At 58.2% G+C, this 461373-nt stretch carries 451 protein-coding genes, 12 tRNA genes, 3 rRNA genes, 1 other RNA gene, 6 pseudogenes and 1 riboswitch (2 of these 474 only partly in view); of the genes and pseudogenes, 210 read left to right on the forward strand and 263 right to left on the reverse strand.

Annotated elements, in window-relative coordinates; genetic code table 11:
• Window positions 1–483: the 3' portion of a glycoside hydrolase family 13 protein gene (locus tag HW450_RS05270; RefSeq protein ID WP_182386940.1), read on the forward strand. 1206 nt of this gene lie to the left of the window's left edge; only the last 483 of its 1689 coding nucleotides appear in the window; the start codon falls outside the window, past its left edge; it ends in the stop codon at window positions 481–483.
• Between the two features lie 111 nt (window positions 484–594).
• Here HW450_RS05270 and HW450_RS05275 read toward each other — a convergent pair whose 3' ends face one another.
• Window positions 595–2100, reverse strand: coding sequence for a GntP family permease (locus HW450_RS05275; RefSeq protein WP_331251792.1), 1506 nt, complete (start codon window positions 2098–2100; stop codon window positions 595–597).
• Between HW450_RS05275 and HW450_RS05280 the strand changes: the two genes are divergently transcribed.
• A complete protein-coding gene (locus HW450_RS05280) occupies window positions 2099–2698 on the forward strand; it encodes a TetR/AcrR family transcriptional regulator (RefSeq protein ID WP_182386941.1) in 600 nt (199 codons plus the stop codon). The genes HW450_RS05275 and HW450_RS05280 overlap by 2 nt on opposite strands.
• Here HW450_RS05280 and mmsB read toward each other — a convergent pair.
• Both mmsB and HW450_RS05290 read right to left on the reverse strand, forming a co-directional pair.
• Entirely contained in the window at window positions 2673–3551 is an 879-nt protein-coding gene (gene mmsB, locus HW450_RS05285; protein ID WP_182386942.1) for a 3-hydroxyisobutyrate dehydrogenase, read from the reverse strand. The two genes, HW450_RS05280 and mmsB, sit on opposite strands and share 26 nt — an antisense overlap.
• Before the next feature lie 12 nt (window positions 3552–3563).
• Window positions 3564–5084 carry a CoA-acylating methylmalonate-semialdehyde dehydrogenase gene (locus HW450_RS05290; protein ID WP_182386943.1) on the reverse strand — a complete coding sequence of 507 codons (1521 nt, stop codon included), beginning with the start codon at window positions 5082–5084 and terminating at the stop codon, window positions 3564–3566.
• Between the two features lie 589 nt (window positions 5085–5673).
• Between HW450_RS05290 and HW450_RS05295 the strand changes: the two genes are divergently transcribed.
• Window positions 5674–6390: a sugar transferase gene (locus tag HW450_RS05295; RefSeq protein ID WP_182386944.1), complete on the forward strand. Its 717-nt coding sequence runs from the start codon at window positions 5674–5676 to the stop codon at window positions 6388–6390.
• 184 nt (window positions 6391–6574) lie between these two features.
• On the opposite strand, the gene HW450_RS05300 is transcribed toward HW450_RS05295, so the two are convergent.
• The 3 genes from HW450_RS05300 to HW450_RS05310 all read right to left on the reverse strand — a co-directional run bounded on the left by HW450_RS05300 (window position 6575) and on the right by HW450_RS05310 (window position 12431).
• Complete coding sequence (locus tag HW450_RS05300) at window positions 6575–7288, reverse strand: WecB/TagA/CpsF family glycosyltransferase (RefSeq protein WP_182386945.1); 714 nt, start codon at window positions 7286–7288, stop codon at window positions 6575–6577.
• Window positions 7285–10695 (reverse strand): fibrinogen-like YCDxxxxGGGW domain-containing protein, encoded by a 3411-nt coding sequence (locus HW450_RS05305; protein ID WP_182386946.1) that lies wholly within the window; start codon window positions 10693–10695, stop codon window positions 7285–7287. The genes HW450_RS05300 and HW450_RS05305 overlap by 4 nt, the downstream gene beginning before the upstream one ends.
• Before the next feature lie 230 nt (window positions 10696–10925).
• Complete coding sequence (locus HW450_RS05310; protein ID WP_182386947.1) at window positions 10926–12431, reverse strand: flippase; 1506 nt, start codon at window positions 12429–12431, stop codon at window positions 10926–10928.
• A 158-nt stretch (window positions 12432–12589) separates the two neighbouring features.
• Between HW450_RS05310 and HW450_RS05315 the strand changes: the two genes are divergently transcribed.
• The gene (locus tag HW450_RS05315; RefSeq protein WP_182386948.1) at window positions 12590–13198 is read left to right on the forward strand and encodes a hypothetical protein; all 609 of its coding nucleotides are present in this window, start codon (window positions 12590–12592) and stop codon (window positions 13196–13198) included.
• Here HW450_RS05315 and HW450_RS05320 read toward each other — a convergent pair.
• The 6 genes from HW450_RS05320 to HW450_RS05345 form a co-directional block, all read right to left on the reverse strand.
• A complete protein-coding gene (locus HW450_RS05320) occupies window positions 13083–14432 on the reverse strand; it encodes an O-antigen ligase family protein (protein ID WP_182386949.1) in 1350 nt (449 codons plus the stop codon). The two genes, HW450_RS05315 and HW450_RS05320, sit on opposite strands and share 116 nt — an antisense overlap.
• The gene (locus HW450_RS05325; RefSeq protein ID WP_232843340.1) at window positions 14423–15640 is read right to left on the reverse strand and encodes a glycosyltransferase family 2 protein; all 1218 of its coding nucleotides are present in this window, start codon (window positions 15638–15640) and stop codon (window positions 14423–14425) included. The genes HW450_RS05320 and HW450_RS05325 overlap by 10 nt, the downstream gene beginning before the upstream one ends.
• Before the next feature lie 63 nt (window positions 15641–15703).
• Complete coding sequence (locus HW450_RS05330; RefSeq protein WP_182386950.1) at window positions 15704–16975, reverse strand: Wzz/FepE/Etk N-terminal domain-containing protein; 1272 nt, start codon at window positions 16973–16975, stop codon at window positions 15704–15706.
• Entirely contained in the window at window positions 16972–17910 is a 939-nt protein-coding gene (locus HW450_RS05335; protein ID WP_182386951.1) for a glycosyltransferase family 2 protein, read from the reverse strand. Before HW450_RS05335 ends, HW450_RS05330 begins: the two co-directional genes overlap by 4 nt.
• Before the next feature lie 3 nt (window positions 17911–17913).
• The gene (locus HW450_RS05340) at window positions 17914–18681 is read right to left on the reverse strand and encodes a CDP-alcohol phosphatidyltransferase family protein (protein ID WP_182386952.1); all 768 of its coding nucleotides are present in this window, start codon (window positions 18679–18681) and stop codon (window positions 17914–17916) included.
• 49 nt (window positions 18682–18730) lie between these two features.
• Window positions 18731–19198, reverse strand: coding sequence for an adenylyltransferase/cytidyltransferase family protein (locus tag HW450_RS05345; protein WP_232843341.1), 468 nt, complete (start codon window positions 19196–19198; stop codon window positions 18731–18733).
• Window positions 19199–19617: 419 nt separating this feature from the next.
• Here HW450_RS05345 and HW450_RS05350 point away from each other — a divergent pair, with 419 nt between their 5' ends.
• Window positions 19618–20754 (forward strand): ABC transporter ATP-binding protein, encoded by a 1137-nt coding sequence (locus tag HW450_RS05350; protein WP_182386953.1) that lies wholly within the window; start codon window positions 19618–19620, stop codon window positions 20752–20754.
• Window positions 20755–20838: 84 nt separating this feature from the next.
• Window positions 20839–22077, forward strand: a complete 1239-nt coding sequence (locus tag HW450_RS05355; RefSeq protein ID WP_407926277.1) for a DUF4032 domain-containing protein — start codon at window positions 20839–20841, stop codon at window positions 22075–22077.
• Window positions 22078–22207: 130 nt separating this feature from the next.
• Here HW450_RS05355 and rplE read toward each other — a convergent pair whose 3' ends face one another.
• The 21 genes from rplE to rpsJ form a co-directional block, all read right to left on the reverse strand.
• Window positions 22208–22780: a 50S ribosomal protein L5 gene (gene rplE / locus HW450_RS05360; protein WP_182386955.1), complete on the reverse strand. Its 573-nt coding sequence runs from the start codon at window positions 22778–22780 to the stop codon at window positions 22208–22210.
• A gap of 1 nt (window position 22781) precedes the next feature.
• A complete protein-coding gene (rplX, locus tag HW450_RS05365; RefSeq protein ID WP_182386956.1) occupies window positions 22782–23096 on the reverse strand; it encodes a 50S ribosomal protein L24 in 315 nt (104 codons plus the stop codon).
• 3 nt (window positions 23097–23099) lie between these two features.
• Window positions 23100–23468: a 50S ribosomal protein L14 gene (gene rplN / locus HW450_RS05370; protein WP_182386957.1), complete on the reverse strand. Its 369-nt coding sequence runs from the start codon at window positions 23466–23468 to the stop codon at window positions 23100–23102.
• Window positions 23469–23629: 161 nt separating this feature from the next.
• The gene (locus HW450_RS05375; protein ID WP_182386958.1) at window positions 23630–24295 is read right to left on the reverse strand and encodes a hypothetical protein; all 666 of its coding nucleotides are present in this window, start codon (window positions 24293–24295) and stop codon (window positions 23630–23632) included.
• A gap of 31 nt (window positions 24296–24326) precedes the next feature.
• On the reverse strand, window positions 24327–25955 hold the full coding sequence (locus HW450_RS05380) for a phospho-sugar mutase (protein WP_182386959.1): 1629 nt from the start codon (window positions 25953–25955) through the stop codon (window positions 24327–24329).
• Window positions 25952–26605, reverse strand: a complete 654-nt coding sequence (deoC, locus tag HW450_RS05385; RefSeq protein ID WP_182386960.1) for a deoxyribose-phosphate aldolase — start codon at window positions 26603–26605, stop codon at window positions 25952–25954. Before deoC (HW450_RS05385) ends, HW450_RS05380 begins: the two co-directional genes overlap by 4 nt.
• A 54-nt stretch (window positions 26606–26659) precedes the next feature.
• Window positions 26660–28060, reverse strand: a complete 1401-nt coding sequence (locus tag HW450_RS05390; protein ID WP_182386961.1) for an MFS transporter — start codon at window positions 28058–28060, stop codon at window positions 26660–26662.
• A gap of 12 nt (window positions 28061–28072) precedes the next feature.
• The gene (deoD, locus tag HW450_RS05395) at window positions 28073–28789 is read right to left on the reverse strand and encodes a purine-nucleoside phosphorylase (RefSeq protein WP_182386962.1); all 717 of its coding nucleotides are present in this window, start codon (window positions 28787–28789) and stop codon (window positions 28073–28075) included.
• Between the two features lie 107 nt (window positions 28790–28896).
• The gene (locus HW450_RS05400; protein ID WP_182386963.1) at window positions 28897–29844 is read right to left on the reverse strand and encodes a sugar-binding transcriptional regulator; all 948 of its coding nucleotides are present in this window, start codon (window positions 29842–29844) and stop codon (window positions 28897–28899) included.
• 163 nt (window positions 29845–30007) lie between these two features.
• On the reverse strand, window positions 30008–30520 hold the full coding sequence (locus HW450_RS05405; RefSeq protein ID WP_182386964.1) for a hypothetical protein: 513 nt from the start codon (window positions 30518–30520) through the stop codon (window positions 30008–30010).
• A 184-nt stretch (window positions 30521–30704) separates the two neighbouring features.
• A complete protein-coding gene (rpsQ, locus tag HW450_RS05410; protein ID WP_182386965.1) occupies window positions 30705–30992 on the reverse strand; it encodes a 30S ribosomal protein S17 in 288 nt (95 codons plus the stop codon).
• Between the two features lie 2 nt (window positions 30993–30994).
• Window positions 30995–31225, reverse strand: coding sequence for a 50S ribosomal protein L29 (gene rpmC / locus HW450_RS05415; RefSeq protein ID WP_182386966.1), 231 nt, complete (start codon window positions 31223–31225; stop codon window positions 30995–30997).
• Window positions 31225–31641: a 50S ribosomal protein L16 gene (gene rplP / locus HW450_RS05420; protein WP_182386967.1), complete on the reverse strand. Its 417-nt coding sequence runs from the start codon at window positions 31639–31641 to the stop codon at window positions 31225–31227. Before rplP ends, rpmC begins: the two co-directional genes overlap by 1 nt.
• Window positions 31642–31643: 2 nt before the next feature.
• Window positions 31644–32390 (reverse strand): 30S ribosomal protein S3, encoded by a 747-nt coding sequence (rpsC, locus tag HW450_RS05425; protein WP_182386968.1) that lies wholly within the window; start codon window positions 32388–32390, stop codon window positions 31644–31646.
• The gene (rplV, locus tag HW450_RS05430; protein WP_182386969.1) at window positions 32390–32752 is read right to left on the reverse strand and encodes a 50S ribosomal protein L22; all 363 of its coding nucleotides are present in this window, start codon (window positions 32750–32752) and stop codon (window positions 32390–32392) included. The genes rpsC and rplV overlap by 1 nt, the downstream gene beginning before the upstream one ends.
• 3 nt (window positions 32753–32755) lie before the next feature.
• Window positions 32756–33034 (reverse strand): 30S ribosomal protein S19, encoded by a 279-nt coding sequence (gene rpsS, locus HW450_RS05435; RefSeq protein WP_018023292.1) that lies wholly within the window; start codon window positions 33032–33034, stop codon window positions 32756–32758.
• A gap of 13 nt (window positions 33035–33047) precedes the next feature.
• The gene (rplB, locus tag HW450_RS05440) at window positions 33048–33890 is read right to left on the reverse strand and encodes a 50S ribosomal protein L2 (protein ID WP_182386970.1); all 843 of its coding nucleotides are present in this window, start codon (window positions 33888–33890) and stop codon (window positions 33048–33050) included.
• Window positions 33891–33921: 31 nt separating this feature from the next.
• On the reverse strand, window positions 33922–34227 hold the full coding sequence (rplW, locus tag HW450_RS05445) for a 50S ribosomal protein L23 (protein ID WP_182386971.1): 306 nt from the start codon (window positions 34225–34227) through the stop codon (window positions 33922–33924).
• The gene (gene rplD, locus HW450_RS05450) at window positions 34227–34883 is read right to left on the reverse strand and encodes a 50S ribosomal protein L4 (protein WP_182386972.1); all 657 of its coding nucleotides are present in this window, start codon (window positions 34881–34883) and stop codon (window positions 34227–34229) included. Before rplD ends, rplW begins: the two co-directional genes overlap by 1 nt.
• Window positions 34880–35536: a 50S ribosomal protein L3 gene (rplC, locus tag HW450_RS05455; RefSeq protein WP_182386973.1), complete on the reverse strand. Its 657-nt coding sequence runs from the start codon at window positions 35534–35536 to the stop codon at window positions 34880–34882. Before rplC ends, rplD begins: the two co-directional genes overlap by 4 nt.
• Window positions 35537–35568: 32 nt before the next feature.
• A complete protein-coding gene (rpsJ, locus tag HW450_RS05460) occupies window positions 35569–35874 on the reverse strand; it encodes a 30S ribosomal protein S10 (RefSeq protein ID WP_003848085.1) in 306 nt (101 codons plus the stop codon).
• 578 nt (window positions 35875–36452) lie between these two features.
• Between rpsJ and HW450_RS05465 the strand changes: the two genes are divergently transcribed.
• From HW450_RS05465 to HW450_RS05490, 6 genes are read left to right on the forward strand one after another with little or no spacing between them, the layout of a single operon-like run.
• The gene (locus HW450_RS05465; RefSeq protein WP_331251793.1) at window positions 36453–36878 is read left to right on the forward strand and encodes an Asp23/Gls24 family envelope stress response protein; all 426 of its coding nucleotides are present in this window, start codon (window positions 36453–36455) and stop codon (window positions 36876–36878) included.
• On the forward strand, window positions 36879–37163 hold the full coding sequence (locus HW450_RS05470; protein ID WP_182386975.1) for a hypothetical protein: 285 nt from the start codon (window positions 36879–36881) through the stop codon (window positions 37161–37163).
• Window positions 37160–37351 carry a hypothetical protein gene (locus HW450_RS05475; protein ID WP_182386976.1) on the forward strand — a complete coding sequence of 64 codons (192 nt, stop codon included), beginning with the start codon at window positions 37160–37162 and terminating at the stop codon, window positions 37349–37351. Before HW450_RS05470 ends, HW450_RS05475 begins: the two co-directional genes overlap by 4 nt.
• A complete protein-coding gene (locus tag HW450_RS05480) occupies window positions 37344–37727 on the forward strand; it encodes an Asp23/Gls24 family envelope stress response protein (protein ID WP_182386977.1) in 384 nt (127 codons plus the stop codon). Before HW450_RS05475 ends, HW450_RS05480 begins: the two co-directional genes overlap by 8 nt.
• The gene (locus HW450_RS05485) at window positions 37724–38257 is read left to right on the forward strand and encodes a DUF6286 domain-containing protein (protein ID WP_182386978.1); all 534 of its coding nucleotides are present in this window, start codon (window positions 37724–37726) and stop codon (window positions 38255–38257) included. Before HW450_RS05480 ends, HW450_RS05485 begins: the two co-directional genes overlap by 4 nt.
• Window positions 38254–38814 carry an Asp23/Gls24 family envelope stress response protein gene (locus HW450_RS05490; RefSeq protein WP_182386979.1) on the forward strand — a complete coding sequence of 187 codons (561 nt, stop codon included), beginning with the start codon at window positions 38254–38256 and terminating at the stop codon, window positions 38812–38814. Before HW450_RS05485 ends, HW450_RS05490 begins: the two co-directional genes overlap by 4 nt.
• Here HW450_RS05490 and HW450_RS05495 read toward each other — a convergent pair.
• The 5 genes from HW450_RS05495 to rpsL form a co-directional block, all read right to left on the reverse strand.
• Window positions 38764–39396, reverse strand: coding sequence for a TetR/AcrR family transcriptional regulator (locus HW450_RS05495; RefSeq protein WP_182386980.1), 633 nt, complete (start codon window positions 39394–39396; stop codon window positions 38764–38766). The two genes, HW450_RS05490 and HW450_RS05495, sit on opposite strands and share 51 nt — an antisense overlap.
• Window positions 39397–39507: 111 nt before the next feature.
• Window positions 39508–40698: an elongation factor Tu gene (gene tuf, locus HW450_RS05500; RefSeq protein ID WP_182386981.1), complete on the reverse strand. Its 1191-nt coding sequence runs from the start codon at window positions 40696–40698 to the stop codon at window positions 39508–39510.
• 311 nt (window positions 40699–41009) lie between these two features.
• Window positions 41010–43136, reverse strand: coding sequence for an elongation factor G (gene fusA, locus HW450_RS05505; RefSeq protein ID WP_182386982.1), 2127 nt, complete (start codon window positions 43134–43136; stop codon window positions 41010–41012).
• A 260-nt stretch (window positions 43137–43396) separates the two neighbouring features.
• The gene (rpsG, locus tag HW450_RS05510; RefSeq protein ID WP_182386983.1) at window positions 43397–43864 is read right to left on the reverse strand and encodes a 30S ribosomal protein S7; all 468 of its coding nucleotides are present in this window, start codon (window positions 43862–43864) and stop codon (window positions 43397–43399) included.
• A gap of 5 nt (window positions 43865–43869) precedes the next feature.
• Window positions 43870–44238: a 30S ribosomal protein S12 gene (gene rpsL, locus HW450_RS05515; RefSeq protein WP_047239507.1), complete on the reverse strand. Its 369-nt coding sequence runs from the start codon at window positions 44236–44238 to the stop codon at window positions 43870–43872.
• A gap of 225 nt (window positions 44239–44463) precedes the next feature.
• Between rpsL and HW450_RS05520 the strand changes: the two genes are divergently transcribed.
• The 4 genes from HW450_RS05520 (at window position 44464) to HW450_RS05535 (ending at window position 47801) form a co-directional block, all read left to right on the forward strand.
• Window positions 44464–45090, forward strand: a complete 627-nt coding sequence (locus tag HW450_RS05520) for a DUF1707 SHOCT-like domain-containing protein (protein ID WP_182386984.1) — start codon at window positions 44464–44466, stop codon at window positions 45088–45090.
• Between the two features lie 119 nt (window positions 45091–45209).
• Window positions 45210–46280 carry a sensor histidine kinase gene (locus HW450_RS05525; protein ID WP_182386985.1) on the forward strand — a complete coding sequence of 357 codons (1071 nt, stop codon included), beginning with the start codon at window positions 45210–45212 and terminating at the stop codon, window positions 46278–46280.
• Window positions 46277–46948, forward strand: a complete 672-nt coding sequence (locus tag HW450_RS05530; protein WP_182386986.1) for a response regulator — start codon at window positions 46277–46279, stop codon at window positions 46946–46948. Before HW450_RS05525 ends, HW450_RS05530 begins: the two co-directional genes overlap by 4 nt.
• 403 nt (window positions 46949–47351) lie before the next feature.
• Window positions 47352–47801: a response regulator transcription factor gene (locus HW450_RS05535; RefSeq protein ID WP_232843342.1), complete on the forward strand. Its 450-nt coding sequence runs from the start codon at window positions 47352–47354 to the stop codon at window positions 47799–47801.
• An 85-nt stretch (window positions 47802–47886) separates the two neighbouring features.
• Here the strand turns inward: HW450_RS05535 and HW450_RS05540 are convergent, their stop codons facing one another.
• Window positions 47887–48585 (reverse strand): GAP family protein, encoded by a 699-nt coding sequence (locus tag HW450_RS05540; protein ID WP_182386987.1) that lies wholly within the window; start codon window positions 48583–48585, stop codon window positions 47887–47889.
• Between the two features lie 109 nt (window positions 48586–48694).
• Here HW450_RS05540 and HW450_RS05545 point away from each other — a divergent pair, with 109 nt between their 5' ends.
• The gene (locus tag HW450_RS05545) at window positions 48695–49312 is read left to right on the forward strand and encodes a TetR/AcrR family transcriptional regulator (RefSeq protein ID WP_182386988.1); all 618 of its coding nucleotides are present in this window, start codon (window positions 48695–48697) and stop codon (window positions 49310–49312) included.
• A 15-nt stretch (window positions 49313–49327) separates the two neighbouring features.
• On the opposite strand, the gene HW450_RS05550 is transcribed toward HW450_RS05545, so the two are convergent.
• The 3 genes from HW450_RS05550 to HW450_RS05560 form a co-directional block, all read right to left on the reverse strand.
• Window positions 49328–49903 carry an LURP-one-related/scramblase family protein gene (locus HW450_RS05550; protein WP_182386989.1) on the reverse strand — a complete coding sequence of 192 codons (576 nt, stop codon included), beginning with the start codon at window positions 49901–49903 and terminating at the stop codon, window positions 49328–49330.
• Window positions 49904–49976: 73 nt separating this feature from the next.
• Window positions 49977–50348, reverse strand: a complete 372-nt coding sequence (locus tag HW450_RS05555; protein ID WP_182386990.1) for a helix-turn-helix domain-containing protein — start codon at window positions 50346–50348, stop codon at window positions 49977–49979.
• Window positions 50336–50749 carry a hypothetical protein gene (locus HW450_RS05560; protein WP_182386991.1) on the reverse strand — a complete coding sequence of 138 codons (414 nt, stop codon included), beginning with the start codon at window positions 50747–50749 and terminating at the stop codon, window positions 50336–50338. Before HW450_RS05560 ends, HW450_RS05555 begins: the two co-directional genes overlap by 13 nt.
• A gap of 515 nt (window positions 50750–51264) precedes the next feature.
• Between HW450_RS05560 and HW450_RS05565 the strand changes: the two genes are divergently transcribed.
• The 6 genes from HW450_RS05565 (at window position 51265) to HW450_RS05585 (ending at window position 55740) form a co-directional block, all read left to right on the forward strand.
• A complete protein-coding gene (locus HW450_RS05565; protein WP_182387369.1) occupies window positions 51265–52305 on the forward strand; it encodes a glycosyltransferase 87 family protein in 1041 nt (346 codons plus the stop codon).
• A gap of 47 nt (window positions 52306–52352) precedes the next feature.
• On the forward strand, window positions 52353–52748 hold the full coding sequence (locus tag HW450_RS13150; RefSeq protein WP_220463909.1) for an IS5 family transposase: 396 nt from the start codon (window positions 52353–52355) through the stop codon (window positions 52746–52748).
• On the forward strand, window positions 52711–53247 hold the full coding sequence (locus HW450_RS13155; RefSeq protein ID WP_220463910.1) for an IS5 family transposase: 537 nt from the start codon (window positions 52711–52713) through the stop codon (window positions 53245–53247). Before HW450_RS13150 ends, HW450_RS13155 begins: the two co-directional genes overlap by 38 nt.
• An 80-nt stretch (window positions 53248–53327) precedes the next feature.
• Window positions 53328–54236: an ABC transporter ATP-binding protein gene (locus HW450_RS05575; RefSeq protein WP_182386992.1), complete on the forward strand. Its 909-nt coding sequence runs from the start codon at window positions 53328–53330 to the stop codon at window positions 54234–54236.
• Between the two features lie 44 nt (window positions 54237–54280).
• Window positions 54281–54991 (forward strand): ABC-2 family transporter permease, encoded by a 711-nt coding sequence (locus tag HW450_RS05580; RefSeq protein ID WP_182386993.1) that lies wholly within the window; start codon window positions 54281–54283, stop codon window positions 54989–54991.
• Between the two features lie 2 nt (window positions 54992–54993).
• Entirely contained in the window at window positions 54994–55740 is a 747-nt protein-coding gene (locus tag HW450_RS05585; protein ID WP_182386994.1) for an ABC transporter permease, read from the forward strand.
• A 169-nt stretch (window positions 55741–55909) separates the two neighbouring features.
• On the opposite strand, the gene HW450_RS05590 is transcribed toward HW450_RS05585, so the two are convergent.
• The 7 genes from HW450_RS05590 to HW450_RS05620 all read right to left on the reverse strand — a co-directional run bounded on the left by HW450_RS05590 (window position 55910) and on the right by HW450_RS05620 (window position 68175).
• Window positions 55910–59893: a DNA-directed RNA polymerase subunit beta' gene (locus tag HW450_RS05590; protein ID WP_182386995.1), complete on the reverse strand. Its 3984-nt coding sequence runs from the start codon at window positions 59891–59893 to the stop codon at window positions 55910–55912.
• 124 nt (window positions 59894–60017) lie between these two features.
• Window positions 60018–63515, reverse strand: a complete 3498-nt coding sequence (rpoB, locus tag HW450_RS05595; protein ID WP_182386996.1) for a DNA-directed RNA polymerase subunit beta — start codon at window positions 63513–63515, stop codon at window positions 60018–60020.
• Window positions 63516–63812: 297 nt separating this feature from the next.
• Window positions 63813–64751, reverse strand: a complete 939-nt coding sequence (locus tag HW450_RS05600; RefSeq protein ID WP_182386997.1) for a DUF3068 domain-containing protein — start codon at window positions 64749–64751, stop codon at window positions 63813–63815.
• A 3-nt stretch (window positions 64752–64754) separates the two neighbouring features.
• Window positions 64755–66236 carry a phytoene desaturase family protein gene (locus HW450_RS05605; protein WP_182386998.1) on the reverse strand — a complete coding sequence of 494 codons (1482 nt, stop codon included), beginning with the start codon at window positions 66234–66236 and terminating at the stop codon, window positions 64755–64757.
• Entirely contained in the window at window positions 66229–66651 is a 423-nt protein-coding gene (locus HW450_RS05610) for an RDD family protein (RefSeq protein ID WP_407926280.1), read from the reverse strand. Before HW450_RS05610 ends, HW450_RS05605 begins: the two co-directional genes overlap by 8 nt.
• A complete protein-coding gene (locus tag HW450_RS05615; RefSeq protein WP_182387000.1) occupies window positions 66648–67667 on the reverse strand; it encodes a serine hydrolase domain-containing protein in 1020 nt (339 codons plus the stop codon). Before HW450_RS05615 ends, HW450_RS05610 begins: the two co-directional genes overlap by 4 nt.
• Window position 67668: 1 nt before the next feature.
• Window positions 67669–68175 (reverse strand): ArsR/SmtB family transcription factor, encoded by a 507-nt coding sequence (locus tag HW450_RS05620; RefSeq protein ID WP_182387001.1) that lies wholly within the window; start codon window positions 68173–68175, stop codon window positions 67669–67671.
• Between the two features lie 332 nt (window positions 68176–68507).
• Here HW450_RS05620 and HW450_RS05625 point away from each other — a divergent pair, with 332 nt between their 5' ends.
• From HW450_RS05625 to HW450_RS05640, 4 genes are all read left to right on the forward strand, one after another.
• Window positions 68508–68816 (forward strand): hypothetical protein, encoded by a 309-nt coding sequence (locus tag HW450_RS05625; protein WP_182387002.1) that lies wholly within the window; start codon window positions 68508–68510, stop codon window positions 68814–68816.
• A gap of 189 nt (window positions 68817–69005) precedes the next feature.
• On the forward strand, window positions 69006–69611 hold the full coding sequence (locus HW450_RS05630) for a DUF5819 family protein (protein WP_182387003.1): 606 nt from the start codon (window positions 69006–69008) through the stop codon (window positions 69609–69611).
• Window positions 69598–70569, forward strand: a complete 972-nt coding sequence (locus HW450_RS05635; RefSeq protein ID WP_232843373.1) for an HTTM domain-containing protein — start codon at window positions 69598–69600, stop codon at window positions 70567–70569. The genes HW450_RS05630 and HW450_RS05635 overlap by 14 nt, the downstream gene beginning before the upstream one ends.
• A complete protein-coding gene (locus HW450_RS05640) occupies window positions 70566–71900 on the forward strand; it encodes a S8 family serine peptidase (RefSeq protein ID WP_182387005.1) in 1335 nt (444 codons plus the stop codon). The genes HW450_RS05635 and HW450_RS05640 overlap by 4 nt, the downstream gene beginning before the upstream one ends.
• A 95-nt stretch (window positions 71901–71995) precedes the next feature.
• Here HW450_RS05640 and rplL read toward each other — a convergent pair whose 3' ends face one another.
• The 13 genes from rplL to HW450_RS05705 all read right to left on the reverse strand — a co-directional run bounded on the left by rplL (window position 71996) and on the right by HW450_RS05705 (window position 79151).
• A complete protein-coding gene (gene rplL / locus HW450_RS05645; protein WP_182387006.1) occupies window positions 71996–72385 on the reverse strand; it encodes a 50S ribosomal protein L7/L12 in 390 nt (129 codons plus the stop codon).
• Window positions 72386–72461: 76 nt separating this feature from the next.
• Window positions 72462–72980, reverse strand: coding sequence for a 50S ribosomal protein L10 (gene rplJ, locus HW450_RS05650; protein WP_182387007.1), 519 nt, complete (start codon window positions 72978–72980; stop codon window positions 72462–72464).
• A gap of 288 nt (window positions 72981–73268) precedes the next feature.
• Entirely contained in the window at window positions 73269–73679 is a 411-nt protein-coding gene (locus HW450_RS13235) for a DUF2752 domain-containing protein (RefSeq protein ID WP_182387008.1), read from the reverse strand.
• A gap of 6 nt (window positions 73680–73685) precedes the next feature.
• On the reverse strand, window positions 73686–74093 hold the full coding sequence (locus tag HW450_RS13090) for a CD225/dispanin family protein (protein ID WP_232843344.1): 408 nt from the start codon (window positions 74091–74093) through the stop codon (window positions 73686–73688).
• Window positions 74094–74337: 244 nt separating this feature from the next.
• Window positions 74338–75042 carry a 50S ribosomal protein L1 gene (gene rplA, locus HW450_RS05665; RefSeq protein WP_182387009.1) on the reverse strand — a complete coding sequence of 235 codons (705 nt, stop codon included), beginning with the start codon at window positions 75040–75042 and terminating at the stop codon, window positions 74338–74340.
• Window positions 75043–75136: 94 nt separating this feature from the next.
• Entirely contained in the window at window positions 75137–75571 is a 435-nt protein-coding gene (rplK, locus tag HW450_RS05670) for a 50S ribosomal protein L11 (RefSeq protein WP_182387010.1), read from the reverse strand.
• Between the two features lie 190 nt (window positions 75572–75761).
• Complete coding sequence (nusG, locus tag HW450_RS05675) at window positions 75762–76562, reverse strand: transcription termination/antitermination protein NusG (RefSeq protein WP_182387011.1); 801 nt, start codon at window positions 76560–76562, stop codon at window positions 75762–75764.
• A gap of 123 nt (window positions 76563–76685) precedes the next feature.
• Complete coding sequence (secE, locus tag HW450_RS05680) at window positions 76686–77015, reverse strand: preprotein translocase subunit SecE (protein ID WP_182387012.1); 330 nt, start codon at window positions 77013–77015, stop codon at window positions 76686–76688.
• 37 nt (window positions 77016–77052) lie between these two features.
• Window positions 77053–77125 (reverse strand) — tRNA-Trp (locus tag HW450_RS05685).
• A gap of 156 nt (window positions 77126–77281) precedes the next feature.
• Window positions 77282–77353, reverse strand: a tRNA-Met gene (locus HW450_RS05690).
• Between the two features lie 37 nt (window positions 77354–77390).
• A tRNA-Thr gene (locus tag HW450_RS05695) sits at window positions 77391–77463 on the reverse strand.
• Between the two features lie 523 nt (window positions 77464–77986).
• Window positions 77987–78068 (reverse strand) — tRNA-Tyr (locus HW450_RS05700).
• Window positions 78069–78143: 75 nt separating this feature from the next.
• A complete protein-coding gene (locus HW450_RS05705) occupies window positions 78144–79151 on the reverse strand; it encodes a polyprenyl synthetase family protein (protein WP_407926299.1) in 1008 nt (335 codons plus the stop codon).
• Between the two features lie 199 nt (window positions 79152–79350).
• Between HW450_RS05705 and HW450_RS05710 the strand changes: the two genes are divergently transcribed.
• Window positions 79351–80598, forward strand: a complete 1248-nt coding sequence (locus HW450_RS05710) for a geranylgeranyl reductase family protein (protein ID WP_182387014.1) — start codon at window positions 79351–79353, stop codon at window positions 80596–80598.
• Here the strand turns inward: HW450_RS05710 and HW450_RS05715 are convergent.
• The 5 genes from HW450_RS05715 to HW450_RS05735 form a co-directional block, all read right to left on the reverse strand.
• On the reverse strand, window positions 80595–81275 hold the full coding sequence (locus HW450_RS05715; RefSeq protein ID WP_407926300.1) for a demethylmenaquinone methyltransferase: 681 nt from the start codon (window positions 81273–81275) through the stop codon (window positions 80595–80597). The genes HW450_RS05710 and HW450_RS05715 overlap by 4 nt on opposite strands.
• Window positions 81276–81316: 41 nt before the next feature.
• Window positions 81317–82516: a glycosyltransferase family 4 protein gene (locus HW450_RS05720; protein WP_220463911.1), complete on the reverse strand. Its 1200-nt coding sequence runs from the start codon at window positions 82514–82516 to the stop codon at window positions 81317–81319.
• A 96-nt stretch (window positions 82517–82612) separates the two neighbouring features.
• Entirely contained in the window at window positions 82613–83056 is a 444-nt protein-coding gene (locus HW450_RS05725) for a DUF3592 domain-containing protein (RefSeq protein ID WP_182387016.1), read from the reverse strand.
• Between the two features lie 2 nt (window positions 83057–83058).
• The gene (gene menD / locus HW450_RS05730; protein ID WP_182387017.1) at window positions 83059–84675 is read right to left on the reverse strand and encodes a 2-succinyl-5-enolpyruvyl-6-hydroxy-3-cyclohexene-1-carboxylic-acid synthase; all 1617 of its coding nucleotides are present in this window, start codon (window positions 84673–84675) and stop codon (window positions 83059–83061) included.
• Window positions 84676–84686: 11 nt separating this feature from the next.
• Entirely contained in the window at window positions 84687–85706 is a 1020-nt protein-coding gene (locus tag HW450_RS05735) for an o-succinylbenzoate synthase (RefSeq protein WP_182387018.1), read from the reverse strand.
• A gap of 440 nt (window positions 85707–86146) precedes the next feature.
• Here HW450_RS05735 and HW450_RS05740 point away from each other — a divergent pair, with 440 nt between their 5' ends.
• A complete protein-coding gene (locus HW450_RS05740) occupies window positions 86147–87070 on the forward strand; it encodes a 1,4-dihydroxy-2-naphthoyl-CoA synthase (protein WP_182387019.1) in 924 nt (307 codons plus the stop codon).
• Here HW450_RS05740 and HW450_RS05745 read toward each other — a convergent pair.
• A complete protein-coding gene (locus HW450_RS05745; protein ID WP_182387020.1) occupies window positions 87067–88470 on the reverse strand; it encodes a YkvI family membrane protein in 1404 nt (467 codons plus the stop codon). The two genes, HW450_RS05740 and HW450_RS05745, sit on opposite strands and share 4 nt — an antisense overlap.
• Before the next feature lie 216 nt (window positions 88471–88686).
• On the opposite strand from HW450_RS05745, the gene menE reads away from it, so the two are divergent.
• Complete coding sequence (gene menE, locus HW450_RS05750) at window positions 88687–89826, forward strand: o-succinylbenzoate--CoA ligase (protein WP_232843345.1); 1140 nt, start codon at window positions 88687–88689, stop codon at window positions 89824–89826.
• Window positions 89827–89890: 64 nt separating this feature from the next.
• Here the strand turns inward: menE and HW450_RS05755 are convergent, their stop codons facing one another.
• Entirely contained in the window at window positions 89891–90757 is an 867-nt protein-coding gene (locus HW450_RS05755) for a glycosyltransferase (protein ID WP_182387389.1), read from the reverse strand.
• 81 nt (window positions 90758–90838) lie between these two features.
• On the opposite strand from HW450_RS05755, the gene HW450_RS05760 reads away from it, so the two are divergent.
• Window positions 90839–91714, forward strand: a complete 876-nt coding sequence (locus tag HW450_RS05760; RefSeq protein WP_182387022.1) for a 1,4-dihydroxy-2-naphthoate polyprenyltransferase — start codon at window positions 90839–90841, stop codon at window positions 91712–91714.
• Window positions 91715–91962: 248 nt separating this feature from the next.
• Here the strand turns inward: HW450_RS05760 and HW450_RS05765 are convergent, their stop codons facing one another.
• Window positions 91963–92280, reverse strand: coding sequence for a DUF4229 domain-containing protein (locus HW450_RS05765; RefSeq protein ID WP_182387023.1), 318 nt, complete (start codon window positions 92278–92280; stop codon window positions 91963–91965).
• A gap of 27 nt (window positions 92281–92307) precedes the next feature.
• Between HW450_RS05765 and HW450_RS05770 the strand changes: the two genes are divergently transcribed.
• A complete protein-coding gene (locus HW450_RS05770) occupies window positions 92308–92538 on the forward strand; it encodes a hypothetical protein (protein ID WP_182387024.1) in 231 nt (76 codons plus the stop codon).
• 33 nt (window positions 92539–92571) lie between these two features.
• Window positions 92572–92928 carry an ArsR/SmtB family transcription factor gene (locus tag HW450_RS05775; protein ID WP_182387025.1) on the forward strand — a complete coding sequence of 119 codons (357 nt, stop codon included), beginning with the start codon at window positions 92572–92574 and terminating at the stop codon, window positions 92926–92928.
• Window positions 92929–93002: 74 nt separating this feature from the next.
• Here the strand turns inward: HW450_RS05775 and rfbA are convergent, their stop codons facing one another.
• From rfbA to ccsB, 4 genes are all read right to left on the reverse strand, one after another.
• A complete protein-coding gene (rfbA, locus tag HW450_RS05780; protein ID WP_182387026.1) occupies window positions 93003–93869 on the reverse strand; it encodes a glucose-1-phosphate thymidylyltransferase RfbA in 867 nt (288 codons plus the stop codon).
• Window positions 93866–94453, reverse strand: coding sequence for a dTDP-4-dehydrorhamnose 3,5-epimerase family protein (locus HW450_RS05785; RefSeq protein WP_182387027.1), 588 nt, complete (start codon window positions 94451–94453; stop codon window positions 93866–93868). The genes rfbA and HW450_RS05785 overlap by 4 nt, the downstream gene beginning before the upstream one ends.
• 149 nt (window positions 94454–94602) lie before the next feature.
• On the reverse strand, window positions 94603–95577 hold the full coding sequence (gene rfbB, locus HW450_RS05790; protein ID WP_182387028.1) for a dTDP-glucose 4,6-dehydratase: 975 nt from the start codon (window positions 95575–95577) through the stop codon (window positions 94603–94605).
• A gap of 91 nt (window positions 95578–95668) precedes the next feature.
• Window positions 95669–96619, reverse strand: a complete 951-nt coding sequence (gene ccsB / locus HW450_RS05795; protein WP_182387029.1) for a c-type cytochrome biogenesis protein CcsB — start codon at window positions 96617–96619, stop codon at window positions 95669–95671.
• A 311-nt stretch (window positions 96620–96930) separates the two neighbouring features.
• Here ccsB and HW450_RS05800 point away from each other — a divergent pair, with 311 nt between their 5' ends.
• A complete protein-coding gene (locus HW450_RS05800; RefSeq protein ID WP_182387030.1) occupies window positions 96931–98625 on the forward strand; it encodes an LGFP repeat-containing protein in 1695 nt (564 codons plus the stop codon).
• Window positions 98626–98699: 74 nt separating this feature from the next.
• Complete coding sequence (locus HW450_RS12990; RefSeq protein WP_220463912.1) at window positions 98700–99047, forward strand: hypothetical protein; 348 nt, start codon at window positions 98700–98702, stop codon at window positions 99045–99047.
• A 339-nt stretch (window positions 99048–99386) separates the two neighbouring features.
• On the opposite strand, the gene HW450_RS05805 is transcribed toward HW450_RS12990, so the two are convergent.
• Genes HW450_RS05805 through HW450_RS05830 form a run of 6 tightly spaced genes read right to left on the reverse strand, consistent with a single transcriptional unit; the run spans window position 99387 to window position 104591 of the window.
• On the reverse strand, window positions 99387–100919 hold the full coding sequence (locus HW450_RS05805; RefSeq protein WP_182387391.1) for a cytochrome c biogenesis protein ResB: 1533 nt from the start codon (window positions 100917–100919) through the stop codon (window positions 99387–99389).
• 54 nt (window positions 100920–100973) lie between these two features.
• On the reverse strand, window positions 100974–101756 hold the full coding sequence (locus HW450_RS05810) for a cytochrome c biogenesis CcdA family protein (protein ID WP_182387031.1): 783 nt from the start codon (window positions 101754–101756) through the stop codon (window positions 100974–100976).
• On the reverse strand, window positions 101757–102341 hold the full coding sequence (locus tag HW450_RS05815; RefSeq protein WP_182387032.1) for a TlpA disulfide reductase family protein: 585 nt from the start codon (window positions 102339–102341) through the stop codon (window positions 101757–101759).
• Window positions 102342–102950: a histidine phosphatase family protein gene (locus HW450_RS05820; protein WP_182387033.1), complete on the reverse strand. Its 609-nt coding sequence runs from the start codon at window positions 102948–102950 to the stop codon at window positions 102342–102344.
• Entirely contained in the window at window positions 102951–104267 is a 1317-nt protein-coding gene (hemL, locus tag HW450_RS05825; protein WP_182387034.1) for a glutamate-1-semialdehyde 2,1-aminomutase, read from the reverse strand.
• 9 nt (window positions 104268–104276) lie between these two features.
• Entirely contained in the window at window positions 104277–104591 is a 315-nt protein-coding gene (locus tag HW450_RS05830) for a DMT family transporter (protein WP_182387035.1), read from the reverse strand.
• A gap of 613 nt (window positions 104592–105204) precedes the next feature.
• Between HW450_RS05830 and HW450_RS05835 the strand changes: the two genes are divergently transcribed.
• Window positions 105205–105621, forward strand: coding sequence for a hypothetical protein (locus HW450_RS05835; RefSeq protein ID WP_182387036.1), 417 nt, complete (start codon window positions 105205–105207; stop codon window positions 105619–105621).
• Here the strand turns inward: HW450_RS05835 and HW450_RS05840 are convergent, their stop codons facing one another.
• The 10 genes from HW450_RS05840 to HW450_RS05885 form a co-directional block, all read right to left on the reverse strand.
• Window positions 105622–107007 (reverse strand): protoporphyrinogen oxidase, encoded by a 1386-nt coding sequence (locus tag HW450_RS05840; protein WP_182387037.1) that lies wholly within the window; start codon window positions 107005–107007, stop codon window positions 105622–105624.
• Between the two features lie 8 nt (window positions 107008–107015).
• A complete protein-coding gene (hemE, locus tag HW450_RS05845) occupies window positions 107016–108044 on the reverse strand; it encodes a uroporphyrinogen decarboxylase (RefSeq protein ID WP_182387038.1) in 1029 nt (342 codons plus the stop codon).
• A 548-nt stretch (window positions 108045–108592) separates the two neighbouring features.
• Window positions 108593–111217: a heavy metal translocating P-type ATPase gene (locus tag HW450_RS05850; protein WP_331251795.1), complete on the reverse strand. Its 2625-nt coding sequence runs from the start codon at window positions 111215–111217 to the stop codon at window positions 108593–108595.
• A gap of 2 nt (window positions 111218–111219) precedes the next feature.
• Window positions 111220–111708 (reverse strand): hypothetical protein, encoded by a 489-nt coding sequence (locus HW450_RS05855; RefSeq protein WP_182387039.1) that lies wholly within the window; start codon window positions 111706–111708, stop codon window positions 111220–111222.
• A gap of 13 nt (window positions 111709–111721) precedes the next feature.
• Window positions 111722–112243 (reverse strand): hypothetical protein, encoded by a 522-nt coding sequence (locus HW450_RS05860; protein WP_182387040.1) that lies wholly within the window; start codon window positions 112241–112243, stop codon window positions 111722–111724.
• Window positions 112244–112268: 25 nt separating this feature from the next.
• On the reverse strand, window positions 112269–113270 hold the full coding sequence (hemB, locus tag HW450_RS05865; RefSeq protein WP_182387041.1) for a porphobilinogen synthase: 1002 nt from the start codon (window positions 113268–113270) through the stop codon (window positions 112269–112271).
• 24 nt (window positions 113271–113294) lie between these two features.
• Window positions 113295–114977 carry a bifunctional uroporphyrinogen-III C-methyltransferase/uroporphyrinogen-III synthase gene (locus HW450_RS05870; protein ID WP_182387042.1) on the reverse strand — a complete coding sequence of 561 codons (1683 nt, stop codon included), beginning with the start codon at window positions 114975–114977 and terminating at the stop codon, window positions 113295–113297.
• A gap of 139 nt (window positions 114978–115116) precedes the next feature.
• Window positions 115117–116022, reverse strand: a complete 906-nt coding sequence (gene hemC / locus HW450_RS05875; protein WP_182387043.1) for a hydroxymethylbilane synthase — start codon at window positions 116020–116022, stop codon at window positions 115117–115119.
• A complete protein-coding gene (locus tag HW450_RS05880) occupies window positions 116019–117383 on the reverse strand; it encodes a glutamyl-tRNA reductase (RefSeq protein ID WP_182387044.1) in 1365 nt (454 codons plus the stop codon). The genes hemC and HW450_RS05880 overlap by 4 nt, the downstream gene beginning before the upstream one ends.
• Before the next feature lie 112 nt (window positions 117384–117495).
• Window positions 117496–117741 carry a glutaredoxin family protein gene (locus HW450_RS05885; protein WP_182387395.1) on the reverse strand — a complete coding sequence of 82 codons (246 nt, stop codon included), beginning with the start codon at window positions 117739–117741 and terminating at the stop codon, window positions 117496–117498.
• A gap of 87 nt (window positions 117742–117828) precedes the next feature.
• Here HW450_RS05885 and HW450_RS05890 point away from each other — a divergent pair, with 87 nt between their 5' ends.
• Entirely contained in the window at window positions 117829–118860 is a 1032-nt protein-coding gene (locus tag HW450_RS05890) for an HAD family hydrolase (protein WP_182387396.1), read from the forward strand.
• Between the two features lie 591 nt (window positions 118861–119451).
• Here HW450_RS05890 and HW450_RS05895 read toward each other — a convergent pair.
• The 5 genes from HW450_RS05895 to HW450_RS05915 form a co-directional block, all read right to left on the reverse strand.
• Window positions 119452–119553, reverse strand: a complete 102-nt coding sequence (locus HW450_RS05895) for a 30S ribosomal protein bS22 (RefSeq protein WP_003855542.1) — start codon at window positions 119551–119553, stop codon at window positions 119452–119454.
• A 286-nt stretch (window positions 119554–119839) separates the two neighbouring features.
• The gene (locus tag HW450_RS05900; protein WP_182387045.1) at window positions 119840–120031 is read right to left on the reverse strand and encodes a helix-turn-helix domain-containing protein; all 192 of its coding nucleotides are present in this window, start codon (window positions 120029–120031) and stop codon (window positions 119840–119842) included.
• Window positions 120032–120245: 214 nt separating this feature from the next.
• The gene (gene proC, locus HW450_RS05905; RefSeq protein WP_182387046.1) at window positions 120246–121100 is read right to left on the reverse strand and encodes a pyrroline-5-carboxylate reductase; all 855 of its coding nucleotides are present in this window, start codon (window positions 121098–121100) and stop codon (window positions 120246–120248) included.
• A gap of 35 nt (window positions 121101–121135) precedes the next feature.
• A complete protein-coding gene (locus HW450_RS05910) occupies window positions 121136–121939 on the reverse strand; it encodes a hypothetical protein (RefSeq protein WP_182387047.1) in 804 nt (267 codons plus the stop codon).
• Window positions 121940–121943: 4 nt separating this feature from the next.
• A complete protein-coding gene (locus tag HW450_RS05915; protein WP_182387048.1) occupies window positions 121944–122873 on the reverse strand; it encodes a Ppx/GppA phosphatase family protein in 930 nt (309 codons plus the stop codon).
• 33 nt (window positions 122874–122906) lie between these two features.
• Between HW450_RS05915 and HW450_RS05920 the strand changes: the two genes are divergently transcribed.
• The gene (locus HW450_RS05920) at window positions 122907–123764 is read left to right on the forward strand and encodes a hypothetical protein (RefSeq protein WP_182387049.1); all 858 of its coding nucleotides are present in this window, start codon (window positions 122907–122909) and stop codon (window positions 123762–123764) included.
• Here the strand turns inward: HW450_RS05920 and HW450_RS05925 are convergent.
• From HW450_RS05925 to HW450_RS05935, 3 genes are read right to left on the reverse strand one after another with little or no spacing between them, the layout of a single operon-like run.
• Window positions 123746–124435, reverse strand: coding sequence for a response regulator transcription factor (locus HW450_RS05925; RefSeq protein ID WP_182387050.1), 690 nt, complete (start codon window positions 124433–124435; stop codon window positions 123746–123748). The two genes, HW450_RS05920 and HW450_RS05925, sit on opposite strands and share 19 nt — an antisense overlap.
• Window position 124436: 1 nt before the next feature.
• Window positions 124437–125669, reverse strand: a complete 1233-nt coding sequence (locus HW450_RS05930) for a sensor histidine kinase (RefSeq protein WP_182387051.1) — start codon at window positions 125667–125669, stop codon at window positions 124437–124439.
• Window positions 125670–125676: 7 nt separating this feature from the next.
• Window positions 125677–126423, reverse strand: a complete 747-nt coding sequence (locus tag HW450_RS05935; protein ID WP_182387052.1) for a phosphoglyceromutase — start codon at window positions 126421–126423, stop codon at window positions 125677–125679.
• A 162-nt stretch (window positions 126424–126585) separates the two neighbouring features.
• Between HW450_RS05935 and HW450_RS05940 the strand changes: the two genes are divergently transcribed.
• Window positions 126586–128109, forward strand: a complete 1524-nt coding sequence (locus tag HW450_RS05940) for a catalase (RefSeq protein ID WP_182387053.1) — start codon at window positions 126586–126588, stop codon at window positions 128107–128109.
• Here the strand turns inward: HW450_RS05940 and mshA are convergent.
• Window positions 128106–129371, reverse strand: a complete 1266-nt coding sequence (mshA, locus tag HW450_RS05945; protein WP_182387054.1) for a D-inositol-3-phosphate glycosyltransferase — start codon at window positions 129369–129371, stop codon at window positions 128106–128108. The genes HW450_RS05940 and mshA overlap by 4 nt on opposite strands.
• Window positions 129372–129505: 134 nt before the next feature.
• Here mshA and HW450_RS05950 point away from each other — a divergent pair, with 134 nt between their 5' ends.
• Window positions 129506–131215, forward strand: a complete 1710-nt coding sequence (locus HW450_RS05950) for a long-chain-fatty-acid--CoA ligase (RefSeq protein ID WP_182387055.1) — start codon at window positions 129506–129508, stop codon at window positions 131213–131215.
• A gap of 64 nt (window positions 131216–131279) precedes the next feature.
• Complete coding sequence (locus HW450_RS05955) at window positions 131280–132989, forward strand: long-chain-fatty-acid--CoA ligase (RefSeq protein ID WP_182387056.1); 1710 nt, start codon at window positions 131280–131282, stop codon at window positions 132987–132989.
• Here the strand turns inward: HW450_RS05955 and HW450_RS05960 are convergent.
• The 3 genes from HW450_RS05960 to nrdI are packed head-to-tail and all read right to left on the reverse strand — an operon-like array spanning window position 132964 to window position 135016.
• On the reverse strand, window positions 132964–133539 hold the full coding sequence (locus tag HW450_RS05960) for an NADPH-dependent FMN reductase (RefSeq protein ID WP_182387057.1): 576 nt from the start codon (window positions 133537–133539) through the stop codon (window positions 132964–132966). The genes HW450_RS05955 and HW450_RS05960 overlap by 26 nt on opposite strands.
• Window positions 133540–133568: 29 nt before the next feature.
• Entirely contained in the window at window positions 133569–134567 is a 999-nt protein-coding gene (gene nrdF / locus HW450_RS05965) for a class 1b ribonucleoside-diphosphate reductase subunit beta (protein WP_407926281.1), read from the reverse strand.
• Between the two features lie 14 nt (window positions 134568–134581).
• On the reverse strand, window positions 134582–135016 hold the full coding sequence (gene nrdI, locus HW450_RS05970) for a class Ib ribonucleoside-diphosphate reductase assembly flavoprotein NrdI (protein ID WP_182387058.1): 435 nt from the start codon (window positions 135014–135016) through the stop codon (window positions 134582–134584).
• 112 nt (window positions 135017–135128) lie between these two features.
• On the opposite strand from nrdI, the gene HW450_RS05975 reads away from it, so the two are divergent.
• The gene (locus tag HW450_RS05975; RefSeq protein WP_182387059.1) at window positions 135129–135695 is read left to right on the forward strand and encodes a hypothetical protein; all 567 of its coding nucleotides are present in this window, start codon (window positions 135129–135131) and stop codon (window positions 135693–135695) included.
• Here HW450_RS05975 and HW450_RS05980 read toward each other — a convergent pair.
• Window positions 135651–136346, reverse strand: a complete 696-nt coding sequence (locus HW450_RS05980) for a metal-dependent transcriptional regulator (protein ID WP_182387060.1) — start codon at window positions 136344–136346, stop codon at window positions 135651–135653. The genes HW450_RS05975 and HW450_RS05980 overlap by 45 nt on opposite strands.
• Window positions 136336–137445 carry a UDP-N-acetylmuramate dehydrogenase gene (locus tag HW450_RS05985; RefSeq protein WP_407926303.1) on the reverse strand — a complete coding sequence of 370 codons (1110 nt, stop codon included), beginning with the start codon at window positions 137443–137445 and terminating at the stop codon, window positions 136336–136338. The genes HW450_RS05980 and HW450_RS05985 overlap by 11 nt, the downstream gene beginning before the upstream one ends.
• 35 nt (window positions 137446–137480) lie before the next feature.
• On the opposite strand from HW450_RS05985, the gene HW450_RS05990 reads away from it, so the two are divergent.
• Genes HW450_RS05990 through HW450_RS06000 form a run of 3 tightly spaced genes read left to right on the forward strand, consistent with a single transcriptional unit; the run spans window position 137481 to window position 139602 of the window.
• On the forward strand, window positions 137481–137966 hold the full coding sequence (locus HW450_RS05990) for a DUF2505 domain-containing protein (protein WP_182387062.1): 486 nt from the start codon (window positions 137481–137483) through the stop codon (window positions 137964–137966).
• Between the two features lie 14 nt (window positions 137967–137980).
• Window positions 137981–138781 (forward strand): methyltransferase domain-containing protein, encoded by an 801-nt coding sequence (locus tag HW450_RS05995; RefSeq protein ID WP_182387063.1) that lies wholly within the window; start codon window positions 137981–137983, stop codon window positions 138779–138781.
• Between the two features lie 26 nt (window positions 138782–138807).
• Window positions 138808–139602, forward strand: coding sequence for an LmeA family phospholipid-binding protein (locus HW450_RS06000; protein ID WP_182387064.1), 795 nt, complete (start codon window positions 138808–138810; stop codon window positions 139600–139602).
• Here the strand turns inward: HW450_RS06000 and deoC (HW450_RS06005) are convergent.
• Window positions 139599–140231: a deoxyribose-phosphate aldolase gene (gene deoC, locus HW450_RS06005; protein WP_182387065.1), complete on the reverse strand. Its 633-nt coding sequence runs from the start codon at window positions 140229–140231 to the stop codon at window positions 139599–139601. The two genes, HW450_RS06000 and deoC (HW450_RS06005), sit on opposite strands and share 4 nt — an antisense overlap.
• A 38-nt stretch (window positions 140232–140269) precedes the next feature.
• Between deoC (HW450_RS06005) and purU the strand changes: the two genes are divergently transcribed.
• Window positions 140270–141163: a formyltetrahydrofolate deformylase gene (gene purU, locus HW450_RS06010; protein ID WP_182387066.1), complete on the forward strand. Its 894-nt coding sequence runs from the start codon at window positions 140270–140272 to the stop codon at window positions 141161–141163.
• Between the two features lie 4 nt (window positions 141164–141167).
• Here the strand turns inward: purU and HW450_RS06015 are convergent, their stop codons facing one another.
• The 6 genes from HW450_RS06015 to HW450_RS06040 form a co-directional block, all read right to left on the reverse strand.
• Window positions 141168–141455: a DUF2516 family protein gene (locus HW450_RS06015; RefSeq protein WP_182387067.1), complete on the reverse strand. Its 288-nt coding sequence runs from the start codon at window positions 141453–141455 to the stop codon at window positions 141168–141170.
• A gap of 40 nt (window positions 141456–141495) precedes the next feature.
• On the reverse strand, window positions 141496–142776 hold the full coding sequence (locus HW450_RS06020; protein WP_182387400.1) for a DUF445 domain-containing protein: 1281 nt from the start codon (window positions 142774–142776) through the stop codon (window positions 141496–141498).
• A gap of 200 nt (window positions 142777–142976) precedes the next feature.
• Complete coding sequence (locus HW450_RS06025; protein WP_182387068.1) at window positions 142977–143321, reverse strand: hypothetical protein; 345 nt, start codon at window positions 143319–143321, stop codon at window positions 142977–142979.
• Between the two features lie 42 nt (window positions 143322–143363).
• Window positions 143364–144113, reverse strand: a complete 750-nt coding sequence (locus tag HW450_RS06030) for a succinate dehydrogenase/fumarate reductase iron-sulfur subunit (protein WP_182387069.1) — start codon at window positions 144111–144113, stop codon at window positions 143364–143366.
• On the reverse strand, window positions 144113–146119 hold the full coding sequence (locus HW450_RS06035; protein ID WP_182387070.1) for a fumarate reductase/succinate dehydrogenase flavoprotein subunit: 2007 nt from the start codon (window positions 146117–146119) through the stop codon (window positions 144113–144115). The genes HW450_RS06030 and HW450_RS06035 overlap by 1 nt, the downstream gene beginning before the upstream one ends.
• A gap of 18 nt (window positions 146120–146137) precedes the next feature.
• On the reverse strand, window positions 146138–146893 hold the full coding sequence (locus HW450_RS06040) for a succinate dehydrogenase cytochrome b subunit (RefSeq protein ID WP_182387071.1): 756 nt from the start codon (window positions 146891–146893) through the stop codon (window positions 146138–146140).
• Window positions 146894–147297: 404 nt separating this feature from the next.
• On the opposite strand from HW450_RS06040, the gene ramB reads away from it, so the two are divergent.
• On the forward strand, window positions 147298–148725 hold the full coding sequence (ramB, locus tag HW450_RS06045) for an acetate metabolism transcriptional regulator RamB (RefSeq protein WP_182387072.1): 1428 nt from the start codon (window positions 147298–147300) through the stop codon (window positions 148723–148725).
• A 133-nt stretch (window positions 148726–148858) separates the two neighbouring features.
• Here ramB and lpdA read toward each other — a convergent pair whose 3' ends face one another.
• Window positions 148859–150259, reverse strand: coding sequence for a dihydrolipoyl dehydrogenase (lpdA, locus tag HW450_RS06050; RefSeq protein ID WP_182387073.1), 1401 nt, complete (start codon window positions 150257–150259; stop codon window positions 148859–148861).
• Between the two features lie 554 nt (window positions 150260–150813).
• On the opposite strand from lpdA, the gene HW450_RS06055 reads away from it, so the two are divergent.
• The 9 genes from HW450_RS06055 (at window position 150814) to HW450_RS06095 (ending at window position 160570) form a co-directional block, all read left to right on the forward strand.
• A complete protein-coding gene (locus HW450_RS06055) occupies window positions 150814–151860 on the forward strand; it encodes an alpha/beta hydrolase (protein WP_182387074.1) in 1047 nt (348 codons plus the stop codon).
• A 177-nt stretch (window positions 151861–152037) separates the two neighbouring features.
• Entirely contained in the window at window positions 152038–154008 is a 1971-nt protein-coding gene (locus HW450_RS06060; RefSeq protein WP_182387075.1) for a prolyl oligopeptidase family serine peptidase, read from the forward strand.
• Window positions 154005–155354 (forward strand): M1 family metallopeptidase, encoded by a 1350-nt coding sequence (locus HW450_RS06065; protein WP_182387076.1) that lies wholly within the window; start codon window positions 154005–154007, stop codon window positions 155352–155354. The genes HW450_RS06060 and HW450_RS06065 overlap by 4 nt, the downstream gene beginning before the upstream one ends.
• Window positions 155351–156538 carry a polysaccharide biosynthesis protein gene (locus HW450_RS06070; RefSeq protein WP_182387077.1) on the forward strand — a complete coding sequence of 396 codons (1188 nt, stop codon included), beginning with the start codon at window positions 155351–155353 and terminating at the stop codon, window positions 156536–156538. Before HW450_RS06065 ends, HW450_RS06070 begins: the two co-directional genes overlap by 4 nt.
• A 10-nt stretch (window positions 156539–156548) precedes the next feature.
• On the forward strand, window positions 156549–157367 hold the full coding sequence (locus HW450_RS06075) for a glycosyltransferase (RefSeq protein WP_182387078.1): 819 nt from the start codon (window positions 156549–156551) through the stop codon (window positions 157365–157367).
• Between the two features lie 26 nt (window positions 157368–157393).
• Window positions 157394–158086, forward strand: coding sequence for a glycosyltransferase family 2 protein (locus HW450_RS06080; RefSeq protein ID WP_182387079.1), 693 nt, complete (start codon window positions 157394–157396; stop codon window positions 158084–158086).
• Window positions 158083–158433, forward strand: coding sequence for a DUF2304 domain-containing protein (locus HW450_RS06085; protein WP_182387080.1), 351 nt, complete (start codon window positions 158083–158085; stop codon window positions 158431–158433). The genes HW450_RS06080 and HW450_RS06085 overlap by 4 nt, the downstream gene beginning before the upstream one ends.
• Window positions 158433–159254 (forward strand): DsbA family protein, encoded by an 822-nt coding sequence (locus tag HW450_RS06090; protein WP_182387081.1) that lies wholly within the window; start codon window positions 158433–158435, stop codon window positions 159252–159254. The genes HW450_RS06085 and HW450_RS06090 overlap by 1 nt, the downstream gene beginning before the upstream one ends.
• Window positions 159255–159391: 137 nt before the next feature.
• Window positions 159392–160570: an HNH endonuclease signature motif containing protein gene (locus tag HW450_RS06095; RefSeq protein ID WP_182387082.1), complete on the forward strand. Its 1179-nt coding sequence runs from the start codon at window positions 159392–159394 to the stop codon at window positions 160568–160570.
• Here HW450_RS06095 and HW450_RS06100 read toward each other — a convergent pair.
• From HW450_RS06100 to HW450_RS06110, 3 genes are all read right to left on the reverse strand, one after another.
• Entirely contained in the window at window positions 160555–161487 is a 933-nt protein-coding gene (locus tag HW450_RS06100; protein WP_182387083.1) for a GDP-mannose 4,6-dehydratase, read from the reverse strand. The two genes, HW450_RS06095 and HW450_RS06100, sit on opposite strands and share 16 nt — an antisense overlap.
• Before the next feature lie 72 nt (window positions 161488–161559).
• Window positions 161560–161635, reverse strand: a tRNA-Thr gene (locus HW450_RS06105).
• Between the two features lie 66 nt (window positions 161636–161701).
• Window positions 161702–162925 (reverse strand): DNA polymerase III subunit delta', encoded by a 1224-nt coding sequence (locus tag HW450_RS06110; protein ID WP_182387084.1) that lies wholly within the window; start codon window positions 162923–162925, stop codon window positions 161702–161704.
• Between the two features lie 40 nt (window positions 162926–162965).
• Between HW450_RS06110 and HW450_RS06115 the strand changes: the two genes are divergently transcribed.
• Window positions 162966–164492, forward strand: a complete 1527-nt coding sequence (locus HW450_RS06115) for an adenylate/guanylate cyclase domain-containing protein (protein ID WP_182387085.1) — start codon at window positions 162966–162968, stop codon at window positions 164490–164492.
• A 274-nt stretch (window positions 164493–164766) separates the two neighbouring features.
• On the forward strand, window positions 164767–164922 hold the full coding sequence (locus tag HW450_RS06120) for a hypothetical protein (protein WP_182387086.1): 156 nt from the start codon (window positions 164767–164769) through the stop codon (window positions 164920–164922).
• A gap of 27 nt (window positions 164923–164949) precedes the next feature.
• On the opposite strand, the gene HW450_RS06125 is transcribed toward HW450_RS06120, so the two are convergent.
• Complete coding sequence (locus tag HW450_RS06125) at window positions 164950–165504, reverse strand: TetR-like C-terminal domain-containing protein (protein ID WP_182387087.1); 555 nt, start codon at window positions 165502–165504, stop codon at window positions 164950–164952.
• Between the two features lie 133 nt (window positions 165505–165637).
• On the opposite strand from HW450_RS06125, the gene HW450_RS06130 reads away from it, so the two are divergent.
• Window positions 165638–166609, forward strand: coding sequence for a DUF5692 family protein (locus HW450_RS06130; protein WP_182387088.1), 972 nt, complete (start codon window positions 165638–165640; stop codon window positions 166607–166609).
• Window positions 166610–166795: 186 nt separating this feature from the next.
• On the opposite strand, the gene topA is transcribed toward HW450_RS06130, so the two are convergent.
• Window positions 166796–169738, reverse strand: coding sequence for a type I DNA topoisomerase (gene topA / locus HW450_RS06135; protein ID WP_182387089.1), 2943 nt, complete (start codon window positions 169736–169738; stop codon window positions 166796–166798).
• 179 nt (window positions 169739–169917) lie between these two features.
• Window positions 169918–170121, reverse strand: a complete 204-nt coding sequence (gene cspE / locus HW450_RS06140) for a transcription antiterminator/RNA stability regulator CspE (protein ID WP_182387090.1) — start codon at window positions 170119–170121, stop codon at window positions 169918–169920.
• Between the two features lie 274 nt (window positions 170122–170395).
• On the opposite strand from cspE, the gene HW450_RS06145 reads away from it, so the two are divergent.
• Entirely contained in the window at window positions 170396–172744 is a 2349-nt protein-coding gene (locus HW450_RS06145) for a DEAD/DEAH box helicase (RefSeq protein ID WP_182387091.1), read from the forward strand.
• Here the strand turns inward: HW450_RS06145 and HW450_RS06150 are convergent.
• The 7 genes from HW450_RS06150 to ssd all read right to left on the reverse strand — a co-directional run bounded on the left by HW450_RS06150 (window position 172741) and on the right by ssd (window position 177003).
• On the reverse strand, window positions 172741–173061 hold the full coding sequence (locus tag HW450_RS06150; RefSeq protein ID WP_182387092.1) for an Rv3654c family TadE-like protein: 321 nt from the start codon (window positions 173059–173061) through the stop codon (window positions 172741–172743). The two genes, HW450_RS06145 and HW450_RS06150, sit on opposite strands and share 4 nt — an antisense overlap.
• Complete coding sequence (locus HW450_RS06155) at window positions 173048–173329, reverse strand: hypothetical protein (RefSeq protein WP_232843346.1); 282 nt, start codon at window positions 173327–173329, stop codon at window positions 173048–173050. Before HW450_RS06155 ends, HW450_RS06150 begins: the two co-directional genes overlap by 14 nt.
• A 22-nt stretch (window positions 173330–173351) precedes the next feature.
• Window positions 173352–173534 carry a DUF4244 domain-containing protein gene (locus tag HW450_RS06160; protein ID WP_182387094.1) on the reverse strand — a complete coding sequence of 61 codons (183 nt, stop codon included), beginning with the start codon at window positions 173532–173534 and terminating at the stop codon, window positions 173352–173354.
• A 9-nt stretch (window positions 173535–173543) separates the two neighbouring features.
• Complete coding sequence (locus tag HW450_RS06165; RefSeq protein WP_182387095.1) at window positions 173544–174092, reverse strand: type II secretion system F family protein; 549 nt, start codon at window positions 174090–174092, stop codon at window positions 173544–173546.
• Window positions 174089–174727 carry a type II secretion system F family protein gene (locus HW450_RS06170; RefSeq protein WP_182387096.1) on the reverse strand — a complete coding sequence of 213 codons (639 nt, stop codon included), beginning with the start codon at window positions 174725–174727 and terminating at the stop codon, window positions 174089–174091. Before HW450_RS06170 ends, HW450_RS06165 begins: the two co-directional genes overlap by 4 nt.
• A gap of 134 nt (window positions 174728–174861) precedes the next feature.
• Window positions 174862–175983 (reverse strand): TadA family conjugal transfer-associated ATPase, encoded by a 1122-nt coding sequence (locus tag HW450_RS06175; protein ID WP_182387097.1) that lies wholly within the window; start codon window positions 175981–175983, stop codon window positions 174862–174864.
• 9 nt (window positions 175984–175992) lie between these two features.
• Window positions 175993–177003 (reverse strand): septum site-determining protein Ssd, encoded by a 1011-nt coding sequence (gene ssd, locus HW450_RS06180; protein WP_182387098.1) that lies wholly within the window; start codon window positions 177001–177003, stop codon window positions 175993–175995.
• 477 nt (window positions 177004–177480) lie between these two features.
• Here ssd and HW450_RS06185 point away from each other — a divergent pair, with 477 nt between their 5' ends.
• On the forward strand, window positions 177481–178317 hold the full coding sequence (locus HW450_RS06185; protein ID WP_182387099.1) for an HAD family hydrolase: 837 nt from the start codon (window positions 177481–177483) through the stop codon (window positions 178315–178317).
• Here HW450_RS06185 and HW450_RS06190 read toward each other — a convergent pair.
• Complete coding sequence (locus HW450_RS06190; RefSeq protein WP_182387100.1) at window positions 178314–178928, reverse strand: hypothetical protein; 615 nt, start codon at window positions 178926–178928, stop codon at window positions 178314–178316. The genes HW450_RS06185 and HW450_RS06190 overlap by 4 nt on opposite strands.
• A gap of 104 nt (window positions 178929–179032) precedes the next feature.
• Here HW450_RS06190 and HW450_RS06195 point away from each other — a divergent pair, with 104 nt between their 5' ends.
• Window positions 179033–179539 (forward strand): phage holin family protein, encoded by a 507-nt coding sequence (locus tag HW450_RS06195; RefSeq protein ID WP_182387101.1) that lies wholly within the window; start codon window positions 179033–179035, stop codon window positions 179537–179539.
• A gap of 5 nt (window positions 179540–179544) precedes the next feature.
• Window positions 179545–180261, forward strand: coding sequence for an alpha/beta fold hydrolase (locus HW450_RS06200; RefSeq protein ID WP_182387102.1), 717 nt, complete (start codon window positions 179545–179547; stop codon window positions 180259–180261).
• On the opposite strand, the gene HW450_RS06205 is transcribed toward HW450_RS06200, so the two are convergent.
• The 4 genes from HW450_RS06205 to nth form a co-directional block, all read right to left on the reverse strand.
• Complete coding sequence (locus HW450_RS06205; protein ID WP_182387408.1) at window positions 180254–181435, reverse strand: MarP family serine protease; 1182 nt, start codon at window positions 181433–181435, stop codon at window positions 180254–180256. The genes HW450_RS06200 and HW450_RS06205 overlap by 8 nt on opposite strands.
• A gap of 79 nt (window positions 181436–181514) precedes the next feature.
• On the reverse strand, window positions 181515–182210 hold the full coding sequence (locus HW450_RS06210) for an NUDIX hydrolase (RefSeq protein WP_182387103.1): 696 nt from the start codon (window positions 182208–182210) through the stop codon (window positions 181515–181517).
• Complete coding sequence (locus HW450_RS06215) at window positions 182207–182752, reverse strand: TlpA family protein disulfide reductase (protein ID WP_407926286.1); 546 nt, start codon at window positions 182750–182752, stop codon at window positions 182207–182209. Before HW450_RS06215 ends, HW450_RS06210 begins: the two co-directional genes overlap by 4 nt.
• Complete coding sequence (gene nth, locus HW450_RS06220) at window positions 182745–183479, reverse strand: endonuclease III (protein ID WP_232843347.1); 735 nt, start codon at window positions 183477–183479, stop codon at window positions 182745–182747. Before nth ends, HW450_RS06215 begins: the two co-directional genes overlap by 8 nt.
• 291 nt (window positions 183480–183770) lie before the next feature.
• Between nth and glxR the strand changes: the two genes are divergently transcribed.
• Window positions 183771–184454, forward strand: coding sequence for a CRP-like cAMP-activated global transcriptional regulator GlxR (gene glxR, locus HW450_RS06225; protein WP_182387105.1), 684 nt, complete (start codon window positions 183771–183773; stop codon window positions 184452–184454).
• 53 nt (window positions 184455–184507) lie between these two features.
• Here glxR and HW450_RS06230 read toward each other — a convergent pair whose 3' ends face one another.
• From HW450_RS06230 to HW450_RS06245, 4 genes are read right to left on the reverse strand one after another with little or no spacing between them, the layout of a single operon-like run.
• A complete protein-coding gene (locus HW450_RS06230; RefSeq protein WP_182387106.1) occupies window positions 184508–185317 on the reverse strand; it encodes an MBL fold metallo-hydrolase in 810 nt (269 codons plus the stop codon).
• A gap of 41 nt (window positions 185318–185358) precedes the next feature.
• Window positions 185359–185814, reverse strand: coding sequence for a RidA family protein (locus HW450_RS06235; protein ID WP_182387107.1), 456 nt, complete (start codon window positions 185812–185814; stop codon window positions 185359–185361).
• A complete protein-coding gene (locus HW450_RS06240) occupies window positions 185811–185966 on the reverse strand; it encodes a DUF4177 domain-containing protein (RefSeq protein ID WP_182387108.1) in 156 nt (51 codons plus the stop codon). The genes HW450_RS06235 and HW450_RS06240 overlap by 4 nt, the downstream gene beginning before the upstream one ends.
• Before the next feature lie 2 nt (window positions 185967–185968).
• Entirely contained in the window at window positions 185969–186277 is a 309-nt protein-coding gene (locus tag HW450_RS06245) for a WhiB family transcriptional regulator (RefSeq protein WP_182387109.1), read from the reverse strand.
• Window positions 186278–186403: 126 nt separating this feature from the next.
• Between HW450_RS06245 and HW450_RS06250 the strand changes: the two genes are divergently transcribed.
• Window positions 186404–188788 (forward strand): transglycosylase domain-containing protein, encoded by a 2385-nt coding sequence (locus HW450_RS06250; protein WP_182387110.1) that lies wholly within the window; start codon window positions 186404–186406, stop codon window positions 188786–188788.
• Here HW450_RS06250 and HW450_RS06255 read toward each other — a convergent pair.
• Window positions 188783–189220 carry a GatB/YqeY domain-containing protein gene (locus HW450_RS06255; protein WP_182387411.1) on the reverse strand — a complete coding sequence of 146 codons (438 nt, stop codon included), beginning with the start codon at window positions 189218–189220 and terminating at the stop codon, window positions 188783–188785. The two genes, HW450_RS06250 and HW450_RS06255, sit on opposite strands and share 6 nt — an antisense overlap.
• A 16-nt stretch (window positions 189221–189236) precedes the next feature.
• Between HW450_RS06255 and HW450_RS06260 the strand changes: the two genes are divergently transcribed.
• On the forward strand, window positions 189237–190130 hold the full coding sequence (locus tag HW450_RS06260; RefSeq protein ID WP_232843376.1) for a metallophosphoesterase: 894 nt from the start codon (window positions 189237–189239) through the stop codon (window positions 190128–190130).
• A gap of 47 nt (window positions 190131–190177) precedes the next feature.
• Window positions 190178–190251: transfer RNA gene (locus HW450_RS06265), tRNA-Pro, on the forward strand.
• Window positions 190252–190649: 398 nt separating this feature from the next.
• Here the strand turns inward: HW450_RS06265 and HW450_RS06270 are convergent.
• Both HW450_RS06270 and HW450_RS06275 read right to left on the reverse strand, forming a co-directional pair.
• On the reverse strand, window positions 190650–190931 hold the full coding sequence (locus HW450_RS06270) for a metal-sensitive transcriptional regulator (protein WP_182387112.1): 282 nt from the start codon (window positions 190929–190931) through the stop codon (window positions 190650–190652).
• Complete coding sequence (locus HW450_RS06275; protein WP_182387113.1) at window positions 190921–192255, reverse strand: hypothetical protein; 1335 nt, start codon at window positions 192253–192255, stop codon at window positions 190921–190923. Before HW450_RS06275 ends, HW450_RS06270 begins: the two co-directional genes overlap by 11 nt.
• A 179-nt stretch (window positions 192256–192434) precedes the next feature.
• Between HW450_RS06275 and HW450_RS06280 the strand changes: the two genes are divergently transcribed.
• Genes HW450_RS06280 through HW450_RS06305 form a run of 6 tightly spaced genes read left to right on the forward strand, consistent with a single transcriptional unit; the run spans window position 192435 to window position 198008 of the window.
• Window positions 192435–195197: a DUF4040 family protein gene (locus tag HW450_RS06280; protein WP_182387114.1), complete on the forward strand. Its 2763-nt coding sequence runs from the start codon at window positions 192435–192437 to the stop codon at window positions 195195–195197.
• The gene (locus HW450_RS06285) at window positions 195194–195604 is read left to right on the forward strand and encodes a cation:proton antiporter subunit C (RefSeq protein WP_182387115.1); all 411 of its coding nucleotides are present in this window, start codon (window positions 195194–195196) and stop codon (window positions 195602–195604) included. Before HW450_RS06280 ends, HW450_RS06285 begins: the two co-directional genes overlap by 4 nt.
• The gene (locus HW450_RS06290; RefSeq protein ID WP_182387116.1) at window positions 195601–197082 is read left to right on the forward strand and encodes a monovalent cation/H+ antiporter subunit D family protein; all 1482 of its coding nucleotides are present in this window, start codon (window positions 195601–195603) and stop codon (window positions 197080–197082) included. The genes HW450_RS06285 and HW450_RS06290 overlap by 4 nt, the downstream gene beginning before the upstream one ends.
• Window positions 197069–197488 (forward strand): monovalent cation/H+ antiporter subunit E, encoded by a 420-nt coding sequence (locus tag HW450_RS06295; protein ID WP_182387117.1) that lies wholly within the window; start codon window positions 197069–197071, stop codon window positions 197486–197488. The genes HW450_RS06290 and HW450_RS06295 overlap by 14 nt, the downstream gene beginning before the upstream one ends.
• On the forward strand, window positions 197488–197736 hold the full coding sequence (locus tag HW450_RS06300; RefSeq protein WP_182387118.1) for a monovalent cation/H+ antiporter complex subunit F: 249 nt from the start codon (window positions 197488–197490) through the stop codon (window positions 197734–197736). The genes HW450_RS06295 and HW450_RS06300 overlap by 1 nt, the downstream gene beginning before the upstream one ends.
• Entirely contained in the window at window positions 197733–198008 is a 276-nt protein-coding gene (locus tag HW450_RS06305) for a Na+/H+ antiporter subunit G (RefSeq protein ID WP_182387119.1), read from the forward strand. Before HW450_RS06300 ends, HW450_RS06305 begins: the two co-directional genes overlap by 4 nt.
• A gap of 393 nt (window positions 198009–198401) precedes the next feature.
• Here HW450_RS06305 and HW450_RS06310 read toward each other — a convergent pair whose 3' ends face one another.
• Window positions 198402–198815 carry an Ohr family peroxiredoxin gene (locus tag HW450_RS06310; RefSeq protein ID WP_182387120.1) on the reverse strand — a complete coding sequence of 138 codons (414 nt, stop codon included), beginning with the start codon at window positions 198813–198815 and terminating at the stop codon, window positions 198402–198404.
• Between the two features lie 55 nt (window positions 198816–198870).
• Here HW450_RS06310 and HW450_RS06315 point away from each other — a divergent pair, with 55 nt between their 5' ends.
• A complete protein-coding gene (locus HW450_RS06315; protein WP_182387121.1) occupies window positions 198871–199422 on the forward strand; it encodes an RNA polymerase sigma factor in 552 nt (183 codons plus the stop codon).
• A 30-nt stretch (window positions 199423–199452) separates the two neighbouring features.
• Here the strand turns inward: HW450_RS06315 and HW450_RS06320 are convergent, their stop codons facing one another.
• Together HW450_RS06320 and HW450_RS06325 are read right to left on the reverse strand one after the other, a co-directional pair.
• Window positions 199453–200481, reverse strand: a complete 1029-nt coding sequence (locus HW450_RS06320) for an aspartate-semialdehyde dehydrogenase (RefSeq protein ID WP_182387122.1) — start codon at window positions 200479–200481, stop codon at window positions 199453–199455.
• 93 nt (window positions 200482–200574) lie between these two features.
• Window positions 200575–201840, reverse strand: a complete 1266-nt coding sequence (locus HW450_RS06325; RefSeq protein WP_182387123.1) for an aspartate kinase — start codon at window positions 201838–201840, stop codon at window positions 200575–200577.
• A gap of 121 nt (window positions 201841–201961) precedes the next feature.
• On the opposite strand from HW450_RS06325, the gene HW450_RS06330 reads away from it, so the two are divergent.
• On the forward strand, window positions 201962–202804 hold the full coding sequence (locus tag HW450_RS06330) for a DMT family transporter (RefSeq protein WP_182387124.1): 843 nt from the start codon (window positions 201962–201964) through the stop codon (window positions 202802–202804).
• Between the two features lie 48 nt (window positions 202805–202852).
• Here HW450_RS06330 and HW450_RS06335 read toward each other — a convergent pair whose 3' ends face one another.
• The 5 genes from HW450_RS06335 to HW450_RS06355 all read right to left on the reverse strand — a co-directional run bounded on the left by HW450_RS06335 (window position 202853) and on the right by HW450_RS06355 (window position 210656).
• The gene (locus HW450_RS06335) at window positions 202853–203953 is read right to left on the reverse strand and encodes a hypothetical protein (protein ID WP_182387125.1); all 1101 of its coding nucleotides are present in this window, start codon (window positions 203951–203953) and stop codon (window positions 202853–202855) included.
• Window positions 203954–203959: 6 nt separating this feature from the next.
• Entirely contained in the window at window positions 203960–207202 is a 3243-nt protein-coding gene (locus tag HW450_RS06340; protein ID WP_182387126.1) for a VWA domain-containing protein, read from the reverse strand.
• A gap of 80 nt (window positions 207203–207282) precedes the next feature.
• Window positions 207283–208071, reverse strand: coding sequence for a prealbumin-like fold domain-containing protein (locus HW450_RS06345; protein WP_182387127.1), 789 nt, complete (start codon window positions 208069–208071; stop codon window positions 207283–207285).
• Window positions 208064–209011, reverse strand: a complete 948-nt coding sequence (locus HW450_RS06350; protein ID WP_407926287.1) for a class C sortase — start codon at window positions 209009–209011, stop codon at window positions 208064–208066. Before HW450_RS06350 ends, HW450_RS06345 begins: the two co-directional genes overlap by 8 nt.
• Before the next feature lie 124 nt (window positions 209012–209135).
• Window positions 209136–210656, reverse strand: a complete 1521-nt coding sequence (locus HW450_RS06355) for a SpaH/EbpB family LPXTG-anchored major pilin (RefSeq protein ID WP_182387128.1) — start codon at window positions 210654–210656, stop codon at window positions 209136–209138.
• Window positions 210657–211255: 599 nt separating this feature from the next.
• Here HW450_RS06355 and HW450_RS06360 point away from each other — a divergent pair.
• The gene (locus tag HW450_RS06360; RefSeq protein WP_182387129.1) at window positions 211256–212176 is read left to right on the forward strand and encodes a class C sortase; all 921 of its coding nucleotides are present in this window, start codon (window positions 211256–211258) and stop codon (window positions 212174–212176) included.
• On the opposite strand, the gene HW450_RS06365 is transcribed toward HW450_RS06360, so the two are convergent.
• The gene (locus tag HW450_RS06365) at window positions 212177–212413 is read right to left on the reverse strand and encodes a PLD nuclease N-terminal domain-containing protein (protein ID WP_182387130.1); all 237 of its coding nucleotides are present in this window, start codon (window positions 212411–212413) and stop codon (window positions 212177–212179) included.
• Window positions 212414–212667: 254 nt separating this feature from the next.
• Between HW450_RS06365 and leuA the strand changes: the two genes are divergently transcribed.
• On the forward strand, window positions 212668–214401 hold the full coding sequence (leuA, locus tag HW450_RS06370) for a 2-isopropylmalate synthase (RefSeq protein ID WP_182387131.1): 1734 nt from the start codon (window positions 212668–212670) through the stop codon (window positions 214399–214401).
• 89 nt (window positions 214402–214490) lie between these two features.
• On the opposite strand, the gene HW450_RS06375 is transcribed toward leuA, so the two are convergent.
• Window positions 214491–214883, reverse strand: a complete 393-nt coding sequence (locus HW450_RS06375) for a hypothetical protein (protein WP_182387132.1) — start codon at window positions 214881–214883, stop codon at window positions 214491–214493.
• A 198-nt stretch (window positions 214884–215081) separates the two neighbouring features.
• On the opposite strand from HW450_RS06375, the gene HW450_RS06380 reads away from it, so the two are divergent.
• The 3 genes from HW450_RS06380 to HW450_RS06390 are packed head-to-tail and all read left to right on the forward strand — an operon-like array spanning window position 215082 to window position 218058.
• On the forward strand, window positions 215082–216125 hold the full coding sequence (locus HW450_RS06380) for a DNA polymerase III subunit epsilon (RefSeq protein ID WP_182387133.1): 1044 nt from the start codon (window positions 215082–215084) through the stop codon (window positions 216123–216125).
• 11 nt (window positions 216126–216136) lie between these two features.
• Window positions 216137–217366: a Mur ligase family protein gene (locus tag HW450_RS06385; protein WP_182387134.1), complete on the forward strand. Its 1230-nt coding sequence runs from the start codon at window positions 216137–216139 to the stop codon at window positions 217364–217366.
• Window positions 217363–218058, forward strand: coding sequence for a type 1 glutamine amidotransferase (locus HW450_RS06390; protein WP_182387135.1), 696 nt, complete (start codon window positions 217363–217365; stop codon window positions 218056–218058). The genes HW450_RS06385 and HW450_RS06390 overlap by 4 nt, the downstream gene beginning before the upstream one ends.
• Before the next feature lie 59 nt (window positions 218059–218117).
• Here HW450_RS06390 and recR read toward each other — a convergent pair whose 3' ends face one another.
• The 6 genes from recR to ffs form a co-directional block, all read right to left on the reverse strand.
• Entirely contained in the window at window positions 218118–218741 is a 624-nt protein-coding gene (recR, locus tag HW450_RS06395; protein WP_182387136.1) for a recombination mediator RecR, read from the reverse strand.
• A 49-nt stretch (window positions 218742–218790) separates the two neighbouring features.
• The gene (locus HW450_RS06400) at window positions 218791–219114 is read right to left on the reverse strand and encodes a YbaB/EbfC family nucleoid-associated protein (RefSeq protein WP_182387137.1); all 324 of its coding nucleotides are present in this window, start codon (window positions 219112–219114) and stop codon (window positions 218791–218793) included.
• Window positions 219115–219315: 201 nt separating this feature from the next.
• Complete coding sequence (locus tag HW450_RS06405; RefSeq protein ID WP_182387138.1) at window positions 219316–221391, reverse strand: DNA polymerase III subunit gamma and tau; 2076 nt, start codon at window positions 221389–221391, stop codon at window positions 219316–219318.
• Between the two features lie 17 nt (window positions 221392–221408).
• The gene (locus HW450_RS06410; RefSeq protein ID WP_182387139.1) at window positions 221409–221966 is read right to left on the reverse strand and encodes a suppressor of fused domain protein; all 558 of its coding nucleotides are present in this window, start codon (window positions 221964–221966) and stop codon (window positions 221409–221411) included.
• Window positions 221936–223180 carry an aminotransferase class I/II-fold pyridoxal phosphate-dependent enzyme gene (locus HW450_RS06415; RefSeq protein ID WP_182387415.1) on the reverse strand — a complete coding sequence of 415 codons (1245 nt, stop codon included), beginning with the start codon at window positions 223178–223180 and terminating at the stop codon, window positions 221936–221938. Before HW450_RS06415 ends, HW450_RS06410 begins: the two co-directional genes overlap by 31 nt.
• Before the next feature lie 103 nt (window positions 223181–223283).
• An RNA gene (ffs, locus tag HW450_RS06420) (signal recognition particle sRNA small type) lies at window positions 223284–223382 on the reverse strand.
• A 122-nt stretch (window positions 223383–223504) separates the two neighbouring features.
• On the opposite strand from ffs, the gene HW450_RS06425 reads away from it, so the two are divergent.
• Both HW450_RS06425 and HW450_RS06430 read left to right on the forward strand, forming a co-directional pair.
• Window positions 223505–223590, forward strand: a tRNA-Ser gene (locus HW450_RS06425).
• A 362-nt stretch (window positions 223591–223952) separates the two neighbouring features.
• A pseudogene (locus HW450_RS06430) lies at window positions 223953–224478 on the forward strand (GNAT family N-acetyltransferase).
• Here the strand turns inward: HW450_RS06430 and HW450_RS06435 are convergent.
• The 9 genes from HW450_RS06435 to HW450_RS06475 all read right to left on the reverse strand — a co-directional run bounded on the left by HW450_RS06435 (window position 224406) and on the right by HW450_RS06475 (window position 231938).
• Complete coding sequence (locus tag HW450_RS06435) at window positions 224406–224897, reverse strand: hypothetical protein (RefSeq protein ID WP_182387575.1); 492 nt, start codon at window positions 224895–224897, stop codon at window positions 224406–224408. The pseudogene HW450_RS06430 and the gene HW450_RS06435 overlap by 73 nt on opposite strands.
• Before the next feature lie 20 nt (window positions 224898–224917).
• Window positions 224918–225535 (reverse strand): hypothetical protein, encoded by a 618-nt coding sequence (locus tag HW450_RS06440; protein WP_182387140.1) that lies wholly within the window; start codon window positions 225533–225535, stop codon window positions 224918–224920.
• A 50-nt stretch (window positions 225536–225585) separates the two neighbouring features.
• The gene (gene tgt / locus HW450_RS06445; RefSeq protein ID WP_182387141.1) at window positions 225586–226818 is read right to left on the reverse strand and encodes a tRNA guanosine(34) transglycosylase Tgt; all 1233 of its coding nucleotides are present in this window, start codon (window positions 226816–226818) and stop codon (window positions 225586–225588) included.
• Between the two features lie 69 nt (window positions 226819–226887).
• Window positions 226888–228117, reverse strand: coding sequence for a hypothetical protein (locus HW450_RS06450; protein ID WP_182387142.1), 1230 nt, complete (start codon window positions 228115–228117; stop codon window positions 226888–226890).
• Between the two features lie 44 nt (window positions 228118–228161).
• Window positions 228162–230618, reverse strand: coding sequence for an MMPL family transporter (locus HW450_RS06455; RefSeq protein WP_182387143.1), 2457 nt, complete (start codon window positions 230616–230618; stop codon window positions 228162–228164).
• A 57-nt stretch (window positions 230619–230675) separates the two neighbouring features.
• Window positions 230676–230766: transfer RNA gene (locus HW450_RS06460), tRNA-Ser, on the reverse strand.
• 42 nt (window positions 230767–230808) lie between these two features.
• Window positions 230809–230985 carry a CsbD family protein gene (locus HW450_RS06465; protein ID WP_182387144.1) on the reverse strand — a complete coding sequence of 59 codons (177 nt, stop codon included), beginning with the start codon at window positions 230983–230985 and terminating at the stop codon, window positions 230809–230811.
• A 12-nt stretch (window positions 230986–230997) separates the two neighbouring features.
• A complete protein-coding gene (gene tadA / locus HW450_RS06470) occupies window positions 230998–231480 on the reverse strand; it encodes a tRNA adenosine(34) deaminase TadA (RefSeq protein ID WP_232843348.1) in 483 nt (160 codons plus the stop codon).
• A complete protein-coding gene (locus tag HW450_RS06475) occupies window positions 231480–231938 on the reverse strand; it encodes a tRNA adenosine deaminase-associated protein (RefSeq protein WP_182387145.1) in 459 nt (152 codons plus the stop codon). Before HW450_RS06475 ends, tadA begins: the two co-directional genes overlap by 1 nt.
• A gap of 48 nt (window positions 231939–231986) precedes the next feature.
• On the opposite strand from HW450_RS06475, the gene HW450_RS06480 reads away from it, so the two are divergent.
• Complete coding sequence (locus HW450_RS06480; protein WP_182387146.1) at window positions 231987–232979, forward strand: prephenate dehydrogenase; 993 nt, start codon at window positions 231987–231989, stop codon at window positions 232977–232979.
• Between the two features lie 93 nt (window positions 232980–233072).
• On the opposite strand, the gene HW450_RS06485 is transcribed toward HW450_RS06480, so the two are convergent.
• Window positions 233073–233570: a ferritin gene (locus HW450_RS06485; RefSeq protein WP_182387147.1), complete on the reverse strand. Its 498-nt coding sequence runs from the start codon at window positions 233568–233570 to the stop codon at window positions 233073–233075.
• A 295-nt stretch (window positions 233571–233865) separates the two neighbouring features.
• Between HW450_RS06485 and HW450_RS06490 the strand changes: the two genes are divergently transcribed.
• A complete protein-coding gene (locus tag HW450_RS06490; protein WP_182387148.1) occupies window positions 233866–235098 on the forward strand; it encodes a tyrosine-type recombinase/integrase in 1233 nt (410 codons plus the stop codon).
• A gap of 166 nt (window positions 235099–235264) precedes the next feature.
• Here HW450_RS06490 and HW450_RS06495 read toward each other — a convergent pair whose 3' ends face one another.
• Complete coding sequence (locus HW450_RS06495; protein WP_182387149.1) at window positions 235265–235696, reverse strand: helix-turn-helix domain-containing protein; 432 nt, start codon at window positions 235694–235696, stop codon at window positions 235265–235267.
• Window positions 235697–235926: 230 nt separating this feature from the next.
• Between HW450_RS06495 and HW450_RS06500 the strand changes: the two genes are divergently transcribed.
• The 35 genes from HW450_RS06500 (at window position 235927) to HW450_RS06670 (ending at window position 252601) form a co-directional block, all read left to right on the forward strand.
• On the forward strand, window positions 235927–236121 hold the full coding sequence (locus tag HW450_RS06500) for a helix-turn-helix domain-containing protein (RefSeq protein WP_182387150.1): 195 nt from the start codon (window positions 235927–235929) through the stop codon (window positions 236119–236121).
• Window positions 236122–236202: 81 nt separating this feature from the next.
• Complete coding sequence (locus tag HW450_RS06505; protein ID WP_182387151.1) at window positions 236203–237228, forward strand: YqaJ viral recombinase family nuclease; 1026 nt, start codon at window positions 236203–236205, stop codon at window positions 237226–237228.
• The gene (gene recT, locus HW450_RS06510) at window positions 237228–238052 is read left to right on the forward strand and encodes a recombination protein RecT (protein WP_182387152.1); all 825 of its coding nucleotides are present in this window, start codon (window positions 237228–237230) and stop codon (window positions 238050–238052) included. Before HW450_RS06505 ends, recT begins: the two co-directional genes overlap by 1 nt.
• Window positions 238053–238127: 75 nt before the next feature.
• Window positions 238128–238334, forward strand: a complete 207-nt coding sequence (locus HW450_RS06515) for a hypothetical protein (protein ID WP_182387153.1) — start codon at window positions 238128–238130, stop codon at window positions 238332–238334.
• Window positions 238327–239397, forward strand: a complete 1071-nt coding sequence (locus tag HW450_RS06520) for a hypothetical protein (RefSeq protein ID WP_182387154.1) — start codon at window positions 238327–238329, stop codon at window positions 239395–239397. The genes HW450_RS06515 and HW450_RS06520 overlap by 8 nt, the downstream gene beginning before the upstream one ends.
• The gene (locus HW450_RS06525; RefSeq protein WP_182387155.1) at window positions 239390–239833 is read left to right on the forward strand and encodes a hypothetical protein; all 444 of its coding nucleotides are present in this window, start codon (window positions 239390–239392) and stop codon (window positions 239831–239833) included. The genes HW450_RS06520 and HW450_RS06525 overlap by 8 nt, the downstream gene beginning before the upstream one ends.
• 181 nt (window positions 239834–240014) lie before the next feature.
• Window positions 240015–240392 (forward strand): hypothetical protein, encoded by a 378-nt coding sequence (locus HW450_RS06530; protein WP_182387156.1) that lies wholly within the window; start codon window positions 240015–240017, stop codon window positions 240390–240392.
• A gap of 79 nt (window positions 240393–240471) precedes the next feature.
• Complete coding sequence (locus tag HW450_RS06535; protein WP_182387157.1) at window positions 240472–240831, forward strand: hypothetical protein; 360 nt, start codon at window positions 240472–240474, stop codon at window positions 240829–240831.
• A gap of 2 nt (window positions 240832–240833) precedes the next feature.
• The gene (locus HW450_RS06540) at window positions 240834–241265 is read left to right on the forward strand and encodes a single-stranded DNA-binding protein (protein ID WP_182387158.1); all 432 of its coding nucleotides are present in this window, start codon (window positions 240834–240836) and stop codon (window positions 241263–241265) included.
• A complete protein-coding gene (locus HW450_RS06545; RefSeq protein ID WP_220463913.1) occupies window positions 241246–241452 on the forward strand; it encodes a helix-turn-helix transcriptional regulator in 207 nt (68 codons plus the stop codon). Before HW450_RS06540 ends, HW450_RS06545 begins: the two co-directional genes overlap by 20 nt.
• Window positions 241453–241524: 72 nt before the next feature.
• On the forward strand, window positions 241525–242259 hold the full coding sequence (locus HW450_RS06550) for a methyltransferase (protein WP_182387159.1): 735 nt from the start codon (window positions 241525–241527) through the stop codon (window positions 242257–242259).
• A gap of 341 nt (window positions 242260–242600) precedes the next feature.
• Window positions 242601–242768, forward strand: coding sequence for a hypothetical protein (locus HW450_RS06555; RefSeq protein WP_182387160.1), 168 nt, complete (start codon window positions 242601–242603; stop codon window positions 242766–242768).
• A gap of 98 nt (window positions 242769–242866) precedes the next feature.
• On the forward strand, window positions 242867–243007 hold the full coding sequence (locus HW450_RS06560) for a hypothetical protein (protein ID WP_220463914.1): 141 nt from the start codon (window positions 242867–242869) through the stop codon (window positions 243005–243007).
• A 111-nt stretch (window positions 243008–243118) separates the two neighbouring features.
• On the forward strand, window positions 243119–243778 hold the full coding sequence (locus HW450_RS06565) for a polymer-forming cytoskeletal protein (protein ID WP_182387164.1): 660 nt from the start codon (window positions 243119–243121) through the stop codon (window positions 243776–243778).
• Window positions 243771–244226, forward strand: coding sequence for a hypothetical protein (locus HW450_RS06570; protein WP_182387165.1), 456 nt, complete (start codon window positions 243771–243773; stop codon window positions 244224–244226). The genes HW450_RS06565 and HW450_RS06570 overlap by 8 nt, the downstream gene beginning before the upstream one ends.
• Complete coding sequence (locus HW450_RS06575) at window positions 244213–244740, forward strand: hypothetical protein (protein WP_182387167.1); 528 nt, start codon at window positions 244213–244215, stop codon at window positions 244738–244740. The genes HW450_RS06570 and HW450_RS06575 overlap by 14 nt, the downstream gene beginning before the upstream one ends.
• Window positions 244737–245321 carry a hypothetical protein gene (locus tag HW450_RS06580; RefSeq protein WP_182387168.1) on the forward strand — a complete coding sequence of 195 codons (585 nt, stop codon included), beginning with the start codon at window positions 244737–244739 and terminating at the stop codon, window positions 245319–245321. The genes HW450_RS06575 and HW450_RS06580 overlap by 4 nt, the downstream gene beginning before the upstream one ends.
• Entirely contained in the window at window positions 245318–245626 is a 309-nt protein-coding gene (locus tag HW450_RS06585) for a hypothetical protein (protein WP_182387169.1), read from the forward strand. Before HW450_RS06580 ends, HW450_RS06585 begins: the two co-directional genes overlap by 4 nt.
• Window positions 245623–245994, forward strand: a complete 372-nt coding sequence (locus tag HW450_RS06590) for a hypothetical protein (RefSeq protein ID WP_182387170.1) — start codon at window positions 245623–245625, stop codon at window positions 245992–245994. The genes HW450_RS06585 and HW450_RS06590 overlap by 4 nt, the downstream gene beginning before the upstream one ends.
• Window positions 245991–246362 (forward strand): hypothetical protein, encoded by a 372-nt coding sequence (locus HW450_RS06595; RefSeq protein WP_182387171.1) that lies wholly within the window; start codon window positions 245991–245993, stop codon window positions 246360–246362. Before HW450_RS06590 ends, HW450_RS06595 begins: the two co-directional genes overlap by 4 nt.
• The gene (locus HW450_RS06600; RefSeq protein ID WP_182387172.1) at window positions 246359–246544 is read left to right on the forward strand and encodes a hypothetical protein; all 186 of its coding nucleotides are present in this window, start codon (window positions 246359–246361) and stop codon (window positions 246542–246544) included. Before HW450_RS06595 ends, HW450_RS06600 begins: the two co-directional genes overlap by 4 nt.
• On the forward strand, window positions 246544–246762 hold the full coding sequence (locus tag HW450_RS06605) for a hypothetical protein (protein WP_182387173.1): 219 nt from the start codon (window positions 246544–246546) through the stop codon (window positions 246760–246762). Before HW450_RS06600 ends, HW450_RS06605 begins: the two co-directional genes overlap by 1 nt.
• A 234-nt stretch (window positions 246763–246996) precedes the next feature.
• A complete protein-coding gene (locus HW450_RS06610) occupies window positions 246997–247497 on the forward strand; it encodes a hypothetical protein (protein ID WP_182387174.1) in 501 nt (166 codons plus the stop codon).
• Complete coding sequence (locus HW450_RS06615; RefSeq protein WP_232843349.1) at window positions 247494–247904, forward strand: RusA family crossover junction endodeoxyribonuclease; 411 nt, start codon at window positions 247494–247496, stop codon at window positions 247902–247904. Before HW450_RS06610 ends, HW450_RS06615 begins: the two co-directional genes overlap by 4 nt.
• Window positions 247901–248215 (forward strand): hypothetical protein, encoded by a 315-nt coding sequence (locus HW450_RS06620; RefSeq protein ID WP_182387176.1) that lies wholly within the window; start codon window positions 247901–247903, stop codon window positions 248213–248215. The genes HW450_RS06615 and HW450_RS06620 overlap by 4 nt, the downstream gene beginning before the upstream one ends.
• The gene (locus tag HW450_RS06625) at window positions 248206–248430 is read left to right on the forward strand and encodes a hypothetical protein (protein ID WP_182387178.1); all 225 of its coding nucleotides are present in this window, start codon (window positions 248206–248208) and stop codon (window positions 248428–248430) included. The genes HW450_RS06620 and HW450_RS06625 overlap by 10 nt, the downstream gene beginning before the upstream one ends.
• A complete protein-coding gene (locus HW450_RS06630) occupies window positions 248427–248612 on the forward strand; it encodes a hypothetical protein (RefSeq protein WP_182387180.1) in 186 nt (61 codons plus the stop codon). Before HW450_RS06625 ends, HW450_RS06630 begins: the two co-directional genes overlap by 4 nt.
• Before the next feature lie 49 nt (window positions 248613–248661).
• The gene (locus HW450_RS06635; RefSeq protein ID WP_182387182.1) at window positions 248662–248853 is read left to right on the forward strand and encodes a hypothetical protein; all 192 of its coding nucleotides are present in this window, start codon (window positions 248662–248664) and stop codon (window positions 248851–248853) included.
• Complete coding sequence (locus HW450_RS06640) at window positions 248846–249070, forward strand: hypothetical protein (protein ID WP_182387184.1); 225 nt, start codon at window positions 248846–248848, stop codon at window positions 249068–249070. The genes HW450_RS06635 and HW450_RS06640 overlap by 8 nt, the downstream gene beginning before the upstream one ends.
• A complete protein-coding gene (locus HW450_RS06645) occupies window positions 249064–249273 on the forward strand; it encodes a hypothetical protein (RefSeq protein ID WP_182387186.1) in 210 nt (69 codons plus the stop codon). The genes HW450_RS06640 and HW450_RS06645 overlap by 7 nt, the downstream gene beginning before the upstream one ends.
• Complete coding sequence (locus HW450_RS06650) at window positions 249270–249539, forward strand: thioredoxin domain-containing protein (protein ID WP_182387188.1); 270 nt, start codon at window positions 249270–249272, stop codon at window positions 249537–249539. Before HW450_RS06645 ends, HW450_RS06650 begins: the two co-directional genes overlap by 4 nt.
• Window positions 249540–249893: 354 nt before the next feature.
• Window positions 249894–250994, forward strand: a complete 1101-nt coding sequence (locus HW450_RS06655) for a metallophosphoesterase (protein WP_182387190.1) — start codon at window positions 249894–249896, stop codon at window positions 250992–250994.
• A gap of 281 nt (window positions 250995–251275) precedes the next feature.
• Window positions 251276–251779: a hypothetical protein gene (locus HW450_RS13095; protein ID WP_232843201.1), complete on the forward strand. Its 504-nt coding sequence runs from the start codon at window positions 251276–251278 to the stop codon at window positions 251777–251779.
• Complete coding sequence (locus tag HW450_RS06665) at window positions 251776–252000, forward strand: hypothetical protein (protein WP_182384884.1); 225 nt, start codon at window positions 251776–251778, stop codon at window positions 251998–252000. The genes HW450_RS13095 and HW450_RS06665 overlap by 4 nt, the downstream gene beginning before the upstream one ends.
• 352 nt (window positions 252001–252352) lie before the next feature.
• A complete protein-coding gene (locus HW450_RS06670) occupies window positions 252353–252601 on the forward strand; it encodes a hypothetical protein (RefSeq protein WP_182384885.1) in 249 nt (82 codons plus the stop codon).
• Window positions 252602–252609: 8 nt separating this feature from the next.
• Here the strand turns inward: HW450_RS06670 and HW450_RS06675 are convergent, their stop codons facing one another.
• Window positions 252610–252966: a lipoprotein gene (locus HW450_RS06675; RefSeq protein ID WP_182384886.1), complete on the reverse strand. Its 357-nt coding sequence runs from the start codon at window positions 252964–252966 to the stop codon at window positions 252610–252612.
• Window positions 252967–253016: 50 nt separating this feature from the next.
• Between HW450_RS06675 and HW450_RS06680 the strand changes: the two genes are divergently transcribed.
• Entirely contained in the window at window positions 253017–253556 is a 540-nt protein-coding gene (locus HW450_RS06680; protein ID WP_182384887.1) for a ParB N-terminal domain-containing protein, read from the forward strand.
• A 117-nt stretch (window positions 253557–253673) separates the two neighbouring features.
• Here HW450_RS06680 and mtnN (HW450_RS06685) read toward each other — a convergent pair whose 3' ends face one another.
• From mtnN (HW450_RS06685) to HW450_RS06710, 6 genes are all read right to left on the reverse strand, one after another.
• The gene (gene mtnN, locus HW450_RS06685) at window positions 253674–254324 is read right to left on the reverse strand and encodes a 5'-methylthioadenosine/S-adenosylhomocysteine nucleosidase (RefSeq protein WP_182384888.1); all 651 of its coding nucleotides are present in this window, start codon (window positions 254322–254324) and stop codon (window positions 253674–253676) included.
• Window positions 254321–255070, reverse strand: a complete 750-nt coding sequence (locus HW450_RS06690) for a tyrosine-type recombinase/integrase (RefSeq protein WP_182384889.1) — start codon at window positions 255068–255070, stop codon at window positions 254321–254323. Before HW450_RS06690 ends, mtnN (HW450_RS06685) begins: the two co-directional genes overlap by 4 nt.
• A 125-nt stretch (window positions 255071–255195) precedes the next feature.
• Window positions 255196–256011 (reverse strand): hypothetical protein, encoded by an 816-nt coding sequence (locus HW450_RS06695; RefSeq protein WP_182384890.1) that lies wholly within the window; start codon window positions 256009–256011, stop codon window positions 255196–255198.
• Window positions 255996–256409 carry a helix-turn-helix domain-containing protein gene (locus HW450_RS06700; protein WP_182384891.1) on the reverse strand — a complete coding sequence of 138 codons (414 nt, stop codon included), beginning with the start codon at window positions 256407–256409 and terminating at the stop codon, window positions 255996–255998. Before HW450_RS06700 ends, HW450_RS06695 begins: the two co-directional genes overlap by 16 nt.
• Before the next feature lie 59 nt (window positions 256410–256468).
• Entirely contained in the window at window positions 256469–256780 is a 312-nt protein-coding gene (locus tag HW450_RS06705) for a hypothetical protein (protein ID WP_182384892.1), read from the reverse strand.
• Window positions 256781–256807: 27 nt separating this feature from the next.
• Entirely contained in the window at window positions 256808–257029 is a 222-nt protein-coding gene (locus tag HW450_RS06710; RefSeq protein ID WP_182384893.1) for a hypothetical protein, read from the reverse strand.
• A gap of 283 nt (window positions 257030–257312) precedes the next feature.
• Between HW450_RS06710 and HW450_RS06715 the strand changes: the two genes are divergently transcribed.
• From HW450_RS06715 to HW450_RS06830, 25 genes and pseudogenes are all read left to right on the forward strand, one after another.
• Window positions 257313–257753 (forward strand): hypothetical protein, encoded by a 441-nt coding sequence (locus HW450_RS06715; protein WP_182384894.1) that lies wholly within the window; start codon window positions 257313–257315, stop codon window positions 257751–257753.
• Window positions 257731–259005, forward strand: coding sequence for a PBSX family phage terminase large subunit (locus HW450_RS06720; RefSeq protein WP_182384895.1), 1275 nt, complete (start codon window positions 257731–257733; stop codon window positions 259003–259005). Before HW450_RS06715 ends, HW450_RS06720 begins: the two co-directional genes overlap by 23 nt.
• An 8-nt stretch (window positions 259006–259013) precedes the next feature.
• The gene (locus HW450_RS06725; RefSeq protein WP_232843378.1) at window positions 259014–260573 is read left to right on the forward strand and encodes a phage portal protein; all 1560 of its coding nucleotides are present in this window, start codon (window positions 259014–259016) and stop codon (window positions 260571–260573) included.
• Between the two features lie 14 nt (window positions 260574–260587).
• Window positions 260588–261697: a phage minor capsid protein gene (locus HW450_RS06730; RefSeq protein ID WP_182384897.1), complete on the forward strand. Its 1110-nt coding sequence runs from the start codon at window positions 260588–260590 to the stop codon at window positions 261695–261697.
• Between the two features lie 86 nt (window positions 261698–261783).
• Window positions 261784–261873: pseudogene (locus HW450_RS06735) on the forward strand.
• Between the two features lie 190 nt (window positions 261874–262063).
• Window positions 262064–262137 (forward strand) — tRNA-Trp (locus HW450_RS06740).
• Between the two features lie 886 nt (window positions 262138–263023).
• Complete coding sequence (locus tag HW450_RS06745; protein ID WP_182384898.1) at window positions 263024–263203, forward strand: hypothetical protein; 180 nt, start codon at window positions 263024–263026, stop codon at window positions 263201–263203.
• 967 nt (window positions 263204–264170) lie between these two features.
• Window positions 264171–264881, forward strand: coding sequence for a hypothetical protein (locus HW450_RS06750; protein WP_182384899.1), 711 nt, complete (start codon window positions 264171–264173; stop codon window positions 264879–264881).
• 12 nt (window positions 264882–264893) lie between these two features.
• Window positions 264894–265781, forward strand: a complete 888-nt coding sequence (locus HW450_RS06755) for a phage capsid protein (protein ID WP_182384900.1) — start codon at window positions 264894–264896, stop codon at window positions 265779–265781.
• A gap of 72 nt (window positions 265782–265853) precedes the next feature.
• Entirely contained in the window at window positions 265854–266261 is a 408-nt protein-coding gene (locus HW450_RS06760) for a hypothetical protein (RefSeq protein ID WP_182384901.1), read from the forward strand.
• Complete coding sequence (locus tag HW450_RS06765; protein WP_220463885.1) at window positions 266249–266650, forward strand: hypothetical protein; 402 nt, start codon at window positions 266249–266251, stop codon at window positions 266648–266650. Before HW450_RS06760 ends, HW450_RS06765 begins: the two co-directional genes overlap by 13 nt.
• Window positions 266651–266656: 6 nt before the next feature.
• Window positions 266657–266995 (forward strand): minor capsid protein, encoded by a 339-nt coding sequence (locus HW450_RS06770; RefSeq protein ID WP_182384903.1) that lies wholly within the window; start codon window positions 266657–266659, stop codon window positions 266993–266995.
• The gene (locus tag HW450_RS06775; RefSeq protein WP_182384904.1) at window positions 266992–267432 is read left to right on the forward strand and encodes a minor capsid protein; all 441 of its coding nucleotides are present in this window, start codon (window positions 266992–266994) and stop codon (window positions 267430–267432) included. The genes HW450_RS06770 and HW450_RS06775 overlap by 4 nt, the downstream gene beginning before the upstream one ends.
• A gap of 8 nt (window positions 267433–267440) precedes the next feature.
• Window positions 267441–268016 (forward strand): phage tail tube protein, encoded by a 576-nt coding sequence (locus tag HW450_RS06780; protein ID WP_182384905.1) that lies wholly within the window; start codon window positions 267441–267443, stop codon window positions 268014–268016.
• A gap of 86 nt (window positions 268017–268102) precedes the next feature.
• The gene (locus HW450_RS06785) at window positions 268103–268450 is read left to right on the forward strand and encodes a DUF7426 family protein (protein ID WP_182384906.1); all 348 of its coding nucleotides are present in this window, start codon (window positions 268103–268105) and stop codon (window positions 268448–268450) included.
• A 371-nt stretch (window positions 268451–268821) separates the two neighbouring features.
• The gene (locus tag HW450_RS06790) at window positions 268822–274689 is read left to right on the forward strand and encodes a phage tail tape measure protein (RefSeq protein ID WP_182384907.1); all 5868 of its coding nucleotides are present in this window, start codon (window positions 268822–268824) and stop codon (window positions 274687–274689) included.
• A 3-nt stretch (window positions 274690–274692) separates the two neighbouring features.
• On the forward strand, window positions 274693–275547 hold the full coding sequence (locus HW450_RS06795; RefSeq protein WP_232843202.1) for a hypothetical protein: 855 nt from the start codon (window positions 274693–274695) through the stop codon (window positions 275545–275547).
• Window positions 275541–278315, forward strand: coding sequence for a Gp37-like protein (locus HW450_RS06800; protein ID WP_182384908.1), 2775 nt, complete (start codon window positions 275541–275543; stop codon window positions 278313–278315). The genes HW450_RS06795 and HW450_RS06800 overlap by 7 nt, the downstream gene beginning before the upstream one ends.
• 75 nt (window positions 278316–278390) lie before the next feature.
• Window positions 278391–279722, forward strand: coding sequence for a collagen-like domain-containing protein (locus HW450_RS06805; protein WP_182384909.1), 1332 nt, complete (start codon window positions 278391–278393; stop codon window positions 279720–279722).
• Complete coding sequence (locus HW450_RS13240) at window positions 279722–280021, forward strand: carbohydrate-binding protein (protein ID WP_407926213.1); 300 nt, start codon at window positions 279722–279724, stop codon at window positions 280019–280021. The genes HW450_RS06805 and HW450_RS13240 overlap by 1 nt, the downstream gene beginning before the upstream one ends.
• Before the next feature lie 45 nt (window positions 280022–280066).
• Entirely contained in the window at window positions 280067–280654 is a 588-nt protein-coding gene (locus HW450_RS06810) for a carbohydrate-binding protein (RefSeq protein ID WP_182384910.1), read from the forward strand.
• A gap of 69 nt (window positions 280655–280723) precedes the next feature.
• Window positions 280724–282190, forward strand: coding sequence for a GH25 family lysozyme (locus tag HW450_RS06815; RefSeq protein ID WP_182384911.1), 1467 nt, complete (start codon window positions 280724–280726; stop codon window positions 282188–282190).
• A 1-nt stretch (window position 282191) separates the two neighbouring features.
• Window positions 282192–282449, forward strand: a complete 258-nt coding sequence (locus HW450_RS06820; protein ID WP_182384912.1) for a hypothetical protein — start codon at window positions 282192–282194, stop codon at window positions 282447–282449.
• Window positions 282446–282856 (forward strand): hypothetical protein, encoded by a 411-nt coding sequence (locus HW450_RS06825; protein WP_220463886.1) that lies wholly within the window; start codon window positions 282446–282448, stop codon window positions 282854–282856. Before HW450_RS06820 ends, HW450_RS06825 begins: the two co-directional genes overlap by 4 nt.
• A 1-nt stretch (window position 282857) precedes the next feature.
• A complete protein-coding gene (locus tag HW450_RS06830) occupies window positions 282858–283235 on the forward strand; it encodes a hypothetical protein (RefSeq protein WP_182384914.1) in 378 nt (125 codons plus the stop codon).
• 176 nt (window positions 283236–283411) lie between these two features.
• On the opposite strand, the gene HW450_RS06835 is transcribed toward HW450_RS06830, so the two are convergent.
• The 7 genes from HW450_RS06835 to HW450_RS06865 all read right to left on the reverse strand — a co-directional run bounded on the left by HW450_RS06835 (window position 283412) and on the right by HW450_RS06865 (window position 290254).
• Window positions 283412–283487 (reverse strand) — tRNA-Arg (locus HW450_RS06835).
• Window positions 283488–284669: 1182 nt separating this feature from the next.
• A tRNA-Arg gene (locus HW450_RS06840) sits at window positions 284670–284745 on the reverse strand.
• A 45-nt stretch (window positions 284746–284790) separates the two neighbouring features.
• Window positions 284791–284876: transfer RNA gene (locus HW450_RS06845), tRNA-Ser, on the reverse strand.
• A gap of 91 nt (window positions 284877–284967) precedes the next feature.
• Window positions 284968–285873: a DUF5926 family protein gene (locus HW450_RS06850; protein WP_182384915.1), complete on the reverse strand. Its 906-nt coding sequence runs from the start codon at window positions 285871–285873 to the stop codon at window positions 284968–284970.
• Between the two features lie 5 nt (window positions 285874–285878).
• Window positions 285879–286589, reverse strand: coding sequence for a glycerophosphodiester phosphodiesterase family protein (locus HW450_RS06855; protein WP_182384916.1), 711 nt, complete (start codon window positions 286587–286589; stop codon window positions 285879–285881).
• A complete protein-coding gene (locus HW450_RS06860; protein ID WP_182384917.1) occupies window positions 286589–288451 on the reverse strand; it encodes a pyruvate kinase in 1863 nt (620 codons plus the stop codon). The genes HW450_RS06855 and HW450_RS06860 overlap by 1 nt, the downstream gene beginning before the upstream one ends.
• Before the next feature lie 93 nt (window positions 288452–288544).
• Window positions 288545–290254 carry an alkaline phosphatase D family protein gene (locus HW450_RS06865; RefSeq protein WP_182384918.1) on the reverse strand — a complete coding sequence of 570 codons (1710 nt, stop codon included), beginning with the start codon at window positions 290252–290254 and terminating at the stop codon, window positions 288545–288547.
• A 174-nt stretch (window positions 290255–290428) separates the two neighbouring features.
• Here HW450_RS06865 and HW450_RS06870 point away from each other — a divergent pair, with 174 nt between their 5' ends.
• Entirely contained in the window at window positions 290429–290749 is a 321-nt protein-coding gene (locus HW450_RS06870; protein ID WP_182384919.1) for a histone-like nucleoid-structuring protein Lsr2, read from the forward strand.
• Here HW450_RS06870 and HW450_RS06875 read toward each other — a convergent pair.
• Window positions 290746–291384 (reverse strand): response regulator, encoded by a 639-nt coding sequence (locus HW450_RS06875; protein WP_182384920.1) that lies wholly within the window; start codon window positions 291382–291384, stop codon window positions 290746–290748. The two genes, HW450_RS06870 and HW450_RS06875, sit on opposite strands and share 4 nt — an antisense overlap.
• 29 nt (window positions 291385–291413) lie before the next feature.
• On the reverse strand, window positions 291414–292598 hold the full coding sequence (locus HW450_RS06880; RefSeq protein WP_182384921.1) for a sensor histidine kinase: 1185 nt from the start codon (window positions 292596–292598) through the stop codon (window positions 291414–291416).
• Window positions 292599–292625: 27 nt separating this feature from the next.
• Here HW450_RS06880 and HW450_RS06885 point away from each other — a divergent pair, with 27 nt between their 5' ends.
• A complete protein-coding gene (locus HW450_RS06885; RefSeq protein WP_182384922.1) occupies window positions 292626–293183 on the forward strand; it encodes a DUF2020 domain-containing protein in 558 nt (185 codons plus the stop codon).
• Here HW450_RS06885 and HW450_RS06890 read toward each other — a convergent pair.
• Together HW450_RS06890 and HW450_RS06895 are read right to left on the reverse strand one after the other, a co-directional pair.
• The gene (locus HW450_RS06890) at window positions 293180–293332 is read right to left on the reverse strand and encodes a hypothetical protein (protein ID WP_182384923.1); all 153 of its coding nucleotides are present in this window, start codon (window positions 293330–293332) and stop codon (window positions 293180–293182) included. The genes HW450_RS06885 and HW450_RS06890 overlap by 4 nt on opposite strands.
• 3 nt (window positions 293333–293335) lie before the next feature.
• A complete protein-coding gene (locus HW450_RS06895; RefSeq protein WP_182384924.1) occupies window positions 293336–294157 on the reverse strand; it encodes a class E sortase in 822 nt (273 codons plus the stop codon).
• Window positions 294158–294245: 88 nt separating this feature from the next.
• Between HW450_RS06895 and yidC the strand changes: the two genes are divergently transcribed.
• Entirely contained in the window at window positions 294246–295415 is a 1170-nt protein-coding gene (yidC, locus tag HW450_RS06900) for a membrane protein insertase YidC (RefSeq protein ID WP_182384925.1), read from the forward strand.
• Here yidC and HW450_RS06905 read toward each other — a convergent pair.
• The 4 genes from HW450_RS06905 to HW450_RS06920 form a co-directional block, all read right to left on the reverse strand.
• Entirely contained in the window at window positions 295403–296026 is a 624-nt protein-coding gene (locus HW450_RS06905) for a TetR/AcrR family transcriptional regulator (RefSeq protein ID WP_182384926.1), read from the reverse strand. The genes yidC and HW450_RS06905 overlap by 13 nt on opposite strands.
• Before the next feature lie 102 nt (window positions 296027–296128).
• Window positions 296129–296386: a GlsB/YeaQ/YmgE family stress response membrane protein gene (locus HW450_RS06910; RefSeq protein ID WP_182384927.1), complete on the reverse strand. Its 258-nt coding sequence runs from the start codon at window positions 296384–296386 to the stop codon at window positions 296129–296131.
• A 280-nt stretch (window positions 296387–296666) separates the two neighbouring features.
• Entirely contained in the window at window positions 296667–297572 is a 906-nt protein-coding gene (locus HW450_RS06915) for a universal stress protein (protein ID WP_182384928.1), read from the reverse strand.
• A gap of 114 nt (window positions 297573–297686) precedes the next feature.
• Window positions 297687–297833: a hypothetical protein gene (locus HW450_RS06920; RefSeq protein WP_182384929.1), complete on the reverse strand. Its 147-nt coding sequence runs from the start codon at window positions 297831–297833 to the stop codon at window positions 297687–297689.
• Here HW450_RS06920 and HW450_RS06925 point away from each other — a divergent pair.
• From HW450_RS06925 to HW450_RS06945, 5 genes are all read left to right on the forward strand, one after another.
• Window positions 297769–298824 (forward strand): pseudouridine synthase, encoded by a 1056-nt coding sequence (locus HW450_RS06925; protein WP_182384930.1) that lies wholly within the window; start codon window positions 297769–297771, stop codon window positions 298822–298824. The two genes, HW450_RS06920 and HW450_RS06925, sit on opposite strands and share 65 nt — an antisense overlap.
• Before the next feature lie 50 nt (window positions 298825–298874).
• A complete protein-coding gene (locus HW450_RS06930; RefSeq protein ID WP_182384931.1) occupies window positions 298875–299606 on the forward strand; it encodes an ABC transporter ATP-binding protein in 732 nt (243 codons plus the stop codon).
• A 4-nt stretch (window positions 299607–299610) separates the two neighbouring features.
• Complete coding sequence (locus HW450_RS06935) at window positions 299611–302172, forward strand: ABC transporter permease (protein WP_182384932.1); 2562 nt, start codon at window positions 299611–299613, stop codon at window positions 302170–302172.
• 237 nt (window positions 302173–302409) lie between these two features.
• The gene (locus tag HW450_RS06940) at window positions 302410–303135 is read left to right on the forward strand and encodes an ABC transporter ATP-binding protein (protein ID WP_182384933.1); all 726 of its coding nucleotides are present in this window, start codon (window positions 302410–302412) and stop codon (window positions 303133–303135) included.
• A 3-nt stretch (window positions 303136–303138) separates the two neighbouring features.
• Entirely contained in the window at window positions 303139–305691 is a 2553-nt protein-coding gene (locus HW450_RS06945; protein ID WP_182384934.1) for an ABC transporter permease, read from the forward strand.
• Window positions 305692–305715: 24 nt separating this feature from the next.
• Here HW450_RS06945 and HW450_RS06950 read toward each other — a convergent pair whose 3' ends face one another.
• From HW450_RS06950 to HW450_RS06985, 8 genes are read right to left on the reverse strand one after another with little or no spacing between them, the layout of a single operon-like run.
• A complete protein-coding gene (locus HW450_RS06950) occupies window positions 305716–306402 on the reverse strand; it encodes a CPBP family intramembrane glutamic endopeptidase (protein ID WP_182384935.1) in 687 nt (228 codons plus the stop codon).
• A gap of 3 nt (window positions 306403–306405) precedes the next feature.
• Window positions 306406–307863 (reverse strand): NAD-dependent succinate-semialdehyde dehydrogenase, encoded by a 1458-nt coding sequence (locus tag HW450_RS06955; RefSeq protein ID WP_182384936.1) that lies wholly within the window; start codon window positions 307861–307863, stop codon window positions 306406–306408.
• The gene (locus HW450_RS06960; protein WP_182384937.1) at window positions 307863–308627 is read right to left on the reverse strand and encodes an HpcH/HpaI aldolase family protein; all 765 of its coding nucleotides are present in this window, start codon (window positions 308625–308627) and stop codon (window positions 307863–307865) included. Before HW450_RS06960 ends, HW450_RS06955 begins: the two co-directional genes overlap by 1 nt.
• Window positions 308612–309397 (reverse strand): 2-oxo-hept-4-ene-1,7-dioate hydratase, encoded by a 786-nt coding sequence (gene hpaH, locus HW450_RS06965; protein WP_182384938.1) that lies wholly within the window; start codon window positions 309395–309397, stop codon window positions 308612–308614. Before hpaH ends, HW450_RS06960 begins: the two co-directional genes overlap by 16 nt.
• Before the next feature lie 28 nt (window positions 309398–309425).
• A complete protein-coding gene (gene hpaD / locus HW450_RS06970; RefSeq protein ID WP_182384939.1) occupies window positions 309426–310520 on the reverse strand; it encodes a 3,4-dihydroxyphenylacetate 2,3-dioxygenase in 1095 nt (364 codons plus the stop codon).
• 39 nt (window positions 310521–310559) lie between these two features.
• Entirely contained in the window at window positions 310560–312053 is a 1494-nt protein-coding gene (gene hpaE, locus HW450_RS06975) for a 5-carboxymethyl-2-hydroxymuconate semialdehyde dehydrogenase (protein ID WP_182384940.1), read from the reverse strand.
• Window positions 312054–312065: 12 nt separating this feature from the next.
• Entirely contained in the window at window positions 312066–312734 is a 669-nt protein-coding gene (locus HW450_RS06980; RefSeq protein ID WP_182384941.1) for a GntR family transcriptional regulator, read from the reverse strand.
• Entirely contained in the window at window positions 312727–314238 is a 1512-nt protein-coding gene (locus HW450_RS06985) for a fumarylacetoacetate hydrolase family protein (protein WP_182384942.1), read from the reverse strand. The genes HW450_RS06980 and HW450_RS06985 overlap by 8 nt, the downstream gene beginning before the upstream one ends.
• Window positions 314239–314386: 148 nt before the next feature.
• On the opposite strand from HW450_RS06985, the gene HW450_RS06990 reads away from it, so the two are divergent.
• Window positions 314387–315778 (forward strand): MFS transporter, encoded by a 1392-nt coding sequence (locus HW450_RS06990; protein ID WP_182384943.1) that lies wholly within the window; start codon window positions 314387–314389, stop codon window positions 315776–315778.
• A gap of 136 nt (window positions 315779–315914) precedes the next feature.
• The gene (locus HW450_RS06995) at window positions 315915–317771 is read left to right on the forward strand and encodes an FAD-binding monooxygenase (protein WP_182384944.1); all 1857 of its coding nucleotides are present in this window, start codon (window positions 315915–315917) and stop codon (window positions 317769–317771) included.
• 960 nt (window positions 317772–318731) lie between these two features.
• Here HW450_RS06995 and HW450_RS07000 read toward each other — a convergent pair.
• The 5 genes and pseudogenes from HW450_RS07000 to HW450_RS07020 form a co-directional block, all read right to left on the reverse strand.
• Window positions 318732–319655, reverse strand: a pseudogene (locus tag HW450_RS07000) (IS3 family transposase); the annotation flags it as partial.
• Between the two features lie 14 nt (window positions 319656–319669).
• Window positions 319670–319957 carry a transposase gene (locus HW450_RS07005; RefSeq protein ID WP_182384945.1) on the reverse strand — a complete coding sequence of 96 codons (288 nt, stop codon included), beginning with the start codon at window positions 319955–319957 and terminating at the stop codon, window positions 319670–319672.
• 195 nt (window positions 319958–320152) lie between these two features.
• A 5S ribosomal RNA gene (gene rrf / locus HW450_RS07010) occupies window positions 320153–320270 on the reverse strand.
• 114 nt (window positions 320271–320384) lie between these two features.
• Window positions 320385–323459 (reverse strand): 23S ribosomal RNA (locus HW450_RS07015).
• A gap of 342 nt (window positions 323460–323801) precedes the next feature.
• Window positions 323802–325319 (reverse strand): 16S ribosomal RNA (locus HW450_RS07020).
• The 16S, 23S and 5S rRNA genes sit together here, the layout of an rRNA operon.
• A 67-nt stretch (window positions 325320–325386) precedes the next feature.
• On the opposite strand from HW450_RS07020, the gene HW450_RS07025 reads away from it, so the two are divergent.
• Window positions 325387–325776 carry a hypothetical protein gene (locus HW450_RS07025; RefSeq protein WP_182384946.1) on the forward strand — a complete coding sequence of 130 codons (390 nt, stop codon included), beginning with the start codon at window positions 325387–325389 and terminating at the stop codon, window positions 325774–325776.
• On the opposite strand, the gene HW450_RS07030 is transcribed toward HW450_RS07025, so the two are convergent.
• Genes HW450_RS07030 through HW450_RS07040 form a run of 3 tightly spaced genes read right to left on the reverse strand, consistent with a single transcriptional unit; the run spans window position 325735 to window position 327985 of the window.
• Window positions 325735–326748, reverse strand: a complete 1014-nt coding sequence (locus tag HW450_RS07030; protein WP_220463887.1) for a hypothetical protein — start codon at window positions 326746–326748, stop codon at window positions 325735–325737. The genes HW450_RS07025 and HW450_RS07030 overlap by 42 nt on opposite strands.
• Window positions 326749–326762: 14 nt before the next feature.
• Window positions 326763–327605, reverse strand: a complete 843-nt coding sequence (locus HW450_RS07035) for an ATP-binding cassette domain-containing protein (protein ID WP_182384948.1) — start codon at window positions 327603–327605, stop codon at window positions 326763–326765.
• A 2-nt stretch (window positions 327606–327607) separates the two neighbouring features.
• Window positions 327608–327985, reverse strand: coding sequence for a GntR family transcriptional regulator (locus HW450_RS07040; RefSeq protein WP_182384949.1), 378 nt, complete (start codon window positions 327983–327985; stop codon window positions 327608–327610).
• A 203-nt stretch (window positions 327986–328188) separates the two neighbouring features.
• Here HW450_RS07040 and HW450_RS07045 point away from each other — a divergent pair.
• A pseudogene (locus tag HW450_RS07045) lies at window positions 328189–329370 on the forward strand (NYN domain-containing protein).
• Window positions 329371–329403: 33 nt separating this feature from the next.
• On the opposite strand, the gene HW450_RS07050 reads toward HW450_RS07045, so the two are convergent.
• Together HW450_RS07050 and trxA are read right to left on the reverse strand one after the other, a co-directional pair.
• Window positions 329404–330204 carry a PspA/IM30 family protein gene (locus HW450_RS07050; RefSeq protein ID WP_182384951.1) on the reverse strand — a complete coding sequence of 267 codons (801 nt, stop codon included), beginning with the start codon at window positions 330202–330204 and terminating at the stop codon, window positions 329404–329406.
• 222 nt (window positions 330205–330426) lie between these two features.
• Complete coding sequence (trxA, locus tag HW450_RS07055) at window positions 330427–330837, reverse strand: thioredoxin (RefSeq protein WP_407926304.1); 411 nt, start codon at window positions 330835–330837, stop codon at window positions 330427–330429.
• Between the two features lie 129 nt (window positions 330838–330966).
• On the opposite strand from trxA, the gene HW450_RS07060 reads away from it, so the two are divergent.
• The 3 genes from HW450_RS07060 to HW450_RS07070 all read left to right on the forward strand — a co-directional run bounded on the left by HW450_RS07060 (window position 330967) and on the right by HW450_RS07070 (window position 334609).
• Entirely contained in the window at window positions 330967–331170 is a 204-nt protein-coding gene (locus HW450_RS07060; RefSeq protein ID WP_232843204.1) for a heavy-metal-associated domain-containing protein, read from the forward strand.
• Window positions 331171–331259: 89 nt separating this feature from the next.
• On the forward strand, window positions 331260–333398 hold the full coding sequence (locus HW450_RS07065; protein WP_182384953.1) for a heavy metal translocating P-type ATPase: 2139 nt from the start codon (window positions 331260–331262) through the stop codon (window positions 333396–333398).
• A gap of 62 nt (window positions 333399–333460) precedes the next feature.
• Window positions 333461–334609: an MFS transporter gene (locus tag HW450_RS07070; protein WP_182384954.1), complete on the forward strand. Its 1149-nt coding sequence runs from the start codon at window positions 333461–333463 to the stop codon at window positions 334607–334609.
• Window positions 334610–334622: 13 nt separating this feature from the next.
• Here the strand turns inward: HW450_RS07070 and HW450_RS07075 are convergent, their stop codons facing one another.
• Genes HW450_RS07075 through HW450_RS07085 form a run of 3 tightly spaced genes read right to left on the reverse strand, consistent with a single transcriptional unit; the run spans window position 334623 to window position 337489 of the window.
• Complete coding sequence (locus HW450_RS07075; protein ID WP_182384955.1) at window positions 334623–335438, reverse strand: fumarylacetoacetate hydrolase family protein; 816 nt, start codon at window positions 335436–335438, stop codon at window positions 334623–334625.
• Between the two features lies 1 nt (window position 335439).
• On the reverse strand, window positions 335440–336876 hold the full coding sequence (gene dnaB, locus HW450_RS07080; protein ID WP_232843205.1) for a replicative DNA helicase: 1437 nt from the start codon (window positions 336874–336876) through the stop codon (window positions 335440–335442).
• Window positions 336877–336901: 25 nt separating this feature from the next.
• Window positions 336902–337489: a TetR/AcrR family transcriptional regulator gene (locus tag HW450_RS07085; RefSeq protein WP_182384956.1), complete on the reverse strand. Its 588-nt coding sequence runs from the start codon at window positions 337487–337489 to the stop codon at window positions 336902–336904.
• A gap of 75 nt (window positions 337490–337564) precedes the next feature.
• Between HW450_RS07085 and HW450_RS07090 the strand changes: the two genes are divergently transcribed.
• Window positions 337565–338722, forward strand: coding sequence for an alpha-amylase family glycosyl hydrolase (locus HW450_RS07090; protein ID WP_182384957.1), 1158 nt, complete (start codon window positions 337565–337567; stop codon window positions 338720–338722).
• Between the two features lie 667 nt (window positions 338723–339389).
• Here the strand turns inward: HW450_RS07090 and rplI are convergent.
• From rplI to HW450_RS07125, 7 genes are all read right to left on the reverse strand, one after another.
• A complete protein-coding gene (gene rplI, locus HW450_RS07095) occupies window positions 339390–339842 on the reverse strand; it encodes a 50S ribosomal protein L9 (RefSeq protein ID WP_182384958.1) in 453 nt (150 codons plus the stop codon).
• A gap of 62 nt (window positions 339843–339904) precedes the next feature.
• Window positions 339905–340498: a single-stranded DNA-binding protein gene (locus tag HW450_RS07100; RefSeq protein ID WP_182384959.1), complete on the reverse strand. Its 594-nt coding sequence runs from the start codon at window positions 340496–340498 to the stop codon at window positions 339905–339907.
• 56 nt (window positions 340499–340554) lie between these two features.
• Window positions 340555–340842 carry a 30S ribosomal protein S6 gene (rpsF, locus tag HW450_RS07105; RefSeq protein WP_182384960.1) on the reverse strand — a complete coding sequence of 96 codons (288 nt, stop codon included), beginning with the start codon at window positions 340840–340842 and terminating at the stop codon, window positions 340555–340557.
• A 108-nt stretch (window positions 340843–340950) separates the two neighbouring features.
• Window positions 340951–341145 carry a hypothetical protein gene (locus HW450_RS07110; protein ID WP_182384961.1) on the reverse strand — a complete coding sequence of 65 codons (195 nt, stop codon included), beginning with the start codon at window positions 341143–341145 and terminating at the stop codon, window positions 340951–340953.
• A complete protein-coding gene (locus tag HW450_RS07115; RefSeq protein WP_232843206.1) occupies window positions 341138–342613 on the reverse strand; it encodes a glycosyltransferase family 87 protein in 1476 nt (491 codons plus the stop codon). Before HW450_RS07115 ends, HW450_RS07110 begins: the two co-directional genes overlap by 8 nt.
• Window positions 342614–342730: 117 nt before the next feature.
• Window positions 342731–344869 (reverse strand): transglycosylase domain-containing protein, encoded by a 2139-nt coding sequence (locus HW450_RS07120; RefSeq protein ID WP_182384962.1) that lies wholly within the window; start codon window positions 344867–344869, stop codon window positions 342731–342733.
• Window positions 344870–344893: 24 nt separating this feature from the next.
• Window positions 344894–345253, reverse strand: a complete 360-nt coding sequence (locus HW450_RS07125; RefSeq protein WP_182384963.1) for a DUF5318 family protein — start codon at window positions 345251–345253, stop codon at window positions 344894–344896.
• Between the two features lie 151 nt (window positions 345254–345404).
• Here HW450_RS07125 and HW450_RS07130 point away from each other — a divergent pair, with 151 nt between their 5' ends.
• The 5 genes from HW450_RS07130 to HW450_RS07150 all read left to right on the forward strand — a co-directional run bounded on the left by HW450_RS07130 (window position 345405) and on the right by HW450_RS07150 (window position 349383).
• Complete coding sequence (locus tag HW450_RS07130; RefSeq protein ID WP_182384964.1) at window positions 345405–346493, forward strand: inositol-3-phosphate synthase; 1089 nt, start codon at window positions 345405–345407, stop codon at window positions 346491–346493.
• A gap of 245 nt (window positions 346494–346738) precedes the next feature.
• Window positions 346739–347194 (forward strand): MarR family winged helix-turn-helix transcriptional regulator, encoded by a 456-nt coding sequence (locus tag HW450_RS07135; protein WP_182384965.1) that lies wholly within the window; start codon window positions 346739–346741, stop codon window positions 347192–347194.
• Window positions 347195–347301: 107 nt separating this feature from the next.
• Window positions 347302–348252, forward strand: coding sequence for a universal stress protein (locus HW450_RS07140; RefSeq protein ID WP_182384966.1), 951 nt, complete (start codon window positions 347302–347304; stop codon window positions 348250–348252).
• Complete coding sequence (locus tag HW450_RS07145) at window positions 348249–348890, forward strand: SDR family oxidoreductase (RefSeq protein ID WP_182384967.1); 642 nt, start codon at window positions 348249–348251, stop codon at window positions 348888–348890. The genes HW450_RS07140 and HW450_RS07145 overlap by 4 nt, the downstream gene beginning before the upstream one ends.
• Before the next feature lie 34 nt (window positions 348891–348924).
• Complete coding sequence (locus tag HW450_RS07150) at window positions 348925–349383, forward strand: hypothetical protein (RefSeq protein WP_182384968.1); 459 nt, start codon at window positions 348925–348927, stop codon at window positions 349381–349383.
• Between the two features lie 4 nt (window positions 349384–349387).
• Here HW450_RS07150 and HW450_RS07155 read toward each other — a convergent pair whose 3' ends face one another.
• Window positions 349388–350035 carry a lipocalin family protein gene (locus HW450_RS07155; RefSeq protein ID WP_182384969.1) on the reverse strand — a complete coding sequence of 216 codons (648 nt, stop codon included), beginning with the start codon at window positions 350033–350035 and terminating at the stop codon, window positions 349388–349390.
• 135 nt (window positions 350036–350170) lie between these two features.
• On the opposite strand from HW450_RS07155, the gene HW450_RS07160 reads away from it, so the two are divergent.
• On the forward strand, window positions 350171–351595 hold the full coding sequence (locus HW450_RS07160; RefSeq protein WP_182384970.1) for a DUF222 domain-containing protein: 1425 nt from the start codon (window positions 350171–350173) through the stop codon (window positions 351593–351595).
• Here HW450_RS07160 and trhO read toward each other — a convergent pair.
• The 3 genes from trhO to HW450_RS07175 form a co-directional block, all read right to left on the reverse strand.
• The gene (trhO, locus tag HW450_RS07165) at window positions 351580–352509 is read right to left on the reverse strand and encodes an oxygen-dependent tRNA uridine(34) hydroxylase TrhO (protein ID WP_182384971.1); all 930 of its coding nucleotides are present in this window, start codon (window positions 352507–352509) and stop codon (window positions 351580–351582) included. The genes HW450_RS07160 and trhO overlap by 16 nt on opposite strands.
• A gap of 10 nt (window positions 352510–352519) precedes the next feature.
• Window positions 352520–353035 (reverse strand): VanZ family protein, encoded by a 516-nt coding sequence (locus tag HW450_RS07170; protein WP_182384972.1) that lies wholly within the window; start codon window positions 353033–353035, stop codon window positions 352520–352522.
• 66 nt (window positions 353036–353101) lie between these two features.
• Entirely contained in the window at window positions 353102–354163 is a 1062-nt protein-coding gene (locus tag HW450_RS07175; RefSeq protein ID WP_182384973.1) for a DUF4272 domain-containing protein, read from the reverse strand.
• A gap of 112 nt (window positions 354164–354275) precedes the next feature.
• Between HW450_RS07175 and HW450_RS07180 the strand changes: the two genes are divergently transcribed.
• Window positions 354276–354785 (forward strand): 2'-5' RNA ligase family protein, encoded by a 510-nt coding sequence (locus HW450_RS07180; protein ID WP_182384974.1) that lies wholly within the window; start codon window positions 354276–354278, stop codon window positions 354783–354785.
• Window positions 354767–355567 (forward strand): Fpg/Nei family DNA glycosylase, encoded by an 801-nt coding sequence (locus HW450_RS07185; protein ID WP_182384975.1) that lies wholly within the window; start codon window positions 354767–354769, stop codon window positions 355565–355567. The genes HW450_RS07180 and HW450_RS07185 overlap by 19 nt, the downstream gene beginning before the upstream one ends.
• 70 nt (window positions 355568–355637) lie before the next feature.
• On the opposite strand, the gene HW450_RS07190 is transcribed toward HW450_RS07185, so the two are convergent.
• Both HW450_RS07190 and HW450_RS07195 read right to left on the reverse strand, forming a co-directional pair.
• Entirely contained in the window at window positions 355638–356717 is a 1080-nt protein-coding gene (locus HW450_RS07190) for a Fic family protein (RefSeq protein WP_182384976.1), read from the reverse strand.
• Window positions 356718–356781: 64 nt separating this feature from the next.
• Window positions 356782–358209 (reverse strand): mechanosensitive ion channel family protein, encoded by a 1428-nt coding sequence (locus HW450_RS07195; protein WP_182384977.1) that lies wholly within the window; start codon window positions 358207–358209, stop codon window positions 356782–356784.
• Between the two features lie 267 nt (window positions 358210–358476).
• On the opposite strand from HW450_RS07195, the gene HW450_RS07200 reads away from it, so the two are divergent.
• The 3 genes from HW450_RS07200 to HW450_RS07210 are packed head-to-tail and all read left to right on the forward strand — an operon-like array spanning window position 358477 to window position 362280.
• Window positions 358477–359301 (forward strand): PRD domain-containing protein, encoded by an 825-nt coding sequence (locus tag HW450_RS07200; RefSeq protein ID WP_182384978.1) that lies wholly within the window; start codon window positions 358477–358479, stop codon window positions 359299–359301.
• Window positions 359302–359313: 12 nt separating this feature from the next.
• Entirely contained in the window at window positions 359314–360885 is a 1572-nt protein-coding gene (nagE, locus tag HW450_RS07205) for an N-acetylglucosamine-specific PTS transporter subunit IIBC (RefSeq protein WP_182384979.1), read from the forward strand.
• A gap of 24 nt (window positions 360886–360909) precedes the next feature.
• Window positions 360910–362280, forward strand: a complete 1371-nt coding sequence (locus HW450_RS07210; protein WP_182384980.1) for a cryptochrome/photolyase family protein — start codon at window positions 360910–360912, stop codon at window positions 362278–362280.
• Window positions 362281–362424: 144 nt separating this feature from the next.
• On the opposite strand, the gene HW450_RS07215 is transcribed toward HW450_RS07210, so the two are convergent.
• From HW450_RS07215 to HW450_RS07255, 9 genes and pseudogenes are all read right to left on the reverse strand, one after another.
• The gene (locus tag HW450_RS07215) at window positions 362425–363348 is read right to left on the reverse strand and encodes a YbjN domain-containing protein (protein WP_182384981.1); all 924 of its coding nucleotides are present in this window, start codon (window positions 363346–363348) and stop codon (window positions 362425–362427) included.
• Window positions 363349–363548: 200 nt separating this feature from the next.
• A complete protein-coding gene (locus HW450_RS07220) occupies window positions 363549–364244 on the reverse strand; it encodes an NYN domain-containing protein (protein WP_182384982.1) in 696 nt (231 codons plus the stop codon).
• Between the two features lie 415 nt (window positions 364245–364659).
• Window positions 364660–367830, reverse strand: a complete 3171-nt coding sequence (locus tag HW450_RS07225; protein ID WP_182384983.1) for a Z1 domain-containing protein — start codon at window positions 367828–367830, stop codon at window positions 364660–364662.
• A gap of 3 nt (window positions 367831–367833) precedes the next feature.
• Window positions 367834–368856 (reverse strand): PD-(D/E)XK motif protein, encoded by a 1023-nt coding sequence (locus HW450_RS07230; RefSeq protein ID WP_182384984.1) that lies wholly within the window; start codon window positions 368854–368856, stop codon window positions 367834–367836.
• Window positions 368771–370486 (reverse strand): ATP-binding protein, encoded by a 1716-nt coding sequence (locus HW450_RS07235; RefSeq protein WP_182384985.1) that lies wholly within the window; start codon window positions 370484–370486, stop codon window positions 368771–368773. The genes HW450_RS07230 and HW450_RS07235 overlap by 86 nt, the downstream gene beginning before the upstream one ends.
• 398 nt (window positions 370487–370884) lie before the next feature.
• On the reverse strand, window positions 370885–371598 hold the full coding sequence (locus HW450_RS07240) for a DUF3800 domain-containing protein (RefSeq protein ID WP_220463888.1): 714 nt from the start codon (window positions 371596–371598) through the stop codon (window positions 370885–370887).
• A 308-nt stretch (window positions 371599–371906) separates the two neighbouring features.
• Window positions 371907–376824: pseudogene (locus HW450_RS07245) on the reverse strand (DEAD/DEAH box helicase).
• A 24-nt stretch (window positions 376825–376848) separates the two neighbouring features.
• Window positions 376849–377988 carry a type II toxin-antitoxin system HipA family toxin gene (locus HW450_RS07250; protein WP_182384987.1) on the reverse strand — a complete coding sequence of 380 codons (1140 nt, stop codon included), beginning with the start codon at window positions 377986–377988 and terminating at the stop codon, window positions 376849–376851.
• The gene (locus HW450_RS07255) at window positions 377985–378197 is read right to left on the reverse strand and encodes a type II toxin-antitoxin system Y4mF family antitoxin (RefSeq protein WP_182384988.1); all 213 of its coding nucleotides are present in this window, start codon (window positions 378195–378197) and stop codon (window positions 377985–377987) included. The genes HW450_RS07250 and HW450_RS07255 overlap by 4 nt, the downstream gene beginning before the upstream one ends.
• Window positions 378198–378402: 205 nt before the next feature.
• Here HW450_RS07255 and HW450_RS07260 point away from each other — a divergent pair, with 205 nt between their 5' ends.
• Window positions 378403–379776 carry an exonuclease domain-containing protein gene (locus HW450_RS07260; RefSeq protein ID WP_182384989.1) on the forward strand — a complete coding sequence of 458 codons (1374 nt, stop codon included), beginning with the start codon at window positions 378403–378405 and terminating at the stop codon, window positions 379774–379776.
• A gap of 32 nt (window positions 379777–379808) precedes the next feature.
• Here the strand turns inward: HW450_RS07260 and HW450_RS07265 are convergent, their stop codons facing one another.
• Window positions 379809–380699: a DNA glycosylase AlkZ-like family protein gene (locus HW450_RS07265; protein ID WP_182384990.1), complete on the reverse strand. Its 891-nt coding sequence runs from the start codon at window positions 380697–380699 to the stop codon at window positions 379809–379811.
• A gap of 24 nt (window positions 380700–380723) precedes the next feature.
• Between HW450_RS07265 and HW450_RS07270 the strand changes: the two genes are divergently transcribed.
• Together HW450_RS07270 and HW450_RS07275 are read left to right on the forward strand one after the other, a co-directional pair.
• Complete coding sequence (locus HW450_RS07270) at window positions 380724–381209, forward strand: hypothetical protein (RefSeq protein ID WP_182384991.1); 486 nt, start codon at window positions 380724–380726, stop codon at window positions 381207–381209.
• A gap of 183 nt (window positions 381210–381392) precedes the next feature.
• The gene (locus HW450_RS07275; RefSeq protein ID WP_182384992.1) at window positions 381393–382676 is read left to right on the forward strand and encodes a Fic family protein; all 1284 of its coding nucleotides are present in this window, start codon (window positions 381393–381395) and stop codon (window positions 382674–382676) included.
• A gap of 37 nt (window positions 382677–382713) precedes the next feature.
• On the opposite strand, the gene HW450_RS07280 is transcribed toward HW450_RS07275, so the two are convergent.
• The 4 genes from HW450_RS07280 to HW450_RS07295 all read right to left on the reverse strand — a co-directional run bounded on the left by HW450_RS07280 (window position 382714) and on the right by HW450_RS07295 (window position 387257).
• Entirely contained in the window at window positions 382714–384207 is a 1494-nt protein-coding gene (locus HW450_RS07280; protein ID WP_182384993.1) for a DUF1846 domain-containing protein, read from the reverse strand.
• A 101-nt stretch (window positions 384208–384308) separates the two neighbouring features.
• Window positions 384309–384935, reverse strand: coding sequence for a LutC/YkgG family protein (locus HW450_RS07285; protein WP_182384994.1), 627 nt, complete (start codon window positions 384933–384935; stop codon window positions 384309–384311).
• Window positions 384925–386454, reverse strand: coding sequence for a LutB/LldF family L-lactate oxidation iron-sulfur protein (locus HW450_RS07290; RefSeq protein WP_182384995.1), 1530 nt, complete (start codon window positions 386452–386454; stop codon window positions 384925–384927). Before HW450_RS07290 ends, HW450_RS07285 begins: the two co-directional genes overlap by 11 nt.
• On the reverse strand, window positions 386454–387257 hold the full coding sequence (locus HW450_RS07295) for a (Fe-S)-binding protein (protein ID WP_182384996.1): 804 nt from the start codon (window positions 387255–387257) through the stop codon (window positions 386454–386456). The genes HW450_RS07290 and HW450_RS07295 overlap by 1 nt, the downstream gene beginning before the upstream one ends.
• Window positions 387258–387538: 281 nt before the next feature.
• On the opposite strand from HW450_RS07295, the gene HW450_RS07300 reads away from it, so the two are divergent.
• Both HW450_RS07300 and HW450_RS07305 read left to right on the forward strand, forming a co-directional pair.
• A complete protein-coding gene (locus HW450_RS07300; RefSeq protein ID WP_182384997.1) occupies window positions 387539–389344 on the forward strand; it encodes an L-lactate permease in 1806 nt (601 codons plus the stop codon).
• Window positions 389345–389404: 60 nt separating this feature from the next.
• The gene (locus HW450_RS07305; RefSeq protein ID WP_182384998.1) at window positions 389405–390121 is read left to right on the forward strand and encodes a FadR/GntR family transcriptional regulator; all 717 of its coding nucleotides are present in this window, start codon (window positions 389405–389407) and stop codon (window positions 390119–390121) included.
• 383 nt (window positions 390122–390504) lie between these two features.
• Here HW450_RS07305 and HW450_RS07310 read toward each other — a convergent pair whose 3' ends face one another.
• From HW450_RS07310 to HW450_RS07320, 3 genes are all read right to left on the reverse strand, one after another.
• Window positions 390505–391821 (reverse strand): MFS transporter, encoded by a 1317-nt coding sequence (locus HW450_RS07310; RefSeq protein WP_182384999.1) that lies wholly within the window; start codon window positions 391819–391821, stop codon window positions 390505–390507.
• A gap of 11 nt (window positions 391822–391832) precedes the next feature.
• Window positions 391833–393146, reverse strand: a complete 1314-nt coding sequence (locus HW450_RS07315; protein ID WP_182385000.1) for an AMP-binding protein — start codon at window positions 393144–393146, stop codon at window positions 391833–391835.
• Between the two features lie 143 nt (window positions 393147–393289).
• Complete coding sequence (locus tag HW450_RS07320; protein WP_182385001.1) at window positions 393290–393829, reverse strand: TetR/AcrR family transcriptional regulator; 540 nt, start codon at window positions 393827–393829, stop codon at window positions 393290–393292.
• Between the two features lie 142 nt (window positions 393830–393971).
• On the opposite strand from HW450_RS07320, the gene HW450_RS07325 reads away from it, so the two are divergent.
• From HW450_RS07325 to HW450_RS07375, 11 genes are all read left to right on the forward strand, one after another.
• The gene (locus HW450_RS07325; RefSeq protein ID WP_182385002.1) at window positions 393972–394418 is read left to right on the forward strand and encodes a hotdog fold thioesterase; all 447 of its coding nucleotides are present in this window, start codon (window positions 393972–393974) and stop codon (window positions 394416–394418) included.
• A 97-nt stretch (window positions 394419–394515) separates the two neighbouring features.
• Window positions 394516–395454 (forward strand): 1,2-phenylacetyl-CoA epoxidase subunit PaaA, encoded by a 939-nt coding sequence (paaA, locus tag HW450_RS07330; RefSeq protein ID WP_182385003.1) that lies wholly within the window; start codon window positions 394516–394518, stop codon window positions 395452–395454.
• Between the two features lie 11 nt (window positions 395455–395465).
• A complete protein-coding gene (gene paaB, locus HW450_RS07335; protein ID WP_047241130.1) occupies window positions 395466–395750 on the forward strand; it encodes a 1,2-phenylacetyl-CoA epoxidase subunit PaaB in 285 nt (94 codons plus the stop codon).
• A complete protein-coding gene (paaC, locus tag HW450_RS07340) occupies window positions 395747–396574 on the forward strand; it encodes a 1,2-phenylacetyl-CoA epoxidase subunit PaaC (RefSeq protein WP_182385004.1) in 828 nt (275 codons plus the stop codon). The genes paaB and paaC overlap by 4 nt, the downstream gene beginning before the upstream one ends.
• A gap of 10 nt (window positions 396575–396584) precedes the next feature.
• Window positions 396585–397094: a 1,2-phenylacetyl-CoA epoxidase subunit PaaD gene (paaD, locus tag HW450_RS07345; RefSeq protein ID WP_182385005.1), complete on the forward strand. Its 510-nt coding sequence runs from the start codon at window positions 396585–396587 to the stop codon at window positions 397092–397094.
• The gene (paaE, locus tag HW450_RS07350) at window positions 397094–398230 is read left to right on the forward strand and encodes a 1,2-phenylacetyl-CoA epoxidase subunit PaaE (protein WP_182385006.1); all 1137 of its coding nucleotides are present in this window, start codon (window positions 397094–397096) and stop codon (window positions 398228–398230) included. Before paaD ends, paaE begins: the two co-directional genes overlap by 1 nt.
• An 11-nt stretch (window positions 398231–398241) precedes the next feature.
• Complete coding sequence (locus HW450_RS07355) at window positions 398242–399012, forward strand: enoyl-CoA hydratase/isomerase family protein (RefSeq protein WP_182385007.1); 771 nt, start codon at window positions 398242–398244, stop codon at window positions 399010–399012.
• A 1-nt stretch (window position 399013) separates the two neighbouring features.
• Complete coding sequence (locus tag HW450_RS07360) at window positions 399014–400204, forward strand: thiolase family protein (RefSeq protein WP_182385008.1); 1191 nt, start codon at window positions 399014–399016, stop codon at window positions 400202–400204.
• The gene (locus tag HW450_RS07365; RefSeq protein ID WP_182385009.1) at window positions 400205–400933 is read left to right on the forward strand and encodes an enoyl-CoA hydratase/isomerase family protein; all 729 of its coding nucleotides are present in this window, start codon (window positions 400205–400207) and stop codon (window positions 400931–400933) included.
• A complete protein-coding gene (locus tag HW450_RS07370) occupies window positions 400930–401754 on the forward strand; it encodes a 3-hydroxyacyl-CoA dehydrogenase family protein (protein ID WP_182385010.1) in 825 nt (274 codons plus the stop codon). Before HW450_RS07365 ends, HW450_RS07370 begins: the two co-directional genes overlap by 4 nt.
• Window positions 401755–401806: 52 nt before the next feature.
• Complete coding sequence (locus HW450_RS07375; RefSeq protein WP_182385011.1) at window positions 401807–402817, forward strand: NADP-dependent oxidoreductase; 1011 nt, start codon at window positions 401807–401809, stop codon at window positions 402815–402817.
• Here the strand turns inward: HW450_RS07375 and HW450_RS07380 are convergent.
• Window positions 402814–403101 (reverse strand): HigA family addiction module antitoxin, encoded by a 288-nt coding sequence (locus HW450_RS07380; RefSeq protein WP_182385012.1) that lies wholly within the window; start codon window positions 403099–403101, stop codon window positions 402814–402816. The genes HW450_RS07375 and HW450_RS07380 overlap by 4 nt on opposite strands.
• Before the next feature lie 362 nt (window positions 403102–403463).
• Between HW450_RS07380 and HW450_RS07385 the strand changes: the two genes are divergently transcribed.
• The 8 genes from HW450_RS07385 (at window position 403464) to HW450_RS07420 (ending at window position 416707) form a co-directional block, all read left to right on the forward strand.
• A complete protein-coding gene (locus HW450_RS07385) occupies window positions 403464–403970 on the forward strand; it encodes an NYN domain-containing protein (RefSeq protein WP_182385013.1) in 507 nt (168 codons plus the stop codon).
• Window positions 403957–405837 (forward strand): HsdM family class I SAM-dependent methyltransferase, encoded by a 1881-nt coding sequence (locus HW450_RS07390; protein WP_182385014.1) that lies wholly within the window; start codon window positions 403957–403959, stop codon window positions 405835–405837. Before HW450_RS07385 ends, HW450_RS07390 begins: the two co-directional genes overlap by 14 nt.
• A 59-nt stretch (window positions 405838–405896) precedes the next feature.
• Entirely contained in the window at window positions 405897–407471 is a 1575-nt protein-coding gene (locus HW450_RS07395; protein ID WP_182385015.1) for a type I restriction-modification system subunit M, read from the forward strand.
• Window positions 407468–408637, forward strand: coding sequence for a restriction endonuclease subunit S (locus HW450_RS07400; RefSeq protein ID WP_182385016.1), 1170 nt, complete (start codon window positions 407468–407470; stop codon window positions 408635–408637). Before HW450_RS07395 ends, HW450_RS07400 begins: the two co-directional genes overlap by 4 nt.
• A gap of 22 nt (window positions 408638–408659) precedes the next feature.
• Window positions 408660–409736 (forward strand): RhuM family protein, encoded by a 1077-nt coding sequence (gene rhuM, locus HW450_RS07405; protein ID WP_182385017.1) that lies wholly within the window; start codon window positions 408660–408662, stop codon window positions 409734–409736.
• Between the two features lie 76 nt (window positions 409737–409812).
• The gene (locus HW450_RS07410) at window positions 409813–413259 is read left to right on the forward strand and encodes a DEAD/DEAH box helicase family protein (protein WP_182385018.1); all 3447 of its coding nucleotides are present in this window, start codon (window positions 409813–409815) and stop codon (window positions 413257–413259) included.
• The gene (locus HW450_RS07415; RefSeq protein ID WP_182385019.1) at window positions 413259–415292 is read left to right on the forward strand and encodes a KAP family P-loop NTPase fold protein; all 2034 of its coding nucleotides are present in this window, start codon (window positions 413259–413261) and stop codon (window positions 415290–415292) included. Before HW450_RS07410 ends, HW450_RS07415 begins: the two co-directional genes overlap by 1 nt.
• Before the next feature lie 98 nt (window positions 415293–415390).
• Window positions 415391–416707, forward strand: coding sequence for an ISL3 family transposase (locus HW450_RS07420; protein WP_182385020.1), 1317 nt, complete (start codon window positions 415391–415393; stop codon window positions 416705–416707).
• Window positions 416708–416965: 258 nt separating this feature from the next.
• Here the strand turns inward: HW450_RS07420 and HW450_RS07425 are convergent, their stop codons facing one another.
• Complete coding sequence (locus HW450_RS07425) at window positions 416966–417418, reverse strand: PaaI family thioesterase (RefSeq protein ID WP_182385021.1); 453 nt, start codon at window positions 417416–417418, stop codon at window positions 416966–416968.
• A gap of 77 nt (window positions 417419–417495) precedes the next feature.
• Between HW450_RS07425 and paaZ the strand changes: the two genes are divergently transcribed.
• Window positions 417496–419478: a phenylacetic acid degradation bifunctional protein PaaZ gene (gene paaZ / locus HW450_RS07430; protein WP_182385022.1), complete on the forward strand. Its 1983-nt coding sequence runs from the start codon at window positions 417496–417498 to the stop codon at window positions 419476–419478.
• A gap of 60 nt (window positions 419479–419538) precedes the next feature.
• On the opposite strand, the gene HW450_RS07435 is transcribed toward paaZ, so the two are convergent.
• The 13 genes from HW450_RS07435 to HW450_RS07495 all read right to left on the reverse strand — a co-directional run bounded on the left by HW450_RS07435 (window position 419539) and on the right by HW450_RS07495 (window position 435317).
• Complete coding sequence (locus HW450_RS07435) at window positions 419539–420696, reverse strand: AAA family ATPase (protein WP_182385023.1); 1158 nt, start codon at window positions 420694–420696, stop codon at window positions 419539–419541.
• Between the two features lie 93 nt (window positions 420697–420789).
• On the reverse strand, window positions 420790–421257 hold the full coding sequence (locus tag HW450_RS07440; protein ID WP_220463889.1) for a hypothetical protein: 468 nt from the start codon (window positions 421255–421257) through the stop codon (window positions 420790–420792).
• A gap of 99 nt (window positions 421258–421356) precedes the next feature.
• The gene (locus HW450_RS07445) at window positions 421357–423681 is read right to left on the reverse strand and encodes a bifunctional lysylphosphatidylglycerol flippase/synthetase MprF (RefSeq protein WP_182385025.1); all 2325 of its coding nucleotides are present in this window, start codon (window positions 423679–423681) and stop codon (window positions 421357–421359) included.
• On the reverse strand, window positions 423681–424913 hold the full coding sequence (locus HW450_RS07450; protein ID WP_182385026.1) for an alpha/beta hydrolase: 1233 nt from the start codon (window positions 424911–424913) through the stop codon (window positions 423681–423683). Before HW450_RS07450 ends, HW450_RS07445 begins: the two co-directional genes overlap by 1 nt.
• Window positions 424914–425531 carry a DedA family protein gene (locus tag HW450_RS07455; protein ID WP_182385027.1) on the reverse strand — a complete coding sequence of 206 codons (618 nt, stop codon included), beginning with the start codon at window positions 425529–425531 and terminating at the stop codon, window positions 424914–424916.
• 119 nt (window positions 425532–425650) lie between these two features.
• Window positions 425651–426364 carry a nitroreductase family protein gene (locus HW450_RS07460; protein WP_182385028.1) on the reverse strand — a complete coding sequence of 238 codons (714 nt, stop codon included), beginning with the start codon at window positions 426362–426364 and terminating at the stop codon, window positions 425651–425653.
• Between the two features lie 22 nt (window positions 426365–426386).
• A complete protein-coding gene (locus tag HW450_RS07465) occupies window positions 426387–427346 on the reverse strand; it encodes an ABC transporter substrate-binding protein (protein ID WP_182385029.1) in 960 nt (319 codons plus the stop codon).
• Between the two features lie 28 nt (window positions 427347–427374).
• Window positions 427375–428745: a VWA domain-containing protein gene (locus tag HW450_RS07470; RefSeq protein ID WP_182385030.1), complete on the reverse strand. Its 1371-nt coding sequence runs from the start codon at window positions 428743–428745 to the stop codon at window positions 427375–427377.
• A 43-nt stretch (window positions 428746–428788) separates the two neighbouring features.
• Window positions 428789–429676 (reverse strand): ATP-binding protein, encoded by an 888-nt coding sequence (locus tag HW450_RS07475; RefSeq protein WP_182385031.1) that lies wholly within the window; start codon window positions 429674–429676, stop codon window positions 428789–428791.
• Window positions 429677–432820, reverse strand: coding sequence for a cobaltochelatase subunit CobN (locus tag HW450_RS07480; protein ID WP_182385032.1), 3144 nt, complete (start codon window positions 432818–432820; stop codon window positions 429677–429679). It abuts the gene before it with no gap.
• A complete protein-coding gene (locus HW450_RS07485; RefSeq protein ID WP_182385033.1) occupies window positions 432817–433590 on the reverse strand; it encodes an ABC transporter ATP-binding protein in 774 nt (257 codons plus the stop codon). Before HW450_RS07485 ends, HW450_RS07480 begins: the two co-directional genes overlap by 4 nt.
• The gene (locus HW450_RS07490) at window positions 433587–434567 is read right to left on the reverse strand and encodes a FecCD family ABC transporter permease (RefSeq protein ID WP_182385034.1); all 981 of its coding nucleotides are present in this window, start codon (window positions 434565–434567) and stop codon (window positions 433587–433589) included. Before HW450_RS07490 ends, HW450_RS07485 begins: the two co-directional genes overlap by 4 nt.
• 192 nt (window positions 434568–434759) lie before the next feature.
• On the reverse strand, window positions 434760–435317 hold the full coding sequence (locus HW450_RS07495) for a TetR/AcrR family transcriptional regulator (protein ID WP_182385035.1): 558 nt from the start codon (window positions 435315–435317) through the stop codon (window positions 434760–434762).
• Window positions 435318–435420: 103 nt separating this feature from the next.
• On the opposite strand from HW450_RS07495, the gene HW450_RS07500 reads away from it, so the two are divergent.
• Window positions 435421–436992, forward strand: a complete 1572-nt coding sequence (locus HW450_RS07500) for an MFS transporter (protein ID WP_182385036.1) — start codon at window positions 435421–435423, stop codon at window positions 436990–436992.
• On the opposite strand, the gene HW450_RS07505 is transcribed toward HW450_RS07500, so the two are convergent.
• The gene (locus tag HW450_RS07505; protein ID WP_182385037.1) at window positions 436928–437278 is read right to left on the reverse strand and encodes an MmcQ/YjbR family DNA-binding protein; all 351 of its coding nucleotides are present in this window, start codon (window positions 437276–437278) and stop codon (window positions 436928–436930) included. The two genes, HW450_RS07500 and HW450_RS07505, sit on opposite strands and share 65 nt — an antisense overlap.
• 54 nt (window positions 437279–437332) lie before the next feature.
• A complete protein-coding gene (locus HW450_RS07510) occupies window positions 437333–438547 on the reverse strand; it encodes a Fic family protein (protein ID WP_182385038.1) in 1215 nt (404 codons plus the stop codon).
• 190 nt (window positions 438548–438737) lie between these two features.
• On the opposite strand from HW450_RS07510, the gene HW450_RS07515 reads away from it, so the two are divergent.
• The 3 genes from HW450_RS07515 (at window position 438738) to HW450_RS07525 (ending at window position 440242) form a co-directional block, all read left to right on the forward strand.
• The gene (locus HW450_RS07515) at window positions 438738–439190 is read left to right on the forward strand and encodes an S-ribosylhomocysteine lyase (protein WP_220463890.1); all 453 of its coding nucleotides are present in this window, start codon (window positions 438738–438740) and stop codon (window positions 439188–439190) included.
• On the forward strand, window positions 439190–439846 hold the full coding sequence (gene mtnN / locus HW450_RS07520; protein ID WP_232843209.1) for a 5'-methylthioadenosine/S-adenosylhomocysteine nucleosidase: 657 nt from the start codon (window positions 439190–439192) through the stop codon (window positions 439844–439846). The genes HW450_RS07515 and mtnN (HW450_RS07520) overlap by 1 nt, the downstream gene beginning before the upstream one ends.
• 75 nt (window positions 439847–439921) lie before the next feature.
• Window positions 439922–440242: a DUF2853 family protein gene (locus HW450_RS07525; RefSeq protein ID WP_182385040.1), complete on the forward strand. Its 321-nt coding sequence runs from the start codon at window positions 439922–439924 to the stop codon at window positions 440240–440242.
• A gap of 39 nt (window positions 440243–440281) precedes the next feature.
• On the opposite strand, the gene HW450_RS07530 is transcribed toward HW450_RS07525, so the two are convergent.
• Together HW450_RS07530 and thiE are read right to left on the reverse strand one after the other, a co-directional pair.
• Entirely contained in the window at window positions 440282–441529 is a 1248-nt protein-coding gene (locus tag HW450_RS07530) for a PepSY-associated TM helix domain-containing protein (protein WP_182385041.1), read from the reverse strand.
• A 37-nt stretch (window positions 441530–441566) separates the two neighbouring features.
• The gene (gene thiE / locus HW450_RS07535) at window positions 441567–442214 is read right to left on the reverse strand and encodes a thiamine phosphate synthase (protein ID WP_182385042.1); all 648 of its coding nucleotides are present in this window, start codon (window positions 442212–442214) and stop codon (window positions 441567–441569) included.
• Between the two features lie 15 nt (window positions 442215–442229).
• A riboswitch (TPP riboswitch) is annotated at window positions 442230–442339 on the forward strand.
• Between thiE and thiO the strand changes: the two genes are divergently transcribed.
• From thiO to HW450_RS07560, 5 genes are all read left to right on the forward strand, one after another.
• Complete coding sequence (thiO, locus tag HW450_RS07540; RefSeq protein WP_182385043.1) at window positions 442330–443385, forward strand: glycine oxidase ThiO; 1056 nt, start codon at window positions 442330–442332, stop codon at window positions 443383–443385. Its footprint overlaps the riboswitch before it by 10 nt.
• Window positions 443386–443390: 5 nt before the next feature.
• A complete protein-coding gene (gene thiS / locus HW450_RS07545; protein ID WP_343158884.1) occupies window positions 443391–443582 on the forward strand; it encodes a sulfur carrier protein ThiS in 192 nt (63 codons plus the stop codon).
• 3 nt (window positions 443583–443585) lie between these two features.
• Window positions 443586–444353 (forward strand): thiazole synthase, encoded by a 768-nt coding sequence (locus tag HW450_RS07550; protein ID WP_182385044.1) that lies wholly within the window; start codon window positions 443586–443588, stop codon window positions 444351–444353.
• Window positions 444354–444357: 4 nt separating this feature from the next.
• Window positions 444358–445461, forward strand: a complete 1104-nt coding sequence (gene moeB, locus HW450_RS07555) for a molybdopterin-synthase adenylyltransferase MoeB (RefSeq protein WP_182385045.1) — start codon at window positions 444358–444360, stop codon at window positions 445459–445461.
• 17 nt (window positions 445462–445478) lie between these two features.
• Window positions 445479–446195, forward strand: coding sequence for a hypothetical protein (locus HW450_RS07560; protein ID WP_182385046.1), 717 nt, complete (start codon window positions 445479–445481; stop codon window positions 446193–446195).
• A gap of 17 nt (window positions 446196–446212) precedes the next feature.
• Here the strand turns inward: HW450_RS07560 and HW450_RS07565 are convergent, their stop codons facing one another.
• Together HW450_RS07565 and HW450_RS07570 are read right to left on the reverse strand one after the other, a co-directional pair.
• Window positions 446213–447622 (reverse strand): succinic semialdehyde dehydrogenase, encoded by a 1410-nt coding sequence (locus HW450_RS07565; protein ID WP_232843210.1) that lies wholly within the window; start codon window positions 447620–447622, stop codon window positions 446213–446215.
• A 37-nt stretch (window positions 447623–447659) separates the two neighbouring features.
• On the reverse strand, window positions 447660–448604 hold the full coding sequence (locus HW450_RS07570) for a helix-turn-helix transcriptional regulator (RefSeq protein WP_182385048.1): 945 nt from the start codon (window positions 448602–448604) through the stop codon (window positions 447660–447662).
• 96 nt (window positions 448605–448700) lie between these two features.
• Here HW450_RS07570 and HW450_RS07575 point away from each other — a divergent pair, with 96 nt between their 5' ends.
• Complete coding sequence (locus HW450_RS07575) at window positions 448701–449249, forward strand: mycothiol transferase (protein WP_182385049.1); 549 nt, start codon at window positions 448701–448703, stop codon at window positions 449247–449249.
• A gap of 58 nt (window positions 449250–449307) precedes the next feature.
• Here the strand turns inward: HW450_RS07575 and leuS are convergent, their stop codons facing one another.
• Window positions 449308–452130, reverse strand: coding sequence for a leucine--tRNA ligase (gene leuS, locus HW450_RS07580; RefSeq protein ID WP_182385050.1), 2823 nt, complete (start codon window positions 452128–452130; stop codon window positions 449308–449310).
• A 412-nt stretch (window positions 452131–452542) separates the two neighbouring features.
• Here leuS and HW450_RS07585 point away from each other — a divergent pair, with 412 nt between their 5' ends.
• Entirely contained in the window at window positions 452543–456001 is a 3459-nt protein-coding gene (locus HW450_RS07585) for an indolepyruvate ferredoxin oxidoreductase family protein (protein WP_182385051.1), read from the forward strand.
• A gap of 516 nt (window positions 456002–456517) precedes the next feature.
• On the opposite strand, the gene HW450_RS07590 is transcribed toward HW450_RS07585, so the two are convergent.
• From HW450_RS07590 to HW450_RS07605, 4 genes are all read right to left on the reverse strand, one after another.
• Window positions 456518–456982 carry a hypothetical protein gene (locus HW450_RS07590; RefSeq protein ID WP_220463891.1) on the reverse strand — a complete coding sequence of 155 codons (465 nt, stop codon included), beginning with the start codon at window positions 456980–456982 and terminating at the stop codon, window positions 456518–456520.
• A 164-nt stretch (window positions 456983–457146) separates the two neighbouring features.
• Entirely contained in the window at window positions 457147–458187 is a 1041-nt protein-coding gene (locus tag HW450_RS07595; protein ID WP_182385053.1) for a DUF418 domain-containing protein, read from the reverse strand.
• 13 nt (window positions 458188–458200) lie between these two features.
• Window positions 458201–459595 (reverse strand): FtsX-like permease family protein, encoded by a 1395-nt coding sequence (locus HW450_RS07600; protein ID WP_182385054.1) that lies wholly within the window; start codon window positions 459593–459595, stop codon window positions 458201–458203.
• Window positions 459595–460278 carry an ABC transporter ATP-binding protein gene (locus HW450_RS07605; protein ID WP_182385055.1) on the reverse strand — a complete coding sequence of 228 codons (684 nt, stop codon included), beginning with the start codon at window positions 460276–460278 and terminating at the stop codon, window positions 459595–459597. Before HW450_RS07605 ends, HW450_RS07600 begins: the two co-directional genes overlap by 1 nt.
• Before the next feature lie 131 nt (window positions 460279–460409).
• On the opposite strand from HW450_RS07605, the pseudogene HW450_RS07610 reads away from it, so the two are divergent.
• Window positions 460410–461060: pseudogene (locus HW450_RS07610) on the forward strand (sensor histidine kinase).
• Window positions 461057–461373, forward strand: partial view of a response regulator transcription factor gene (locus tag HW450_RS07615; protein ID WP_182385056.1) — the 5' portion only. It continues 340 nt past the right edge of the window; the window shows 317 of its 657 coding nt (coding positions 1–317); the start codon lies at window positions 461057–461059; the stop codon falls past the right edge of the window. The pseudogene HW450_RS07610 and the gene HW450_RS07615 overlap by 4 nt, the downstream one beginning before the upstream one ends.

Consider the following 461373-nt stretch of genomic DNA (forward strand, 5'->3'; position numbering starts at 1 on the left):
CCAGAACACACATCCTTGCCTGACGTCGCCCGTCAAGATCCCACGTTCCCCCGCACCGCAGGCAAAGAACTTGGCCGAGACGGCTGCAGAATTCCGTTGCCGTGGACAGCCACGCTTCCCAACTTTGGCTTCACCACCGCGGAATCCACATGGCTACCCCAGCCCACGGATTGGGAAGCCTTTTGCGTGGACGTGCAGACCAAAGATCCTGCTTCTGAGCTGAGCTTTTTCAAGAAGCTTTTCTCGCTGCGGAAGGAATTTGAGCTTGGCCGGGGCTCACTTCAGAAATTCGACGCCGGTAGTGGCTCATTGGCATTCATCAACTCCGCTCGTGACCACGGACGGCCTGATGTCCTGATCGTAGTGACATTCAATGAACCATGCGCCGTCCCAGAAGGCTGGGGGTTACTCCTCAGTAGCCAGGATTGCGGGGACAGTGACACCGTGCCCGCCGATACCGCGGCGTTGTTTGTGCGCCGCTAGCGATAGCGATGTATGACGAGGAAAAACCCCTACGCTTTCCACGGAATTTACCTGGGAAAACACCAGTGGAAGGCGTAGGGATTTGTCGCCACTAAAAAGTCCCTATCATGGTTAAAACACAGCAGTTCCCGCAAGCAGGACCGACACTGCGATGATCGGGATCACCACGGTCACCATTGCCACATCCTTGTAGGACTGTTTGTGGGTCATGCCGCACACGAGCAGCATGGTGAGCACCGCGCCGTTGTGAGGCAGCGAGTCGAAGCTCACGGACGCCATTGCCATGATTCGGTGCATCGCTTCGAGTGAGATTCCCTGCTCGGTGGCCATCTGAGCCAGGTCAGCGCCGAAGGTTTCCAGGGTCATGGAGAGGCCTCCGGCGGACGAACCGGTGATCCCAGCGATGACGCCCGTAGAGATAACGCCCACGATCAGGGCGTTATCAGCGATGGAGAACACGCCGTCGCGAAGCAGCGTGAAGGCCGCCAGCGAGCCAATCACCGCACCGTAGCCGACCTCGCTGGCGGTGGTGAATACCGGGAGGATGGCAGATTTCGCACCGTCACCGAGGCCTTCGATGAAGACGCCGAACAGACCGGGGCGCATGAGGAAGATAACGATGATTGCGGTAGCCATGGCGACGGTGACCGACCAGGTTCCCAGCACCGCTTCTAGTTTCACCCCGCCGAACTTCTTTTCCGCCAGGTAACTGAAGTCCATCTGCTTGGAAAGCACGTAGATGAACAGGTAGTTCATCGCCACCACCACGGCGATGGGGATGAAACCAAGGATGCCACGGATCGCCACATTGCCCTCGACCCGATGCGCTGGAATGACGGAGTGGCCGCCTTCGGCGTCTTCCAGTTCCTTCAAGGCGGTGGCCCCGGAATCGGACCCGCCTGCCGGCTCATACAGTTCCCCGGCGCGATGCAGCGCTCGAACGCGATACTCTAGCCAGATCATGCCCATCACCAGCATCATCGCTGTGCCGATGAGGCCAATCGCAGGGGCGGCGTAGGAGGTGGTGCCGAAGTACTTGGTGGGGATCACGTTGTGTACTTGCGGGCTTCCTGGCAGCGCGGCGATGGCGAAGGTGATGGTGCCAAATGCGATGGCTGCCGGCATGAGTCGCTTCGGGATGCCAGCTTCTTTAAACAGCGCGGTGGCAATCGGGACGATGGTGAACGCCACTACCCATGCGCTCACGCCACCGTAGGTGAGTAGCGCGGTGGCCAGCACGGTGGAGGCCATGGCGCGTTTGGCTCCGAAGGCCTTGGATATGCCGTGTGCGAGGTCGTGTGCCAGACCAGAGACCGTCATCAAGCGGCCGAAAATCGCTCCGGTGAGGAAGAGCGGGAAGTAGTTAGTGATGAACTTGCCCAATGCTGGCATGAAGATTTGGGTGTAGGTGGCCAGCAGTGGGGCTCCTGAGAGCGCGGTGGCGAGAAGTGCCGCGATGGGTGCTGCGATGACGACCGAATGGCCTCGGTAGGCGAGCACGATCAGCACGATCAGCGACAGGAAGATGCCGATCATTGGAATAACCATGAAAAGCTCCGATTCATTCAAATAAGGTGGGTAGTCGAACCAAGCCAACGCAAGGGAGTCGAGTGCCATGAAATCCAATGAGCGCCGTCAGGCTGCGAACCCGCCTTCTGATACCAAGACCCGGATTTTGGAGGTCTCGCGTCAGATGTTCAGCGAGCGGACGTTCGCCCAAGTGTCCTTGAAGGAAATTGCGGAGGCTGCTGGGGTGAGCGCCCCGCTGATTATTAAGCATTTCCAGAGCAAGGAGACCTTGTTCGAGAAAACCGTGGATTTTTCGACGAGCGCGAAAGCCATGTTTAAGGGGCCTTTCGATCAGCTCGGGAAGACGTCCATCGCAGAAACATTGACCGCTCCCACCACCGCCCACTACTCCATCATTCGCACCATGACGGTGACGGATGGTTCGGAGAGGCACTTGGGCGCTATTGGGGAGCGGATCAAGCGAGACATCCTGGAAGTGTTGGAGGCGCGTATTCGGGCGGAAGCGCCATACCCGGAGCCGGATCCGCGGTTGCGGGCCCAGGCGGCTATGGCGCTTCTTACTGGATTGTCGTTGATGCGTCGCGTGGGAGATACCGACTTTGAGCAGTTCTCCCCCGCTGACATCACTGGCTATTACGCCGAGTTAGTCCAGGACATCATTAACGGTCACGAACCAACTCAATGACGTAGGAGCAGTCCTTGTCTCCGAATCCGGCGTCGACCGTCTCCTGGTAAAACGCAGCTGCTGCTTGTCCCAGCACCGCTGAGGTGCCCGTTTCCTCCAGCGCGGCCTTCGCCAGCCCCAGGTCCTTGTTCATCAATGCGTTGGCGAAGCCAGGCTTGAAGTCGTTGTTCGCCGGGGAGTTAGGCACTGGGCCGGGGACTGGGCAGTTCGTGGTGAGCGCCCAGCTCGCGCCGGTGGAGTTGGACACCACGTCGAAGAACGCTTGTGGATCCAGGCCGAGGCGCTCGCCGAGGACCATGGCTTCCGCGATAGCGATCTGGTGCACCCCAAGGATCATGTTGTTACAGATTTTCACGGCTTGACCGGCACCGATGTCGCCACAGAGTGTGGCGCTGCGGCCCATGACGTCGAAAAGCGGGCGTGCCTCACCAAAGACCTCCTCGTCGCCGCCGACCATGAAGGCGAGGGTGCCTGCCTCTGCGCCGACGATGCCGCCGGAGACCGGTGCGTCGAGGAAGCGGTGGCCTGCAGCCTGCACCTTCTCCGCTGCGGCCCGTGCGTCAGCCACGGCGATGGTGGAGCTGTCAATGAACAGCGCACCCGCGCTTGCCGACGGCAGGATCTCCGTCAACACGGCGTCTACCAGTTTGCCGTTCGGCAGCATCGTGTAGATCACCTGGGCGCCTTCTGCTGCTGCAGCGGCGGATTCCTGCACGTCGACGCCGTTCTGGCGCGCCTTGGTCTTGGCTTCCTCCATGACATCGAAGCCACGGACGGTGTGTCCTGCCTTGACCAGGTTGGCAGCCATGGGGCCGCCCATGTTTCCGAGTCCGATGAATGCGATTGTGCTCATGAGTAGTCCTTCCTAGTCCATCTGTGGCATCGAGAAGTCAGCGCCGGTGGCAGCACCGGACGGCCAGCGGGAGGTGACGGTCTTGGTCTTGGTGTAGAAGCGGAAGGAGTCCGGGCCATGCTGGTTCAGGTCGCCGAAGCCGGAGGCCTTCCAACCGCCGAAGGTGTGGTACGCGATCGGCACTGGGATTGGAACGTTGATGCCCACCATGCCGACCTGCACGCGCTCAGCGAACTCGCGGGCAGCGGCCCCGTTGCGGGTGAAGATCGCTACACCGTTGCCGTAGACGTGCTCGTTAGGGAGCTTGATGGCTTCTTCGAAAGACTCGGCGCGCACAATGCTCAGGACCGGGCCGAAGATTTCCTCGGTGTAGATGCTCATGTCCGGGGTGACGTGGTCGAAAAGGGTCGGGGCGATGAAGTAGCCACCTTCCAGGGAGTCGCCCTCGAAGTCGGAGTCCGTGGCGCCTTTGCTACGGCCGTCGATCACCAGATCAGCGCCGGCTTTTTCCCCTTCGTCGATGAGGGACTTAATGCGATCGAGTGCAGACTGCGCCACCACCGGGCCATAGTCGGCCTTCGGGTCCAGGGAGTGCCCCACCCTGAGGGATGGGATGCGCTCCTCGAGCTTCTTGCGCAGCGTGTTGGCGGTCTCCTCGCCCACTGGCACAGCCACGGAGATAGCCATGCAACGCTCACCAGCGGAGCCGTAGGCGGCACCGACAATGGCGTCAACGACCTGGTCCATGTCAGCATCCGGGAGGATCAGGGCGTGGTTCTTCGCACCACCGAAGCACTGGGCGCGCTTGCCGGTGGCAGCGCAGCGCTCGTAGATGTACTGCGCGATCGGGGTGGAGCCCACGAAGCCGACTGCCTTGATGACATCGAAGTCCAGGATCGCGTCTACCGCAGTCTTATCACCGTGGACCACGTTGAACACACCGGCTGGGCCACCGGCCTCGATGAACAGCTCCGCCAGGCGAACCGGAACAGATGGGTCGCGCTCCGATGGCTTGAGGACGAAGGCGTTGCCGCAAGCCAGCGCTGGCCCGGCTTTCCACAGCGGGATCATCGCCGGGAAGTTGAACGGGGTGATACCAGCGACCACACCCAGTGGCTGGCGCATGGAGTAGACGTCAATGCCAGTGCCTGCGGAGGTGGTGTACTCGCCCTTGAGCAGGTGTGGTGCGCCGAGGGAAAACTCGAGCACGTCCGTGCCGCGGATGATGTCGCCCTTGGCGTCGTCGAAGGTCTTGCCGTGCTCGAGAGAAAGAGTACGAGCGATCTCATCAATGTTCTCGTTGATCAGTGCAATCCACTTCATAATGACGCGGATGCGCTTTTGTGGGTTCGTCTTCGCCCAACCCTGCTGCGCCTGAGCAGCATTAGCGATCACGTCATTGACTTCCTCGGTGGAAGCCAGCGGGACCTGGCCCTGCACCTGGCCAGTGGATGGGTTCATCACGTCATCGGTGTTCGCGGTGTTGCCTTCTACCTTCTTGCCGCCGATGAAGTGTGGGATTGTGTACGTCATGATGATCTCCTTCGGGTTACATGTGTCTTGCAACACACAATAGGGAGATCTAGATCACACGGAAAGCATTAAATGACGTTTACCCCTATGTGGCGGTTAACGCAGTTCATTGTTATAGCAAGCCCTACCGTAACTAAACCCATCCCCTACATCGACAGGCGAGCTCCACACCACCTCCGACATCACACCTTAGGCACCTGAACTTATCTAAATCTTATGTTTCACTTATCTGAAGTAAACCTGTTTTCCAGGCCGGGATGCACCATCCCACCGTTAACCGTCCTCCATCTCGATTAAAAACGGAAACCTTAACAGCGGATTCCCGTTAACCAAAACTTCCTTCCATCAGGCATAAAAGTAAAACCCGCTACACACACGAACCCCCTCTTGTCTATCAGCGCAGCGAGACATGTGGGCGAATGTATTTTTGACAAAACATCAACATCCTCTTAGTATCTAAGTCTAATACTGAGGTTTTGCTCAGCTTTTATTTAGGCCCTTTAGTGCGATCTGCGCCAACGGAACTTAGGCCCATTCCTATAGATGAAATTCATCTCGTTGGCCAGAATGCTGCGAACGAGGAGAGACTATGCGCACCCAGCCCCACGAACTTGTACTCACCCCCGTCATCGCCGACTCTTTTCCGCTCCAGCAGACACATGTTCACCCGCCTCGAACGGAAAGCGCTACCTACCTTGTCATCAAGCGAGTCTTTGACGCCAGCTTTGCATTCAGCGCTATCATCATACTTTCTCCGCTACTGGCTGTTATTGCACTCTTGATCAAGCTGCAAGACGGTGGGCCAGTATTGTTCACCCAGCTCCGTGTCGGTCACAACCAAAAGCCGATTAGGATGTACAAGTTCCGCACCATGCGCACCGATGCCGAAAAGATGCTCCCCCATCTCATGGAGGTCACTGCTGGTTCAGAGGAACGAGCCGGAAACAATGTGCTTTTTAAACTGAAGGACGACCCCCGTGTCACGAAACTCGGGACGTTCCTTCGCCAGTACAGCCTCGATGAGCTTCCACAGCTTTTCAACGTGTTGCAGGGCAACATGTCTCTGATCGGGCCACGACCTCCACTGCCACGTGAAGTAGAAAACTTTGACCAGCGCGCCCTGCACAAATTCGATGTCAAACCAGGAATCACGGGACTGTGGCAAACGATGGGGCGTTCCAATCTCCCTTGGGAGGAAGCCATTGCCTTAGACCTGCATTACGTCGAGCACCGCAGTATAGCTATGGATACCAAGATCTTTTTCCGCACCTTCAAGGTCGTTCTATCCCGTGAGGGCGCCTACTAGAGCTGGTAAGCGCACATTTCCGCGCTGCGGATAGCGATTAGCTTTCCGCAGCAATTTGCTACGCCTTCAGCCTTCATCTACCTGCGTTTTTCTGCTAGTAAGGCGAAGGGATTTGTCTCGCGCGGGAAATCCCTATCGCATAACCTTTACAGGGGGCAGCTGTTACAGCTGCCCCCTGTAAAGGTTAGCGTTGGAAACCGGTAGCGGTCACACGATGTGGTAGTCGTTTGAAGTACCCGACTACGTCTTTTCGTCGCTTGACAAAGTCGACTGCGTCAATGGTGTACCTCCGGATTAGCCTGCGAGGTTCATGAGCGATGCGCCAGGCCCACCCTAGTCGTAGTTTGTGGATAATCGGCGGGAAGTATTGCTGTTTGCTGGCTAGCTGGCTTACCCAGCCTCCTGCGGTACAGACGATGGCTTCCGGAAACAGTCGATGCATTTCTAATGCGACGGTATCTTGCAGGCCAGCGCCTAATCCCAGCACGATGACATCCGGGCGAAACTCGTGGAGCTTATGTGGGTCGCGACGCAGCTCTGCAAGCTCACCAAAACCATCAAAACCAATTGCCTTATGCGCGGTGATCCGCTGGGCGGCTGCACGCGCGATGCCTGGTTCTGCGCCAATAACGGCGATCCGGGAACCTGGCTGCAAGATGTCGTCGAAAAGCACTGGCAATACCAGGTCGGCGGAGGTACGACCAATCCCTAAGCCGTTCCTCATGAGGAGCAGTTGTAATAGGGTACCGTCAATTCCAATCGCGCTCATGAGAGCGAGTTCCTCCCGGTCAGTGCGAAAAACTGACCAGTGGTTAAGCCAGGTGACCACCGTGCCGGGACGGGCGATTTCCCGCGCGAACGAGTCCACTACATCAGGAAAAGCTGTTTTGGTTGTCATGGTTTAATCACCTTTGCTGTCATGTCGAAGGTCACATTCGGTGTGGCGCGGTAATTGACGTGTGTTTCCACCCCGATTCGGTTGGCGCCATCATGGAGCGACGCCACGGGGATTTGGATTACGAGGGGCTCTGCGGCGGCAGTCTCAGTGTGAACTGCACGGTTGGCGTAGGTGAAGTGGTTTATCTCCCCGTCATCAAGCCGCAACCGCCCGACTTCCATTCCGTTGACTCGCACCAACGCTCCATCGTCAGCCCGGACCCGGAACTCAATCACGGCGTCCGCGGGCAACGTTTCCTTATCGATCCTCAAGTCATGCGCGAAGTACGTGGTAATCGGACGTTTGGTTCCGGTTAACTCAATCGACGTCGCCAGGGATGTTTCTCCCCAACCAAGGGGCGCCGATCCTTGCTGCCAGTCGGTCAATTGACCTGCGGTGTGCCAGTGTGTCTCTGGTTCCTCATCTTGGGACCAGTACTGCCATTGGCTGCCAGCCCCGATCAGCTCCTCTTCGTTGGTGAGCGTTGGAAGGTCAGGTTGCGTGGGCGAGTCGACGGCCGGTGTGAAGTCGCTAATGTGCAACGACCCGTCAAAGCTCATCGACGCACTACCTCGATAATTTAGGTGCGTTTCCACTCCAATGGTGTTAGTTCCGGCGCTAAGCCAAGATGACGGAATGCTCAGCGAGTGCCGCTCCGCGTGCGCAGCTCCCAGGGGTACAGCACCGTTGGCGCGGGTATCGGGAGTGACGGCGCCGGATCCCATTCGAATTCGGCTGACTTCACGGCCGTTGAGGTAGACCACGGCGCCATCATCTGCCACAACTTCCAACGTGGCCGTCGTGAAGCTCTTCGGATCAGTCACCTCAAAGTCCTTGGCAAACCACGTAGTAATCGGTCGCCCATTTGCCGGTGGGGTGATTTGGGTTGTCAGCAACTTGCCACCATATCCAAGTGGCGCGACGCCTTCCGCCCACGAACTACGATCAGCCGCTGGCAGGTTCCAACCAGCTTCGACAGGGCCTTGGTTATAGGAGTACTGCCACGATTCCCCTGCTCCGATGAGAACGCTTGGGTTGTTTTCCGCTTCCTGCGGGCTCGGGGCGTGCGCCACCGGCGTTGTCATTGAGAAATTGCCAGCCTTATCGACGGCCCGTACAAAGAATCGATTCTCTCCGCCATGCGGGACCCGGGCACGCGGCGCATTAACTGTTGCGATTACCCGATCATCACGCAGCACCTGGTAGTTTTCCGCATCTGCAACAGGCTCCCAACTCAAGTTCACTGAGTCAGCCGTTGTACCCGAAGTGGACAGCTGCGTTGGCGCTGCAGGGGGCTGGACGTCCTTGGCTGGAAAACGAACAAATCCCCCATTCCATTGCGAGGAATTAAGCGTGGTAAACGAACCAGTGAAGTCTCCACCTGCCCACACCGCACCGTCAGAAGCGACAAACAGTGCCCATGCGCCCGCATTTTTCGATTTGAGCTTGTACGGAGAGAACTGACCAAGCTGCTTTCCAGTAGCAGCATCCCATGCTCCGAACCACTGGATGTTGTCCGAACGCGTCCATTCGTTACTCAATGTAGGCCACGAATAGGCATTTTCATAGGTGTTTTGCGAGCAATGGCAACCTGCGTACGTGACAGAGCCATCGGAGGCTATTGCTTGAAAATCCCCGCCTCGGGTTTTGGTCACGGACCCTGATACTCGCTGCAAAGTCTCTGGGTCATAGCCAAAGAGCGCATGCTGCGCGCCACCAAAGAACACCAAACCACCGGAGTGGTCCACTGCTTGTTGATAGGTTTGCGGTTCGTGGAAAAAACTGCCCTGGAAGTTTAATTTGGAATCGACTGCTGCACCAGGCGCCGCGGAGATCGCTGCGGCTTTCTTTACTGTCGTCTTGCCGGAAGTAGTGAAGTACCCCGCAACATACACAGTGGAAGCAGATTCATCGGTATCGATATCCAGTACCGTTCCATTAAATTCGGGATTCCAACTCCGATCTGGGGTGCCGTTAAGATTCACGCGCCCCGCAGCTCGGCCATATACGAAGTGGTTGTGGCCCGTGGTGAAGTGCGTGAAGTTTCCGCCTACGTAGATCTTGTCTCCGCCTAAGGCCAGGGATTTAACACTCACCATGCCACCGGATAGTCGGTTGATAATCTGCAGGTTCCAAGTCTCATCGATGGCGCCGGTAGCGGGATCAACCAGCACAGTGCCGGAGTGGGGCTGGCCATTAGCGGTGCGAAAATCTCCACCGATGAGCAATTTCCCGTTGGGCATTGCCACAAGCGCTTTGGCCTGGTTATCCAAAGTGACGTTAAACTCTGGGCGTAGTTCGCCGGTGGTTTTGTCAAAAGCTGCGATGCCGGTACGCGGCATCACAGTGCTACTCCGACGCTCTTCGGCCTGAGTGAAGTTACCAGCGACAAACATGGTATCGCCGATTTCCGCGAATGCCTGGACGGGCGCATTACCTTCGGTGGTGCGACCATTGAGGTTCCCCGTCACTCCCCAGGTGGTGGGAGAAGCGAAGTTCGACGCTATTGGGCGCTGATGAGAGGAGTCCAGACCTGAATCAGCGATGCGCTCAAAACGCGGGTCGCTGGCAGAAACTCGAGGCCGAATATAGACCTCCGTGTAGGGCACAGGCATGTTGCCAGTCGCACTCCACAAGAAGTCTCCCGGATCTTTGCTACCTCCCCATGCGAAAGGACCATAGGCGAAGCCGAGCTGGTATTCCCGCTGATTGCTTTCTGTCAAATCGAGCGATCGCCACATGGAGTCAATGCCAAAGCGCTCGTCCATGGATGCTGCTTTGAACCATTGACCGAAATCTTCGTACCGGAACAGTGGTGCGTGGTCTGATGCCAAGCTCCACGACCATGTTGTCATTCGCTCCGGAATGAGGTTCATTGCCCGGAACTGGGTGCCGGCACTGTCAGCGGATCGCACGATGCGGATGCCTTCCGGCAACTGATTCACCGCAGTGCCAGCGAGCAATCCGTCAATCTTTTCCGCAGCTAGCTGCGCGACTGGGAAGTCTTCTGGCGTGCGGTTGCGCGTCAATAGGTCCGCAGGAGTGCGCTGGCCGTCCGGATAACGATCCCATCCTTCCCGCCCCTTACCAATGAGAACCCAGCCGCCACCTGCACTGGTTTGATCACAAAAGAATTGTGCAGGGGCCGACATTTGCGGGGTGTAGAGCCAGTAAACACCGTCTTTACTCTGGGGAGCTTGTTGTTTAATTTCCCAACAGGATGCTGCTGCTGTTGCTGACGTCGTACCGTCTCGGACGACAGAACCCGCAACCACATCAGCGGACTGTGCTACGGGAGGAACCCCGAGACTGGTCACACTGAGTAGGATGCCTGCGACGAGTGCGCTGACTCGACGAAGTCGTTGCATGTTTTCTACCTTTGCCACCGATCCGCATCGCCGTCGGTGGATCAAGTAGTCACACTCAGACAGCTAGCGTACAAGAATTACAACTTGATACATTAATGTTTTTCTTAGGTTTTCAGCAATTTTCTGTCATTAAACCAGGCTTGCAGGGTAAAAAATAAGTGTTTACCCCTGTTTATAAGAGCGAGGTTAGCTGAATATAATTTACTGCTACTATTAATAATACTTTGTTGTTATCTGTTTTGCTGAGCGTGCAACGTAGCCAGTAAGCCATCCAACTGCAGCTCTTCACGCAACTTCCAACAAAGAACAAAGAAGACGACTACACCCCCACCCCCCGTCACACACAACGACATCAAAGTGTTGCCCCACAAGACCAACACCGCACAAGCTGGCAGCCCAAAGGCAGCTAACACGACAGCTAATGGACGCAATACCTCAAGGGGCTGCATGGAGATTCCCAAAAACACCCGCACTTCAACGGCAGCCAGTAACGCATCAAGCACTTGACATACCATCCACACCAGAGCTGCTCCCGGCAATCCGAAAGCAGGAATGAGCACTAGGTTTCCCACAACGCAGATGACCAGCACAATTGCTTTATTTGCAGCAGCCCATCCACTCCTACCACTCATGATGAGCAGCGAATGAATATTGCCAGCCATGAAGGTGACCGCCATACCCAACGCCAGGATGGACAACGACAGCGCTCCAGGAACAAATTCTTCCCCAAACAACCCCAGAAACACTGGAGAAAAGATGCCCAACAAGACATATGCCGGTGACGCCAAGAGCACCAACCATATTGATGCCGTTGTGTACAGTTCACATACCTGCTCATTTTGTTTCCGATGCAGCAGCGCCGAAAACTTCGGGGAAACTACAACACGCAATGCGGCGTCGACAAGCAGCCCTGCCTGAATAAACCGCGCTGCACCACCATAAACACCTGCAGCTTGGTCACTCAGCAGCCAACCGATCATGAGGACAGGAAGCCAAGCCAGCGCTTGCTCCAAACCAGCCGAGACAGTACGCGGGGTAGCAAAACGCCACACTTCGAACCATCGCTGCCAGGATGGCAACCGAGGCCCCAACACCGCACCCTCCAGCACCTTAATGTGCTGCATGACCAGGCCTCCAGCAACAACAGAAAGCAGGACAAACGGCACCGCCCACGCCACCGAGACCACAGCGATTGAGCCCGCACCTAGGATTGCAATGACGACAAAGATGGGGCGCAGCAGCGGAAGCGCGATGTTAGAAATCAGAACGTACTCCCGCACAGAGCCAAGGGATCGCAAGATCGCCGTCACTGTGAGCATGACAGCCCCAAAAGGAACCAGCAGCATCACCGCCCGCACGGCATCGCGCAGTACGCCATTTTCCTCGGCCCAGATGAAGGGGGACAGCACTTCCATCACTGCGGTGAGCAGCACGCTCACCCCCAGCGCCGTACCAACGCAGGCTACAGCTGCCGAAAACACTTTAGGAGCGTCGTCTACCTTTACACGAGGAATCAGGTAGATGGAGGTAGAGTCCATTCCAAATTTTGCGAAGGCCAACACCATAGCGAAGATACCTGTGACCTGGAAGAACAGACCGGCGCCCTCCGCCCCCATCAAGCGGGATACGATCACGGTGAGTACGAAACCCATGCCCGCGCTAAACGCTGAGCCAACAAAACTCAGCGATCCACCGCGAGCTAACTCCTTGCGTTGGGCTTGGTGACTAGCCACCATAGGATCGGCTCCTTTCCACTGAGCAGGGCCTAGCCAGTACCCGATTGCAGTAAATGCTAGATCCTGAGTATAGAATGATTTTAAAATTAAGCTTTTTTATGAATTTACTGATGGATTGGTTTGCGTATTCCATTGGTCTTTCGGATGAGCGGAGCACAATGTTTACCCAGTCAACACGAGGCAAACTGTCGGCCATTGCATTGCTCGCTACTAGCCTGGTGGCCTGCAGCACGGACAAGGATCCTTCATTAGCTTCTAAGACCGAGGCAGTGGCAAGTTCCAGCAGCCACGCATCGTCCGAGGATGCAGCACATCCCACTCCCCAACGGTCTACATCAACTGTCGCTGCACCAACGCAAGCCGACGCAGAAAGTATCACCCCAGACCTCGTGGCAGACGCAATAGAAAAAAGTATGACCGTTTTGGAGCAACCGACGGACAACATTGATCTGACACACGTTCTTACCGGCGCTGCACTAGAGGCACGGGAAAACGAACGCCAAGAACTGGAAGCTAATGGACTGCGCCAGGAAGGCGCAGCTAAGGTCATCCATTCTGAGATCACCCCAGGCCAAACACCGAATGTAATGAACGCGCACCTGTGCGTGGACAGCACTGATATTAAGCTTTTCGATAAGAACAATGTGCATGTCAACGCACACGTCCCCGCCGAGGAGCAACGCTCGGCGTTGCTCGCCTCATTCGAGAAGGTCGACGGACAGTGGAAGCTGGCAGATCTTCAATTCCCGAACGATCCCCGCTGTTAGCTCCTTCCGTGGGCCGCAGCAGCATTCCTATGGCAACCATCGTGACCATAATCCCGGTCATCATGCCGTAGTAGAACGTTTCCACGATGGAAGCAAGAACAATGCCACCGAGCATCGCTCCCACGAAATCAGTTCGTCGCGCAGAATAAAGCACTACTGCCACTAGACAACCCCAGAACAGCGCGAGGCCAATAAACCCATGCGAGTACATGACAGTCCACAGCTGTCCCTGAGTTCCGAGCGAAGGTAACCACGGGTACTCCGCAGGACGCGGTGAACCATGCCCAAACAGCGGGGAAATCAGCGTTTGGTCAAAAGTGTCCAGGTACAGGCTTTTGCGGTCTTCCGTAGAGTTTGTCTCTTCAATTCGCGAAAAGAAGTTTTCACCGAACGGAGAAAAGAACCACGCTGCGCTGGCTACCGCCATCCCTGCGGCAAACTTGAGTAGTGGCACTATGAACCCGCGACGCAAGGATTGCACAATCACCCACAGCCCCACCACACCGAGGCCAATGAACATTCCGCGGTTGAGGGTAGATAGTGCCGGAGGAACACTGGCTAGCACGATGGCCAAAGCCCACCATTTTCGCTTAGTTCGCCAAGTAAGCCACAAGTAGATCAGCGCAAAAGGCAACACAACCGAGTACACGTTTCCCCATGTGTTCGCATACAAAAACGGTGCCACCGGCCGAACGGCTTGTTCCACCCACGCATCTGGCTTCCACTGGGTCAGCCTGCGAACCACCATGTCAGAAACCAAGGGATTACGCTGCAACGCCCCCGGGATGACATAGGACATCGGTGTACGAATAACCAACTCAGGCATTGCCAACGCCCAGTATCCGCACAGCGTCATACCCGCAAGCAGCCACACCATGGCGCGGCTAACCCGCAGCATTGGCAGTGCTCGACGAGCGTTGTAAAGGTACACAGCAAACATCCCCGCCGCAGCGTATAGCAGCAGCCGATAGGTGGCGCCCACGATACGTCCCGCAGTGTCATTCATAGCAAGGGACACCACGACCCAACCGCAAAAAAGCAGCCACAGCAGCAGGTGCTTTGGGATGTGAAACTCCCGGATGCTCAACAAATACACCGCCATGACCACGCCTGCTATGAGCCATACGAAATCCCCAATACCTAGCAACCACCAGGCTAGGTAGCCGGCAAAAGGCAACACAACAGGCCAGCCGGGCAACCGATCCACAGCTGTGCGTGGCTGAGCTAGCGCCATGACCGCCACTGCCTTGCCGCAGCACGTAAATATCGCCACGGGCCTATCACGAAGCCGGTGATCTCTGCCTTAGTCAATGATCGCGGCACATCCGGATCTGACCCGACCATGCGCTGAGATCCGGGCGCTAACCTACGCGCCACTGCGGGGATCCGACCTGCCAGCTGCACAATAGATTGAGGACGGTGCACCACCGTTTTGCACAGCAGTGCGGCCATCCCGGTGCCATTGCCAAAACTCTGTTTTTCCAGGCCACTGAGATCTCGGCGATGCACGTGATGGACGATAGCGTCCGGGTTCGTGATGATCGCAAAACCGGCGTGCAGCACGCGCGCGAAGGCATCAAGATCCTCGCCACCGTTGGTTAGAGTGCCCGCGCCAAGTGACGTATCAAATGGACCGATTTCCTCCAGAACTGCCCGTCGAAAAGCCATCGATACGCCCGCCCCCACCCGCGCGGTAGCGAAAGGATACAGCGGCCCGCCCTCGCCAGGTTCGCCAAACCCGACAACTGAGGCGTTGCTTTTCGATAGCGACCACACCGTAGGCGAGGTGACCTTCGGGAACCCACCACGGGCTTCAAAAAAGCGTTGCGAAGGATGTAGCAGTTCCGCTGGAAAGACTGGGCCCGTAACCGCACCCACACGCCCCTCATCATCTGCTTCAAACACAGCAAGTAGGGCAGAGAGCCAGTGACGGTCGGTGATAGCGTCATCATCAGTAAAGGCAACCACGTCACCGGTGGAAACGCTCACACCCGTGTTACGCGCAAACGACAGCCCTCGCCTGCTCTCAGCCACAATACGTAACCGAGGATCAGAGATAGCTTCTAGCTGTTGGGCCACATTGCCACTCGTTGGATCATTATCAACGACGATCAACTCAAAATTTTCATGGTCTTGGGTCAACAAAGATTCCACTGCAATTCGCAGCAAAGCAGTAGATCCTAAGGTACAAAGCACTACGCTTGCTTTAAGCTGCGAACCACTGCAACAATCCCAAGCGCGTTGCGCATCAGCACCTTCTGTAGCTGCAATCGCTCGCTCTACCAAATCATAGGTGCCATCCAACCAGGTGTATCCGAGAGTGCGGATACCTTTTCGAACCAGAATTGCTGCCCGCGGCGCTGAGAAATCCCCAGAAATCACCCCTAGTTCCATCGTTTCGGTATCCAGAACCCCGACTAGGCTGCGCTGATTATCTATCAAACCGCTGTCCTCTTCTTGTGGCGGCAACGCCGCGATCCGGTGAGGTGTCCGATCAGGTTGTCTTCATATCGGAGTTGGAGGAATGGAAGCATCCGGGTCCGCACCTCCGAAAGCAGCTGTGCTGGGGTCCTCCTCGTCGTATACGGACGTCTCTTCACGTGTAGGAAGCCCCTCATCTACCAGGACCACGCCAAGCAAGTTAGTACCAACATTTTCTAGATCATCCTTGAGCTGCAGCAACTCTTTTTTTGTCCACGTCAGCGGTGCCACCAAAATGGCAGCGTCAGCAGTATTGAGGCTGCGCAGCAACGCACCCCGGGTCTTATTGACATCAATCAACGCACCGCCGGAAGCCGAGGTCACTGTTTTTCCAGCAACAACAGCTTCCGGGGAGCTCGTGTCCACAAGCACTGCAGTTGCGTGGGATTCGTGACTTGCATGACGGACGAACTCCGCTGCTAGCTCCCAACGCGTGCTAGGAGGTACGTCGCGTTCGGCTTGCCATACCGGAACCCCAAGCAAAAATTCGAGATCCTCGTCGTCGGAAGGTTTACGGGAAAGGAGGTGAACCGCGAAAGCCAACAAAACACCGACAAAAAGTCCGGCGAGAATTCCCAACACAGCAATCTTAGTTTTTTCCGGCGTTTCCTGCGCGCTACCCATGTGCGCAGGAGTGATCACTTCACCCGACCGGGGAGCAAACCCGGCAATAGTAAGTTTTCGGTCTTGAAGTGTCTCAATCGCGCTGCGAATTGTTTGTGCACGCACGTCGTCCACTCGTGGGCCGGAGACGTTGTTTTGTCCTTCCCGGAGTTCTCCTTCCAAACGATCGATTTCCTGGTCGAGGGATTTTTCCAGGTCTTTGCCACGTTCGGTAGCCAAGTTTGTACGCACCAGCAGGTAAGCGTCGGCCAGTTCGTTGGCACCTGCGACTGCGTCTTCCCTACTGGAATCGGAATAGCTGATGTTGATGACCGTGCCATTTGGGTCACCACTGGCCTTTACACCACTTCTGAGTCGCTCAGGGGTCCAGCGCCAATCAAGAGCGTCAGCAGCGACTTTTGCGGTGCTGGCGGACTCAGCCAGCTGCTTTTCCGTAGCTAAGTCGATCAGGCTTGAAGCCGCTTTCCCTTCGGCCACGGGCTGAGAACTAATAGGAACGATATTCACTACGGCTGTTGCCCGGTATTGCTTAGGCGTTGTGACCAGGTAGGCCATGGCGACGACAATCCCCAACACAACCCCTAGGAGTATCCACAGACGCCGGTTGCGAACGATGTAACTGAGCTGTGCCATTGAGACAGCTCCAGCTTCCGTCACATGTTTTGTGGTCATGGCATTCCTTCGGTCATGGGCTTGGAAAAATCAGCATCGGTTGGGGTCGTGAACTGCCGCGCCCAGTTCAGTTTGGTGCGCAGTTTGCGTTGCAACAGCATTCGGTGTGGTTGGGACGTCGCGGCGATGGCCCGTCCTAGGTACCGCTCGGCGCGCTCCAGCGCTGCCGCCCGCTTATCGACGGGAAGCAGTGCCGCAGATACCAGTCTCTCAATAGGGACTCCAACCACCTGACTAGCCAACTGAGCATACGCAGTCGCTTGGTCTGGGTTAGTCCACGAGGCTGTGCGCCATTGATCAGAGGCGGTAATTTGAGCCGGATGCACCCGATATGCCAGCCCCCACAATGGCTGACGCTGCAGGTGTAAACCTGCCACTGCGCAGCGAATCCAGAGGTCGTAATCTTCAGCTGGCACATGACGGTAACCACCGACTTCGCTGAGGGCTGCACGAGTGGCAACCATCGTCGGGTGCGAAACCGGATTGGTCAGGAGCAAATAGAGCGGAAACACCTCAGAGGGAATACCCAGCGGTGGCTGTGGTCTCAGCACTTTGCCCGAGAAGAAGGCAACCTGCTGGAACACCACGTCATCCCCACGCTGCAACGCGGGTAAGGAAGTACGAAATCGCCAGGGGGCACTGATATCGTCGGCGTCCATCCTTGCGATGAACTCAGAATCAGTGTTGTCGATCAACCAGTTCAAGGCGTGAGCGATCCCGCCTGAAGCTGGGCGGCTCACTACCTTGAGCCTACTGTTTCGCCCGTTGGATGTTTCCCCGGCACGCAACGCTGCTGCTGCGGTGGTATCGGTGGAACCATCATCAAGGACAACCAGTTCAGCGTCGTCAGGCAGGGCACGCAGAGTGCTGGACACAGCCTGCTCGACAGTAGTAGCAGCATTTCGTGCAGGGAGAATGACACTTAGTTTCGGCATCGGTCAGCTCTCTTCCTGCGCAGCGCGATCCAGTGCGCGCAAATCTCGGTAGCGCCGACGCAGTGACATGCCACTGTGAAGCAACGCGATGCAGGCCAGAGCGGCATAAACTGCGCCAAAAGCTGGCGCAAATCCCCACAGTACAAAAGACCAGCACAGTGTTCCCGGGTCAGTGGGAAGCAACATCCATGAATGTAGATCACCACCGCGGGTTTGCTGCCGCCCTGCTTTCCGCACAAAGGCTTCCGCCAGAATTTGGGACAAGAATTGGCCACTCGTAACCAGTGAATAAATAGCTGCGATAGCTGCCAGCCACCAGGAATCCGGACAGTACAGCAAAATTGCGGCTGCTGTGCTGATGTGGATGGCAGGGGAGCGAAACGCGTCAACAACGTGGTCAATCCACTCGCCTGTTTTAGAAGACAACCCCGAGACCCGGGCGAGCTGCCCATCGGCAGAGTCAAACAAATACCCGGCGGCAAGGAGCGTGGCTACTACCATGCCAGACCAAAGGGAAGGCTCGTAACAAAGCAACACGAACATTCCTGTCACAGACAACAGCGCCGATAACGCCGTAATGTGGTTTGGTGTTAAAGCGCTAGCGAAGCCAGCAGCGGCCACTACTCTCGCGCCACGCCGATTAACCCACCTGGTGTAGGCGGGAACGCCGGGAGAAGGTTTCTGAGCAGAATGAAGCGCGGAGATCGCCCACCGATAGCGACCCGCCCAACCTTCGGGAACTTCTTTAACAGTATTTTTAAGTTTCTCCATGGTGCCCTCATGATTAGCTAAGGCAAACGGTCACACAGTACGCACTGTGTTACTGAGCGGTATGTACTACCCCAGCCTTGGTTGCTTGACTCAGGAATTCCCGCAGCATCGTCGAGGAGGTTGTCGGCGTGTACGGCAAATACTCGACCCGAGCCCCAACTTCAGCAAGTTCTCTTTCCAGGCGATCCCCTTTAGGGGTGCCCTTCCAGTCATCGCCTTTGAATAACACATCAAAATTGCGAGTTTTCCAGGCGATACGTTTGTCTTGGTCAACATCGCGGATTACCTCGTCAACGAAGGCTAAGCTACGAACCAACTCCGCACGCTCGGCTTCTTGTATCACCGGTGCACGGCCTTTCATCCGAATCAATGACTCATCAGTGGCGACCCCAACGACAAGCCGGGTGCAGCGCTGCCGGGCTGCACGCAGGATATTGAGATGGCCAATGTGCAGCATGTCGAAACCGCCAGGAACGTATCCCACAATTTCAATATCCGCATTGTGCGATTCAGTCACGATGTCGCGCTCTTTCCTTTTCTCTCAGCAGGCAATTCCTGAAGTGCAGCTAGTGTCAGACAAGGCCCTTCGTAAGAAGTGGGCGTACGGTAGCTTGCTGTACAGCTGGACTGCACTGAACGCAGCCCATTTTCCACAAGCGTAATCTTAACCTTTATTAATGGATTATTAAAATCACCTTCAGGTTTTGTTTCATCAGGTAGATCCGATCCCCGTCAACTGGGCAAAGATTTCGCCCACTCGAGGTAGCAGAATCTGTAGCGTCGGTAAACCTTTTTGCCAACTGAGCTGTACGTCTCAAACCCAAACTTTTAGTGGCAATAATGCCTAAACTGAATAGCAGTGGTTTGTTCCACTACGTCATTCTTTACTCGGATCGTTCGGCGCGTTCCCGCCGATAAAGAACGGAGATTTTCCTCATGGCTTCAGTGACCTTCGATAACGCCACCTGCATTTACCGCGGTGCGGAAAAACCATCGGTCGATAAGTTCAACCTTGAGATCGCGGACGGTGAGTTCCTCGTCCTCGTCGGGCCGTCCGGCTGCGGTAAGTCCACCACGCTGCGCATGCTCGCAGGCCTCGAAGAGGTGAGCGAAGGTCGCATTCTGCTGGGGGATCGCGATATCACTACCGCAGCACCAAAAGAGCGTGACATCGCGATGGTGTTCCAGAACTACGCTCTGTACCCACACATGACGGTGCGCGAGAACATGGGTTTTGCCCTCAAGATTGACAAGACCCCAAAGGAAGAGATCGATCGCCGAGTGGAAGAAGCCGCACGCACGCTCGACCTCACGGATTTCCTGGATCGCAAACCAAAGGCACTCTCCGGTGGTCAGCGCCAGCGCGTGGCAATGGGTCGCGCGATTGTGCGTAAGCCGCAGGTGTTCCTCATGGACGAGCCACTGTCCAACCTGGACGCCAAGCTCCGTGTCCAGACTCGCACCCAGATCGCCGCGTTGCAGCGCGAACTGGGAGTGACCACCCTGTACGTCACTCACGACCAGACGGAAGCCCTGACCATGGGCGATCGCATCGCTGTGCTGAAGTTCGGTGTCTTGCAGCAGGTCGGCACCCCACGCGAACTCTACGATCGCCCAGCCAACGAATTCGTTGCCGGCTTCATCGGCTCTCCAGCGATGAACCTGGGCAAGTTCAAGGTCGAAGGCACCGACGCTGTGCTCGGCAATGCCCGTGTCCCATTATCTGAAGCCACCCGCGCCGCACTGACGCCTGCCGACAACGGCCACATCACCATCGGTTTCCGCCCAGAAGCCCTGGACATCGTGTCCGAGCATGAGCCAAACACCATCCCAGTCAAGCTGCACCTGGTGGAAGAGCTCGGTTCCGACGCCTACATGTACGGCAAGCTGGAAGGGGGCGGCAACCTTGGCTCCGGCACCGACGCCAACCCAGATGACGAGTCCACCGACCAGATCATCATCCGCACCGCACCGCACGCGGCGCCACCAATCGGCTCCATCGTTCACGTTCGAATCCGCGAAGGAGCACAGCACAACTTCTCCCCTGCCACCGGAGATCGCCTGCCAGACTAGGCCTGCTGTACTAGCTATGCACGGGGCGGCGCTGGATTCTATCCGGCCCGCCCCGCACGCGTTGTCAACGAAATGGAGGCTTCGATGCAACCCAACATGCAAATAACCAACAGCACGCTTGTGCCCGCGTTGTTGTCATTGCCTTGGGATATCCCGCTGGAAGAATGGCCCACTGATCTGCTCGCGAGCCTGCCTCGCGGAATCTCACGCCACGTTGTTCGCTTTGTTAATGCGGATGACCGGGTGATCGCTATTAAGGAAATCGGGCAAAAGGTCGCCTACCACGAGTACCGTACGCTCCGAGAGCTTTCGCGGATGGGTGCCCCGGCAGTGCGGCCGTTAGCCGTCATCACTGGGCGTCGTGACGCTAACGGCGAGGAGCTCACCGCAGCTCTCGTCACAGAACATCTGGAATATTCGTTGCCCTACCGTTTTGTGTTCTCCCAAAGTATGCGCCCCGAAACCGCCACGCGTCTCATCGACTCCCTCGCCGTCCTGCTCGTCAGGCTTCATTTGCTCAACTTCTATTGGGGCGACGTCAGCCTGTCCAACACACTGTTTCGCAGGGACGCCGACGCTTTTTCCGGATACCTCGTCGACGCGGAAACCGGGGACGTGCAACCGCACCTCAGCAAACAACGCCGCCTTCACGACCTCGAAATAGCCCGCGTCAACATCATCGGTGAGCTGATGGACTTGCAAAGCGGCGGGCTGCTGCCTACCGACGCCGATGCGATTGAAATCGGCGAGCGCATCGTAGAGAAATACCAATTGCTGTGGGACGCCCTCACCGCGGAGGAAGCAATCCCGTCTACGGAATCCTGGCACATCCACCGGCGGATCGAAATGCTCAATGAGCTCGGTTTCGATGTGGGCGAGCTCAAGATCACCACTGGCGAGGAGGGGTCCGTCCTCAACATCAGGCCTCGCGTGGTCGACGCCGGCCACCACCACCGCGCTCTCATGAGACTCACTGGCCTGGACGTGCAGGAAGGGCAAGCCCGCCGCATCCTGAACACGATTGAGACCTACCGCGCCGTCGGTGAGCTGCACGACATCCCGCTCGAGCAAGTCGCACACCGCTGGCTCAGGGATGTGCTCGATCCCACGCTGGCAATCATCCCACCCGAATACTCTTCCAGGCTACAACCCGCGCAACTGTTCCACGAGATCATCGACCACCAGTGGTTTTTATCCGAAGAGGAAGGAAAACCCGTGGATCTGGCCACCGCGGCGCAGTCCTACGTGGACAATGTTCTACCGAACCGGCCAGATGAGAAACGAATGCTGGATCTGGATCCGAACGACGAGCTATCAGATTAACCGGGTCCAAATCGAGCGTACGGATGGGATTTTCCGGGCCTGAAAAATCCGATCCGTACGCTCGATTTCGCAAGCCCCCTTATGCAAAAACCCAGCACCAGAAGGTGCTGGGTTCTTCAGGCATCACTGACTAGTGATCCGCCTGGCCTGGCTTCTTGAATGGGAAGCCCAGTTCGCGCAGCAGCGCGCGGCCTTCGTCATTGTTGGTAGCCGTGGTGACCACGGTGATGTCCATACCACGTGGACGATCAACCTTGTCTACGTCGATTTCGTAGAACATGGTCTGCTCGGTCAGGCCGAAGGTGTAGTTGCCGTGACCATCGAACTGCTGGTCAGACAGGCCACGGAAGTCACGAATACGTGGGAGGGCGACGGTCAGCAGACGGTCGAGGAATTCCCACATGCGGTCGCCACGCAGGGTAACACGGGCACCGATTGGCATGCCTTCACGGAGCTTGAAGTTTGCGATGGACTTCTTCGCACGGCGAAGCTCTGGCTTCTGACCGGTGATTGCGGTGAGGTCCTCGAGAGCGCCGTTGATCAGCTTGGAGTCACGAGCAGCGTCGCCGACACCCATGTTGACCACGATCTTGGTCAGACCTGGGATCTGCATGACGTTGTCGTACTTGAACTCATCGTTGAGCTTGGTACGGATCTCTTCGCGGTAACGGGCCTTGAGACGTGGAGTGTAGTTGTCGCTCATGTTAGATGTCCTTCCCGTTCTTGCGAGAAATGCGGACACGCTTGCCGTTCTCGTCTACGCGGTAGCCAACGCGGGTTGGGTTACCGTCGGAGTCCAGAACCATGACGTTGGAGACGTGGATTGGAGCTTCCTGGGTAACGATGCCGCCAGACTCAGCGCCGCGCTCTGGAGCAGAGTTCACGACGTGCTTCTTGATGCGGTTAACACCCTCGACGATGACCTTGTTGGTCTTTGGGAAAGCCTGGATGACCTTGCCCTTTGCGCCCTTGTCTGGGCCGGAGATGACGAGTACGTTATCGCCCTTGTGGATCTTCATGGGTTAGATCACCTCCGGTGCGAGAGAAACGATCTTCATGAACTTCTTGTCACGAAGCTCACGAGCGACTGGGCCGAAGATACGGGTGCCCTTTGGCTCGTTGTCGTTCTTGATGATGACGGCAGCGTTCTCGTCGAAGCGGATGTAGGAGCCATCTGGACGACGGGTTTCCTTCTTCGCACGAACAACGACAGCCTTGACGATGTCGCCAGCCTTGACATTGCCGCCTGGAGCGGCTTCCTTGACAGTAGCGACGATGACGTCGCCAATGCCAGCAAAGCGTCGGGTAGAGCCACCGAGAACGCGGATGCACAGGATTTCACGTGCACCAGTGTTGTCGGCAACCTTCAGACGCGATTCTTGCTGAATCACTAGGGTCTCCTGACCTGGTTGAATCTTGATGTACGCCGGATTTCCGTCCCGAGCGCACGCGGTCGGTGTTACAGTTGTCGAAAATGAGCCGAAAAGAGCTCACGAGCTTTGCAACCACGCCAGCCTAGCACGCCGCCTATAGCACAACAAAATCTGTTTTCCTACGCGACGCGGTAAACATGCACCACCGGCTCGAAACTTCGCGCGCCACCCCCATCGCGAAGCCTCACCTCAATCACTTCACCACGCTGCCGGACTTGGCTCCAGGCCAGGGATTCCCGCGTGGTATGGCGTCGATAAGCCGCAAAAGCGCTGAGCCGACGCCCAATGCTCAGCATTCCCCCATCGCCCAACTGGACTAGGTAGTGGCGGTCCCCAATGCCGTCGCGGTGAAGCTCGGGCAGCGCCTCAAGCCGCAGCTTATCGACGTCCAAAGGCTGGATCCGCTGCACCACCCCAAATCGGCGATGCTGTCCAGACGTGTCAACAATATGCAGCGGCGCACCAACCTGAACATTGACAATGCGGTCATACTCCCAGACCACAGGCTGCGCCTGATTACCATGCACCCCACGCACCGCCACCTGCTGTGCATCCACTGAGATGGCCCACCGATCCACGTGCGCCACCGCTGGCCTGCCGTCTAACCGGCGCGGATACTCGGCACACAGCTTGGTTAACCGCACGGCAGCCGCCTCATCATCCAGCTGCTGTACCCCAGCACTGTCCAACATTCGGAGCACATCAGCGAACTCCAAATCCGGTAGCGCTTCCCACAAATCTTGCACCAGAGAAAGCAAAGGTGGGATACGGGTCGGGTCTTTCATATCCCCTAACCTACATATCCCACCTCAGTAGTTACATTCCCAGGTGTGCGCGCAGTTCCTCCGAAATTTCCGTCAGCCGCTGCTGGGCGGCCTCCCGAGGAACATCTTCGCCGGTTACCGGGAACACTACCTCTAGGTAGCACTTCAGTTTCGGCTCGGTGCCCGACGGCCGGACGATCACGCGGTCATCCCGCTCGGTGACAAAATACATGCCATCCGTTGCACCACACGGCAACGTGCCAGCGGCAAGATCAATGACCTCCGTCACCTTTGCACCGGCTAATTGCGTCGGTGGGTTTGTGCGCAGCGTATGCATGCCTTCCGCGATCAGCGAGAGGTCACTGACCCGGAACGTCAGTGGCGCGCTGAGATATAACCCATGCGTGCGAGCAAGATCATCGAGCGCATCCATGAGAGTACGGCCCTGAGCCTTCAGCTCCCCCACCAAGCTAGCGACCAACACCGAGGCGGAAATACCGTCTTTATCAGCCACCGCTGCCGGATCACAGCAGTATCCAATCGCTTCCTCGTAGCCGAACGCCAACTCCGGGGTTCGGGCGATCCATTTGAAACCAGTCAAGGTGTTCTCATGGTGGAGCCCATGAGCCTTCGCGATCTGCCCGAGCAGCCGGGACGACACAATGGAGTTAGCAAAAGCTCCGGTAGCTCCACGCGCTGCGATGTACTGTCCAAGCAGTGCGCCGGTTTCATCCCCACTGAGCTGTCGCCACTGTCCCGCAACGCGGGTAGCTACCGCGCAGCGGTCCGCATCGGGATCATAGGCGATGATAACATCAGCATCGATACTCTCGGCGTGACGTTTCGCCAGGTCAAGCGCACCTTGTTCCTCTGGATTCGGGAAAGATACCGTAGGGAAATCCGGATCTGGGTCTGCCTGCTCCGGCACTACCGACACAGTAAAGCCGAGTTCACTGAGGAGTTGGTGGCCGATCGCCCCGCCTACCCCGTGCATTGGAGTCAGCGCAATGGTGACATCCCGGTGCTCCCCAGCGAGTGTTTTGGCTCGGGCAATGTACTCCTCCCGAGGGTCAACCTGCTCGATATTATCCGTGCTCAGCGCGATCTCATCCGCCATGGGAGCCGCTTCAAAAGCCGAGGCGATTTCCTTATCTGCCGGGGATACTAACTGAACCCCCTCAGCCGCGCCCGTGGCAACCCGGCCACCGAGATACACCTTGTAGCCGTTGTCTGCCGGCGGGTTATGCGACGCCGTCACCATAATGCCGGCGTCAGCGTGATACTTCTTCACCGAAAAAGCAGTAAGCGGTGTTGGGTTCTCAGGTGGTAGCACCAAGGCTCGTCCCCCCAAAGCCGAGATCACTTCGGCTGCGACCTGCTGAAACTTCTTCGATCCGTGGCGGGCATCGCACCCCACGACGATCACTGGATCCGCACCAATCTTGCTCCGCAACCAGGCCGTGAGCCCATAGGTTACCCGGGTGATAACCGCCTGGTTGAGGCGTGATTCACCGGCCCCAACCTTGGCGCGCAGCCCTGCGGTACCAAACGCTAATGGCCCCTGGAAGCGCTGTGCCAGTTCAGCTTCGTCGCCGGCATCAACGAGTGTGAGAATCTCGGCTTTGGTCTCTGGATCTGGATCGTGCGCTGCCCAGTTCCGGGCGGTCTCGATCAGGCTCATGACAATTCACCCAGGATCGCAGCAGAAGCGGAAAGTCCTAGGCGGGTGGCGCCAGCTTCAACCATCGCGCAGGCATCCTTTGCAGTACGAATCCCACCGGAGGCTTTAACTCCAAGACGCCCACCCACGGTTTTCGCCATGAGCTCCACTGCATGGAGTGAAGCACCACCTGCCGGGTGGAACCCAGTGGAGGTCTTAACGAAGTCAGCCTTGGCACGTTCGGCTGCTTCGCAGGCTGCGACGATTTCTTCGTCCTCAAGTGCAGCTGATTCGATGATTACTTTCAGTACGCCTGGCGCTGGAACAGCTGCTCGCACTGCGGCGATCTCAGCTTCAAGTTCCTCCCATAGTCCCTGCTTGGCCAACGCCAAGTTGATGACCATGTCTACTTCTTCCGCGCCATCGGCCACGGCCCGAGCTGCCTCGGCAGCCTTGATTTCGGCTTTGACAGCTCCGGAAGGAAAACCAACTACAGTAGCAACGTGCAGGCCCTCTGGGACGGTGACGGGAAGATGGCTCGGAGAGATGCACACCGAGTAGGTGCCCAGCTCCTGCGCTTCCTTGATTAAGTTGTTGACAGTGTCGACAGTTGCTTCTGGCTTCAACAGAGTGTGATCAATGAGCCGCGCGACAGCAGACTTTTCCAACATGGGACAAAACTCCTTGTCATTTGATTGTGAATCGAACTTGGCTACCAGCCGGGATTACACCGCTGCTTGCCTTTCCCTAGACAACAACGCCCGATCTGCGAAGAAATAGATGACAGTGCCGACGATCGCTATCAGCGCCAGCGTCCACAGCACGGTGGCAAACATCTGTCCTTGGCCAGTGGTGGCGCTAGACATACCACCGAACCAGCTCGCACCAATGTCTTGGAGTTTCGCGGTGTAAGCGATTCCGAGCGGGATAGCGATATTGATGGTCAGGTTGTAGAAACCAATGGCGATGCCTGATTTCGCTGCCGTAATGTTCTGCAGCGCAGTGTTCACCAGCGGGGCGTACATCAAAGCGAACCCAGTAGCAAACAGCACGATGGAAATGATCAGCGCGATGACGGAGACTTCAATGAGCACTGCTGAGAGCACCAAGGCCAGGATGATCATGCCCAGTGCGATAAAGATGGTGGTTCGAGAGCTGAGCACCTTACCAATAGCGCCGGAGAACACACCTGCTAGAACGGCACAAATGTAGCCTGGGACCATGAGCAGCGCAGCCTTATCTGGAGCTAGCCCGTGTAGTTCGGAACCTGCGTATGGCAGCAGGAAGATAAAACCAAGCTGCGTCGAGTAGATGATAAGCACCAGCACCAAAGCCCATACGTAGCGTCCGTTTTTGAAGAACTCGGGAGCAACAACCGCACCTTTGTGAGTCATAACGTGCCACGCGAACAGCGCAATACCCAGTACGGTTGGGATCAGCCACAGCGGATTAAACGCCTGCATGTACATGGTGAGGCTAGCAGCGAATACTGCAATCAACAGCAGGCCGAATACGTCCAGATGGCCTTCAACCGCGTCGTCCTCGGGAACCATCTTATGGATCACCGGAGCAGCCAACAGGAGGATCAACGGAACCAGGAACATCGCTGTCCATGACACATAGGTGGCGATGTAACCCGAGGTCAGTGCGCCAACAAGCAGGCCAAGCTGGAAAGCTGCGGTAGAGAAACCCAGGTAGGTTTTCTGATCCTTTTCCTCCAGGTGTTTGGTCACATAGATGACGTAGAGGGTTTCCGCTGCAGCCAAACCACACGTTTGGATTAGTCGGCCACTAAGGACCAGTGCCCAAGAACTGGACCCGAAGTATCCGAGCAAGGAGCCCACGCCGATAAGAGCGATACCGACCAGCATCAACTTCCGGATTGAGATCGAATCCGCGAGAGCGGCGTAGAACACTGCACCGATGCCGATAACCACACCGGCCAACGATGCCTGGAGAGAAGCAGTGTTATCTGAGATGCCGAGCCCTTCAGCGATCGGCATCGTCATCGTCTTGAAGCCATTATCAACAATCAGGCAAAAGACGAAGGAGAACAACAGGATTGGTACAGCAGCCTTGGGATTAAGATCATTGGCTGCGGGCCTGGTTTCTTGTGTGGTGTCCATGATCAGCGTCGCTTAGATCTTTGCTAGTGGGAGCGCAATTTCCATCATTGCAGTGAACGCGGTTTGGCGTTCTTCGGCAGTGGTGCGTTCTCCGGTGATGAGGTTGTCCGAGGCCGTGAAGATTCCGAGCGCGTCCACGCCGTGGCGCGCTGCGATTGCGTAGAGCGCAGCCGATTCCATTTCCACGCCGAGCACGCCCATCTTGGCCCACCGCTCGTTCACGGAGTCATCGTCGTTGTAGAAAACATCCGAGGAAAGGATGTTACCCACGTGGTATTTCGCACCCTGCTTTTCAGCTTCCTCGATGGCCACCTTCATCAGCTTCCAGGAAGCGGTAGGAGCCCAGGTTCCAGGGAGATTGTACTGGCTCATAAAGTTAGAGTCAGTGGACGCCGACATACCGATGATGACGTCATAGAGATCTACGTTGCGCTGCATTGCCCCGCAGGAACCAACGCGAATAATCTGGGTGACATCGTAGAACTTAATCAGCTCTGAAGCGTAGATGCCAATGGAAGGGATGCCCATGCCTGACCCCATGACGGACACTTCCGCGCCATCGTAGGTGCCAGTGAAGCCAAGCATGTTACGAACTCCGTTGAACTGGACAACATTCTCGAGGTACGTATCGGCGATGAACTTGGCACGCAGCGGGTCGCCAGGCATGAGAACCGTTTTTGCGATTGGCGCGCCGTTTGGGTTGATGTGAGGGGTGGAAGTGGTAGACATGTGTCCTCCTCTTCAAAGGGAATGAATGTTCTTCTTCCCTCACAATAACCCCCTAGGGCACATTTGACAATGCCTTCATTTACAATTGTTCCACATTTAGATAAATGTCACACGCTATCCAAATTAAGAACACGCAGTGCGGTCACATGATCAATGACTACATGCGTAGCCATCCCCATCGCCAACGCTGTCTTAATGGCCTCAGCTTTATTTACGCCGCCAGCCACCAATACCCTCAGCGGACGCTCCCCTAAGTCACTCAACGAGATTCCGATCGTACGGGCATCAATACGGGGATTGGCAATGTCTCCTGACGCAGTAAAAAACCTCGAACACGCGTCGCCCACCGCCGTTGCAAGTAACGATTCGGTTTCACTGTCAGACAAATACCCCAAATTCAACAGCAGGCTTTCGCGGTGCACGTCCCCCACCGTAAACACCACCAAATCCGACGACGCGCCAGCTGCCATCACTTTAGCTACGTGACGATCCTTTACCACAAGCTCTTTTGTCACCACATCATCCAAGATCACGGGTAACGGCAGCATTTTCATCTCAGCATTAAATGCCCGAGCAAACCGCGACAACGTAGCAATGTCTTTGGTGTTCAGGTCGGTGTGTGAATGCCCGCCCTTTAGCTGGATTACTTCGACGCCACGCAGATTCTGCTCCCGCAGATGTTCCGACACAGCAAACATGGTGTTGCCCCAGGAAACACCAACCTTCATGTCGTCATGAACAAGCTCTTCCACCAGTGCAGCACCAGCAGCGCCGAGGCTTGCCAACAGCTCAGCCGCGCTATTGTTTGCCGGACGCACCACGCGGGCATCCGCTAAACCAAACTCCGCTTTAAGCTGTTCCACCAGCTCGTCCGCTCGCTCGCGCGGATCATGGAGCGAGATCACCACATACCCTTTATCCCGAGCTAACTGCAGCAATTTGGACACCGTCGGCCGAGAAATCCCCAACTCGCGCGCCACATCTGCTTGGCTCAGGCCACTGAGGTAATACAATTTGGCCGCATCGACAGCTTGTGCATCACGAAAATCTAACACACCTTCGATTATGTCATTGCCAGCGAAATCGAGCGTACGGATGGTACGATTTACGATCGAAAAATCCCATCCGTACGCTAAATTTCCGGTGCTTATCTAACCACCCCGAGCACTTATTCACGTGTATCCGGGAGCGGGGTTGCCGTCGTAAAGGCGCCAGCGCTCACCGCCTTGGGCGACCGCGACTTGCGCGCGCGATCCACATAGCGAGCGCAACGAGAAGCGCTGTAGTTCCAACGACGAACCAGGCGAAGATCAACGCAATAGCCCATAGACCGGTCCCGTCCCCGGGGCCGGTAATCGCGTATTCCAGCCAAAACGGCAAACCACTACCGCAGATGACGGCTACAGCCAGGTGCAGCACACTTAAACCGCGGATGTTATAGAAGTGGGAGCAAAGTGCCATTACGATACCGACGAACACCGCCCATACCAGCGCATGTTTGATACCAAAATTACCGCTTAAGAAGTTCCCCACGAACATCGCCAGCGCCGTTGCCACCGCGCTGCCGACGAATCCTACTGCGCAGCCAGCTGCCACGCGCATCGGTGGCTCCTTGCCCATCGCCGACTGCGCGACGAAAGCGATGCCAGTCACCACCGCTCCGGGTAGCAACATGATGACGCCATACTCGGTAAAACCTTCGAGGATCGGCGGTATGTCGTTGGTGTACACTCGCGACCCCTGTGATCTCGTTGATAACACATTCGATTCTAATTATGACGAGCCAGTTCTGAACGAACGAATCAATAACGTTTGCCCTGCTTAGCTAACGAATCAGCATTGCGCGGCGACAGGCACGCGAAAAGCCCGCCACCTGGCGGCGGCGGGCTTTGGCGGTTAGCCACAAGGGCGAAGCTTACTTAGCCTTCTCGACGATCTCGACGAGGCGGAAGTGCTTGTCCTTGGACAGCGGGCGGGTCTCCTCGATGCGAACCAGGTCGCCGATGCCGGCGATCTCATTCTCGTCGTGGGCCTTCACCTTGGAGTTAGTACGGATGGTCTTGCCGTACAGAGCGTGCTGCTTACGGTCCTCGAGCTCAACCACGATGGTCTTCTGCATCTTGTCAGAAACCACGTAGCCGGTGCGGACCTTGCGGGCGCCCTTTTCCTTCTTTGGGGTGTTGTTCACAGTTGCCTCACTCATGATTAAGCCTCAGCTCCCGGGACAACGGACAGGCCCAGCTCGCGCTCACGGATCACCGTGTAGATGCGGGCGATGTCCTGCTTGACCACGCGCAGCCGGCGGTTGTTGGTCAGCTGGCCGGTTGCCATCTGGAAGCGCAGGTTGAACAGCTCTTCCTTGGCTTCCTTCAGACGGGTGGTCAGTTCTTCAGCGTTGAGCTCGCGGAGCTCGTGTGCAGGGATACCAGATGCCATTAGAACTGGTCCTCCTTCCGGACGATGCGGACCTTGCAAGGCAGCTTCTGGCCAGCACGACGAAGAGCTTCGAAAGCGACCTCTTCGTTAGGGTAAGACATCTCGAAGAGGATGCGACCTGGCTTGACGTTAGCGACCCACTTCTCCACGCCACCCTTACCGGAACCCATACGCACACCGAGTGCCTTCTGGGTCAGTGGGCGGTCTGGGAAGATGTTGATCCAAACCTTGCCACCACGCTTGACGTGGCGGTTGATTGCAATACGAGCGGACTCGATCTGACGGTTGGTGATGTAGGCAGGCTCGAGAGCCTGGATGCCGTACTCACCGAAGGTAACGCGGTTGCCACCCTTGGAAACACCAGTGCGGTGTGGGCGGTGCTGACGGCGGTACTTGACGCGCTTAGGGATAAGCATTCTTAGCCCTCCTGCTTCTGCTCTGCACGCTGACGACGCTGGCCACCGCGACGTGGACGCTCGCGACGGTCGCCGCGACCGCGGCGCTCAGCTGGTGCGTTGAGTTCGGACTCGCGACGGCCACCAACGACGTCACCCTTGTAGATCCACACCTTGACGCCGATGCGGCCGAAAGTGGTGTGAGCCTCGTAGGTGCCGTAGTCGATCTCGGCGCGAAGGGTGTGCAGCGGAACGCGACCCTCGTGGTAGCGCTCGGTGCGAGACATCTCGGCACCGCCGAGACGACCAGAACATACAACCTTGATGCCCTTGACCTGTGGCTGGCGCATTGCGCCCTGGATTGCCTTGCGCATTGCACGGCGGAATGCCACACGGTTGGTGAGCTGCTCGGCGATGGACTGTGCCACCAGCTGAGCGTTAGCGTCGATGTTCTTGACCTCAAGGATGTTGAGTGCAACCTGCTTGCCGGTCAGCTTCTCCAGCTGGCCGCGGATACGGTCAGCCTCGGAGCCACGACGACCGATCACGATGCCCGGACGAGCGGTGTGAATGTCGACGCGGACGCGGTCGCGGGTGCGCTCGATGACGACGTCGGCAACGCCGGCGCGGTCGAGACCCTTGGAGAGGAACTCGCGAATCTTGATGTCTTCTGCGATGTAATCGGAGTAAGACTTATCGGCGTACCAGTGGGACTTCCAATCGGAAGTAATGCCCAGGCGTAGGCCGTGAGGATGGATCTTCTGGCCCATTACTTGGCACCTTCCTTCTGGCTTTCGACAACCACGGTGATGTGGCTGGTGCGCTTACGGATGATGAATGCACGACCCTGAGCACGTGGCTGGAAACGACGCATGGTTGGGCCCTCGTCGGCGTAAGCCTCGGAGATGACCAGGGTGCGTGGATCCAGGCCGAAGTTGTTCTCAGCGTTGGCGGCTGCGGATGCAACGACCTTTGCTACTGGCTCTGCAGCGCCCTGTGGGGCGTACTTCAGGATAGCCAGTGCCTCGGACACGGACTTGCCGCGAACGAGATCGATGACACGACGTGCCTTCATCGGGGTGACCCGGACGAAGCGCGCGGTCGCGCGGGCGGTGGTGATTTGGTCACTCATCGCTTATCGACGTCCCTTCTTGTCTTCCTTGACGTGACCCTTGAAGGTCTTGGTTGGTGCGAACTCGCCGAGCTTGTGGCCAACCATGGAATCATCGATGAATACCGGCACGTGCTTGCGACCGTCGTGGACGGCGAAGGTGTGACCGATGAAATCAGGGAGAATCGTGGAACGGCGAGACCAGGTCTTGATGACCTGCTTGGTGCCCTTTTCGTTCTGAGCGTCCACCTTGTTGAGGAGGTGCTCATCGACAAACGGGCCCTTCTTAAGGCTGCGTGGCATTTTCTACCTCCTCTTAGCGCTTCTTGTTCTTGTTGGAGCGACGGCGACGAACGATCAGACGATCGGACGGACGGTTTGGCTTGCGGGTACGACCCTCTGGCTGACCCCAAGGAGAAACTGGGTGACGACCACCGGAGGTCTTACCTTCACCACCACCGTGTGGGTGGTCGACCGGGTTCATAACGACACCACGGACGGTTGGGCGAACGCCCTTCCAACGCATACGGCCAGCCTTGCCCCAACGGATGTTGATCTGGTCAGCGTTGCCGACCTCACCAACAGTTGCGCGGCAGCGGATGTCGACGCGACGGATTTCGGAAGATGGCATACGCAGGATTGCGTACTTGCCTTCCTTACCCAGCAGCTGGATGGAAGCACCTGCGGAGCGGGCCATCTTGGCACCGCCACCTGGCTTCAGCTCAACACAGTGCACGGTAGCACCGGCTGGGATGTTGCGCAGTGGCAGGTTGTTGCCAACCTTGATGTCGGCGTTAGCGCCGGACTCGAGGATAGCGCCCTGCTTCAGTCCCTTAGGAGCGATGATGTAGCGCTTCTCACCATCACGGAAGTGAAGGAGAGCAATGTTAGCGGTACGGTTTGGGTCGTACTCGATGTGAGCGACCTTTGCGGTGATGCCGTCCTTGTCAGAGCGACGGAAGTCGATGACGCGGTACTGGCGCTTGTGTCCGCCACCCTTGTGACGAGTGGTGATGTGGCCGTGAACGTTACGGCCGCCCGACTTGGACAGTGGGCGCAGCAGAGACTTCTCCGGAGTCGAGCGAGTGATCTCCTCGAACATCGAAACGGAGCTCTGGCGGCGACCCGGGGTTGTCGGCTTGTACTTACGAATAGCCATAGTGTTTTCTGGTCCTTAACTTTCCGCCCGATTAGGAAGCGGAACCGCCGAAGATGTCGATTGGATCGCTGCCCTCGCGCAGGGTGACGATGGCGCGCTTGGTTGCCTTACGCTGACCGTAACCGGTGCGGGTGCGCTTGCGCTTGCCCTCACGGTTAATGGTGTTAACGGAAGCGACCTTGACACCAAAGATCTGCTCGATAGCAATCTTGATCTCAGTCTTGTTGGAGGTAGGAGCAACCAGGAAGGTGTACTGTCCCTGCTCCATGAGGCCGTAAGACTTTTCAGAAACGACCGGTGCGAGAATGATGTCGCGTGGATCTGCGATGGTAGCCATTACTTAGCCTCCTCCTTGGCCGCACCAGTAGCGCGGTCGATGAAGGTGTTAAGAGCCTCGACAGAGAACACTACGTCGTCAGACTTGAGAACATCGTAGGTGTTCAGCTGATCTGCTGCCAGGGTGTGAACGCCTGGGAGGTTGTTAACACTCTTCCATGCGGTGATGTCTTCACGGCCGAGGACAACGAGCACGTTCTTGCGCTCGGTGAGACGCTCGATGAATGCGCGTGCAGACTTCGTGGATGGGGTCTGGCCCGGAACAAGTTCGGTAACCACGTGAATACGATCGTTGCGTGCGCGGTCGGTCAGGGAACCGAACAGAGCAGCCTTGATCATCTTCTTAGGGGTACGCTGCGCGTAGTTACGAGGCTGTGGGCCGTGAGCGATGCCACCACCGGTGAAGTGAGGAGCGCGGATCGAGCCCTGACGAGCGCGACCGGTGCCCTTCTGACGGAATGGCTTCTTACCGCCACCGGAGACCTTGCCACGAGTCTTCGTAGCGTGGGTGCCCTGGCGAGCAGCAGCAAGCTGTGCATTTACGACCTGGTGCATCAGAGCGATAGATGCCTCGCGGTCGAAAATTTCTGCAGGCAGCTCAACCGTGCCGTCGGTCTTGCCATCAGCGGTGTGGACGTCAAGCTTCAGATTGGTCATGCGTGTGCACCGCCCTTCACTGCGGTCTTAACGGTTACGAGGCCGCCGCGAACACCTGGGATTGCACCCTTGATGATCAGCAGGTTTGCCTCGGCGTCAATCTTCTGAACCTTCAGGTTCTGGGTGGTGACGCGGTCATTACCCATGCGGCCAGCCATGCGGGTGCCCTTGAAGACGCGGCCTGGGGTAGCACAAGCACCGATACCACCGACGCGACGGTGTGCTGCCTGGTTACCGTGAGCTGCGCCCTGGCCAGCAAAGCCGTGGCGCTTCATGCCGCCGGCGTAGCCCTTACCCTTGGAGGTGCCGGTGACGTCGACGAAGGAGATGCCTTCGAAGATGTCAACGGTGACATCCTGGCCTACCTCGTAGCCGGAAACGTCATCCATACGGATTTCGGCTACGTGACGGCGTGGGGTAACACCAGCCTTTGCAAAGTGGCCGGCTGCAGGCTTGTTAGCCTTGCGTGGGTCAATTTCGCCGTAGGCGATCTGGATGGCGTTGTAGCCATCGGTTTCAACGGTGCGAATCTGGGTTACGACACATGGACCAGCTTCAACGACGGTAACCGGAATAACGCGGTTGTCCTCGTCGAAGATCTGGGTCATGCCGAGCTTGGTGCCCAGAATGCCCTTTACTTCGTTTTCACTCATTATTTATTCTCCGCCAAGTATCTTCTGGTCGATTACTGGATGTTCACATCGACGCTGGCCGGAAGATCGATACGCATGAGAGCGTCAACGGTCTTTGGCGTTGGGTCGAGGATGTCGATCAGACGCTTGTGAGTACGCATTTCGAAGTGCTCACGAGAGTCCTTGTACTTGTGTGGAGAACGAATAACTGCGTAAACGTTCTTTTCAGTAGGCAGTGGCACTGGGCCAACTACACGGGCACCGGTACGGGTGACCGTCTCGACGATCTTCTTTGCGGAAGCGTCGATTGCCTCGTGGTCATAGGCCTTGAGCCTAATGCGGATCTTTTGTCCCGCCACGCTTATCCTCTTCCTCGCTGTCCCACATCAATTCTTGAGCGGTGGGAATTCGCTGATTTCTCTATAACGTTGTCCGAGCCTGTCAGAGGCTTGGCGCACAACGCCAGTTACTTGACTGTCAATCTTGATGAACTCGAAGAGATGAAGTTTGCATGAGCAACAACACCTTTTACGTCGAGCCTCGATTGCAAGAGATAAGTACCGTGTTACGCACGCCATACTTATGGACTCTTACGTCAAGTGGAAGGGAACCTATCTCGCGATAAGCGTGTTCCTTGCCGACTGCCGCTGTTTATTTGCCATGCCCCTTCATGCTTCGGTTCTCCACTTCCAAGGAAGTGAACAACCTTCTCACACGAGGTGAGAGAAGGAAGATCATGTTTGCCTCACCATCAGCGTGAACGTTAAGAAATGTTCACGTGTTGTTAAAGCAACCTGGCTATTAAAACATGTCCCACCCAAAAACTCAAGCCCTTTTCCTAGCCTTTGTTACGCATCACACACCCAGGCTCACCTGCTGTGTTATCTCCCCCTACAATAAGGAATGAAAACAGCACCACACTATGAAGGAGTTCCCCGTGACCGATCCCGTCCAGCCAGCCTCCGGAGTTGATCGTGGCCGTACCCTCATCGAAGACGTGGTGGTGGCGAAAATAGCGGGGATGGCCACCCGTGAGGTATCCGGAGTCTATTCCCTTGGCGCCACCCCTACCCGTATGGTCGGTGCGCTGCGAGACAACATCCCTGGGGCCCGAAGCAGCGCCCAACAGGGTGTCTCCGTTGAGGTGGGCCCAACCCAGACCACCGTCGACATCGCCATCGTCGCCGAGTACGGCGTGGCCATCCACGAACTTGCTGCCGCGATCCGCCGGAACGTTATCGCCGCGTTAGAACGTATGACGGGCCTTGAGGTGACCGAAGTGAACATCACCGTGCACGACGTCCACCTTGCGCAGCTCGATGACAACTACGAGGAAGCAACCGCAACACCCCGCGTGAAATAGATGACTGACTACCTTGAACCTTCGCTAGCCACCCACATCCAGGATGCGGTGTGCTCCTGTGACGGCGTCGCACACCTCCATTCCGGGCAATTCGGGGAAATTGCGCTCCTCTACCCCGGCCTGCGGGTTCCGGGGCTACGCCTCGTGGCGGAGCGATTGGAAGTTCATGTCGTCGTTAAGCTCACTGCTGGCGACCTGCACCAGCTCGCTACGACAATCCGGCACGCAGTGAGCGAACTGGTGGACCTACCCATCGACGTCACGATCGGAGACGTAACAATATGAAAAGCAACGTCCTAATCGGCATCGCGATCGGCTTCCTGTTCGCCTTCGCTGTCATTTTCGGCGGTCTGTCCGGGCTGCTGTGGGCCGCGTTGTTCGCGACGATCGGCGGTATCGTGGGAGCTCATTTCGATGGGCTCATCGATCTCCGCGCCCTGTGGGACAGTGTGAGCCGAGGTCGCCGTGGATAAAATCAGCGAGCGGGCCGTCACCAAGATTGTTGCGGCAGCAGTGGCAAGCGTCCCCGGCACCGCCACCATTAAGTCGGGGGTCGGCCGCCTTACCGGACGTGCCTTCCCTCGGTTTGACGTGCAGCTTGACGACGACGGGGACACCGCTACGATCGAGGCCTTCATTGCCGTGACCTGGCCCGCTCCCCTGCTCGACGTTGCCGAAACCGTTCGCGACACCATCGTCGAACATGTCCATACCCTCACCGGCATCAAGGTGCTCGCCTGCAACGTTGTGGTCGGTCCGGTGGTCGCAGGGGAAGGCCGCGTCCTGGTAGAAGACTTAGCACTGCCACCACTCGTTACCACCCCGATCACTGTACGAGGTATCCGATGACTACACGCGTTCCCCGCGCCACCCCGGCATCGCGCATCGTCGCGATTTTGATGAGCCTATCGCTGTTCGGGGTCGCCATCTGCGCTGCCCGTGAGCTATGGACCAAACGCACCGGAACACAGCTCAACAGCCTGCTCACCCCCGTTTTCGAGCTCATCGCGCGCGCCAAGTACGAGCCGTGGATGCTACCGATGGGGTGCCTGGTTGTCGCCGTTGGATTCGCACTCATAGTGATCGCGCTCAAGCCCCGACCACGCACCCACATTCAGCTACGCATGGCCGAGAATCACTGGACTCGCAACGTTGACATCGCCAGGCTTTGTACCGCCGCTGCGGAACGCGTTCCCGGCGTGGCACGCGCCTCCACCTACGCCTCACCCCGCCACGTCACGGTGACTATCTCAGGCAACCACTCTGACAGTACCCTCGTCGAACGCGTGACCAGTACCGTCCATAACGTGGTCGCCCCGCTAGCAGATGCGCCACAGGTTCAGGTCCGCCTGCAACAACAACCAGGGGAAAACCAATGAGCAAGCTTACCGACGCCCTCAACCGCCTCATCATTTTCCTCACCGGTCTCCTCGCCACTGGAGCCGGCGCATTAGTCGTAGCGCTATATTTCGACGTTCCCATCGCGCAGCAACTGGTCGATACCATGCGCCCCCACGAGTGGGGCACCATCCCGCAGTCGCCCTGGTTCTTGGTTGCTGTCAGCGCCGTCGGGATACTCGCATTGCTGTTCGGCGTACTCGGCCTATACATGAACCTCAAGCGCTACCACATCAGACGGGTCTCTTCACCAGCCAGCACTCCAACGGGCGCGATCGATTATGACCTCAGCGCAATTGCCGGTGCGATAGCCGACTCCTTCGAGGCCTTGCCACGGGTGATCCGTGCTCATTCAGTAGCACGGTGGGATCGTGGCGCGCGGGTCATCACCATCACGGTCGATGCTGAACCGCAAGTTAACCTGCGGACGCTCGAGGAGCACGCTGTGACTGCGGAGCAGGACCTGCACCGGGCAATCAGAGAAACGCTAGACGTCGTTTTCCGGTTCCATATCGCTCCCGTTGAACGGAAGAACTGACAATCCTTGTTCGATGGCGTTGATAAAGAACGCGACCTTTTCGTCCACGTAGCCTCGCGCCAGCCAGTGCTGGTCGGGGTCTGATCCATTGTGGAGCTTATGAGCTGCCCGAACGGCTGCCACCTGACAATGCGAAGCGATCACTGAGCCAAAAACAAACTCGATGAGTAAATCAGCCGTCGCATCGTCGCAGGGGAAGCCAGTTCCGTTAAGACGATCTTTGAACTCCCGATGATGCTTTTGAAATGCAATCGATGACGTCGCGCTAGTGAGCATTGTTTGATCAAGCCCCTCGTAGGTATCCATGATTTCCCATAGGGCGTTGACGCCAATAGTCAGATTAGTTTGCCATGTGGTTGCAGTTTGTTTGAATGGCCAGTTTGTTGCGACGTGTTTGACGCACAGTTCGACGAGGTGATCTCGGGAGGCGATGATGCGGTAAAGCGCAGAGCTACGGACACCTAGTCTGTCAGCCACAGCGCCGAGAGTGAAATTGGTGAGGCCAAGTTCCAGCGCAACGTTAACGGCGTCTTGTTCAGCGAACCGCGGCTTGGGGCCAGTACGAGAGGTTCCGTTAGTCATATCACCTATCCTAAGGCAATTTGTAGTTCTCACCTATTTATTGTCGAACAAAAAAGGGCTGTTGGTTGAACCAACAGCCCTTTTAATCCTGCGTATTACAGGATCAACAGATTACTTGATGATCTTGGTAACACGGCCGGCGCCAACGGTGCGGCCACCTTCGCGGATAGCGAAACGCAGGCCCTCGTCCATAGCGACTGGCTGGATCAGGGTGACGGACATGTCGACGTTGTCGCCAGGCATAACCATCTCGGTGCCCTCAGGGAGCTTCACAACACCGGTAACGTCGGTGGTACGGAAGTAGAACTGTGGACGGTAGTTGTCGAAGAATGGGGTGTGGCGGCCACCCTCGTCCTTGGACAGAACGTAGACGGAGCCCTCGAACTCGGTGTGAGGGGTGTAAGCGCCTGGCTTAGCGATGATCTGGCCACGCTCAACGTCTTCACGCTTGATACCGCGGAGCAGCAGACCACAGTTGTCGCCAGCCTCGGTGTAGTCGAGGAGCTTACGGAACATCTCGATACCGGTAACGGTGGTGGTGGTGGACTTCTCGCGAATACCGAGGATCTCAACTTCCTCGTTCACGTTCAGCTGGCCACGCTCAACACGGCCGGTAACAACGGTGCCACGACCGGTGATGGTGAAGATGTCCTCGACAGGCATGAGGAATGGCTTGTCGGTCTCACGGACTGGATCTGGGATGTTGTCGTCACAAGCCTGCATGAGCTCGAGAACGGAGTCAACCCACTTCTGCTCGCCGTTGAGGGCGCCCAGTGCGGAGATGTGAACGATTGGAGCCTCTTCGTCGTACTCCTGCTCAGCCAGCAGCTCACGAACTTCCATCTCCACGAGTTCGATGATTTCCTCATCGTCAACCATGTCGCACTTGTTCAGCGCAACGAGGATGTAAGGAACACCAACCTGGCGAGCGAGCAGAACGTGCTCACGGGTCTGAGGCATTGGGCCGTCGGTAGCAGCAACCACGAGGATTGCGCCGTCCATCTGAGCAGCGCCGGTGATCATGTTCTTGATGTAGTCGGCGTGGCCTGGAGCGTCAACGTGTGCGTAGTGGCGCTTCTCGGTCTGGTACTCAACGTGGGAAATGTTAATGGTAATGCCACGTTCCTTCTCTTCCGGTGCCTTGTCGATGGCATCGAAAGCGAAAGCCTGGTTCAGATCTGGGTAAGCGTCAGCCAGAACCTTGGTGATAGCCGCGGTGGTGGTGGTCTTACCGTGGTCAACGTGACCAATGGTGCCGATGTTTACGTGCGGTTTCGTGCGCTCGAACTTCGCCTTTGCCACTGTATGTCCTCCTGGACTTCATGGTGGCTACGACCTTCGCAGCCACATTTGGTGGTTTGTATCCGTACCCATTCGGTGCCTCACGCGAGGCGCTAAATAGGTGCAGCATTATTTCTGCCAGTTACATGATACTAGGGTCCCAAACGGTAGAAAACAAACCCTTTGAGAAAAGCCTAGTGTTGCCATGAGTAATGGCCAGCTCAATCCCCCTTTTTCGGGAGACTCAGCGAGCCATTACCCAAACGGCTTATTCGCATTATAGGAGGGCTAATTAATCTGGCAAAACTAGCCCTCCCTGAGCGGTAATCGGCTTACTTGTTGCCGGTACGCTCTGCGATGATCTCGGCTGCGACGTTCGCAGGAACCTCTGCGTAGGAGTCGAAGATCATAGTGAAGTTTGCGCGGCCCGCGGTGCGGGAACGCAGGTCACCGATGTAGCCGAACATCTGAGAAAGTGGCACCTTAGCCTTGACGACCTTCGCACCGGAGCGGTCTTCCATTGCGTTGACCTGACCACGGCGGGAGTTGATGTCGCCGATGACGTCGCCCATGTACTCCTCAGGAGTGGTGACCTCAACAGCCATCATTGGCTCGAGCAGTACTGGCTTTGCCTTTTCGACAGCAGCCTTGAGTACCTGAGCACCAGCGATCTTGAAGGCCATTTCAGAGGAGTCAACGTCGTGGTATGCACCGTCGACGAGGGTTGCCTTGATGTTGACCAGTGGGTAGCCAGCGAGGAAGCCGTACTGCATAGCGTCCTGGATACCAGCGTCGACGGATGGGATGTATTCCTTTGGAACACGACCACCGGTGACGGCGTTCTCGAACTTGTAGATTGGGGACTCGCCCTCTTCGAGCTCCTCCGGAGCCGGAGCGTAAGGCTCGATGGAAACGATGACCTTTGCGAACTGACCGGAACCACCAGTCTGCTTCTTGTGGGTGTAGTCGAGGTTCTCGACAGCCTTGCGGATGGTCTCGCGGTAAGCAACCTGAGGCGCACCGACGTTTGCCTCAACCTTGAACTCACGCTTCATGCGGTCAACCAGGACGTCGAGGTGGAGCTCGCCCATGCCACCGATGACGGTCTGGCCGGTCTCTTCGTCCAGCTTCACGGTGAAGGTTGGGTCTTCTTCAGCCAGCTTCTGGATAGCGGTACCCAGCTTCTCCTGGTCAGCCTTGGTCTTAGGCTCAATGGCGACCTCAATCACTGGATCCGGGAAGTCCATGGACTCGAGGATGATCTGATCGTTGAGGTCACAGAGGGTGTCACCGGTGGTGGTGTCCTTCAGACCAATGAAGGCGTAGATGTTACCAGCGTGTGCTGCGTCAACAGGGTTCTCCTTGTTGGCGTGCATCTGGAACAGCTTACCGACGCGCTCCCTCTTACCCTTGGTGGAGTTCATGACCTGAGCACCTGGCTCCACAACGCCTGCGTACACGCGGACGAAGGTCAGCTTACCGAAGAATGGGTGAGCAGCAATCTTGAATGCCAGAGCGGAGAATGGCTCGTCGTCGGAAGGCTTGCGCACAACGGTGGTGCTCTCGTCGCCGACAGCGTGGCCGTGAACCTCGCCGATGTCCAGTGGGTTCGGGAGGAAGTCGATGACTGCGTCGAGCAGTGGCTGGACACCCTTGTTGCGGTATGCGGTACCACACAGAACTGGGTAGACCTCGGAGTTGACGGTCATCTTGCGGATGGCTGCCTTGATCTCCTCAACGGTGAGCTCTTCGCCACCGAAGTACTTCTCCATCAGCTCTTCGTCGGACTCGGCGACGGTCTCGAGCAGCTTCTCACGCCATTCGTTTGCAGTGTCAACGAGGTCAGCTGGGATCTCTTCGACGGTAGCTGGGGTACCGACCTCAACCTTGCCGCGCCAGGTCAGCGCCTGCATGTTGATCAGGTCGACAACGCCGTCGAAGTCATCTTCTGCACCGATTGGGATCTGCAGAACCAATGGCTTTGCACCCAGGCGGTCGACGATGGTGCCAACGGTGAAGAAGAAGTCAGCACCGAGCTTGTCCATCTTGTTCACGAAGCAGATACGTGGAACGTCGTACTTCGCCGCCTGACGCCACACCTGCTCGGACTGTGGCTCAACACCTTCCTTGCCGTCGAAGACAGCAACTGCGCCGTCAAGGACACGCAGGGAGCGCTCCACCTCAACGGTGAAGTCAACGTGGCCCGGGGTGTCAATAATGTTGATCTGGTTACCGTTCCAGAAACAGGTCACAGCAGCGGAGGTAATGGTAATACCGCGCTCTTTTTCCTGCTCCATCCAGTCGGTGGTAGCGCCACCATCGTGGGTCTCGCCGACCTTGCGGTTGATGCCGGTGTAGAAAAGGATACGTTCGGTGGTCGTCGTCTTACCAGCATCGATGTGAGCCATGATGCCGATATTGCGAACCTTGTTCAGGTCCTTAAGCACTTCTTGTGCCACAGTGGTTCCCCAACTCGTTCGTTGTGGGCAATCTGCGCCTATCGACGGCCATGGTTATCCCACGCGTCGACGGCGCATTTTGCCGATGAATATAGTACTCGATCAATTCTGCCATTGATTGCCCCGTTTTACAGCCCTTGTTTGAGGATTGCCGGGTCATAATGGACTTTGGCCTGAATAAGGCCCCGTACCGACGTCGCCGCGAGCCCGTTTCAGGCATCGGGTGTGATCGGCGACGGGGCCTTGTTCTGTCGCAGTTACTACCAGCGGTAGTGAGCGAAGGCGCGGTTAGCCTCAGCCATCTTGTGGGTGTCTTCGCGACGCTTCACGGAAGCGCCAAGACCGTTAGCTGCATCGAGGATCTCGTTGGCGAGACGCTCAACCATGGTGTTCTCACGACGCTGGCGGGTGAAGGTCACGAGCCAACGCAGTGCGAGGGTGTTTGCACGGTTTGGACGAACCTCAACAGGAACCTGGTAGGTTGCGCCACCAACACGGCGGGAGCGAACCTCGAGGTCTGGCTTGATGTTGCCCAGAGCCTTTTCGAGGGTCAGCACTGGATCGGTGCCGGTCTTCTCACGGCAAACCTCGAGTGCGTTGTAAACGATGCGCTCTGCGGTGGACTTCTTACCGTCCAGCAGAACCTTGTTCACCAGCTGGGTGACAGTTTCAGAGCCGTATACCGGGTCCTTGACGACCGGGCGTACTGGAGCCTTTCCCTTACGCATTCCTCTTATCCCTTCTTTGCACCGTAGCGGGAACGTGCCTGCTTGCGGTCCTTAACACCCTGGGTGTCAAGTGCGCCGCGCACGATCTTGTAGCGAACACCTGGGAGGTCCTTAACACGACCGCCACGAACGAGCACCATGGAGTGCTCCTGGAGGTTGTGACCCTCACCTGGGATGTATGCGGAAACCTCGATGCCGGAGGTCAGGCGCACACGGGCAACCTTACGCAGAGCGGAGTTAGGCTTCTTAGGAGTGGTGGTGTAAACACGGGTGCAGACGCCACGACGCTGAGGGGAACCCTTCAGTGCAGCGGTAGCGACCTTCGTGCTCTTATCATGGCGGCCCTTGCGGACCAGCTGCTGAATAGTAGGCATTGAATGTCTTTCGATTGTGACGATGTTAGTTGTAGCCTGGAAAAAGACGGTAGACAAACGAAAAAAGGGGCTCTTTCCGGGGCCGCTACCGTGATCTTCCATTGCAACGCACCGAACCCCATTGAGCTGGACGTTTGCAAGGCTCCCACCTTGAAAATGTGGGACTGCAAGGAACATTACCGCATTACCCCGCATTTTCCCAAATCCCTCAGTAGTCTAAGGTGCGTGAATCAACCGCAACTTCGAGCAACTGACGACGAACGCAATCAAGTGCTGGCAGTGCTGAACCAGGCCCTCACTAATGGGCAGTTGGACTTCGCCGAGTTCGATGAGCGCACCAAGGTCGTTACCCAGGCAAAATACCGCCACGAGCTGCTAGAGCCTTTGACAGATCTCTTGCCCGATCCAGCGTCGGTCATTAGCGCGGAGATCGTCCGCCGCCCGGATGCCCAACTGGCGACCTCCGCGCAAACAATCGCACCCACTACCTCCGGGGATCAGTTCTCTTTTTCCCTGATGGGAGGATCAGAGAAGAGGGGTGCTTGGACTATCGCATCGTCGCACACATCCATCACCGTAATGGGCGGGAACATCATCGACCTGACCAAGGCGACCTTCGCCGGCCGAGACATCACCATCCACGCGTGGTCGATCATGGGCGGCATCGACATCATCGTTCCGGAAGACGTGCGCATCAAGTGCGATGGCATTGCTGTCATGGGTGGTTTTGAAGTCAGGGATGATCGCCAAGTCACCATTGTGCTCAATGAGCTTCCAGCAAACTCCCCTACCCTGCGCGTCACCGGACTGGCACTGATGGGCGGCGTCACCGTCAAGCGCGTGCCCCGCTAGCAACGGCCGGATTTACTGTAGGTTCTGGCAACAACCTTCCGATGCGCATTGAACTACGGTAGCGCAGTCATACCACGGCATGATGCGGTGATGACAAGCATCTAGCTACTGTCTATGACGTGAAGGGTTTCCGGGCGGTTGACGCCATTGCAGCAGCTGTGTTGGTCGCCTTGTCTTGTTTGGGGACGAAGTTCTCCAGTCTGTGGGACTTGGATCTGTGGCTCACGATCACACTGGGTATTGCGCCACTGGTGCGTAAGCGTTGGCCAATAACGACATTCTTGGCGCTCTTCGCAATTCTTTCAGTGTCGGCGCTCAGGTTTGAGATAACTGTTGCATGTATCTTGGTGGCTGGATTAGCGGCCTACATTGTCCGTCGGGACTTCGTTGAACCTACGCGCGCTGTTGCTACTGCGGTGCTGTTTTTGGGCGACATCATCGGACTAGCCATTTTCACGCCGGGATTAACTGACACCGATCCGCTCAAACGAGCCTTTTACGTTTTTTGGAGCGTCACCCTCCTTGCTGCATGCGCGATGATGGGTGAATTGCGCCGTCGAACCTTGGAAGCGCAGAAAGAGCTCTTGCAGCGTTCTCTGGAGGCGCAGCGCCAGCATATTGCTCGTGAAATCCATGATCTGGTCACGCATTCTCTGACCGTTATTACTGCGCAGGCCGATGGTGGCCGTTATGCCAATACTGAAGCAGCGAAGGATGAAGCGTTGGTGTCGATCGCGCAGGTGGGCCGTGAGTCGCTTCGCCAGATGCGCTCCGTGGTGAGCTACCTGCGTGAAGGTGAAGGACACGCGGTGTCGCCAAGTATCGGGGCAAACGACATTCCTGAACTCATACAACAGATCAAAGGCATGCGTGTGAATTACAACCAGATCGGTGAGGCGCCGGACCAATTAGATGGTGCGGTGTCGTTGACGATCTACCGAATTGTGCAGGAAGCGCTGACGAATGCCCAAAGGCATGGTGCCGGTAGCGCTGATCTTGAGCTGGAATGGCAGCCTGATCAAGTGAAAGTCACCGTGCAAAATCCCTTTGAAATGCGCCCTACCGGAATCGGACATGGAATTACCGGGATGCGTGAGCGTGCCGAGCTAAGCGGTGGTTCTTGCGAATCTCGCCCTATCGACGGCTTATGGCAGGTTCGCGCCACACTTCCGCTGGGAGGCCGAGCATGAAAATTGCGCTTGTCGACGACCAACCGCTGTTTCTCCATGGCATCAGTCAGATCATTGGTTCCCAGTCGGACATGGAGCTGATGTGGCAGGCGACAAATGGTGCCGACGCTTTGGATAAGGCTCAGCAGCAGCCTGTAGATGTGGTCGTAATGGATGTGCAGATGCCAATTCTCGATGGAATATCCGCAACAGCTCAGCTTGCCGAGATTGCACCTGAAACAAAGTCGATTATCCTCACTACTTTCGATGATGAAGAGTATGTTCTCGGCGGTTTGGCTGCCGGGGCGAGTGGATTCATTTTGAAGGACGCCGAGCCAGAGGTGTTGTTGGAATCAATCAGAACGGTCTTTCATGGCGACGCAGTTATTTCACCACGGGCTACCAATCGGATAATCCACAGGTTGCAAGAACCGCAAATGGCCAAAGTTTCGGCCACTGATCAGCAACGATTGTCTGATCTAACAAGCCGTGAACGTGAGATTCTGGTGGCTATCGCAAGAGGGTGGACGAACGCGGAAATTTGTGAGCGCTTCTTCATCTCTATGCCCACGGTGAAAACGCATGTAGGCCGTGTGATGGCAAAAACCAATTCTCGAGATCGAGTACATATCGCGCTGTTGGCATATCGTACCGGTTTGGTTTCTAGAGAAGACCTACTTGAGTCCTAGGGCGTGTCTGACAATTTCTTCAGCCAGGTCATGACGGCGATAGCCATCACGCCAGCCCGGTAGACAACCACGCACCAGCTGGCCAAACACGCTGCCCGGCCCATGAACACGAAGAATAAATCGGCAGCTCAGCTCGGGTGCTTCCTCACCGAATCAGGTGGAGTCGCGGACACGCGGCGCCCACGCGCGGAAACCGCAACAGCATCGGCGGCGGGATTAACGAAGCCTCACACATACTGCGTTCGTGGTACGCGATGACTGCGTTAGGGGGACGATTCGCAGCCGGCTCCGGAGTTGACTCTTCATCAGACAGTGAAGGCCGCAACCCCGGCGACGGCACCAACGGCCCCAACGTATTGGAGCAGTCGTCGGACAGGCCGCTGACGGCCGCGAGGCAGCAGACATGGCACGGCGGCTCACACCGGACGTGGTGCTCATGGATGTGCGCATGCCCGGCATGGACGGGATCGAGGCCACCGCGGCGATATGTGGGGGCCGCCTACCCTGCAAAGTTCTCATCCTCACCACGTTCGAGGAAGACGAATACGTCGTCGCCGCCTTGTGCGCCGGAGCCAGCGGCTTCATCGGTAAAAGCGCCGAGCCCGGGGACATCGTGCGGGCGATCGCCGCGGTCCACACCGGCGACTCCCTTTTCTCCCCCGCCGCGACGAGCGCGTTAATTTCGCGGTACGTCACGGCACCGGAATCCTCCCGCCGCAACGAATCCGTGCGGCAACTCGGGCGACTGACCGAGCGCGAACGCGGAGTGCTGCTCGCCGTGGGCCAAGGCCTGTCGAACCAGGAAATCGCCGAGTCGTTTTCATCTCGCCGCACACGGCGAAAACGCACGTGAACAGGATCATGAGCAAAGTGTGCGCGCACGACAGGTCTCAGCTGGTGATCCTGTATTACGAGAGCGGCCTGCTTGTTCCGGGGCGCTAGCCGGAGAACGAGAACAACTCCAGCGCGGCGGCGCTGGTGATCGCCATGTACACGCCGACGATGGCCGCGATCCACAGCAGCGTCACCTTCGCCTCGTACTCCAAGCGAGGGATGGCGCGTTCAACCCGGGGGAACACCCGCGGCCCGAACGCCGCAGCGAGGACGATGACGACGAGCACCGGCACCATCATCAGCAGGCAATACGCGGCGATCGCCGCTACTTGCGCGGCGAAGGCGAGGTCCGTGGAACTGATAATTCCCATCGCGGCGATATAGGGCAGCATCGTCGCCGCTTCGGTGAGCGAAGCACCTAGGCCGAGCGCGACCATCGCGACAAGGCCCCGCCCGGAGGTCGTGTCCGCCTTTGCCACCGTTCCCGAAGACGAACGGTCCTTTTTTCGTGGATTCGGCGCGAGTATTCCGAAAGCGGCCAAAGCCACGCCCAACGCCAAGGTGATCCAGTTGAAGGCGTCCGTACCGGCGAGGGCGCTAAAGAACTCCGCGAGGGCGTTTATTCCCAGCAACATTCCGACGCCTAGCGCGAAGTACACGGCCCCGACGGTGCCTAAGTAGGTGCCAAGCGCGGGGAGATCTACTCGCCTTTTCCGCACGATCAGCACCAAAGGGATCACTAACGTCCCCACGCTGAGGCTGTCCAATAACGCGAGGCCGATTAGTGCTAGTGCAGTTCCCATGTTTTCTCCTGTTCGCCGTTCCTCGCCCACGCAAGCCTCGTACGATCGTATGGCTTCCGTACGATCGTACGACACATGTATGCTTGATACAACAGGAAGGCAATTAACGATGCGCGCATTCTCGATCGATCAGGAACTATCGCCCACGGCGACGACTGTCGCGGACGCCACAATCCGGATCATCGTGTCCCGCGGGCTCGATGCCGTCAGCGTGCGCGCGGTGGCCAAGGAAGCGAACCTGGCGCCGGGCACGGTTCAATATCACGCCAAGGACAAAGACACCCTGCTCGCCCACGCGTTTATCCGCTCGATCCAGCGACAAGCCGCCCGCAGCGAAGCGGTTCAGCCCCGCGACACACTCTTCGCCACTTCGGTGGCCCGCCTCGCCGAGCTACTCCCGATCGGAAACGTACGCTCCGAGGACGCATGCGTGTGGGTCACCTTCGGATCGGCGTCCGCCACCCGCGATTGGCTCGCGGAACTTTACGACGAAGCGCTCGCCCAATTTCGCACCACTCTCGAAACCGCTCTGGCACGCGCCGACGGCACCGGGCCGATCGACGACACCCACAGCACCCACAGTGCCCATAGCCCCGCCCAGCGCGCCCGTTTAATCACCGCCTTGGTCAACGGCTTAACCATCGACAACCTGAGGGCACCGGAATCTTCCGCGGACGATCTCCTCGCCGACTTGGAAGCCGGACTGCGGTCCGTTCTCGGCCCGTAACGGGCCTCGACATTTCTAGCCGCTCCGCCGTTTCTTGGTGCGCAGCATGTCCAGGCTCATCGTCGTGCCTAGAATCGCGGCGTGCTGGCACTCGCTGAGGCCCGAGGTCATCGCCAGGTGGTAGGTGCTCTTGCCCAGAAACGCGTTACCTAATCCAGCCCAGCCCGCGTTGACACGCGCAATCTCGCGGCCCTGCGACAACATGGAAAAATCGAGGTCCCATAGGTTTCCGGCTACCTCGACGTCCGCGAACCCTTCCATGGCCACCGTCAGTCGCGTCTTGAACAACGTGATCTCCCTGCGGATGCGCGCCAGCGGCTGTTCCCCGGCCGCGGCGTACACCTCGTAGGTGTCGTGCAGCAGGTTCGGCGGGTCCTTGATCACGATTATCGGCGCGACGGGACTTCCCTGCGGGTCCGTCGACGCGACTGCCAGGCTGCGCGAGCCCATGAAGAAGTCGCCGATCTTCGAGCCCTGCACGACGGCACCGACAGGCACGCCGCGCGCGTCCGTGATAGTGAATTCGTCGACCATAAACGATTTGGCCTGGGAGATGACGAGGTTGTCCAGCGTGAGCAATGGAGGTGTCATAGTTAAGGAATTTGTTCGCTTCCCGACGAAGCACGCGGCGTTTCCCTCCAAACCCGTGTTGCGGGTGCAGGCGCTATCGCGGGAGCGTGACCGTCGATGCGCGCACTCGGGCCAGGTATTCGGCTCCCAGACTGGTGAGTGATATTTCCTTGCTCTTCGCGCCGGTCCGGGCGGTCGCAACGTGCCGGCTGGAGAGGAATTCTTGCCCCTCGAGGCGCTTGACAGTGCGGTACATGCCGCGTTCGGTCAACGTCCAACCGGTGGCGGCCATGGCGCGCTCGGCGATCTCTGCCACGCCGAGAGGCTGGTGACATTCGACCACCGCGAGGATCACCGGGGCGAGCATGGCCTTCTTGTAGGTCCCCACCCATGTCTCGGCTTGGTGGTCCAGCCATTCCTGGGTTTCGTCGGGGCGGTTGGCCTTGGCAGGCATTAATCTTTCCACCCGCCGCCGAGGGTGGCGCCGAACAGATGCACAACAAGTCCGATACCCCAGAAGGCGGGCATGGCAATAGCGGAGGCGACCCAGCCGGGCTCGGGCGCGCCGGCGGTAAATGCACCGCCCAGCATGGCGTGGAGCGCGAACGATGCGTTGACAACAACATAGGCCATTGCATGTGTGACTGCGTTGCCGAAACGAACTTTGTTCAACGCTTTCCGGTTGCCCCAGTGCCAGATGAAGATGGCCGCGGCGATAACGAATAAACCGATGGCGGCAACCGGGGTAATGCCCTGCACGGCGATGAAAATCTGCAGGGCGGCGACAGCAGCAAGGAGTACGAGGAGATAAGGGAGGATGAGGGACTTGGAGGTGGCGGGCGTGCTCGCCGCGTGCGTGGTTGCCATATCGTTAGTGCACTACTGGTACAGTACCAACGGCAAGAATGTGGGCTGCGACCGCTTTCGGCACCCCTACTTTTGGCGCCTGTACCGATTCCGTACCTTGCGCCCCCTTACAGGAACCGAAACTTTCGACACTTGTCGCGGACAGCCGCCTCGCCAGAATTAGGATGCCCGGCCCCCGGAAGCCGGCCGAGCTCTCACACTTCGCACGGCCTGTAACACACGAAATGTTTGACCGATTGATTATATTGAGTGAACCGATGGCGCAACGTCTCAGGGATTTCGGACAGCCACAGGCGTGAGGAAACGACACAAGACCGAGAGGCGACGACCTTGCGCAAAATTCTTGCCGGTACCCCGACCCTTATCGGCGGGCTCGTTGTGTTCATCCTGTGGATGGCCCAGCGGCTCCGCGACTACCCCGGCGATCACGCGCTGAAGTGGCGCGTCCCTTTCGACCTCGAGATCTACCGCAGGGGGGCGCCGCGGTGCTTCACGGCGAGATCCTGTAAGACAAGATCTTCCTCGAGGGTTTCGGTTTCACCTACCCGCCTTTTGCGGGTGTCGTTTTTGCGTTCTTCTCATTTCTCTCCGAAAACGCGCTGATCATTCTGTGGCAGGTCGGCATGATCGGCTTGCTCGCCGCGGTCATCGCGATGGTTATCCACGAGCGCGGATACCGCCTTACCCCGCTCACTCTCGTCGTGTGCGCCTTGCTCCCCGTCGCCAGCATCGGCAACGAAGCCATCCACGGTACTCTGTTCTACGGTCAGATCAACATTCTCCTCATGTTTCTGGTCGCGCTCGACATCCTTCCCGCGCGGCGGCGTCTGCCTGGAGTCGGGATCGGCATCGCCGCAGGTCTCAAACTCACGCCCGCATACATGGGCCTGGTGCTCCTGTTCCAGAGGCGCTGGTGGGCCGCCGTCGTATCGGTGGCAACCTTCGCCGTCACCGTCGTGATCGGTTACCTATTCGTGCGCGACGCGAATGATTACTGGATCCGCGCGATGCTCGACTCCTCGCGAATCGGCACTTCGGACAACACCGGCTCGAAGTCGGTCTTGTCGGTCCTGCATTGCAACTTCGACGTGGAGGGCGGCTGGGTCTGGATCCTTTGCGTCGTCGTGATCTTTGCCGTCACCTGCCTAGCACTGCGCACGGCGATGCTGCGGGACAACCGCTCCATGGCGTTTGCGCTCACCGGTATCAGCTCCTGCCTGATCTCTCCGTTTTCCTGGTACCACCACTTCGTCTGGCTTGTTCCGCTGGGCATTGTCCTGTTTCTCGAGGTCAACGAGTGGATCCGACAGCGCGTGACCAATGTGTGGGGTAAGCAACTCGCAGGCTTGGGGTCGCTGATCGCCGTGATCGTGTTCCACATCCCCTTCGTGGCGTACACGGTGTGGTGGGAAATGTCCTCGCGCGGCCTGGACTACTACTCCACGAACATTCCCTGGATGAACGTCCTCTGGACCGGCCTGAGCTTCCTGTTCCTCGTCGGTTACGCGGTTTTCGGCTTCATTCCGCGGTGCCGGTCCTCCCGCCGGTGTGCCTAGGGCGTGTCTGACAATTGAGGGAAGCGCGGCATGGGACCCTGGCTCCCGTGACGCGTTTTCACATGTTGAGTGATGCCCAGTGGGAGATGGTCGAAGAGCTTCTGCCCCGTCGCACGGGGAGAAAAGGCCGACCGTTCTCCGATCCCCGGCAGATGCTCGAGGGCATCCTCTACCGCCTGCGGGCAGGGATCGCGTGGCGTGACCTGCCCGCCTGCTTCGGGTCCTGGCAGACGGTCTACACCTGGCACAACCGGATGGCCAAGGACGGCACCTGGGACGTGATCCTTCAGCGACTTCTTACACAGGCCGATACAGAAGACCTGATCGACTGGTCGGTGTCGGTGGACTCGACGATCACCCGGGCCCATCAGCACGCCACGAACATCACGCGGGTCACAGGGGGCTTTGTCGAATTACAACAACCCGCTGGCCGATCCGCCTGATCACGCGGTCGGCCGATCACGGGGTGGTCTGTCTACCAAGGTCCACGCCCTGGTCGACGGCCACGGCATGCCCCTGACCATGATCGTCACTGCGGGCCACCGCGGTGACTGCCCGGTCCTGATCCCGTTGTCGAAACGCCTGCGGGTGCCCGGGACGGTGGGCCGACCGCGCACCCGGCCCGATGAACTCCGCGCGGATAGGGCGTATGCATCGAAAGCTGTGCGCAGGTATCTGCGCGAGCACAAGATCACGGCGACGATCCCGGAGAAGAAGGACGTGATCGCCGCCCGGAAGCGGAAAGGCTCGAAGGGTGGGCGTCCACCGACGTTCGATGCGCAGTCCTACAAGGGCCGCAACGTGGTGGAACGGTTTTTCGGCAACCTCAAGCAGTGGCGGGGTGTGGCCACCCGGTACGACAAGCTTGCGGTTGTCTACCGGGCCGGCGTGATGGCTATCGCCGTCATGACCTGGCTGAAGAAATTGTCAGACACGCCCTAGCGACATCATGCCTGGGTATGACGAAAAGATCCTCCTGGGAGTCGATGTTTTAGCAGCTCAGAAACGACAAGATGGTCTTCATGACCACAATCATTGAGACAAGAAATCTCACCAAGAAGTATGGTTCGACTAGTGTCGTCGACAAGCTAAATTTGGCAGTATCCGAAGGCAGCGTTCATGGCTTGTTGGGGCCAAATGGATCTGGCAAATCCACCACCATGAAAATGATGCTCGGGCTGCTCAAGCCGACCGATGGCGAAATTTACATGCTGGGGCGGCCAATGAACCGCGAGACTCGTAGCCAAGTGCTAGCGCATGTTGGTTCTCTAATCGAGCAACCGTCGGCATATTTGCATCTCACCGGTGCCGAAAACTTAGGGATCGCAGCACGACTGCTGCGCGCTGAGCCGGCAAATGTGCAGCGTGCGATCCACCTTGTGCGCTTGGAAAAACACATGGACAAGCTGGTCAAAGACTACTCGCTAGGCATGAAGCAGCGACTCGGTATCGCGTTGGCGTTGCTCCGCGACCCTAAGATTCTCATCTTGGATGAGCCAACGAATGGTCTAGATCCAGCGGGCATCGAGGAAATCCGAGAGCTCATCGTCAGCCTTGCTCGCGAGGAAGGCCGCACGGTACTGGTGTCGAGTCATCTACTCTCCGAGATCGAAAAGATGGCGACAGAATTAAGCATCATCCACCAAGGTCAGCTCCTATTCCAAGGGACGCAGCGGGAGCTATTCGAAACCAAGCTGCCAGATGTCTTTGTGGAGACCCCTTCTCCAGCACGGGCAGCTGATGCGTTGCGGGCTCTAGACCCCGCAACAGTTTCGGGAGGGCTGCTGCTCGGAAACCTGAGTGAGCAGGACGTTTCGGAAATGTGCGTGCGTCTCGTTGAGCAAGGAATTCCGATCACTCAGGTAGTCCGACAGCATCGTAGCTTGGAAGAAGTCTTCATCGGGCTCACTGGTCGAGGAGGCTTGCAATGATAGAAAACCTTGCCATCGAAGTCGCTAAACTTCGACGCTCTCACGTGGGGCTTTTTGGAATCGGGTTGACGGTGGGCATTGTGTTGTTCACCAGCATGGGGCTTTTTAAAACAGGGAAAATCGATTCTTTTGTCGTGAACCCAGATGAACAATGGGCGACGTACTTGATCGGCTATTTGTTGGTGCTGTCGTTGCTTGCTCCTATTCAACTCGCGCTGCTTGCTAGCCGTGCTGTAGATCCCGAGCACTTGGCCGGCGGTTGGCGTCTCAATGCCGTTGCAGGTACCTGGCCCGGCATGTTGCTCCGTCGAAAGTTTGTGATCTTCTTGTTCATTTTGGTCTTACTGCGCGTCGTGGAATTGGGCGTGATTTTGGGTGCGCCATTCACATTGGGGGCTCCCGGTCCTTCAGCTGAAGTTTGGGGAGTTTGGGTAGGTACCGCGGCTGGCGCCTTGGGCACAAGTGCAGCGATGTTGGCAATTTTCATGTGGATTGCTGCCCGATTCGAATCCCAATTGGTAGTGCTTGGTGTGGGCGTTCTCGGTGGGCTGTTAGGTATCTGGGGAATGCTCTCACCGAAGTGGTTAAGCATGATCAATCCGTTTGGCTATTTCGCAGTGATAACCCCGTACACCTTCACGGACGCTGGTGTCATCCCAGTTCAACAAGCATGGGTTCCATGGGGATTATTCGTGGTGATTGCTGCGGCCAGTTTTGTCTTTTTGACCCATCGACTTAATTCAAGGGAGTACTAACAATGCTGCTTCGAAATGAACTCCTTAAGTTCCGACGATCCCACATTTGGACGGTTTTAGTACTCATCCCGTTCATTTCAGTCAGTTATGGAGCTGGAAACTACTCGGCAAATAAGGAAATGCTCACTGCGGGCTGGTCTAGCTATCTTTCTCAGGTCGTGCTGTTTTATGGATTGTTTTTCATGACTATCGGTATCGCGATCCTTGGTTCTGCTGCGTGGCGTCTCGAACACCGCGGATTCAACTGGAATCAGTTGATGACAATGCCACGGGGAGTTGGGGGAACAATCGCCGCAAAGATCGGCGCTTTGGTGGTGTTGGTTTCGCTCATGCAACTCATGCTCCTGCTATTTGGCATCATTGCCGGCATGGTACTTCGCGTACCTGGGTCTTTGCCATGGGAAAATATTGCGGGAATCGTATTGGCGATACTACCGGGAGCGGCAGTGGCATCCTGGCAATCTTTCTTCTCGATGATTATCCGCAATTTCGCGGCACCAGTTGCCATAGCACTAGGCGGCACAATCCTTACTTATGGAGTAGTGAGCGCCGGCTTTGAAAAGCTCATGTGGGTCCTTCCGTCTGCACTCATAACCAATACGATTTCTCTTGGCAGCACTGCAGTGTCTACGGCGGGAGATCTAAACCTTTCTACTTTGATTGCACTCGTGGCCTCGTCAGTGGTTCTTACTGTCTTGGGTTGGGGGCTGTCGGTGATGTGGTTGCAGAGGGTTGATATTCGGTCGTAGTTACTTACCTTCTGTCGAATCAGCTCCAACTTGTGACGAAGCCACCCCGTTTCAGCCGAACGGAACTACAAATTCGACAAAAGAGAAAACCCCGCTTCGCACCCTCCCACCCACTGGGAGGTTGTTTGTGCGAAGCGGGGTTTTCGTTATCTAAAGCAGACCGAGGACCTTAGAAGGTCTCGTCGAGTGGCACGGAGGCGCCGGTGAACTCACCGTAGCCGTCGTCGCCGTAGATCGAATCACCGTAGGTTGGGATCGAGTAGGCGGCGTTGCGTGCTGCTTCGGTTGGCTTGACCGAGATGTTGCGGTAGCGGGCGATACCGGTACCAGCTGGGATCAGCTTACCGATGATCACGTTCTCCTTGAGGCCGATCAGCTTATCCGAGCGCTTGTTGATGGCGGCGTCGGTAAGCACGCGGGTGGTCTCCTGGAAGGAGGCCGCGGAGAGCCAGGATTCGGTAGCCAGAGAGGCCTTGGTGATACCCATGATCTCGGAGCGGAGCTCGGCTGGCTGGCCGCCGTCGGCGATAGCCTGGGCGTTAGCACGCTTTGCTTCGGACAGATCAACCAGGGTGCCGGGCAGGAATTCGGTGGAACCGGATTCGATGACGGTACCGCGACGCAGCATCTGGCGAATAATGATTTCGATGTGCTTGTCGTGGATAGCCACACCCTGGGCGCGGTACACGGCCTGCACTTCATCAATCAGGTGCTGTTCCACACCACGGCGACCAAGCACCTCGAGCACGTCGTGCGGGTCAGCTGGGCCACGCAGCAGGCGGTCGCCCACCTCAACGCGGTCGCCTTCGCGCAGCGTGCGCTCGATCATGGCGTCTGGGTTAGATTCCATTGGAACCTTCACCATTGCCAGGCCTTGGCGCTTGGACAGCTTCTCGTAAACCACGTTGTCGGAGCCGTCTTCTGGCTCGATGGTCAGCGTGTAGAAGTTGCCTTCGTCCTCGAGGTGGACAACGCCAGCGGCGGAGGCGATTGGGGCGCGGTTCTTTGGAACGCGGGCCTCGAAAAGCTCCTGGACACGTGGCAGACCACCGGTAATGTCACCACCGACACCACCCTGGTGGAACGTACGCATTGTCAGCTGGGTACCAGGCTCACCAATGGACTGTGCTGCGACGATACCGACGGCCTCGCCGATGTCGACCTGGTGGCCGGATGCCATGGACTTGCCGTAGCACTTCGCGCACACGCCGGTTGGGGTCTGGCAGGTCAGGACCGAACGGACCTTTACGATCTCAACTCCGGCGTCGACAAGTGCGTCGATCTGCAGCTCGCCGAGGTCGGTGCCGGCGGCCAGGACGACGTTGCCGTCCTTATCGACGGCGTCTGCTGCCAATACTCGGCCAGAGACAGAGGTCTCAACCAGGGAGTGGCGGACGTACTTATCGCCGGACTTCTCCGCCACTGGGACGCGGACGCCCTGGCGGGTACCACAGTCCTCTTCGCGGACGATGACGTCCTGAGCAACGTCAACCAGACGACGGGTGAGGTAACCGGAGTCTGCGGTACGCAGTGCGGTATCGGCCAGGCCCTTACGGGAACCGTGGGAGTTGTTGAAGTACTCGAGAACCGTCAGGCCTTCACGGAATGAGGTCTTAATTGGTCGGGTGATGTAGTCACCCTTCGAGTTCACAACCATGCCCTTCATGCCGGCCAGGGTCCAGATCTGACGCATGTTACCTGCTGCACCAGACTTCACGATCATTGGGATCGGGTTGTCATCTGGGTACAGGTCCTCAACGGCCTTACCAACCTCGTCGGTGGCGTCCTTCCACAGCTCGACCAGGCGGTCGTAACGCTCGCGGGAGGTGAGCTTACCGAACTGGAACTTGGTCTCGATGGTACGGGCCTCGGCCTCGTAACGGTCGAGCATTTCGTCCTTGTTCGGAAGCACAAGCACGTCAGACATGGTGATGGTCACGCCGGAACGGGTTGCCCAGTAGAAACCGGCATCCTTCATCTTGTCCATGGTCTGCGCGACGGTGATCATTGGGTAGCGCGCGGACAGGTCGGTGATGACGTCGCCGAGCATGATCTTGTCGGAGCCGCCACCCTTACGGACCATGACGCCCTCAAGGTATGGGTAGTTCCATGGCAGCAGCTCGTTGAACATGATGCGCCCCAGAGTGGTGTCTGCCATCCAGGTGTCACCCTTGTTCCAGCCGTCTGGGAACTGCTCAACTTCAATGTCTGCTGGTGGACGCAGGTGAGAGATGCGTACCTTGATCGGTGCCTGCAGGCCGAGCACGCCACGGTCGTAGGCCATGATGGCTTCCGCCATGGAGGAGTACACGCCCTGAGCAATGCCCTCAGCGGTTGCTGGCTCGTAAGCACCCTGGCCGCCGAACTCATCCTTGCCCTTGGCCAGGGTCAGGAAGTACAGACCGGTGACCATGTCCAGACGTGGCATAGCCAGAGGCTTACCGGATGCTGGCGACAGGATGTTGTTGGAAGCGAGCATCAGCACGCGGGCCTCTGCCTGAGCTTCAGCGGACAGTGGCAGGTGGACTGCCATCTGGTCACCGTCGAAGTCAGCGTTGAATGCTTCACAGGCCAGTGGGTGCAGCTGAATTGCCTTACCCTCGACGAGCACTGGCTCGAAGGCCTGGATACCGAGGCGGTGCAGCGTAGGTGCACGGTTCAGCATCACTGGGTGCTCGGAAATGGCCTCTTCGAGGACGTCCCACACCTCTGGACGCTGGCGTTCCACCATGCGCTTTGCGGACTTGATGTTCTGTGCGTAGTCGTTTTCCACCAGTCGCTTCATGACGAATGGCTTGAACAGCTCAAGAGCCATCAGCTTCGGCAGACCACATTCGTGCAGGCGCAGCTGCGGACCAACGATAATAACGGAACGACCAGAGTAGTCCACGCGCTTACCAAGGAGGTTCTGACGGAAGCGACCCTGCTTGCCCTTAAGCAGATCAGACAGGGACTTCAGTGGGCGGTTGCCCGGGCCGGTCACTGGGCGGCCGCGACGACCGTTGTCGAAGAGCGCGTCCACAGATTCCTGCAGCATACGCTTTTCGTTGTTCACGATGATCTCTGGTGCGCCCAAATCGATCATGCGCTTGAGGCGGTTGTTGCGGTTGATCACACGGCGGTAGAGGTCGTTGAGGTCGGAGGTTGCGAAGCGACCACCGTCGAGCTGAACCATTGGGCGCAGCTCTGGTGGGATCACTGGAATGCAGTCCAGGACCATGCCAGCTGGGTCGTTGCCGGAGCGCTGGAAGGCTGCAACAACCTTCAGGCGCTTGAGGGCACGCATCTTCTTCTGACCCTTGCCGTTGTTGATGATCTCGCGGAGTTCTTCAGCCTCGGCGTCGAGGTCGAAGCCACGGATGAGCTCCTGAATAGCTTCGGCGCCCATGCCGCCGGTGAAGTAATCCTCGTAGCGGTCAACCAGCTCGGTGTAGATGGTCTCGTCGATGATCATCTGCTTTGGAGCGAGCTTGACAAAGGTCTGCCAAATCTCTTCCAGGCGGTCGATCTCACGCTCAGCGCGCTCACGGATGTGCTGCATTTCCTTTTCTGCAGCGGACTGGACCTTCTTGCGGGCGTCAGCCTTAGCGCCGGCGGCCTCGAGCTCAGCGAGGTCCTCTTCCAGCTTCTGAGCACGATCCGCGATCTCAGACTCCATGTCGGCCTCAACATCCTTCTTCTCCAGCAGCATTTCTGCTTCCAGAGTGGTCAGGTCGTTGTGGCGAGCCTCTTCATCAACGGAGGTGATGATGTTGGCCGCGAAGTAAATGATGCGCTCCAGGTCCTTTGGAGCCAGGTCCAGCAGGTAGCCGAGGCGTGATGGCACCCCCTTGAAGTACCAGATGTGGGTTACTGGAGCGGCGAGCTCGATGTGGCCCATGCGCTCACGGCGCACCTTGGACTTGGTCACCTCAACGCCACAGCGTTCACAGATGATGCCCTTGTAACGGACGCGCTTGTACTTACCACACTGGCATTCCCAGTCGCGAGTTGGACCGAAAATGCGCTCGCAGAACAGGCCGTCCTTCTCAGGCTTCAAAGTACGGTAGTTAATGGTCTCAGGCTTCTTGACCTCGCCCTTAGACCAACGACGGATGTCGTCGGCGGTGGCGAGACCAATGCGGAGCTCGTCGAAGAAGTTGACGTCGAGCACGTAACTCCCTTTCCCTAAAATGTCTTGGGTTTTCTAAAGAACTTGTTCGTTTTTCGCCTTCGCGCTTATCGACGGGCCATAGGTTGCAATCCTATGGCCGTCGTTAAGCTGCTAAGACCGTGAGTTACGCGATGTCGTCGGTACGTTCGTCGCGAGACAGGTTGATGCCGAGGGAGGCGCCAGCCTGGTCAAACTCGTCGTCGTCAGAGGTGCCGAGCTCCATCGGGGTGCCGTCAGCGGAGAGAACCTCCACGTTCAGGCACAAGGACTGGAGCTCCTTGAGCAGAACCTTGAAGGACTCAGGGATACCAGGATCCGGGATGTTTTCGCCCTTCACGATGGCTTCGTAGACCTTCACACGGCCAACCACGTCGTCAGACTTGATGGTCAGCAATTCCTGCAGGGTGTAGGCCGCGCCGTACGCCTGCATTGCCCACACTTCCATTTCCCCGAAGCGCTGGCCACCGAACTGGGCCTTACCGCCGAGTGGCTGCTGGGTAATCATGGAGTAAGGGCCGGTGGAACGAGCGTGGATCTTCTCATCAACCAAGTGGTGCAGCTTCAGGATGTACATGTAGCCGACAGACACTGGGTATGGGAATGGTTCACCGGAACGGCCGTCGAACAGCTGCGCCTTGCCATTTTCATCCACCATGACGTCGCCGTCGCGGTTTGGCAGTGAGTTAGCCAGCAGACCAGCAAGTTCTTCGTTGGTTGCGCCGTCGAACACCGGGGTGGCGGTCAGGGAACCGGCTGGAACGTCGTAGAGCTCCTCTGGGAGGGTCTCCAGCAGCTTTGCGTTCTTGACGTCTTCCGGATCAATGTGCCAACCAGCAGCGGCAAGCCAACCGAGGTGAACTTCCAGCACCTGGCCGATGTTCATACGGCGAGGCACACCGTGGGTGTTCAGGATGATGTCCACTGGGGTGCCGTCTGGCATAAATGGCATATCTTCCTGAGGCAGGATCTTGCCCACGACACCTTTGTTGCCGTGGCGGCCAGCGAGCTTGTCGCCGTCCTGGATCTTACGCTTCTGAGCCACGTACACGCGGATCATCTCGTTGACACCAGGGGCGAGGTCGTCGTCGTCCTCGCGAGAGAAGCGGCGGACGCCGATGACCTTACCGGTCTCACCGTGCGGCACCTTCATGGAGGTGTCACGAACTTCGCGGGCCTTCTCACCGAAGATGGCGCGCAGGAGGCGCTCTTCTGGGGTCAGCTCGGTCTCACCCTTCGGGGTGACCTTACCCACCAGGATGTCGCCGTCACGGACGTCTGCACCGATGCGGACGATACCGCGCTCGTCGAGGTCCTTCAGAACATCTTCAGAGACGTTCGGGATTTCACGGGTGATCTCTTCGGCACCGAGCTTGGTGTCGCGAGCATCGATCTCGTGTTCCTCGATGTGGATGGAGGTCAGGATATCCTCTTCCACCAGGCGCTGGTTCAGGATGATGGCGTCCTCATAGTTGTGGCCTTCCCATGGCATGAATGCCACGAGCAGGTTACGACCGAGGGCCATTTCACCGTTAGCGGTACCTGGGCCGTCGGCAAGCACCTGGCCAGCCTCGACGCGGTCGCCGATATTGACCAGTGGCTTTTGGTTGTAAGAAGTGCCCTGGTTGGTGCGCTGGAACTTGCGCAGCATGTAGGTATCGCGGATGCCATCATCACCCATGATGGTGATGAAGTCAGCAGCGAGGTTCTCCACAATGCCGGCCTTCTTGGAAATCACCAGGTCACCGGCGTCGTAAGCAGCGCGCTTTTCCATGCCGGTGCCTACGAATGGAGCCTCGGAGCGTACCAGCGGCACGGCCTGACGCTGCATGTTCGCGCCCATGAGGGCACGGTTTGCGTCGTCGTGCTCGAGGAATGGAATCATGGCGGTTGCCACGGACACCATTTGGCGTGGGGAGACGTCCATGTAGTCAATGGTCTTGGAGTCAACGACCTCAATGTCGCCGTTCTTCAGACGCACCACTACGGTGTCATCAACGATCTTGCCGGACTCGTCCACGTCGATGGAAGCCTGCGCAATGACGTAACGGTCTTCCTCGTCAGCGGTCAGGTACTCGATCTGGTCAGTGAGCATACCGTTTTCCACCTTGCGGTACGGAGTCTCAATGAAGCCGAAGGAATTGACCTTAGCGTAGGACGACAGGGATCCGATCAGACCAATGTTCGGGCCTTCCGGAGTCTCAATTGGGCACATACGGCCGTAGTGAGATGGGTGAACGTCGCGGACCTCAATGCCGGCGCGCTCACGGGACAGGCCACCAGGGCCCAGTGCGGACAGACGACGCTTGTGGGTCAGGCCCGACAGCGAGTTGTTCTGGTCCATGAACTGGGACAGCTGAGAAGTTCCGAAGAATTCACGAATCGCCGCAGACACTGGGCGAACGTTGATCAGGGAGGTCGGCGTGATGGACTCTGCGTCCTGAGTGGTCATGCGCTCACGCACGACACGTTCCATACGGGACAGGCCAACGCGGACCTGGTTCTGGATCAGCTCGCCGACAGTGCGCAGACGACGGTTACCGAAGTGGTCAATGTCGTCCACCTCAACTGGGATGATCTCGCCGGTTGGGGAGGTCATCGAGGTTTCACCAGCGTGCAGGCGCACCAGGTATTCGATGGTGGTAGCGATGTCTTCTTCGGTCAGGGTCATCAAGCCATCGTGGTCACCACCGAGGCCGAGCTTACGGTTGACCTTGTAACGGCCGACCTTAGCCAGGTCGTAGCGCTTTGCACGGAAGAAGGAATTGTCCAGGAGGGACTGTGCAAGATCGCGGGTAGGCTGCTCGCCTGGGCGCTGTTTGCGGTAGATCTCGAGGAGGGCCTCGTCGGTGTTGGATACACCGTCGGACTCGAGGGTTGCCATCATGATCTCGGAGAAGCCGAAGCGTTCCTTGATCTGCTCGGTGGTCCAGCCGAAAGCCTTCAGCAGGACGGTCACCGGCTGGCGACGCTTGCGGTCAATACGGACACCAACGGTGTCGCGCTTATCGACGTCAAACTCCAACCACGCGCCACGAGAAGGAATAACCTTCACAGCGTGCAGCGGACGCTCGGTGGACTTGTCGATCGACTGATCGAAGTACACACCTGGGGAGCGAACCAGCTGGGAGACAACGACACGCTCGGTGCCGTTCACGATGAAGGTACCCTTGTCCGTCATCATCGGGAAGTCGCCAATGAAGACCGTCTGCGACTTAATTTCGCCGGTCTCATTGTTTACGAACTCCGCGGTGACGTACAACGGTGCAGAGTAGTTGATGTCCTTGTCCTTGGACTCATCAATAGAGTGCTTCACTTCTTCGAAGCGAGGCTCGGACAGAGAAAGGGACATGTTTCCGGAGTAGTCCTGGATTGGGGACAACTCTTCCAAAATATCTTCGAGGCCACTGGTAACCCTCTGGCCTTCGCCGACTTCTTCCTGCATGCGGGCACGCCACTCCGGCGTGCCGATCAGCCATGCGAAAGATTCGAGCTGAAGATCCAGAAGCCCAGGGACCTCGATTGGCTCCGTTACCTTAGCGAACGAGTATCGCTTCGGAGCTCCGGGGATTTCGGCCATAGACTTGGTCTGGCGGGAGACTGCCAAGATGCGTCCTTCCAGCACCTCACGTGGTCACCACCCCCTAAAGTGGGTAAAGGGTGGCAATCACTTACTTTGAGCATTCGGTCTGCTGAGGAAACCGCACCAGTTATGCCACTGGACATTACATCCAGATAGCACGGAATGACCTTGTCAAATCGGTTTTTTCATTCCGATAGCCAAGGTCTTTCAGAAAAAACTGGCGACAGATTCCAGTGCAACGAAACAGCCTATATCAGATAGGCCTGGAAGTAAAGCGTTTGCTTACGCATGCATTGCGGGAACTCTAACACAGTAGTGCGCCCAGGACAGCCGACACGCCTAACGTTTCCGACCAATCACGCCGAACACTCCCAACAACCCCAGCAGAGTTAAGCCGATACCCACTCCCGCTGCGACTCGATTCAAGATCCTGATGACCGAGCCGTCATTGATACTTTCGGCTTGAGCAAGCATCTCATTACGCGAGGCTTCAGCCATCCGGCCGTCGAAAAGCAGCACCTGCTCCTTCTTTTCCCCTTCTCGCGTGCCGTAGAAATCATCCACCTTTTCATGGATGTCCACTACCAGCCCCGACTTCTGGTCCACGTAGAAGTCGCGGGTGCCGGAGTGGAAGAGGTACCCCAGCTCCCCTTCCTCCAACTGGGTGGTATTAAACGGGCCGGCATAATTCATCGCCACGTTTGTCGGCTCGATGTCCTGCCGGTAACGGTAGACCCTGCGTCCCTGGGTTTCCATCTCCTCTTGGAAGGTCGCCGGCACGGCCTTGCGCAACGTCACATCAAATACCTGGTAGGTCTGCTGCGCTGAATTGACGGGGAACTTCACCCACAGCGCATCAATGGGCACCTGGCGGGTGGCGCTGGCAGGCTGATCCGCGAGCGTCGCAGGGGTCAAGGCCTGGCCGGTGTAGCGATCCAGGCGGTAGCTCCAGACGGTGGCGTCAATAAGTCGATCAAGCTCGTCCTGGTTACTGCCCCGCATCGTGGTGACACCCAACCGTGTGGTCACGGAATTAGCATCCACCGGGTCCATGAATTCAGCATGATACTGGCGGGTGACCGGTACAGTCACCACTTTCCCCTGCTGTCGCACCAGCGTCTGAGCTTGCTCGTCTTGCAGCGTGACGGTAGTGTTCCGCAGGTCCAGTGGCATCCGACCATCAAAATGGAGGAACTGCGGTGCCAGAAATCCCCACACCAGCAACATGACACCGAGGCCAACTGTCAGCGCGGAAAAGATTCGGGACTTAGGAAGCATGGCCTATACAATACCTGGCACGAATGACTTCTCCGCCTTAGCAACAAGCTGCAGCACACGACGTGCCGCATGGTAGCCAGCCATGCCATGTACACCAGCCCCTGGAGGAACCGAGCCACTGGCCATAACAACTGGCACATCATTTGCATAACCAATCACATATGGATCGCGAGTAACCCTAGGCCGAAACAACGCCTGCGCACCGCTCATCGCACCGCCTCCTATATCTCCACCAACAAGGTTTTCATTTCCTCGCTCCAAGTCCTTAGGGCTGCACAGATGATAGTTCACTATCGACGACCGAAAACCTGGAGCAAATCTTTCGATTTGGAGAATGATTTTTTCCATCACCTCGCCTATATAGACTTCCCGATACCCATGCGGGACATGCGCATATGTCCACAGCACCTGACGGCCTTGACTAGCTCGAGACGGATCGGCGACCTGCTGCTGACAAACCATTACAAAAGGACGCGCAGGCATCACTCCCTTGTGCACTAGCTCTTCTGCTGCTTGAATGTCCGCCATCGTGCCGCAGACATGAACAGTTCCAGCTTCCTTAACCTTTGGGTCCAACCACGGCACAGGACGATCGAGCAAGAAGTCCACCTTGTACACGCCAGGTCCGGGCACCCATCTATCAAGTGCCCGATATACCCGCGGACTCATATCAACCCCACTAAATCTAAGCGCTTGTGGCACAGCGACATTGAGTACAATCGCGTCTCGCCGTCCTAGCTCTCGGAGATCGCGAATGCACGCGCCGGTATGCAGTATTCCGCCATGTTCTTCCAAGACAGCTAGAAGCGCTCGAATAACCGACTGGCTGCCACCAGCAGCAACCGGCCAACCACGAGTCATACCGAGAGCGCTGAACAAGAGACCGAAAGCGCTGGTAAAAGGATGAGACGGTGGACAAATGGCATGGGCTGCTGACCCTGCAAGCAATGCCCTGGCTTCTTCGCTTACAAATGCTCGCGAGGCGAGTGTTCGGGCCGACAATAAGCCGACTGGACCGAAAATTGCCATTTTGATCGGATGTCTGGGGACTCTCAGCATTGGGCTGAGGAAGTCCTCCAGATAATCATCGATGTGCAGGCATAGCTGTTCATGCAGCCGCCGCCAGCGCACTCCGTCCCGCGTATTCTCAGCAAACTGATTCGCCGTTGCGTCAAGACTCGAATACAACACCGCAGCAGGGCCATCATCCATTGGGTGAGCCATTGGATGAGTTGCGTGAAGCCAACGCAGTCCGTATCGCTCGAGCTCCAAGTTAGAGAAAACTGGGCTCGCCACTCCAAACGGATGACCGGCCGCCCCGAGATCAACGATGGTGCCACTACCAAAAACCTGGCGCGACGAGCGAGCCGCTCCACCAGGCTCACTATTGGCCTCGTAAACTTCGACTTCCACGCCCGCTTTAGCTAGTAAAGCGGCAGCAGTCAATCCGTTTGGACCTGCCCCTACTACGGCCACCCTAACCATTGCCTACCCCCTTCACTGTCGCGGTTTCTGTAAAGACATCATGAACCCCTCGGCTCAAGGAATCACGATGCACTGTCACCAGAAGGAATGACACAACAAGCAACTCCAACACCCCACCTATCACCGGCACTACTCCACACAGCATCCATGCGTTACGCGTAAAGCTAGCCCACAAGCTCGGGCGCCCACCAGTCCGGCTGACGACTGAAAGGCCACAAAGATACTTGCCCGGAGTTTTCCCCCAAAGTGCCTGCATCACCGCAATGGCGACATAGATAGCCACGGTGACCACAACAAGGTCGCGACCGCGGAATGATGCTCCCCTAAACAGGGTAGTAACGGCGCACACCCCTGCAAATAGGAAGTAGTCGATAGTGGTTGCCATACCTCGCTTCCAAATCAACCAAGGAATCATGGACTAGTACCCCTCAGAATTTTAAACAAGGTGACCGCATCCTCCAGTACAGATTCCGAGCGGTTCGATACAATCAACAGTGCTTGCTCACGGCCCGGGGACACTACCAACGCGGAGGCAAAGCCAAAGGATTCTCCGTCGTGCACAAGGACCTCTCCGTCTTCTTTCTCTAGCCAGCTATTTGGAGAAATTCCCACCCTGCAGAGATATTGGGCGTACTTCGCTAAATCTTGAGGAGTTGAACGAAGCCCGGCAGCAGGTAAGAATCCCGACATTTCCCAAGGCGCAGCCTCGTATCCCGCGCTGTTATATCCGCGCGGGGCAGAGGCAGACACACTCCCTTCTTCCATGAGGAAAGTTTTGTCCATTTTCAGCGGTCCTAGAATCTCTAAGTGCAGTGCTTCTGCAAAGGACTCACCTCTGTTTTCTGCCAAGAGGTTTCCCAGTAGCGCATAACCCAGATTGGAGTACCGATACTTCCCTCGCCCCTTCAGCACTGATCCACCAGCGATCTCATACACCCGTTCGACTGAAATCCCCTGATATGGGTTTCTCCCGATCAAGGCCTTAGCCGTCGGCCAGACACCCAAGTTGCCTAATCGAGGAAGACCACTAGTATGGTTTGCTAGCTCAGCCAATGTCACTGAACCTATCTCAGAATCAGCAAACCGATGAGGAGAGATATCAAACACAGTCGTTCGCTCTGAAACCCTTCCGCTGGCAAGCTCAATTCGGAAGAGATCGGCAGTGAAAGTCTTTGTGAGTGATGCGATTTCGTACTCAGATTCAGGATTGGCCCCGAAACCTGCGAAATGTACTACTCCGTTATCCAGATACATCACTGAAACCTCTGAGTGCCTACCCTCCAGCAATTGCCGGGCTTTTTCTGCAAGCTCCTCGTCTCCTTGCGAACTGCGCATAGCTTTCGGGTGCGGAGGGGTACCGATGAAGGACAGCACGATCAAGAAGACAATGGCCATGGTAGAGACGGCTTTCTTGACAGCAAGACGTGTCATATCAATGCTCCTCGGCAGCGGCAACAAGAACCAACAATGGCACAATTCGGCTGGCCGGAATGGAATATCGCCCGTCACTATCCTTAGCCACCCACCCACCGGACTGCATTTCGCCCAAATGATGATAAGCCTTACCTGTTGAAGTCACAATGCCCTGTTCCACGAGCTCAAGCACCGTGCACGGCTGTCCCAGCAACTTAGCCAGAATCGTGTGACGCACTGGATGGGCCAGCGCTGCTAAGCGATTCAAACTTCGATCCCATGCTTCATCGCAGAGGAAATGTACAGTACGTTGCCATTGATAATTGAGCGGGGAACCGTCCAAAGCCACATTGCCAGAAAAGCTGACTGATCCTAACAACCCATTGGACGCCACATGCTCGGCTTCCATGTTGGTTCCAGGAAAAACCACTTGCAATCGCTCACTCCGTTCGAGACTTTCCACTCTTCCTTCTAAGCGAGCGAGCCTGCTAGCGAGGTCAGAAACATTGATAAACTGATTTTCCATAATTCCACAATACTAAAATGCACTAATCGGTCAAACGTAGGCCCGGTCAAGCTTTTGGAAATTCACCCCCAACACCTGCCCCCATCGCAGTCATTTTTAAAAGGTTGCAACTTTCCACAATATCAGAACTTCTAACCTGAAAATTAATAAATATGCTAACCCAGCCTGCCCTTTATGCCATTCTTATTTTTCAAAACATTGACATGCAAATAGATTTCACCTTTAAGGTATTTTCATTCACGTCGTTGCAAAACTATATCCTCTCTCTAATATTTACACCTGGGTCACCGAGTGACCCGCAATGTATCCCACTCGCATCTCAGGAGAACACCATGAAAAATTGTCTTCGCAACACCGTAATCACTCTCGCAACGGTCACCATCATCGCTTCCAGCACGACCGCTGCCATGGCACAAGACTCCGCACCAGCGCGAGCAGAAGTTCCTGTCGTTGCCGTCCAAGATCAATCAACCGCTTTTGATGCAGCGATGACGGATGCTGCGACCGCTGAAGACACCGCAGAAGACATGGCCACCGGCCAGTGGCCAGCATTGGTAACCAAGGGTGCAAAGTGGGCCGGAAAACAGCTGGCGAAGGGCGCACTGACCGAAGCAGGCAAGAAACTGATCGGAATCTGGTAAGCCGGTCTGATCAGTCTTTTCCTAACAAATTGCCGAACCTAGAGTTTTCTCTAGTCGGCACTTTGTTCCCTCCAATTGTCGATTTGAAACCACTTAGATAAAGAGATGCCGACACCCACTTACTCCAGGCTTCGGCGCGGAGTGACGTTGATGGGAGTAGCCTCCACTGTCACTTTCGCGTTGCTAACCGTGACCTACAATCTTCCAGACAGCCACATGCGCAACCAACTAATTACCGTGGACAACATCATCGATCCTGTATTCACGCAGCGATGGACGCTGTTTGCACCAGATGCCCCTGTAAGCGATGTCGGTATCCTCGCAAAATACGAATCGGAAGACGAGCAGAAGGAATTCACTAACCTTACAAGTCCAGAGATCGCTCAAAGCCGCGAAGGAATCATCCCTAGGAAGTCCACCCGAGAAATGAATTCTCTCGCGCAGTCATACATATCCAGCGAGGAGACCGTACTCAGCAAAACTTCAAATGCAACGGTACCGCCATTCGCCTTCCTCGCCACCAATGAACAAGTCACACAGGTGTCCGAAGAAATCAAGGAAAGTCATCCTCTTCTCGTGGAATCGCTTGCCAAGGACAATGAACGCCTCGCCCTCGCCGCTCTGGAAAGACTTGGAGGAAACGAACTTAAGAAGCGCTGTCACGAAGATGGCGGGACCATCACTATTCGTTTAGTCGCCGTGCCCATTCCTGGCCTTGATAACCAGCGCGAGAAACCGGGGATTCGCACTTTAAAGCCGCTAACATGTGGGGTTGATTTCGATGCAATTAAGTAACCTCATAACGACTCTTGAACATACCAAGCTTTACCCTAGCCATGGCATGGCCATGGTCAGAATCGGTTTCGGTATTGCCATCCTCTTATCAATAGTTCCCGACATCCCGGCGTGGAATTCCGTCTGGGGTGCAGAACGGAGTTTCCTTCCGGCATCGGCAACCCCGTCGTCAGTGAGCTACGACTGGCACTCGCTTCTGCTTGTCGGTGCCTGCACATTGACCGCACTTACCATGTCGCTGGGATTTCTCACCCGCCTGAGTACCCTCGGCACTCTCATCACTTATCGCTCTCTGTGCAATAGTAACCCGCTTTTGACAGATGGTGGCGACAATCTCCTTCATATTGCCTTGATCTTTCTCATCTTCACGAATGCATCAGACGTGTGGAGTTTCGACGCTCGCTTTCACCTCCGTCCCCCATTCTCGCTATCAACACAATCCTGGTACCTGCCGATCGCAAATTGCGCCTGGATGCTCTTCGTCTTTCAGGTGTGTGTCGTCTATACCATCGCCGGCTTGGCCAAAGTAGCTGGTGACACGTGGCTTGCAGGAGAAGGCGTTAGCCGTAGTCTCACCTCAATTCAATTTCAGAACTTACCGTGGCTAAGCAATTTCATGCTCAGTTTCGAATGGGTTTTGATCCCTGCGTCATTCCTCACGGTGTTTATGCAGATTTACTTCCCATTCCTCGTACTCAACAAATGGAGTCGGATACCAACACTTATCATGTTCTTCCTATTCCATGCCTCAATTGGTATCGTCATGGGGTTGGTTAGTTTTGCCATCGTCATGATATCTGCAGAGATGGCCTTCGTCCGAGATAGCTCGGTACTTCGAGCCAGAAAATTCCCACACAGTCGGCACGTGGAAACACAAAAAGTCAAAAGCACACGTCCCGAAAAGCATTTGTCTCGAGTGGGTTGCGTTGGCATATTCCGAAACGAGATCGCCTCATGAAGAAGACAGCAATTCTTGCCACTGCAGTCGTGTACTCAACTTTTATTTCTCCGTCTCACGCGCAGGCACAAGCTGGATCAACACAAATGATCGTCCGCACATCTGACCTCGACGGGACTGTTTCTAGTCTCATCGAGACGACATGCTCGGAAGTTTCTACCCTTGACCTGGGACTCAGCATGTCGGTTCTGGACTGTGAGTTAAAGCCCGGAATGTCCGACGCAGAACTTGACTTGCATCTAAGCAATGATTCCAACGTGCGGTGGCATGAAAGAGACGAGGAGGCAATGGTCGTTGAAAAGCAGTATGCAACCCGCACCTTTTATCTTGGGCACCAACAGAGCGCAGCAGCGCAGACACCAAACTTGCATTGGAACATTGAGAGCTTTGGGTTTCCCGAAGCTTGGAAGCAGTCCAAGGGAGCTGGAGTGTCAATAGCAATACTTGATTCGGGAATCACCGCACATCCCGCACTTAACTCTGCTGCAGCACCAGGAGTGGATGTGATCGCTAAACCAGCCAACTCCCGCGACGGCGACGGACGAGACAACGATCCGACAGACCCGGGAAACTGGGCTGAAGTCGGCCAATGTGGCAATGACGAATTCATTCCCTCTACTTTTCACGGCACGATGGTAGCTGGTGCTATCGCCGATAGCGGCAGCAATCCGTTCGGTGTCATGGGTGCAGCACCTGAGGCTAGGATCGTGCCGGTGCGCGTAGCTGGCCCTTGTGGAGCCGCGGTCAGCGACATAATCTCCGGGATCTTATGGTCGGCAGGTTACGACGTCGAAGGTGTCGTTACCCGGGACACGCCGGTTGAGATTATCAACATCTCTTATGCGCTCCGCAAGGAATGCTCTCCCGGACTGCAAGAGGCAATCGATGCTGCTAGACAGAAAGGGGTAAGCGTTATCACGTCAGCTGGAAACTACGGCGAAGACGCAGCACTCTACAGTCCCGGCAACTGCCAAGGAGTCATCAACGTAGGCGCCACCAATCTCGAATTGAGACAAGCCAAAACCTCTAACGGTGGAGAAACTGTGGCCATTTACGGCCCAGGTGGCGACTATGCAGACGATGTTGCAGTTGCAACGACAGAAGGGCAACGAGAGCCCGAGCAGTTTTCTTACCGATACAGAGGGGGCACTTCCATTGCGGCACCGCATGTAGCCGGGGCATTGGCGCTTCTGAAGAGCCTCTACCCCGCCACTCCGAATGAAGTGCTGGAACAAGCACTTCTGAAATCAGCAACTGCCATTGCAGATACCAAGGTATTAAACGTCGGCAACGCTTTCACCATACTGTCGGACCTAGAATCCCCCAGTTGAAGTAGCTTGTCCTCTTAAAGCACGCCTAAAAAGCCACCTCATAGAAAACCCGCTCACCAAAACGGTGAGCGGGTTTGATGCTTGAGAAAGCGAGATTACTTGAGGGTAACCTTTGCGCCAGCCTCTTCGAGCTTAGCCTTAGCAGCCTCAGCGTCGTCCTTGTTAGCACCCTCGAGGATAGCCTTAGGTGCGCCCTCAACGAGCTCCTTAGCTTCCTTCAGGCCCAGGCCGGAAACGATCTCGCGAACAGCCTTAATAACGCCGATCTTCTTTGCGCCAGCGTCCTCGAGAACGACGTCGAACTCGTCCTTCTCTTCAGCAGCAGCGGCAGCGTCGCCACCTGCAGCACCTGCAGCAGCAACTGCAACTGGAGCAGCAGCGGTGACCTCGAAGACCTCTTCGAATTCCTTAACGAACTCAGAGAGCTCGATGAGGGTCATTTCCTTGAAAGCTTCAATGAGCTCGTCCTTGGTGAGCTTAGCCATGGTGGCAAGTCCTTTCGTTTGTGTGACTCTGGTGAGTCAGGGAAGTAAATGGTTTTGTTTTCCCGGCGGTGGGAAATTATTCGCCCTGCTTCTTTTCCTGCAGCGCAGCGCCGAGGCGTGCGACCTGGGAAGCAGGAGCGTTGAACAGGCCTGCAGCCTTTGCCAAGTTGCCCTTCATGGCGCCAGCCAGCTTTGCGAGAGTGGTCTCGCGGTTGTCCAGCTCGGCAATAGCGTCGACCTGAGCTGCGCTCAGAGCGTTGCCATCCATGTAGCCACCCTTGACCACGAATGCCTTGTTGTCGCCACCAAATTTCTTCAGTGCCTTAGCAGCATCTACAGCCTCGCCCTTGATGAAAGCAATAGCGGTAGGACCGGTAAGGAGATCATCAAGACCTTCAATGCCAGCTTCCTTAGCAGCCAGCTTGATCATGGTGTTCTTGGCGACGGAGTACTGGACATCAGAGCCCAGAGCACGACGCAGTACGGTGGTCTGTGCCACAGTCAGGCCACGGTACTCGGTCAGGACGATCGAGTTCGCAGCTGCGAACTTCTCCTTCAGCTCTGCCAGAGCAGCGGTGTTCTTTGCGTTTGCCATTACTTCGCCTCCTTCCTCATGTATATGTACGTTGTCCGCCGAGGTTTCTTGAACAAACAAAAAACCCCGTGCAAGAGCACAGGGAACAAACTCACATACTGTGAGGATGGACTCTAGTTACTCCTGCGTGGGCCGATCCCCTAGTGGGAATTCCTTCGACCTCTGAAGTGAGGTGACCAACGGTCTTCGGTGAAACTTGAGCTACGCCGTTTGGCACGGCGGTTCAAACTTCGCTAGGTACTCTAGCCGTTACCTAGCGGAAAACACAAATCGCCAGCCCAGTGGGTTTTACACCTGCAAACTGCGAAACGGTTCAAACGGCAGTACTCGGATCACAAACCACACGGCGATGAGCACCCCGACGACGACAGGTGCATGCTTCCATTGCAAAAAGTCAGGGATCTTCTTCCCACAAGTTTTTCCCAACCAAGCCACCCACGCCCAAATCAAGATAAGAACGAAGAGGAGCCCGAGGGCGTTGTAACGAAGCGCATCGCTAAAGCGTAATTGCGTGAGGCACTGAATCATTCGCATGGAGCCACACCCCGGACAGTTGATTCCCAGCAATGCCTTAGTCGGACACACTGGGATCACACCACCAGGGGTTTCTGGGTCTGCGACTGCGACAGCAACGCAGCCACAGACTGCCGTAGCACCAACGAAAAGCGGAGCAACCGGATGTGAAGTTAGCCGACTCACCTGAGACTAGACGGAGGAACCAAGGTCACCGAGTGAGTACTGCACGGCGATGCTGACGATGCCAACAATAATGCCGGCCACCACAGAGATGATTGCCCACAGCTTTGCCTTGTTTGCAGAATTGCGGGCGCCTTCCCTGTCGCCCATATCCCATTTGCTGTTGACCTGAGTAGCGAACACGATCGACGCGATACCGGTTGGTACACAGCACAAGACAGTGGCCAAGATCGCCCAAACAAGGTAGTTTTGAGGGCGTTCGTCCATCAGTGGCTGATCAGAGTAGCCGGAATTCGGGTAGCTACCAGCTGCGCTGTAAGCATCGCCCGAGTTCTGGCTGTAAGGGTTGTTGTTATTCCCCTGGCCATACTCGTTGCCAGAGTTGTTGTCCTGGAATGGGTTCTGCGGTGTAGTCACAATTTCTTCCTTACTAGTAGTTGAGACAGAATGTCAGATTATCAAGGCTCACCGTGTCGCGCTGAGAAACGATTTCACATCTCTGCGACCTTTGGCCAGTAATCCGCTCGTTTCTGCACGTCAACGGCGTGATAACAGATCGAATACAGTTTTTGTATCGAAAGTAAGATGCCTGCACCACGGAGATTGTTCCCGGGAAAGTAAAAAGTCCTCGCTTGGAGGCGAGGACTTTCAGAGATAGGGATTAACCTGCGTAGTTCTTCTGAACGCTGGTGTCCACTGGCAGGCCTGGGCCGGTGGTGGAAGACATGGTGATCTTCTTCAGGTAGACACCCTTGGCGGAGGATGGCTTGAGGCGCAGCAGCTCGTCGATGAGCGCGCCGTAGTTCTCAGCCAGCTTCTCAGCGTCGAAGGAAGCCTTACCGATCAGTGCGTGCAGGTTGGAAGCCTTGTCCACGCGGAAGGAGATCTTGCCGCCCTTGACCTCTTCGATTGCCTTAGCAACGTCGGTGGTCACGGTACCGGTCTTAGGGTTAGGCATGAGACCACGTGGGCCCAGGACGCGGGCAACGCGACCAACCTTGGCCATCTGGTCTGGGGTTGCGATAGCAACGTCGAACTCGATGGTGCCAGCGGTGATCTGCTCGATCAGCTCGGTGGTGCCAACGATGTCTGCGCCTGCTGCTTCAGCCTCGGTTGCCTTCTCGCCCTCAGCGAAGACTGCAACGCGGACGGTCTTACCGGTGCCGTGTGGCAGGTTAACGGTGCCGCGAACGAGCTGGTCAGCCTTACGTGGGTCAACGCCCAGGCGGATGGCAACGTCGACGGATGCGTCGAAGTTCTTGGAGGAGGTCTCCTTGACCAGCTTTGCAGCCTCGAGTGGGGAGTAGATGCGGCCGGCGTCGATCAGCTCAGCAGCAGCCTTGTATGCCTTAGAGTTCTTGCTCATTGTGAAAAATCCTTAACTGATTTGTGTGGTGTGTGCGGGCCGGAGCTGGCCCTGCCACAGGAATGACGCCCTATGGGCGTCGTTAAGCGAGTGCTTATTCGCCCTCGACGACGATGCCCATGGAGCGGGCGGTGCCGGCGATGATGCGTGCGCCTGCCTCGACGTCGTTAGCGTTGAGGTCTTCCTTCTTGGTAGTGGCGATCTCGCGGCACTGATCCATGGTCACGGTGCCGACCTTCTGGGTGTGAGGAACGCCGGAACCCTTCTGCAGGCCAGCAGCCTTGAGCAGCAGCTTCGCAGCAGGTGGGGTCTTCAGCTTGAAGGTGAAGGAGCGGTCTTCGTAGACGGTGATCTCAACTGGGACCACGTTACCGCGCTGGTTTTCAGTCGCAGCGTTGTAAGCCTTGCAGAATTCCATGATGTTGACGCCGTGAGCACCGAGTGCTGGGCCAACTGGTGGTGCAGGGTTAGCCTGACCAGCCTGAATCTGCAGCTTGATGAGGCCGGAGACCTTCTTCTTAGGAGCCATCGATTAAACCTTCTTTCCGTGGTACCGCCTATTTCGCCATCGATGTTGTTCGAAATAGACGTCCGGATGCCCACATGCGTGAGCCACCGGGGATGATTATGGGCGCGAAAAGTTTTACGCGCGATGCTCTACCATACGGCAAAGCCCGCCGCAGCACCAAATTGCTGTAGCGGGCTTACCGACGCCGTAGTTAGGAGATCTTTTCCACCTGATCGAACGTGAGCTCCACTGGGGTCTCGCGACCGAAGATAGATACCAGAGCCTGCAGCTTGCCGTTTTCTGCATCGATCTCGGAGATCGTGGCCGACACGGATGCAAGCGCACCTGTGAGGATGGTGACAGCCTCGCCGACCTGGAAGTCCACCTGAGGCGCCTTAGCCCCTTCAGATACTGGCTGGGCGATAACCTTCTCGCCGTCAGCGGTGGTCTGCTCCACGTCGCCCTCCGCAGGTGCGGTCTGTGGCATGAGGAACTTAGCGACGTCGCGGTGCTTCACTGGGGTCGCGTTGCCTTCGTTGCCGACGAAGGACGTGACGCCTGGGGTATCGCGAACGACAGACCAGGAGCGATCGTTAACTTCCATGCGCACGAGGACGTAACCCGGCAGCAGCTTACGCTTGACCAGTTTCTTCTTGCCGTCACGAATCTCAGTTACTTCTTCGATAGGCACAACCACATCGAAGATCGAGTCTTCCGCTTCAAGGGTCTGGGCGCGCATGTCCAGGTTGGCCTTCACCTTGTTTTCGTACCCCGAGTAGCACTGGATGATGTACCACTGGCCGGGTAGCTTTTTCAGCTCACGGATGTAGGCACGAAGGCGGGTTTTGTATTCGGCGAGAGCAGCATCTTCCGCAGTTGCCTCAGTATCACCGAGAGCTTCAGCAACCTGCGCCAGCTCAGCATCACTTGCTTGCTCTTTCGCGTCAGCAGCCTCGGCGGCATCAGTCAGATCGGTATCGAGATCCGTCTCAGGCGTAAATTCGTCGCTCATTGTGCACTTTCTTGCTTGAGGGTTAAGCCAGTTGTTAGCCATCCTACCCGGAAGGCATGGGCAATAAATTATCCCGCCGTACCCTTGGGGTACTCGGCGGGATTATCTGGGTGTTTAGTTTAACTATCCGGCGAGGATTTTTTCAACTCCGAGACCAGCAAGGAAATCCACTCCGGATACCAGTGCAGTCACAAGAATGAGGAAGAGGAAAACCACGATGGTGTAGGTGACCATTTGCTTGCCAGTGGGCCAAATAACTTTCTTCAGCTCCGAGCCAACCTCGGGGAAGAAAGTGGCAACGCCACCACCAACTTGATCTTCACCAGCGCTCTTAGCGGAAGCTTTCTTAGCTGCGATCTGTGCGGAAGAGGTGGTAGAAACTCCAGTGACCTGACGCTTACCAGCAGGGCGAGCAGCAGCCGCCGCATTTCCTGGTTGACGATCTTCAGACACCTAAGCTCCTTGGATTTTACTGATGAAGGTTTCCTTGCAGGGGCGACAGGAATCGAACCTGCAACCTACGGTTTTGGAGACCGTTGCTCTGCCAATTGAGCTACGCCCCTTCATGCACCACTCGCAACGAGCGATACGGAACCACTCTAGCTGAAACTGACCTAAATTCAAATAAGGCCAGCCACCAAGGTGACTTTCAATATCGAAGCAACTGTGCAAAGAGTCCTCACACTCTCGCGTAAGGACCCCGCACACATGTGCTTCGGTAGCGATGGCGAGAATTGAACTCGCGACACAACGATTATGAGTCGTTTGCTCTACCACTGAGCTACACCGCCACGTTCATTAATCAGCACAGGACTGAAAAAAGAACAGAGCCCCCTGACAGAATCGAACTGTCGACCTTTTCCTTACCATGGAAACGCTCTGCCGACTGAGCTAAGGGGGCACAGCTTCTCTTGTGCCTGGCAGTTTTACCTGCCCGCTCCGTTGAAGCCTTCAAAAGAATAACCGGATAACACTGCAATAAACAAATCGCGTGGTGAGAGGCTATTTTTTAAGTGACAATGCACCAGATTAACAGCCATGTCGAGTTGGTTGCGGGACGTCTAACTTCCATTTTTACTGCTGCCCCTCCTTAGGAGTGCACACCAAACAAATCTGCCCCATGCTACGAAAAATCCCCCTACCACCACCTAGCATTATGCAGTAGCAGAGTGCCTAACACGGGGCAGATATTAACCCGGTAACCACACCCCTCCTTAGGAGTGCACACCAAACAAATCTGCCCCATGCTACGAAAAATCCCCCTACCACCACCTGGCATTATGCAGTAGCAGATCACCTAACATGGGGCAGATAATGAGGCGGGTACAAAAGGAGCAAAACATGCACCTGGAGGGGCGCTTAACCCTTACCAATCAACCAAAAACCCGCCTTCCTAGAAAATCTAGAAAGGCGGGTTGTGGTTGTGCCAGATGATGGATTCGAACCAACGTAGGCAATGCCGACGGATTTACAATCCGCTCCCTTTGGCCGCTCGGGCAATCTGGCTCGCACTCAAGGTGCGTTACACACTCTACTACGAACACCACCGACTTAAGCAAATCGGCAGGTCATTAGCTATTTTTATCCGACTCGGGAGACGGTGATCTTAGCGAGCGTGCGGAGCGCTTCGGTGGCTGCGCCTGCTGGGAGGAGATCGAGTTGGGCTTCGGCGTCGGCAAGCAGTGCGTGGACGTCGGCACGTGCCCGCTCGCGGCCGGTGGACTTTGCGAGCAGATCGAGTACCTCGGCGAGGAGGGCGTCATCGCCACCGATCGGGCCGGTGAGTTTAGCGCGCAGCGCGTCGCCCACTTCACCTTCCTCTGCGAGCGCATAGAGCACGGGGAGGGTGAAGACACCTTCGCGCAGGTCAGTGCCTGGGTTCTTTCCGGATTGGGTGTAGTCGGAGAAGATGTCGATGATGTCGTCAACAATCTGGAACACCATGCCGATGTCGTAGCCGAACTTGCTCAGCGCCGTTCGAATCGGCTCGGGTGCACCGGAATGCAACGCTCCCAGGTATCCGGCGGAGGCGATGAGCACGCCGGTCTTTTCCTTGATCACGTCCATGTAATGCTCGATGGGGTCCCCGCCACGGGCACCGACGGTCTCGCGCATCTGCCCGGTGACCAGGTCATGGAAGGTTTCTGCGAAGTGCGCGACAGTTTCCACCCCAAGTTCGGCCATGATTCGGGAAACGTTGGCCAGCAGAATGTCACCAGCGAGAATGGCAACAGAGTTATTCCACCTCGCGTTGGCGGAGTCAACCCCGCGACGCTTGTCGGCTTCGTCCATGACGTCGTCGTGGTACAGGGTGGCCAGGTGCGTCATCTCAACGATCGTCGCCGCGGAAATGACCTTTGGCGAACACGGCGCGGAACCATACTGGGACGCGATGAGGGCGAACATCGGGCGGAAACGCTTACCCCCAGCTTGGGCGAGGTGGAGAACCTTATCCGTAACGAAGTCCTCACCGCGAGACAGCTCCTGTCGCAGGAGTTCCTCCACCTGGCTGAGGCCTGCTGTGATCGAGGCGGTCAATTCCGGGTCACCCAAGGAAACCTGCGTGGTATTTCCTGCGGTGGCGGTCACTTGGGTGACAAGCTGTTCTGGTTTTTCACCAGTGTTAGGCAAGCCGGCTTGGCCGTTGCTCATTCGTCGTAGCCCTCGATCTATACTGCGCCCCCCTGCAAGAGAGGCCAAACGGATTAACTAGTTAGGTATCTACGGTAGCTTAAACAATTCCGACATACACACCCTGGGTGAGTGTTTCTGCTTTGAACTTGTCACAATGGAAGACGTGAGTGCAATCTTCTCAACGGATGTCCTGATCATAGGGGCCGGCCCAGCTGGCGCCGCCGCCGCCTTTTACGCCGCTAAGCAGGGGCTTTCTGCGCTGCTTATCGACGCCGCTTCCTTCCCACGCGACAAGACCTGCGGCGACGGCCTCACCCCTCGTGCCATGCACCAGTTGGAGAAAATCGGCCTAGCGAAGCAGATCACACAGCGCTACTCCTCCCGCGGCCTCAAGCTTCATGGTTTCGGCGGTTCCATCGAGGCCCCCTGGCCCCAGTCGACCTTTGGCGACGTTGGCTCAGCCATGCCCCGCACCGAGTTCGACAACCTGTTGGTGCAGCATGCCCTCACCCAAGACGGGGTCACGGTATGGTTCGGGGCTGAGGCCGGGGAACCAACGCTCGCGCACGGGCAAATTTCTGAGGTTCAGGTGCGGGTGGATGGCGTCGTAAAGCGCGTGCATCCCCGTTATGTCATCGTGGCTGATGGGGTGCGCTCGACGTTCGGCAAGCTGCTGGGGCGCAGGTGGCACCGCGGTGAAGTGTATGGGATTGCTGCGCGCTCCTACTGCTCTACCCCGATGAGCGATGAGCCGTGGATCCACTCGCACCTGGAGCTGCGGTCCTCCGACGGCGACGTGCAACCCGGCTATGGGTGGATTTTCCCGCTCGGCACCGGCTACGCGAATGTTGGCTGTGGCGCGCTATCGACTGACGCGCGTCCGGCCCGCGTCAATACCAAGAAACTGCTGCGCAGCTACGCGGCGTCGGTACGCGAGGAGTGGCAGCTTGGGGAGCCGGAGAATGTCGCGAGCGCGCTGCTCCCCATGGGTGGCGCGGTGTCGGGTGTTGCGGGCCCGAACTGGGCCCTGATCGGCGATGCCGCTGCCTGCGTCAACCCGCTCAATGGCGAGGGCATCGACTACGCTCTGGAGACCGCCGAGCTCGCTATCAAGCTCTGCTCCCAAGGTAAGGATCTTTCTCTCGTGTGGCCGTTTACGCTGCGGGAACACTACGGTGAAGCCTTCCTGTTGGCCCGGACCCTGGCTCGCGCCCTCACCTACCCGCAGTTCCTGCCGGTGTTCGGTCCGGTGGGGTTGCGGGTGCCCGGCGTAATGAACTCCGCAGCACGGCTAATGGGCAACCTCATCACCGACGAAGACCGCGACGTGGTCGCCCGCGTGTGGCGTGGCGCCGGGCACCTGCTTGCTTCACGACGCCACAACACCCCGCTCTGGTCCTAAGGCTTAACCGCAGAATGCAGCGCCACGATTCCGAGGGTGAGGTTCTGCCATCCCGCGCCTGCCCAACCATTGTTGTTGATCCGGCGGGCGAGTTCTTCCTGATCCGGCCAGGCACGAATGGAGTCAGCGAGGTACTCGTAGGCGGTGGGGTTGGAACTGACGGCGCGTGCAATCGCTGGCAGTACCCGCAGCACGAGGGCGTAAGCCTGGGAAAATACCGGCACAATCGGGGTGGAAAACTCGGCGATGCATAGCCGACCACCTGGCTTGGTGACGCGCGCGAGCTCCCGGATCGCAGCCTCGTGGTCATGGATGTTGCGCAGGCCGTAGGAAATGGTCACGGCATCAAACGTATTGTCCCGGAACGGCAGCTGCATACCATCGCCGGCCACTTTGGGAACATCGCGGTGCTTGCCAGCAGCCAGCATCCCTAAGGAAAAATCGCAGGCGATACAGGTGGCGCCGGACTTGGCTAGTTCGACGGTAGACACGGCCGTGCCGGCGGCAAGATCCAGCACCAGTTCTCCGGGTCGCAGCGCCAGGCGCTCCCGGGTCCGGCGACGCCAGTGGGCATCGATCCCCAAGGTGAGGATGGTGTTGGTGATGTCGTACTTCTTGCCTACCTGGTCAAACATCCGGGCCACGTCAACGGGTTGCTTGTCCAGAGTTGCCTTAATTCCTTTTTTAGCCACGCCCTTAAATGTAGCCGAAGTGCGCGCTAGCTGATTCGCGCGCCCAGTGCCTTCGCTGCCCACAGTGGGAGCTCTGGACGTGGGCCAAAGATGGTGAGCGGCACGCGTTTGGACTGCTCGATCACGGCGTCATAGTGCTTTATGAGCTGCTCGCACAGGCTCGACCAAGTCTTGGTCCGCACGGTATTGCGGGATGCGGCTGCGAAACGATCGTAGCGCCGTGGGTCCAAAATCGCGTCGACGGCGTCTGGAAGCTCCTCAGAGAAGGTCTCCACATCGAGCAAATCCCCATCCACACTTGGGGTGATGAGGTCAATGGGGCCACCCGCGCGCGGTCCGATGGTCGGGATGCCGGAGGCGTGGGCCTCCTGAATCGCTTGACAGAACGTTTCGAACTCGCCGGTGTGGACGAATAGGTCCAGGCTGGCGTATGCGCGAGCCAGGTCTTCCCCTCCCAAGGCTCCCATAAACACTGCCGTCGGGAGCAGGGATTCCAAGTGTTGCCGCTCCGGCCCATCGCCCACAATAACGAGCTGCAAGTCATCCCGATCCGCCAACGAAGCCAAGCGATCTACTCCCTTTTCCGCAGCCAGGCGCCCGACGAATCCGACGATCCGCTTGGAACGGGTGGGGTCCCAGGTAGTGCGGAGCTCTTCGCTGCGCTTGGAAGGGTGGAACCGGACGGTGTCGACACCACGACCCCAGTGGTAGATCTCATTGATCCCGTGCGCTTCCAACTCGGCGATGGTCACCGAGGAAGGTGCGAGCGTGCGCTGACACATGTTGTGCAGCGTGCGAGTCCATTCCCAGCTCGCCGCAGCCAACGGGGTGAGCTTGTACTTCGTGGCAAATCCCGCCACATCAGTTTGGTACACCGCGATCGCCGGGATGCGGAGCTGACGTGCGGCCAGCGCCCCAGCGCCACCAAGCACGAATGGTGAGGCGAGGTGGATGATATCCGGGTTGAAGTTGCGAAGCGCCTGGGTGACTGCCGGGATGGGCACGCCCACTGGGAGGGAGTTGATCAGTGGCACCATGATCGTGGGGACACGGAAAATCTCGAACCCAAGGTAGGACGGGATCTCTTCCTCGAAGTCGCGGGCGCCTGGTGCGATCACCAGGGCCTCGTGGCCATGCTCGTGCAGGTGTTCCAGCACGCGCAACACCGAGTTGGTGACGCCATTGACATTTGGAAGGAAGGACTCAGCAACAATTGCAACTCGCATGGAATCCATACTCTCCTTTGAAAGCCACCACAACCTTGTCAGAAGGTTAAGTTAGGGAAACATTCCGGCAAACGTTTCGAACCGCAATCCTAACTCTTAGCCCCCTTCCAACAGCGCGGCGCGCAGGTTGAGACGCTTACGCCACCACCCCAGCAGGGTGAGGAGCAGCGCAAACACGGCAGTTGAGATGAGGAACACACTTGCGGCGGGTAGCAATGCCAGAGTCCAATTGCGCCCTTGCACCTTCACCAGCTCAGGGTCACGTTTGGAATACTCGACCCACACCCGCTGGCCCTCCCCTAGCCCGCCGGGGTAAAGCACTCCAGTTTTGGGGGCGTGGAAGAGACCTGCTTCGTCTTGGTAGTCGATTGTGGTGCGAAAGGATGTCACTGAGGTGACGCGAGCAAGTGCCCGCCCATGGTTCTGGGCAATCTCACGATCGTTGAGCAGCGGCCCAATAACGAGCGCCGCACTACCGACTACTGCGCACAGGTAGAGCGCGAGAACAAGCTGGGTGACCCTGCGGTGAATGCGGTGCATGACTACCAGGCTACGGCCTTGGCGATCTCTTCGTGCAGGTCACGTCGCCCATCGCGGGTGGTCACTGCTTCGATCACACGAAACTGTGGCGGTCCCTCAATGTCATCGAGCAGCTTATCGACGAGCTCCTGCACACTTTCCGCCCGCTCGTAGCCGACGCCGTAACCAGCACAAAGCTCAGCAAGGTTCACATCGTGTGGCGTACCGAAGACCCGCTCGAAGCGGTCACGGTATTCTTCCGCGCCTTGTTCCAGGGTTTCAAAAATGCCGCAGCCGTTGTCGTTAGCCACCACGATGGTGAGATTTTCTGGGCGCGGTTCGTCCGGCCCGATCAGCAGTCCCCCAATGTCGTGCAAGAAGGTGACATCGCCGAGCAGGGCAACGGTCCGGGGCGCCCGAATCTCAGCTGGGTATTGTGCTTGGGTGGCCAGCGCAATCCCGATGGTCTGGCTGACGGTTCCGTCGATTCCGGCTGCGCCGCGCGGGGAGTAGGTAGACACGCCGTCGAAAGGCAAGCCGACGAAGGCAACATCGCGGATCGGGTTGGACGCCCCAACGACCAGGGTGTCCCCCACCCCCAAGGTATCTGCGATCGCGGCAGCGGCATGCAGCCCGGTGAAGTCTGCGCAGCTTTCCAACCCGTCCCGCACCGCATCCGCAGCGAGCTGGCCTGCGGCTTCACAGATTTTCAGCCACTGCGTGGACGGCTGCCCGGTGACACGCACCGTGGATGCCACCCGGCGCGCCGCCCCGGTCGGGTCGGTGTAGTTTGCCGTGCGGGTGAGCACGGTGATATCGATGTCCTTATCCTGGGTCAGTTTGAGCACCCCACGGTGCAAAGTTGGGTGCCCTACCACCACGATCTGCTCTGGCTTGGTGTGCACCACATAGTCCTCGGCGGACACCTGAGGTTTGTGGAACACGTGGGCTGCGAGTGGATGCACCGCGTTGTGTGGCGCCGGTGCGGTTGGTTCGGCGATGGTGGGTACATCCTCCAGGCCGGGGACCTGCCAGGCACCGTCGCCTGCGATGACCAAAGTGTTTTTGGAAAGGTCAATATCAGCTACGCCCCAGTCGGTGTGACCAAGCGAGATGTCGTGGACGTCTGCGGTGACCTCAGGAGCCTCGCCCACCAGCGGGTTACGGAACGCCACGTTCACATGGGAGACCGGGCGAGCGAGCGCGCGGCGCACAGTGACGGCGGCGGTCTCCGGTCGGGTCTCCACATCGATGCCGAAGGTCGTGGCATACGGCTCGAACAGCCCACACTGTTCGATGGTTTGGGAGGCGCCAGTGCCAACGAAATAGCGCGGGCGATCCGCTGACAGGATCATCAGAGGCGTGTTGGTCAGGTGCGCTTCGATCACCGCGGGCAGGGTGTTCGCCACCGCGGTACCGGATGTCATCACTACAGCTACCTGGCGCTTTTGCACTCGGGCGATGCCGAGGGCGAGGAAGGCGGCGCTGCGTTCGTCGATACGCATGTGCAGCTTGAGCGGGGACCTGGCCAGCTCCAGCAGCAGCGGGGCGTTGCGCGAGCCGGGGCACGCAACGATGTCAGTCATTCCACTGGCAACCAGCTCAGCAACAATTCGGGCAGCAACATCCGTAGCGGTCATGTGGCCATATTCTAGTTGTTGCGTCGCGCCAATTCCGCATGCGTCGCGCGCAGGCGGTCGATCCACCACTGACGCGTATCTTGATCGGCCCGAAGCTCAGCGAGCCTAGCAGGGTCCGGGGCCACTGGGTCGGCGGACAGGTGCCCATCCACCAGCTCCCTTGCGGGTGCTACATCCTCCAGGAAGAGCGATCCGGTGCCCAGCCCAGCCGGTGCCGGCGGCACGGCAATGAGATCGTCGTCATCGTGCGTCGGCAAGGCAGCAACAGCGGCGATACCGGCACTGAGCCCCACCGCAGTATCAAGCGCGCTGGAAACCGTGACGTCCATGCCGTGTTTGCGCAGGTGGGAGGCAACCTGAAGGAGACGGCGCACCCCACCCAATGGCGCTGCCTTAACGACGCCCACATCCGCAGCGCGCGCCTCAAGCACCCGAAATGGGTCGTCGGCTTTGCGGATCGACTCATCCGCGGCGATGCGCTGGAAAATCCCCTGCCTAATGAGGCGAGTGCGCAGCTCTTTCAACTCCGCCAGGGTGGCGCAGGGTTGTTCCAGGTAATCAAGTGGCCCGAAGGTCTTGGCAGCCTCTTCTGCCTGGTCTACGCTCCAACCAGTGTTGGCATCGATACGCACTTTCACACCAGGGCGGGCTGCTCTGACTGCTTCGACACGGGTGCGATCCATGTCCAGCGTGTGTCCCTTTTCTGCCACTTTCACTTTCACGGTCATGCAGCTGGGAAATCGTTCCAGCAGTTCGGGGACCATTTCCGGAGCTACCGCAGGGATGGTTGCGTTGACTTCCACTGTGTCCCGGAGCGCTAGGGGCGGCCCCTGGTAGGCCATTTCAATACCGCAGGCTAGCCAGTTTGCTGCCTCTGCTGGCTCGTACTCCTTGAACGGGCTGAACTCTCCCCAGCCGGCCGGTCCCTCAATGAGGAGGGCCTCCCGGGTAGTGATACCGCGGAATTTCACCCGCATTGGCAGTGAAACTACGTGAGAGCGTTCGATGAGCTCATCCAGGGAGGGAATCATTGGGCTACTTTCTTGTAGATGGGTAATGACTTTCACCCTAGCTGTAATTCGCAAACCATCAAGTCACACTTAATCCCCCGCTTAGGGGACTTGATACTCACCGCTTTTGTGGAACAAATGTCCCTATCGGTGGCAACACTCCCAGCAGACATAGGCCATTGCAAATAACAGGGATGAAATTCACACATCTCACCACCGAACATCGTTATCAACACGTCATACTTATTTCAGACATCAGCGCAACACCGCAAGGTGATGTCACTCACCTGACGGGGGCAGGATGAGAAGTTGCACACTGCAATGTGAAGCAACATCGGGGGAGCTTTGGGGGCGCATTGCAGCAATGGAGCAGGCCGCGGAAGCCACCATCTCCTGCCAGGGGGAGGCAGCAGATAGTGAGCTTCCGCGGCGCAGGACGGGAACCACATACAGTAGAGACCATGACTAATCCCTTTGACCCCACCCAATGGCAACCCGTCGCAGGCTTCGAAGACCTCACCGACATCACCTACCACCGCCACGTTGGCACAACTCGTGCCGACGGCATCGTGCGCATCGCCTTCGACCGCCCAGAAGTACGCAACGCCTTCCGCCCCCACACCGTGGACGAGCTCTACCGCGCCCTTGACCACGCCCGCCGCACCCCAGATGTGGGAACCGTTCTCCTCACCGGTAACGGCCCCTCCGAAAAAGACGGTGGCTGGGCATTTTGTTCCGGAGGTGACCAGCGCATCCGCGGTCGCTCGGGGTACCGCTACGCCTCCGGCGAAACCGCAGACACAGTCGATGAAATACGCACCAAAGCCGAAGGCGGGCGCCTACACATTCTGGAAGTTCAGCGCCTCATCCGCACCATGCCGAAGGTGGTCATCGCCGTCGTTAATGGCTGGGCGGCCGGTGGCGGGCACTCCCTGCACGTGGTGTGCGACCTGACCATCGCCTCCCGCGAATACGCCAAATTTAAGCAGACCGACGCCGATGTCGGCTCCTTCGACGCCGGATACGGCTCGGCTTACCTGGCCAAAATGGTCGGGCAAAAGTTTGCCCGGGAGATCTTCTTCCTCGGTCGCACCTACGACGCCGAAACTATGCACTGCATGGGAGCTGTGAATATCGTGGCGGACCACGCCTCGCTTGAAGCAGAGGCTATCCAGGTCGCGCGCGAAATCAACGGCAAATCCCCCACCGCGCAGCGCATGCTGAAGTTTGCCTTCAACCTCACCGACGACGGCCTCATGGGCCAGCAAGTCTTCGCAGGTGAGGCCACCCGTTTGGCTTACATGACCGATGAGGCCGTGGAAGGTAAAAACAGTTTCTTGGAAAAGCGCGATCCGGATTGGACCGAATTCCCTTACTACTACTAGTGCAGCGCTAGCGGGCGAGTTGACCCGGTTTCACTATCGGGTCGCTCTTCATCATCTGGCGATTGGCCAGCGGTGTTCGCTGCAGCTTCCTTAAGGTTCTGCTCCGCTTCCTCCGCTAGCTTCTCACGCAGTTTGGCAGCCTGCTCGTCGGTGAAATCGACGTTGTCATCGGCTGCCAGCTCGTCAGCCACCTCCAGGAGCACGGCCTCCCGAAGTTCCTCATTACTCACCGGAGACTGTTCCGCCACAATACGCAGCTTGCGGGCATGCCTGCGGGTAAATACGGTTGCCGGATTCAGCATGCGCGACACGAGGGTACGCATCGTCTCGCGTCGCTCAATTTCCGCGTTAATTCGGGTTCGGCCACGCAGGTACGCCGCGATGAGGGTGGCAATGAGCATCACACCTACATAACCCAGGAGTGGGTAAAGGGCGGACACCAGAGTCTTGAAGCCTACGAAGCTGAGAACAAAACCGACCAGAGCCATCGCAATATAGACAACACGGAAGCGGTGCGGTTTGTTCGCGGTGAGCCGGCGAGACATCGAGTAGAACATGCCAATCGCGGTGTTGTAGATCATGGCGTAGATAACGACTGCCATTACGTTGCCCAGCAGCGGATTAACGTTATTGACCAAAGCGAGGGTCGGCATATCCTCGTGGCTCACCACTGGGAGCGCCACCCAAAGCGAGAGCACCAGACCGACGAGCAAGACCGCGAAGATCAGGCCACCGAAGAGCCCGCCCCACCCAGCGGCCTTCGTATCGTATTGAGATCCACCGATCACGATGCTCATGGACGCTGCCACGATCATGTTGAATCCGAGGTAATTGAGACATGCCACCCACCAGTTGGGCAAAGTGGTTTGCACCGAATCAGCGTAGGGCTGCAGGGTGCTCAGGTCGCTTGGGGCGTCACGAAGAGAAAACACCATCGCCAGCACCAGGAAGAAAATGATGAATGGGGTGGCGATACCAATCACTTGACTGACGCGGTCGACGTCCAGGAATCCGGTTGCGATGACCAGCCCCAGCATCAGCAGCGCACCTACCCACATCGGCAGTCCGAACTGCTGCTGTAGGTTAGCGCCAGCTCCCGCGAACATGACGAATCCCACTGAGAATAGGGTCGCCATAATGCCGTAATCCAACACCCGCGCAACGATGGGATGGGTGACCCGATCAAATACTGCGGTGTGTTCGCCAGCAAGAAAGTAAGAACCAAATTTCAAAACGATCATAGCGGTGACAGCCATCAACACACCGGCTATGACCGCACCGACAACTCCCCACTGCCCGAAAGCGACGAAGAATTGGAGCGCTTCCTGTCCGGAAGCGAAGCCAGCACCAACGATGATGCCAACGAATGCCATTGCGATACTAATGGACCTTTTAAGCACGGATATTCCTTTTGTGTTCAACCTATATCGTTCAATGATAGGCCACGCCCAGCGCAGCGAAAGGTCACGGAGAGGTTCATACCTGGGGTTTTCTGTATCGCACCAAGAAAACAATCTTAAAACTTGACCACAACACACTGCACTTATAGGCATTTTTTCCAACGTTATCAAATGGTTATCAAAGAGGTATTGACGCACCCTCTACACTTAACTGCTGTGCAATCACTCAGCCTCGACCCCCTTATCGTCCCTGCGCACAATCCGATCGCCATCTTGGACGACCTGGAGCGAGCCATTTCTGGACAATGCTCCCTCCTCCCCCTACCGGAGAAAGACCGTGCGCGACAGGCGACGCTGCGGGCGTCGCAACGCGTGGGCGAACCGATTGCAGACACGGCGCTGGTGATGGCAACCTCTGGCAGTACCGGAACCCCTAAGGGGGCGATGCTTTCCCCGCTGAACCTCGTGAGCTCTGCTGATGCCACGCACCAAGCGCTCGGAGGGCCCGGCCAGTGGCATCTGGCGCTCCCTGCACACCATATCGCCGGCATCCAGGTGCTCGTCCGCAGCCTCATCGCCGGGATCGAACCCACCCACCAGGATGTAAGCGCGGGTTTTAACCTGGATGCGTTTTCCACCGCAGCGTCTGAGCTGGCCAGCACGGGCGACCGCTCCTACACCTCCCTGGTGCCGAATCAACTCCTCAAAGCCATGGAGACCCTGCAGGGCATCGAAGCGCTCCGCCTTTTCGACGCCATCTTGGTCGGTGGCGCGCCGGCCACTCGCGAAACCTTAAGAGCCGCACGGGAACTCGGAATCAATGTGGTGACTACCTATGGCTCCTCTGAGACCGCAGGCGGCTGTGTATATAACGGCAAGCCCCTCCCTGGCGCGCGAGTACGCACAGTCGGTGAGCGTATCCACCTAGGCGGACCGATGATCGCGTCTGGTTACCGCAATGCCCCAGACCATGAGGCTTTCGCGGAACCCGGGTGGTTTGCTACCTCGGATTCTGGCGTCCTCACCGAAGGAGTGTTGCGGGTGACGGGTCGACTAGACAATGTGATTATTACCGGTGGGCTCAAGATTCATCCGGAGGTAGTGGAAGAGGCGTTGCTCAACGTCCCCGGTGTGACAGGCGCATGCGTGGTTGGGGTGTCCGATGAGCGACTGGGGCAGAAAATCGTGGCCGCCTACACAGGTAAGGCCACACCGGGCGATGTCATCGAGGGACTTGATGAGCTGCAACGATGGCAGCTCCCTAAGCAGCTGCTGCATCTGGACGAGCTTCCGCTCACCGGACCGGGAAAAGTGGACCGCATGAAGGTGACGAAGCTGCTGACGGAGCGTAAGTAAAATTCGACATTTCTTCGTTCTGTGAGGCGCGAAAACGGCTCAAAATGTCGAATTTTACTTACGGTTAGTCTTCCTTCCTCGAGCACTCGCGTAGCAGCGCCACATCTTCCTCGGTGTACACCTTCTTGATCTGCTCGTCGTTGCCACCCATCAGGGTATTTCCTACTACCAGGGCCCCTACCTGCGTAGATGGGATGACAGCAAAGTGCCGTGGCTGCGCGTAGACCTGGCGGATTGGGTGCCCGGAGCGAAGCGCGCAGACGTGGAGCCACACGTCGTCGGCGCGCGGGGTGAGGTTCATGAAAACATCGCCTTGGTCCACCACGTACTGGATGTAGGAGGCTGGGTACAGCACACCGGAGACGCCAGTGGCGAAGTGAAGGAAGCTGGCCTGGCAGGTGTCGGCCGCGGACCATTTGGCGTAGGGCATCATTTTGTCATCGCGCAGTTCGATGCGGTGGGCACGGTAAGCGATCACTACATCGTTGCGCAGGTCCCCGATGAATAGGAGGTTCTGCAGGAACCATTCGGGGTAAATCATGTCGTCATCGATGGTGGCAACCCGGGTTCCGGTGCCGGCGACCTCGCGGAATTGGCCCCAGTATTTGGTATGGGGTCCATAGCGGCCGTCGGAACATTTCACCTGCAGGCCGCGTTTGATCAGGCGTTTCAGGGTCTCTGGGTATTCGGAGTTGAAGTCGGGTTCGTCGAGCCACAGCACGATGGGGGCCTTTTCGTAGCCACGCGCGATGGACTCCAGGGTGAGATACACCTTGGTCAGTCGTTTGCCGTGCGTGGTCAGCGAAATGATGACGTCGCCCTCTTGCGGGATTTTTGTGCGCGATAGCCTATTGGCGATGAACAGTGGGATGATGCGGAAGCACGTGAGGAAGAAGCTGGCGATTTGCCCTAGTGCGTATCCGATCCACATCATGCAGCGACTCCTTGTCTGTTTGGCTTTTGACTACACTACCCGCGGTTCCTGGGAACTGCCCTAGTAGTATGTGAAGTTATGCCTTCTGCGTCTCAATGGTTTCAGGCCGCCCGCCCCCATACCTGGGCTAATGCTTTCGCGCCGGTTATTGCTGGTTCGGGGGCTGCAGCGTTTCAGGGTGGTTTTAGCTGGTGGCGGGCTTTGCTCGCGGCTGGGGTGTCGTGGGCGCTGATTATCGGTGTGAATTACGCCAATGATTATTCGGATGGCATTAAGGGCACTGATGAGGATCGCACTGGTCCACTCCGCCTCACCGGCTCCGGAATCGCTGCGCCCGCTTCTGTGAAACGGGCTGCGTTCATTGCTTTCGGTGTGGCCGGTGTCCTTGGCATTGCGCTTTCTCTGGCGTCCGCCTGGTGGCTGATCCTGGTCGGCCTGGTCTGTATCCTCGCGGCGTGGTTCTACACGGGTGGCTCCAACCCCTATGGTTACCGTGGGTTGGGCGAGGTCGCCGTCTTTACCTTCTTCGGCTTGGTCGCCGTGTGTGGCACGGAGTTCACGCAGGCTGGGCGCGTTTCGCTCGCTGGCTTGACGACGGCCATTGCCGTCGGTTCCATTTCCGCCGCCGTGAACCTGGCCAACAATCTGCGTGACATCCCGACAGACACCGAGGCCGGGAAGATCACTCTGGCTGTGCGCCTTGGTGATGCCGGGACACGCCGCCTCTGGCTCATCCTCGCCGCCATGCCGCTGGGCGCATCGCTGCTGCTCAGTGTCCTCTGCACCCCGTGGGCGTTGGTTGGACTTGCGTCCGCTGTTTTATTGGTGCCCGCCTCCAGGCCGATCCGTTCCGGGGCCCTCGGCCCCGCACTGATCCCAGTTTTGGGGCTCACCGGACGAGCCATGCTGGCATGGTCCGTGATTACCGCTGTGGCCTTAGCGTTCGGGGGATAAGAATCACTGTTAGGTTAGGGAAAAAGCACATAGCCGGTGATCCAATCCCGGAGGTGATCAGCCAAAGTGTAAGTAGCACCATGAGCAGGCAGCCCACAACAGCAAATACCCATTCCACTTTTGTTGTCTGTGGCCCCACTAGTAAAGCCGAAGAAGGAACTGCATAGTTGCTTATCGCCACAGACAGCGTTCAGCAAAACTGCGGCGATAAGCACAATGTCGGCGCACGACACTCGGATCATGATCCCCTAGCGTTCGGCTAGTTCCTTCTTCACCCACGCTTTGTGTGCCTTGCGTTGTGCGTCCCACTCGGCGAGCTCTTCGTTTACCTTAAGGCGCAGGCCTTTAAAGACGAACATTGACAGCGGGAATGCCACCAGCAGGCCCAGCAGTGCCGAAATTAGCAGCGGAACTGGGGCTCCGATAAGGTAGGCAGCAGACTGAATAATCACGGTGAGCACGATGAAGAGCGCCAACCGTGCGAGCCCGTACAACGCGATGTCTCGCCACGCACGGTTTCGCAGGGACTTATCGAGGATCGGTTCTTGATTCACAGCTTTGACCATACTAGAGGCATCTAAGGAAGTATCCCCATGGGACGTTTGTTACTACTCATTCTGATCATCGCTGCCATCTACCTGCTCTGGAAAGCCTTCGCCCCCACCTCCCTCGGTGGCGCACCACGTCCGCAGCAGCGCCCCATGATCAAAGGCCCTGACGATGACGAAGACTTCCTATGGAAAATCGAAAAGGAACGCTTCAAGAAACGCCGTGAGGAAGAGTGGCGCCGCGAGCAAGAAAAACGCGACAACCAGGACTCTTAAGCCATTTTTGATCAAAGGCGTACTATCAAACCTATGACTTCCATGGCAGCCACCACCAGCCCACTGGATGTAACGGGCACCACCGGCCCCCTCCGCCCAGTGTCAGACAACCCCGACTTCGACCACATCGTCGGCGTATTCAAAGCCCTCGCCGACCCAACCCGGCTTCGTCTCCTGCACCTGGTCGCTCAAAAAGGCTGCGAAGACGTCTGCGGACTCGAACTAGCTGAAGCCCTCGGTGTCTCCGCCCCCACCGTGACCCACCACATGAAAAAACTCATCGCCATGAACCTCGTCAAACGCGAACAGCGCGGCAAGTGGGCCTACTACTCCGTCAACGAACGCCTGTTTACCTGTATCGAGACGCTGGCGTCGGACATCATTAAGTAGTGGCAAATTTGTGGTTCTGATTAGCCAAAACGGGGGTGCTCTTTGGCCAGAACCCACAGGAAATTCGGCAGCTGTTACCCGCGCCGCAGCACTTGCAGCAGGTACTCGCCATACCCTGAAGCCTTGAGTTCTTCGGCGCGCCGTGCCAGGTCATCGGCTGTAATGTAGCCCATCCGCCAGGCGACTTCTTCCGGAGCCCCAATCTTGAGCCCCTGGCGCTGTTCGATGGCGCGCACGTAGTCGCCGGCGGCCATAAGGGTGTCGATCGTGCCGGTGTCGAGCCAGGCAGTCCCCCGAGGAAGCACCTCAACGTGTAGTTTTCCGGTCTCCAGGTAGACCTTGTTTACGTCCGTGATTTCCAGCTCTCCCCGCTCGCTGGGCTGCAGGCCACGGGCAATGTCAACAACTGCGTTGTCGTAAAAATACAGGCCAGGAACAGCGTAGTTCGAGGATGGATTCTCGGGTTTTTCCTCCAAGCCCGTCGCTTTGCCTTCCGCATCGAAAGACACCACACCGTAAGCCGAGGGATCAGCGACCCAGTAGGCAAAAATGGCACCACCATCGATGTCTTGGAACCGACGAAGCTGGGTGCCCAGCCCCGGACCATAGAAAATGTTGTCACCCAGCACCAATGCCACCGAGTCATCACCGATATGGTCAGCACCCAGGACGAATGCTTCCGCCAAACCGCGCGGGGCGTCCTGGGTTTTGAATGTCAATGAGATGCCGAACTGACTGCCGTCGGCAAGCAGGCGCTCAAACTGCGGGCGGTCCTCCGGCGTGGTGATGATCAGGATGTCGCGAATCCCGGCGAGCATCAGGGTGCTCAGCGGGTAGTAGATCATTGGCTTGTCGTAGACCGGGACCAGCTGTTTGGAAACACCGAGGGTGATGGGGCGCAGGCGGGATCCGGTGCCGCCGGCGAGGATGATGCCTTTCACTCGGCCCACCCTTCACGCAGCATTGCTTCAAATTCGGCGCAGTCCTCCCAGAGGGGCAGCTTCGCGTCAGCGAATGCGGGCGCTTCCTGGTCTTTGTCAGACAAGATGTAGTCCGCTGCTGGCCACTCGATGCCCGCGGAAAACGGATCGATCCCGTGCTCCAGCGCCGGTTCATACTCAGAGGAAGTGAGATAAGCGACGGTCGAATCCTCCAAAGTCAGGAATCCGTGCGCCGCACCGATCGGGAGATAAAGGCTGCAGCGGTTCTCAGCGGTGAGCTGGGTGGCGAACCACTTGCCAAACGTCGGCGAACCGACGCGCGAATCCAGCACCACATCCCAAATCGCGCCACTCATGCAGGTCACGAACTTCGCCTGCCCCGGCGGAACATCAGCAAAATGCAGGCCCCGAACCACGCCCCTCTTTGAAAAGGAGATATTAGATTGTTGCAGGTCAAAAGGGTATCCGATGGCCGCTTCAAACTCAGAGGCCTTGAACCACTCGTTGAAAGTGCCGCGCCGGTCGGGGAAAATCTTCGGCTCGGAAAGGAAAACACCGTGAACTTCTGCAACAGGCTTCAACATGGTGTCTAGTGTAGTTCGCTTGGCTGGTTTATGGGTCAGCTGGTAAAACGCGAGTCCTGGAATTCGAGAGTGGGAGCTTCACATGTGCTTTTCGCGAAATAGCGGGTTTGCAGCTCCGAGTCTCGAATTCCACGTCTCGCACATGGGAATTACTCCAGCTCCCGCTCCACTTTCGCGTAGGCCGCCTCGGCCGCAGCGCGGGATGCGCCCCACCACTCAGGGTTCTCGCGGTACCACTTGATAGTGTCAAGCAGCCCCTCCTCGAAGGTGCGGGTAGCGCGCCAGCCGAGTGCCTGCGTGGAAGACGGGTCAATTGCGTAACGACGGTCGTGGCCCGGCCGGTCCGTGATGTGCACGAAGTCCTGTGGGCCGCGGCCGAAAGCCTTATTGAGGGCGCGGACCACGTCTTTATTGGAGCGCTCACCATCGGCCCCGATCAGGTAAGTCTGGCCGATCTGACCTCGCTCAATCACAGTCCACACAGCATCATTGTGGTCATCGACGTGGATCCAGTCGCGTACGTTCAGCCCATCGCCATAAAGTCGGGGCTTCTCCCCATGCAGCAGGTTGATGATCTGCCGCGGGATGAATTTCTCTGGATGCTGGCGTGGCCCATAGTTATTAGAGCAGTTAGAAATCGTGGCCTGGACACCAAAAGAGCGCACATAGGCTCGCACAATGTGGTCGCTGGCAGCCTTGGAGGCGGAGTATGGGCTGCTCGGATTATAAGGGGTGTCCGGGGTGAAGCGGGCGGGGTCGTCGAGGGCCAAATCACCGAATACTTCGTCGGTTGAGATGTGGTGGAAGCGGGCGTCGTTAAGCCGTGCATACTCGAGGAGCTGGGTCGTGCCCTCGACATTGGTTTTGATGAAGCGCAGGGGGTCGCGGAGGGAGTTGTCGTTGTGGCTCTCGGCGGCGAAGTGGACGATGAGGTCGAAGCTGCCGGTCAGCGGCTCGCGAATATCCTGGCGCAGCACCTCAATGTCGCGTGGGAGGTTGGCTTCATTCGCGGCGTAGGTGAAGCTGTCGAGTACAGTGATGTTGTGATCGGGGCGCGTTGCGAGCGTGCGGTGCACGAAGTTCGAGCCGATGAAGCCGGCGCCGCCGGTGACCAGGATTTTCATAGCATTAAGGATAGCGCGTCAGAAAAAGGCGTACGGATGGGACGAAACCATAGGTCAAACATCCCATCCGTACGCTGGATTTCCCGCGGGCCTAGTTCAGGCCGGCGTACGAGTGCAGGCCGGACACGACCATGTTGATGAAGAAAAGATTGAACACCATCATCCCGAATGCCACGATGTTGATCCAGGCGGCAGCGGAATTCTTCCAGCCGGAAGTTGCGCGGGCGTGCAGGTATGCAGCGTACAGCACCCAGGTAACCAGGGAGATAGTCTCCTTAGGATCCCACCCCCAGAAGCGCCCCCAGGCGGATTCTGCCCAAATGGCGCCAAGTGCAATGCCCAGACCGAACACCGGCAGAGCCCACACCGCGGCTTTGTATGCGAGCCCGTCCAGGGTTTTTGCCGATGGCAGCGGACGCATAATCGCACCGAAGATTCCCTGTTCCTCCCCCTTTGGCTGGTACATGCGCAAGATGTACAGCAGAGAGGCCATGCCGGAAATCATGCCAACACCCGCCCCAATAGAGACGGTGGAGACGTGGATTGGGAACCAGAAGGATTGCAGCGCGGGGACGACGGGAGCAGATGCCGCATAAAGCTTCACCCCACCGTAAAACAGCAAGGCAATAACCGGGGTGAGCACCCACGGCCACATTACGCGCAGTTCGCGACGCTGAATAACCCACGCGGCAATAGCCATCGCTACCAGCGTCACCATTGCGACATATTCGTAAAGGTTGCCGAACGGGAAGCGGGATGCCGACATCCCTCGCAGCACCACGGACACCGCATGGAAAATGATCGCCAACCAAATCATGGATTGCGCCATGCCGGCAAACTTCTCCGCACCGACATCCTTGATGACCGCAGGTTCTGAGGCAGCCGGGCCACCAGCACCGACCAGTTCACGCGCAGGCTCAAAGAGGACCTGGGACTGTTTGGCGTAGTAGACGATCGCCAAGATGAGCGCGAAGACGTAAATGACAAAGGCCGTCTTGAAGCTCAAGTCCGAGTAGTTGGCGAGCGTTTGGTTGACCAGCATGGCGAATCCTTAAAGCAGAATCAAACTTTTGATGGATACAGACACCATAGCGGGCAAGCTGGGATTTGTCCAAGTTTTCGCTAGCCAGGGATCACCTGCCCTATGGCGAAAGGATGCCGAAGACACAATTAGACAGTGGCAAAACTTTTCCTTCAATTTTCAAGACACTGTGCACAGCTTCACTTATCCTCTTCGTAAGACTATTGACTCAGACTGTCGAAAATCTGACATCAAGCTCGATACCACTGCCACTTTCCAGGAAAGACGAAGCAATGACACACAGATTAAAAAAACTCGGGGCCACACTAGCCGTGCTCGCAACCGTTTGCTTTAACCCCATCCCCGCTTCAGCGCAGGAAACAGACCTCACCACACAGCTAGACGCGTTCGACCCGGCCACAGCAGACCCGGTCATGCCAACAACAAGTCTCGATGAACTGCGCCATCCATCCGAAAGAGACATCTACGATGTTGACACCACAGGCTGGGACTTTAACGAACCCGGCGTCAATAAAAACAACATCGACAACCACTACTACGAACACACCCTCCCCACCGACCTCGGCAAGCCGCAACCCGAGATCATCGACGGGCACATGCGCTCCGACCGCATCCAATTGCCCGGAGGCGTGACAAAAGAGCAAGCCGACAGGGCTGAAGTACAAGAAGCCAAGCAACTCGGCATCACCACACCAGGGGACGAACCCCTCATGCAGCCCCTGGCAGCAGAGAACTGCCGTACCTACTGGCCCAGCCCCCACCAGGTCTGCGGCACCATCCGGGAAAAATACGAATCCCTCGCCGTCGCCTGGGCCGGACAAACACCCCTCTCCTTCCTGGGGCTACCCAAATCAGGGGAACTGACCAACCCCGACGGGGTGGGTAAACGCACCGAATTCGACAACGGATTTATTTACTGGCACCCCGATACCGGAGCATGGTCAGTTACCACCCACAACTCCATCGTCTGGGCGCGCAACGGCTGGGAACAAGGACGCCTAGGCTACCCAACGTCCGATGAGATCGGTACCGGCGACGGGGTCGGACGCAAGCAATCCTTTCAACGTGGACGTATCTACACTTCCCTGTCCGGCGTGGTCTCTATCGAAGGCAAGATCCTAGAGAAATGGATTGAAACCGGTGAAGAACGCGGACCTCTCGGATACCCGGCTACCGATGAAGAAGGCACCCCAGACGGCATCGGACGCTACAACCGCTTCGCTCTCGGCATGATCTATTGGCACCCCAGCTACGGAGCACACCCAATCGAGGGCGCGATCGGCGCCGTCTGGCAACGAGCAGGATACGAAATGAGCCAATATGGTTACCCGACTTCCGACCCTCTTTTCGACCAAGAAACAGGATATAGTCAGAAATTCTCCAATAAACCATTGATATTAAAAGATCTTTTTAACTGGAATGGAAGTATTCTAATTAACGGAAAACAAATTTCCAGAGGTTTATATGACTTTAATTTCCAAATCCTCGGAATCGATCTAAAAACCTTACCATCAATTTCACACCAGACTCAGGACTCGTACACCAAATCCCACCCAGCCCCAATGACAAAACCTCGAGATGGTGCAGCTTTCATTAATTTGGCAGACGTAATTCCACAACAAGATTCATACTATACGAAAAACGGGAAGGAATACTATGTAAGTTCACCTATCAAATGGCCCCTCGATTACGAATACAACCCTCAAGCGCCACGCAGAAAGGTGCACGACTTCTGCACCTGGTCAACGGACCTTTGGGGCGGGATGCCACCACAAAGCCTTATCATGGCAGATTTTCGCGGTCCTTGCGCAATTCATGACCAGTGTTTTGTCAAATATACAGATCGCGAAAATAGGCTTTCAATCTGCAATCCACAGTTTAAGGACAAAATGATAGCAAATTGTCGAGGTGTTTATGCTTCCCCAACAGTCACCCAGTCCTGCATTGCAGAATCCTACGCACGACACGCTTTGGTACAAACGGGGGAGTACTTAACAAATTGGTAATACCAGACCAAGATGAAGTTCTTAACAGGCCCCTATCATCGATTCCCTACTGGCGGATCCCCACAATCGAACTGTTGTTTATTGCAATCGCCACAATCATCACTGCAACTACCAGATCTTTCCTCGACGGCCAAAATGAGATCTCAATGTTTTTTCAAATTGCAGGATTTGTCATTGCGCCAATTTGCCTGATCCAATCAACGTTTTTGAATAATGTTCGGATTAAAAACTTTCGCTATGACTGGTTATCAATAGCTATCGGAGTGACGGGATTTTTTGCCACCAGGAACTTCGTTGAAGGGCCCGTTCAAAATGGCCTCATTTTTTGGTTACCATTAGTTTCACTTTCATTTTCAGGTTTTTTTACTTCCATTAGAAGGATGTATGCCAGAAAGATGCTAATAAAAAGAACAAATGAGTAATCTGTTTGACAAGTGATGCTTCAAAGCGTGAAGCTAAACCGTTCTCTCTGAGCCCGGGCAAGCCTCAAGTCGGCTGGAACAGGTCCTTACGCACTACCTACCGCTGTCCCTGAACGCTAAGCATTGGTACGGAGGCTGTAGGACAAGATGCGCTTAGCTATTGGCACGGAACCCACCGGGATGCCATCTCACTCCTTCGACCTGGTGAATTCGCGATGGGAATTCACCAGGTGGTAGATCAGGAAGAATTCATGTGCTACGGGACAAAATTTGAACCAAAGCCTTTACTCGAGGCTCACCTAAGGCCGACAAGAATGCGTACCAGATGCGAAAAGATCTCTAGTCCTCCTCCGGCTCCGGCAGCCCTAGGAGTCGGCGGTGGATGCGTTCGTATTCTTCTCCCCACCCGGCGCGGTCAGTGCGGGCTAGGCCTGCGGTTTCAATCAGGGTGCCTGAATCTGTAGGTGACAGGCGTACCCAGACGCGGCGTCGCTTGACAAACAGCGATCCTGCCAGGCCAGCCAGAGTGATGAGGGAAGTCACCAGAACCCACACTTGGGTCGGGTCGTGGCTGATCTGCAGATTAGCGAACTCATTGGCACCTTCGAAGGTGACCACGGTGCCGTCGTCAAGTGTGATGGATTCCCCTACCCCTAGGTTGACGCGTTCCAGTTTCTGTAGCACTCCGGTGTGCATCAGGGTTGGGTCGAGGGTGAAGATGGACTGCCCGCGGCCGGAATCCAGGCCAGCGTCGCCACGGTAGATGTCGATGGCCACTGCTGGATCCCGCATCGCCGGGTATGCGGAGGAGAGCAATGCACCGTTTTCACCGGTCCACTGCGCAGTCGGCGCGAACAGACCTTGGATCGCGATGCCGTTAGCTCTGCGGTCTTTAAGTTCTGGGTACATTCCCGCTGGCGGGTCAAAGCGCATCACGCCGGAAGATAGGAAGAAGGTCGGGTCATCGGGCCGGAATTGCACCATTTGGGTGCGTTCTTCACCGTTAGGCCATTTCACGGTGAACCGCGGGGCGAAGCCGTGCCCCTGCAGGTACACGCGATCTTCCCCGATACGCAGCGGGTGATTGACCTTCAAAGTGTACGATGACCACTCAGAATGAGGTTTCGTGATGTCGGCCCCGGCTGCATAGTCCACGTTGGAGGTGAACATTTTGGCCTGGCCGTTTGGCAGGTATTCGGCGGAAAAGTCTTTGACGTTCACGCAGTAGGGATTCAGCTTAGTGCCGTCGACAAGCGTGCCAGCACGGAAGCTGTCGAAGTTCGCTACGGCCGTGTTGCAAAATTCCGAGTTCTCTGCCCCGGCGACCACGATGACTTGGCCTTCGTAGTAGACCATTTTCCCGGCTGCCATCGTCGCTAGGATTCCGACGAGTCCGAGGTGGAAGATCAGGTTAAACAACTCGCGGGAATAACCGCGTTCAGCTGCGAAGGAGCGCTTCCCGGCGCGGTCTTGTTCCGGCGTGTAGGAGGCGAGGCGCCAGCCTTTCAACGCATCCCGAACGTCCTCTTCCACTTCAGCAAGTGGCTTGTCTACGACTCCAGATCCGTGCAGTGGCAGGCGTTCAAAGTTACGCGGTGCGCGGATCGGGTCGGCCTTCCACGCCTGGTAGTGATCCCAGGAGCGCGGCAGGATGCAGCCGATAAGGGAAACGAAAAGCAGGACGTAGATCGCGGTGAACCACTGGGAGGAGAAAACATCGAAGAGTTGGAAGCGGTCGTACCACTTCGCCAATTCGCCATTGGCGGCCAGGTATTCGTCCACCTTGGTTTCGTTGAGGGAGCGCTGTGGGAGCAGTGCGCCTGGGATCGCACCGAGGGCAAGAAGAAACAGCAGCATCAGCGCGGTGCGCATACTGGTGAGCCAGCGCCATGCCAATAGAGGTGCTCTCTTAAACAACGGTGTCTCCTAGATCAAGGTGTAACCAAAATCGACAGTCCACTGTCGAACGACGTTAATGAACAGCGCCCACTGTCCGGTGAACAGGGCTAAGCCGACAATAATCAGTGCCACGCCACCGATTAGTTGGATGCCGCGGGAGTGGCGACGCAGGAAACCGACACCCCGCATCGCTTTCGCGGACCCCAGGGCGACCACCAGGAACGGCAGGCCAAGGCCCAGGCAATACGCGATGATGAGTACCACGCCGCGCATGGCGGTCATTCCTTGGGTCCCCGCGGACACCGAGATGATCGCGGCGAGGGTCGGCCCGAGGCACGGCGTCCATCCGAGAGCGAATACCCCGCCGAGCAGCGGCGCGCCCAGTAGCGTGGAGAGGCGTTTGGGTTGCATGCGGGTATCGCGGTCGAGCGCCGGTACCAACCCCATGAACACCAGTCCCATGAGGATCGTGACCACGCCACCGATTTTCTGCAGTAGCTCCTGGTTGAGCGTCAGCGCCGAAATCGCGCCGAAGACCGTTGCCGTTGCCAGCACGAAGATGATGGTGAAGCCGCCGATGAAAAGCAGTGCCGCACCGGCAACGCGCCAACGCCCTTGCTTTGCGACGGCCGGTCCCTCCGAACTCATCTCCAAATCATTGCCCACCACCCCGGCGAGATACGACATGTACCCGGGGACCAGTGGGACCACGCAGGGGCTTGCGAAGGATACAAACCCAGCCAGCGCCGCTGCCAGCAATCCCAAAATCAGTGGCCCGGTGGCCGCGATATCTGCCAGTTGTTGTCCCATTTAGGCCTCTTGGGTCAAAGGCAACGCTACATCCAGCACGTCTTGCGCTGTGACTTCCCGCAGGAACACCGCTGCCGGGCGGTGCTGCTTGTCCAGAATGATGGTGGTCGGGATCACGGATGCGGGCAAGCCTCCCATTGCTGCGGCTGTCTTGAACGGCGGGTCGTACAGGGATGGGTAGGTCAGGCCGTTATCCGTCATGAAGTCACGGGAAATCTGGCGCTGATAATCCTTCACGTTGACGCCAAGGACAGTGCCTTTGCCGGTCTCCTGCAGCTTTTCATGGATTTCCTGCATGTCGTCGGACTCGGAACGGCACGGGCCGCACCACTGCCCCCAGGCGTTAATGACCACGACTTGGCCTGCGAAATCTGACAGGTTCACCGTCCCGCCTTGCACGGATTCACCAGAAAACTCGCGGATCGGTTTGCGTTCCGATTCCGGATACTTAATGTCGGTTTGTCCACCGGGGGCCACAAAAGACCAGGTGCCTCCGATGGCGACGGCATCTTGCCCGGCGGTGTCCTCAGCCGAACATCCGGCCAAGGACAGTGCCACGCATACAGCGATAAGGGAGCGTTTCATCTATATTCCCTGCGCTGGTTCGGAGTAGTACATGTCGGTGATCTGGTTACCTTGGAACACCAGGGAGGTCAGAGATGCCAGTTCACATTGGCGCATCGCTGGGTTGTGTGCCAGCGACTTCCCTTGCACGCTGCGCTGCACCATGACGATTGGGAGCTGGTGGGACACCAGCACAGCCTCGTGGCCTTCTGCTGCCAGGCGACCGCGCTCGATGGCGTCCATCATGCGGGCTTCGATCACACTGTAGTGCTCGCCCCAACTCGGCAGGGATGGGTTCTTCATCAGTGGCCAGCGCACTGGGTTCCACAGCTGAGACTTCCAGGACTTCACGCGCAGCCCCTCGTACCGGTTTCCTGCCTCCAGCAGGCCCTTATCGATGTCTACGTCCAGCCCCAGCTTTCGGGACAGTGGCGCTGCTGTTTCCTGGGCACGCTGCAAAGGAGACGCCGCAAGGTAGGTAATGTCATGGTCTTGCAGTGCCTCAGCAACCTGCTCAGCCATCGCGTTTCCCCGCGCGCTCAGGTGGTAGCCAGGAAGACGACCGTAAAGAATGCGGTCCGGGTTGTAAACCTCGCCGTGCCGGAGCAGGTGGACGATAGTGGTGCTCATTTAGCCTTCCTTCTTGGCTGCCGCAGCCGCCTTGGCTGCCGGGACGAGGGCGGCTTCGATGCGTTCGAAGTCATTATCCGTCAGTGCGCTGGAGACGAACCAGGTTTCAAACGCGCTTGGGGAACCAAACACGCCATTGTCCAGCAAGGCGTGGAAGAAGCCTGGGAAACGGAAGGTATCGGCTGCCTTCATGTCCGCGAAGTTACGGCCTTCGCCTTCTGCGAAACGAACGGACAGCATGTTGGAGGCGCGCTGGATGTGGTGCGCAACGCCTTCCCGGGTCAGGGCTTCAGTGAACAACGTGGCCAGGCGATCAGCGTTGGCGTTGACGGTGTCATAGATCTCCGGGGTGGCCAGCTTCAGGGAGGCCATACCGGCTGCCATCGCTACTGGGTTTCCGGACAGGGTGCCCGCCTGGTAGACCGGGCCGTGCGGCGCCAAGTATTCCATGATGTCTTTGCGGCCACCGAAGGCAGCTGCCGGCAGACCGCCGGAGATAACCTTGCCGAAGGTGGTGAGGTCACCCGCCACATTATCGACGCCGTACCACCCGGAGTACGAGGTGCGGAACCCCGTCATCACTTCATCCATGATCAGCAGCGCGCCATGCTCATGGGCAATATCTTTCAGACCTTGGTTGAAGCCAGGCAGTGGTGCAACGGTGCCCATGTTGCCCGCGGCAGCTTCGGTAATCACGGCGGCAATTTCACCCGGGTGTGCCTCGAACGCAGCCCGGACTGCATCCAGGTTGTTGTACTCCACCACCACGGTATCGCCTGCGGCTGCACCCGTGACGCCGGGGGAATCCGGCAGGCCGAAGGTGATCACGCCGGAACCTGCGGAAGCCAGCAGCGCATCAACGTGGCCGTGGTAGCAGCCGTCGAACTTGATGATCTTCGGGCGGCCGGTGAATCCTCGTGCCAAGCGGACAGCGGACATGGTGGCCTCGGTGCCGGAGTTGACGAAACGGACCTCATCCACGCTGGTGCGAGCCACAACCATTTCCGCGAGTTCCACTTCTGCGGTCGTTGGAGCGCCGTAGGACAGACCACGGGTAGCGGCTTCCTGGACGGCTGCCACGATCTCCGGGCGGGCGTTGCCCATGAGCATCGGGCCCCAGGAACCGAAGAGGTCCACGTATTCGTTGCCATCGACGTCGATAAGCGTGCTGCCTTTTGCCTCCTTAATGAAGCGCGTCTGGCCGCCGACGCTGCCGAACGCACGCACCGGCGAGTTCACACCACCGGGGGTAAGGGCGAGCGCGCGGTCAAACCACGCGGCGGACTGGGTGGTATTTGCTGAGGTAGGCACAGACATTTCGTTTCCTTAATGTGAAAATTTCAGGCCGATGACGCCACCGACGATCATCGCGATGAACAAAATCTTGAGCGGCGACGCCGTCTCCTCGCCGGTGACGAAGGAATAGATCACAGCGAGTGTGGCGCCCATTCCGACCCACACGGCATACGACGTGCCTACCGGAAGATATTTCATCGACCACGCCAACCCACCCATCGAAATGGCGCAGGCCAGCAGAAACACGATGCTCGGCAGTATCCGCGTAAACCCCTCGGAACGCGACAACGCCACAGCCCACACTGCTTCAAAGCAGCCAGACAGAATCAAAACAAGCCAAGGCATGACGGTCCCTAAAATTTACGCAGAGTAACGTGCCCTACCCTATCCAAAAGTTGTAGACGGGGGCAAACGGGCGGGGCAGCTTAACGACGCCCTCCACCCCAGTTCACTCATTCCTCATCGGATTCTGGTCAGCGGGCCATCTGCCTGGCCGTGGAGCCTTTCACGCACGATCCAAGTTGGTGCTCTCCTTGGCTCCTTGGCTTCCAAGGCTCCTATCTCGGCGGTTTGACTATGTTAGATTGACGATGATCCCTCGATGCCACCCTTTTTCACTACCGTGACCTGCGATCATCGTCAAAGCACTATCAGCACAAGCGGAAAACGTGAAAATTTTTAGTAACTTTCATGGTCCACAAGTGCTGTCACTGATTGTCGCTAACGGGATACGAGCATGCAGTCAGCGAACTATTCTCCGCAGTTACGACATTGTTTCAAGATGCTTCCCCAATGCTTTAGGGTTACCTACACACCACACCGGTAAACGCGTTCGCCCCGGCCACAGCAGGCTCGGCCATGCCACAACAAGCCTTGCCGTGCTGCGCCATCCTACTTAACGGGACAGCTCCGTTGCTAGCGCCTCTGGCTGGGAATTTAATGAACAGGGAAAACCACCATGATTAAGAGAACCGACAGGCTATGGAAGAGACCTGTCTTTCGTGTTCCGGTGATTGAACTAGCCTTCCTCATTGTCGCGTTTCTCACAACAATGCAGGTCAAGTCAATCCTTGAGGTGCAGGAACCGTTGATCTGGTTCATCCAGCGAGAAGGCCTATTTGTCATGCCCGCAGCGTTAATCCAGTCATTACTACTTAATTTCGCACGAGTTAGCGACTTTAAATGGGATATCGCGCTACTCGTCGGAGGTTGTCTCTCCCTCTATCTCATTAGAGACTGGTACCACGAACCGGTGCTCCTCGGTGCATACCTGCTAGCTTTTTTGGAAGGCAGCATCACTGCTTCCATACTTACTGCGCTACGCCGAGTTGGCGCCTGGTTGAGCACCCGCAAAAGTGGTGCTCAGCGGGCTTAATCATCTTTCGGAGACCAACCGCCCCGCGGCAGCCCGCGCCCCAGCGATAACATTCGGAATGCCGACACCATCTGCCCAGGCACCGGCCACCTCCACACCATCCACTGCCGTCAACGCAGAGCGCACCGCAGCAACGGTAGCGAGGTGGGTGTCGCTATAGCACGGAATGCCACCAAACCAGCGCTGCACAAAGATCTCCGACAGCCCCGCAGCGCGGCCGTCGAACCCGGTGATTTTCTGCAGGTCATCCAGGGCGTAGTCCACCAAATCATCCTCAGAGGCGCGCACCAGGGCGTCATCGCCAAAGCGCCCGAAGGAAGCGCGGACCAGAGCCCCACCACGCTCAGCCAGGTGCGGCCACTTCTTCGACGCCAGCGTGAACGCCTTGGCATGCACCCCTGGCTCGTCAGTGGCGATGAGAATACCGGAGTTGTCCGGCAGCCCTTCGGCGGAATCGAACTTCATTCCCACCACAACGGAGGATGCCAACTTCACCTGCTTAAGCGCAGCCGAGGCCTCAGGAGACACAGCGCGCAGCTGCGGAGCAGCAGTCGGCGCAGGCGTGGTCACCAGGACGCGATCAAAGGTTCCCTCGGCCTTTTCCAATCGGAGTCCGCCCGGCCCACGCTTGATACCCGAGATGAACGAATCCAGGTGGATTCGGGCACCGGACTGCTCGGCAAGCTCTTCATATAGCTGCGCGTAGCCGCCCTGGAACGCCCCAAACACTGGTCCCGAACTCGTGCGCGCTGACCGCGCCGCATCCAGCTTCGCGACGGCCCCCGACAACGTCACCTTTTCACCTTCGGAAACCATACGATCAAACACCGCTGCCAGCTGTGGAATCGTCGCCCGCACTCCGAGGTCATCGGCGGCACAGGAATACACACCACCGAGCAGTGAAGAAACTACATGGTCAACGACCTCGTCGCCGTAGCGCTCGCGAACGAGCTTGCCGACGGACATGTCGCCACCAGGAGTCCAATCGATACCAGGCTTGTCACCTTCGGCGTCGATAAGCGCGGCAGTTTCGGCGGAGATCAGCCCGTCCAATCCGGAGGAAGTCGCGGGGATCCCCATCGCGCCACCCATGGGAATTGGGTGCAAGGCGCCACCGCTGTAGACCAGGGATTTCAGCCCAGACGGGGCGACGATGTCATCGCCGAGGCCGAGCTGTTCGAAGAACTCAGTCGCATCTTTTCGGAACGCCAAGAACCCTTCGGCTCCCATGTCGGTGCGGCCGGACTCGAAGGGGACGGTGTAGAGCTTGCCGCCGATGCGTTCGTCGGCTTCGAAGACGTCAATCTCGGCGTCTGGGTCCAATTGGCGCAGTTCGTAGGCGGCGGTGAGCCCTGCAAGTCCAGCGCCGATGATCGCGTACTTCATGTTGTCTCCTAAGAATGAATAATGCGGACGGCTTCGGTGATGGCATCTGGGTCAGTACTTGGCATCACGCCGTGCCCCAGGTTGAAGACGTGACCGATGGCGTCGCCGGCCTCGATAGCGGCCGCAGCCTCGGACTTGATGCGGTTAATCTCGCGGGTCATGGCCTCGGTGCCCGCGAACAAAATCGCGGGATCCAGGTTGCCTTGCAGCACCTTCGCCTGCACCCGCTTGGCTGCCACGTCGAGCGGAACCCGCCAATCGATGCCCATGACCTCAGAGCCAGCTTCGCTCATTGCGCCCAGGATCTCCCCAGTGCCCACGCCGAAGTGGATACGTGGGATGTCCTTGACTGATGTGAGGATTTCCGCAGAGTACGGCAGCACGAACTCGCGATAGTCACGCTCAGTGAGGTACCCGGCCCAGGAATCGAACAGCTGCATCGCCTCGATCCCCGCGTCGATCTGGCCACGCAGCCAATTGATGATCGTCGGGGTCAGGCGCTGCATCAGCGCATGCCAGACCTCTGGTTCGGCGTGCATCATCGCTTTTGTCTTCTCGTGATTCTTGCTTGGGCCCCCCTCGATCAGGTAGCTAGCCAGGGTAAACGGCGCGCCCGCAAAACCGATAAGGGTCTGCTGCTCCGTGAGCTCTTCCTGGATAATACGGATCCCTTCCTGCACCTCCAGCACGTCCGTGTCCAGGATTGGCAGGTTGTTGACGTCCTCGATTGTGCGGATCGGATCCGCCAGAACCGGGCCTCGGCCAGGGACAATATCGATCGGCAGACCAGCGGCCTTCAGCGGCACCACAATATCCGAGAACAAAATCGCACCGTCCACGTCATGGCGACGCACCGGCTGCAACGTGATCTCCGCCAGCAACTCCGGCATAAAGCAGGAATCCAGCATCGGGATTCCCTCACGGACCTGGCGGTATTCCGGCAAGGATCGACCAGCCTGGCGCATGAACCAGACCGGGGTGCGGGATGGGGTTTTGCCGGCGATGGCGTCGAGAAGCGGGGCGTTCTTGGCAGTCATGCAATCCATTGTGCCCTACCTGGTGCGCGGCCGGTGAATGGGGCGAAGCAGCGCTGCTTACCGACGCCCACAGCAGCCATAACTCAGCACTGTGCATGGCTTATATTGAATTGGCCCAAGCCAACTACCAAGTCACGAAGGAACTTTCTTAACGTGAAGAATCAAACCGATGCAAGTTGGTGGCGGTTCCCTTCACCCGAACTGTTTGCTTTCATTAGTTGATGGGTCGCGTTGTTGATGCCCTGGTCAGAGATAGAAGGCTGGGCTTTCCTACTTATGTTGGGAACAACCTTGGCTTTCTTTTGTTCATTTGTTCTCGGATTGACTAGACCAACGCGTTGGGTTCCATCGCCGGCTGTTTTGGTGCTAGGCCTGGCTCTTTTGGCGGCAACGTTTGCTCTATCACATGGAGATCCTGATTTTGGAAGGGGCTGGCTGCTCATTTCAGGTTTTGGACTGACCTTCTCGGGAGTTTCTGATCTCATTCGACGTTGTCTGGCGATGTGGAAGTATCGCCAGACAACACCGAAATCACGCAGGAGAAACCCCTAAAACCTCCGCACGTTGTTTGAGCGTGCTTCGATGAGGAACGTAAACAAAATGGTAAACAGCGTCGCTGCCATTGGGTGCAGGACACCGGCCACCGCGGCGGTCATAACCAAAGCGTTGTAAGCCCAGGCCAGCATGATGTTGCGATCGACTAGGGCGGAAATTCGCCGAGCTAACGCTATAAGTTCCGGAACCACTGAAACGTCGGAACGCAGCAGCACCACATCTGCTTCTGGGACGTCCAATCGGACTTGATCGTCCATAAGAATGCCGACATCTGCCACGTTGAGGCATTCGCGGACCCCAAGGCCACCAACCATCGCAACTTGGGCGCCTTGGGTGTGCACGCTGCGGACGGCAAGCACTTTCTTTTTCAGGGCGATGCCCGCGAGGACGCGGGACATTCCGAGATTGTCGGCAAACCTGCGGGCCACCGGGTACATGTCCCTAGTGATCATGATGGTTTCAATGCCCATCTCTTCCAGCGTGGCCACGGCATCTTCCGCGTCTGGTTTGTTGTCTTGGCGGAGCGTGATCACACCACGGGCCTGGCCTTTCCAGCTCACCACAATCGGGATACCGCCAGAGACGGCCACGTTGGACAGTCGGGAGGACAGGCCGGAAAGGTCGTGCGGTCGCACGAGGGTTGCCTCGACCTGGCGGAGTTCCACTTCCCCTTCGGAATTCTTCAGCGGGATTTCAATACCGCCAGACAGCGTCCCATCGTCCAGCACCTGGGGGTGCGCTACCTCGATCCAGTGCGGGATGTCCTCACCGCCGGTTCCCGCGTCACGTGCTTCGCGGGCGGCCCGCACCAGGGCTTTGGACGCGGGGTGGACGCTCTCCATGGCAAGAGCACCTGCGACACGGAGGACAAGCTCCGGGTTCTCCCCTTCCGCCACCGAGATGGTCTCTACGAACATGTCCTTTTCGGTGAGTGTGCCCACACGGTTAAACACCATCGAGTTCACCTCGTCCAGTTCACGGATCACTTCCGCATTGCGGACCAGGACGCCAAGGCGAGCGGTCTGTTCGATGCCGAGTTTCATGGCTACGTTCGTCGATAAGGCAAGTGCGACAGGCGCCACACCTGCCAGGATCGCAAGAGCCGACGCCACGGCGGCGTTAATGTTCGCTCCGATCAGCCACCAGAGGAAAAAGTCCAGGGCCGCAATCCCCAACGCCCATGGCACCAACAACGATGCCGTTTTAGTGGCCAGCTGAGCCGAACGGTTCTGATACTGGGAGGCTTCCTTCACCCAGCGGTAGATAGAAGCAATGCGAGTCTGCGAGCCCGTCTTATGCACGCGGATTTTCAGCGGACCACTAAGCAGAAAGCTGCCCGCATGCACCGTGGAATTTACTTTGACTTTCTCGGTTTTCCCAGAATAGTTCGTAAACATGCCGGGTTGGATTTCCGCGGCGCCACCGATCACACGCCCATCCACCGGAATGGTCGCGCCACCTGGAACAATGATGTCATCCCCCACGCGAATTTCCTGGACCGGAATCTCCACATGCACAGACTTTGAAGTGGCGGTGTCTTTCCGCACCACCGTCACAACGTCGAGTTCTCCCCGAATCTTGGCCTTGTACTCGTCCATGAGGTCTGGGCGCTCACGTCTGGTGAGCAAGCTCCCCAGCAGCATGAACACCGTCACTCCGCAGGCAACGTCAAGGAAGAATTCGCCCTGGGCCACCCTGTTGTAGTTCTGGGCCAACCACTGTGGCTGGAAGCGCCAATCCGGGCTTCCCGCTGTGGTGAACACCAGCAGGAAAATCGACCACAGGTAGGAACTCAGCACCGCCGCTGAGCTCGCAGCATCAAGCGCAGACATGCCCCGTCGCAGGCCGGCAGCCGTCGCACGGTGGAATGGCCAAGCACCCCATGTCACCACGGGCGTGGCGATGGCGAGACACACCCACTGCCAGTAGTCGAACTGGAGATCCGGAAGGTAAGAAAGAATGAAAATCGGTAGGCTGAGCAGCGCGCTAACGAGCAGCCGGGAGCGCGTCAGTAGTTCCTTCGCGGTAAACAGCACCTCGGTAGGTTCTTCGTCTTGGCTTCGAATCAGCTGGACGTCGCGAAGCCGGCCCGCCCGGCGCGCCGCCAGATCAGCGCGCTCCTCCGCCTCTTGCTGGCGTCGACGAGGCAGTCGAGTGGCCCGCAGCGCCAATTTTTTCCTGCGTCCCCGCAATGGGAGTGGTCGCCGGGTTTGATTCAGGCGCTCTGCACGCCGACGCAGCGACGCGTTGGTGAGAACCGCGTGCACGCCAAAATCAGCAAATACCGCGATGACATCGTCGGGGCTCACATCGTCAGGCGCCGTAATCCATGCCGTGGCGGACTCATACACCACCGACGCACGGATTCCGGGACGCTGTTCGAGGGCTTCCTCAATGTCAGCCACATGCAGCGCTGACTCCAACCCCTCCAACTCCAACGCGAAGGAAGTGTGGGCGGAAGCCTGCCTGCGTGCCAGCCGAACATGCGGAGACTCATCTGAGTCAATGGCCCCGGCGAGCCCGGCAGCTGCCGCGGCTTTTTTCGCCTCGGCGATCGCCGCATCCATTTGCTTCTGGGAGCTACGCAGAGTCTCCGGGGTAGTTTCAAAATCAGCCACTGTTAATACTCGTCATTCTGGTAGGCGAAGTATTGGTTCACGATGGGACGATAGATGATCAACGCACCTGTGGTGAGCAATATCGGGATGAGGGCGATCCCCACTCCGGCGGCCTTGACAGTGAAGGCGATGAGGTCAACGAGCACACACAGCACAATGACGGCGAGCGTCCAGCGGCGCGAGTATTTCACCGCGCGGCGTACCTGCGTCATTAGCATCGCGATCAAGAATCCAGCCACAATGTTAAAAACACCAACGAAGCGCTGGTTCAGCTCCACTGCAGCGATCAGCCTCGGATCAACATTGGTGTCCCCGGAATAGCCAGACGTTGCGACGACGAGGCCAAAAAAGATAGCGAGCCCGGCGCTAACGACGAGCCACCAATAACCAATCTTCAGCGGCAGCGGCGGCGCGTCGAAGGTAACGCGCTGTTCAGTGTGTGCGTGGTCGTCATCGCCACCCCGATACATTGAGGGAAACATGTAGGTCATGGTGCTTAACGTCCTAGGGTTTCTCGGCAGGCATCGCGCGCGCCCACTCCACAGATTCTTTCTTAGCACCAAAAAGTGCGGCCAGCACTGCACACACTGCGGTGAGGAGCTGGACGATGCCGTCGGCAAGCACCAGCGGGAGCGGCAGGCTAGCTGTGGTGGCGATTTCAAAAACGAACAGGCCACGGAGAGCAAAGTACACTGCGAAAACGGTGAGGAATCGCCGTGCACCGTCGGCACGCTTGGTGCCGTTACGGAAAATGTAGGCAGTCCAGGCGATCGCTACAACGATGGCGAGTGCGATCAGCCCGGAGAAAACTACCGCTATCCCGGACAGGAGAGTCAGCTGCTGATCGCTGAGGGTCTCCAGCTGCTGCGGGTTCATCGTCTGTTTGACAGCTTCTTTGAGCTCAGCGGTACCCAACAGTCCCATTACCACGTTGAGGATCTGGTGGAGGGTTTCAAACACCACGACCCCAAGCCACATGTTCATCGCCAGGTTAACGGCTTCCGGGCGCTGTGATGCGACCTCCACGAGTCCCTCCTTGTGGGCCTAAAAACTAATACTGCTCACGCAAAATGCGTGCAGCCTCGACAGCAAAGTACGTCAGGATCTGGTTGGCGCCTGCCCGCTTGAACGCCAGCAGCGCCTCCATCATGGAGGCCTCGCCGTCGAGCCAGCCGTTGGCTGCTGCTGCCTGAATCATGGCATATTCGCCGGACACCTGGTACACCACAACCGGGACGGGGGACACCTCAGAGACAGCGCGCAGGACGTCCAGGTAAGGCATACCGGGTTTGACCAAGACAAAGTCAGCTCCCTCAGCCACATCCAGATCCACTTCCAGCAGGGACTCACGCACGTTAGCGGGATCCTGCTGGTAGGTGCGTCGATCGCCTTCCAGCGAGGAGCCCACGGCCTCACGGAACGGACCATAGTAGGCGGAAGCGTACTTGGCGGAGTAGGCCATGATCGCGACGTCGCCGAAGCCTGCTTCGTCCAGTGCCTGCCGGATCGCAGCGATCTGTCCATCCATCATGCCGGATGGGGAGACAATGTGGGCACCGGCGGTTGCCTGCGCCACGGCCATCTTCTGGTAGCGCTCCAGGGTGGCGTCATTGTCCACGATCGTGTCACCGAAGCGGTCGGTGGCCAGCACGCCGCAGTGCCCGTGGGTAGTGAATTCATCCAGACAGGTGTCGGCCATCACCAGGATGTCGTCGCCGAATTCTGCACGTACAGCCTTAATAGCCCGGTTGAGGACGCCGTCCGCTGCCCACGCTTGGGAGCCTTCCGCGTCTTTGTCTTCCGAGGCTGGCACGCCAAACAGGTCGATACATTTGATGCCGGCGTCGCGGGCTTCCCGGATGGCGTCGATAAGCGTGGCGAAGGTGTGCTGCACCACGCCCGGCATGGAGGAGATCGGTCGAGGCTCCTCAATGCCGTCGGCGATAAACATCGGCAGAATCAGGTCCGCCGGGCGAAGCGATGTTTCCGCCACGAGGGCGCGCATCGCCGGGCTCGTGCGGAGGCGACGAGGACGACGGGTGATTTCGGACATGAGGTTTCCTCCCAGTTTAAGCGACTATTCTGCAGCTTTACGACGCGCACGGCGCTTCTTCCGCGGCGGCGGAAGTTGACCTGCTGCCCGCAAGCCCGCAACATGCTCGGCGAGGGCATCCACGAGTTCGTTAACGCCCGCGACCTCCGGCACCACATCGACTCGTAGCCCCAGCTCCTTCGCGGTAGCGGCAGCCATCGGCCCAATGCACGCAATGATGGTGCGCTGGTGTGGCTTACCGGCAATGCCCACCAAGTTAGCCACGGTGGACGATGACGTGAAGCAGACTGCGTCGAAGCCACCGGACTTGATCATGTCGCGAATCTCCGCGCTCGGTGGAGCGGCTCGGACGGTGCGGTAGGCCACGATGTCATCGACTTCCCAGCCCAACCCAATCAGCCCGTCCACCAGCACATCGGTGGCGATGTCGGCCCGTGGTAGCAGCACGCGCCCCACCGGGTCCAGGTCTTCGTCATACTCCGGGAAGACGTTGACCAAGCCTTGGGCATTTTGCTCAGTCGGCTTGGGGAGCAGCTCTGGGGTGATTCCGAGCGCGCTGACAGCTTCCGCCGTCTTGTGCCCGACGCAGGCAATGTGGACGCCAGCGAAGGACCGTGCATCCAGCCCAAACTGGGTGACTTTTTCCCACAGCGCATTGACCGCATTGACGCTGGTCAGGGCGATCCACTGGTAGCGTCCCTCCACGATGCCCTTGATCGCTCGTTCCATTTGAGCCGGATTGCGTGGCGGTTCCACAGAGATCGTCGGCACTTCTTGTGGAATCGCACCGTGCGAGGCCAACCGAGTGGACATCGGCCCGGCCTGTTCCTTAGAACGTGGCACCAGCACGCGCCAGCCGTACAGGCTGCGGTTCTCCCACCAGGAGTACTTTGACCGGTTGTCCACGCCTTTTCCTAACGTCACCACGATGCGCCCCGGAAGTTCGCCGTCGATCTTACCGAGGGTGCCCAAGGTGGTGTCGTAGGTGCGCTGCAAGCGGGTAGTGCCGTTTACGGTCACGGTAGCTGGCAAATCAGCCGAAAGCCCGCGTTGGTGAAGTTCCGCGGAGATCGTCGGCAAATCTCCTGCTTCGGCTTGTAGCACCAATGGTTGCGGCGCCACGGCCAGCACGTCCCAGTCCACGTCGTCCTGGGCCACATCAGTTTCGGTGTAGGTAGATCCCAGGGCGATCCCGGCGAACGTCGGAACGGTAGCAGGCAGAGACATGCCTGGGACCACGTTGAATTCCAGCCCTGCTGCGGCCACGGCGTTAATCTCTGCGAGGACGGCGTTGCTGGACAGCGGATTGCCGGTGACCAACCGAACCACGTTGGTTCCAGTGGCCACCAGGTCGTGCAGCTGCTGGGCGACATCCTGAGCCGATCCTTCGACCACCTCAACGATGTCTGCCGCTGACGGCCCCGGAGGCTTCGGGGGGCGACGTCGCGCCCCATTGGCCTTGGCCTCCGCACAGATCCGTTCGTATTCGGCATCGAAGGCCTGTTGTTTTTCTTCCGGGATGGGCAAGTCTGACCCCACGATGGCCCGAACCCCGCTGAGCACGGCGGCATCGGCGACGGCTAAGGATGCCCCGCCCAGTACCTCACGGGCGCGAACGGTGAGCAAATCTGGATTGCCGGGGCCAGCACCGACGAAAATAACGGTGCCGAGTTCTTGGTGCTTCTCAGCCGGTTGGGGCTTAGTCATGTAAGTCTTTTCTTAAGCTTTCAGCGTCGTGATCTACCTATGGGGCAGACGAGTACCTTCCATAATGCCGTTAGCCGACCCTAATCCCATCGGATTGGGTCGACATGTGCTAGGTCAACCCTAGAGCATACGGCGAGTTTTAGGAAAACTTCTCATCCTGCATGAGTTCTGCTGCGCCCTGTTCTAACAGGCGCTGGGCGAGTTCCGCACCCAGCTGCGCTGCGCGCTCAACCGGACCAGTAATCTGTTCCCGCAAGCTGCGGGAGCCATCCAGGGCGAACACGCCGGCGACGAGGAGCAGATGATCGTCAGTGGCACTGGCATATGCGGCGACAGGGGCGGTGCAACCGGCTTCGAGGGTGCGCAGCACTGAGCGTTCCGCCGTAGCTTCTGCGGTGGCCCGTGGATCGGACAGCAGGTTGAGCGCGGCCACCACATCAGCATCGTCTGCGCGACATTCCACAGCCAGCGCTCCTTGGGCTGGTGCTGGAATCATGACGTTGATGTCCAGGACCTCTCCTGCTTTGTCCAGGACGTCGATGCGGGCGAGCCCAGCGGCTGCCAGGATCACGGCGTCCAGCTCGCCTGTGGTGACCTTGCCCATGCGGGTATCGATGTTGCCTCGCAGGGGCTGGATGTCAAGGTCGGGGCGCAGCGCCCGCAGTTGGGACACGCGACGTGGCGCGGAAGTCCCCACGCGCGCACCGGTCGGCAGGTCTGCCAGTTTCATGCCGTCACGGGCGATGAGGCAGTCAAACGGATAGGAGCGCTGTGGCACCACCAGGTGGAAGCGCTCATCGGGTGCGGTGGGGAGGTCTTTGAAGGAGTGGATTGCGATGTCGCATTCGCCGGCAGCCATCGCGTCCCGCAGGGCCTGGGTAAATACGCCGACACCGATACGTTCCACCGGGGACATGTTGATGTCACCGGGGGTGGTGATAATCGTGAGCTCCGCTGGGTGGCCGGCTGCGATGAGCGCGTCCCGGATGTGGCCTGCTTGGGTGGTGGCCAGTTTGGAGCCACGGGTACCGATCTTCAGCATCACTTTTCCCCTTGCGTTTCCTTGATGTTTGTCGCCGTTTTCGGCATGTTCGCTTTCGGTAGGTCTTTCGCTTTTACGTCCACGGAGCGGTTTGCCTCGAGTCCGAAAAGTTCCTGGAGGGCCGTCTCGTAGGAGACGCTACCCGAGGTGACGGCCAGTTCTTTCACCCGCACTGTGGGCTGATGCAGCAGCTTATCGACGACCCGTCGCACCGTTTTCTCCACCTCTTCACGTTCCGCATCCCCCATCGTCGGGGTGCGGGTGCCCAGGCGTTCGAGTTCGACGTCCACGATCTCGTGGGCGTGGCGTCGTAAAGCTGCGACGGCAGGAACCACGTTGCGCACGCGCTGCTCGGAGATGTAGTGCTGCAATTCAGCGTCAACGATGGCGCGCGCTTCCTGCTGCACCTCGTTGGAGTTGGTGTCGCGTTCCTCGTGCAGGCGCTCGATGTTGACCAGCTGCACGCCTGGGATGGTGGCGGTTTCGTCGTCGATGTCGCGTGGCATGGACAGATCCACCAGCATCAGCGGCATCCCGGTGCGGGGAATATGGCGTGGCTCGATGGTGAAGTTGTCTGCCCCGGTCGCGGAAATTACCATGTCTACCTGCGGAATGGCGCTGTCGCGGTCATCAAAGTCGACGGCGTGCGACGCAATCCCCAGGTCGCGAGAACGTTCCGCGAGAACCTCCGCGCGCGACTTCGTGCGGTTGGAAAACACCAGTTCGCTGATCCCCAGGCGGCCCAGGTGGGTGGCCGCCAACGACGCCATGACGCCCGCCCCCAACACCAGCGCACGCTTTCCGACGAGCGGCTGCTCCGACTCCTTGAGCCCCATGAGATCCAACGCGCGGGAGATCGCGAAGCTCACCATGGATGCACCGGCATCATCAATATCGGTTTCCGTGTGCACCCGCTTACCGGTGTGTAGCGCAACCTGCGTCAACGAATGGAGGGCCTGCCCCACCGTGCCAATTTCCCCAGCCCGCTGATAAGCGGTGCGGACCTGGCCAATAATTTGCTGTTCCCCCACCACCATGGAGTCAAGCCCCGACGTTACAGTGAGCATGTGCTCGGCGGCCGCGTCGGCGTAACGCACATAAAGGTGATCCCGCAGCGTATCCAAGTCCACACCACTGTTACGGTGCAGCACCTCCACCACCTCATTGACCCCAGTGTGGAAACTGTTGGTTACCGCATAGACTTCAACTCGGTTACACGTAGACACGATCATGGCCTCGGACAACGACGGCTGATCGACCAGCGCCATCGCGGTCTTGTCGCGGACGACATCATCCATGCTTACTTGCTCCAGCACCTTCACAGGCGCGGAGCGGTGCGACATACCGACAACCAGTACGCTCACGCTCTACACTCACCGCTTTCACTCATAGCGCGGAATCGAACTTTCGAATTACCCCAAGTGGCACAATATTCGATCTTTCAGAGTAGCCCCATTATGAACGAGGGGCCAATTATCATCCCCCCAGTAGCGCCTCGCGCAGCTCCTCATTGTCCACTTCCCAGCACGCAAACTCTTCCCCATCGATCACGACAACGGGCACCCGATCCCCATATTCCGTGGCCAACCCAGCTTCATCTACATCAACAACCTCAAGGGTCGCCCCGGTTGCCATAATCACAGGCATGATCTGCTCCCGCACCCGCAGACAAGAACCGCAGGTCGAGCGAGTCATTAATTCCACCAACACCGGTTTCGCCATCATTTCTCGTGTTTCGTCCCAAGCAACTTTTCTTGAAAATGCTTACGATTGACTATCGTACTTAGCTCACTTCGAAAGGCAGCCCTGATGGATGGTTTCGCGCTCACCCCTGAGGAATTCCTCGCCAACTGGAGCGCATCCCGAGGCAACCTTCGCCGCTTCCTCGAAGACCGCGCCTTGCCCCCGGTAGATGAGGAAAGCCAGAAGAAAGCCGGTCACGCCGCTGCGGACTCTGCAGTACGCTCCGTCTACGGCATTGAGCTCTCCGACTTCCACGCCGGCGTCGACTCCGTGGGAGGTGCCTTCGAGGCCGCCGGTGCCCGCCAGGTCACCGCCCCCGACCCGGATATCCCCCAAGACCACGGCGCTGCTGCTTTCTTCGATGTTGACAACACCCTCATCCAGGGTGCCTCCATCACCATGTTTGCCATCGGGCTCTACCGCCACAAGTACTTCACCCTCCGCGACATCCTCCCCGTCGCATGGAAACAACTCAAATTCCGCGTCACCGGCGCGGAAAACGCAGCAGACATGGCCGAGGGCCGCTCCCAAGCCCTCGAGTTCATTAAGGGCCGCTCCGTTGACGAGCTCGTGGAACTCTGCGAAAACATTGTCGACACCACCATGCTGGAAAAAATCTGGCCCGGCACCCGCGCCCTCGCCCAAATGCACATCGACGCCGGCCAACAAGTCTGGCTCGTCTCCGCCACCCCAGTGCAACTCGCCCAAATCCTCGCGCGTCGCTTCGGATTCACCGGCGCCCTCGGCACCGTCGCCGAGGTATCCGACGGCCGGTTCACCGGACGTCTCGTGGGCGATATTCTCCACGGTCCCGGTAAAAAACATGCCGTCGCAGCCCTCGCCTCCATCGAAGGCCTCGACCTATCCCGCTGCACCGCCTACTCGGACTCCATCAACGATGTCCCGATGCTCTCCATGGTCGGTACCGCAGTAGCAATCAACCCGGACCGCGACCTCACCCGCCTGGCCAAGCTCCAAGGCTGGGACATCCGCGACTACCGCTCCGTCCGCAAGGCTGTACGCACCTTCGGAATCCCAGCACTCCTCACCGCAACCGTCGGGCTCTACCGCTGGCAGCGCTCCAAAGCGCTGGGATAAAGGGCTGCTGGTTCGGGGTTTCCGGTTAGCCGGTTCGCCGGTGAAATGCGAGACCTGGAACTCGAGTCTCGGACCAAAAACACCAAATAGCAAAAGTGAAGCCCAAAAACACTCCGAGTCTCGACTTCCAAGTCTCGATCTCAAGGATCGCGGGGGGTAAGAGCATCCCTACATTCCACGGCAAAGCCAGGTTAGGGCTATAGGCTCTTATCTCTGCTCAATGCAGCGCCCGGTGACTAAGACCGGTGCCCCAACTGCCTGACAGAACGACATCACCAGTCGTCCACAACAGTTAGTAGAGAACGGTTGGTAGAGAGTTAAAGTGGAAAACAACCTCGGTTAAGGTTTGACGCCACTTCCTCTCGAATTCTCCACCAACCGTTCTCTACCAACCGGCCCCGATGCCCCTCACACGCTGAGATGGAACACCTGGAACGCTATCCTGGCCAGCTACTAACACAACATCGGCATAGAAAAAGGCACCATCAGATAGCCACAAAGCCCGGCCGGCGACACGCCGACCGGACACGCTTTTCTTTACTTAAACAAAGACGCCCGCCACCAAAACGGTGACGGGCGCCCAGAAGAGGCTTACTTGCCGAGCTTACGACGCTGAACGCGGGTACGGCGCAGCATCTTGCGGTGCTTCTTCTTGGACATGCGCTTGCGGCGCTTCTTAATAACGGAACCCATAGGGTTTACCTCGCTTGTGTAGAAGTTGTACGTACAAACCTGCCAACGTGCATTTCGGCTTGAAACAAATTGCCGACGACCGAGTGCACTTCGCCCGTCGCAGCATTCCCGAAAGAACGCTCACCAAACTGGCTCGTTGACACGAATGGGTTATATCCTACCGCGCGGTTTCCCATCTACAAAAAAGGGGTCCAATACAAGCCAAAACGCTCCCTACGAACACCTACCTATCGAAAGGAGGGCAGGTAGCAACATTCGTAGGGAGCGCTTACAGCCCCTTCGCCACTTAACCAGCGTTGTAGAAAGAGGAATCCAGGTACTCGTTAACAGCGCTCTGGTGCACGCGGAATGAACGGCCTACGCGCACGGCAGGCAGTTCACCGGAGTGAACCAAGCGGTAAACGGTCATCTTCGATACCCGCATGATGTCCGCTACTTCAGCGACTGTCAAGAAAGTGCCATTGTCTTCATTTGCCATAATCTTCTAACCCTTCACACACGTCGCGCGCTGCAGGCTTCCCCTCCCGCAGAACGGTCACGCACGTGCTTGTGCTAGTTTACCGTGAAGCATGTGACTATTGCGACATGAGTGCCAAAAATTCTCTTACGCGCCACAATGCAACTCGTGTTCTTTTATCATCAGCCCAGCTAGTGCACTGTTTATTAACACAGTCACAGCTGAAACATTTTTTCTAGTCACTTACCTCATCTGCCCCCACCACCTTGGTAGTGGACTTGGTGGTACCCAATTCTGCGGAGCGGTTGGCGCACTTTTCGGTTGCCCGGTACACCATTCCACGCAGCCCCGACTGCTCCAGCTCGCGAATTGCCTTAATGGTGGTACCCCCTGGGGAGCTCACGTTCGCCCGGAGTTCGCTTGGTTCAAGACCAGTTTCCTGCATCAGGGCGGTAGAACCGGCAGCCGCGCTGATCGCGAGGTTCTTCGCCAAATCACGCCGCAACCCCAGGTTGATGCCGGCGTCGATCATCGCTTCCACGAAAAGGAAAAAGTATGCAGGTGAAGACCCAGACATTGCTACGACAGCATCCATTTGGGATTCTTCCACCACAAACACGTCGCCAAGGGCTTCAAGCAGTTCCGTGATCTGAGCGAGTTGTTCGTCGCCGACGAAGCGCCCTGGGCTGATCGCCGAGGTACCACGGCGCACCAACATTGGGGTGTTCGGCATGACGCGGACGATGGGGGTGCCCGCAGAAACTACTTCCTCCAGAGATTTCACGGAAATCCCCGCAGCCATGGAAATCACGGTGGTGTCTTGTGAATTGTTGTCCAGGGTGTCCGACAGCGAGGACAACAGGGAAAGGGTGTCCTTTGGCTTGACGCACAAAAAGACCACATCCACGTCTTCAACGCTCTGCCCGACGTCGGTGTAGTCGATTACACCATAGGCGTCTACGAGCTCTTTTCCACGCTCTGGGCGCCGGTTAGCTACGTGGATGTCTTTCGGGCTGTAGCCACCCGCGACGAGGCCGGCAATAAGGGCCTCACCAATCTTTCCGCCACCAACAACAGCAATTTTTGTCATGCAACCACTGTAACGCCAATGGCGGGCGGGAGCGATTACAAGCCGACGATGAGCAATGGGCCGAAGGTCAGCGCCAGGCCGGTTACCGCAGCGAGCGTCATGGACAGCGTGTCGCGTTCAGTACGCAGCGCGTGCACCACACCGACCAGGCCGAGCGTCATCACACCAGCCAGCGCACCGACGAGGAGGGTGTTGACGTTCGCCCAGAGCTCGCGGAAGCCGAAGAAAATCGCGGCGCCGAGCGCGACGCCAACAATAGCCATTAGCACCACGCTGAGGATAGACACGCGACCCTCATCCTCGTCCTCGACAGTGTCAACGACCCCGGATTCTTCGGTTGGCTCGGTCTCCCAATCCGTGGCGACTGGAGCAATCGTGGCGGTCTGCTCCACGGGAGGCTCCACAGGAAGCTCCGCCGGAGTCTCAATAGGGGGCTTAACCGGAGCCTTCTCGGCAGGCGCCTCTGGGGCTGCCTCCTCAACCTTGTCAGCGGTCTGAGCCGGGAAGGAATCAGTGGTGAGTTTGATGGGGTCGTCCTCGTGGATTACGTGGACGACGGGTTCCGTCTCGGGCACTGGTTCCGGCTGCGGGGCGTCGGTAACCGGCGTGACCACCGGCGCCTTGGGGGCCGGGGCGGGCTTGGGGTCATCGATGGGCTCGCTGGTGTGCCGGGGCTGCTCTGGTTTGGCCGCAACTTTCGGCAGCGATCCCGTCAGTTCGGCTACGGACACACCGCCGTCTTCCAAACTGCGACGACGGCGACGCCTAGGCGTGCTGGAGCGCCCCTCGGCGGCCGCTCGCGCCATCAACTCGGCAACGGTGAGCTGTTTGTCAGACATATTCCTATTCCAAACCTTTATCGATACGGCGCAAGATGACGCCTTCGCGCAACGCCCATGGGCAAATCTGGATCTGTTCCAAACCTAGTGCACGCATGCTCGCTTCGGCGACCAACGCACCGGCAACGATCTGGTGGGACCGGTCTGAACTGATACCTTCCAGCTCTGCGCGGTCCGCAGCGGTCATCCGGGAGATGAAGGCGATGAGCTGGCGCAAGCCTGGTGCGGTCAGGGTGCGGGTGACTCGGGGGCCAGCTGAGGAGGGGGCTGCGCCGGTGAGGCGAGCGAGCGTGCGGAAAGTTTTCGAGGTAGCAACGGCCAGATCGGCATTGCCGTAGGTTCGGATGATGCGGGCTGGCTCGGCGAGCTCAGCGTCGATGTAATCCCGCAGGATGTTGATCTTTTTGCGCTCTGGTGGATCGGTGTCGAACCAGTTGTGGGTCAGGCGCCCGGCGCCAAGGTCCAGGGAAAAGGCCACGTCTGGTTCTTCGTCGGTGCCGGATGACAGTTCGAGGGAACCGCCACCGATGTCCAGGTTGATGATGCGACCAGCGGACCAGCCGTACCAACGGCGGACAGCGAGGAAGGTCAGGCGTGCTTCGTCCTCACCGGAGAGCACTTCGAGGCGCACGCCGGTTTCCGTCTCCACCAGGTTCAGTAGTTCTTCGCCGTTGGTGGCGGAGCGAACAGCCGAGGTGGCGAAAGGAATCATTTCACTACAGCCGAGAGTGTCGGCCAGCTCCACTGCTTCCGCTACTGCTTTGATGAGCTTGCGGACGCCCTTGTCGTCGATGTTGCCCTCGGAGTCGAGGTGCTCGACGAGCTTCATTGTCGTCTTCCAGTCCGACATCGGGGTGGGGTGACCGCCGGAGCGGGCATCCACCGCCACCAAATGAACTGTGTTACTTCCCACGTCTAATACACCTAATCGCACCCTTCCAGATTAGACGGTCTACCCTGTCAAAGTGTGAATCACCCAATTTTTCTTGGTTTCCCAAGCGACTCCCCCGCGGCCGCGTCGATTCGCCGCGGCGATGAGTTGCCACCCGATTTCGACCGAGAGTGGTACGAATTCACCAACCCTGAGGACCCACTCCACCAGTTCGTCATTGATTTGACCTGGCTGGAGTCCCATTGGAGTTGCAAATTTGGCACCGCAGCGTGCAAAGGCATTGACGCGACCAATCCGGCTGTAGGTTGCTGCGAGCACGGCGCCTTCCTCACCGACGACACCGACCGCGCCCAGCTTCTCGACGCCGTCCAGCGTATGCCCGACGCATTCTGGCAGCTCAAGCCCGACAATCTCGACACCGGCGACGTGGAGCCATGGCTGGAATGGGATGAATTGGACGACGAAGACGGCAACCCCGAGCCGGCGCTGAAAACAGTGACTGTAGACGGGGCCTGCATTTTTGCTAACCGCCCAGGCTGGCCGACGGGCCCGGGGTGTGCGCTCCATCAGTGGGCTGTCGCTACCGGCGAAGACCTCACCTTAGTCAAGCCCGAGGTGTGTTGGCAGTTGCCGTTACGACGGCTAGAAGCCTACGAGGATCGCCCCGACGGAGTAGAGATTCTCCGGACCACGATCACGGAATACAACCGGCGTGGCTGGGGCAACGGTGGCGAGGACTTTGATTGGTATTGCACGACCGCACCCGCCTGCCACACAGCCTCCGAACCGATGTGGCGAAGCTATCGCGCAGAACTGGTGGCCCTCATGGGCGAAGCGGCGTACGAGAAACTAGCGGAGCACTGTGAGCGACGGGCTCGGGCGTCGGTAAGTGCGGCGGCCCACCCCGCCACGGTTCAGGGCTCGAATTTGTAGCCTAGGCCTCGCACGGTGACCAGGTAGCGCGGGCGGGAGGGTTCCTCTTCAATCTTGCTCCGCAGACGTTTGACATGGACATCGAGGGTTTTGGTGTCTCCCACATAGTCGGCGCCCCAGACGCGGTCAATCAGTTGGCCACGGGTGAGGACGCGCCCGGCGTTACGGAGCAGGTATTCCAGCAGGTCAAATTCCTTCAGCGGCATCGGGACCTTTTCGCCGGCGACGGTGACGATGTGACGCTCGACATCCATGCGCACCCGGCCGCCTTCGAGGATCTGGTCGTCCTCATCCTCGATGAACTCGGCTTCTCCACCTCGGCGCAGCACGGCCCGAATACGGGCGATGAGCTCGCGGGATGAGTAGGGTTTTGTGACGTAGTCGTCGGCCCCCAGCTCCAGTCCGACGACCTTGTCGATCTCCGAGTCCCGCGCGGTGACCATGATGATCGGGACCGCGGAGGTGCTGCGGATCTGCTTACACACATCGGTGCCTGACATGCCCGGCAGCATCAGGTCGAGCAACACGATGTCGAAGTCGCCACGCTCAAACTCCACCATTGCCGTGGGGCCGTCCGGCGCCCACGTGGTACTGAATCCCTCCTTGCGCAGCAAAAAAGCAAGCGGGTCCGCCAAAGACTCTTCGTCCTCAACGATCAAAATGCTAGTCATCTTAAGCCTTTGTCCTTTCGCCGCGCGGGAGCGTGCGATTGTGCTGAGCTGCGGGAATTTCGGCAGCTAGTTCAGAGGCGAGTTTCGCCCCAGATCCCGGTTCGATAATGGGAAGTTCAAGTGTGAACGTCGACCCAGTGCCGGGCCGCGACCACAATTTAATAGCGCCGCCATGGTTAGCGGCCACGTGCTTGACAATGGCCAGGCCAAGACCGGTCCCGCCGGTACTGCGGGAACGCGCTTTATCCACCCGGAAGAACCGCTCGAACACGCGAGCCTGATCCTCCGTGCTAATGCCAATGCCACGGTCGGTCACACGAATGAGGATAGTGCCATCGCCAGTAACTTTCTGCGAAACGGTAACCGGAGTAGACTGTGGCGAGTAGTTGATGGCGTTGCTGATCAGGTTCGCGATCGCCGTCACCAGCAGGCTGTGGTCCCCGTTGACCCATTTTCCGGAAGGCCGGCCGGCAGCAATGTGGATGCCGGCATTATCAGCCGCGAGTTGGGTGCGGGCAATGGCGTCGGTGACCACGTCGTCGACAAGCACGGGCTCCATGTCTGGCAACGCCTCGGCGCCCTGCAGTTTGGACAGCGAGATGAGCTCGTTGATCATGTCCGCCATGCGGTGGGCTTCCTTGTGCAGGCGGGTACCAAAGTACTCCACCGAGGCCTGGTCATCGCTGGATTCCAGCAGCGCCTCAGCTAACAACGCCATGCCACCCACTGGTGTTTTCAGCTCGTGGGAGACGTTGGCAACGAAGTCGCGGCGGGCTGATTCCATGCGTACATTCTCGGATTCGTCGGTGGAATAAATCACGTTGTACCGCAGGTCCACCAACGTGAGTGGCTGGATGTGTGCCTGCACTGCGGTAACACGGGACCCCTTGCGACGCTTCGGGGTTTTCAGGTCCAGCGTGCGCGTTTCCTGATCTTCGAAGACTTCTTCCGTCACTGCCCACACCTGGGGGTTCACGGTGCGTTCGTGCACGATACCCATGTCATGTGCTTTGCCATTGGACAAAATCACATCGCCCGTGCGATCCACCACCACGATCCCTGTCGGGGCGCCCTGCACCGCCAGGTGAAGCACCTGACTCACCGTTGTGACTTGGTTTGTGGAGAGGGTGGCCGCAATTTTGTGTCGCCGGTAGCGCTTCTTCAGAAAATCGGCAGCCGGAAAAGCGAGCGCAGCTGTTGCTACGCCCGCTAAGAATCCGAACAGCACCGACATCTAGGGCTTACTTGCCACCCTGTGCTGCCACCGCGGCGGCACCAGCCGCAGCAGCTTCTGGGTCAAGGTAGGTGCCGCCTGGGTTCAGTACCTTGCCGTTTTCGTCGATTTCGTACACCAGTGGGATACCGGTTGGGATGTTGAGTGCGGCGATGTCCTCGTCAGAGATGCCGTCGAGGTGCTTGACCAATGCGCGCAGGGAGTTGCCGTGCGCTGCAATCAGGACGTTTTCGCCCTTCACTGCGCGAGGCAGGATCTCTTCCTCAAAGTAAGGCACGAAGCGCTTCACGACGTCCAACAGGCATTCCGTGTTCGGCACCTTGTCCAGGTTCGCGTAACGAACGTCATTCACCTGGGAGTATTCCGAATCTTCCGCGAGCTCCGGTGGTGGGGTGTCGTAGGAACGACGCCACGCCATGAACTGCTCCTCGCCGTACTTTTCCTTGGTCTCAGCCTTGTTCAGGCCCTGCAGAGCGCCGTAGTGACGCTCATTCAGACGCCAGTCGCGAACAACTGGGATCCAGTGGCGGTCAGCCTCATTGAGCGCAATGTTTGCGGTGCGGATCGCGCGACGCAGCAAAGAGGTGTAAAGCACATCAGGGAGAATGCCCTTTTCCTTGAGCATTTGGCCACCGCGCTTTGCTTCAGCCTCGCCCTTTTCTGTCAGATTCACGTCCACCCAACCAGTGAACTGATTGGAAGCATTCCACTCAGACTGGCCGTGACGCAGCAAAATCAGCTTTCCAGTAGTCATAGGTTCTATTTTGCCAGTGTTTGGGTGAATCTGCCGAGGATCTCTACCCCCTTGACGGATGGGATACTAAAAACCTATTGAATTATTAACCTTTCCAATCATTGACATGTAATTAACTGAGGATTACGCTATTTATATCTCGGCAAGGGAAAGGAGAAAGATATGTCTGCAGCACATGACAAAGCAACCGAAGGGTTGCTACCAAGCAGCACCGAGCCAACCACCCGCCTAAGCGGCTGCCCCGTCGCCTCCGAAAACATCTCCATCACCTCCGGAGCGCAGGGCGCGAACGTGCTCGATGATTTCCAGCTCATCGAAAAGCTGGCCCACTTCGATCGCGAGCGCATCCCAGAGCGTGTCGTACACGCCAAGGGCTCCGGAGCCTTCGGAGAACTCCACATCACCGAAGACGTGTCACAGTACACCCGCGCTGCACTCTTCCAACCAGGAACCGTCACCCCAATGCTGGCCCGCTTCTCTACCGTGGCTGGCGAGCAAGGCTCCCCTGATCACTGGCGTGACGTGCGCGGTTTCGCATTGAAGTTCTACACCACCGAAGGTAACTACGACATCGTCGGCAACAACACCCCAGTGTTCTTCATCCGCGACGGCATCAAGTTCCCTGATTTCATTCACTCCCAGAAGCGTCACCCCGGCACCGGCCTGCGCTCCGCTGAAATGCAATGGGACTTCTGGACCCGCACCCCAGAATCCGCCCACCAGGTCACCTACCTCATGGGCGACCGTGGCCGTCCCCGCGACTTCCGCCACATGGACGGCTTCGGCTCCCACACCTACCAGTGGCAAAACGCTGACGGCGACGTGTTCTGGGTGAAGTACCACTTCAAGACCCAGCAGGGCTGGGACTACATCACCGACGACGAGGCCGACACCCTCACCGATACTGACCACGCCCGCGCTGACCTTTACGACGCCATCGACCGCGGTGATTACCCCCGCTGGGATGTCAAAGTGCAAATCATGCCGGTAGCAGAAGCCGAAGGCTACCGCTGGAACCCATTCGACCTCACCAAGACCTGGTCACAGAAGGACTACCCGCTGATCCCCGTCGGATACTTCGAGCTCAACGTCAATCCGCGTAACTTCTTCGCCCAGATCGAACAAGCCGCCTTCTCTCCGTCGAACTTGGTCCCAGGCATCGGGTTCTCCCCGGACCGGATGCTCCAGGCCCGCGGTTTCTCCTACCCGGACACTCAGCGTTACCGCCTCGGCGCCAACTTCGAGCAGATCCCCGTCAACCGGCCGACCTGCCCAGTGCATTCTTACGCCCAAGACGGGGCTAGCACCCACTTCTTCAACGATTCTGACCAGCCGGTGTACTCACCCAACGGCAGCCCCCGCCCAGCGGGCTACCTGGACGATGGGGTGACCTCCAGCTCGGGAGCTAGCTACGGGCCGGCAACCGACCTCTACGTCAACCCGTCACCACACGGCGAGGATTTGGTGCGCGCAGCATATGTCCAACACCCGGAGGATGACGACTTCATCCAACCCGGCATCCTCGTCCGCGAAGTCCTTGACGACGCCGCTCGGGAACGCCTGGCCGGCAACATCAACGCAGCGATGGAAGGCGTATCCGAGGAACTGGCGCAGCGCGTCTTTACCTATTGGACCAACGTCGATCCAGATCTCGGAGCCCGCGTCCGCGAACTCTGGGAGAGTTAACTCCCCTCAGCCTGGCGGTCATAACAGCTGGTCATCGTTTCCGTAAGCACCTCGTTATACACGCCCGCCAGGCGCTCCGCGGTGGTCGCCCAGGAGAATTGTGTGGCATGATCCACGGCTTCTTGGGCCATGCGAATGCGGCCTTCGTCGTCGTCAAGCATGCTCTCCAACGCGTCAGCCCACTCGCCCGGGTCGTGCCCGTCCACGAACACGCCCGTCACCCCCTCCGCAATCGCGAAGGGCAAGCCACCGACGCGTGCGGCAACCACCGGGGTACCTGTGGCCTGCGCCTCCATGGCCACCAGCCCGAAAGTTTCGTTATAGCTCGGCATCGCCACCACATCAGCCGCGCGATACAGGCTCACCAACTCCTCCGGTGGCCGAGGCGGCAAGAACCGGATATAGCGCCGCAAGCCCAGCGAATTCACCAGATCAACATACGTGTTTGCCTGCGCCACCGCACCCGACGCTCCACCACAAATCAGCACTTGGAAATTAAGATCAGGGTTCCGGCGCACCATCTCCGCTACCGCCTGAATCAGCACATCCGGCCCTTTAAAAATCTGGAGGCGACCCACAAACGCAATGACCTTAGTGTGGATTGGAATGCCGAGGTAACGACGCGAACGCTCCGTAGCGCGATCATTCCCGGGATTGAACAGCTCGATATTCACGCCCGGCGCGACTACGGCGACCTTTTCATCGTCGGTGTCATAGTGTCGCTCGAAATCCTTGGCTTCCTCCATCGTATTGACAACCAATAGATCTGCGTTGTCGGCAATCTGCTGTTCACAAATGCGACGCGCCTCAGATTCCGGCTGGTCAAACTCCGAACGGTGCGCATTCTTCACCGCAGCAAGCGTGTGAGAGGTATGGACAAGAGGCACCTGCCACACATCACGAAGCAGCCAACCCACCTGACCAGATAACCAATAGTGGGAATGCACCAGGTCATAGGTGCGGTGATGGCAACGGGCGAACACCAAGATTCCACCAGCGAACGCCGCCAGCTGAGTCGGTAGTTCTTCCTTTTCCAGCCCTTCATAAGGCCCGGCAACAATATTGATCACCCGCAGATGATCCGCAACCGTCACAATCTCCCCCTGACTAGGGCGAGTTGCGCGCGTGTAAATGTCCACGTCAATACCCTGCTTAGCCAACTCCCGGGCAGTGTTCAGCACGTAGACATTCAGCCCACCAGCATCACCTGAACCAGGCTGCTGTAGTGGCGAGGTATGCATAGAGATCATCGCGATGCGCATGTGGCATATTCTAGGTCACCGTCATCGAGTGAGTGAGGGCAGCACGGACCCGCACTAACCAGCCCTGACAAAAGGCGACGCAGGAAAGTCCTATACTTGGGGGCACATAAAACCCAATGAAAGGTCGTTTTGGCATGTCTGCATTTGAAGCGAAGAGCTGGCTCCAGCACTTTCCCGAGTGGGTGCCTCACCAGCTGGATTACGGCACCACCACCATCCTCGACAGCTACGATGCCAATCTGGCCCGGAATGCGGATAAGACTGCAACGAACTTCTTCGGCCGCACCCAAACCTATGCTGAGCTCGACCGGCAGGTGCGCCGGGCGGCGGCTGGCCTCAAGGCTTTTGGGGTGCGTCCCGGAGATCGGGTGGCGCTCCTGCTGCCGAACTGCCCTCAACACCTCATCGCGTTTTATGCGGTGGTGAAGTTGGGCGCCACGGTGGTTGAGCACAACCCGCTGTACACGGCCCATGAGCTGGAGCACCCATTCCAAGATCACGGCGCGCGTATCGCTATTGCCTGGGATAAAGCCGCGGGCATGCTGGAGAAACTGCGCGCCACCACACCGCTGGAGACCATCATTGCGGTGGACATGACGGAAGCGATGCCGTCGTTGCAGCGCGCGGCATTGCGCTTGCCGATTCCGCAGATGCGCAAGGCACGCGCAAGTATCACCGCCGAGGCCCCAAACACGGTGCCATGGGAGGTGCTGGTGGGTTCCGCAATTGGTGGTGACGGCCGGGACCTGGAGTCCCCGGATGATGTGACCACGGATACCGTCGCGTTGATCCTTTACACTTCTGGGACCACGGGGGCGCCGAAGGGGGCGCAGCTCACCCACGGCAACCTCATGGCAAATGTCATTCAGGGCAAGGCGTGGGTGCCGAACCTGGGCGAGCAAAAGGAAGTGTTCCTGGCTGCGTTGCCGTTCTTCCACGCGTACGGCATGACGATGATGGTGCTCGAAGGTGTGTACGTGGGCGCTGAGTTCCTCTTGTTGCCGGCCCCCGATATGAAGCTGATCATGAAGGCGATTAAGAAGTACCGCCCGACGTGGATCCCGGGCGTTCCGGCGCTGTACGAAAAGATCGTGGAGGCTGCCACCGAGTCTGGCGTGGATATTTCTTGTGTCCGCGCGTCCTTCTCTGGGGCGTCCTCTCTCCCGGTCAAGACGGTGGATAAGTGGGAGGCGCTCACCGGCGGCCGACTCGTGGAAGGCTACGGCCTGACCGAGTGTTCCCCGATCGTGACGGGCAATCCGATGGACGGCAACCGTCGCCCTGGGTACGTGGGTGTGCCGTTCCCCGATACGTTGGTGCGCATTGCTAATCCGGAGAACCTGGACGAGACGCAGCCGGACGGGGTGGAAGGCGAACTCCTGGTCAAGGGACCGCAGGTGTTCAAGGGCTATCTCAACCAGCCGGAGGCCACCGCCGATTCCTTCCATGACGGTTGGTACCGCACCGGTGACATCGGCGTGATGGAGGAGGACGGCTTCGTGCGGTTGGTGGCGCGGCTCAAGGAAGTGATCATCACGGGCGGCTTCAATGTTTACCCTGGTGAGGTGGAGGAAGTGCTGATGGCTCACCCGGATATCGCGGGCTGCGCCGTGGTGGGCATGCCTCGTTCTGATGGTTCGGAGAATGTCGTCGCCGCGATTACCCTCGCTGAGGGGGCGGCGATGGATCCGGACGGATTGAAGGATTACTGCCGTCAGATGCTCACCCGTTATAAGGTGCCCCGCACGTTCTACCACTTCGAGGAACTTCCTGCGGATCAGTTGGGCAAGGTGCGGCGTCGAGAAGTGCAGGCACAGCTCATCGAACGTTACGCTCAGCACTAACGCACTTTACGACGGCAGGTAGCAGTTATACTTTCCCCATACTAACAACTGGAAAGGTAACTGCATGTCAGCTTTTGATACTCGGGCCTGGTTCGATCTGTACGCCGAATGGACGCCACGCACGGTGGACTACGGCGACACCACGCTACTGGACTCCTACCAGGCTTCCGTGAAGGAGCATGCGGATCGCGTCGCAATCAATTTTTTTGGCAAAACCCAAACCTACGCGGAGTTGGATCGCCAGGTCCGTCGGGCCGCAGCCGGCCTGAAGGCCTTCGGTGTGCGACCTGGGGATCGCGTCGCCATCCTGCTTCCGAACTGTCCGCAACATGTTGCCGCGTTCTACGCGGTGTTGCTGCTCGGCGCCACTGTGGTGGAGCACAACCCGCTGTACACCGCGCATGAACTCGAGCACCCTTTCCACGATCATGGCGCGCGCATCGCTATCGCTTGGGACAAGGCAGCTCCCACGTTGGAGAAGCTTCGTGGCACGACGTCGCTGGAAACCATCGTTTCGGTCAACATGATCGAGGCAATGCCGACCCCGCAGCGTCTCGCGCTGCAGCTTCCAATCCCTGCGCTTCGCAAAACCCGCGACAAGCTTTCCGGCGAGGCACCTAACACGGTGCCATGGGAACTGCTCATCGGCAATGCAATTGGAGGTAATGGCGCGAACCTGACTGCGCCGGAGTGCGTCACCACTGACTCCATCGCGCTGATTCTCTACACCTCCGGCACCACCGGAACCCCGAAAGGCGCGCAGCTGTCGCACGGCAACCTTTCCGCCAACCTGGAACAGGCCATCGCGTGGGTTCCTGGCCTTGGCGATTCCCACGAAAAGTTCCTCTCCGCCCTGCCGATGTTCCACGCCTACGGGCTCACCACGGGTGTGTTGCTCGCTGTTCGATGTGGCTCCGAGATGAATCTGCTGCCCGCACCGGACCTGAAACTGATCATGAAGATCATGCGGAAGAACACGCCATCGTTCCTGCCTGGCGTGCCGACGCTGTATGAAAAGATCGCCGAGGCTGCGGAAAGCTCCGGCCTGGATATCACCGGTGTTCGTAACTCCTTCTCCGGCGCATCGACGCTACCGGTCGCAATCGTGGAGCGCTGGGAGAACCTCACCGGCGGCCGCCTGGTGGAGGGCTACGGGCTCACCGAATGCTCCCCCATCCTCGTGGGCAATCCAATGGACGGCGGTCGGCGCCCCGGATACATCGGGTTGCCGTTCCCAGACACCCTCATCCGTATCGCGAACCCGGACAACCTGGATGAAACCCAGCCCGACGGTGTCGCCGGCGAGGTGCTAGCCAAGGGGCCACAGGTGTTCCAGGGCTACCTCAACCAGCCGGAAGCGACCGCCGAGTCCTTCCATGACGGCTGGTACCGCACTGGCGATGTCGGAATCATGGAACCTGACGGCTTCATCAAACTGGTCGCCCGGATCAAGGAAGTCATCATCACCGGCGGTTTCAACGTCTACCCGGTGGAAGTGGAAGATGTTCTTCTCACTCACCCTGATGTGGCTGGATGCGCCGTCGTCGGTATGCCACGCGGAGACGGATCCGAGAATGTCGTGGCCGCGATCACGCTGGCTGAAGGCGCAGTCATGGACCCTGACGGGCTGAAAGCCCACTGCCGTGAGCTACTCACCCGCTACAAGGTGCCGCGCACGTTCTACCACTTCGAGCATCTGCCACAGGACCAGATGGGGAAGATTCGGCGTCGTGAAGTGCGCGACCAGCTTATCGAGCGCTACGGTGCGTCCTAACCAGGTCTGCGAACCGCGTGATGTAATCGCGCACGAATTCCTCGGTGGAGGCCACGGCAAAGGTGCCGTCCTCCCCGATGAGCTCGGGCGATTTGCCTAGGAAGACCTCCGGTTGGCCCACCGTCGGCATATCAAAATACGACAGTGCCAGCCGGAGATTTTTCTGGGAGCTATACCCGCCCATGCGACCCACGGAGTGACTAATCACGCCACAAGGGCGGTTCTTCCACGCCACGTCGTGATTCGGCTTGGAGCCAATGTCGATGGCATTCTTCAGACATGCCGGAATCGTGCGGTTGTTCTCCGAGGTGACAAACAAGATGCCGTCCGAGGCCTTGATGGTTTCCCGGAACTGCGTGTACTCCTCCGGGAGCGTCGGCTCCGGAACCTGCGGGTCATCGTAGTCAAAGTTGTACAGCGGCAGCTGCCCGATTTCCACGATGTTTGCGGTGAAATCCTCCGGGAACATAGCCACAGCATTCTTCGCAATCTTGCGCGCGTACGACTGCGCGCGGAGGCTTCCTACCAGGACGCTTACGGTGTAGGTCATGTGTTTTCTCCTATGAGTAGAGGTTGAAACTAGAAATCCCAGTCTGAGTCATCCGTCATCTCGGCCTGGCCGATGACGTAGGACGATCCGGACCCGGAAAAGAAATCATGGTTTTCGTCTGCCCCAGGGGCGAGCGCCACCAACACCTCCGGTCGGACCTCGGTTTCTTCCGCAGCGAAACGATCCCCGAAGCCTAGGTTCATGAGGGCTTTGTTCGCGTTGTAGCGGACGAAGACGGCGACGTCCTCGTAGAGACCGAGAGGCTCGTACAGCTCGCGGGAATACTCCAGCTCGAGGTTGTACAGCTGTTCCAGCAGATCGAAGGTGAACTCTTCGAGTTCCTGGCGCCGGTGCTCCCCGTGGTGCTCCAAACCGCGCTGGAACTTGTAGCCGGAGTAGTAGCCGTGCACAGCTTTATCACGCAGGATCAGCCGGATCATGTCCGCGGTGTTCATCAGTTTTCCGTGCGCAGCGAAGTGCAGGGGGAGATAAAACCCGGCGTACAGCAGCAGCGAAGAAAGCAGCGTGGTGGCCACTTTCCGCTTGAGGGAGTCCTCACCGTAGTAGTACTGCATGACCAAGCGCACCCGCTGCTGCAGCAGGTCATTGTCCACCGCCCAGCGGTAGGCTGCGTCGATCTCCGGAGTACTGGTGAGGGTGGAAAACACCGAGGAGTAGGATCGCGCGTGCACCGACTGCATGAATGCGATGTTGGTGTACACCGCTTGCTCGTGGTCAGTGAGCCCGTCCTGGATCTGGGAGATTTCTCCCACTGTGGCTTGGACGGTATCGAGCATGGTCAGCCCCGTGAACACCCGGATGGTTTGTTGTTGTTCGATGGGACTCAGGCTCTGCCAGTCTTTCACGTCATTGGACAGCGGAACTTTCTCCGGCAGCCAAAAGTTGGCAGTGAGTCGGTTCCAGACCTCCAGGTCTTTCTCATCGTCCATCCGGTTCCAGTTAATGGGACGGAGCGGAACCGTGGGATCCTTGCGAAACCCCGGGGGTGATTGCGACATATCGCGCACAGATTTTTCCTTTCCTAACGAGGGTGTTCTTGCCAGTACTTGTCCAGCCCTTGGGTCACGCGTTCTACGTCATCCCTGGTGCCGAGGAGCTCGAAACGGTACATCTCTGGGACGCCACATTTGCTAGCGATGATGGGGCCAGCAATGCAGTAGTCCTCACCGAAGTTGGTGTTTCCGGAGGTGATCACGCCTCGAAGCAGACTGCGGTTGGTGGGATTGTTTAAAAATGCGATGACTTGTTTTGGTACCGCGTGGCGCCGGTTTCCACCGCCGTAGGTGGGCACTACCAGCACGTATGGCCGTGACACTTCGATCATCGGCTCGGTTTTCACATTCAGAGGAATGCGGGCAGCGGTTCGGTTGAGCCGCTCAACAAAGCGATGGGTGTTCTCCGAAACGCTGGAGAAATACACAATCTCTGGGGATTGCTCGGGCGCGAATGTGCGCACTGGTGGTGCCTCCTCATTTCAGCTTGCTAGCGTTCACACAACGATAGTGTTACGGTACTGCGTAGACTTAACTACGGCAAGGCGTAGTTTGTAAAATCGCAGAGGAGTTTTCGTGACCCAACCTCAAGGAGCCTGGCTAGAATCCATCACCTTGTTCCAACAGCTCAGAGACGGCGACTTCGTAGGCGCCCACCGTCTCCTCACCTCAGCATCAGACCCCACCGCCACGCTGCACGGAATCGCTCGCATGTTCCACGTGTTTCTCCAGTCAGAACCGCCAACCAAGCTCGACCACTTTATGGACACCGCCCGAACCATGGCCCCTCCGCCCCCGCTGCACGTACCCCAGCAACACATCCCGGCTGCGCGACCGGAGTTACGGATTGTGCCGTCGTTAAGCACGCTGCTTCACACCCACTGCGCCCTTATCGCAGGAACAACCCGCGCCGGAACCCCCTTTGTCCTACACGACCCCTACCTCGAAGCCACCACAGACTCCACTCTGACCTTCAGCGCCACCTCACCCCTGGCACGCCAACTCCCTTCCTGCGGCACCGTGGAAGTGGTGTTTCGCGACAACGCGCACACCACCGACTTCCGCTTCACCGGCCGGCTCACCGGCTACACCATCGAGCTAATCGACGCGCACCCACACCCCACGGGCGACCCCCAGCGCTAACTGCACGTTCCGATCCCCCACCGTCACCGCAACCGAACCACTAAACGGCCCGGATTCCGACACCGTCAGCGCAGCCCCCACCACAATTCCCTGCTCCGAAAAATAGCGCAGCAGCGCCGGGTCCGCGTCACTGATTCGCTCCACGGTGACCACGCTCCCAGCAGGCACCTCCGACAGCGCCACCGCCTCCAAACGGTCAACCGAACCATCCCTGCTTGGGATCGGATCACCATGCGGATCCCGATCCGGGAACCCCAGCTTCTCCTCAATCCGGTCAACCAAAAAATCGGACACCGCGTGCTCCAGCACCTCAGCTTCCGCGTGTACCTGATCCCACTCAAAATCCAGCGCACTGACCAGGAACGCCTCAATGAGTCGGTGGCGTCGCACCATCTGAATGGCGAGCTGGCGGCCCGTTTCCGTCAGCGTCACCGCACCATAGCGGGTATCATTCACCAGCTTGAGTTCCTGCAGCTTACGCACCGCATCAGAAGCAGTGGACAGCTTCACCCCCACCTGCTGCGCCAGCGCCGTCTTGGTCACCGGCTCCGCCGACCACTCCTGCAGCCCCCACAGCGCCTTGACGTAATTCTGGTGACTCGCGGATAGCTCCTCCAAGGAAGTGACGGGTTGTGTGTTGTTATTCGTCAATCCGAATCCCCACCCACACCGGCTCCGGTTCCAGCAGCACACCGAACTTCTTATCCACCCCGGCGCGGATCACTCGCGCAAGCGACACGATATCCGCTGCCGTAGCGCCACCCCGGTTGGTCAGCGCGAGCGTGTGCTTGGTGGACAGTGTCGCAGGAGCGTCACCGCCGGGGAATCCCTTGGGGAACCCGGCGCGTTCAATCAGCCACGCTGCCGACAGCTTCGATTGGTCAGAATCGGCAATCGGGTAGCACGGCATGGTGTCGTCGCCCGTCACGTTCCGAACGTAGTCAGCCACGCGATTATCGACGGCCGGGTTAGTGAAAAACGAACCTGCTGACCAGGTGTCATGATCCGCAGAATCCAACACCATTCCCTTACCGGCGCGTAGCTCAAGCACGGCCTCACGTACCTCGCCTGCTGGACGACGTTCTCCCGCACCGTTTGCCCCCAAACGACGGGCCAGTTCACCAAACCGCAATGGTGCCGACATCCCGGAAGGGTCAAGCTGCAGCTCGATGTCCAGTACCACAGCGCGGGAGGTAAATTTCAGGTTGGAGTAGCGGTATCCCAGCTCCAGTGCCTCCGCGGGTACCCACGTCACCTCGCGTTTCACCCGATCCAGCAGCCGGACCCGAGTGAGCACGCTGGAAATTTCTGCACCGTACGCCCCCACATTTTGCACGGGGACAGCACCCGCCGACCCTGGGATGCCAGAGAGACATTCAATCCCGCCGAGCCCAGCCCCGACAGCGAGGGAGACCACGTCGTCCCACTGCGCACCAGCCTCCGCATGTACCAGCCCACTCTCCGGGTCCACGGAAACGGAGTCAAAGTCCAAGACCACCGCCACAATGTCGAGGTCGCCATCGGCCACCACGAGGTTGGAGCCACCACCGACGATAAGGAGCGGGACTTTGTGGAAATCGAGCAACGTCACCACGGAAGCCGCCGCGGCCGGAGAATAGCAGCGCATAGTGAGCAGTGGCTCGCCCCCCACGCGCAGGGTGGTGAGATCACGTAGCGCCGTTTCCTCCAGCTCAAGGTCGGGAATTCGATCAATCTGTGGACGAATATCGGCGAGTTTTTGGGTCAGCAGTAGGTCATGCACACCAATAACGGTAGTCTGTATTCATGGCTAAGCGTAGTGAGAACACCGCAACTATTAATTTTCCACCAGCAAAGGTGCTTGAGGCATACTCGAGCGCTGAGTACTGGGCATACAACGTAGCTAACTTCTCCACCGAACCAGGAGAGGTGCACCAGTTCACCCAGACTGATGACAGCGTCGAAGTTGTCCTCTACGAGATCCTCCCACAGGAGCTGATGCCAGAGGCAGCACGAGCAATGATTTCCCAGGCGCTGAAGGTCAAGCGCGTGGTCAAGCTGGGTTCCACCGGCGGATCCTACACCGCCGATGTCAAGGGCACCCCAGTGGACTTCAAGGGCGACATCACCATCTCCGGCGAGGAGACCACCACCCTGACCTACGCCAACGAAGTCACCGTGGACATCCCATTCATGGGCCCTGCGATTGAGCCTAAGGTCGCTGAAGCCCTCGTTGATTTCTTCGCTAACGAGGCTGCCCTGACCGAAAAGTGGATCTCCGAGAACCTCTAAACTTCTCGTACCTCATGGCCGACCACGCTCACAACCTGCGGTTTTCCGCGAGCAAAGGTCGGCCTATCGGCGTTATTACCCGGGGCACCACCAATATCAACCGGCTCAGGCGCTGTGATCGCTGGATGCGCTACCACCCGGATATCCACGCGGCACTCGATGTAGCGCACCCGCTGGCCCTTGATGTTGGCTACGGTGCCTCCCACACCACCACGGTGGAATGGGCCGGTTGGCTACGCCGGATCCGCCCGGACATCCACGTGACGGGACTAGAGATCAACCCCGAACGAGTGTTGCCTCCCCGTGATGGTGTCACCTTCGAACTGGGCGGCTTTGAGCTTGCCGGCTACCAGCCCAACTTGGTCCGCGCCTTTAATGTGCTGCGCCAATACGATGTCGCCCAAGTGGATGAAGCATGGTCCGAGGTCTGCTCCCGGCTCGCACCCGGCGGATTGTTTGTGGAGGGCACCTGCGATGAACTGGGCCGACGCTCCTGCTGGGTGTTACTGGACTCCAGTGGCCCCCGGTCGCTCACGTTAGCGTGGGACCCGATGGACGTCGATAAGCCCAGCGACCTCGCGGAGCGCCTTCCCAAAAAGCTCATCCACCGCAACATCCCCGGCACCGCCATCTATGACCTGCTACGCGCCCTCGACGACGCCTGGGACCGCGCCGCCGGCTACGCCACCTTCGGCCCCCGGGTGCGCTGGCGCGAGGCGCGCGCCCTGCTTGACGACGCCATCCCCCACACCCCCATCCGGCGTCGCATACGTGACAATACGATCACAGTGCCGTGGGACTTTGTGGCGAACTAGCGTCCCGTTTGCCACACTGGTTGATTGTGACCAAAAAAATCTGGAAAGCATTCATCACCATCGCGCTCGTCCTCGCGCTGCTCCTGATCGCCGCCGAGTTCGGCTTGCGCTGGGCAATTAGCGACCAAATGAAGAAGGAGTTCGCCTCCTCCACTGGGCAGGCTCAAGAAGAGCCATCCATCAAGTTCGGCCCCACCCCGGTACTGTTGTCGCAGCTGACCGGTGTCATTCCTTCGGTGGAGATGCGTACCCCGGCAACGTACACCATCGCTGACGGCCCCAACGGCGCACCGAGCATCGTCGGGGATCCCGCCTCGCATGTGATGATTTCCGATCTGAACATCTCCGACCGCAACAACCCGATCGCTGGGCATCTTGAGGCGGAGACCGAACTGCCGGAGGATTTCCTGCTCGCCCAAGCGCAGGCGGGCGTGGCGAATCAGAAGGCTGCTAGTGGCAACGATCTCACATCGCAGCTGATTAATGGCCTGGTGAAGATCACCAAGTTCGATGCTGTCGCAGCCGAGAACGCCGTGAAAGTGGAATTCTCTAACGGGGCAGCCACCCTGACGCTCAGGCCGATCGCCACCAACGGTGGCCTCATTTTTGAAGCCGAACAAGCTAACCTGCTGGGATTGGACCTTCCCTCGTCAATCACCGAAACGATCTCTAAGGCGCTAGCGAAGCAAGCAGACCAAGCCGCTTCTGACCTTTCAGTAGACGAGGTAGTAGTGGAGGAATATGGCGTTCGGTTGCGGTTCTCGGGCGACGATGTCCCGCTCAGCAGCCTTGAGGAACAACAGCGAGCCCACACTCGCTAGGCCAGGATGTCTCGCGGGCGGGATACTCCCAGCCTGCTCGCGCCTGCCGCGATCAATTCCCGTGACATCTCCACGGTGCGAATCCCTCCCGACGCTTTAATCGGGATGCGTACCGTTTGAGCGAGCAGACGCACTGCCTCCACCGTTGCCCCGCCCGCGGGGTGGAAACCGGTGGAGGTTTTTACGTAGTCAGCGCCTGCCTTTTCCGCGATCTGCGCTGCCATAACGATCTTCTCTTCCGGAAACGCCGCCGTCTCGAGGATGACTTTCAGGGTGACATGATCAGTGATCGCCTCACGCACCGCCACGATCTCCGAGAGCAGCTGGTTCATATCGCCGCTACTGATCGCCCCGAGATTCGGCACCAAATCAATATGGGTAGCGCCGTTTTGCACCGCGAACCGCGCCTCCGTCGCTTTGATCAGCGGGTGGTGTGTGCCGTGCGGGAAACCGCACACCGTCGCAACTGTCAGCTCCGACTCGGCGACGGCGTGCAGCAGGTGTGGCGGCACACAGATGGTGGGCACCCCCAGGGCGTGGGCGTCTTCCGCCAGCTTTGCGACGTCCCGGGTCGTCGCAAGCGGATCCAACAGCGTGTACTCAAGCAAAGGGGCCAGATCGTGACTCATGTCTTCACTATATTCACACCACAGTAAGATATTCAGGCATGACTCCTGTAGCTCTCCCTGACACTGACGAACACCAGTACATCCTGACCTTAAGCTGCCAAGACACCACCGGCATCGTCGCCCGTATTTCCGCATTCATCCAGGAACTCGGTGGCTGGATCGTGGAGGCAGACTACTTCACGGACGCACATTCCGGCTGGTTCTTCACCCGTCAGGCAGTGCGCGCGTCCTCGATCAGCATCAGCTTCGAGGAGCTCCAGGAACGTTTCGCCGCGATCGCCGATTCCATCGGTGAGCATGTCGAATGGCGCCTCTACGATAACGCCCACCGCAAGAAGGCCGTCATTCTGGTGTCTAAGGAGGGTCACTGCCTGCACGATCTCCTCGGCCGCGTCGCGCAAAACGACTACCCGATGGAAGTTGCCGCCGTCATTGGTAACCATGAGAATCTCCGGCCGATTGCCGAAGCTCACGGTATCGATTTCCACTACATTCCGTTTCCGAAGGACGCCGTCGGCAAGCGGAAGGCCTTCGACAAGGTTGCTGCCATCGTCAATGCTCATGAACCGGACGCGATCGTGCTCGCCCGGTTCATGCAGATCCTGCCCGCCGACCTGTGCGAAATGTGGGCTGGCCGCGCCATCAACATCCACCACAGCTTCCTGCCATCATTCATGGGCGCTCGCCCCTACCACCAGGCGTACCAACGTGGCGTGAAACTCATCGGTGCTACCTGCCACTACGCCACCTCCGACCTGGACGATGGCCCCATCATCGAACAGGACGTCATCCGCATCTCCCACAAGGACACCCCTGCGGACATGCAGCGCATTGGTCGTGACGCGGAACAGCAGGTACTCGCCCGCGGCCTCCGTTTCCACCTGGAAGACCGCGTGCTGGTCCACGGCAATCACACCGTGATCCTGGTGTAACCTCCTACCAGCGGCCACTCAAAATGTCTTTGAGCTGTGGGCGGACGTCAAAGAAGAACACGCCCACGGCAACCAATCCGATCCAGCTCAGGAACATCATCTTGGTCGCGATCGCGAATGCCGAACCGACCAAGATCGCGCACCACACCCACTTGCCCTGGCGATCCGCCGCGGAAAACGCATCCTCACGGGTAGCGGCAACAAGGACGGCCCCGTACAGGGCCACGCCAGCCATCAACCAGTACAGCAGTTGATTTACCCACGCGTAGATGAAATCTGGGGTTATTGGCATCGGCTCATCCTTTGCTGTGTCACAACGTTCAACTGATCCCTCATCCTAACAGGCTTGAACCAAACAGCAGTTGGGAGACCGCGTAAATAGCAAGACCAGCGAGTGCACCGACGATGGTGCCGTTCAGCCTGATGTACTGCAGGTCTTTGCCCACCATCAGCTCAATCTTATCGGCTGCTTCTTCTGCATCCCAGCGGGCCACGGTCTCTGAAATGATCTCGGCTACCGCTGGAGCGTAGTTGTCCGCCAGGAAGCGCGTCGCCCCCGTAATGCGTCGGTCCAAAGACTGCCTCAGGTCCGAGTCATCCCGCAGGTTGTTGCCCCACACCACCGCCGACTCGGCGATCTTAGTGCGCAGGGGCGACTCCGGGTCAGAGGCAGCTGCGATGATGCCCCGAGAGGTTGCCGCCCACAGTTGCTGTGGCGCGTTCAGGACAGGGCGTGACCCCATCACGTCGTGCTTCCAGTCCTCGACCCTAGCGATCATGACCTCGTCGTGCTGCAGGTCGTGAGCCAAGCGATCGATGAAGTCCCGCAAGGCCTGGCGCGCCTCATGGTCGGGGTTGTGTGCGACGGCGGAGGTCCACTCCACTGCCTCCCGGTACACCTTGTCACCCACTAGATCATGAACAAACCTCGGGGCCCAACGGGGCAGCCGTTCGTCCACCATTTCCACAATGAACGCCTGGTTGTCTGTGACTTTGCGGTGCACCCAACGCACGGTTTCTTCCACGAGTGGTTCAGTTTTACCGTCCTCGATGAGTTGTTCCAGCAACTTGCCCAGCGGAGGCCCCCACCGCGGCTCTGCCGCTTTATCCACCAACACCGTCTTAATAAGCTGTTCCGCGTCCGCTGGATCCATCGCACGTACCACGTTGACGGTGAGACGACCGGCTTCAGCAGAAACCTTGTCAGCATTCGCTGGATCCACGAGCCAGCTCGCGAGCTTTTCCGGGATGCCAAACTCGCGCACTTTTTCTGTGATGAGCTCAGCGTTGAGGAAGTTGGAGCTGATGAAGTCCGACATCGCTACGCCAACTTGATCCTTTTTCCGCTTCACGATCGCCGTGTGCGGAATCTTGAGCCCCATCGGATGTTTAAACAGTGCGGTGACAGCAAACCAGTCTGCAAGGCCACCGACCATTCCCGCTTCGGCAGCAGCCCGCACATATCCGATCCATGCGCCGGTGATCCCGAGCCGTGCCTCAGCGTAACGACAGCTCAGGAAAATCACTGCCGCGACGCCTAGCAATGCTGTAGCGAGGAACTTGTGGCGTTTCAGGGCGACGCGGCGCTCTGCTTCATCGGCCGGGGTGGGCATGGTTGATGTAGACATAACTGCCATTATCGCTTATCGACGCCATCAGTGATGAAGACCATGGGAATTTAGCGTACCGATGGGATTTTTACGGCAGTTTTCGTCCCATCCGTACGCTCGATTTTCCTTTCTGCCCTAACTAAAGCAGCCCCGCCAACTCACCCTTTCAGGTGAGCAGACGGGGCTGTGAGCGGGGTGGTTAACTAGTCGTTTCGACCAGTGCGGGCACGCCACTTACGGAGCTCGCTGCGGCCAGCAAAAATCGCGCCGAATCCTGCCACGAGGAAGACGACGGCGAGAACGCCACCGACCACGGCGTAGAGGTCCCAGTTTTCCTGAGATCCAACAGTCTTAGCGCCGAACCCGAAGATCAGGATGCCGAAACCAGCGAGAGAAGCCAAAACCAGGCCCATGCCGATCCACGTGGAGGAACGGAGCAAGGAGGAGTGTGGTGCCTCGTAGCTCACAGGGTGGTAACCCTCAACGTAGTTGGCCTCGATGGTTCCCTCGTATACAGGGAAATCCTGGAGAGCTTTGCTGTCGTTCATGTTAGCTAGTCGCCTTTCTCAAAAGCTGCAATTACTTACAGCTTAGTGGTCCTTTGCAGAGAAGAAAGCACGAGCCCTCTCCTTGTTGATCGCAGCAACTGCGGTCAATGGGATACCAGCTGGGCAGACGTCAGCACACTCGCCGTAGAGGGAACATGGACCGAAGGTGGTTTCCACTTGGTCAACCATCTGACGGGCACGCTTGCCACGCTCTTCCTTGCCCATTGGCATGAGGGAGAGGTGAACGAGCTTTGCACCGGTGAACAGGTGTGCCGCGCCGTTAGGGCAGGCAGCCACACATGCGCCACAGCCGATGCAGGCTGCGTGGTCCAGAGCCAGCTCAGCGGTCTGGTGGTTCATGTGCAGGGTGTCTGCATCTGGAGCGGTACCAGCGTCAACGGAGACGTAGCCACCCTGCTGCATGACGCGGTCCAGAGCGGAGCGGTCGACGACCATGTCCTTGATGACAGGGAACGCTGCGCTGCGCAGTGGTTCGATCTTGAGAGTGTCACCGTCGTTGTAGCTCACCAGGCGCTGCTGGCAGGCTGGCTTGTTCTTGTCTGCACCGTGTGGGCGACCGTTGACGTTGAGGCCACAGGTACCACAGATGCCCTCGCGGCAGTCAGAGGCGAATGCGAATGGCTCCTTGCCGGCCTCGATCATGCCTTCGTTGACGTGGTCGAGAAGCTCGAGGATGGACATCTGCTCAACTGCGTCTGGGACCTGGACAGTCTCGAAGTGACCTTCGGTGTTTGGTCCAGCCTGACGCCAAATTTCAAGAGTCAGTTTCATTACTTGTAATTCCTTGTCATCAGCGGGACGGCTTCGAAGTAGAGAGGCTCAGCGTGGCGGATGAACTTGTCTTCGCCTGCTGGCTCCCATGCAGAAACGAAGCACCAGTTGGCGTCGTCGCGTTCTGCTTCGCCTTCTTCGGAAAGGTGGTCGTCACGGAAGTGCGCACCACAGGACTCATCGCGGTCGAGCGCGTCGACACACATGAGTTCGCCGAGGTCGATGTAGTCGGCCACGCGGTTGGCGTACTCCAGAACCTGGTTCATCTCTTCTGGGCTACCGGTGATGCGCAGGTTGGACCAGAATTCCTTGCGCAGCTTGCGGATGTCCTCGATGCCCTTCTTCAGGTCCTCGATGTTGCGGGCAACACCACAGGAGAAGTAGAGGATATCGCCGAGCTGACGGTGGAAGAACTCAGGGCCGTGCTCACCGTTGATGCTCATCAGCTTGTCGATGCGAGCCTGAGCTTCCTGCAGTGCCTTCACTGCAGCTGGGCTGTCCTCGGCGAGGCGTGGCTCGTTGAGGTGCTTAGCCAGGTAGTTAGGCACGGAGAATGGCAGGGTGAACCAGCCGTCAACGGATGCGGACAGCAGGGAGTTTGCGCCGAGTCGGTTTGCGCCGTGGTAGGTCCAGGAGCACTCGCCGGCAGCGAACAGACCTGGGATGGACGTCATCTCGTTGAAGTCGGTCCACAGACCACCCATGGTGAAGTGGCAGGTCGGTGCGATACGCATCGGAACCTTGTATGGGTTCTCACCGATGGCGTCTTCGTACATCTCGAAGAGGTTGGAGTAACGCTCACGGATAACATCCTCACCGAGGCGCTGGATAGCGTCGCGGAAGTCGAGGTACACAGAGTTGTGCAGCGGGCCGACGCCCAGGCCTGCGTTGATCTGCTGGGAAATACCACGGGATGCGACGTCACGAGGCACGAGGTTACCGAACGCTGGGTAACGACGCTCCAGGAAGTAATCGCGCTCTTCCTCAGGGATGTCGTTGCCTGGACGATCGTCCTTTGGCTTCTTAGGAGACCAAATACGGCCGTCGTTACGCAACGACTCAGACATCAGAATCGTCTTCGACTGCCATTCAGAGTTAACCGGCAGGCCGGTTGGGTGGAACTGAATGAAGGACGGCGATGCGAGGTATGCGCCGCGCTCGTAAGCACGCATGATGGCGGAAGCGTTGGAGTTCTTCGCCAGCGTGGACATGTAGTACACGTTGCCGTAGCCACCGGTGGCCAGCACAACAGCGTGGCCGGTGTGAGCCTTGAGCTCACCGGTGATCAGGTTACGCATGATCACGCCCTGGCAGACCTTCTGGCCATCAACTTCGTTGATGATCAGGTCAACCATTTCGTTGTGGGTGAAGATTTCAACGGACTTCTTGTGGATCTGGCGCTGCAGCGCTGCTGCACAAGACAGCTGCAGCTGCTGGCCTGTCTGACCACGGGTGTAGTAAGTACGGGAAACCTGCACACCACCGAAGGAACGGGTGGCAAGGGTGCCGCCGTATTCGCGAGCGAATGGTGCGCCAATGGCGTTCATGTGGTCGATAACACGGACGGATTCTACGGCCAGACGCCAGCAGTCAGCCTCACGGGAGCGGTAGTCGCCGCCCTTGACGGTGTCCTTGACGTGGCGGTATGCGCCGTCGTTGTCGACCTTCTTACCACGAGCGGAGTTGACGCCACCCTGTGCAGCAATGGAGTGTGCACGGCGTGGGGCATCGTGGTAGGTGAAGACCTTAACGTCGTAGCCGAGCTCACCGAGAGCTGCAGCAGCGCCACCACCGGACAGACCGGTACCGATGACGAGGATGCGGAACTTACGGCGGTTCAGCGGGGAAACGAGATCGTAGTGATCCTTCTGGTATTCCCATGCATCCTTGTAGGAAACACCCTCAGGAAGAGCGGATTCCAGCACGGAGCCGATGGAAACACCAGGGACAACGGAAGCAGGAGCGTTGAACTCTGGCTTCGGTGCGGTTTCGTTATGAGTGCTCATTAATTCTTACCTTCCGACCTAGCTAATCCAGCCAAAGAGAACGGCCAGAGGAATGATGCTGTTGCCCACAAGCACTGCAGCTGGGATCAGGTAAGCAACGAAGAGCAGCACGGCGCGCCAGCGCTTTCCGGTGATGCCGAGGTCGCTCACTGCGGTCCACAGACCGTGAGACAGGTGCAGGAACAGGATCAGCATGGCGACGATGTAGAAGATCGCTACACCTGGGCGGCTAAAGGACGCGATCAGGTTAGCGTAAGCAGCGCCGTGCTCGAAGGAATCAGATGCAGCTGGGGCTGCACCAAGGGTGAGATCCAGGATGTGGAAGATGATGAACAGCAGCAGCACCACGCCGGTCACGATCATGGAGCGCGCGGTGAAAGAGTTCAGACCACCGATGAGGTTGGTGCGCTTGAACTTGCCTCGGGACTGCTTTGCACGGCCAACGAGCGCAAATGCGCCGTATACGTGAAGTACAAGGCATACCAGCAGCACGATGCGGAAGATCCACAGAATACCCTCGCGAGGGAATAGTGGCTCACCAACGGTGCGCAGGAACTCTGCGTAGACGTCGATAGCCTTCTCTTCGCCGTGATCCGGCAGGAAGATCTTCAGGTTACCGATCATGTGGACCAGTACGAACAGTCCGAAAATCACGCCCGTGACCGCCATGGTCAGCTTGAGCGCCCAAGTTGGATAGGATGGCCGCTCACGTAGCGGCTTTTCAGTAATCTTGCCGTGAGCGACTGCGTCACGGTCATCAAATTTAACAGTCATGGCACCTCCAGTGTCGCTACTACTTTACGACCTGGCGCCCCGAAAGAACCACTCAACAACCACCCATGTGACTTCGAGCACTCATGAATGGCCAATTATTGGCAGGTTTTTCCCAGGCGGGAACCATGTAATTAACTAGTCCCACCAGTAACAACGGTAACCATGCTGCACGTTTTCAATAAACTGTGCGCTTGATCACACGCTGCCATTTCGGACATCACACTCCCCCTTTTTTAGATCAATCGAAAGATTGATTAAAGCGCTTGCGAATTTAGCAACAATTTCGCTCGCTAATTCCCTTTTCTAGCAGGAGCTTTGTTACTTTAGCTAATTGCAGAATTAGCTTTGTAAAAACTTGTGAAGTTTTCATGCAAAGGTGACTCCCATCACGCTATGGTGTTCACATGGGAAAGACATATGTGGGCTCACGCCTTCGCCAATTGCGCCGTGAGCGTGACTTAAGCCAGGCTTCGCTAGCCGCGACCCTCGGCCTCTCTGCTAGTTACGTCAACCAGATCGAGCACGACGTGCGCCCACTCACCGTCCCCGTGTTGCTTCGCATCACCGAATCTTTTGGTGTTGACGCAACCTTCTTCTCCCGCGATGATGACTCCCGGTTGCTCGCCGAAGTTCAAGACGTCGTCCTGGATAAGGAGATCTGCCCCACCTCCGTCGAACTGCAAGAGATCTCGGAGATGGTCTACAATCACCCCACCCTTGCCCGCGCCATGGTAGATATGCACCGGCGTTACCGAAACGTCCGAGATAAGTTGAACCTGGCCGTCGATACGCGCCATTCGCCCACGCCCGACGCCCCAACTTCCGCTTCGCAAGCGCTCTCCATGCCACACGAAGAGGTTCGCGACTTTTTCTACGCCCGCCAAAACTACCTCGACGGGGTCGACACCCAGGCTGAACGCATCGCCAACGAACTGAGCATCGGCCCCAACGACATCCGCGCCACCGAAGACTCCATCGCGCACCGCTTGCGCACCGTCCACGGGGTGAACATCCACTCGGCCAGTGAAGTCGGTGGCATCCTGCACCGCTATGACCCCGACACCCGGGACCTCACCCTGTCCACCCGCCTCGACCCCGGCCAGCGCGCCTTCCGTATGGCATCTGAGCTTGGCCACCTCGAAGCACACGCCGTGATCAAGTCCTATGTCGACGAAGGTCACTTCACCTCGCCCGAATCCTACGAACTAGCCATGCGCGGCGTCGCACAATACTTCGCAGCCGCACTCATGCTCCCCTACCGCAGCTTCCACAACGACTCCGAAAAATCACGCTACGACATCGAATACCTCTGCCAGCTTTACGGTGTCGGCTACGAAACCACCTGTCACCGACTCTCCACCCTGCAACGCCCCCAACTCCGCGGCATCCCCTTCACCTTCGTCCGCGTAGACCGCGCCGGCAACATGTCCAAACGCCAATCCGCCACCGGATTCCACTTCACCCACTCCGGCGGCACCTGCCCACTCTGGAATGTCTACGAAACATTCACCAACCCCGGCACCATCATGCGACAACTCGCCCAAATGCCTGATGGCCGCAACTACATGTGGGTATCCCGAACCGTCCGACACCACCGCGGACGCTACGGCGAACCCGGGAAACTCTTCGCCATTGGTCTCGGCTGCGAAGCACGCCACGCCGACCGCACCATCTACTCCGAAGGACTCGACCTAGAAGACATGAACGCAGCAACCCCCATCGGAGCTGGCTGCCGCGTGTGTACCCGAGACAACTGCGCCCAACGCGCCTTCCCGCCGGTGCACCGCAACATTCACATCGACGCACACGAGTCCACGGTGGCACCTTACTAACCAGGACGGATTTCTGGTTCCGATTGGCCAGAACGGGGGTGGTTTTTGGTCATTTCGAGCCAGAAATTCACCCTCCCTAAGCCAATAAAAATTCCCCCGCACAAGCAGGGGAGCTTTTCTCGTGCGGGAGAACCTAGAGGTTAATCATGTGGCCAACGATGCCTTCGGCGGCTTCCTTCATTGCCTCGGACAAAGTTGGGTGGGTGTGGACGTTGCGTCCGATTTCCTCCGCGGTCAGGTCAAACTTCTGCGCGAGGGTGAGCTCTGGGAGCATTTCGGAAACGCCAGCACCGACCATGTGGCCACCCAGCAGTTCTCCGAATTCACCGTCGGCGACGAGCTTGACAAAGCCTGCGGTCTCGGCGAGGCCCTGTGCCTTGCCGTTTGCGGAGAATGGGAAGGTAGCGACCTTGATCTCGCGGTCTGGCCACTTCTGCTTCGCTTGCTCTTCGGTGTAGCCGAAGGATGCGACCTGTGGGTTACAGAAGGTGGCGCGTGGCATCATCATGTAGTCGCCGAGTTCCATGGTTTCTGCGCCTGCGATGGTTTCAGCTGCGACTACGCCCTGTGCTTCCGCAACGTGTGCCAGCTGGAGCTTGGCAGTGACATCGCCGATGGCGTAGATGCCGTCGACGTTGGTGCGCATGAAGTCGTCGATTTCGATGGCGCCACGTTCGGTGAGCTTCACGCCGGTGTTTTCCAGGCCATAGCCTTCGGTGCGTGGCGCGAAACCGATGGAGACCATAACGCGGTCAGCCTTGATGGTGTCGGACTTGGAGCCGTCCTTGGATTCGACATCCACTTCGACACCCTTGCCCTCGCCGAGGTCACGAATGGCGGTGGTCTTGTGGCCCGTCAGGAGCTTAACGCCCAGCTTCTTGTATTCCTTGGTGATGGCCTTGGAAACGTCGGCGTCCTCGTTAGGAAGCACACGATCCATGAACTCCACGATGGTGATGTCCACGCCGTAGTTGGACAGCACGTAGGCAAATTCCATGCCGATCGCGCCCGCACCCACGATGACCATGGAGTTTGGCTTGTTGGAATCGAGGATTTGCTCTTCGAAGGAGACAATGTTGCCGCCGATTTCCACTCCAGGCAGGGAGCGAACGACGGAGCCGGTAGCGATGATGCAGTTATCGAAGGTGATGGTCTTGCCGTCTACCTCGATGGTCTTGGCATCCTTGAAAGTGCCCCAGCCGTCGATTTCGGTGATCTTGTTTTTCTTCATCAGGTAGTGGACACCCTTGACGATGCCCTCAGATACCTTGCGGGAACGCGCGTGCGCGACTCCGAAATCGAAGGAGACGTCACCGGAAATGCCGAAGGTCTTCGCTTCGTGATTGAAGATGTGCGCAACTTCTGCGTTCTTCAGCAGCGCCTTGGATGGGATACAGCCAACGTTGAGGCAGACACCACCCCAGTACTGCTTTTCTACTACTGCAACCTTCAGTCCAAGCTGGGCTGCACGGATGGCGGACACATAGCCACCTGGGCCAGCGCCGAGAACTACTACGTCATAATGTTCAGTCACGCCATCAAGGATACTTACCCTAGGCAACATTGGGGAGAGTTGGGCAGAAAAAAGGGCGCCGAGGTGCGTTTATGCACGCTTTTCGACGCCCTTTTCCTCGCAATCAGCGAGAAAACTTAAATCAAGCCAGCCGACAGAATAGCGTTAGAGATTCCGGAGGAAGTTGCGTGGAGGACTGGGCCCAGAGCGTAGTTGATGGCCAGGATGAGCTGTTCAAAAATCTGCATGATGTTTCCTTAAAGCTTTGAGTGAAAATTGAGCAACACGTTACCTCTACTCAACCGAAGAAACGCGTCATTTCGTTACATGTGCGAAACCACATTAACATCATTTGTAACAATACTGCCATTTAGTCACACACGCCACAGTTTTCCTGCTACTTTGTTAGGTGGTTACCCTTTGTCTTGAAAGTTCCCTACTTTCACGGAAAGATTGTCGATTGGTAACATTCGGAACGAAACTGCCGACAAGCCCTTTGAAGGTTGTAAGACCGCTGTCATACACATGGGATAGACCTGCCGGTCTACCGTCGTAGAACGAGAAAGACTGAATATATGAAGAACTTCCGTCGCATCGCCGCTTCTGTGGCTGCTGCCGCCACCCTGCTGGCTGGAGCTCCAGTAGCAATCGCAGGCACCCCCGTTGCAGAGGTCGCAGCCGGTGTTGCCCCAGCCCAGATCAATGTTGGACCAATGGGTGACGCCCCGCAGTGGCGTGCGGCCGTTGAAGCACACCCACTGGCAGAAGAGATGTGGGCTTACTCTCCGTCCATGGATCGCTGGGTACCGCTCGTCGTTAAGCGTGCTGCTAACCCAGGTCGTCCAACCGTGTACGCCCTGAACGGTGGCGACGGCGGCGAAGGTCGCGCCAACTGGGTCATGCAGTCTGACATTCTCGACTTCTACGGCGACAAGGACGTCAACCTGGTCATCCCAATGGCCGGCAAGTTCTCCTACTACACCGACTGGCAGCAGGACGCACCAAGCCTCGGTGGCAAGCAAATGTGGGAAACCTTCATGACCAAGGAACTGCCACAGGCCATCGAAGCACAGCTGGGCGCTAACTCCCAGCGCGCCATCTTCGGCATGTCTATGTCCGCCACCACCACCCTGCTGTACGCACAGCACCAGCCAGGCTTCTACGACGCTATCGGCTCCTTCTCCGGTTGTGCGCAGACGTCCGGCGGTCTCGGCCTGTTCGCCATCGACAAGACCCTCGAGCGCGGTGGCGTTAACCGCGAAATGATGTGGGGCCCACTTGGCACCGGTAACTGGCACTACAACGACGCCCTCATCAACGCCGAAAAGCTGCGTGGCACCGCGATGTACATCTCCAACGCCTCCGGCCTGGCAGGCCAGAACGACCTGTGGACCAGCCCACGCACCCAGGGTAACTCTGCTAACGTCGGCGTCCTGGTCGTTGAAGGTGGCGCCATCGAAGCTGCTACCAACCAGTGCACCCACGACCTGAAGGCCAAGTTGGATGCTCAGGGTATTGGTGCAGACTGGGCACTGCGTCCAGTTGGTACCCACTCCTGGTCCTACTGGCAGGATGACCTGCGCGGCTCCTGGGAGACCTTCCGCTACGCCTTCGGAATGTAGCGCAGCCGGTTAAAATCGCCCCCTCCATCTCGGAGGCGGGCGATTTTTGCATTCTCACCAATAACCGCTGCGCAAATCGAGCGTACGGATGGGATTTTTAGAGCCTAAATCGTCCCAAACGTACGCTTGATTTCACTCCTACCCCTGATTCGACACATATCAGTAAACTCACGGGGTATGACACAGACCCACGACTTCCTGCGCGATATTGACTCTCCTGACGCACTAGCGTGGGCTGCGGAAAGATCCGAGCGCACGGCAGCAAAGCTCGAACTTGAGCCGCTTCGTAGTGAGCTGCTTGCGGCGCTGGATACGGACGCGCGGATCCCCATGCCCCGCCGGCGCGGCGAGTTGCTTTTCAACTTTTGGCGCGATGCCGATCACCCACGCGGCGTCTGGCGGACCACCACCTTGGACAGCTACCTGGGAGAAACCGAGTGGCGCACCCTGATCGACGTAGATCAGTTGGCTGCCGCCGAAGGCGAGAACTGGGTGTGGAAAGGAGCGCATGTGCGTTCTCCACACTACGACCGTGCGATGATCAAGCTCTCCCGTGGTGGCGCGGACGCGACCGAGCTCCGGGAATTTGACCTTACCACCGGCGAATTTGTGCCTGGTGGCTTCACCGTTCCAGAAGCAAAAACCGACGTCAGTTGGCTAGATCAGGACACCTTGCTCATCGGCACTGACATGGGAGAAGATTCCCTCACCGAATCTGGGTACCCCGCCCACGTGTACCTGTGGAAGCGTGGCGAGGACTTGGCCGATGCGGAACTGTTTTTCTCAGGTAGTCGCAGCGACGTGGCAGTGGGTGGCTGGCACGACTCGATGCCCGGCTTCGAGCGAACCTTCGTCACCCGTTCCCTCGATTTCTACCGTTCCCGCACCTACCTGGACCGGGATGGACTCCAACTCATTGACATCCCCGAAGACTGCGGTTTCTCCACCTTCCGCGAATGGATGTTCATTGCACCCCGCACGGATTTCGCCGGGATCCCGGCCGGTGGTCTGGGAGTGAAGCTCTTTGAGAACTTCCTCGCCGGGGACCGTGACTTCACGCCGGTTTTTACTCCTACCGCAGAAACCTCCCTGCAGGGGCTGACGTTCACCAAGAACTACGCAGTGCTCAGCCTGCTCAGCAATGTGGCCAGCCGCATCATCACCATCCCGCTCGGCCAGTGGGACGAGCAGCACACGCTCGTCGATGGCCTGGGAACCTCCTCGGTCGCCGGAACCAGCCCACTGCGCGATGACGAGATATGGATCACCACTACTAGCTTCGCCCAGCCCACCACCCTGCATTTTGGGCATATCGGTGGGGAGCTGACCGAAGTAAAGACCGCGCCTGCGCTTTTCGACGCCACCGGGATGGAAACCCGCCAGCACTGGGCTACCTCCACCGATGGCACCCGCATCCCCTACTTCATCACGGGTGTGTTTACCGATCAGGCACAGCCAACGTTGGTCCACGCCTACGGCGGTTTCGAGGTCTCACTGCGCCCCAGCTATTCGGTGACGCGAGGCATCGGTTGGCTCGCGCGGTCAGGCCTGTTCGTGGAAGCAAATCTGCGTGGTGGCGGAGAGTTTGGTCCGGAGTGGCACTCCCAGGTGGTGAAAACGAACCGGCACAAGGTATGGGAGGACCACGAGGCTGTCCTCGCTGACCTCGTGGAACGTGGTTACACTACCCCACAGCTGCTCGGTATCAGGGGCGGATCTAACGGCGGGCTGCTCACCGCTGGCGCACTCGTGCAGTATCCCGACCGGATGGGGGCCGTGGTCAGTCAAGTGCCTCTAACAGACATGTTGAGCTACCACACCATGAGCGCCGGCGCCTCCTGGATGGCGGAATACGGCAACCCGGATGATCCAACTGAGCGGGAAGCCATCGTGAAGTGGTCACCGCTGGAGGGCGTCGATAAGCAGCGTGCTTACCCGCCTTGCCTCGTGACCACCTCCACGCGCGATGACCGCGTCCACCCCTCCCACGCCCGCCTGTTCACCCAGCAACTCGAAGACGCAGGTCAGCGCGTCGATTACTACGAAAACATCGAGGGTGGCCACGCCGGGGCGGCCGACAACGAGCAAACTGCATTCATGGAAGCGCTCATCTACTCCTGGCTGTGGAGTACCCTAAGTAACCGATGACCACTCACCGCCTGCGCAACACCCCGATCCCCGGTACCCGAGACGACTACACGGGGGTCGACTTCAACCTCGGGTTCCACATCAGCCACTACGACCTCACCCTCGATTACCGGGTACTGCCGAACCGGCTGAACGCGGTGGCCACGATCGATGCGGAGAATTACGAACCGATCCAGGGCATGACTCTTGACCTGGTGGATTCCATGCGAGTGTCCAAGGTGACGGCGCAGGGCGTGCGACTCGCAAGGTTCAAACAATCCTCAGACAAGCTCCGGATTGCCTTCGCGGAAGAGGTCCCCGCCGACACGAGCTTCGTGCTGACGATCAAATACGCCGGCAACCCCCACCCCGTCCGAACAGCGTGGGGAGAAATCGGCTGGGAGGAGCTGTCCTCCGGCTCCCTCGTCGCGTCCCAACCCTGTGGCGCGCGTACGTGGTTCCCCTGCGATGACACCCCGGATGAGAAGGCGACGTATGACTTTCACGTGAGCGTCGATAACCCGTTCACGGCGGTGTGCAACGGCATCCTTCGAGGTCAAAGCCGATCTGGGTCGCGCACCACATTCCACTGGCACATCGAGCAGCCGATGGCAACATATCTGGCCACGGTGATGGTCGGCGAGTACCAACGCCTGGAGCTGAGCAACGATCCGGTCCCCATTATCGGCTACGTGCCGGCGAAACTCATTCCGGCATTCCAGAAAAGCTTTGCGCGCCAGGCGGACATGTTGGCCCTTTACGTGCAGCTATTCGGCGAATATCCCTTTAGCAGCTACACGGTAGTCGTGACCGAAGACAACCTCGAGATCCCGCTGGAAGCGGCCGGGTTGTCTATTTTCGGCGCCAATCATGCGCGGGAAGCCCGCTGGGAGCGCCTCATCGCGCACGAGCTGTCTCATCAGTGGTTTGGCAACTCGATGGGCCTAGCCCAGTGGAATGACATTTGGCTCAACGAGGGCTTTGCCTGCTACGCCGAATGGCTGTGGTTCGAGCATTCCGCTGGCCGGCCAGCCGCCGAGGCGGCACGGGAACACTACCGTGGCTTGGTGGCGAAGCCTCAGGATCTTCTACTCGCTAATCCCGGCCCGCGGGATATGTTTGATGACCGCGTGTACAAGCGCGGCGCGTTGGTGGTCCACTCCCTCCGCACGCTGCTTGGCGACGATCAGTTCTTCGCAATGCTGCACCGCTACGTCGAATTCGGCCGTCACGGTGTCGTGGAACCGCACGACCTGCGCGGAGAAGTGTTGAATGCTGCCGAGGACCCGCATGCCGTGACACAGCTGTGGGAGTCCTGGCTGCATGAGGTGCAGCTGCCGGTGTTCCCGGAGCCGAGCGCCCGATGAAATCACTGTCCCTAGCGACAGTGTTCGCAGCGCTGTCCGGCTTCGCCATCATTTTCATCGCCCCGCACGCCATGCCACGCGTCGAGGTAGAAGAGTTCATGGCCTTCTGGGGGCTATTCTTCGCCATCACTGGGCTCATCGACGGCCTCATGCAAGAAACCACCAGGTCCGTCTCCAGTGCGCGTTCACACGATCAACTACCGCTAGTTGTTGCTAACCCGTGGCGTACCGCAGCGGGGATCGCGAGTGTCCTTGGCTTCATCGCCATCATCTCTTCACCGCTCTGGCTCATGCTGCTGTCTACGACATCCGGCGTGGCGGTGGCACTGTTGGCCTTCGGCTTGATGTCATACGTCTTCCAGGCGTTGATGTCCGGTCTGCTCAGTGGCACTGAGAAGTGGCCACTTTTGGCGGCGCTGCTCACCCTGGATTCTGGGATTCGCCTAGGCTTGGTGTTGCTCGCGTGGTGGGCAGGCTGGGGACTTCCGATGTTCCTGGTCATCACGGTGATCGGCGCACTGAGCTGGCTGATAATCTTCCCGCTGGCCAAGGATGCGGTGCGCGCTCAGACGGACTGTGCGCCAGTGGTCTTCCGCCGAAATACGCTGTCGGCCATGATGGCGACCGGGGCAACTGCGCTGCTCATTACGGGTTTTCCCACGTTCATTAAGGCGACCCAGGATCCTACCCCGGTGGCTGGGGTGACGATGGCAGCAGTCATGTACGCGGTGACGCTGACGCGCGCCCCGATTTTGGTGCCGCTGCAGCGCTTCCAGTCAGCGTTGATCGTGAACTTTGTGGCGGGTCGCGCGCACGTGCTGCAGGCCTTAGCGAAGCCCGTAGCGGCAGTGTTTGCGCTTGGGGTCAGCGGTGGCGCCCTAGCTTGGCTGATTGGTCCGTGGATCATGGAAACGCTGTGGGGGCCGGACTACGCGGTCCCGGGGGTGGTGCTAGCCATCCTCACCCTGGCGAGTGCCTGCACTGGCGCGCTCATGATCACCGGTACTGCGACCCTCGCTATCGAGCGTTACCGCAGCTACGTGCTGGGGTGGGTCGTGGCCACCGTGGTGGCTTTTGCCATGTTGTTGCTCCCTTTTACGCTGGCCACGAACGTGTGCACGGCACTGTTGCTGGGCCCGGCCGTGGGCGCTTTAGTCCATGTGTCCGCGCTGGTTCGCGACTAGGATACGTGGTATGCCGACGCTCTCCGTTCTTGTCACCGTCTATCACCGCATTAAGCCCGCCGAGCTGCGGGAAGCCCTCGACTCCTTGACGCTACAAACCCACCCGGCGGACGAGGTGGTGATCGTACAGGATGGGCCGATCGGTGACGATTTGCAGGCGCTTATCGACGCCTTCCTCACCTCCTATGACGGTGCCCGCACGATCGTGTTGGCGCGTAACCAGGGGGCGGGGCCTGCGTCTCAAGCAGGGCTCAGCACCATTGACACCGATTTCATCGCGCGTCTCGACGCCGACGATGTCGCATACCCGGAGCGCTTCGCGCAGCAACTTGCGTTTTTCGCCGCGCACCCAGATATTGACGTGTTGGGCACCGCGCTGGCAGAGTTCCACGATGACATCACCAACGTTGTCGGAGTGCGCACTTTGCCAGAAACCCATGATGAACTGGCAAAATATGCGCTAATTAATTCCCCTATCAATAATCCGAGTGTGATGATGCGGACGGCCGTCGCTAAGGCAGCGGGTGGCTATCGCGACGTGCACCACATGGAGGACTACGACCTGTATGCTCGCCTGCTCGCCAGCGGTGCGCAGCTCCATAACCTGCAGCAACCGCTGACGTATTTCCGTTCCAGCGCCGACGTGTTTGAGCGCCGCACGGGCAAGGGTATGTTCGCGGCGGAGCGTCACATGCAGCGCAATTTGGTGTCCTATGGCCTGATTTCCCGGCCGCGTTCGTGGTTTAACCTGGTGGCGCGCACGGCCTATCGGCTCTTGCCCGCGCAAGCTTTACGGGCAGCGTACGGCAGGTTGTTCCACCGCGACTAGTGCGATGCGTTAGGCTACTAGCCATCATGGATAATACTGACACTTGGCTGGTTATTCCGTGCTACAACGAGGGCTCTGTGATTCAGGACGTCATCGAAAACGCGCGCAAGACCTTTCCTAACATCGTGGCCGTCAACGACGGTTCCGCCGACGACTCCGCCGCGCGTATTCACGCCGCAGGTGCTCACTTGGTGAACCACCCCGTGAACCTCGGCCAGGGTGCGGCGATCCAGACTGGCGTGGAGTATGCGCGGATGCAGCCGGGCGCCGAGTATTTTGTCACCTTCGATGCCGACGGCCAGCACCAGGTGAAGGACGTGGTGAAGATGCTGAACCGGCTACGTACTGAACCGATCGACATTGTCGTGGGAACCCGGTTCGGCCGCCCGCGCGCCGAGGATGACCAGGTGCCGTGGATTAAGCGGGTGGTGCTCAAGACCGTCGTGTTCCTCTCGCCGCGCACCCGTCGCCTCGGGCTTACCGACGCCCACAATGGCCTGCGAGCCTTCAACAAAAGGGTCGCTAATGAGCTGAACCTGCGCATGAACGGCATGAGCCACGCCTCCGAGTTCGTCTCCACCATGGACGAAAAGAAGTGGCGGGTGGCCGAGGAGCCGGTAGATATCCTGTACACCGAGTACTCCATGTCCAAGGGCCAGTCCCTGATCAACGGCGTGAATATCCTCGCCGACGGTTTGCTTGCGAGGAAGTTGCCATGACCATTGTGATTCAGATTCTGCTGCTGCTAGCGACTGCGTTTTTGGTGCTCTATTTCCTGGGCAACCGTCGTAAAGCACGTGCGAAGGCTGGCGTGAAGCTGGGCTTTTTGTTGTTCATCTTGGCTTGTATCTGGGCTGTTCTCCGCCCCGATGATCTGACCGTGGTGGCCAACTGGGTGGGCGTTTCCCGTGGCACCGATCTGCTGCTCTACGCCCTGGTCGTGGCATTCATGTTCACCACCTTGTCCTCCTACGTGCGCTTTCGTGAGCAGGAGCTGCGCTACGCGCGCCTTGCCCGCGCCATCGCGCTGAAGAATGCTGTGAAGCCGGAAGAAGAACTGAGCTAATGTCCCGCACGCGTGTTGCCCTGCTTGTTGTTATTGGTGTGCTTTTGGGTTCGGTGTTTGGCCTCGGTGGCTTCATCTTGGGCGAACGCTCCGCGACATCCCAGTTCATCGCCGAAAACCCCTCATCCGCCACGGCCATCAACGCGAAACTGGCGAAGGTGCAGGCCGGCACCGGTGACCGCACCGCCAAGCCGCTTGCCGACGGCACCTATAACGCGCTGATCCAAGGCCCCAGCGGGGAGATCAAGTCCCAAGCAGACATTGAAAAGATCCACCGCCGCAACCCGGAGGATCCTTTCGCTATCGGTGCCCTCGACGCCCCTGTAGTGATCTCCGAGTTTTCCGATTTTGAGTGCCCATTCTGCGCTCGCTACTCCACCCAAACCGAGGGGCGCATCCTCACTGATTACGTGGAGAAGGGCCTCGTCCGCATCGAGTGGAATGACCTGCCTATCAACGGGCCGGATGCCGACGCTGCTGCCCGGGCTGGGCGCGCCGCTGCCGAGCAGAACAAGTTCCACGAATTCAAGTCTGCGTTATTCGCCGAGTCTGCGAAGCAAAACGGGCACCCTGGCTTCGGTCAGGCCGACTTTGAGCGCTTTGCCCAGGCTGCCGGCGTTCCTGATATGGACAAATTCAAGGCAGACGCCACTTCAGACAAGTATGACCAGGCCATCGAGCAGGCCAAGAAATACGGCGGCGGGATCGGTATTTCTGGCACCCCAGCGTTTTTGATCGGCACTAAGTTTGTCTCTGGCGCCCAGCCGTGGGAAGTGTTTGAATCTGCCCTGAATGAGCAGCTGGCTGCCACGGTTAAGTAGCGCTTTCCGATAACTGCGTTGGAAGGCAGAACTACACCACTTTTCGAACATGTGTGCCACTTTTTGAGTTGGCGTGTCCTCCTTGGTTGTTATGCTGTAGTCAGTAAATTAAATGAGCAGGTCACAGGGGGTGAACCATGCAAGAACTGCAAGCAGCATTAACAATAATTCGGGGCGAAGGACACGTCATTGACGTCACTAACCCTTTCGAAGTCGAGGGGGCTGTCGCTGATTTGGTGCAAATCCGAGAGGCCGTCGCCCGTTTGGAGACCTCGCTCGCCAGCCATCTCGATCTAGAAGGCCTCGGCAGGGCCGGGGTTCATCCACGGCATGCTAAGACGCTCCTCCGGCGTGCCGATTCGCGGTGGGACGACGGCGTCGACGCCGACCACCAAGACGAAATCTTGCGCGCCCTCACCAGCCTGTCGCCAGCGTCGAACCGGCGAGATGAAATCTACGACGCAGCTTCCACAGAAGTTCAGGGCTACAACCGCCCCACGTCACCTGAGCAAACCTGGCGCTTTACCCGCGACCAGGTTGTGCAGGAAAACCAGCGCCTGGCCAAAGATCCCCTCCAGGCGCGCGTGCAACGCCGGTTCACACTCGGCAAGCCCGATGAACATGGTGGCGCCAAGTTCTCCGGATACACCACGCCGGAAACCGGGGCCCTCCTGGAAGCACTCATGAACCAAGCTTTCAGCACCACCCCAAGAGCCGACGGCGACCTCCGCACCGTGCGGCAACGCCAACATGACGCTTTCGCGGAAGTCGTCCGCTGGGCTAGCAGCAACCGTGTCAACAACACCGGGCACGCCAGCCTCGTTGTCTCCATCACGGAAGATGACGAACTCGACCTGGCCAACCGGTTCCCCACCAACACCCATTTCGAGCTCAACCTGCTGGAAATCCTGGCGCTCGGAAACGATAACATCACTGACTATATCGCCGTACACAACCATCACGGCGCGGTTGTTCAGCTGGTCACCGGCAACAGAAGCGTCACCTTCGCCCAGCGGGTCGCCCTTTTAGCGGAGCAACTCGTCTGCCAGTACCCCGGCTGCGACGAGGTCGCCGGGCGCTGCGACGGCCACCATGTCATCCCGTGGTCCCAGTGCCAGGAAACTGCGCTGGACAACATCGCCCTGATGTGTCGCAAGCACCACCGCAGGAACCGGGACGACAGATCCGGGCCCCACATGCGAAAAGACCACCGCGGATGTCGCTTTGCAGACCACGCGGGTGAGGCAGAAAATAATTCCCCCGCAGCAAAGAAAGCAGCGGGCAGGAAACTCAGGCGGCGCTATTCCCTGAAGTAGTCCACCGTACGGCGAACGCCCTCTTCAATGGACACTTCAGGCTCCCATCCGAGCACCTCACGCGCGCGGGAATAAGCGAGGGCGGAACGAGGGACGTCGCCAAGCCGTGCCGGGGCAAACTCCGGGTCATCCGGCGCGCCCGCAGCCTGCGCCACCAGCGTGTGCAGCTCCCGGTCGCTCGTCTCCACAGAGGTTCCGATATTGAACCGCATGCCGCCCCCCTTGGAACCCGCAGCCAGGTAGAACGCCCGCACCACGTCACCAACGTAGACGTAGTCGCGGGTGTTGCCACCGTCACCGAACACCTTGGTCGGCTCGCCCGCCAGTAGCCGCTGCGAGAAAATCGCCACCACACCGGCCTCGCCGTGCGGATCCTGCCGCGGACCGTACACATTCGCCGGAGCAATATGCGCGCACTCCAGCCCATACAGGTGACGGAACGTGTTCAGGTAGATTTCGCCAGCGCTTTTAGACGCCGCATAAGGCGAATGCGGATCAATCGGGAACGACTCGTCCACCGGGAACGTCTCCGGCGTGCCATAAATCGAACCACCGGAAGAGGTGAACACGATCTTGCGGACGCTATTCCTCCGAGCGGCTTCCGCAATGCGGATCGTGGAAATGATATTGGTAGTGGCGTCGTGCACCGGATTCTTCACCGATTCCCGCACATCAATCTGCGCAGCCAGGTGGAAAATCACTTCCGGGCGATGCTCGCCCAAGAACTTGTCAAAGTCCAGTTCCAGGATGTCCGCCTCAACAAACAGGCATTTGCCGGTGGCCTGCGCAGCCTCCAGGTTCCTCACATTGCCACGGGATAGGTTATCGACCACAACAACATCGTGGCCCTTCTCAATCAGAAGATCCGTCAAATGAGAACCAATGAAGCCGGCACCGCCGGTAACTAATGCACGCATGGTTTCACCCTAGTGCTTTTGCCAGCGAACAAACAACAGCAGGCCACCATCACTGGTGACCTGCTGTCTAATTGGAGCCGCCTGCGAGAATCGAACTCGCGACCTTTTCATTACGAGTGAAATGCTCTACCGACTGAGCTAAGGCGGCACCGATGCACAATAAGCATCGAGGGACTAGTTTAGCGCACGCGGAATAAAGAATAAAAACCGCTGGTCATTGCACTTTACAGGCCTTCCGGAGCCGGCCTACGAGCCCGGAGAGCGCCACCACTGGGCGCACGTTGTGCCCAAACGATTCCCGGCAGGCGTTGATGGCGTCGAGGCAGTCTGTAAGAGCTGCCGCATCATTACGGGAGGCGAGGTCGCTGGACAGCCCGTCAAAGTCCGGATGGGTGAGCTGGATGCCGGCGTCGCGGACGAGCGCATCCCGGTAGAGCCCGGCAAGATCAATGAGGGCGAGGTCGTAGGCGTCACGTTCGGCGCGCTTCCGGCGGTTCTTGTGGACGGCCTCCAACGCCTTGACCTCGGTCTCCATTCCTTTAGTCAGCCGGCTCGCCCCCTTGCCTTTTACCCCGGCGCCGAAGGAATTACGGACCTTTTCTATTTCCGCCTCTTCTTTGGGCGCAAGGTCTGCCTTCACTTCGGCCTCTACCGCTTTCACCAAATCGCCTACCTCCTGAAATGCGGCTTCTTTGTGGTAGATCAGTTCGGCCAGGTGCAGGACTTGAGCCCGGCGCTTTTGAGCCGCTTCCGAGTGCGCAAGGTGCCGCGCCCGGCCGATGTGTCCGGATGTCGCGGCGGCAGCGAGCCGGGCCGCATCCTCGGAAACACCCCCCTCAGCCAGCAGAATCCGGGTGACGTCCTCCAGCGCTGGAGTGGGAACATACACGTGCCGGCAGCGTGAGCGCAGCGTAACTGAGAAATCCTGCGGGTCCGTCGACGGTGCGCACAGCATGATCACGGTCCGCGCGGCAGGCTCCTCCACCGTTTTCAGCAGCGCATTTGCCGCCGAGTCGGACAAGCGGTCCGCGTCCTCGATGATGATGACGCGCCAGGGAGCGTGCGTGGGCGAGGAAATGGCAGGACCAATGACCTTGTCACGCATGAGGTCAACACCGATCGACAGCTCCTGTGGCACGATGTGCACCAAGTCCGGGTGGGTACCAGCAAGCACAGCGCGGCAATTCTCGCATTCACCACAGCCGACGGAGGTCGGTGAGCTGCACATCAGGGCGGCAGCGAAGGCTCGGGCAGCGTTGGAGCGCCCGGAGCCGGGAGGGCCAGTGAACAGCCAGGAGTGTGTCATCGCGGCAGCTTCTGCGCCTTGCGGGGACGCGGTTCCGGCAGCGATGTGGCGTGCGGCGGTGGCGGCGTCGATAAGCGTGCGACGCAGATGGGCTGCCCCGGCCAGCCGGTCAAACACAGAATTTTGGCTCACCCCACCCACCCTATCGTGTAGGGCGGATAAAGTAGTGGGCATGACTCGTTTTGCGCAGATTGTGAAGTGGCTCTGGAGGACCTCCTGGCCGCTCTACGCTGCCACCATTTTTCTTTCCAACGTGCTGGGCGCGATCGCCACAATGCTGTTTTTCCGCTGGCTCATCCCGATGCCGGAAAAAGAAGCATTCGTGTCTTTGGATAGCCAGCTGCCTGAAGTGGGGATCGGGTACCTGGTGGCGGGCTCCTTCATCGGGGCCATATTGACGTTTTTACTGTTCAGGCCGGTACTTGCCTGGCAACACAGCCCTGAGGACCACGACCCGAATATGGTGCGCAACTTGGTCATGCGCATCCCCGTCTACCAGGCAATTTTGTGCGCTGTTATCTGGTTCATCGGCATTGTTGTGGTGACGTCTCTGGCGGCGCAGCACGACGGCAAGCTGGCATTAGTGTTGGGGCTGGTGTCATCTCTGGGCGGTTCCGTCGTGGTGTTGCTGACCTATTTGGAGGCGGAACGGATTGTGCGCCCCATCGCGGCGCAAGCCCTGGCGCAACGCTTTGAAGATTCCACGTTGGAGCCGCCAGTGACCCAGCGCCTGCGGGTCACGTGGGTGATCACTGCCGCGGTCCCAATGCTGGCCATCTGTTTACTGGTAATGGGGCACCATTACGGCTATTTCACGGACACCGCGTCGGATCTTTTCCCCGCTATCTTGGCCCTTGGCGTGATTTCTCTGCTGGCAGGGTTCGCAGCCCAAACACTTGTCATCATGAGCGTGGTGGACCCCATTCATGAGCTCCAAACCGCTATTAATCGGGTGCGTCGAGGCGAAACCGACGTGGCTGTGGACATCTACGACGGCTCCGAAATCGGCGTCCTCCAAGCCGGCTTTAACGAGATGATGCGCGGCCTTCGGGAACGCCAGCGGGTCCGAGATCTCTTCGGCCGCTACGTAGGCACTGAAGTTGCCCGGCGCGCCATGGAGGAACGCCCAACGTTGGGCGGCGAGGATCGCAACGTGGCTGTACTCTTTGTCGACGTCATCGGCTCCACCACCTTCGCGGTGAACCACACCCCAGAAGAGGTCGTCGCGGCGCTGAATGAGTTTTTTGAAAAAGTGGTCGACGTCGTCCACAAGCACAGGGGCGTGATCAACAAGTTCCAGGGCGACGCCGCGCTTGCGATCTTCGGCGCGCCACTGCCGCTTGCCGACGCCCCGGGCCTCGCACTCGCCGCCGCCCGTGAGTTACGTTCGGAACTCAAGGACATGGAGCTCACCTGCGGTATCGGTGTGGCTTCCGGGCATGTAGTGGCCGGGCACATTGGTGGCCACGACCGTTTCGAATACACCGTCATCGGAGACGCCGTGAATCAGGCAGCACGACTAACCGAGCTAGCCAAAGACGCACCCGGCAGAGTGCTGACCTCCGTATCGACGCTGCGGGGCGCCAACGAAGCCGAGCAGGCCCGCTGGACCGTACTCAAATCAGTGGAGCTGCGGGGGCGCGGTGAGCTCACGCAGCTCGCCCGCCCGATCCGGCCGACGCTGGCGGATCGTTCTTAGGGCCGTTGAATTTGTGGTCATTTCGAGTCAGTAATTCGGTAACCAATTCATAACCAGTAGATAAACACACTCAATCACCGCTAACGGTTTAACGCTCGACACGCGATCCTTAAAGTGAACCCCGTCACCTCAAGGATTGGAACTACCGATGAAAAAGTTCGCTTCTGCGGTTACCGCAGCATTGATGATCATCTCTGCCCCGTCTGCTCACGTTGGCTACACTGCTCAAAACTCCTCCGAGGCTGCCCAGCTATCCTCCGAAGAGTAGGCGAACGTGTCTAACAACATGCAGTGGAGCCTCGAAAACCAGCCGTTCCCGAGCAACATCATTGATGCTATCGGCGCAGGTTTCGGTAGCGCGTTCCGCGCAGCACTGATTTCGATGTACCACTGGACGTTCATGCTCATCAACCAGGTTTCGAACTTCTAAAACCTGCAACTCAGTAGTCTCGTGGGACTAGTCGGTCTGGGCGTAGCGCTCGATCGATTCGAGAACGTGTCCTCGCATTACATATTCGACCCGGTGTGCTAGTTGCGCCGGGTCGTCACGCATTCCGGTGGCGATCCAGTGCATGAGGTGCCCGACCACTGCGAGGGTGTAGTGATCGATGATGAAATCACGGTCAGCTGGCTGCAAGCTATAGCCATCGGCAAGCTCGGCGACAATCGCAGTCATCATTCTGCGCAGCGCCCGGAAGAAGAACACCTCGGTTTTGGGCATCGTGAGCGATTTCAAAATCGCCTGGACCTGGGTGCGATGCGTGTACATGTAAGTCATGAGCTGCTCGAATCCGGCAGCCCAGGCGTCGTAACGTGCGTGTGCGAGGATGTGGCGCGCAACCTCGTTTTGGAAGAGCCACGCGGCAGCGTCGTAAACATCGTCGAAGTGGTAATAGAACGCCTGGCGGGTCACACCAGCGCGGGCCGCGAGGCGTGCGACGGTGATGCGGGAGAGCTCAGCAGTCTCCAGCTCGCTTTTCAACGCGTCCGAAAGCGCGTCACGGGCATCCATGACTGCCACTTTACACAACTGCAAAAGTGTCTATGTACAGGTGTTTTATCGACCAATAGGCTTGAAAGTACCAAGGCGCTTTCCTTGAAGAATGGGTTGCGAGGCGAGCGCCCCAACTCACAAGGAGAATGTCATGTTTTTATACGCAACCATCCCCTGGTATTCCTGGCTCGCATGGTTCGCGGTGCTGGGTGCCCTGATCGGCCTCAATGAAATCTCGCGTCGCTCCCGCTACGCCGGGTGGGCACTGTTCATCGCGCTACCAATCATTTTGACCATCTTCGTCTGGCCTACCACCGCAGGAGCTGGCTCATCGACGGGCACCTGGTTCCACTGGGTCAAGGTCTATTCCGCCCTCGCCGGCTGCCTCGGCTTCATGGCGCTGCGCTACCATCCACGGCTCGCAGCAAACAAGTGGGCACTGTGCTTCCCACCGTTCATCCTCGGTCTAAACATCTTGGAGGCCTGCATCCGCGACTTCCAGGTCGGCGCGATGAACGCAAACGGCATGGTCGACGGTGTGTTCATGGTCTCCGGCTCCTGGAATTACATGAACGGCATCGCTGGCCTACTAAACCTCATCACGATCTGCGGTTGGACCGGTATCATCATCTCCCGCGATCCGTCTAAGGACATGATTTGGCCTGACATGCTGTGGTTCTGGATCATCGCATACGACCTGTGGAACTTCGCATACGTCTACAACTGCGTTGGTGATCATTCCTTCTACGCGGGCGCCGCGTTGCTGATTTCCTGCACAATTCCGGCGTTCTTCATCAAGAAGGGTGCTTGGCTGCAGCACCGCGCCCACACCCTCGCGTTCTGGATGATGTTCACCATGGCCGTGCCGAGCTTCGTCACCTCCTCGCAGTTCTCTGTCGAGGCTTCCCACGACCCGAAGGCACTATTCCTCGTGTCCTTCATCGCGCTCGTGGCCAACGTCGCCGTGTTCGGCTACCAGATCTACACCGCGGTCACCCGCAAGAAGAGCTTGCTTCGCGACGAGCTATACACCCACCTCGGGTCGCACCACGATCTCCTCATGTCCAACATTTCGGTGCCTGCTTCGTTTGAAGCAACCGAGACTCGGAAAGCCGTTTCATAGCTGATCCATATAGCAAACCCCATTCCTGCTACGGCACGAATGGGGTTTCGTCGTGTGTCACCAACAGTCACAAGCCCATCGACAATCGATAGAGATTCCCTATTCGCACCATACCAGCTTCATCTCCGCAGCCCCTACCTGCGGAGACGCTGCCGAACTCTGGCCCGCCTGGGCGCCCCAGACAACCTACCGCCGTGCCTTCACCACACGCTTCGTGGTCTGCTTCACGGTTTTCTTAGCAGCTTTCTTGGTTGCCTTCTTGGTTGCCTTCTTGCGGGTCGTCTTCTTCGGCGCGCCACCTTCGGCGGCTTCCTTGGCTCTACGTTCGGACAGCAGCTCGTTGGCGCGCGCGTCGGTAAGGGTTTCAGGGTTGTCGCCCTTGCGCAGGGAGGCATTGGTGGTGCCGTCGGTGACGTATGGACCGAAGCGGCCGTCCTTGACCTGCATTGGTTTGCCGGAGACGTCGTTATCGCCGAGTACCTTGAGTGGCGCTGCGGCGGTGGCGCTACGGCCGCGACGCTTTGGTTCGGAGTAGATTCGCCGCGCTTCATCCAGGGTCACAGTGAAGATTTGTTCTTCGTTGGCCAGGGAGCGAGAGTCGCTGCCCTTCTTAAGGTACGGGCCGTAGCGGCCGTTCTGGGCAGTGATCATTTCGCCGTCGGTTGGGTCCACACCCACTTCACGTGGGAGAGACAGCAGCCGCAATGCGTCCTCGAGGGTGACTGTGGCGGGTTCCATGGAGGAAAACAGCGAGGCGGTCCCTGGTTTGAGGGTTTCCTCGATGATCTGATTGATGCGCTTTTCCTTTTGGTTGGCCGCAGTTTTGGTTTCCCAGTTCTTTGCGCGTTTGCCTTCGGCTTTGCGCTGCGCGTCTTCGGCAGCGCGTTCCTCGGCGACGATTTCTTCAGCGTGGGCGCCGACGGAAGCTTTTTCCTCCTCGGTAACCAGCTCAGTGACATAAGGCCCGTAGCGACCGTCCTTGGCTACGATCATGCGACCGTTAGTTGGGTTGACGCCGAGCTCGCGACCACCTTGTGGAATGGCGAAGAGCTTTTCAGCGGCGTCTAGGGACAGCTCGTCTGGGGTGGTGGATTCCGGCAGGTTGGCGCGCTGATATTCCGGGGTGCCGTCGGGCAGCTGCCCCACGATGCGCTCGAGGTATGGGCCGTAGCGGCCGACGCGCACCACGATATCGCGACCTTCCTCGTCGACAAATAGGCGGAGCGAGTTCACTTCGCGCGCGTCAATGTTTTCGAGGTTGTCGCCCACCAGAGCTTTCAGCCCGCCGAGGCGTGCCACGCTGTCTGCGGTCTTGTCGCCCACTTCCGCGTTACCGAAGTAGAAGCTGTTCAACCACTCGGTGCGGTTTTCATTACCGGCAGCGATCTCGTCGAGTTCATCTTCCATGGAGGAGGTGAAGTCGTAGTCCACTAGGGAGCTGAAATTCTGCTCCAGCAGCCCGACCACGGCAAACGCTACCCACGACGGGACCAGCGCATTGCCGCGGGAGAAAACGTAACCGCGGTCCTGGATGGTCTTGATGATGGACGCGTAGGTGGATGGGCGTCCAATACCGAGGTCTTCCATCTTCTTCACTAGGGACGCTTCGGTGTAGCGGGCTGGCGGGTTGGTGGAGTGACCTTCGGCGTCGACCTGCTGCGCGGCGAGTGCATCGCCCTTGGACAGCTGTGGCAGGCGCTTTTCAGCGTTGTCTGCCACGTTACGGCCGTCTTCGAGCTGCGAGGTTTCCACGTAGGCCTTGAGGAAGCCGGGGAAAGTGATGGTGCGACCGGTAGCGGCGAATTCCACGTCCTCGCCGGAGGTGGCGGTGCCGGCGATGGTCACCTTCATGGAGGTGCCACGCGCGTCAGCCATCTGGGAGGCGACGGTGCGCTGCCAAATGAGCTCATAGAGCTTGAACTCTTCGGCGTCCAGTTGTGCATGAAGCTGGCCTGGGGTGGCGAAGGTTTCGCCGGCCGGGCGGATCGCTTCGTGGGCTTCCTGCGAGTTCTTCACCTTGCGGGTGTACTGGCGCGGCGCGTCAGCCACGAACTTATCACCGTAGAGTTCGCGTGCCTGCTGGCGTGCTGCTTGAATGCCGGACTCGCTGAGCGTAGTGGAGTCCGTACGCATGTAGGTGATATGACCGTTTTCGTACAGGCGCTGCGCGATACGCATGGTGCGCTCGGAGGTGTAGTGCAGTTTGCGTCCGGCTTCCTGCTGCAGCGTCGAGGTCATAAATGGGGCGTAGGGCCGTCGGGTGTACGGCTTTTCCTCGACGCTGGCTACGGTCATAGTCGTGCCGCTCAGGGCGTCGGCAAGCTGCGTGGCTTTCGCCTGGTCAATGACGATGACGTCCTTGCCCTTGAGCTCGCCGCGGTCGTTAAAGTCCCGGCCTTGCGCCACGCGCCGCTTATCGACGGCGGTGAGCCGCGCAGCGAATTCGTTAGGGTTTTCCGCGCTGGCTGGCTGGTCGGTCTTGAGCTGCGCAGTGAGATCCCAATAGTTTGCGGACACGAACGCCATGCGCTCCCGCTCGCGCTCCACGATGACGCGAGTAGCCACCGACTGCACGCGCCCCGCAGACAGGCGTGGCATCACTTTCTTCCACAGCACAGGGGATACCTCGTAGCCGTAGAGGCGATCGAGGATGCGACGAGTTTCCTGCGCGTCCACCAGGTTGTGGTCCAGGTCGCGGGTGTTTTCTGCTGCGGCCAGGATCGCAGGCTTGGTGATCTCGTTGAACACCATGCGCTTGACCGGCACCTTCGGCTTCAGCACCTCCAGCAGGTGCCACGCGATCGCTTCGCCCTCACGGTCGGGGTCGGTGGCGAGGTAAAGCTCGTCTACTTCCTTGAGCTTCGCTTTCAGGTCAGAGACCTTCTTTTTCTTGTCCGCGCTCACCACGTACAGCGGCGAAAAACCGTGATCTGTGTCCACGCCAAGCCGAGCCCACGGCTCTTTCTTGTATTTGGCGGGCACGTCGGCGGCTCCTCGTGGCAGGTCACGGATGTGGCCCACGGACGCCTCGACGATGTAGTCCTTACCGAGATACGGCTGGATCTTCTTCGCCTTGGTCGCCGACTCCACAATCACTAAGCGTTTTACGCCAGCATTTGACTCTGCCACTATGCCAACTTTCTGTCATTTCAACGGTGCATTAGTTCACTACCGTACACAGTTATATATTGCGCTACTACGCACTGGTCTAGTTTTTTGCAGAAAAGTGTGAGGAATTGCCCACTTGTGGACAAAGCAAAACCCGGCTTTCCTGCGGTGAGGAAGCCGGGTCGCAGCGTGAAAAACTCTTACAGAGCCACCACGTTCTGAGCTTGTGGGCCCTTAGCGCCTTCGCCAATCTCGAACTCAACCTGCTGGTTTTCCTCGAGAGTGCGGAAGCCGTTGCCCTGAATCTCGGAGTAGTGAACAAATACGTCTGCGGATCCGTCAGCTGGAGCGATGAAGCCGAAGCCCTTTTCAGCGTTGAACCACTTCACAGTTCCCTGTGCCATAACAAAAACCTTATTTCTTTGAAAGCGAAGCAGCATTCCCGCATTCTGATGGGAGTGCCGGGTCGTTGTGAACTCTCATTCGCTCGCAAAGAAGTGAACTGAGCGCTCGCAATAAACAAAATCCTGTGCGAGCGCTGGAAACACTGCGCGTGGAAAAGCTGCGACCGCTTCCCAGTGTGTCACGAAACTTGGCAAAGCGATAGCCCTAAACTTAGCTTTAAACCAAAAGCACAGGTCACGGGGACAAATATTTTCAGCAACCAAAGGAAAACGCATGCCCAACCACGCCACGATAGGCACGGAGATCGCCGAGTTTGTGCAGCGTCGCTACCCTAACTCCACCTGCACTCACCTGGAAACCATCCCGCCGAAGCCTGCGCAGTACGCGCCGTGGCCGGATTGGGTGTACCCGCCACTGCGACAGCACCTGGAGGATGAGGGGATACGCCAGTTGTTTTCCCACCAGGCGGCAACGGCGGATGCGGTGTATCACGGGACGTCCACGGTGGTGGCCACGGGCACGTCGAGTGGTAAGTCTTTGTGCTATTTGCTTCCCATCCTCACCATGCTGCAGCAGGACCCCACCGCCTGCGCCCTATACCTCACCCCCACAAAGGCGCTCGGCAGTGATCAGCTCACAAACGTGCTGCGCTTGACACGAGCTGTTCCAGACCTCGCACACATCACCCCTGCCCCTTATGACGGCGATACCCCCAGCGATGCCCGCGCCGGCATTCGTGACCAGGCTCGCTTCATTTTCAGCAATCCCGACATGGTGCACACGTCCCTGCTTGCGCATCATGCCCGGTGGGGTCGATTCCTCCGCAAGCTGAAGTTTGTGGTGATTGATGAGTGCCACTCCTACCGCGGAGTGTTCGGCGCCCATGTTGCGCTGGTGATCCGTCGCCTGCGACGCATTGCCGCGTTGTACGGCAGCGACCCGGTTTTTGTGTTGGCGTCGGCGACCGCCACTGACCCAGCCGAGCATGCCACGAATCTGATAGGTAGCCCTGTGCTGGCGGTGACGGAGGATGGCGCCCCAACCGGCGCCCGAACTGTGATGTTGTGGGAGCCGGGCTTCGTGGAAGGCGCAGCCGGCGAGCACGGCGCCCCGGTGCGTCGCGCTGCGACGACTGAGGCTGCAGGCATCATGGCCAGCGCAATTAGCGAAGGTGCGAGGACGCTGACGTTTGTGCGTTCGCGTCGCGGGGCCGAAGTGGTGGCGCTGCGCACGGCTGAGGAGCTGACGCTGATGGGCCGTCCGGAGTTCGCGCAGCGGGTGGCGTCGTACCGCGCGGGCTATCTGCCGGAGGACCGCCGCAGGCTGGAGCAGCTTCTCGACGACGGTACCCTCCTCGGCGTAGCCACCACGAACGCCCTGGAACTGGGTATCGACATCGGCGGGTTAGATGCCGTGGTCACCGCGGGATTCCCGGGGACGATTGCGTCGTTTTGGCAGCAAGCCGGCCGTGCGGGGCGCCGGGGGCAGGGTTCGTTGGTGGTCTTTGTAGCGCGGGATGAACCGATGGACAACTACTTGATTCACCACCCAGAAGCGCTGCTAGGGCGGCCTATCGAGCGGATTGTGTTTGACCCGACGAACCCTTATGTCCTGCGCGGTCATGTGTACTGCGCTGCGGTCGAGAAGGCCTTGAGTGATGAGGTGTTGGATCAGTGGCAGGCGCGTGGCGTGGCTGAACAGCTCGCCAGGGAGGGGTTGCTACGGCGCCGCCCGCATGGGTGGTTCGCGGTGGACTCTGGGCAGGCAGAGCTGACTCCGGATACTGCACATGCCGCGGTGGGATTGCGTGGCGGGTCTTCCCGGGAAGTGGTGATTGTGGAGTCAACCACGGGCCGACTGCTGGGAACGATTGATGCGGAGCGGGCGCCATCGCAGGTGCACCCCGGCGCGGTGTATATGCACCAGGGGGAGACGTTTGTGATTGACGATCTCGACCTGGGCGACGGCATCGCGCTGGCGCGCCCGGATGCGCCCGATTGGTCCACGTTTGCCCGGAGCACGACAGACATCCGCATCGTGGGTGATCCTGGCCCTGATGAGCTGCGTGACCTGGGCGGTGGCGTGTGGGTTGCCGCCGTTGATGTTGAGGTCACCACTCAGGTGACGTCGTATATCACCAAGCTTGCCGACGGCACAGTGCTCGATTCCGTGGCCCTCGACATGCCCCAGCAGCTTCTTGCTACCCGGGCGGTGGCGTACACCGTTGATCCGCTGGCGCTGTCCGCGATGGGCATTGCGGCGGCAGACATTCCCGGCGCGTTGCATGCCGCCGAGCACGCCGCGATTGGGATGTTGCCCCTGCTCGCGACGTGTGATCGGTGGGACATTGGCGGTGTGTCCACCGCGCAGCACCCTGACACGGGCCTGCCTACGGTGTTTGTTTACGACGGTCACCCCGGTGGCGCCGGTTTTGCGGATCATGGCTTCCGACGCTTTGGTGAGTGGATCACCGCGACCTTTCAGACGGTTCGTTCCTGTAGTTGTGAGAGTGGATGTCCTTCCTGCATTCAGTCGCCCAAGTGCGGCAATGGCAACCAGCCGCTTGATAAGGCTGGCGCGATCGCGTTGCTGGGGGCGTTGGTGTCATTGGTGTCGGATTAGAGTGGGCCTGCTCTGGCTGTGGCCCGTTGCCCGCTAATGTCCACCGTGACCAGCACGTCTGCATCGTTGATGGTGCAATCGGTGATGGTTGCACCGTTACGCTGTGCTGTGTCGCGGGCTTTCTCGCAAGGCGGTACCGAACTGGTGGCGAGCGCCATCGCTCCCGCCACTGCAGATAGCTCTGCGCTGACCTGCGCCCGGTGAGTGTTGCTGACGGTGCGGACGGCAGCAGCTGCGATGAGCGCGAGCGCGAGCAGCGCTGCAATGGTTCCGGCGGCCCCAATGGTGAGGGAACCGTCGTCGTCATCCAGGCGCATGAACAAGCTCCAGTGGGTAGGTGGCGGACGCTGTGACTGTGGTCAGCGGGGTAGGTATGGCGATGGTTGCGGTCGCCCACACCCCGTCATCGCGGTACGTGACAGTGCCACGAGGCGGCTGGTACGAGACGCCGAGCGCATGCGCCCTGGCTGCTGCCCCCGCCATATCCACAGCCGAGATGTACCAGGCGAAGGTGGCCATGGCGGTGACGATCAATCCAGCAACAATGACCAGGCTCGCGACACCGAAGGCTGCTTCGATGGTCACGGACCCGTCGTCGTTGTGCAGGCTAGCTCGGTGACTTAGACAGCGCACTGGTAATAATGTTGGTGATTGCGTTGACAACTTGGTCGCCGTTGACCACCGTGAACAGCACGGCGGCCAGCGCAGCGGCCGCGAGCGAGCCCATGGCGTACTCGATTGTCGACATACCCTCGTCGTCACGGATTTTTTCGTTGAGTAGTGCGAGCATTGTGTTCTCCTAATTGTTAATGATGCTGGTTGCAAGGTTGATGATGATGGGGACGAGCCCCAGGATGAGGAACGCGGGCAGGAAGCACACTGTCAGCGGAATGGCGATGACCACCCCTGCGCGTTGTGCTGCTGCGGTTGCTGCATCGGCGCTGCGTGACCTGATGTCTTGTGCGCTTCGTTCGCACAGCGCCGCCAGTGAGCTTCCGGTGTGTTGCGAGAAGGTGCTCTGCCGGATGAGCTCGCTGAGTTCCGGTATCCCTGCGAGGGGATGCCAGGCCGTTGCTGCAGGTACACCGATACTGAGTAGTGCTGCTACACTGGCCCATTCTGCGGAGGCTGAGCGGCTCACCTGCGATACCGCGTCGGCTGCCACCGCTTGGGTGACACCGGAGCGCAGGCACGCTGCGAACAGCTCAATATCCGCTGCGACATCGAGATTGGTGATGGGACCATCGCGAGGTCGCCTGGTGAGTTGATGCTGCTCTACGATCCTGTTGACCACGGAACGCTCCGTGCTGAGCCACATTGCTGCGGCGACGAAACATAATCCCATCATGTGACTGCCCTCGGGTTGCTGGCACGGGCGACGATCACGTCCACCCACAGGAATCCTGCGCAGGCGAGGGCTGTCCCGACAACGAGCAGCACTTGCCCCAGGGCGGTGGTGGTGAGGAACGGGATGGGGTTTGCTCCCATACCGCTCCCCATCGCGATCCCACCGAGTGGCAGGAGCGCCAAAATAACCGCCGTCGCCTTCGGCCCTTGGAGCGCGGCATCGGTGGCGCGCGCGTGGCGCAGGTGAGCATCAATGCGTTCTTGAACGTGCACCAGGAGGTTCGAGAGGGCAATGCCTTTGGTTTCTGCGATGAGCCACAACCGGGCCGCTGACCGGAGCTCTGTGTACACTGCGGGGGCTTCGAGAAACGCACCAGCCGGCGGCATCCCAGCCGCGCTGCGATGAGCCGCGATGGCACACACACCCTGCAGTGGTTCTGCTACCTCGGTGGCTGCGTGGGCGATGGCTTCGTGGGTAGTTGCGCCGGCCTCAAGGTCGGCGGCCATCGCACCGAGCAAACTCGCGGTGTCGGTCGCGGCCTGCTCACGCGCAGCTTGCCGACGCCCCTCCCACACCTTCCGTACTGCCACAGCGAGCACCATGGCCAATGAGGCCACCACGCCGGGTCCGTGCATTATCACAAATCCACCGAGAACCACGATGGGAATGAGCAAAAGCTTCGTTTTCCGTGGGCGGTATGACATTCTCAAGGCTGGCGATGGTGAGGAGAGTAGCAACGCTGTACCGATCGCGAACAACGAGTTAATCATTAGATGGGCTCCCCTTTAGTCGGCTCTAAACCATTAGGGGTTCGCCAAATTGTTTCCAGTTCCAAGTGTTGTTTACGCAGCTCAGCGACCTCTTCGACGATGCGGCCGTGGCGGGTGCGCTTCATCATGATCACGTAGCGCACGGCTGCCGCTAGCTGGGTGTGCAGGGCCGGACCGTCGAGTCCCCCGAGCATTGCCAGCGCTTCCAAGCGCGCTGGGACTTCAGATACCGAGTTGGCGTGGACCGTTCCAGCACCACCGTCGTGCCCCGTATTCAAGGCTGCGAGCAGGTCCACTACTTCCGCGCCACGGATTTCCCCGAGCACGATACGGTCGGGCCTCATGCGCAGCGCCTGTTTCAGCAAATCCGCCATGGTAAATACGCCGACGCCTTCCACATTTTTACTGCGGGACACAAGTGACACCACGTGCGGATGCGCAGGTCGTAGCTCTGCGGTGTCCTCGATGCAGACGATCCGCTCCTCAGCCGATACCTCACCCAGCAGCGCCGACAGCATCGTCGTCTTGCCTGTGCCGGTTCCCCCGGCGACCAGGAACGAACCTCGTTCGGACACGATCGTTCCCAGCAGCTGCCTGCCGTAGTCGTCGATGCACCCTAGCTCCACCATGCGATCCAAGGTCATTGCAGCTTGCCGCAGCACGCGTAGTGAGATGCAGGTCCCCGAGTCACTCAGAGGCGGAATGATCGCGTGCACGCGGATGCTGGTGCCGTCATCACGCCGTAGCCGGCCGTCGGCGAAGGGCTGGGCGTCGTCAAGCCTGCGCCCGCAGGCCACCGCAAGTCGGGTGGCCAGTTGCCTTACCTGTTCCTCGGAGGCGAAGCTCAACTCGGCCCGCTCGAGTCCGTCGCCCCGGTCGAACCACACCTGATCTGGGCCGTTGACCAACACATCCGTAACTCCTGGCAGCGCCAAAAGGCTGTCCAACGCACCGGCCCCAGAGGACTCCTGGCGCAGCTGGCGTAGCAGCCCCAGCAGTTCAACGTCGCTAATCACCCCTGCTTCCTCGCGGATCAGCGCGGCCACATAGTCCGGGGGAGCTGCTGCTAGCGCCCCATACTCCGCAGCAATCTTCAGCTGCACTCTGTCAATGACATCCACGACTTCCCCCTACAGCTCATGGTTGAGCGCACGCACCGCGCCTGACAGCCCGCGTGGCACGCGGACCAGTCCCTTGGTTTCCAACTGCTTCGCCAGGCCCGGGACCGACGGCACCTCAGCCACCACGCGAATCCCCGACAGGTCTCCCACTTCGCCACGATCCATCCCTGACCAGCCCCGATACCGCACCACCCCCAGGAAATCCACCTCCGGATACGCCGTGGCTAACGAAGACGCCGCCGCTACCGCACGCAGCTCCGCAGGAATCACGAGCACCACCGAACTCACCGCGCTGAGCACATCCCCAAAACCCGGAAGCCGAACAGACAGATCCACCACCACTGGAAAACCTGCCAATGTCTCCAGCGCCGAACACACCCCGGCGGCACTACAGCTAGGCAACGCCCCCTTGCTCCGCGAATGCGTCAGCACCCCTAGCCCTTGCGAGGTGGGCAGTGCGCCCCACAAGTCCTCGGCCGCCACGGCCCCCTTCTCTAAGTTCACGTCATTCCACCGGGCACCCACCTGCTGCTCCATCCCGAGTAACAGGTCGAGGCCTCCGGAGTGCGGGTCGGCGTCGATAAGCACTGCCCCCTCCCCCTGTGCCCGCGCCAACGCGGCGGCCAATACGCTCGCCCCGCTGCCGCCAACCGCGCCCAGCACCCCCACGCTGTTCCGCGTCGCGCGCTGCGACGCCCCACGCTCCCCCAACACTTTCAGCAGCTCAGGAGCCTGCGCCGGCACGACGAACCCATGCGCGGCCCCCACCTCAACAGCGCACTGCCAATCCACCGGCCCAGGGTCACGCTCCACGAGCACCACCCGAGAATGCCTCACCCGACCACCGAGTTCACTGGCCATCTGTCTATCCACCACTACAGCGCTACACCGGCTCGCCGCCCGCCTCACCTCCTGGGGGCTGCGCACATCAATAATCTTTTGGCCGGTAGCCGCCACAATTTGCACCACTTCCGGGTGCACGGCGGGATCTGTCACTGCAACAACAATGCTGGAATTCATGCCCACAGCATCCATCCCGGTGCGCGTTCCGCCAATACCCCACTGGCTCTACCTGTGGATAACCCCACTTTTCGCGCACGTTTCAACAAAAACTGTGGATAACGTAGAAAGACAAAAGTACTCGGCACGTAACCCGCAAAACCCGGGAAGCATTCCCCGGGTTTCGGCGCTTTTTTGAGCTTCACACCTGCTATTTCGCTAATTTCAGCCCACGACCCGGGGAATGCTTCCCAGGTTTTAGCAGGAAAACCAGAGCCGCCCATGAAACCCCCAGAACGCGCCCCACACAAGAAAAAAGGGACGGCCCGCGCTTCGGGGGGGTGCGCGGGCCGTCTATATTTTCTTACCCGACAACAGGGGGGGGTTGTGCCGGGGCTGGCCACACAGTATATCGGGGCCTTGCACTGTTGATTATACACATCACTGTCTTTAACACAATGCCCCACCGGGCAGACTTTCTGGTTACACTTGGAAGCCGTGAGTTCTCTTGGTCGTTCTTCCGAAACCACGCACGGCGCAGAGCTGCAAACACCCCGCGTCGCTGCGTTTTTTGACCTGGATAAGACCATTATTGCTACGAGCTCGGCCTACGCCTTCGGTCGAGAGTTCATGAGCAGTGGGCTCATTTCACCCCGCGCAGCACTGCAGATGAGCTTGGCCCAGGCAACGTACATTCTCGCTGGTCACACCAGCGAGCAAATGGACAACACGCGAGATCAGCTAACCTCCATGATCGCTGGGTGGGAAGTGGAACAAGTCCGGCAGATCGCGGAAGAGACGATGAAAAATGTGGTTTCTCCTGCGATCTATCAGGAGGCGCGGGATCTGATTCGGTTCCACCAGAACTTAGGGCATGATGTCATCATCATTTCCGCTTCGGCTACCGAGCTCGTGGTGCCGATTGCGAAAGAGCTTGGGGTGACCCAGATCGTGGCCACCGAGCTTGCCACCAAAGATGGTGTTCTGACTGGTGAGGTGCTGTTTTACGCTAAAGGCCCAGCGAAGGCCGAGGAAATCCGCCGTTTGGCCGAAGAAAACGGCTACGACCTGGACCGGAGTTTTGCCTACTCGGATTCCGCCACCGATATCCCCATGCTGGAGGCGGTAGGAAATGCCGTTGCAGTGAATCCGGATCGGCCATTGCGGCGCGCGGCGCTTGCCAACGATTGGGAAATCAAGACGTTTAAGAACCCAGTCCCGCTCTTTACGGTTCCCTCCACCAAGGAAGTATCGATCGGCACAGGGGTGGTCGCCACCATCGCTGCCGTGACAGCAGCGGGCGTGTGGCTTTATCGGAATAACAAGAACTCCTAGGCTTGGCGCGCGATGGATTCTGCCTCCGTGGCGCCGGCGATGAAGGCACGCAGCTGGAAGTCGCAGAACTGTTTCGGGTCGCTGAGGAAATCCAGCTCCTGATAGGCACGTGCGTGCCGGTGTAGGTACACCTCAGGCACAGTCAGACCTCGTGGATCAAAGCCGGTTGCCACGGCCGCGAGACGGCTTGCAGCCCGCGCGATCACCCCTGATCGCGCCCCAAAAGGCTGACACCCCAGCACCACCCCGTGCACAACACCTGGCAAAAACTCATGCCCTGTGACAATCACCTGTGCCAACTGCTGCAGCGCCACGACATTGTCGGTAGGTTTCCCATCACCTCCGGCCAGCACATCCATGCGCGCCAACACCTGCAGGGGCGCGCGAAGAAACGTGCGGGCGGTGCCCTCAACCGCATCGGGGGCAAGGACAGACGCCACGTCAATCGCGGTTTCGGCGGGGATGGCGTCGATAAGCGCAGAAAGGCGAGCGCCCCGCAGCACCGCCTCCGAGGAGGTGACGGCGGAGCGACGCAGGCTCACAGGTCGACGGTGCACCGCAGCGATCGTCTCTGTAGCTGCGGTGAATAATTCGGGGGACACTAGCGACATGGGCACTACTGTACGCAGGATAAAAGGCGAGTCGTTCGCACCAGAGCAAATTTCGTGGCACGATTGACAACAAAGACTATGACACACAAATTTGGAGGATTACCGTGAGCAATGCCAAGGGGCTCTACACCGCAGGAGACGACAGCTTCGCCCCACGGGTGAATGCGATCCCTCTTTCCGACGTCGATACCCGCGCTGCAGGCCAGGGCTCCATCGGTGATCTGGTAAGCGACGCCACTGCTCAGATGTCCAGCCTGTTCCGCGCCGAGGTAGAACTGGCTAAGACGGAGCTGGCGGTCTCCGCTAAAAAAGGCGCTATCGGTGGCGGCCTGTTTGGTGCGGCGGGAACCATCGCACTGTACAGCTCTTTCTTCTTTTTCTTCTTCCTTGCAGAACTGCTCAAGCTGTGGCTTGACGGCTGGGCAGCCTACTTGATCGTCTTCCTGCTGATGCTAGTACTCGCGGGTATTTTCGCGTTTGTCGGTTTGAAAAAGGTCAAGCAGATCAAGAAGCCAGAAAAGACCATCGAGTCTGTGCAGGAAATGAAGAATCTGGTTCCTGGCCAGGCCCAGAAGAAGCTGGAAGCCAAGAACCACGGCATGTACTCCTAAACCACATGCCGCCACTAACGCCCGGGGATCTTTCGATCCCCGGTCCTTTTTCCCACGAGCTGGTGCATACGCGAGGAACCCGGTTGCATTGTGCGACCGCGGGCAATCCGCAGGCACCGCTCGTTTTGCTGTTGCATGACTGCCTGGGGGGCTGGTTTGATTACCAGTTCATCATTGAGCCGCTGAGTAAGTCACTGCATGTTGGGGCTATGTCGGCTCGGGGGTTCGCGCAGTCGGATAAACCCCCATCGGGTTATTCGCTCCGCCACGCTGTAGGCGATGTGTCCGGCATGATTCGTGCGCTGGGACACGGTCGCGCCACGATCGTTGCCTCAGGCACCGCTGCCCGGATCGCGACCGTGCTAGCAGCAAATTATCCGCAGCGAGTCCGCTCCCTGGTGCTGATTGATCCGGTCGCCCGAAGCAGCGCTGCTAAGTCCGCAGGGGCATTGCTGGCGAGCCGGTTCCCAGACATGGTTGCTCGCATGTCCCTTCCGAAGGCTGAGACCGGTGAGGTACAGCGCACGACTGAGCTGCGCGTGCTGTCCTACCAGCTGCCTGGCACCCATGCCCCACGGGTGAAGCATGCTCGGATTGCGGGTGCTTACCTCCCGACCGGATGGACGACGGCGCTGACCCAGCCAACAATTTATCTCGATGACTTCCCGCAGCTGCTACGCCCGGCTGAATGCGCGGAGCAGATCAGCAGCAGCGTTATTTAAGCACGCACTCCTGGGTATCCACCGGGGCGGTGAGCTGCGTGTAGTCACCGATGGTTTCCAACACTTCGTCCTTCGTGAGGGCGTAACCCGTGTCTGTATTGTCTGCGGCTGCGCCAAAGATCATGCCCAGGAGGGCGCCATATGAGTCGGTCAGTGGCCCACCAGAGTTGCCTTGTCGCACGGTTCCACGCAATGTGTACGCTTCGCGATCCAGACGTGTGGTGGCGTAGATGTCTGGGCCATTGATGGTGATTTTTTCCTTGATGCGTGCGGTGGTGGCCTTGAACGGCCCGGAACCGGGGTAGCCGATCACAATGGCGTCGTCGCCCGGCGCGGCTGGCTCGTCGGCCCATTCCATAGGGGAAATCCCCAGGTCTGGCACGTGGATGACAGCGACGTCAACATCGGGGTTGTACAGCACCACGGTGGCTTCTCGAACTCCCAGCATGGTGTCGAGTTTCACGGATTCAGTTCCGGCGACGACGTGGGCGTTGGTGAGGACATAGTCGTCGTCGAAAACAAAGCCGGAGCCGGACAGCAGATGGCGACATTTTTCGGCTTGTCCGGTGACGTGTACGACCGATGGGCGCAGGTTTTCTACTACTTCCGGGTGTTCGACCTCGATCAGTGGTGCCAGCACTTGGACGCTGTTTTGTTCTTGGAATGGCGACAGCAGTGGTGGCAGGCCGGATTCGTTGAGCATGGCTGCGATCTGGTTGGGGAGGGATCGCATTGGGGCGGGCATCACTCGGTCGACGTAGTGCAACACTTGGGATGCCCGTAGTCCTTTGGCGAGGTTGCTCGGGCCGGCGGTGGTGAGAGGGATGGCGATGAGCCACAGCACGAGGAGCGTAGCTGCCACCTGGAACAGTGATCCGATGGCGGAGTCAAGGCGCTGCGAGAATTTGGTTCGGATGTTTTGTCGGAGGTTGCTTCCCACGTAGCTGCCGAGCATGCTGCCGATTCCGATGAGGAGCAGCACGGTGCTGATGGCGAGGAGAAACCGGAAGGCGGTGCTTTCTGTGTAGCTCATCACCCAAGGGGCGAGGAAAGCGCCGCCGAACAGGCCGGTTAGCACGCCGGCGGTCGACAGCACGGATGAGAAGGCACCTTGACGCCACCCGCCGAAGAGGACGGCAATCAATATAATCCCCAGAACGATGTCGACGATCATGCCGGGGTTGTCACTGTATGCAGACACGGGTCTCCTGGATTAGGTGGCTACGCTTGGTCGAGGTTTCATCTTACGCTGGTTACCGCTGCTCACCATTGCGGGAGCTGCGGAGCGCCGTGGCGAGGTCAATGCCCATGGGGTTCCAGGGTTCTTCCCACCCGGCGGCGCGGATGGTGGCGGCCAGCACCCCTGCGGTGAATCCCCACACGACGTAACCGCGGTGCCAAAACGCTGGTCCTTGCCAGTTTCCCATCCGCACGATGAAGCGGTTTGCGGGGTTGACCAGCTCGGAGATGGGCGCGCGGAAAATGTCGTCGTTTTCTTCCGGGCTCACGACGGTGAGTTCTTTTGGTTCCTGCCAGTATCCGAGCACGGGCACCACGGGGTTTCCGGTGGCGCGGATGGCCAGCTCCCCTAGTTGTGCGAGTGGGGTGACGGTGCGCCTATCGAGTCCGGTTTCTTCCCACGCCTCGCGCAGCGCGGTGTCGACGGGGCTGGTGTCTTCGGGGTCGACGCGCCCGCCGGGAAACGCCACCTGCCCGGAGTGGGAGCGCATGGTGGGCGTGCGGTGGGTGAGCAGCACGCTGGCGTCGCTTAACGACGTCCCGGAGTACAACATCAGTACCGCAGAGCGTCGCTGGTGCGCTGGCGCCGGTTGTTCGAACCCGGAGATCAGGTTCCCTTCGGTAGCTCGGCTCACCAGTGTCTGCAGCCAGGCCGGGGATTCCTCTGGCCGAAGGGTGGTGTTCATCCCGGCGAGATCGTAGCCCGTCATCGACTGAGCGCTTCTTTCACCGCGGTTTCTAGCTCCGCTTTCGAGGCGAACACTGCGGGGAAGGTTTGAACGATCTGCTGGTTTTTATCCATTACCACAGTGATGGGTACCACTCCGGGGAGGCCGTAGGTCCCGGCGAAGGTGTTGTGGTCGTCTTGGAAGCTGGGCAGTTGCACTCCGAGTTCGTTGAGCAGCGCAGCGCCATTGGCTGCGTTAGTGTCTGCGTGGACGCCAACGACATTCCACTCCGGGTGGCTCTCGGCGAGGTCATCGAACAGCGGTAGCTCCTGGCGGCACGGCCCGCACCACCAGGCCCACACGTTGACTACGGTCGGGGCGTCCGGGGCGGAGTGGGACTCCGCGCCGAGGCAGGGCAGTTCAACCTTGCCGAGAGTATCCACAGGGCATTCTGGGCGGGCGGCGACGGGTGTGGCGTCTTCCTCTTGCTTCGTAGGAGATCCCAGCATGGAGGGAACGAGGAAGACGAGGGAGATGAGGATGAGGGCGCTCGCAACGATCGTCCAGACACCTGTTTTACTCAACGTTTCCCTCCACTAGCGCTAACAAGTGCTCGCGTTCTGGCCCCTTCACCAGCTGCTCTGCCGTCACAAAATCCGCGGGACCGGCCTTGCCAAAGCTAGGGCACAGCTTAGCGATAAAACAGGCGCCACACGCAGCCCGCCGAGAATGGCACACCCGCCGACCGTGAAAAATGAGCCGGTGGGACACCATCGTCCATTCTTTCCGCTCAATGAGCTCTTGCAGCTGCTTTTCGACGGCCACAGGGTCGGTCTCCTCAGTGAGCCCCAGGCGACGCACCAACCGCCCGAAGTGAGTATCCACCGTAAGCCCAGGGACGCCGAAGGCGTTTCCTAACACCACATTTGCGGTTTTGCGCCCTACCCCGGGCAGTTTCACTAGATCTTCGAGTCGGTTGGGGACTTCGCCATCGTGGTCGTCGTAAAGCTGCTGCCCGAGCTTGATCAGCGCCTTCGCCTTGTTGCGGTAGAAACCTGTAGGACGAATCAGCTCCTCAAGTTCCGTGAGGTTCGCTGACGCATACGCCTCCGCGGTGGGGTACGTGGCGAATAGCGCTGGGGTGACTTGGTTGACTCTCACGTCCGTGGTTTGGGCGGATAGCACTGTGGCCACCAGCAGCTCTAGCGGATTGGTGAAATCGAGCTCGGCCCGCGCCTCGGGATAACAAACCGCCAGCATGCGGTTAATTTTTCGGGCACGACGTTTGCGGGCCAACGGTGATTCAGCCATAAGAGCAGTATAGTCGGAGGACATGAGCGTCCTCTATGCCGTCTTTACTCCAATCGTCATCGCTGTCTTTGCCATCCAGATGGAAAAATTTGAGACTTTTTCGACACGAGCGAGCACCCCAACCACCGACCCAACTGCCTAAACTTTCACATTTCCCCAGGATTGTCGCTTTTGTCACAGAAAAAACTGCACAATCGGGCAAAGAACAGGTAGAGTTTTAGCAGAGCTACAGCGTGTGCTGCATCGCATATCTTTTCCAGGCACACGACTTTCACAAGAAGGAGAAGTGAATTGGAAGGCGTACAGGACATCCTGTCACGAGCTGGAATCTTCCAGGGCGTAGATCCAATTGCAGTTAACAGCCTGATCCGCGACCTTGAATCCGTTCGGTTCCCACGTGGCACCACCATCTTCGAAGAAGGCGAACCAGGCGATCGCCTCTACATCATCACCGCCGGCAAGGTGAAGCTGGCCCGCCATGCCAACGACGGCCGCGAGAACCTCCTCACCGTCATGGGCCCATCCGACATGTTCGGTGAACTGTCCATCTTCGACCCAGGCCCACGCACCTCCTCCGCGGTGTGCGTCACCGAGGTTCAGGCAGCCACCATGAACTCCGAGATGCTTCGCTCCTGGATTGCCCAGTACCCGGAGATCTCCGAGCAGCTGCTGCGTGTGCTGGCACGCCGTCTGCGTCGCACCAATGCGTCCCTCGCAGACCTGATCTTCACCGATGTCCCAGGTCGCGTGGCGAAGACTCTGCTGCAGCTGGCGAACCGCTTCGGCACCCAGGAGGGCAACGCTCTCCGCGTGAACCACGACCTCACTCAGGAAGAGATCGCCCAGCTGGTCGGCGCTTCTCGCGAGACCGTAAACAAGGCCCTGGCAACGTTCGCGCAACGTAGTTGGATTCGTTTGGAAGGCAAGTCGGTGCTGATCACGGACGCTGAGCACCTGGCTAAGCGCGCCCGCTAGAACGCGAAAAATCTCCATACCGAGTTTGGTTCGGTATGGAGATTTTTTATGTCTTACAGAGAGTCCAGGTACCGCACGGTGACGCGGGTGGACTGGGCGGCTGCGCTGCGCAGCACGGGGTCAACGTCGGTGTAGATCTCATCCACCAACTGCTCCACGGTTGCGTCTTCCCCGAGCTTCGCCCGGGCTTCCTTGACCTGCCGCAGGCGCTGCTCGCGACGGTCTAGATACTTGCGTGCAAGTTCCGCAGTGTTCGCGTGCTCTGGCCCATGGGCGGGAAGCAAGGTGACGCCTTCGCCACGTTCTTCCAGCATGCTGAGGGTCTTGAGGTAGGCGCCAAGTTCACCGTCAGTTTCGGAGATCATGGTGGTGTGTCGGCCCGCGATGGTGTCGCCAGTGACGATGCCTTCGAGGGTGGACTTACCCGGTTCCCCGCTCCAGATGAAGAAGCAAACGGAGTCGCTGGTGTGGCCAGGAGTGTGCACGACCTCAATCTGAGGCGTCAGGCCTGGCAGAGTGATGATCTCGCCGTCCTTGAGCGCATCGGCGCCACGGCTGTAGGACGCGTCGAAACTGCGAACCGGCACGCCAGTAAGCTGCCGGAAGCGATCGATCGAGTCCGCGTGGTCATGGTGCCGGTGAGTGATCAGAATGAGGGCGACCTCAGCGGCCTTTTGATGCAGAACGTTAAGGTGGCCTTCATCCTCCGGGCCTGGATCGATCACGACGCTGACTTTGTCTTCCGGTCCGCGGATGATCCAAGAATTAGTACCTTCGAGCGAGCTGTAGCTTGGATTTGGGCACAGCACGACGGCGGTAGATTCAGTAACAGGACGAAGTTGACTGTAAGCAGGGTGCTCCATACCCACTAGCTTATCCTTTTCCAGATCTAAAGGGCGTTTGATTAGCTGGCGATTTCAACCACAATCTCGATCTCGACGGGTGATCCTAGTGGCAGTTCGTAGACTCCCACCGCCGAACGAGCGTGTTGGCCGGCATCGCCGAAAATCTCACCGAGCAGATTTGACGCGCCATTAACGACGCTCGGCTGCCCATTAAACCCTTCCGCAGAGGCAACAAAACCCGTCACTTTCAGTACACGGGTCACGTTGTCGATGCCCACCAGGGCATCCACTGCCGCGAGGGCGTTGAGCGTGGCAGTCCGCGCCAGGTCCTCCGCAGCTTCAGCAGTGACGTCCCATCCTACTTTTCCGGTGGCGGGGAGGGAGCCGTCGACAAACGGCAGCTGCCCCGACGTCCACACCTGGTTGCCTACTTGCACTGCAGGTACGTATGCGGCAACGGGCGTCGCAACGCTAGGCAGCTCAATGCCCATTTCTGCCAATTTCTTGGAGATCATTGCTTCTCTCGCTTCAGGTAGGCGACATGGCTTTCTGGGTTCGGGCCAGGCAAAACAGTGACGAGCTCCCAGCCATCTTCACCCCAGGTGTCAAGGATTTGCTTCGTTGCGTGCGTCAGCAACGGCACGGTGGCGTATTCCCAAGTAGTCATGCCTATATTCCTACCAGTTCACCGCCCGAGGCGAGATATTCCGCCCAACTGGTGATGTGTGGGTTCTTGCGCAGCAGCGCACGGCGCTGGCGTTCAGTGAGGCCACCCCACACGCCGAACTCGACCCGGTTATCCAGGGCATCGGCGCGGCACTGCAACATGACTGGGCAGTGGCGACAAATTGCCGCGGCGCGACGTTGTGCGGCACCCCGCACAAACAATGCGTCTGGGTCGCCGTCGCGACATTTCGCCAACGTAACCCATTCGCCTCGGTCGATTAACTGCTGGTCAGTTACCAACGATGCAGTCATGTTCCCGGCCTCCTTGCTACACGTCTGTGTGACGCATGTAAGTGTATTCACACAATTTACAGAATGTCGAATGTGTCACACAAATGGGGGTCTACACACGAAGAGTTTTTGCGTAGGGTATTAGAGGTGTCCAGTTTGAAGTCATTAGCCAAAGCTCTCGGGGCGATAATCGCAGGAGGCGTGGTCGGCGCAGCCGCCCTAGCCCCCGTCGCCAGCCTGTCCGGCGTAGCCATCGCGCAGACAAACGCGACGATGCAATCAAACCTCGCCGACCTTACCGACGGCACTGCCCCCGGCGTCTCCACGATCACTGACGTGAACGGCACGCCCATCGCTTGGATCTATGACCAGTACCGGCTCGATGTGAAGTCCGACCAGATTTCGCCCAACATGAAGAAGGCGATCGTCGCCATCGAGGACCGTCGCTTCTACGAGCACGATGGCGTGGACTGGCGCGGCACTGCCCGCGCTATGCTCACGAACCTCACCTCCGGCGCCGTAGAACAGGGCGCATCGACGCTGAACCAGCAGTACGTGAAGAATTATTTGCTGCTTGTCGACGCCAAAACCGAAGCCGAACAGGTTGCCGCTACCGAAACGAGCTATGCCCGCAAACTCCGCGAAATGCGCATGGCCTCGGATTTGGAGAAACACCTCAGCAAGGACGAAATTCTCACCCGCTACCTCAATATCGTCCCCTACGGCAATGGCGCGTTCGGGATCGAAGCTGCCGCACAGACGTACTTCGGTAAACCAGCCCTGGATCTATCCGTCCCGGAATCGGCACTGCTCGCCGGAATTTTGCAGTCCTCCTCCGCGCTGAACCCGTACGTCAACCCGGAAGGAATGACGCAGCGCCGCAACCAGGTTCTGGACGCCATGGCTCTCTCTGGCGACATCACCGCAGAACAAGCAGGCCAGTTCAAGGCTGAGCCACTTGGCATTTTGGAATCGCCAAACCAGCTCCCCAACGGCTGTATCACTGCCGGGGATCGGGGATTCTTCTGCGACTATGCACTCAAGTACCTGGAAGGAAACGGGGTGTCTCCAGAGCAGCTAGCTCGGGACGGCCTAACGGTAAAGACCACCCTCGATCCAGCGGTGCAGGACGCAGCCCGCAAGGCGGTCGCGGACCACACCGATCCCAAAGCCGTCGGCGTCGCCGAAGTGGTCAACGTGGTGCAGCCGGGTCAAGACACCCGCCGAATCTTGGCGATGGCCTCCTCCCGCGAGTACGGTCTCGACGCGGAAGCCAGCCAAACAGTGCTGCCACAGACCTCAGTACGGCTCGGCAATGGCGCTGGCTCGGTGTTCAAGATTTTCACCGCAGCAGCAGCCATTCAGCAAGGCATGGGCATCGAAACTGAACTCGACGTCCCTAAGCGCGTCGAAATCTCGGGAATGGGTTCCGGTGGAGCCCAGAATTGCCCACCGGGGAAGTACTGCGTAGAAAACGCAGGTGCCTACAAACCAAAAATGTCCCTCAAGCAGGCGTTGGCACAGTCACCCAACACCACGTTTGTCAAGCTCATTGAGCAAGTAGGGGTTAAGGACACCGTTAATATGGCGGTGAAGCTTGGACTGCGCGACTACCAGGACGCCGGCAGCTTCGATGGCCAATCCTCCATCGCGCAATACTTCACCGACCACAACCTGGGATCCTTCACGCTTGGCCCCACGGCCGTGAACCCCCTCCAGCTATCAAACGTGGCCGCAACCCTCGCGTCCGAAGGCATGTGGTGCGAACCGAGCCCCATCGAATCTGTCACCGACCGCACCGGCCAACCAGTCCAGTTGAAGAAAAAGCCTTGTGAGCAGGCAGTGGAACCGGCCGTTGCACACGCCCTCGCCAACGCGTTGAGCGACGACATCAAGAACGGCACCGCAGCACCAGCGGCTGGGAATTGGGGCTGGAGGGCACCGACTGCTGGCAAGACCGGTACTACCGAATCGCACCAGTCAGCTGCCTTCATGGGATTCAACTCGAACTTCGCTGCCGCGCCGTACATCTATAACGACGGCACGCAAACCACGCCACTGTGCACCGGCCCAGTCCGGCAGTGTGGCGAAGGAACGCTTTTCGGTGGCATGGAACCTGCGAATACGTGGATGGCTATCGCGACGAACACTCCGGGCGCCGCAGCTGGCACGCTCCCACAGGTGGATCCAACCCTGGTGAAGGGCAAGACGCAGGCGATCCTCGATCAGGTGAATGGCAAAGACGCCACGACTGCGCAGCAACTCCTGCAATCTCAGGGCTACACAGTGACCATCGAAATGGTCAGCGGACCGTCGAACAGAAAAAACCGCGTCATTAACGTGAAACTGGGGAACACCCGCGACGCAAAACCTCCCGTGACACTGCTGATTTCCGACGGTTCCCAATATGTTCCACCGGCCCCAGAACGGGGTCGAGGCAGTGATGAACGGCCAGGCCGACCTGAGGGACCAGCCCAGCCACCATCATTGGAAGACTTGGTGAATAACTTCCTGCGACAAAACGGGCTATAGGGCTGCGCGGACAGCCGTCGATAAGCGCTTGCCATCGACGCGCCCCGCTGCCGCCTTCGTCGCTGCCTGCATCGCGGACCCCATGTTCGGGTTCTCCAGGTCGGCGATCACGTCCTTAACCAGGGCGTCCAGCTCCGCGTCCGTGAGCTGCTTCGGCTGGTACTCGGCTAGGATCGCGGCCTCGGCGAGCTCACTGTCCGCCAGCTCCTGACGCCCGTTCTGGGCGTAGACCTCGGCAGACTCCTTGCGCTTCTTGATTTCACGGGCAATCAACTTCAAGATGTCCTCGTCAGTAGCCTCATGCTTGGAGCCGCTAACTTCCTCCATCAGAATCGCCGAAAGCAGCATGCGAAGCGTATTGGTGCGCTGCTTTTCCTTGGCCTTCATCGCTGTTTTGAGATCATCTCTAATCTGCTGTTTCATGAGTTTCAGCATACGCACCGGTAGCATGGCATGCGTGAAGAAAATCTTGCTTTCCTTGTTCGGTGCCGGCCTCACGACCATGGCCTGGGGGTATTCGGAGCTCTCACGCTTCCGGCTCAAGCACGAAACACTCGAGGTATTCGAACCAGGTTTTCTCGACGGCGGAGAGTTCACCATCCTGCACATCTCCGACCTCCACATGCTGCCCGCCCACAGCAGGAAACAGCAATGGGTCGCAGCGCTATCCGCCTTAAACCCCGACCTCGTGGTCAACACCGGTGACAACCTCAGCTCCGCCGACGCCGTCCCCGCAGTACTCCGCGCTCTGGGCCCACTGCTCTCCAAGCCCGGGCTGTTTGTCTTTGGCACCAACGACTACTTCGGGCCACGCCCCGTCAACCCCATCGGTTACCTCCTGGGCAAGAAACGCAAAGTCAGCGACCAGGCCCTTCCCTGGGAAGGGATGCGCGCAGCGTTCCTCGAGCACGGCTGGCGCGATGCCACCCACCAACGCCACGAATTCAAGGTCGGTAAGGTACGCATCGCAGCCGCAGGTGTCGACGACCCCCACCACAACCTGGACAACTACTCCCTCGTAGCCGGCTCCCCCAACCCCGACGCCGACCTAACAATCGCACTCACCCACTCCCCCGAACCACGCGTACTCACACAATTCGAAGCCGACGGCTACGACCTCTCCCTCTCCGGCCACACCCACGGTGGACAGCTGTGCCTGCCCTTCGAACGGGCAATCGTGACCAACTGCGGCATCGACCGAACTCGCGCCAACGGGCTACACCGCTTCGGGAAAATGTGGATGCACGTCACCAACGGCCTCGGCACCTCACCCTACGTGCCATTCCGCATCTTCTGCCGACCTTCCGCCACCCTGATTCACCTCGTGGAAAAGGCCAATTAGCTCCCAGTTTTGGGATTGTGTCTATCAGGCGTAACCTAAATGGGCAACGGGATATAGCGCAGTTTGGTAGCGCACGTCGTTCGGGACGACGGGGTCGCAGGTTCAAATCCTGTTATCCCGACTCATGAAACCACCTGGTAACGGGTGGTTTTTTGCTTGGGCAGGGCTTGCGATTCCTGGGAGTGGAGGGGCGGTTGTGGCCTGTGGGATGTAGGGAAGCCCTCGGCCCCGACATTATGCCCAGCCGGAACCAAAGTCCCCGACATTACGCCCCCGACAATGCCCCAAAAACACCCCGAAGACCCCGAACTTCGGGAGGGTAATGTCGGGGCCAACAGTGGCAAGCCCAATTCATACACGGAGCCGGGATTACTGAGGCTGGTGAGGCAATTGAGACAAGGTGATGCAGCCGGAACCAAAGTCCCCGACATTACGCCCCCGACAATGCCCCAAAAACACCCCGAAGACCCCGAACTTCGGGAGGGTAATGTCGGGGCCAACGAAGCCGCCAGCACCCCCCTACTTCACCATCCGCTTGATCGCGGCTTCTACTTCGGCGATTTTTTCGGAAGGGTCCCCTGCGCGGGCTGCCCCGACCACGCAGTGTTTGATGTGATCACCAAGGAGTCCCAACGCCACGTTTTCTAGGGCGCTATTTGCTGCGGATATTTGGGTGAGGATGTCGATGCAGTATTCGTCTTCTTCGACCATGCGGTGGATACCGCGGATCTGGCCTTCGATGCGTCGGAGCCTGGCCAGATATGCGTCTTTAGCTGCGGTGTAGCCGTGGTCATGGTTCACGTACTGGCACCACCTTGAGCACGAGGCCGGAGAGGGCGGCGATGGCGGCCAGCACTGCGCAGGAGGCACCGAGGATGAGATGCGAGCCGCTGTTTCCTAGTGCGGAGAGGGATGCGGTTGCGTAGTGCATTGGCATGAGGTGGGCGAGCACATTCCACACGCTGGATACGGAGGCACCAGATGCTTGTTTCCATACCCAGCCGACGATGCCCGCTTGGATGAGGAGGAATCCGTATCCGGCGTAGCGGCCTCGCGTTCCGAAGAGTCGGACGAGCGCGTTGCTGAACAGTGCTGCGGTAAGACCTGCCAGGATGACGATGCCGACCAGTCCGGCGCCGACCAATGGGGTGAGGGAGGTTCCCAGGACCAGCACTAATACCGCGCCCAGCACAACGGCGAGCAGCCAGCGCCAGCGATTAGAGAAGGATGCTCCGACCATCACTACAGCGGCGATGAGGAACCCGAGGAGCGGGACGAGCAATGGAACGACTGTAGCCGTCGGTTCTGGGTCGGCGGGGAGTGCCCGCTGCACCGAACCGATTTTTTCTTTGTTGTTGGTGGCCATGCCGTCAATTTTGGTTGCACCATCGCGAAGGCCGCCGGCACCGGTGGAAGCTTCAGCCAGGCCTTTATCTAGTTCCGCGAGGCCAGCAGCGAGTTCTTTGGAGCCTTTCGTAGCGGTGTAAATGCCGTCGTGGTAGCTGTTTCCGGGGACCGCAAGCTGGTTAGCGATCTCGCGGGAGCCTGAGCGCAGCGCTGCCAGCTGGTCGACCATGGCGCCATCGAGCTTGAAGCCGTCGACTTGTTTGCGGAATTCCCCGAGACGGTTGCGGAGCTCCTTAGACTGCGGGTCCCAGCGTGGGGCCAGTTCGGCGTCGGCTTTGTCGATTTCGGCAATGATTTGGGTCTGGAGCAGCGCCAAGCTTTGCACTTGATCGACCGCTTGGGCTACGCCGTCGGCGACTTTCACTGCGCCGTCGCCAAGTTGGCCGGTACCTGCTTGCAATTTCACTAGTCCCGCGGAAAGTTCGTTGGCGCCGGTGAGGGCTGCGGTAGAGCCCTCGTGGAGTTGGCCCACGCCGTCGGCAAGCTGACCACTGCCCTTAGTCAGTTCACCCGTGGCGCCTTTGAGCAAACCGGCTTGGGACGCCGCTTCACCTGCTGCGCGGCGTGCCGGGACGAGGTCGGTGGCGCCCGGCGCGGCGGCTGGTTCGGCTGACCAGGTTGCTGCTGGTTCTATTTTTGCGACTGCAGCGTACACTGCCCCTCCGATCAGAGGAAGCAGCAATAGTAGGGTCAGCAAAAGGCGACGAAGGAGACTCATGCGATAAGGGTAGAAAACAACCGGCCAATCAGCAGGTAGGCGCACCGAAAGGCCGGGTTGTTCCACCTGGTAAGATTTTCTAATGTTGCTTACTTCATTACCCATGGGGTGAGTGCACTGGGCCTCACCAGGCCGAAGACGATGACCGACGACAACCTCAAGCAAGGTGTGATTCTCACGTGACCCTGCTCCTCGTTTTGCTGATTGCCGGGGCAGCCGTTGTGGCATCACCGCTGCTGGTACGCGTAGTGGAAAGGCAGGCAGGTTGGCCCCTGGCTGCGTTGTTCATTGCGGCGGCGGTGGTGCTAGCACAGCATCCATCCGGATTCCGAGTGCCGTGGGCGCTCGGGGCCTCTTTCGCTATCAAAGCTGATGGCCTGTCCTTTTTCTTCGCGATGCTCGCCCTGCTGATCGGCGCGGTCGTCTTTATATATTCAGCCGCTTACCTGCCTAAACGTAAAGGCAACCAGAGCTTCTACCTGATTATGTCGTCGTTCATGCTGGCGGTGTTGCTGCTGGTGCTTGCCGACGACGTGATCCTGCTCTTCGTGGGCTGGGAGCTGGTCTCGATTGCATCGTTCCTGCTCATCGCCCGTTCGGGTTCGGGTGGCCAGGCCGGCGCCATGCGCACGTTGATCTTGACGTTCATCGGTGGGCTCACGCTGCTGGCTGCCATCGCGATCATGGTGACGCAGTCCGGAACCACGAACCTCACCGAGATTCTGGCGAGCGACATGTGGGACGATCATTACCTGACGGAGCTCATGGCGATGCTCATCGCCGTGTCTGCGTTTACGAAGGCCGCGCAGCTACCCTTCCATTTCTGGCTGCCGGAGGCGATGGCTGCCGCTACCCCAGTGTCTGCGTTCCTGCACGCTGCCGCGGTGGTGAAGGCCGGTGTGTATCTGCTGATTCGCTTCTCGGGGATTTTCCACGATGTGGCGGTGTGGCAGTACTTGCTGATGGCCACGGGCATGACGACGGCGATCATGGCCGCGCTGTTTGCGATCCAGAAGACGGATCTGAAGCAGCTCACGGCATATTCCACGGTGTCCCACTTGGGGTGGCTGGTAGCCACGATCGGTGTGGGCACACCGTTTGCGCTGGCTGCGGCCCTGGTGCACACGCTTGCGCACGCGATGTTCAAGTCTTCGTTGTTCATGCTGATCGGTGTGATCGACCACCAGACGGGCACCCGCGATATTCGCCGGTTGGGCCCGCTGGTGAAGAAACTTCCGTTTACGTTCGCTTCCGTGGTGATCGCTGCGGCGTCGATGGCGTCTGTGCCTCCGCTGCTCGGTTTCGTGTCCAAGGAGGGCATGCTCACGGCATTCGCGGATTATCCGGTGATGTTGTTCTTCGCCGCTATCGCTGCGCTGCTCACCTTCACCTATTCCGCCCGCATCGTATTCGGTGCTTTCGTGGATGGCCCACGTCCAATGGATGAGGTGAAGGAAGCTCCGGTGGCGTTGTGGTTGCCGGCTGCGCTTCCGGCACTGTTGTCGGTACCGCTGGTTTTTGCCATCAGTGTGCTCGACAGCCCGGTAGACGAAGCCCTCCACGCGGTGGGGATGGAACACCACTCGCACTTGGCGCTGTGGCACGGGGTGAACGTTCCACTGCTGATTTCTGCGGCCGTGTTGGTGCTGGGTGTGCTGGGTGTGCTCGGCCGCAAGAAGCTGCTGGCCCCGATTTCTGGCACGCAGCTGCTGCCGTTCACGGGTGCGCTGGCATTGGATCGCGCGACCGGCGGTTTGAAGCGCGTTGGCCGAGTTTTTGCTGAGATCGCAAACTCCTTCAGCCCAGCACGTCACCTGGCGTGGCCGGCAGTGACGGTGGTTGTGTTGGCGCTTGCCGCGTGGGCGTCGAATATGGATGGCGCGGGCCTGGCGCCACGGGTTGCTGGCACGGATCGTTGGACTGATCTCATGACCTTGGCGATTGTGGCAACGTCCGTGATTGGGCTGGTGCGCACTCGTTCCCGTCTCACTGCGGTGCTGCTACTGTCCGCGATTGGTGTGGGCGTGACGTTCCAGATCCTTACCTTGGGTGCCCCTGATGTGGCGCTCACGCAGTTCATGGTGGAGCTACTGGTGATCGTGATGATCATGCTGGTGCTGCGCCATCAGCCACGTGGGTTCGCCCCAGTGAAGCCGGGCCGGAAGTACTGGTCGGGGGCCATCGCGATCGCGGTGGGCGTCACGGTGTTCTTCGGTATCTGGACGCTGGTGGGTCGCCATGAGCGCCCTGAGCTGGCGATGTGGTACCTGCGTGAGGCGCCGGGCATCACCGGTGGCGCGAACGTGGTCAATACGATCCTGGTCGAGTTCCGTGCCCTGGATACGCTGGGCGAGCTGTCCGTCCTCGGTATGGCGGGCGTGGTCATCGCCGCGGTGGTTGCCTCGGTGCCGCGCTCCCGCACCGACCATTTGCCGGCGCTTTACGACGCCGCCCGCAACGCACTCCCATTGCAGCACTTGCGCCGGATTGTGACGCCGATCCTGCTCGTGCTGGCAGTGCTGATCTTCATGAGGGGCCACAACACCCCTGGTGGTGGCTTCATTGCCGCGCTGGTGGCGGCTTCGGCGTTCATGCTCTCTTATCTGGCCAAGGGTAAAGATGAACCGGTCGTCGGTAAGCAGGTGCCTTTCCTACTCACTGGGTCCGGCATGTTGATGGCGCTCTTTTCCGGCTACTTGGGGCTGACGCACGGTTCGTTCCTGTACGCCATTCATGGCCATATCCTCGGCGAGCATGTCACCAGCTCGATGATTTTCGACGGCGGCGTGTTCCTCGCGGTGCTGGGCATGGTGTCCCTGGGTATCAACGCGCTTGGCGGCTACGACCGACCCGGTGCGGATTCGCTACCGTATGAGCGCCCGGAAGACTCCCCGCTACCACCACACAACATGCCACTGTCCTACAAGGAGGAGGTCCGATGATCATCACCTTGACCATTGCTGTTCTTGCTGCTGGTGGCATGTATCTGGTGTTGCAGCGCGGCATGTTCCGCATCGTGCTGGGAATGTCCTTGATCAGCCATAGCGCGAACCTGACGCTGCTGGCGCTGGGTATTCCCAAGTGGCGTGGCGAACCGTTCTCCAGCACCCCTCTTGACGTGGCGGCTGACCCGCTGCCGCAGGCGTTCGTGCTGACGGCGATCGTGATTTCGATGGCCACCACCACGTTCATGCTGGCGCTCGCAGCCCTGGGCCGCAGCGACGACACCGCGTCGAAGCATGCGAATGAGCCGGAGGCGGCGCTGCTGATTACCGCCGCCCGGAACGTCCGTCCCCTGCCCGCCGACAGCCCCCGTATCGAGCGCAACAAGGCGCTGGAGGAATCATGATCTTGCCGCTTTTCGTTGCTGTCCCGTTGACCGCCGCAGCGCTCGCGGTCATTGCTCCGTGGCGGTGGCTCCGATCTCTGTTATTCGTCGTAGTGCCGTTCCTGGGAATTCCGGCAGGTGTGTGGCTGTTTACGCAAGGCACGATCGGGCACAATGTGGGCCTCTACCCCGGTGGCGTGTCCATCGCTTTTGCCGCCGATCAGTTCACAGCCTTGTTTGTGATTACTACCTCTGTGGTGGCGCTGACGGCTAACTGGTTCGCGTTCGTCTCTGGCGAGATCACCGCCCGTTTCTACCCTGCGCTCACCCTCATGCTGATCGCGGGCGTGAACGGCGCGTTGCTGACCGCTGACCTGTTCAACCTCTTCGTATTCATCGAGGTTATGCTGCTGCCTTCCTACGGTTTGATGGCGATGACCGGCACCCGGTCTCGTTTGGCTGCCGGCCGGACCTTTGTGCTGTCTAACTTGTTCGCTTCTACCCTGCTGCTGATTGGTGCGGGCTTGGTGTACGCCGTGTCCGGCACGGTGAATTATGCGGCGCTCGCGGGCGCTGCGGACCACGGGCCACTGGTAGTGGCGATGGGTGTTGTGGTGATTGCGCTAGCGGTGAAGGCCGGTGTGGTCCCGCTGCATACGTGGTTGCCGCGCACCTACCCGGCTACTAGCTCTGCGGTAATGGGCCTGTTCTCCGGTTTGCACACCAAGGTGGCGGTGTTTGTCCTATACCGGCTGTATGTGGTGGTGTTCGACGCTGACGAGCGCTGGTCCTGGTTCATCATTGCCGTCATGTGCGTGTCCATGTTGATCGGCGGTTTCGCTGGTCTGGGCGAGCGCACTATCCGCCGGGTGCTGGCTTACCAGATGGTCAACGGCATGCCGTTCATCTTGGTGATGCTCGCCTTCGGCACCGAAGCCGCGCTGGCTGCGGGCATACTGTACGCGCTGCATCACATGATCACGGTGGGCTCGCTGGTGCTGACCACCGGCGCGATTGAGGAAACATACGGCACGGGAACCTTGTCGAAGCTCTACGGCTTGGCGCGCCGCGACCCAATTGCGTCCACGGTGTGGGCTGCGGGCGCGTTCTCGGTTGTCGGTTTTCCCCCGTTTTCCGGCATGTGGGGTAAGGTCGGCATCGTTTTCGCAGCTGCGGAGCCTGGCAATATGCGCTCATGGCTGGTCATTTCGGTGGTGATTGTGGCGTCGATCGGTGCCCTGCTGTCGATGCTGCGTGTCTGGCGCAAGGTGTTCTGGGGTAAACCGATGGGGCGGTATAGCGCGTCGTTGGGCGTGACCTGGGCGAAGTTGCTGCCGGGGCTGTCGCTGATGGTGGTGTCGGTGGGGATGTTCTTCGCCGCAGGCCCGCTTATCGACGCCATTTCCACCGCATCCCACGCCCTCTTCGATGTCCCGTCCTACGTGTCCGCGGTGTTCGGCACCACTGATCCGATTGGAGTAGTCAATGCATCTGTTTAAGTTCATCCCTTGGCTGATCGGACAGATCATTGTCGGTGGCCTGGTCATTGTCCGTTCCGCGTTTTCGGGTTCCACTGGGTTCAAGCCGGTTATCGTGTCCTACCCGCTGCGAATCACCTCAGACCGGGATATTTTCTGGTTCTCCAGCTGCATCACCATCACCCCAGGAACACTGTCCTTGGGAATCCGTGGCGACAGGTTGCTCGTCCACGCTGTGTATGGCGCCGACCCGGGTGAGGTTTTGGCCGGCCTCGCTGATATGGAGGAGCGCCTGGTGCCTTCCGTCGCTTCCATCGACAAAGGCGCACCAGGCCAAGGGGCTGGAAACCCATTGCACTCTACCTTCGTAGCTGGACATTCCGACACCAACTACGGCCCCTACGCCACCTCGGATGAGGAGAACTGATGATTATTTTCGTGTTCGTGTTGGGCGCGTGCCTGCTGGGCGCGCTGGCCCTCATTCTCTTCACTCATGATGACGCCACCCGCGCCGTCGTGGCCGACATGGTGTTCTTCATCATGGTCGCCATGTACATCGTCTGGACTCTCGTTACTGATACCTCAATCGTTTACGAGGTCGCACTGCTAGCCGGATTGCTCGGCCTCCTGTCCACGGTGTCCGTCGCCCGCATCCTGTCGAAAGGCCGCCGATGAGCTACGTTCTGGTATCTATAGCCTGCATCCTGATCCTCGGCACCGTCAGCGCGCTCTGGCGCGCACCCGACGCCCTGACCAGGATTAACTTGATGGGCCCCACCGTGGGCATCGCACTGCCACTATTGATCCTGGCCAAGCTGCTATCCGACCCCTTTGACTGGCACAACCTAATCAGGGCTCTCCTATCCATCTTCGGACTCTGGGTCGTAGCAGCCGTGTCCTCCTTCTACATGGGCCGCTCCGTACACGACGCCGTGGAGGATCTTTAGGGCTTGGTTTAACTAGGCTTCCCAGGGGTTATGGGATAGCTGAGGCGGTTTGGGCCCCTGCTAAAACCTGCAATCCCCGGGAAGCATAACCCGGATCTCGGGATAAAAATGCTTAAATAGCAAACTTGCAGCTAGATTTTTGTCCGAGATCCGAGTTTCACTTCCCGGGGATTACAGGTTTCGATAGCGCGTTTTAGGGAAACCCCAGGCAAAACCTAGGTAGATCAAGCTGAGGTTGATCGTGCGGTAGTCCCGGGTGTTGTGCCCCTGGTGGGGGGTATTCAAAGATTTTTAGCCCGGATGGCCACCTACGCGTGTTGATGTAGTTCAAGGGCTGAGCAGCGCACACGGAAGTATAGTGCTGCTCAGCCCCAATGTTGGTTTCGCCGGACGCTAGACCAGCTCGGCTGTTGCGTCGAAGTCGCCGCGTACTGCGCGGGAGTATGGGCAGAATTCGTGTGCTTTGGCTACGAGTTCGGCGTCGCCGTCGAAGGAGCCACCTGCGAAGGACACTTTGATGGCGCCGGAGAGTCGGAATCCGTCGGAGACTTTGTTCAGGGTGACGGAGGCGGTGACGGATGGTTCATGCTCGGAAACGGAGACTCCGGAGTCCTTCATGATCTTTTGCAGGGCGCCGTTGAAGCAGGCTGCCCAGGCTGCGGCGAAGAGGGTTTCTGGGTTTGGTGCGTCGCCACTGCCGCCGAGGGCAGCTGGTGGTCGGATATCGGATTCGAAGTCACCGCTAACGCGGCCGTCGCGGCCTCCGCCGGTGGAGGTTACGGTTGCGGTGTACAAAGCTTCAGACATTGTTGCTCCTTTTCTGTGTCGGGGTGCCCCAGTGTACCTGGTAATGTAGGTGTTCATGAGCTTCATTCCGCCGCATGATGACGATTACGTCACGCGCCTTGCCTTGAAGGCCGGGCGTGGGGATAAGCGTGCCCTGACCGAGTTTATCCAGCTCACGCAGGGTGACGTGTGGCGGCTGCTCGCGCACCTCGGGGGCCGCGATATTGCGGATGACCTGACCCAGGAAACGTACCTCCGCGTGATCGGCGCGCTCCCCCGGTTTTCGGCGCGGAGCAGCGCAAAGACGTGGCTATTGTCGCTCGCGCGTCGCGTGTGGGTGGACAATATTCGGCATGATATGGCGCGCCCGCGCAAGTCGGCGGCGCAGCTTGAGGACGCAGCGGCGCCGTCGAGTTGGGCGGAGTGGGTCGACGCACGCATGCTTATCGACGCCCTAGATCCCGATCGTCGGGAAGCCCTCATCTTGACCCAGGTGCTCGGCTACACCTATGAAGAGGCTGCGAAGATCGCGGGCGTTCGGGTTGGCACTATTCGCTCCCGTGTGGCGCGTGCCCGCGCCGATATGGTGGCGGCATCTGAGCCGGCTGCGAAAGCCAAGGAAGCATAAGAAATGCCCCTCTTTTGAGGGGCTATTTCTTTACACCAGCAGCTCAGCAATCTGAATGGTATTGAGGGCGGCACCCTTGCGGAGGTTGTCTCCTGAGACCACGAGCACGAGGCCACGGTTATCATCCACCGACTGATCCTGGCGGATGCGACCAACAAAAGATGGGTCCTTGCCTGCGGCCAGGAGCGGCGTTGGGACGTCGACAAGCTCAACGCCCGGCGCGTCAGCCAGCAGCGCCTTGGCTTCCTCCACGGTGATTGGGGAGGAGAACTCAGCGTGGATGGTGAGGGTGTGTCCGGTGAATACCGGGATACGGACGCAGGTGCCCGCCACCTTCAGCTCTGGGATTCCCAGGATCTTGCGGGATTCGTTGCGCAGCTTCTGCTCTTCATCGGTTTCGAGGGAACCGTCGTCGACAAGCGCGCCAGCGAATGGCAGCGCGTTGAACGCAATCGGCGCGACGTAGGGACCAAAGTCGGCTGGTGCCAACTGGGAACCATCGTGAGCCAGCACAGTCGGATCAGCCAGGGAGGAAACCTGCTCGGCCAAAGCAGAAACGCCGGCAACACCGGAGCCGGACACGGCCTGGTAACTGGAGACGTGCAGGCGAACGAGTCCAGCGCGATCGTGCAGCGGCTTGAGCACCGGCATCGCAGCCATGGTGGTGCAGTTCGGGTTCGCGATAATGCCCTTCTTCGGCTCGCGCGCAGCCTCCGGATTCACCTCGGACACGACGAGCGGAACCTCGTCGTCCTTGCGCCACGCGGAGGAATTGTCCACAACCGTCGCACCCGCAGCCGCGAAGATCGGCGCGTACTGCTTCGACGTAGAGCCACCCGCGGAGAACAGGGCAATATCGATTCCCTTAAGGGACTCCTCAGTCACCAGAGCGAGATCCCCAACAGTGATGTCTTTCCCGCGGAACGGGAGGGTGGAGCCGGCCGAACGAGCGGACGCGAAAAAACGCACCTCGTCGGCTGGGAAATTACGCTCTTCGAGAAGAGTGCGCATCACGCGACCAACCTGGCCGGTAGCGCCAACAACTGCGACAGTGGTCATGAGGGATCCTTTCTAGGGGTGGTCGAATTTGTGGTTCCGATTGACCAGAACAGGGGTAGTTTTTGGTCAATTGGAGCACTAAATTCAACGTTGTTATCTACCGGTACCTGCGTAGACGGTGGCTTCTTCCTCGCCGCCAAGCTCAAAGGCGTCGTGGAGGGCGCGGGCGGCTTCTGGGAGTTCGGATTCGCGAGTGAGGACGGAGATGCGGATCTCGGAGGTGGAGATCAGCTCCATGTTGATACCTTTGTCGCGCAGGGCCTCACAGAACGTGGCTGTGACGCCTGGGTGGGACTTCATGCCCGCGCCGACGAGGGAGATTTTGCCGACCTGGTCGTCGTAAAGCACGTTCTCCCAGCCTTCTTTCACCTGCAGGGCCTTGAGGATTTCCATGGCGCGGGGTCCGTCGGCGCGTGGGCAGGTGAAGGTGATGTCGGTCTTGCCGTCCTCGAGGGAGGAGACGTTTTGCAGCACCATGTCGATGTTGATTTCTGCATCCGCGATAGCGCGGAACACGGTGGCGGCAGCCCCTGGGGAGTCAGGGATGCCGAGGACGGTGATCTTCGCCTCAGAGTTGTCGGTGGCGACGCCGGTCAGGATTGCTTCTTCCACTGGGATATCCTCCATAGATCCGGCAATGAGAGTGCCGGGGTCATTGCTGTACGACGAACGAACGCGCATCGGTACGCCAAATGCTCGGGCGTACTCAACACTGCGCAGAACAAGAATCTTGGAGCCAACAGCGGCCAGCTCCAGCATTTCCTCGAAGCTGAGCTGCTTCAGCTTCTGGGCGTTAGGAACGATGCGCGGGTCAGCGGTGTACACGCCATCGACGTCGGAGTAGATCTCGCAGACGTCGGCCCCCAGCGCAGCAGCCAGCGCCACCGCAGTGGTATCGGAACCGCCACGCCCCAGGGTGGTCACGTCCTTAGACTCGCGGTTGACCCCCTGAAAACCGGCGACGAGGCAGATTTTGCCCTCATCTAGGGCCTCCTGAACACGACCGGGGGTGACATCCACGATGCGCGCATTACCGTGACGCTCGGTCGTGATCACGCCGGCCTGGGAACCGGTGAAGGACTGTGCCTTCGCACCGAAGGACTCAATAGCCATCGCCACGAGCGCGTTAGAGATGCGCTCCCCGGCGGTCAGCAACATGTCCATTTCGCGCGCCGGAGGAACTGGATTCACCTGAGACGCAAGATCTAGCAGGTCATCGGTGGTATCACCCATTGCTGAGCATACCACAACCACATCATTGCCAGCCTTCTTGGTAGCGACAATCCGTTCCGCCACCGCCCGGATCCGTTCCGCGGACTCCAGCGAAGAGCCACCATACTTTTGCACGATGAGTGCCATTCGTCGCCACCTTTCTTTTTCGCTGCAACCATATTACCGCCAACCTAACATTAAGGTAAACTTACCCATGTTAAGTTTTATTGCACCGGGGTGGGCGGGGGTGTTCCGGTACCCTAGACACGTGCATTCTTACGTTTTGGCGGTGCTGTTCGCGCTCGCATCGGCCCTCACCATCGCGTGGGGAACCGTTGTGCGCCACCGCATCGCCGAAGCGGCCCCTACAGGAGGCAACGCCGCCATCCTCTCCGCAATGAAACGACCCCTTTGGTGGGCAGGCATGTCGACGGCCATCATCGCCTACCTCCTCCAAGTCGTCGCCCTAGGATTCGGCCCCCTCCTCATCGTCCAGCCCATCTTGGTTATGTCCCTCATGTTCACTCTCCCGCTCTCCGCGCGTTACGACGGCCGGCGCATCACAATCTCGGAAATGACCTGGGCCTCAGTGCTCACCATCGCAGTCAGCGTGCTTGTCCTCCTGGGACGCCCCCTCCCCGGAATCACCCACCCGCCTCTCGAACGCTGGTTCATCCCCCTCGGAGTAGGCTTCGCGATCTTCTTCGCCATGGACCGCTACGCCGCCAGGCAAATCCGCCGCGAAAAAGCCCTCATCCTCGGCATCGTCACCGGCGCCATCTTTGGCTACGTCGGCGTCTTCTCCAAAGCAGTCGCCGACATCTTCGTCCTCCACGGATTCCTAGGACTCCTCACCAACTGGGAGCTCTACGCCCTCATCATCGCCTCCACCATCGGCACCATCGTGCAGCAATCCTCTTTCAACGCAGGCGCCTTAAGGAACTCCCTACCCGCAATGAAAAGCACCGAACCCGTCGTCGCCTTCTCCCTCGGATACCTCGTCCTCGGTGAAAAATTCCAAGCAACAGATCTGGAATGGCTCTGGATGTTCCTCGCCCTCGTGTTCATGATCGTCTCCACCGTCATGCTCTCCCGGCGGGATGTGGGATAGGGGTTGAGTTTTGGGTTTCACAAAAACACCCCCCAAAACCCCAGCCCCTTAAATAGCCCACCCCGTGGCTATGAGCGGGTGGGCTGAGATGATGGAGCCGAGGACTACCCAGGTAACCTCCAGCAGGGCCATTTTCCACTGTTCCAGCAGTTTCGAGAGGACCATTGCTGCTGGTAGAAGGCAGATCACTACTGGTAGGAGTAGGCGTGGCCGTGAGGTGATGGTGCCGTCGGAGAGCAGGATGTTGAGAGCTATTCCTAGGGCGAAGAGCCAGATGGGCCAGGGGAGTTTCCCAAAACTTAGGGCTAACAGCAATATGGTGCCGAGCATGATGAGCCCAACTATGAGGAGCCAGGAGTCGCTGCTGCGGTTGAAGCACCAGCTGAGGAATTCTAGGCTTGCGGCGCCATAGTCGAAGGCGGAGCCCCAGCCTTTTTGTTGTATCCCGAAGTAGCCGCCCAGGTCTGCGGTGTGTTTGCCGACGAAGATGAGGTAGGCCACCAGCCCGAGTGGGGAGAGTGCCAGGGCGATCCATGCGCGCCAGTTTTGCCGCCCGTGAACCAGCACTACCAGGAGGAATACTATCCAGAGGTCTATGCCGGTGATGCGTGTGAGGCAGGTGAAGAACACCAAGATTCCGACCAGGCCCCATCGTTGTTGCAGCATGAAGTACAGCGCCCAAAAAGCTAGCGCGGAGAACAGGGCCTCGGTGTAGGGCATGTTGTAGGTAAGCCCCATCGGTGCGCCGGCGATGAGCACTCCCCCGGCCACCTGGCCCCGTGTCCCGGCCCCCATGTGCTTCGCGATCATCATCACCGCAGCCACCATTGCCACACCTGCCAGGGAGTTGATCACGAGGGCTGCTGGTAGGTAGTCCAACCCCGTAGCCTCACGTACTGCCCTCAGCAGGTAGGGGAAGAGGGGAAAGAACGCGAGTCGCGCTTGGTAGCCTCCGAGGGAGGTGGGGTCCATGTCTTCGAAGTAGCCGCCGCGGGCGATGCTGATGTAGTGGATGGCATCCCACCGGGTGAGGACGCTGCTCAGGGTTTGGTTTTTGGCGTCGGCAAGCCAGGCGACGACGGCAAGGCGAAGGGCGGTCACCGCCGCGAAAATTGCGGTGGCCACCGCCCCACGTTGAGTTACGGACATAGGTTGTTAGTGTAATGCTTTCGCTTCACGACGCCCCACTGCAAGCCATCCTGCCCCCACCAAGAGCAAGCCCAGCACTACCCACAGTGCAATTCCACCGCCACCGGTCTTGGGAAGGGTACCCATTTGCACATCCGCCACCTGCATATAGGTGCCAAATCCCTGGGACACGCTCTCATCAGACCCAGAGTTAAGCACGAAAACTGCATTGCCTGCATTGGGCAGTTTGATGATCTGCTGACCGTTCTCTGCAACAATTTCGAACTGGATTGCTTCTGGGAGCAGTGAGTAACCGCGTGGAGCCTGTGTTTCTATCAACAGGTATTTGCCAGGAGCCAATTTAATTTTAGATTCATCTCCCGTCTTCCACACAGGGCCCGTTCCTTGACGTTCGGTTCCTGGGCCACTCGCTTGCCATACTTCAAATCGCGCATCGTCCAGGGGTTTTCCATCCATATCCACCTTATCGACGCGGAAGAAACCGTTTTCTGGTTCCTTCTGGTTGACGACCTTGCAGATTACAACTGCCCCTGGTTTTACCGAAACCTGGAAGTCCTGGTTCCCCTCATCGCCGACGTCGTTCACCTCAATCTCTTGCGCAGGTTGGCCATCAAGGTAGTTGATTGAGCATCGGGCATTGGCTGCTTTACTAGCAGAGGTTTGCCGGAACAAGCTGTAACCGTTGCGCTTTGACTCAGTGATCTGGACCTCTGGATTCGCACTAGGGTTATCAGTTTCTATGTGGAAAGTCACGGACCCGGATTCGTCCGTGATATCCGAGGTCTCATTGGTTCGGGAATCATCTTGGGCAACCAGGAAGTTGCCTCCCGGCGTATGGGCCTTAAATTCCCAACCCGCGAGTGTTTCCGAAGGTACTGGGTTTTCCTCAGCATCAATCACACTCTTCATCAGAGTAACCGTGCCAGCGCAGGATGCTAGCGCAACCTCGGCTAACACACGCTTGAGGTCTCCAAATGTTGTTGCCAGAATCGAATCTCCGTTAGCTGCAATAACATCGCCCATCTGAAGTGGACCCCGTTCGCCAACAGCCCAAGTGGACCAGTCTCGCTCATTCAGAACTACTCGGGTGTTATCCGGTTGAGGTTGCGGATCACGTTTTGAAGCGAGTGGGTCACCGAACCCCTGACCTAACAGTGTCCTGTCCCCGACAGTGTAAATATCCGCATCTTGTCTGTTAAGCACATCACGCACGAAAGTATTCTCTTGGGATTGGGCCCAAGGTAGGAAGAGGTGTGCAGGCATGCTGCCGTAAGCCTGACGGTAAGCCTCGATAGCCGCCTTGTATGTGCTTTTCTCTTTAAAGACTGCCGTCGAGTCCTTCGCGGTAGGTTCCGTGAAATCCTTTCGAACATTAATCAGCACTGGTTGGATACGCGTACCTTGCTGCTTAACACGATCAGCTGCCTGCTTCGCATATTTCACATCCGAAACATGCACCATACCTGCGGAGGCGTCTTCAGCCCCTCCGCGAGGCGTGGAATCACTGAAAGTTGGGTAACCGTCTGTCAGGAAGTAGACGACATCGTATTTCGAAGTGGGATTCTGCTTGTTGAAGTCCTCAATGTTCTTCAACGCGCCTTCCCAGTTTGTTGCTCCTTGGCCCACACTGGTGTAGGACCCCGGAAGCTTCATGTTTGAGTTGTATTTTCCAATGGCAGTGAGAACTTTATTTGCGCCTTCTTCATCCTGGATCGAGGTACTAGGAAGCTTCGCGTCTTCAAACCGGGTTCCGTTTGAACCGAAGTTGTAGACACCAATAGACGTTGCCGTGCCAGTCAGGGCCTTCACTATGTTCGAGGCAGCATCTGACATTGCGTCCACGCCTTGTTTCACGATCACAGAGTTTGACGCATCCATGACAATGGCGATGTTTTGTCCGCAGCGCGGGACCGGCTTCGGATTAGCAACGGTCGGGGTATCCCAACCCTGCTCAGGATCCATTACACGTGGGGTTTCTCCAGGAAATAGGTTCCGTTCTGCGGCAAAGGTGAAATGATCACCCACGTTTTGGGTCATGTCAACATTGGCATCAAAGGACAAGACCACACACATGGCAGTGTCTTGATCGGCTGTCATCGCTTGCGGGAACCGAACATAGGCCGAACCGGTTTGGTCCTCGGGAGAATAGTCGATCTTAAATGGCCCAGGAACGCTCGTTTGAGCACCACTTCCTCCGTCGGCTACTAAGACGACTCCTTTAATTCCAGTAATTTTCCGTTGTTCATCACTATTAGGTGCAAGTTTGAAACCAGATACTGGACCATCGCCAACGAGTGCTAGACAGAAGTAACCGCTTTGATTTGGTTTCTGAAAGTTGCTGGCCTTTTGAAAGTTGATCGTAAACTTGCCCGGGCCAGTAGGTGACTTGATGTCTGGGCTCGTCACAGTACTGTTGCGGAAACCGTACGGGACAGTAGCTTCAATACGTGAACCGGCTGGCACCTTGATTTCGCTTGGCAGCTTGAACCGTACACCACCCCAGTTATTTGATGGCTGATCTACGCCCGATATTGGTTGCACCTCTTGGCTTCCCGGGACATTTTGAACAGTGACCAGGACATGTCCTTGCGGGTCGTAGATTTTAAGCACTGATTGCTTTCCACCATCTACATCGTAGCCATTTTGGAATTGGCTGGTTGCCTCAATATAGCCTGCCAAAGTGCCATCAGTATCGATGGTGCGAGTGAAGGTGAGAGTCGGCGAGTTACCCTGAGTTGCCGTGAGTAAAAACGCTCCGTTTGTGTCATTGCCTGCCCAGGACTGCGGTTTGAGGTTTTCTGTAATTTTTCCTTCTATAGTCACCTTTAGGTTTCCCGCGTTGGGAATACCTCGGGTGACAGCCCATTTTAAGGTCAATGTGTCTGTTGCCGTTACTTTTAGTGGCTGCGTAAAGTTGCTGGTTAAGCTACGGCCAGCAGAGGTAAATGGGGTAGGTGAAGTAATTTGCCGATTTACCGAGAATTCACTGAAACGATTGGGACTAGAGAACGTCGCGCTACCACTGTTCACCACCGTAATTTTGGTGATCTCCATATTTTGGCCAGCACTAAAATCAAAAGCGATTCGATTGTACCTAGCCTCATAGTTAACGGAGGTTGGTTGAACGGTAATCGTTGTGTTTGTCTGCGCCATAGCACCGGTGAGGGAGATGCTTAAAGCGATTGTTAGGAAAAGTGCCAGCGCTATAGAAAAACCACGGATCCCTCTAGACGAGGCAAAATCCCACATTCTAATATCTATTCCTTTTCTAACAGCAGAATTGTTTTAAATTGGGTTTTTGTGAAACTTGGATGTTTTCCCGTGAACCGTCATTGAGCTCCTGTGGTGCGTTTCTTGCGGCTAAGCGCGATGAGTACAAACCCGGTTGACAGCAGTACTGATGCAAGAGCAACTAGTCCCGTAATTTGAGCTCCTGTCATTGCCAGTGGCTCTTTGGGTGATGTTGTTTTACTTGGTACTTCTTGGGGTTGGCCGGGACGGGTTGGCGGAGTAGCAGGTGGTTCGGATGGCGGCACAACTGGCGGAACAACTGGCGGAACAACAGGCGGGAAGGTTGGTGGGTTCCCTGGTTTGTGTGACTTCACCACGATAACTCCTGCGACTGGCGTGGAGTTGTGCTGGACGGTGTGGAATGGCACGGCCACCAAAAACGGGTTGATTTCGCGGTATTCATCGCTTGGAGAAGTTGACGTGACTAGGTAGATACCCCGTGGCAGTCCTTCGAATTGCACAATGCCGTTCGCGTCGGTGACCAGGGAGAAGTGTGAGTCTGTGGGCCAGGTTTTGACTTCGTCAAGAGCTGCTTTCTCCACACGGAGCATGTCTTCGGGGCTGTTAGGGTCGATCCCTGCCAGCCGGTTGAGGTGAATAGTGACGCCCTGGATCAGCCCACTGACTGGCTTGCCGTTGTCGGCCGGGTTGCCTTGGGTGAGTTGGATACGCAGGATGTCGGTCCCGACTGCACGCTCGCCGGTGGTGAGTCCGGCTACGGGGACGGCGTCGGCAAGCCCTGCGCTTAACGACGCGCCACCGAAGCAGGTGAGAGCGATGGTTGCGGCGACTACTGCGCGCAGTCGGACCGTGTGCCGGTTAGTCATTGTCGTTCTCCCACCATTGAGGTTCTTCATTTTCTTGATTTTCTCTGCGTGCGTGCCGACCGACAGGCTGCGGGTGGCGCTGCCGCCACAGCCACCACGCAAACACCAATGCGATCGCCAAAACGGCTGCCACCAGGGCATACATCCACCACTGCCAACCAGCACCGTGACTTTGGTCAAACACCGCGCTTTCCGACGGCTCCAACGGGACCTGATGCCCACGCACCAACAAGCGGTGACTGTTGATGCCGTACGGGGTACAGGTGATCAACGTAATGAGGTCTTTGCCAGCCTCCGGCCGCAGCCCATCAGTTTCATGCGGCAGCACCACCCTGATCTGGTCCACCTCATACTTGAGCTTGTGACCAGACACCTGGACATAGAAGACGTCGCCTTCCTTAGCGTCCTTCAAGTGATCAAACATGGTCACGTTCGACAGCCCCGTGTGACCAGTAAGAATCGCGTGAGTTCCTTCGCCACCGACCGGCAAATCCGAACCAAACAGGTGGCCCAAGCCTTTCTGCAGGGTGTCATCATCGGTGCCATGGTAGACGGGCAGATCAGCCTTGATCTTTGGGAAAATAAAACGGGCCATCACATCAGTGGCGTTGAGCTGTTCCAGATACGCAGCGTACTCCGGGTTGTTCCCACGGATCTGGTTCAGCCACGGGTCCAAAATCGGGCCAGTGCTGCGCTCCTCGTTGTAAGCGTGCGCCCGATCCCACTGGGTATCCTTCACCTCTTGCGGAACGGAAGTCTCCAGCTTCGCGTACTCAGCCGCTGCCTTGGACGTGCCATAGTTGTTCCACGCAGTGGACACGACAGGATAAAGCATGACGAGCATGCCAAGAACGACGAGTAGCGCTGGCAACACCAGGCTTTTCTTCTTGTCCTGATCGGCCGGCGAATCCTCAATCACCTGCACCGGAGAATTGTCCACTGGGTAGCTCCCAAAGTTGTCACATTTGCTTCATTTAACAGAAAGTAAAGCAGGGTACGCTGCGCGCACCCTGCTTCACAGCCTGGAGGTTTCTCCACCAGACTCACCGAGTACGTACTCGGATTTAGTTCTTAGCTCCGCGGCGTGCGAACCAAGCACCAGCTGCGACGATTGCTGCACCGATCGCGGCCAGGATGCCAACACCAGCACCACCGGTCAGTGGCAGCTGCGGGGTGTCCTCACGAAGGTTGACAACTTCCTTGACCAAAGTAATCTTGTCGTCGCCCTCGCCTTCTACCTTCTGAATGTCCTCACGAGTCATAGTGAAGGAGATTGGCTTGTTGTTCTTCTTGTAACCAGCAGGAGCCTTGGTCTCAAGCAAGCAGTAGTGCTTCTCAATCGGAGCATCGTGGTTCTCAACATCGGTAACGTGAAGACCATCAATGGTTAAGGTTCCGTCTTCACCAGTGGTCCACTTGTTCGTTTCACCGATAGTGATTTTGTTTTCATCGCTTACCGATTCCGCCCCAGCATCACAACGGTACAGCTCGAACTCCGCACCCTTTAGGGTCTCGTTCTTATCTTTGTCCGTCTTCACGACCTTCAGCTTGCCGTGGTAAGTGATAACTTCGTTGGTCTTCTGTTCAACGTCATCACCGGTGCTCGGGTTATTGAAGATGACATCTGCCTGGTTCTTGAGTTCGACAGTCTCGCCAACATTCTTACGCTTGACCTCGAACTTCAGGGACATCTTAGCGCCGGATTCCACCTTGTCTCGCCCCTGTTCACTGAGGGAAACAGTGAGGGTGTTCTCGTTTTCTGGAGAAGGTTCGGTGATTTCGTAATCATCTTCGGAAAGGGTTTTGTCGCCAGCCTTTACTTCTGTCACCCCAACGAACTCAAGGCGACTATCCAGCTTGTCCTTGAACTCGAACTTCGTTAGTTGCTTCCGTTCCTTATTGAAGTTCGGGGCATCCGCAGTGATCGTGTAGCTGAATGCGTCCTGGGTGTTCTTGTCAGCGTCTTCGACCTTCTTTTCGGTCTTCGACTCGGAGTTCTTCGGGTACACATGTACGTGGTAGTTCCATGCGTTACCTTCTGGGCCGGTTGTCGGTACGAATACCAAGAACGGCTTAGCTGGAATCAGGGTAGAACCACCCGCCTCAACCTGCTCGGTTACTTTTTCCTCAACCAGGTAAACACCAATTTCGAGGTCTTTGAACTCAGCAACGCCATCCTTTACAACAACTGTCTTGCCCTCACCTTGAGCTTCAGCATCTTTCGGAGTCAACTTCGCAGCTGCAGCGAAACCTTCATTGGTGGTCAGGTCGGCATTCGTAACCTTTTTTACAGTAAAGGAGACGCGATTATCACCAATAGCTTTTCCTGGAGCCGCTTCTCCTAGATCCATGCCGGTGTTATTTTCGTCTTTTTCCGCACCGATTCGCTTGTGGATGGTGATTGCACCAGTCTTACTGAAATCGATGTTACCGGCTCCAGCGCCTTCGTTCGTTTCGCCAGGATTAATAGCAGTAGCAGTATTGCCTTCCTCCTGCGCGAATGCACCTGGTGCTGAGATACCCAGGGAGAGGCCGACAATGGCGGCGAATGATACCGAGCGGGCGGTACGAGAGAACTTGTTCACTTGGAAGAGTCCTTTTCTTCAGTTCTAAGTAGGAACGCCCGTTTGGTGGGACCAGTTCCATGTTGGTTGGGGAGCCACTCCGGAAGTTTTCTAGGGCACACTCACAATTGCCCTTCAGAAAACAGGCAATCATTGGGGCGAGGTCACAGCTAGCTTTGATCTTCTCATGAATCGCTTAAAGGAAGCTTAACACCCCGCTTTGGAAGTTGGAAGCTAAGCCCATGTGACCATCTAGACAGTCACAGTTAACAATGCCTCTTCTCTCCTGAATGTTTCCTTATCAAAACAATACCGTTGGTGCAGCTTAACACCTTAAAAAATATCCATTTATCTGAAAAGTACTGCTGCTTTTCTCCATCACAGATATACCCCTTCTTGGGGTCAAGTTTGGATGTGCCACCGTTCGACCCAATCCCCTTTAGCAAACTTGCCCAAACTGTTAGCAATTACGATCCCCTTCATCCCGTCCAGCATCGGATTTCACGAACCGACTGCACTCGACGTACCTTGGACTATGGCTACCAACCGGGGGATAGAACGATCATCCCTGACATTCTTGGAAAATCCCGTGACCCCATTCACACTGAAGGTAGGAACACATGGGTCGTCATAGCAACACTCCGACGCGGAACAGATCGTCGAAGGGCGGCAAGAAGCTCAACTCCAACGCCATCATTGCGCTAGTCCTTATCCTGTGTGGCCTCGGAGTCTTGTTGTATCCCGTGGTGGCGACGCAGTGGAACAACATTCAGCAAGCCCGAGCCGCGGACGAATACTCCAAGCTGGAGCAATCAGTTCCACCCGAGGTGCTGAACAAAGCATGGGAAGAGGCACACCAATATAACGCTGAGCTTCGTGAGATCAACCCCGCCGATGCCTGGACCACCAGCGACGACGAAAATTCTCCCGCGTACCAGCGTTACCGCCAATACCTGAATGTGCTTTCGGAAACAGAGGCCATGGGGCGCGTCGTCATCCCCTCCATCAACTCTGACCTCCCGCTTTATCACGGCACCTCAGAAAAGGCCCTTTCCCGCGGCGTCGGTCACCTATACGGCACAGACTTTCCAGTCGGCGGGATCGGCGATGGCGAAGGTCGCCATGCGGCGCTGTCTGCTCACACAGGCATCCAGAATGCCACCTTGTGGGACAACCTCACCAAGGTAAAGAAAGGCGACGCCTTCTACATCGCTGTCGCTGGCAAGAAACTTAAATACCTTGTGCATGACATCCAAGTGGTCGAACCGTCCGACACTTCCATCCTGCACCGCGAACCCAGTCAGGATCTGATCACCCTCATCACGTGCACCCCGTATGCCATCAACACCCACCGACTCCTCGTCACAGGACACCAAGTGCCGATGGACCCTGCCGATGAAGCCGTCTTTGAATCCAGCGGACTGCGCTGGCAGTGGTGGATGTGGGCCATCATCGGCGCCGCCGCCGTCATCCTCATCCTGCTCGCGCTGTGGCTGCGAAAGGTTTTCGGGAAGACGGAATCCGACGACGCGGACTCATAGCTACATTTTTGAGTTCTTCCCTGCCACGAACCAAAGAATCGGCCCGAGCAGCGGGAAAGCGAAACACGCCAACGCCCACAGCGCCTTGCCGCCGCTGGCGTAGTTTTCGCTACGCACGATGCTGAGCAGGGCCACAACAAAAAGAACAATCTGGGCTATGACCAATAGGGTAATTGCTACGAGCCCGAAGCCACCGACAAGGGTAGTAAAACTGCTGGTATCTGCCGAACTGCTCATTTTCCATCACTCCCTAAACAAATCGACTCGAGACTTCATGGGGTCGAGGCTACAACCAATGGCGTCGTCAAGCAGTGGCAGCAAAAATCACCCCAAAATCGTGACGCGACGCCCATTATGCGGTATGGTGTGTTCCATGCAGCGAGCATTCCTCCTTCTTTGCCGCGGCGGGATTTAGGCCAACGAGAGGCCGGCACCCGTCGCGGAGTTCGCGTTGCCGGCCCAACCACCTAAACCCCAAGAGGAATCACACCATGTCTTTCATCTCCGCCCCCGCTCAGCTGACCAAACCACACGGCGACATCCCTGCCGACCAGCCGCACTGGAACAAGCAGCGCAACTCCGCCATGCCCAGCGACCGCTACCAGCCCTACGATGTGGAAGTGCAGGACTTTGACCTGCCGGACCGCACCTGGCCCTCCAAACGCATCACCAAGGCGCCACAGTGGTGCTCCGTAGACCTGCGCGACGGCAACCAAGCCCTCATCGACCCAATGAGCCCAGAACGCAAACGCCGCATGTTCAACCTGCTGGTGGAAATGGGCTACAAAGAAATTGAGGTGGGTTTCCCCTCCGCCTCCCAAACTGACTTCGACTTCGTGCGCGAGATCATCGAAAAGGACATGATCCCCGACGACGTCACCATCCAAGTCCTGGTCCAGGCGCGCGAACACCTGATCCGTCGTACCTTCGAAGCCTGCGCCGGCGCGAAAAACGTCATCGTCCACTTCTACAACTCCACCTCCATCCTGCAGCGCAAGGTCGTGTTCCGGAAGGACAAAGAGGCGATCAAGAAGCTAGCTACCGACGCCGCTGAGCTGATCCTTTCCATCGCGAAGGACTACCCAGACACCAACTGGCGCTGGGAATACTCCCCCGAGTCCTACACCGGCACCGAAGTCGAATACGCCCTGGAAGTTTGCAACGCAGTCACCGCCGTCATTCAACCGACGCCGGAAAACCCACTGATCATCAACCTGCCATCCACCGTGGAAATGATCACCCCCAACGTGTACGCCGACTCCATCGAATGGATGTCCCGCCACCTCGACCGCCGCGACTCCATCATCCTGTCCCTGCACCCACACAATGACCGTGGCACCGGCGTCGCCACCGCAGAACTGGGATACCTGGCCGGCGCAGACCGCATAGAAGGTTGCCTGTTCGGCAACGGCGAGCGCACCGGCAACGTCTGCCTGGTCACCCTCGGCCTGAACATGCTGACCCAAGGCGTCGACCCACAAATCGACTTCTCCGACATCGATCTCATCCGCCGCACCGTCGAATACTGCAACCAGCTGCGCGTCCCAGAACGCCACCCATACGGCGGCGACCTCGTCTTCACCGCCTTCTCCGGATCCCACCAGGATGCCGTCAACAAGGGCCTCGACGCGCTGCGCGCCTCCGGCTCCACCATGTGGGAAGTCCCCTACCTGCCGATCGACCCGAAAGACGTCGGCCGCTCCTACGAAGCCGTCATCCGCGTAAACTCCCAATCCGGCAAGGGCGGCGTAGCCTACATCATGAAAACCGACCACGGCCTGGACCTGCCACGCGCCATGCAGCCAGAATTCTCCTCCGTCGTCCAAGCCATCACCGACGCCGAAGGCGGCGAAGTCAGCTCCAAAGCAATGTGGGACATCTTCGCCACCGAATACCTGGACCGCGCTGACATCCTCACCCTGGAAGCCGTCCACATCACCGACACCGGCGTAACCGCCACCGTCACTTTCAAGGGCGCAATGAAGGAGATTTCCGGCACTGGCAACGGCCCAGTCGCGGCGTTCGCCCAAGCACTGGAATCCCTTGGAATCGACGTCGAGGTGCAGGAATACTCCCAGCACGCCCGCACCGCAGGCGACGACGCCGAAGCCGCCGCCTACGTCTACGCCACCGTCGGCGACACCGCAGCATGGGGCGTCGGCGTAGACTCCAACATCACCGAAGCCTCACTGAAGGCGATTGTTTCTGCAGTGAACCGAAGCTAGAGACAGCGGCGTGCTGGATTTGGTAATGCAAAACGACTTTTTCCGCTGTTAAACGTTACTTTGCATTACCAAATCCGGCATCGGTTTCTCTATCTCCAGACCAACGCAGCCCCCTCATACCCGGTGGCCACGGTGCTGATGATCGCTACGATGACTAGCAGCACTTGAATGATCATGTGCATGCGGCCGGTTTTAATGGCTAGAAAGTGCTGTAGCAGGAATAGGCCCAGAAGCGCGCCAGCCGAAATGATGACGCCCTTGGCGTAGAGGGCATGATCGGCGTAAATGCCAGGGTTTTCTTCGCTTGCCCCCTTGAGCACCATGAGGGCTTCGCCTGTGCTGTTCGTGACTGCAGTGGAAACTACTGCCAGGGCGGCAAGCCCAGTGGTCAGCCATTTATTCTTCAGGTACCAGGTGGGGCGCACCGCAGCGAGGATCGCTAGCAGCGCTATAACAGGGACAGCAACAATAGTGAGGTGCACAATCAGTGGATGACGATATCTCTACTTCCCCGTCTTGCCTGGCAAGTTCAAAGGTAAGTCATGGGAGCATCATCGTGTTGTGCAGAGATACCGTAAGTAAAACTCTGCATTTTGCCCCTGAGAAGGCCCCAAAATCTGACCAAAATGCAGAATTTTACTTACACCATCTGAAAGCACCTCTGGGCTAAGCTATTTTCGATGACTAACAAACCAGCACAGACTCCGCAGGAGCGAGAGGCAGCGCGGCGGGAGCGCCGTGAAGCGCGGGAGCGCGCCATCGCCGCTGCCCCGTTCGCGGTGGTGCACGCCGAAACCACGGGCATTCATCCCTCGACAGCCCGCATGGTGTCGCTCACGATCCTGACGCTGTCCCCCGAGGGCGAGGTCGTGGACGATTTCTTCGCCATTTTCAATCCCGGCACTGATACCGGCCCGCGTCATCTGCACGGCATCAGCGATGAGGAGTTTGTCCAGGCCCGCACGTTCGAGCGGTCAGTGCGACAGGTGAACGCACTCCTCGACGGCCGTACCCTCATCATGCATAACATGCCCCGCACCTGGGGCTTTGTGCTGGGCGAATCGAAGTCTGCGCTTCGGACGCTGCAGCGCCGTAGCCGTAACCGCAATCGGGGTCGGCGCGGACGGCGCCGTGTTGGTCGGCCGCCACGTCCGGTGGCATTGATCGATACGCTCGCTACGGCTCGCCGGATGGGCCTGCCGCTGGAGGATACGCGCGTCCGCGCGGTGGCTCGGGAGCTTGGTATCGCTGCACCCAGCCCCGTCGCTTCCAAGGAAAGAGCTCTGCTTCCTGCGGAAACGGTGTCGCGGGAGACTGCATCGTTGGTGCGCGCTATTTATTTGGCGCAGGATCCTAATGTGCTGGCTACGTACGATCCCACCTCGCTAAAAGCTGATCGTTTCGGGTTGCAGCGTTCCATTGTGCGGGTGGATGCCATGGATGCCACCGTGGAAGTCGAAAACCCTGGTGTTTTTGTGCCGGGGAATTCGTTGCAGCCAGGGATGGAGTTTGTGGTGAGCCCCGATGTGGAGCTGGACCCGGACCTGATCATTTCCAGTGGTGTGGATGTGGGGTTGAAGTACAGCGAGAAGGTGTCCCGTCAGACGAGTGTGCTGGTGTGCAACCGTACCTCGGAGCTGCGGGGTAAGGCGATGCATGCGGATCGGAAAGGAATTCCGCTGGTGTCGGACGAAGAGTTCTTGGAGCTGTGCCGGGCGGTATAGAATCTGGGGTCATGAAACTTCGCACGTACCTTGCGACGGCCGCCGCCAACGCCGCCACCAAAGCATCACAGCTTTCCGGTCGGGGCGCCGGGGGCATGATCGGTGGGTTGATCGCCAATGCCATCGACCCGACCATCATGGAACAGTTGGGCGCTGGCCGACCGGTGGCACTGGTCACCGGCACGAATGGTAAGTCCACCACCACCCGGATGTTGGTCGGTGCGCTGCGCAGCAAATACCAGGTTGCCACCAATGATGGGGGCGACAACATGGACGCTGGGATCATCTCTGCCTTGCTGAAGGGTAAAGAGGCCTCACACATTGTCCTCGAGTGCGACGAATTGCATGTACCGGCCGTCGCTAAGCGGCTGCGTCCGAGCGTGCTGGTGCTGCTGAATCTGACGCGCGACCAGCTTGACCGCGTCGGCGAGATCAACAAGATTGAGCGCACCCTGCGCGCGGCCGTGGCGGAAAATCCGCAGATGACTGTGATCGCGAACTGCGACGACGTCCACGTCACCTCCGTCGCCTTCGACGCCCCCAACGTGGTGTGGGTCGCCGCTGGGGCGGGCTGGACCGGCGACTCCGTGAGTTGCCCTCGCACCGGCGGGCACGTCGTCCGCGACGGCGACGATTGGTACGCCGTCAAGCCACTTCCCGACGGCCGGGAGTTCCGACGCCCCACCCCCACCTGGGAAATCTCCGACGCCGGCATCACCACTGGCGGCGAGACCACGCCCCTGGACCTGCAGCTCCCCGGCCGTGCAAATCGAGGCAACGCCACCCAAGCTATCGCCGCCGCGTCCTGCTTCGACATCCCGCTTGCCGACGCCATCGCCGCCACCGAAGCCGTGGACAACGTCGCCGGACGCTACTCCACCATCACCTTCAAAGGCCGTGACGTGCATATGATCCTGGCGAAAAACCCGGCCGGCTGGCAAGAGGCCCTCTCCATGCTCGACCGCACCGCCGACGGCCTGGTCATCGCTGTGAACGGCCAAGTCGCCGACGGCGAAGACCTCTCCTGGCTCTGGGATGTGTCCTTCGAAGACGTCCACGACTGCTTCGTCCACGCCGCCGGCGAACGCGGCACCGACCTGGCGGTGCGCCTCACCTATGCATCTATTGAGCACTCGCTCAATGCCAACCCTGTGGACGCTATCCGCGCCTGCCCATCCGGCCGCGTAGAAGTCCTGGCAAACTACACCGCGTTCCGCGACCTGAAGAAGGCACTGTCATGATCACCATCGGACTCATCCTCCCCGACGTCCTCGGCACCTACGGCGACGACGGCAACGCCCTCGTCCTGCGCCAACGCGCCCGCATGCGTGGCATCGACGCCTCAATTCAACGCATCCTGCTGGGCCAACCCGTGCCCTCTGACTTGGATGTTTACTGCCTCGGTGGTGGCGAGGACACCGCCCAAATCCTCGCCGCGGAACACCTCATCAATGACGGTGGCCTCACCCGCGCCGCCAATAACGGCCGCCCCATCCTCGCGATCTGCGCCGGCTTCCAGGTCCTGGGAACCTCGTTCCGCGCCTCCGGCCGGGAGGTAGCTGGGGTCGGGCTTATCGACGCCACCACCACCTCCCTGGACAAGCGCGCCATCGGTGAAGTCGTTTCCACACCTCAGCTTCCCGGGCTGACTCAGCCACTCACCGGCTTCGAAAACCACATGGGCGCCACCAGCCTTGGGTCTGCCGCTTTGCCACTTGGCCGCGTTACCCGCGGAGTGGGAAACTCAGACTCTTCCGTTGAGGGCGCCATCCAAGGCTCCATCATCGCCACCTACATGCACGGCCCCGTCCTCGCGCGCAACCCAGAGCTAGCAGACCACCTACTAGCCAAGGCGATGAATGTACCAGTTGAGTCACTGGAGCCATTGGATTTGCCCGAGGTCACGCAGCTGCGGGCAGAGCGGTTGAAGTAGGGGGCATGGGGAACACGATAGGGATTCGTGTTTCGGTTCAAATCCCTATCCAGTCTCCATCAAAGCTTCAGTCGTCCCGACAATGCCCTTGACAGGGTGAGCTCGTCCACGAACTCCAAGTCGCCACCCAATGGCATGCCAGAGGCTAGGCGGGAAATAGTGAGATCAGGGAAATCACGGAGGAGCCGCGCCAGGTAGGAGGCCGTTGCTTCACCCTCGGTGTTGGGGTCGGTGGCCAGGATAACTTCGGTGATATCCGGGGCCTGAGGGGCAACATCGGGGAGGACCCCAGCGATGCGTTGCAGCAGCTCAGTAATGTGCAGGTCCTTGGGACCAATGTTGGCCAACGGGTCAAGCGCCCCGCCCAGCACGTGGTAGCGCCCCTTGTATTCGCCGGTGCGCTCGATGACCTGGATGTCTTTGGGCTCCTCAACTACACAAATGAGAGAGGTATCGCGCCCACTATCAGCGCAAATGCGACAGACTTCATCGCGGGAAATATTGCAACAAATCCGGCAGAAAGTTACGCCCTCGCGGACAGCGTCCAAAGCTGACTGAAGGCGCTCAATATCAGTGGCCTCCACCTGCAGCAGGTGGAAAGCGATGCGCTGCGCCGATTTGGGCCCAACCCCTGGGAGCCTAGAGAGCTCGTCAATAAGATCCTGGAGTGGGCCTTCAAACACGTAGCGCAGCCTTTAACTTAAGTAGACGAAGGGATGGTCGTCGATAAGCTTAGCCGAACAGGCTGCCCATATCCGGCATACCCTGGGACAGCGGGCCCATCTTTTCCTTCGCCAGCTGGCCGATCTGGTTGTGCGCATCCTGGAACGCGCCAAGAACCAGGTCCTGGAGGGTGTCAACATCCTCAGGATCGACAACCTTGGGGTCAATCTCCACAGCAGTAACCTCGCCGGACCCCAGCAAGGTGATCTTCACCAGACCATTACCAGCCTCGCCGACCACGGAAGAAGCAATGAGTTCACTCTGGGCCTGCTGCAGCTTAGCCTGCATTTGCTGAGCCTGGGCAATGATCTGGGACATATCTGGTTGGGACATGATTTACCTTTCGTTGCTGTCTTGAATCTTTACCAGTGTAACTATTCCTATCCTCAGGCGCTGTGTTGTGGCTTGGGTTCCTTGCAATCCCCGGGAAGTGAAACTCGGATCTCGGAACAAAAACACATAAATAGCAAGATTGCAGCCTAAAATGTCCCCGAGATCCGGGAAACGCTTCCCGGGTTTCTCACCCACAAGCCGCTACAAAGGCTTAGCCCCAAGCTCCGCCGAAAGCATCTCCATGGCAATGGTCTTGGCATCGCGATGATCATAGTTAGCAGGCCCCTTCGCTGCCTCGATCATCTCTTCTTCCTCAGTTTGCACTGGTGGTGGGGCCCATGACTCTTCCTCCGGCGCTGGTTCGTCCTCAGGCTCCGGTGGCAGTGGCACCCCTCCCGAGAAGCTGTGCTTCATCGCTTCTCGGCCTCGGGCTACCCGCTCCTGCCACTTACTCTTCGGCGCAGCTGGAGCAGGCTCAGGCTTCGGTGCAGCCGGTGCTGGGGCTGGTTCTGGGGTACCACCTAAGGGTGCAGGTTTTCCCCACCCACTAGTAGGGGCGGGTTCGGGTTCCGGCTCCGGCTCTGGCTCTTCGGCGGGTTGCGGTTTTTCGGGTCTCCAGGTCGCCCTCTCGGGTGCCGGCTTTTGTGGCACTGTCCCTACAGTGACGCGGACCTTCACATCCAATCCGGTTACAGATTTTACCGCTTTGACCAGGGAGGAGTTGTTGGCCGGAGCATTGAGCCGAGATGCGAGGGCACCTGTGTTGTGGCCGACAAGCAACTCGCCATCATCAAGCGAGATGACTTTGGCTTCGGTCAGCATGATTTCAGCGATCTGGTTCTTCTCCCCCACTGCTTTGCGGATTTGCAACCACTTGTCACGCACCACAGCCGCTGGATCGGCCACAGGACCAGGAGCAGGCGCAGGAGCCACAGGAGCAGGACCAGGAGCCACAGGAGCAGGCGCAGGTTCCTTAACAGGATCCTCAGCTGCAGGAGCGGGAGCCAGCGCTGGCTTAGCAGCATCGGCCTGTGCTTTTTTCGCTTCACGCTGCGCACGCCAGCGAGCAGGGCCTGAAACAGCAGGGCCTGAAACAGCAGGGCCTGAAACAGCAGGGTCTGAAAGAGCAGGACCAGAACCACCAGCAGGGGGCGCAGCAGCAGACGTAGAACCTGCACCAGCACTTGCCCCTAGTAGCATCCGAGCGCACATGATTTCTAGCAGGAGGCGGGGCGAAGTGGCGCCGCGAAGGTCGTCGAGGTGTTCGTTTACTAGTGCGGCGAGGGATGAGAGCCTGTGGGCGTCGAAAAGCTGCGCCTGTTGGGTGAGGATGGGTTGGTGGTCGGCGGGGGCGTCGACGAGGCCGAGGTTGATGGCGTCGGGGACGGCTTGGAGCACCATGAGGTCGCGGAGCCTATCGAGGAGGTCGTGGGCGAAGCGGCGGGGGTCGTGGCCGGCGTTGATCACATCATCCACGCAGGTGAAGAGAGCCGCCTGATCGCCAGAAGCGGTGGCCATGACCGCGGAATCGATCAGCGAGGAGTCAGTGACCCCGAGCAGTGGCACGGCCATGTCGTAGGTGAGTCCTTCCGGCCCGGATCCGGCGATGAGCTGGTCCAGAATGGACAGCGAGTCACGGGGGCTACCGCCACCAGCGCGGATGACGAGCGGGAACACGGCGTCATCGACCTTCACACCTTCCGCGTCGCAGGTGCGCTGCAGCAGGCCACGCATGTCCGGCGGGGTGAGCAGCCGGAACGGGTAGTGATGCACGCGGGATCGGATAGTGCCGATCATCTTGTCCGGCTCGGTGGTGGCGAAGATGAAGATCAGGTGCTCTGGGGGTTCTTCCACAATTTTCAGCAACGCGTTGAAGCCGGCGTTGGTGATCATGTGGGCTTCGTCGATGATGAAGACGCGGTAGCGGGATTCGGCCGGCGCGTAGTAGGCGCGGTCGCGCAGCTCACGGATCTCATCTACACCGTTGTGCGATGCCGCATCCAGCTCGGTGACGTCGAGATTTCCTGGCCCGCCGGGGGCCAAGGACACACACGAGGGGCATACGCCACAGGGGGTACTGGTCGGCCCTTGTACGCAGTTGAGGGACCTGGCGAGGATCCTCGCCGAGGAGGTTTTACCGCAGCCACGCGGCCCCGAAAACAGGTACGCGTGATTAATGCGTCCGCTGTCCAACGCTGCAGACAGCGGGCGGGTCACCTGTTCCTGCCCTACCACTTCTTGGAAGCTAGCCGGACGATACTTGCGATAAAGAGCCACGCTCTTAGACTACCGGCTCAGGCACCCCGCCGAAGATCGAGGACAGCAATTCCCTGCTCCACCAATGCTTTTTGCAGCTCGGCAAGACCATAGGTCTGCAAATAGGCCAATTCGTCATTGGTGAGGGGCAGGATTTGCAGCATGAGCGTCGTTAAGCCTGCGTCCTTAAAGTGCGGCACGTCGCCGCCCCACGGAAACGGCACGACCAGCAGCGCGTGCGGCGCGCTCAGCGTCAGGCCCAGCGCCTTACCGACGCCCGGTGCCACCTCACCCGGCTGCGGAACAATATTCGTATCCCGCAGCATCGAGGCCGTACCACTGACCAGCTCCTTCAGCTCCCACGGATCGTTGGCCACCGCGAACAGCTCAACGCGAATGTCCTGCCCATCAGCGACCAGGCCAGTATCCACATCATGGAAATCCAAGGTAGAGGCCATGAACTGCCCGTCGGTGGCGAAGCTGGCAACATGAAAATCGCCAACCTGCTCGATGCTCACCTCCCCAGGGAAGAGCCCATCAATCCAGACCGCAGCTTCCTGGAGATTCACTTCTCCAGCGCCGCCAACAGCACGCACGTAGCGACGCCGTCCATCGCCAACTCCAACTCCTCCACCGGAGGCAGGGACGGCGCGAGGCGAATGTTCTTATCCTCCGGATCCTGCTTGTGCGGGAAGGTGGAGCCCGCGGCAGTCAGGATGATGCCCGCATCCTTAGCCAGCTCAATCACCCGCTGCGCAGTACCTGGCACCACATCCATCGAAATGAAGTAGCCGCCGGTAGGCTTCGTCCACTCAGCCACACCGTACTTGCCCAGGCGCTCTTCCAGAATGTCCAGGACCTTCGTAAATTTCGGTGCCAACGACGCCGCATGCTTGCGCATGATCGCCCTGACTCCCTCGGCATCGCCGAAGAACTGGGCGTGCGCCAACTGATTAATCTTGTTCGGGCCAATGCCACGCACAAACGCGTGCTTGTTGTACCAGGTCAGGTTTTCGTCGCTGGAATTAAAGAACGCGACACCAGCGCCAGCCTGGGTGATCTTACTGGTAGAAGACATCGCCCAGAACCGGTTGCCGCCCTTGGACACAACGTCCACGATCGGTGGGAACTCATCGGTGAGTGTGTGCACCGCGTACGCGTTATCCCACACAATGCGGAAGTCAGGCGCAGCGGTCTCCATGGTAGCGAGGCGGTCGATCGTCTCCTCATCCACAGTGATGCCAGTCGGGTTACCGAACATCGGCACCACCCACATCCCCTTAACCAGCGGGTCCTTCACCAACTCCGCCACCTGATCCATGTCCGGACCGGTAGGGGTCATCGGGACGGTGATCGTCTCAAAGCCGAAATGCTCAGTAATGGTGAAATGACGGTCATAGCCCGGAACCGGGCAGATCCACTTGACCTTCTCCTCGTCCTTCCACGGCCGCTCGGAATCATTCGTACCCCAAATGTAAGCCCAGCTGATCAGGTCAAACATGATGTTCAAGGACGAAGAATCCGCGGCAATAAGGTTGTTCGGATCAACCCCGAGAACCTCAGCCCAGATCTCCCGGATGCTCTCCAAACCAACAAGGTTGCCGTAATTGCGACAATCCGTGCCGTCCTTATCGAAGTAATCCTCACCAGGCAAGCTCAACAAACCCGTGCAAATATCCAACTGCTCCGACGAAGGCTTACCACGCGTCAAATTCAGCGCAAGATTACGAGACTTCAGCTGATCATACTCAGCCTGGATCTCAGATTTCAGCTCAGCCAACTGCTCAGCAGTCAAGTCAGTCAATGCCACGTCGTTGCCTTCCAAATCAAAGAGGATGCAGTACCGCACTCCACTCTAGACTGTTACGCAAGACACGAAAAAAGGACAATCCGCAGATTGCCCCTGAAAGAAAAATAATAGGGGACCCCGCGCACCCGACAGAGCTCGCTGACCCTTGCTGCATTCCTGCCCTGGGGGAGTTCACAAGATAATCGCCACACGGGATCCTGCGTTAAACCATAACCCCAAACAAGTTTCCAAGCCAAACCGAGTCCTTCTACCAGGCGTTTTGTTTCTTTACGCAAGTTTTAGTACAGTTTTTCTTCGTAGCAAACACCAGTTGTTTGTCACGCTGGAGGATTCGACTAGCGGCCTATGTCACACGCCTGGAACGCGTGCGGGGTTAACGCCCCTCAAGGGTTCAAATCCCTTATCCTCCGCAGCAAGTAGAACCCCTGTTCATTCGTGGACAGGGGTTTTCGCGTTCCCAGTTTGCGGGGATTCTGCGGGTGCGCTTTGACCCCGACATTACCCTCCCGAAGTTCGGGCTCGTCGCAGCGATTTTAGGGCAACCTCGGGGGCGTAATGTCGGGGGCGTCGTTCTGGCCAGCCCCCAGCCCCCAACCCCTGCCCACAACCCCAACCCCAGAAACTCGAGTCTTGTTTTTCGAGTCTCGGTGAATAAAAACCCAGTTTCCCCGAAAATCACCCCAGACTACTCCGAGTCTCGAATTCCATGTCTCGCATTTTCCGACGAAACCGGCAAAACCGGCAGGACTAAGCCCCGCGCTACGCTGGCCTCATGCATGATGAATCTTCGCTGCGTCTGATTCCAACGTCGGAAGCGGATCGTACCTATATCGCTAGGCTTAATTTCCTGACGGATACGTTTGGGGATGAGCACGGCACACTCGCCGATGATTTCGACACCGAATCTGATTACTACGTCCGTGATTGGAACTCTACGAATGGTGGTTTCATTGCCTGGCGGGGCTGGGTTCCTGCTGGCGGGGTGTGGCTTTTGTGGGGGACAGACGAGCGCCATGGGTTTGGGCATGTCGCGGAAGGTATACCGGAGCTTGCGTTGGCTGTGGAGGGTCGGTACACCGGAGCTTGCGTTGGCTGTGGAGGGTCGGTACACCGGCCAGGGGATTGGCACCGCACTGCTGGATCGAGCTGCTGAGTTGGTGCGGGAGCTGGGCGGCCCGGCGGTGTCGTTGTCGGTTCACCCGGATAATGCGCGGGCGCATCGGCTTTATGCGTATCGCGGGTTTGAACCGACTGGCATTATTCGTGAAGGGCACCCAGTGCTGATGAAGCGTTGGTAGGCCTGGATTTGGTCGGTGAGCTGGGAAGGCCTTAACCCATAGGGAGTAGCGGGGATCTCGAGGGCATGTCGTTTAGCGATCTCACCCCTCATTTCCCCATCCAACTCAGCAAGGTGCACTGTGGCACCGGGTAGCAACTCTATGCGGGTGCAAAGTTGTGTCGGGAGAGGCTCTATCCTTGCAACGCTCCGCCACGGCACGAGTACGCCACGCACATGAATCCCCTGTTCAGTCATTCGAATATGTAGTGCTTTCTGTTCCCGAAAGCCGCTGGCCCAGATGAGGAGGATGATTAAGCCGTCGACAAGCAGCAGCGCAAGTCCCACGGCGATCGGGGAGCGCAGCCGCCAGGTAGCGAGTACGACGCCGGTGAGCATCATCAGGGTGAAGGTAATTCGAACAGCAATGTCGGGGAACATAGCCCGAATTGTTAATTCGTTCATGGCATGGGCTCGAATCGGTGGGCACCTGGCAAAACGGGAGATTCTCGATTTGATACCCAGCGCAGGAAGGCGACCAGGGTTTTCGAACGAAAATTAAGCATGTGGGTGTCGAGGATGACAACGCGGGAGGCATTCACGGTGTCGGCAAGCTTGGCTCCGGACGTAGAGCCGTCGTCACTCACGACTCGTGGAGCTTGAGCTTCGGAAACGAACGTGAGCTCTACATGTTTCTCAAATTGGCGAGAACCAGCGTAGTAACTCTCGATGGCTACGATCGACCACCAAGGAACCTGCAGGCCAGCCATCTGCAGGCCATCCTTCGTAACGCGCAGCTCAAACGCGCGATTAAACGGCCTTAGCAGGAGAACTACGCACCCTATCAGTCCGAATATGCCGAATGGGATCAGCAGGAATGCCGCGAGGAGCGCGCCGATCGGGTTATCAACTTGCAAAGAGCCAGCGAAGTGCTTCTGAATGAGGACGCTGCCCGCATAGAGACAGAAACACCCCATCCCGAAAGCCATCAATGTGAAGAGAGCATTGCGGGTACCGAGTTTCAGGGTCACTTCCCCGCGGTCGAGGTAACGTTGTTGCAGATTGGACAAAGTGTTCATGGGTAATCCTTTCGACACAGTTAAGATGCCGCGGAGCCCCGAAATGTTCCTTAACTGTAATAGCGCCCCATGAATTCTTCCTTGAATTCCCAATAATCGCCGCTGGCCATGGTCTCGCGAATCTGATCGACCAGTCGGATCATGAAGAACAGATTGTGCATGGTGCACAGGGTGCCCGCGAGGTATTCCTTGGCTTTGAGCAGGTGGTGGATGTAGGCGCGCGTGTAGTTTTCGCTGACGTAGCCGCCGAGTTCCTCATCAATCGCATTGAAGTCCCGCTTGAACCGCGCGTTCGTCAGCGTCATGCGGCCGTCCAGCGTGTACACGCCACCGCGCCGGCCCAGACGGGTAGGCGCGACGCAGTCAAAGGTGTCGGCGCCGGCTTCGACGGCGGTGAAAATGTCGTCCGGCTCGCTGATGCCAAGCAGATGCTTTGGCTTATCGACGGGCAGTTCATCATTCACCCATCCCACAATGGTGCCGAGGTTTTCCTTCTCCAACGCGCCACCGATACCGAAGCCACCGAACCCCCGTTTGCCCTGGCCTTCCGCTTCGTTGCTGAGCTCCACCAAGCCACGGGCGGCCTTCCTGCGCAAGTCTTCATACTGGGCTCCTTGCACCACGCCCCACAGAGACTGCAGTGGTTTGCCCACGCGTTCCTCGGTGAGGCGGTTGTGTTCATCCAGGCACCGCTTCGCCCACCGATGTGTCCTTTCCACCGATTGCTCCTGGTACGTCTTGGTATCCACCAGCGTGGTCAGCTCATCAAATGCGAACATAATGTCCGCCCCTAGTTGATGCTGAATCTGCATGCTCACTTCGGGCGTGAAACGGTGCTTCGAGCCGTCGATAATGCTGCGGAAATCCACCCCGTCCTCATCGACGTGCGCCATGCGGTCCTTGCTGCGCGCCTTCACGTCCTTCGGGTCCACGTTCGCGTCCATGGCCAGCACCTTCTTGAAGCCCACCCCCAGGCTCATCACCTGGAAGCCGCCGGAATCGGTGTAGGTGGGCCCATGCCAATTCTCGAATGCCGAGACTCCCCCAGCCTCGTCCACGATGTCCGGCCCCGGCTGCAGGTACAGGTGGTAGGCGTTGCTCAGGATGGCCTGGGCGCCCGTCTCCCGGATTTGCTCCGGAGTGAGGGTTTTCACCGTCGCCTTCGTCGCCACCGGAATGAACGCCGGGGTCTGGATATCACCATGCGGGGTGTGGATCACGCCCGTACGCCCGTGCTTCGTATTATCCAGCGTGGTCTTCAGCTCGAAGGAGGTGTCAGTCATGAAGTCAAGTGTAATGGGTGCGTGGCGTTAAAAAGTCCCTGCCTCCGTATGAAGGACGGGAAGCCATCCTCATGCCGGCCTTGTCCTAAACCCCAACAACAAGAGAGCCGAGACAAAAAGCACCACACCTATTGCCATGAAAACTTTAATTTCGAACAAGGATAAAAGGAGAGACAGCCCACTTGGCAAAACTAGACCTATTATCGTTTGAATAAATCCATCCGTTGCCTCGTAAAGCCTCGTATCATCTTGGCTCCGAATGCTGTAGGAATATTCCCACTGGACCGTAATCGCTATCACATTACACAGGGCGAGCAGGGCCACAGCAAGTATGGACACAAAAATAGCTGCTGCAAATTCGCGTGATAGGGAACAATACAATACCGCAAACGCCATTCCAGACAAGAAAAGGCACAATTTAACGGCTTGCAACCGCTTTTGCGAAGCGAAGTTTGTCAAAATATCATTGCGATGAAGTATACCAGCGAAAATAGTCATCGCACCCAATATAAGCGGAAAAGCGCGGCTACCAGCAATGGAATATTCCGCAAAAACCAATGGCAGAAGAAAAGAGAAACTTCCACAGACCGAAGCGATCAAACATAAGACAAACGTGATTAAACCATATCGAGAAAATAGATAGTGAGAGCGAATTTGAGATCCGGAACAACGACCAAATGCCAAGCTTTGCTTTTCACCAGTGCTTTGGTTGTCAATATTAGGCAAGCGAGAAATTATCAGAGCACATAGAATCCTCGCACACACATTAGAAACAATGGAAAATAAATACAAATATCCATTCAATGAAAATATTGCAGAAACCGCAATTATTGATGCCATACCAGTGGCTAAATAGGAGACAAATCTGAGTTTACTCCGAAAATCTGCTGCACCGATTGAACATCCACGTTTCCCAACGAGCACAATGTATTCTGACCGTGCTGGAAGATACAGCGAAATAAAAAAGAACGCTGAAAACATCGAAGACATTAATACAGCTTGATCAGTGCCCCTCAATGCTGGAATGAGCGATGCAGCAAACCCAAGTTGCCCCAACATCATCAGCTTCTTAGAGCTAAATCTTGAAGTAAAAGGGACAAAAAATCGATTTCCACACAACAACCCCAGGGGCCCAGCGATCAAAACCGCAGATATTGCGCGAACCGAAACGCCCCGTTCCGAAACTAATGAATAATTAAAGAGAAGTGGCATCAAACTTCCACCCAAACTACCCATAAAGGTGGAAAGCATTAACACCTTGGTGATCTTTCCGGGCATCAGTTCAGCGGATGTGGCCATTCAATCCTCCCGTTTACGGGCTTGCGGTTTCCCTAAGGAGAAACCTAACCCCGCGAGGCCCGCAGCTCCTCCACCTGCAGGTCCGCGAGGCGTTCGGCCTCGAGGCGGCGCCGCTCCCATTCTTTCTCCAGCGCTGCGCCCTCCACGTCGAGGTGTGGCAGGATCTTGTCGAGCCAGCGTGGCATCCACCAGGTGGCACGTCCCATGAGGAACATCGTGGCTGGTACGAGGCCCATGCGGACGAAGAAGGCGTCGAAAAGCACGCCGGCGCCGAGGGCGAAGCCGAAGATCTTGATGAACGGCAACGGCTGGTCGATGAACGCCACGAACACGGCGATCATGATGAGTGCCGCGGAGGTGACCACGCGGGAACCGAGTGTGTAGCCCTCGATGACGGATTCGTCCACCGCGTTATAGCGCGAACCCGGCGATGAAGAACCGCCGTGGTGGGCGTAGTATTCGCGCATTCGGGACACCAGGAACACCTGGTAGTCCATCGCCAGGCCGAAGGTCACGCCGATGAGGAAGATCGGCATGAAGGAGATCAGTGGTCCCGGAGTTTCCACAAGGCCCCAGAGCCCTTCCTGCCAGAACAGGACAGTGACACCGAAGGCAGCGCCCACGGAGAGCAGGAACCCGAGCCCCGCCACGACGGGCACCATGACCGAACGGAACACCATGAGCAGCAATAAAATTGCCAGGCCCACGACGACGCCTAGGTAGATAGGCATGGCGTCGCTAAGCTTCTGCGTCACGTCCCGCTGAATCGGGGTAAGGCCGGTGATGCCAATCTTGATGCCCGTCGACGCCTCCGCCTCCGCCTGCGAAGCCCGCAGCGAATGCAGCAGTTTGGTAGTCATGGGATCGTTCGGGCCAGCGTACGGCGTGATCACCAGCTGGGCTGCCGTCCCCGACTCCGACAATCCCACTAGCTGAACGTGCTTCACATCAGCGTTTGTATTGAAGCGCTCCACCACGTAGGAAAACGCCGCAGCAGTAGCAGCCTTCTTCGCATCAAAATCGTCCGGGTTCATGTCCCGCTGCGCCCGGATCAGCGGTTGCAGCGCGGGCGCATCCGGGTTCACATCTTCGGCATCCACCACGCCGAGCATGAGGGAGTTTTGTCCATCGCCGAACCCTTCCGTAAGTAGATCCGCAGACTTTCGCTGCGTGCTTGACAGCGACGACGTCGAATCGTTCGGCAACGCCAGCTCAAGTCGCAGCGCTGGGACCGTCAACGCTCCCAGCCCAAGGACCACCACAGTGAGGACCAGCGCAGGAACCTTGTGCACAAACGTCACCCACGCATACCCCTTAGAAAGCCGGGTGCCCCGGCGTGGCTCCTCCCCTGGCTTGCGAGGATTGCCAGCCAGCCACGGAATCTTCACGCCAAAGGCAAACTTGCCTATCACCCCGAGCAGCGCCGGAACCAGCGTGAGCGCCACCAACACCGCAATGAACACCGTGAACGCGGCCGCCAATCCCATGTATGTGAGGAAGGGGATCCGAACGATCGACAGCGCAATCAGCGCAATGATCACCGTCAGACCAGCGAACACCACCGCGGAGCCGGCAGTACCCGTCGCGATGCCGGCGGCATCAGCGCGGGGAACCTTGCGATATTCCGCCCGATACCGAGCCAAAATGAAGAGCGCATAGTCAATGCCCACTGCCAACCCCAGCATCACCGCAAGCACCGGCGTGGTGTTATTCAGCGTGGTGAACCGAGTGGCCAGGATGATTGCCAAGGAGCCGATACCGATACCTGTCACAGCAGTAATCAGTGGCAATCCTGCCGCCACGATCGAACCAAACGTGAAGGTCAACACCACAAAAGCCACGCCCAGGCCTACGGCTTCCGAGGTGGTCTTGATCTCGAGCGGATCGCCAAATCCGGCGCCGCCCCCTTCCACAATCAGACCGGCTTCGCGCCCAATTTCCATCGCCTCGCGGACTACTTGACGATGGTGATTCGTCACGTCCGCAGGGGATTCCACATCAAAGTTAAACGTGGTAAACCCAATCCGACCGTCCTTGGACATGAGGGAGAGGTTCTCGGCGTCGGCACGCGCGGTTTCCTCCGGTATGCCTTGGGCCGTTTCTTGCTCGATAATCCCCTGCTGTATCTTCGGGTTGAGCGTCACCGGGTTGCCGAACCGCATCGTGTCTTTTCGGTCCGGGATGCCCGCTTCAATGTGCTTAATTACATCGTCTATCGCGCTCACGTAACCCGGTTCTGACAACCGATGCCCTTCCGGCGCAGCGAACACAATGTTGACGCCTGCATCGTCGAGCGGGTTTTTCCGGTCGGGAAAATTCTTGATCAACAGCTCAGCCGCGTCTTGGGACGGGGTGCCGGGGATCGCGAACTTATCGTCAAAGCCCTTTTGAAACGTCATCGCCGAACTGCCCACAGCTGCCAGCAGCACGAGCCAGATCGCAATCACCGCCCATTTGCGCTGAAAGGACCACTTTCCGACATGGAACAAGAACTTTGCCATGCCCTCGACTCTATATGTAAAAACGCCCTGGAAAAACTCCAGGGCGTTTTTTGAAAATGGCGGTGGCGGCGGGATTTGAACCCGCGGTTGGGGGTTACCCAACAAACGCTTTCGAGGCGTTCACCTTCGGCCGCTCGGACACGCCACCGCGAACAAGATTAGCTTCCGGTGAACGCAGAAACCAAATCGCCTAGTCCTGCAGAGAACCGAGGACCTTGTTTTTGGCGTCGTCTACGGCGTCCTTGGCCTGTGCCTTTGTCTGATCAGCGCGACCTTCGTCCGTAAGCTGCTCGTTCTCGGTGGCCTTACCGGCAGCTTCCTTTACCTTGCCGACGACCTCTTCCACCTTGTTCTTAATGTCACCCATGTTCTTAACTCCTTAACTTTCGACTACGGGATCCCGAGTGTACCTATGCTTCTGAAAAAATTCACTGAGTAAAGCAGCGCACTCTTCTTCCAGAACCCCGCCCCGCACCTGCATCGGATGCAGGTTACCGGGAGCGCGCAGCACATCTACGAAGGAACCACACGCGCCGGTTTTCGGTTCCCACGCCCCGAAAATCAGCCGGCCAACCCGCGCGCCCAACAATGCCCCGGCGCACATGGTGCACGGCTCTAGGGTCACAACCAAGGTGCAGTCAGTCAGGCGCCACCCATCGCCATGCACCCGTACTGCCTCTCTAATGGCGAGGATTTCCGCGTGGGCAGTCGGATCCAGGTCGGTTTCCCTGCGATTCGTGCCGGTGGCGAGTTCGCGGCCGTGGGCGTCGTAAAGCACTGCACCGACGGGCACGTCAGCCTCCGGGGTGGTGGCGGCGACCTCGAGGGCGCGGCGCATCATGTTTTCAAACTCAGGCAGCATTAATACAGCTCTGCGAGCTCGTCGCCGAAACCCATCTCGTCGGCGATCTGTTGCAGCTGCTCAGAGGCCCAGGCCTCGGTGTCATCAATGATGACTGACACGATCTGTTCGCTTAAGCCCAGGTCCGCGAGCAGGTCGAAGTCCCCTTCGGCGTACGGCTCGCCGTCTTCCGGATCTGCATTAATCAGGTCGAGGGCGGAGGCGGCAAAGTCGTCATCCAGCGCTGCTGTGGCATCGGAGATGAGGAGCTTCACGCCACCCGGGGTGGGGCGCACGATGATGAAGTAGTCGTCCTCCACGCACAGCATGGCGAAGGCTGGCCCCTCGGCCCGGAGGCGACGCACCGCGGTCACGGCGTCGCTCACATCGCGAAAATCGTCATCGTATTCGGCGACTTTCCACACGCCAGCAGCCTGGGTCACGGTGACCGCGAAGCTTGGCTCTTCATTCGTGCTCATAGCTTGTAACCGTAGTCGCACTTTTGCATTTTGTGCCACACTTGGAGGGTGACTATTTCGAAGATTTCTCGACCAGTGTGCATCCTCGGCCTTGGCCTCATCGGTGGCTCGCTCCTGCGCGATCTTTCCGCCCTCGACGTCGAGGTCTTCGGCTTCAACCGTTCCCCTTCCGGCGCCACCGCAGCGCAGGAAGAAGGCTTCGACGTCACCACCGACCTCGTCGCCGTCCTCGAGCGCGCCGCCACCACCGACGCGCTCATCGTGCTCGCCACCCCCATGCCAGCAATAGCCTCGCTTCTCGACGCCATTGCCACCCACGCACCGAACTGCGGTTTCACGGACGTCGTATCCGTCAAAGCAGAGGTGTACTCCCTCGTCTGCGACCGCGGGATGGCAGACCGCTACGTCGGAGGACACCCTATGGCCGGCACCGCGGACTCCGGCTGGCCCGCTTCCATGACTGGACTTTTCAAAGGCGCAGCCTGGGTGGTCACCTTCGACCACGCCTACGACGATCCCACCGACACCTGGATCTCCCTCTGGATCGACGTCGTGCACCTCGCCACCCTCGTCGGCGCGGAGGTCATTCCGTCCCGAGTATCCGCGCACGACCAAGCCGTCGCCCGGATCTCGCACCTCCCGCACATCTTCGCCGAGGCCCTCGCCATCACCGGCGACAACGGCGGCGCACTAGCACTATCGCTCGCAGCAGGCTCGTTCCGCGACTCCACCCGCGTTGCCGGCACCCACCCCTCACTCGTGCAAGCCATGTGCGAAACCAACCGCGACGCCCTCCTCATCGCTCTCGATGAAGCGCTCGAGCTGCTTTCCGACGCCCGTGCCCACCTCGCGTCACCCGAAAACGATCTCAGCCTCCTCATCGACACCGGCTACCGCTCCCGCATCCGCTACGAAGCACGCGCCGCCGGCAGCTCCGGCATCTCCGGCCGCCCCATCCTCCGCCTCCACCCCGGCGCGCCAGGCTGGGTCAGCCAGCTCGAACAAGCCGAGAATCTTGGGGCCCGGATTGATGTGTTCTAGATAAATGGCCCCGGATTTAGCGTACGGATGGGACGTTTTCGGCCTAAATCATCCCATCCGTACGCTCGATTTGCGGGTTTATTACTTTTATTACTAGGCGCTGCGCGCTGCCTTCATTTCCGCGTCGATGCGCAGGAGACCGGAGCCATCCTCACCTACGATGCGCAGGCGATCCAGGATCTCCTTCACCATCGCGACCTCATCAACCTGTTCGGCGAGGAAGGAATCGATCAGTGGGCGGGAGTCGTAATCCTTAGTTTCAAAACCAAGCTCCGCCAGGTGGTGGATCTTCGCAGAGATCTTCTCCTCGTGTGCCAACGCCGCTTCGAAAACCTCCACAACGGTGGTTGCCGCGATCTGAGGCGCTGGGATGGACTGCACCTGAGGCACCACATCGCGCGCTGCCAGGTGGTCAGCGAACTGTTGCGCGTGCAGGTTTTCCTCGGCGGCCTGGGCGCGGAGCCAATCCCGGATGCCGGAAAGGCCCAAACTGTCAACAATGTAGGACAGCTGCAAGTACACCAGGGATGCCTCGAGCTCGGCGGTTACTTGGTCATTCAGCGCTGCTGCTAGTTTTTCATTAATCTTCATGCTGCACAGCATACTTGAAAACGGCTCCAGCTAGCAGGCACCTGGTGTGCCAATGGCAAAACCCCCGACCTTGCGACCGGGGGTTTCTTATGCTGTGCGCCCGGAGGGATTCGAACCCCCAACCTTCTGATCCGTAGTCAGACATTGGTGCGAATCATGCTACACTTCATGCAGCAATTCAACGTGAATGTTGTTGCATGGATTCCACTGGGTGCCACCAAGACCCATACCGTTTGCACCACTTTGTGCGACACCTAGCAACCCATGCAGTGCGACACTAAGGAAGGGGCAAACGATGGCGATAGCAACAGCAGGGTCACTTTGGCGCGACGAAAAACGCGGCCTGTGGATAGCCGAAATCTGGTGCGGGTACGACCCAGTAACAGGCAAAGCAGTTAGGCCTCGCGTCACGTCGAAGGACAAGAACGAGGCAGTCAGAAAGCGTCGGGACAAGATCAAGAAGATCAACGATGGCACCGAGATCCCCGGCAAGTCCATGGCATTCGAGAAGTGGGCAGGCAAATGGCTGGATGAAATTGCCGTGAAGAAGGTGGACGTGAAGACGATGCGCTCCTACCGGTCATGCGTCCGATGTCATTTAGTGCCAGCGTTCGGGAAGATGAAGCTGGACAAGATCACGCCTGACCATATTCGCGCCATGCACCGAGCTATGGAAGATAAGGGCCTATCTTCACGTTCGATTAACGCAGCGCACAAGCAGTTGTCCGCAATGCTCAAGGCGGCGGGGCGTGACGGCAAGATGGGCAAGAATCCGTGCGACATGATGGACACTCCGAAGATCGAGCAGAAAGCAGTGGATCCATTCTCACTTGCTGAAGCGCGCGCGATTATCCGGTTCTTGTCCGAGCGTGAGCCTGCAATGGCTGCTCGCTGGGCTTGCGCCCTGCTGCTGGGCACGCGCCAGAATGAGACGCTGGCGTTCACCCGTGATGTGGTCGACCTATCGAATGGCCTGGTCACTGTGGATAAGCAGCTCAAGGAAATGACCGTGAAGCACGGGTGCGGAACACAAGTGGACGGCAAGTGGCCGTGTGGCCGCGTTAAGGCTGGGAATTGCCCGCACATGGTGTTCGATGTGGACTCGCACATTCACTTTGAGCCGGTGGATGGGGTGCTGGCGTTCACATTCCCGAAGTCTGAGGCTGGCAAGCGCGTGATGCCATTGCCCCGCGTGCTGTGGAATGCGCTTGAGTGGCACATGAGGGAGCAATATGTGCCGAATGAGTGGGGTCTGCTGTGGGTGAATGAGCGGGGCAAGCCGATCCGAGCTGGGGCAGATTCGAGAGCGTGGAAGCAGTTACTCAAGGATGTGGGCGTCAGTCCTAAGAAGCTGCATGCTGGCCGTCACACGATGGTGTCCTTGATGCTGGATGATGGTGCTCCGTTGGATTTGCTGTCACCGTTTGTTGGACACTCGAGCGTGGCTACGACCCGGATCTATGCGCATGCGTCGATTGATGCGATGCGGTTGCAGATGGATCGTTTAGGGCGTGAGTTGGAGAAGTGATGTTCGAATAGTGCCGTCTTTTTGTTCGAACACTGTCATGATGGTTCGGGTGGTTTCGGGGCGTTGTTCCGGCCATTCGAACCATTCTTTTTTGAGTTGGTCGAGTGTGGAGTTTTTTGCGTGTGGGCCGCGTTCGAACGCGCCTGTTTGCGGGTAAATGACGAGGTCAACTGTCGATATTAGGCTTTCTAACTGTTGGAGCATTAGACGTGTCCTGTTCATGGAATTGCTCACGAATGGATTGAATGAGGTTCACGACGAGTCTAACTTCTTGGGCGGACAAGTCGGATACGTCTAGCTTAGTTGGGCGCACATATTTCGCAACTATGTTCGAATCACGGAATGCCTCATTCAAGACTTCGCCCACGTCAGCACCAGCAGACAAAGCAATTTTCGAAAGCGCATCGGGGGCAATAACAACCGGTCGGCTCACCCCACCCTCAACAATGACACCAGCCTCAACGCGACCGATCCAAGAGCGGGAGACGCCAACAATGTCAGCAAGCTGCTGCTGGCTCATGCGGGTTGCCTTGCGTGCGTCCCGGATAAGTGCGCCGGCACGTCGCATTTGTTGCTTCAATTGCGCTTCATTGTCCATAGACCTGAGTGTAACGAACGAATATTGTCACTGACCAGCAGGAATGGGTTTTGTTAGGTGCTTCATTTAACTGCATTGTTGTAATTACATTCCATGCACCACTTTCTTTCACGTGTTTGCTGCATGAACTGTTGCATGGGTGGCGGTCTCGTGTTAATATTCATTTGTGCCACAAAAGACAACATGGCACCCAGTGGCACTAAATGGCACTAAGTAAAGGAGGTAGCTCTGTGACGCAACCGATGACCAAACCGCGCATCATGTACACGCGCGAACAAGCAGCGGAAGTGCTGTCGATATCCACAAGCCAGTTGGACGAATTCAGACGGGCTGGATTGATTTGCGCCGTCAAATTCGGTGGGCGCGGCATCCGCTTCCTACACCAAGAACTAGAGGACTTTGCGAACAGCCTCCCGGCAGCATAAAGCCCTGTGCACTCGATTCACCACAAATCTCAAACGCACACAGGGCAAAGGCCCACCCAACAACCACGAAGGGGAACCACTATGGATGTTATCACACCACCAATTAAGGCTGTTCCGCTCGAACCATTCCCCGATGGGAGCATCGAATGGCAGCAGCAGCGCCAATCCGGCATCGGATCCTCGGATGCCAGCGTCATCATGGGCATGTCCAACTTCGAATCCCCATACAGCCTGTGGGAGATCAAGACCGGACGCGCACCACTCAACCCACCACGCGACCAGCGACAGGAAGAACTGTTGCGTTGGGGTCACCTGCTCGAACCGGTGATCCGTGAGGAAACCAGCACTCGCCTAGGCGTCAGCATCATCAAGCCAGACACAGCTTTCCAACACCACGAACGCGCATGGCAGCGCTGCAACCTCGACGGCTGGTCAACCGATGGGCGGATCTGCGAATTCAAGAACACTAGCTTCTTCATGCGCAAAGAATGGGTCGGACAGATCCCAGACCACGCCGAGATCCAAGTCCACCACAGCGCAGCAGTCATCGACGGCGTGGAGCGCGCGATTGTCGCAGGCCTAATTTCAGGCAACGAGCTGTCCATCTTCGAGATCACCATCAACCGGAACGTGGTGGACATGATCATCGAGCAGGAAGCGCGCTTTTGGGAGTGCGTCACGTCGGACACTCCCCCGCCTATTGACGGGCACGACCGTACATACCAGGCGCTTACCCGTGAACTCACGAACGGCAAGGGCTGGAACGAGGTGGGCGGTAAGGAAGCACGCGCCCTAGTGGAGACCTACTGGTCAGCACACGAACGCGAAAAGGCAGCAAAAGCCGACAAGAACACCGCCCGCAACAAACTCGCAGCGATGTTTGACGGCCACGAAGCCATCGCAACCGGCGAAACCGTGTGGGCGAAAACCACACGCGGCCAACTCAACATGACGAATCTCGCAGCAGAACATCCTGAATTGGTCGAACGGTACACCCGCCGACTCCCAACCTTTGACCTGGACGCATTCAAAGCCGAACAGCCAGAGGCCTACCGCCAATTCCAAACCATCAAGATCACCCCACAGAAACTCAAGGAGACCCACTAATGTCCGCAAACCTCGAACAGCGCATGTCCCAGCAGATCCAGCAGCAAGCACCGGAACAACGACGCCCAGCCACCCTGGCAGACCAGATCAAGTCCATGGAGGCACAATTCCAGTTGGCGATGCCTAAGGGCATGGAAGCGCAGCAATTGGTGCGCGACGCCCTCACTTGCTTGCGCCAGACTCCACAGCTCGCACGCTGCACGCCTCAGTCCGTCCTTGGTGGACTCATGACCTGCTCCCAACTTGGGCTTCGCCCAGGCGTGCTTGGCCACGCGTGGCTGATCCCGTTCAAGAACCGTGGTGTCGATGAAGCACAGTTGGTCATCGGATACCAGGGATTGGTGGAGCTTGCGCACCGTTCCGGTCAGATCAAGTCGCTGATCGCCCGCACCGTCTATGCCAACGATGATTTTGAAGTTGATTATGGCCTGAACGACAGCCTGGTTCACCGCCCGTGCATGGATGGGGAAAAGGGCGATCCAATCGCCTACTACGCGGTGGCGAAGTTCAACACCGGCGGGCACGCGTTCTACGTCATGAGCCACTTCGAAATGTTGGAATACAAGCGTAAGAACGTGAAGATGGGCAAGTTCGGCCCATGGGTGGATCACTTCGAATCTATGGCTCACAAGACCTGTGTGCGTCAGCTTGCTAAGTGGATGCCGAAGTCCACTGATCTTGCGCGTGCTATCGAGCAGGACGGAGCCGTGCGTGAAGACGTGAGCCAGGTCGCTATCGACTATCCGGTGCATGTCGATTCTGCAGAGCCTGCAGAGGAAGCCCCAGCTATCGACGGCGAAGTGATCGAGGAACCAGCGGCCTAACCCCGCGCCACGCCCGCAAAACAACCCTGGGGGAGATGCTCAAGTGTCTCCCCCACTTTTCATAGGAACACAAGAATGACCACCACAGACCAGAAGCTAATCCGACGCCAAGCACTGCAAGTCTTGACAGAAATGCTCGACAAGTACGCAGATGGCGGTGCCTACGAGCCAGTTACGGAGTTCTTTTGTAATTACGTCATTGTCAACAGCGACGAACCACACGTTCAGAGCATGTGGCAAGAATTCTACGAAGCATGGGACCTAGGGAGCCGGTATGCGTAACTACGCTCAGATCCAGCTGGAGATCTGGAACAACAGCGGTTTCCGCGCCCTGTCCGGTAACGCTCAGCGCCTTTTCTTCGTCCTGCTGTCCCTCCCCTCCCTGAACCACGCTGGGGTGGGTGATTGGAGGCCTAAGCGCCTAGCTAAGTTGTGCTCGGACTGGACGGTTGATGATGTGGAAGAGGCCGCAGGTGAGCTTATCCATGGGCTTTTCATTCTCATTGATGAAGAGACGGAAGAGTTTTTGATCCGGTCGTTCGTGCGGAATGATCCGTTGATGAAGCAGCCGAATATGGCTACTGCGATGGCTAAGAAGCTTGCTGAGGTGGGGTCGAATGAGCTTCGTGGTGTTGTTGTTTTTGAGCTTAAAAGGCTTCGTGTTGATGATCCGTCGTTGCCGGGCTGGAAGTCGAAGTCTGCTCAGAATTTGTTGAATCAGGTGTCTGTTGACCCGTCGGTTTACCCGTTGGGTGATGGGTCTGTTAAGGGGTCTGAAAAGGGGTCGGTTAAGGGGTCAGTTAACCCTTTGGGGAACCCATCGGGAAAGGGGTCTAGTGAGGGGTCTGAAAACCCTTTAGGCACCCCTTTATCGAAGGGGTCTGTTAAGGGGTCTGAAAAGGGGTGCCCTACACCTGCACCTACACCTAACACCTATACACCTGCACCTATTGATTTGGTCGAAACAAGTTCGACCCCAACCCAAGACGATCCGGCGGTTGCCGACAGCAACGAATCGACCCCTGAGCCTGAGCCGCCGAAGCAACCACGGGGCACGTATTTGCCGGAGGATTGGGAGCCGTCACCGGAGGCGTGGGCGAAGATGGCGGCTAAGCATCCTGGGGTGGACATTGGGCGTGAGACGGAGCGGTTCAAGAATTATTGGCTCGCGGCATCGGGTCAGAATGCGAGGAAGCGTGATTGGACGCGGGCGTGGTACAACTGGCTCGACCGTGCGACGCCTGTTGCACAGGTGCATCGCCCGGCGCGCGCACGCAACACAGTCGAGGCGTGGCTTGGCCACCCACAGCAGCCAACACAGCAGGGTGGTGTGATCGATGTTTAACCAAGCGTTGATTGAACACTACCGGGAGGTCGCGGCGAAGGTGCTGGTGATGTGCAAGGACATCAACCCGCGTTTCCCTAGCCCTGAGAACAATCCGAACATGGCGAACGCGTGGGCGACGGTGTTTAGCCGGTATCCGGTGCCTGCCGGGGCGTATTACGAGGCTGTGGTGGATTTTTTCGCGCATGACACCGAGGGGGAGGTGCCGACGGCGGGGCAGATCGTGAAGCATTGCAAGCAGGTTGTGGCGCGGTGGGAGTCTGAGCCGGCTCGCAGGCAGCAGCTCACCCAGTGGCGTGAAGCCAGGCGTGATGCGCGGGATGCGGCGATTGCTGCAGGGACGTTCAGGGGAGCGCTTGCGACACCATCGACGTCGGAGCCTGTGGGTGATTTGTCGCCTGCTGGGTTCATGGCCATTTTGGAGTCGAAGCGGTGAGTGCGCGCATGGGTTGCGCATGGTGCGCTATCAACCGTAGGCTTTACGGCCATCACAAAGTTCCACTACCTGCACTTTTTGCCCGCCATGTCGCATAGCTTGCGCATCATGCGCGCTTGATGTAACATTGAAATCACAGACGGAGCCACCACCTCCACCCAACAACCACCAAAGGAAAACCATGAACACCATCCGCAACAACCACCCAGCCCTCGCACAAGCCATCTACACCACCGGCGCCAACCCCACCGGCTCCGGCGTTGACCTCAACAAACTCGAAGACCTCGTTCTCGAAGCAGCCACCCTCATCAACCCGGCCCTCGCGGACACTATCGCCGAAAACCTTCGCTACGGAGCCACCCTCGAAATCTCCACCGGCGACTGGTTCGACAAAGACATCCAAGTCGAATGGGAATTCATGCCACACAACAGCAAAGAGACTGAACTCGGATGCGGAACCTTCGAAGAGTTCCTCGGAGAACCAGCCGACATCATGATCAGCATCGGCTTCAACGAACTGGTAGACACCCCACTAGCCAACCAGGAGGCAGCAGCCTAACAAAAGCATTGGGGGGGGCGCGCATCCACCACCACGCGCACCACACCACCGAAATAACCACCAAAGGAGAACCCCCACAATGGGCACCTGGAACACCCTCACCGAAGAACTGCAAGACCAGTTCAACGACATCGCCACCGTGCAGCGCATTCCACTCGACAAATGCATCATCAACAAAAACGATGGCGTGCACTACATGACCGCGGATAAAAGCCGCGAAGCAGGTGGCGGGACGCTGCGACACACGTTGTATGCATCCAGTGCAGACGGGAAAACCATCGATAGATGTTTCACGATGATCACCTACCTGCGTGAAGGCGAATACCACAAAATCTTGGAGTGGTCACCGCTCTCAGTGGGTATTCCCCGCCACACTGTGGAAAACATCGTTGAAATGTTTTTTCAGCAAAATAACATCGAACCACTGGAGGTGGCATAACAATGGCATACACCACGATCGTCGGAACCGTCGGTAAAGACCCGGAACTTAAGTTCACCAACAACGGCAAGGCCTACACCCGCGTGGGCATTGCCTGGTCTGAGCGGGTGAAAGATCGCAACGGTAACTGGGATGACGGCCCCACCGTGTGGGTGTCCGCCACAGTGTTCGGCAAGCAAGCCGAAAACCTTGCGGACAGCATCACCAAGGGTATGCGGGTCGCAGCAACCGGGCATCTGAAACCGGAAACGTGGGCCTCGCAGCAGGGGGAACAAACAGTGTTCACGATGGTGGCTGACACGATCGCCCCGGAACTGACGTTCCACACCGCTGCGTTGACGAAGCCAGCTGCGCAACAGCAACCACAGCAGGATGTGCGGAACAGTGCCCCACCAGCTGGAGGGAATGCCACCGATGATCAGCCACCGTTCTGACACTATGCCCACACAGGATCGCTTCACCACCCAGCAGGCCGCCGACATTCTCGGACTTAGCCGGATGACGTTGTGTCGGTGGCGTCGATCAGGAATCGGCCCGCCGTGGGTGCGGGTCAGTGAGCGGAAGATTATCTACCCTCGCCGTGAGTTTTACGCGTGGGTTGCTGAGAACCGCGCCAACTAACCACTTGCAGGGGCGCGACTGCTTTAACGCGCACCACCACACCACCCAATAACCACCAAGGACAAACCGCCAATGGCGAAGCTCACCAAACAAGAAGCAAAACTACACGAACAGGCCGAAAAACTGTTAGAAAAGGACACGCTGACGTTCGACGACAAACTGTTCATCCTTGAGCACTGGCAGGAATCAGCCACCAACGTCAACTCAACTCACGGCGCGTTCTTCACCCCATGGGGGTTAGCATCCGAGTTCGCCATGGAAGCCAGCTACCACCGCGACGCTCGCATCATCGACCTGTGTGCAGGCATCGGCGCCTTGTCGTTGGCGGTGCTGGACTTACACAAACACCGCAACATCACCCTGGACATCGTGTGCGTGGAAATGAACCCCGAATACGTGGCCGTCGGCAAGAAGATCGTTCCCGAAGCAACCTGGATCAACTCTGACGTGTTCGACCTCCCAGACCTCGGGCGCTTCGACATGGCGATCAGTAATCCCCCGTTCGGGAAGATCAAAACCGACCACAAGCCACCCCGATACAAGGGCGCTGAGTTCGAGTACAAAATCCTCGATCTAGCAGGCACTATAGCCGACACCGGCGCATACATCATCCCCCAGGGTTCAGCACCGTTCGCTTTCTCAGGCAAGCAGTATTTCGACCGCTGGGAGCAGCAGAAATACAAGAAATTCCACCGGGAAACCGGCATCCACATCGACATCGGCTGTGGCCTAGACACCAACCAATTCCGCGACCAGTGGAAAGGTGTCTCCCCCATCGTCGAGGTCTGCACCACCGAACATTTTTAGGACACCACCCAAATGACCGCCCGTAAACGAATCCCATTCAAAACCATGCTCAACACCCGCCCCCGACCTCCAACTCATGGCACTCATGCGCTACTGGTGGCTCGACACCGAACCGGGCCGTCACCGCAAGGCATAGAGCCGGCCCCCCGGGGGTGCGCATCGGAAAAATCAACGCACACACCACACCACCGAAATAACCCAACACCTAGGAGAAAACCATGCGTAAAAACACCACCACCCCACAGAGAACCAGCCTGCACCAGTCACTGATCGACTTTGCTGGCGGGGCTGTGTTCGGGTCCCTGATCGTTCTGATCCTCGCCCTCGCCGCGTTCTAGCTCATGACCACCCAGCTTGCGTTGTTTGCTGCGTCGGGGCTGATCTGCCCCTGGTGTGGTGAGTCCAGCCCCACCCCGTACATGCACCGCATCAATCACAGCCACGTAGCAGGCACGGATCTGTGCACCACACTGCTGCTGCGGAAAAGACACAAGGAGAACCCACGATGAAAGCAATATCCCTTGGAGCTAAGCCCAACACCCCCTCGGGTTGTTTGCTTCGGTGTCCGCGTGGTGTGAAGAACACCCTCGAGACGTGGGAACAAGACATGCCCATTAATGATGCGATTGCCGCGTTCATGCTCACCAAGAATTTGATTAAGCCCGGCCAATCCGGTGGTTGGGCGCTCACAAAGTTCGGGCAAAACGTCCGAAAGAACCAGTTGAACCAGTTGAAAGGAATGGACTAATGGCCTGGGAAGAACCAGAAGAGATGGACAGGAATTTTTACCGCGACTTTGGGAAGAAGAAGACGCGGACACGGATTCAGACCTCGCCTATGAGCTTAGGAAGGACGAACGATGAGCAAGCATTTTGAACTGACAGATGAGACGATCACGACGCATGGAAGGATGTTGCGTCGGATTAGGGCTACACGCGACCTCTCTCAGCATTGTGTGAAGGCCGGTGATTTAGGGGGGTTTGTGGAGTCGGAGGATAATCTCGCCGGTGACGCGTGGGTGTCCGGTGACGCGTGGGTGTCCGGTGACGCGTGGGTGTCCGGCAACGCGCGGGTGACCGGTGACGCGCAGGTGTCCGGCAACGCGCGGGTGACCGGCAACGCGCGGGTGACCGGTGACGCGCAGGTGTCCGGCAACGCGCGGGTGACCGGCAACGCGCGGGTGACCGGCAACGCGCGGGTGACCGGTGACGCGCAGGTGACCGGCAACGCGCGGGTGACCGGTGACGCGCAGGTGACCAGCAGTAGGCACGTCCTGACTCTCTCCCCAATCGGGGCAGAAAACCAAACCGTCACGCTCTGCAAAACCACCACAGGGCACACCCTAAAAGTCGGATGCTGGACAGGCACAGCCGACACCCTCATGGAAGAAGTCGCCCGCAGACGCGAAAAATACTGGGGCGACAACGAAACCCGAAACCAGCTCCTCACCAGCGAATACGAGTCAGTTCTTGTCCTGGTACAGAACCGGATCAAAGAATGGGAGATTGAGAGTGTCTAAGCAAATCCTGATCGACGAAGAAATCCTGCGGGAATTGTTGTGGGAGAAACCCAGCGAATGGGCGAAGAAGGAGGCCCGTAAAGCACTCACCCCACCACCCGCCGTCGGCACCAAATGCACCCACGAAAAATGGGGCAACGTGATCGTGCTTGATGTGCTGGATAACAGCATTGTCACCGTGTTTGCGAAAGACCGTAACCCGGAACTAATCACCCTGGACGTGTCCGAACTCAAGTTCCACCCCACCACGCTTTTCACCGTGTCCGAGTTTGAGGCCGCCCCTGAGGGCACGATCGTGGACAATGCCAGCGCCATGATGCACCTACGAATGAAAGACTCAGGTTATTGGCTTTGTGACGACGAAGGGAACCTAAACACCAGCACAGAAATGCCGAAATACGGCCCGTGGTACGTCATCCGATGGGGGCAAGGCAATGGCGTGGCGTAAAAGCAAAGCTATCCGTAAAGCGTGGATTAAAGACGGGCGCCCGTTTTACATCGGCTGGGGGGTGGTGGCCCGCCGTGGCCCGGTGTGGACACTGGAAGGTAAAGAACACATCGAAATCAATAAAATTTTTACCGAATTGGAAGGCAAACAGATGACACTCCCACCGCTGGAAGAGTTGAAGCAGCTGCAACAGCAGGCCACACCAGGGCCGTGGAGGTGCGACGGCGCGGGGTTCATCACCGCGTGCGACCATGAGGATGATGACCTCGCCACCCGCGTGATCGACATCAACCGCTACTGGGAAAACCAAGACTGTAACCGGCCCGTTGATTTTCAGCTCGCAGCCCTCGCCCCCGCCTTGTTGGCTGAGGTGATCCGCATGCGTGAGCGGGTAGCCGATGCGCGGGATATGGCCCGGCAACTGTCCGAAAACCCCACCATCATGACCACCGAACAACACCTGTTCGCCGACATCGCCGACGAACTCGACGAAACCTTAGGAGAACACCAATGACCAACTTCATCACTGAACTGAAAAAAATCAGCCCAGCCGTCCAAGCACTCTACAATGCAGCAGATTCGATGGACAATCTCGCCACACTCGACACCTGGCGTGGGAACTCACATGAAGAAATCCGCGGCTTGCTCACAGCACTAGCAGACGCAGCAAGCATCACCGCCGAAGCCCTCACCGGCGACCTAAGGGACTCATCACACATCAGCACCAACACATACCTGCCAGTGCTCGCGGGATCAACGGCAGCGCTCGCCCGGTTCTACACGGCAGCGGTGCGGGACGCTGCGGAAGCCACAAACCCCAAAATGCTCAAAGAACGGTTCGGGGAATCAAGCGACCTCAACGACTCGTGGCATTACTACGCTCACGTGGCGGCGTGCGCAGCGGTAGGCGTGTACCCCGATCTGTCCAACAAATTACGGAACGCGGAGTTTCGGGCAAGGCGCAAGTACCGGGCCAAGGAGAATTACCGCGAATCCGCGCTGAAAGCAGAAAAGCAGGTCGAAGACCTCACGAAGGAAAACCGCATGCTACGGGCGCTCATCGCCGGGCACGGCAAGAAGGAGAACCCCCAATGACACCAGAACAAGCAGCCGACCTGCTGGAACGCCTGAAGCAGGCCACCGCCATCAACGACCAGGTATACGCCGAAACGTACAACGCAATAATCCCCATGCTAGAAACCATCGCGGGCCTGGAATGGGAATACAGCTCCCAGAGGCTGGATATTTCCGGCGGGTGGGTGCAATTCACCCAATGGCACAAAAACCTCGCAGTAGTGGAACACGCGGCAAACCTGAAAGCACAAAACACCACAAAAGGTAAAACCCGGATCGTCCGCCGACTGGTCAGCAAACCACAGCCGATAGGAGACAACCAATGACCACTCATACCGAAGCGGTACTAGATTTTATCCCCGATATGGCGCAGGAACTACCCAGCCTCGTTTCAGGGGAGCCGACCACTGTAGACCGTCTCATGCTCGCAGCGTCGGTGTGCGGGTGGATTACCGACCTGCCAATGGACGACGACCGCGAAGGCTGGCCGGTCAACACCAGCAGCGCCAGTGAAACGTCCATGATCTCGGCACTAACCACAGGCGATATTTTCATCTACAAGCACAACCCAGACAGCGACACCGACCATTTCGCTATCGGGTTAGCTGATCTGCCAGCGGAAACATTGGCCGACCTCGGACGCGCCTTTATCAACGCAGCCATCGCCAAACACGAACAGGAGCGCACAGAATGACTTACGCATGGAGAGTTGAGCGTGACCGCAACGCATACAGCGGCGAGCTGATGCCCGGGTGGGTAGTCAAGAGCCTGGAAGATGGGGCGCTCCCCTCATACAAAGTCTGGTGGACGCACGGGCACTTCGACACCTGGCAGCAAGCCATGGCAAAAGCTGATAAGGAGTCCCGCACCAGAACCGTCACACTCCCAGCTGACCCACGCCACGCGGGCCGGTTCAGCCTCCGGGTCAAGCACCACGCATACGGCACCGTGATCAAAATCCAAAGCCTAAAAAGCACCCAAAACCTCGTAGTGATAAAGGAAGAAGCCGAAGCCCTCGCCCTCGCCCTACTCACACACGCAAAGGACAGTGGCAACAAATGACAAACAACATCGGCACCATAAGACCTAAAGGCTGGGCGGGGGACGCGTGGGTAGTTGAACAATACAGCCAGGTTTTCGACATGTTCGTGCCGGTAGACGTGCTTTTCTTCAACCCAACCGCCGACTACCGCGACATGGACGGCTACCGCGTACGCCGGGCCACCGTCACAATGGAGGAATAATGAACAACTTAGAAAAAGCCGCCGAAAAATCCGCAACGCAATCCACAACCCAGGCCCACACCCCGATCATCTTCACCGACCAACACGGACGCGAACGATACGGGGCCGCCATGATCCGTGAAAACAAAATGACCATCCGGCTCGCCGACTCACCCAGTGAAGCCGTTGAACTCGCGGAAATCATCAACCGGCAGACGCAATATGGCAGCCCAAAATAACCCCCTGAGCAGGCATAAACCACGGTTGTGCCCGCACCCGGAGAAACGGAAATTTTTAACCGCCCGGCAAGCAAAGAACTGTGCCCGCCGGGTCGCTAAATTAAAACTCACCTTCGAACACCAAGTTGTTAAACAGCACCCATACCACTGCCAGTGTGGCATGTGGCACCTGGCGACGGTAAAGCATTAAAACATTGCGCGCTGCGTCATATGAAGCATGGTATGCTGCATGATATGGCAAAACCCCAGCGTGCGCCATGCGAAAAAGTGTCATGGCATGTTGATCCCAGCCCCGAAACTATCGATGACGCGATTGAGATGTGTCGGGGCTGCTTCATGCTGCGAGAGTGTGCCCGGCGCGCCCTGGTTGCCGGGTCGTCGCTGGATGGGTCGTGGATCCACCCGGCGAACGGGGTCGTGCAGGCCGGTGTGCTGTGCACGGATGACATGCAAACAGCTGAGGCGTTGGCTGAGATTGCGGGGATGGAAGTGCCAGCCTACCGGGACAAACGCCCACGGTTCGCCCCACCCAGTGAGTGCGTCACCTGCAAGAAACCCATGGTCGTACGCCCACGTGACGGCACCGACACGCCACCTGGGTATGTGAATCACATGGCGCACGGTCAGTGTCAGGCGTGCTACGCGCGGAGGAAGCGCTTCCAACGCAGCCAGGAACGGCTACGGAAGCGGCGCGAAGAAGCCCGCAAGCGTGGTTGGGATAGGAGAACGAAGTGAGATACGTGCTCGAACTCCCATTCACGGCGCCACCACTATCTATGAATGATCGTGGCGCGTCGAAGGGTGCGGTGTTCGCTAAGGCAGCGAAGAACAGGGACATTTTCAACACTGTTTTGTTGCTGGCTAAGGCAGCGCGGTTGCCGAAGAACCTTGAAAAGGTTGCGGTGCAGCTCCACTACCTCCCGAAGGACAACAGGCGTCGTGACACCGACAACCTCACAGCGTCAGCGAAACCCATGTACGACGCTTTGAGCGCCGCTGGTACTGGCAAGCAAGCAGGCTACGGGTTGGTTCCCGACGACGACCACCTGCACATGGCGAAACCAGAACCAGTCATCCACCACCACCATAAAGGCCAACAACCACGAATGTGGCTCGAAATAACCACGGAGACACCACAATGAACAACTACCCACTCCCCGACACAGTGCGCGCATTGTGCTCAAAGCACGGAATCACCGGCCCAGATGCGACCACCATGCACCGATCATTCGTGAACGCGATCCTCACAGCGCCTGCCGATGACATCAACGCCCTCGGTTTCCGCTATCTAACGCCAGGTGGGAACTACCTCGGCACTGTTGCCGTCATGCAGCAGATCAAGGGTGCCGCAGAAAAGATCGGGCGCGACGCGTACCTGGAAAAGGCAGCACCCGTGTTCGGCAGTGATGCAATCCGCCTTGTTGTTATCGCATTGGAGGAACCATGCGCATAACAGCGAAGCCCGTAGACGGCACCATCCACCTCACAATAGGCGGCAACACTTACCGGCTCAGCAACGAGCACGCCATGAAACTTGCCGAACAACTCAGCACCGCCGTCACCAAAAACAGTGAGCCGGTCGAACGGTCGAAGTCGTGGCAGGAATACCACGACGAACTACACGACCTAATGGACAGCATCTTTAAGAAACCAGGAGCACACCAATGAAACGCATTCTTGTAATTACAGCACTGGCATTCGCCGGGGCAACACTCACCGCATGCGGGGCACTCAACCCAACCGAAGGCCTCACCTCGGGAACCGTCCAGCTTCAAGACGGGCGACACGTCGAATGCGTCATCGTGCGAGCAGACGGTGGCCTGTCCTGCGATTGGGGGAACGCAAAGTGACCACCGCACCGAACTTCGATGACGAACCACAGCTCAGGTTGTGGATTGAGTGGGTCAAGGCGACTACACCGAACTGTCCGTGAGCCGGGACGAATACTACGACCTCATGGAAGCCAGTGTGCGTGGCGCCTGGGTAGAACTCACCGTTGACACCATCCTCGACGGCACCCTCACTTCCACCGCCTGCCACATCAACACACGCCTGATCCGCCAATTTCATGTGGAGGAACCAAATGTTTAAACGCAACCACCCAGCAGGCCGTGACCTTGTGAAGATCGAACGCCGCTTGCCGGGCCGCAAGTGGATGCGCGTGTTCTGGAACATCACCAACCCAGTAGAAGCGGAACGCAAACTCGCCGAAATCGACCAGATGCGCACCGCCGAACTGAAACAAGACCGCTTGAAAGAACCCTGGGAATTCCGCGTCACACCACTCAAGGAGACACAACCATGCTGAAACGCCTCATCCTCAAATGGCTCGCCCCAGAAATCGCCAAAGCAACCCAAACCAACATGCGGGCACTCGCAGCGGTCACAGCAGCGCAAGTAAACATCGAATACGCCCAAGCACGCCTTAATGAGGCCATGCGCAAAGCCAAGCAGTCCCAAATCTTCTCTGAAGAAGCACAAAGGCTCATGAACGAAGGGGAAAGCAAGTGAAGATCCTCGTTTGGTCGAAAACTGATATTGAGTGCCAGCAGTGCCGGATCACGAAGCACCAACTAAAAAAGCAACGCATCCCACATGAGGTGTTGATGCTCGCAGACCACCCGGACAAGGTGTCCGAGTTCAAGGATCGTCAACTGTTCGCAGCCCCGGTTGTGCAAGTGTTGGCCGATGGCGGTGCCGAACTGGACATTTGGTGCGGGCTGAGGCTGGAAAAGCTCGACAAGCTCGCCAGGGACTACCACGGGGCCGCCGTATGATCGCCTTTGCCTTGTTTTCTACCGCTGCGTTAGTTGCTGGTGCTGTGCTCGCCTGGCAACTGGACTAAGGAGGCTGAACTTGTCGCTTGCTGACGCGTTCACAAAGAGTGTTGAACCGCCAAAGCCCAGAGGTGGTGTGGTGGTGGCGTGGCTCGACTCACTGAACGATGAGGAATTCCGGGAGACGCTGCATAGGTATGCGTGTTCCGGTGGGGTGAAGCGTGACGCTTTCCGGTTCGCTGTCCAGCATGGGTATGAGGGGTCTGAGGCACAGTTTTGTAAGTATCTGTTGGAGGTTGAGAGGGGTGAGCGGTAGTGGGGTTGACTGAGGAATTCCTGTCTCAGCCTGTGGGTGTGGAGCCTGAATACACGCCTAAGACTGAGTTCGACGGTGTTAGCGGGTTTATTCAGACCGGGCCACGTGGTGAGGTCACGGACGCGGATCACGCCGACATTCTGCGTGAGTGTGGATATGACCCGTCGAAGGTGCGGATCGTGGGGAACCCGCGTATCAGCCGTTGGCAGCGGTTCGATGGGGAATGGCTGTCTGCTTACCGCTTCCACATTGAAAGCACCGAGAGCATCCCGGCGTGGAACCTGGACGAACTCATTGAGGTTGCCAAAGCAGCTAGTTTCAAACAATGTTTGAAAGAACCAGGTGACGGCACCATCCGCGTCCTACAAGTCGGAGACCTGCAGCTAGGCAAACGGGAGAACGGCCCCGATGGTATCGGTGACCTACTCAAGCGGTACATGCGCACCCTAGACGCGTTTGTGGAAACCATCCAGCCAGGACAGCCCGTGCTTGTCGCGCATGTCGGTGACTGCATCGAAGGCATCGTGTCCCAGGGTGGCAAGAACCAGGGCTACCAGACACCGTTGACTGGGACGGAGATGGTGCGTGTCTACCGACGCCTTCTTATGGAGACGGTCACGACGATTGCCCCACACACCAATGAGCTAGTCGTGGCCGTGGTCAATGGGAATCACGATGAAGCCCAACGCCAGCTCAACACGAAACCCGGTGATGGGTGGGCAACCGAATCAGCAATCGCAGTCAAAGACGCTTTGGAGCTTGCCGGTGGATACGAGCACGTCCGTGTTGTGGTGCCACCTGAGCGTCAAGGCCACCTCACCACCAAAGTCGGTAACACGATCTTCACCATCATGCATGGCCACCAACTCCCCCGCCCCGGTGGATGTGCGGGCGCGGAAAAATGGCTCAAGGATGCCGCGTTCTACCAGCAACCCGCAGCCGGTGCCCATTTTGTGTTGTTCGGACACTTCCACCAATTCCAAGCACTCACCTCAGGGCCTCGCACGTTCCTGTGCTCCAACACCTACGACGGCGGCTCTGACTGGTTTGCTGAGCACAACGGCGGTGCATGGCAACAACCATTCGCCACCGCATTCACCACCCACGGTGGCCAACTACTCGATTTGCAGCCGATCTAGTCCACCATTTGAGCAACACAAAGGACACCACATGAGCCGAATGCTAGGAAACATGCCGTCGCGGGCGTTTTGCCATTGTTGCAACGAACCGTTCAAAACGAAGAAGGCCGCTCGAAAGATCGAGGAACGGCAATGGCGCAAAGACATGTGGTGCGAAACCGACAGCGAACAGCCAATGACCCCATACCACCATTTCAACACAGAAGAATCCGCATGATCCCGCTTATCCTCGCTTCCGCCCTCATTGCGTGGGCATACGTACACGAATTGGAGAACCGACCATGAACGACAACGAACGCCTAGATCTGTTCCGAGGCAGTGCTGAGGAAGAAGCAGCCCACCGACGCGAAGTAGACACCCAGTGGTGTGACCAGGGCGACCCAGACGAACTAGCAGCCGAATGGGGCGAAACCTTTACGACACCAAATGCGGAAAAGTGGCTGCGTAAACACGGCTTCAAACCAGGAACACCAGTGACAGCACCGAACCCGCAGCCACTACCTGACGGCACCACAAGCACATGCAATGAGTTCGCTGGCAAGCCATACATCACGCTACGAGCCACATGGCCCCCGCAATCTTGCCCCGCCTACTACCAGTTCCCGAACGGTGTACAAGTCGCGGACATCTCAGAGCACCTCACCAGCAACGGCGGGCAAGTTGTCCAATACGTCGCCAGATCAACCCGTCTCGACGGACTAAATAAAGGCGAAGTGCTGAAAGACCTCATGAAAGCCCGCGACCTGCTCAACCGCGAGATCCGACGCATACAGGATGCGCAATGACCGACAATACGACCCGGCGCGCGATGCGCCTGCAGGCCGAATACGAGCGACGCCAAGCATCGCGGTTCATGGCGCACACACCCAGGCCATGGGGACGCATCAGCCAGCCAGAACGCGACGAACACATCGGCATCACACGCGCCGTTTTGAACGGTGAAACCAAGTACAACGGCACGAAAATCCCCGCATGGGCACGAATGATCATCGAGGAACCACTATAAAACACTACAAGCACTGGGATTGTGTCATCATCCCCACAGGTGACGGGAAATGCTTCCTCATCCACCTACCCACATGGACAAAACTGTACCGGGATCGCATAGAATACCGCGACCTTTACCGGGGTATGAGTCGGCCCCGCGTCCCATCAGACAAAAACAAGACCTTCACCCCACGCAAAGGCCATGGTTGGAATGATGTGCACTACCAGCTGTTCACGGTGGAACAGGCCGAAAGAGTTGCTGAGGATATTGCGTGTGGTGACCCGCTGCCAGCGGTAACACTCCCCTTGTCGCACCATGATCTTACGCAGGTGTGGCCGTTCTTGAGTGATCTTTTAGGAGATTTGATTATATGAGCTGCGAATACGAGTTTTTCAACAACGAACCACCAAACAGTCTCGCAAGTATCGCCGAAAACTATTGCTCCGGCCAGCTAGACGAAGGCGACATCATCACCGACGCAATCATCATCGGCTACGCCACCAACCCTAACCACCCCGACGAACACGCCATCGTGGTTAATTCAGGTGAATGCAAGGACAGGGGGTGCATGGTGTACATGCTGGAAGATGCGCAACACTCCATCCTCAACACCAGGTAAAACCACTACTAGCGGGATTTGAACGACCCTAGCGTCGGGTCATCCCACGCACCGTTAACCAAATCATCGTGTCTATCGTGACACACGAACGTGTTAGAAGCGCGAATATATCGGCGCACAATCCCTGGATACATGGGGCTAGTTTCCGTGATGATAGCATCTTCATTTTTGCCGTCACGTAACGCCTGACAGTATTCTTCCGCGTCCTTTAATCGATAATCGGCACCGTATTTATCGGCCATCTCCATCCTCACATAGGCCACCTGAATATCTGAGTTCTCGCGCAGGAGCGGGGCCGGCTCAGGCTTGGAGCACCCGGTGAGTGCGAGGGCTGCGACTAGGGTGGTAATGATGATTCGTTTCATGCCCTCAGTCTATCCCCTAGCCAACCCCTGTGGGCTGTAATGGTGCGGGCATGACACTTACACCTGTTGCAAGTTTGAAGTTTTTCCCGGGTAATGCGCGCCGGGGTGATATCGACACGATTTGCGAATCCTTGGAACAATTCGGCCAGTACAAACCAATCGTGGTCAACAAAGGTACGAAAGCCACGGAATACGCGGACACGATCCTCGCAGGCAACCACACCTGCATGGCTGCACAGCGCCTGGGGTGGGATGACATTGATGTCCATTGGGTGGATTTGGATGCTGCGACGTGTCGCAAAGTTGTGCTAGTCGATAACAAGGCTAACGACAATTCCAGCTACGACGTGGAAGCATTGACCGAATTACTCAAGTCTGTGGATGACCTCGACGGCACCGGCTTCACAGACGAAGAATACAACGCCATCCTCGAAGCCCTCGACGGCGACAACGACGAAGAAGAAGAGCCAGAGCGCAACCCACAAACCGTGGAAGGCATCGGATTGTTGGTGAACTGCTCGGACATCGCCGAACGTGAAGCGCTGAGGGCTGAACTGTTGTCGCGTGGCTTCGAAGTCGGCGACGCCTAAAACATAAAAACCACGCATTTTTATAAATAAGCACCACACTCTAATCCGGCAAGATATTGCCTATTCCACCAATCCTTGTCAGATTAGGGGGTGCCTAATCCACCAATCGGCAAGAAATTACCGGTTCTTGAGGAACTCGTTCACCGCATCGAAGCTGCGCCGTGCTGCAAGTTCGCCGTCGATGTGGAAGTCCTGACCGGCGGCAGGCCCACACAAATCGGACACGGCCCGCAAAGACACCCAAGGAACACCAGCAGCGAAGCAGGTTTGTGCCATGGCAGCGGTCTCCATGTCGGTGGCGATCGCATCCGGGAATTGCTCGCGTGCTTCGTCCACGTTTGCTGCGGTGATGAAGGCGTCGGCGGAGATCACGCGGCCTGTCTTGTGCTCCATTGGAAGCTCAGGAACTGGTTCAGATTCATAGGATTCCGGCATGCCTGGCACCTGCCCGGGTGCGTAGCCGAAAGCGGTGGCATCGGCACGCGAGTAAATCGCATTCGTCGCCACAGCAATGTCGCCGACCTCAATGTCCTTGTGTAAACCACCGCACGTGCCCGCAGCGATCACCAGCTTCGCCTCCGGGGCCAGCATCAAAGCACGGGCCGTACCCGCAGCCGCATTCGCGAGACCGATGCCGGTGACACTCACGAGATAGTCCGGGCCGAAGTGAAACTGCTGGTTGCCGATTCTTTCAGCGCGGTGTTCAACGGGAAGCTCGCTCAGGAAAGGTTTGGCCTCCATCTCCATGGCGCACTGGATGATGATCATAGTTGTTTCCTCAATTCCTGTTCAATCTGATTGCCTGCGTCGCCACGTGCTTCGCGGAAACGCCGATCATAATAATCGATCATTTCACGATCCTTGTGCCCGGTCATGGCGATAATATCCGCGTCTGCGATTTCGAGTTGTCTAGCAAATGTCACGAACGATCTGCGAAGAGAATGCGGGGTGATTCGCTGTTCACACCCACATTGTTCGGCAAGGCGTGTGACAATTCGGCGGGCAAGCTCTGGGCGCATGCGTTTACCGTTGCTGCGAATCAACGCGCCCGTTGACCGCTTGACAAGCAACTCAAGCACTGCGTCTCCTGCAGCCTGTGGGAGGGCAACAACATCGGTGTGCCCGCCTTTGCGGTGCAGCCTGCACAACACACGATCACCACGACGCTCAACATCTGCGACGTCAATGTCCAACACCTCCCTCAACCTTGAGCCGGTCAGCAGCAACAAGAGCACCAGGCACTTGTGATCCGGTGGCAGATCAATCGCAGCTTGATAGAGTCGGCGCATTTCGTCAGGGGTGGCGAACGTCCCAGGCTCTGGCCTACCAACCCTCACATTTCTCAGGTCGGCAGCGTGGTTCGATTCGGTGAAACCGTGGGCGAAGCACCACAAGTGAAACGACCGCAAAGCCTGCGCATAACTGCGCGCTGACTTTGGAGGCATGGTTCGCAGCCAGCTTTCCATGTGCACCGTGGTCGCCTCCCACGGGTCAAGACCTGTGGTGTCACACATGTGGAACCACCGTTTCAAACAGTTCAGATAGTTTTGCCCGGTGCTGCGTGGATAAGTTTGCGCGAACAGGGCTGCTGCTTGTTCTGGTGCCATCACCCAATGGCCACGCCCCCACGGGATCGGGTCTAACGACGCCACGCCTGCACCCGCTCAGTTTTCAACGGCAAACCTTCCGGCCCGCGCACATGCGGGGTGACGAACACTGGTTTCACGAACTGCCTGCCTGGCCCCACTCGTTGTTGGCGCCAGTGCCCGCGAACCATCCACCTGTGCGTGTGCTCCACCTGGCGTGGCTCCTTCGTGTGATCTGCTCGCGGTGGGGTTGCCAGGCGTCGCAGCTCGATCACCTGCACCGACTCAGCAGACTTCTTTGCTCGCTTCGCGCTGGTTCCCCCTGTGGCTTTCGCTCGCCTCGTTGTTGCCACAGTTGGCTGCTGTATGAGCAGCCACGAGCACCCCAACACGTGGATGATGTGTGCAGCGTGCCGGTCAACGAGCTGCACGCTTGCTGGGTCGAATGCGGCCCATGCGTCGGTGGTGAACACACCAATCTCCCGCATGCCACGCCACACGCCACCATCCTTAGACTGCCCGAACATGGTCAGGTTTAAATGTCCCTGGTGATTAATCGACCAGTGCACAGCCTGCACTGGCAACAACTCTTCCAACCCAGCCATGCCGACCGGCTCCGACCACACCATGAACCCAGTCTTAGCGGGCCGAACAACCCCAGGAGTCCACGGAGGCAACGAATCAGCAGTGTGAACAGCAAGCGCCGTCATGTCAGCCGACGCCCACCACAACCCAGCTTTCCGCAAAGTTGCCACATGCTGCTGAGTCTCCACAGAACCACGCTGCAACAAGGGAATGCGCCGGTTCGCCTCCACCGCAGCAGCCCTGAACTCCGGCAGCTTGAAAACGGGAATCAAGGCTCCACCCATTCAGGAACAAGCTCAGGATTAGTCAGCATCGCATGCCCAACAAGCATGCGCCACCATGATGCCGGAAGCTGACGCCCATCCTGCGAGATGTGGAACCCATCCCTCCACATCGGGACTGTCCCGGAATGCTGGTCGAGTTTCTCAAGCCACGCGAGCGAGTCATTGGTGAGAGTATCGAGTTCAACAACAGCCCATGCCGGTGCCGTGGTTGCCTCCCAGCGCTGCACGACTCGAAGGCTGCAGGCGAGGAAGTCGGCGAGGTCTTTGGCGGACATGCCGAAGGCTTCGCGAAGTGCGCGCAAGTGCGCCCCTGTGATGCTGTCAGCGTCGGTGGGGTCTGTCATTGCGCGGGTGGTGTCGAGGCGCTGCATGGTGTGGGGTGGTGGTGTGAATGTCATTGCGTGCTCCTGGAAAATGAGTGTGCCCCGCACTATGGCGGGGCTGATAAACACTTTTCTTAATCCTCGGTCTCTGCAAGCTCGGCTTCGGCTTCCTCCGTGAGGTCTGCAAGGAATTCCTGCCACTGTGCCCGCCCAAAAGCAGCGTCCAGGGCAGGCCAATCCTTGGTGGTGATGGAATCAGCCCAAGGGCCGGTTGAGGTGTCACCCAAGGCGATGGAGGCCTTCCCGGAGTTGATGTCGTAGCCTGCGATGATCTGGCGGCCGTCCTCAAGGTCAGCGACGATGAGGCCCATCATGCTGCCGGACTGGTCGAAACCGTGCGGGGCTGGGGTGAAGGTGATGGTGTTGAGGTCAATCTTGGTGGACATTGTGGGTTTCCCTTTTTCTGGTGGTTGTTAGAAGTTGCTTGGCAGCCAGGTGAACTCTGCGCCGTCGATAGCTTCGGACACTGCAGCGTCGTATGGGGCGTTGTCTTCGCTGGATTCGATCAGGATGGTGTCGAATTCTTCACCGTTGCGGTAGATGGTGATTTCGTCGTGTGTGGTTGGTTCGGTGGCGTTTGGTGCCATGAGGTTGATGTCGGTGGAGGTGATCTCTGCGGTGAAGTTGGTGGTCATTTTCGGCTCCTTTGCCGGTCGTAGATCGAATTTGTTCCGATCCGGTTGCTGTCTTTCTGACACTTTTAAATTTACATGGATGCGCACACTTACGCAATCCGGGGGTGACACATGGGGGTGCAAATAGGGCGAGCGCCTGACCCTGGGGGAGGGATAATCAGGCGCTCTAACCACCGGGGCGCAACAGGGGGTGAGCGCCAGCACGAGTGGCTACCAGCACCATAACCCCCACCAACCCCGCACGCCCGCTAACCTCCCACAATCACACCCAGGAGGTCAAAAAATGGTCTGGAACCACGGCAACACACCACGCGAAAAACTCGAAGAAAAAGCGGAGCGCAACAAAAAAATCCTCAAATGCCGCAGACTCGGGATGAGCAACCAGGAAATCGGGGACAAATTCAACCTCGACCAATCCACCGTCTTCCGCATCGTCCAAAAGCACCTCCGCGACATCCCCAAAGAGGAGGCCGACGAACTACGGCAGCTGGAGCTGGAACGCCTCGACATCGCAACCCGTGGCATCATGCCCAAAGTCCTCAAAGGCGACGCACAAGCCGTCAACGCACTGGTGAAGGTGGCAGACCACCGCGCAAAGCTCGTTGGCCTCTACCAACTTGACGCCACAGATGACGGCTCCGAAGTCGGCAAAGCCTTCGTCGAACTGCTTGACAGCGTCAAAAACGCGGTAAGCGGTGCCGATGACAGCAACATTCAGCAGTAAACAGATGCGGGCGCTCGCAGACAGCGGGCACCGCGTCAACATCTGGGACGGGGCCGTACGCTCCGGCAAAACCTTCGCATGGATCTTCCTTATCCTCGCGATGATCCAACTAGCGTCGGGTGTGGGTGGCATTGTGATCGTTGGCAAAAACCGCGACAGCGTGTACCGCAACGTGTTCGAGCCGATCGAACAAAACGACGTATTCGCACTGGTTAGACCGTTCGTCCAGTACCGGCAGGGTGCCGCGTTCGCCACGATCTTCGGGAAAAAGGTGCACGTCATCGGCGCGAACGATGCTGGTGCCGAGTCCCGTATCCGTGGTATGACGTTGCAGCTCGCGTTTTGCGATGAGTTGACGGTGCTGCACGTCCAGTTCTTCAAACAGCTCTTGGCGCGCCTGTCTGTCAAGGGAGCGAAGCTGTTTGCCACCACCAACCCTGACACGCCCGGGCATTGGTTGATGACTGATTACCTGGCGAAGATTCCCGGCTGCCGTCACTTTTCGGCATCCACACCGCAGGATGACCGGCTCGCGGACTGGTCGTATTGGCATTTCACGATGGAAGATAACCCATCGTTGGATGAAGCCTACAAAGCGTCACTGCGCAGGGAATACACTGGCGTGTGGTACAAGCGCTTCATCCTTGGCCAGTGGGTGGCAGCGGACGGGGCTGTTTATGACTTCTTCGACCCAGATGCTCACACCATCTCCCCTGACGATATCCCACCAATTGAGCGGTATTTGGCAATGGGCATTGACTACGGCACCACCCACCCCACCGCTGGATACCTACTGGGGTTAGGCAAGGACGGCAAGTTGTACATCACGGATGAGTGGGCACCCAACCGCCAATCAGACGGAAAGCTCAAGAAACTCACCGATAAGCAGCTCTCCGACGACCTCAAACAGTGGCTTGAGGAACGCACATACCCTGAGTGGATCTACGTCGACCCAGCAGCAGGCAGCTTCAAGCAACAGCTCTATGTCGACGGGTTCCACCACACCGCCAACGCCAAAAACGATGTGCTCGACGGCATCCGAACCACCGCTTCCATCCTCGCCAACGGCGACCTACTCATATCAAGAGACTGCAAGTACTTGATCCAACAAATTCCGGGCTACCGCTGGGATGACAAAGCTACAGAGCGTGGCGAAGAAAAGCCCATCAAAACCGAGGACGATGAGGCAGACGCGATGCGCTATGTGTGCTACTCGTCGCGCCATTTGTGGCAGCACCGCCTAAAGGGGTAAATGTGAGCATGCCGAATGGTGGCGAATGGCCACCCAAGCCATACGACCAGGCTTTCGCAACAATTGGTGAAGCTCACGACTGGTGGGAAGGCGACCCCAAGCGCCTATCCGGGCGCTACGGCTACAACCCGCCGAAGAATCACCCGAACCAGTTCCGGGGCGGCATTGTAGGGGCTGCGACCCGCATGTGGATGGGCAAACCGGTAGGTGTGGGTGAATCAGCCGACAAAATCCATGTTCCCCTCCCGGCGGATATTTGCCACCTGTCGGCCACCACATTGTTTAACGAACCCCCAACGGTGGCGCTGTCGTCGGATGAGGGTGAAGATGAGCGGGGCAAGACCCTCCAAGCACGCATTGATAAATTGATAAACACTCAGGAGTTCGCCTCCAACATCCTCGTGGCAGGAGAAATGTGCGCAGCCCACGGCGGGGTCTACGGGCGTATCGTATGGAACACCACCCTCCAACCGGAACCCTGGATCGAATGGGTACAAGCCAACCAAGCCATCCCAGAATGGCGGTACGGCAAACTACAGGCCGTCACATTCTGGCAGGCGTTACCAACCGATGACGGAAAGAAAATTTACCGCCACCTCGAACGCTACATCCCAGGCGGTGTTGAACACACCCTCTTCGAAGGCAAAGACAATGAGCTAGGCCGCCCCGTCCCACTCACCGACCACCCCCTGACCGCACCGCTTGCACAACTAGTCAACGAAGACAGTGTGATCACCCACGGCGCCGACCATCTCGCAGCCGTGTATGTGCCGAACGCTAAACCAAACGTGGCGTGGATGAACAGTGGTGAACTCAAACACCTCGGTCGTCCCGACCTGTCCCCCGACCTGTTCCCACTGTTCGACAAACTCAACATGGTGTATTCCTCACTCATGCGGGATATCCGCCTAGGCAGGGCACGCATCACCATCAACGCACAATTGCTCGAATCACGTGGCCCCGGCGGAGGTCTCGGGTTTGACGTTGACCGCGAAATCTACACGGCGGTGAATGACGGCCCCGACGGTGAGCCCATGATGCAGGCAAGCCAGTTCGCGATCCGCGTCGATGAACACCTCGCAGTGATGGACGATCTCACGAAGCGTATCCTGAGGCGCGCCGGGTACTCCCCACTATCGATGGGGATGGATGATGTGGGGGTGACTGAAACCGCGACGGAGATCAGGGCAAAATCACGCGCGACAATGAACACTCAAAAGGCGAAGGGCCGGTATTTCTCGACCGCTATCGCATATCTGACGAAGTGCTTGGTTGAGATCGATGCCGTGTTGAATAACACAGGCCTGTGGATGAAACATATGCCATCGGTCACCATCCACCCGGTCGTTGATGAAACCGCCCTGGATATTGCTAAGACAATTCAAGCATTAGACGCGGCCCGCGCGGTGTCGACCCAAACGAAGGTGCAAATGCTGCATGCTGATTGGGAGAAGTCTTTGCAGGACGCTGAGATTGACCGCATCTTGAAGGAGCAGGGCGTGGGCGTTGATCCGTTGACTGCTGCGACCATGCTTGGACTCGACGGAGAGCAACCACCTATCGATTAGAGGGGGCTGGCTAGGTGCCACTGAACCTGGAACGTAACGATTCCACCCACCGTGCTGTGGTGCAGCTCTACCAGCTGGTGGAGGACTCCCTTTTGCGCCGCATGGGCGAGTCGGTGGAGCGTCTGATTGAAGCTCCCGATTGGGAGCGCATGGTGACGTTGGAGATTATGCGTCTGCGTCGTGAAGCGATGAAAGCGGCGGGGATGATTGATAGTGTCCTGCCTAGGCTCACGGAGAAAGCGTTGGAAGAGGCGTTGATGATCGGCGCGACCGACGCTTACGCCGACATTAAGGCCGTGTTGGGTGAGGAAGCCGCCGCAACAGCGTCGCTTAGCAGCGCGGTGAATCATGCGGGCATGTACGCGCTCGCTGGGGAGATGCAGGGCGATCTGGCGAAACTCAGGCATTCGGTGCTGAGGGCTGCTGATGATATGTACAGGCGGACTGTGCAGGTGGCAGCTGCTAAAACAGTGACGGGCGCTCAGGCTATTGGCGGTGCGTGGCGTGATGCTGCTAGGCAGATGGCGCGCGAAGGCCTCACGGGGTTTGTGGATGATAAGGGCCGTAAGTGGAAGCTGGACACGTACGCGGAAATGGCGACCAGGACGGCGACGAACCGGGCGCACATGTTGGGGCATTCGCAGGCAATGATCGACCACGGCCTTGATCTCATTGTCGTGTCCAGCCACAGTAACCCTGCGCCTCAGTGTGCCCCGTTTGAGGGCAAGGTGTTGTCCCTGACAGGCAAGCATTCGGGCAGGTCGAAGATGGATAACCTTGTGGATGGTACGACGGCGATTGTTGATGTGAAGTGTTCGCTAGATGAAGCTATTGTTAAAGGTTTTCGTCACGTGAATTGTAAGCACACGTGGTCTGCCTACGTCCCCGGCACGCGTCTCCCCCAGCCTGAGCCTGACCCCGATCATGAGGGCTACAAGGCCACACAGAAGCAGCGCTACTATGAGCGGAAAATTCGTGAGTGGCGTCGGGCTGAGGCGGTCGCTGTGGATAAACAATACAAGGACGAAGCACGCGCGAAAATACGGCACTACCGGCAGCTAGCGCAACAAAACGCGGACGATAACGGCCTGCGACGCAAGAAAGAACGAGAAACCTTGCGCTAAAAATTGTCTCATATGCCACATTCCATGCTACACTTTACTGGTCAGGGTGTTTGCGGATCACCTTCCCCAAAGCAAACACCCAACTATCCCTTGTGACTGAGTAAGGCTTAAGGTTGCGGGCGAAGCTGGCTCGTAGATCCGTTGAGATCACGCAGGTTCAAATCCTGCCGAGGGAACAGGCCACCGGCGACGGCGGGTGGCTGGGAGTGACAGAACAAAAGGCCGTGTTCGCGGGGCCGAAGATTGTGCAGACTGCCCTTAGCGGGGAACGAGGCTTAGCCGCCTGATAGGTCTGGCCGGGTGCGGTACTCATAGATGACCGTGGACAAGCCCGTGGCGGTAAAAAGCAATCCGCCCTCCCACCTTGTGCCCTTAGCTCAATTTGGTAGAGCGCTGGTCTCCAAAACCAGTGGTTGCAGGTTCAAGTCCTGCAGGGTGTGCTGTCTTGGCCTGTGGTCAGGCGCGTGTGGGTGACCCCCACATGTTTCCGGTTCGATTCCGAAGCAAGGCAAAACCAGGCAGTCCAGCCAGACTGTCGAACCATGCAAGCCCGGACAGCATGTAAAAGGCGAAGAGCCGGGCCGTACTAACAGGACGCTATCTGTGGTCGCGTGAGTGGTATCCCACCCGGGTTCAAGGCCCGGGCACGCACGAGGCTAAAGGTAAGACGCGCAAGCCCCCTTTAGCTCTATCGAGGAACGTCAGCGCCAGCATCGCAAAAGACTGGCAGCCCGGCAGGACAGCGCTACCGGCAGACACCTTGGCTCGAGTCCAAGGAGCGCACAGCACGAAACCGTTACTAGTGCGGTGGTTGTGCGAGCTGGTCTATGCGTCCCGTTAGTAGTCCACCTGAGTGTGGAACACGCTAACCGCCTCTAGCCAGCGACCGGCACTGTTGATGCACTGCATCCCAAGCGGGTGTAGATAGCCTCTCAACACTGCCACCAAAGATTCCACCCCGCCAATAACTAGCCCCCCGGGCTTAGGCGGGGTGGTCACATTTCCCGTGGTGTAACAGGCAGCACCTGAGAGTTTGGTTCTCAGAGACTTGGTTCAAATCCAGGCGGGAAAGCATGAGTCGCGATCACAGAGACCAGCGGGGCGGGCATGCAAGCCCCTATTGGGTGAGCGCTGATGGACACGCCGACCACACGCGCAAGTGCAGGCGCTTATGCCGACGTCGCGCTAAGGAAGCGTTGCGACGTGGTGAAGAACCTGAGCCGAAGTACCTGAGCCGAAGTACCCGGTAGAGACTGAATGGTTTGACTAGAACAAGTGTTCTAAGTTGCGGTAGTGTTGTCCACCATGGAACCTAGACTCACCGGCATGAACACCAACACATACCAATTCCCCAAGCCGCTCGAAGTAGTGGACTTCGAAGAACTCATTAAGGACGAAAACGGCGAACCAATCCCCTACATCGCCTGCAGCATCCCAGACGACCCAAGCGACCACTACGACGCCGACGGCAACCCACTACCAGACGATGACATCAACCTGCCATAGTCCAATCAGCCACTTACAGCCACTTACATCCACTTACGGTCACATGCGGTCACATATGCACCTGCACACCCCCACAAGTGGGTAAAAATATCCACACGATTATCCACAAAAATATACGTCCGAATAATCGCCTTGATTATTGTTGCAAGTTGCAGATATGCAACATGAGCAGTATCAACAGTTGCGGATAGCTTTGCAGCGTATGTGCATTATGTCAGTTATGGCGGTTATGGAGTGTCAAACCGCTAAATACAGCTCATAACCGAAACGTTAATTACTAACGTAACTCGCGTTATACTCAAGATGAAACAAAAAGAAAGCAGCACCCTACCCCATGCTTGCAGGCGCGAGGTAGAGTGCCACGAAATTACATTTGGTGAACCCAGTCTATGAAAGTTGCCGCTTTCTCAGACAGTCCATCGAAGGCTAGTTTCCCAACTAGCATGTCGATCGCCCGTTGCCAGGACATTTGCCCTTGGCGATGGGCTTTTGACGTCTTTAGACGATGCTTTCCCATATTCAGTTTCACCTCCCTTCCCAGGTCGGTGAGCTTGACCCCTGAGCGATGACTCAGGAACCTCACCGCAAGCGGTGGGCCATGAGGTCACCGCTCCCAAGAGGGCCGTGGATTCTCCGAAGAACCTCCACTAGCGTCGAGTTACAACGTTGTTGTTCACTTTTCGCTAAATGTAACTTTAGCAGTTGAAAAACAAACGTGCGAAAAGTATTTCTTACCAAATCCACACAGGCAAAGATCATCAAGATCACAAGAGACTCAAAATTGCGGCCCGTAGCGGCCCATAGCGACACTTGGTGACAAAATAGCTGGACGAATGAACAATTGTCCAAGAAAATCGCCAATCTTGAGCACTTTCGTCACTCCCCTATTCTGGGGCTAGTTCTCGCCAACGCCCACAAACTGCAATTCTCCATTCGCCCAACAAAGATGGCGAAACTAGGAGAAAAAGTGGAGAACACCACCCAGCCTGAGACTCAGGAAGCCCAGGCACCCGTAGACGCAGCCCCGGCGGACGCGCCTACCCCAAACGATCTTGCAGCGAAGGCCACCCCGGAACCGGCACCAGCTGATCCTGCACCAGCTCACAATGAGCAGCCTGAAACTTTCGACCGCGCCTATGTCGAAAAGCTCCGCAAAGAAGCCGCCGAATACCGCACCAAAGCAAAAGCTGAGGCGGAAAAGGTGGAAGCGGAAAAGCAAGACCTGATCCAACAGCTCGGCAAAGCACTCGGATTCGTCAAGGACGAAGAACCCGTAGACCAAGCCGCATTGATTGAACAGGCTAAGGCTGAAAGTGACCGTTACCGCAACGAGCTAACCCAGCTCCGAACCGAAAACGCGATCACCAAGGCGGCGACCAGCGCTGGTGCTGACACTGACATTCTCATCCCATTCCTTAAGGGCAAGGGGCTGCTGGACAGCCTCGATACTACCGCCGATGACTACGCCTCCCAGGTGGAGAAGCTTGTGGCGGACACCGTCAACGCTAACCCAAAGTTCCGGCTGTCTGCACAGCCCACGGCTTCTGGGGTTGACACTACCGGCGCACCAAGCGCCGACAAGCACATCACCCGCGATGACCTCGCACAGCTCGCAGCAAACGGCCAATGGGCGCGAATCAACGAGCTGGCAGCGGCGGGGAAACTCAACCACCTATAAAGGAGCATGGTCATGGCATCTACTGGACTTGATGCATTCGTCCCTGAACTGTGGTCTGCCGCTATCGCGGCACCATTTGAAAAGAGCCTGGTATTCGGCCAGGCAGCCATTGTGAACGGTGAGTACACCGGCGAAATCTCCCGCAAGGGCGATACCGTTCACCTGTCGTCCCTGTCCGCCCCGACGGTCAACGACTATGACATTGAGCGTGACCTTGAGATTGAAGATCTCACGGTGAAGGATAACGCCATGAAGATTGACCAGGGCGCGTATTTCGCGTTCCGTGTGAATGATCTTGACGTGGTGCAGGCTGCTGGGCCGTTTAAGGATCCTGCGACTAAGGCAGCTGCTGTTGCTTTGCGCGACAAGGTTGATAAGTATATCGCGAAGCAGATTGAGACTGACGCTAAAGCGAAGGTCAAGGCGGATATTGATAAGTCCGGTACTGATAATTCTGCTTTTGCTGCTCTGGTCGCTTTGTCTGAGAAGCTGAATCTTGAGTCTGTTCCGACTACCGGTCGTTATGTGATTGTGGGGCCGTCCCTGTATTCGGCGCTGCTTATGGATAAGCGTTTCACCCGTGTGGACGCTTCCGGCACCACTGATGGCTTGCGTAATGGCATTGTTGGCCGTGTGCTCGGTATGGATGTTCTGTTGTCCAACAATGTGACTGGTGCTGGTACTAAGACTGAGAAGGCTTACGCTGGCACCCCCATGGCGACCGCGTTCGTGTCCCAGCTGAACAAGATTGAAACCGACCGTGAAGAGAAGCGTTTCTCTGACATCGTGAAGGGCCTGATGATTTATGGGGCGAAGGCTTACCGCCCTGAGGGTCTGGCGGTGTTGACGGCGACGTTGTCGGATAAGCCTGCTGGTGTTGTGCCTGGTATTGGCGGCTAGTCGGCAGTTGTTGGTTTTGTGGGGTGCTCGCTTTGTGGTGGGTGCCCCATCATTCTTTTTAAGGAAACTTGAATGAGGATTTTTTGCACGCGGGAAAAGCTTGCTGAGTTTGTTTCTGAGATCCCGGATGATGCGGACGTGTTGTTGCAGTTAGCGTCGTTGTTGGCTGCTCGGGAGACGAGGGCTGCTTTGTATGATACGGATCCGGCTGGGATGCCGACGGATCCTGATGTGATTGATGCGATGGCTGAGGCTGTGGCTGTGCAGGTGCGTGAGTGGGTGCAGTCGGGGGTTGATCCTGTGGCTGGGTATTTGGGCACCAAGGGTGAGGTTGCTTCGTCGTCGATTGATGGGGCTTCGGTGTCGTTCGCGACGAAGGACAGTGAGTCTGTGAGGTTGGCGTTGTCGTCGTTGTGCCCGATGGCTGTTGCCGTGCTCGCGGATGCTGGTTTGGTGGGTGGTTTGCCGTGGGCATACTAGAAAGCCGTCACAGTGACGTTATTGGGGTGTGGTTTAGTGTCCCCGTGAAAGTGGTGAGGAAGGTTGGTGACGCCGCTTTTGGGGACTCTGATCTCGAATACGGGGCCATCATTGACGAGACCGCACCAGATGGTGTCAACGCGCCCACTGAGGAAACGATCATGTGTCGGGTCGTGGATAAACAACAGGTAATCAAGGGGACAACGGGGCTTGAGATCACATCCACTGCCCGCCTGCACTGCCACATCAACACAGCCCCGGTTCCCGTTGGTTCTAGGGTCACTCTCCCACCCGCCTACGGCAACCGCGAACTTACCGTTGTCGCCACTTCACGCGCCGACGGTGGCGGTATGCCAACACCAGACCACTGCACCCTATTCCTGGAGTGATAACCAATGCCGTTCACTAACAGCTTCGACGCACGCAAGATCACCGGCGCGATCAAGAAGAACGCAGAAAAGGCAGCATTCATGGGGGCGCAACATTTGCGCAAGGAAGCTGTGGAACTCACACCCGTGGACACCGGCACCCTGCGCAACAGTGCAAAGGTCACCGCCGACGGAAACCAAGCAGCCGTATCCTACAGCACCCCCTACGCGGCACGCCAACATGAAGAAGTCGGCTGGAACCACCCCGAAGGTGGGCAAGCGAAGTTCTTAGAAACCGCGATGATCAACGAAGCGCCAACCATCGCCCGGATCATCGCCAACACCATAACAAAGGGATTGAAGTGACCACCACAGGAAACATCGAAAAAGCGTTAGGGGCGTGGCTGGCAGAACACGGCCTTGGCACCTGGTCACCTAACGCAAACTATCGGGCATCTGACCCGTGGCCTATCTTCATCGGAGTATTTCCTACATCCCAGGCGATCACACACTGCATTCTGGTGAACAAGTATGCAGACAGTCGAGACGATGACACCATGCACGACGATGAATCACCACACGTCTACCTGCAGTTCCGGATCCGGGGTGACCGTAATCCCTTCACCTCGGAAGAAAAAGCAGACGAGCTGTTCCAGCTCTTGCACAACAACACTGGTATAGCACTCGCCAACGCCCCACGGATTTTACTCTCGCGCCGTGTGGTCACCTCCCCACGCGAAACAGACGCTAACGGCAGGTTCCACAACATCGATAGCTATCGATTCACACTCAACCCTAATTAGGAGACGCCATGGCAGACACTAAGCCAGCACGCCCAGGATATTCCGGTGACCTGAACTCCACTCTCGCACGCGAGAACGCCCTCCAGGTCAAGAACAAGAAGGGCACGTGGGTGTTCGTTAGGGGCCTGTCGAAGATCGCCCCTAAGTTCGAAGGCTCCATGCAGGACGACACAGACATTGATGGTGAGGGCTACGGCTCCCAGATTTCCACCGGCCTGAAGTACACCATCGCAGTTGAAGGCAAGCGCAAGGGCAAGACCGCTAAGGGCAAGTTCACCCAGGATGAGGGCCAGCTGATTTTGCGTGACGCTGGTCGCGGCATGGGGTTCGATAACGTCATTGAGGCCCGCACGTGGCGCACCGACGGTGTGGATGAGGCCTTTGAGGCCGCGTTCACTGTCGAGTACGCGGACGGCGAGGGCGGTATCGAGGATCTGGACACCTTCACCGCGACGTTGATGTCCCGCGGTAAGCCGAAGCGTATTCAGGTTCCTACTGAGGCTGAGAGCGAATCCAAGCCGTGGGAAGAGTCTAAGGAAGAGGACTCCGAAGACGAAGACGGTCTCCCCGGTATTGGTGGCTAACCCCCTTTCTGCGGTAGCGCCCTGGGGGAGCGCCCAATCCCCCACCACAATTTTTTAAAAAAACGAGACTTTGAAGGATAGAAGCTGTGCTCACCGACCTGCACGACTTTTTCACCCCACACCTCACCGCCCCCATTGGTGGACACACCTACACCGTTGAATCCCCCGACGCGGAAACCGGCCTTTATATCAAAAAGGTCATGAACGACGAAGAACTCCTAAAAACCGTTGATGATGTCGAAATCATCAACCGGCTATTTAAGGGGAAGATCAACAAAGATGGTGTCCCGAAAGGTGGACTGTGGGCAGAGCTGGAGGAAAACAACGTCCCATTCGTTGAACAAATTCACCTGGGTATTACCGCCGTTTATTTCTTCGCCTACGGCCCCGAAGCCGCTAAAACCCACTGGGAAAGCCTGGGAAAAAACAACTAGAGGACACGCAACCACAGCTCATTGATGGCCCATACGGCCCGTATGACCCCCGCCCTAAAGCCTACGGCCCGGACGACCCAGGCGGTGGCCCATACGACCCGGAAACCGGGCTGCGTGACTGGTACAACGAAGAACAACCCAGTTCGGAATCGTTGACGTGGGCGCAAATCCTCGAACATCTCCCGCAAATAAGTCTTGATCTGCACGAAAAATTCGGGGTGGACATTGAATCAGGAATCCTTAAACACCGCTCATGGGGGTGGCTTGAAGCACGGATCCTTGACCTCATTGGGCACCCCACCCGACTAAGGGACAGCCTCGGATTACCCGCCTTGTCTACAGGGGGCTTCCCCACTTTTTAGGAGCCTGCTATGGGTCTTGATCTTGGTAAACTCTCCGCTACCGTTGAAGTCCGCGCCGATGGGGTCGAAAACACCCTCAGCAAGGTTGAGCAGGGGCTTGATAAGATCGGCCGGAAAGTCGATGATGTCTCCAAGAAACAGATCAAACCCAAGGCGGACAGCAGCGGGGTTGAAAAGCTAAGTTCCGCCAGCAACAAGACAAAAACCGCGCTGGATGAAGTCGGTAAGAAAAACATCAAACCCCGTGTTGACACTGGGGATATCGATAAGGCGGAACGTAGCGCCGGGAACCTGAAAAACACCCTCGGTTCCATTAAGGGCGTGGCTGGTGTAGCTCTCGGCGTGGCCGGTATCGCCGGTGTCAGTGACGCACTCGGTGCAGTCGTAACGGCCGGTAACGACTACACCAACCAAATGAACATCATGAAAGCCGTGTCGGGGGCCACGGAGCAGCAACTGAAATCAGTCGGTAAAGTCGCCCGCGAACTAGGCAACGATGTTGACCTCCCAGCAACATCCGCTGGCGACGCAGCAGCAGCAATGTCTGAACTCGCCAAAGGCGGATTCACGGTCGAACAATCCATGCAGGCCGCGAAAGGCACACTACAGCTCGCAGCAGCATCCGGTATCGAAGCAGCCCAAGCAGCAACAATCCAATCCCAAGCACTCCAAGCCTTCGGCCTTGACGCTTCCTACGCTGCGAAAACAGCTGACGTTCTCGCAAACTCAGCAAACGCATCATCCGCCGAAATCACCGGCATCGCACAAGGCCTGCAACAATCCGGCGCGGTCGCCAACCAATTCGGCCTGAGCCTCGAAGACACAGCAGCATCGTTGGGCATGCTCGCAAACGCCGGTATCCAAGGCAGCGACGCAGGCACCCTGCTGAAAACCACTCTCCTTGCCCTCACCGACCAAGGCAAACCAGCACAACAGGCCATGCAAGAGCTTGGCCTGACCGTGTACGACACGAACGGCAAGTTCGTCGGCATGTCCTCCCTCATGGGACAGCTGGAAAAAGCCTCCAAATCCATGTCTGAGGAACAATACCAGGCAGCCACCGCCACCCTATTCGGCTCCGACGCTATGCGCCTAGCTGGTGTTGCTGCACAGCAAGGCCAAGCCGGGTTCGACAAAATGCGTGAGGCCGTCGAAAAAGAAGGCGCAGCAGCTGAGGTAGCAGCAGCAAAAACAGAAGGACTACCGGGCGCTATCTCCCAGGTCTCCAACGCTGCGGAAGAACTAGGCCTGAAACTCTACGACCTTGGCAAAGGCCCAGCTGAGGCCGGGCTAAAACAGCTAGCCTCCGGCATCACCGCTATCTCGGACAACATGGATCGTGTCCCCTTCCCCGCATACGCCGCCGGGGTCGCAGCACTCGTGACCCGTTTCACCGGGCTTAACACCGCGCTGAACACCGGCACCGGGAACCTGGCTAAGTTCGCGGCCGAAACCCGTGCTGTGAAAGCAGCTGCCGACGCACAAGGCAAAAGCATTGGAAGTGTCAACGCTTCACTGCAGGTGCTTGGGCAGCATTCCCCAACGATTGAGCGGATGCACACCGCCTACCAGAAAGGCGCGCCGGGCCTGCAATTAGTGGCCCAGAAGCACAAGGCACTTGCTGCTGCTGCGAAACTGTCTGGTTCTGCATCGAAGGACTCGTTTACGGTTATTGATCGGATGGGGGCGCAGGCAGCGCACTCGTTCGTCGCATCCACCGCGAAGATGGGTAACGCTGCGACTGGGTTCGCCCGTGGCGGATTATCACTCATGAAATCCGGCATGGGTAGCCTCATGGGGGCTTTAGGTGGCCCGTGGGGGTTGGCGATCATGGGTGCGTCGTTTGCTTTAGGCAAACTTGCCGAAGAGCATATGAAAGCTAAGCAGGCTGAGGAAGACCACAAAGCTGCTGTTGACCAGTTGACTGAGTCGCTGAACGCGCAGTCTGGTGCGACGACGCAGGCGACCCGGGACTCTATGCTGAACCGTGCTGAAAAAGAAGGCGCACTGGTTGACGCATCCAAGGCCGGGTTTGAAGGCAGCACCGTTGTTGACGCGATGATGGGGCAAAAAGGTGCCCTCGCTGAGATTAAAGCGCAAGCCGACGGGGTGACAGCATCCTTTAATGAGGTGTCTAAAGCCACTAGGATTTCCCAAAAAGATTTTGAAGCATTCGGGGTCACTAACAATGACCTCGCCCGCGCTCTTGGTGGCAACGAAGAGGCCATGAACAAGGTGAAGGGTGCCGGGGTTTCTGGTGTCGCAGCGTTTGAGGATTTGAAATCGAAGCTGTCAGAATCTGAGCTTGCGTCTTTGCGTCTTGCTGAGGCTACGAGGGCTGCGTCTGGTGATCTGGATGAGGCTACTCAGGCTGCGAAAAGGAAAGCTGCTGCTGATAACAATTTGGTGAAAGCGGCTAAAGACACGTCGAAGGCGATGGGTTTGCTGAGGGATAGTGTTCTTGCTGTCCCTGATAGTAAAACTCTTGTCGTTAAGGCGGGGCCTGAGGTTGAGGATGCTAGGCAGAAGCTTGAGGAACTTGGGGCGAAGGTCTCTCAGCCGTTTAATGGTGAGGTTCGGATTGAGTTCCCTAACGGCATTGACATTAACACCATGTTGGATGAGCTTGGGGTTAAGGTCTCGACGTTGCCTGAGGGGCGGATCAAGATTGATAATCCTGATGCGCCGGAGGTGTTGAAGTCTCTTGAGCTGTTGGGGCTTAAGACAACGACTTTGCCGACTGGTGAGATCGTTATTGATTCTAATGATCCTGAGGTTACTCAGCGGATGGTTGAGCTTGGGATCCTGGTCAAGAATGGTGCTAATGGCACGGTGACGATTTCGGATAACTTTGATCCGACTTTAGCGAAAATCCGTGAAGTTAACGAAAACGATGGTAAGAAAACCTCCCAGGAACACACGATCGTTAACCGTATCCAGGAGTGGCGCGAATACTATGGCAGTGGCCGTACCGCGTCAACGTCTGGGACGTCTGTGGGTCAGCATTACAGTGTTGGTGGGCGTTTGCCCCGTAATGCGTCTGGTGATCGGACTCACGGTGGTTACCGTCTGCCACTGGCCGGCCCTGGCACTGACCGGACGGACGGTATCCTTGGGGTTGATGCTCAGGGTATTCCGGTGTCGTGGGTTGACCGGGGTGAGTGGATCACCAACCGGAAACGCAGCAGCATGTACAACCGCACATTGGCTGCGATTAACCGGGGCACCCCTAATCAGATCCTTGCGGCTCTTGCGAATGATCTTCCCCGTCATGCCGATGGTGGTGTGTCCGATAAGGTAAAGCAGGCCCTGGCTGGGATGAATGGCACCCCGTATGTTTTTGGTGGGTGGTCTACTGCCGGTACGGACTGTTCCGGTGCTGTGTCGATGGCGGTCAATGCTGCTGAGGGGCTGGACCCGTTCGATTCCCGTACTACGACGATGGGTGAGGCTGCTTGGCTTGAGGCTAAGGGCTACCAGCGTGGTAAGGGTGGGCCTGGTGATATGCGGGTCGCGTTCCTGAATGGTGGGCCGGGTGGTGGGCATACTGCTATCCAGTTGCCGGATGGCACCTATATTGAGTCCGGTGGGAATACTGGTGGTGGTTTGACGATTGGTGGTGCTGCTGGCCCGTTGGAGGGCCGGGGTTTCACTGATTGGTATTTCAAGCCGATGGGCACCGGTGATGGTGGTGTGTCTGTTGGGGGGAATGGTTCGCAGCTTGCGGGCACCTCCACATCCGCATCCGGTTCTGGTGGTTCTGTTGGTGGCAGTGTGTCTCGCCCGCAGGTCAGTATCAGCGACGGGTCTATGAGCGTGTTCCAGGCCGGGCAGCGCATGGGCATCGGTGGTGGCCTCGGTGCGTTAGCGCTGGTTAATGAAAACACTGTTGCAGCGTTCAATGATCTTGAAAAGGCCCGTGAGGATGAAATAAGCAGTGTTGAGGCGATTGCTGAGGCGGAAGAAAAGCTGGCTGAGGCGCGTGAAAACGCTGCTAAAGCTGGGGATGCCACGGCGGAAAAGGTCGCGGAAAAGGAACGTGCCCTGGCTAAGGCACGTGAAAAAGCGGCGGATGTTGACCAAAAGTCTGTCGACGAGATAGCGAAGAAGGAAGAGTCTCTAGCTAAAGCGCGGGAGAAGGGCGACCCGGACAAGATCGCTAAGGCTGAGGAGGATCTAGCTAAGGCTAGGGATGCTGCGCCGAAGAAAGCGCGGGATGCTGCGGACAAGATCGCTAAGGCTGAGCGCGAGTTGAAGAAAGCACGTGAGGCCGGGCCGGAGAAGGCGAAGAAGGCCGCTCGTGATGTTGAGCAGGCGGAAGAGAATCTTCGGAATGCTCGTGAGCAGTCGGTGGTGAATGCGAATCGGACGGCTGCTGCTGAGCGCCAGTATCGGTTGAAGCTTGCTCAGGCTCCGTTTGAGCAGGCTGCGTCGTTGGCTAATGCTTTTGGTGGCATTTTTAGTGCTGTTGGTGGAATGTATCAGGCGATGGCGGATGCGGAGCGGAGGAAACTCGACCAGGCTAAAGAAGCGCTGGGTATTTGGCAGCGTCAGATTGACGCGCAGAAAGCGGTGCAGGACGCGACCGAGGCCTCGACTGAGGCGATGCGGGAGCAGGTGAAGGCCCGCTGGCAGTCTGATCTTGCGGTGTCTGATGCCGAGTGGGAGCTGACGATGCACCGGAAGCGGTCTCAGAAGGAACTTTCTGAGGCTGTGCTGTTCGGGATCAATGTCACGGAGATGAAGGCCAAGACGGAGCGTCGTACGGCGGTGTTGGAGGCCCAGATCGCGTTCGAGAAGGCACAGCGTGATTTGACGGCGTTCTTGCGGGATAAGCAGCTGGCTGATAGTGCTTTTGAGATGGAGCGCTCCCACAAGCTGGCTGCGATTCAAACCTCTAGGTTGGCGTTGGTTGCTGGTGCTTTGGCGAGGATTCAGGGCGCCCTGAACATTGAGGAAATGAAGGCGCTGGAGATCAAAGCGATCAAGGCGCAGGGCATGGCCACGTCGGCTAATGGCCTGGGTGGGATCGTCGGTGGTATCGGCGGACTCATCGGCGCTTTGGGTATGGCGGCGGTGAACCCGCTTGGGGCGTTGGCTGCTGGCGCGGCTGCTATCGGTGGGATCATTAGTGGTGCCGGTCAGATGAGGGCCGGGCGGGCGCAGGTGAAGGCCGCTGAGGAACAACAGCGGGCGTTGCAGAATGTGGGGAAGGGTGACCCGAAGCTTATTCCGGGCCTGGACGGTAAGTCTCTTGAGGCGTTGGATTTGCAGGAGCAGCAGCTTGAGATTCAGATGTCGCAGGACAGGTTGCAGCGTCAGAAGGACGCGGCGAAGCAGCATGATTTGTTGCAGCAGCTGGTTGATAATGCGGAGAAGAACCTGGAGTATGCGAAGCGCGATGAGCGTCGGGCGGATGATTTAGCGTCCCTGTGGGATGACGGTAATTCGTTGAACGCGACGGCGTTTTTCCAGTTCGGTGGTTCTGGTTGGGCTGGTGGCGCGAAGCAGTTTACGGGGGCCACGGGTGGCGGGTTTGGGGGGCTGCGCGAGGCCCGGTTGTCGCCGGAGTCGTCGATGGTGGTTGAGAACGGGGCACAGAAGGCAGCGCGTCTTGGGTTGCCTTCGGCACCGGTCACGTCACCGGAGAATGTGACCGCTTCCACGTCGCTGCTGAATTTGCGGGAGACGAAGGCGATGCGGGTGACGATGGATGATCTGCTGGGTTTGGTGGAGCGGATTGAGGCTGTTGTCGCCAATGGTGGGGTTCAGGACAATGTTGGGGCTGTGTTCAACGGGGATGTGACGTTGGTGAACCATGACGCGGGGAATGCGGATAATCGGGCGTTGGCTGCGGCGCTTGCGAGGAAAGGATAAACAATGGAGATGGGTTTACGGCCACCGATGCGGCTGGTGCTGATGTCGAAGGACGGGTTCAGGATCCCGCTGAGTGATCCTGACCGCCCGTGTGATGACGGGGTGTTTTTGGGTGGTGTGCCTGACGCTATGTGGATGGCCGACCGTCAGCACTCCTACTCGCAGGGCGCGGGGCAAGTAGGGGCCACATGGCAGGGCCAGGTGCGCCGGGAAAAACAGTTCGAGCTGGACATTATTATCCGGGGTGCTCGGACACCGTATTGGGTGGATGCGGTGGAAACCATGTGCGCCGATGGTGAGCAGCAGTTCACACTGGTGTCCCTGCACCCCACTATCGGGTGGCGGTGGCTACCTTTGCGCCTGGTGGGGGTGTCGGAGCCAATGTTTGTGGGCGGGCACCCTGGCCTGGGGCTGGGGGCTAGGCTGCGGCTGATTGTGTCGGCGGACGCCCCGGTGTGGCGCAGGTTCCGCAACGAGTTCACCTATAGTGCGGGCGATGTGGCTGGTGGGGTGATCCGATTCCCGATTGATGGGACTGAGATGGTGTGGCCCGAGTTTGAGATCACCGGAGGGTTCAAGTCGGTGAAACTCCGGCTGGATGAGGCCTCACTGTGGCAGGAACTCCCGGCCGATAAACAAGGCTGGCGGGTGAATACTGACCCAAGGAACCGGCTGGTGCAAACCCTGGGAGGTAAGACTGATTTTGTGGGGTTTGTTCCCCACTGGCCTAACCCCGTGAAAGGTGAGTCTGTGGGGCCGACTGTCCGCGAGGGGAAAGTGTTCGTCGAGGCCGTCGGAGCTTCCGAGGACTTCACCCTTAAACTTCGTTTCACCCCCGAGAGGAGCCGGGCATGGTAGCCCAATTCTTGACCCCTGACCTGCGCATTTGGGATCCGTTTTACGCGTCGTGGAAGCCGATTAGTGGGGCTGAGTCTGTGGAGGTTGAGGCCACCACGGATATGGATGTGGACACGATGACGATTGTGCTTCCGGCCCCGCACCCACTGGATAAGCTGCTGTACGGTGCGCGTGTGGTTGGGTTGCCGGTCACCCTGGTTTTGAATGGTGTGGAGTGGACAGGCCGGGTGAATACGGCGAAAATGTCCCGCACCAACTCAGGGGCACAGCAGTGGACTATCACGGTGTTGTCGGATCATAAGCATTTCCACCGGCTGGTGTCGAAGTCCCCGGAAACCGCTGTTGATGGTGGTGCGGCCACATTCAAGGGCACACTGTCTGAGTCGGCGGATTGGCTTATTCAGCACGCTGTGGCGCGTACTGGTCTCCCCACCTATTTTCTGCCGGATGTGTCGGGGCCGAGTGTGGAGGTTGTGGCCCGCACGGAGGATACTGTGGCGGATGTTTTGGGTAAGGCCGGGGCGCGGGCTGGGGTGTTTTTTGGGGTGCAGGCGATCACCCCGGACACGGTAGCCCGCGGCCTACCTGGTCGTGAGGTGATCCGGCAGTACATGGGGGCGGTGGAACGCGCCTGGTATCAGGAGTTTCGGGGGTCCGGGAAACTGGCGTACTTGGCCCCTCATGATCGGGTGGAGGCGTCGCCGATGCTGGCGGGTGAGACAGCCCAACCCCCCACAAGGTTTTACGGCACCGCGGCCCTTGACCCTGCTGGTAAGAAGATTGAGCCTACGGCTGGGGTGTGCTGGAATGTGTTCGAGGTCGCCCCGGATGTGGGGGCGGGTGATGTGTTTTACCGGGACGGGTCGGAGCGTGTCCTGGAGGGGGTGACGCGTGTCGGCACGGTGGAAGAGCTAAAGCGGGCCGGTGAGGCTAACCCGTGGTTTGGTGCGCATGTGACGCACTGGCCTGAGGGCGCGTGGAAGACAGCGACGGATACTGTCTTGGCGGTGAAGGCTGCTGAGACCGGGTTGCTGGTGCGTGGTGACGGGGAGCAGGTGAAGACCAAGGCGGACGTTGAGGCGCTCGCAGACTACATGGGTGCTGGTGGCGCCCACGCGTGGCTCCAGGCCGGACAATGGGTCATTGCCAACGACCGTGATTTTCGGGCCGAGTCTGAGGCGAGGAACGTCCCCAAAGCTCAACCGGTGTGGCCGGGTGTCATGCTGCGTATCCATGGTGAGCGTGACCGAAGGCAGATCGTGTTCTCCACCGCCCCCGGTGGCGGTTTGGAGTCGTGGGAGGCTGAGATCACCGCCCCGGATGGTGCTGCGATCATTGCTGGGACGCAGTTTGATGCGTGGATGACGGGGTTCATGAACCGTGATGGGGTGCAGGCCGGTGCGTCGGCTGGGGAGATCACCGCCGGTGGGTCACCCCTGTCACGGGTGGCGAAAACCGCCGTGGAAAAATCCGGTGGGGCGATCAAGGGCGTGAACGCGAACATTAGCCCGTCCTCAACCGTGGACGGCACGGAGGTGTCGTTCGACTCACTGTCCGCGGTGGTGGACATGTCAGTCACGGGGCCTGTGTTCTACCGTGAGCGGTTCCACTCCATGGGTGGTGAGGTCACGGCCGACACCACGGCAGCGTTTGAGGAGCAGTTCGCGCAGATGCAGGGGTCCACCGCGATGACCGCGAAACTGGGGCTGAACAACTCCACTATTTTCGGTGACGATCAGACTCGCCCGGATGGGAGCGTGTTGCCGGGGTGGAAACCCGGCGATAGGGTCACTTTGTGGGATGGGGATACGCAGGTGTCGGAGGTGATCAGTGGTTGGCGTGCGTCGTGGTCGAAGGATAAGCCGACGCCTGAGGTGATGCCGCTTCTGGGGCAGAAGGTTGACCGACAAACACCGGTGGATTCTTTGATGGACACGATACGCCGGATTGAGAAACTCACGGAGCGCACTAATCTCGCGCCCCCTCGTTTGCCGAAGCGGTCGGATGTGGCGACGGTGGTGGCGGAGGAAGTGGAGGCCCCGATTAGTCGGGCTGTGGTGTCTGAGGCTGAGGCGCGTCGCCGTGAGATCATGCAGTCGCAGCGGGAGGTGTCGGCGCAGTTGGAGGCGGCCCGGCGGGATTTGGATGCGTCGGGGCGTGAGATGTCCCAGGCGGTGGATCGTGTGCGTGAAACAGCTGAGGCTGCGAAACAGTGGACGGTTGATAACCAACAGAGCTTTAACCTTGCTACGTCTCTGGCGTTCGCTGCACAACAGCAAACAAACGATTTTAATGCGATCCAGTGGGTGAGGCAGGCGGAGTGGAATAAGACCCAGGAGGAGATCAACCGGGCGCAGGCTGAGATCAACGCGGCCCAGGAGCAGGTGAACCGCCAGCAGTCCACTATTAATGATCAGAACCGACGTATTACGTCGGTGCAGTCGGAGGCCCTGTCTCAGATACAGGCGCAGCAGCGGACACTGACCGGGGCGACGGAAACGCTGCAACGCCGAGTCCCGGCGGTACTGGCCGTGAATGGCGACTACGGCAGTAACGAATATCTGTCGTATTCGAAGTCGGGTAATGATTTGATGGTCACGGCTAAGCCTGGCTGGTCGGGTGTGTTTGTGGCGTCGATCCGGGTGTCGGCGTTGTCGTCGTTTTCGGTGCATTTGTCTGGTCAGGTCGGGCCGTCGCGTAGTTTTTCGTACGGTGTGGGTGCGTTTGAGAAGTTTTCGTCGGGGTTCATTTTGATCCTGCCTTCCTAGACAGTGCTGACCGCGCCAACTCCCGTGATGTGATCCCCTAAAGCCCACAAAAACTTTAGCTATCGAGGGGGTCACATGACGGAAGAACCTCAATTCTCCGGCACATTCCACGGCGTGTTCGTCGATGATGATGACCTAGTCCGCACCGGCAGGGCGTGGATGGAGGTCACATCAGGTAATGGTGTTGTGGCGGTGCCGTTGTCGGCGGAGCATAAGCGCTTGGAGCGTGATGTGAAGCGGCTTCATGGTGAGGTGCAGGGGTCGGCGTCGCAGGTGTCGCGTGATGCGTCTTCGGCGACGCAGGCGCAGCGTGGGGCTGAGGCTGCTTCTGAGGCTGCGTCCAAGGCGCAGAAGGAGGCTGAAAGCGCGCGGGACGGGGCGGTCGAGGCTCAGGAGGCAGCTACTGAGTCGCAGCGGGTAGCGTCACAGGCTGAGTCCGCTTCGGGCGAGGCGCGGGACGCTGCTGTGGGCGCCCAGGAGGCTGCTGAGTCGGCGCGGGATGAGGCTAGTAAGCATGCTGATTCTGCGCGGGAGGCGCAGTCTGCTGCTGAAAGTGCGCGCGATACAGCGAGTGAGTCTGCCGATGCCGCGTCTCGGGCGCAGTTGGCTGCCGAGCAGGCGCGGGATGAAGCTGGCAGGCATTCCAGTACGGCTGGTGAGGCCCGGCGTGGTGCCGAAAGTGCGCGTGATGAAGCTTCCGGTCACGCTTCTACTGCGTCTAAAGCTGTTCAGGAGTTTAAGGCCTTGCCTGAGTCTGTCCGGTGGGATGGTGACCGGCTCACGGTTGGGGGCAAAACGTCTGAGTCGCTTCGTGGCCCTAAGGGTGAGCCTGGTGCCCCTGGCAAGGACGGCCAGGTCACGTTTGAGGCGTTGTCACCTGAGCAGAAAGCGCAGCTGAAGGGTGATAAGGGGGACCCTGGTGAGCCGGGACGGCCGGGTGAGCCGGGTAAGGATGGTGAGCCGGGTAAAGACGGGCAACCAGGTAAGGAAGGAGCGCCTGGAAAGGATGGGCGCACCCCTGTGGTGTCTTTGCAGGGTGACCGGTTGACTGTGGATGGCCGGCCGGTGGGTGAGTCTTTGCGAGGGCCTCAGGGTGAGCCGGGTCGGGACGGTGCCCGTGGCCCTGCTGGCCCCCCGGGGCCTGCGGGTAAGGATGGGTCACTTGCTGAGATCAAGGGCATTTCGGATGTGCCGGGGCTTGAGACGGCGCTGGGTGAGAAGGCTGATAAGTCCCATTCGCATGAGCTGCGTGATTTTGTGGGTTTAGTGGAGGCTCTGATGGATAAGGCACCGAAGTCGGAGCTGCGGGAGTTGCAGTCGCAGGTGAATTCGGCCCCGAAGATTCAGGTGGTGTCGTCCCTGCCGTATTCCCCTGATCGGTCAACGATTTATGTGGTGACCGGCTGATGGCGGAGCTGAAGGTTGGGGGAGTCACCCCGAGCAAGATTTTCTACGGTAGCACCCCTGTGACAGCGGTGTACTACGGGACGCGAAAGATTTGGCCTCCGGCTCCGAAGTATCCTGAGTGGTCGGAGGGTGGCGACTACGCTGTAGGCGACATCGTCACCTACAACGGGCGTTACTACCAGCTTATAACAAGACTTAGCTCGTGGAGGAGAGGCATACCCCCTGACAGTTCTTTCAATTGGCAGGAGGTCCCCCCCGGTAGTACCAGCACCAGCCCCGGAGACAGGTGGGCGTGGTGAGCCGTGGCGGAGCAGGTATAAACACATCAAAATAGGAGTATTTTTATGAGTATTGACACACTAAAACAGCAAGTCCAAACCCTCACCCCAGGTGAGTGGTCGGAGTTTTTCGGCTGGTGTGGAACCACCGAGCACGCCCGCAGGCAAGCTCAACCCCTCGTCGATCAAGCACAAGCGCAGGTGGTGGCAGAGCTCCAGGACGCGGGTAAGCTCCCCAAGCCGGACGCTTTGACTGACCCCGAAAAGCTCCCGGAGGACACCTCGGACATCCCGGCGTGGGCCAACCCCCACACTGACCACAGTGCCATGTACCGGCAGGGTGATATTGTCGCCCACAAGCAGCGCGTGTGGGTGTCGAATCACCCCGGCCTGAACCACTGGGAGCCAGGGGCTATGGGTGTGGACTCCCGTATCTGGGAGGACATCACCCCCAAGCCAGAACCGGAGCCGGACGACCTGGGGGAGGATGAGCCATTCGAGGGGCCAGTCACCACACACTGGCAGGCAGGCCTAGAACTCAAGAAAGGCGACACCGTGTCCTTCGAGGGCGCCACCTACGAGGTGTTGCAGGATCACACGTCAGCGGGGCATTGGCCACCAGACCAAGCCCACAGCCTCTACAAGGCCGAGTAAACCCTCACCAACTATGCCCTCACCGCACCATGGTGGGGGTATTTTTCATGCCCAAAGGAGGGCAACGATTTGACTATTTTCGGTATTGACGTGTCCAGCTGGCAAGGCGACCTCGACGCAGGCCGCCTCGCCGGCGAGGGCATCAGTTTCGGGGTGGTGAAAGCTACCCAGGGCACCGGCTATGTGAACCCGCACATGGCGCAGCAAACACGCGCCCTGCGTGACGCTGGGTGCGTGGTGGCACAGTATCATTTCCTGGAGCTTGGTGACCCCGTAGCCCAAGCAGAGCACTACCTGCGCACCGCTGACCTGACCGTCCCGTGCGCGGTGGATGTGGAGGAAGACCCAGAGACGGGCACTATGCCCACCTGGGATGAAGTGGTGGCGTTCCGTGACCACGTCGCCGGGCGTGTCCCGTCGGTGGGCTTGTACGTCAACCCCAGCGATTACCGGGCGTTCGGTGCCCCTGACCTCGCAGGGTGGGGGTGGGTGTGGGTCGCGAACTACCCCTACGCCCGCACCAACACCCCCAAGGCCCTGTATGACCTGGCACCGGAGTGGGGATGGAAACCCCTCGGCGGACGCACCCCTGACCTGTGGCAGTTCACCGACCGTGCGAGCGTGGCCGGCCAGAACATGGACGCAAACGCGTTTAGGGGTACGCGCGATCAGCTCGCCGCACTGTGGGGCACAAAACAGACCAGAAAGGAGACAACGCCCGTGACAGAAAAAGTCCTTGACTACAGTCGGCAGTACGTGGCGCAGGACACCGACTATTTTTGTGGGCCTGCGTCCTGCCAGACCATCATCGGTGAGGAAACCGGCCACTACCCGCCGGAGCGCGACCTCGCCCGCGAATTGGGCACACACAAGGGTGGCACGGACTGGATTGGGCAATTCCCAGCCGTCCTCAACAAACACATCCCAGGGGCCGGGTATGTGAGCGTGGGGATGCCCAGCGATCCACCAACGCGCGAGCAGAAAGAACGCCTCTGGCGGGACGTGACCAGCTCGATTGATGCGGGGCTTGGTGTGGTCGCGAACATCGTCGCACCACCATCGAACTACCCGAAAGCGGTGGCACCGAGCACGCAGTCCCCCGCCTACGCGGGTGGCACCGTCTACCACTACATCGTCATCGCAGGCTACGCCGAAGACCACGCGGGCCGCCGGTTCTGGGTCGCAGACAGCGGGTTCCGCCCCTACGGCTACTGGTGCTCTTTTGAGCAAATGGCCACCCTCATCCCACCCAAAGGCTACTGCTACGCCACCAGGCAAAATGAAGGAGACAATGACATGACCCCAGAACAAGGTGCTGCCCTCCATGACGCGAAAATCGCAGCACAAACCGCACACGACCGCCTCGACACCCTCGAGCGCAAAATTGATCTAATCCTGGATCAATTGGTCGGCCCAGAACGCAAAGCGGACGGCATGCCCGCGTTCACCGGCTGGAAACCAAACGGCGCGTTCCCCGGCACCCGAGGCCTACCCCTCGTTGACTATTTGACCCGAACCCTGGAAGGACGCAAGTAAAATGCTAGAGAATTTGAAGCAGCCCTGGATCATTAGGCGCGCCATCTACGGCCTCGTCTCATTCATCCTCGCAGTCCTAGCCGTCGCCGGAATCATGGACGAAACCACCATCAACAGCGTCACCCAGCAGGCCGATAAGATCATCCCCGCCATTGTGATGCTGCTGGCATACACCAAAACCACCCCGGCAGCAGACAAGCCAGCCCCCGTATCTGAGGCACCGACGGGGGGCCTCGCAGACCACTACCGCGCCCCATGAGCCGGGCCGCACTCACCCACCTCCACAGGTGGGTGCCTAGGATCACCGCCCTGGTGTGGGCGGGGTTCACCACCAGCACCGCATGGGCCTACCACGGCAAGATTCCAGCACAGCTGCACGACATCGAAGCCCTCACCCCCATACCCCTATGGGGGCTTTGGGCCACCGCCAGTGTGCTACTCATCCTCGGCGGGATAGCCCCCACCCGCCCGCACACCCGCCAGCACGACATCGCCCGCTACATGCGCAGCGCCGGAATCGCCCTCGCAGCAGGCCTCCTCATGCTCTGGTCGCTCACATATTTCGACGGGGACGGGCGGTACTGGGTATCAGGCAAAAACTACCTGATGCTCTCAATCCTAGGCCTACTGAACGCCTGGACAATCGGAAAAGACGAGGTGAGCTGACATGGACTCGGCGATCATCGCAGCAATCATCGCCGGAGCCGTCACCCTCGCCGGAGGAATCCTCACCCGACTCGGCAAAAAAGACGAAGTCGCAGCCACCCGCACATCCTCGCTGGTCGCATCCATGGAAGCCCGCCTACAAGGCTACGAAAAAAGGTTGGACCACGCGGAGCAGCGCATCGACTCACTCAAGGCAGAGCTGTGGCGGTTCCAAACCCACACCAACGCACTCCGCCACGCGTTGTCCAGCGCCCTCGTCTGGATCGCCGACGCCGTCGAATGGATCAACTCCGACCACACAACCACACCCCCAGCCCCGCCGGACTCCGCCGCATGGACAGCCCTCGTGAAAGGCGCCTCAACCGATCTGGACAACTAACACCCCCTAGCCATGACAGGCTAGGGGGCCATTTTTTGTGCCCCACCAGTGCGACACCAAACCGCACCACCACTAAAACCACTGTGCTGCACTTTGTGCCCCACCAACACAAAAACCACCCCACGCCGGCCAGCTGATAAAATCAGCTAAGCACGAGGTGAAGCGGTATTTTCACTTGGTGCGCCCGGAGGGATTCGAACCCCCAACCTTCTGATCCGTAGTCAGATGCTCTATCCGTTGAGCTACGGGCGCAGCTTTACGTTGCTCGCTAGCAACGAATGATTACTCTACACACTACGGTTAACTTTTAACAAACTGACTGCTCAGACTCCTTTTTTCGGCGCCGTCCCGGCCAGAACAGTAGCAATACCACCCTCACCTTCATTGGCCCCCCGGGGTTACCCCAAGAAAACATCTCCGCCCCACCAGAATCGACAGCATGGACAATACGGGTTAAGTAGCAGAAAGTGTGTCTGTTGTCCGCGATAGGTCCTGGTCAAGGTATGCAAATGCATGTGTTATATAGCTTGAGGTCTTATAAACGCACAATCCTTGTTCAATACCGCGAGTGATACCGCACCTGCACTAACAGGTGCGGTCACCTAACTCCGGTGACCAAAAACCGACCCCGATGCCCCGTCTGCCTGGGACAAAAGCAAAAACAACGGCACCACCAACACCAAAGCTGATCACACACACGCGGCAAACTTTTCGAGCCTTCCATGCTTATGCTGTCGGCTCAACCGCAAAAGCCGATACTGCAGGCTCGTGAGGCATCTCCCGAAGAAGTCTGGACCGCGGGTTCGCACCCCTTGTGACTTATTGATGCCCTCTGCACCGCCGACCCCTACCGCGTATACGATCAGGTCTTTATCGAAGGCGACCTACACTGCAGCAGGCTGCCTACTCATCACACCCATCCTCGACCACGTAGTGTGCTCACACTGGGACAAAAGGGAATAAAACAAGCTGGGAAACAGGTCGACCAGCCCTGTTGCGACAACGCTATCCCAGCCGAGCACTAACACAACAGTGCCTGGCCGGACATATATTTTGCTGCTTAACTCCACAAAACCCGGGAAGCGTTCCCCGGGTCTCGGTGATCTTTTAGGCTTCACACCTGCTATTTCACTGATTTCGGCCCGAGATCCGGGGAATGCTTCCCGGGTTTTAGTAAGAAACTTCAGGGGCCGTGATCAAAGGCCCCAGAAGTGAAGTAACAACCGACAACACGCCGACCGGACACACATTTTGCTATTTAACCCGACAATACCCACAGAAGGCTCTTCCTCAAGCCGCGACAATTAACACCCCTACCCCATGCGGTTCGGGGAGTACCCCACTATGCGACACTTTGTGCCCCACCAACAAAAACCGCCCCACATCAACCAGTTGATAAAATCAACTAAGCACGAGGTGGGACGGCATTTCACTTGGTGCGCCCGGAGGGATTCGAACCCCCAACCTTCTGATCCGTAGTCAGATGCTCTATCCGTTGAGCTACGGGCGCTAATTTCACCAGGCCCGGTGAAATCCCTGGCCTAAACCAGGTTTGCGGAGATGACAGGATTTGAACCTGCGGTCCCCAGAAGGGACAACTCCTTAGCAGGGAGCCCCATTCGGCCACTCTGGCACATCTCCAGCCAGTTATCGCTTGTGTACGAAAACCTTAGGCAATCTTACAGGGCCGGAGTGGGAATTGCCAAAACGGCCCTGAAGTGCTTCCGAAGTGCTAACGAATTGTCACCTGGCGGGACTTGATGTTCTCCAGGGCGCGGCGCGCTTCTGGGGAGAGGTCTTCGTCGGCTTCGATGGAAGCGGCGATCTTCTTGTCCAGTTTTTCCAGGAGCGGGCCGTAGGTTTCGTATGCGACGTCTACTGGCAGGTCCCAGACGGGGACGGCGATGCCGTGGGTGCGGAAGACTCCGGCGAACTTGGTGTCTTCGCCAAGATCAAGTGCGCCGGCTGCGGAGATGCGGGCGAGGGCGCGCATGAGTTTGTCTTCGTCGTCGCGACGAACCCAGCGGATGTGGGCTTTTTCGCCTGGGTCGATCCACCATGCAACACCGTCAAAAAAACCAGTGACCTGGTAGGACGGCATGATGGTGTCGTTGGCTGCCTGCAGGGACTGGGCGGTGGCGGCGTCGAGCTGGGCATCGGATGGGAGCCACCAGTTGAAGTCTTCGCGGGCTTGGACGTCGAGGGTGCCGGAGGCGTCGAGAAGTTCGGTGAGTGGGGGCTGGGAGCCGTCGTTGGCGGTGGAGGCCAGGGTGGCGCCCGGCTTGGCGTCGCGGGCCCATGCGAGGGCGTAGGCGAGGTCACGGCCCGGGTTGTGGGTGTGCGACTGGGTTTGCAGGGCGACATAGGCGGTGCCGTCTTCTTGCACCATGCCACCAGCGGCGCCTGGGAGGACGGTGGCGACGTAGACGTCCCGGTCGAATCCCTTGACTGGGAGCTTCGCGAATGCGGAAGGCACGAATTCCTGGAGCGCCACGAGGTCGGCTTCCATCGCCAGTTCGCCGTATGGGCGTGGGTCGCGTTCCAGTGCGGCGCGCTCAGCGGCGCGGGCAGCAAGCTTTGCTTGACGACGGCTCATGCCCTCCGGCAGTTGCTCGTCCTTCTTTTTCTTTTTAGCCATGTCCTTTAAGATACCGTGTCCAGCGCTAACGCTGGGTAATTGGTGGCCATCATGTCCACGCCGTGGTCGCGTGCCCAGCGCATGTCTTCGGGATCGTCCACGGTCCACAGGTAGGTGCGTTCGTATTCATCGAGGGCTCTCGGGTTGGCACGGGCAGCTTCGATGGACATTCCGAGCGCATGCGGCTCACAGTGGGGTGCGAGGATCCGCCAACCGATCGGGGGGATGTCTTCACGCAGTAGGATTCGGTCCATGTCTGGGACCAGGCGTGCGATGGCGCGGATCGCTAGGGGGCTAAAAGAAATGAGGTGGAAACGCGGATCCCCGAGGAGATGCGCGTAGCGCAGCCGCATGACCACTTGTTCTTCAATCATTTTCCCGTAGCGAGTGGGGTGTTTGGTTTCGATGTACAGGTGCCGGTCGGGATATTGCTTCATCAACTCCAGCAGCTCATCGAGCAATAGTGGTCGCTGGGGCTCGTCCGGGGTTCCGAAGTTGAAGGCAGCCAGCTCTTCGTACGTCATTTTTTCGACGATGCCATGGCCATCGGAAACCCGGATGATGCTGGCGTCGTGAAGGCAGACGACTTTCCCGTCGCGGGTGAGCCGAACGTCGCATTCAACGGCCGGGGAGCCAAGCTCGAGGGCGGAGGCAAATGCGATATGGGTAAGTTCCGGATGGGCGGCAGAGTCGCCACGGTGCGCGATGATCTGCATTAGCTGTCCCAAGAGTGGATGTGGCGCAACAACATGCGGTTCTTGCGCTGAGAACGGCCAAGCCGACGGGACAGCATGTTGAGGATCTCGATGGCGTCGGTAATGTGCGGCCCCTTATTGAGCATCACCGCCTCGGCGCGGAGCGCAAAGGCAGCATCCGTCATTTCTGCGCGCGACGGCAACCCATTTTTCGCCATGTTCTCCAAGATCTGGGTACCAACGATCACGGGGATGTGTGCGGATTCTGCGACCACCATGATCTGTCCAGGGACCTCAGTCATACGGTCAAAGCCGAGTTCGACGGCCAGGTCACCGCGGGCGATCATGAGTCCCAGGTTCGGGTGACGCATGCCTTCCAGCAGGATTTCGCTAATGTTTTCAAAGGTCGGCACCGTCTCAATTTTCAAGACCAGCCCAAGCTCTCGGACTCGCTGGCCAAGCGCTGGGGATTCCGCAGAGAACTTAGCAGCAATTCGGTCCAGCACCGTGAGCACATGCGTGACGTCCGCGACAGTCCGAATGAAGGAAATCGCAGCGATGTCCGCGTGGCGGGCGACAAACTCTAGGTGCTCCTCGTCCTCCGGGGTCAAACTATCGAGTGGGAGGAAAGTATCCGGCAGGTTGATGCCCTTGTGGGCAGCGAGCTTCACGCCGTTTTCCTTCGCCCGCGTCACCTCCAACACCGCTTCCGAGGCACCATTGGGAGCGGTTCGCTTTTCGCGGACCACGGCTGCGATGGACCCGTCGTCGAAAAGCACGTTATGCCCCACCTCGAGAGCGGTCACCGCCTCTGGCAGCGAACACGCAATGGTGGGGATGAGCCCCTGCTCGACGTGGCACACGACGTCCGTGTCAGAGGTCAGCACAAGGGTATCGCCGACGTAGAGGCGCAACGCCTGCACGACATGAGGGATGCCGTGGGCGCGGGCACGCTCATAATCGCACTCCAGGAGGGTGCCTTCCGCGATGTAGGCGTTGCGGTCGCCCTCGGCCAGGACTGCGTCACCATGCTTCTCGACGACAACAAACTCACGCTTAGAACCACGCGTATCGTGCAGCGAAATAATGCCACCGATATCCAGATCAGTCAGCCACTGCTTATTCACCTGAATCGGCAGCGCTGGGCGCCCCTCAAACTCCGGCATAGGCACAGCGGCTTCCCCTACCGCGGTGATCCACAGCTTCGATTTAGTCATCACCTTACCGGCATCATCGCGGGTGACGCGGGCCCGCCCCACCGCCGGACCTAAAGCGATCTCACCAGCGCGGATCTTCGGCCCAGCCAAATCCATGTTGACCAGCACCTCCCGGCCAGCCTCTGCAGCGGCGCGGTGCACATTATCAATCATCCGCTGCCACGCAGCGGGGCCGTCATGCGCACAATTGATGCGGGCTACGTCCATGCCAGCCGCAACGAAGGATCGCACCAGATCAATATTGTCGGCCGCTTCCGAAGGCAGCGTCACCATGATCCGAGAGGGCGTATTCTCATCAGTCGCACCCAACAGGCGGAACGTGTGTTCTTCAAGGATCTCGTCCGCATTGGCGAAGTGAGAGGCAATGTCCGCGAAGTCATAGGGCGCCCCGTAGCCCTCCAGCATGCCCACCACGTTTCGGGCTGCCTCCAGCTTGGACTTCACGCCAGTCTCGATAGTCGACATGCGCGTGACGCCAAGGTCAGAAAGGCGGGACTGCAGGCGACGCAGATCCTGGGAACGAAGATACTTGTAGTGCACCAGGTTGAGAGCGCCCGCAAAATGCGTAGGAGCCACCCGGTCGATGTCCCCTCGCCGCTCATCGGCATAATCCGCGATGCCTTTCAGCAGCGCATCGATTTCTGGCACGAGCTGGTTCTGGCCCATTGGTACTCTCCAACTAAAAGTTTCAGTTTTTAGCTAACAACTTCGTATTGTGCCCCGTTTTAGCAAAATTGGCAGCACATCGACATTTCCTGGCTATGCGATTGTGACAGCATAGCCGTCGTAACGCGCAGTGCTTGCGGGCGCTATCGGCGAGCCAGCTTCGGTCACCTCGGCCACCCGATGGTACGTCATACTCACCCCCGCCGAGGTCACAGTCACCACGCTGTAACCGTGCGCATCCATATCAACGTGCTGCACGTGCGGGTTGCTGCGCAGGATATGCCGTTCCGTCTCTACACTCGGCGGCGAATCCACCGGCAGCCCCAACGCGTCATCAATGTTCGCCGCAGACACCGAGGTACACACCAGCTCTGCCGCCACCACATCTCCTTCGTGGTACAGGTCAGCGGCCCACTCGGAATGAATATCTCCGGCTAGGAACACCGTCCCCACGTCCGGGTGTTGCTGCTTACGGGCAGCCAGGTGCCGCATGAGCCGGGCGCGATCCGCCACGTAGCCATCCCACTGATCCAGGTTGTAGGGCAGCCCCTCGCAGCCGTCGCCAATTAGCCGCTGCACTGCCTTCCCCATCCGGGAATCAACATTCACCAAGCTCACCGGGGTGAGCATCACGGACGTCCCCACGATGTTCCACCGCGCCTGTGGCTGTTCCAGCGTGCGCTGCAACCAATCGGACTGTTCCGCGCCCATGATCGTGCGCTGCTCCGAAAGCGCCCGCTTCACATTGAGGCGTTCCGGCTGGTCACGGTAGCTGCGCAGGTCAAGCATCGTCAGTTCCGCCAGCGTTCCGAACTGCAAGCGCCGGTAGATATGCCCGCCTTGCGACGGCGCCTGCCCGCGCACCGGAAGCCACTCCAGATACGCCTGCATTGCCGACGCCCGCCGCTGCTCCCAATCCCCGTGCCAGCCGGTATGCCCCGGCGCGCCATTTTCCCCCGTGTTGTTAGCAATCTCATGATCGTCCCACATCACCACCCAGGGCACCGCCGCGTGGGCTGCTTGAAGCTCGAAGTCCCGCCGATACCGACCGTACCTCGTGCGATAATCCGCCAGCGTCACGATCTCCCACGTGGGCTCGTGGCTGCGCACCACCCCGTGCTTGCCGGCGTGCGAGCCGGAGGCATACTCGTAAATGTAATCGCCGAGGTGAATCACCATATCCAGCTCATTATTCGCCGCTTTTCGGGCGATATCCGAATAGGCCGAAAAATAGCCACTTTCAAAATTGGCACAGGAGCACACTGCCCAGTTGAGTTGCCCAGGTGTTTCGGCCGGGGCCGGGGCCGTTTTCGTCCGCCCGATGGCGGACATCGCGCCGGAATGTTCCCCGTCGGCGATCATGAACCGGTAGAAGTACTCGGTGTATGGTTCCAAGCCCCACGGCTCCACGTGCACCGTGTGGTCGTGTTCTGCTGTGGCGGTGACCAGTCCGTCGACGACGATGTTTTCAAAATCCACGTCCTTAGCTACTTCCCAGCGCAGGCGCACCGCCGGCCCCTTGTCTGAACCAGGCACAGCCTCTGGGCTGGGAGTAACCCGAGTCCAAAGCACCACCGAGTGGGACAGCGGATCCCCGGAAGCCACGCCGTGCATAAAGGGACGAAATTCTGCTGGATTCAGCGGGTTTGGCTCGTGACGCTCGTACAATTCCTGATTAATGAGTTCGGAGAAATTGCCCGCGTTTGCCTGATTAAGAGAACCGGGGAGCATCGCTAATGCGCCGATGCCCAGTGAACCGCGGAGGAAAGTCCGTCGCGTCGACTGAGTAAATAGTGGCCCCATATCAACTGATCATGGCCCCTGGCCGGATCAAACGCGACCGCTACAGCAAGATTTCATTGCTTGTTAACTCACCGTTACCGTGAGCGAAATTATTTTAAACAAGCAGTTGAATCTGCCAAATACAGCGTTTATTATCGGAAATAATTAACCACTCGTTTAACAAGGAGATTTTCTATGGCACGTCGCGAAGTAATCCAATTCTTTGATGATCTAGACAACACGCCACTCACCCAGGAAGAAGTCACCATCATCAAATTTGCTGTCAATGGCACTAACTACATCATTGACCTTTCCGAAAAGAACGCAGATAAATTCCACGAGACCCTCGCGCCTTTCATCAAGGCTGCTCGGAAAGACACCGCCACTTCCCGACGGTCCAACAATTCCCCTGATCCAAAACTGGTCCGCGAATGGGCTGCCACTCACGGAATTGCCGTGGCTGCCCGCGGCAAGATTTCACAGGAAATTATCCAGAAGTACCTGGATTCTCACTAGAGATACCCAAGTTCCCTCGCCGACGCTACCGCCGACGTGCGGGAACGCACCCCGAGTTTGTCGTAGATGTGCACCAGGTGAGATTTCACCGTCGCCTCGGACAGCTCCAACGTAAATCCGATAACCCGGTTCGAGTTACCTTCCGCCACCAAGGTGAGCACCTGCAATTCACGTGGCGTGAGCGCAGCTTGAGGGGTTTCTTCTCTGGTCATTAGCCGGTCGGCAACCACTGGCGACATCGCAGTATCGCCACACGACGCAGAGCGCACCGCAGCAATCAGCTCTTTAGGTGGCGCATCCTTGAGCAAGTACCCCACCGCACCAGCTTCGATCGCACCGAGGATGTCAGCGTCCGTGTCGTAGTTCGTCACCATCAACACGTGCGGTGGGTTCACCACGGTCTTGCGGATCGCTGCTGTCGCATCAGCGCCAGTAGCCACCTTGCGGCCCGCTTCCCCAGCGCCGAACCGCAAATCCATGAGGATCAGATCCACCCCACCGGCCTGAGCAGCAGCAATCGCTTCCTCCGCTGTCGAGGCTTCCCCAACGATGGTGATATCCGGCTCAGCTTCCAGGACTGCGCGGAGGCCCAAGCGGACGATCTCATGGTCGTCGGCAAGCACAATGCGGATCATTTTTCGCCTTCCTTCTGTTACAGCTCGACTCATGAGTCTACCGAGCCGGTCGGGATCGCCACACTTACCGCCGTACCCAGCCCCGGCTCGGACTCCACGGACAGCTCGCCGCCCACCTCTGCCGCGCGCGACTGCATCGCAGCCAACCCAATGTGACCGAGGCCCGCCGGGCGTTCCCGCACCTCAGCCACGTTAAAACCTACGCCGTGGTCCACCACGTCCAGGCGCACCTCGTCCGGCTCAAAGGTGAGCGTCATCTTCGCACGCTGCGCCCCCGAGTGCTTCTCCACATTCCCCATCGCGCCTTGCGCAATACGCAGCAGCGTTGCTTCCACACGCATCGGCAGGGGGCGGGGCGTACCGTCCAGCGTGACTACCACTTCCGGTACCGCGCTGGACTCAGCCACCCGATGCAACGCGTTCTCCAGCGACGCTTGCTCCAACGCGGCAGGCTGCAAGGCGGCGATCATCGCTCGGGCCTCGCTCAGGTTCTCCGCCGCGGTCGACCGGGCCAGACCAATATGAGTGACGGCCTGCTCAGGGCGATCCCCCCGAACTTCCTGTTCAGCCACGTGTAGCAGCATCTGAATGCTGGACAGGCCCTGGGCCAACGTGTCATGAATCTCGTGAGCGATGCGCTGGCGTTCCGCCACCATACCTGCTTCACGTTCCGTTGCCGCTAGCTGATGACGCGTATCAAGCAGCTCCCGCAGCAGCTCCTCACGCTCCAAATGCGCCAACCACAGTCGCTGGAACGCGAAGAAGATCGCCAGAATCACCAACGCTGCCAGCACGGGCCCCACCACAGTCGCCGCCGACAACCGAGGATAGTTCGCAAAAATCGCCACCACAGTGGCACCAATAACGGCCGTAATCCCGCGATAATCTGGAAACGCGTTCAAATACAAAAAGAACAGCGGGAAAACTAGGTAGACCGTCAAGGGCTGAATCGGTAGCAAAATTACCCAGAGCACAGTGAGGGCAAAAAGCCACCCGGCTGCTAGCCAGGATGCCGCGTTTTCCAAGAAGAAAGAACCCCAGTAATAAACCGAAGCAAAACCGAACAACAGTCCTAAAATGAGGAGCTTTTGGTCCGGGTCTGCGAGCGACGTTCCTCCCACGATTATGAGCAGCACCGCAAAGAGAATATCGACGCTTCGTCGCAACGTGTCAGCGCCCGGCATGGCGCCCCGTGGGATTAATTCTGTGTCCATCACCTCCCTACTTTAGGCTTAGAAGCTATGAAGCGAATACTCACCAGTGCTGCCCTCCTGTGCGTCGCCGTCGCCCTGACAGCGTGTTCCGGCGAGAAACAACCCGCCGGACCAACGTCCGAGGCGGCCTCCCCACAGGCCGTGCACGATCAGGGGCTGCCGATCGATGCCCTTCCCGAACCACCTACCGGGCGTGATCAGCTGGTGGAGTGCCCTTACCTGGACACCCAGTGGGTGGCGGACACTAACGGACAGCGCGTCCTAGGTTCCGGCATTGACGAGCGCTTTGAAACACCGGCCTGCGTATTTTGGTCCTACCCAGAAGATCCGCAGCTCACCGTGATCGTGCGCACCACGAATAACGTGGCGGAATCAGATGCGGTTGTGAACTGGGCAGCACCCATCAATGACACCGAACCGGCTGATGATCCCGAAGGCTGGATGGGGGGACGCTCCGGCGCCCCAGGTCGGGCTGTCTACGCGGTAGCGAAAGACAACAAGGCGGTGGTGGTGTTCACGAACCAGGACCAGTCTTTTAAGGCGGAGATGGTGGCCAAAGAGGTGATCAAGAATCTAGGTCTTTAGACCGCCACTTCCTGGTAGGGCATGAGGGCGGAAATATAAGGGAACACTACCTCCATGAGCAGGAAGAACACCCCGATGAGTATCGCAAGAGTAATCAGTGCCTTCACCGGCCAGGGGCCGGGTAGAGCGCGCCACAACAGTCCATACATTGGTTAGCCTTCCTCGAGTTCTACTGGTCGGTGGTCTGCGGTCTTGGGTTCCGAACGGATCTTCATGGCGTGAACGATCATGCGTTCCGCGTTGGAGAATTGCGGGTGGCAAGTGGTCATGGTCATCAGTCCTTCCATCTCCGGGGTTGGTTCGCTGACATCGAATCCCGGTAATGGGTGCACCACGCTGTAGTCACCCGGCAGGGTGATGTGGCGACCTTCCACTTCCGCGTACTGCCCGTAAGCAATTTCCTCGACTTGCTCCGGGGTGAAACATCCGGCTGCTTCGGCTTCGCGCTGCGAGCCCTGGGCGTCGATAGGCAGCACCCGGTAGATGTCCCACGCTGTGCGCGTCTCGACGACCACCGCGTCGCACACCCGCAGGTTACCTAAATCATTAAACGGCGCGCCCTTTCCGACGCGGTGTCCCGCGACAGCGAAATTACCGGCTTCGCCGGGCAACTGGGAATCCACATAACGCCCAGGGCCTTTGAGTAGGTCCGCGTCAGAGGTGCCTTCCACGATGGCGAATTGGAAGTCAGAGCCGAAGGCGGGGATGTACATGCGAGCGAAGGCTTCGCCAAGCTCCGGGTAGATTTTCCTTCGGGGATTCACCCGCTCCTTGTTCCAGCTGTTCTCCATCGCCTCCGACACTTCGTGCTGTCGTTTGCCGGCTTCAACGTTGGTCCAATAGGCTTCGTAAAAGGCAAAGGCGAAGAGGAGCACGCTCACTGTGATGAGGAGTTCGCCGAGTACCTGGGTGAATGTCAGCTTGGGTTTGCCTGGAGAAGTACTCGATGTTGTCGAGTGCCGTGCTGTGCTCATAGCGGTAATACTAACCTAGCACGCACGGTAGTCGACTACAGTTAGGCGAGTTAGGATCTGCACTACTGGTAGGGGATGACGCTCACGAATGATTGAGTTCATGATTTATCCGGTTTCCGCCGTGATGAAGTTTTGGCACTGGCTATTGAGTTCCGTGTTTGGCGTTGCGCCGGACATGGCGTGGCTGCTGTCGATTTTCGGTCTGATCATCACCGTGCGTTCCATCATCGCTCCAACATCATGGATGCAGATGAAGGCCGGCCGCGTCGGGGTGTTACTGAAGCCGAAGTTCACCGAGCTGAAGAAAGAATTCGAGTCTCGTACCGATGCGGACGCCACCAAGTGGCATCTTGAAAAGCGCAAGGAGCTGCAAAAGGAGCATTCCTACAGCCCGTTAGCAGGCTGCTTACCTGTGCTGATTCAAGTCCCGGTGTTCTTGGGTTTGTACCAGGTGTTGCTGCGGATGGCGCGTCCCGCGGAAGGGCTGGATTCCTCCCATCAGCCCATTGGTTTCCTGTCCCCCACCGACGTGGCGGAGTTTCTCCAAGTGCGGTTTATGGATGTGCCACTGCCGACGTATATTGCGATGTCCGATGAACGGCTCGCCATGCTAGGCACTGACAAGCAGTCGGCTATTGACGTCATCATGCCGTTGGTGTTCGCTGCCTGCTTGTTTACCTCAACCAACCTTGCGTTTTCTACCTGGCGGTCCTACCGCACTTTGGACTGGTCGGTGGGCTTTAGTGTGCACATGATCCGCATGCTGATCAGCATGGTTTTCCTCGTTCCGATCATGCTGCTGTTTTCCGCGATCACGGCGCCCCTGCCGCTCGCGGTGATGCTGTATTGGTTCGGTGGCAACCTGTGGACGATGGCGCAGTTCTTCTTCTTCACCTGGCTGCTGGAGAAAAAGTATCCGCTGTCGGAGGAGTACATCGAGTTCCGCGATACCGCCAAAGCTGCTTTCAAGGAGCGTCAGGCGGACTTGAAAAAGCACAAGCGGTTGGTGCGCAAGCACCGCCTGTTGATGCTGCTGCAGCCCCACAAGATGGGCACGCACCGCCGCACGATTAGCGAGGCCAAGGACGCAAAGCGCTCCGAGAAGGTGGAGGCCACGCGGGAGAAAAAGGAGCGGGCGAAGCAGCGCCGTGCAGCGGAGCGAGAGGCCCGGCAACAGCGCCTCAAGGAGAAGCAGGAGGCGCGTGCGGAGCGTCGCGCAGCTAAACGACGCCCCTCTTCAGAAGATCAAATGGAGTAGTCAGCCGGTGGAGCTGAGATCAGCTCATCGGCCAGGCTACGTGCGGTTTCGAGCGGAGCGAGTGACTTAGTGAGGGTGCTGCCCGCCAGCCCGCCCTCCAGGAATACGAGGATCTGGTCGGCGATCGAATCGCCGGGGAAGCCATTGAGCTCGGTGAGCAGTGAGGTCATCGTCGCGTGGCACCAGCGACGATGCTCCATCGCGGCCGCCACAATTTTCTTTTCTTGATCCGTCTGCGCACACGGGTATTCGGTGGCGGCATTCAGAAAGTGCGAGCCACGGAAATTCTTTGCAGGCTCTTCCTCGATGCACTGATCAAAGAAGGCCAAAATCTTGTCCTTCAGACTGCTTAGGCCCTTTGTTCGTTCTGCCCAGTCTGCTCGCCACTTCTCATCAGTCTGTTCAACATAGGCCACTACGAGCGCATCCTTTGAACCAAACAGTGAATACAGCGATGCTTTGGCCACGTCAGCCTCGCGCAGGATGCGGTCAATACCGATTACGCGAATGCCCTCGGTGGTGAAAAGGTTGGTGGCGCTGGCCAGCAACCGCTCGCGCGGACTTGGACGCCCCTTCCTGCGCCCAGCGCTTTTAGCCTTAGTCTCAGCCACCAACAAACCCCTCTCAAAAACAGACTAGTTGGTATACATTTTAGCCAAAAATGAAGGCCGGTTCACGCATTAGTCGCGGAACCGGCCTTCACAAACGAATTGTTACCTCTTCTTGGTGACGAGGCCTACCAGGAAGAGCAGGATGACGGCGCCCAATAGCGCTGTCAGGAAGCTAGCGATATTGAAGCCGTCCGGGGTACCCACTCCGAACAGTCCCAGGACCCAACCGCCAATGAAGCTGCCGATAATACCGACGACGATGTTGAGGAACACGCCCATCTGGGCATCCCGGCCCATAATCTTGGATGCAATCCAGCCCGCGAGGCCACCAAGGATAATCCAGCCAATAAAGTTGATCATTTTCTCTCCTAAAATTGTTTATGTATCAATGTGCACGCTCCAGGTTAGACCCTTTGCTACAACATTGCGAGAGATAAGCAGGATTGCTACCCGGAATGTAGCTCACCCGTTACATTTCCGTGATCTTTTTTACGTGACGTGGGCTTACATCCCACAATTGCGAGACCTCGACTTCCCGGCAAAACCGGGTCCCCAGCACCAAAACCCAGCATTAAAATTCTGGCACAGCAAAACCGCCCAGCCGGGATCGTTCCCAGCCAGGCGACCTGAGGCAGTGAGTTTAGACGGAGTCGTCAGCGGTCGGACGCACCACCATCATCGGGCATGGCGCGGACTGCAGGAGCGCGCGGGAGGTGGAGCCCAAGAGCATGCCCTTGAAGCCACCGCGACCGTGGGAACCGACCACCAGGAGCTGTGCCCCTTCAGCGGCGTCGCAAAGGGCGCGGACTGGGCGGTCGCGGGTCACGATCTTCTTCACCACGACATTTGGATACTCGGACTGGAAACCTGCGAGACGCTCGGAGAGCAGCGCGTGCTGTTCTTCTTCCACGACCTGCCACTGCTGCTGGGCGGCGGCAAGACCTGCGAGCGAGGCCTGGACCTGCATATCCATCCAGGTGTGAACGGCGTGGAGTTCGGCGCCACGCGCGGCAGCTTCGGCGAAAGCGTACTCGGTAGCCTTCTCGGAGACTGCGGAGCCGTCGATGCCGACGACGATTGGCCCGTACTTGGTGGTGTCATCCACAGGGTTATCTTCACGAACAACCACCACTGGGCATTCGGCGTGGGAAACCACTGCTGCGGATACGGAGCCCATCACCATGCCGGATAGACCACCGAGGCCACGGGAGCCCATGACGATCATGGTGCAGTTCTTGGACATTTCCAGCAGCATGTCGATCGGGCTGCCTTCGGCGACGGTGTGGCCGATCTTGATGTCCGGCGCTACTTCCGAAGCGATGGCGCGGGCTTCGTCGATCTTGACCATGGTTTCTGCCTGCAGGTCATCGTAAATCTCCTGTGGCGGAACCATGCCTTCTGCGTAGAGGAATTGCGGCATTGCGTAGGAGGACGCAAGCTGCAGTGGAATATCCCGCTTCATGGCGGTGTTGGCTGCCCAGCGGACGGCTACCTTGGAAGCATCAGAGCCGTCGACAGCGACAACGACAATGTTTTCTCTCGACATGTGGCGTCTCTCCTTTGCACGCAATGAGCGCGCGGTCTGACAAATAATGAATCTACATTCATTCTACGCTGTCAGAACCGGTCTGGACAGTGGTACTAACCACTTCCACTGTTTCTAAGCTGGCAGTTCGATGGGATGTGCAGCTTCTGCGTTCGAGGGGTAGAAAATGCTGTAAATGACGCGCATGACATTTGCGATGATTTGGCCAATACCGTGGGTGAAGAAATCCACGATCGGGCCCATGATTGAATTGATATCCATGGGGAAGAGAATAGTACAGCCACTGCCGGTGCGCGACGGGCTCAATCCGTCACGGGTCCGATTCCCCGATGACGCGCCCCCAATGACTGCATACGAGTTTGTCGAGCACCTCATTGCCACCCAGCGTTACGTCCACCCCGATGATGACGCTGCCGCCCTGGACAAACGCTTCGCCGACCAGGAGGTTGTGGATCAGCGCGGGAACCCCTTCCAGCCATCCGACATGATGAAAGCGGGCATGGACATCTGGTTCTACCGTATCCCAGCGCCGGAAAAAGTGGTGCCGCACCAGATTGGGATTATCCATGAGGACGCCGAGCTACTGGTCGTCGATAAGCCGGCGTTTTTGGCGACCTTCCCGCGTGGCAGCCACATCACCGAATCGGTGCTGGTGCGGATGCGACGGCAAACCGGTAATCAGGAGCTGTCGCCGGCGCACCGCCTGGACCGGCTCACTTCTGGGGTACTCGTCCTGACCAAGAAGCGCGAGATCAGGGGCGTGTACCAGGAGTTGTTCGCCCGGCGCGAGGTAGACAAGGTCTACGAGGCGATCGCGGACGCCAACCCGCAGATCGCCACGGGCACCGTGTGGGAGCACCGCATGGAGAAGGAGCGCGGCGAGTTCAAAACGCGGCTTGTCGACGGCCCCATCAACGCACGCACTGAAGTAAATAAGGTCATCCCGGTGACTGACTCCGAACAGGCCCGCCTGGAGGAAATGCACGGACCGCTACCGCCACAAGCCCGCTACGAGCTGCACCCTCTGACGGGGCGCACGCACCAGCTACGCTTGCATATGTTTACCGCTGGCTCCCCGATCCTCGGCGATCCGGTCTACCCCGACGTGCTGCCTGTGGACGCCGAAGACTTTGATATTCCCATGCACCTGCTGTCCCGCCGGCTGAGTTTTGTCGACCCGCTGACAGGAACCCCCAGGGAGTTCGTATCCCATTTGTCACCAATTTTGGGAACTCTGCTTAATCCGGTGTAGTTAACTAAAGTAACAACTGCCTCAAAAATTCAGTAAGTTAGGATCTTTCCATGAATCAGATTGCCGCTTACGCGGAAGAACTTGTCAAACAATACGGCACGGGTGAAGCGGCCGTCCGCGCCCTCGATGGGGTGTCTATCCAGTTTGAGAAGGGCAAGTTCACGGCCATCATGGGCCCGTCCGGTTCTGGTAAATCCACGCTGATGCACTGCATGGCGGGCCTCGACGCCCCCAGCGTCGGCCGTACCTACATCGGCGATACGGAGCTGTCTCAGATGAAGGACAAAGAGCTGACCGCTTTGCGACGCGACCGGCTCGGGTTCGTGTTCCAGTCCTTCAACCTGGTTCCCACGCTCAACGCCCGCGAGAACATTACGCTGCCCGTCGACATCGCCGGCCGCAAAGTAGATGAAGCGTGGTTTAAGGAGGTGACCGAGCGTCTTGGCTTGGATCGCCGTTTGGATCACCGCCCTGCAGAGCTCTCTGGTGGTCAGCAGCAGCGCGTGGCTGTCGCGCGCGCCTTGATCTCCCGCCCAGAGATCATTTTCGGTGATGAGCCGACCGGTAACTTGGACTCCAATTCCTCGGCCGAGGTGCTCAATATCCTGCGCACCTCCGTGGACGAGCTGGGGCAGACCGTGGTGATCGTCACCCACGACCCGAAGGCCGCCTCCTACGCGGATCGGGTGGTGTTCCTGGCGGACGGCAGGCTCGTGGATGAGCTACACGGGCCGACCACCGAGTCGATCCTGAACGTCATGGCTCGAATCGAGGACATCTAAGCGCATGGCTAAAAACGCAATGCGCACCATTTCGCTGCGCAATATCGCAAGTCACAAGATACGTCTGGCGCTCACGATCCTGTCCGTGGTGCTGGGTACCGCGTTCATTTCAGGCTCGTCCATCATGACGACGAGTCTGCAAAACAGTCTGGACGACCTCCTGAGCACCGCATTTGATGAGGTGGGCGTGGTAGTCATGCCGAGCGAGACCGTCCCGCTTGGCGTCTCGATCGATGATGTGGCGAAGTTCCGTGACCGCCCGGACACCACCACGGTCGATATTTCCGCCAAGAAATCCTCCGTGGTCATCACTGACAAAGACGGCAAGCCACTGCAGACCGGCGCGTCACCGGCCCAAGCATTCGCGCTCGCCCCTGGCGACGGGTTCGCAACCAGCGCCGAGCTAGCCGAAGGCACCAAGCCAACCAAGCAGAATGAGATCGCCTTGAACGAAGGCGCAATGAAACGCGCCGGACTGAACCCGGGAGATAAGACCACCGTGGTCACCCCGGTCGGCAAGAACGAAATGACCGTCACCGGCACGTTCACGTCCAAGAACATCACGGACATGAGCGTCGGTGTCGCCTTCACCGAACCGGACTTCCTCACACACTTCACTGACGGCAAGCACGCCCAGGTAGTCACCATGGCAGTTGCCGACGGCCAGAGCCCGGAATCCGTGAAAGAAAAGCTGGCGAAGGACTTCCCGAACTACAACTTCCAGACGGGCGACGCCCTAGCCAAGCAAACCACCGAGGCCATCAAAACCGGTTTGTCTTTCCTCACCTACGTTTTGTGGGCGTTCGCCGGCATCGCCCTGCTGGTGGGCACCTTCATCATTTCAAATACGTTCGCCATGATCGTGGCGCAGCGAAGCCGGGAACTTGCGCTGCTGCGTGCCGTCGGCGCGTCCCGCAAGCAGATCACTAACTCCGTTGTTTTTGAAGCCATCGTCGTGGGCCTGATTGGCTCCGTGCTGGGCATTTTCGCAGGCATGGGCCTCGTGAAGGTGCTCTTCGAGATCCTGAAGCTCACCGGCATGCCTCTGCCGAACACTTCGTTGAGCCTGGATGTGAAATCGATCGTCGTGCCGTTGGCCGTCGGCGTGATCATCACTGTGCTTTCCGCCTGGGCGCCAGCTCAGCGGGCCGGCGCTACGCACCCTGTGCAAGCAATGCGTTCCGGTGATCAAAGCAGTTCCAACTCCCTCGTGGGTCGTTCCCTGGGTGGCTCCATCCTGATCGTGCTGGGTGTCATGACCACCCTGCTGGGAACGCTCATCAACACAGTTGGTGGCCTGGGCTTCCGTTCTAGTGTCATCGGCACCGGCGCGGTCCTCATCATCGTTGGCCTGTGGCTAGCGGGGCCTTCGCTAGCGGGCCCACTCGTCGGCGGGCTGGGCCGAATCGCAGGCAAACCATTCGGCGCCATCGGCAATTTGGCTGCAACCAATTCGCGTCGTAACCCGCGCCGAACCGCCGCCACCGCATTCGCGCTCACCCTCGGCCTCATGATGGTCTCCTCCATCGGCATGCTCGGCACCACCATGCGCGAATCCATGTCTGACATGATCGACGACTCCATCAACGCTGACTTCGTCCTCTCCGGATCGGCCGGCTCCTCGCTCGGCGTTCCTAAAGAAGTTCCCGACGAGGTCTCGCGAGTCGACGGCGTCACCTCTGTTGCCACTACGCTCAAGGCGCCTATGTTGCTCAATGAAAAGGTCATGAGCGACTCCATGGGCCCACCAAGCATGACCGTGCTCCGCGGCGATATCTCGCAAGCCATCAAAATCACGACTGTTACCGGCGACCTCAACCTGCCCGAAGATGAGCCAGGAGTCCTGGTAGCCAAGTCCACCGCTGACTCCTTCAACCTCAAAGTCGGCGACGAGGTCATGCTGAAGTCGCTCGCCGGTGGCAGCGCCCCTGCCCCAGTGAAAGGAATCTACGAGCAAAACTCCACCGTCGGCCGGGCAATGGTCTCCTATGCCAGCGCCCTCGAGCTGAACGATCCGAACTCCATCCAGATCGACAGTATCTTCGTCAACACCGCCGACGGCCAAACGCAGGACATGCGCAAGAAACTCGAGGATGCCACCGCTTCCTACCTCGTGGTAGGTGTGAAGGACAAGAACGAATTCATCGGTGAGACAACCAACGTCATCACCCAAATGATGTCCATCTTGTATGGCCTCCTGGCCCTCTCCGTGATCGTGGCCATCCTCGGCATTGTCAACACTCTCGCCCTCTCCGTCATCGAGCGACGCCAAGAGGTGGGTATGTTGCGCGCCGTGGGCACCCAACGCCATCAAATCCGTCGCATGATCTACATCGAATCCGCAGTCATCGCCTTCTACGGCGCGCTCATCGGCGCCGCCGTCGGCCTCGGCCTCGGCTGGGCCTTCATCCATGCCCTCATCGGCGAAGGCATCGACAAGATCCTCGTCCCGTGGGGCCAAGTCGGCATCATGCTCGCCGCCTCCATCCTGGTCGGTATCATCGCCGCAGTATGGCCTGGGCACCAAGCCGCACGGACCAAACCGCTCGAAGCAATCACCGATTAGTGCGGTAGCAACAGGGCCTGTGGGATTCCCACAGGCCTTTTCTTTTGTATCGGCCCGCTGCATCGACCCGCACCCCACAGGTTGAAAGCGTGCCACGCTGGCTGGCATCGAAATAGCACACTCAGGGTTTACCCTGAAAAATCCCCTATTCCCTGCTGTTAGGATGGCAGGTTCCTGGAGGCCGACTGATACTGAAGGTGACCCCACCCACCTACCGCGCCCGGTAAGGAGCACATCATGCAGGTCGCAGCACGAGCAGTCAATTTAGTGAAGGAATACGGCGCAGGCACGAACCTCGTGAAGGCGCTCGACGACGTCTCCGTCGAGTTTGGCCAAGGCCAGTTCACTGCCATCATGGGCCCTTCGGGCTCCGGAAAATCCACCCTTATGCACTGCATGGCAGGTCTTGATGCCATGACTAGTGGTGAGGCTCTCGTCGGAGAGACGAACCTTGCGCATTTGAAAGACAAGGAGCTGACCACGCTCAGGCGCGATCGGCTCGGTTTTGTGTTTCAGTATTTCAATCTGGTGCCCACGTTGAATGCGGAAGAAAATGTAATTTTGCCGCTGAGTATCGCGGGGAAGGACGTCGATAAGGCGTGGTTTGATGAAGTCACGGAGCGCCTGGGGCTCACTCCCCGCCTGAGGCACCGCCCTGCCGAGCTTTCCGGCGGCCAACAGCAACGTGTCGCGATTGCGCGTGCGCTGATCTCCCGCCCGGATCTCATCTTCGGTGATGAGCCGACGGGCAATCTCGATTCCAATGCGTCCAAGGAAGTGCTCGAAATCCTGCGCGCAGCTGTCGATGACATGGGGCAGACCGTGGTGATCGTGACTCATGATGCGAAGGCGGCCTCCTATGCGGACCGCGTAATCTTCCTTGCCGACGGCAAACTGGTTCGCGAGCTTCACCAACCAACCACCGAAGACATTCTCCACGTCATGGGCGAAATGGAACGATGAGCCATGAAGAATGCGATGAGAACGATATCGCTGCGCAACCTCGCAGCCCATAAACTCCGCCTGGGCCTAACCTTGTTAGCAGTCGTGCTGGGAACTGCTTTCATTGCGGGCTCGAATATGCTCTCGGCGAGTATGTCCAATAGCTTCGAGGAGATCACGAAGTCCACTTACGGTTCGATCGATCTTCAGGCTTCCCCTAAGGATCCGGCCTCCGCGAGGATTCCGCTCACAGTGCTCGAGGATTTCCGCTCCAGCCCGCTGATCTCAGCTGCGGACGTCGAGGCTCAAAACCCCAACGTGGTGGTCGCTGGCCCCGATAAGAAAATGATCTCGAGCGGAGGGGCCCCTTCTATTGCCATGCCACAGGCTGCGGACGGCACATTCGTCGGCGATGTGGCCACGGTGAAGGAAGGTTCCCTCCCCACCGAACCAGGCCAAGCTGCCATCAACGCCACCGCTGCGGAGAAAGCGCAGATCACGATTGGCGATGAGGTCACCATGGTCTCCGCCACGCAACGCAATACTTATCGGATCGTCGGGATTTACGACACCGACATGGCGGTCGGCGGCTTCGTCGGGCTGCTCATCCCAGAAGCCGACTACCTCGCGAACTTCACCGACGGCGAGCACGTATCAGCCATCTCCCTCGCTGTTACGGGAGATGTCTCCGATAGCCGGTCCACACTGGAGTCCCAGTACCCAGAACTCATGTTCAAAACAGGGCAGCAGCTTGCCGACGACATGAACCGCGACATCAAGGACTCCCTCGCATTCATGAACTATTTCCTCTGGGCTTTCGCCGCCATCGCGTTGCTCGTAGGGTCCTTCATCATCTCCAACACTTTCAGCATGATTATCAATCAGCGGCTTCGAGAGTTCGCGCTGCTACGAAGCCTCGGGGCCAGCCGAGGGCAGATCACCCGCACCGTGGTTTTCGAAGCAATCGTGGTCGGACTCATCGGCTCTGTGCTGGGAATTTTCGCCGGTGTAGGAATCACCAAAGCGATTTATGCTGTGATGGATTCGCAGGGACTCGGTGTTCCCGACGCCGGTCTCACGATCGATGCCGCCTCGATCATTGCCCCACTAGCAGTCGGCATCGTGGTCACAGTGTTTGCTGCCTGGGCGCCTGCCCGACGTGCCGGCCAAGTACATCCAGTCCAAGCTATGCGCTCCGGCGACCAAACGTCGGCCGATTCCCTCAAGGCCCGTACCGTTGTTGGCGCTGTGTTTCTCCTGGCCGGTGCTTTGGCCGCGGCCATAGGCGCCGCATTCGAAAGCGTCGGAAGCACCCAGAGTCGTGCCATTATCGTTGGCATTGGCACATTCGCGCTGGTCCTTGGCCTGTGGCTTGCCGGTCCGGCCCTATCGATTCCCTTTGTCGGATCTATTGGGCGAATAGTCGGAGTGCCATTTGGGAACGTCGGCAAGCTTGCTGCTACCAATTCCCGGCGCAATCCGCGTCGCACCGCAGCCACCGCCTTTGCCCTGATGTTGGGCCTGATGCTGGTCTCCGCCATCGGCATGATGGGTTCGACGATGAAAAGTAACGTCAACGAACTAGTCGATAACAACTTCTCTGCTGACTTTGTGGTGAACAAGCCACAAGGACTACCCATTTCTTTACCCTTGGACATCGTTGATCGGGTGTCCCACGTCTCCGGCGTCGAACACGCCAAGCCTCTCTACTTGACCCCAATCTCGGTGGGTGCCCCGCCCGAGAACCCCATCAGAGTGGACTTTTTCGGTACCTTCGATGGCGAACTCACAGACTCCGTCAATGTCCAGATTCTGTCTGGCGACGCCAACCTAGCCAACCGCGACGGGATTTTGCTGGACGAAACCACCGCGAAGAAGCACCAGGTAGCCGTCGGAGATAGTATCACCGTCTTCTCCAATAACGGAGACTCCACAGACGTGCCAGTGACCGGAATTTTTAAGCCCAACGTCGCAGTGGGCAACGGAGTAATCTCCACGCAGAGTGCGCTCACCCTTGTGCCTGAGCAACAGTTGCAGCTCATCAATGTCCTCATCGATGCGAAGGCAGGCACAGACCTCGATCAGCTTCGCACAGATCTGGAAAATGCCACGGCTGATGACCTGGTCGCCGTAGTGCAGGACCATGAGGATCTCAAGGGCACAGTCGGCCAGCAAATCACGGTGATGCTCAACATCCTGTACGCGCTGCTCGCACTGTCCGTGATCATCGCGGTGCTGGGCATCATGAATACCCTTGCGCTGTCCGTCTCGGAGCGACGCCAGGAGATTGGCATGCTCCGCGCCGTAGGTATGCAGCGCCACCAGGTGTCTCGAATGATTCACCTCGAGGCGATCGTCATTGCCCTTTATGGCGCGGTCATCGGTTCCCTTATCGGACTCGGTCTGGGCTGGGCATTCATTAAAACCCTCTCCGAACTGGGCCTCTCCACCATTTCCGTGCCGTGGCTCCAAGTGGGCATCGTTGTTGTGGCGTCCGGCTTAGTCGGACTGGTTGCCGCCTTCCTGCCAGCGCATGGCGCTGCAAAAACTAAACCGCTGGAGGCTATTGCGGAGTAGCCACAACACGAAGGCGTCTGGCCGTTACACCGTTAGAAAAAGCAGACTAATCACAGTTGCTGTAGCGAGGGTGTTATTCACGATGTGAGCGATCATCGACGCCCACAGGTTGCCGTGCCACAGGCGCAACAATCCCCACAACAGCCCGCAGGCTAGCAAGGCTGGGAACAGGGGGAAGGCTAGGTGAACCGCCATGAATATGGCAGCTGAGATACCCACAGTGAGCACCGGCCCGAACCGGGTGCCTAGCTGACGCATCAAAACGCCGCGGAACACGATTTCTTCCAGGATCGGCGTCACGATGGTGTACGAGATGACAGCGAGGAACAACAATCCCAGTGGCACTTCGCCGGAGGTGGCAGCTTTATCTAACGAAGACTCCGGCGGGGAGGCATTGGGATCGAAGGCTTGCGTCACCAACATCTGCACAATCGGCGGGATAGCGATGACGATCGGCAACTGCCACAACAGATGCCAGAGACTTCGTTTACCCTTGCAGATTCCGATTTCCTGCCACGACACCTCACTTTTTCGGATGTGAGCGAGCACTGCCACGAGCGTAACTAACGGCGCGATGAACAAAGTGAGGAAGAGGGCGGGAACCGCAGTGTCTGGGCTCGGATGGGCAAGTAGCACACACCCGAGTAGTAGCAGCGACGGCCCGAAGCACACCCCAACGAGCAGTGCGAAAATCTGCAGGGTAAAGCGCATGCCCTAACTATATGGGTTTTCAACACCGATGTATTGCAGGGAGGTGTACTCCTCGATGCCCTCAGCGGCACCTTCGCGCCCCATACCGGAGTGCTTCACACCACCGAACGGGGCGGCGGCGTTGGAGATGACGCCGGAGTTAAAGCCCATGAGCCCGAATTCGAGGCCATCGGACAGCCGGTACATTCGACTGGAGTCCTCAGTGAATACATAGGAAGCCAGCCCGTATTCGGTGTCGTTCGCTAGATCGATTGCTTCGTCTTCAGTGCTGAAGGTAATGATCGGGGCGACAGGTCCAAAGATTTCTTCGCGGATCACGCGTGCATCCTTCGGGACGTCGACAAGCACGGTCGGCTGGTAGAAGTAGCCCTCGCCCTCAACCCGCTCGCCACCGACCAGGACGCGGGCGCCGCGCTGCACCGCGTCGTCCACCAACTCCGCCACGTTATCGACGGCTGCCTGCTCCACCAGCGGGCCACACGTGACACCTTCCTCGAGACCGTTTCCGACCTTTAGCACACGGATCGCTGCGGCGAACTTCTCGGAGAATTCCTCCACGACGCTCTCATGCACAATGAAGCGGTTCGCCGCAGTGCACGCTTCACCGATATTGCGCATCTTAGCGCCCATCGCCCCCTTGACCGCCTTGTCCATATCAGCGTCCTCGAACACGATGAACGGCGCGTTTCCGCCGAGCTCCATGGACGTACGCAGCACGTTCTCCGATGCCTTGGCGAGGAGCTTTTGCCCCACCGGGGTGGAGCCGGTGAAGGACACCTTGCGCAGTCGGGAGTCCTCCATGAGCGGATTAGAGATCGCGGAAGCAGACTTACCGGATACCACGTTCAACACGCCGGCAGGCAGGCCAGCATCGAGCATGGTTTGCGCGAAGTATTGCGCGGTCAATGGGGTCAATCGAGCGGACTTCAGCACCATCGTGCATCCCGCCGCCACCGCAGGAGCGACCTTGCGGGTTGCCATCGCCAACGGGAAGTTCCACGGGGTGATGAGAAGGCACGGCCCCACCGGCTTGCGCTTCGTAATCATCGGGAATCCAGCTTCGGGAGCAGACGTGAAGCGGCCGTAGTCTCGTACCGCCTCTTCCGCGAACCACCGCAAGTATTCCGCACCGTATTTCACTTCGCCATGGGCCTCCGCCAGGGGCTTGCCCATCTCGAGCGTCATCAGCGTTGCGAACTCCTCCGCACGCTCCGTTACCAGCTCAAAAGCACGGCGCAGAATTTCGGAACGCTCCCGGGCTGGGGTACGCGCCCAGTCCTTCTGCACGGCGCACGCGGCATCCAGGGCCTTCATTGCATCCTCGGAGCCGGCAGACTGCAATGTTGCGATAACCTCTCCAGTGGCTGGGTTTTCCACATCATAGGTTTCACCCGTAGTCGCAGTCACCCACTCACCGTTAATGAGCAGGCCAGTAGGTACTTTTGCGAGCAGATCCTTCATCAGTTAAACCTTTCCACCAGCGCGTCACTGGCCTTCACTAACAACTGAACATCCGCGCCAACCGCGATGAAGTCAACACCTGCGTCTAGGTAGACGCGGGCTTGAGCATCATCGAACGCGTTGACGCCTACATATTTGCCAACAGCTTTGGCAGCGGAGATCGCAGTGTGTACCGCCGCCACCACCTCCGGATGGCTTTGTTGCCCAAGGTACCCCATTGACGCTGCCAAGTCTGAGGGTCCGATGAAAATAGCGTCCACGCCATCGACCGCCACAATGTCAGCTACCTGATCCACCGCTGCCGCGCTTTCAATCTGCACAATGCAGGTCAGAGTGTCCGAAGCAGTCGCGAGATAGGAAGGGACTCGGTTCCAACGCGCAGACCGCGCCAGCGCGGACCCGACGCCACGCACGCCCCGCGGCGGGTAGTGCATTGCTTGCACTGCTGCTTCGGCTTCCTGGGCGGAATCCACCATCGGGATCATCAGGTTTTGTACGCCCAGGTCAAGGTATTGTTTGATCAACGCGGTGTCGTTTACAGGCACGCGCACTACCGGATCAACATCATAGCCCTGCACGGCCCGCAGCAATGAGGCAATGGTCTCTAGCCCGATTGGGGAGTGCTCGCCGTCGATAAGCAGCCAATCTGCCCCACTGCCTGCGAGGATCTCCGCAGCAACAGGTGAGCCTGAGCAGACCCAAAGGCCTGTTTTAGCGACTTCCCCGAGTCCGGAATGAAATGGTGGTGCTAGACGAATCGACATGTGATCGCTCCTAAAGTGCCGTAATCAGCATGGACAGTGTCGCCCGGCTGCACCCACATTGGCTTGGTGAAGGAACCCGCAAGAATGATCTCGCCGGGCTGTAAGGTGTCGCCGTGGGCGGACAGTTTGTTCGCTAACCACGCCACGCCCATAGCAGGATGGTTGAGGACGGCTGCGGCGACGCCGGTGTCCTCGATAGTTTCATTGCGGTAGAGCAGTGCGGATACCCAACGCAGATCCACCTCTGTCGGTGCCACCGGGTTACCGCCGTAGACCATACCTCCCATGGCGGCGTTGTCTGAGATGGTGTCCACGATGGTGCGTCCTTCCATCTCAATTCGGGAAGAAAGAATCTCCAATGCTGGCACCACGTATTCGGTGGCCCGCAGCACATCGAAAATTGTGCAGTTTGGGCCAGTGAGCTGGTATTTCAGCACGAAGGCAAGCTCGACTTCGATACGGACGTTAGAAAACTGCGCATGCTCGATCTCGGAGCCGTTTTCAAAAACCATGTCCTCGAAAATGGCACCGTAGTCGGGCTCGGTGATGCCGGTGGCTTCCTGCATCACCTTGGAGGTCAGGCCGATTTTACGGCCTACTGGGCGCCGACCAGCTTCAATGCCTCGCCGACGCCATTCGTTTTGCACCGCGTAGGAATCCTCCACCGTCATGTCCGGGTACTGTGCAGTCAGTCGGGGGATCATGGTTCGGTTTCGTTCCGCCGCGGCTAAGTCGTCGGCGATCTTAATGATCTGGTCTTTACTCAGCATCGTTTTGTCCTTGCAGTGTCAGGGAAGCTTACAGCTGGTGGCCCAGCTTGTATTCGCCCTTCTTCCAATTTGGCATCTCTTCCGTATCGTCTTTGCGAGTGTAGGAGAAGCCATCTGCGCCAATGGTTTCTTCCAGTTCGGACGCATCAGTGCGGGCGACCAGTGGTACCAGGTTGCCGTCGAGGTCCAAGACACGGGAGGCATCGGTGTACCAAGATGGCACGACGGGGGTGCCCCACCAGTCGCGACGCTGGTTGTCGTGAACGTCCCAGGTGACGCGGGGATTGTCTGGATCTCCGGTCCAGTAGTCCTGGGTGTAGATTTCGACACGGTGGCCATCTGGGTCGCGAAGGTACAGGTAGAAGGCGTTGGAGACGCCATGGCGACCCGGTCCGCGTTCAATGTGGTCGGAGATTCGCAGTGCACCTAGTTTGTCGCAGATCGCGAGGATGTTGTGCTTTTCGTGTGTTGCGAAGGCAATGTGGTGCATCCGCGGGCCGTCGCCACCGGTCATGGCGGTGTCGTGCACGGTTGGCTTGCGGCGCATCCATGCTGCGTATTGGGTGCCTTCTTCGTCCTGAATGTCCTCGGTAACACGGAAACCGAGGTCTTCCATGTATTTTACGGCCTTCGGAACGTCTGGGGTGACCTGGTTGAAGTGGTCGAGGCGCACCAACTGGCCGGGTGTGGTGAGGTGGTAGTGCCAGGCGAGGCGCTCGACGTGGTCAACGTCGTAGAAGAATTCGTAGGGGAATCCCAGTGGGTCCTGTACACGGACAGAATCGCCGATCCCCTTAACAAAGCCTTCCTTGCGACGCTCCACGCGACACCCAAGCTCCTTGTAAAACGCCTCTGCCTTATCGACGTCTTCCGGCGTACGCACGCGGTAGGAAAACGCTGCAACAGCGGCTTCTGGGCCTTGGCGTAGCACGAGGTTGTGATGGATGAATTCCTCGGAGGTACGGAGGTAGATAGCGTTATCGTCCTCGGTGGTGACGGTGAGTCCAAGCACGTCTACGTAGAACTCTCGGGACTTCTGCAGGTCAGTGACAACGATTTCCATGTAAGCGCAGCGGATGACGTCTGGCGCTGGTGAGGTGGGGGTTGGGATGGTGTTAGTCATTTGGGGGTCCTTTGTCGGGTGTGTGATCATCGATCAGGGCTAGTCCTGTTTGCCGAAGACTGGGTTGTGAACCGCACCGAGGTTGATGTGAACTGCCTGCTGGTCGGTGTAGAAGTCGATGGAGCGGTAACCACCCTCGTGGCCCAGGCCGGAAGCCTTTACGCCACCGAATGGAGTGCGCAGGTCACGAACGTTGTTGGAGTTCAACCACACCATGCCGGCTTCAACGTTTTGTGCGAAGTTGTGGGCACGCTTGAGATCAGAAGTCCAGACGTATGCGGCGAGGCCGTACTTGGTGTTGTTAGCCAGTTCGAGTGCTTCTTCCTCAGTGTCGAATGGGGTGATGGCAACAACTGGGCCGAAGATCTCTTCCTGGAAGATACGGGCGGTTGGTGGGACATCAACGAAGACGGTCGGCTGGACAAAGTTACCCTCTGGGAAGCCTTCTGGGCGACCGCCACCTGCAACAAGGCGGCCTTCGGACTTGCCGATCTCCACGTAGGACATGACCTTTTCAAAGTGCTCTGGGTGAACCAGCGCGCCAACCTCGGTCTTTGGATCAGAAGGCAGGCCGACCTTGACGCGCTTGGCCTGCGCTGCGTATTTCTCCACGAACTCGTCGTAAATTCCGCGCTGGACCAAGATGCGGGAGCCGGCGGTGCAGCGCTCACCATTGAGGGAGAATACACCGAAGATGCAGGCGTTGACCGCTTCTTCCAGGTCAGCGTCCTCGAAGACGATGGCTGGGGACTTACCGCCGAGCTCCATCGACAGACCCTTGAGGTACGGCGCGGCATTGCCGAAGATGATTTGGCCCGTGCGGGACTCGCCGGTGAAGGAGATCAGTGGGACGTTCGGGTGCTTTACCAGTGCGTCACCAGCGGTCTCACCAAAGCCGTTGACCAGGTTGAACACGCCTTCTGGCAGGCCTGCTTCCTCGAAGATTCCGGCCCACAGGGAAGCCGACAGCGGGGTGAACTCGGCAGGCTTGAGCACAACGCAGTTACCGGTAGCGATAGCCGGGGCGAGCTTCCAGGACTCGAGCATGAACGGGGTGTTCCACGGGGTAATCAGGCCCGCAACACCAATCGGCTTGCGGTTGACGTAGTTCACCTGGCGACCAGGAACCTTGTAAGTGTCATCGCTTTGCGCGACGATGAGGTCAGCGAAGAAGCGGAAGTTCTCCGCGGCACGACGCGCCTGCCCGAGAGCCTGGGTGATTGGCAGGCCGGAGTCATAGGATTCCATTTCTGCCAGGATCTGTTCGCGCGATTCCACGATGTCCGCGATCTTGTGCAACACGCGGGAGCGTTCGCGTGGCAGCATTTTTGGCCATGGACCTTCTTTGAAGGCCTTGGTAGCAGCTGCGACAGCGGCGTCGATGTCTTCTTTTTTACCCGAGGCAGCCTGAATGTATGCCTCGTTGGTGACTGGATTCAGGACATCGAAGGTGTCGCCATCAATGGAATCGACAAACTTGCCGCCAATGTAGTGCTGAATCTTCTCTGGGAGGTGCTGTGGCTGTGAGGTCATGGTGTGTTCCTTCTAGGTTAAGTTGAGATATCGATTAATGGTCGTAAGTCGGTGGTTACGTGCGAGCTTTTCGATGTATTCTCGATCCGCCTTCAGCTCGATCAGCCCTAGGAGCTGATAGTGCTCCTCGACCGAGGCCGGAGCCCGATCAGGGACGAAGGCGAAGGTGGATTCCCGCAGGTAGTTCAGGCGATCCCATTCTGTTGCGATTAGTTCCACCAAGTGCTTGTTAGGGCATCTGGTGTAGAGGGTTTCATGAAACTTCCGGTTGAGTGTGGTGAATTCCGTCGGCTGCAGGTCTGTCAACGAGGCTTCCATTTTTTCGTTGAGTTCCCTAGCTTTTGCCAAGGTGGCACCGTCGAGGTGTTCGGCAGCGAGCGCGGTGGCATGTCCTTCGAGGACCCCGAGGGTATGCATGCAATCTACGTATGCGCTGCGGTCGATCATCGCGACGCGGGCCCCTACGTTGCGTTCGAAATCCACCAGGCCTTCGGCCTCAAGCTGGCGGATCGCTTCCCGCACCGGAACCACACTGATATGTAGTAGATCTGCGATGGCAGCGAGCACCAAGCGGTGCCCCGGGGCGTATTCACCGCTGACGATGTTGCGTCGGACGAGTTCATACGCCATTTGGGTCTTGCTGAGGCCGGACTCCAGGAGTTCTTCAACGTGGCTAGTCATGTGTTCTATTGTTCATCACCCCGGGCACCGGGTAGGGGTTGTCCTGCAGCCAGGCGGTGAATTCTTCTTTCCACTTCCCCACTGGCGGGAATAGCCCGTCCACCGGATTGCCTTCCGCTACTCGTGCAGCAACCCACTCATCTTCGTGTTCTTTCTTCAGCGCGGCGATTGCTACCTCTTCGGCTATCTCACGCGGAATGACAATCACTCCGTCGTCATCGCCAACAATCACGTCGCCGGGGATAACCGTGGCGTTGCCACATCCAATGGCGACATCCATTTCCCAAGGGACATGCTTGCGCCCTAGCACGGCCGGGTGGGCTACCTGACCAAACACCGGCAGCCCGATCTCCTTGACCGCTGCGTAGTCACGGATTCCACCGTCAGTGACTACTCCTGCTGCGCCCAGGTGCTTAGCGCGTAACGCCAACACGTCGCCGAGGGTGCCGGAGCCGGATTCGGAGCGCGCCTCAACTACCAGAACTTCTCCAGGCTTTACGGAATCAAATGCTTGCTTTTGAGCATTAAACCCGCCACCGTACTTCTTAAACAGGTCCTCGCGACCGGGAAGAAAACGCAGCGTCTTTGCTACGCCAACCATCTTGGTCCCCGGGGTCTGTGGGTGTACCCCTTCAATCACGACCTGGTTCAGGCCACGGTTGCGCAGTTGGGCAGATAGCCCGGCGGTTGGTGCGGCCATGAGCATTTCGCGCAGGCGAGCTGGAATCGCATTGGAGTCTTCCGGCAGACCTGCCTCGGCCCGAGAGCCCCACGCTTCTTCGCGTTGCTTGTCGTCAATGTACGGAAGCATGCCGAGTGCTTCATCAAAGCTTTCGGTTCCCGCCACTACCGTGGTAGTCAATTTCCCGGAGGTCGGGGCGCCTGGCGCGTTCGGGGCATCGACCTCGATTTCAACGACGTCACCAGGCTTAATCACCGTGGAACCCGCTGGCGTACCGGTCAAAATAATGTCCCCAGGCTCTAGCGTCATATGCTGCGATAGGTCAGCCACGAACTGCGCCAACGGGAAGATCAAATCCTCCTGGGAAGTACCGCCTTCTTGGGCCAATTCGCCATTCACCCAAGTGCGAATGCGGAGCTCTTCCGGGGTGACGGTACGGGCGTCGATAAGCTGCGGCCCAAGCGGAGTGTAGCCGTCACGGCTCTTCGAGCGAGTGTTGGAGCCTTTGTCCTGTGCGCGGTAGTCGTAAATGCCGAGGTCGTTCGAGGCGGTGACGTGGGAAACGTACGACCACGCATCAGCGAGCGGCACCCGTCGCGCTTGCTTACCGACGACCAGTGCAATTTCACCCTCGAATGCCATGAGTTCACACCCGGCGGGGAGCACTGCTTCACCACCTGAAGCCGCGAGCGAACTGGTCGCCTTCATGAAGTACGAGGGCTGCTTAGGGCGACGGCCACGTTGCGCCGCTCTGGACTCAAAAGCCACATGTACGGCAATGATTTTTCCCGGTTTGCTCGGAAGTTGGGGGGTAGGGGACATAACCTCTCCTGAACATTGCTTCTTGACTCGTTGCCAAGATCGTATATGATTCCCTGTAGTTGCGCAAGTAACCTACATCACGTCAATCACCGGCTGAGTTGCAGATCACCCAATTACCGCTCGGCAAAACCGCATTGAAAGATCCAACATGACAGACCAAACCACAGCGCACCCCACGACATCTACAGCTACTGAGGCAGCGTCCTCCCCCAGCGAGCAGCGACGCGTAGCTGCTGCTACCGTTGTCGGCACCGCCATCGAGTGGTACGACTTCTTCCTGTACGCTGCCGCCGCCGGCCTAGTGTTTAAGCAGCTCATGTTCAGTCCCATGGGCCCGGCCGCCGCGACCATTGTCTCCTTCCTCACGGTCGGACTCAGCTTCCTGTTCCGACCACTGGGAGCCTTCCTTGCAGGCCATTTCGGTGACAAAATCGGACGCCGAAAAATCCTCATGATCACGCTCATCATGATGGGCGTCGCCACCACCCTCATCGGCGTACTGCCGACCTACGCAACCATCGGCATTGCCTCCCCGCTCCTCCTCGTCCTCCTTCGCATTATTCAGGGCATTTCCGCAGGTGGTGAATGGGGTGGCGCGGTACTGATGGCTGTGGAACATGCCCCCGTGAACAAACGCGGACTGTTCGGCGCCTTCCCGCAGATCGGTGTTCCCATGGGCCTACTGATGGCGTCCGGAATGCTCGCCATCATGGCAAAAGTCGCCCCTGGTGATGCCTTCCTCGACTGGGGTTGGCGCGTCCCCTTCCTGCTGAGCTTTGTGCTCATCCTCATCGGTTTTGTCATTCGCCACGGCGTCGAGGAATCTCCTGTTTTCGCCGAAATTGCAGAACGCGCCGAACATGCAAGCGCGCCGATCCCCAAACTCCTGCGCGAGCACCCGGTTCTGGTGTGCATTGCCGCCCTCATTTTCGCTGGTAACGGCGCCGTTGGCTACATGACCACCGGTGGCTACATTCAGAACTACGCCACTGACCCTAATGGCCCCATTGGTCTGCCGCGCGGAGAGGTGCTGACCGCCGTCACCATCTCAGCTTCAAGCTGGCTACTGTTCACTCTCTTGGCAGGCTGGGTGTCTGACCTTATCGGACGTCGCAACACCTATATTGTTGGCTTCCTCCTGCAGCTCGCTGGCGTAGCCGCGCTATTTCCTATGGTCAACACCGGTTCCATCGCCAACATCACCATTGCGCTTTGCTTCCTCACCATCGGGCTTGGCTTCACCTACGGCCAGCAAGCCGCGCTGTACGCAGAGCTTTTCCCAGCCTCAATTCGCTTCTCCGGCGTTTCTATTTCCTACGCGATTGGCTCGATCGTGGGAGGCGCTTTCGCCCCGACCATCGCAGCTGCCCTCGTTCAGCGCACCGGAACCACCACCTCTGTCACGCTATACCTCGCTGGGATGACAATTCTTGGCCTGTTTGCCGTGTTCTCACTTCGGGAGCGCAAAGGAATCCCGCTGGGTCCAAATCACGAAGCAGAACAAGCACAGAGCCCTATTCGGGGATTTGCGAAGGTATAAGCAGTTTTGTAATCCGCGACACAAAACGCGATTGATGATATACGATTGTGTGCAATAACTGAGAGCTGCAGCACAGCGCGTCGGCAAGCGCGTGCAACGACATGTGACCGAGAAGTTTCATTTAAGGAGTAATTCCATGCATTTCCACCACCACGGGTACGTTTCCGAAGACCCCCGCACGCTCCCCGCTGCTGGCATCGGTCTGAATCGGCCGGCCGAGCTTCCCGACGAAATGGATGTGCTGATTGTCGGCACCGGCCCAGCCGGAATGATCGCAGCGGCGCAGCTCTCCATGTTTCCCAACGTACACACCCGAATCATCGATCGCCGCCCACACCGGTTGGAAATCGGCCAAGCTGACGGTATTCAGGCCCGTAGCGTCGAAACGTTCCAGGCTTTTGGATTTGCAAACGAAATCATCGACGAGGCTTACCGGATTACCGAAATGTGTTTCTGGAAGCCTAACCCAGACAATCCGGCCGAGATTATTCGTACCGCACGCACCCCGGACGATCCGAACAACATCTCTGAGTTCCCGCACCTCATTGTGAATCAGGCGCGCGTGCTCGACCATTTTGCAACGTTTATGAAGCGATCTCCTTCCCGGATGGAGCCTGATTTTGGTTGGGAGTTCCTCGGCCTCGAAATCACCAAAGCGGAGGACTACCCGGTTGTCGTATCGCTGCGTGGTACCGGCCCGAGCAACGAGGGCGTTGAGCGCACCGTCCGAGCCAAATATGTCGTAGGCTGCGATGGCGCGCGTTCTGGTGTTCGCAAGGCAATCGGCAGAACGCTTGCTGGTGACGCCGCCAACCATGCCTGGGGCGTGATGGATGTGCTGGCGGATACCGATTTCCCAGATATCCGTACCAAATGTGCCATTCAGTCATCGCAAGGTTCGATTCTTCACATTCCGCGCGAAGGTGGTCATTTGTTCCGCATGTACGTCGATCTCGGCGTGGTGCCGGAAGGTGACAATGGGGCGATCCGAAAGACCCCAATCGAAGCTGTGATTAAGAAGGCGAACGAAATCATGGCTCCTTACATGGTGGACGTGAAAAACGTTGCCTGGAGCTCAGTGTATGAAGTGGGGCACCGCGTCACGGACCACTTCGACGACTGCTCCGACAAGGGTGGCACGCCGCGAGTCTTCATCACCGGCGATGCGTGCCATACCCACTCGGCAAAAGCAGGTCAGGGAATGAACGTGTCCATGCAGGACGGTTTCAATATTGCCTGGAAGCTGGGCGCAGTCATCTCTGGGCTGTCCCCTGCGTCCTTGCTGAGTACCTACTCCGCAGAGCGCCAGGTGGTCGCGCAAAACCTCATCGACTTCGACAAGGAATGGTCTACGCTCATGGCGAAGCCTGCCGAGGAGTTTGAGGATCCAAAGTTCCTGGAAGAGTTCTACGTTAAGACTGCCGAATTCCCGGCCGGCTTTATGACACAGTACGAGGACTCCCTGATCACTTACGGTGCCAGCGATCAGTCCTTGGCAACCGGATACCCGCTGGGTAAGCGGTTCCGCTCCGCTGAGGTCGCCCGGGTATCCGACGGCAACCCGATCCACCTCGGGCACCAGGCCGTTGCTGATGGTCGCTGGCGAATCTACGTGTTTGGTGACGCCGCGGGCACCACGGTGAACGACTGGGCTGCGTGGTGGGGTTCTGCGGAGTCACCGCAGCGTTTCACTCCGGTCGACGGTGACACGGACGCGCTTTTCGACATCCGTGTGATTTACAACAGTGAGCACCCAGAAATCGATATCCCAAGTGCTCCTGCGGCATTTAAACCCCGCGTAGGCAGCTTCGGAATTGAGTACTGGGAGAAGATCTACGGAATTATTCCGGGTAACAGTATCTTCCCCGAGCGCGGTATTGCAGACACCGGTGCGGTGGTAGTAGTACGTCCAGACCAATATGTTGCGGGAATTTTCGCGCTGGATGATACTGCCACTCTTAATGACTTCCTCACGCCAATTTTCACCACTTAACCTCTAATGCTGCTTAAGGCCCGACGCCCTTGTGGGCTCGGGCCTTAAGCATTCCTGGGATACAAGGCGGATCCTTAGGATCGTGGAAACACCTGACCGTGATTGCAGGTGTGTGGGGTCCCCTCGGTGGGATCCTAAAGCGGAGGTTGTTGAGCAGCTGTGCTCGTTGGTCCGCGACAGTCGTAGCGTCCGCGACGCAGCGGAGGAATGGGGACTGAACCACAATGGGGCTTCTCGCAGGAAGAAAACTATTTCCAAGCCCGGTGCATTATCACCTGGGTTGTTTCGGTCGGGCACACAGCTACCCAGGGTTAAGAGGCAAAATGTGTGCCTGAATTCCACAGTAAAGCCAGGTCAGGGCACGTAAACAGGTGCTGTATATTGTTCCTGCTAGCAGGTGCGGTTACCCAACTCCAGTGATGAAAAAACGACCCGATGCCCCGTCTGCCTGGGACAAAAGCAAAAACAACGGCACTACCAGGTGACACTTGGACCACCAAAACCAAAGATGATCACACACGCGGCGATCTTTTCGGGCCTTCTATGCTTATGCTGTCGGCTCAACCGCAATGACCGATACTGCAGGCTCGTTGGGTATCTCCCGATGGAGCACGCCAATCGGGTAACAGTCCGATCTGCTCTGTTGCGTCAACGGCTATGCCAGTCGACTGTTAACACATCAGTTCCTGGCCGGACACATATTTTGTTGCTTAACCCTGTAAAACCCGGGAAGTATTCCCCGGGTTTCGGTGATTTTTTAGGCTTTACACTTGCTATTTCGCTGTTTTTGGTCCGAGATCCGGGGAATGCTTCCCGGGTTTTAGTAAGAAACTTCAGGGGCCGTGGCCAAAGACCCAGGGGTGAGGTAACAACCGACAACACGCCCACCGGACACACATTTTGTCCTTTAACCCCTGGGCTGTGTCAAGTTTTGTTGACGGTTAGACCCGTTTGTTTTGGTTAGGCTGCAAGGGCCTCGGGGAGTAATTCGGGGCTGGGGGTCAGGAAATCGGCCATCGCCTCAGCGGGAATGAGGCCGGTCGCACTATGGCGGCGCTGTCGGTTGTAATACGTCTCAATCCACGACAGTGTCTCTAGGCGGGCGTGCTGCTTGGAATCGAATTGTTTGCGCTCATGCAGCAGGTGAAGTTTCAGCGTGGAAAAGAAGGATTCCGCCACCGCATTGTCCCAGCACACGCCAACAGAGCCGACAGACAAGCGAACGTCGAGTTCTTCGGCGCAGTCAGCGAACACCTTTGAGGTGTACTGACTGCCTCTATCCGAGTGGAATATCGCATCACCAGCAACGAAGCCTCGATCATGGGCCATGGTCAAGGCATCCACCACAAGCTTCGAGCGCATGGAATCGGCCATCGACCAGCCCACCACCATCCGGGTGCCCAGATCCATGACTGTGGCCAGGTACATCCAGCCTTCACGGGTGCGCAGGTACGTAATATCTCCGCACAAGACCGTGGTGGGCACTGGGGGATAAAACATCCGCCGCAGGTAGTCTTTGCGCAGGTCAGCGTCAGGATCCGCAATGGTGGTGCGTACCTTCTTGCGTCGGTACTTCGTGACTAAATTGTTCTGCGCCATGATGGTGCGCACCGCGTACAACGTGGTGTCAATACCTTCAGCGACCAGGTCAGCAAAAATGGTGCGAGCACCGGCAAACCCTTTGTGCTTGGTCGTGAAAAGCTCTGTGACGCGGGCACTGATGGCAAGCCTGCGCCCCCTGGGAGAAGATGCAGCCACAGGGGTGTGGTGGCGTTTCTTCCAGGCGTAGTAGCCGGCTCTGCTGACGTTAAGGACGCGTGCCATCATGGTGACCGAGTATCTGGGCTTGGTCGTGCCTTCTTTGTCGAAGTGGTAGATGACGCGGAAGAAGTCGTCTTCTACTGCTCCTTGGCAAAGAAGGCGCTGACTTTTTTTAAGAACTCGTTTTCAAGCTCCAGCTCCCGGATTCGTTTGGTCATTTCAGCTGGGTCTTGGGAGTTGGGGTCTGCTTTGCGCAGGTGAGAGCCGCGGCCGGTGCCTTGGGTGCCTTTGGCTTTGGCCACCCACCGGCCCAGAGCTGAGGAGGAGATCCCGTACTCGGCAGCGACTTCCTCGCGTGTCTTGCCCAACACGAGAACCGCATCCACGCACTGCTGTTGAAATTCTTTTGGATAAGCCTTCGGCATAATCACACATCCTTGTCGTTGAGGGTTTCACCGTCAACAAGAATCATGACAGCTCACCCCACACCAAAACACAAAAAGAGGCGTGTGCGGAACACAACCTGTTCCACACACCCCATCTTTTAACTAGATGACGAAAAGCGGTGTGTCTAGGACTTCACATCCTACACACACCGCTTTTCATGTTTGAAGTTTTTAGGCCGGCAGTGACCTACTCTCCCACACCCTCCCAGGTGCAGTACCATCGGCGCAGCAAGGCTTAGCTTCCGGGTTCGGAATGGGACCGGGCGTTTCCCTCACGCTAACAACCACCGACACAACCAACAACACAAACACACACACCGTGTGCTGCGTCAGACACTGCACAATGAACACGAACAACACTTAATTTCCACCCAACGTTTAGCACTACATGTGCACCCAAAGGCAGGTGTTTTCATTATCGGCCAATTAGTACCAGTCACCTCCACACCTTACAGCGCTTCCAGATCTGGCCTATCAACCCCCTAATCTAGAGGGAACCTCAAAAGAAACCTTATCTCAAAACAGGCTTCCCGCTTAGATGCTTTCAGCGGTTATCCCTTCCGTACGTAGCCAACCAGCCATGCACCTGGCGGTACAACTGGCACACCAGAGGTACGTCCGTCCCGGTCCTCTCGTACTAGGGACAGCCTTTCTCAAGTTTCCACGCGCGCGGCGGATAGAGACCGAACTGTCTCACGACGTTCTAAACCCAGCTCGCGTGCCGCTTTAATGGGCGAACAGCCCAACCCTTGGGACCTACTCCAGCCCCAGGATGCGACGAGCCGACATCGAGGTGCCAAACCATCCCGTCGATATGGACTCTTGGGGAAGATCAGCCTGTTATCCCCGGGGTACCTTTTATCCGTTGAGCGACACCACATCCACAAGTAGGTGCCGGATCACTAGTCCCGACTTTCGTCCCTGCTCGACCTGTCAGTCTCACAGTCAAGCTCCCTTGTGCACTTACACTCACCACCTGATTGCCAACCAGGCTGAGGGAACCTTTGGGCGCCTCCGTTACTCTTTAGGAGGCAACCGCCCCAGTTAAACTACCCACCAGGCACTGTCCCTAACCCAGATCATGGGCCGAGGTTCAAGGTATCTACTACGATCAGAGTGGTATTTCAACAACGACTCAACAACACCTAGCGACGCTGCATCACAGTCTCCCACCTATCCTACACAAACCGCACCAAACACCAATACCAAGCTATAGTGAAGGTCCCGGGGTCTTTTCGTCCTGCCGCGCGTAACGAGCATCTTTACTCGTACTGCAATTTCACCGGGCCTGTGGTTGAGACAGCAGGGAAGTCGTTACGCCATTCGTGCAGGTCGGAACTTACCCGACAAGGAATTTCGCTACCTTAGGATGGTTATAGTTACCACCGCCGTTTACTGGGGCTTAAATTCTCCGCTTCGGTATTACTACCTAACAGGTCCTCTTAACCTTCCAGCACCGGGCAGGCGTCAGTCCGTATACATCGACTTCACCGTCTTCGCACGGACCTGTGTTTTTAATAAACAGTCGCTTCCCTCTATTCTCTGCGACCACAACCAGCTCACACCGAAAAGACGATCACCAGCCATGGCCCCCCTTCTCCCGAAGTTACGGGGGCATTTTGCCGAGTTCCTTAACCACAGTTCACCCGAACGCCTTAGTATTCTCTACCTGACTACCTGTGTCGGTTTCGGGTACGGGCCGAATATGCACATCGCTAGAGGCTTTTCTCGACAGCACAGGATCACCAACATCAACCAACAAAGGTCTACGCATCACGCCTCACCCAAAACGTGGTCCCGGATTTACCTAGGCCACAGGCTACACGCTTACACCACAATCCAATAAGTGGCTCGGCTACCTCACTGCGTCACCCCATCACTTAGCTACTACCAGATCAGGCCCCACGCATCACACCAACCACATCCCAAAGGACGCAGACGACGATCAGGGCGGTTAGTATCACTGATTCACCATGGTCGCACACACTCGGGTACGGGAATATCAACCCGTTATCCATCGACTACGCCTGTCGGCCTCGCCTTAGGCCCCGACTCACCCTGGGAAGACGAACTTGACCCAGGAACCCTTAGTCATCCGGCGGATAAGATTCTCACTTATCAATCGTTACTCATGCCTGCATTCTCACTCGCACACACTCCACACCACGGTCACCCGGGCGCTTCCACACGTGCACGACGCTCCCCTACCCAAACAACAAACATTGCTTGCCGCGGCTTCGGTGGTGTACTTGAGCCCCACTACATTGTCGGCGCAGAACCACTCGACCAGTGAGCTATTACGCACTCTTTCAAGGATGGCTGCTTCTAAGCCAACCTCCTGGCTGTCTAAGCGATCCCACATCCTTTTCCACTTAGTACACTCTTAGGGACCTTAACCGGCGATCTGGGCTGTTTCCCTCTCGACTACGAAGCTTATCCCCCGCAGTCTCACTGCTGCGCTAACTTAAACCGGCATTCGGAGTTTGGCTGACGTCGCTAAGATGATAGTCCCGCTAAACCAACCAGTAGCTCTACCTCCAGCAAGCAACACACAACGCTGCACCTAAATGCATTTCGGGGAGAACCAGCTATCACGGAGTTTGATTGGCCTTTCACCCCTACCCACAACTCATCCCCTCAGTTTTCAACCTAAGTGGGTTCGCGCCTCCACAACCTCTTACAGCTGCTTCACACTGGCCATGGGTAGATCACCCCGCTTCGGGTCCAAGACATGCCACTAAACACACTCGTTAGTATTCGCTTTCGCTACGACTACCCCACACGGGTTAACCTCGCGACATGCCGCTGACTCGCAGGCTCATTCTTCAAAAGGCACGCCATCACCTTAAAAAAGGCTCTGACGGATTGTAAGCACACGGTTTCAGGTACTATTTCACTCCCCTCCCGGGGTACTTTTCACCATTCCCTCACGGTACTCATCCGCTATCGGTCAATCCAAGTATTCAGGCTTACCGGGTGGTCCCGGCAGATTCACAGCAGATTCCACGAGCCCGCTGCTACTCGGGAAACAAACACGCACGCAGCATGCATTTTCAGGTACCGGGCTATCACCGTCTACGGCAGGCATTTCCACACCACTTCCCCTAACACACACAAACACACGACCAACACGGCAGTATTGGAAAAAGTTCATCCCCACAACCCCACACACGCAACCCCTGCCGAGTATCACACGCATGCAGTTTAGCCAAAAATCCACGTTCGCTCGCCGCTACTAGCAGAATCACTCTTGTTTTCTTCTCCTACGGGTACTGAGATGTTTCACTTCCCCGCGTAACCCCCAAACCCACTATGAATTCATGGGCAGGTAACTACACATCACTGTAGCCAGGTTTCCCCATTCGGACACCCTCGGATCAACGCTCTATTGGCAACTCCCCGAGGCTTATCGCAGCCTTACACGTCCTTCATCGGCTTGGATTGCCAAGGCATCCACCGTGCGCCCTTAAGTAACAAAAACACCATAAACAAGGCACACAATACTAAAACACTAAACAAAAAATAAAGATGAAAAAAATTGCTCGCGTCCACTATACAGTTCTCACACAACACACCCAACCCACCAGCCACCACCACAACAGTGGCAGCACACCAGGCCAGAAAAAGGAACAACACATGCTGCCCCAGACACCCAACAGCGCACCAAACACCCAACACTAATTATCTGTTTTTCGATCATGCCGACCACCACCATATCGATGGCTAGCTGGCGTCCACCCGATAAATAAAACCAACAGCCACACACACGGCGACTCAGCTGGCACAAACACGCAACTGCGTGTCACAAAAATAAGCTCCTTAGAAAGGAGGTGATCCAGCCGCACCTTCCGGTACGGCTACCTTGTTACGACTTCGTCCCAATCACCGATCCCACCTTCGACAGCTCCCCCCACAAAGGTTGGGCCACTGGCTTCGGGTGTTACCGACTTTCATGACGTGACGGGCGGTGTGTACAAGGCCCGGGAACGTATTCACCGCAGCGTTGCTGATCTGCGATTACTAGCGACTCCGACTTCATGGGGTCGAGTTGCAGACCCCAATCCGAACTGAGGCCGGCTTTCAGCGATTAGCTCACCCTCACAGGCTCGCGACGCGTTGTACCGACCATTGTAGCATGTGTGAAGCCCTGGACATAAGGGGCATGATGATTTGACGTCATCCCCACCTTCCTCCGAGTTAACCCCGGCAGTCTCTCATGAGTCCCCAACCGAATTGCTGGCAACATAAGACAAGGGTTGCGCTCGTTGCGGGACTTAACCCAACATCTCACGACACGAGCTGACGACAACCATGCACCACCTGTATACAAGCCACAAGGGAAAGACCATCTCTGGCCCGGTCCTGTATATGTCAAGCCCAGGTAAGGTTCTTCGCGTTGCATCGAATTAATCCACATGCTCCGCCGCTTGTGCGGGCCCCCGTCAATTCCTTTGAGTTTTAGCCTTGCGGCCGTACTCCCCAGGCGGGGCGCTTAATGCGTTAGCTACGGCACAGAAGTCGTGGAAGACCCCTACACCTAGCGCCCACCGTTTACAGCATGGACTACCAGGGTATCTAATCCTGTTCGCTACCCATGCTTTCGCTCCTCAGCGTCAGTTACTGCCCAGAGACCTGCCTTCGCCATCGGTGTTCCTCCTGATATCTGCGCATTTCACCGCTACACCAGGAATTCCAGTCTCCCCTACAGCACTCAAGTTATGCCCGTATCGCCTGCAGCTCCGAAGTTAAGCCCCGGTATTTCACAGACGACGCGACAAACCACCTACGAGCTCTTTACGCCCAGTAATTCCGGACAACGCTCGCACCCTACGTATTACCGCGGCTGCTGGCACGTAGTTAGCCGGTGCTTCTTATCTAGGTACCGTCACTTACGCTTCGTCCCTAGCGAAAGAGGTTTACAACCCGAAGGCCGTCATCCCCCACGCGGCGTCGCTGCATCAGGCTTGCGCCCATTGTGCAATATTCCCCACTGCTGCCTCCCGTAGGAGTCTGGGCCGTGTCTCAGTCCCAATGTGGCCGATCGACCTCTCAGTCCGGCTACCCGTCGACGCCTTGGTAGGCCATTACCCCACCAACAAGCTGATAGGCCGCGGGCTCATCCCACACCGCAAAAGCTTTCCACTCTCCACACTAAAGAAGAGTCATATTCGGTATTAGACCCAGTTTCCCAGGCTTATCCCAAAGTGCAGGGCAGATCACCCACGTGTTACTCACCCGTTCGCCACTCGAGTACCCTGCAAGCAGGGCCTTTCCGTTCGACTTGCATGTGTTAAGCACGCCGCCAGCGTTCGTCCTGAGCCAGGATCAAACTCTCCATAAAAACCATTCGATAATCAGCCATATGAAAAGCCAAAAACCTAGCAAAACAAACAACCAGCACAAACATAATGATGATTGTCCAAAAAACAGTTCCTGGTACATCCGACGAGGAAGACACCAAAAACCACAAAAAATTGAGTATTAAAGCGCTTACACAGACCACTCCTGGCCTGCCGGCACCAACACACAACCAAAAAACAAAAAATAAAAGTACTTGGCACACTATTGAGTTCTCAAACAACACACGCACAACCAACCCACACCAGCAAAACCAGCGAAAGAAAGAAGGCTTGTCCATCAGCGACTCGTTTTCCTACCGCCACACACACTCAAGCGGGGCGTTGTCGGTCGCGCTGACTCACATAAAGTTACACACACCCAACCAACAATACAAACCCGCAGGTAAAACAGGGTTTTTAGAGGTTTATCTTTTGTCCTTGCCCCATCATCTCTCGTAGGCCTGAGGATCCGAAGTATCCACTGCGCGCTCTTTTTGGCAGGTACCCAACCAAAGCAATTAGCCACGCGAGCGCTACCACGACGGTCACGGCGATGGTGGGGCGTTGTTCTTCTCCATAGAGACCAAAGACTATGGATAGACCAAATAGCGCGATGAAGAGCAACAGCGGCGTCGCCACACCAATTTTTCGGTATGCGGCAAGCAGAATCGCCATGTGCAAGTAAAGACTGAGCGCAAACAAGGGCAGGAAATGCCACCATTCATAGGACGCGCTCCGAACCAGCCCTACGATCACGTTTGCCAGGAACATTGCGGTGACCAAACCTCCGGTGCTGATCGCAACATCTCGGTAGATGTTCGTTGGTGCTCGCCCATAGAGCTTTGATACTGAGGTTTGGTTTTTCAACATCACTGCGCATCCCGTGATTACTGCGGCGCCGTATCCCATACTCGTGGGAATAATCTCGCTTACGGCATCAACTTTCCCTATTCCTGTTATCAGGTACATAGCGATGATGGCCGCCGGGATAATGAGCCAAAAAATCATCGGCCGATAGATGATGTCGTAACGAATGCCCCTTACAGTGTCTGTGTAGAACGTCCATGGCTGTCGCGCTTCGAATGATTTTTCCGGTGCGCGACGCAGCTGCACTCCGATCCCTACGACACTGCCTGCGACTGCACCCCAGAAGCTATTGTTGCCGCTGATGAGCCAGCCTGGGAGCAGTCCGAGAGTGATAATGAGAGCCACAACTCCGGCGTGGGTGAGGCGATTTCGGCGGATCCGGTTCTGCGAGAGCCCGTACAACCTTGCCCTTCCGGGGTCTACACTTATGAACCCGACGATCAATGCGGAACCGAGGAATACTGCCACTTCAATGAATGCGCCGTTGACGATGTTCAACAGCGGCAGATAACAGATGAAGAATACGTACCACAGCAGCACTTTCGGATCGATGTAGAGCTGCACTATTGAGGTCCATTTCATCGTTGCGCCTCCTGGAGGGCCAGTACTGCAGTTTCCAAATCTACTGGGCTTGTGCGCACGTGAGCGCCGTTCGGCAGCTCGGTCCCGCCACGCGCATCGACGATAAGTTTGGTTACTCCCCCGACGGTTTCCTTCACGAGCACCCGCTGATCCCAGTGGCCAAGAACTTCAGCAGGTCCTGCGACCGAGAAAATTTCACTTGTTAGCGTTCCTACATCGGAGGACAGATGCACATGCCCGTCTCGGATGAGGTGCACCGCATCAAGAACGCGCGCACTTTCGTTGATGTGGTGGGTAGAGAGCAGGATCGTGCGCGGGTGTTTTTCCTGTTCTTCCAGGAGGATGCGGTAGAGCAATTCGCGCCGCTGCGCGTCGATGCCGAGGTAGGGTTCGTCGAGAAGCGTGAAGGGGCAGCCGGCCGCGAGCGCAAATACCACAGCGACGGCGGATTTTTGGCCGAGCGAGAGCTTTCCGTAGGCTTTGTCGGCGGGGACGTCGAAGCGTTGGAGCAGCTCGTATGCCCGGTCGAGGTCGAAGGTGTGCCAGCGCTTGGCCCCGAGACCGAAGATCTTTTTCGCTTTCCAGTTCATCGGGAACGCCATGTCCGCGCCGGAGAAGACGATGCCATCCATCGCCCGCTCGTTGTCGAAGGGATCCGCGCCGAAGACTGATAGCTCGCCATCGTGGGGCAGTTGGGCAGCCAGTACACGCATCAAGGTGGTCTTTCCGGAGCCGTTGGGGCCGATGAGTCCGTGAATCATGGTCGGCGCCAGCTCAAGAGATAGATCTTGTAGCACTGGCTCTTTGTATTTCGCGGTGAGGTTACGGGCGGTAATCATGGTTACTCCTTGTATAGGCCACGGCTTTCGGCTACCTGGTCGATGAGTTCGTGCAGGTGGCTGCGGGCGACGCCAAGTTTGACGGCTTCGTCGATGAGGGGAGCAAGGTAGTCGGCAGCGAAGGCTTCACGACGCCGGTTCACAATCAACACGGGTGCTTCGGCGGTGACGAACATGCCGATTCCCCTTCGTTTTTCCAAAACCCCACTGTCTACGAGTAGGGCCAGACCTTTCCGGGCGGTAGCCGGATTGATCCGATGGAAGGCTGCAAGCTCATTCGTTGACGGCGCTTGCTGCCCGACCCTAAGTGATCCCTCAACGATCGAATCTTCAATAAGGTCAGCTATCTGCCGGAACAGTGGCACCGTTGACTCGTCCATACCGCCCCCAGTTACTTGGTTGGTTACTTGCGTAGCCAACCATAACACCGCACCACGACGTTGACAATGGGTACTAAAAAATTTTTGCTCTTAAACCCGCAGGACACCGTCAACTTGTGGGAATTTTTCGACGTAGGCACCCGTTATAAGGCATGCTGGTTATACACAACTTAGTTACAACAAATGAACGGAAATTAGGAGCCATGCTTGAACGAACACTTGTCTATGTGGACACGTCTTACCTGCTTGCAAGCTTTTACAACTCTTGGGAAACTGGGGCACGAGCCCAATTAGAAATTGACCTTCCGGAAGTAGTTGCCGTCCTCGGCAACATGATCGAAAACCAAATTAAGCAGCCAATTCACCGCCAGTTCTGGTACGACGGTATCCCCGACACCGGCCCGCACCGCTATCAGCGGGCACTACGCACGTGCGATGGCGTGCAACTGCGCGCTGGGCAGCTGATCGAGTGGGGCGAGCGTCGCACGCAAAAGGCCGTGGATACGCGACTCGTTGCCGATCTCGTGCTCGCTGGGGTGCGCGGAACTTGCTCTGACATCGTGCTGGTTTCTGGCGATGCCGACATGATTCCCGGCGTCCAGGAAGCCGTCAACGCCGGCGTGCGCGTGCATCTGTACGGCTTCGGCTGGGATTCCATGTCCTCGGCGCTGCGCCACGCCTGCGATTCCACCACCATTTTGGACCCTCGGGAAGACTTCTCCGAGTGCATGCAGCTGCAGGTTCTCGAGGGCCCACTGCCTCCGGTGGTGCGCACAAAACCGATCGGCGATGCGGAACCGATCGACGAGGACGGCACGACGAGTTTCGACGACGCCGAACCTCATTTCCCAGCGCGACCGGGGGAACCGGCCGTCGAAAAGCCCGGCGAAACAGAGGCAGACTGCCTCACCGAAGGCGAACGCAACCAGCTTGCCGACGCCAAGCCCGTCGCTCCCTCGCCGGCACTCCTCGCCCAGCAGGCCGCGAAAGCCCAGGCCGAACCCGAGTCTGATGACGAGGAGGAGACGGCGACCCGCCCAGCTCCTAACCCATCCATGATGGCGCCCCGCCGGAAGCTGCGCTCCCGCTACGTACCACTCCCCAATGAGGTGTGGGCGTCGGCAGGATTCCAAACCCCGTTTGACGTGGGACAACAGTACGCTTCCTGGTGGTATGACAACGCTGCCTCCCCAGAGCAGCGCGACTCCGCGCACCTGTTCTCCGGTGGCGGACTCCCACCCGAAATCGACCGGCCGCTGCTGCAGTTCGCCTGCGAAACGCTGCACGAATACACGCTGACTGAGTCACAGCGCGTCAATCTGCGCGACGGTTTCCACTCCGGAATCCGCGGCGTGCTCATCAACTTGAACCGGCGCGATTCCTAACCAAAAATGCTCCCCCAAGGGGAGCATTTTTCGTTACTGCTCTTCTGCGGGCTCCGCATCCTCGCCGGGAGCATCGGCCGGAGACTCACCCGCAGTGAGCTCCTGGTTTTCGGCGTTCATCGCCGCCCGGATCTCTTCCAGGCGCGCGTTCGCCTTCAGGTCCACCCCCTCGGACTGGATCTCTGCCATGCGGTCACCGATCGTGGACTCGGTCAGTTCCTGAGCACCCAACGCATTGGCGTAACGACGCTCGATCTTCTCACGCACCTCATCGAGAGTCGGAACGGCGTCATCGTCCTTGCCGAACTGATTGATGGTGTCCATAGACCTAGCCACCTTCTCCTGCATCACAGCCTGATCGGCTTGCGCAGTGAGCTCATCAATCTGAGACATCTGCTCCTTGAGGCGCATCTCAGATTCCTTCTGCTGCTTCTTCGCCTGCTCAGCGGCGGCCGCGCCCTGGGAATGCATCGCCTTCGTCTGCTCCAGCTGCTGCTCCACAGCCACCAGCTGAGATGCGAAGATCTCGGCAGTGTTCGTAAACTCGGCAGCTTTCGCGTCATCTCCATCCGCGCTGGCCTTATCAGCCGCCATAATTGCCTGGCGGGCCTTATCCTGCAGGCTGGCTTGCTCCTTCACCAGCCGATCCAGGCGCATCTCCAGTTGCCGCTGGTTACCAATCACCGCAGCGGCCTGCTCAGTAACCTTCCGGTGCTGCTCCTTCGCAGCGTCAACCGCCTGCTGGATCTGCACCTTCGGGTCAGCATTCTCATCAATCTTCGCGTCAAGCGACGCAGTCAGATACTTCCAACCCTTGCTGAATGGATTCGTCATAAGAGTCAACTTCCTTCACTAATTTCAAATCGGTTTCCCCTCAGTGTAGGGCGAATCCAGCACAAATTCAGGGCAAATGAATATCTATCAACGTTCTGTTACCTTCGGCAGACATCGTTTAGCGCAGTGTTGAAGTTACGCGGGGGAAGAAAAATCGAGCGTACGGATGGGACGATCCAGGCTTTGAAAATCCCATCGGTACGCTAAATCTCGCGCGGAACCCTACTCCTGCTCTGCTACCTGTCGGCGCACGTCATCCATATCCAGTCCCTTGATCTGGGTGATGAGGTCTTCGAGGGCTGGGGCTGGGAGGACGCCAGCCTGGCGGAATACCATGATGCCGTCGCGGAATGCCATCAGGGTTGGGATGGACTGAATCTGCAGCGCGGCGGAGAGCTGCTGGTTGGCGTCGGTGTCTACCTTGGCGAAAACGGCGTCGGTGTGGTTATCGGAGACCTTTTCAAATACCGGGGCGAACTGACGGCATGGACCGCACCAGGATGCCCAGAAATCGACGAGGACGATCCCGCCGTCCATGATGGTTTTTTCAAAGTCAGCTTCGGTGATGTTTACGGTTGCCATGGTTTCTCCTTGATGTTTCGAGTTTTTATTAACTCGTACAACCTTACCTATCTGTCACTTATTCCCGCGGACCTTGTTGTGACCAGCCACACGTTTACTACTTTTGGGATTGACTGGTAGATAATAATTCGTAGAAGAATATGAGTATTATCCTGCCAGTTCGAAAGGGCTTGATTTTCAGTGACTAAGAATTACCAGATCGAGGGCATGACCTGCGAGCACTGCGTGAAGGCTGTTGAGGCCGAGGTGAACGAGGTTCCTGGCACCCAGGGCGTGGACATCGATCTTGCGAGTGGTCTCATGGCCGTTCATGGTGAGGATTTTTCTGACGACGCCATCATTGAAGCCGTCATTGAGGCTGGCTACAAGGTGGTTGAGCGCTAGTTGCCGCAGGGCCCTGTGGGGCCCTTTTTCTCTCCCACCCATATACCCCCTAGGGGTATGATGGCTGCCATCTCGATCAAGGAGGCCCCATGACCGTGCAGCATGTTGACTTAGGCGTGACCGGAATGACATGCACGTCGTGTTCGTCGCGCGTCGAGCGGAAGCTGAACAAAGTCGATGGTGTTGAGGCTACTGTCAATTTCGCCACGGAGACCGCCTCGGTATCGTTCGACCCCACCAAGGTGGACGTGCCACAGCTCATCGCCGTGATCGAAAAGACCGGCTATGGGGCGTCCGAGGTGCAGGATGATGAGCCGGAACCGGCGGGTGACTTATCGCGTCGGTTAGCGTTTGCGTGTGTGTTTGCCGTACCCGTCATGGTGCTGTCAATGCTTCCTGCCTGGCAGTTTCCCTACTGGCAGTGGGTGGTGTTGGCGCTTGCCACGCCGGTGTACCTGTGGAGCGGGTGGCCGTTTCACCGTGCGGCTGTGATCAATCTGCGCCACGGCGCGTTCACCATGGATACGCTCATTTCGCTGGGCACCACCGCGGCATTCGCCTGGTCACTGATAGCCCTGGTGTTTGGTGACGCCGGCCGTCCTGGCATGACCATGCACATGAGTGTCACGGCGCATTCCTCGCACGGGATTTACCTCGAGACCGCGTCGATGGTGATCGTATTTCTCCTGCTCGGCCGGTGGTTTGAGGAGCGGGCGAAGGGGCGCAGCTCCGCCGCACTCAAGGCGCTGCTGGACCTTGGCGCGAAGGACGTCGCCGTGCTTATCGACGGCGCAGAGCGTCGCATCCCCATCGCCCAGCTACGTCCTGGCCAGCAGTTTTCCGTGCGCCCCGGGGAGAAAATCGCTACCGATGGCGTTGTGGTCTCTGGCTCCTCGGCGGTGGACGAGTCGATGCTCACAGGCGAGTCGGTACCGGTGGAGATTGCTCCCGGCAGCCAGGTAACCGGCGCAACCATGAACCTTTCCGGGCACGTGGTGGTGGAAGCCACCCGCGTCGGCCCTGATACTACCCTGGCGGCAATGGGCCGGTTGGTCAGCGATGCCCAGGCCAAGAAGGCGCCGATCCAGCGGACCGTGGATAAGGTGTCACAGGTGTTTGTGCCGGTGGTCATCATCGCGTCCCTGGTCACGCTGGCCCTCCATCTGCTACTCGGATCCACCACCACCGATTCCTTCGGCGCCGCAGTCGCGGTGCTCATTATCGCCTGCCCGTGTGCGTTGGGCCTGGCCACCCCGACCGCGCTGCTTGTGGGAACAGGACGCGGCGCGCAGCTGGGGCTGCTAATTAAGGGACCCGAGGTACTTGAGGCGACGCGCCGCGTTGACGCGATCGTCTTTGACAAGACCGGCACCCTCACCACCGGTCACATGCAGGTAACTCAGGTACACGGCCCGAAGAATACGCTTGCGCTCGCTGCGGCTGTGGAACATGGCTCCCAGCACCCCATTGCGCTTGCGATTGTGGCGGCAGCCTCAAACTTTCCTGAAGCTAAGGATTTCCAATCCGAGCCAGGCCAGGGTGTCTCTGCTGTGGTGGCAGGCCAGCGGGTCAGAGTGGGGCGCCCCGAATCCGGCGGGGAGCACGTCGAGGCGGCTCGCGCGCAGGGCGCTACTCCCGTCGCGGTGTACGTCAACGACACCTGCTACGGCATTATCGTGGTCACCGATACTCCGAAACCCGCAGCTCGCGAGGCGATCGCTCAGGTGAAGGAGTTGGGAATCCAACCATGGTTACTCACCGGCGACAACGAGGGCGCGGCACGGGACGTCGCGAAGCAGCTTGGCATCGACCACGTCGTCGCCGATGTTTTGCCTGCCGAGAAGGTGGCGCACGTTGCCCAGCTGCAACAGCAGGGCCGACGCGTGGCTATGGTGGGCGACGGCATTAACGACGCCGCAGCCCTAGCGCAAGCCGACCTAGGCCTGGCAATGGGCGCCGGCACTGACGTCGCGATCGAAGCTAGCGACATCACGATCATGAATGACGACCCTCGCTCAGCAGTCGATGCGATACGGCTGTCGCGGTCAACATTGCGAATCATCCACGGCAACCTGTTTTGGGCCTTTGCCTACAACGTGCTGCTCATCCCGGTGGCCGCCATCGGCTTGCTCAACCCCATGTTCGCTGGCGCAGCGATGGCGCTCAGCTCAGTGTTCGTGGTGAGTAACTCGCTGCGCCTGAGAAAATTCCGGAGCACTTTCCGGTAAACCACCTTCCCACCTCTGCTAATTAAGTAATGTGTCTCACAGACATTAGTTAGGGAGGTCACATGCAGTGGTTTCGAGTCGCCCTGGGCATGTTCATCATTGCCTTCGGCGCAAACAGCTTCGCCCCGATGCTGTTGACCTATCGTTACGAGGCTGGGCTCAGCGAAGCAACAGTCACATTCCTGCTCGCCGCCTACATTTTCGGGCTCATTCCCGCGCTCCTCATCGGCGGTCGCCTATCGGACAGGGTCGGACGACGCGCCCTCATGCGCCCCGCGCTGGTCATCTCCGCGGTGTCGTCGCTGATCATCCTCTACGGTGGCCTCGGTCAGGTCTGGGCACTCACGCTCGGCAGGTGGATCTGTGGCATCGCCGTCGGCTTTGTCATGGCCTCCGGGGCAGCCTGGCTCCGCGAGGTGTCCGACGCCCCCGTTGCCGTCAGTGCCCGGCGCGCCACCATCGCCTCCACCGCAGGCTTCGGTGGTGGCCCCATCGTCGCCGGCGTGTTAGCTGAATTTGGCCCCAACCCGCTGATCCTGCCTTGGCTGTTCCACGCCGTCGCCACCGTGCTCCTTGCCCTGGTGGTGTGGCGTCTTCCGGAAGTCCCAGTCTCCGGCACGGTTCAGGGCCGATTCTTCCCCAAGACGGCGCTGAGTTCCCGGTTCTTGTGGAGCGTCGCGGCCTGGGCGCCGTGGGTGTTCGGCTGCGCATCCACCGCGTTCGCGATCCTCGTGTCCCTCACCAGCTCGCACTTTGAGCACAAGTTCGTGTTTGCTGGGGTTGTCGCGGGAATCACCATGCTGGTGGGTGTGGCTGTTCAGCCACTCGTGCCCCGGCTGGGTAGTGGATTCGTGCCGCCCGCCGTCGTCGGCCTCGCTTTCGCTTTCCTTGGGATGATCTTCAGCTACATCATCGCCCGCACAAACCAGCCACACTGGATCTGGCCAGCGGCCCTCGCACTCGGGTCCGCCTACGGCATCATGATGGTGTCCGGGCTGCGCGAGGCGCAGATGATGGCGCCACCATCGGAGCTGGGCTCCCTCATCGGCATCTTCTATTCGATGACGTACCTCGGGTTCTGTGTTCCTTTCGTGGTGTCCTTCATCGGGCCCGCCTACGGATACGACACCGTCTTTATCATCGGCATGGTCGTCATCGCCGCCTCGGTATGGCCCGTGACGCACGTGATCAAGAAGTACGAGCCGCGATAGGGCGCCTCAACAATCAGCAAAAATCGACAGGGTTCTCAATCTCTCCCAGCCCCTCGATCTCCACTCGAACCACGTCCCCGTCGCGCAGGTAGCGCTTGGGGTCCCGGGCATGGCCGACGCCCTCTGGGGTACCGGTGGCTATGACGTCGCCCGGCTGCAGGGTGTAGATCCGGGAGATGAACTCGATGAGCTGCGCTGGGCTGAAGATGAGGTCCCCGGTGGAGTCCTGCTGCATGACGTCTCCGGAGACGGTGGTGGTCAGCTGCCCACCCGGCTCAAAGGTAGTGTCCAGCCACGGGCCAAAGCCCGCGGTGTGTTCGAAGGACTTTCCTTGGTGCCACTGCTTGGTCTGATTTTGAAAGTCCCGCATGGTGAAGTCATTGATGATGGAGTAACCGGCGATGTAATCGTCAGCGTCCGCTGCCGCGACGTTTCGAGCGGGTGATCCGATGATGACGGCCAGTTCCCCCTCGAAGTCCGCTGCCGTGTTGGCAAAAGCCGGCACCTGCGAGCTGTCATACGCACCGATGAGCGCCTCGGGGAACTTGATGAACAGCGTGGGCACCTCGGGGAAGTCATGCCCCATTTCCCGAATATGCTTAGCGTAATTCAAGCCGACGCAAATGATTTTGCCTGGGCGCGGTATGACGGGGGCGAAATCCTCCCGGGACACGTTCACCACGGGACCGGTGGGCCCGATGTGTTCCCAGCCGGGTTGCGTGAGCAGGGCGGTGACGTCGGGAAGGCCGTCGTAAAGCGTGGCGGTGGTGTCGGACTCCATGCGGGCGGCACAGGTGCCGTCGGTGGTCCGGAGCGTGGCGATGCGCATGTTAACCCCTAGCAAGATCGACGAAACGGGAGTAGTGCAGCTGGTGGGCGACCGGGATCGTATCGATCGGGCCGCCACGGTGCTTAGCCAAGATAATATCGGCCTCGCCGGCGCGTTCGTCGTCTTTATCCTGAGAATCCGGGCGGTACAGCAGCATGACCATGTCGGCATCCTGCTCCAGCGAGCCCGATTCACGCAGGTCAGCAATCTGCGGGCGCTTGTCCGTGCGGGATTCGGGGCCACGGTTCAGCTGGGAAATCGCGATCAATGGGACGTCGAGTTCCTTGGCGAGCAGCTTCAGGGAGCGGGAGAATTCGGACACTTCCTGCTGGCGGGATTCGACGCGCTTGCCGGAGCTCATCAGCTGGAGGTAGTCCACCACGATCATCTGTAGGTCGTGCTTCTGCTTGAGTTTTCGGGCCTTGGAGCGGATTTCCATCATGGTGAGGTTGGCGGAGTCGTCGATGAAGATGGGGGCGTCCTCGATCTGGCCGACCCGGTTCGCGAGCTTCGCCCACTGCTCGTCCGTCATCCTGCCCGAGCGCATGTCGGTGAGCTTGATGTCCGTCTCCGCCGACAGCATACGCATCAAGATCTCGGACTTGGACATTTCCAGCGAGAAGATCACGGAGGTTTTGCCGTGCTTGATAGAACAGGAGCGCATAAAGTCCAGTGCAAGGGTCGACTTACCCACGCCGGGACGGGCCGCGATGATGATCATTTGGCCACCGTGCAGGCCATTGGTGAGGTTATCCAGGTCCACGAAGCCCGTGGGCACACCCTTGGCCAGGCCACCATTTTCGGCAATCTGACTGAGCTCGTCCATAGTGGAATCCAGGATGTCAGCGAGCACTTGGTAGTCTTCGGTGGCCTGGCGTTGCGCGATGGCGAACACTTCCTGTTGGGCCAGGTCAAGCACCGCGTCGATCTCTGCACCTTCGGTTCCCTCGTAGCCCAGCTGGACGACGCGCGTCCCGGCGTCGACAAGGCGGCGCAGGATCGCTTTCTCAGCCACGATTTCGGCGTAGAACCGCGCATTCGCTGCCGTCGGGACGCTGGAGACCAGGTCATAGAGGTAGGGGGCGCCGCCCACGCGCTCGAGGTCATTGCTTCGATCCAGTCGGCCACGCACCATGAGTGCGTCAACTTCGGCGCCTTCGGTGAAGAGCTCCAGGATCGCGCTGTAAATGATCTGGTGGCGCGGGTGGTAGAAGTCCTCCGGGGAGAGGACTTCCACGACGTCTTCGATGGCGGTGACGGACATCAGCATGGCGCCCAACACGCCCTTTTCGGAGTCGGAATCGTGCGGTGGCTGCCGCCCGAACTCGCGACCTTCCGGGATGTCGCGGTCATATTTCCTGTTGCGCCGGTAGGTGTTGTCCTCGGCTGGTTCCGGGGGGAGCGGAACGGACGAATCGTCAAAGTGTGGTGTGGTCAATTGCCTCTCCCCTATCCGGTTTTTGTTAGCGTTTCCAGTCTCCCAGACTGCCTTCCAGACCGCCAACGACGGCCTCTATTATGGGCCATTTTTCCTCCTCAGGACACCCGCGTTGCACCCACGTCCGTGTGGCTGCCTGCAGTATTCCGTGGAAGGCTGCTACCGCATAGAAGTCACGGGCGCTGTCATTGGGGCGCACGATGTCCCGCAGGGTCTGCGCGAATCCGTGTTCATCGAGGCGTCGGACTTCGCTGGCGCGGGCGTCGTCGTGCCCAAACAGCACGTGTTGGGTTTCGTGGGGACGCTGCAGCTTAACGACGTAATCCAGTTGCGCTTCTACCAGTGCCACGACCCGGTCTCTGGTGGATGCTTTTCCGGTGACTGCGTGGCGTTGCAACTCCCTGAGCTGCTGGAAGTGCTGCTCCAGCACTGCGGCGAAGAGTCCGGATTTTGAGTCGAAGTACTTGTGCACCAACGCCACGGACACTCCGGCGGTTTCTGCCACGGCGGCGACCGATACGTTTTGGTAAGAGTGCGTGGCGAAGGCCGACCGCGCGGTGTCCAGGATGAGAGCCTTGCGCTGCGCTGGGTTCATTCGGGTTCGCTGGGACATGTTGACAGCATAGCGCGAGTTAGTGCAAGATACTCACTAACGTAAGTGAGTTGCATATACTAAGGAAGTTTTTACATGTCACACTGGTCAGAACACACAATTTGGTGGCACGCTTACCCGTTGGGGTTCACCGGCGCGCCCGTGCGCCCCACGCCAGAGGAACGCGCTCTCACGCATCGGCTTGATTACCTCACCGACGCCCTCGACCACCTCATTACCCTCGGCTGCAACGGCCTCGCACTCGGCCCCATTTTCACTTCCCACACGCACGGCTACGACACGACCAACTACTTCGACATTGATCCGCGCCTGGGAACCATGGCGGATTTCCAGAAACTAGTAAGCGCCTGCAAGCAGCGGGGAATCCGGATCATGCTGGACGGCGTTTTCAATCACGTGGGCGCGGGCTCGCATTACGAGCACCTCGTCCGGCCCGACACGGTTTTCGAAGGCCACGCCGACCTACACACCCTGGACCACTCGCGCGAGGAGACGTCCGACCTGGTGGCTGAGGTGATGAATTTTTGGCTCGACCATGGCATTGACGCCTGGCGTCTCGACGCCGCCTATTCCGTGCCACTCGAGTTCTGGCGGGCGACCCTACCCAAAGTGTACGAGAAGCACCCCGACGCCTGGATCATGGGTGAAGTCATCCACGGCGACTACGCCGCTTTCGCTGACGCCATGAATTCGGTGACCCAGTACGAACTGTGGAAGGCTATCTGGTCCTCCCTCAAGGACAACAATCTCTTCGAGCTCGACTGGAACCTGCAACGCCACAACACGTTCCTGGATTCCTTCACGCCGTACACATTCATCGGGAACCATGACGTCACCCGCATCGCCACCCAGGTGGGTCTTCCCAAAGCAGCGCTAGCCCTCACCATCCTCATGACGGTTGGGGGCGTGCCTTCGATCTACTATGGCGACGAGTTCGGCTACGAAGGACTGAAGGAGGAGCGCCTCGGCGGGGACGACGCGGTGCGCCCCATGTTCCATTTGGGCGATTCCCCTATGTTGGCCCTCCACCAGGAGCTCATTGCTTTCCGACGCCGCCACCCATGGCTCACCACTGCCCGCACCACATCCACGTCACTGGAAAACACCCGCATGAGCTACCGCAGTACCGGCCCAAACGGGGAATATGTGGACGCCACTATTGAGCTTGAACCTGAGCCCGTCGCCCACATCGTCAGCCCCAATGAGCCCACAATTACCATTCAACTCACATAGTTATCCACAACTATGTGTGGACAACCATGTGGAGTAGTAGCATCGTTGCAGGTGAGAGGTTTATTACCCGTTATTCACAGCTGTTTGCTGACATTTTAGCTGGTCAGAGCATGTTTTTACTTTGGCATTTTTCATGACCAGGGGATTTGACAAAACGTCTTTTTGCGTTCCTTCTCGCCTCCGCCGCTCTCACCTTGACGATGGTTATCCACAGGATGTTGTGGATAACTTATAGTTGATAGCGATTTGTCCTGCGCAACGAATCCCTGTCCAAGAACCCGAGAAAACAGGTTAAGTCGCAAAATCTACGTCGAGATTCCGTGGCGAGGCCAGGGCAGGACTGGTACATCGAGGGTTTCCTTCACAGGTGAGCGCTATCTAACACAGTTGGTGGAGAACGGTTGGTAGAGAGTTCGAGTAGAAATTAACCTCTACCCCCTGTGTGACGCGACTTCCTCTCGAACTCTCTACCAACCGTTCTCTACCAACCGCCTACACCGGTGTAGTGCCGCTTCAACCGCCAATTTCGCTACATAACCCCGACATAACCCACGACTTCACCCGAGAAAACACTAACCGGGCCCCACCTCGATACAAGGTGAAACCCGGTTAGTGCGCTGTTGTCGTTGGGCTATGGAATTAGCCGCCGTTGCATGTGCCTAAGGGCTTAGGCTGCAACGACCTTAAAGTTGATCTTGCCGTTAATATCGTCGTGCAGCTTGACCAGTACCTGGTAGGAACCCAGAGCCTTGATGTGGCCCTTTGGCAGGTCAATGTTGTGCTTCACGAGAGATGGGCCGCCGGCAGCCTTAACTGCATCGACGATGTCCTGCGTGGTGACAGAACCGAAGAGCTTGCCGGAATCGGCGGTGCGAACCTTAACCTCGACACCTTCCAGGTTGTCGAGCTGGGTGCGAACCTCGCGAGCGTGGTCGATGTCGCGAATTGCGCGTTCCTGCTGGGCACGCTTGATGCCCTCAACCTGCTTCTCAGCGCCGCGGGTGGCAACGATTGCCAGGCCGCGTGGCAGCAGGTAGTTACGTCCGTAGCCGTCCTTGACCTCTACGATGTCGCCTGCGACACCGAGCTTGTCAACGTCGGCGGTGAGGATCAGCTTCATGATCCCTGCCTTTCAAAGTTTCTAAAGTGAAATTCAGCAATTATCTGGAGTGTGAGCCGCGTTTAGAACGGTGGCTCGTCGTCTGCTCCACCGAATCCACCACCGGCAGGAGGTGCGCTGTTCCATGGATCATTGTCCGGAACCTGCTGGGAGTTTTGGTTTCCACCAAAACCGCCCTGCTGCTGGCCGCCGCCAAAGCCACCTCGCTGTTGCTGCTGTGGCTGTGGTTGTGCGGAACCCTGCTGGTTGTTGTTGAACTGCTGGCCACCGCCGTAGTTGCCGCCACCCTGAGAAGGGGTGCGGGTAACTTGTGCGGTTGCGTACTTGAGGGATGGGCCGACTTCGTCCACTTCGATTTCGAAAATGGTACGCTTCTCACCCTCGCGGGTCTCGTAAGAACGCTGCTTGAGGCGTCCTTGGACGATGACTCGCATACCCTTCTTCAACGACTCGGCTACGTTTTCAGCAGCCTGGCGCCACACATTGCAGGTGAGGAATAGCGCTTCACCATCTACCCACTGGTTCGAGTTACGGTCGAACGTGCGGGGGGTGGAAGCGATTCGGAAATTCGCCACCGCTGCACCGGATGGGGTGAAACGGAGTTCTGGATCGGCAACGATGTTGCCGACCACGGTGATTACGGTATCTCCGGCCATGTCCTTACCTTTCTGCGTTTTAGTTCAGTGTGAATTCGAGTGTAGGCGAGCGCTGATTAAGCGTCTACGCGCAGTACCTTGGTACGCAGAACGTCGTCGCTGAGGTTCAGCAGACGGTCAAGCTCGAGAACGGTTGCGGACTCGCACTTGAGATCGATGACGGCGTAGATGCCCTCATCCTTCTTGTTGATTGGGTAAGCCAAACGGCGCTTACCCCAGATGTTTACCTTTTCCACGGTGCCGTTTTCCTTGCGGACGACTTCGAGGAACTTATCCAGGGACGGGGCTACGGTGCGCTCATCCTGAGATGGATCAAGAATGATCATGAGTTCGTATTGACGCACGGACCTCATCACCTCCTATGGTCTAGTAATTTGAATCGGCCACACCCATCGGTAGGCATGGCAGGAGGGTCGTTGCGTCAGCAACCTATTTAAGGTACACCAGGGCAACTACTGAATCCAAGTCGTTCCCCATCCGATCGCCTGGCTCACCGGGAGGATCGTGAGGAACACAACGGCGCACGCCACCAACGCCCACACCAACTTGAGCGGCTTTTTATACATGAAACATGCAAACGCGCTCATCATGAACAAAAAGCCGATGAAAATCTCCCCGACCATGATGAACATTGCGGTATTAGACATGGGTTTCCTCACGAGTTGTGGTGGCAGTGGACGTCGTTAAGCGCGGCGAAAGGCGAAATGGGCCAGCCAGCGGGTCGCGCCCTTCGTGCACATCTGTGACCTTATCAGCGCGCAGTCCGAGCATCGTCCGAATAATGAGCACGCACATGACGACGACAAATCCATCGCGAACCAACACCGCAGCATTCAGCAGTTCCGCCGGCGCACCCAACTTATCCTCCCCCATCATGTGCCACGTCAGAATCGGCCACAGTATCGCCTCGGACAGCATCCACGACAGCAACAACCGCCACTGCGGCAACGCCAACACCGCGAGTGGTACCAGCCACAAGGAATACTGCGGGCTCCACACCTTGTTACACAGCAAAAACCCGGCGACGATTAGGAAACCCAACTGCGCCACCCGTGGTGTGTGAGGTGCGCGAAGCCCAATCCACAACACCGCCAGGCAGAACAGCCCAAACAGGGCAAAACTCACAAAATTGAGTTGTCCAGGGGTCAGGCTCGGCACACCCATCCGAGTAAGCACCGCGTACACGGTGGTCCACTCTGCGCCTCGCTCCCGATTCAGACGGAAAAACTCGTTCCACGCCTGCGGATACAGCGCCAACACGGGAAGGTTCACCACCAACCACGACATCGCAGCCATCAGCGTCATCTTCACCCATGGGACAAAGTTCCGCCCTCGAAGCGCGAGCACTAGATACGCACCCAAGATGAACAGCGGCCAGAGCTTAAACGCCGTCCCTAGCCCGATCCACACGCCAGCCACGCCAGGACGCGACCGCTTCACCGCCACCAATGCTGCAACGACGCACAGCACCGGAAGGATATCCCAGTTAGAAAACGCATGAACAGCCACGACGGGAGACGCCGCCATCAGGACCGTATCCCACACCCGGTTCCCCGCCAGCTCCGCAACCATTTTCACCGCGATGGTCCAACAGGCCGCCAGCACCAGAGCCGTGACCATGAAATAGACAGTGACCTGAGGTATCGCGTGCCCAGGAAAAGCATCCACCACCCGGTACACCGCATTGCCCACTAGCGCGCAGACCCACTGAAACAGGCCGGTGAGCACCGGGTATTCCATGTAGCGAGTAGTACCGCCTTCAAGCCAGGAGTGCGCGTAGGGGAAGGTTCCATGCGCGTAGTCATACACTCCAAACAACGGGACAATGTCGTTGTAGCACGCTGAGACATACTGACGATTCCCGGACCAGTCCAGCGTCACCCCGGCATCGCCACGCTTGCCCATCAGGCAGTTCGTTTTAGACAAAAACCCAAACGCCAAGAACACCAACGACGTCAGCACAAAAACCCGCAGCGGTGTCCACCACCGCTGGGTCCCCACAGCAGCGTGACGCCCCAGCGGGCCGCCCAGGAACTCAATGAACCCGCGCGCCATCGACTCCGTCGCCGCGGGGCTCACCCGCTGGCTTACCGACTGCTTCGCGTGCTCAGGCACCGTACCCAATGTGTATTCGTCCGGACTCACACCGTGGATACTACCAATGGTTATTCGCTCCTTAGTACATACACAAACTGCCCAGTGCAGGGCACAAGGGCAGTTCGTCGGGAAAAACTACAACAAGCTGTTCAGCAAGTCGTTGAGGCTAGGAGGTGGCGGTGGTCCCTGCGGCCCCGGGGCTGGAGCTGGAGCCACTGGTTCCACGCCAGGAACGTCCGTTTCCTCTGATGCGGATGGATCCTCAGTGGACTCCGTATCCTTCTTGCTTGGCGCGGCCGGTGCCGGCGCTTGGTTGCGGTAGAACTTGTTCGGGTCGGGGATGATCGGGCCTGCCTCTGGGAAGTAGGCAAAGTTCTGGCCCGCGAGCGACTTGTCCATCACGGACTTCCAGATTTGCGTCGGCAAGCCAGCGCCATACATGTTGCCGCCCCACGCGTTGCGCAGTGGCGAATTGTCCACCGTGCCCACCCACACTGCGGTGGCCAGCTGCGGGGTTGCGCCGATCATCCACGCGTCCTTGTTGTAGCCCGTGTCGCCGAGCTGCACCGTACCAGTCTTTGCAGCGGAAGGCCTACCACCAGCGAGGGTACCATTTGACCAGCCCGCGATCGGCCCCATCGCCTTGATCGTGTTATCCGCGGCAACCTTGCTGATGCGACGCTCACCGTTGCCAACCTCATGCTGGTACAGCACCTCACCGTCAGCGGTCTCCACCTTCTCCACGAAGTGTGGCTTGTGCCAAATACCTTCGTTAGCCAAGGTGCTCAGGCCCACTGCCATGTCCAGCGGACGAGTCTGGTACTGGCCAAGAATGACGCCCTCGTACGGGTCCCCACCATTTTCAGACAAGGTCTTGTCAATGCCAGGAACGGAACGCGCCACGCCAAGAGCATGCGCCATATCCGCGGTATCCTTCGGGCCATGCGCCAAGTCCTTCTGCAGTCGGATGAAGGACGTGTTCAGGGACTCCTTCAACGCCTGGCTGATGGTGCAGGTACCGCAGTTACCACCGTCGGAGTTGTTCACCGTGACGTTACCCGTCTTTACCGGGGCAGAACTGTAGTAGGCATTCGGGGAAATACCCTGCTGCATAGCGGCTGCGAAACCGAAAATCTTGAACGTAGAACCAGTTTGCATCGCCGAGTTGGCAAAATCCCAGCCGCTGGCTTCCTCACCACCGTAGTAACCACGCACTGCGCCCGTCTTCGGATCAATGCTGACGGTAGCGGTACGAATTTTCTCGTCCTCGCCCTGCAGCAACGTCTGCACGGAATTCACAGTGTTTTCCTGGACACGCGGATCGATCGTGGTAGTCACGCGGAGGCCGCGGGTCTGGACAACATCCTCCGTGATGCCCAAATCTGCGAGCTCCCACATCACTTGGTTCTTAATCAGACCATTGGTGCCGGTTGCCTCCGTGTACGCACGGTTCTGAGCAGGATCAGTGGTCTCTGGGTACACCAAAGAGTCACGTTCTGCCTGGGACAAAGTGCCGGTGCTGACCATGCCGTCCAGCACGTAGTTCCAACGATCCTCAGCCCCAGCCCGGTTAGTCCACGGATCTAGCTGGCTCGGACGCTGAATGGAAGCCGCTAGCACTGCCGCTTCCGCAGGGCCAAGTTCCGAAAGATCCTTACCAAAGTACGCCTTCGACGCCGCGGCGACACCGTAAGAATTACGACCAAAGTAAATGGTGTTCAGGTAGGCGGCCAGGATCTCGTCCTTCGACCATTCCTTCGTCATCTTCGCGGAATAGATCAGCTCATGGATCTTGCGCTTAATAGAGTGCTCGTTACCCACCACCGTATTCTTGACGTACTGCTGGGTAATGGTCGAGCCACCGCCGGCAGAGGCGTCGCCACGGAGCTGGCCCAGCGCGGCGCGGGCAAAACCGGTCAGGGAGTAACCACGGTTGGTATAAAACTCACGGTCCTCAGCCGCCAGCACAGCATGGATCACTGGCTGTGGAATCTGGTCAATGCCGACGGTGGTGCGGTTACCTTCGGCTGGCACCACACGCGCCAACTCCGACGAGCCGTCCGACGCCAAAATCAGGGAAATCTGCTTGTTAGCAAGCTCCTCTGGTTCTGGAACATCGGCCGCCACGTACATGCTGCCCAAGATGAAGGCCGGAATAGCAATAGCGACGGCGATGATCGCGGCGATCGTGCCCCACAGGCTCTTTTTGCTACGCTTCCGGCGCCGTTTGCCCTTCGTAGTCCGGGTGTTACTGGTCACTGTACTTTTGTCCATTCCTCTATCTATTGAGCGGATCCCTCAGGCTGCAGCTGTTGCGGTCTGCAGCAGATGGTTCCATCGGCAGTCCGGACACACCTCTACAGTGTGTACCGTGAACGGCTTGTGAGTCAGCGCAATCCGTTCGATCTCTGAGAGATCACGTGCAGTACCTGCCATTTTCCCTAAGTGCTCGCCAAATATCCAAAGCACCACGCGAAGATTTTCGCTTTCACACACTGGACACGGCGTTTGTGCAGGTTGGCCGTGGAACTTTGCGGCCGTAACAAGAAGGAAATCTGCGTCACACAACTCTTCTTTCCGCTTTAATCCTGCTCGCCACTGCCTCAGGACCCGCTTCCGGGGAAGCTGATGGCTGACAACTGCACTAAAGACGACCACCGGGACAGTATATTGCGTCTGTCAACACCACTCTAGCGGGCGGTTCTGAATCGATTAACCTCGCTTCTTTATCGATCAAGCCCCTTTCAAGATGCACCAACCACACTAGGTTGGTAGAGGTTACATCCCATTTAGGAAGTGAGAATCTAAGTTGAGCGAATCTAAAGTTCGGGTCGCCATCGTCGGTTGCGGCAACTGCGCAACCTCCCTCGTAGAAGGCGTCCAGTTCTACCGCGACACCCCAGCCTCCGAAACCGTGCCAGGCCTCATGCACGTCCAATTCGGCGACTACCACATCTCCGACGTTGAATTTGTCGCAGCATTCGACGTCGATGCCGACAAGGTAGGCAAGGATCTCTCCACCGCCCTGCGCTCCAGCCAAAACTGCACGATCCAGATCGCCGAGATTCCACACCTCGGCGTCGAAGTGCAGCGTGGCCCAACCCTCGACGGCCTGGGCAAGTACTACCAGGCAACCGTCACCGAGTCCGAGGCAGAAGCCGTCGACGTAGCGCAGGCGCTTCGCGACGCCAAGGTGGACGTAGTCGTGTCCTACCTGCCGGTCGGCTCGGAGCAGGCAGACAAGTTCTACGCGCAAGCCGCTATCGACGCAGGCTGTGCCTTTGTCAACGCACTCCCAGTCTTCATCGCCTCCGACCCGGAGTGGGCTGCCAAGTTTGAGGCTGCTGGCCTGCCAATCGTCGGCGACGACATCAAGTCCCAGGTTGGCGCTACCATCACCCACCGTGTCATGGCCCGTCTGTTCGAGGAGCGCGGCGTGCGCCTAGAGCGCACCATGCAGCTCAACGTGGGTGGCAACATGGACTTCAAGAATATGCTCGAGCGCGAGCGCCTGGAGTCCAAGAAGATCTCCAAGACCCAGGCCGTGACCTCCAATCTGAAATCTTCTCCAATCGCCGGGAAGATCGAAGACCGCAACGTCCACATCGGCCCATCCGACTACGTTGAATGGCTCGACGACCGCAAATGGGCCTACGTCCGTCTGGAGGGCAAGGCCTTCGGCGAGGTGCCACTGAACCTGGAGTACAAGCTGGAGGTGTGGGACTCCCCTAACTCTGCGGGCATCATCATCGACGCCGTCCGCGCCGCCAAGATCGCCCTGGACCGTGGCCTCTCCGGCCCGATCCACCCAGCGTCTTCCTACCTGATGAAGTCCCCTCCTCGTCAGCTCCCTGACGACGAAGCCCGTGCTCAGCTCGAAGACTTCATCAAGGGCTAGCGCTGGTTTGTGGGAATTTCTTTTCATCCCCTAATCTCCGGGAAGCGTTTCCCGGATCTTGGAAGAAATAAGCAGAAATAGCAAATACGAACCATATTTTTGCTCCGAAACCCGGGAAACGCTTCCCGGGTTTTTTACGCTGAGGGGATCCCCAAACCCATGTCTCAGTGACCAGCTACACCCTTTTTGCGACAAAACATTTTCGAATATGGAAACACTAATGTGTTTTGTGGTTCTATTGATCCATGAGCACAGCTGATTCCTACGAAAATTTTTCGCCAGAGGCGGTTTCGGAGCAACTTCGTCCAGCGATGACGAAGCTTTATGTGACTTATTTCCGACGGGCGGCCCAGTCTTCCCTTACTGGACCTCAACTGACTATCCTCACTCATCTTGCTGAGGTTGAGGCGGAGCGGATCAGTGAGATCGCTAAGAAAGAAGGCATCCGGATGCCGACTGCTTCCAATACGTTGCACCAGTTGGAGCAGCGGGAGTTAGTGGAGCGTGTCCGCGACAAGGCTGATCGGCGTGGTGTGTTGGTGCAGATTACTGAGACGGGTCGTCGGGAGTTGGCGAAGGTGGGTGAGGAGCGTACTCGCTATTTCGCGGAGATGCTGGGCACGTTGGATCCTGAGGAGTTGGAGCAGATAGCGAAGATTGTGCCGCTGATTACCAAGATGTCGAATCTGTACACCAACTGATTTACCTCGGTTTCGGTATGGGCTGTTAGACTCCAAGTAGTTAACCTTGTGTTCATAGTTTTTCGGCACAGGGGCGTCCGTTTTCCGCAACTGTAGAACAACTCTAAATGGCGAAAATTTCCCCCCAGAACTCTTCGGAGATCCGGATTCTTGTCGCTGGTAAGCCTCATCACGGCGACAAATCTAAGGGCAATGCTGCACTTGATTATGCGGCGTGGCTGGCCCGGACTTCCCCTATCCGAATTCAGATTGTGTCCACGTTTGTGCGGCCGTGGCCGTCGACAAGCTTTGCCAAACTTGGTGGCAAGTACAAGAAGTGGCATGCCAAGGAGACTGCGGCGTGTGTGTCGTGGGCGCGGAAGAGTTTGTTGGCGGCGGGGATTCCGGAGGAAAGCTGGAGCGATCCGGTCGCGCTGTTTCTTGATGGGACGTCGGAGACGGCGTTGCTGGCGAAGGCCGCCGCGGATTTTGAAGCGACGATTATCCTCATGAATTCGTCTGATGTGACGGTTAAGGGCCGGTTCCTGGCCGGGTCGACCATGGAAACGCTGTTGCATTCGACACCGAAGCTGGTGGGGCTGATGCCTGACAGCACCAAGCTGTCCAAGCGGGGCGTCACTCGGTTGACCTATGGGTTCATCGACGGCGAGCAGAACGACGATGCGCTGCGTGAGACCGCAGAGCGCGCCGAGGCGTGGGGCATTCCGCTGCGCATCGTTGCCTTTGCCCCGGACATTTTGGATGATTCGGTCCTCCTTGATTCCACGAAGCTCCAAACTGAGATTTCGATCCAGTGGCGCGAGCACCTGTTCGCCGTCCTTGACCGGGCAAAGGACCTGGTCGCCGCGGAGTTCCCTGGCGTGACCGTGGAAACTGAGGTGGGTAGTGGTGGCAATTGGGCCGGTGCTATCGATGCCGTGAAATGGAAGAAGGGGGACCTGCTTTGCCTGTCCAGCTCCCCGATGAATCCCCTGGAGCGGGTGTTTGTGGGCTCCGCGACCAGCCACATTCTGCAGTATTCGCCGGTGCCGTCGATTATTAGGCCGGTGCTGCGATGAAAACTGCTGTGGTCACTGGCGCCAGCGGGGGCGTCGGCCTGGAGGTCACCCGCATGCTGCTTAACGACGGCTGGTCAGTCCACGCCCAGTACCGCACCGCACCCGGCCCCTTGGATGCCCACTGGTGGCAGGCGTCATTCCCCGACACCAGCGGCGCACCATCGTTGGATTCTCTGGACGCGCTGATTCATTGCGCAGGCGTGTGTTCATTGGGATCAGTGTCTAATCCTGACATGGCCGAATGGTCCGATACAGTTGCTGTGAACGTCCTGGCCCCCGTGGAGCTGACCGCCCACTACCTGCCACTATTGCGGGCTGCTCGTGGTGATGTGGTGTACCTGAATTCCGGTGCTGGGTTGCGCGCTAATCCGGGGTGGGGCTCCTACGCGGCCTCGAAGTTTGCGGCGCGCGCCTGGTGTGATGCGTTGCGGCTAGAAGAACCCGACATTCGGGTAACTAGCGTTTACCCGGGTAGGATTGACACTCCAATGCAGGAGGCGGTGGTCGCGGCAGAAGGTGGGGAGTACTGTCCTGCAGCGTATCTATCGGCAAGTACTGTTGCGGCAGCTGTGCTGCACGCACTAAACACCCCCGAAGACGGTCACCAGCATGAGGTTATTTTGCGTCCCCGGGGCTAAAGTGAATACCTAGCACATTGTGGGAGGAGCACAAATGACCGAGGACAACGGATACCGCATTGACCCGGAACTCGATCGCGTCCCGGAAGGTAAACGCCATCGCGTCACTGAGCTCGATCTCATGGCAAGCCCGGAGCTACGCCGTTCCCGGGCGCGCCTATCTATCAAGCAGGCAATTTGGTACACCATCTTCGCCTGCGTTGGATCCATCGTGATCGCCCTCATCATCATCGGGTTCTCAAAAGCCCAGGGCGGGCCGATGTGCTTCGAAGGGTCCCGGACTCTGATCTGTTCACGCCGCTACGAAATCCTCTTCCCCACCGTGACCGGCGGGTTTTCCATGCTCACCGTGATCGGCGCGATGGTGATCCTGTACCGGAAGTGGAAGCGCTACGAACTGTGGCAACCGTGGTTCGGCGTGATCTGGTTCCTCATCCCGTGGGCGATGACCATCATGACGGGGTTCGGCACGATGGCCATCGTCGGGCAATAGCCAGCTACTTTAAGCACAGCGGTGTAGCATCCGCTCCCCCACCCGCCATAGGGACGGAGAGGAAAACACATTCGTTCCATCCCGCTGTTCGGATGGCGCTCTTTACCTGGCCCCACTGCTCTGCACTCAGATTGGGCGTGCGCGACAGCACGAAGCCAGAGAGGCGATTCGGGCTACCAACGACTGCGAGGGAGTAGTCCTCAGCTAGCCAAGTCACCCGATAGTTCGCGGGACCATTAGGATCCTGGAATGGAACACCAGGGAAATTGACCCGCAGGGAGGACTCCGACAGTGGCGTTGCTACCCCCTCAATGTCGGAGCGGGAGCCGAGAAGTGTGCCACAAGAGTTATGGACTGCTACGGTGCCGTCGTCAAGCAGGCGGTACTCGGCAGTGGTGTTGTTAGCACATTGCAGGGTGTACGGCTGCGGAATGGCGGCTACCTGGTACCAGGTACCCATGTAGCGCTCCAGGTCGACGGGGCGCCCGAGTTCTGGGAGTTCACCAGGAATGACGGACGACCCTACTGGAACGACCTGGGAGGATCCGCCGGCGAGGCGTCCCCCGTCGAAGATGTCGGCTGCGGCAGCAGTTGGGAGGCTGAGCGCCCCAACGAGTGCACAGGTAGCGAGGCTAGAAAGTAAAGAGCGCATATAGATCCCTTCGGTTGTTAGTGTAACTATTTGATCATATCTGAGTAGATCCCCCTCCACTATAGTTATTTTTATTAGCACGTGTGTTCGATTTCATTTTCCAAGCTGTCTTCCGCATGTTTTACAATTCGAACCATGAACACATTAGAGCGCGCACAGGGGCTGCTAGCTGGCATATTATCCAGCCAGCACGAGCTGCTGCATGCTCTTGGCCAACCGGGATTCAGTGCGGAACAAACCAGGGAATTATTAGCTAGTGTGCGCGAAGTTGACCGACTAGCGGATCTACTAACAACTCGATTGCTGTCAGAGTTGCAGCACTCCCAAGGCTTCGAACCGAACTCGCGCGCGAGCTTCAACAAGCTGATGCACGAAGGCAGGTTTAGCAGAAAGCAGCTTAAGGATCTTTCCCGACTGTCAACTGAATTGTTTGACTCCCCGCCTTCGGTCGGACACACCGACGGTATCCCTGCCCGGTTGCCTCACACCGCAGCAGGCATGGCCAAAGCAGCATTTGGCGCGGAATCTGCCACGGTAATCTCGAAGACACTGGATGCGATCCCCAAGGGCACTCCCCCGGACACTGTTGCGTGGGTAGAGGAAGTCATGGCGAGCATGGCTCACCAGTTGGCCCCAGACGATCTCGTTCGGGCCGGGCAGAAGATCCTGCAAGGGCTCAACGCCGATAGCGAACCCAGCGACGAGGAACGTCAGCACAAGCGCAGCGTGAAGCTCTCCGCCCAGGACAGTGAGCTGATGGGCAAGCTTGCCGGCACCGTCACCCCGGAACTTCACGCTTTGTTATCGCGGTTATTTGCTGACTACGCGGGCCCAGGCGACCTCCTACCGGAGGTCGAGAAGGAAAACGACAGCCGTACCCAGGACCAGCGCAACCACGACGCACTGGTGAAAGCACTGAAATACGCGCTTAGCGGGCCTATGCGCCCGACGCGCGGCTGCTCCACCGTGGTTGCCACAATGACAATTGAGCAGCTGGCGACGGCCGCTGGAGTGGTACCGACGGACGTCGGCACGCTGCTGTCCGTGCAGGATTTGATCCGCCTCGGCGCGGACAAAAACGCTTTCCTGGCGATCTTGGATCCAGACACCGGCAACCTAATCGAGCTGGGTAAAACCAGCCGGGCCGCTAATCTTTACGCCTACCTCGGCCTAGTGGCCTCCCAAGGCGGCGATATGACGCCGGGGTCCTCGCTGCCCGCGGCGCTGTGCGAAATTCACCATCTGCTGGCCTGGCGCTTCAGCGGCCGCTCGACAGCGGGAAACATGAGCCTGATCGGCCACAACACACACCGAAACGTGGATGATGCGCAAGAAAATCCGAAAAAATGGTGGACACTATGCTCGGAGACCGGGCAAATGCTGTGGATCCCACCTGAAAGCATCGACCCGAAACGAAGACCCCAGGCCAATTTCAACCCCATGACCTGGTTTAACCCAGGGCAGATGATACGTTTCGGGCTACATGATTCAAGGCCGGTTCCCCCATTCCAGCGACCCAGATCCGTCACCTGCCCGCGCTGCAACTACCCGGCGGCGTGAGCCTGCTTCCGCACCACCTCGGCACACTCATCCCTGCCGCAGGTGCGCTTCGCCGGATCCGCTGCACACGAAGGACACATCAGGGTCTGGGTGCGGCACTCCAAGTTGCCACAGTTCTCGAACTTGTTCGTTGGGGTACCGCAGTGCACACAGTGCCCAAGCTGCACAAATCCCGGGTCCTCGGTGCCCATGCCGAACTCTGTGTGCATCCGCTTGTCAAAAACATATAGCGAGCCTTCCCACAGCCCATCATTGCCATACTTTTCGCCATAGCGGACAATGCCACCGTCGATCTGGTAGACCTCTTTGAAACCGCGGTTCTTCATAAGCGCCGACAGGATTTCGCAGCGAATACCACCGGTGCAATAGGAAATGACTGGCTTGTCCTTCATCCAGTCATACTTGCCGGATTCCAGCTCCCTAATGAAGTCATGCGTGGTGTTAACATCCGGCACCACGGCGTTCTTGAACTTACCGATCTGCGCCTCCATGGCGTTGCGGCCATCGAAGAACACGACTTCGTCGCCACGTTCTTCCACCAGCTTGTTCACCTGCGCTGGCTTGAGGTGCACGCCACCACCGACGACACCGTTTTCATCCACCTTGAGTTCCCCCGGCGCGCCGAACGCCACAATCTCATCGCGGACCTTGACGGACAGACGTGGGAAGTCCTCCGCGCCGCCCTCGGACCACTTGAATTCCATCTTGCCGAAGTACTCTTTGCACTTCTTTACGTACTCTTTACAGGCAGCCATGTCGCCACCGACGGTGCCGTTGATGCCGTGCTCGGAAATCAGGATGCGCCCGCGCAGGCCGAGGCGTTCGCAGAGTTCGCGCTGCCACATCATCACGGCCTTGGGATCGGACAGGGGAAGGAACTTGTAATACAGGAGGATCTTGCTGATGCGCTGCATGTATTCGAGTTTAGTGGTAGGCCGCGGAAAACCCTAAAGCTTCCACCATCGCCTCCTCGGACCCTAAACGTGGCCCTAGCAGGTACAACACGTAAATGAATGTGGCGAACGCAATAGTGCACCAGCGCCAGAACCTATCCCACGGCAGCCATTTCGCCACCACGGCGCCGACCAAAGCGCCGAAAGTATTGAGGATCAAATCATCCGTATCCGAAATGCCAAGCGCAAAGACAAATTGCAGGACCTCAATCGTAAGCGATATCCCCAGGCCAAGGGCGACCGTGCGACGGACGTCGCGAAGCAGCTGGTAGGCGATCAACCCCAGTGGCACAAACAGCACCACGTTGCCTACCACGTTAAATAATGGGCCGAACCAGCTACTGGGGGCGATGAGGTCATTGAAGGGGACTAGTTGGATTTCACGCAGGTGGTGCGCTTCCTTTCGCCACAGGTGACCAATCACAAAGTATCCCTTAAGCAGGGTCAACAAGACGATGACTGGGAAATAATAGAGGAGAGTTTTCAATGGTTACTCCCGAAACGTAACCCCCGGGTGAGAAGGAGAACGAAATTGAGCATACGTGCACAATACCTAGGTGTGTGTCGGAGTTTCATCCCACTCCACACCCGGGTCAGTGAGCCAGGCCAGAGCTTTGTGCCATTCCATGAGGATTTCGTCCGTGTGTTCATCAACGTAATGCGGATCCTCGGGGCGTAGCGTCTCATCCACCGCGACCCACCGAAGCGAGCGCACATACTCATAGAAATCACAGATCTGTCGACTATCCGGCAGCGTAGTGAAATTCCTGATGAACTCCGTGGAGCCCCATTCAGCGGCAACGCCAACAACATCGCTGCTTGACACGCCTGCGAGGTCATCCGCATGGGCTGGAGCACGACCAGTCAAGTGGTCCGGAAGCGACACCGCACCGAGCAGGTGCATGAGCGGCTGCGCTGCCTTATCACACCAGCTGAGCTGCGTCGCTTCTTCCATGATTTCCGTGCTGCGATCCCCGAGAGTAACCGCCTCCACAAACGCGCGTTCCCGCGGGGAGAAAGCGGCGAATGCATCGGGCATCCGTTGGTTAATAGGTGCGATGATGTTCTCGTTGTGGTGCCACGCCACCGCGATTTCTGAAACAACGATCAGTGCGCAGGCACGGCAGGCAACGTCCCGCGCGTCGCGCAGCTGTATTTCGTGTTCGCTACGAACCGGTGGCAGATCATCCAGCACGTTGATGCCGAGCACCCCGAGTTCGGCGCGGATGCGGCTGGCGCGCATGCGGGCGTCTGGATGGTAAGGGACAGAGTATTGGTTAGCAGGGTCCAGCAGGTCCTCACCATCGATATTGTGCAGCTTATGCTCATCCAGGAAGATTGCGTTGGCGTCCTCGGCCCATTTCTCATCAGGCAGCTGCGCGAACTCGTAAACCACTTGTGTTGCGCGCGCATGCTCAAAGGTGGCAAACAAACCTGCATTCATTTGTCTGCCCGCGCGCTGCAATCCTTTTGTGGTGACCAGGTGTTTGACCTGTTCGATCGGGCCGATAAAGGACTGGAATTTGGTGATGTCGGCGATGTCCTGGAAGGTTGTCGCCGTTGACCACGTCCCCGGGATGATATCGCGGACGGTGGCCAGCGCAGTGATTGTCATACTTCAACAGCCTATTGCAGGGTTCGCCCTTGTGCGCTCGGGACAGGTAAGTAAAATTCTGCATCTGGGCCTCAAAAATGGCCGTTTTCCGACCGAAAATGTGGAATTTTACGTGTCTTCTCCAGAAAACCTTTTGCTCTACTTGTCTCCCGAGCACGATGCCGCGATCCGGCAGCTTTTTGACCAGCTAGCGGAGCGCGGTTTCCCGAGGCAGCAGCAAACCCCGCACATTACGCTCACGTTTTCTCCCGCGATGTCGCCGCGCGTGGTGGAGCGCGCCGCCGAACTGCTACCCGGGTTGGTTCCGGCTGAGTTTCGGAGGGTCGGCACCGTTGTCTTTGGCACTAAGTCCAAGCAAACCGTGGCGTTGCTGCTGGAAACCACCGATGAGCTGGAGCGCGCCGCCCGGGAACTCAGCGCTTTGAACCCGGATGGCCGCGGTGATCGCTGGACCCCGCACCTCACGGTTGGACTGCGGCTTCCTCGTGCGATCGTGCCCGACTACGTGGCAGCACTCGACGAGCTGCGACCTCCCACCCAATTGCTCGCTGTTCGGGCCGGGTATTGGCGCCCGGTGCAGCAGGAGCTGACTACACTAGCTCCATGCCCGAAGGCCACGTAATCCACCGACTCGCCCGCGACCTCACCGAGAAATTCGCAGGCCAGCGCGTTCGTGTTTCGTCGCCGCAGGGTCGGTTCGCTGCCTCCGCCGCGCTTATCGACACCCACGTCCTCACCCACGCAGACGCCTACGGCAAACAGTTGTTTGTTCATTTCGCTGGGCCTCATGTGGTGAGCATCCATCTTGGTTTGATCGGCAAGTTGAGGATCCAGCCCTTGGCGGACCCCGGCCCCACGGTGCGACTGCGCATCGCCAACTCGAACACCGCGGCTGATCTGATTGGACCGCAGTGGTGCCGTCTGATCACAGAGTCCGAGATGGCGACTGCCGTGGCGAAGCTCGGCGCCGACCCCTTGCGCGCAGATGCGGATCCCGAGTGGCTGTGGTCGCGGGTGAGCCACTCCGGACGCACGATCGCTTCGCTGCTCATGGACCAGAAGTTGTTTGCCGGCGTGGGCAATATCTACCGGGCTGAGCCGTTGTTTCGCTTGGGGTTAAGCCCGTTTACTCCGGGGCGGGAACTGAGTCGGGGCCAGTTCGATGCGCTGTGGCGCGACCTCGTGACGCTCATGAAGGCTGGGGTAACAGCTGGCAGGATCGATACGGTTCGGCCCGAGCACACCCCGGAGGCGATGGGGCGCGAGCCTCGTAAGGACGACCACGGCGGGGAGGTTTATGTCTACCGCCGGGCGGGCCTGCCCTGCCATGTGTGCGGGACTCCGATTAGCCACCAGGTGTTAGAGGGCCGGAACTTGTTCTGGTGTCCCGCCTGCCAGTGCTAGGACATGTACACGCCTTAAACATTTCCCCGAAACGTGTCGATTTTTAGGCTCCAAATGTACATATTACCTTTTATTGGGTCAATACCTCGAGCACAGCCAGGTTCTTAAAGATTTTTTCTCGACCGATCGTTTGTTCACTCAGCACACCGTTCTCAGCCAGCAGAGCAAGCCACTTCGAGGCGGTTTGGCGCTGGGCTATATCAGCTTCCGTAACGTCGCCAATACGCACATATGGGTTCTTCACCAGGACTTCAGCCAACTCTTTTGCCGGTTGTATCCCGAGGTCACGAATCCGATCAGCTAGCTGCTCCTGGACTTTGGTTACCGCTTCAATGAGACGTATTGCTTCTTGCGCAGCACGTTCCACAGCCCTAACCATGAACAGGATCCACTCTTCCCAGGCCCCTTCTACCGTGACGGCCCTCAACAATCGGTAGTACTCAGACTTGTGGGCAACGATCTGTCCGGAAAGATATAGCACGGGGAGAGCTAGCATTTCTTCCTGTACCAACAGCGCCACATTCAGAATTCGCCCTGTGCGACCATTGCCATCATAAAAAGGGTGAATGGCTTCAAATTGGTAGTGAGTCAATGCCATGAGCACCAGCGGATTCAGGCCATGGTCACTGTAGATGAATCGCTCCCAGGCAGACAGGTGTCGCTCAATGACCTCTCTCCCTTCCGGAGGGGTGTATGCCCTCTGTTGAGTAGATGGGTCTCCAATGTAGGTGCCGGGAGTTGATCGCACCTCATTCCGCCCGTCTTGCAACACCCCGCACACCTCTTTAGCTAACTTTTCCGAGACCGGAAGTGTCCCCAGTCCGGAAACCGCAAAATGGAGCGCATCGTTATAGCGGAGTGCCTCCTTTGTGGCAGGTGTTGGCGTGGCATCTGCGCGCCAAGCTGCTCGGAACAGCTCATCGTTTGTGGTGACGATGTTTTCAATTTCGGTGGAAGCCTGCGCCTCCCGAAGCGGGATAGTCGACGTAATGATCGCAGGATTTGGAATCAGCCGACATGCCATATTGAGCGCGGATATGGCAGATTGCGCGTCGATGACGGCCTTGAGCACCCTCACTGTTTCCACAACGTCTGAAGGGGGCAACGGAGGGAGATCGTTATAGGGCACTTCGGGATTGAAATTGCTCATGTACACACCTTAAACATTTCCCCGAAACGTGTCGATTTTTAGTACCCAAATGTACATATTACCTTTAGGGGGTCTCCTGAACTGGGGTTTCTCCAACCTCCGGGGCCACGGGTTCTGTCGCTACCGGTTCTGACGTAGCTTCCGGCGTCGCCGGGACGGTCGGCTCAACGGTGGGCTCAAAGGTTTCCTCAGGCGTCGGAATGTAGGTTTGTGGCACTTCCGAGTACACGGGAGGCGCTGGTGCCGGCGCGGGAGCCTCGGGTGTCTGCGTCACTACGGGGTCGGGAGCTAGCCATCCGGCTTGGCCTCCTTGCTGCCCGTCAGAAAGTGTCATCGATCCCAACATTCCGACGATGAGCAGGCCGATCATCAGCAGCGTCGTAGAGGGGCGCACTCGCCCACCGAGCGAAAGGATTCCGGAGACTTTCCGTGGTTTCTCCGGCGCATCGGAGCGTTCCACAATTTCCTTCATCACCTGTTCGCGTGGCACGTCAGCGTTTTCTGCGGCGTTGGCGAGCGCTTCGAGCTCCCCGGTATCCGTTGCCTTAGGCGGGGCCGGTTTGATGGCCGCTGCTGGGATGGGACGAAACTCTTCCGTATCAAGCAGGTGCCGGAGGGAATTGTTGACGTCGTCGTCAAGCAGCGTCGTTTCGCTGGCGCGCTTGCCGTAGTCCTCCCACCATTCGTCCAGCACGGCGGCGCGGACGGCGCGTTCGACGAGCCATTGTTTGCCCGGCGCGACGTCGATCATGAGGCGCATCGTGGCCGTCCATGGCAGGCCCATGGCGGTCGGTGGGGTGACGGCGGTGGCGGGGTGGAAGGTGATTTCGCTGCGGATATGCTCGCTTATCGACGGCTCAAGCAGCGCATCTTCTGCCGCCGCCAGCGATCGCGCGTTGATTTCATCCATTGAGCTACCGGCCGTGATCGGCACTGGAATGTTGACCACGGCGCGGGCCCAGCGTGCCGAAGAGTTGACGCACATGCGGGCTTCGCCGTTGGGGACGGTGATTTCGTCGCCATTGATGGTGCGGATCGTGGTGGCGCGCAGCGTCATGTCCACGACGTCGCCTTCGACGGTGGCTGCCGTTCCGTAGAACTTCACCCAGTCGCCGATACCGTATTGCTTTTCCGTGATGATGAAGAAACCACCCAGGAGGTCGCCAATGATTTTCTGCGAACCGAAACCAACCGCGGCGGAAACGACAGTCGCGGGGATGGCAGCTGCAGCCAGGTTGATCCCGAGGTTCCGCATTCCGAAAATAATCAGGAACGTGTAGGCGATGGCTTCAGCGATGTAGACCATCGCACCTACCAGGGCTTTTCGCCCCTTTGCAGCTTCGCTGCCTTCGTCAACGGCTTTGCCTGCTCCGGCGATGATGCGACGTCCGACTCGGGGGATGAGGAAGCCGATGATCACCAGCATGGCAAGGAAAATGCCATGGGCAACAATCCACTGTTTGATTTCTTCGAGTATTAACTCCACTGGCATAGGCACCAGAGTAATAGCGTTGGGCGTATTGGTTCTGCTTCTTCGGAAGTGATCCGCTGTGGTTACTTTTCGAACTTCCTTAAGGCACGTTGAAACCCAAATGGGGGAAGTTGAATGTGACAAGAAGGGCATATATGAAAAAAGTTATGTTTTCTATTCCGTTCAGAGTCCCTACGGACTAAATTAATTTTTAGCTTCCTTCTGGGTGTTACTGCCCGTGTGCAGGCATGACCGGATGTTTACGCTTCCCTGCCCCGAGGAGCCCCCATGCCCGAATTTAGAGTAAGACGAGTCTTGAGCAACAACGCTCTGATTGTGTCTACCGCAGGGGAAAACGCCATTGAAAGCGTGCGGGTAGGTAAAGGAATTGGGTTTGCTAAGAAACCCGGTGATCTCATTGAATCGCCACTCGACGGTCGCGAATACGTCGAGATTAGTGAGCAGCAACGCGCCGTGCTGGATTCGCTCCGCGAACTGGACGATCATTTGCTCACCGTCATCAGCGCCAGCATTGATTTGGCCAGTGACATGCTCGGAGACCTCCATCCCAGCGTCTACGTGATTCTGGTGGAACACATCGCATTCGCTGTGGAGCGGACCACCCGGGGCGAAGTGATCCATAATTCTCTCATCGCAGAAACCAGGGCCGTCATCCCAGAAGAGTTTCATACTGCCGAACTGATCGTGCACTACCTCAATACCCACCTCGACCAGCTAGACCTACCCCTCGATGAAGCGGCCTACATCGCACTTCATCTTCACGCCGCCCGCTCAGGTGCCAGTGTGAAACAACCGTTGGCCGTGGCCAATACTCTCGGGCAGGCCACCGCTACGGTTAGGCAGTTACTCGGGGATGCGGGGGACCAGGACGCACTGTCTATGGAGTTGGCGATGCTCCTCAGGCGCCTCAAACAGGGGCGATTGCGCGCGAATGCGCTGCAGCGGGACGTCGAAAAGCGACTGCCCAAAGAATTTGATGTTGCCAATCGGATTATCGCGAACTTATTGAATCAACCCACGACCGCTCCGGAAGCGCGGGGCGAAGCAGCATTTCTCGCCATGTTCTTGCATGGCTGGACGCAGGATATTTAGAAAGGAAAAGTCATGGGAACTGTAATGCAGTCATTACAACGCCTCGGCAAAGCCCTGATGGGCGCGGTGGCCGTCATGCCGGTGGCAGCCCTCCTCATGGGCATTGGCTACTGGATTGACCCCAAGGGATGGGGCTCCGATAACGTCCTAGCAGCCGTGTTCATCCAGTCGGGTTCGGCTGTGCTGCACAACCTCGGGTGGATCTTCGCCATCGCCATCGCCTTCGGGCTGGCCAAGGACTCCAACGGTGCCTCTGCTCTGTCGGCGTTCGTCGGTTTCGCCACCGTCACTGCGCTGATCGGCCCGAAAGCGGTGGCCAGCTACAAGGGGATTGAAGATCCGAAAGCGCTCACCGGCGATGAAGCCTTGCATTGGGCTTCCCAAGGCTGGGATGCCATCGGCGGGAAAAACGTGCTATTCGGCATTCTGGTCGGTATCCTCGCGGCGTGGGTCTACAACAGATTCCATAACGTGAAACTACCGGACTTCCTGGCGTTCTTCTCCGGCCGTCGGCTGGTCCCCATCCTGACCTCTCTGTTCTCCATTGTGCTCTCGGGAATCCTCTACGTCCTGTGGCCACTGATTTACACCGCACTGTTCAACTTCGGTACCGCTATCCAGGGCATGGGCCCACTGGGCGCTGGCCTTTATGGCTTCATCAACCGACTCCTGATCCCGACGGGCCTGCACCACGCAGTGAACTCGATCTTCTGGTTTGACGTCATCGGCATTAATGACATTGGCAAGTTCCTCGACGGCGGTAAAACCATCGCCGCTGCCCAGGCCGCTACCGACGCCGCATCCTGCCCTGGCAACTGGGTCAACAACACCTGCGAAGTGGTTGGCGTTATCGGTCAGTACCAGGGCGGATTCTTCCCGATCATGATGTTCGGCCTCCCAGGCGGTGCGCTCGCTATCTACCTGCGTTCCAAGCCAGAGCGTCGTAAGGCTGTGGGCTCGCTCATGCTGGCAGGCGCACTGGCTGCCTTCTTCACCGGTGTGACCGAACCGCTGGAGTTCTCCTTCATGTTCCTCGCACCGGCACTCTACCTGGTCCACGCGCTGCTAACGGGCCTGTCTTTGGCGATCGCAACCTTCTTCCACTGGACCGCGGGCTTCGGTTTCTCCGCCGGTTTCATCGACATGCTGCTGTCCGCCCAGAACCCACTGTCCAACAAGTGGTGGATGCTGCTGGTCCTCGGCGCGATCTACTTCGCCCTCTACTTCGCGATCTTCTACGTCCTCATCGGCGCGCTCAACCTCAAGACTCCAGGCCGCGAGGATGACGAAGAGATCGCTGCAGCAGAAGAGGCCGGGGATATGGAAACCTCCAAGGCCGCTAGCCACATCATCACTGGTCTCGGCGGTGCAGAGAACATTGATGCGCTGGACTACTGCGCTACGCGGCTGCGTGTCACTGTGAAAGATGATGACCTGATTGATGAATCCACCATCAAGAATGCCGGTGTCGCCGGCATCATCCGCCCAGGTGCGCGCAGCATCCAGGTCATCATCGGCCCCCAGGTGCAGTTCATGTACGACGAGGTATCCCGCCAAGTCTCCGGATCCACTGCCATAAGGTAGCTGGGCCCAGGTAGTATCTCTGGGATGTACACCGCTGATGCCTTGCACTGGTTCCGTGACGACCTCCGCCTCGAGGACAACCCAGCCCTCAGCGCCGCCACCTCCCACGGAACCACAATCGGGCTTTATGTGCTGGAAACCCCGGGCACTGGGGTCCGGTCACTCGGCGGGGCAACGAAGTGGTGGTTGCACCACAGCCTCCGCGCTCTCGCCACTGAGCTGGCAGAACATGACATTCCCCTGCTGGTGATGGCAGGGGATCCGCGGGCAGTGGTGCCACAGGTAGCGTCCCAGGTGGGGGCCCGGTTTGTGTCCTGGACTCGCCGCTACCACCAGCCACAACGAGATATCGATGCCACTGTCAAGGACAACCTCCGCAGCGCAGGCCTCGAAGCGCACAGCTATCCCGGTTTCCTCCTGGCCGAGCCGTGGGAGGTTCGCACGCAACAAGGCGCGGGCTATAAGGTGTTCACCCCGTACTTTGCCGCGTTGGATAAGTTCCTTGCCGCGCAGCAGTGGGAGGGGTGTGAACTGGCCGTCGGCAAGCTGGGGCCTGGGGCGGGTGTGGCTGCCACCGCGCGGATGATCGATGACCTCGCGCTGCTGCCCACGCACCCGGCCTGGCGCGAACCCGACTGGACCCGTGGGCTGGCCGAGCGCTGGACCCCAGGTGAGCGTGGCGCCACCGAGCGGCTCGAGGATTTCCTCGCTAAGCCGGACTACGCCCGCAACCGGGATTTTCCCGCCATCGACGCCACCAGCAACCTCTCCCCGCACCTGAGGTTCGGGGAGATCAGCCCGCGCGCCGCCTGGCAAGCCAGCAGCTCCGAGACCTTCCGCAAGGAGCTCGGCTGGCGCGAGTTCGCCTGGCACCGCCTCTACCACGTGCCCACCATGACGCAGGACACCATCCGGCCCCGCTTCCAGAATTTCCCCTGGTATTGGATGCCCCGCGACGGCGCCAGCCACCCCGCCGCAGCCGACCTCACCGCCTGGCAGCGCGGCGAAACAGGCATTGAGCTTGCCGACGCCGGCCTGCGCGAACTCATCCACACCGGATACATGCACAACCGGGTACGCATGGTGGTGGGCTCCCTGCTGACGAAGAACCTCGGGATTCACTGGCGCCACGGCGAAGAATGGTTCTGGGACACCCTCGTGGACGCCGACCCAGCCAGCAACGCCTTCAATTGGCAGTGGGTCGCCGGCTGCGGGGACGACGCCGCCCCCTACTTCCGCATCTTCAACCCGGACACCCAAGCCAAAAAGTTCGATCCCGACGGCCACTACCGGGACAAATGGATCCCAGACCGCCACAGCCCGGCCTACCCGCCACCGATCGTAGATCTGAAAGAATCTCGCGCCATGGCACTGGAGATGTACCGGGCTTGCTAGTGGTTTAGGTTTTAGAGCCACTTCACGGAGAAACCCGGGAAGTGAAACCCGGGTCTCGGAAGAAAAACAGCAAAATAGCAAGTGTGCAGCCTTATTTTGTGGCGAAACCCGGGTTTTGTTTCCCGGGTTTCACTGGGAGCGGCGCTAGTTGGAGGCAGTTTTTTCCATGGCTTGAAGCCGCTGAAGGCAGCGCCAGTGCAGATGGTTGTGGCCCCAGACGGCGTCGCGCAGCGCCTCACCCAACTGTGCGGCGGTCATGCCAATGGAAATGAAGGTGTTGGATTCGCAGCGAAGCTGGTGGCCGTCACCGTCGGGAAGCACGCAAAAGCGGGAGCTCTGTTCCTCAATGTTGAGTTCGTTGGCAAGATCAAGGAGGAGGCCGTTCAAGTGAGTGGTTTCTCCGATAGTGGTGGCCACTTGGAGCCAGGTACCGCCGTCGAGAATCCTGCAACAGTGGTAAACATCGTTGCTACGGAAGGTGACGTCCCCACTGGGGTGCTCAAAGATATCTTCAGCCTCAAGGATCTCGAGAGTCTTTTCGATGCGCCCATTCGTGACCGGCAACGTGAGGTCAAGTTCGTCGGCATCGAAGTTGGCGAGGAATCCCGGTTCGGTGTGGGTGAGCTCGGGGAACTCGATCGCCACAGCACGTGCCGCCCTGTTGATGCCACTAAACATGGTGTCGATGTTCTCGCGGAGCTGCGCATCAGACATACCGCCCTTGAGGGAGACGAAAGCACCAACATGCACGGTCAACCGCTCATCGCGCTTGAAGAAGCTCAACGTCGGCTGGTGGCACTCACTGTTGTAAGCAGCTATCCACGACATCAGCTCTGGCAGTTGCCGAATGTGCATATCGCCCCACAGTCGGGCCTTGAACAGCAGCGTTGGTTCAAACGGCCCATCCCAGATGACGTGCACAATGTAGCCCGGCCAGCTGGCCCACATCTCATTGTCGTCCTCCTCGTCCACCCGGTACCGGATGCCAAGGTCAGTCATCGCGCCCATCAGCCGCGTCATCGTCACCGGTGCGACGTCGTTGTCCGACAAAATTCGGTCGAATTCCATGATGCCCTCCTGCTCTCTCACTGGAACACCCCTCACGCTAACAAGCAGGGCGGACACGCTTTTATGGAAAGTCGCACGCATGTGCGGTTTTGGCACTATTTGTCCAGCGTAGCAGCAGGGACGGCGTGACTGGGAGGCCGTTCTCGACGCCGAATCGAACTTAAGTTTTGGCACATTTGTTTCCTGGCAGGTGGGCAGAGCTAGAGTTCATCCCCCTCTTCCATGAGTGGCGTAGGCGTAGCCCCGTAAAGTGGATCTTCTAGGTTTCTTGGCGGCTTGGAAACGCATTCCCGAACGCCGTCCACGTGTTCGTTGAGGCTATTTGAGACATTGGCCCACATAGGATCCAAAATGAAATCGATTCCAGATCGTCGAGCGTGCTTGGCTGCAGGTACAAAGTCACTGTCACCGGAAATCATGACGATTTGGTTGACTAGACCTCGTTCCGCTAGCGATGCAATATCGAGGCCGATGCGCATGTCGACACCCTTTTGCGTGATATCCAGAGAAAAGTCCGTCTCACAGAGATCAGTAACTGAAATGTCACCTCGGCAGAGCTTCTTCAAAGGCCCGGGTTTGAGTGTGTATCCGTTCTGAGTTTCTAACTCTTCTCCGCGCCTCAACGCTACTTTTCGCTTCTTGACGATCTCTTCAAGAAATGCCGTCATCCATGCATACTCTTCCGACTTGCCCAAATTCTGCTGGCTTTGAGTTAGCGGATGGTACAGTACTTTGTTTGAAGGAGGACAATCATAGTAAAAGATCCGATAAAGACTGCTCTCGGACTCACGGATGTGCCGCCGACAGTAAACCAAGAGTTCATCCGCCCGCTCACGCGGAGTTTTTTCTCCGAATAGTTTCTTGGCTCGCTTTCGATAGAATCCGCCATCCACCATGATGGCAGTTATGATAGGTCGCCGTGGAAAATTCGTTGCCGACCTACCTAAATGATGCTTCCCCAATTTCCACTCCCCCATAGAGTTTGAGCCCAGTCATCGGCACTCTCCTTATAGGTGGAGGGTCAACGGCTGGACTACGTGAGCTTATCCTAACACTGAGTGCAACTCAGATGCCAACCGCTAAGCCTCTCAAAAATGCCGTTAACCCCGCCGAGCTTTCTCTGTCCGCCAAAGCCGTCTATTGAACCTTCTGCAAGTGGGCGTTCTAGATTACCGAGGTTTCCACACCGGATGTTGCACCACATGCTGAGCGAATAGGCTCCACGGCAAGCGCTTGCGAACAATCTCCCGAGCAGCGCCGCTGGTCTGTTTCTCGGAGAACCAACACATTTCAAATGATTCAAGAGGTTCTCTAGCCGTCGTCAGTTTCGGTTGCATCGACTATGACATCATCCTTCTCCGATTCGACTCGGACGCCCCACTTGACCGGGCCGGCAGATTTCAGAGCTTCGAATGGAGTGCTTAGGACAAACTGTATTCCGATGTGTTCGGAACCCCGCTTTCCTGCTTTCTTCCAAACTTCCGAAAACGGCTCCACTTTTCGCGCATCTTTGTCGCGTTCATCGAAGAAGTAAATCAAAAGTCCGGCAAGCTTCCGCGAAGGTTCCAGAGGCACAGGTAGCTGACGATAGGCATCAAACTTGCCAGCAAGTCGTGGCTGAAATTCTTTGAGCTCAGCCAATTCTTCTTTGCGAGGAACCCTTAGATCACAGCCCATCGAAATAGATGTCAATGCATAGACATGCTTACGGTCAGCGCCGGCAATATCATGACGTTCGCCCTTCTTCTTTCCACGGCGCATACGACTGACTACAGGAACAGGAAATTGGATTCCATCGACATCAATGAGTGATTCGGTCCCCTGTTTACCTGGGATTGGCATCATGACAATGACGTCATCCAGCTCGCCCTTTTCGATCAGATCTTGAACATAGCAAAGTCGCGGAATGACATTCACCTGGAAATACTCTGCACGCGGTTCGTCGACGCTTGTGTCCCCATAGAACTGGACTCCGCTGGAGAAGTATTCCAGGAACTCGTTTCCACTGATTCTTGCCAGCCTGACATTGAAGTAGTCTGCGGAGATTATTGGCTTGCCACCAGTCAGTTGACCTTCACGACGGTAGTAGGCGACCTTATGCTCCTCACCCATGCGCTCGAGCAAGAATCTGCCAAAGTGCTCGAAGTTGTCCCGCCTTGCTCCCGGATTCGTAGTGGCACCATTGAATTCCTTCGCGATTGGTGAAGAAGCCATCGACTTCACATAAGCGTTAAACATCTTGTTGCGCGCTGTTGGCAAGAGCCCTGGAAGAGTTTGCTGAACAAGCGGCGCCAACTGAGCTGGGGTGATGACCGGCCGTCCGTCATCGTGCAAATCTGCGTAGTAGGCGACCTCTTCGCGGAATTGTTCCTCGTCACGCATCGAGGCTTCGAACATCTCAACCAGACTTGGTGGTGCGTAAAGTCGCACCAGGTCTTGGTATCCCTTACGGAAACCGAACCAACGTCCGGTTTGCATGAGTGTATCGGCGGTACCAGCTTTGCGACGGAAATAGCTGACTGTCAGACCTTCCACCGTGTACCCGCGTGACAACTTCGCGCCACCGACCAGGATTTTCCACACCTTGCCACGTTCGAAGTCAGCTTCCTCGCCACCTTCGGAATCTACCTGCAAAATTGGAACCTGCTTGTCCATTGGCAAGTCGCCAATGATCTCATTAACAGCTTCAGAAATATAAGGAATGAGCTCGTCAAAAGATCCCGGAACTGGGTTGCCGCCAACATACTCCGGGACTTGCAGGACTGGGTAAACGTCTTTCTCGTACAGCGACCGCAAGTGTTCAGTAGCAGCGCCGATGGCATACCCTCGCTTATTCCATATGTCACTGAGCATCTCTACGGAAGCGCCATGGTGCTCGTTCTTTACAGATTCGTGGACAAGCATTGTGTGATGTTTGAACCGGAGGTTCGGATCTCGCGCCTCACGGAACTTCTTGATCGCACCAGTGAGGACGAACATGTCCAGAGCGGTTTCAAACTCCTCCAGCTTTAAGTCTTGGAAGTAGTCAGTTCCTTCTTCCTCTGCGATACCCGGCTCTGCGAGATCACGAACAAACGCAAGACTGTTGGATTGCTCAAGTGTCGGATTGTCATCGGCCGAAAACTTCCACCGATCATGGAACCAATCTGCTCCACGATAAGGTTTCGGCTTTGCAAGCATGAGCACGAAGTCCTTTGGATAAAGATCCTCAGGATCTTCAGGGTTGATGAAGACGTTGGCAAACGGAGTCGCAGTGTAACCGACGTATTGAGCCCGGGGAAGGTTGCGAAGCAGCGCCACAACCTCCCGGTTCACCGCAGTTCGCTCGGTTTCCTTCTCGGGATTCTTGTTTTTCGAAGTGTTGACTGATGCTTGGTCAGACTCATCGTCGATGATTAGCGCCGGAAGTTTCTGTAGGTTACGGTTGCTGGACAGCCGCCCAAGCTGTGTATTCAACTTTTGAAGAACTCGAGAATTCTTCTTCACCACCGCGACATAGCACGGCGTCCGCATCAGTCTTTCTTCGGTGAGGAAGTTATCATCGATGTCATCGCCAAGTTCAATGTTGGCTGTACCAGTTTTAGCAACATCAAAATCTGCCGCAGAGCTGGTCAATCGTTTAATTCGAGGATATCCGTGGATCTTACCTGGCCGATCACCGTGGCTGAGGAAGAGACCGTTATCCCAATCCGGATCACCGGAGAAATAAGTCTCTGCCTTAAGTTCTGGCCCAGCCAACTGACTGATATCACGGCCATCCAGGACGGCCTCAGTGCCGAATAATTCCAAATCCAAGCGTCTCTGAGTTTGATTACGCAAGTTATCTAGCGTGCCCGCCAAAACGATAATCATCCGATATCCGGCATCGATCGCTTTAGCCATCACAGCAGTGAAATTGGCGGTTTTTCCTGATTGCACATAACCGACCACTAGCCCCCGGCGCGGGTGTGTGCCCGGGTTGAGTGGATCCTCGAGGCGACGGATCACATCGATGGCCTGCTGGTTAACACTCGCAATAGCGTCAGCTGTCCAACCATTCTTCTGCAACACCCCTCGGTAGGCTTTCCAGTAGTAAGGGTGTTGCTTCTGTCGCTCTGGGGTGTACCAATCGTAGAATTCTTCGTCAACGATTACTGGCTTGGACAATCCATTTACTATCCGGGAGAACTTCTCGGTGAATTCGCTGATCCCCAGCTCAGAAAACACAAAACTTAGCCGCTCCGTTGAATTCGGAGCGGTTTCGGTAGCCGGATAGAGGGTTTCTGGAGCGGCCTCCAGCATCGTGTACAGATGCTCAAGGAAGTTCGCGAGTTGCGCATCATTGGCCTCGGAAAAATACTCGCGCAGAAGATCCTCAGCGTAACCGACCTGAGGCACGTTGACCTGCAAACGCTGGAGCAGCGGCATCGCGATTACTAGGGGATTTCCAAAGTAGAAGCCAATGTCGCTGTTCAAACGGTTGTAAAGATCGTCATTGGACATGGCTTAACCTTTCGTCTCTTCGAAATAGCTTCCCACTGCGGAACCCAATTCAGGGAGACCGCCTAGGGAAATGCGGTAAGAAATGTTGCTAATACGTTCATCGAAGTCTCCGCTGAGCCGCGGGAAATTCGTGTCAACGTTGTAAAAGGCAATAGGTGTACGCAGCAACCAACGAGTTGTGTAAAGGTGTTGATTTTCAGCGATGATGCCAACCCGAGCGAGCTTGGTCTCCAGTAATTCCGCCGCATGGGCGTCGTGAAGCTGCGAGCGGAGCCCGTCAATTGCCTCCATGAGGGTCTCGCCCCCTTCGGCGGTTTTTGTTACCTGGAGGGACGCGAAGAGTAAGTTTTTGCCCAGAGTTGCTTGCAGTTGTGATAACGAGGAGATTATGTGAGATCGTTCTTCACTAGAAGTTGTTTTCACTTCAATATCGCAGGTAGCGAAGGTAAAGTCGTGTTCTTCTGCGAGTGGCCCCAGCCATGCAGCGACGGCTTCGTCGACGGTTTTGAGCCCACTGCGGACAAGGTGACGGAGAACCATAACCTCACCTAGCAGGCCAATTTCAGTTGCCTGGGAAACCATTTTGAAGCCTTGCAGCAATTCACGAAAGCCTGAGACGGAGTCTCGAATTGCGACCACAGGGGAGACTCCGTATTGCTGGATCAGCGTGGCGATGTTGCGGAGGAAGTAATAAGGCGCGGTGAGATTGGATCCGTCAACGAGAACTTCGACGATCGCTTTCTCGGCGTCATCGAAGCGCTCTTCCTTGCGCAATCGGAGATTCCTCAGATCGCCGATGCCGGTCTGGTCTTTTTCAAAGTCGAAGCCGCTAGCTTCGACGCGTAAACCAAGGTAACGCTCACGAGGATTGATAATGAGACTGACGTCAGTTCCCTGTTGCAAGGAGATATCGGTCAATTCGCCGGTTGCCCAGCGGTTCTCAATCCAGGAAATCGGCAAATATTTCTGCCCAAGACCGGCTGTCATCGGTCCGGTAACGGCGCCTTCGCGGTGTTCCAGGCTCATCGACGCTCTCCACTTCTAGTCGGTCCGCAGGTGCACTACTGCATTGCTCAGCCTTATTCTTACCCAACTTCCACTGCAGCTCCGGGTAAGCAGGTGATGTCGATTTCCGTTTGGGGGTGAGAAGGCGACGTTCGTGTGCTTCAATTTCTTCCGCAACGGCGGCATCCAAGGCAGCTTGGTAAAGCGCCAGTTTGTCCATGGCTCGCTGGGATTTTCGCGCCATGTCAAAAAACTCGTTAAAAAGCAGGTACGCCAATGTTCGGAGCAAGGGCGCATCCTCCGCCTCGCTACCGGTTAGTCCCAGAGCTGGTCGCAGTGCCTCATTAAGTCGGATGGTGTTGGAACGAAAGTCAATGTTGGCGAAACCTTCATCGGAGATTCTGCTAGTCCACACCACGTTGATGGGATCACGCGGCGCAAATGCGGCGGTTTCTTCAATGACCTCAACCACCGGTTCCGCCATGCCTTTCCCCGGTGGGACAATTGGCTTTAGCTTGGAATCACGCTTGTTATTCTCTTGAGCTATTTCAACTGCATAATCAATAAATTCCTCGAAGCCAAAGGATCTGTTTGCAGGATCACGCAAGCTTTCTACGAACTCATGAAAACTATTGCGTGTTCGCACCGCTCCTTTTTGTGGACTAATAGTGAAGTACTCATCGATCACTCTCGGGTCGTCGATTTCGACCCTGGCAAGTCGCAGATTGCGGGCGGGTTTGATCAAGTTAAGCCAGTCGCCTTCTGTGATCAGTCGACCGTTAAGGTACAGATAGAACCCCTGGTGAGAATAGTTCCCCGCGCGGTCCAGCACGAAGTTCACCGATTTCGATTCTGGCCAAAGGTGCACGGTAATGCCCGGCGCATTTTCCTCCCCTCCAACGGTAAGCTTCTTCGGGTATCCCGGCGCGCCAGGACGGGGATAGCCAAACGGGTTGATGGGTTGGACGCGTCCGGTCTTGAATGGTGTCGCAGTGGGACCTTGTTGGACATACAGCGACACCAATTCTGGTTGGTCGGCGAGGAAACGATGGTAACGCAATCCAATATGCTGACTGATTTTCACCGTCAGCAGGGACAGGTACGCGCGCGCCTGATCGGGGTCGCTGCCCTGGTATGAGTCGATGAGGTTGTGCCAGATGACGGTGGTTCCTGACCCTCCGCCAATTGCTTTGCGACGCTCAGCCCAAAGCCTATCCACCTGGGGCGCAGAGAGCACTCCGACTTGGAAGCTTCCCGAGAACATTGTGCGCCCTACTGGTTGGGCGTGCTCTTCAGCAGAAATGACAGAGGTTTGGGTCGAGTTAGAAAGGGAGGCTTCTTTCAGTCCTACTCCGTAACGCCCGATACCGTTCGATTTTTGGGGATTGTGTGCGCCGAGCCGGAGGATGTTTTCCAAGGTCTCTTGGCTCATTCCATGTCCATCATCATGGATGTGAACCTCATCAACCAAACCTTCTACCAGGTGGAATACGATGGCAATTTTCGACGCTCCGGCGTCGATACTGTTGTCGATAAGCTCGTCTAATCCAGAGTAAACGTCATGGTTACTTCCCAGTGCATGCTGGATGCTGGGCAGTGGAGCAGCTTCGATAAAAAGATCGAAGTCTTGCCTGGCGGAAAGCTCACTCACGTGACAGAGAGCCCTTTCTCAATGTCGTATTGGCGGGGGATTGCAGCCTAATAGGTACCGAATTGAACTTATCATTAACTGTCCGATCGGCTATACCGGCTTGGGTGGTGATCACTGAACGACGCCTACGTTGAGGTCACAATGGTTCCCGGTAGGTGGGACAGTCACTGTTTGGAGCAACCACGCCAAACCTGGGCAACCTAGGAGTTATGAAGATAGCCCCCTAATCTCCTGTTAGGAAACTAGAAGGCCATCAAAGTATGTTGACGCAAACCAATATGCGTGATTCCGGGAAAGCGATTCTAGTCGCAGCCGGGCTCTCGGGTGGTGGAGGGTTAGTCCAATTCCTCGAGCACCAATGATTATACGGCCCTAACCGCTGTTGTCAACAGCGTCGATCACTTCAATTGACGCACGGTCATTATATTGACTTTTCCTTCCTGTACGTCCTCAAAACTGTCTAATTCCAGAGCTCGGCGTAGTCGCGATGCCACCCGAGCCTTGGGGGTTTGACGTTTCGCATTGTCCGGTTTCCGATCGCGACGCCGTTCATATGCAATAGAACTAGCAACAAGGTCGGCGAGTTGCACAAAGTCCATTACTTGCGAATCAACATCGTATGCTTCAACAATGCAGCGGCTTCCCAGTTTCCGGTTCACCTCGTGCTTCACCGTCTCCGCAACGGTGAATCCCTGCGGGGTTTGCACCAGATCCATGAAAACATTAACCAATTCTCCCCGATTAATATTACCTTGGATCAAACGGGCGGCCATGAGCGCTTGCTGCTCCCAAGTTTCGCGGTCATCATCGAACAATGTCTTTGAGTCATATACTGACCCGCCAACCCTAACGTCGGCTGCTGCAAGCACTTCCACAACCTCGAAGTAGAAGGCCACTTTGTCCGCCTTAATGTCGGCAAAATGGATCTCTCTATAGAATCCATGCTTTTGTCTTAGGTGGCGGATTTCTCGCTCAAGACTAGGAGCATTTCGAACTTTTACGAATCCAACAACAAAGAATCCACCACTAGAGTTTCGAGCACCTGACTCGTCAAGGTAGATCGTAGAGACAGGTACTCGATTTGGGAGCGAAAAATTTTTTGATTTAGCCACCAAAAGATCATACCTCAGCTATGTAACATTAAACCCCATGTTAGAACAAACAAGCGAAACATCATGTGGCGAATTCAATATTGGAGACAGCGCCCGGGGCGGACAGACAACAACCCATGTCAAATAGAGTTAGCCATACACCAATCTCATATTTTCGATGGTTTAATGAACTTGACGTTTTCAACATGCAGCACTCGTGACTCCTTGACTACCCTAGAGGATCCAAGGAGCACTAGCCACGCGCTTGTGCATTTTATCCATTGACCCCCTGAGGATTTTTGCTCTTCAGGGGTCAATGCGTTGCAGATCTACAACCCCTTCACAATGTCATTCGTCTCCACGGCCACGCGTGCAACTTTGGCAATGAGGTCCACGATGTACCGCGGATTACCCACTTCATCGGCCCAGTCGTTCGGGTCATTCACAATGCCCGAAGCCGTGTCCTTTTTGAGGTAATAGCGGTCAAAGATCCATGCCAACGCCGATCGCGATCCCAACATGTATTCCTCGGCGTCCGCCGGGACGTTGGAGATGGTCACCACATTGTTGTACTTGATCCGCGTGAAGTCGCCCTTCTTCGCCCACTTCATTTTCTTCGCGCTAACGCGCCACGTCTCCCGGTCCTCCGGATCCGCGCCCGCCTTCAATTCGACCGTAACCGGGTACGGCTCCACATCCTCATACCCGACGTGCAGCGACATGAGCTTCTCGCCGGCCACGGCAAACTTGTCGAACTCATCCCGCGTCGGAGGCGTTTCAATATGCGGCAGCATCTTCTTCAAATCCGCCGCATATTTCTCCCGATACTCCGGATCGTGCAGCTTTCCGTACACAAAGTGGAAGATGTCATCGCCGGAAATATCCGTGCCCAGCTCATCCCGGTACAGCTTCTTGACCTCGTCGGTCACATTATCGACGCGCCGGTACCCCGCCACGACCTCACCGACCTCACCGTACTTGCTCGCCTCGCCAGGCTTATCGACGTCCACAGCCGCAAGATCCAATTCCCCTTCAGGAGCCTCAACCTTTTCCCACGTGAAACGGGGGAAGAACTGGCCTGTGAAGGTAAAAAACGAAAGGTCTGGAATCTGATCGACAGCTAGCACTGCAAACTGCGCTGCATCGCGTGGCGCCATTACTTCAAATCCAATATTTCGATGCTCCGGAGTCGGGAACATCGATGGGAGTTGGTACGTCATGTCGTTCAACGGAGGATCGAAAAGCCCCTGCAGCTTTGTGAATGGACGATACGCTGACGTGTAAGTCCGATTCCCGTCCAATTCAATCTCTCGATTTCTCACTGCGTGGTTCTTGAGAGTGCGGTTCCACGAGATCTTTGTGGTATCCGCTAAAGCAGGAAAAGCGATGAGGAACTGGTTGAAATCAGCTTCTTTCGGGGAAACCAACCCTTCGGCCTCTGCCCACGCTCGGAACTGCAAACGAGCATCGTTATAAGCCGAAACCAATGTGCTCATATTCCCTTGCAGATTCATCTTGCCAAACGAATACGCCCAGGAATCGCGAGCAGTGGAAAGCCCTCGGGAAAATCGTTCAAAGAAATTATTCGTGTCAGTCTTCTTGTCCCCAATTACCGGCCACTTCTCAAAGTCAACAGACCGCTGGCTCAACCAATCGCCATATTCGTTTGGTTGAATCATTCGCCAGTCAATTTCCGTGACAGTCGCTTGGGTGGCGTATTTTGTTTTCATTTCCGGCGTGGCGTAGTCAGGCGATTCGTAGTAGTGAATACTGCAGCCTTTCTTGCTACTGTCTTTGATTCCTACGGTGACTGCCACACCTACACGAATATTGAAGACGTTTCCGCCTTCTCGTTTCGCCAAATCGCCTGTTGTTCGGGAATTGCCGCGCAGATTGAAAATGTAAATGTCCGAGAAGTCCTCTGCCATTGAAAGGCGTACCCCCCCCCCCGGTATTTCCGTCAATCCAGCCGTTGTTGGTTACAAACGCGACTACGCCCCGATCACCAATGCGGTCCGTCGCCCAGCGGAATGCGCGCAGGTAGGAGTCATAAAGCGAGTTCTTGTTCGTCGCGGTCGACTTAGCCGCGTAGGTCTCTTCAATTCGCTTATCCAAGGTCGGATACTTGAGATTCGCATTCAGATCGTTAGCACTGTTTTGACCTACCGAGTACGGTGGGTTGCTAACAATCACGTTGATCGGTGCCTCAATCTGCCGGGTGATCGCGGCGTTGTTCTCTCGGAATACGTCAAGGTCAAGAACGTCGCCATCCTCATAAACCTGGAACGTATCGGCAAGCGCGATGCCCTGGAACGGCTCGTATTCTGGAGCCTCGGTGCCGTCGCGAAGCGCAGCCTCTTCCCGTAGCGCGTTGTAGGTCATTTCGATGTTCGCGGTGGCCACGTAGTATGCGAGCAGCATGATTTCGGTGGCGTGCAGCTCGGAGGCATACTTGCGCGCTAGGTCTTCTGGTGTGATGTAACCGGACTGCAGGAGGCGCACCATGAAGGTACCGGTGCCGGTGAATGGGTCGAGGATGTGGACGCCTTCGTCGGTAAGCCCGCGGCCGAAGTGTTTGATAGACAGGTCGTTGGCGGCGCGGAGGATGAAGTCCACGATTTCGACCGGGGTGTAGACGATGCCGAGGGCTTCGGACTGCTTTTTGAAAGCCTTGCGGAAGAACTTCTCGTACAGTTCCTTAATTACCTGCTGTTTGCCGGAGGCGCTGGTCAAGGCTTCGGCGCGCAGGCGCACGTCCGCGTAGAACTTTTCCAGTGGCTGGGTTTCGGTCTCCAGTTTCTTGTCATCAAGCGCGTCGACCATGCGTTGCATCACGCGGGCAACCGGGTTCATTTTCCCGAAGTTCTCCGAGTTAAACAGCGCGTTGAACACCGGCGCGGTGATCAGGTGCTGGGACAACATGCTGATCGCATCGTCTTCGGTAATCGAGTCGTTCAGGTTGCCCCGTAAGCCCTCGACGAAGATGTCGAATTCTTTGCGGATTGTGGGGTCGGCGGCGTCGATAAGCGCCCTAATGCGCTCCATCTGTGCCTGCGCGATGCCCGCGACGTCCTCGGCCCAATCCTCCCAATACGTGCGGGTGCCGACCTTGTCCACGATTTTGGTGTAGATCGCTTCCTGCCATTCCTCCAGCGAGAACAACACCAACTGGGTGACTTCGTCCTTGCCCGTGTCAAAGTTATCCGGCTTCTTGGTGTCGCCCACGTGGTCGTGCTCGACGGGGAGCTTTTCGTGATCGCCTTCGTTGAGATTGACGGAGCTGACTCGGGCATTGAACCGCTCATCGTGGGCACGGAGGGCGTTCAGCACCTGCCAGACAACCTTGAAGCGCTTGTTGTCATTCAGCACCTCAGCGGGGCTCTTACCTGGGGGGACAGCCACCGGAAGGATAATGTAGCCATACTCCTTGCCCTCCGACTTACGCATCACCCGGCCGACGGACTGCACTACGTCCACAATCGAATTGCGGGGGTTGAAGAACACCACCGAATCCAGCGCCGGCACATCCACGCCCTCAGAAAGGCAGCGGGCGTTGGTCAAGACACGAATTTCGTCCTGTTCTTTCGCGGCCTTGAGCCACGTCAACTTTTCTTTGCGAGTCAGTGCATTCATCCCTCCGTCCACATGATCGGCGGTCACTCGCAGGTCCACGTTGTGGAGGGAGACGTCGTTGAGCACGGCTTTCTCCCGAAGGAAATCGGTGTGGCTCGCAATGAGCTGCGGGAACGAAGCGGCGATATTCTTAGAGGTCTTGATGTCCTTGGCAAACGCGACCGCGCGCTCCATTGGGAGTGCGCCCTCTTCAAAGCCACCTTTCTTGCCTTGTTCGGTTCCCGAGCGCTTGGCAAAGGCATTCCACGCGCCGATCATTGCGGATGCCTGGGTGAGGGTCAGCTCCTCGGTAGGCGCCATACGCGCCATCGCGTCGGCTGCCACCGACTCGTCCACTGTCATGACCAGGACTTTGTAGTCCGTGAGCAGGTCCTTCGACACCGCCTCACCGAATCCGAGGCGGTGCATTTCAGGACCATAGACCGCCTCATCGTCCATGGAGAACAGCTCGGCGGAGTGCTCAACGGCCTTGCCTTTGACAGTGTCATCGAACAGGCGTGGTGTGGCCGTCATGTACAGGCGCTTTCCGGCTTTGATGTACTTCGCGTCGTGGACCCGGTTGAAGTTTGATGGGTCGTCGCCATGCAGCGTCGCGCCCGTGGTGCGGTGCGCTTCATCGCAAATGACCAAGTCGAATGGGTCAAGGCCCTTTTCTTGCGCGTCATGGATCGCAGGAATGGACTGGTAAGTGGAGAAAACAACTGTTAGCCCAGCTTTGCGTTTGCCCTTGCTCAGTTCCTCACTGATTTCCGCGCCATTCGTACTGACGGGGATCTCCAGATCGTAACTGGCGATGTCCTCCGCTTCCTTGCCTACCTTGGTATCCGAGCACACCGCGTAGGTGCGCAGATCCAGCTGCGCCTGGGCCGACCACTCCTTCAAGCTCTGAGAAAGCAAGCTAATCGACGGCACTAGGAACAACACCCGGGCCTTAGGATTAGTCGGATTCAGCTCAGCTGCAAAACGTTCCGCCAACCGCAACGAAGTAAAAGTCTTGCCCGTACCGCAAGCCATGATGAGCTTGCCTCGATCATGCGTTTTGAAACCTTGCAGGACATTCTTGATGGCTTCTTCCTGGTGTGGACGCGGTTCGAAGAACTCTTTTCTCGTCAGGTTGATCTGAATCTCCGAACCAGGGAACACAATGTCCCAGTTGATCGGCGATTCCGCAATGTCGCTCACCCCGATGCGGTTGGTCTTAATGATCTGGTTTTCCAACGCGGATTCCGCATTACTCGACCAATTATCGGTGGTGGAAATAATGATGCGGTTGGCAAAAGTCTCGACGCCGTTCTCGGTCTGGAAACTACGTCCTGACGCCTCGAAGAACGAATCCAAGTGCCGCTTCTGCAGATAGGTCTGCGGCAGGTAGAACTTGCACTGGATTGCCGTCCAGCGTTGGTCATCACGTCGACGGGCGACCAAGTCGATTCCGGTATCCGCTTTGCCTCCGTTGTACTTCCAATCGCCCCAACGATAGACCTCGTCATAGCGTTCCTTGAGCACCGGATCAGCCTTGAAGTAGTTCACCATGAGCTTTTCAAAGCTGAGTCCCTGCTCAGCAGCCGATGGGAGCGTACGGAGTTCAGCGATGGCATCACGGAAAGAAGACATAAGTAATATTTTGCCTGATTACCTCTACCAATGCCGCCTGCGACTCCGCAGAATCCTCACTAGATCCCTTTGGCGACGGGAATCCCAGGGACAGGCGTCGATAAGCGCCCGTGCGAGGTTGTCGGTGGCCTTTACTGCTTCGTCCGCGATGCTGTTCGCTTTCTTTTCGCTTAGGCCGTAGTCTTCGCAATACTTCAGGAATCTCTTGCGGCTAAGGCCATTTCTGTTGCCCGCAACGCTGAGTGCCATCGAGGTGTCACCATAGGGGGCGGTGCTGGGGATGTCGTAGACCGGGGAGAGCTCGAACCCCTGTCCTTTATTAATGACGGAAACATTCTTGGCGTGGAGGTCTCCATTACCGCTTAGCCAAGAGAATGCAAGCTGGGTAGCGAGTCCTTGAGCTGCGAGTATGGGCGAGCTGACTACACCGAGCACCGCTTCGGTTACCTCTTCGAAACTGACGTTGTATTTGTCTGCCGGATAGATATTCAGGAGCTGGCCGGCGTCTTCGACAGCATGTTTGTGGGGGAATTGGCCATCGAATCTCTTAATGACCAGTCCAGATCGACCATGCTGGTCACGGATTACCTTGGCGTCAACAATCTTGTTCTTCTGCCCCTTCATACCCCGGAACGCCTGTATGCAGGCGTATTCGTTTTCGACAAGCCAGGGATGCTCTGGCGGCGAGATCTTTACGATCGCCTCCTCCCCCATAGGAAAGGCAATGGTCCGCGCCGAGGCCTTCTCCTGCACCCCAGCAATCGCATTGGGATCGGGCACGCCTGCGTCTGCCAGTACGTTTTCGAAGTCGAGGTCAGGCGCGTCCAAATCGATGCTCGCTTCGGGCTTTTTCGGGCGCTCCCCCTCAGGCAGCACCACCACTCGGCCAACAGTGTTCCCACCCACGGCGAGCAACAGCCCGAGATCGTCATCGGCTGAGGTCTTGACAGAGCGCTTCAACGCAGAAAGGCGTCGACCTTCGGGAAGCAATCCGGCGAAGAATGGTGGGAGAGCGCCGGGTTGGGTCCGCACTGGGCTTTGCTTCATCGGCAGGGTGGTTGCAACCGGGATGGTTGTCTCAGGAAGGTAGCGAAATTCTACGTATTCTCGCGTCCGCTCCAACTCGGCAACCTGCTGCTCTCCGATCCACACCCCGGCGATCATCGCAGCGCCTCAGGCACGTGAATGACGGTGGTTAGCTCTAGTCCAAGAACCGCCAGCACGGCGCGCAGCTTGTCCACGCGCACCGTTTCTTTACCGGCTTCGATCGACCTAACTAGTCGCTCACTCACCTGTGCCAGGTCCGCAAGATCTTCTTGGGTGAGGTCGAGTTCTTTGCGTCTTGTTCTGATTGTTTCGTGGATTAGTTCCATTTCCGCTCCGCCATTTCAGGCACGATCGTGCCTATATCGGTCAGAATAGGCCTCGCTCAACGTATCTGCAACCCCCTTTAGGTACGATCGTGCCGATTAGATAGTTATTGATGTGGACACAGTGCCAAATTTCCCAAAATCGGCACGATTGTGCCGATTTATTAGATCCGTTCATGGCTAGTGAAAACTGTGTCACAATTGCCGTATGGGATTATTTGAGTGGCTGCGCAGCCTGTTCTCTTCACCGAAACTAGCGCCAAGGCCGTCGGCAAGCACCGGTCCTGCATTCATGGTGATCGATATTGAAACCACCGGCCTTTCTCCAAAGAACGACCGAATTCTGGAATTAGCTCTGGTCAGAACGGATCACTTCGGTCGGCCGCTGGCGGAGTGGAGTTCGCGTATGAACCCGGAGGGGCCCGTCGGTGCTACTCACATTCACGGCATTACCGATGACGACGTGCGCAACGCCCCAACCTTTGCACACCTGGCTCCCTTCATTGCTTCACAACTTGCAGGTCATGCTTTGGTCTGTCACAACGCCAAGTTTGACCTTGCGTTTCTTCAGAACGAATTTCGGCGTGCAGGCTGGGATTGGCCTCAGACCCCACATTTGTGCACTCTGCAGGCCTCACGCTCGCTACTTCCCCAGCTGCACCGTTACACATTGGAAGCGTGTTGTCACGCCGCCGGTTTTGCACATGTTGATCAGCACAATGCACTTGGCGATGCGAGAGCAACAACTCGCCTACTCCAGACGATGCTGGCTCTCGACTCTAAAAGTAAATCCGTCCACCAATTCCACCGGCTGCCTAATGAAGCTCGACGAGTTCAATGGCCGACATTGCCCTCTCGTTCCCCTCAACGCACACCCGAACGGAAATCGCTCCCAAAGCCACCGATCAGGAAGCAGAACTCCAGGAAGACTGAAGCAGCCCCGCTCATTTCTCAGATCAGTGCTTCCTCCGTACTTGAGCATGTCTCCAATGACAACGCAGCCAACTACGTGGAAGTACTTCTTTTGGCCTTGGCTGACCATGAACTTACTGAAAGCGAATCTCAAGCACTGGCAGAACTACAACAAATGAGCCAACTGTCAGATGAAGAGGTGACAGAGATTCATCGCGCTGTTGCAGCCTCACTTGCCGATAATGCAGTTGCTGATGACATTTTTAGCAAGCACGAACGCACGGAGATTAAGACCGCCCTGATGATGCTTGGGATTCCCGAGAAGCTGGCAACAAGGTTTTTCCGTGAGGCACAAAAGCGCAGGTATGTCGCTCTGTCCCAGGGACTTCCTCCCTTGCCCGACGACTGGAATGTGGGCGAGCCGTTGCATGTCGGCGATAACGTAGTTTTCACGGGAGTAGACGATGCCCTGCGATCACAATTGGAGAATCAGCTTAAGAAAGCGGGCGTGTACCTCGCTTCAGGCGTTAGCAAGAAGACGGTCATGCTGGTGACCGACGGATCTTTTAGTGGCAAAAAGTTGGATAAAGCCACCGAGCTGGGCACCCGGATCGTGACGCCGGCTGAATTCGAAAAGCTCTTGACGTGGATTCAGCCATTTGAGGGATAACTGAACTCTGGTTTCCCAGATCGGGTGAGCGATTACCCCACCACCGCTACCTCTCCATCGACCACCCGAAACGGCCTGCACATTCCGTTCTTTGTTGGCCCCACAATGGGTACTAATTCTGCTGGACAAACCACCGAGCGGTCCTTGTATCCGAGCAGGTATTCGTCGAAAGCCGGGAGGTCAAGCTGGTTTCCAAGGACGCCATCCAAGGACACATTTTCCTGATAGGCTCCCATGCAATGCTCTCCCACCTGGATCACGTCGCGCGCCAAGCTCGCTGCCCGTTTCGCATCACGCACCGTGAGCCCACTCCACCAGGCCAAATCCTGGACTGTCGCAGGACCACGGGAGTGGAAATACCGGGTGCCGAGTTCAGCCAGAGCATCATCGCCTTCCAAGTCGAGGCCCGGCCCCGAAAATGCAAACACATCCTTGTCGATCTGCACCACATCCCCCGTAGAACCGAAAGATCGCAGCAGATGAGAGCCCTGCGCACCATCAAACCCCATGATTTCATAGGCCAATTTACGCGGTACCGGGCCGGAAGACAGCGCCTCATGAAAAGCAGCCTTTGCGCGCGCATAATCAGAGGAAGTGATGCCGAGGCCTGGGCGTCGTTTAGCGGCGGCTGCCTCCGCGCGGGGCGCGCACGACCGCATCATCCACGGCGCGTCCTCGGCGGCCAGGAAGTGGTGCGTGCCGCGCTGCGACCAGCAGCGGACGATACCATCGAAATTGTCGGCGTTAGCGCGCGCCTGCAGGGCCTTAACACCTGAATCGTACTGTTGCGCCTGGGTTGCAAGCATCCAGCGAGCAGCGTCGAGGGGCGTGACCAGCTTGAACGCAGGCACCAGACGCTGGGCGATAGGGCGTCGGGCGCGAAACTCCTCAGGTTTCATGCCCTGGAGCTCAAATGGCAACACACCCGTCATCTACCCTTGAAACCAATGACCACGCTTCAGCTCAAAACATTCCAACCCCTCCCCCAGGTGGCCCGGTTAAAAGAAACCGGAACACTCACAGGCGATTGGGATCGGATTTGCTCATGCAGCTGGACCGAAGCGTACCGAGGCATGGTGTCAAACATGGCCACCCACGGCATCGATTGCGCAGGCAACCCTCCCATCTGGGCATGGTGGGGACCGCTCACCCTTGGCGACGCATTCCTGCTGTACGACCTCGAGCACGACCTACCGCAAGGCTTCGCCACCATCACTTTCAACGCCCCATCCAAACTGGTTTTCCTCAGCGACTATGGCGAATGGAATGACACCCTCTTCCCCTACACCCCATGGACCCCAGACCCCCTACCACCGACACCAGGCCAGCAACTCCAGGCAACACTGCCCTACCTCGATCTAGCGTGGGTCACGGATATCAGCCCATTGCCGACTGCGGATTTTTACGAGTTGGATTGGGATAGTGCAGTGTAAGCGCCCGCAAATCCAGCGTACGGATGGGACGATCCAGGCCTTAAAAATCCCATCGGTACGCTAAATTTCCCAACCCCTTAAGCCTTAACTGGCGGCGAACCCGCCACCCACCGAAAGATAAGGCTTAAAGTTAGGTAGAGTCGAGATTCACCGAAGGATAAAGCTTAAAGTTAGGAGTGATCGATGGGCGAGTGGCTGGAAAAGACGTGGCTGCCTGCTGACGGCACCGGCTTAAGTCGCCGCGCCCAGGCAGGCGGAAAGTATCGTGCTTACCTGCCAGATCCACTCTCGGAGGGCATCTCTATTTCTCCAGAAATAGCCTCCCGCGCCGGCATCCTAGAGCGCCAACTGCTCTCGTTGACTCGCAAAGACACCGCATTCGGTCTCGAAGGAATTTCCCGTTTCTTGCTGCGCTCCGAGGCAATTTCCTCTTCCCGGATCGAAGGCATTGCCCCAGCCGCCGACAAAGTGGCACTCGCCGAACTAGCCGACTCTGAAAGCATCACCGGTTTTAGTCGAAGCGCCGAGCTAGTGGCAAACAATATCGCCATCCTCAAAATGGTGGAAAGTCGCATCGCCACGGCCGACGCCATCACTCCCAACGACCTCTGCGAACTGCAATCCCGCCTCATCGAAACCCCAAAGATCGCAGGACTGCGCACTGAGCAGAACTGGATCGGCGGCTCGAATTGGAACCCCCTTGAGGCCGAGTTCGTCCCACCACCACCACCCGAATACGTTGCAGGGCTTATCGACGACCTATGCATCTATCTCTCCGGCGCAGAGCACGGCGCATTGATCCAGGCCGCAATTGTCCATGCCCAATTCGAAACCATTCACCCATTCGCCGACGGCCACGGACGCGTCGGGCGCGCCCTCATTCATGCGGTACTGCAGCGACGAGGCCTCACCAACTCCCCAATGCTGCCAGTGAGCATGATCTTAGGTACATGGCCGAACCGCTACGTAGCTGGACTTACCGCATTCCGAGAATCCAACATTGACGGGTGGCTGGACTTCTTCTTCACAGCCACAGAGGAAGCCATCAAACAATGTGCCCGAATTTCTGAGGACATCGCCGAACTCACAGCCGAGTGGCACCAGCGTTTTAATACGCACCACACAAACAGTGGGGCCAAACGGGCTCCCCGGTCCGATTCTGCCGGAGCCCGCATTCTCACCCAACTAGCCGAGTATCCGGTTCTCACCGCCAATTCCGCAGCACGAATCTTTGACCTGTCAGACACTGCTGCTAGGCGTGCCCTGGAGTCACTTGCTGATGCGGGAATCCTGCGCCGAAAGTCCGTGCACAAGTCAGGAACCACCGGCTACCTCGCCGATGAAATCCTTGACCTCATCACCTTCGCCGAGCGCAGACTGGCTTCCACACAGTTCGATACCCGGGTGAGCCCGCCAAGAGGTGGCTTCCCCAAATCCAGCGTACGGATGGGACGATCCAAGCCTTGAAAATCCCATCGGTACGCTAAATCCGGCCGCCCAAACCCTACTTCCTAAACAGGCTCTTCTTCGCGAACTTCGGCTCCGAGGTCACCAGCACTCCGAGGTTACGGAAGATGCCTTCGTCCACGGATCCGAGGATCGTGGTGGTGTGGATGTCGCAGCCGCGCAGCTCCTGCAGTCTCTCCAAAGCCAAGCGCGCGTTGTCGTCGGTGGATGCCGAGGTGGACAGCGCGATGAGCACTTCGTCGGTGTGCAGACGCGGGTTGCGGGAGCCGAGATGCTTGGTCTTGAGCGTCTGGATTGGTTCGATGGACTCAGGGGACAGCAGGTGCACTTCGGAGTCGATTCCGGCGAGCAGCTTCAGCGCGTTCAGCACGACGGCGGCGGAGCAGCCCAGCAGAGGAGAGGTCTTGCCTACCACGATGCGGCCGTCGTGAAGCTGCAGGGCGGCGGCCGGCGCTTCGGTCTGGGCAGCAAGCTCGAGAGCTGGGGCGATGACGGAGCGCTCAGAGGTTTCGATGCCCAGGCGGCCCATGATCATGGCGACGCGCTCGGAACCGATCGGATCGAGCTCCGCGCGGGCCTCGGCAACGAGTTCCTTATAGTAGCGGCGGATGATTTCTTGGCGGCCGGCTTCTTGGCACACCTCGTCGTCGGAGATGCAGTGGCCGGCCATGTTCACGCCCATGTCGGTTGGGGACTGGTACGGGGAGGATCCGGCGATCTTCTCCAACAGCACCTTGAGCAGCGGGAACACTTCTACGTCGCGGTTGTAGTTGACCGTAGTTTCGCCGTAGGCAGTGAGGTGGAAGGGGTCGATGATGTTCTTATCGTCCAGGTCCACCGTCGCAGCCTCGTAGGCCTCGTTCACCGGGTGGTTCAGCGGGATGTTCCAGATCGGGAAGGTCTCGAACTTGGCGTATCCGGTCTGGATACCCCGCTGGTGCTCGTGGTACATCTGCGAAAGACACGTGGCCAGCTTGCCGGAGCCAGGGCCCGGCGCGGTAACAACCACCAGGTCACGCGTGGTTTCGGAGTATTCGTTGCGGCCCAGCCCCTCCTCGGAGACCACCAGTTTGGTGTTGGAAGGATAGCCCGCGATCGTGCGGTGGATGGCCACTTTAAGGCCGAGGCGCTCCAGACGCTCCCGGAACGTGGTGGCCTGGATGTTGTCGTCCTCCATCTGCGTCATCACCACATGTTCGACCAGAAAGCCCTGTTCCCGGAAGCCATCGATCAGGCGGAGCACATCCTCTTCATAAGTGATGCCAAAGTCCGCGCGCACCTTGTGGCGCTGCAGATCTTTGGCATTGAGGCAGACGAGGATTTCCAGCTCATCTTTGAGCTGTTCCAGCATGACGATCTTGTTATCAGGGGTGAACCCGGGGAGAACGCGGGAGGCGTGCATATCATCAAATAGCTTGCCACCCATTTCCAGGTACAGCTTCCCACCGATTTGGTCGCGCCGCTCTTTAATGTGGTGCGATTGCATCGCGATGTATTTGTCGCGGTCAAATCCGACTTTCTGTGCAGTCATGCAGCGTGCGTCCTTAGTGCAGTAACGATCAGGTACGCCCGCTAAGTCTATCAACGATCAAAAACACCGCGGTACTAGTCCGGGGAAATTTATTCTCACCGCTACCCCAGCAAGATCACATCCAGGCGGCGAGGCCCATGCACTCCCTCCACACGCTCAAGCTCAATGTCCGATGTTGCGGAAGGACCCGAGATCATCGTGATCGGTGCGGTGCGCTCCACCCGGGCGAGTGCTTCCGGGATCAGTTCGACCACAGTATCTACCGGCACCACGCACACATGATGGTCCGGTACCAGGCTGATAGCGCGGCGTCCCTCGTTGGCGCGGCCGGTGAGGAAGATGGTTCCCGTTTCGGCGCAGGACACTGTGGAAGACGTGACCACGGCAGACACAGTGTCATTGAGCTCGCGGGTTGGCAGGACCTCTGAGCTCGACTCGAAGAAGGTACGGTTTGCCTCCCGCGCAGCCAACCAGGCGCGATCCAGCCCATCCGGTGCCACGATGCGGGTCGCCTCGCCAAGCAGCTCCGCCATTCGGGCTGGGAGAGACTCGGCAGTCTCGTGGTACACGTTCGCCTTGTAGTCCAGGAGCCGATCTTCCAGCATCTCCAGGGTGGCGGCGTGATTGAGGGACGAGGTGCGTCGATAAGCGCGCGGCACCTCTGGGGCCTGAGGCACGTCGGCGAGGGCGCCCGCAATACGTCGCAGAATCTCTTGCTTAGCGCTCATTGTTGCCCTCCTCAGGGGTGAAACCGTCTTGGGATAGACGCTCGGCTGTTTCCGCACTGTGCTGCTTCCACCAGTTCCGGAATGACTGCTTCGGTGGCACGGGAATGTCACGCTGATCAGTCCAACCACCCGCTATGCCCGGCAGCCAACTAATCTTCTTCCCCGGCAACGCCACCGCACGCCCCAGCGGTAACGCCTGCTCCAGCAGCGACATCCGCCTGCCCGAAGACATCGCCACCGACGCCGCCTTCATCAGCAGATCCATCTGGGTCGGCACCTTGTTGTCCTGCGCTTTTACCGCCTCAGAACGCAGGTGCACCAAAATATCCGGAATGTTGATCTTCACCGGGCACACGTCGTAACACGCACCGCACAAACTCGACGCAAACGGCAACGACGCATTCTCCGCCGACGTAATGCCGGTGAGCTGCGGAGACAAAATCGCCCCAATTGGGCCGGGGTACGTCGAACCATACGCGTGCCCGCCGGCGTGCTCGTACACCGGACACACATTCAGACACGCTGAACAGCGGATACAGCGCAGCGCGTCGCGGCCAACCTCGTCACTGAGCACCGCGGTGCGGCCATTATCCAGCAGCACAATGTGCACATTCTGCGGGCCGTCACCTGGGGTTACCCCAGTCCACATGGAGGTGTATGGGTTCATGCGCTCGCCTGTCGATGACCGTGGCAGCAACTGCAAGAACACCTCAAGATCCTCAAAGGTGGGGATGAGTTTTTCGATGCCCATCACCGTAATCAGTGTCTCCGGAAGCGTCAGACACATCCGGCCATTGCCCTCCGACTCCACCACGCTCAAAGTCCCGGTTTCCGCCACCCCGAAGTTCGCGCCAGATACGGCAACGGTGGTCTTGAGGAACTTCTCCCGCAGATGCGTGCGGGCAGCATCCGCCAGATCGCTTGGATCCGAGGTCAACGACTCATCCGTCTCTGGCATTTCCTGCAAGAAAATATCCCGGATCTCATGCCGGTTCCGGTGGATAGCAGGCACCAAAATGTGCGACGGTTTATCCTTGCCTAGCTGCACAATCAGCTCCGCAAGGTCCGTTTCCGTCGCGTGGATCCCCTGCGTCTCCAGGTGTGCATCCAGGCCGATCTCCTGGGTGGCCATGGACTTAACCTTGATAACCTCCGTCGACCCAGTCTCCTGAATCAGCTCAGTGACAATCCGGTTCGCCTCCGCAGCGTCACGCGCCCAGTGCACCTTACCGCCACGAGCCGTGAAGTTACGCTCGAACTCCTCCAACAGTGCAGGTAGCTGCGCGGCCACCCGCCGTTTGATCGCCTCACCAGCGTTGCGCAGTTCCTCCCAGTCCGGCAGTTCCGCCGTTACCGCCGATCGCTTGGCACGGATGGTGTGCGTGGCGTGGTGAATGTTCGCACGCATCTGCTCGTTACGCAGCTGCTCTTTCGCTGCCTTCGGGAACGGGATATCCGCGTGCACATTTCCCTGCCCATAGGCTGGGCGGGGGCGTGGCATTCCAAGGTTCGTTGTCATCACTTCGCTCCTACTGGAATAGAAAGTTGCACGTCGCCGGTGATATCCAGTGGGTTCGTGCGGGTGGCGGCCAGAATTTCGGCAAAGTGCACGGTCTGGATGTCCTCGCCTCGTTTGTGGGCCGCGCCCCCGATGTGGAGCAGGCAGGCGGCGTCACCGCCGGTGCATAGTTTCGCGCCGGAGGCAGCGATGTTGCCGAGCTTTTGTTCCACCATGGCGCCCGAAACGTCCGAGTTCTTCAACGAGAACGTGCCGCCGAAACCGCAGCATTCATCGGAATCCGGCAGCTCACGGAAGTCAATCCCCTCGACCGTGCGTAGCAGGCTGGGCTGGCGATCGTCCAACCGCAGAAGCCGCTTGCCGTGACAAGACGGGTGGTAGGTGACGGTGTGTGGGAAGTAGGACCCAAGTTGGGACGTGGCGTTGGTGACACCGAGGACGTCGATAAGCAGCTGCGATAGCTCGTAGGTGCGTGCGGCGACGTCCTCCGCTTCCCGCGCGAGCTGTTCCTCACCAGCGGCGCGGGCGACCATCGGTTGCTGGTGGCCGAGCGAGGCGACGCAGGAACCGGACGGGGCAACGGCGTAGTCGAAGCTTTCCGACGAAAACGCCTGCACATGATTGCGAACCACCGGGAGTGCCTCGTCCAGATATCCGCTGTTGACGTGCATTTGGGAGCAACATCCTTGGCCCGCTGGGTACACCACCTGGTGCCCGAGGCGTTCCAGGATGCGGACGGTGGCTAAGGCGACTCTCGGATACATCGCGTCAACGATGCACGTGGAAAAGAGTGCGATTTTCAATGGGTCCTCCGGGGGTGAGTGCGGTTATTTTTTCAACAACCTTTGTGGTCAGACCATAGTAGAACGGTGAGGTAAATCACGCAAATGGCAAAAATATTCCTGACACCACTTGACGAACGTGACCCGCAACACATATTCTCCTGTGGACTGACCACACAGGTTGGCTGTGAGTTGTAAGCGCGAGCGCCTTATCGACGACCATCCCCTAGTCGCTCGTTGCCCCCACTTGCCTTCTCCTGCCATCCAAAACAGCAGGTGAACGCCTATCGGAAAGGACTTTTATGGACAATCTCGCTGTCCTGAGCAGCCTGGCATTGCTGCCACTGGTGCTCGTCGGTGTGCTCCTCGCCGGCCTCCATTGGTCGGCTAAACGCGCGATGCCCGTCGGGTACGTGGCTGCCGTCATCGTCGCAATGAGCGTGTGGAAAATGACGCCGATCGGCATTATCGGCGCCACCATTGAAGGCATCATCGTCGCCATCACCATGCTTTATGTGGTGTTCGGCGCCCTGCTGCTGCTCTCCACCCTCACCATCGGCGGCGCAATGACCACCATCCGCGCCGGCTTCAACGGCATCTCGGAAGACCGTCGCATCCAAGCGATCATCATCGGCTGGCTCTTCGGCTCCTTCATCGAAGGCGTCTCCGGCTACGGCACCACCGCAGCCGTTGTGGCCCCACTGCTGCTGGCCATTGGATTCCCGGCAATGGCTGCCGTTATGGTCGGCCTCGTCGTCCAATCCACCCCGGTGAGCTTCGGCGCCGTGGGTACCCCCATCCTGGTCGGCGTCAGCGGTGGCCTCGGCGGAGACTCCGCAGTGGCAGAACGCGCCGCGGCACTGGGACTCACCATGCCCGACTTCCTCGCCCACATCGGTTTCCACGTTGCCGCCATCCACACTATTGTTGGCATCCTCATTCCGCTGTTCATCGTCACCATGCTCACCGGATTCTTCGGACCGGAGCGCAGGTTCCGCGACGGCCTGGAAGTCTGGCCGTTCGCCATCTACGCATCACTGGCCATGACCATTCCATACGTCCTGGTAGCCCGCTTCCTCGGACCTGAATTCCCAGCACTGTTCGGTGGCATCTTCGGCATGACACTGGTCATGTACACCACCAAGCGCGGTTTCCTCGTCCCCAAAACCACCTTCCGCTTTGGTCCCCGCTCCGGCTGGGAAGCACACTGGATGGGAACCATCGAACCAGCAGAAGTATCCGAAGAAGCGCCACGCATCACCCGCGCCCGCGCCTGGGCCCCCTACATCCTGATGGCAACGTTGCTGGTAGCGTCCCGCGTCATCGGGCCTCTGAAGGAATGGCTGGTCGGCCTAGCCATCCCATTCAAGGACATCCTCGGTACCGGCATCTCCACCTCCATCCAGCCGTTCTATCTCCCAGGCTTCGTCCTCATCCTCACCTCCGTGGTGGCCTTCTACCTGCAAGGAATGAACAAAGCCCAGATCAAGGAAGCGTTCTCCCTGTCCGGCAAGCAGATCGCCGGCACCGCAGCCTCCCTGATGTTCGCCGTCCCACTCGTGCGCGTGCTCATCCAATCCGGCCCATCGCTCAACGAATCCGGCCTCGCCTCCATGCCAGTGACCATGGCGCAAGCAGCAGCCGCCATCTCCGGCATGTCCTGGCCAGCGATCGCCCCGTGGATCGGTGCGCTCGGAGCCTTCATTGCAGGATCCAACACCGTCTCCAACCTGACGTTCTCCCAGTTCCAGTTCTCAACCGGCGTCGCCATCGGCCTCGACCGCCCAGAACTGATCGTGGCAGCGCAAGCCGTTGGTGGCGCGGGTGGAAACCCCATCGCGATCCACAACATTGTCGCAGCCTCCGCCACGGTCGGCCTGCTCGGACGCGAAGGTGCACTGCTCCGTCAAACCATCTGGGTTACCATTTACTACTGCCTGGCAGGTGGCGCAATTGCCTGCCTCTTCGTCACAGGCTGGGGCCTCAACCTGGGCACCATCATGGCCACACTTATCGTCATTGGGCTCATGATCGTTGCCAGAAAGCTCTGGCACGCTCCAGCTCGACAACCACAAGAGCAGCCGGAAAAGGTTCCAGTTTCGCCTTAACTAAATGTGCAGTAGTTATAGAATGAACTGCTGCACATTTCCCATGTTAAGGAGCTTCATATGTCGCCGGTCCAGCCCCGGGTCTACACCGTCATTCTCGAATGGTTGGAAGAAAAACTCCGCTCCGGCGACATCAGCATCGGCGACAAACTCCCCGCCGAGCGCCAGCTCGCGGAAGACTTTGGGATCTCCCGGGCGTCGGTACGCGAGGCAATCCGCGTCCTCGACGCCATGGGCCTCGTCCGATCAGGCACCGGCTCCGGCCCCAACGCGGGCGCCCTCGTCATCTCCGAGCCTTCCTCCGCGCTGGCCTGGGCCCTGCGCATGCACGTGGCGACCCGCTCGCTACCGGTCAAAGACATCGTCCACACCCGTGTCCTCCTCGAATCCCAAGCAGCACTCGAAGCCGCACACGGCCCAGAAACCCCAGAACGCGCCCACACCCTCGCAGAAGCCCGTCAGCTCCTCGACCTCATGGACGACCCCGACCTACCAAGCGACACCTTCCACGAACACGACGCCCACTTCCACATCCTGCTCACCTCCCTAGCAGGAAACATCGTCGTAGAAACCATCATGGACTCGCTACGCCAAGCAACCATCGGATACGTCGCAGAAATGGTCGCACACCTGCCCAGCTGGGCCGACACTCGCGACCAACTACAAATCCAACACCGCGACATCCTCGCAGCAGTCGAAGACCGCGACGGAGAACGTGCCAGCGAAGCACTCCGCCACCACATCGAATGGTTCTATAGCCTGCGGCGGGAGTTGTAGGGGCGGGGTTTTGCGATGCCCCCAAGATTAGGGGCAGTGTTCGCGTTCTCCCCGACATTACTCTCCCGAAGTTCGGGCTGGTGAGAGCATTTTCAGACCAACCTCGGGGGCGTAATGTCGGGGTCAAGTGCGCTGAGCACACAGCCTCGAGTTTGCTGGGGCACGTGTGAGGTTGAAGCGTCACGAGGGATTTACGTGACTATTGCGCTCGCACATATCGGTAGAAGAGTCAGTGTTCGCGTTCTCCCCGACATTACCCTCCCGAAGTTCGGGCTGGTGAGAGCATTTTTAGACCAACCTCGGGGGCGTAATGTCGGGGCCAACGCTCCAACCCACCAACCTCGGGTTTGCTGGGCCCATCAAGCCAACGCGAACCCCGCTTTCTAGTGCAGGCTTTTTCCTTCGATACCTTTCGGCACCATGAGCACAGCTATGAGGGATAGCAGGGAGATGAAGGCGATGTAACCGCCAATTGCCAGGGATGATCCGGTTTTGTTGAGCAGCATTTGCGCGATCATCGGGGCGAAGGCACCGCCGAAGATGGAGCCGATGGCGTAGGAGATTGATACGCCGGACAGTCGGATTCGGGCTGGGAACATCTCGGCGTAGAGTGCGGATTGTGGCCCGTAGGTTGCACCCAGTAGGAGGCCGAGGATGAGGGCGGCGACACCGAAGAGGTAGATGTTGCGGGTGTCGATGAGCAGCCACATGGGGATGGCGTACACAATCATGGCGACGTAGGCCCAGGCAAAGGTGCGGACTTTGCCGAATTGATCGCCCCAGAGTCCGGACCAGATGGTGCCGATGAGCCAGGTGACGGATCCCAGCAGTGATACGAGGAGAACTTGGGATTTTGGTAGTCCGAGGACTTTGGTGCCGTAGGAGTTGAAGAACGCGATGGCGAGGTATCCGGCAGCGTTGCAGCCTGCGAAGATGAAGGCCGCGATGAATACGTCTTTGGTGTGGTTCTTGAACAGCACTCCCACTGGGGCGCTGGATTCCTTTTGCAGCTGCTGAAGTTCAGCGAAAACTGGGGACTCCTCGACCATTTTGCGGATGAAGTAGCCGACTGCAATCAGGACGAGTGAGGAGAGGAACGGAATGCGCCAGCCCCAGGCGTTGAATTGTTCGTCGGTGGTGAGTCGGGTGAGAGCCAGCATGAACACGGTGGCAAGGAACATACCTGCTGGCACGCCGATTTGCGGGTAGGAACCGAAGTAGGAGCGACGATTGACCGGCGCGTGTTCCACGGCGAGCAGCGCGGCGCCGCCCCATTCGCCGCCTGCAGAAAGGCCCTGAATAATGCGGAGCAGCACGAGGATGAGCGGAGCTGCGATGCCGATGGTGGCGTAGTTCGGGAGCAGGCCCATTGCGACGGTTGCCCCACCCATACCGAATAGTGTCAAGACCAGCACTAGTTTACGACCAAAGCGGTCTCCGAGGTGACCGGCGATGATGGCGCCGAGTGGGCGGAAGAGGAAGGAAATTCCAATCGATGCCCAGGACACAATTTGTGCCAGTGCTGGGGAGGAGTTCGATGCCGGGTTGAAGTATTGGGCAGCGAACACCAGGCCAGCTGCCTGCGCGTAGATGAAGAAGTCGAACCATTCGATGGTGGTGCCGACCATCGAGCCTGCGAGCACACGGCGGTGTTCCGTGGTTAATGGGGCAGGCGTCGTTTCCGTGGTTGCAGTGGTCATGGGAGGCTCTCTTAGCTCTTAGGCCGGTTATCAACAAGGCGCTTGGCCTTGCCTTCACCGGTGTCAACGTGATCGCGAACCTCAACGCCAACGGTGATGCCGATGCGGTTTTTGATCTGTTTCTGCAGGTGGTGTCCTGCATTGTCGCGCTCGCTCTGGGAGAAATCTGGGTGGCCTTCCACCAGGATCGTCAGGGTGTCCATGCGCCCCTTACGGTCGAGCACACACTGGTATTTGGTTTTCAGTGCAGCTTCTTCGACGATCAGTTCCTCAAACTGCGATGGGAAGCAGTTCACCCCGCGCAGGATGATCATGTCGTCGTTACGCGCGCTGATGCGTTCGAGTCGTCGCATGGAGCGTGCGGTGCCGGGAAGCAGGCGGGTGAGGTCGTGGGTGCGGTAGCGGATGACCGGGAACGCTTCCTTTGTGAGCGGGGTGATGACAAGTTCGCCGAACTCCCCGTCGGGAACTGGCTGCAAGGTTTCCGGATCCACGATCTCTGGGTAGAAGTGGTCTTCCCAGATGGTGAGGCCATCCTTGGTCTCGACACACTCCTGCGCGACGCCTGGGCCCATGACTTCGGAGAGCCCGTAGATGTCTGTGGCATCGATTCCGAGGGCTTGTTCCAGCTCACCGCGCATGCCTTCGGTCCAAGGCTCGGCGCCGAAAATTCCGGTGCGCAGCGAGGTTTCTGCCGGGTCCATGCCTTCCTCACGCATGCGGTCAACCACATTGAGCATGTAGGACGGGGTGGCCAGGATAGCGTCCGGTTTGAAATCGCGGATGATCTGCACCTGGCGTTCGGTCATGCCGCCGGAGGTAGGGATGGCGGTAGCGCCAAGCTTCTCGACGCCGTAGTGCGCACCCAAACCGCCCGTGAAAAGCCCGTACCCGAAGGCCACCTGGACCTTGTCCCCTGGCCGAACGCCTCCTGCACGCAGGGATCGAGCCACCAAGTCGGCCCAAATTTCGATGTCATTGCGCGTGTATCCCACGACGGTCGGCAGGCCCGTGGTGCCGGACGATGCGTGGATGCGGGCGATCTGGTGATCCCCCACCGCAAACATTCCGAAGGGGTATTCGGCGCGCAGGTCCTTTTTCTCAGTGAAGGGGAACTTAGCCAAGTCGGACAGCTCTTTGAAGTCGTCCGGGTGCACGCCCATTTCGTCGAACACGCGGCGGTAGTGCGGAACGTTGAAGTAGGCGTGACGGATAGTGTTCTTCGCACGGGCGGTTTGCAGTGCGGTGATCTCATCGCGGGAGGCAAATTCGATCCCTGTTTCAGGACCGTGATGAGTGGACATGATGTCGTATACAGAAGTCACGTGTGAATCCAACTTTCTTATCGAACCGGACTTTACTGACCGATCGTTCAGCTAATGTGTGACTCACACTACAACAAAGCAGGTGACCTACGCCACCTTTTTTGCAAAACTTTGCCGGATTTTTGTTAGTGATGTTTCAGGCGCTAAAGCTGCAAACCTAAGAACGCCATCGTTTCCACGATGTCGGCAACCTCATCTTGATCCAAGGCACCCTCAGGCGAGTACCACTCAACCAGCGAATTAATCATGCCAAACAACAAGCGTCCAGCCACATTGGGCGCCACATCCGGATCGAGCGCCCCCTCCTCCTGCGCAGCGGAAACGAGGCCGACCAGATAGTTGGTAAATTCACGCCGTCGTGCCAACGCCTCCAATTCCACCTCGGAGTTGCCCCGCAACCGGAGCAGCAGCGTGACATATTCCGGCTCCCGGCACAGCGCCAGCGTGGTGCCACGCACCAACAGCCGAAGCCTCTCCAGTGCCGGACCTGGCAGTTCTTCTACCTCCGCGACCAGGTCATCAAGCAGGCTGAGCGCCCGGTCGGTGGCATACTTCAACAATTCTTCCTTCGAGGAAATGTGATGATAGATCGCAGACTTGGAGAGGCCGAGGACCTTGGCCAGGTCGCCCATACTGGTTGCTTCGTAGCCACGCGCATTGAATTCCTGCACCGCAATACGCATAACATCATCGCGACTATAACCGGGCCGACCTTGCTTTACTTGACGCCGTACTTGACTTCCCACAACCGTCAACGATACCCATTCCGAACGATCGTTCAGAAACTTGGTGACGCGCACCACATTTTGTGCTTAGCTGGTGGCCATGAATCATCCAATCCTTGCCCCCGGAGTTGCGACGGGCCCCGAATTTGAGCATGTTCGAACGATGTTCGCTGACGATCCGGCCACCACCGATCTTGGCGCGGCCATCACACATCTAGCGGTCGGCGAATGCGATGGACACTTCACAGTCCAGCACAAACACTGCAACGGCCATGGCACTGTCCAAGGCGGCATTCTCTTCACTTTCGCCGATTCCCTGTTCGCTGGCGCCTGCAATGCCGCAGGTGAGACTGCTGTGGCGACCCACAATTCAATCCACTACATCGCCCCCGCCTTTGAAGGGCAGCGCATCGACGGCCATGCCCGTACCGTGCAGTCGTGGGGTCGCAATGGCTTCGTGGATGTCACACTCACCTGCGAGGGGAAGCCGGTCGCGGAATTTCGAGGGACATTCCGGGTGTTACCGGGCCGGCCAGAGAAGCGATAACCCACAATTCCAGTAACCCCGATCACATTTCTACTTGATCCAAGTCACATCTCCCCATATACTGACCGAACGATCAGTAATTAACTGAGGAGATGCCATGACCCCTGAAGAACACTTCGATAACCTCATCGCAGAAGATTCCCGGATCGAACCCACCGACTGGATGCCGGAGGGCTACCGAAAAACGCTGACCCGCCAGATCAGCCAACACGCCCACTCCGAAATCATCGGTATGCAGCCAGAAGCCAACTGGATCACCCGCGCCCCAAGCCTCAAGCGCAAGGCGATCCTCATGGCAAAGGTCCAGGATGAAGCCGGCCATGGTCTTTACCTGTACTCTGCTGCGGAGACACTCGGCACCGACCGCGACACCCTCGTGGATCAACTGCTCGAAGGCAAAGCCAAGTACTCCTCGATCTTCAACTACCCGGCGCGCACCTGGGCAGATGTCGGCGCCATCGGCTGGCTTGTCGACGGCGCAGCGATCTGCAATCAGGTCCCGCTGTGTCGCTGCTCCTACGGACCTTATGGCCGTGCCATGGTGCGCGTGTGCAAGGAGGAATCCTTCCACCAGCGCCAAGGCTGGGAGATCCTGTACGAGCTCGCCCACGGCACCCCGGAGCAGAAGCAGATGGCACAGGAGGCGATCAACCGATTCTATGGCCCGGCCCTACAGATGTTCGGCCCACCGGATGACGATTCGCCGAACTCCAAGCAGTCCATGGCGTGGAACATCAAGCGTTTTTCCAATGATGAACTGCGACAACGCTTCGTGGACATGATCGTGCCACAGGCCGAGGCCTTGGGTCTGCACTTCGAAGATCCCGACTTGAAGTGGAACGAAGAACGCGGTCACTACGACTTCGGCGCGCTGGACTGGGACGAGTTTTTCGGCGTCATCAAGGGCGATGGCCCGTGCAATGAGCAGCGGATGCAGCGGCGTCGAGAAGCCTTTGAGCAGGGCGCTTGGGTGCGGGAAGCCGCGGCCGCCTACGCCGAAAAGTACGAGTCCAACGACACCTCTCTGATTGCGTAAAGGAAAAGCACATGTCTAACAACTGGCCACTGTGGGAAGTTTTTGTCCGCACCAACCGCGGTCTTTCTCACGTCCACGCTGGGTCGTTGCACGCCCCAGATGCCACGATGGCGCTGCGCAACGCGCGTGACCTGTACACACGTCGCAATGAAGGCACCTCCGTGTGGGTTGTTCCTGCCGAGGCTATCACCGCGTCTGACCCGGATTCCAAGGGCGGATTTTTCGAATCCGCACAGGGCAAGAGCTTCCGCCACGCCACCTACTACACCAAGTCTGAAGGGGTGAAGCACCTGTGAGCATCACGACGACCGACTCCGCCACCCGCCAGTCCATGGGCGACGCCATCACCGCGGAGGACATTCAAAACTCTGGTGTGACCGCCCCCGAGAAGGTCGCCGAGTACGCACTCACCTTGGGTGACGACGCCCTCATCCTGGCCCAGCGCCTCGGCTGGTGGGTCTCCCGCGCCCCAGAAATGGAAGAAGATATCGCCCTAGCAAACATTGCCCTCGACCTGCTGGGGCACGCCCGCTTCCTCCTGTCCTACGCTGGCACCGCCTGGGGCAAGACCGAAGACGACCTCGCCTACTTCCGTAACGAGGAAGAGTTCCGTTCCTGCCGCTTGGTAGAGCAGGAAAATGGCGACTTTGCGCACACTATCGCCCGCCAGCTGCTGTTTTCCTACTACGCCCACGGGCTGTACACCGCTCTGCTGGAATCCCAGGATGACACCCTCAAGGCGATCGCGGCGAAGGCCCTCAAGGAAATTGAGTACCACGTGGACCACGCCTCCCAATGGTTGCTGCGGCTGGGGCTAGGTACTGAGGAATCCCACACTCGCATGCAAAAAGGTCTGGACCACATGTGGCCCTACCTGGCGGAACTTTTTGAAGACCAGCCGATCCACTCAGAACTCGAGGGCATCGCGGTGAAGCCATCCACCCTGAAGGCCGAGTTTGACGAACGGATCGCGTGGATCATCGACAAGGCAGGCCTGGAACTCCCGCAGGCCAAGCAGGCCCGCTCCGGGCACCGCACGGGAATGTTCTCCGAAGAACGCGGCTATATTCTCGCCGAAATGCAGGTGCTCGCCCGCCAGCACCCAGGCGCCACCTGGTAGCGAGGTCATCATGCACGAGCTCAGGCCCACCACGGAACGTGAAGCGCAGCTGTGGGATGCTGCCGCCACAGTACCCGACCCGGAAATCCCGGTTATTTCGATCGCTGACCTTGGGATTTTGCGTGGGGTGCGGTTTGACGGGGAACAACCGGTCATCACAATCACCCCAACCTATTCCGGATGCCCCGCTATGGAAACTATCTCCACAGATGTCAAAACCGCAGTGGAGCAAGCAGGGTTTCCTCGCCCCAGCATTGATCTCGTGCTCCACCCCGCGTGGACGACCGATTGGATGACGGAAACCGGCAAGCAACAGCTAGAGGAATATGGCATCGCACCACCGCGTCGTGAAGCACGCAGTAGCGGCCCTATCCCCCTTACCCTCAGCGCCCCGGTGACCTGCCCACGCTGCAAGTCGCGCAATACCTACAAACTCAGCCACTTCGGCTCCACGTCCTGCAAAGCGCTCTACAGCTGCCGGGACTGCCACGAGCCATTCGACTACTTTAAGGTGCACTAATGAACAAGAAGGTGTCATTCAACCCGCTACCGGTCTCCGGGATTCGCCGCCTCACCGACGACGCCGTGGAGGTATCCTTCGAGGTCCCAGCTGAGCTCGCCGACGACTACAACTACATCCCCGGCCAGTACGTAGCGCTCCGCAAAGACATCGACGGCCAGGAAGTGCGCCGCTCGTACTCCATCTGTGCAGTGCCCGAGCGCTTACCGACGGGCGCGTCTGTGATCAAGGTGGGCATCAAGAGGAATCTCGGTGGCGTATTCTCTACCTGGGCCAACACCGAGTTGCAGGTTGGCGACACCATCGACGTGATGAACCCACAAGGGGCATTCACCTCACGCACCCACGTCACCTTCCTCAACGACCCGTCCGCTGCTGGCAAAGGAAAGAAACACCTGGTAGCCGTCGCAGCTGGCTCCGGCGTCACCCCCATCATGGCAATCGCGGTCGCTTTCCTCGAGGCCGCCGACGACCACACCTTTGAGCTGGTTTACGCCAACAAAGGCGCGGGAGACGTGATGTTCGCGGAGGAGATCGGCGACCTCAAGGATAAGTACCCGTCCCGCTTCGCAGTGCACCACGTGCTCTCCCGAGAAAACCGCGTGAACCCGCTGTTCACCGGCCGTATCGACAGCGAGCGCCTGGAATCCTTGCTGGATAACGTCCTTGATTCCGGCGCCGACGAATGGTTCCTCTGTGGTCCCTTTGAGCTGGTTCAGCTGTGCCGCGACACGCTATCTGCCCGCGGCGTGCCTGAAGACCGCGTCCGTTTTGAACTGTTCACCACCGGAAAACCAGGCGATGCGCCAGCCGGTCAACAGGGGCGCGAGGTGGAGATTAAGGAGGGTGAAGACATTTTCAAAATCAAGTTCACTCTCGATGGGCTCACAGGCGAAGTTGAATCCCCGGTCTCCGCGCACGAAACCGTGCTCAACGCCGCATTGCGCAAGCGTTCCGACGTCCCGTTCGCCTGCGCCGGCGGGGTCTGCGGCACCTGCCGCGCCCGCGTGGTGGAGGGCGAATACGAAATGGATGAAAACTACGCCCTCGAACCGGATGAAGTAGAGCGCGGTTACGTGCTGACCTGCCAAACCCGCCCCACTTCTTCCTGTCTCACCGTTGACTTTGACTCCTAGGAGCTTTTTAGATGATCGAACTGGATATCACTGACAACGTCGCCGAAGTCACCCTGAACAACCCGAAGGCGATGAACGCCCTAGCTGAGCAGGACTTAGTTGACCTGGCCGGGGCCTACACCGAGGCTGCAGCTGCCGGGGTCCGCGCTCTGGTCCTGCGCGGCGAAGGCCGGGGATTCTGCGCGGGCCGCAACATCGCTGGCGTGAACCCGAGGGAGGACGACGCCTACGACTACCTGGCCAACAAGGTCACCCCGGTGCTACGCCAGATGGCTACCTTCCCAGCGCCTACTTTCGCTGCTGTGCAGGGCGCCTGCCTGGGCGTTGGCCTGGGCCTGGCGGTCGCCACTGACATTGTGTACGTGGCCGAGGACGCCAAGATCGGTTCCCCGTTCGCCAACCTGGGTGCCACCCTCGATTCCGGTGGGCACGCCCTGTTTGTCGAGCGGCTCGGCGCGCATCGCGCCATGGACCTTATCGTCACCGCCGATCTGATGACCGGCGCGGATGCTGTGAACGCTGGCTTGTTCTCCCGCGCGGTGCCTGCCGCTGAACTGTTGGAATTCACCCGTGCAAAGGCGGTTAAGGCAGCCCAGGGGGCAACGCTCGCCTTCATGAAGTCCCGTGCCCTGGTGCACCAGATCCGCGATGAGCGCATCGGACTCTGGGAGTCTCTGGAAGCCGAGAATGTAGCCCAGGGCGAACTGTGCAGCTCCGAAGACTACTTCGAGGGCTTCGCCGCCTTCCAGGAAAAGCGCCGTCCAGAGTTTAAGGGGAAATAACGTGACTGCATATCTCGTATCCGGAACCCGCACCCCGGTGGGCCGCTATGGTGGCGCGCTGTCCTCCGTCCGCCCCGATGACCTGGCTGCTTTGGTGGTCAAGGCTGTGGTCGAGGACTCTGGGATCCCGCCCGAGGCCGTGGATGAAGTGATCCTCGGTAATGCCAACGGCGCTGGTGAAGAGAACCGCAATGTGGCCCGCATGGCCTGGCTGCTCGCCGGTTTCCCTGATTCCGTACCGGGCATCACCGTCAACCGCCTCTGTGCCTCCGGCATGTCCGCGATTGCCCTGGCCACCGCCATGGTGGAATCCGGCCAGGCCGACATCATTGTCGCAGGTGGCGTAGAGTCCATGTCCCGTGCGCCATGGGTTATGGAAAAGCCCTCAACCGCGTTTGCCAAGCCCGGCGAGATCTTCGATACCTCGATTGGTTGGCGCTTCGTCAACCCGGTTTTCGCAGCTCAGGACAAGATGACCTACTCCATGCCGGAGACCGCCGAAGAGGTCGCACGCCGCAGCAACATCTCCCGCGAGGACGCCGACGCCTTTGCCGTCCAGTCCCAGGAACGGGCGTTGGCCTCGCGTGGCTTTATGGCTGCCGAGATCACCCCGGTACCGGTGAAGGACCGCAAGGGCAACGTCACGCTCGTGTCCGAAGACGAGGGGCCGCGCGCCGGCACCACCCCGGAGGTGTTGGCCCGCCTGCGGCCCGTCGTTAAGGGCGGCGAGGTGGTCACCGCCGGCAATTCGAGCTCGCTTAACGACGGCTCATCCGCCATCATCGTGGCCTCCGAAGCAGCCCTGTCCAAGTACGGTCTCAAGCCGCGTGCCCGCGTCATCGCAAATGCGGCCGTGGGCCTGGAACCTGCAGTGATGGGCCTGGGCCCGATCCCAGCGACCCGTTCTGTCCTTGATCGCGCTGGTTGGTCCACCTCGGATGTCGACGCCTTCGAGATCAACGAAGCCTTCGCCACCCAGTCGCTTGCCACCGTCCGTGAGCTGGACCTTGATCCCGAGAAAGTGAACGCGTGGGGCGGCGCCATCGCCCTTGGCCACCCGCTCGGTTCCTCCGGTTCTCGCATCACCGTCACTCTGCTGAACCGCCTCGAGCAGACCGGTGCTTCTCGCGGCGTAGCCACCATGTGCGTCGGCGTCGGCCAGGGCACTGCTATCGCTATCGAAAGGGTATAAATGTCTGCTCTGACCATTGACTACTTGGACGATCGCGTCGTTGCGACGATGGCGCGCCCCGAGGTCCGCAACGCCATCGACGCGCAGATGATCGCCGAATTCCACGAGCTCTGCGCAACGCTGGAAAACGACCCAAAGATCCTCATCATCACCGGCGCCGAAGGGATTTTCGCCTCCGGCGCGGACATCGGCCAGCTGCGGGAACGCAGGCGTGACGACGCCCTCCGCGGTGTCAACTCCACCCTTTTTACCCGCATCGCTCGCCTACCGATGCCCGTCATCGCAGCGATCGACGGCTACGCCCTCGGCGGCGGGTCGGAACTAGCGCTAGCAGCGGATTTCCGGCTCGGCACCCCACGCATCAAGGTCGGCCAGCCGGAAACCGGACTCGGGATCACCGCGGCAGCAGGTGCCTTGTGGCGACTCCGGGAGGTAGTCGGCGAGCCGATCGCTAAGGAAATCCTGCTGGCGGGACGCATCTTGAATGCGGAAGAGGCCCTGGCCTGCGGTTATGTGACGGGATTGCATGAGGATGTGCTGGCAGCGGCGCATGAGTTGGCGGACCGCGTCGGCAAGCAAGACCCGCTGGCTGTGCGCCTCTCCAAGCAGCTGTTCGCCATGCCCGCCGCCGCGCACCCGTACGTGGACAACATCGCCCAGGCAATCTGCTTCGAATCCGAAGCGAAATTCGACCGCATGCAGGCTTTTCTAGATAGGAAGAAGAAATGACACTTTCACGCGTAGGAGTACTAGGTGGCGGCCGCATGGGCGCCGGAATCGCGCACGCATTTCTCATGACCGGAGCTGCCGTGACCGTGGTCGATATTGATCCGGCGGGCCCGCTGGGGCGCATCACGCGCGACGTGGAAAAATCCATCGAACGTGGCGCTTCCGGTTCGGCCTCCGATTACCTGGACCGCTTGACCTGCACCACCGCTGTGTCTGACTTCGCCGGTTGCGAGCTGGTCGTGGAAGCGATTCCGGAAGACTTCTCCCTGAAGGCTAAGGCTTTCGCCGACATCGCGACGGCGGCACCGGAGGCTGTGATCGCGTCCAATACCTCGTCTCTTTCGGTGACCGATCTCGCCTCGGTGGTGCCATCATCCCAGGTCATCGGCCTGCACTTCTTCAACCCGGTGCCAGCCTCGAAGCTCGTAGAGATCGTGGTGGCCGAGACGACCTCTTCGGATCTGGTTGAGCAGGCTAAGAAATGGGTCGCAGCGTTGGGCAAGACCCCCATCGTGGTCAAGGACTCCCCTGGCTTCGCCTCTTCCCGCCTCGGCGTCGTCATCGCCCTTGAAGCGATCCGCATGGTCGAGGAGGGCGTCGCGTCCCCAGAGGATATCGACAATGCCATGGTCCTTGGATACAAGTTCCCGGTTGGCCCGCTCGCTTTGACGGACATTGTTGGGCTCGACGTGCGCCTCGGCATCTCCGAATACCTCGCCTCCACCCTGGGCGAACGCTTCGAACCACCAGCGCTCATGCGCGAGATGGTGGCTCGGGGCGAGCTCGGTAGGAAGACCGGGAAGGGGTTCTATTCCTATTAAGCTGGCCGGATTTCCTTATTCAATTGGGATATATCCCCGGTATTTTGTACCTATGGATAAGGAAATTCGACAAGCTTCCCACTGGGCCCTCGCGTTCCGCCCAACCGGCACGCCCACCGCGGAGAACTTCCGCTTGGAAACAGCAGAGTTGCCTTCCCTGCAGGACGGCCAGGTGCTGGTGAAAAACATCGTGACCTCGGTGGATCCGTACATGCGCGGCCGCATGAATGACGTGAAATCCTACATCCCAGCGTTCCAGATCGATGAGCCGCTGACTGGCGGTGCCATCGGCGAAGTGATCGAATCGCGTTCCGCCGCGCTCCCGGTCGGCACGATGGTTTCCCATTTCCTGGGCTGGCGGACGCACGCTGTGCTGGGTGAAGGCGAGGCGACGGTCGTCGATACGCGTGCGATCGCGCCCGCAACCTACCTGGGTGCGCTGGGCATGCCGGGGCTGACGGCGTACGTCGGGCTGATGAAGGTCGCGGAATTCAAGGAGGGCGACGCGGTGTTTGTCTCCGGCGCTGCGGGTGCCGTGGGGCAGATGGTCGGGCAGCTGGCAAAGCAGTTCGGCGCGTCCCGAGTCATCGGCTCGGCCGGGTCGCCTGAGAAGGTGCAGCACCTGCTTGACCTGGGCTTTGATGCAGCGTTCAACTACAAGGACGGCGCGGTGGCTGAGCAGCTGAAGGCGGCGGCTCCGGAGGGGATCGACGTGTACTTCGACAATGTGGGCGGCGATCACCTCGAGGCCGCGATCGCCACGCTGAACGCCTTCGGCCGCGTCGCGATGTGCGGTGCCATCGCCCAGTACAACGCCACCGAACCGACGCCGGGGCCACGTAATCTGGGGCTTGCGATCGGCAAGTGCCTCACGCTGCGAGGCTTCGTTGTGGGGCAATACGCCCAGTTCGGCGGCGAATTCCGCGAAAAAGTAGCGCCTTTGCTTCTCGACGGCTCCATTCGCACCGACACCACAGTCCGCCACGGCATCGAGAACATGCCGAACGCATTCCTTGAGCTGTTCACCGGCGGAAACCGCGGAAAGATGGTGGTGGAGATTTAGGGGTTTGGCGACGCACCGCCGTCTTGTGCCATGCGGCGGTCGTACTCAGCTTGCAGATTCATCCAAAGCTGTTCAGAAGTTCCAAAACAATTCGCTAGCAAACGAGCCAGAACTGGGGTTATTGACTGCCTACCCTGGATAATCTTCTGAACCACACCAAGTCCAATATCAATTTCAATTGCTAGATCCTTGGCAGTCATTCGGTTAGGCCGGAGGAAGTCGTCCAATAGAACTTCACCAGGATGAACCGGCCTTTGCAGTGCATCATTGTCAACAACTGTCATCTTTTCATCATTTCTGCTTGAACTAGAGAGACTTTTGTTGCCCCTCTAAGTAGTCCCTTCTCTACAAAAGAAGTATAGATTCCAACGTGGACGGTCGTTCGAATATTGCGTCTTTCACGCTCCGAATGACGTACACAGCTCGCTTAATTAATTTTATTCACCCACGATCAGCTCGCCAGTTTTCGCTATTTTCAACCATCTAGCTGGACATTTGATCAAAATTTCCACCTACAAACGTGAATCACGACCTCTTTACAGATAGCTGTGTATGTCATTCACTCGCCTAGTGTGCGTGTATGCCCTACCATGAAGACATCGAGTGAAAATAACCCCGTCAAGAGCAGCTAGATAAAGGATTGAAAATGACATACACGACCACTCAAACTCCTGATAGCATTAATACCAATCGGAAGTCACGCACCCACTACTTCATCGACATCGAGAATTTCAATGGAGGCCCCGTTCACACTATTGACGAGTCGAACCGCTGCTACGACGAATTGTCTAGCATGCTTGGCTTCGACAAGACGGCGCAGATCACAATCGCCGCGGACATCACCACTATTACAAACCTCCACCAAAGTTGGAATCCATTTCGCATCCTCCAGGGATGGGGAGAGAACGGTGCCGACTTGGCCCTCATCGAAGCAATGTCGAACGTCATCCTCGCTGAAGGCGACGACGTCGTGGAGGTATCTGGCGATGGAATCTTTACCGACCAGATCGACGCTTTGGTAGCCCGAGGTTTCCAAGTACACGTGTTCTCAGAATTGACTGCTCTCAACAACCGACTCAAGTTGGCCGCAACTACATGGACAACTTTCGAATACGACTCCAACAACGCAAAGGATTCTTATGCTTTCGCCTAACCCACAGGGCACTCTCGCGCTCAAGGATATTGCTGACCTTGCAGAGGTCAGCCGAGCTGCTGTCAGTAACTGGCGCGCTCGCTACGCAGACAGCTTCCCCGAGCCTGTCCCCCTCTCTACTCCTCGCCGGCCGCTTTTCGACGCCCAAGAAGTCCTCACTTGGCTGACCGAACATGACCTCTTGCCAGCAGGAATCGAAGACAAGAAGACCTCACTCCGCCTTAGAGCAATTCTCAATACCTTGGCCAATGAAGGGTTGAACCCGGGCGAATTGGCAAAATTTGCCTTGCAACATCTCGCTGGAGAAAGTTCGGAAAGTTCCGAGCTAGTGGCAATCTTTGATGGGCTTTCTACTGAAAAGAAGTCGGTCCTTGCTTCCCTTGTTTTGGAGCATTGTTTCGGCAATCAAGGTCGCGGTTCATTTGGAATGTTCAGCACAAGCAGCTCCCGGGCATCATCGATCCTTGCCTCTGCTGCGAGCACTTCTGTAACGGACAGTTCCATCATTTTCGATCCGACATGCGGCATTGGCGAGACCCTTATTCAAGCCGGTCGTGCCGGCGGCAAAAAGTTGCGAGCTCAAGACACCGATCCTTTTGCCACCGAAATCGTCTCTCTCCGAAAGTCCATCGGTGAACCACGTCTTTCGGTAAAAGCTGGAGACTTCCTCACCACCGATACTTTCGGGGGCGATCGTCCTGATGTCATCGTTGCAGAACTTCCATTTGGCATGCGCATCGACAAGGAACAGCGCCGAGCCATGGAACGGACAAAAGTTGGCGCCAACGCTTCTTCATCCAATGGGGATGCGGCTTTTCTTGCCAGAATTGTCGACGTTCTTGCCGACGAAGGCCGGGGTTACGCTTTGACGCCTTTGGCCCCTGCCTTCCAAGGGCCACTTAGGAAATTCCGATCGAATTTGATTGCACATGGGTGCGTGGAGTTCATTTTCCAATTGCCACCACGACTGTTGACCAATACCTCGATCCCGACGCTTTTGTGGGTTTTGCGTTCTCCAAACGCTGTAGGTGAAACCCCAACAACGTTGATCGATGCATCCCAAGCGGACAACCGATTGGAACAAATTGGCAGTTGGATTACCTCGCTCCGCAAAGGTGAGCACATTGACGTGCCACATGTTTCGGTTTCCCTCGCTGAATTTGTGACGAGCGAAGGCTCCTTGCTCCCATCTGAGTGGCTGTTTGAAGCTCTATCTGAGCAGGAAGTTGCGAACCGACTGAAGGAACTTGAGTCGGAAATCAATGCCATTTCGAAGAAGCTGGACCAACCAATCCGACTGACCTTCGAGCATGGAAGCTTTGAAAATCCGATTCTCATTTCGCTCCGAGAAGCGATTGAACGGAAGCTGATCAAGATCCTCGATTTGCGACCAAAAGACAAAGCAAATGGCGAGACCAAGAAAGTTCCCAAGATTGCATCAATCAATCTCCCAGAGCCAGAGCTTGTCGAGGTACCGGCAGATGAGGAATGCGCACGTTCAGGCGACATTGTTGCACTGGGTATGAGAGATTCCGCTCTTGTGCCCGGCACTTCCGAGGAATGGGCTGTACCCAACTTTGCCAAGGTCATTCGTGTGCTTGATTCAAAGCTTTCTCCGCGAATCGTAAAAGCCTGCATCGACCACAAGATGCGCGAACGGCGCACAGCGGCTCCAGGTGTGCTCACTCCCGGAACGGTCTTGCGTGGATTCCTAGACATTGAGATCCCATTGCTTACGGACGAGCAATTGGCAGAATTGGACTCTATCCTGCGAGAACTCGACGAGCGTAAACAACTAGCAGACAAGCTAGGCAACCTCGCGGCTGAGGCCAACGATGCTCTCATCGCAGCCACGCTTTTGAAGTAACATCAAAACATTGTCTTACTCCCGGCCCGGTTAGGGCGGGCACAAACCAAGGAAAATTCATGAATCACTCTGAGTTCAAGAGCCGCATCGACAAGATTTGGGATGTTTTCTGGTCTGGCGGTATTGCCAACCCGATGAATGTCATCGAACAATTCACCTACTTGCTCTTCCTCCGCCAGCTCGACAAGCAGCAAGACAGCCTTGACGCGCAACGAGCTTTCGGCAAAGAGGCCCCGGCTCGCGCCGATATTTTCCAACCAAATCAACAAGATTTCCGATGGAAGAACCTGGTCACCGAGACCAGCCCGACTCGTCTGAAGGAACTCGTCGAGGACCACGCATTCCCTCACATGCGAAATCTCGGCAGCTCTGGCATGGCTGCTCACATGAAGAATGCCAATTTCGGCATCGATAACCCCAATACGCTACGCACGGTTATCAGCCAGATCGATGAGCTACCGCTGACCAAGCAGGACCTACTCGGTGATCTCTACGAGTACATGCTCTCTAAGCTCAGCAGTTCAGGCACGAATGGTCAGTTCCGCACCACGCAGCACGTCATTGACCTCATGGTGGAACTCATGAGACCGGCTCCCAATGAACGAATCATTGATCCAGCTTGTGGCACGGCAGGATTCTTGGTCAACGCTTGGGAGTGGATGCAGCACAACCACGAAGCAGAACTGCTCAAGAAGAGCACCCGCGATAGCTTTCAAACCAACGGTCTTACTGGCTACGACAACGACTCAACGATGGTCCGATTGTCCGCAATGAATTTGTTCATGCACGGCTTCCAGGAGCCGAACATCAAATACAAAGATTCGCTGGGGCCAATCGATCCGCAGGACGAAGATGCTTTCGATATCGTTCTTGCCAACCCACCATTTTCCGGCACCATCGATGCCGCCGGCATGGACAAGAAGCTCAATCGCCTTGCTTCAACCAAGAAGACTGAGCTGCTGTTCATCAACCGTTTCCTGAGTTTGCTCAAAATCGGCGGCCGCGCAGCCGTTATCGTCCCTGAAGGCGTACTTTTCGGTTCTACCAAGGCCCACAAAGCGATCCGCAAGGAACTTATCGAGAACCAAAAGCTCGATGCCGTCATCAAGCTCCCTTCCGGTGCGTTCAAGCCGTACACTGGCGTTTCCACTGCAATCCTCTGTTTCACCCGCACCGACGCTCCTGACACAGACCATGTCTGGTTCTACGAGGTGCGTGCCGACGGCCGCTCCCTCGACGACAAGCGCACCCCGCTTCTCGACGAACATCTGCTCGGCCCTACGCCTCTCGACCGGCTGCCTGATCCTGACAATCCCCTCGACAAGCCTAAGGCAGTCGAGCTCACGGACGAGCAACACGAGAAGAATAACCTCCCCGACGTGGTGAAACGCTTCGCGCTTCGCGATACCACTGAGCTTGAGCGTGCCCGCACCGAGCAGAGCTTCTGCGTACCTGTTTCCGAGATCGCCGACAACGACTACGACCTTTCCATGAACCGCTACAAGGAAATAGTCTTCGAGGACGTGGAAACTCGCGATCCAATGGAGATTATTGCGGAGATTGAAGCCCTCGATGCGGAACTCGCGACTGGAATGGCGCAGCTCAAGAGGCTGCTGGGCGGTGACGCGAAGTGACGGTTTCACGTGAAACTTGGCCGATGGTGCGGTTGGGGGATGTTTGTGATCGAAAAATCGGAAAGTGGGATCTTGGGACTCGTAAGAAATATGTAGATATTTCTTCCGTGGATTCAATATCGAAAAAAATAATCGATGCTAGATATGTCGATCCGGAAGAAGCTCCTAGCCGGGCGAGGCAGGTCGTTCAAGAAGGAGACGTTCTCGTTTCAACTGTGCGGCCAAACCTGAATGCAGTAGCTTTGGTGAGCTCATCATTGGATGGACACGTTACCAGCACGGGATTCTGCGTGCTTCGACCCGATAAAACAATTTTGAACTCGACATTTCTCTTCTCATTCGTGCAAACGAACTATTTTATTGAGCAGTGTGTAAAGACGGCAACTGGGATTTCCTATCCTGCTACAACTGCTACCAAAATTCTGGATATCAAGATCCCCCTCCCTCCCCTTGCCGAGCAGCGGAGGATCGCGGAGATTCTTGAGGTTACGAATCAAAGGCTCAATGCGACTCAAAAACAACTTGAGGAACTTGACGCGATTCGCAACAGTTTGATTCGTGAGATCGATGACCTTACTGCGTCTACCTGTCGACTTGAGGAGATTGCTGCAGTTTCAGGTGGCCTCTCTCTGAGTTCCAAACGCGCGAAAAACCCGATTGAGGCAAACTATCTCAGAGTCGCAAACGTTCAACGAAATTCAATTGATCTCGGCGAAGTGAAGACCATTCGTGTTACTGAACGAGAGTTTGATCGATGCTTGGTCGCCGACGGAGACATACTGATGCTCGAAGCAAATGCAAACCCTCGGGAAGTTGGCAGAGCCGCAATCATTTCTCCAGGAGATCACCGATTTGTATTCCAAAATCATCTATTCCGTGTCCGATCCATTGCCACTTCGCCGATCGTTCTGAACGCACTCTTGTCTGCTCCTTCCGTTCGACTTCAACTTATTCGTTGTGTCAAAACAACTTCGGGACTGAATACAATGACAATCAATCAAGCCCGTGACTTACTCATTCCCGACCTTCCAACGATCGACCAAGAACGATTTGAGTCCCAGCTGCTGAAAATTGAAGAGTTGCGGGGCAAAATCCGAACGCGGATCCGCCTACTTGAAGAGCTCCACCAATCCCTTTCCGCTCGCGCTTTAGCTGGTCAACTGTAGGATTTCAGCCAGGAGGTAAGCAATGTCCACACCAGATCAGCCAATTGAGAAGGGCGTCGATCAGCTCGGCGAGTTTGTCATCTACCGCACCCTCGACGACCTCACCGAGGTACACCTCCGTTTGATCGATGGCAGCGTGTGGATGACGCAAGCCGAGATTGCCGAACTTTTCGGCATCACTAGCGCAACTGTCAGCATTCACCTCAAGAATATCTACGCAGAAAACGAGCTGACCAGGGATCGAACTCTTAAAGAATTTCAAAGAGTTCAGAATGAAGGCGACCGGGACATCGTCCGCAGCCTCAACCATTACAATCTCGACGCCATCATGGCAGTGGGTTATCGTGTCCGCGGACCGCGGGGCGTCCAGTTCCGCACCTGGGCTTCTAGCATACTCACTGAGTATTTGGTCAAGGGCTTTGTGATGAATGACGAAAAGCTCAAAGACCCTCGCGGACAGGATTACTTTGATGAGCTGCTCGCACGGATCCGAGATATTCGATCTTCGGAATACCGGTTCTACGCAAAGTTACGCGACATTTTTAGTTTGGCTGATGACTACGACGCGAAAGCGCCGTCGACAAGACATTTTTTCCAGCGCATTCAAGACAAATTGCACTACGCGATCACTGGATTGACCTCGTCGGAAATCATTGCGACTCGGTGCGATCCACAAGCCGACAACCTTGGCTTAACTTCGTTCAAGGGCAACGTCGTGCGTAAAAGAGATATCACTAGCGCCAAGAACTATCTGACCAAAGACGAGCTCGAGATGCTCAACTTCTTGGTGTCTCAGTACCTCGATTACGCCGAGCAACAGGCCCGTCGCCGTAAGGTCATCCACATGGCGGATTGGATCGAAAAGACCGATTCCTTCATCGAGTTCAACGAGTACGAACCTCTCAAGGATCGTGGCCGTATCACGAGGAAGGAAGTCGAAAAGTTGGCCATCGAGCGGTATGAAATCTTCGACAGTCGACGCCGAGAAAAGGAAGATTCGGTTGTGGAGATTGAACTCCTGGAGCGACTGAAAGAAATGGATCGTCGGATTCTCGCGGATCGAAAGCGACTCGAGCCTCGTAAAGCATCTGACGAGTAGCAAAACAGATAATCTATTAGGTAAAGAAACTGTCACTTTAGGCGTCGAAAAGCGCCACCCCACCTGAGGACTTTGATTGACCACTCCTTCACGCTCCAACTTTGCATTTGTCGGACCTGTCTTCCCACGCCTGCTGAGTGATTGCCGTGGGGCGGAAGCCGCGGCCGTCAGCAACCCACGTGCGTCGGCAATTCATGCACGTTTCGTCACAGAAGCAATGATCAAACACATCAGTGCGTTCTATGGACTCGAGACAGGTGGAGCGATGCTGGACCTTGCCAGAGCGCCTAAGTTCCGCCAGGTTGTACCACCGAGCATCCAAAATAAGATTCATGCGCTGCGCAAGATCGGCAATGTTGCGGCTCACGAGGATAAGCATATCGAGCAACAAGTAGCTATCCACGCCATCGCCCACCTGTATGACCTCATGGTGTGGGCAGCCGCCAACGTGGCCGACCGCGGCCGCGCGGCGATTCCTAACGAGGCATTCGATCCGCAAATCCTCTTTGACGCACCAAAACAGCAGGCAAAGACCGCAGCTCAGTTGCGAAAGCTACAGTTTGAACTTGATCAGCGTGAGCAACAGCATGCCCTCCAGCTCTCGGAGGAACGCGAACGGCTGCGCGCTGAACGCGAAGAACACCTGCGCCAGCAGGAACGCTTCCGGAAGGAATCCGCCGAACAAGCAGCCGAAATTGCACGTCTTCGCGCCGAACTCGAAGAAAAGACTCGCGCGGAGCTAGTTGAAGCTCAGGCCGAGGCAGGAGCAGTAGACACCACTGCGAACTTTGCCATCAGCGAGGCCGATACCCGCCGCGACATCATCAATCCAATGCTCGCTGCCGCCGGCTTCTCCGTTGAAAAAGGGAATGTACGCGAGGAAGTGCAGTTGCCTTCGGGACGCGCAGATTATGTTCTCTACGGTGAAGACGGCAAGGCCTTGGCCGTAGTTGAGGCGAAGAAGCCGTCGGTAAGCATCTCAGCGGGTCGACAGCAAGCGGCACGGTACGCACGCGAACTAGAAGCCCAATTCGGCCAGCGACCAATCATCTACTACACCACGGGCTACCTGGTCGAAATGTGGGATGACGTAGCCCTCCCTAGTGGCGTCGAACCTAAACCACGCGAAGTAGATGGCTACGCGACCGCACGCGAGCTGTACCAACTGATTAGGTTCCGCACGCTTCGCCAAGATCTGACCAAAGTGACGCATGATTCCGAAATTGCGGGACGCCCCTACCAAGCAATCGCGATCCGGGCCGTCGCGGAGCACCTGAGCGATGGGTACCGTAAGGCCCTGCTAGTCATGGCTACCGGAACTGGCAAGACTCGTACTGCCATTGCTTTGGTGAAAATGCTGAAGGATGCTGGCTGGGTGAAAAACGTGCTGTTCCTTGCCGACCGCAAAGCACTGGTGAACCAAGCTGCGAAAAACTTCTCCGCCCTATACCCGGATGCGGGAATCGTAAACCTACTGAAGGAATCCAAAACCGATGGCACGGTTTATCTCTCCACCTACCAATCCATGATCAAGCAACTTGGGGAGAAGTTCACCCCCTACGCTTTCGACTTGATTATCGTGGACGAAGCTCACCGCAGTATCTACCGACGCTACCGGCGTATCTTCGATTATTTCGACTCCTACCTGATTGGCCTTACTGCCACGCCACGTGACGAAATCGACCACAATACATACTCGATGTTCGACCTCCAGGACGGCCAACCGACCACGGAATACTCACTCGAACAAGCAGTGTCCGAAGGCTACCTAGTTCACTACCGTCCGTACGCGGCGGAATCGATCATCCTGCAGACTGGCGTCTGTTACGAAGACTTGTCAGAAGAAGACAAGGTCAAATGGGATCTCGCGGAATGGGGTACCGACGAAGATGGAAACAAACTCGAATCCCCAGAAGGTGCCGACGCTTCTGAAATCAACGCCAAGCTCTACAATCTGAGCACCATCGACTTGGTCCTAAAGCAGGTACTCACCCACGGTATCAAGGTTGACGGAGCAGACCGCATCGGCAAGACGATCGTCTTTGCGCGAAACCAATATCATGCAGATTTGATCTACAAGCGGTTCGCAGTGGTTGACCCGAAGGTGAACGCTGAAGTGATTACCTCCGGCGTAGACAATCCAGACGAACTCATTGAGCGGTTTGAAGACCCGTCACCTCGTGGAATCGATGTTGCTATCAGCGTCGACATGCTCGACACCGGCATTGATGTCCCGGAGATCGTCAACCTTGTTTTCTTCAAGCCTGTCCACTCCCAAACCAAGTTCTGGCAGATGATAGGACGCGGCACTCGCACACGTAAAGAACTTTTCGGCGAAGGCCTAGACAAAGAAGAGTTCTTCGTCTTTGACTATTGCGACAATCTGCGCCACTTCGCTGGTGCGGACAAGCCTGCCACCGAAGGTTCTAAACAGCGTTCGCTGTCCGAGCGACTGTTCCTCCGCCGCCTCGAGCTGTTGGACAGATCAAAGGATGCCGAATTGCGGGCGTCCATTAGAACCCACCTTCAGCAGCAGCTGGGAGGCGTGCCAGAGTCTAGCCCGCTGGTCAGCCCCAAGGCCCGGCCCATTTTAGACCGCTATCGTGAGCCAGCTTCGTGGGAAAGCCTCAGTGCTGCGGACTACGCTGATATGGAAGAACACCTTGCCAATCTTCCGTTCGCATCTGCCGCGGAAAATGAGCATGCCAAACGCTTTGACCTAGTTGTCCTTGGCTGCCAGACGGCAGTGGCCGAGGAACAGCCCGTGCCCGATGGCTTTCGTTTACGCGTCCAACGACTCGCTACCAACCTGCTCACGAAGCTCAACGTTAAGTCAATCGCCGCTCAAGCGAAGCTCCTTGAACAAGCCGCGTCCGATGAGTGGTGGGACGGTGTCACCGAAATGGAACTGGAAGTGCTCCGTCGGGGAATGCGCTCACTCGTCCACAATGTAGATAGAGGCCAGCGCAACGCAGTCGTCATGGACATCAAGGACGAGCTCGGCGAACTCAACCTCATGTCCCTACCGCTCGAAGGAGCAGCCGGAACAGTCGTCGAAAGTACCGTTGAACAGAAGATTCAAGCTGTTTTGGATAAACACGGCGACGCTCTGGTACTGCAAAAGATTCGGCGAGCAAAACCTCTCACAGGAGTAGACATCATCTCATTGGAGCAGCTTGTTGCATCGGCTGGCATTTCAGATGTCGCCGGTCTACGCGAAGAGCTCGGAATGTCGCTTCCACGTTTCGTCCGCACGATGGTGGGCCTCGAAGAAAATGTAGCCCGGGAGGTCTTTGCCGACTGGATTTCAGGCAGTCGACTCAATGCCACTCAGCTCGCATTCCTCAATCGGGTAGTCGGTGGCCTCGTACAAAATGGCATCGTAACTATGGGCGATCTGTGGGAGGCCCCTTACAACGACTACGGAGATCCGCTCGATGTCTTCGGCGGTAATACAGCCATGGTGTATGACCTGCGGGATCGATTGCAACGGATTGAGCAGTCTGTGGAGGAGATTTCCTAGTGGGACTATTCACGTATCCTTCCCAAAGCCACCCTTTTAGAAGTAATGAACCTCAGGATCACACACTTGGGGAGACAACCTGGAACGATCGCCCAATCACAAACGCATCCGAGGACACATTGGGTAGAGCTGCTTTCGCTGAGAAAGTAGCTCTGTTCATCAATCGATGCACCGCCTCCGATGACTCAATAGTTTTCGGGCTCACTGGCGAATGGGGTGCAGGAAAAACATCGATAATCTCGATGGTTATTCAAGAACTATCCGCATGCTCAGATAACTGGAGAATTTCCGAATTCTCCCCCTGGGCAGCATCCTCGCCCAATGGCGTGATGGAAGACTTCTTTGCAGCTTTGGGCGAAGCTGTTCCTGAAGTCGACAGGAAAACGCTGGCCAAATCCCTCAGCAGCCTGTATTCCATTGCTGCTGAGGCAATCCAGCTCGGAACAAATTCTCACCTGGGAAGTTTGTCACTTAGGCCTCCAGGGTTACCTTCAAACAACAAATCAGAATTGGAAGAGTTTCAATCTTGGCGAACTTCCTTTGATAGTGCCTCTAAGCTTATTGCTCGTTCACATAAGAAAATTCTCATTGTTGTCGATGACGTCGATCGCCTTCAAAAAGACGAGCTGTCCTCACTCTTAAAGACCATTCGCCTGCTCGGACGATTTCCAAATATCCACTATTTGATGGCATACGACGAAGCGTCTCTTTCCGAAATATTTTCTGGTTCATCACTTGACCAGAACAGCCAGGATATCGCTGAACGCTTTCTGGAGAAAATTGTGCAATTCCCTATTGCTATCCCCCCTCTTTCTGAAGTCCAAATATTGGACACAATATCCAAAAAGCTCGAAACCATCCGTGGAGAGTACAACAAAAATGAAATTCCTCTAACTAGGTCAGGAACCGAACCCCCCTGGCACAATATCGATTCTCTTCTTGGGACATTTTGCAGAGCTCTAAGAACTCCGCGCGCAATAAATAGATTCCTAGCTAATGCTCGAATCAATGTCGATTTTAACGATCCAGGTGAAATCAATGTCGGAGACTGCATTGCACTTGCGTTTCTTCGCGTCATTGCACCACAAGTTCATGCTGAAATTGGTCGAAATAAGGAAACTCTTTGCCATAAGAGCTACAAAGAAGAACACCGCAAACGGGTGATCAATTCCGTATCTGCAATAGCCACCATTGCTCCTAGTCAACGACAATCAGCAGTTGAAGAGGTCTTGAATTGGCTGTTTCTCGGCCCTATGCCTGCAGACAAGGGCATCGTCTTACCTGAATACTTTGATCGCTACTTCCAATTCGGAATAACAGGATTCGACGTTAGCGATACAACTATTTCCACTGCAGCTGAGCGTGCGATTTCCAAAAAACCAGAAGTCTTGCTGGAATTGCTTCAAACCTCGAATCAGCATCAAATCAAATCTATCTTGATTAAATTAAGCCACTTTTCAAATCTGAGCATGAATACCGATCAGAAGCTAGCATTCTTGATGCATGTGATCCCAATAGCAACAAATTGCTGGGTCTCTCAATCCGTTGAATTGCCAGAACAAATGCTGATTGATTGGATTTATCCGTACTTGGCGAGCCTCCGCAAAGATATAAAAATTCCCGAGGCAATCAGTGCACTCGATCGAATTTCAAACGGAAAACTTCTTGCTGCGATTTTCCAAAGACTAGAGACCTCCTGGGAAATGGATAACATCAAGAGAGAGGATGTTGCATGGATGATGGAAGCCATTCCAATAGTGAATTCACAACTTTGCAGTCAATTCCTCGACGGGTTAAGGGAAGACCGCGATCACAAAGCACATCCTAGCCAAAATCGAGTTCTTGAATACATCGGTCTTTACGGTGTATTCTCCCAACTAAAAGTCTCCATCATCAACGATATTGAGCTTGGAAATATCGACGGCGGTGACGTCGCATCACGCTGCTATCAGATTTGGAAGGCGACTTCCAACAGCTATCAAACCAACAGATTAGCCTTTAACGGCTCATCCGGATCTGGAGTGCGTAATTAGCGGGAAGTGATATGTCGGGGTGGCACAACATATAGGGGCCCTGGCCGGTACAAGATGAGAGTTACCACACAACCATCTGACCGAACCAGGACCCTACAATGCAGCCTACGTTCAACCTCGTCGCCGACACCATTTGCCGCACCGCGGAACTGGGATTAACGATCACCGATGCCGCGGATGCCGGCGAGTTCACGGTCATCAGTGCTCGTCCCATCGACTCCTGCGACAAGTGCCCGGGCTGCGGACACACAGGGCGGCTGCGTGATCACGTCGTGCGCCGGCTGACCGATCTTCCCGTCGTCGGCTTCCCCACCAGACTGCAGGTACGCGTGCCGCGGTTCCTGTGCCTGAATCAGTCCTGTGCCCAGCGGATCTACCAGGGCGAACTGGCCTGCGCCGAACGCGGGCGCACCGTCACTCGCCGGGTGACCCGCTGGATTCTGCAACGGTTGGCGATCGACAAAATGAGTATCTCCGCCACCGCCAAAGCCCTGGGCTTGGGCTGGGACCTGGTCAACGACCTCGCCCTGGATGCCTGTCGGCACCTGGTCTACGACGACCCCGGCCACCTTGCCGGGGTACGCGTGCTGGGCGTGGACGAGCACGTGTGGAAGCACACCCACCGGGCCGGTGAGCCGGACTCGTTCGTCACCGTGCTCGTCGACATCACCCCCGTCATCGACGGCGCCGGACCGGCCCGGTTGCTGGACATGGTCCCGGGTCGTAGCGCCGCGGTACTGAGCGATTGGCTCAGCCAGCGTGGGCAGGGCTTTCGCGACCGGGTCGAGGTTGTCACGATGGATGGGTTTGCCGGCTACGCCACCGCCACCAAACAGGCCCTGCCGCGGGCGCAGGCGGTGATGGATCCCTTTCACGTGGTGCACCTGGCCGCCGACAAGTTGACCGTGTGCCGGCAGCGCCTGCAGCGGATGACCACCGGGCGGCGGGGCAAGAAAAACGATCCGTTGTATAAGAACCGGAAAACCCTGTTGACCAGGATTGACTTCCTCACTGATCGACAGCATCGGCGACTCGAGCAACTGTGGGCCACCGACGAAGACTACGTGGCTTTGGAGGTGACGTGGTCGGTGTATCAGCAGATCATCGCCGCCTATCAGCACCCGAAGAAAGCCGAGGGCAAGAAGCTGATGCGGAAGGTGATCAGCACGCTGCGTTCATCGACGATGCCGAAGGGGTTAGAGGAGATTAAGCAGCTGGGAAACACGCTGTACCGGCGCCAGAAGGACGTGCTGGCGTATTTCGATATCGGGGCGTCCAACGGGCCCGTCGAGGCGATCAACGGGCGCCTGGAGCATCTGCGCGGCATCGCTCTGGGGTTCAAGAACCTCGGGCACTACATCTTGCGATCCTTGATCCACTCCGGACAGCTGCACACCAAGATCAACGCACTTTAAATCCTGAAGAGCCCCTTTAACATGGGTCTATACCGACAATTGGTACCCACCGAATTGGATAGCTGGAGAGACAACGTCGCCACAGATGAAGATCACGCACCTATGACTTGGGGAGTACTTCGCTACCTCGCAGCCGATATTCTCTCAGAGAAGTCTTCTGACTCCAATCAATAATTCGCCATAGCCCTCAGGAATTTCAATCTTTGGCAAGCCCCGCTCCATATAGAGTTTCTTTGCGTCCTTGCCACGCCACAACCCCTACACCCGATCCACTATAGCGTCGGCACGCGCCGCCTCGAGCGCAGCTGACAGATCACCCAGCGGTTCCACGATGGCGTTGGTGATGCGCACGGTACAGAGCCGCTCCCCCGTTTCCTCGGCCGTGATGACCACTTCGTGCGAGGTCAGCGTGCGCCCGAGCTTGATGGGAGTGGCGACCGCACGAACATAGCCAGAGCGCGCGCCCCGGTGGTGGGTAGCGTTGATATCCACGCCCACGCAGGCTTTGCCAAGGGTGGAGGCGTATTTCAGCGCAGCCCACGAGCCGGCCATCTCACCGAGGCAGGCCATCGCTCCCCCATGCAAGGCTCCTAGGGACTGACGGTTGCGCTCGACCGGCATGCGCACCTCGACACGATCGACCGACTCGGAAACGACTTCAACGCCCATCCGAATGTCCAGCTCACCGAGCGAAATATTAACTGGATCCATGTAAACCTCCCAAAGCCTTTGTGATCTACGTTATACTCTAGAACATTCCCGACCGAACGTTCAGTAAAGGATGGAAAATGCTTGTTCCTAGCTACCTCTCCGGCCAGTGGACCACCCCGAAATCCCCTAGCAAAGTCACCGACGTACTGGACGCCCGCACCGGCGAAGTAATCGCCCAGGTCAGCACCGAAGGCCTGGACATCGCCGGCGCCATCGACTACGCCCGCACCACGGGCCAGGAGGGCCTCGGCGAGCTCACCATCCACGAGCGAGCCCTCAAACTCAAGGAACTCGCACTTTTCCTCGGCGAGTACAAGGAAGAGCTGTATCGCATTTCTGATTCCACCGGCGCAACGCAGCGCGACCACTACATCGACATCGACGGCGGCATCGGCACCCTGTTCACCTTTTCCTCCAAGGGCCGCCGCGAACTTCCCAACTCCCAGGTCATCGTGGACGGCCCCACCGAGCCACTTTCTAAAGACGGCTCCTTCATCGGCACGCACATCTACACCCGCATCCCGGGCGTCGCGGTGCAGATCAACGCGTTCAACTTCCCAGTCTGGGGCATGCTGGAGAAGTTCGCCCCTGCGTTCATCGCGGGCGTCCCCACCCTGGTGAAGCCCGCCACCCCGACCGGCTACGTCACCCAGAAGTGCGTCGAGCTCATGGTTGGTTCCGGCATCCTCCCCGAGGGGTCTATCCAGCTAATATCCGGCTCCGCCCGCACCCTCCTCGACCACCTCGACTACCGCGATCACGTCGCCTTCACTGGCTCCGCCGCCACCGCCGCGCAGCTCAAGGGCCACAAGAACATCATCGAGGGCGGCTTCCGCTTCACCTCCGAGGCCGACTCCCTCAACGCCGCGATCCTCGCCTCCGACATCACCCCAGAAGATCCCGAATTCGACGCCTACATCAGGGTACTTTTCACCGAAATGACCGCGAAGGCCGGCCAAAAGTGCACCGCCGTCCGCCGAGCAATTGTGCCACGCCCGCTTATCGACGCCGTCAAGCAAGCCCTCGAAACCAAAGTGTCCGAGAAGGTTGACCTGGGTAAGACAATGGGTCCATTGGCCTCCTTTGAGCAGCAGCAAGATGTGGAACAGGCCGTCGCAAAGCTGGAGGCAGCTGGAGGCGTGGCGACGCGCGTCGGCACGCTGCCCGAACAAGGCGCCTACGTACTACCCACCATCCTGACCTGGGACAACGACTCCGATGAGGTCCACGACATCGAGGCGTTCGGCCCGGTCGTCTCCATCCTCGGCTACGACACCGACGCCGAAGCTATCGCGCTCGCGCAGCGTGGCAAGGGCTCCTTGGTGGCCACGGTCTGCACCCGCACCAAGGCAGCCGATTATGCTGCGGGAATGGCCGCCCACCACGGCCGACTACACTTCCTCGACCGCGATGACGCGAAGACCACCACCGGCCACGGCTCTCCCCTACCGATGCTCATCCACGGCGGCCCAGGTCGCGCGGGTGGCGGCGAAGAACTCGGTGGCGTGCGCGGCGTGAAGCACTACATGCAGCGCACCACCCTGCAGGGCACCCCGAATCACCTCACCGCCGTCACGGGCGAATGGCAGCGCGGGGCCGACGTCCAACGTGGCAAACACCCATTCCGCAAGTCACTAGCCACCCTGAAACTCGGCGACCAGTACGCCTCCGAGCTGCGCAAAGTGACCCTAGAGGACATCCTCGAGTTCGCAGAGAAGACCGGCGATACCTTCTACGCCCACACGGACGAAGAAGCCGCCATGGCCAACCCGTTCTTCCCACGCCGCGTCGCCCACGGCTACCTGCTGGTTTCTTGGGCGGCAGGCCTGTTCGTCTCCCCGGAGCCGGGACCAGTGCTCGCGAATTACGGCCTGGAAAACCTCCGCTTTATCACCCCGGTGACCTACGACGACTCCATCCGCGTCGAACTCACCGCCAAGCGCATCACCCCGCGCGTCACTGACGAATACGGCGAGGTCGCCTGGGACACCGTCATCTACAACCAGAATGACGAGATCGTCGCCACCTACGACGTGCTAACGCTAGTGGAAAAGGAATAACGAACCCCCTGCCAGGGCCACCTGGCAGGGACCTGCGCTTTTTAACCCCTTACAATCGTTTTAATCTTTATGATCTTGGGTACGAAACAGCGTAATAGCGGCATGTTCACGTAGATATTCCCGCATGTAAGGCAGCTCAAAGTCAACCAAACCGTACCCGGCACTACCAATCATTTCCGCGTCTATGAGGCGACGCCGGTAAGTCCCGGCATATTGAGAATTAACCTCCAAACGCTGGGCGATGTCCGACATGGCAGACGGGCCGTCATCAACCGCCATAGCAACCAAGAATGTCCTATCAACTTCAGACAGATCAGCCAGGGCGGGTTCATGAACAAGCTGCCCCAGCTTTCGCTTTGCCACTGACATGCCTTCGTTCACTGCTTTCACAGTAATGACACCATTTTCCCGACGTTTAAAACACTGCTGACCAATGAGTTGGATCATAAAAGGATAACCACCACAGGATGCAACAGCTTCATCAAGCGCTTCGTTATCCCACGAAACGCCCGTTCCTATGACAGGCTCCGCAAGTGCTTTACGCACCTCATCATCACCGATCATGCCAAGATCAATTCGGTTGGCCCTACGCAGAAATGTGACCGGGTTGGTGCCTTCCTGGCTGGCCAGCAAGGGTTTAATCGATTGCGGAATGCCAGCCAATGCGACGGCAATATTGCGATCTTCTCGAACCAAATGCTGGATGGTGGCACCAAACTCGATCACTTCGTCACACCGGTGATAATGCAACTCATCGAGGGTGATAAGGATGCCGACAGACTGCTGGTTTAACTTACTATCGACTTCTTCCTGCCACATCAGCAACTCAGTCAGCACCGAGCGCAGGGTCATTTTCGGCTGGTGAAGAACTGCCTCTGTGACCTGAACCCCACCAATTGCCGGAAGGCTAATTCCGGTGAGCTGCTTCTTGTGCGTGTGCAGTACATCGCTCGCAGTTCTAAAAAGTGCATCAATGATGCGCTCAGTGAATCCCGCTGTTGCAGTTTCTGAAATGACCCACCATGAGCGAGACTTTGCCTCATCCTCGAACGCATTGAGCAAAACCGTTTTTCCCACACCACGTAATCCGGTTATCAACGAGACACGCTCATGAGAGCCAGGACCATCGTCTAGCGCCTCAGCAAAATCGAAAATCTCATCGCGCCGACCAGCTAGATACGGCGGTGAAGAACCGAGAGTTGCGCGGAAAGGATTCATGCCACGATCATACTGCGCTTTTTAATCCCTTACAATCTTTTTAATCTTTATGATCTTGGGGATTTCTGCAGGTCGTAGGCATTCCCGACAGCGCTATTTCGCGCTTGGATCATACCCACCAGGGACGCATTCGGTGAGGTTGATCGGCTCCGGCGGGCTCAGCTCAGCGATGGTCTCTGGCAGCCAGCAAGTCCCCTGCAGTCCGAGGAATTGGCGGCCGTCGGGCTTGAGTTCCACCCAATGGTCATCAACGAACTGGGCGTAGAGCACCTGCTCTGTTGCTGGGGCTCCGTATTTGGCCCACGCGCCATCACAGTAGCTCAGCTGGGCTTCATGCTCGGAGCGACCAGTTTCGGCAGCGATGCGCTTGGATTGACAACGTTCCACCATGTATTCCGGCGCTTGGTGCTTGTCGGACCCTGGCTCCGTGCCGCCAGGTTCAACAGCGATGGGGTTCGGCAGCGGAATCGGTGGCAGTGGCGGAGATTCGGGGCCACTGGCGACGGTCTGTATTTTGGCAGTCGTCATCGGGGTTGGGACCGCCTGGCTCTGCTCTGGCATTCCACAGGCGGCGAGTATGACACTGAATGAACTTAAGACAACTATCTTCCTCATGGCCCTGCCCCTAAGGGGTAGCCACCACAGATAAAAGGTCTGTTATCAGTTCTTGCCCAAAGTGTGCCACGCTAGTTTCCTAGCTTCGGCCCCGATTTCAGGAACGTAGCATTTGGACACCGCCATGCCGATGGCTGGTAGTGCTAGCGGATCGCGGTACAGCATCAGCCAGGTTTCGTGCACCGGATCAAACTTACGTTTAAAAGCGGCCAGTGACCGGAACCCGTAGAGCGGTTCCAGGGCAGATCCCACGCGTTCAAGCACCTGCCCCAAGGCGCCGGGATCCGTGGCGGCCAGCGGCGCGCCGGACAGGGATACCCAGCTCAGGCCGTCGTTATACGCCTGCTCTACTACTGAAGCGATCAGGAATTCAACCACTGGGCGGAACCCGTCGGTGCGGCGCCGCATGAAGTCGAGGACGATGCCTCCCGGCGCGGGTAGCCAGCTGGTGACGCCGTGGACTTGCCCCTCCTCGTCGAGGGCCAACATGAGCCGCACTGCAGGGTCATCGAGCTCAGCGAGACCTCCGAGCGTAAACCCCATTTCGGGCAGCGCCTTGTCGGATACCCATTCTTCGGAGATCTCTGCAATTTGTGCACGTACTGTGAGCGAGCATTCGGACCAAGTCGTCCATTCGGCGTGGATTCCTTCTTTGGTCGCGCGGTTGCGGGCAGTGCGGATGTCTTGAAACTTCTTGCCTTTGAACTCCGGGGCGTCCACCACCGGGATCACGGACTCTTCCGCCACCGCCACCCGATTCCAATGGTCTCTGGTCTCTGCAAACGAAGGCCGAACCGAATACCAGGCAACCTGGGCGCCGGTCGAGTAGATGTAACTCTCGAAGGCGTCGGCAAGCTCGGGCGGCCCGACCGGCTCACCAACGGTGACGGCAATGCCATTGTGAAGCCGGTAGGCAACATAGCCTCCGTCGCCAAACCAATAGGAGTTGCCAGGCCACAGCGTCATCCAGGACAGGTGGTCCCCGCCGCCAGCCTGCAGCAGCTCCCGGGCGCGCACCCGATCCGACTCCGACACGGGGTCCGGCGCGCTGCCGATAAGACGAATAAACAGCACCAGGAACCCAGCCCAAAACACGACACCGACCCATTGGGTGAGCGCCCACGCCGTTGGCGTCGTCGGCAAGACATCAAAAGAAGCAAACTTAGCGACGACCGGTGGCAGGTATCTAAGCGGCAGCGCCGCAAGCAGCTGGGAGAACGAAGCCTTGAAGACCATCCGCCCCACCACAAGCCACACCGCAGCAGTGGCCACGAACCATCCCGCGACGGCTGCGAAGAAACCCAGTCGACGATTCACGCTGAGCTTCACCGAGAACAGCCCCCGGCGCGCGACCAAGAAACCGCCGCACAGCAGCCATGGCAAGCTGATATAGACCAGGAACACTGGGTCGTCGAAGCCCAAGCGGAAGAGTTCACCGCCAATGGCAAGCACCGTCACAGCCAACGCAAGGAGGCTGAAGTGGTACGCGATACGACGGCCACGTGCCAACCCCAGAGCAAAGACCGCGGCGATGAACAGTGGCATGGTGTTGGCTAGCGCTTGCCCCACCCCGGATGCGCTGAGATGCGACAATATCCGGGCGCAGGCCGCCGGTGCGACATTGTCCTCACAGACAAAAGTTACGAGGTCGCTCGATAGCTCGGGAACCACAAAGAACGCCACGTCGGAAAAGGGGCCGGCGGCATCTGGATTCATCCCCGAGAGCCACGGTCCTGCAAACACGGTGAGCACCATGATTGCAACCAACACACGGGACTCCCGGAGGGAGGACTTAGGCAATTGCAACTTGCGGTGGGACACCCACTGCCCTAGTAGCAGACCCGATATAGCGGCGCCGAAGAAAGCGAAGTCAGCCATCACACCGGCGTACAGGATCAGCGTGGTGGTAAGCACCAGCAGTAAGGTTCGAATACGGTGGCGCCACAGCGGACCCATTTGCGCGGAGGCGTACATGCTGATGCCGACCAGCCAGACAAACGGATTGAGGATACGCTCGTGTTCAAGCATGTCTCCCCAGTACAGACCTATCTTGTCCAGCGTCCACACGCATGCTGATCCCAGAGCTAATCCGATCAGGTGCGCGATCACAGCGCCGAGGAAGTACCGTCGCGACCCCAGGTTGCGTTCCACTGCCCCGCCAAGCAGCAATAGCGCAATGGTCAGCAGCACCGCCCCGGACCAGGTAGCCACTGTGAGCGCGGAGCTGAAGACCGTCCACCAGGGAGAATCTGTACTAATCCCGAATCCGAGGCTGTCGCGAATCCAGTCAGTATCGAATCCGTAGGTGGCTCGCAGCGCCCATAGCACCACGACCGCCCCGAGTGTGACTGGATAGTTTTTCAGTTTCATCACAGGCCGCCTCGCTTTGCTACAAAGTCCATGTTATTTCGCAGTGCCACACGCCACACTTGGTAACTGTGTCCGCCTGGCACCTCCTCATATGTCGAATCAATACCCGCTTCGGAAGCCAATTTATGCAGGTAGCTCAGGTCTTCCCGAGAGTGGAGATCTTTTTCTCCCGCGACGAATCGTCCCTGGAGGTGAGAGTATTGTCCATCTGAATTACGGAGCAGGTCAGCGGGATTGACTGCTCGGAACTGTTCCTCGTCACCACCGAAGAACTGCTGCACTGTTTTAACGTGATCGCCAACAGTCGGCTCTTTCTGGCCAGAAAAGTTCAGGAACGTCCCATACGCATCCGGGGCGTTGGTGACCACTTGCAGCGCACACGTCCCGCCGTAGGAGAGACCTCCGATGGTCCATTTCTGCTGGTCTGGCTGCACTCGGAACTTCTTTTTCAGCTGCGCCGGCACGTCCACAGCCAAGTATGTTTGCACCTTCTCGGTGGGGCCGTCAACGCAGATCGGATTCGCCGTCATCGACCCCGTCCCATCAACGCTAACCAGAATGGGGGATACGCCATCGTGTGCTGCTTGGAAGTCCTCCAAGGTCCGCGTGGCCTCACCGGGGTCAAACCATTGCGAGGGGGACCCGGGATTGCCCGCCAGCATCACGACGACTGGTAGCTGCAGCTCAGGCTGCGTGAAATACGCCGGTGGTATGTAGGCCAGCGCAGGTCGGTGGGTGAACTGGGTGGCTTCCAGATCCACGGTGACCAGGGCGCCCACTTCCCTGCCCTCAATTTCTGGAGGTGCACTAAGTTGCTGGAAGGTGGCGTAGTCCATCTTCTGCACGATGGGCCTAGGGTCAAGGGAATGAACGGTGGGATACTCTTGGAACTCCAGGTTAAACACGCCCCAGGCCCCGGGCAGCGCCAACAGCGTCATCAGCGCCAAGAGTTTCCGGCGCCCGCGTTGCAGCACGGTCCCAAACAGCGCAGTCGCTGCGACCCCTCCCGCCACATAGATCTGCCACGGAACCCGATCCGGGAACGGCTTCCACGTTTGTTCGAGGATGACCCAGCACGTGGCAGCAACCAACGCTGCCAGTACCAGTGACCACACGGTGCGCGCCCATGATCGGCGATATCCCCACATCGTTACACCGAACGCCGTGATGAGCATCGCGTAGATTACCCACGGGGCCGGGTTCTCTGTCAGGGAGATCGCACCAAAATTCATTTACTTCTCCACGCGAGCGAGTCGCAGCTGGTTCAGGTAGGAAAGCACAATTGGGAGCACGGACAGGCCCACGATGACCAGCATGATAGCGTCGATACGGTGCGCAATGCCGGGTATGTCCCTCAACAGGACGCCCACCAACACCATGGACACCACCCAGCCGATGGCGCCGAGCACATTCCACCCAAAGAATTTCCGGTAGGTCATATCCGCTGTGCCGGCAGCAACTGGGACGTAGGTGCGCACGATGGGCACGAACCTGCCCAAGACCAAAGCGAAGGCGCCGTGCTTGGCAAAGAATTCTTCTGCTTTGTGCAAGTGATCGGTTTTGAGTACCCGAGCGTCCGGGCTGAACATCCCGCGACCGAATCGGCGCCCCAACCAAAAGCCCACTTGATCCCCCAGCACGGCCGCAATCGCTGCCACCAGCAAGAGGGTCCACACCCGGATGCTGAGGTCGTGGCGCAAGATCGCGGCGGTGACTAGCAACGAGTCCCCGGGGAGGAAGGGGAAGAGGACACCGGATTCAATGAACACGATACCGGCTAGGCCTACCAACACCCAGGGGCCGAAGCCCTGCAGCAGCGTTGTGGCATCGAGCAGAGTGGAAAGAGACATACATTTTCTCCTGTTACATCAAGACAATAAACAATCTCTCTCAAGGCTCGGAAAGTCCAGTTAAAATTCAGATTTTCTGCTGGGCAGAAGTTAGGAGATTACTTTGGGGCGCTGATTGGCTACACAACGAACCCTTGCCTGCGGGCTACCTCGAAGGTCGAATCCCGTAGGTCCTGTGGCATCCGGTAGTGGCCGGCTATCTGGGCGGTGAAGCTAGGCACCGGCTTATCAGGATTGCGCAGGTCATAGTAGGTTTGGATGTCCTGGTCGTACTGCGCTACTGCCGCTGGATCCGCCTCCGCGTAGCTGTTTTCCATCACTCGGACGCTCCGTGGCAGGCGGGGTTTGAGCTGTGGCTGTTGGTTCGGCCAGCCAATTCCCATGCCCACTACCGGGAAGGTGAGTTGCGGTAGCTGCAGGAGGTCGATGACCGCCTGGGCGTCGTTATGCACGTTGCCGTAGAAGTTGACGCCGAGCCCCATGCTTTCCGCGGCGACACAGACGTTTTGTGCCATGAGGCAGGCGTCGGTAAAGCCCGCGGTGAAGTTGCGGGCGTACGCTCCGCCCTCGGCGTCGGTGAGCTGAGCATTGCGGTGGGTATCCACGATAAACAGCAGGTACACGGGCACATCCGCTACATACGGTTGGTTGCCGATCTGCGCTAGCTTGTCCTTCAGCGTCTGGTCAGTGACGTGGATGATGCTGCATTGCTGCAGGCCCAGGGAGCTGGGGGTGCGCATTGCAACTTCGAAAATCGGGTCCATGTTGACCGGTTCAGCGGAGAAGGCACGGATCGTGCGGTGGCCGAGCTGTGTGTCGATCGTGGAATTCATACTTAAATAGCGTACCTGTCCCCTACTTGGTGGTCAGAAACTCGGAGACCTGCGCCAGACCTTTGGTGATCTTGGCAGCTGAGGTCACGCCGGTGGTGGCGGTGTCGACGTAGTACACGCGTCCGTTCTTGATGGCCGGTACATCGGCCAATGCTGGGTTTTCCAGCACGGCTTTGAAGTCCTCTGCTCCCCTGCCTCGGTAATTCTGGATGATGATGACCTCGGGTGCCGCTTTGACGATCGTCTCTGGGTCAGCAGGCGCGGACCCGGGGGCGCCCAACTCGTCGATAACTGGTTTGCCACCCACCTCGCGTACCAGACCGTTGAGCATGGTGGTCTTGGACATGATGAGGTTCTTGCCGCCCCGGCTCATCATCGTCAGTACCGTCGGCTCGCCTTCCACCTTCTTCAGGACCTTAGCGCGTTCCGCTTCGATGGAGCTGCGCAGTTCTTTCCCGGCGTCTTCTTCGCCCACCAGCTTCGCCACTTCGTCGAGGTGTGTGAGGATGTCATCGATGCTGCTCCAGTCGTCGGAGGATACGACGGCCAGGGGCACGCCGGATTGTTTGAGCATGGCGGTGGCGTCCTTTTCGCCGTCGTGCCGGGCGCTGATGAGTACGAGGTCTGGGTTGCTGGCCAGGACCTGCTCGGGGTCTACCGGCGCCCCCACCTTCACCACGTGAGGCACCGCGGCAGCTTCTTCTGCAACTTTGCCCAGCTCAGGGTTCATTTCTGAGGCCATAACAACGCGGTCTTTCCCGACCAGCGGCAGCACGAGGGATGCCAGGTCTGGGGTCAGCACCGCGATGCGTTGTGGTTTGGCGGGAACCTCCACGTCAGTGCCGCCGACGCTCACGGTGCGTGGGAACTGCGCTGCGTCAGCGCTTTGGCTGGTTTTGGCGGTGTCTTGTTGTTCCGGCGCGGTCGTACCGCAGGCTGTGAGCAGCGCCAACGCAACGAGTCCGGTTAGTAGCTTTTTCATTGTTCTCCTTTGGTGAAGTGCCAGTTGGTTAAGGTGCGGTGAGCCACGCCAGCGGGTCGCCTCGCCGACGCGCACCCCGGTTGTTACCCAGGGGCATCAGGTGCACCAGGCTGGCGGTTTCCAGTTGGCGAAGTGCCCGGCGGGCGTCACGGCGGGCGATGTCTTTCCCGGTATCGGTGAACCCGACGTTGGCGGCGCCGTCGCTGAGCACGATGGTGCGAACGCGTTCCGGTGGGTGCCGGGAGGCTAATTTATGGGCCATGAGAAGCCCGGATGCCAGGGGAGTGCCACCACCGGTGGGGAGGGAGCGGACGCAGTCTCGGGCGCGGGTGACGCTCTTCGTCGGCGGCAGCCCCAGGTAGGCTTCGCCCCCCTTGGCGACGACAATTGCCACCCGATCCCGGTTCCGGTAGCCCTGATCCAAGATCCCGAGCGCTATCGACTTTGCGGTGCGGATCGCCCCGAGCCCCATTGACCCCGAAGCATCGACCACGATGATGGCCAGCCCCGCGCCACGGGTAACGCGTTGTTGGGTGCGCAGGTCATCCTTGGTCACCACGATCCGCGGTGATCCGCTGCTGCGCCGCAGCGGCTGCCAGGGCGCGGCCGCCGCCAGAGTCGGCAGAATTGCTAGTGGTGCGTCACCGGTGTGGGGGAGTACCCTGCGGATTCGCCCGCGTGAAGCCGAAAATTCTTCCGCCCCGCCCCGCCCTGGCCAGCGGGTTCGCCCGGCGCGGTTGCGCACTACGAGCTGTGGCGGCGGGGCAGGAGCGTCGGGTTCCTGGGGCGGCAGCTCCTCGGATTCTTGGCTTTCGTCGCGGGACTGTTGTTGTTCTGGTGCTTCTTCCTCCGCTGGATCTGGAGGCGGCGGGGGTTCGGTCAGCTCGGTGCGGGGCGCCACGAAGAGTTCGAATACGCCCTGCATAATCAGTGTTTCGTCCGCGCCGAGCGTGGCCAACTGTGCGGCGAACCGGGCTGCGGGGACATCGAGCCGGGCTGCCGCCAATCCTGCTGTGGTGAGCAGGTGCACGATTTTTTCCGCGGGTACTGCTGCCACCGTAGCGGCCGGGTCAACGCCGGGTAACTCCGCGGGTTGTAACAGCGCACGCACCAGCTGTGGGGAGGATTCCTGGTTAAGTTCCAGTACTGCTGGTGCTGCGTCCGCGAGGGCGCCGGGCAGGTCGGCAAGAGTGGCGGTGCGTACCAGGATGCGCTGGGCGCGGATCGCGGCTGCCATCTCAGGTTCCCAGGCTTCCCCATATGACACCACCGCGGTCGCTGCTTCTTGACTCAGGTGAGTAAGGTCCATGCCAGGGGAGAGGCGGACAGTAGGTCCGGCGAGTGCGATGAGTTGTGGCCAGAGGGCGTCGATAAGCGCCGCGTCCCCGACCACTGCCATGCCCACCCCTGGGCAACGTGCCCACGCGTGCAGAAACAGCGGGTTAACCAAGGAGCTCTCCCAACCGTTCCTCCACGTCAGCGGGGGTTTCAAACGGTTCGGTAGCGACGCGGTGCCGCAGCGCCAACCGAGCAACCGCCCGAATGTCCTCCGCAGTGACCTCGGTGGCGCCCCGGAGTGCGGCGTGCGCGGTGGCAGCGCGCGTGACCACCAACTCCCCGCGATGCCCCACGGTGCCGGCTGCGGCGCACAACTCGATGATCTGCACCAACGCCGCATCATCTAACGCCACCTGGGGCAGCTCCTGGCGGGCCCGGGCGATATCGGCCTGTAGTGCGTCCTGCGCCGGGCGCGCCGCCGCCACGAATCCTTCCGGGTCAGCGTCGAAAGCCAACCGGTCCCGGACAATGCGCAGTCGCAGTGTTGGATCAGTCAGCGTGTGCACCCAGGTGGCTAGGCCGAAACGATCCTGCAGCTGGGGACGCAACTCACCCTCCTCTGGGTTTCCCGATCCCACCAGCACAAAGCGCGCCGGGTGCGTGTGTGAGATGCCCTCACGTTCCACGATATTCACGCCGGAGGCGGCCACATCCAGCAGGACATCCACGAGGTGGTCATCGAGCAGGTTGATCTCGTCGATGTAGAGGAATCCGCCGTGGGCGTCGGCAAGCAGGCCGGGGCGGAGCTTGGTTTCGCCGGTCGCCAGCGCATGGTCGATGTCCATGGAGCCGATCAGACGATCCTCGGTGACCCCCAACGGGCAGTCCACCACCGGATCGTCCAGCAGTTCCCCAAGGGCGCGCACGGTGGTGGTTTTGCCGGTACCCCGATCACCCAACGCGAGCACACCACCAATGAGTGGGTCTACCGCGCACAGCAGCAGCGCGGTCTTGAGTTCATCTTGGCCAACGATCGAGGTAAATGGGTACATTTAGATTCCTTCCAAGATGTCATCGAGTCGGTCTGCGAGTTCTTCCAACTCTGCGATGTGGGTGTCTGAGGCGTCCCACAGGCCACGGTCGTGGGCTTCAAGGAGGCGAGTGGTCATCGAGTTCACCGCCGCCGGGTTTTCTTGCTCCATTCGCTGCCGCATGTCCTCGTCCAGCAGCAACAGCTCGGCCGCTTGGTCAAAGACCCAACCGTCTACCACCCCGGTGGTGGCCTGCATGCCGTAGGTGTTTTCCAGGCGCGTGCGCACCTGCGCCACCCCGCAATAACCGTGCTCTAGCTGCGCATTCACCCATTTAGGGTTCAGGATTCGGGTGCGTGACTCCAGACGCATCGCGTCCTGCAACGTTTCCACCCCGGGTTTGGCGTGCCACGCGTGGGAGACGTAGGACTGCGGTGCCTGCCCACGCAGCTTCTCGACGGTCTTGGTTACGCCTCCCAAGAATTCAAAGTAGTGGTCCACACCGGCTAGGGAGGTTTCCGCCGAATCCACATTTTGGAACGTAGCGTCCACCGTGCCGAGGGAACGCTCCAGCACCGCATGCGCCTTCGCTCCGTTGCTCGCTCCCCAGGCGTGCCCCATCCGGTGCAAGTACATCTGCGCTAGTTCCGCATCATCGTCCCAGCTTGCGGCCTGGATGAGCTTATTGACGCCCGTGCCATAGTTGCCCGGCGCGGCCGAGAAAATCCGCACCGCAGCCTCCACCAACGGGATGTCTAGCTCCTCGGCGGAATCTGAGGCGTGCCGGGCAATCGGGTTGTAGGCCAGGGGCTCGTTCAACGTGGCGATCTCCCGGATGGCTTCATCGAGTAGCGCAATGGGGTTGGGCATCACGTCGCGGCACACCCCGGACAGCGTGCACACCACGTCCACGCGCGGGCGTCCCAGTTCCTCCAGCGGGAGGATCCGGTAGGAGTCCACCCGGCCCCGAGGCCCGGTCACCGGCTGCGCCCCCACCAGGGCAAACGCCTGCGCGATACCCTCACCTTGAGTTTTGATGTTATCGATGCCCCACAGCACCATCGCAATGGTTTCCGGGAATTCGCCGTGCTCCTGCTGGTGTTTCTGGATCAATTCCTCGGCTGTCGCCCGACCTCGCTCCCAGGCATTCGGGGTTGGCACGGTCGCAGGGTCCACACCGTGGATGTTCCGGCCGGTAGGGAGGGCATCCGGCCGCCGCGCCGGATCGCCACCCGGCACTGGGGCAGTGTAGCCGGTGAAAGCGTGCTCGAGCGCAGTCATCTCCTCATTGACCTGGAGTTTTTCCTCCAGCTCGTTGAGCACCTCGGGGCTGTGGCCGTAAGTGGTGGCGAGCTCCACTGAGCGTTTGGTCTGCTCACTGAGCATCGGCCGACCCAACACGTGCAGGCCCATCGCGATCGGGGAGCGGCGGATCCGCTCCAACTCGCGCCGCAGCTCCACCCGGTCCATCCCCGCGTCAAAACCGCAGGCCTCGGCGAGGCGGTCAATGTCACTGGCATCAGCGTCCAACGCTATCGAGAGCTCTTCGAGATTGCCGTAGAGGTCGGCGTCGGCAAGCGGCGGCGTGAGGTAGGAGATGAGGCCGGCGGCGGAGCGTCGTTTAGCGATGGTGCCTTCCCCGGGGTTCGCCATCACATACAGGTAGCTGTGGGGCACCGAGCCGGTCAGCAGCAATGGCCAATCATCAAGCGCAAGACCGGTTTGCCGGCCCGGCATGAACTCCAACGCACCGTGCGTGCCGAAATGCAGCATCGCATCGTGGCCAAAGACGTGCTCCAGCCACAGGTAGTAGGCGGCGAAGGAGTGCGAGGGGGTGGCGTCGTCCCGCATGAGCAGCTCCGCCGGGTCTGAGACGTCGCCGAACTGGGGTTGAATCCCCACCACCACGTTGCCAAACTGGGCGCCCCGGATGATGAGGTCCCGACCATCAGTATCTACCTCGCCAGGTGTTTTCCGCCACGCCCCCTCAATCCGCTTCACATGAGCCCCGAGCAGCCGAGCGTACTGCGGGGCTGGCAGCCGACCCAGCTCGCTGCTCGCCGAACGCGCCCCACCGCCGCCGTCACCCACGATGCGGTCAATGAGCTCGTCCTTGTTCGCAGGCAGCTCAACCGTGTATCCCTGCTGGTCCAGGAACCGCAGGAATTCCAGCAGCGACTCAAACACATCCAGGTGCGCTGCCGTACCGACGGTGCCATCGCCATCGTGACCAAAAATGGTGATCGACAGCTTCCGATCTTTGTTAGCAGTGCGCCGCAACGTCACCAGCCTGCGCAGACGCTCCGCCATCCTGGCCACATTCTCCACCACCGGTGTGAGGAGCTCGGTGCTCGGATCCCGTCCGGCGAACACCCACGGGACGGTCGCCCCCTCCAACTCCGGGATGGCAATGTTCATGCTCACCGCGGTCGGCCACAGCCCAGTGGTGCCCGGATCTGTCCACTCCGCGAGCGTGCCACGCTGCAACGGCACCGGTGTTATCAGCTGCGCGTCATTGCCCTCCGCCAGCTCGATTCCGCGCTCGAGCTGCGGCGCGCCATGATTTCCGGTCAGGGTGAACCCCGTCAGATTCAGCCACACGTCCACCGGCTCCGACATGTCGGACGGATCGCCCAACCAGACGATCGGCCGAAGCTGCTGCGCCACCAACGCCTCGGCCACCGCATCAATATAAGCGGCGTCACCTGCGGCAACATGCAGACCGGAGGCGGCAACCCCCACCGTGCCCACCGGATCAGCCGGCGCAGCGGTAGGGTAGCGGCCCCGCGGAATGTCATCAGGGCACTCGCCGGGGTCCTCGCCCGCGCACAGCAACGCGGCATGTACCAGGCGCGCCGGGGTACAGGTGCGCAAGGCATCTGCAATGCGCTTGTCGACGCCCTCCCCGTACGCAGTTCGCTTCATCAGGTGCTGGGCATTCGGCGGAACCGTATACAGAGGTTTGTCCCCGGCCGCTTCGATCACCTCCGTGGCCCGGCTCGGTCGGTGGCAACCTTGCACCCACACCACATCGCAGTCGGGGAGTGGCTGGTCAAGCGGGATGTGCACAATGGCGATGCCCTGCTGCGCAAGCTCTGCTTTAGCCTTCTCAACGGTCAGATTCGCGGGGCCGTGAAACCCCCAAGCGGCGATGGTAAACATCATAATGCTCCTGCTACGGGTTTCGGGGTGATCAACATGGCGCCACTGGCGCGGTGTGGTTCTACGCTTAACGGCAGCTGGTAGACGCGCTCCAAGTTGTCTTTGGTGAGAACCTGGGTTGTGGTGCCCTCGGCTCTAACATGGCCGTCTTCTAGCAGCACCGCCCGGTGGCACCAGCGGGCTACCAGATTCAAGTCATGCAGAACCACGAGGACAGCTTTGCCTTGGTCGCTGAGCTGACCCAACAGTTCCAACACCGCAACCTGGTGTTTCAGGTCGAGTGCGGAGACCGGTTCGTCCAACAAGATCACGGGCGTGTCTTGGGCGACGGCGCGGGCGATGTGGATGAGCTGCCGCTGGCCGCCAGAGAGTTGGTTCACTGGGGCGTCGGCAAGGCTAGTGGCGCCCACCTGCTGCAGGGCCTTAGTCGCCAGCTCACGGTCCCGCTCAGTTTCTGGTTCCCACCGTCCGCGGTGCGGGTAGCGCCCCATCGCCACCACCTCAAACGCGGTAAATCCAATGCTCAAGGCAGTGTCTTGAGGCACGAAGGACACGATGCGGGCGCGTTGCTTGGGGCCCAGGGCGGTCACGTCGTGCCCCTCGTGGCGGATGCTGCCAGTGGCTTCATTCAGCCCCGCCACCGCACTGAGCAGCGTCGACTTCCCGGCACCATTGGGGCCCACCAGCGCGGTCACTTTCCCCGCGGGGGCGGTGAAGGCCACGTCCGTTAAGATGGGGTGGTCATAGCTGAGGCTGAGATTCGTGATCTTCACAGGCCCAGCCCCTTGCGCGAGTTACGGGTGCGCAGCAACAAGTACAGGAACACCGGCGATCCGATGAACGCCACCACGGTGCCTGTCTGCAGCACCACTGGCTGGAACAACAGTCGCGCCACGATGTCTGCGGCGACCACGAAGGTTGCACCCAATACCCCGGCCAGGGGGAGCAGCAGCTTATGGTCCGGACCTAAGGTAATGCGGATCAGATGTGGCACCACCAGGCCCACGAAGGAAATCGTGCCACTCACCGCCACCGCTGTCGCGGTCATCACGGCTGCCAGGACCAGGACGCATACTCGCAGCCGCTTGATATTGAGTCCGCTGGACTGGGCAGTCGCTTCCCCCAGCAGCAAGATATTCAGATCACGAGACAGTGCGACCGCCAGCGCCAACCCGACCAGGATGGGCAGCACAGCGACAGACACGTGCGCCCACGTGCGGGCCACCAGATCACCGTTCATCCAGAACATGACGCTACGCAGGTCAGAATCCTGGGGTGCGTTCGCCACCGCCGCGGAGATCACGGCGCCAATAAACGACGTAATAGCCATGCCTACCAGCACCAATGTGGCCGGATCCCCGGCTTTCCGCGTACTGGCGATGAGATACACAATGGTCACCGTCACCAGCGCCCCGATGAAAGCACCCGCTGGGAGCGTCCACATCCCTAAGAATGTGGCGCCGCTGACGATAGTGAGCACCGCGCCCAGTGCAGCGCCCGAGGAAACTCCGATGATCCCTGGATCTGCCAGCGGATTGTGGAAGATGGTCTGCATCAGGGCGCCCGATGTGGCAAGAGCCGCGCCGACCAGCGCGGCAACTAGCACGCGGGGCAGTCGAATGTTGTGGACCACCAGGTTGTGAGGCAACTCGGCAAGCGGGATGGTGATCGGCCCGAGGCTCAGCGCGACCAGTACGGTGAGCACCAATAGGCCCAATGCCAGTGGCAGTGCGGTGACGCGAATGTTCATTACCGGCTCTCAATGAAAATCAGTGCTTACTGTACAAGTTCGCAGTATAACGCATCAGGTTTTCATGCCGGCTGGTTTGGCTTCGCCGCCATTGGCCCCGACATTACGCCCCCGAGGTTGCCCCAAAAACGGCTCAAAAGCCCCGAACTTCGGGAGGGTAATGTCGGGGGCAACAGAAGCAGAACAACCCCGCTAGGCGCGCACAATTCCCAGCGCCGCGGCAACACAATAGTCGGTCACGGCCTCTAAAGAGCGACCGCGTTCCAGGGCCCCAAAGCCCGCAACGAGCACGCCTTGAATCAGCTCGCCCGCGAGCGCGGGATCGCTGACCTGGTAGGGGACGAGGAGGCGACCGATGGCGTCGATAAGCTGCTGGTGCACCTCGGCGATCTGCGCGCTCGCCTCGCCGGGAACCCCCTCCGCCAGCTGCATCATGCAGGCGTGGTTTTCAGTTGCGGCGATCTGCAGGTTCTCCGCTATGTACGCGCGGAGGGCGTCATCGGGCGACGCTGCCTTATCGACGGCCCCTTGAATGGAAGCCACCGCCCCCGGCAGGTACCTCATGACCACGCGCCCCCGCAGGTCATCCATCGAATCGACGTAGCGATACAGCGAGTTGCGGGCCAGGCCCACCTGCTTCGCTACCGCCCCTGCCGTGAGGGCCTCCGGGCCACCGACGCGCAGAAGCTCCTCAGCGGCTTCCACGATGGCGGTCATCGTTTGTTCGCGATGCAGTTCCCGGGCGTTCATGTGTTCAGTGTAAGCACGTGCATATAATCTGGCGCAATTTCGATCAGAGTGGTTCAATAGAGACATGTGCGACACCATGTCGCAGTTTCGGAAAGGAACTTTGATGCCTACAACAGCCCATGAAAACCGCTGGAAGGTCTTTGCGATCCTCATCTTCGGCGTCTCCCTGATCGTGCTGGACTCCACGATCGTGTCCGTCTCCCTCCCCGCGATCATCACCTCACTTGATTTGAACCTGACCGAAGCCCAGTGGGTGTCCTCACTGTATTCCGTCGTGTTCGCAGCTTTGCTACTGCTGATGGGCACGCTGGGCGACAAGTTCGGCCGCACCAAGATCTTCGCCGCCGGACTCTTTGTTTTTGCACTCGCCTCCGGCGTAGCCGCAGCCTCCACATCCGCTGGACTGCTCATTTTTGCCCGCGGACTCCAAGGCGTCGGTGGCGCGATGATCCTGCCGTCCACCTTGGCCACCATTAACGCCACCTTCCAGGACAAGGAACGCGCCACCGCCTTCGGTATTTGGGGCGCCATCATGGCCTCCATGGCTGCTGTCGGCTCGCTGCTCGGTGGCTGGCTCACCCAATCGTTTTCCTGGCACTGGATCTTCCTGATCAACATCCCAATCGTGTTGGCGCTGCTCATCGCAGGTTTCCGGTTGTTCCGCGGATTTGATGACCGTGGCGAGGTCCCCGGTTTCGACATCCCCGGCACCGTTCTTTCCGCGCTCTCGCTCGGCTTCTTGGTCTACGGCCTGATCGAGGCCACCTCGCTGGGCTGGTGGACTCCCAAGAGCGACCTGAACATACTGGGCATTTCACCCACGCCGGTGGCCATCCTGCTGGGCCTGGTGTTTGCGGGCGCGTTCATCGCGCTGGAGAATGCGCGCCGACGCGGATCCCGCCCTGTCCTGCTTAACCTGTCGCTCTTCCGGATCGGCACTTTTAGCAACGGCAATATCACCGCTATGACCGTGGCACTGGGCGAGTTCTCAGCCCTGTTCGTGCTGCCGCTCTATTTGATCTCTGTACTGGGGCTGGGCACGATTCACGCCGGCTGGGTGCTCGCCACGATGGCGCTTGGTTCCTTCCTCTCCGGCGCAGCGGCCCGCCATGTTGCCGCAGCGTTCGGTCCTGCGCTCACCGTGATCATCGGCCTGGTGTTGGAGATCGGTGGCATCCTGGCCGCTGGGCTTATCATTGGGCCCGACTCTTCGCCGTGGATTATCGCGGTGGTGCTCGCGGTGTACGGCACGGGCGTCGGTTTGGCGTCGGCTCAGCTCGCCTCCGTTGTGCTTGCCGACGTCCCAGTCGCCTCATCCGGCATGGGCTCCGCAACACAGTCCACCTCACGCCAGCTGGGCTCGGCCCTCGGCGTTGCGGTCGCCGGAACAGTCCTAGCCACCAGCTTGACATCCCGATTGCCTTCCTTGCTGACCGGTGTCGGGCTACCAGACCAGATGGCTGAGGGTTTAACGTCCGCCACCTCCGATTCCGCCGGCGCCGCAATCCCATCCCTGACGGAAAAGTTCGACCCCGCCGTAGGCGAAGTACTGCGCCAAGCATTTGCCGACGCCACCAGCATGGTTATGTACTTCTCCGCCGGAGTCCTGACTATTGGCCTGCTTTTCGCACTGGGCCTGCTACGAGCCGGTAAGAATCAACAACCAGCTCACTAATCAGTTCCTCCGGAACCCCTTGCCCTTCGGTGATCGTCACCCAATGCTTCTTATTCATGTGATACCCCGGCGTAATGCCGGGGTATTGCTGTCTCAGCAGCTCCCCTTCAAACGGGTCCACCTTCACGTTCATGATCTGCTTGCCATTTAAGGTTCCCATGAGTGCGAACCACTTGCGCTTGATCGTGAACGCGTGCCACTTATCCAGGAACGGCGATTCTGTTGCGCTCGCCTGCTGGAGGGCTACCTCTCGGACGATGTCGTGAAGGTTCATCGCAATGCTCACCTGGGGATTGTTAGATTAGCGGGGGGATAATCTCATGTGCCGAGGGAGGTTTGGCTACCCATCTTTCAACCCCAATTCTCGGCAGGCTTCCTCCGTAAGCGTGATAGTCAGAGGTCGCGGACTGGATATTTTCACTAATCCAGCATCTTCCAATACACTGAGGTCGTTTCGGATGGTCTGCTTGGTTTCCTTGAATTGAGCGGCGAGCTCATCAAGTTGAATGACGCGCGTCTCATCAAACAGCCACACTTGCCCAAGAATAAACAGCTCTTGATTTTGCCTTACCTGTTTTGCACTGTCTGCGTTCCTGCCATGAATCCGCTCTGACAAGTCATCAAACAGGAGCTTCCTCGCTTCCAGATCTCTCAGCATCTCGCCTTGAGATTCCAATAGGAAGTTCAGCATTTCAGTCACGAAGGGAGTGAGATCCCCTCGGTTCAGCTTGTGCTCGGCATTTTCAAATGCTTTGTAGTACCGATGCTTTGCCACGTTGATACTGGATGACAGGGTGAGCGCAGAGCCTGTGGAAACAACAGTTTGCAGCTTTTGTGCCATCAAGAACCGGCCCGTTCGACCGTTCCCGTCATAGAACGGGTGAATGTATTCGAACATAAAATGGCTGACCATCGCTGCTATTAGTCCTGGGACATCAGTGCTGTTGAGAACTGCGATAACGTCTTCGATTCGAGACTCAATGACGCTTGCGGGCAGACCCTGATGTATCACTTTTGTACCACCCATAATGTGTGTCGATCCCAAGCGGAAAAGTGGACCCTCGATCAGATCATCGGTCTCTAATTCACCATCAGTGACAGCGTCAAAGATTACTCGGATGCCCTTGGCGTCTTGAGGTATCGGATATTTCTGTCCCAAGAGTGCTTTATAGAGTCGCGCCAGTTCCTGAAACCGCTTCTTGCTGCCACCATCATCAAGCTTTGCTCTCAGGGCTTCAGTGATCTCTTGTCGTGTCGAGCGAACGTCCTCAATATCGTTTGTTGCTTCGATTTCTCTGACTAACAACGTGTTGAGGTACCCTACCGACGCCCCGAGTGGCAACTGGCTCCACAAGGTAGAAATTGCCTTATCTAGAAGAAAGACCCGCTCGTGAAGCAGCACCAGCTCCGGTGTCAAAACACAAAATGCAGGATCTTGTCCGATGAGGAACTCCCACTTGAGAGTTGATTCAGAGTCGATCCGACGCCGGTACAGTTCATTCGCGCCTTGCTCGCCCTTTGCATGAAACTGAGCCTTCAGAGTCCGGTACGCCATGCCACCCCTATTCATAGAAACCCGGGTTTTTCACAAATTGTAACCCAGTAGCACATCTGTTATTTGTAAAAACCCGGTGTTTTTATAAATAAGGCTGCGATCCAGGGGCGTTAGTTTGTAAAAACGGGCTGTTTTTATGAATTAGGATCGCTACCTTCGGCCGTCGGTAAGCCCGGCTAAACTAAGGGCCATGAAGATGAACGTAGAGTCCTTTAACCTCGACCACACTAAGGTGAAGGCGCCGTATGTGCGCGTGGCAGATCGCAAGGAGCTGCCCGGCGGCGATGTGCTGATCAAATACGACGTGCGTTTCGCGCAGCCTAACACCGGCCACCTGGAGATGCCGGCGATCCACTCACTGGAGCACCTCACTGCCGAACTGATGCGCAACCACACCGATAAGCTCATTGATTTCTCCCCAATGGGCTGCCAAACCGGTTTCTACGCCCTGACCTTGGGAATCGAGATGCCAGAATTCCTTTCCATTTTGGAAGCAACCCTGGGCGACATCCTGGAAGCAACCGAAGTGCCCGCCGCCAACGAGGTGCAGTGCGGTTGGGGCGCCAACCACTCGCTTACCGACGCGCAAAGCGCCGCACGCACATTCCTCGCCAAGCGCGCGGAATGGGAAGAGGTCCTGTAGTGATCATCATCCAGTGCGCCATGGAGATGGAGGCGGCTCCATTCCTGGCGGAACTCCCCGCAGATCACCGGGTGGAGAAGATTGCTAACCAGGAGTTTCACTTCGGCCCAGATCGTTTGATCGCGGTCACGGGCATTGGGCTGGCCAATGCAGCAGCCGGTACGGCGCGGGCGTTGCTGCTGGCAGATTCCGCGGAGCTGGTGATTGCGGCCGGCACCTGCGGTGGCCTGCACGCCGATATCGAGGTGGGCCAGATCGCGGTGGCAACCAACGCGATCTACTCCATGGCCGACGCCACCGCCTTCGGATACGAGCCAGGGCAGGTGCCTGGCATGCCGATTTCCTACGACGCCGCTGCGGTGCCAGATCTCGGTGTGCCGGTTATGACCGGTCGGGTAGTGTCTGCTGATGCGTTCATCACCGCAGCGAACGTGGCCGAGGCGCGTGACCGCTTCCCGGAGGCGATCGCCACTGACATGGAAACCACTGCGATGGCGCAAACCTGTTACGCTGCTGGCGTGCCGTGGATGTCACTGCGCGCCGTGTCCGACCTGTGCGGACCGGCAGCCGGCCAAGATTTCCACATTGACGGCGAGCTCGCAGCCCGACACAGTCACACCGCAGTATCCACTTTCCTTTCTTTGACTAATTTGTAATGGATTTAAAGGAGCTTCGAGCTTGATCCGGACTAAAATTGGGTATAACAACCCCCGATAAGAACGGAGCCCCACATGTCAAAAGATTGGATTGCAGACGTCAAGAAGTACGCTCCCAGCGCCGACGATGCTGTGCTGGAGAAGATGCTCAAGAACTACCGCCTCGTCCTCACTGACGCCGACGCCGCCTACGTTTCCTTCTCCGACGAAGAGGAACTGAAGACGGTTCGGGAAAACTTCCTCAAGAAGAAGCTCGGCCTCACCGAATCCGATGAGGCACTCGACGCGGCTATCACGCAAGTCGGCGAGAAGATGAAGGATGGCACCAAGAATGGCCGTCTTGCCGTCTACTACCTGCTAGCAGAAAAGTACGGCAAGCTCGGCGTCTTTACATAACTATTCCAGTGAAGTGGCATCCTAACGCTGCCACTTTTCTTATGCCTCAGCTGCAGTGCGCTTTTTCAGCAGTGCCTGGACAACCATGTTGAGGAAAACAAACGCTAGCAAGCTGATGCCGAACAGCGGTGCGACGATCGAGTAGCCGATGAGCACAGCGATCAATGCCCAGGAACGCTCACCGCGGGCCGGTACCCAGCTGCGGCCCGAACGCCAGGCCCGCCACCACATGTAGTAACCAAGCCCGGTCACTACCAAAATTCCGAGGGCCAGCAGCGCCAATGCGGTTTCCGACCAGATCCCGAACAAGAACCCCATGTGCAAATTGATGAGCCATTCGGTCAGTTTCGCAGCAAATGGCCATTCAGAGAACAACACCCGGTCAGTTACTTCTGCCGTGTTCGTGTCTACCTGCACTTTATCCGTGCTGAGCCGGTAGGGTTCGCGCGATTCCTGCACCTGCCAGGTGCCCGCACCAGCAGGTTTCGCTTCCACAAGTCCGGTCAACCCATCTTCTCGTGCCACCCGCACAGCAGTATCCAAGCCCGAAACATCCGTGGCAGCTGCGGGGCTCACAGCCATGGCAGGTGCCCGCAACTGCAGCTCCGTACGGACTGTGCCAATGTTTTGTCCGGCCACACCAGACCACGTCAGCCCAGTGACCGTGAGGAACAGCATTCCGGGTACTAGCCATAGGCCGAGGGTGCGGTGCCAGCGGGAGGCGCGCTGTTTGGATGCGCGGGAACGAAGAGCCAGAACCAACCCCGAGATGGCAATGGCGCCCAACCAGGATGCGGCCAGTTCTGAGTACCATCGGCCGGCTTTGCCCAGCCAGAGTTGCTTGTGTCCTTCAGAGAGCCAGGCTCGCAGTGGGGAAGCGTTGGAACTGCCGTACTGAATCATGTTGCCCGTAATACGGAGGTCACCGGGATCGACGAAAACGGCGCGTCGATAAGAGCTGCTTGTGAGGGAGGGGTCGGCAAACAGCACGCGGGTGGTGTCCCGTGCGTCGTCACTGCGCTGCACCCCGGACACTTTAAGCTGCGGGTATTCCTTCTGAGCGGCAGCGACCTGTTCCTCGAGACTGCGGGCAGGAAGCGTAGAGGTGGCGGTGTAGGCGTCGTGGTAAACCACCTGTTCAATGCTGGGGGCGAAGGCATATACCAGGCCGGTGAGTGTGGCCACGGCGATGAAAGGGCCCACCAATAGCCCGGCGATGACGTGCAAATATCTAGCGCGTTGACGCTGCTGCAAGGCAGCGCGGCGTGTCAGAGTTAATGTAGTCACGAAGAGTTGTCGGGAATGCCTCCCAACAAGTTCCGTGTTACTTTTCGAGGATTTTTCGCAACTTTCGCGCCGCAGCTACCGGGTCGGCAGCCTCGGTCAGTGCGCGCACCACCACGATCCTGCGTGCCCCAGCATCCACCACCTTAGGAGCGGTTGCGGCGTTCACTCCACCGATCGCGAACCAGGTTTTATTCCCGGCTACCTCGGCACATTCGGTTACTACTGGCAGCCCTACCGCGGGTCGCCCCGGCTTCGTAGGGGTCGGCCACACCGGACCAATCACCGCATAGTCCAGCTCCGGGTCGGCGATTGACTCGGCAAACTGTGCCACCGAATTATTGGAGCGCCCGAGCAAAACCTCTGGGCCCAACACACGCCTGGCCTGCTGGGTAGTCAGGTCTTTTTGGCCGGTGTGGAACACGTCGGCGTCGACAAGCAATGCAACGTCGGCCCGGTCGTTAGCTGCGAACAGCTTGCCGTGCTCCGCTGCGACCTCCGCGAGCGTTTCCAACGCACCGATTTCTGCGCGTGCTTCGATTTTTTTGTCGCGGAGCTGAATGATATCCGCACCACCTTCGTAGCAGGCGTGCAGAAACTCGCGGAGATCGCCGCGGTCCGTTCGGGCATCGGTGCACAGGTAGAGGCGGGAGTTTTTCAGGAGAAGTTGTCGACGTTGCCGGTCCATGAGTCCTATAGTAGGAGTACTTGCCGTGGGAGCCCGTGAAACGCCGGGCTGAGAGGGCCAGCAATCGGCCGACCACCTGACCTGATGCGGATAATGCCGCCGTAGGAAGGACATTATGCATATCGCCGTAATCGGCGCCGGGATCGTAGGCCTGTGCACTGCATGGGAGCTGCGCCAGCGTGGCCACACCGTCACCGTGTACGACCCGGAGCCTGTCTCCGAAGCTAGTTTCGCGGCCGCTGGAATGCTGGCCCCCGTGTCTGAGGTGGTGTGGGATCAGCCGACGCTGTATCCGCTGATGCAGCAGTCGAAGGAGCTGTACCCCGAGTTTGCGCAGCGTGTGGCCGAGGCATCGGGGATGGATATTGGTTACCTGACCTCGGAAACCCTCGTGTGCGCCGGAGATCCTGCCGATAGGGTCACCCTCACCGAGCTCGTTGAGCTGCAGGAACACATCGGCCAGGTCGCCCCGATTTCTTCCCGGCAGGCCCGCAGCATGGAGCCAGGCTTAGGCCCCGGAGTAGTCGGAGCAGTGCACATTCCAGGCGACCACCAGATTGATCCCCGCAAGTTCTGCGCTGCATTGTTGCACCTCTTGGGCCCCGATGTGGTGCGAGAAAAAGTGACGTCGCTGGAACTCGACGCAGACCACGTGGTGGTGGCGGCGGGCCTTCGCTCCTGCGAGATAGCGGGGGTACCTCAGCTGCCGCTACGTCCGGTGTATGGCGACGTGCTCCGCCTGGAGGTGCCAGAATATTTACAACCGCTAGTCACCCGCACCGTCCGCGGCGTAGTCCGTGGCCGCCCGGTGTACGTGGTGCCCCGCGCCGACGGCTCCCTCGTCCTCGGCGCCACCTCCCGCGAGGACGGCCCCGGGGTATCTGCTGAGGGAGTGCATCAGCTGCTTCGCGACGCCCACCACCTCATCCCCGGGATTTGGGAATGTTCGATCACAGAGATGACCTGCCGTGCCCGCCCAGGTTCCCCCGATGACGTGCCCATGATCGGGCGGATCTCAGAACGCGCCACCGTGTCCACCGGCTACTTCAGGCACGGCATTTTGCTATCAGTGATTGGCGCGAAACTCACCACTGATGTTGTGCTGGGTGTACCGGTGCCGGAAGCGACTGCCGCAGCTATTGACCCGTTCCGCTTTAACAAAGGAGCTTAAGACAAGTGACTTCAGTAAATGGGAAACCCTACACAGCAGCCCCGGGAATGACTATCGCGGACCTGGTGCAGGAGATCGTTGGCAGGCACGCCGGCGTCGCGGTGGCGGTAGACGGCGCCGTAGTACCCCGCAGCGCATGGGGCACCACCGAGGTGTCAGGCGACATTGACATCGTTACCGCAGCTCAAGGAGGATAACCGATGGATTTCTTAACCGAATCGCGTCTCATCATGGGCACCGGTGGCGCCACCTCCATGGACACTTTGGAACGAGCCCTGGTGGAATCCGGTACCCGCCTCACCACAGTAGCCATGCGACGCTTCAACCCAGCCACCGGCATGGGCATCTTCGACCTCCTGCAACGCAACAACATTCGAGCACTACCCAACACCGCAGGTTGCTACTCCGCCCGCGAAGCAGTGCTCACCGCCGAACTTGCCAGAGAAGCACTACAGACCAACCTCATCAAACTGGAAGTGATCGCCGACGAAGACACCCTACTACCAGACCCCGTTGAACTTCTCGACGCCGCAGAACAGCTAGTACTCAAGGGTTTTGAAGTATTCGCCTACACCAACGACGACCCCGCCTTAGCACGCCGCCTGGAAGAAGTCGGCATCACCGCAGTAATGCCCGCCGGCGCCCCAATCGGCACCGGCCTAGGGATCCTCAACCCACACAACATCGAGCTCATCGTCGAACGCGCCAACATCCCCGTCATCCTCGACGCCGGCATCGGCACCGCCTCCGACGCGGCACTCGCCATGGAACTAGGCTGCTCAGGCGTACTCCTCGCCACCGCAGTCACCCGAGCACACAATCCATTACAAATGGCCAGCGCCATGAAACACGCCGTCATCGCCGGACGACAAGCCTACGAAGCCGGGCGAATCCCCAAACGCAAGCTGGCGCAGGCGAGTTCGAGTTTTAGTGAGATGGTAGGTGCCGGATTTGGTAAAGCAAACTGACGAAATGGCCCCTAAAAAGTCAGTTTCCGTTACCAAATCCAGCACCGGGTTGTCTGCGGAGGAGAAACTCCGCTACGCCCGCCATCTCACACTGCCCGGCGTGGGGGAGGAAGGGCAGCTCAAACTGAAGCAGGCGAAAGTCCTGGTTATCGGTGCGGGCGGTTTGGGTTCACCTGTGTTGAACTATCTTGGTGCGGCTGGTGTGGGCCATGTGACGGTGATTGATGATGATGTGGTGGAGGAGTCTAATCTGCAGCGGCAGACCATCCACACGGTGGCGGATCTTGGTCGGCCTAAGGTCGATTCTGCTAAGGATGCCTTGGCCCGGTTGAACCCATTTGTGCAGGTCACGCCGATTCGGGCGCGGCTGACTCCTGATAATGCTGTGGAGTTGTTTGGCCAGCATGACCTGGTTATTGATGGAACTGACAACTTTGCTACCCGCTACCTTTCCAATGACGCCGCGGAACTCACCGGAACTCCTCTAGTGTGGGGCACGATCATGCAGTTCGAGGGGCAGATCTCCGTTTTCGACCCGAATAACGGACCGATGCTCCGGGACCTCTTTCCGGACATTCCACCGGCGGATGCGGTGCCGAGTTGTGCCGTGGGGGGCGTGTTCGGGGCGCTCGCGGGGCTGGTGGGGTCGATGTTGGCTATTGAGACTCTTAAGGTGATCACGGGTGTGGGGGAGGTGGCCGTCGGTAAGCTGCTGCTTGTCGATGCGCTGACGTTGTCGCAGCGTACCTTGGTGTTCGCGCGTGATCCGGGGCGGCCGCCGGTGACCGGGCTGGAGCATATGGCGCAGGTCTGTGCCGCCGCGACGCCGGTGCCGACCACTGTTGCGCCGCAGGGCATGCTTATCGACGTCCGTACCCCAGAGGAAACCTCGTCTGGCATTATTCCCGGCGCGACGCCGTTTCCGTTGGATGTGCTGCAACGGGACCCGGGCGTGGTCGAACCCTATTTGGGTAATGTGATCACGGTGTATTGCCAATCCGGTGTTCGTTCCGCGACGGCTGTGCGCTTGTTGCAGGAGAGGTTTCCTGACGGGCGGTTTTTCAGTTTGCAGGGCGGTTTTTCAGCTTGGGGGGCACAACGCGGGTAATTGGTTATGATTATCCCATGCGTGCGTTGGGTACAGCCTTTCTTTCGGTATTGGTCTCAGCTTTGTGGTGGGTTCCGGCTGCGTCCGCTGAACCTCCGGTAGGAAACATAGAGGCGGCGGTCACTGCGTTGAGTACCGAGGGAGCGTGGTCGGGGCTGAGTTCGCAGGCCCGGCATCCGTTCCTTGCAGTAACTGAGGGTGGTGCGGAGGAATGGGTGTTTGCTGGTTCCAGCCCATTGTTTGGCCCGGTCATTTTTGATCAGCAGGGAAATGTCACGGGTTACAAGCTGATGCTGTATCAGGATATGCAATTGCATTTGGAGCCGAAGCTTGGGGCGGAACCTGTAGTGCAGGTGGCGGATGGGATTTTGCGGGATGTGGATCGGGTGGCTTCCCACGGCCCGGTGCCAATCCCGGCGGATTATGTTTATGATCCTTCATTGCTTCATTCGGGTTATCACGATTACTGCACGATGTCGCCAAGTTATTTCACCACTACTGAGATTGATGCGGATTTTCGTGGCGCTTGCGCCCGCCACGATATGTGTATGGAGGCAGCCGATGCTCGGGGCGAGGGCTATTTAAAGTGCAATGTTGATTTACTTACCGATATGTCCAGCGTATGTTCCGCGGTGTACACGGGGGAGTACGCGAGTTATCTGCCTCGGTGTTTGAACACAGCACGGCTGTACCACGCTAGCGTGAACATCGCACACCTGGACAACTTGCTGTAAGCGACACTCTCATAGTCTTATAACAGCCATTTTCCTAGTCTTAGTGCCGTGCTCATGTACCTCGCATAATCGTCCCTCTTCAGGTTTTTCGGGCCTGCCAATGGCAATATGCGCTGCTGAGCGACGGTCCGGGTTTGGGTGTACTTCAACAGGCCTTCGGTGCCATGCCGTCTGCCCAGTCCTGAGGCTTTCCAGCCTCCCATCGGCGCGGCTACGGAACCCCAGGCGGCTGTGTACCCTTCGTTGATATTGACAGTTCCAGCGTGGAGGTGGCGGGCAATGCGTCGCGCTATCGCCGGCTTACCGACGACAGATGCATTAAGGCCATATTCCGTATCGTTTGCCTTGGTCACAGCCTCGGTTTCATCTGCCACGATTTCCAGATAGACCACGGGCCCGAAAACTTCTTCGCGGGTGAGTCGAGCCGTTGTTGGAACATTGACCAGGATGGTTGGTTGGTACACCGCACCTTGTGGTGGCTGACCTCCGGTAAGCACATTGGCTCCTTGCTCTACAGCGTTTTTCACGAATTCATGCACTTTGTTGGCATGTTCGACGCTGATGAGTGACCCCATGTCGTATTCCCACCCACCGGTACCCACGGACAACTGCTGGGTCTTTTGGATGAACTTCTCCGTGAATTCTTCGGCGATGTCTTGGTGGAGATAGATCCGCTCCACTGAAATGCATAGTTGACCGGAATTGGCGAAACACGCCTGCACAGCAATATCAGCAGCTGCGGTTGGGTTAGCAGTACGGTCGACGATCATTGGGTTTTTGCCACCTAATTCCGCTGAATATCCGATAAGGCGTTCTCCCGCGATTGCCCCGAGTTTCCGGCCAGTGGCGGTGGAACCGGTGAACATCAAAAAGTCGCATTCCCGGGCAATAGCTTGTCCTACCTCGCTACCGGTTCCGGTGATGACCTGGAATAGATCTCGAGGTAGCCCTGCTTGGTACAAGAGTTCGGCGGCAAGCAGTGCCGTTTCGGAGGTTTTTAGGTCTGGTTTAAGTACCACCGCGTTGCCTGCAAGCAGGGCGGGGATAGCATCGGATACCGCGAGTGAGAGTGGATAGTTCCACGGCGCGATAACACCCACCACTCCGTGAGGCTCTCGCTGTACTTTCGTGGTGGTGAGCGGTGGCAGGGCGCCTTTAACCCGCTGTTCTTTTAGCAGTTTCCTCGCGATTTTTGCGTAGTGACGTGAGGTGATCGCGACATCGAGCACTTCATCAAAGGCATGACTGCGAGCTTTCCCTGTTTCCCGTTGGATCACATCTAAGAGACTGGTTTGCTCCCGCAAGATGAGGTCGTGGTAGCGCAGAAAAATCGCACAGAGCTGACTTGTGGTAGGTCGATGTTGCAGAGCCTGGCGCGCTGTGGTGAATGCAGCATGGGTTTCTTCGCGAGTGTGCTTCCTGATCATGTGACCGAATGTAGTGTTTTTCTTGTCTAAGGGGTCGTTAGTTTGCCGCATTGTCTAACCTCTTCGCTAAATCCTTGATTGCCTGTTTGACGGCGTCGTCGCTCAATATGGTGAATTCGAAAGGAATTGTCGTCAACCAGTGCGCCGCTTCATTCGGATCGTCAGCCCCGGTAACAAATTCAGTATTGGTGTGGTCTAGTTCCTTAAGGTAACTAGCAAACTGCGGAAGCTTTTGCCTGACCTTGTCTACCGGAGCATGTATGTGCACGTGAACTTGGTGTTTCCATGCGGTGATTGGCACTGGTTTCGCCAGGCGTGCCAGTGCTTCTGTGACATCCGTACGAGGTGAAAACTGCCAGGTTCCGATTTCTGGGGCGCCCATCCTGTCGATCCGGAATGTGCGCCAGTCTTGTTTATCTACATCGAAGGCCAACAGAATCCATAATTTGTCTCTGGCCACGAGCCTATGGGGTTCCACTCGGCGATCTGTGTGCTTTCCATAACGATCGGTGTAGGGGAAAGAAATCCGAAGGTTCCGACGAATGGCATCGGCGCAGGGAAGTAAGACATCCGTTTTCAACGGTGGCCCTTTCGCCGAAGCGGTGGTGGTCTTGAGTGCTGCCAGCCGGTGCTTGAGCTCAGCAGGAAGAAATCCTTCAATGGTTGCCAGGGCGCGCAGTGCGGTTTCTGCTTGTTCGTTATCGCTGGAGCTAGCTGTCCGCATAAGCGAAAGCCCGACGATCAACGCTTGCTCGTCGTCAAGCAGCAGCGGTGGCAGTATCTGTCCTCGACCCAGCATGTAGCCACCACCAGACCCAGATTCCGCCTCCACCACGTAGCCGAGGCTGCGCAACCTATCAATATCGCGCCGCAACGTGCGCGGGGTAACCCCGAGCTGTCGGGCTAATTCAGGCCCTGACCAGTAGGTTCGCGATTCAAGATGTCCTAAAAGAGTGAGTGCTCGTGTAGTTGGATTTGTCATGGCTTCACTATGCATCACCTCGAGGACAAAAGCTGTCCTTGATAGTTGCGATCCTTGTGGTGCAAGGAAAAAGCAACTGTTCCGAAGGAGAATCCCATGCCTTTCCTCACCCCGCAGGCCGATGGTGAACTCGACGTTCTCAAGACTTACATCCTGCAGCAATTCGCCCAGATTCGGTCCACTGCCCACGGCCTCACTAACGACCAAGCACACAGCACTCCGACAGCCTCGTCACTCAATATCAGTGGCCTGCTGCTCCACACCGCTCAGGTTGGGCTGTTTTGGACGTCAGCCGTACTGGCGGCACCTAACCGGTTGCCATTGGACTCCGCCGAAGCTGAAGACCGTTCAACGGAAACACTAAGCGCTGATGGCCGGTTGCTGTCAGACATTTTGGAGCATTTCGATCAATCGGTGCAGGAAATTAAGCACAAACTGGAAAGCATCACCGATCTAAATGTGTTGGTGCCCACGCCGGAATCACCGTGGATTCCTGAGAACATCACGCATTGGGAGGCACGCTGGTGCCTGCAGCATGTCATCGCCGAGCTCGCCCGTCACGCCGGGCACGCCGACATCATCCGTGAAACCATCGATGGCAAGGGTTCCTATGAGCTCAATGCTCTCGCAGACGCGTCGAGTTAGGGACCAGCGAAACCGGCGCCGAGTCTCGGGGCCCTGGGACCCCGAGAATTCGCCAGGGTTACTTCACCACCAGATTCACCATGCGACCGGGCACCACAATCTGCTTGACCACGGTCTTATCCGCAACATGCGAGGCAACTGCTTCAAGGGCTGCTGCGACCACAGCATCCTGCGACGCATCGGTGGCGACCATAATGCGGCCACGAACCTTGCCGTTGACCTGTACTGGCAACTCGATTTCATCATCCACCAGGTACTTCTCATCAAAACCAGGGAAGTCCACGTAGGTGAGGGAACCGGTATTACCCAACCGGGACCACAGCTCCTCCGCAATATGCGGTGCAATTGGGGCGAGCATGATGACCAGTGGCTCAATTGCAGCGCGTGGCGCGCCACCGTTATAGGCCTTGGTGAGGTAGTTGACGTATTCGATCAGCTTCGCCACCACAGTATTCAGGCGCAGCTCCTGGTAGTCCTCCGTCACGCCCGCAACTGTGCGGTGAAGTGCCTTGAGGTCATCAGTGTTCAACGCTGCATCCGAAACAATCAGCGAGCCATCGTCCTCGGAAACGGCCAGACGCCACAAGCGCTGCAAGAAGCGGTGCGCACCAATAACGTCCTTGGTGGCCCACGGGCGAGAGGTATCCAACGGCCCCATTGCCATTTCGTAGACACGCAAAGTATCGGCGCCGTAGTTGTCACAGATCTCGTCAGGAGAAACGGAGTTCTTCAGGGACTTACCCATCTTGCCGTATTCCTGCGTGACTTCTTCGCCCTGGTAGAAGAACTTGCCATCCTTTTCTTCTACCTCAGCAGCTGGAACATACACACCACGAGAGTCGGTGTAGGCAAAGGCCTGAATGTAGCCCTGATTGTAAAGGCGTCGGTAAGGCTCGAAAGAAGTGACATGTCCAAGATCGAACAGTACCTTGTGCCAGAAACGAGAATAGAGCAGGTGCAGCACGGCATGCTCCACACCACCAACGTAGAGGTCAACGCCACCACAGTCGCCATCAAACTGCGGGCCTGTCCAGTAACGTTCATTCTCCAGATCGCAGAACTTCTCGTCGTTGACAGGGTCAATGTAGCGCAGCTGGTACCAGGAAGAACCAGCCCACTGCGGCATGACGTTGGTGTCTCGGGTGTAAGTCTGCAGACCATCACCCAGATCGAGTTCAACATTCACCCACTCAGTTGCCTTAGCCAACGGTGGCTGTGGCTCAGAGTCAGCATCCTCCGGGTCAAAGGCCACCGGCTTATAGTCCGCAACCTCAGGAAGCTCAATAGGAAGCATCGACTCTGGCAGTGCATGTGCAATGCCCTCAGCGTCATACACAACGGGGAATGGCTCACCCCAGTAACGCTGGCGAGCGAACAACCAGTCCCGCAGCTTGTACTGAATTTTCTCCGTGCCCTTACCTTCAGCGGTCAACCACTCGATAGTGGCAGCGATCGCTTCCGTCTTGCCCAATCCATTGATGTCAAGAGAATCATTGGCCGAGTTGACTGCTTCACCAGACTCGGTAAACGCTTCTACCTCGATGTTTCCACCCTTGACCACCTCAACGATTGGCAGTCCAAATACTTTAGCGAACTCATAGTCGCGGGTGTCATGGGCTGGGACCGACATAATCGCACCCGTACCGTACCCCGTCAGCACGTAGTCGGCGATGAAGATAGGGACTTCACCACCAGTCACGGGGTTCACCGCATAGGTGCCCAGGAAAACACCGGTCTTTTGCTTATTTTCCTGGCGCTCCAGATCAGACTTCGCTGCGATAGCAGCACGGTAAGCGGCCACTGCCTCCGCTGGAGTGGCAGCACCATTGGTCCAACGAGGATCTACGTCGTCGGCATAAGTAGGGGCAGTCAAGGCGTCGACAAGCTCGTGCTCTGGGGCGAGCACCATGTACGTCGCACCGAACAGCGTGTCTGGGCGGGTGGTGAACACCGTGAGCGGCCCAGCAGGGGAGAGGAAATCAACCTCAGCGCCCCGGGAGCGACCAATCCAGTTCCGCTGCATCGACTTGACCTTTTCTGGCCAATCCAGGTACTCCAGGTCGTCAATGAGACGGTCAGAGTAGGCGGTGATGCGCATCATCCATTGGGACAACTGCTTCCGGAATACCGGGAAGTTACCGCGCTCCGACTTGCCATCCGCGGTGACTTCCTCGTTCGCCAGCACAGTACCCAAACCAGGGCACCAGTTCACCATGGAACGCGAACGGTACACAAGACGGAACTCATCAATCGCTTCGGCCTTTTCCACCTTGGTGAGCTCGTTATAATCACGACCGTCCTTCGTCTGGCGAGCGCCGGACTCCAGCTCCGAGATCAGCTCAGCAATTGGACGTGCCTTCTGCTGCTCCTCATCAAACCAGGCATTGAAGATCTGCAGGAAAATCCACTGCGTCCACTTGTAATATTCCGTATCGGTGGTGGCAACGGAGCGACGCTTGTCATGCCCCAGTCCCAGCCGACCGAGCTGACGTTCCATATTGTCGATGGACTCCTGCGTCTTGATGCGCGGATGCGTACCCGTTTGGATCGCATACTGCTCTGCCGGCAAACCGAACGCATCGTAACCCAGCGTATGCAGCACATTCTTACCCTGCATCCGGTTAAAACGTGCGAACACGTCCGTGGCAATGTACCCCAACGGGTGACCAACGTGCAGGCCAGCACCAGAAGGGAACGGGAACATGTCTTGCACGAAGAGCTTATTTTCCGGGAGTTTCCCCTCAGTAGCCAACGCACCAACTGGGTTCGGCGCATTAAAGGTGCCATTATCGTCCCAGAAGGACTGCCATTTACGCTCAATATCGGCCGCCAACGGGGCGCCGTAGCGGAAATTAGGGGTTGCTTCGCTCGGATTTGTCATGGCTAACAGTGTACTGCCTAGGCTTTCCGACGGCGCGTTTGGGCTGGTCATTCCATGGGGTGGGAAGTTCCCTATAACCACCACGCCCCACCCACGGATAACACATCGCTCGCCACGGACAAAACGCCACTCCATAACGCCCCAAATGTTCAACGAACTGTTTTCCCTAGCCACAGCTGCAACATCACCGCGAACCTCAAAGTCCCCGCTCACTTCGAGCCACTGCAAACCTTGCCAACACAACACAGTGTCCCACATCACAATTGATATAGAAAAACCCTGGCCATCCCATCAAATAACAACTAATGTCCTCCTCACTATAGTGAGCACCGTCACATCCGGCGACGCTCGCGAGAAAGCTTAGCAACGGCCCCCACCACAGGGCCCTGGCAAGGTAAGGACTGGTGACACCATGACCACCGTAATCGAACCAACCAAGATGACCCTTGAGGACCGCTACACCAAAGAGGAAGGGACCGTCCTCCTCGGCGGCATCCAGGCGCTATCCCGCATGGTGCGCGATCGAGCAGCCCTAGACCGTCGCCTCGGGCTCAAAACAGCGTCCTTCATCTCCGGCTACGAAGGGTCCCCACTCGCCGGGTACGACCTTGAACTCGCTGGCAAGGCAAAGAAATTCCTCCAGCCTTACGACGTCATCCACCAACCAGCCCTCAACGAAGAGCTCGGCGCAACCGCCGTCATGGGCTCCCAGATCGCCCAGGTGGCCAAGCCCCTCGACGGCGTAGTCGGCTACTGGTACGGCAAAGCCCCCGGCTTAGACCGCGCCTCCGACGCACTGCGCCACGCGAACATGATCGGCACCAGCACAACCGGCGGAGCCGTTGCGATCGTCGGTGACGACCCCGGTGCGAAGTCCTCCACCGTTCCGTGCGCATCCGAGATGGAGCTCGCAGACCTGTACATGCCGATCCTGTATCCGGCCGACTCCCAAGACATTCTGGACCTAGGGATTCATGCCGCACTGATGTCCCGCACTTCCGGTTTGTGGACCTCCCTAAAGATTTCCGCGCACGTGGCGGATGGTTCCTCCACGGCCTACGTCCACCCAGACCGCATCCAGCCGATTCTCGATGACAGCCCGCACGTTCCTAGCGGACATCTGCTCGGCAAGACGCTGATGGATCTGGAGGAAAGCCAGCTGACCATCCGACTGCCACGCGCCACCGAATATGCGCGCGCCAATCGCCTGAACCAAATCCGGGTTAGGACTGGCGATGACCGCATTGGCATTGTTGCCGCAGGTAAGACCTATCTTGATGTCTGTTCCGCGCTGCAGCGCTTCGGCCTCACAGAGCACGATCTGAACAGGCTCGGTATTCGTCTGCTGAAGCTGGGCATGGTGTATCCAATGGAGCGCGAGACGCTCTATAACTTCATCGAGGGCTTGGATGAGGTGATCGTGGTTGAGGAGAAGCGCGACTTCATTGAAACCATGATCCGTGAGATCCTCTACGATTACCCGCACACTCCGGTGATCCGCGGCAAGTCCAACGAAGACGGTTCCACGCTCTTCTCCCGCTTTGGTGAGCTCGATATTGATTCCGTCACCCAGGGTTTGGCCTACCGCTTGGGCAAGGTGCACGGCGTAGAGGCGGCGCAGCGCTGGTTGGAGAAGCAACGCCCGAAACCGACGCGGATTCAACTGCCACTCGCGCAGCGCACGCCATACTTCTGCTCTGGTTGTCCACACAATTCCTCCACCAAGGTGGCGGAAGATTCCCTGGTTGGGGCAGGTATCGGCTGTCACGCGATGGTGTTGTTGCAACCGGAGGCCCAGGTAGGCAATGTTATTGGCGTGACCCAGATGGGTGGCGAAGGTGCTCAGTGGATCGGCATGGCGCCATTCGTGAAGGAAAAGCACTTCGTACAAAACTTGGGTGACGGCACCTTCGATCACTCTGGTTCCCTGGCGGTCCGTGCGGCTGTGGCCGCGGGCGTGAATATCACCTACAAGCTGCTGTTTAACGGCACCGTCGCTATGACGGGTGGCCAGGATCCGGTCGGTGGCAAGTCCCTCGCAGAAACGCTCCGCGTGCTGCAGGCGGAAAAGGTAGCGCGCATTGTGGTCACCACCGACGACGTGCGCACCACCCGCAAGCAGGTTCCCGCGGGCGTCGAGGTGCGCCACCGCAACCAGCTTATCGACGTCCAGAAGGAGCTCGCACAAGTCCCCGGCGTGACCGTGTTAGTGCATGATCAGCACTGCGCCGCCGAGAAGCGCCGTAAGCGCAAGCGTGGCGAGTTCCCAACCCCTAAGCAGCGCGTGGTGATTAACGAGCGCATCTGTGAGGGATGTGGTGACTGTGGCGACAAATCCAACTGTTTGTCCGTTCATCCGGTGGACACTGAGTTTGGCCGCAAGACCCGAATTGACCAGTCCACCTGCAACCTGGATTTCTCCTGCATTGAGGGTGATTGCCCATCCTTCATGACGGTCTCCATCCCGGATGCTGGCGAGCGGAAGCAGGGCCTGAACACGGTCAAGAAGTTCAGCGCACCAGATCTGGAAGCCGCCGAGCTGCCTGAGCCTGTGCGTCAGGTTGACTTGGCCGCCACCCCAAGTTTCGGCATGCGCATCACGGGTATTGGAGGAACGGGCGTCGTCACGGTGTCTGCCGTGCTTGCCACGGCCGCGGTGATCGACGGCCTGACCGCCCGCACCGTCGATATGACCGGCCTTGCGCAGAAGGGCGGCGCCGTGGTCTCCGACGTCAAACTCTCCGCCACCCCGCTCGCCCAGGCCGCCAAGGTGGGCAAGGGCGAGGCAGACCTGTATCTGTGTGCGGATGGCCTCGTCGGCGCCGAAGCGAAAAACCTCGTGGCCGCATCACCTGCACGTTCGGTAGCTGTGCTGTCCACCGCGAAGGTTCCTACCGGAGCCATGGTGAAGGACACCAAGGTCACCTACCCTCACCTGGATGACATCGGCTCCCGTATCGGCGAAGCAACTAAGCGCCTGGTGCAACTCAACCCCGTAGCGCTCACCGAGGAACTGTTCGGCGACTCGAACACCGCAAACATGCTGCTCGTCGGCGCTGCTTACCAGACCGGTGCGCTCCCGATCTCGGCAGCTGCGATCGAGGAGGCGATCACGCTCAACGGCGTGGCAGTGGACCGCAACCTGCAGTCTTTCCGACGAGGCCGCCAGGCAGTCGCGAGCCCTGAGGCACTCCAAGCCACCCTGGCAGCAATGCGCCCAGAGGAAAAGCCACAGCCAACCCACACCCTTGAAGACATCGTGAACCTGCGTGTCCTGGAGCTCACCGAATACCAGGATTCCGACTACGCGCGGCTGTACGCTAAGCGCGTCGAGGCCGTACGACTCGCGGAGGAACGCGCCGACTTCGGCACCACTTTCCTCGCCGAGGCTGTCGCCCGTAACCTCTACAAGCTCATGGCGTACAAGGACGAATACGAGGTTGCGCGCCTGGCCACCGACCCAACCGTGGCAAACGACATCGAAGCCGACTTCGGCCCAGATGCCCGCATCACCATCAAACTGCATCCGCCGGTGCTGCGTTCCCTGGGGATGAACCGCAAGATCAACTTCGGCCCCTGGGCACGCCCCATCCTGCGAGGCCTAGCACAGGGCAAACGCCTCCGCGGTACCCGATTCGACCTCTTCGGACTCACCGAAGAACGCCGCATCGAACGGGAGCTAATCGAGGAATACAACACCTTTGTCGACTACCTGCCAGGCCGCATCTCCGACGGCGTGGACCTAGACTGGATCACCCGCGCCACCGCAGCCGCTGCGCTGCCGGACATGGTCCGTGGCTTCGGCGAACTCAAGCTGAAGAACGTGGCCGCCTACCGAGAGGAAATGGCAAAAGCACTCGCTGAGCTGTAGGTAGCTACAACCGACCAAGGCCCCAGGGTGAACTGCTCTGGGGCCTTGGTCGATGCGTTCCACGCGCTCATTCCAGCTCGGCCAGGTCAGTGGCGTCGATAAGCGTGCCGTAGCGGTTCCCGGCAGGGTGGCCGCTCGGTTTCCTCGGGAAGCAGGCGCTTGACGACGTCCAAAGGTGCTGAGCCCCGCCCCTTGCATCATCGGATTCGGAGTATGGGTGGGGAAAGCGGCTGAGGCCGTCTCTGGGAACACTTAGCAAAGTTCCACATGCAGATTCCCACTTTACAACTCTAGAGTTGGAATCACATTCCCAACTTTCCAAGTTTCCCACTTTTTTGACCTGCGCGTTTGTGTTCACTTGGAATCTCATTGAGAAAGTTGCAACTGAAATTGCAAGAGGAAGTGGGGGAGTTGTTCGCAGCTCTTCGAGGGGAACATCCTGTTGTGCACATGATTCTTGCGGCAATGGCGTCGTCCCCAGCGCTAGGCCGTCACCTGATTAATGCCGAGCAACACCTAGTTCTTAGTACAGTGCTCTTCCAGCTTCTCGCGCGTGGTACCAATCGGAGGTGCTTCCCACTGGTCGCGTACCAGTTCGCCTTCAGGCCAAGCTTGCAATTCTTTCAGTTGTAGGCTCACAGGTCGGATGAGCTTTCCTTTGTCGAAAAAACTGTGCTTCGGATATGCCTCAGCAATTAAATACTTTTCGGGATCCGTCGGGATATTCGCGGGTACTTCTTCCCGCGAACCATCCGGGTCATTCAGGTTCACGGTGAAGTACCCAGTCATCGCGTCGTCACGCGTCAAATGTACCCAATCGGGGTTGTGGGAGCCATTTGGGCCGTCATACATGCCACCGACCACTGTAATTTCACGCACCTCTTCCCCCGGACACGCGTACACGTGCAATGTGATCGAACCATCGATGTCATGCGAAAAGGCCGTGTCACCAACGTGTGGGTAGCTCGGCAGCCACTTCACAAACACTCCGAACGCGATGACCAACACAAGAAATAATCCGCCACAGTCGATAAGCAGGTTGCATAGGCGCAGTCAGGAATTTACCCGTCGAAAATACAGCCAGAAAACCAAAAGCCCGGCCGACAACACGTCGACCGGACATACAGTAGTTAATCTGCAACTGCCTAGTGCTTCCCCCACCAAGTAACCGTGCGCCAGAGCTTTTCCAGTGGGCCTTGGCCGAACTTGGCGAGCCATACGCGGGCCACCAGGGACTGGATGATGAGGAACACCACGCAGCCGCCCCACACCATAAACATTTGGGCGTCGGTGAGCCGGATGGGATCACTCTTGAGTAAGGCGCTGAGTGGAGCGAAGAATGGGATTGCGATGAGCACACCCACCACGGTGGCGGACACGTAAGCGGTCAACGCCATGCGCCCCAGCGGAGCGAGAAACGCTACCAAACCGCTGCGCAGCGGGGTGTGCATCGCCAGTCCCACCAGTGCGATGTAGACAGCCGCCTGTCCCAGACCGGCATAGGCGCTGATGGGGCTAAAACCGGCGGTGTCAAGGTGAGTAAGCTGCAGCGCAATGCCGGGGATAGCGACGACAAGTCCGCCGATCAGCAGCATCAGTGCTGGTTTGGTGGATTCTTCAAACTTACGCGGAACATCGCTGAGCGCCAGGCCAAATCCCAACCAAAACAGCCCTGGAATGAGCAGCATGCCACCAGCCATGCCACCGACCACTGTTGCAACAACTCCGATACCGAGGGAAAACGGTGCTCGATAACGCTCCGGCAGGAACGTTGTGGGCAGCAAGCAGACCAAACCACCGATTGCATATGGGAACAATGCTTCACCGGTTTGCAGAACCTGGTGCACGGCGCCCAGAAGCAGCAGGAACAGGAAGCGACGCAGCAGCACCACGCGCGGGTGTTCACTGCGCTTTTGCACGGACTGCCACAGGATGCCGAAGCCCACTCCGAACAGCAGGGAGAAGATTGGGAAGAAGCGCTCCTGGAAGAAAAGATGCAGGAAGTTGTAGGAGCTTCCTGGCTGGGCATTATGCCATGGCACGTGCAGACCCATAATCGTGGCAACGTTTGCGAACAAAATGCCGCAAACTGCTAAGCCTCGAACAACGTCAAGGCTCATCAGGCGACGGGCACCAGAGGAGGTGGTGGCTCGTTCCAGTGAGTTAGACATAGCGTGTTTTGACATCTTCAACTTTCTTTTAATCGTTACGCCTGCGACCAGCTGCTAGCACCCGAGAGCGTAGTGGTTCTACCGCCACCAAGGCCAGTAGTGTGAGTCCCCATCCCGCGAGGAGGAACAGTAGTGCGTTAAGCATTCGGTACGGGATGTTCATTTCGCTCACTGACCCGAAAATCAACATCAACATACTGCTGCCAAGGGCGAACCCTACCAGGCTCACCAACACAATTGGAGACATAATCTGGATCGTTGCTACCGCCAAGTGGAAGCGGCGCGGCACGCCAAGCGCCGCCAACGCCCGGGTAAGAGACGCCTTTTCAAATACCTCGGATGCCTGACTCAGCAGGGTGGCCACCGCTGCGATGATAAAGCCGATGACCAGCGTGATCATGACGCCTAGGTTCAGGTCCTGATACATCGTATGTAGCTCCTTGTCCTGCTGGAACACAGCAGAAAGGCCATCATTGCCACGTGGGGAGACCACAAGCACACCGACTAGCACACCGTAAAAGGCCGTTGAGGAGCTGCGTCGCCAAGTAGCGCGTCCGTCGGTAAAAATGCGGCGGGTCGCCACAAAATGCTGCGTCCCAGGCAGAATCCCCATGATGCGGTACCAGATCTGCAGTACCAGTGGCATCCCGACGTTCAGCACCGACACCATAATGAAAGCGACCACACCCATGCCCAACAGAAACTCAATATCCGTAGAGGGTTGCTGCACACTGAGCCACATCATCCCAGCCAGCACCACCAGGATCGTCACCAGCAGTCGCCACCACTTCAATGCCTTCGGTATTTCCCGGCGCGCCACCCCAAGCGGGGAAACCATCACACGCTGCATACCGATCACCGAGGACAGCACCGCCAAGAGCAGCAGTAACGCTGCCACCGCAAGGTAACCCCACCACGGCAGGTACAGTTCCGTGGCGGTTAACCGGTGGCCCTGGAAAGTGAAGTTGGCACCAAGCGGGGCGGTGAACAGCGCCAAAAGCAAACCGAGCCCAATGCCGAACACGCCCTGGACCGCCGTTTCAAAGGCGGTAATGCGAGTGATGTCTGCGGAGGAAAGACCAATGAGCCGAAGCGCAGCCAACCGGTGCTCCCGGCCCGACGCCCCCAGCACCGCAGCTTGCGAGGTGAGGGAGAAGATAGCAGGAACTAGGAAGCCACACGCCACCAGCGCCAGGCCCACGTAGGCCTGGAGCACGTCCTTCGGGTCCTGGTATTGGCTCACCACGATCGGCAGATCGCTTTTCATGCGAGACCAGAACATCCAGGTGCCGCCGGCAACGATGAACGCGATCCAGGAGCAGATAGTGAGGGAGAAGATCGCCAGCCCGGACACTACACCGGTACCAGTGCGGGAAGAAAGCGACGCCTTTTGCAGATCCCAAGACAGTTGCATCGTGTTCATCAGGAAACACCACCCAGAACGCGGTCATCATGAATAATGCCGTCACGGATCTCAATGCGGCGGTCCAGCCACTTGGCTACCTTGGCGTCGTGGGTAACCATGATGAGGGTGGTGCCGTGGCCGGTGACCATTGTGGTGAGCAGCTGCATCATCTCGTGCCCCGTCGCTTGATCCAGCGCGCCAGTTGGCTCATCGGCAAAAATCACGGCCGGCCTGGTCACCAGCGCACGTGCTACTGCCACGCGCTGCGCCTGGCCGCCGGACATGTTCGCGGGACGACGATGCGCCAATTCAGACAGGCCAAGCTGCTCCAGGAGATCCAGCGCACGCTTCCGAGCCTTGCCACGGGAAGTTCCCGACAGCATCGCCGGCAGCGCGATATTCTCCGCAGCGGTCAACTCCGGAAGCAGCTGACCGTCCTGAAACACGAAGCCAAACTTGGTGAGCCGGAGTTGGGAGCGCTGGGCGTCGTTAAGCTGCGCAATATCGGTGCCTTCAAAAAACACACTGCCGCTCGTGGGGCGCAAAATGCCGGACATGCAGTGCAGCAGAGTGGATTTACCGGAGCCCGACGGGCCCATGATCGCGACTTTCTCGCCCGCGCCGATGGTGAGGTTGATACCAGAAAGCACAGGCGCCACACCGTAGGTCTTAGTGACATCATGCAAAGTGAATTGTTCCATGGCACCTATTACAGTCGCCCGCGGTGCAAAGCAACATGGTGCGGACAATGATTTCCGTGGTAGTGCTAGCACTACCGTGACTAAAGTGGAGGACTACGTGATTTAGGCGCGAGAAGGTAACAAGCGGGGAAGTGCAGGCGGTAGAGCGCATCGTCGAACTGACCGCTTCACGACGCGCCGTTGCCGACGCCTACGAGATCGAACGGCATCGCATTGAACGCGACCTTCACGACGGCGCCCAACAATACCTCGTAGCAGCGCTGATGAAACTGGGGGAGGCCTCGCTGGACGCAACGGGTCCCGTCGCGGATCTGATCAGCGCCGCGTAGAAGGACGTGTCAGAGGGGCTCGAGTCCTTGCGTGCCACCGTCCGCGGAATCCACCCGCAGGTGCTCAGCGACTATGGATTAGTCGCAGCCGTTGAGGCGCACCCCACTGCACCTGCGGTGATGGCGCCGCACCCGCTTCCAGAACTTTCACCCAGTGTGCTGGCAGCTGGGTATTTCTTCGCCTCAGAGGCGCTGACCAATGCGGCGAAACACGCGCCGGATGCCACGGTGTCCGTGTTGCTCACCGCCGACGCGGACCTGAGGATTTCCGTGGTGGACGACGGGCCCGGCGGGGCCACGTTCACCCCAAACGGTGGTTTAGCGGGGATGCGGGAGCGCCTCGAAGCCTTCGATGGTTCCCTCGAACTATCCTCACCTATTGGTGGACCAACCAGACTCGTCGCCACCATCCCGTTACTGCTCGACCGTGGCGAGCCAGGAGTTGCCCCATGAACATTGTGCTCGCAGACGATTCCGCCTTGCTCCGCGAAGGGCTCGCCGGCCTGCTGGAACGACGTGGCCACACGATCGTTGCTCAGGTTTCCGATGCTGACGAGCTGCTACACCTGTTTGACGACGCCGCAGCTCAGCCTTCCACGCCCGACATACTCATCACGGATGTGCGGATGCCTCCCAACATGGCCGATGACGGTCTGAAAGCCGCTGTATCGCTGCGCGCCGCCCACCCTAACCTGGCGATCATGGTGCTGTCGCAACACGTCGCGCCCGCCTATGCGGTGGATTTGTTCGCCGAGGCCACCACCGC

This window comes from Corynebacterium hindlerae (assembly GCF_014117265.1).
GTDB lineage: Bacteria > Actinomycetota > Actinomycetes > Mycobacteriales > Mycobacteriaceae > Corynebacterium > Corynebacterium hindlerae.

Coding starts and splice junctions, on each gene's coding strand:
- HW450_RS05550 (WP_182386989.1), bottom strand. CDS start 49,903: ATGACACCTCCATTGCTCACGCTGGACAACCTCGTCATCTCCCAGGCC.
- HW450_RS06710 (WP_182384893.1), bottom strand. CDS start 257,029: ATGACCACCAACTTCACCGCAGAGATCACCTCCACCGACATCAACCTC.
- HW450_RS07450 (WP_182385026.1), bottom strand. CDS start 424,913: ATGAATTTTGGTGCGATCTCCCTGACAGAGAACCCGGCCCCGTGGGTA.
- HW450_RS05925 (WP_182387050.1), bottom strand. CDS start 124,435: ATGACTAGCATTTTGATCGTTGAGGACGAAGAGTCTTTGGCGGACCCG.
- HW450_RS06945 (WP_182384934.1), top strand. CDS start 303,139: ATGAAGAATGCGATGAGAACGATATCGCTGCGCAACCTCGCAGCCCAT.
- HW450_RS05955 (WP_182387056.1), top strand. CDS start 131,280: ATGTCAGCTTTTGATACTCGGGCCTGGTTCGATCTGTACGCCGAATGG.
- HW450_RS06920 (WP_182384929.1), bottom strand. CDS start 297,833: ATGGATATCAATTCAATCATGGGCCCGATCGTGGATTTCTTCACCCAC.
- HW450_RS06295 (WP_182387117.1), top strand. CDS start 197,069: ATGCATCTGTTTAAGTTCATCCCTTGGCTGATCGGACAGATCATTGTC.
- HW450_RS05275 (WP_331251792.1), bottom strand. CDS start 2,100: ATGGCACTCGACTCCCTTGCGTTGGCTTGGTTCGACTACCCACCTTAT.
- HW450_RS05815 (WP_182387032.1), bottom strand. CDS start 102,341: ATGAAACGCTCCCTTATCGCTGTATGCGTGGCACTGTCCTTGGCCGGA.
- HW450_RS06895 (WP_182384924.1), bottom strand. CDS start 294,157: ATGAGCACAGCACGGCACTCGACAACATCGAGTACTTCTCCAGGCAAA.
- HW450_RS06205 (WP_182387408.1), bottom strand. CDS start 181,435: ATGATCGTCGACATCGTTCTGGGGATTATATTGATTGCCGTCCTCTTC.
- HW450_RS06670 (WP_182384885.1), top strand. CDS start 252,353: ATGAGCTGCGAATACGAGTTTTTCAACAACGAACCACCAAACAGTCTC.
- HW450_RS06060 (WP_182387075.1), top strand. CDS start 152,038: ATGACACAGACCCACGACTTCCTGCGCGATATTGACTCTCCTGACGCA.
- HW450_RS06940 (WP_182384933.1), top strand. CDS start 302,410: ATGCAGGTCGCAGCACGAGCAGTCAATTTAGTGAAGGAATACGGCGCA.
- HW450_RS06035 (WP_182387070.1), bottom strand. CDS start 146,119: ATGAGCACTCATAACGAAACCGCACCGAAGCCAGAGTTCAACGCTCCT.
- HW450_RS07150 (WP_182384968.1), top strand. CDS start 348,925: ATGACCGAGGACAACGGATACCGCATTGACCCGGAACTCGATCGCGTC.
- HW450_RS05310 (WP_182386947.1), bottom strand. CDS start 12,431: ATGGTGGCTAGTCACCAAGCCCAACGCAAGGAGTTAGCTCGCGGTGGA.
- HW450_RS06865 (WP_182384918.1), bottom strand. CDS start 290,254: ATGGGGCCACTATTTACTCAGTCGACGCGACGGACTTTCCTCCGCGGT.
- HW450_RS06160 (WP_182387094.1), bottom strand. CDS start 173,534: ATGCTCGCACTACTCAACGAAAAAATCCGTGACGACGAGGGTATGTCG.
- HW450_RS06560 (WP_220463914.1), top strand. CDS start 242,867: ATGCCCATTAATGATGCGATTGCCGCGTTCATGCTCACCAAGAATTTG.
- HW450_RS06465 (WP_182387144.1), bottom strand. CDS start 230,985: ATGGGTGACATTAAGAACAAGGTGGAAGAGGTCGTCGGCAAGGTAAAG.
- HW450_RS05995 (WP_182387063.1), top strand. CDS start 137,981: ATGGCCGACCACGCTCACAACCTGCGGTTTTCCGCGAGCAAAGGTCGG.
- HW450_RS05350 (WP_182386953.1), top strand. CDS start 19,618: ATGGCTTCAGTGACCTTCGATAACGCCACCTGCATTTACCGCGGTGCG.
- HW450_RS06980 (WP_182384941.1), bottom strand. CDS start 312,734: ATGACTAGCCACGTTGAAGAACTCCTGGAGTCCGGCCTCAGCAAGACC.
- HW450_RS07305 (WP_182384998.1), top strand. CDS start 389,405: ATGTCGCCGGTCCAGCCCCGGGTCTACACCGTCATTCTCGAATGGTTG.
- HW450_RS06855 (WP_182384916.1), bottom strand. CDS start 286,589: ATGCAGATCATCGCGCACCGTGGCGACTCTGCCGCCCATCCGGAACTT.
- HW450_RS06630 (WP_182387180.1), top strand. CDS start 248,427: ATGAAACGCATTCTTGTAATTACAGCACTGGCATTCGCCGGGGCAACA.
- HW450_RS05640 (WP_182387005.1), top strand. CDS start 70,566: ATGAAGAAGACAGCAATTCTTGCCACTGCAGTCGTGTACTCAACTTTT.
- HW450_RS06210 (WP_182387103.1), bottom strand. CDS start 182,210: ATGACGGGCTACGATCTCGCCGGGATGAACACCACCCTTCGGCCAGAG.
- HW450_RS06935 (WP_182384932.1), top strand. CDS start 299,611: ATGGCTAAAAACGCAATGCGCACCATTTCGCTGCGCAATATCGCAAGT.
- HW450_RS06145 (WP_182387091.1), top strand. CDS start 170,396: ATGCCCAACCACGCCACGATAGGCACGGAGATCGCCGAGTTTGTGCAG.
- HW450_RS06125 (WP_182387087.1), bottom strand. CDS start 165,504: ATGGATGCCCGTGACGCGCTTTCGGACGCGTTGAAAAGCGAGCTGGAG.
- HW450_RS06495 (WP_182387149.1), bottom strand. CDS start 235,696: ATGGACAATGAAGCGCAATTGAAGCAACAAATGCGACGTGCCGGCGCA.
- HW450_RS06780 (WP_182384905.1), top strand. CDS start 267,441: ATGGCAGACACTAAGCCAGCACGCCCAGGATATTCCGGTGACCTGAAC.
- HW450_RS05495 (WP_182386980.1), bottom strand. CDS start 39,396: ATGACTAACGGAACCTCTCGTACTGGCCCCAAGCCGCGGTTCGCTGAA.
- HW450_RS06915 (WP_182384928.1), bottom strand. CDS start 297,572: ATGTCGAGAGAAAACATTGTCGTTGTCGCTGTCGACGGCTCTGATGCT.
- HW450_RS06925 (WP_182384930.1), top strand. CDS start 297,769: ATGATTTGGCCAATACCGTGGGTGAAGAAATCCACGATCGGGCCCATG.
- HW450_RS05710 (WP_182387014.1), top strand. CDS start 79,351: ATGGAAGACGTGAGTGCAATCTTCTCAACGGATGTCCTGATCATAGGG.
- HW450_RS05935 (WP_182387052.1), bottom strand. CDS start 126,423: ATGACTACTGGAAAGCTGATTTTGCTGCGTCACGGCCAGTCTGAGTGG.
- HW450_RS06565 (WP_182387164.1), top strand. CDS start 243,119: ATGAGCAAGCATTTTGAACTGACAGATGAGACGATCACGACGCATGGA.
- HW450_RS07490 (WP_182385034.1), bottom strand. CDS start 434,567: ATGAACATTCGCGTCACCGCACTGCCACTGGCATTGGGCCTATTGGTG.
- HW450_RS07380 (WP_182385012.1), bottom strand. CDS start 403,101: ATGACAGTTGTTGACAATGATGCACTGCAAAGGCCGGTTCATCCTGGT.
- HW450_RS07250 (WP_182384987.1), bottom strand. CDS start 377,988: ATGATCGCCGGGGTGTGGATCGGAGAGCAGCAGGTTGCCGAGTTGGAG.
- HW450_RS05490 (WP_182386979.1), top strand. CDS start 38,254: ATGAGCAAGCTTACCGACGCCCTCAACCGCCTCATCATTTTCCTCACC.
- HW450_RS06540 (WP_182387158.1), top strand. CDS start 240,834: ATGGCATACACCACGATCGTCGGAACCGTCGGTAAAGACCCGGAACTT.
- HW450_RS06285 (WP_182387115.1), top strand. CDS start 195,194: ATGATCATCACCTTGACCATTGCTGTTCTTGCTGCTGGTGGCATGTAT.
- rpmC (WP_182386966.1), bottom strand. CDS start 31,225: ATGGCATCTGGTATCCCTGCACACGAGCTCCGCGAGCTCAACGCTGAA.
- HW450_RS05930 (WP_182387051.1), bottom strand. CDS start 125,669: ATGTCGGTGCTGTTCGGATTCTTAGCGGGCGTAGCAACAGCTGCGCTC.
- HW450_RS07595 (WP_182385053.1), bottom strand. CDS start 458,187: ATGTCAAAACACGCTATGTCTAACTCACTGGAACGAGCCACCACCTCC.
- HW450_RS05485 (WP_182386978.1), top strand. CDS start 37,724: ATGACTACACGCGTTCCCCGCGCCACCCCGGCATCGCGCATCGTCGCG.
- HW450_RS05610 (WP_407926280.1), bottom strand. CDS start 66,651: ATGATTCCTTGGTTGATTTGGAAGCGAGGTATGGCAACCACTATCGAC.
- HW450_RS07220 (WP_182384982.1), bottom strand. CDS start 364,244: ATGGTGGATGGCGGATTCTATCGAAAGCGAGCCAAGAAACTATTCGGA.
- HW450_RS06320 (WP_182387122.1), bottom strand. CDS start 200,481: ATGACCACTGTCGCAGTTGTTGGCGCTACCGGCCAGGTTGGTCGCGTG.
- HW450_RS06610 (WP_182387174.1), top strand. CDS start 246,997: ATGGCAAAACCCCAGCGTGCGCCATGCGAAAAAGTGTCATGGCATGTT.
- HW450_RS07550 (WP_182385044.1), top strand. CDS start 443,586: ATGGATTTCTTAACCGAATCGCGTCTCATCATGGGCACCGGTGGCGCC.
- HW450_RS05910 (WP_182387047.1), bottom strand. CDS start 121,939: ATGTCTGACAAACAGCTCACCGTTGCCGAGTTGATGGCGCGAGCGGCC.
- HW450_RS07575 (WP_182385049.1), top strand. CDS start 448,701: ATGCCTTTCCTCACCCCGCAGGCCGATGGTGAACTCGACGTTCTCAAG.
- HW450_RS05620 (WP_182387001.1), bottom strand. CDS start 68,175: ATGGAAAATCAGTTTATCAATGTTTCTGACCTCGCTAGCAGGCTCGCT.
- HW450_RS05895 (WP_003855542.1), bottom strand. CDS start 119,553: ATGGGTTCCGTTATTAAGAAGCGCCGCAAGCGCATGTCCAAGAAGAAG.
- HW450_RS07440 (WP_220463889.1), bottom strand. CDS start 421,257: ATGCCAGAGCAGAGCCAGGCGGTCCCAACCCCGATGACGACTGCCAAA.
- HW450_RS05830 (WP_182387035.1), bottom strand. CDS start 104,591: ATGCCTTGGCTTGTTTTGATTCTGTCTGGCTGCTTTGAAGCAGTGTGG.
- paaD (WP_182385005.1), top strand. CDS start 396,585: ATGCACGAGCTCAGGCCCACCACGGAACGTGAAGCGCAGCTGTGGGAT.
- moeB (WP_182385045.1), top strand. CDS start 444,358: ATGGCCCCTAAAAAGTCAGTTTCCGTTACCAAATCCAGCACCGGGTTG.
- rplA (WP_182387009.1), bottom strand. CDS start 75,042: ATGAGCAAGAACTCTAAGGCATACAAGGCTGCTGCTGAGCTGATCGAC.
- HW450_RS05535 (WP_232843342.1), top strand. CDS start 47,352: ATGGCACGGCGGCTCACACCGGACGTGGTGCTCATGGATGTGCGCATG.
- HW450_RS06745 (WP_182384898.1), top strand. CDS start 263,024: ATGAACACCAACACATACCAATTCCCCAAGCCGCTCGAAGTAGTGGAC.
- HW450_RS05870 (WP_182387042.1), bottom strand. CDS start 114,977: ATGACTAAGCCCCAACCGGCTGAGAAGCACCAAGAACTCGGCACCGTT.
- HW450_RS05305 (WP_182386946.1), bottom strand. CDS start 10,695: ATGCAACGACTTCGTCGAGTCAGCGCACTCGTCGCAGGCATCCTACTC.
- HW450_RS07465 (WP_182385029.1), bottom strand. CDS start 427,346: ATGAAAAAGCTACTAACCGGACTCGTTGCGTTGGCGCTGCTCACAGCC.
- HW450_RS05990 (WP_182387062.1), top strand. CDS start 137,481: ATGGCTAAGCGTAGTGAGAACACCGCAACTATTAATTTTCCACCAGCA.
- HW450_RS06435 (WP_182387575.1), bottom strand. CDS start 224,897: ATGTTCCCCGACATTGCTGTTCGAATTACCTTCACCCTGATGATGCTC.
- HW450_RS07455 (WP_182385027.1), bottom strand. CDS start 425,531: ATGTCTCTTTCCACTCTGCTCGATGCCACAACGCTGCTGCAGGGCTTC.
- HW450_RS06715 (WP_182384894.1), top strand. CDS start 257,313: ATGGTCTGGAACCACGGCAACACACCACGCGAAAAACTCGAAGAAAAA.
- HW450_RS06625 (WP_182387178.1), top strand. CDS start 248,206: ATGCGCATAACAGCGAAGCCCGTAGACGGCACCATCCACCTCACAATA.
- HW450_RS05560 (WP_182386991.1), bottom strand. CDS start 50,749: ATGGCAACCACGCACGCGGCGAGCACGCCCGCCACCTCCAAGTCCCTC.
- HW450_RS06090 (WP_182387081.1), top strand. CDS start 158,433: ATGTCCCGCACGCGTGTTGCCCTGCTTGTTGTTATTGGTGTGCTTTTG.
- HW450_RS06810 (WP_182384910.1), top strand. CDS start 280,067: ATGAGTATTGACACACTAAAACAGCAAGTCCAAACCCTCACCCCAGGT.
- HW450_RS07320 (WP_182385001.1), bottom strand. CDS start 393,829: ATGCGTATTGCGGTGCAGGAATTCAATGCGCGTGGCTACGAAGCAACC.
- HW450_RS07325 (WP_182385002.1), top strand. CDS start 393,972: ATGAATCATCCAATCCTTGCCCCCGGAGTTGCGACGGGCCCCGAATTT.
- HW450_RS06800 (WP_182384908.1), top strand. CDS start 275,541: ATGGTAGCCCAATTCTTGACCCCTGACCTGCGCATTTGGGATCCGTTT.
- HW450_RS05300 (WP_182386945.1), bottom strand. CDS start 7,288: ATGACAACCAAAACAGCTTTTCCTGATGTAGTGGACTCGTTCGCGCGG.
- mshA (WP_182387054.1), bottom strand. CDS start 129,371: ATGCGCATCGCGATGATCTCTATGCATACCTCGCCACTACAGCAGCCT.
- HW450_RS07460 (WP_182385028.1), bottom strand. CDS start 426,364: ATGAATTCCACGATCGACACACAGCTCGGCCACCGCACGATCCGTGCC.
- HW450_RS06770 (WP_182384903.1), top strand. CDS start 266,657: ATGCCGTTCACTAACAGCTTCGACGCACGCAAGATCACCGGCGCGATC.
- HW450_RS06645 (WP_182387186.1), top strand. CDS start 249,064: ATGCTGAAACGCCTCATCCTCAAATGGCTCGCCCCAGAAATCGCCAAA.
- HW450_RS07255 (WP_182384988.1), bottom strand. CDS start 378,197: ATGGAACTAATCCACGAAACAATCAGAACAAGACGCAAAGAACTCGAC.
- HW450_RS06910 (WP_182384927.1), bottom strand. CDS start 296,386: ATGATCAACTTTATTGGCTGGATTATCCTTGGTGGCCTCGCGGGCTGG.
- HW450_RS05585 (WP_182386994.1), top strand. CDS start 54,994: ATGCTGCTTCGAAATGAACTCCTTAAGTTCCGACGATCCCACATTTGG.
- HW450_RS06095 (WP_182387082.1), top strand. CDS start 159,392: ATGCAAGAACTGCAAGCAGCATTAACAATAATTCGGGGCGAAGGACAC.
- HW450_RS06400 (WP_182387137.1), bottom strand. CDS start 219,114: ATGTCCCAACCAGATATGTCCCAGATCATTGCCCAGGCTCAGCAAATG.
- HW450_RS05540 (WP_182386987.1), bottom strand. CDS start 48,585: ATGGGAACTGCACTAGCACTAATCGGCCTCGCGTTATTGGACAGCCTC.
- HW450_RS06575 (WP_182387167.1), top strand. CDS start 244,213: ATGGCGTGGCGTAAAAGCAAAGCTATCCGTAAAGCGTGGATTAAAGAC.
- rpsL (WP_047239507.1), bottom strand. CDS start 44,238: ATGCCTACTATTCAGCAGCTGGTCCGCAAGGGCCGCCATGATAAGAGC.
- HW450_RS06885 (WP_182384922.1), top strand. CDS start 292,626: ATGAAGCGAATACTCACCAGTGCTGCCCTCCTGTGCGTCGCCGTCGCC.
- HW450_RS06260 (WP_232843376.1), top strand. CDS start 189,237: ATGGCATGCGTGAAGAAAATCTTGCTTTCCTTGTTCGGTGCCGGCCTC.
- trhO (WP_182384971.1), bottom strand. CDS start 352,509: ATGCAGCGCATCAGCAAGATCCTCCTGTATTACAAGTTCCTTCCCCTG.
- HW450_RS06555 (WP_182387160.1), top strand. CDS start 242,601: ATGACCACCCAGCTTGCGTTGTTTGCTGCGTCGGGGCTGATCTGCCCC.
- HW450_RS07065 (WP_182384953.1), top strand. CDS start 331,260: ATGACCGTGCAGCATGTTGACTTAGGCGTGACCGGAATGACATGCACG.
- HW450_RS06240 (WP_182387108.1), bottom strand. CDS start 185,966: ATGACTACTTGGGAATACGCCACCGTGCCGTTGCTGACGCACGCAACG.
- HW450_RS06640 (WP_182387184.1), top strand. CDS start 248,846: ATGTTTAAACGCAACCACCCAGCAGGCCGTGACCTTGTGAAGATCGAA.
- HW450_RS05340 (WP_182386952.1), bottom strand. CDS start 18,681: ATGGAGAAACTTAAAAATACTGTTAAAGAAGTTCCCGAAGGTTGGGCG.
- thiO (WP_182385043.1), top strand. CDS start 442,330: ATGCATATCGCCGTAATCGGCGCCGGGATCGTAGGCCTGTGCACTGCA.
- HW450_RS06820 (WP_182384912.1), top strand. CDS start 282,192: ATGCTAGAGAATTTGAAGCAGCCCTGGATCATTAGGCGCGCCATCTAC.
- paaA (WP_182385003.1), top strand. CDS start 394,516: ATGACCCCTGAAGAACACTTCGATAACCTCATCGCAGAAGATTCCCGG.
- HW450_RS07525 (WP_182385040.1), top strand. CDS start 439,922: ATGTCAAAAGATTGGATTGCAGACGTCAAGAAGTACGCTCCCAGCGCC.
- HW450_RS06950 (WP_182384935.1), bottom strand. CDS start 306,402: ATGCGCTTTACCCTGCAGATTTTCGCACTGCTCGTTGGGGTGTGCTTC.
- HW450_RS05605 (WP_182386998.1), bottom strand. CDS start 66,236: ATGGTTAGGGTGGCCGTAGTAGGGGCAGGTCCAAACGGATTGACTGCT.
- HW450_RS06100 (WP_182387083.1), bottom strand. CDS start 161,487: ATGCGTGCATTAGTTACCGGCGGTGCCGGCTTCATTGGTTCTCATTTG.
- tadA (WP_232843348.1), bottom strand. CDS start 231,480: ATGCTGCCTGAGTTTGAAAACATGATGCGCCGCGCCCTCGAGGTCGCC.
- HW450_RS06070 (WP_182387077.1), top strand. CDS start 155,351: ATGAAATCACTGTCCCTAGCGACAGTGTTCGCAGCGCTGTCCGGCTTC.
- HW450_RS06340 (WP_182387126.1), bottom strand. CDS start 207,202: ATGTGGGATTTTGCCTCGTCTAGAGGGATCCGTGGTTTTTCTATAGCG.
- HW450_RS07270 (WP_182384991.1), top strand. CDS start 380,724: ATGACCACGCTTCAGCTCAAAACATTCCAACCCCTCCCCCAGGTGGCC.
- HW450_RS05575 (WP_182386992.1), top strand. CDS start 53,328: ATGACCACAATCATTGAGACAAGAAATCTCACCAAGAAGTATGGTTCG.
- mmsB (WP_182386942.1), bottom strand. CDS start 3,551: ATGAGCACAATCGCATTCATCGGACTCGGAAACATGGGCGGCCCCATG.
- menD (WP_182387017.1), bottom strand. CDS start 84,675: ATGACCGCTACGGATGTTGCTGCCCGAATTGTTGCTGAGCTGGTTGCC.
- HW450_RS07470 (WP_182385030.1), bottom strand. CDS start 428,745: ATGGCAGTGGTCGGGGACGCGGCGCTTATCGACGCCCTCTGGCCACAA.
- HW450_RS05390 (WP_182386961.1), bottom strand. CDS start 28,060: ATGGACACCACACAAGAAACCAGGCCCGCAGCCAATGATCTTAATCCC.
- HW450_RS06585 (WP_182387169.1), top strand. CDS start 245,318: ATGACACCAGAACAAGCAGCCGACCTGCTGGAACGCCTGAAGCAGGCC.
- rplK (WP_182387010.1), bottom strand. CDS start 75,571: ATGGCTCCTAAGAAGAAGGTCTCCGGCCTCATCAAGCTGCAGATTCAG.
- HW450_RS07585 (WP_182385051.1), top strand. CDS start 452,543: ATGACCACCGTAATCGAACCAACCAAGATGACCCTTGAGGACCGCTAC.
- HW450_RS06450 (WP_182387142.1), bottom strand. CDS start 228,117: ATGGCCACATCCGCTGAACTGATGCCCGGAAAGATCACCAAGGTGTTA.
- nusG (WP_182387011.1), bottom strand. CDS start 76,562: ATGAGCGACGAATTTACGCCTGAGACGGATCTCGATACCGATCTGACT.
- HW450_RS07040 (WP_182384949.1), bottom strand. CDS start 327,985: ATGGACGAGTCAACGGTGCCACTGTTCCGGCAGATAGCTGACCTTATT.
- hemE (WP_182387038.1), bottom strand. CDS start 108,044: ATGACTGCCAAGAACGCCCCGCTTCTCGACGCCATCGCCGGCAAAACC.
- HW450_RS06490 (WP_182387148.1), top strand. CDS start 233,866: ATGGCGATAGCAACAGCAGGGTCACTTTGGCGCGACGAAAAACGCGGC.
- rfbB (WP_182387028.1), bottom strand. CDS start 95,577: ATGAAAATCCTGGTCACCGGCGGCGCCGGCTTCATCGGCTCGAACTTC.
- HW450_RS06830 (WP_182384914.1), top strand. CDS start 282,858: ATGGACTCGGCGATCATCGCAGCAATCATCGCCGGAGCCGTCACCCTC.
- HW450_RS07135 (WP_182384965.1), top strand. CDS start 346,739: ATGAGCACAGCTGATTCCTACGAAAATTTTTCGCCAGAGGCGGTTTCG.
- HW450_RS07140 (WP_182384966.1), top strand. CDS start 347,302: ATGGCGAAAATTTCCCCCCAGAACTCTTCGGAGATCCGGATTCTTGTC.
- hemB (WP_182387041.1), bottom strand. CDS start 113,270: ATGTCCGAAATCACCCGTCGTCCTCGTCGCCTCCGCACGAGCCCGGCG.
- rpsQ (WP_182386965.1), bottom strand. CDS start 30,992: ATGAGTGAGGCAACTGTGAACAACACCCCAAAGAAGGAAAAGGGCGCC.
- HW450_RS06150 (WP_182387092.1), bottom strand. CDS start 173,061: ATGCGCCTGGATGACGACGACGGTTCCCTCACCATTGGGGCCGCCGGA.
- HW450_RS06700 (WP_182384891.1), bottom strand. CDS start 256,409: ATGACATTCACACCACCACCCCACACCATGCAGCGCCTCGACACCACC.
- HW450_RS06080 (WP_182387079.1), top strand. CDS start 157,394: ATGGATAATACTGACACTTGGCTGGTTATTCCGTGCTACAACGAGGGC.
- HW450_RS07500 (WP_182385036.1), top strand. CDS start 435,421: ATGCCTACAACAGCCCATGAAAACCGCTGGAAGGTCTTTGCGATCCTC.
- HW450_RS05835 (WP_182387036.1), top strand. CDS start 105,205: ATGATTAAGAGAACCGACAGGCTATGGAAGAGACCTGTCTTTCGTGTT.
- HW450_RS07390 (WP_182385014.1), top strand. CDS start 403,957: ATGCTTTCGCCTAACCCACAGGGCACTCTCGCGCTCAAGGATATTGCT.
- HW450_RS06315 (WP_182387121.1), top strand. CDS start 198,871: ATGAGCTTCATTCCGCCGCATGATGACGATTACGTCACGCGCCTTGCC.
- HW450_RS07445 (WP_182385025.1), bottom strand. CDS start 423,681: ATGAAACTGAAAAACTATCCAGTCACACTCGGGGCGGTCGTGGTGCTA.
- HW450_RS06380 (WP_182387133.1), top strand. CDS start 215,082: ATGACTAACAAACCAGCACAGACTCCGCAGGAGCGAGAGGCAGCGCGG.
- HW450_RS06165 (WP_182387095.1), bottom strand. CDS start 174,092: ATGATGGGATTATGTTTCGTCGCCGCAGCAATGTGGCTCAGCACGGAG.
- HW450_RS06025 (WP_182387068.1), bottom strand. CDS start 143,321: ATGAACGACAGCAAAGCTCTCCAGGATTTCCCTGTATACGAGGGAACC.
- HW450_RS06825 (WP_220463886.1), top strand. CDS start 282,446: ATGAGCCGGGCCGCACTCACCCACCTCCACAGGTGGGTGCCTAGGATC.
- HW450_RS07480 (WP_182385032.1), bottom strand. CDS start 432,820: ATGATGTTTACCATCGCCGCTTGGGGGTTTCACGGCCCCGCGAATCTG.
- HW450_RS06360 (WP_182387129.1), top strand. CDS start 211,256: ATGGGTCGTCATAGCAACACTCCGACGCGGAACAGATCGTCGAAGGGC.
- HW450_RS07355 (WP_182385007.1), top strand. CDS start 398,242: ATGATCGAACTGGATATCACTGACAACGTCGCCGAAGTCACCCTGAAC.
- HW450_RS06020 (WP_182387400.1), bottom strand. CDS start 142,776: ATGCCCACCCCGGCCGATGAAGCAGAGCGCCGCGTCGCCCTGAAACGC.
- HW450_RS06230 (WP_182387106.1), bottom strand. CDS start 185,317: ATGGAGCACCCTGCTTACAGTCAACTTCGTCCTGTTACTGAATCTACC.
- HW450_RS06325 (WP_182387123.1), bottom strand. CDS start 201,840: ATGGCACTCATCGTGCAAAAGTATGGTGGCTCTTCGCTGGAGTCCGCG.
- HW450_RS07285 (WP_182384994.1), bottom strand. CDS start 384,935: ATGAGCGCTAAGCAAGAGATTCTGCGACGTATTGCGGGCGCCCTCGCC.
- HW450_RS05820 (WP_182387033.1), bottom strand. CDS start 102,950: ATGAGCACCACTATCGTCCACCTGCTCCGGCACGGCGAGGTTTACAAC.
- HW450_RS06455 (WP_182387143.1), bottom strand. CDS start 230,618: ATGGCAAAGTTCTTGTTCCATGTCGGAAAGTGGTCCTTTCAGCGCAAA.
- rplW (WP_182386971.1), bottom strand. CDS start 34,227: ATGGCTACCATCGCAGATCCACGCGACATCATTCTCGCACCGGTCGTT.
- HW450_RS06275 (WP_182387113.1), bottom strand. CDS start 192,255: ATGAGTCTCCTTCGTCGCCTTTTGCTGACCCTACTATTGCTGCTTCCT.
- HW450_RS07005 (WP_182384945.1), bottom strand. CDS start 319,957: ATGCCGAAGGCTTATCCAAAAGAATTTCAACAGCAGTGCGTGGATGCG.
- HW450_RS05475 (WP_182386976.1), top strand. CDS start 37,160: ATGAAAAGCAACGTCCTAATCGGCATCGCGATCGGCTTCCTGTTCGCC.
- mtnN (WP_182384888.1), bottom strand. CDS start 254,324: ATGATCATCATCCAGTGCGCCATGGAGATGGAGGCCAAACCTTTCCTG.
- HW450_RS07370 (WP_182385010.1), top strand. CDS start 400,930: ATGACACTTTCACGCGTAGGAGTACTAGGTGGCGGCCGCATGGGCGCC.
- HW450_RS06590 (WP_182387170.1), top strand. CDS start 245,623: ATGACCACTCATACCGAAGCGGTACTAGATTTTATCCCCGATATGGCG.
- HW450_RS07395 (WP_182385015.1), top strand. CDS start 405,897: ATGAATCACTCTGAGTTCAAGAGCCGCATCGACAAGATTTGGGATGTT.
- HW450_RS06990 (WP_182384943.1), top strand. CDS start 314,387: ATGACAGACCAAACCACAGCGCACCCCACGACATCTACAGCTACTGAG.
- rplC (WP_182386973.1), bottom strand. CDS start 35,536: ATGAGTGAAAACGAAGTAAAGGGCATTCTGGGCACCAAGCTCGGCATG.
- HW450_RS07510 (WP_182385038.1), bottom strand. CDS start 438,547: ATGGCGTACCGGACTCTGAAGGCTCAGTTTCATGCAAAGGGCGAGCAA.
- HW450_RS06475 (WP_182387145.1), bottom strand. CDS start 231,938: ATGAGCACGAATGAAGAGCCAAGCTTCGCGGTCACCGTGACCCAGGCT.
- HW450_RS06525 (WP_182387155.1), top strand. CDS start 239,390: ATGTTTAACCAAGCGTTGATTGAACACTACCGGGAGGTCGCGGCGAAG.
- HW450_RS06985 (WP_182384942.1), bottom strand. CDS start 314,238: ATGTCCCCTACCCCCCAACTTCCGAGCAAACCGGGAAAAATCATTGCC.
- HW450_RS06880 (WP_182384921.1), bottom strand. CDS start 292,598: ATGGACACAGAATTAATCCCACGGGGCGCCATGCCGGGCGCTGACACG.
- HW450_RS06235 (WP_182387107.1), bottom strand. CDS start 185,814: ATGATCTCCAAGAAATTGGCAGAAATGGGCATTGAGCTGCCTAGCGTT.
- HW450_RS05725 (WP_182387016.1), bottom strand. CDS start 83,056: ATGCACCGCATTCACCGCAGGGTCACCCAGCTTGTTCTCGCGCTCTAC.
- HW450_RS06605 (WP_182387173.1), top strand. CDS start 246,544: ATGAACAACTTAGAAAAAGCCGCCGAAAAATCCGCAACGCAATCCACA.
- rhuM (WP_182385017.1), top strand. CDS start 408,660: ATGTCCACACCAGATCAGCCAATTGAGAAGGGCGTCGATCAGCTCGGC.
- tgt (WP_182387141.1), bottom strand. CDS start 226,818: ATGACTGACACCTCCTTCGAGCTGAAGACCACGCTGGATAATACGAAG.
- hpaE (WP_182384940.1), bottom strand. CDS start 312,053: ATGACCTCACAGCCACAGCACCTCCCAGAGAAGATTCAGCACTACATT.
- HW450_RS05280 (WP_182386941.1), top strand. CDS start 2,099: ATGAAATCCAATGAGCGCCGTCAGGCTGCGAACCCGCCTTCTGATACC.
- HW450_RS05740 (WP_182387019.1), top strand. CDS start 86,147: ATGACTAATCCCTTTGACCCCACCCAATGGCAACCCGTCGCAGGCTTC.
- HW450_RS07365 (WP_182385009.1), top strand. CDS start 400,205: ATGTCTGCTCTGACCATTGACTACTTGGACGATCGCGTCGTTGCGACG.
- HW450_RS05625 (WP_182387002.1), top strand. CDS start 68,508: ATGAAAAATTGTCTTCGCAACACCGTAATCACTCTCGCAACGGTCACC.
- HW450_RS07190 (WP_182384976.1), bottom strand. CDS start 356,717: ATGAGCAATTTCAATCCCGAAGTGCCCTATAACGATCTCCCTCCGTTG.
- HW450_RS05315 (WP_182386948.1), top strand. CDS start 12,590: ATGTTTACCCAGTCAACACGAGGCAAACTGTCGGCCATTGCATTGCTC.
- HW450_RS07260 (WP_182384989.1), top strand. CDS start 378,403: ATGGGATTATTTGAGTGGCTGCGCAGCCTGTTCTCTTCACCGAAACTA.
- rplP (WP_182386967.1), bottom strand. CDS start 31,641: ATGCTTATCCCTAAGCGCGTCAAGTACCGCCGTCAGCACCGCCCACAC.
- HW450_RS06695 (WP_182384890.1), bottom strand. CDS start 256,011: ATGGGTGGAGCCTTGATTCCCGTTTTCAAGCTGCCGGAGTTCAGGGCT.
- HW450_RS07075 (WP_182384955.1), bottom strand. CDS start 335,438: ATGCGCATCGCCACGCTCCGGACCACCGACGGCACCTGTGCCGCCCGC.
- nth (WP_232843347.1), bottom strand. CDS start 183,479: ATGGCTGAATCACCGTTGGCCCGCAAACGTCGTGCCCGAAAAATTAAC.
- HW450_RS06290 (WP_182387116.1), top strand. CDS start 195,601: ATGATCTTGCCGCTTTTCGTTGCTGTCCCGTTGACCGCCGCAGCGCTC.
- HW450_RS06550 (WP_182387159.1), top strand. CDS start 241,525: ATGGCGAAGCTCACCAAACAAGAAGCAAAACTACACGAACAGGCCGAA.
- HW450_RS06345 (WP_182387127.1), bottom strand. CDS start 208,071: ATGACTAACCGGCACACGGTCCGACTGCGCGCAGTAGTCGCCGCAACC.
- HW450_RS06690 (WP_182384889.1), bottom strand. CDS start 255,070: ATGTGTGACACCACAGGTCTTGACCCGTGGGAGGCGACCACGGTGCAC.
- HW450_RS06535 (WP_182387157.1), top strand. CDS start 240,472: ATGGGCACCTGGAACACCCTCACCGAAGAACTGCAAGACCAGTTCAAC.
- paaE (WP_182385006.1), top strand. CDS start 397,094: ATGAACAAGAAGGTGTCATTCAACCCGCTACCGGTCTCCGGGATTCGC.
- deoC (WP_182386960.1), bottom strand. CDS start 26,605: ATGTTGGAAAAGTCTGCTGTCGCGCGGCTCATTGATCACACTCTGTTG.
- HW450_RS06245 (WP_182387109.1), bottom strand. CDS start 186,277: ATGACTGCATCGTTGGTAACTGACCAGCAGTTAATCGACCGAGGCGAA.
- rpsG (WP_182386983.1), bottom strand. CDS start 43,864: ATGCGTAAGGGAAAGGCTCCAGTACGCCCGGTCGTCAAGGACCCGGTA.
- HW450_RS07275 (WP_182384992.1), top strand. CDS start 381,393: ATGGGCGAGTGGCTGGAAAAGACGTGGCTGCCTGCTGACGGCACCGGC.
- HW450_RS07385 (WP_182385013.1), top strand. CDS start 403,464: ATGACATACACGACCACTCAAACTCCTGATAGCATTAATACCAATCGG.
- HW450_RS06675 (WP_182384886.1), bottom strand. CDS start 252,966: ATGAAACGAATCATCATTACCACCCTAGTCGCAGCCCTCGCACTCACC.
- HW450_RS05635 (WP_232843373.1), top strand. CDS start 69,598: ATGCAATTAAGTAACCTCATAACGACTCTTGAACATACCAAGCTTTAC.
- HW450_RS05335 (WP_182386951.1), bottom strand. CDS start 17,910: ATGCCGAAACTAAGTGTCATTCTCCCTGCACGAAATGCTGCTACTACT.
- HW450_RS07070 (WP_182384954.1), top strand. CDS start 333,461: ATGCAGTGGTTTCGAGTCGCCCTGGGCATGTTCATCATTGCCTTCGGC.
- HW450_RS06310 (WP_182387120.1), bottom strand. CDS start 198,815: ATGTCTGAAGCTTTGTACACCGCAACCGTAACCTCCACCGGCGGAGGC.
- rplE (WP_182386955.1), bottom strand. CDS start 22,780: ATGAGCGACAACTACACTCCACGTCTCAAGGCCCGTTACCGCGAAGAG.
- HW450_RS07290 (WP_182384995.1), bottom strand. CDS start 386,454: ATGACAACGAACCTTGGAATGCCACGCCCCCGCCCAGCCTATGGGCAG.
- HW450_RS06115 (WP_182387085.1), top strand. CDS start 162,966: ATGACTCGTTTTGCGCAGATTGTGAAGTGGCTCTGGAGGACCTCCTGG.
- HW450_RS06595 (WP_182387171.1), top strand. CDS start 245,991: ATGACTTACGCATGGAGAGTTGAGCGTGACCGCAACGCATACAGCGGC.
- HW450_RS05805 (WP_182387391.1), bottom strand. CDS start 100,919: ATGCGCACCGCGCTGATGCTGCTGTTTCTTCTTGCCCTCGGTGCGATC.
- HW450_RS05960 (WP_182387057.1), bottom strand. CDS start 133,539: ATGACCTACACCGTAAGCGTCCTGGTAGGAAGCCTCCGCGCGCAGTCG.
- rpsC (WP_182386968.1), bottom strand. CDS start 32,390: ATGGGCCAGAAGATCCATCCTCACGGCCTACGCCTGGGCATTACTTCC.
- HW450_RS07215 (WP_182384981.1), bottom strand. CDS start 363,348: ATGGAATTCGACCGAATTTTGTCGGACAACGACGTCGCACCGGTGACG.
- HW450_RS06030 (WP_182387069.1), bottom strand. CDS start 144,113: ATGAAACTGACTCTTGAAATTTGGCGTCAGGCTGGACCAAACACCGAA.
- HW450_RS06055 (WP_182387074.1), top strand. CDS start 150,814: ATGAAGAACTTCCGTCGCATCGCCGCTTCTGTGGCTGCTGCCGCCACC.
- HW450_RS06485 (WP_182387147.1), bottom strand. CDS start 233,570: ATGAAGATTAATGAAAAACTAGCAGCAGCGCTGAATGACCAAGTAACC.
- HW450_RS05900 (WP_182387045.1), bottom strand. CDS start 120,031: ATGGCAAATGAAGACAATGGCACTTTCTTGACAGTCGCTGAAGTAGCG.
- HW450_RS06065 (WP_182387076.1), top strand. CDS start 154,005: ATGACCACTCACCGCCTGCGCAACACCCCGATCCCCGGTACCCGAGAC.
- HW450_RS05530 (WP_182386986.1), top strand. CDS start 46,277: ATGAAAATTGCGCTTGTCGACGACCAACCGCTGTTTCTCCATGGCATC.
- HW450_RS06170 (WP_182387096.1), bottom strand. CDS start 174,727: ATGCACGGACCCGGCGTGGTGGCCTCATTGGCCATGGTGCTCGCTGTG.
- HW450_RS07155 (WP_182384969.1), bottom strand. CDS start 350,035: ATGCGCTCTTTACTTTCTAGCCTCGCTACCTGTGCACTCGTTGGGGCG.
- HW450_RS06960 (WP_182384937.1), bottom strand. CDS start 308,627: ATGTCGATTCGTCTAGCACCACCATTTCATTCCGGACTCGGGGAAGTC.
- HW450_RS06795 (WP_232843202.1), top strand. CDS start 274,693: ATGGAGATGGGTTTACGGCCACCGATGCGGCTGGTGCTGATGTCGAAG.
- HW450_RS05840 (WP_182387037.1), bottom strand. CDS start 107,007: ATGAAGTACGCGATCATCGGCGCTGGACTTGCAGGGCTCACCGCCGCC.
- HW450_RS05470 (WP_182386975.1), top strand. CDS start 36,879: ATGACTGACTACCTTGAACCTTCGCTAGCCACCCACATCCAGGATGCG.
- ramB (WP_182387072.1), top strand. CDS start 147,298: ATGGGAAAGACATATGTGGGCTCACGCCTTCGCCAATTGCGCCGTGAG.
- HW450_RS07185 (WP_182384975.1), top strand. CDS start 354,767: ATGCCCGAAGGCCACGTAATCCACCGACTCGCCCGCGACCTCACCGAG.
- HW450_RS07110 (WP_182384961.1), bottom strand. CDS start 341,145: ATGTCTAATACCGCAATGTTCATCATGGTCGGGGAGATTTTCATCGGC.
- HW450_RS06850 (WP_182384915.1), bottom strand. CDS start 285,873: ATGGCTAAAAAGAAAAAGAAGGACGAGCAACTGCCGGAGGGCATGAGC.
- rplV (WP_182386969.1), bottom strand. CDS start 32,752: ATGAGTGACCAAATCACCACCGCCCGCGCGACCGCGCGCTTCGTCCGG.
- HW450_RS07375 (WP_182385011.1), top strand. CDS start 401,807: ATGGATAAGGAAATTCGACAAGCTTCCCACTGGGCCCTCGCGTTCCGC.
- HW450_RS05755 (WP_182387389.1), bottom strand. CDS start 90,757: ATGTGGATCGGATACGCACTAGGGCAAATCGCCAGCTTCTTCCTCACG.
- HW450_RS07420 (WP_182385020.1), top strand. CDS start 415,391: ATGCAGCCTACGTTCAACCTCGTCGCCGACACCATTTGCCGCACCGCG.
- HW450_RS07310 (WP_182384999.1), bottom strand. CDS start 391,821: ATGACCACTGCAACCACGGAAACGACGCCTGCCCCATTAACCACGGAA.
- ccsB (WP_182387029.1), bottom strand. CDS start 96,619: ATGCTGGTCAACCAAACGCTCGCCAACTACTCGGACTTGAGCTTCAAG.
- HW450_RS05355 (WP_407926277.1), top strand. CDS start 20,839: ATGCAACCCAACATGCAAATAACCAACAGCACGCTTGTGCCCGCGTTG.
- HW450_RS05720 (WP_220463911.1), bottom strand. CDS start 82,516: ATGCGAGTTGCAATTGTTGCTGAGTCCTTCCTTCCAAATGTCAATGGC.
- HW450_RS05890 (WP_182387396.1), top strand. CDS start 117,829: ATGGATGGTTTCGCGCTCACCCCTGAGGAATTCCTCGCCAACTGGAGC.
- HW450_RS05545 (WP_182386988.1), top strand. CDS start 48,695: ATGCGCGCATTCTCGATCGATCAGGAACTATCGCCCACGGCGACGACT.
- rpsS (WP_018023292.1), bottom strand. CDS start 33,034: ATGCCACGCAGCCTTAAGAAGGGCCCGTTTGTCGATGAGCACCTCCTC.
- HW450_RS05760 (WP_182387022.1), top strand. CDS start 90,839: ATGCCTTCTGCGTCTCAATGGTTTCAGGCCGCCCGCCCCCATACCTGG.
- HW450_RS07085 (WP_182384956.1), bottom strand. CDS start 337,489: ATGTCCCAGCGAACCCGAATGAACCCAGCGCAGCGCAAGGCTCTCATC.
- HW450_RS05785 (WP_182387027.1), bottom strand. CDS start 94,453: ATGTTGAAGCCTGTTGCAGAAGTTCACGGTGTTTTCCTTTCCGAGCCG.
- HW450_RS05330 (WP_182386950.1), bottom strand. CDS start 16,975: ATGACCACAAAACATGTGACGGAAGCTGGAGCTGTCTCAATGGCACAG.
- HW450_RS07090 (WP_182384957.1), top strand. CDS start 337,565: ATGTCACACTGGTCAGAACACACAATTTGGTGGCACGCTTACCCGTTG.
- HW450_RS07120 (WP_182384962.1), bottom strand. CDS start 344,869: ATGGACAAAAGTACAGTGACCAGTAACACCCGGACTACGAAGGGCAAA.
- HW450_RS07605 (WP_182385055.1), bottom strand. CDS start 460,278: ATGGAACAATTCACTTTGCATGATGTCACTAAGACCTACGGTGTGGCG.
- cspE (WP_182387090.1), bottom strand. CDS start 170,121: ATGGCACAGGGAACTGTGAAGTGGTTCAACGCTGAAAAGGGCTTCGGC.
- rplB (WP_182386970.1), bottom strand. CDS start 33,890: ATGGCTATTCGTAAGTACAAGCCGACAACCCCGGGTCGCCGCCAGAGC.
- deoC (WP_182387065.1), bottom strand. CDS start 140,231: ATGAGTCACGATCTGGCCCCTTTGCTTGAGTACACGCTGTTGGATCCG.
- HW450_RS07600 (WP_182385054.1), bottom strand. CDS start 459,595: ATGAACACGATGCAACTGTCTTGGGATCTGCAAAAGGCGTCGCTTTCT.
- HW450_RS05295 (WP_182386944.1), top strand. CDS start 5,674: ATGCGCACCCAGCCCCACGAACTTGTACTCACCCCCGTCATCGCCGAC.
- HW450_RS05810 (WP_182387031.1), bottom strand. CDS start 101,756: ATGGGACAACAACTGGCAGATATCGCGGCCACCGGGCCACTGATTTTG.
- HW450_RS13095 (WP_232843201.1), top strand. CDS start 251,276: ATGAACGACAACGAACGCCTAGATCTGTTCCGAGGCAGTGCTGAGGAA.
- HW450_RS07225 (WP_182384983.1), bottom strand. CDS start 367,830: ATGTCCAATGACGATCTTTACAACCGTTTGAACAGCGACATTGGCTTC.
- HW450_RS06335 (WP_182387125.1), bottom strand. CDS start 203,953: ATGTCCGTAACTCAACGTGGGGCGGTGGCCACCGCAATTTTCGCGGCG.
- HW450_RS07475 (WP_182385031.1), bottom strand. CDS start 429,676: ATGTACCCATTTACCTCGATCGTTGGCCAAGATGAACTCAAGACCGCG.
- HW450_RS06870 (WP_182384919.1), top strand. CDS start 290,429: ATGGCACGTCGCGAAGTAATCCAATTCTTTGATGATCTAGACAACACG.
- HW450_RS06300 (WP_182387118.1), top strand. CDS start 197,488: ATGATTATTTTCGTGTTCGTGTTGGGCGCGTGCCTGCTGGGCGCGCTG.
- HW450_RS07210 (WP_182384980.1), top strand. CDS start 360,910: ATGTACACCGCTGATGCCTTGCACTGGTTCCGTGACGACCTCCGCCTC.
- HW450_RS07515 (WP_220463890.1), top strand. CDS start 438,738: ATGAAGATGAACGTAGAGTCCTTTAACCTCGACCACACTAAGGTGAAG.
- HW450_RS05885 (WP_182387395.1), bottom strand. CDS start 117,741: ATGGCGAAACCGGTGTTGGTGGAATTAATGACTCGCTCGACCTGCGGT.
- HW450_RS07230 (WP_182384984.1), bottom strand. CDS start 368,856: ATGAGCCTGGAACACCGCGAAGGCGCCGTTACCGGACCGATGACAGCC.
- yidC (WP_182384925.1), top strand. CDS start 294,246: ATGATTGAGTTCATGATTTATCCGGTTTCCGCCGTGATGAAGTTTTGG.
- HW450_RS06075 (WP_182387078.1), top strand. CDS start 156,549: ATGCCGACGCTCTCCGTTCTTGTCACCGTCTATCACCGCATTAAGCCC.
- HW450_RS06725 (WP_232843378.1), top strand. CDS start 259,014: ATGCCGAATGGTGGCGAATGGCCACCCAAGCCATACGACCAGGCTTTC.
- HW450_RS06515 (WP_182387153.1), top strand. CDS start 238,128: ATGACCACCACAGACCAGAAGCTAATCCGACGCCAAGCACTGCAAGTC.
- HW450_RS05770 (WP_182387024.1), top strand. CDS start 92,308: ATGGGACGTTTGTTACTACTCATTCTGATCATCGCTGCCATCTACCTG.
- HW450_RS06600 (WP_182387172.1), top strand. CDS start 246,359: ATGACAAACAACATCGGCACCATAAGACCTAAAGGCTGGGCGGGGGAC.
- paaZ (WP_182385022.1), top strand. CDS start 417,496: ATGCTTGTTCCTAGCTACCTCTCCGGCCAGTGGACCACCCCGAAATCC.
- HW450_RS06190 (WP_182387100.1), bottom strand. CDS start 178,928: ATGTCGCTAGTGTCCCCCGAATTATTCACCGCAGCTACAGAGACGATC.
- HW450_RS07570 (WP_182385048.1), bottom strand. CDS start 448,604: ATGACAAATCCAACTACACGAGCACTCACTCTTTTAGGACATCTTGAA.
- HW450_RS06520 (WP_182387154.1), top strand. CDS start 238,327: ATGCGTAACTACGCTCAGATCCAGCTGGAGATCTGGAACAACAGCGGT.
- HW450_RS07425 (WP_182385021.1), bottom strand. CDS start 417,418: ATGGATCCAGTTAATATTTCGCTCGGTGAGCTGGACATTCGGATGGGC.
- HW450_RS06305 (WP_182387119.1), top strand. CDS start 197,733: ATGAGCTACGTTCTGGTATCTATAGCCTGCATCCTGATCCTCGGCACC.
- HW450_RS05775 (WP_182387025.1), top strand. CDS start 92,572: ATGACTTCCATGGCAGCCACCACCAGCCCACTGGATGTAACGGGCACC.
- HW450_RS05290 (WP_182386943.1), bottom strand. CDS start 5,084: ATGACGTACACAATCCCACACTTCATCGGCGGCAAGAAGGTAGAAGGC.
- HW450_RS07435 (WP_182385023.1), bottom strand. CDS start 420,696: ATGAATCCTTTCCGCGCAACTCTCGGTTCTTCACCGCCGTATCTAGCT.
- HW450_RS06705 (WP_182384892.1), bottom strand. CDS start 256,780: ATGTCCACCAAGATTGACCTCAACACCATCACCTTCACCCCAGCCCCG.
- HW450_RS07565 (WP_232843210.1), bottom strand. CDS start 447,622: ATGATCAGGAAGCACACTCGCGAAGAAACCCATGCTGCATTCACCACA.
- HW450_RS06760 (WP_182384901.1), top strand. CDS start 265,854: ATGAGGATTTTTTGCACGCGGGAAAAGCTTGCTGAGTTTGTTTCTGAG.
- HW450_RS07495 (WP_182385035.1), bottom strand. CDS start 435,317: ATGAACGCCCGGGAACTGCATCGCGAACAAACGATGACCGCCATCGTG.
- HW450_RS06665 (WP_182384884.1), top strand. CDS start 251,776: ATGACCGACAATACGACCCGGCGCGCGATGCGCCTGCAGGCCGAATAC.
- HW450_RS06720 (WP_182384895.1), top strand. CDS start 257,731: ATGACAGCAACATTCAGCAGTAAACAGATGCGGGCGCTCGCAGACAGC.
- hemL (WP_182387034.1), bottom strand. CDS start 104,267: ATGTCTGTGCCTACCTCAGCAAATACCACCCAGTCCGCCGCGTGGTTT.
- HW450_RS06580 (WP_182387168.1), top strand. CDS start 244,737: ATGACCAACTTCATCACTGAACTGAAAAAAATCAGCCCAGCCGTCCAA.
- HW450_RS06860 (WP_182384917.1), bottom strand. CDS start 288,451: ATGGGCCAGAACCAGCTCGTGCCAGAAATCGATGCGCTGCTGAAAGGC.
- HW450_RS07100 (WP_182384959.1), bottom strand. CDS start 340,498: ATGGCCGGAGATACCGTAATCACCGTGGTCGGCAACATCGTTGCCGAT.
- HW450_RS13240 (WP_407926213.1), top strand. CDS start 279,722: ATGGCGGAGCTGAAGGTTGGGGGAGTCACCCCGAGCAAGATTTTCTAC.
- HW450_RS06955 (WP_182384936.1), bottom strand. CDS start 307,863: ATGAAGGATCTGCTCGCAAAAGTACCTACTGGCCTGCTCATTAACGGT.
- HW450_RS05855 (WP_182387039.1), bottom strand. CDS start 111,708: ATGACCTACATGTTTCCCTCAATGTATCGGGGTGGCGATGACGACCAC.
- rplL (WP_182387006.1), bottom strand. CDS start 72,385: ATGGCTAAGCTCACCAAGGACGAGCTCATTGAAGCTTTCAAGGAAATG.
- proC (WP_182387046.1), bottom strand. CDS start 121,100: ATGACAAAAATTGCTGTTGTTGGTGGCGGAAAGATTGGTGAGGCCCTT.
- HW450_RS06440 (WP_182387140.1), bottom strand. CDS start 225,535: ATGAACACTTTGTCCAATCTGCAACAACGTTACCTCGACCGCGGGGAA.
- HW450_RS06620 (WP_182387176.1), top strand. CDS start 247,901: ATGAACAACTACCCACTCCCCGACACAGTGCGCGCATTGTGCTCAAAG.
- HW450_RS05940 (WP_182387053.1), top strand. CDS start 126,586: ATGTCTGCAGCACATGACAAAGCAACCGAAGGGTTGCTACCAAGCAGC.
- HW450_RS05615 (WP_182387000.1), bottom strand. CDS start 67,667: ATGACACGTCTTGCTGTCAAGAAAGCCGTCTCTACCATGGCCATTGTC.
- rplX (WP_182386956.1), bottom strand. CDS start 23,096: ATGAAGATCCACAAGGGCGATAACGTACTCGTCATCTCCGGCCCAGAC.
- HW450_RS05765 (WP_182387023.1), bottom strand. CDS start 92,280: ATGGTCAAAGCTGTGAATCAAGAACCGATCCTCGATAAGTCCCTGCGA.
- deoD (WP_182386962.1), bottom strand. CDS start 28,789: ATGTCTACCACTTCCACCCCTCACATCAACCCAAACGGCGCGCCAATC.
- leuA (WP_182387131.1), top strand. CDS start 212,668: ATGTCTTTCATCTCCGCCCCCGCTCAGCTGACCAAACCACACGGCGAC.
- HW450_RS06545 (WP_220463913.1), top strand. CDS start 241,246: ATGATCAGCCACCGTTCTGACACTATGCCCACACAGGATCGCTTCACC.
- HW450_RS07280 (WP_182384993.1), bottom strand. CDS start 384,207: ATGACTGCACAGAAAGTCGGATTTGACCGCGACAAATACATCGCGATG.
- HW450_RS07195 (WP_182384977.1), bottom strand. CDS start 358,209: ATGCCAGTGGAGTTAATACTCGAAGAAATCAAACAGTGGATTGTTGCC.
- hpaH (WP_182384938.1), bottom strand. CDS start 309,397: ATGCTGAGTAAAGACCAGATCATTAAGATCGCCGACGACTTAGCCGCG.
- rplJ (WP_182387007.1), bottom strand. CDS start 72,980: ATGGCAAACGCAAAGAACACCGCTGCTCTGGCAGAGCTGAAGGAGAAG.
- HW450_RS07035 (WP_182384948.1), bottom strand. CDS start 327,605: ATGATTACCGCCCGTAACCTCACCGCGAAATACAAAGAGCCAGTGCTA.
- HW450_RS06390 (WP_182387135.1), top strand. CDS start 217,363: ATGATCACCATCGGACTCATCCTCCCCGACGTCCTCGGCACCTACGGC.
- HW450_RS06015 (WP_182387067.1), bottom strand. CDS start 141,455: ATGCCAATAACCCCAGATTTCATCTACGCGTGGGTAAATCAACTGCTG.
- nagE (WP_182384979.1), top strand. CDS start 359,314: ATGGGAACTGTAATGCAGTCATTACAACGCCTCGGCAAAGCCCTGATG.
- HW450_RS06805 (WP_182384909.1), top strand. CDS start 278,391: ATGACGGAAGAACCTCAATTCTCCGGCACATTCCACGGCGTGTTCGTC.
- HW450_RS07560 (WP_182385046.1), top strand. CDS start 445,479: ATGCGTGCGTTGGGTACAGCCTTTCTTTCGGTATTGGTCTCAGCTTTG.
- HW450_RS05380 (WP_182386959.1), bottom strand. CDS start 25,955: ATGAGCCTGATCGAGACCGCCCGGAACTGGGCAGCGCACGATCCAGAT.
- rplD (WP_182386972.1), bottom strand. CDS start 34,883: ATGACCAATCTGAAGCTTGACGTCCACACCGCTGATGGCAAGACCGAC.
- HW450_RS07025 (WP_182384946.1), top strand. CDS start 325,387: ATGATGATTGTCCAAAAAACAGTTCCTGGTACATCCGACGAGGAAGAC.
- leuS (WP_182385050.1), bottom strand. CDS start 452,130: ATGACAAATCCGAGCGAAGCAACCCCTAATTTCCGCTACGGCGCCCCG.
- ssd (WP_182387098.1), bottom strand. CDS start 177,003: ATGAATTCCAGCATTGTTGTTGCAGTGACAGATCCCGCCGTGCACCCG.
- HW450_RS05375 (WP_182386958.1), bottom strand. CDS start 24,295: ATGAAAGACCCGACCCGTATCCCACCTTTGCTTTCTCTGGTGCAAGAT.
- HW450_RS06890 (WP_182384923.1), bottom strand. CDS start 293,332: ATGTATGGACTGTTGTGGCGCGCTCTACCCGGCCCCTGGCCGGTGAAG.
- HW450_RS07145 (WP_182384967.1), top strand. CDS start 348,249: ATGAAAACTGCTGTGGTCACTGGCGCCAGCGGGGGCGTCGGCCTGGAG.
- HW450_RS05600 (WP_182386997.1), bottom strand. CDS start 64,751: ATGCTTCCTAAGTCCCGAATCTTTTCCGCGCTGACAGTTGGCCTCGGT.
- HW450_RS06085 (WP_182387080.1), top strand. CDS start 158,083: ATGACCATTGTGATTCAGATTCTGCTGCTGCTAGCGACTGCGTTTTTG.
- HW450_RS06530 (WP_182387156.1), top strand. CDS start 240,015: ATGAACACCATCCGCAACAACCACCCAGCCCTCGCACAAGCCATCTAC.
- HW450_RS07200 (WP_182384978.1), top strand. CDS start 358,477: ATGCCCGAATTTAGAGTAAGACGAGTCTTGAGCAACAACGCTCTGATT.
- purU (WP_182387066.1), top strand. CDS start 140,270: ATGACTCCTGTAGCTCTCCCTGACACTGACGAACACCAGTACATCCTG.
- HW450_RS05735 (WP_182387018.1), bottom strand. CDS start 85,706: ATGATTCCCTCCCTGGATGAGCTCATCGAACGCTCTCACGTAGTTTCA.
- HW450_RS06130 (WP_182387088.1), top strand. CDS start 165,638: ATGTTTTTATACGCAACCATCCCCTGGTATTCCTGGCTCGCATGGTTC.
- rplI (WP_182384958.1), bottom strand. CDS start 339,842: ATGAAGCTGATCCTCACCGCCGACGTTGACAAGCTCGGTGTCGCAGGC.
- HW450_RS06930 (WP_182384931.1), top strand. CDS start 298,875: ATGAATCAGATTGCCGCTTACGCGGAAGAACTTGTCAAACAATACGGC.
- thiE (WP_182385042.1), bottom strand. CDS start 442,214: ATGGACCGGCAACGTCGACAACTTCTCCTGAAAAACTCCCGCCTCTAC.
- HW450_RS05320 (WP_182386949.1), bottom strand. CDS start 14,432: ATGGCGCTAGCTCAGCCACGCACAGCTGTGGATCGGTTGCCCGGCTGG.
- recT (WP_182387152.1), top strand. CDS start 237,228: ATGTCCGCAAACCTCGAACAGCGCATGTCCCAGCAGATCCAGCAGCAA.
- HW450_RS06755 (WP_182384900.1), top strand. CDS start 264,894: ATGGCATCTACTGGACTTGATGCATTCGTCCCTGAACTGTGGTCTGCC.
- HW450_RS07175 (WP_182384973.1), bottom strand. CDS start 354,163: ATGACAATCACTGCGCTGGCCACCGTCCGCGATATCATCCCGGGGACG.
- HW450_RS06505 (WP_182387151.1), top strand. CDS start 236,203: ATGGATGTTATCACACCACCAATTAAGGCTGTTCCGCTCGAACCATTC.
- HW450_RS06875 (WP_182384920.1), bottom strand. CDS start 291,384: ATGATCCGCATTGTGCTTGCCGACGACCATGAGATCGTCCGCTTGGGC.
- HW450_RS06200 (WP_182387102.1), top strand. CDS start 179,545: ATGCCGCCACTAACGCCCGGGGATCTTTCGATCCCCGGTCCTTTTTCC.
- HW450_RS06790 (WP_182384907.1), top strand. CDS start 268,822: ATGGGTCTTGATCTTGGTAAACTCTCCGCTACCGTTGAAGTCCGCGCC.
- paaB (WP_047241130.1), top strand. CDS start 395,466: ATGTCTAACAACTGGCCACTGTGGGAAGTTTTTGTCCGCACCAACCGC.
- HW450_RS05950 (WP_182387055.1), top strand. CDS start 129,506: ATGTCTGCATTTGAAGCGAAGAGCTGGCTCCAGCACTTTCCCGAGTGG.
- HW450_RS07050 (WP_182384951.1), bottom strand. CDS start 330,204: ATGACGAATCCATTCAGCAAGGGTTGGAAGTATCTGACTGCGTCGCTT.
- HW450_RS07300 (WP_182384997.1), top strand. CDS start 387,539: ATGGACAATCTCGCTGTCCTGAGCAGCCTGGCATTGCTGCCACTGGTG.
- hpaD (WP_182384939.1), bottom strand. CDS start 310,520: ATGACTAACACCATCCCAACCCCCACCTCACCAGCGCCAGACGTCATC.
- HW450_RS06365 (WP_182387130.1), bottom strand. CDS start 212,413: ATGAGCAGTTCGGCAGATACCAGCAGTTTTACTACCCTTGTCGGTGGC.
- HW450_RS06680 (WP_182384887.1), top strand. CDS start 253,017: ATGACACTTACACCTGTTGCAAGTTTGAAGTTTTTCCCGGGTAATGCG.
- HW450_RS06040 (WP_182387071.1), bottom strand. CDS start 146,893: ATGACTGTTAAATTTGATGACCGTGACGCAGTCGCTCACGGCAAGATT.
- HW450_RS07160 (WP_182384970.1), top strand. CDS start 350,171: ATGAACACATTAGAGCGCGCACAGGGGCTGCTAGCTGGCATATTATCC.
- HW450_RS06995 (WP_182384944.1), top strand. CDS start 315,915: ATGCATTTCCACCACCACGGGTACGTTTCCGAAGACCCCCGCACGCTC.
- HW450_RS06385 (WP_182387134.1), top strand. CDS start 216,137: ATGAAACTTCGCACGTACCTTGCGACGGCCGCCGCCAACGCCGCCACC.